Origin of the sequence: Mycolicibacterium boenickei, from assembly GCF_010731295.1 — a bacterium.
Lineage (GTDB): Bacteria > Actinomycetota > Actinomycetes > Mycobacteriales > Mycobacteriaceae > Mycobacterium > Mycobacterium boenickei.
The window spans coordinates 3346292-3807664 of record NZ_AP022579.1 but is presented as its reverse complement, the minus strand read 5'-3'; the positions used below and the strand labels follow the sequence as shown (position 1 = coordinate 3807664).

At 67.3% G+C, this 461373-nt stretch carries 402 protein-coding genes, 9 tRNA genes, 1 other RNA gene, 1 pseudogene and 1 riboswitch (2 of these 414 only partly in view); of the genes and pseudogenes, 180 read left to right on the top strand and 233 right to left on the bottom strand.

The genetic code is table 11. The annotated features are described in order from the left end of the window. The 3 genes from G6N57_RS18030 to G6N57_RS18020 form a co-directional block, all read right to left on the bottom strand. A protein-coding gene (locus G6N57_RS18030; RefSeq protein WP_077742013.1) for an alpha/beta hydrolase crosses the window boundary here: on the bottom strand, positions 1 to 495 show its 5' end (the start). Its footprint begins 1017 nt before the window's first position; the window shows 495 of its 1512 coding nt (coding positions 1-495); the start codon lies at positions 493 to 495; the stop codon falls past the left edge of the window. An 88-nt stretch (positions 496 to 583) separates the two neighbouring features. Continuing rightward, entirely contained in the window at positions 584 to 2098 is a 1515-nt protein-coding gene (locus G6N57_RS18025) for an alpha/beta hydrolase (protein WP_234815807.1), read from the bottom strand. Positions 2099 to 2162: 64 nt separating this feature from the next. Beyond that, positions 2163 to 3554: a WS/DGAT/MGAT family O-acyltransferase gene (locus G6N57_RS18020; protein ID WP_077742014.1), complete on the bottom strand. Its 1392-nt coding sequence runs from the start codon at positions 3552 to 3554 to the stop codon at positions 2163 to 2165. A gap of 157 nt (positions 3555 to 3711) precedes the next feature. Between G6N57_RS18020 and panB the strand changes: the two genes are divergently transcribed. Continuing rightward, the gene (panB, locus tag G6N57_RS18015; protein ID WP_077741185.1) at positions 3712 to 4569 is read left to right on the top strand and encodes a 3-methyl-2-oxobutanoate hydroxymethyltransferase; all 858 of its coding nucleotides are present in this window, start codon (positions 3712 to 3714) and stop codon (positions 4567 to 4569) included. A 68-nt stretch (positions 4570 to 4637) separates the two neighbouring features. Here panB and G6N57_RS18010 read toward each other — a convergent pair whose 3' ends face one another. Together G6N57_RS18010 and G6N57_RS18005 are read right to left on the bottom strand one after the other, a co-directional pair. Next, positions 4638 to 5423, bottom strand: a complete 786-nt coding sequence (locus G6N57_RS18010) for an enoyl-CoA hydratase/isomerase family protein (protein WP_036449408.1) — start codon at positions 5421 to 5423, stop codon at positions 4638 to 4640. A 10-nt stretch (positions 5424 to 5433) separates the two neighbouring features. Continuing rightward, positions 5434 to 6132 carry a TetR/AcrR family transcriptional regulator gene (locus G6N57_RS18005; protein WP_077741186.1) on the bottom strand — a complete coding sequence of 233 codons (699 nt, stop codon included), beginning with the start codon at positions 6130 to 6132 and terminating at the stop codon, positions 5434 to 5436. A gap of 162 nt (positions 6133 to 6294) precedes the next feature. Here G6N57_RS18005 and G6N57_RS18000 point away from each other — a divergent pair, with 162 nt between their 5' ends. Further along, positions 6295 to 7788: a CYTH and CHAD domain-containing protein gene (locus G6N57_RS18000; protein ID WP_077741187.1), complete on the top strand. Its 1494-nt coding sequence runs from the start codon at positions 6295 to 6297 to the stop codon at positions 7786 to 7788. 10 nt (positions 7789 to 7798) lie between these two features. On the opposite strand, the gene rnpB is transcribed toward G6N57_RS18000, so the two are convergent. Beyond that, positions 7799 to 8184: RNase P RNA component class A (gene rnpB, locus G6N57_RS17995), an RNA gene on the bottom strand. Positions 8185 to 8213: 29 nt separating this feature from the next. Between rnpB and G6N57_RS17990 the strand changes: the two genes are divergently transcribed. Together G6N57_RS17990 and G6N57_RS17985 are read left to right on the top strand one after the other, a co-directional pair. Continuing rightward, positions 8214 to 8666, top strand: a complete 453-nt coding sequence (locus G6N57_RS17990) for a helix-turn-helix transcriptional regulator (RefSeq protein ID WP_019346860.1) — start codon at positions 8214 to 8216, stop codon at positions 8664 to 8666. A 9-nt stretch (positions 8667 to 8675) separates the two neighbouring features. Further along, positions 8676 to 9095, top strand: a complete 420-nt coding sequence (locus G6N57_RS17985) for a VOC family protein (RefSeq protein WP_036449402.1) — start codon at positions 8676 to 8678, stop codon at positions 9093 to 9095. Here the strand turns inward: G6N57_RS17985 and G6N57_RS17980 are convergent. Together G6N57_RS17980 and G6N57_RS32250 are read right to left on the bottom strand one after the other, a co-directional pair. After that, positions 9092 to 10381, bottom strand: coding sequence for a DUF222 domain-containing protein (locus tag G6N57_RS17980; RefSeq protein ID WP_077741188.1), 1290 nt, complete (start codon positions 10379 to 10381; stop codon positions 9092 to 9094). The two genes, G6N57_RS17985 and G6N57_RS17980, sit on opposite strands and share 4 nt — an antisense overlap. 37 nt (positions 10382 to 10418) lie before the next feature. Then, a complete protein-coding gene (locus G6N57_RS32250) occupies positions 10419 to 11972 on the bottom strand; it encodes an SAM-dependent methyltransferase (protein WP_097926342.1) in 1554 nt (517 codons plus the stop codon). A 47-nt stretch (positions 11973 to 12019) separates the two neighbouring features. On the opposite strand from G6N57_RS32250, the gene G6N57_RS17970 reads away from it, so the two are divergent. After that, positions 12020 to 12601 carry a type II toxin-antitoxin system RelB family anti-toxin gene (locus G6N57_RS17970; protein ID WP_077741189.1) on the top strand — a complete coding sequence of 194 codons (582 nt, stop codon included), beginning with the start codon at positions 12020 to 12022 and terminating at the stop codon, positions 12599 to 12601. Here the strand turns inward: G6N57_RS17970 and G6N57_RS17965 are convergent, their stop codons facing one another. From G6N57_RS17965 to cobC, 4 genes are read right to left on the bottom strand one after another with little or no spacing between them, the layout of a single operon-like run. Then, positions 12602 to 13699 (bottom strand): bifunctional RNase H/acid phosphatase, encoded by a 1098-nt coding sequence (locus G6N57_RS17965; protein ID WP_077741190.1) that lies wholly within the window; start codon positions 13697 to 13699, stop codon positions 12602 to 12604. Then, positions 13696 to 14424, bottom strand: coding sequence for a zinc ribbon domain-containing protein (locus G6N57_RS17960; RefSeq protein ID WP_077741191.1), 729 nt, complete (start codon positions 14422 to 14424; stop codon positions 13696 to 13698). Before G6N57_RS17960 ends, G6N57_RS17965 begins: the two co-directional genes overlap by 4 nt. 28 nt (positions 14425 to 14452) lie before the next feature. Next, complete coding sequence (locus G6N57_RS17955) at positions 14453 to 15586, bottom strand: Nif3-like dinuclear metal center hexameric protein (RefSeq protein WP_077741192.1); 1134 nt, start codon at positions 15584 to 15586, stop codon at positions 14453 to 14455. Continuing rightward, positions 15583 to 16545, bottom strand: coding sequence for an Rv2231c family histidinol phosphate aminotransferase CobC (gene cobC, locus G6N57_RS17950; RefSeq protein ID WP_234815814.1), 963 nt, complete (start codon positions 16543 to 16545; stop codon positions 15583 to 15585). Before cobC ends, G6N57_RS17955 begins: the two co-directional genes overlap by 4 nt. A 113-nt stretch (positions 16546 to 16658) precedes the next feature. On the opposite strand from cobC, the gene G6N57_RS17945 reads away from it, so the two are divergent. Genes G6N57_RS17945 through G6N57_RS17935 form a run of 3 tightly spaced genes read left to right on the top strand, consistent with a single transcriptional unit; the run spans position 16659 to position 18664 of the window. Continuing rightward, the gene (locus G6N57_RS17945) at positions 16659 to 17336 is read left to right on the top strand and encodes an HAD-IA family hydrolase (RefSeq protein ID WP_077741194.1); all 678 of its coding nucleotides are present in this window, start codon (positions 16659 to 16661) and stop codon (positions 17334 to 17336) included. Then, a complete protein-coding gene (locus tag G6N57_RS17940) occupies positions 17329 to 17829 on the top strand; it encodes a low molecular weight protein-tyrosine-phosphatase (protein ID WP_077741195.1) in 501 nt (166 codons plus the stop codon). The genes G6N57_RS17945 and G6N57_RS17940 overlap by 8 nt, the downstream gene beginning before the upstream one ends. A gap of 4 nt (positions 17830 to 17833) precedes the next feature. After that, a complete protein-coding gene (locus G6N57_RS17935; RefSeq protein WP_077741196.1) occupies positions 17834 to 18664 on the top strand; it encodes an SURF1 family cytochrome oxidase biogenesis protein in 831 nt (276 codons plus the stop codon). Here G6N57_RS17935 and G6N57_RS17930 read toward each other — a convergent pair. Continuing rightward, positions 18618 to 19535, bottom strand: coding sequence for a cobalamin biosynthesis protein (locus G6N57_RS17930; RefSeq protein WP_234815815.1), 918 nt, complete (start codon positions 19533 to 19535; stop codon positions 18618 to 18620). The two genes, G6N57_RS17935 and G6N57_RS17930, sit on opposite strands and share 47 nt — an antisense overlap. 66 nt (positions 19536 to 19601) lie before the next feature. Between G6N57_RS17930 and G6N57_RS17925 the strand changes: the two genes are divergently transcribed. From G6N57_RS17925 to G6N57_RS17915, 3 genes are all read left to right on the top strand, one after another. Then, complete coding sequence (locus tag G6N57_RS17925) at positions 19602 to 20429, top strand: oxygenase MpaB family protein (RefSeq protein ID WP_077741197.1); 828 nt, start codon at positions 19602 to 19604, stop codon at positions 20427 to 20429. Positions 20430 to 20443: 14 nt separating this feature from the next. Then, a complete protein-coding gene (locus G6N57_RS17920; RefSeq protein WP_077741198.1) occupies positions 20444 to 20836 on the top strand; it encodes a VOC family protein in 393 nt (130 codons plus the stop codon). A gap of 63 nt (positions 20837 to 20899) precedes the next feature. Then, on the top strand, positions 20900 to 21403 hold the full coding sequence (locus G6N57_RS17915; protein WP_077742016.1) for a hypothetical protein: 504 nt from the start codon (positions 20900 to 20902) through the stop codon (positions 21401 to 21403). A gap of 15 nt (positions 21404 to 21418) precedes the next feature. Here the strand turns inward: G6N57_RS17915 and G6N57_RS17910 are convergent. From G6N57_RS17910 to G6N57_RS17895, 4 genes are all read right to left on the bottom strand, one after another. Next, a tRNA-Val gene (locus G6N57_RS17910) sits at positions 21419 to 21493 on the bottom strand. 42 nt (positions 21494 to 21535) lie between these two features. Beyond that, a complete protein-coding gene (locus G6N57_RS17905; protein ID WP_077741199.1) occupies positions 21536 to 22006 on the bottom strand; it encodes a peroxiredoxin in 471 nt (156 codons plus the stop codon). Further along, positions 22006 to 22443, bottom strand: coding sequence for a DUF3052 domain-containing protein (locus G6N57_RS17900; protein ID WP_077741200.1), 438 nt, complete (start codon positions 22441 to 22443; stop codon positions 22006 to 22008). The genes G6N57_RS17905 and G6N57_RS17900 overlap by 1 nt, the downstream gene beginning before the upstream one ends. Positions 22444 to 22587: 144 nt before the next feature. Then, entirely contained in the window at positions 22588 to 23160 is a 573-nt protein-coding gene (locus G6N57_RS17895; protein WP_174814491.1) for an Rv2240c family protein, read from the bottom strand. Positions 23161 to 23305: 145 nt separating this feature from the next. Here G6N57_RS17895 and aceE point away from each other — a divergent pair, with 145 nt between their 5' ends. The 7 genes from aceE to G6N57_RS17860 all read left to right on the top strand — a co-directional run bounded on the left by aceE (position 23306) and on the right by G6N57_RS17860 (position 33000). Further along, positions 23306 to 26095: a pyruvate dehydrogenase (acetyl-transferring), homodimeric type gene (aceE, locus tag G6N57_RS17890; protein WP_077741201.1), complete on the top strand. Its 2790-nt coding sequence runs from the start codon at positions 23306 to 23308 to the stop codon at positions 26093 to 26095. Positions 26096 to 26196: 101 nt separating this feature from the next. Next, a complete protein-coding gene (locus G6N57_RS17885; RefSeq protein ID WP_077741202.1) occupies positions 26197 to 27480 on the top strand; it encodes a PucR family transcriptional regulator in 1284 nt (427 codons plus the stop codon). A gap of 172 nt (positions 27481 to 27652) precedes the next feature. Continuing rightward, entirely contained in the window at positions 27653 to 28573 is a 921-nt protein-coding gene (locus G6N57_RS17880) for an ACP S-malonyltransferase (protein ID WP_097926334.1), read from the top strand. A gap of 91 nt (positions 28574 to 28664) precedes the next feature. Beyond that, positions 28665 to 28961, top strand: coding sequence for a meromycolate extension acyl carrier protein AcpM (gene acpM, locus G6N57_RS17875; protein ID WP_003884427.1), 297 nt, complete (start codon positions 28665 to 28667; stop codon positions 28959 to 28961). Continuing rightward, on the top strand, positions 28958 to 30208 hold the full coding sequence (kasA, locus tag G6N57_RS17870; RefSeq protein ID WP_077741204.1) for a 3-oxoacyl-ACP synthase KasA: 1251 nt from the start codon (positions 28958 to 28960) through the stop codon (positions 30206 to 30208). The genes acpM and kasA overlap by 4 nt, the downstream gene beginning before the upstream one ends. Positions 30209 to 30292: 84 nt before the next feature. After that, complete coding sequence (kasB, locus tag G6N57_RS17865) at positions 30293 to 31546, top strand: 3-oxoacyl-ACP synthase KasB (protein WP_077741205.1); 1254 nt, start codon at positions 30293 to 30295, stop codon at positions 31544 to 31546. A gap of 32 nt (positions 31547 to 31578) precedes the next feature. After that, positions 31579 to 33000 carry an acyl-CoA carboxylase subunit beta gene (locus G6N57_RS17860; RefSeq protein ID WP_036449381.1) on the top strand — a complete coding sequence of 474 codons (1422 nt, stop codon included), beginning with the start codon at positions 31579 to 31581 and terminating at the stop codon, positions 32998 to 33000. A gap of 73 nt (positions 33001 to 33073) precedes the next feature. Here the strand turns inward: G6N57_RS17860 and G6N57_RS17855 are convergent, their stop codons facing one another. Continuing rightward, positions 33074 to 33823, bottom strand: a complete 750-nt coding sequence (locus tag G6N57_RS17855; RefSeq protein ID WP_077741206.1) for an SDR family oxidoreductase — start codon at positions 33821 to 33823, stop codon at positions 33074 to 33076. Between the two features lie 87 nt (positions 33824 to 33910). Between G6N57_RS17855 and G6N57_RS17850 the strand changes: the two genes are divergently transcribed. Next, entirely contained in the window at positions 33911 to 34789 is an 879-nt protein-coding gene (locus G6N57_RS17850; RefSeq protein WP_234815808.1) for a LysR family transcriptional regulator, read from the top strand. Here G6N57_RS17850 and G6N57_RS17845 read toward each other — a convergent pair. From G6N57_RS17845 to G6N57_RS17835, 3 genes are all read right to left on the bottom strand, one after another. Continuing rightward, complete coding sequence (locus tag G6N57_RS17845; RefSeq protein WP_077741207.1) at positions 34786 to 35910, bottom strand: T6SS phospholipase effector Tle1-like catalytic domain-containing protein; 1125 nt, start codon at positions 35908 to 35910, stop codon at positions 34786 to 34788. The genes G6N57_RS17850 and G6N57_RS17845 overlap by 4 nt on opposite strands. A gap of 79 nt (positions 35911 to 35989) precedes the next feature. After that, positions 35990 to 37537, bottom strand: a complete 1548-nt coding sequence (locus G6N57_RS17840; protein WP_077741208.1) for a glycerol-3-phosphate dehydrogenase/oxidase — start codon at positions 37535 to 37537, stop codon at positions 35990 to 35992. Further along, positions 37534 to 38121, bottom strand: a complete 588-nt coding sequence (locus G6N57_RS17835; protein WP_077741209.1) for a TetR/AcrR family transcriptional regulator — start codon at positions 38119 to 38121, stop codon at positions 37534 to 37536. The genes G6N57_RS17840 and G6N57_RS17835 overlap by 4 nt, the downstream gene beginning before the upstream one ends. A 50-nt stretch (positions 38122 to 38171) precedes the next feature. On the opposite strand from G6N57_RS17835, the gene G6N57_RS17830 reads away from it, so the two are divergent. Both G6N57_RS17830 and G6N57_RS17825 read left to right on the top strand, forming a co-directional pair. After that, positions 38172 to 39752: an FAD-binding oxidoreductase gene (locus G6N57_RS17830; protein WP_077742018.1), complete on the top strand. Its 1581-nt coding sequence runs from the start codon at positions 38172 to 38174 to the stop codon at positions 39750 to 39752. 26 nt (positions 39753 to 39778) lie between these two features. After that, on the top strand, positions 39779 to 40648 hold the full coding sequence (locus G6N57_RS17825) for a diacylglycerol kinase (RefSeq protein ID WP_097926344.1): 870 nt from the start codon (positions 39779 to 39781) through the stop codon (positions 40646 to 40648). On the opposite strand, the gene G6N57_RS17820 is transcribed toward G6N57_RS17825, so the two are convergent. Together G6N57_RS17820 and G6N57_RS17815 are read right to left on the bottom strand one after the other, a co-directional pair. Further along, a complete protein-coding gene (locus G6N57_RS17820) occupies positions 40558 to 41514 on the bottom strand; it encodes an alpha/beta hydrolase (protein WP_163646644.1) in 957 nt (318 codons plus the stop codon). The genes G6N57_RS17825 and G6N57_RS17820 overlap by 91 nt on opposite strands. A gap of 107 nt (positions 41515 to 41621) precedes the next feature. Further along, complete coding sequence (locus G6N57_RS17815) at positions 41622 to 42257, bottom strand: TetR/AcrR family transcriptional regulator (RefSeq protein WP_077741212.1); 636 nt, start codon at positions 42255 to 42257, stop codon at positions 41622 to 41624. Between the two features lie 106 nt (positions 42258 to 42363). Here G6N57_RS17815 and G6N57_RS17810 point away from each other — a divergent pair, with 106 nt between their 5' ends. The 5 genes from G6N57_RS17810 (at position 42364) to G6N57_RS17790 (ending at position 48503) form a co-directional block, all read left to right on the top strand. Next, positions 42364 to 43248 (top strand): SDR family oxidoreductase, encoded by an 885-nt coding sequence (locus G6N57_RS17810; RefSeq protein WP_407665939.1) that lies wholly within the window; start codon positions 42364 to 42366, stop codon positions 43246 to 43248. Next, positions 43245 to 44174, top strand: coding sequence for a patatin-like phospholipase family protein (locus tag G6N57_RS17805; RefSeq protein WP_077741214.1), 930 nt, complete (start codon positions 43245 to 43247; stop codon positions 44172 to 44174). The genes G6N57_RS17810 and G6N57_RS17805 overlap by 4 nt, the downstream gene beginning before the upstream one ends. Beyond that, on the top strand, positions 44171 to 45625 hold the full coding sequence (locus G6N57_RS17800) for a flavin-containing monooxygenase (protein ID WP_077741215.1): 1455 nt from the start codon (positions 44171 to 44173) through the stop codon (positions 45623 to 45625). The genes G6N57_RS17805 and G6N57_RS17800 overlap by 4 nt, the downstream gene beginning before the upstream one ends. 124 nt (positions 45626 to 45749) lie before the next feature. Then, complete coding sequence (locus tag G6N57_RS17795; protein WP_077741216.1) at positions 45750 to 47975, top strand: glycoside hydrolase family 183 protein; 2226 nt, start codon at positions 45750 to 45752, stop codon at positions 47973 to 47975. A gap of 3 nt (positions 47976 to 47978) precedes the next feature. After that, entirely contained in the window at positions 47979 to 48503 is a 525-nt protein-coding gene (locus G6N57_RS17790; RefSeq protein ID WP_077741217.1) for a hypothetical protein, read from the top strand. A gap of 4 nt (positions 48504 to 48507) precedes the next feature. Here the strand turns inward: G6N57_RS17790 and G6N57_RS17785 are convergent, their stop codons facing one another. From G6N57_RS17785 to G6N57_RS17775, 3 genes are all read right to left on the bottom strand, one after another. Next, entirely contained in the window at positions 48508 to 49020 is a 513-nt protein-coding gene (locus G6N57_RS17785) for a DUF3145 domain-containing protein (RefSeq protein WP_077741218.1), read from the bottom strand. Between the two features lie 115 nt (positions 49021 to 49135). Continuing rightward, positions 49136 to 49966 carry a serine hydrolase domain-containing protein gene (locus G6N57_RS17780; RefSeq protein ID WP_077741219.1) on the bottom strand — a complete coding sequence of 277 codons (831 nt, stop codon included), beginning with the start codon at positions 49964 to 49966 and terminating at the stop codon, positions 49136 to 49138. Between the two features lie 11 nt (positions 49967 to 49977). Beyond that, positions 49978 to 50862 (bottom strand): chemotaxis protein CheY, encoded by an 885-nt coding sequence (locus tag G6N57_RS17775; RefSeq protein ID WP_174814490.1) that lies wholly within the window; start codon positions 50860 to 50862, stop codon positions 49978 to 49980. A 102-nt stretch (positions 50863 to 50964) separates the two neighbouring features. Between G6N57_RS17775 and G6N57_RS17770 the strand changes: the two genes are divergently transcribed. The 4 genes from G6N57_RS17770 (at position 50965) to G6N57_RS17755 (ending at position 55375) form a co-directional block, all read left to right on the top strand. Continuing rightward, positions 50965 to 52053 carry an S-(hydroxymethyl)mycothiol dehydrogenase gene (locus tag G6N57_RS17770; protein WP_065462203.1) on the top strand — a complete coding sequence of 363 codons (1089 nt, stop codon included), beginning with the start codon at positions 50965 to 50967 and terminating at the stop codon, positions 52051 to 52053. Continuing rightward, positions 52050 to 52676, top strand: a complete 627-nt coding sequence (locus G6N57_RS17765) for an MBL fold metallo-hydrolase (protein WP_077741220.1) — start codon at positions 52050 to 52052, stop codon at positions 52674 to 52676. Before G6N57_RS17770 ends, G6N57_RS17765 begins: the two co-directional genes overlap by 4 nt. 116 nt (positions 52677 to 52792) lie before the next feature. After that, positions 52793 to 53935: a cellulase family glycosylhydrolase gene (locus G6N57_RS17760; RefSeq protein ID WP_077741221.1), complete on the top strand. Its 1143-nt coding sequence runs from the start codon at positions 52793 to 52795 to the stop codon at positions 53933 to 53935. Between the two features lie 66 nt (positions 53936 to 54001). Further along, the gene (locus tag G6N57_RS17755) at positions 54002 to 55375 is read left to right on the top strand and encodes a styrene monooxygenase/indole monooxygenase family protein (protein WP_077741222.1); all 1374 of its coding nucleotides are present in this window, start codon (positions 54002 to 54004) and stop codon (positions 55373 to 55375) included. A 5-nt stretch (positions 55376 to 55380) separates the two neighbouring features. Here the strand turns inward: G6N57_RS17755 and G6N57_RS17750 are convergent, their stop codons facing one another. Further along, on the bottom strand, positions 55381 to 56121 hold the full coding sequence (locus tag G6N57_RS17750) for an SHOCT domain-containing protein (RefSeq protein ID WP_077741223.1): 741 nt from the start codon (positions 56119 to 56121) through the stop codon (positions 55381 to 55383). A gap of 46 nt (positions 56122 to 56167) precedes the next feature. Between G6N57_RS17750 and G6N57_RS17745 the strand changes: the two genes are divergently transcribed. After that, complete coding sequence (locus G6N57_RS17745; RefSeq protein WP_077741224.1) at positions 56168 to 56410, top strand: LPXTG cell wall anchor domain-containing protein; 243 nt, start codon at positions 56168 to 56170, stop codon at positions 56408 to 56410. 47 nt (positions 56411 to 56457) lie between these two features. Next, positions 56458 to 57456, top strand: a complete 999-nt coding sequence (locus G6N57_RS17740) for a class I SAM-dependent methyltransferase (RefSeq protein ID WP_097926336.1) — start codon at positions 56458 to 56460, stop codon at positions 57454 to 57456. A gap of 16 nt (positions 57457 to 57472) precedes the next feature. Here G6N57_RS17740 and G6N57_RS17735 read toward each other — a convergent pair whose 3' ends face one another. After that, positions 57473 to 59023: an acetolactate synthase large subunit gene (locus G6N57_RS17735; RefSeq protein WP_077741226.1), complete on the bottom strand. Its 1551-nt coding sequence runs from the start codon at positions 59021 to 59023 to the stop codon at positions 57473 to 57475. A 191-nt stretch (positions 59024 to 59214) separates the two neighbouring features. Between G6N57_RS17735 and G6N57_RS17730 the strand changes: the two genes are divergently transcribed. Both G6N57_RS17730 and G6N57_RS17725 read left to right on the top strand, forming a co-directional pair. Beyond that, complete coding sequence (locus G6N57_RS17730) at positions 59215 to 60042, top strand: SDR family NAD(P)-dependent oxidoreductase (protein ID WP_077742020.1); 828 nt, start codon at positions 59215 to 59217, stop codon at positions 60040 to 60042. Then, complete coding sequence (locus tag G6N57_RS17725) at positions 60039 to 60689, top strand: TetR/AcrR family transcriptional regulator (RefSeq protein WP_077741227.1); 651 nt, start codon at positions 60039 to 60041, stop codon at positions 60687 to 60689. The genes G6N57_RS17730 and G6N57_RS17725 overlap by 4 nt, the downstream gene beginning before the upstream one ends. A 57-nt stretch (positions 60690 to 60746) precedes the next feature. Here the strand turns inward: G6N57_RS17725 and G6N57_RS17720 are convergent, their stop codons facing one another. Continuing rightward, the gene (locus G6N57_RS17720; protein ID WP_234815809.1) at positions 60747 to 62543 is read right to left on the bottom strand and encodes a helix-turn-helix domain-containing protein; all 1797 of its coding nucleotides are present in this window, start codon (positions 62541 to 62543) and stop codon (positions 60747 to 60749) included. Between the two features lie 107 nt (positions 62544 to 62650). Between G6N57_RS17720 and G6N57_RS17715 the strand changes: the two genes are divergently transcribed. From G6N57_RS17715 to G6N57_RS17675, 9 genes are read left to right on the top strand one after another with little or no spacing between them, the layout of a single operon-like run. Then, positions 62651 to 64150 (top strand): aldehyde dehydrogenase, encoded by a 1500-nt coding sequence (locus G6N57_RS17715; RefSeq protein WP_077741228.1) that lies wholly within the window; start codon positions 62651 to 62653, stop codon positions 64148 to 64150. Positions 64151 to 64180: 30 nt separating this feature from the next. Beyond that, positions 64181 to 65536 (top strand): MFS transporter, encoded by a 1356-nt coding sequence (locus G6N57_RS17710; RefSeq protein ID WP_077741229.1) that lies wholly within the window; start codon positions 64181 to 64183, stop codon positions 65534 to 65536. After that, the gene (locus G6N57_RS17705) at positions 65533 to 66723 is read left to right on the top strand and encodes an FAD binding domain-containing protein (protein WP_077741230.1); all 1191 of its coding nucleotides are present in this window, start codon (positions 65533 to 65535) and stop codon (positions 66721 to 66723) included. Before G6N57_RS17710 ends, G6N57_RS17705 begins: the two co-directional genes overlap by 4 nt. Before the next feature lie 28 nt (positions 66724 to 66751). Then, entirely contained in the window at positions 66752 to 67189 is a 438-nt protein-coding gene (locus G6N57_RS17700) for a cupin domain-containing protein (protein ID WP_077741231.1), read from the top strand. Continuing rightward, positions 67186 to 68163: an amidohydrolase family protein gene (locus G6N57_RS17695; protein ID WP_077741232.1), complete on the top strand. Its 978-nt coding sequence runs from the start codon at positions 67186 to 67188 to the stop codon at positions 68161 to 68163. Before G6N57_RS17700 ends, G6N57_RS17695 begins: the two co-directional genes overlap by 4 nt. After that, positions 68163 to 69251, top strand: coding sequence for an NADH:flavin oxidoreductase/NADH oxidase (locus tag G6N57_RS17690; RefSeq protein ID WP_077741233.1), 1089 nt, complete (start codon positions 68163 to 68165; stop codon positions 69249 to 69251). The genes G6N57_RS17695 and G6N57_RS17690 overlap by 1 nt, the downstream gene beginning before the upstream one ends. A gap of 50 nt (positions 69252 to 69301) precedes the next feature. After that, complete coding sequence (locus G6N57_RS17685; protein WP_234815811.1) at positions 69302 to 71533, top strand: xanthine dehydrogenase family protein molybdopterin-binding subunit; 2232 nt, start codon at positions 69302 to 69304, stop codon at positions 71531 to 71533. A gap of 38 nt (positions 71534 to 71571) precedes the next feature. Continuing rightward, on the top strand, positions 71572 to 72111 hold the full coding sequence (locus G6N57_RS17680) for a (2Fe-2S)-binding protein (protein ID WP_234815812.1): 540 nt from the start codon (positions 71572 to 71574) through the stop codon (positions 72109 to 72111). Continuing rightward, a complete protein-coding gene (locus tag G6N57_RS17675) occupies positions 72108 to 73130 on the top strand; it encodes an FAD binding domain-containing protein (protein WP_077741236.1) in 1023 nt (340 codons plus the stop codon). Before G6N57_RS17680 ends, G6N57_RS17675 begins: the two co-directional genes overlap by 4 nt. A gap of 11 nt (positions 73131 to 73141) precedes the next feature. Here the strand turns inward: G6N57_RS17675 and G6N57_RS17670 are convergent, their stop codons facing one another. Together G6N57_RS17670 and G6N57_RS17665 are read right to left on the bottom strand one after the other, a co-directional pair. Continuing rightward, entirely contained in the window at positions 73142 to 74956 is a 1815-nt protein-coding gene (locus G6N57_RS17670) for an Hsp70 family protein (protein WP_097926337.1), read from the bottom strand. A 64-nt stretch (positions 74957 to 75020) separates the two neighbouring features. Further along, a complete protein-coding gene (locus G6N57_RS17665) occupies positions 75021 to 76136 on the bottom strand; it encodes an NAD(P)H-dependent amine dehydrogenase family protein (protein ID WP_097926338.1) in 1116 nt (371 codons plus the stop codon). A gap of 66 nt (positions 76137 to 76202) precedes the next feature. Here G6N57_RS17665 and G6N57_RS17660 point away from each other — a divergent pair, with 66 nt between their 5' ends. Next, the gene (locus G6N57_RS17660) at positions 76203 to 76949 is read left to right on the top strand and encodes a 3-oxoacyl-ACP reductase family protein (RefSeq protein WP_077741238.1); all 747 of its coding nucleotides are present in this window, start codon (positions 76203 to 76205) and stop codon (positions 76947 to 76949) included. 3 nt (positions 76950 to 76952) lie between these two features. Here G6N57_RS17660 and G6N57_RS17655 read toward each other — a convergent pair whose 3' ends face one another. Beyond that, complete coding sequence (locus G6N57_RS17655; RefSeq protein WP_077741239.1) at positions 76953 to 78023, bottom strand: glycoside hydrolase family 183 protein; 1071 nt, start codon at positions 78021 to 78023, stop codon at positions 76953 to 76955. 19 nt (positions 78024 to 78042) lie between these two features. Further along, positions 78043 to 78567, bottom strand: a complete 525-nt coding sequence (locus G6N57_RS17650; RefSeq protein ID WP_165777796.1) for a hypothetical protein — start codon at positions 78565 to 78567, stop codon at positions 78043 to 78045. A 161-nt stretch (positions 78568 to 78728) separates the two neighbouring features. Between G6N57_RS17650 and G6N57_RS17645 the strand changes: the two genes are divergently transcribed. From G6N57_RS17645 to G6N57_RS17615, 7 genes are all read left to right on the top strand, one after another. After that, entirely contained in the window at positions 78729 to 80240 is a 1512-nt protein-coding gene (locus G6N57_RS17645) for an ABC transporter substrate-binding protein (protein ID WP_077741241.1), read from the top strand. Next, positions 80237 to 81214, top strand: a complete 978-nt coding sequence (locus G6N57_RS17640; RefSeq protein ID WP_077741242.1) for an ABC transporter permease — start codon at positions 80237 to 80239, stop codon at positions 81212 to 81214. The genes G6N57_RS17645 and G6N57_RS17640 overlap by 4 nt, the downstream gene beginning before the upstream one ends. Then, positions 81211 to 82092 (top strand): ABC transporter permease, encoded by an 882-nt coding sequence (locus G6N57_RS17635; RefSeq protein ID WP_077741243.1) that lies wholly within the window; start codon positions 81211 to 81213, stop codon positions 82090 to 82092. The genes G6N57_RS17640 and G6N57_RS17635 overlap by 4 nt, the downstream gene beginning before the upstream one ends. Beyond that, positions 82089 to 83651, top strand: a complete 1563-nt coding sequence (locus G6N57_RS17630) for a dipeptide ABC transporter ATP-binding protein (RefSeq protein WP_077741244.1) — start codon at positions 82089 to 82091, stop codon at positions 83649 to 83651. Before G6N57_RS17635 ends, G6N57_RS17630 begins: the two co-directional genes overlap by 4 nt. 3 nt (positions 83652 to 83654) lie before the next feature. Then, positions 83655 to 84395 carry an SDR family NAD(P)-dependent oxidoreductase gene (locus G6N57_RS17625; protein ID WP_077741245.1) on the top strand — a complete coding sequence of 247 codons (741 nt, stop codon included), beginning with the start codon at positions 83655 to 83657 and terminating at the stop codon, positions 84393 to 84395. A gap of 99 nt (positions 84396 to 84494) precedes the next feature. Beyond that, on the top strand, positions 84495 to 85136 hold the full coding sequence (locus tag G6N57_RS17620; RefSeq protein WP_077742023.1) for a flavodoxin family protein: 642 nt from the start codon (positions 84495 to 84497) through the stop codon (positions 85134 to 85136). 105 nt (positions 85137 to 85241) lie between these two features. Then, on the top strand, positions 85242 to 85481 hold the full coding sequence (locus G6N57_RS17615) for a DUF1918 domain-containing protein (protein WP_077741246.1): 240 nt from the start codon (positions 85242 to 85244) through the stop codon (positions 85479 to 85481). On the opposite strand, the gene G6N57_RS17610 is transcribed toward G6N57_RS17615, so the two are convergent. Together G6N57_RS17610 and G6N57_RS17605 are read right to left on the bottom strand one after the other, a co-directional pair. Next, complete coding sequence (locus G6N57_RS17610) at positions 85478 to 86785, bottom strand: glycoside hydrolase family 183 protein (RefSeq protein ID WP_077741247.1); 1308 nt, start codon at positions 86783 to 86785, stop codon at positions 85478 to 85480. The genes G6N57_RS17615 and G6N57_RS17610 overlap by 4 nt on opposite strands. 182 nt (positions 86786 to 86967) lie before the next feature. Beyond that, a complete protein-coding gene (locus G6N57_RS17605; RefSeq protein ID WP_077741248.1) occupies positions 86968 to 87795 on the bottom strand; it encodes a universal stress protein in 828 nt (275 codons plus the stop codon). Between the two features lie 142 nt (positions 87796 to 87937). Here G6N57_RS17605 and G6N57_RS17600 point away from each other — a divergent pair, with 142 nt between their 5' ends. Next, a complete protein-coding gene (locus G6N57_RS17600) occupies positions 87938 to 89542 on the top strand; it encodes an adenylate/guanylate cyclase domain-containing protein (protein WP_077741249.1) in 1605 nt (534 codons plus the stop codon). Here G6N57_RS17600 and G6N57_RS17595 read toward each other — a convergent pair. The 3 genes from G6N57_RS17595 to G6N57_RS17585 all read right to left on the bottom strand — a co-directional run bounded on the left by G6N57_RS17595 (position 89484) and on the right by G6N57_RS17585 (position 92661). Next, positions 89484 to 91055, bottom strand: coding sequence for a serine/threonine-protein kinase (locus tag G6N57_RS17595; protein ID WP_097926339.1), 1572 nt, complete (start codon positions 91053 to 91055; stop codon positions 89484 to 89486). The genes G6N57_RS17600 and G6N57_RS17595 overlap by 59 nt on opposite strands. 114 nt (positions 91056 to 91169) lie before the next feature. Beyond that, a complete protein-coding gene (gene fmdA / locus G6N57_RS17590; RefSeq protein ID WP_097926340.1) occupies positions 91170 to 92426 on the bottom strand; it encodes a formamidase in 1257 nt (418 codons plus the stop codon). Positions 92427 to 92436: 10 nt separating this feature from the next. Further along, a complete protein-coding gene (locus G6N57_RS17585; protein ID WP_163646642.1) occupies positions 92437 to 92661 on the bottom strand; it encodes an FmdB family zinc ribbon protein in 225 nt (74 codons plus the stop codon). A gap of 298 nt (positions 92662 to 92959) precedes the next feature. On the opposite strand from G6N57_RS17585, the gene G6N57_RS17580 reads away from it, so the two are divergent. The 3 genes from G6N57_RS17580 (at position 92960) to G6N57_RS17570 (ending at position 98950) form a co-directional block, all read left to right on the top strand. Further along, positions 92960 to 94894: an ABC transporter ATP-binding protein/permease gene (locus G6N57_RS17580; protein ID WP_077741253.1), complete on the top strand. Its 1935-nt coding sequence runs from the start codon at positions 92960 to 92962 to the stop codon at positions 94892 to 94894. A 144-nt stretch (positions 94895 to 95038) separates the two neighbouring features. Next, on the top strand, positions 95039 to 97891 hold the full coding sequence (locus tag G6N57_RS17575; protein ID WP_077741254.1) for an MMPL/RND family transporter: 2853 nt from the start codon (positions 95039 to 95041) through the stop codon (positions 97889 to 97891). A gap of 123 nt (positions 97892 to 98014) precedes the next feature. Next, positions 98015 to 98950, top strand: coding sequence for a type IV toxin-antitoxin system AbiEi family antitoxin domain-containing protein (locus G6N57_RS17570; RefSeq protein ID WP_077742024.1), 936 nt, complete (start codon positions 98015 to 98017; stop codon positions 98948 to 98950). 69 nt (positions 98951 to 99019) lie between these two features. On the opposite strand, the gene G6N57_RS17565 is transcribed toward G6N57_RS17570, so the two are convergent. Further along, positions 99020 to 99580, bottom strand: a complete 561-nt coding sequence (locus tag G6N57_RS17565) for a TetR/AcrR family transcriptional regulator (RefSeq protein WP_077741255.1) — start codon at positions 99578 to 99580, stop codon at positions 99020 to 99022. 79 nt (positions 99581 to 99659) lie between these two features. Here G6N57_RS17565 and G6N57_RS17560 point away from each other — a divergent pair, with 79 nt between their 5' ends. Both G6N57_RS17560 and G6N57_RS17555 read left to right on the top strand, forming a co-directional pair. Next, positions 99660 to 100835 carry an FAD-dependent monooxygenase gene (locus G6N57_RS17560; protein WP_077741256.1) on the top strand — a complete coding sequence of 392 codons (1176 nt, stop codon included), beginning with the start codon at positions 99660 to 99662 and terminating at the stop codon, positions 100833 to 100835. A 137-nt stretch (positions 100836 to 100972) separates the two neighbouring features. Further along, positions 100973 to 101656, top strand: a complete 684-nt coding sequence (locus G6N57_RS17555) for a hypothetical protein (protein ID WP_077741257.1) — start codon at positions 100973 to 100975, stop codon at positions 101654 to 101656. Between the two features lie 218 nt (positions 101657 to 101874). Here the strand turns inward: G6N57_RS17555 and G6N57_RS17550 are convergent, their stop codons facing one another. Beyond that, positions 101875 to 102219: a hypothetical protein gene (locus tag G6N57_RS17550; RefSeq protein WP_077741258.1), complete on the bottom strand. Its 345-nt coding sequence runs from the start codon at positions 102217 to 102219 to the stop codon at positions 101875 to 101877. A gap of 343 nt (positions 102220 to 102562) precedes the next feature. On the opposite strand from G6N57_RS17550, the gene G6N57_RS17545 reads away from it, so the two are divergent. The 3 genes from G6N57_RS17545 to G6N57_RS31705 all read left to right on the top strand — a co-directional run bounded on the left by G6N57_RS17545 (position 102563) and on the right by G6N57_RS31705 (position 105995). Continuing rightward, complete coding sequence (locus G6N57_RS17545) at positions 102563 to 103036, top strand: hypothetical protein (protein WP_077741259.1); 474 nt, start codon at positions 102563 to 102565, stop codon at positions 103034 to 103036. 174 nt (positions 103037 to 103210) lie between these two features. Next, entirely contained in the window at positions 103211 to 105670 is a 2460-nt protein-coding gene (ponA2, locus tag G6N57_RS17540; RefSeq protein ID WP_077741260.1) for a transglycosylase/D,D-transpeptidase PonA2, read from the top strand. A gap of 169 nt (positions 105671 to 105839) precedes the next feature. Continuing rightward, on the top strand, positions 105840 to 105995 hold the full coding sequence (locus G6N57_RS31705) for a hypothetical protein (protein ID WP_097926046.1): 156 nt from the start codon (positions 105840 to 105842) through the stop codon (positions 105993 to 105995). A 120-nt stretch (positions 105996 to 106115) separates the two neighbouring features. Here the strand turns inward: G6N57_RS31705 and G6N57_RS17535 are convergent, their stop codons facing one another. Continuing rightward, entirely contained in the window at positions 106116 to 107396 is a 1281-nt protein-coding gene (locus tag G6N57_RS17535; RefSeq protein ID WP_077741261.1) for an acyl-CoA dehydrogenase family protein, read from the bottom strand. 68 nt (positions 107397 to 107464) lie between these two features. Further along, positions 107465 to 107983 carry a sensor domain-containing protein gene (locus G6N57_RS17530; RefSeq protein ID WP_407665988.1) on the bottom strand — a complete coding sequence of 173 codons (519 nt, stop codon included), beginning with the start codon at positions 107981 to 107983 and terminating at the stop codon, positions 107465 to 107467. On the opposite strand from G6N57_RS17530, the gene G6N57_RS32070 reads away from it, so the two are divergent. Further along, positions 107958 to 108206, top strand: a complete 249-nt coding sequence (locus G6N57_RS32070; protein ID WP_163646546.1) for a hypothetical protein — start codon at positions 107958 to 107960, stop codon at positions 108204 to 108206. The genes G6N57_RS17530 and G6N57_RS32070 overlap by 26 nt on opposite strands. A 141-nt stretch (positions 108207 to 108347) precedes the next feature. Here G6N57_RS32070 and G6N57_RS17520 read toward each other — a convergent pair. Further along, a tRNA-Ile gene (locus G6N57_RS17520) sits at positions 108348 to 108421 on the bottom strand. 94 nt (positions 108422 to 108515) lie between these two features. Here G6N57_RS17520 and G6N57_RS17515 point away from each other — a divergent pair. From G6N57_RS17515 to G6N57_RS17505, 3 genes are read left to right on the top strand one after another with little or no spacing between them, the layout of a single operon-like run. Beyond that, positions 108516 to 108896 carry a phage holin family protein gene (locus tag G6N57_RS17515; RefSeq protein WP_077741263.1) on the top strand — a complete coding sequence of 127 codons (381 nt, stop codon included), beginning with the start codon at positions 108516 to 108518 and terminating at the stop codon, positions 108894 to 108896. Positions 108897 to 108913: 17 nt separating this feature from the next. Then, on the top strand, positions 108914 to 109933 hold the full coding sequence (locus G6N57_RS17510) for a threonine aldolase family protein (RefSeq protein WP_097926047.1): 1020 nt from the start codon (positions 108914 to 108916) through the stop codon (positions 109931 to 109933). A 29-nt stretch (positions 109934 to 109962) separates the two neighbouring features. After that, positions 109963 to 111162: a serine hydrolase domain-containing protein gene (locus G6N57_RS17505; RefSeq protein WP_077741264.1), complete on the top strand. Its 1200-nt coding sequence runs from the start codon at positions 109963 to 109965 to the stop codon at positions 111160 to 111162. Here G6N57_RS17505 and G6N57_RS17500 read toward each other — a convergent pair. Continuing rightward, positions 111159 to 111986, bottom strand: coding sequence for a carboxymuconolactone decarboxylase family protein (locus G6N57_RS17500; RefSeq protein ID WP_077741265.1), 828 nt, complete (start codon positions 111984 to 111986; stop codon positions 111159 to 111161). The genes G6N57_RS17505 and G6N57_RS17500 overlap by 4 nt on opposite strands. 22 nt (positions 111987 to 112008) lie before the next feature. Beyond that, on the bottom strand, positions 112009 to 112914 hold the full coding sequence (locus G6N57_RS17495; RefSeq protein WP_077741266.1) for an Lrp/AsnC family transcriptional regulator: 906 nt from the start codon (positions 112912 to 112914) through the stop codon (positions 112009 to 112011). A 217-nt stretch (positions 112915 to 113131) separates the two neighbouring features. Here G6N57_RS17495 and G6N57_RS17490 point away from each other — a divergent pair, with 217 nt between their 5' ends. From G6N57_RS17490 to G6N57_RS17475, 4 genes are read left to right on the top strand one after another with little or no spacing between them, the layout of a single operon-like run. Next, entirely contained in the window at positions 113132 to 114691 is a 1560-nt protein-coding gene (locus G6N57_RS17490) for a purine-cytosine permease family protein (protein WP_077741267.1), read from the top strand. Then, positions 114688 to 115635: an agmatinase gene (speB, locus tag G6N57_RS17485; RefSeq protein WP_075921378.1), complete on the top strand. Its 948-nt coding sequence runs from the start codon at positions 114688 to 114690 to the stop codon at positions 115633 to 115635. The genes G6N57_RS17490 and speB overlap by 4 nt, the downstream gene beginning before the upstream one ends. Next, the gene (locus G6N57_RS17480) at positions 115628 to 117232 is read left to right on the top strand and encodes a thiamine pyrophosphate-binding protein (RefSeq protein ID WP_077741268.1); all 1605 of its coding nucleotides are present in this window, start codon (positions 115628 to 115630) and stop codon (positions 117230 to 117232) included. Before speB ends, G6N57_RS17480 begins: the two co-directional genes overlap by 8 nt. 15 nt (positions 117233 to 117247) lie before the next feature. Beyond that, complete coding sequence (locus G6N57_RS17475) at positions 117248 to 118714, top strand: sodium:solute symporter family protein (protein WP_077741269.1); 1467 nt, start codon at positions 117248 to 117250, stop codon at positions 118712 to 118714. On the opposite strand, the gene G6N57_RS17470 is transcribed toward G6N57_RS17475, so the two are convergent. From G6N57_RS17470 to G6N57_RS17460, 3 genes are read right to left on the bottom strand one after another with little or no spacing between them, the layout of a single operon-like run. Then, complete coding sequence (locus G6N57_RS17470; protein ID WP_077741270.1) at positions 118711 to 119397, bottom strand: YwaF family protein; 687 nt, start codon at positions 119395 to 119397, stop codon at positions 118711 to 118713. The two genes, G6N57_RS17475 and G6N57_RS17470, sit on opposite strands and share 4 nt — an antisense overlap. 15 nt (positions 119398 to 119412) lie before the next feature. Next, positions 119413 to 120774: a metallopeptidase TldD-related protein gene (locus G6N57_RS17465; RefSeq protein WP_077741271.1), complete on the bottom strand. Its 1362-nt coding sequence runs from the start codon at positions 120772 to 120774 to the stop codon at positions 119413 to 119415. Continuing rightward, complete coding sequence (locus G6N57_RS17460) at positions 120771 to 122288, bottom strand: TldD/PmbA family protein (RefSeq protein ID WP_077741272.1); 1518 nt, start codon at positions 122286 to 122288, stop codon at positions 120771 to 120773. Before G6N57_RS17460 ends, G6N57_RS17465 begins: the two co-directional genes overlap by 4 nt. Positions 122289 to 122338: 50 nt before the next feature. Here G6N57_RS17460 and G6N57_RS17455 point away from each other — a divergent pair, with 50 nt between their 5' ends. Next, positions 122339 to 124006, top strand: a complete 1668-nt coding sequence (locus G6N57_RS17455; RefSeq protein ID WP_077741273.1) for a sulfatase-like hydrolase/transferase — start codon at positions 122339 to 122341, stop codon at positions 124004 to 124006. A gap of 150 nt (positions 124007 to 124156) precedes the next feature. After that, positions 124157 to 125143 carry an NAD-dependent epimerase/dehydratase family protein gene (locus G6N57_RS17450; protein WP_077741274.1) on the top strand — a complete coding sequence of 329 codons (987 nt, stop codon included), beginning with the start codon at positions 124157 to 124159 and terminating at the stop codon, positions 125141 to 125143. Positions 125144 to 125192: 49 nt separating this feature from the next. Here the strand turns inward: G6N57_RS17450 and G6N57_RS17445 are convergent, their stop codons facing one another. After that, a complete protein-coding gene (locus tag G6N57_RS17445; RefSeq protein ID WP_077741275.1) occupies positions 125193 to 125975 on the bottom strand; it encodes a cutinase family protein in 783 nt (260 codons plus the stop codon). A 238-nt stretch (positions 125976 to 126213) separates the two neighbouring features. Here G6N57_RS17445 and G6N57_RS17440 point away from each other — a divergent pair, with 238 nt between their 5' ends. Further along, on the top strand, positions 126214 to 128442 hold the full coding sequence (locus tag G6N57_RS17440; protein ID WP_077741276.1) for a S9 family peptidase: 2229 nt from the start codon (positions 126214 to 126216) through the stop codon (positions 128440 to 128442). Here the strand turns inward: G6N57_RS17440 and G6N57_RS17435 are convergent. Next, complete coding sequence (locus tag G6N57_RS17435) at positions 128416 to 129162, bottom strand: helix-turn-helix domain-containing protein (RefSeq protein WP_077741277.1); 747 nt, start codon at positions 129160 to 129162, stop codon at positions 128416 to 128418. The two genes, G6N57_RS17440 and G6N57_RS17435, sit on opposite strands and share 27 nt — an antisense overlap. 64 nt (positions 129163 to 129226) lie before the next feature. Between G6N57_RS17435 and G6N57_RS17430 the strand changes: the two genes are divergently transcribed. The 6 genes from G6N57_RS17430 (at position 129227) to G6N57_RS17405 (ending at position 134602) form a co-directional block, all read left to right on the top strand. After that, positions 129227 to 129931 (top strand): DUF3159 domain-containing protein, encoded by a 705-nt coding sequence (locus tag G6N57_RS17430; protein ID WP_077741278.1) that lies wholly within the window; start codon positions 129227 to 129229, stop codon positions 129929 to 129931. A gap of 87 nt (positions 129932 to 130018) precedes the next feature. Then, positions 130019 to 130429, top strand: a complete 411-nt coding sequence (locus G6N57_RS17425; protein ID WP_077741279.1) for an SDR family NAD(P)-dependent oxidoreductase — start codon at positions 130019 to 130021, stop codon at positions 130427 to 130429. Between the two features lie 48 nt (positions 130430 to 130477). Then, entirely contained in the window at positions 130478 to 131350 is an 873-nt protein-coding gene (locus G6N57_RS17420) for a carbohydrate ABC transporter permease (RefSeq protein ID WP_077741280.1), read from the top strand. Further along, the gene (locus tag G6N57_RS17415; protein WP_077741281.1) at positions 131337 to 132149 is read left to right on the top strand and encodes a carbohydrate ABC transporter permease; all 813 of its coding nucleotides are present in this window, start codon (positions 131337 to 131339) and stop codon (positions 132147 to 132149) included. Before G6N57_RS17420 ends, G6N57_RS17415 begins: the two co-directional genes overlap by 14 nt. A 73-nt stretch (positions 132150 to 132222) precedes the next feature. Then, positions 132223 to 133554 (top strand): ABC transporter substrate-binding protein, encoded by a 1332-nt coding sequence (locus G6N57_RS17410; protein ID WP_077741282.1) that lies wholly within the window; start codon positions 132223 to 132225, stop codon positions 133552 to 133554. Positions 133555 to 133606: 52 nt separating this feature from the next. After that, on the top strand, positions 133607 to 134602 hold the full coding sequence (locus tag G6N57_RS17405) for a DUF4349 domain-containing protein (protein ID WP_077741283.1): 996 nt from the start codon (positions 133607 to 133609) through the stop codon (positions 134600 to 134602). On the opposite strand, the gene G6N57_RS17400 is transcribed toward G6N57_RS17405, so the two are convergent. Then, entirely contained in the window at positions 134492 to 135334 is an 843-nt protein-coding gene (locus tag G6N57_RS17400) for a CbiQ family ECF transporter T component (protein WP_077741284.1), read from the bottom strand. The genes G6N57_RS17405 and G6N57_RS17400 overlap by 111 nt on opposite strands. Next, positions 135331 to 137376, bottom strand: coding sequence for an ABC transporter ATP-binding protein (locus tag G6N57_RS17395; protein ID WP_077741285.1), 2046 nt, complete (start codon positions 137374 to 137376; stop codon positions 135331 to 135333). The genes G6N57_RS17400 and G6N57_RS17395 overlap by 4 nt, the downstream gene beginning before the upstream one ends. A gap of 104 nt (positions 137377 to 137480) precedes the next feature. On the opposite strand from G6N57_RS17395, the gene G6N57_RS17390 reads away from it, so the two are divergent. Genes G6N57_RS17390 through G6N57_RS17380 form a run of 3 tightly spaced genes read left to right on the top strand, consistent with a single transcriptional unit; the run spans position 137481 to position 139920 of the window. Further along, positions 137481 to 137957: a MarR family winged helix-turn-helix transcriptional regulator gene (locus tag G6N57_RS17390; RefSeq protein ID WP_077742026.1), complete on the top strand. Its 477-nt coding sequence runs from the start codon at positions 137481 to 137483 to the stop codon at positions 137955 to 137957. Between the two features lie 18 nt (positions 137958 to 137975). Then, positions 137976 to 139187, top strand: coding sequence for an MFS transporter (locus G6N57_RS17385; RefSeq protein ID WP_077741286.1), 1212 nt, complete (start codon positions 137976 to 137978; stop codon positions 139185 to 139187). Between the two features lie 55 nt (positions 139188 to 139242). Then, positions 139243 to 139920 carry a YoaK family protein gene (locus G6N57_RS17380; RefSeq protein ID WP_077742027.1) on the top strand — a complete coding sequence of 226 codons (678 nt, stop codon included), beginning with the start codon at positions 139243 to 139245 and terminating at the stop codon, positions 139918 to 139920. Positions 139921 to 140060: 140 nt separating this feature from the next. Here the strand turns inward: G6N57_RS17380 and G6N57_RS17375 are convergent, their stop codons facing one another. After that, the gene (locus G6N57_RS17375; RefSeq protein WP_077741287.1) at positions 140061 to 141122 is read right to left on the bottom strand and encodes an esterase-like activity of phytase family protein; all 1062 of its coding nucleotides are present in this window, start codon (positions 141120 to 141122) and stop codon (positions 140061 to 140063) included. After that, positions 141122 to 141856: a VIT1/CCC1 transporter family protein gene (locus G6N57_RS17370; protein WP_077741288.1), complete on the bottom strand. Its 735-nt coding sequence runs from the start codon at positions 141854 to 141856 to the stop codon at positions 141122 to 141124. The genes G6N57_RS17375 and G6N57_RS17370 overlap by 1 nt, the downstream gene beginning before the upstream one ends. Before the next feature lie 97 nt (positions 141857 to 141953). Between G6N57_RS17370 and G6N57_RS17365 the strand changes: the two genes are divergently transcribed. After that, complete coding sequence (locus G6N57_RS17365; RefSeq protein ID WP_077741289.1) at positions 141954 to 143876, top strand: acyl-CoA dehydrogenase family protein; 1923 nt, start codon at positions 141954 to 141956, stop codon at positions 143874 to 143876. 6 nt (positions 143877 to 143882) lie between these two features. Here the strand turns inward: G6N57_RS17365 and G6N57_RS17360 are convergent, their stop codons facing one another. Continuing rightward, positions 143883 to 144374, bottom strand: a complete 492-nt coding sequence (locus tag G6N57_RS17360) for an LppP/LprE family lipoprotein (RefSeq protein ID WP_077741290.1) — start codon at positions 144372 to 144374, stop codon at positions 143883 to 143885. A 121-nt stretch (positions 144375 to 144495) separates the two neighbouring features. On the opposite strand from G6N57_RS17360, the gene G6N57_RS17355 reads away from it, so the two are divergent. Next, entirely contained in the window at positions 144496 to 144810 is a 315-nt protein-coding gene (locus G6N57_RS17355) for a hypothetical protein (RefSeq protein WP_036450985.1), read from the top strand. A 23-nt stretch (positions 144811 to 144833) separates the two neighbouring features. On the opposite strand, the gene G6N57_RS17350 is transcribed toward G6N57_RS17355, so the two are convergent. After that, a tRNA-Asn gene (locus G6N57_RS17350) sits at positions 144834 to 144906 on the bottom strand. Positions 144907 to 145049: 143 nt separating this feature from the next. Here G6N57_RS17350 and G6N57_RS17345 point away from each other — a divergent pair. Continuing rightward, the gene (locus G6N57_RS17345; RefSeq protein ID WP_077741291.1) at positions 145050 to 145313 is read left to right on the top strand and encodes a hypothetical protein; all 264 of its coding nucleotides are present in this window, start codon (positions 145050 to 145052) and stop codon (positions 145311 to 145313) included. Between the two features lie 4 nt (positions 145314 to 145317). On the opposite strand, the gene G6N57_RS17340 is transcribed toward G6N57_RS17345, so the two are convergent. The 3 genes from G6N57_RS17340 to G6N57_RS17330 all read right to left on the bottom strand — a co-directional run bounded on the left by G6N57_RS17340 (position 145318) and on the right by G6N57_RS17330 (position 148908). Then, positions 145318 to 145611, bottom strand: coding sequence for a DUF7155 family protein (locus G6N57_RS17340; RefSeq protein WP_097926050.1), 294 nt, complete (start codon positions 145609 to 145611; stop codon positions 145318 to 145320). Between the two features lie 62 nt (positions 145612 to 145673). Further along, a complete protein-coding gene (gene dnaG, locus G6N57_RS17335; protein ID WP_077741293.1) occupies positions 145674 to 147578 on the bottom strand; it encodes a DNA primase in 1905 nt (634 codons plus the stop codon). 52 nt (positions 147579 to 147630) lie between these two features. Beyond that, the gene (locus G6N57_RS17330) at positions 147631 to 148908 is read right to left on the bottom strand and encodes a deoxyguanosinetriphosphate triphosphohydrolase (RefSeq protein ID WP_077741294.1); all 1278 of its coding nucleotides are present in this window, start codon (positions 148906 to 148908) and stop codon (positions 147631 to 147633) included. A gap of 59 nt (positions 148909 to 148967) precedes the next feature. Between G6N57_RS17330 and G6N57_RS17325 the strand changes: the two genes are divergently transcribed. After that, positions 148968 to 150986 carry a TPM domain-containing protein gene (locus G6N57_RS17325; RefSeq protein ID WP_077741295.1) on the top strand — a complete coding sequence of 673 codons (2019 nt, stop codon included), beginning with the start codon at positions 148968 to 148970 and terminating at the stop codon, positions 150984 to 150986. On the opposite strand, the gene G6N57_RS17320 is transcribed toward G6N57_RS17325, so the two are convergent. Then, the gene (locus G6N57_RS17320) at positions 150983 to 151432 is read right to left on the bottom strand and encodes a winged helix-turn-helix transcriptional regulator (RefSeq protein ID WP_077742028.1); all 450 of its coding nucleotides are present in this window, start codon (positions 151430 to 151432) and stop codon (positions 150983 to 150985) included. The two genes, G6N57_RS17325 and G6N57_RS17320, sit on opposite strands and share 4 nt — an antisense overlap. A 115-nt stretch (positions 151433 to 151547) precedes the next feature. On the opposite strand from G6N57_RS17320, the gene G6N57_RS17315 reads away from it, so the two are divergent. Next, on the top strand, positions 151548 to 152231 hold the full coding sequence (locus G6N57_RS17315; protein ID WP_077741296.1) for an SDR family oxidoreductase: 684 nt from the start codon (positions 151548 to 151550) through the stop codon (positions 152229 to 152231). 1 nt (position 152232) lies between these two features. Next, a complete protein-coding gene (locus G6N57_RS17310; protein ID WP_234815692.1) occupies positions 152233 to 152766 on the top strand; it encodes a DUF302 domain-containing protein in 534 nt (177 codons plus the stop codon). Between the two features lie 21 nt (positions 152767 to 152787). Here the strand turns inward: G6N57_RS17310 and G6N57_RS17305 are convergent, their stop codons facing one another. Next, positions 152788 to 154173: a glycine--tRNA ligase gene (locus tag G6N57_RS17305; protein ID WP_077741297.1), complete on the bottom strand. Its 1386-nt coding sequence runs from the start codon at positions 154171 to 154173 to the stop codon at positions 152788 to 152790. Positions 154174 to 154345: 172 nt separating this feature from the next. Between G6N57_RS17305 and G6N57_RS17300 the strand changes: the two genes are divergently transcribed. Together G6N57_RS17300 and G6N57_RS17295 are read left to right on the top strand one after the other, a co-directional pair. Next, positions 154346 to 154639: an ArsR/SmtB family transcription factor gene (locus G6N57_RS17300; protein ID WP_234815698.1), complete on the top strand. Its 294-nt coding sequence runs from the start codon at positions 154346 to 154348 to the stop codon at positions 154637 to 154639. Then, a complete protein-coding gene (locus G6N57_RS17295; protein ID WP_077741299.1) occupies positions 154636 to 155034 on the top strand; it encodes a Fur family transcriptional regulator in 399 nt (132 codons plus the stop codon). Before G6N57_RS17300 ends, G6N57_RS17295 begins: the two co-directional genes overlap by 4 nt. A 4-nt stretch (positions 155035 to 155038) precedes the next feature. On the opposite strand, the gene G6N57_RS17290 is transcribed toward G6N57_RS17295, so the two are convergent. From G6N57_RS17290 to recO, 4 genes are read right to left on the bottom strand one after another with little or no spacing between them, the layout of a single operon-like run. Beyond that, positions 155039 to 155443, bottom strand: coding sequence for an NUDIX hydrolase (locus G6N57_RS17290; RefSeq protein WP_077741300.1), 405 nt, complete (start codon positions 155441 to 155443; stop codon positions 155039 to 155041). Continuing rightward, positions 155440 to 155886: a hypothetical protein gene (locus G6N57_RS17285; RefSeq protein WP_077741301.1), complete on the bottom strand. Its 447-nt coding sequence runs from the start codon at positions 155884 to 155886 to the stop codon at positions 155440 to 155442. Before G6N57_RS17285 ends, G6N57_RS17290 begins: the two co-directional genes overlap by 4 nt. Position 155887: 1 nt before the next feature. Next, positions 155888 to 156781, bottom strand: coding sequence for a decaprenyl diphosphate synthase (locus G6N57_RS17280; protein WP_036449247.1), 894 nt, complete (start codon positions 156779 to 156781; stop codon positions 155888 to 155890). Further along, positions 156717 to 157571, bottom strand: a complete 855-nt coding sequence (gene recO / locus G6N57_RS17275; RefSeq protein ID WP_036450982.1) for a DNA repair protein RecO — start codon at positions 157569 to 157571, stop codon at positions 156717 to 156719. Before recO ends, G6N57_RS17280 begins: the two co-directional genes overlap by 65 nt. A gap of 63 nt (positions 157572 to 157634) precedes the next feature. On the opposite strand from recO, the gene G6N57_RS17270 reads away from it, so the two are divergent. After that, entirely contained in the window at positions 157635 to 159131 is a 1497-nt protein-coding gene (locus G6N57_RS17270; protein ID WP_077741302.1) for an amidase, read from the top strand. A 226-nt stretch (positions 159132 to 159357) separates the two neighbouring features. On the opposite strand, the gene era is transcribed toward G6N57_RS17270, so the two are convergent. The 9 genes from era to hrcA form a co-directional block, all read right to left on the bottom strand. Continuing rightward, on the bottom strand, positions 159358 to 160257 hold the full coding sequence (gene era, locus G6N57_RS17265) for a GTPase Era (protein ID WP_065461919.1): 900 nt from the start codon (positions 160255 to 160257) through the stop codon (positions 159358 to 159360). Then, positions 160254 to 160571 carry a cytidine deaminase-like protein gene (locus G6N57_RS17260; protein ID WP_069426363.1) on the bottom strand — a complete coding sequence of 106 codons (318 nt, stop codon included), beginning with the start codon at positions 160569 to 160571 and terminating at the stop codon, positions 160254 to 160256. The genes era and G6N57_RS17260 overlap by 4 nt, the downstream gene beginning before the upstream one ends. Then, complete coding sequence (locus tag G6N57_RS17255) at positions 160564 to 161865, bottom strand: hemolysin family protein (RefSeq protein ID WP_070189103.1); 1302 nt, start codon at positions 161863 to 161865, stop codon at positions 160564 to 160566. The genes G6N57_RS17260 and G6N57_RS17255 overlap by 8 nt, the downstream gene beginning before the upstream one ends. Further along, positions 161862 to 162398: an rRNA maturation RNase YbeY gene (ybeY, locus tag G6N57_RS17250; protein WP_036449240.1), complete on the bottom strand. Its 537-nt coding sequence runs from the start codon at positions 162396 to 162398 to the stop codon at positions 161862 to 161864. The genes G6N57_RS17255 and ybeY overlap by 4 nt, the downstream gene beginning before the upstream one ends. Further along, positions 162395 to 163441 (bottom strand): PhoH family protein, encoded by a 1047-nt coding sequence (locus G6N57_RS17245; RefSeq protein WP_077741303.1) that lies wholly within the window; start codon positions 163439 to 163441, stop codon positions 162395 to 162397. Before G6N57_RS17245 ends, ybeY begins: the two co-directional genes overlap by 4 nt. Before the next feature lie 138 nt (positions 163442 to 163579). Then, on the bottom strand, positions 163580 to 164350 hold the full coding sequence (locus G6N57_RS17240; RefSeq protein ID WP_133118324.1) for a hypothetical protein: 771 nt from the start codon (positions 164348 to 164350) through the stop codon (positions 163580 to 163582). A 38-nt stretch (positions 164351 to 164388) separates the two neighbouring features. Continuing rightward, the gene (locus G6N57_RS17235) at positions 164389 to 165138 is read right to left on the bottom strand and encodes a 16S rRNA (uracil(1498)-N(3))-methyltransferase (RefSeq protein WP_077741305.1); all 750 of its coding nucleotides are present in this window, start codon (positions 165136 to 165138) and stop codon (positions 164389 to 164391) included. A 15-nt stretch (positions 165139 to 165153) separates the two neighbouring features. Next, positions 165154 to 166296, bottom strand: coding sequence for a molecular chaperone DnaJ (gene dnaJ / locus G6N57_RS17230; RefSeq protein WP_097926051.1), 1143 nt, complete (start codon positions 166294 to 166296; stop codon positions 165154 to 165156). A 43-nt stretch (positions 166297 to 166339) separates the two neighbouring features. Further along, entirely contained in the window at positions 166340 to 167371 is a 1032-nt protein-coding gene (hrcA, locus tag G6N57_RS17225; protein ID WP_036449231.1) for a heat-inducible transcriptional repressor HrcA, read from the bottom strand. Positions 167372 to 167576: 205 nt separating this feature from the next. On the opposite strand from hrcA, the gene G6N57_RS17220 reads away from it, so the two are divergent. Further along, positions 167577 to 167891 carry a type II toxin-antitoxin system VapB family antitoxin gene (locus G6N57_RS17220; RefSeq protein WP_036394222.1) on the top strand — a complete coding sequence of 105 codons (315 nt, stop codon included), beginning with the start codon at positions 167577 to 167579 and terminating at the stop codon, positions 167889 to 167891. 10 nt (positions 167892 to 167901) lie between these two features. On the opposite strand, the gene G6N57_RS17215 is transcribed toward G6N57_RS17220, so the two are convergent. From G6N57_RS17215 to G6N57_RS17175, 9 genes are all read right to left on the bottom strand, one after another. After that, complete coding sequence (locus tag G6N57_RS17215) at positions 167902 to 168123, bottom strand: MbtH family protein (RefSeq protein WP_077741306.1); 222 nt, start codon at positions 168121 to 168123, stop codon at positions 167902 to 167904. Continuing rightward, complete coding sequence (mbtG, locus tag G6N57_RS17210) at positions 168101 to 169474, bottom strand: NADPH-dependent L-lysine N(6)-monooxygenase MbtG (RefSeq protein WP_077741307.1); 1374 nt, start codon at positions 169472 to 169474, stop codon at positions 168101 to 168103. Before mbtG ends, G6N57_RS17215 begins: the two co-directional genes overlap by 23 nt. Beyond that, complete coding sequence (locus tag G6N57_RS17205; protein WP_077741308.1) at positions 169471 to 173901, bottom strand: non-ribosomal peptide synthetase; 4431 nt, start codon at positions 173899 to 173901, stop codon at positions 169471 to 169473. Before G6N57_RS17205 ends, mbtG begins: the two co-directional genes overlap by 4 nt. Next, positions 173898 to 179348 carry a non-ribosomal peptide synthetase gene (locus G6N57_RS17200; RefSeq protein ID WP_234815699.1) on the bottom strand — a complete coding sequence of 1817 codons (5451 nt, stop codon included), beginning with the start codon at positions 179346 to 179348 and terminating at the stop codon, positions 173898 to 173900. The genes G6N57_RS17205 and G6N57_RS17200 overlap by 4 nt, the downstream gene beginning before the upstream one ends. A 1-nt stretch (position 179349) precedes the next feature. After that, positions 179350 to 182358, bottom strand: a complete 3009-nt coding sequence (gene mbtD, locus G6N57_RS17195) for a mycobactin polyketide synthase MbtD (RefSeq protein ID WP_077741310.1) — start codon at positions 182356 to 182358, stop codon at positions 179350 to 179352. Continuing rightward, complete coding sequence (locus G6N57_RS17190) at positions 182355 to 183692, bottom strand: beta-ketoacyl [acyl carrier protein] synthase domain-containing protein (protein ID WP_077741311.1); 1338 nt, start codon at positions 183690 to 183692, stop codon at positions 182355 to 182357. Before G6N57_RS17190 ends, mbtD begins: the two co-directional genes overlap by 4 nt. Then, positions 183682 to 184428 (bottom strand): thioesterase II family protein, encoded by a 747-nt coding sequence (locus G6N57_RS17185; protein WP_077741312.1) that lies wholly within the window; start codon positions 184426 to 184428, stop codon positions 183682 to 183684. The genes G6N57_RS17190 and G6N57_RS17185 overlap by 11 nt, the downstream gene beginning before the upstream one ends. Continuing rightward, positions 184425 to 185183: an AMP-binding protein gene (locus G6N57_RS17180; RefSeq protein WP_162563959.1), complete on the bottom strand. Its 759-nt coding sequence runs from the start codon at positions 185181 to 185183 to the stop codon at positions 184425 to 184427. Before G6N57_RS17180 ends, G6N57_RS17185 begins: the two co-directional genes overlap by 4 nt. Positions 185184 to 185244: 61 nt before the next feature. Further along, on the bottom strand, positions 185245 to 188769 hold the full coding sequence (locus tag G6N57_RS17175) for a non-ribosomal peptide synthetase (RefSeq protein ID WP_077741314.1): 3525 nt from the start codon (positions 188767 to 188769) through the stop codon (positions 185245 to 185247). Positions 188770 to 188871: 102 nt separating this feature from the next. Between G6N57_RS17175 and G6N57_RS17170 the strand changes: the two genes are divergently transcribed. After that, on the top strand, positions 188872 to 190527 hold the full coding sequence (locus G6N57_RS17170; RefSeq protein WP_077741315.1) for a (2,3-dihydroxybenzoyl)adenylate synthase: 1656 nt from the start codon (positions 188872 to 188874) through the stop codon (positions 190525 to 190527). Here the strand turns inward: G6N57_RS17170 and G6N57_RS17165 are convergent. The 3 genes from G6N57_RS17165 to hemW form a co-directional block, all read right to left on the bottom strand. Continuing rightward, the gene (locus G6N57_RS17165) at positions 190517 to 195655 is read right to left on the bottom strand and encodes a type I polyketide synthase (RefSeq protein ID WP_077741316.1); all 5139 of its coding nucleotides are present in this window, start codon (positions 195653 to 195655) and stop codon (positions 190517 to 190519) included. The genes G6N57_RS17170 and G6N57_RS17165 overlap by 11 nt on opposite strands. A gap of 229 nt (positions 195656 to 195884) precedes the next feature. After that, entirely contained in the window at positions 195885 to 197276 is a 1392-nt protein-coding gene (locus G6N57_RS17160; RefSeq protein ID WP_077741317.1) for a salicylate synthase, read from the bottom strand. Between the two features lie 139 nt (positions 197277 to 197415). Continuing rightward, a complete protein-coding gene (gene hemW / locus G6N57_RS17155) occupies positions 197416 to 198588 on the bottom strand; it encodes a radical SAM family heme chaperone HemW (RefSeq protein WP_077741318.1) in 1173 nt (390 codons plus the stop codon). Between the two features lie 93 nt (positions 198589 to 198681). Here hemW and G6N57_RS32310 point away from each other — a divergent pair, with 93 nt between their 5' ends. From G6N57_RS32310 to G6N57_RS17115, 9 genes are all read left to right on the top strand, one after another. Next, positions 198682 to 198786: an Ms4527A family Cys-rich leader peptide gene (locus tag G6N57_RS32310; protein ID WP_350222970.1), complete on the top strand. Its 105-nt coding sequence runs from the start codon at positions 198682 to 198684 to the stop codon at positions 198784 to 198786. A 124-nt stretch (positions 198787 to 198910) separates the two neighbouring features. Next, positions 198911 to 200587: a nitrite/sulfite reductase gene (locus G6N57_RS17150; protein WP_077741319.1), complete on the top strand. Its 1677-nt coding sequence runs from the start codon at positions 198911 to 198913 to the stop codon at positions 200585 to 200587. 8 nt (positions 200588 to 200595) lie between these two features. Next, the gene (locus G6N57_RS17145; protein WP_077741320.1) at positions 200596 to 201321 is read left to right on the top strand and encodes a phosphoadenylyl-sulfate reductase; all 726 of its coding nucleotides are present in this window, start codon (positions 200596 to 200598) and stop codon (positions 201319 to 201321) included. A gap of 7 nt (positions 201322 to 201328) precedes the next feature. Then, positions 201329 to 202042, top strand: a complete 714-nt coding sequence (locus G6N57_RS17140) for a sirohydrochlorin chelatase (RefSeq protein WP_097926052.1) — start codon at positions 201329 to 201331, stop codon at positions 202040 to 202042. A gap of 145 nt (positions 202043 to 202187) precedes the next feature. Continuing rightward, entirely contained in the window at positions 202188 to 203567 is a 1380-nt protein-coding gene (locus tag G6N57_RS17135; RefSeq protein WP_077741321.1) for an MBL fold metallo-hydrolase, read from the top strand. A gap of 41 nt (positions 203568 to 203608) precedes the next feature. Next, a complete protein-coding gene (locus G6N57_RS17130; RefSeq protein ID WP_077741322.1) occupies positions 203609 to 204820 on the top strand; it encodes an NAD(P)/FAD-dependent oxidoreductase in 1212 nt (403 codons plus the stop codon). Beyond that, positions 204820 to 205416: a rhodanese-like domain-containing protein gene (locus G6N57_RS17125; protein ID WP_077741323.1), complete on the top strand. Its 597-nt coding sequence runs from the start codon at positions 204820 to 204822 to the stop codon at positions 205414 to 205416. Before G6N57_RS17130 ends, G6N57_RS17125 begins: the two co-directional genes overlap by 1 nt. Then, the gene (locus G6N57_RS17120) at positions 205413 to 206273 is read left to right on the top strand and encodes a sulfite exporter TauE/SafE family protein (RefSeq protein ID WP_077741324.1); all 861 of its coding nucleotides are present in this window, start codon (positions 205413 to 205415) and stop codon (positions 206271 to 206273) included. The genes G6N57_RS17125 and G6N57_RS17120 overlap by 4 nt, the downstream gene beginning before the upstream one ends. Before the next feature lie 64 nt (positions 206274 to 206337). Beyond that, on the top strand, positions 206338 to 206598 hold the full coding sequence (locus G6N57_RS17115; RefSeq protein WP_075921318.1) for a metal-sensitive transcriptional regulator: 261 nt from the start codon (positions 206338 to 206340) through the stop codon (positions 206596 to 206598). A 19-nt stretch (positions 206599 to 206617) separates the two neighbouring features. On the opposite strand, the gene G6N57_RS17110 is transcribed toward G6N57_RS17115, so the two are convergent. From G6N57_RS17110 to G6N57_RS17090, 6 genes are all read right to left on the bottom strand, one after another. Continuing rightward, positions 206618 to 207700, bottom strand: coding sequence for a sulfate/molybdate ABC transporter ATP-binding protein (locus G6N57_RS17110; RefSeq protein WP_077741325.1), 1083 nt, complete (start codon positions 207698 to 207700; stop codon positions 206618 to 206620). 21 nt (positions 207701 to 207721) lie between these two features. Beyond that, complete coding sequence (gene cysW, locus G6N57_RS17105) at positions 207722 to 208543, bottom strand: sulfate ABC transporter permease subunit CysW (RefSeq protein WP_077741326.1); 822 nt, start codon at positions 208541 to 208543, stop codon at positions 207722 to 207724. Beyond that, the gene (gene cysT, locus G6N57_RS17100) at positions 208540 to 209418 is read right to left on the bottom strand and encodes a sulfate ABC transporter permease subunit CysT (protein WP_077741327.1); all 879 of its coding nucleotides are present in this window, start codon (positions 209416 to 209418) and stop codon (positions 208540 to 208542) included. The genes cysW and cysT overlap by 4 nt, the downstream gene beginning before the upstream one ends. Beyond that, positions 209415 to 210458: a sulfate ABC transporter substrate-binding protein gene (locus G6N57_RS17095; protein ID WP_097926053.1), complete on the bottom strand. Its 1044-nt coding sequence runs from the start codon at positions 210456 to 210458 to the stop codon at positions 209415 to 209417. Before G6N57_RS17095 ends, cysT begins: the two co-directional genes overlap by 4 nt. A gap of 116 nt (positions 210459 to 210574) precedes the next feature. Beyond that, positions 210575 to 210667 (bottom strand): Ms4533A family Cys-rich leader peptide, encoded by a 93-nt coding sequence (locus G6N57_RS32305; protein WP_350222992.1) that lies wholly within the window; start codon positions 210665 to 210667, stop codon positions 210575 to 210577. A gap of 139 nt (positions 210668 to 210806) precedes the next feature. Then, on the bottom strand, positions 210807 to 211010 hold the full coding sequence (locus tag G6N57_RS17090; RefSeq protein ID WP_077742030.1) for a hypothetical protein: 204 nt from the start codon (positions 211008 to 211010) through the stop codon (positions 210807 to 210809). Between the two features lie 115 nt (positions 211011 to 211125). Between G6N57_RS17090 and G6N57_RS17085 the strand changes: the two genes are divergently transcribed. Continuing rightward, positions 211126 to 213156, top strand: a complete 2031-nt coding sequence (locus G6N57_RS17085) for a glycoside hydrolase family 15 protein (protein WP_077741328.1) — start codon at positions 211126 to 211128, stop codon at positions 213154 to 213156. A 17-nt stretch (positions 213157 to 213173) separates the two neighbouring features. Here the strand turns inward: G6N57_RS17085 and G6N57_RS17080 are convergent, their stop codons facing one another. Next, complete coding sequence (locus G6N57_RS17080; RefSeq protein ID WP_097926054.1) at positions 213174 to 214493, bottom strand: thioester domain-containing protein; 1320 nt, start codon at positions 214491 to 214493, stop codon at positions 213174 to 213176. A 306-nt stretch (positions 214494 to 214799) separates the two neighbouring features. Here G6N57_RS17080 and G6N57_RS17075 point away from each other — a divergent pair, with 306 nt between their 5' ends. From G6N57_RS17075 to G6N57_RS17065, 3 genes are all read left to right on the top strand, one after another. Continuing rightward, the gene (locus tag G6N57_RS17075; protein ID WP_036449184.1) at positions 214800 to 215723 is read left to right on the top strand and encodes a family 2A encapsulin nanocompartment shell protein; all 924 of its coding nucleotides are present in this window, start codon (positions 214800 to 214802) and stop codon (positions 215721 to 215723) included. Further along, on the top strand, positions 215710 to 217533 hold the full coding sequence (locus tag G6N57_RS17070; RefSeq protein ID WP_077741329.1) for a family 2A encapsulin nanocompartment cargo protein cysteine desulfurase: 1824 nt from the start codon (positions 215710 to 215712) through the stop codon (positions 217531 to 217533). The genes G6N57_RS17075 and G6N57_RS17070 overlap by 14 nt, the downstream gene beginning before the upstream one ends. An 85-nt stretch (positions 217534 to 217618) precedes the next feature. After that, positions 217619 to 217891 (top strand): ANTAR domain-containing protein, encoded by a 273-nt coding sequence (locus tag G6N57_RS17065; protein WP_077741330.1) that lies wholly within the window; start codon positions 217619 to 217621, stop codon positions 217889 to 217891. On the opposite strand, the gene G6N57_RS17060 is transcribed toward G6N57_RS17065, so the two are convergent. After that, positions 217878 to 218432, bottom strand: a complete 555-nt coding sequence (locus G6N57_RS17060; RefSeq protein ID WP_077742031.1) for a class I SAM-dependent methyltransferase — start codon at positions 218430 to 218432, stop codon at positions 217878 to 217880. The genes G6N57_RS17065 and G6N57_RS17060 overlap by 14 nt on opposite strands. Before the next feature lie 54 nt (positions 218433 to 218486). Between G6N57_RS17060 and G6N57_RS17055 the strand changes: the two genes are divergently transcribed. After that, entirely contained in the window at positions 218487 to 219401 is a 915-nt protein-coding gene (locus G6N57_RS17055) for a zinc-binding dehydrogenase (protein ID WP_077741331.1), read from the top strand. A 7-nt stretch (positions 219402 to 219408) separates the two neighbouring features. Here the strand turns inward: G6N57_RS17055 and G6N57_RS17050 are convergent, their stop codons facing one another. The 6 genes from G6N57_RS17050 to lepA all read right to left on the bottom strand — a co-directional run bounded on the left by G6N57_RS17050 (position 219409) and on the right by lepA (position 227885). Beyond that, the gene (locus tag G6N57_RS17050) at positions 219409 to 220644 is read right to left on the bottom strand and encodes an acyl-CoA dehydrogenase family protein (RefSeq protein ID WP_077741332.1); all 1236 of its coding nucleotides are present in this window, start codon (positions 220642 to 220644) and stop codon (positions 219409 to 219411) included. Next, positions 220645 to 221637 carry a GNAT family N-acetyltransferase gene (locus G6N57_RS17045; RefSeq protein WP_077741333.1) on the bottom strand — a complete coding sequence of 331 codons (993 nt, stop codon included), beginning with the start codon at positions 221635 to 221637 and terminating at the stop codon, positions 220645 to 220647. Then, positions 221634 to 223121 carry an APC family permease gene (locus tag G6N57_RS17040; RefSeq protein WP_077741334.1) on the bottom strand — a complete coding sequence of 496 codons (1488 nt, stop codon included), beginning with the start codon at positions 223119 to 223121 and terminating at the stop codon, positions 221634 to 221636. Before G6N57_RS17040 ends, G6N57_RS17045 begins: the two co-directional genes overlap by 4 nt. Before the next feature lie 126 nt (positions 223122 to 223247). Beyond that, complete coding sequence (locus G6N57_RS17035; protein WP_077741335.1) at positions 223248 to 224630, bottom strand: LLM class flavin-dependent oxidoreductase; 1383 nt, start codon at positions 224628 to 224630, stop codon at positions 223248 to 223250. Beyond that, a complete protein-coding gene (locus G6N57_RS17030; RefSeq protein WP_077741336.1) occupies positions 224627 to 225931 on the bottom strand; it encodes an NtaA/DmoA family FMN-dependent monooxygenase in 1305 nt (434 codons plus the stop codon). The genes G6N57_RS17035 and G6N57_RS17030 overlap by 4 nt, the downstream gene beginning before the upstream one ends. A gap of 79 nt (positions 225932 to 226010) precedes the next feature. Beyond that, positions 226011 to 227885, bottom strand: a complete 1875-nt coding sequence (gene lepA / locus G6N57_RS17025; protein WP_077741337.1) for a translation elongation factor 4 — start codon at positions 227883 to 227885, stop codon at positions 226011 to 226013. Positions 227886 to 227964: 79 nt separating this feature from the next. Between lepA and G6N57_RS17020 the strand changes: the two genes are divergently transcribed. Beyond that, positions 227965 to 228600 (top strand): type II toxin-antitoxin system PemK/MazF family toxin, encoded by a 636-nt coding sequence (locus G6N57_RS17020; protein ID WP_097926070.1) that lies wholly within the window; start codon positions 227965 to 227967, stop codon positions 228598 to 228600. On the opposite strand, the gene G6N57_RS17015 is transcribed toward G6N57_RS17020, so the two are convergent. From G6N57_RS17015 to G6N57_RS16990, 6 genes are all read right to left on the bottom strand, one after another. Then, positions 228582 to 229364 (bottom strand): ABC transporter ATP-binding protein, encoded by a 783-nt coding sequence (locus tag G6N57_RS17015; protein ID WP_077741339.1) that lies wholly within the window; start codon positions 229362 to 229364, stop codon positions 228582 to 228584. The two genes, G6N57_RS17020 and G6N57_RS17015, sit on opposite strands and share 19 nt — an antisense overlap. Beyond that, positions 229361 to 230383, bottom strand: a complete 1023-nt coding sequence (locus G6N57_RS17010) for a FecCD family ABC transporter permease (protein ID WP_077741340.1) — start codon at positions 230381 to 230383, stop codon at positions 229361 to 229363. The genes G6N57_RS17015 and G6N57_RS17010 overlap by 4 nt, the downstream gene beginning before the upstream one ends. Further along, positions 230380 to 231399, bottom strand: a complete 1020-nt coding sequence (locus G6N57_RS17005; RefSeq protein ID WP_077741341.1) for an ABC transporter substrate-binding protein — start codon at positions 231397 to 231399, stop codon at positions 230380 to 230382. The genes G6N57_RS17010 and G6N57_RS17005 overlap by 4 nt, the downstream gene beginning before the upstream one ends. Then, positions 231396 to 232433 (bottom strand): ABC transporter substrate-binding protein, encoded by a 1038-nt coding sequence (locus G6N57_RS17000; protein WP_077741342.1) that lies wholly within the window; start codon positions 232431 to 232433, stop codon positions 231396 to 231398. The genes G6N57_RS17005 and G6N57_RS17000 overlap by 4 nt, the downstream gene beginning before the upstream one ends. Positions 232434 to 232635: 202 nt before the next feature. Further along, a complete protein-coding gene (locus G6N57_RS16995; RefSeq protein ID WP_077742032.1) occupies positions 232636 to 233244 on the bottom strand; it encodes a GNAT family N-acetyltransferase in 609 nt (202 codons plus the stop codon). A gap of 34 nt (positions 233245 to 233278) precedes the next feature. Then, a complete protein-coding gene (locus G6N57_RS16990; RefSeq protein ID WP_234815693.1) occupies positions 233279 to 234811 on the bottom strand; it encodes a DUF1254 domain-containing protein in 1533 nt (510 codons plus the stop codon). Positions 234812 to 235080: 269 nt separating this feature from the next. Between G6N57_RS16990 and G6N57_RS16985 the strand changes: the two genes are divergently transcribed. Beyond that, on the top strand, positions 235081 to 236550 hold the full coding sequence (locus tag G6N57_RS16985; RefSeq protein ID WP_162563960.1) for a DUF1254 domain-containing protein: 1470 nt from the start codon (positions 235081 to 235083) through the stop codon (positions 236548 to 236550). A 45-nt stretch (positions 236551 to 236595) separates the two neighbouring features. Here G6N57_RS16985 and G6N57_RS16980 read toward each other — a convergent pair whose 3' ends face one another. Further along, positions 236596 to 237027, bottom strand: a complete 432-nt coding sequence (locus tag G6N57_RS16980) for a CBS domain-containing protein (protein WP_036450962.1) — start codon at positions 237025 to 237027, stop codon at positions 236596 to 236598. A gap of 133 nt (positions 237028 to 237160) precedes the next feature. Between G6N57_RS16980 and G6N57_RS16975 the strand changes: the two genes are divergently transcribed. Then, entirely contained in the window at positions 237161 to 238021 is an 861-nt protein-coding gene (locus G6N57_RS16975) for a ribonuclease Z (RefSeq protein WP_077741344.1), read from the top strand. Here G6N57_RS16975 and G6N57_RS16970 read toward each other — a convergent pair. Then, positions 237988 to 238869, bottom strand: a complete 882-nt coding sequence (locus tag G6N57_RS16970) for a TIGR03560 family F420-dependent LLM class oxidoreductase (protein WP_077741345.1) — start codon at positions 238867 to 238869, stop codon at positions 237988 to 237990. The two genes, G6N57_RS16975 and G6N57_RS16970, sit on opposite strands and share 34 nt — an antisense overlap. Then, on the bottom strand, positions 238866 to 239573 hold the full coding sequence (locus G6N57_RS16965; protein ID WP_174814489.1) for a hypothetical protein: 708 nt from the start codon (positions 239571 to 239573) through the stop codon (positions 238866 to 238868). The genes G6N57_RS16970 and G6N57_RS16965 overlap by 4 nt, the downstream gene beginning before the upstream one ends. A gap of 87 nt (positions 239574 to 239660) precedes the next feature. Here G6N57_RS16965 and G6N57_RS16960 point away from each other — a divergent pair, with 87 nt between their 5' ends. Continuing rightward, positions 239661 to 240155: a MarR family winged helix-turn-helix transcriptional regulator gene (locus G6N57_RS16960; protein WP_077742035.1), complete on the top strand. Its 495-nt coding sequence runs from the start codon at positions 239661 to 239663 to the stop codon at positions 240153 to 240155. Here G6N57_RS16960 and G6N57_RS16955 read toward each other — a convergent pair. The 3 genes from G6N57_RS16955 to G6N57_RS16945 are packed head-to-tail and all read right to left on the bottom strand — an operon-like array spanning position 240139 to position 243627. Then, entirely contained in the window at positions 240139 to 240978 is an 840-nt protein-coding gene (locus G6N57_RS16955) for a transglutaminase family protein (RefSeq protein ID WP_077741346.1), read from the bottom strand. The genes G6N57_RS16960 and G6N57_RS16955 overlap by 17 nt on opposite strands. Continuing rightward, on the bottom strand, positions 240979 to 241953 hold the full coding sequence (locus tag G6N57_RS16950; protein WP_077741347.1) for an alpha-E domain-containing protein: 975 nt from the start codon (positions 241951 to 241953) through the stop codon (positions 240979 to 240981). It lies immediately after the preceding gene. A 12-nt stretch (positions 241954 to 241965) separates the two neighbouring features. After that, the gene (locus G6N57_RS16945) at positions 241966 to 243627 is read right to left on the bottom strand and encodes a circularly permuted type 2 ATP-grasp protein (RefSeq protein ID WP_407665938.1); all 1662 of its coding nucleotides are present in this window, start codon (positions 243625 to 243627) and stop codon (positions 241966 to 241968) included. A 236-nt stretch (positions 243628 to 243863) separates the two neighbouring features. Here G6N57_RS16945 and rpsT point away from each other — a divergent pair, with 236 nt between their 5' ends. After that, positions 243864 to 244124, top strand: a complete 261-nt coding sequence (gene rpsT / locus G6N57_RS16940) for a 30S ribosomal protein S20 (RefSeq protein WP_029109700.1) — start codon at positions 243864 to 243866, stop codon at positions 244122 to 244124. Positions 244125 to 244145: 21 nt separating this feature from the next. On the opposite strand, the gene holA is transcribed toward rpsT, so the two are convergent. The 3 genes from holA to G6N57_RS16925 are packed head-to-tail and all read right to left on the bottom strand — an operon-like array spanning position 244146 to position 247540. Further along, a complete protein-coding gene (gene holA / locus G6N57_RS16935) occupies positions 244146 to 245108 on the bottom strand; it encodes a DNA polymerase III subunit delta (RefSeq protein ID WP_077741348.1) in 963 nt (320 codons plus the stop codon). Positions 245109 to 245121: 13 nt separating this feature from the next. After that, on the bottom strand, positions 245122 to 246663 hold the full coding sequence (locus tag G6N57_RS16930) for a ComEC/Rec2 family competence protein (RefSeq protein WP_234815700.1): 1542 nt from the start codon (positions 246661 to 246663) through the stop codon (positions 245122 to 245124). A 31-nt stretch (positions 246664 to 246694) separates the two neighbouring features. Next, positions 246695 to 247540 (bottom strand): ComEA family DNA-binding protein, encoded by an 846-nt coding sequence (locus G6N57_RS16925; RefSeq protein ID WP_097926059.1) that lies wholly within the window; start codon positions 247538 to 247540, stop codon positions 246695 to 246697. 364 nt (positions 247541 to 247904) lie between these two features. Between G6N57_RS16925 and G6N57_RS16920 the strand changes: the two genes are divergently transcribed. Next, positions 247905 to 248936 carry a hypothetical protein gene (locus G6N57_RS16920; RefSeq protein WP_162563961.1) on the top strand — a complete coding sequence of 344 codons (1032 nt, stop codon included), beginning with the start codon at positions 247905 to 247907 and terminating at the stop codon, positions 248934 to 248936. Between the two features lie 108 nt (positions 248937 to 249044). On the opposite strand, the gene G6N57_RS16915 is transcribed toward G6N57_RS16920, so the two are convergent. Continuing rightward, positions 249045 to 249833, bottom strand: coding sequence for an SPFH domain-containing protein (locus tag G6N57_RS16915; RefSeq protein WP_077742037.1), 789 nt, complete (start codon positions 249831 to 249833; stop codon positions 249045 to 249047). Between the two features lie 156 nt (positions 249834 to 249989). Between G6N57_RS16915 and G6N57_RS16910 the strand changes: the two genes are divergently transcribed. Then, positions 249990 to 251042, top strand: coding sequence for an NAD(P)H-dependent amine dehydrogenase family protein (locus tag G6N57_RS16910; RefSeq protein ID WP_077741350.1), 1053 nt, complete (start codon positions 249990 to 249992; stop codon positions 251040 to 251042). 98 nt (positions 251043 to 251140) lie between these two features. On the opposite strand, the gene G6N57_RS16905 is transcribed toward G6N57_RS16910, so the two are convergent. From G6N57_RS16905 to G6N57_RS16870, 8 genes are read right to left on the bottom strand one after another with little or no spacing between them, the layout of a single operon-like run. Further along, positions 251141 to 251980 (bottom strand): DegV family protein, encoded by an 840-nt coding sequence (locus tag G6N57_RS16905; protein ID WP_077741351.1) that lies wholly within the window; start codon positions 251978 to 251980, stop codon positions 251141 to 251143. A gap of 2 nt (positions 251981 to 251982) precedes the next feature. Further along, on the bottom strand, positions 251983 to 252735 hold the full coding sequence (gene octT / locus G6N57_RS16900) for a diglucosylglycerate octanoyltransferase (RefSeq protein WP_077741352.1): 753 nt from the start codon (positions 252733 to 252735) through the stop codon (positions 251983 to 251985). Beyond that, positions 252725 to 253399, bottom strand: a complete 675-nt coding sequence (gene gpgP / locus G6N57_RS16895; protein WP_077741353.1) for a glucosyl-3-phosphoglycerate phosphatase — start codon at positions 253397 to 253399, stop codon at positions 252725 to 252727. The genes octT and gpgP overlap by 11 nt, the downstream gene beginning before the upstream one ends. Before the next feature lie 7 nt (positions 253400 to 253406). Beyond that, positions 253407 to 253793, bottom strand: a complete 387-nt coding sequence (gene rsfS / locus G6N57_RS16890) for a ribosome silencing factor (protein WP_036449118.1) — start codon at positions 253791 to 253793, stop codon at positions 253407 to 253409. Beyond that, on the bottom strand, positions 253790 to 254443 hold the full coding sequence (gene nadD, locus G6N57_RS16885) for a nicotinate-nucleotide adenylyltransferase (RefSeq protein WP_077741354.1): 654 nt from the start codon (positions 254441 to 254443) through the stop codon (positions 253790 to 253792). Before nadD ends, rsfS begins: the two co-directional genes overlap by 4 nt. Positions 254444 to 254500: 57 nt before the next feature. Next, a complete protein-coding gene (locus G6N57_RS16880) occupies positions 254501 to 255955 on the bottom strand; it encodes a vWA domain-containing protein (RefSeq protein ID WP_077741355.1) in 1455 nt (484 codons plus the stop codon). Then, entirely contained in the window at positions 255955 to 256839 is an 885-nt protein-coding gene (locus G6N57_RS16875) for an AAA family ATPase (RefSeq protein WP_077741356.1), read from the bottom strand. Before G6N57_RS16875 ends, G6N57_RS16880 begins: the two co-directional genes overlap by 1 nt. Before the next feature lie 31 nt (positions 256840 to 256870). Continuing rightward, complete coding sequence (locus G6N57_RS16870; RefSeq protein ID WP_077741357.1) at positions 256871 to 258136, bottom strand: glutamate-5-semialdehyde dehydrogenase; 1266 nt, start codon at positions 258134 to 258136, stop codon at positions 256871 to 256873. A 73-nt stretch (positions 258137 to 258209) separates the two neighbouring features. Between G6N57_RS16870 and G6N57_RS16865 the strand changes: the two genes are divergently transcribed. Together G6N57_RS16865 and G6N57_RS16860 are read left to right on the top strand one after the other, a co-directional pair. Further along, complete coding sequence (locus G6N57_RS16865; protein ID WP_097926060.1) at positions 258210 to 259070, top strand: PfkB family carbohydrate kinase; 861 nt, start codon at positions 258210 to 258212, stop codon at positions 259068 to 259070. Positions 259071 to 259114: 44 nt separating this feature from the next. Continuing rightward, on the top strand, positions 259115 to 259939 hold the full coding sequence (locus G6N57_RS16860; RefSeq protein WP_077742038.1) for an enoyl-CoA hydratase/isomerase family protein: 825 nt from the start codon (positions 259115 to 259117) through the stop codon (positions 259937 to 259939). On the opposite strand, the gene G6N57_RS16855 is transcribed toward G6N57_RS16860, so the two are convergent. Beyond that, the gene (locus G6N57_RS16855; protein WP_077742039.1) at positions 259936 to 262605 is read right to left on the bottom strand and encodes a S15 peptidase family protein; all 2670 of its coding nucleotides are present in this window, start codon (positions 262603 to 262605) and stop codon (positions 259936 to 259938) included. The genes G6N57_RS16860 and G6N57_RS16855 overlap by 4 nt on opposite strands. Before the next feature lie 145 nt (positions 262606 to 262750). Further along, entirely contained in the window at positions 262751 to 264793 is a 2043-nt protein-coding gene (locus G6N57_RS16850; RefSeq protein WP_077742040.1) for an NAD(+) synthase, read from the bottom strand. Positions 264794 to 264850: 57 nt separating this feature from the next. Between G6N57_RS16850 and G6N57_RS16845 the strand changes: the two genes are divergently transcribed. After that, positions 264851 to 265390 carry a cysteine hydrolase family protein gene (locus G6N57_RS16845; protein WP_077741358.1) on the top strand — a complete coding sequence of 180 codons (540 nt, stop codon included), beginning with the start codon at positions 264851 to 264853 and terminating at the stop codon, positions 265388 to 265390. A gap of 22 nt (positions 265391 to 265412) precedes the next feature. Then, positions 265413 to 266252 (top strand): NAD-dependent protein deacetylase, encoded by an 840-nt coding sequence (locus G6N57_RS16840; RefSeq protein ID WP_077741359.1) that lies wholly within the window; start codon positions 265413 to 265415, stop codon positions 266250 to 266252. On the opposite strand, the gene G6N57_RS16835 is transcribed toward G6N57_RS16840, so the two are convergent. Further along, positions 266224 to 267507 (bottom strand): cytochrome P450, encoded by a 1284-nt coding sequence (locus tag G6N57_RS16835; protein WP_077741360.1) that lies wholly within the window; start codon positions 267505 to 267507, stop codon positions 266224 to 266226. The genes G6N57_RS16840 and G6N57_RS16835 overlap by 29 nt on opposite strands. A 66-nt stretch (positions 267508 to 267573) precedes the next feature. Between G6N57_RS16835 and G6N57_RS16830 the strand changes: the two genes are divergently transcribed. Continuing rightward, a complete protein-coding gene (locus tag G6N57_RS16830) occupies positions 267574 to 268209 on the top strand; it encodes a TetR/AcrR family transcriptional regulator (RefSeq protein WP_077741361.1) in 636 nt (211 codons plus the stop codon). A gap of 48 nt (positions 268210 to 268257) precedes the next feature. Here G6N57_RS16830 and proB read toward each other — a convergent pair whose 3' ends face one another. From proB to G6N57_RS16765, 13 genes are all read right to left on the bottom strand, one after another. Further along, positions 268258 to 269379 carry a glutamate 5-kinase gene (proB, locus tag G6N57_RS16825; RefSeq protein WP_077741362.1) on the bottom strand — a complete coding sequence of 374 codons (1122 nt, stop codon included), beginning with the start codon at positions 269377 to 269379 and terminating at the stop codon, positions 268258 to 268260. Then, on the bottom strand, positions 269376 to 270824 hold the full coding sequence (gene obgE, locus G6N57_RS16820; protein WP_077741363.1) for a GTPase ObgE: 1449 nt from the start codon (positions 270822 to 270824) through the stop codon (positions 269376 to 269378). The genes proB and obgE overlap by 4 nt, the downstream gene beginning before the upstream one ends. Positions 270825 to 270914: 90 nt before the next feature. Continuing rightward, positions 270915 to 271181, bottom strand: coding sequence for a 50S ribosomal protein L27 (rpmA, locus tag G6N57_RS16815; RefSeq protein ID WP_003879727.1), 267 nt, complete (start codon positions 271179 to 271181; stop codon positions 270915 to 270917). Between the two features lie 47 nt (positions 271182 to 271228). After that, entirely contained in the window at positions 271229 to 271540 is a 312-nt protein-coding gene (gene rplU / locus G6N57_RS16810) for a 50S ribosomal protein L21 (protein ID WP_029367319.1), read from the bottom strand. Between the two features lie 165 nt (positions 271541 to 271705). Then, positions 271706 to 274744, bottom strand: a complete 3039-nt coding sequence (locus G6N57_RS16805; protein ID WP_097926062.1) for a ribonuclease E — start codon at positions 274742 to 274744, stop codon at positions 271706 to 271708. 289 nt (positions 274745 to 275033) lie between these two features. Continuing rightward, complete coding sequence (gene ndk / locus G6N57_RS16800) at positions 275034 to 275456, bottom strand: nucleoside-diphosphate kinase (protein ID WP_036449087.1); 423 nt, start codon at positions 275454 to 275456, stop codon at positions 275034 to 275036. A gap of 84 nt (positions 275457 to 275540) precedes the next feature. Continuing rightward, on the bottom strand, positions 275541 to 275879 hold the full coding sequence (locus G6N57_RS16795) for a DUF4233 domain-containing protein (RefSeq protein ID WP_077742041.1): 339 nt from the start codon (positions 275877 to 275879) through the stop codon (positions 275541 to 275543). A 77-nt stretch (positions 275880 to 275956) separates the two neighbouring features. Beyond that, positions 275957 to 277363: a bifunctional tetrahydrofolate synthase/dihydrofolate synthase gene (folC, locus tag G6N57_RS16790; protein ID WP_077741364.1), complete on the bottom strand. Its 1407-nt coding sequence runs from the start codon at positions 277361 to 277363 to the stop codon at positions 275957 to 275959. Further along, the gene (locus tag G6N57_RS16785) at positions 277360 to 280014 is read right to left on the bottom strand and encodes a valine--tRNA ligase (protein ID WP_077741365.1); all 2655 of its coding nucleotides are present in this window, start codon (positions 280012 to 280014) and stop codon (positions 277360 to 277362) included. Before G6N57_RS16785 ends, folC begins: the two co-directional genes overlap by 4 nt. Before the next feature lie 99 nt (positions 280015 to 280113). Next, complete coding sequence (locus G6N57_RS16780; RefSeq protein WP_077741366.1) at positions 280114 to 280734, bottom strand: DUF937 domain-containing protein; 621 nt, start codon at positions 280732 to 280734, stop codon at positions 280114 to 280116. A 116-nt stretch (positions 280735 to 280850) separates the two neighbouring features. Further along, positions 280851 to 282101, bottom strand: a complete 1251-nt coding sequence (locus tag G6N57_RS16775; RefSeq protein ID WP_077741367.1) for a saccharopine dehydrogenase family protein — start codon at positions 282099 to 282101, stop codon at positions 280851 to 280853. Positions 282102 to 282111: 10 nt separating this feature from the next. Beyond that, the gene (locus tag G6N57_RS16770; protein ID WP_077741368.1) at positions 282112 to 284079 is read right to left on the bottom strand and encodes a S9 family peptidase; all 1968 of its coding nucleotides are present in this window, start codon (positions 284077 to 284079) and stop codon (positions 282112 to 282114) included. A 74-nt stretch (positions 284080 to 284153) separates the two neighbouring features. After that, positions 284154 to 284765, bottom strand: coding sequence for a hypothetical protein (locus G6N57_RS16765; RefSeq protein ID WP_077741369.1), 612 nt, complete (start codon positions 284763 to 284765; stop codon positions 284154 to 284156). Between the two features lie 133 nt (positions 284766 to 284898). Here G6N57_RS16765 and G6N57_RS16760 point away from each other — a divergent pair, with 133 nt between their 5' ends. Then, on the top strand, positions 284899 to 286047 hold the full coding sequence (locus G6N57_RS16760; protein WP_077741370.1) for an FAD-dependent oxidoreductase: 1149 nt from the start codon (positions 284899 to 284901) through the stop codon (positions 286045 to 286047). Between the two features lie 2 nt (positions 286048 to 286049). Here the strand turns inward: G6N57_RS16760 and G6N57_RS16755 are convergent, their stop codons facing one another. The 6 genes from G6N57_RS16755 to G6N57_RS16730 all read right to left on the bottom strand — a co-directional run bounded on the left by G6N57_RS16755 (position 286050) and on the right by G6N57_RS16730 (position 292938). Beyond that, complete coding sequence (locus tag G6N57_RS16755) at positions 286050 to 286526, bottom strand: transglycosylase family protein (protein WP_162563962.1); 477 nt, start codon at positions 286524 to 286526, stop codon at positions 286050 to 286052. Positions 286527 to 286761: 235 nt separating this feature from the next. Beyond that, positions 286762 to 287085, bottom strand: a complete 324-nt coding sequence (locus tag G6N57_RS16750) for a transglycosylase family protein (protein WP_077741372.1) — start codon at positions 287083 to 287085, stop codon at positions 286762 to 286764. 1047 nt (positions 287086 to 288132) lie between these two features. Then, positions 288133 to 288648: a molybdenum cofactor guanylyltransferase gene (mobA, locus tag G6N57_RS16745; protein ID WP_234815695.1), complete on the bottom strand. Its 516-nt coding sequence runs from the start codon at positions 288646 to 288648 to the stop codon at positions 288133 to 288135. A gap of 73 nt (positions 288649 to 288721) precedes the next feature. Beyond that, the gene (locus G6N57_RS16740; protein ID WP_077741374.1) at positions 288722 to 289804 is read right to left on the bottom strand and encodes a 2-oxoacid:ferredoxin oxidoreductase subunit beta; all 1083 of its coding nucleotides are present in this window, start codon (positions 289802 to 289804) and stop codon (positions 288722 to 288724) included. Then, the gene (locus tag G6N57_RS16735) at positions 289801 to 291747 is read right to left on the bottom strand and encodes a 2-oxoacid:acceptor oxidoreductase subunit alpha (protein ID WP_097926064.1); all 1947 of its coding nucleotides are present in this window, start codon (positions 291745 to 291747) and stop codon (positions 289801 to 289803) included. Before G6N57_RS16735 ends, G6N57_RS16740 begins: the two co-directional genes overlap by 4 nt. 342 nt (positions 291748 to 292089) lie before the next feature. After that, positions 292090 to 292938 (bottom strand): PfkB family carbohydrate kinase, encoded by an 849-nt coding sequence (locus G6N57_RS16730; RefSeq protein ID WP_077741376.1) that lies wholly within the window; start codon positions 292936 to 292938, stop codon positions 292090 to 292092. Between the two features lie 174 nt (positions 292939 to 293112). On the opposite strand from G6N57_RS16730, the gene G6N57_RS16725 reads away from it, so the two are divergent. Continuing rightward, positions 293113 to 293355 carry a hypothetical protein gene (locus tag G6N57_RS16725; protein WP_133118326.1) on the top strand — a complete coding sequence of 81 codons (243 nt, stop codon included), beginning with the start codon at positions 293113 to 293115 and terminating at the stop codon, positions 293353 to 293355. Between the two features lie 10 nt (positions 293356 to 293365). On the opposite strand, the gene G6N57_RS16720 is transcribed toward G6N57_RS16725, so the two are convergent. Next, positions 293366 to 294370 (bottom strand): LacI family DNA-binding transcriptional regulator, encoded by a 1005-nt coding sequence (locus G6N57_RS16720; RefSeq protein ID WP_077741378.1) that lies wholly within the window; start codon positions 294368 to 294370, stop codon positions 293366 to 293368. An 83-nt stretch (positions 294371 to 294453) separates the two neighbouring features. On the opposite strand from G6N57_RS16720, the gene G6N57_RS16715 reads away from it, so the two are divergent. The 5 genes from G6N57_RS16715 to G6N57_RS16695 are packed head-to-tail and all read left to right on the top strand — an operon-like array spanning position 294454 to position 299307. After that, positions 294454 to 295617, top strand: a complete 1164-nt coding sequence (locus G6N57_RS16715) for a phytanoyl-CoA dioxygenase family protein (protein ID WP_077741379.1) — start codon at positions 294454 to 294456, stop codon at positions 295615 to 295617. After that, positions 295614 to 296621, top strand: a complete 1008-nt coding sequence (locus G6N57_RS16710; protein WP_077741380.1) for a Gfo/Idh/MocA family protein — start codon at positions 295614 to 295616, stop codon at positions 296619 to 296621. The genes G6N57_RS16715 and G6N57_RS16710 overlap by 4 nt, the downstream gene beginning before the upstream one ends. After that, a complete protein-coding gene (locus G6N57_RS16705) occupies positions 296618 to 297520 on the top strand; it encodes a sugar phosphate isomerase/epimerase family protein (RefSeq protein ID WP_077741381.1) in 903 nt (300 codons plus the stop codon). Before G6N57_RS16710 ends, G6N57_RS16705 begins: the two co-directional genes overlap by 4 nt. Then, positions 297517 to 298509: a Gfo/Idh/MocA family protein gene (locus G6N57_RS16700; protein ID WP_077741382.1), complete on the top strand. Its 993-nt coding sequence runs from the start codon at positions 297517 to 297519 to the stop codon at positions 298507 to 298509. The genes G6N57_RS16705 and G6N57_RS16700 overlap by 4 nt, the downstream gene beginning before the upstream one ends. 21 nt (positions 298510 to 298530) lie before the next feature. Beyond that, positions 298531 to 299307, top strand: a complete 777-nt coding sequence (locus tag G6N57_RS16695; protein WP_077741383.1) for a TIM barrel protein — start codon at positions 298531 to 298533, stop codon at positions 299305 to 299307. A 76-nt stretch (positions 299308 to 299383) separates the two neighbouring features. Here the strand turns inward: G6N57_RS16695 and G6N57_RS16690 are convergent, their stop codons facing one another. Beyond that, positions 299384 to 300466, bottom strand: a complete 1083-nt coding sequence (locus G6N57_RS16690; protein WP_077741384.1) for an aldo/keto reductase — start codon at positions 300464 to 300466, stop codon at positions 299384 to 299386. A gap of 151 nt (positions 300467 to 300617) precedes the next feature. Here G6N57_RS16690 and G6N57_RS16685 point away from each other — a divergent pair, with 151 nt between their 5' ends. Together G6N57_RS16685 and G6N57_RS16680 are read left to right on the top strand one after the other, a co-directional pair. Next, positions 300618 to 301532, top strand: coding sequence for an AraC family transcriptional regulator (locus tag G6N57_RS16685; RefSeq protein ID WP_077741385.1), 915 nt, complete (start codon positions 300618 to 300620; stop codon positions 301530 to 301532). A gap of 40 nt (positions 301533 to 301572) precedes the next feature. Next, entirely contained in the window at positions 301573 to 302082 is a 510-nt protein-coding gene (locus G6N57_RS16680; protein WP_077741386.1) for a nitroreductase family deazaflavin-dependent oxidoreductase, read from the top strand. Between the two features lie 34 nt (positions 302083 to 302116). Here the strand turns inward: G6N57_RS16680 and G6N57_RS16675 are convergent, their stop codons facing one another. The 4 genes from G6N57_RS16675 to G6N57_RS16660 form a co-directional block, all read right to left on the bottom strand. Further along, on the bottom strand, positions 302117 to 302932 hold the full coding sequence (locus G6N57_RS16675) for an ATP-binding cassette domain-containing protein (protein WP_036449034.1): 816 nt from the start codon (positions 302930 to 302932) through the stop codon (positions 302117 to 302119). A 4-nt stretch (positions 302933 to 302936) separates the two neighbouring features. Next, entirely contained in the window at positions 302937 to 303995 is a 1059-nt protein-coding gene (locus G6N57_RS16670) for an ABC transporter permease (RefSeq protein ID WP_077741387.1), read from the bottom strand. 2 nt (positions 303996 to 303997) lie between these two features. Further along, positions 303998 to 304984 (bottom strand): substrate-binding domain-containing protein, encoded by a 987-nt coding sequence (locus G6N57_RS16665; RefSeq protein ID WP_077741388.1) that lies wholly within the window; start codon positions 304982 to 304984, stop codon positions 303998 to 304000. Positions 304985 to 305199: 215 nt separating this feature from the next. Beyond that, on the bottom strand, positions 305200 to 305937 hold the full coding sequence (locus G6N57_RS16660) for a GntR family transcriptional regulator (RefSeq protein WP_077741389.1): 738 nt from the start codon (positions 305935 to 305937) through the stop codon (positions 305200 to 305202). Between the two features lie 206 nt (positions 305938 to 306143). Between G6N57_RS16660 and iolC the strand changes: the two genes are divergently transcribed. The 7 genes from iolC to G6N57_RS16625 are packed head-to-tail and all read left to right on the top strand — an operon-like array spanning position 306144 to position 313694. Further along, positions 306144 to 307121 (top strand): 5-dehydro-2-deoxygluconokinase, encoded by a 978-nt coding sequence (gene iolC / locus G6N57_RS16655; RefSeq protein WP_077742042.1) that lies wholly within the window; start codon positions 306144 to 306146, stop codon positions 307119 to 307121. Next, a complete protein-coding gene (locus tag G6N57_RS16650; RefSeq protein ID WP_077741390.1) occupies positions 307114 to 307998 on the top strand; it encodes a Cgl0159 family (beta/alpha)8-fold protein in 885 nt (294 codons plus the stop codon). The genes iolC and G6N57_RS16650 overlap by 8 nt, the downstream gene beginning before the upstream one ends. Positions 307999 to 308000: 2 nt before the next feature. After that, positions 308001 to 308876: a 5-deoxy-glucuronate isomerase gene (gene iolB / locus G6N57_RS16645; protein ID WP_077741391.1), complete on the top strand. Its 876-nt coding sequence runs from the start codon at positions 308001 to 308003 to the stop codon at positions 308874 to 308876. Between the two features lie 4 nt (positions 308877 to 308880). Further along, on the top strand, positions 308881 to 310842 hold the full coding sequence (gene iolD, locus G6N57_RS16640; RefSeq protein WP_077741392.1) for a 3D-(3,5/4)-trihydroxycyclohexane-1,2-dione acylhydrolase (decyclizing): 1962 nt from the start codon (positions 308881 to 308883) through the stop codon (positions 310840 to 310842). Positions 310843 to 310853: 11 nt separating this feature from the next. Then, positions 310854 to 311759, top strand: coding sequence for a sugar phosphate isomerase/epimerase family protein (locus tag G6N57_RS16635; protein WP_077741393.1), 906 nt, complete (start codon positions 310854 to 310856; stop codon positions 311757 to 311759). A 7-nt stretch (positions 311760 to 311766) separates the two neighbouring features. After that, on the top strand, positions 311767 to 312816 hold the full coding sequence (locus tag G6N57_RS16630; RefSeq protein ID WP_077741394.1) for a Gfo/Idh/MocA family protein: 1050 nt from the start codon (positions 311767 to 311769) through the stop codon (positions 312814 to 312816). 2 nt (positions 312817 to 312818) lie between these two features. Next, on the top strand, positions 312819 to 313694 hold the full coding sequence (locus G6N57_RS16625) for a sugar phosphate isomerase/epimerase family protein (RefSeq protein WP_077741395.1): 876 nt from the start codon (positions 312819 to 312821) through the stop codon (positions 313692 to 313694). 10 nt (positions 313695 to 313704) lie between these two features. On the opposite strand, the gene G6N57_RS16620 is transcribed toward G6N57_RS16625, so the two are convergent. Continuing rightward, complete coding sequence (locus G6N57_RS16620) at positions 313705 to 314646, bottom strand: LysR family transcriptional regulator (protein WP_077741396.1); 942 nt, start codon at positions 314644 to 314646, stop codon at positions 313705 to 313707. 116 nt (positions 314647 to 314762) lie between these two features. Here G6N57_RS16620 and G6N57_RS16615 point away from each other — a divergent pair, with 116 nt between their 5' ends. After that, positions 314763 to 317054, top strand: coding sequence for an FdhF/YdeP family oxidoreductase (locus G6N57_RS16615; RefSeq protein ID WP_077741397.1), 2292 nt, complete (start codon positions 314763 to 314765; stop codon positions 317052 to 317054). Beyond that, complete coding sequence (gene fdhD, locus G6N57_RS16610) at positions 317054 to 317878, top strand: formate dehydrogenase accessory sulfurtransferase FdhD (RefSeq protein ID WP_077741398.1); 825 nt, start codon at positions 317054 to 317056, stop codon at positions 317876 to 317878. Before G6N57_RS16615 ends, fdhD begins: the two co-directional genes overlap by 1 nt. Positions 317879 to 317928: 50 nt before the next feature. On the opposite strand, the gene clpX is transcribed toward fdhD, so the two are convergent. The 5 genes from clpX to G6N57_RS16585 form a co-directional block, all read right to left on the bottom strand. Beyond that, positions 317929 to 319209, bottom strand: a complete 1281-nt coding sequence (gene clpX, locus G6N57_RS16605; RefSeq protein ID WP_077741399.1) for an ATP-dependent Clp protease ATP-binding subunit ClpX — start codon at positions 319207 to 319209, stop codon at positions 317929 to 317931. 407 nt (positions 319210 to 319616) lie between these two features. Beyond that, the gene (gene clpP2 / locus G6N57_RS16600; protein WP_036448995.1) at positions 319617 to 320276 is read right to left on the bottom strand and encodes an ATP-dependent CLP protease proteolytic subunit ClpP2; all 660 of its coding nucleotides are present in this window, start codon (positions 320274 to 320276) and stop codon (positions 319617 to 319619) included. Then, a complete protein-coding gene (locus G6N57_RS16595) occupies positions 320273 to 320875 on the bottom strand; it encodes an ATP-dependent Clp protease proteolytic subunit (protein WP_019345228.1) in 603 nt (200 codons plus the stop codon). Before G6N57_RS16595 ends, clpP2 begins: the two co-directional genes overlap by 4 nt. A gap of 106 nt (positions 320876 to 320981) precedes the next feature. After that, a complete protein-coding gene (tig, locus tag G6N57_RS16590) occupies positions 320982 to 322349 on the bottom strand; it encodes a trigger factor (protein WP_077741400.1) in 1368 nt (455 codons plus the stop codon). A 41-nt stretch (positions 322350 to 322390) separates the two neighbouring features. Next, a tRNA-Pro gene (locus G6N57_RS16585) sits at positions 322391 to 322464 on the bottom strand. 126 nt (positions 322465 to 322590) lie between these two features. Here G6N57_RS16585 and G6N57_RS16580 point away from each other — a divergent pair. Beyond that, a tRNA-Gly gene (locus tag G6N57_RS16580) sits at positions 322591 to 322664 on the top strand. A gap of 45 nt (positions 322665 to 322709) precedes the next feature. On the opposite strand, the gene G6N57_RS16575 is transcribed toward G6N57_RS16580, so the two are convergent. Together G6N57_RS16575 and G6N57_RS31700 are read right to left on the bottom strand one after the other, a co-directional pair. Then, positions 322710 to 323231, bottom strand: coding sequence for an MBOE_33420 family protein (locus G6N57_RS16575; RefSeq protein ID WP_077741401.1), 522 nt, complete (start codon positions 323229 to 323231; stop codon positions 322710 to 322712). Positions 323232 to 323235: 4 nt separating this feature from the next. Continuing rightward, a complete protein-coding gene (locus tag G6N57_RS31700) occupies positions 323236 to 323382 on the bottom strand; it encodes a hypothetical protein (protein WP_097926065.1) in 147 nt (48 codons plus the stop codon). 165 nt (positions 323383 to 323547) lie between these two features. Here G6N57_RS31700 and G6N57_RS16570 point away from each other — a divergent pair, with 165 nt between their 5' ends. The 3 genes from G6N57_RS16570 to G6N57_RS16560 all read left to right on the top strand — a co-directional run bounded on the left by G6N57_RS16570 (position 323548) and on the right by G6N57_RS16560 (position 326286). Then, on the top strand, positions 323548 to 323829 hold the full coding sequence (locus tag G6N57_RS16570) for a GlsB/YeaQ/YmgE family stress response membrane protein (RefSeq protein ID WP_077741402.1): 282 nt from the start codon (positions 323548 to 323550) through the stop codon (positions 323827 to 323829). A 393-nt stretch (positions 323830 to 324222) separates the two neighbouring features. After that, the gene (locus G6N57_RS16565) at positions 324223 to 325404 is read left to right on the top strand and encodes a serine hydrolase domain-containing protein (RefSeq protein ID WP_077741403.1); all 1182 of its coding nucleotides are present in this window, start codon (positions 324223 to 324225) and stop codon (positions 325402 to 325404) included. Between the two features lie 51 nt (positions 325405 to 325455). Further along, positions 325456 to 326286 (top strand): hypothetical protein, encoded by an 831-nt coding sequence (locus tag G6N57_RS16560; protein ID WP_065510529.1) that lies wholly within the window; start codon positions 325456 to 325458, stop codon positions 326284 to 326286. A gap of 15 nt (positions 326287 to 326301) precedes the next feature. Here the strand turns inward: G6N57_RS16560 and G6N57_RS16555 are convergent, their stop codons facing one another. The 7 genes from G6N57_RS16555 to G6N57_RS16525 all read right to left on the bottom strand — a co-directional run bounded on the left by G6N57_RS16555 (position 326302) and on the right by G6N57_RS16525 (position 332838). After that, positions 326302 to 327987, bottom strand: a complete 1686-nt coding sequence (locus G6N57_RS16555) for a cation:proton antiporter (RefSeq protein WP_077741404.1) — start codon at positions 327985 to 327987, stop codon at positions 326302 to 326304. Between the two features lie 37 nt (positions 327988 to 328024). After that, positions 328025 to 328819, bottom strand: a complete 795-nt coding sequence (locus tag G6N57_RS16550) for an Fpg/Nei family DNA glycosylase (protein WP_077741405.1) — start codon at positions 328817 to 328819, stop codon at positions 328025 to 328027. A 3-nt stretch (positions 328820 to 328822) separates the two neighbouring features. Continuing rightward, complete coding sequence (locus G6N57_RS16545; protein WP_036448970.1) at positions 328823 to 329302, bottom strand: ribose-5-phosphate isomerase; 480 nt, start codon at positions 329300 to 329302, stop codon at positions 328823 to 328825. A 63-nt stretch (positions 329303 to 329365) separates the two neighbouring features. Beyond that, positions 329366 to 330325 (bottom strand): isopenicillin N synthase family dioxygenase, encoded by a 960-nt coding sequence (locus tag G6N57_RS16540; RefSeq protein ID WP_077741406.1) that lies wholly within the window; start codon positions 330323 to 330325, stop codon positions 329366 to 329368. After that, positions 330322 to 330762 (bottom strand): nucleoside deaminase, encoded by a 441-nt coding sequence (locus tag G6N57_RS16535; protein WP_077741407.1) that lies wholly within the window; start codon positions 330760 to 330762, stop codon positions 330322 to 330324. The genes G6N57_RS16540 and G6N57_RS16535 overlap by 4 nt, the downstream gene beginning before the upstream one ends. Beyond that, positions 330759 to 332153: a purine-cytosine permease family protein gene (locus G6N57_RS16530; protein ID WP_077741408.1), complete on the bottom strand. Its 1395-nt coding sequence runs from the start codon at positions 332151 to 332153 to the stop codon at positions 330759 to 330761. The genes G6N57_RS16535 and G6N57_RS16530 overlap by 4 nt, the downstream gene beginning before the upstream one ends. A gap of 67 nt (positions 332154 to 332220) precedes the next feature. Continuing rightward, positions 332221 to 332838 carry a mycothiol-dependent nitroreductase Rv2466c family protein gene (locus G6N57_RS16525; RefSeq protein ID WP_077741409.1) on the bottom strand — a complete coding sequence of 206 codons (618 nt, stop codon included), beginning with the start codon at positions 332836 to 332838 and terminating at the stop codon, positions 332221 to 332223. A gap of 282 nt (positions 332839 to 333120) precedes the next feature. Here G6N57_RS16525 and G6N57_RS16520 point away from each other — a divergent pair, with 282 nt between their 5' ends. The 4 genes and pseudogenes from G6N57_RS16520 (at position 333121) to G6N57_RS16505 (ending at position 337951) form a co-directional block, all read left to right on the top strand. Next, positions 333121 to 333525, top strand: coding sequence for a DUF732 domain-containing protein (locus tag G6N57_RS16520; protein WP_077741410.1), 405 nt, complete (start codon positions 333121 to 333123; stop codon positions 333523 to 333525). A 38-nt stretch (positions 333526 to 333563) separates the two neighbouring features. Further along, complete coding sequence (pepN, locus tag G6N57_RS16515; RefSeq protein ID WP_077741411.1) at positions 333564 to 336155, top strand: aminopeptidase N; 2592 nt, start codon at positions 333564 to 333566, stop codon at positions 336153 to 336155. Between the two features lie 94 nt (positions 336156 to 336249). Further along, on the top strand, positions 336250 to 336588 hold the full coding sequence (locus G6N57_RS16510) for an HNH endonuclease (protein WP_077741412.1): 339 nt from the start codon (positions 336250 to 336252) through the stop codon (positions 336586 to 336588). Positions 336589 to 336894: 306 nt separating this feature from the next. Then, positions 336895 to 337951 (top strand): annotated as a pseudogene (locus G6N57_RS16505) (IS110 family RNA-guided transposase). A 39-nt stretch (positions 337952 to 337990) separates the two neighbouring features. Here the strand turns inward: G6N57_RS16505 and G6N57_RS16500 are convergent. The 3 genes from G6N57_RS16500 to G6N57_RS16490 are packed head-to-tail and all read right to left on the bottom strand — an operon-like array spanning position 337991 to position 339384. Beyond that, positions 337991 to 338461 carry a DUF5130 domain-containing protein gene (locus G6N57_RS16500; RefSeq protein WP_065463265.1) on the bottom strand — a complete coding sequence of 157 codons (471 nt, stop codon included), beginning with the start codon at positions 338459 to 338461 and terminating at the stop codon, positions 337991 to 337993. Next, positions 338448 to 338681 (bottom strand): aa3-type cytochrome oxidase subunit CtaJ, encoded by a 234-nt coding sequence (gene ctaJ / locus G6N57_RS16495; protein WP_097926431.1) that lies wholly within the window; start codon positions 338679 to 338681, stop codon positions 338448 to 338450. The genes G6N57_RS16500 and ctaJ overlap by 14 nt, the downstream gene beginning before the upstream one ends. A gap of 58 nt (positions 338682 to 338739) precedes the next feature. After that, positions 338740 to 339384, bottom strand: a complete 645-nt coding sequence (locus G6N57_RS16490) for an HNH endonuclease (protein ID WP_077741415.1) — start codon at positions 339382 to 339384, stop codon at positions 338740 to 338742. A 144-nt stretch (positions 339385 to 339528) separates the two neighbouring features. Here G6N57_RS16490 and G6N57_RS16485 point away from each other — a divergent pair, with 144 nt between their 5' ends. Both G6N57_RS16485 and G6N57_RS16480 read left to right on the top strand, forming a co-directional pair. After that, the gene (locus G6N57_RS16485; protein WP_077741416.1) at positions 339529 to 339933 is read left to right on the top strand and encodes a globin; all 405 of its coding nucleotides are present in this window, start codon (positions 339529 to 339531) and stop codon (positions 339931 to 339933) included. A gap of 1 nt (position 339934) precedes the next feature. Further along, positions 339935 to 341482, top strand: coding sequence for a glycoside hydrolase family 13 protein (locus G6N57_RS16480; RefSeq protein WP_077741417.1), 1548 nt, complete (start codon positions 339935 to 339937; stop codon positions 341480 to 341482). A 10-nt stretch (positions 341483 to 341492) separates the two neighbouring features. Here G6N57_RS16480 and G6N57_RS16475 read toward each other — a convergent pair whose 3' ends face one another. The 10 genes from G6N57_RS16475 to G6N57_RS16430 all read right to left on the bottom strand — a co-directional run bounded on the left by G6N57_RS16475 (position 341493) and on the right by G6N57_RS16430 (position 357957). Next, positions 341493 to 341996 (bottom strand): putative immunity protein, encoded by a 504-nt coding sequence (locus tag G6N57_RS16475; RefSeq protein ID WP_077742043.1) that lies wholly within the window; start codon positions 341994 to 341996, stop codon positions 341493 to 341495. A 43-nt stretch (positions 341997 to 342039) separates the two neighbouring features. Next, on the bottom strand, positions 342040 to 342693 hold the full coding sequence (locus G6N57_RS16470; protein ID WP_077741418.1) for a DUF8010 domain-containing protein: 654 nt from the start codon (positions 342691 to 342693) through the stop codon (positions 342040 to 342042). Continuing rightward, on the bottom strand, positions 342690 to 343052 hold the full coding sequence (locus G6N57_RS16465) for an acyl-CoA thioesterase (RefSeq protein ID WP_234815848.1): 363 nt from the start codon (positions 343050 to 343052) through the stop codon (positions 342690 to 342692). Before G6N57_RS16465 ends, G6N57_RS16470 begins: the two co-directional genes overlap by 4 nt. A 41-nt stretch (positions 343053 to 343093) precedes the next feature. Next, on the bottom strand, positions 343094 to 347935 hold the full coding sequence (locus G6N57_RS16460; RefSeq protein ID WP_077741420.1) for an NAD-glutamate dehydrogenase: 4842 nt from the start codon (positions 347933 to 347935) through the stop codon (positions 343094 to 343096). A 99-nt stretch (positions 347936 to 348034) separates the two neighbouring features. Next, positions 348035 to 349708, bottom strand: coding sequence for an energy-dependent translational throttle protein EttA (ettA, locus tag G6N57_RS16455; RefSeq protein WP_077741421.1), 1674 nt, complete (start codon positions 349706 to 349708; stop codon positions 348035 to 348037). Positions 349709 to 349818: 110 nt separating this feature from the next. Continuing rightward, positions 349819 to 350268 carry a single-stranded DNA-binding protein gene (locus G6N57_RS16450; protein WP_077741422.1) on the bottom strand — a complete coding sequence of 150 codons (450 nt, stop codon included), beginning with the start codon at positions 350266 to 350268 and terminating at the stop codon, positions 349819 to 349821. 156 nt (positions 350269 to 350424) lie between these two features. After that, positions 350425 to 352449, bottom strand: a complete 2025-nt coding sequence (locus tag G6N57_RS16445) for a bifunctional copper resistance protein CopD/cytochrome c oxidase assembly protein (RefSeq protein ID WP_077741423.1) — start codon at positions 352447 to 352449, stop codon at positions 350425 to 350427. A 44-nt stretch (positions 352450 to 352493) separates the two neighbouring features. Continuing rightward, the gene (locus tag G6N57_RS16440) at positions 352494 to 354863 is read right to left on the bottom strand and encodes a glycerol-3-phosphate 1-O-acyltransferase (RefSeq protein ID WP_077741424.1); all 2370 of its coding nucleotides are present in this window, start codon (positions 354861 to 354863) and stop codon (positions 352494 to 352496) included. After that, positions 354860 to 356452: an HAD-IB family hydrolase/lysophospholipid acyltransferase family protein gene (locus tag G6N57_RS16435; protein WP_077742044.1), complete on the bottom strand. Its 1593-nt coding sequence runs from the start codon at positions 356450 to 356452 to the stop codon at positions 354860 to 354862. The genes G6N57_RS16440 and G6N57_RS16435 overlap by 4 nt, the downstream gene beginning before the upstream one ends. A gap of 35 nt (positions 356453 to 356487) precedes the next feature. Continuing rightward, positions 356488 to 357957: a wax ester/triacylglycerol synthase family O-acyltransferase gene (locus tag G6N57_RS16430; protein ID WP_077741425.1), complete on the bottom strand. Its 1470-nt coding sequence runs from the start codon at positions 357955 to 357957 to the stop codon at positions 356488 to 356490. Positions 357958 to 358093: 136 nt separating this feature from the next. Here G6N57_RS16430 and G6N57_RS16425 point away from each other — a divergent pair. Continuing rightward, a tRNA-Arg gene (locus tag G6N57_RS16425) sits at positions 358094 to 358167 on the top strand. 395 nt (positions 358168 to 358562) lie between these two features. On the opposite strand, the gene G6N57_RS16420 is transcribed toward G6N57_RS16425, so the two are convergent. Further along, complete coding sequence (locus G6N57_RS16420) at positions 358563 to 359762, bottom strand: Fic family protein (RefSeq protein WP_077741426.1); 1200 nt, start codon at positions 359760 to 359762, stop codon at positions 358563 to 358565. Positions 359763 to 359923: 161 nt separating this feature from the next. Between G6N57_RS16420 and G6N57_RS16415 the strand changes: the two genes are divergently transcribed. Then, a tRNA-Lys gene (locus tag G6N57_RS16415) sits at positions 359924 to 359991 on the top strand. Between the two features lie 142 nt (positions 359992 to 360133). Further along, on the top strand, positions 360134 to 360622 hold the full coding sequence (locus G6N57_RS16410) for a universal stress protein (protein WP_077741427.1): 489 nt from the start codon (positions 360134 to 360136) through the stop codon (positions 360620 to 360622). 10 nt (positions 360623 to 360632) lie between these two features. Here the strand turns inward: G6N57_RS16410 and G6N57_RS16405 are convergent, their stop codons facing one another. Continuing rightward, complete coding sequence (locus tag G6N57_RS16405; RefSeq protein WP_077741428.1) at positions 360633 to 361466, bottom strand: MBL fold metallo-hydrolase; 834 nt, start codon at positions 361464 to 361466, stop codon at positions 360633 to 360635. 81 nt (positions 361467 to 361547) lie between these two features. Between G6N57_RS16405 and G6N57_RS16400 the strand changes: the two genes are divergently transcribed. The 8 genes from G6N57_RS16400 to G6N57_RS16365 all read left to right on the top strand — a co-directional run bounded on the left by G6N57_RS16400 (position 361548) and on the right by G6N57_RS16365 (position 371065). Next, positions 361548 to 362330 carry a FadR/GntR family transcriptional regulator gene (locus tag G6N57_RS16400; protein WP_077741429.1) on the top strand — a complete coding sequence of 261 codons (783 nt, stop codon included), beginning with the start codon at positions 361548 to 361550 and terminating at the stop codon, positions 362328 to 362330. A 57-nt stretch (positions 362331 to 362387) separates the two neighbouring features. Then, on the top strand, positions 362388 to 363977 hold the full coding sequence (locus G6N57_RS16395) for a class I adenylate-forming enzyme family protein (RefSeq protein WP_077741430.1): 1590 nt from the start codon (positions 362388 to 362390) through the stop codon (positions 363975 to 363977). Continuing rightward, a complete protein-coding gene (locus G6N57_RS16390) occupies positions 363964 to 364737 on the top strand; it encodes a class II aldolase/adducin family protein (protein WP_077741431.1) in 774 nt (257 codons plus the stop codon). The genes G6N57_RS16395 and G6N57_RS16390 overlap by 14 nt, the downstream gene beginning before the upstream one ends. A 30-nt stretch (positions 364738 to 364767) precedes the next feature. Beyond that, positions 364768 to 366036, top strand: a complete 1269-nt coding sequence (locus tag G6N57_RS16385; protein WP_077741432.1) for an amidohydrolase family protein — start codon at positions 364768 to 364770, stop codon at positions 366034 to 366036. Between the two features lie 3 nt (positions 366037 to 366039). Then, positions 366040 to 366999 (top strand): D-2-hydroxyacid dehydrogenase family protein, encoded by a 960-nt coding sequence (locus tag G6N57_RS16380; protein WP_077741433.1) that lies wholly within the window; start codon positions 366040 to 366042, stop codon positions 366997 to 366999. Positions 367000 to 367153: 154 nt separating this feature from the next. Next, positions 367154 to 367600 carry an MmpS family transport accessory protein gene (locus tag G6N57_RS16375; protein WP_077741434.1) on the top strand — a complete coding sequence of 149 codons (447 nt, stop codon included), beginning with the start codon at positions 367154 to 367156 and terminating at the stop codon, positions 367598 to 367600. After that, positions 367600 to 370476 carry an MMPL/RND family transporter gene (locus G6N57_RS16370; RefSeq protein WP_077741435.1) on the top strand — a complete coding sequence of 959 codons (2877 nt, stop codon included), beginning with the start codon at positions 367600 to 367602 and terminating at the stop codon, positions 370474 to 370476. Before G6N57_RS16375 ends, G6N57_RS16370 begins: the two co-directional genes overlap by 1 nt. 22 nt (positions 370477 to 370498) lie before the next feature. Further along, positions 370499 to 371065 carry a TetR/AcrR family transcriptional regulator gene (locus tag G6N57_RS16365; protein ID WP_077741436.1) on the top strand — a complete coding sequence of 189 codons (567 nt, stop codon included), beginning with the start codon at positions 370499 to 370501 and terminating at the stop codon, positions 371063 to 371065. A gap of 17 nt (positions 371066 to 371082) precedes the next feature. Here the strand turns inward: G6N57_RS16365 and G6N57_RS16360 are convergent, their stop codons facing one another. The 8 genes from G6N57_RS16360 to prpD all read right to left on the bottom strand — a co-directional run bounded on the left by G6N57_RS16360 (position 371083) and on the right by prpD (position 381909). Next, complete coding sequence (locus G6N57_RS16360) at positions 371083 to 371733, bottom strand: dihydrofolate reductase family protein (protein ID WP_077741437.1); 651 nt, start codon at positions 371731 to 371733, stop codon at positions 371083 to 371085. A gap of 79 nt (positions 371734 to 371812) precedes the next feature. Further along, positions 371813 to 373378 (bottom strand): long-chain-fatty acid--ACP ligase MbtM, encoded by a 1566-nt coding sequence (gene mbtM / locus G6N57_RS16355; RefSeq protein WP_077741438.1) that lies wholly within the window; start codon positions 373376 to 373378, stop codon positions 371813 to 371815. Beyond that, positions 373375 to 373638: an acyl carrier protein gene (locus G6N57_RS16350; RefSeq protein WP_077741439.1), complete on the bottom strand. Its 264-nt coding sequence runs from the start codon at positions 373636 to 373638 to the stop codon at positions 373375 to 373377. The genes mbtM and G6N57_RS16350 overlap by 4 nt, the downstream gene beginning before the upstream one ends. 112 nt (positions 373639 to 373750) lie before the next feature. Next, positions 373751 to 374347, bottom strand: coding sequence for a GNAT family N-acetyltransferase (locus G6N57_RS16345; RefSeq protein WP_077742045.1), 597 nt, complete (start codon positions 374345 to 374347; stop codon positions 373751 to 373753). A gap of 530 nt (positions 374348 to 374877) precedes the next feature. Then, positions 374878 to 378270, bottom strand: a complete 3393-nt coding sequence (locus tag G6N57_RS16340) for a pyruvate carboxylase (RefSeq protein WP_077741440.1) — start codon at positions 378268 to 378270, stop codon at positions 374878 to 374880. A gap of 25 nt (positions 378271 to 378295) precedes the next feature. Continuing rightward, positions 378296 to 379429, bottom strand: coding sequence for a bifunctional 2-methylcitrate synthase/citrate synthase (locus G6N57_RS16335; protein ID WP_077741441.1), 1134 nt, complete (start codon positions 379427 to 379429; stop codon positions 378296 to 378298). Beyond that, the gene (gene prpB / locus G6N57_RS16330; protein WP_077741442.1) at positions 379426 to 380343 is read right to left on the bottom strand and encodes a methylisocitrate lyase; all 918 of its coding nucleotides are present in this window, start codon (positions 380341 to 380343) and stop codon (positions 379426 to 379428) included. The genes G6N57_RS16335 and prpB overlap by 4 nt, the downstream gene beginning before the upstream one ends. Before the next feature lie 60 nt (positions 380344 to 380403). Further along, positions 380404 to 381909 carry a 2-methylcitrate dehydratase PrpD gene (gene prpD / locus G6N57_RS16325; RefSeq protein ID WP_077742046.1) on the bottom strand — a complete coding sequence of 502 codons (1506 nt, stop codon included), beginning with the start codon at positions 381907 to 381909 and terminating at the stop codon, positions 380404 to 380406. 120 nt (positions 381910 to 382029) lie between these two features. Here prpD and G6N57_RS16320 point away from each other — a divergent pair, with 120 nt between their 5' ends. Together G6N57_RS16320 and G6N57_RS16315 are read left to right on the top strand one after the other, a co-directional pair. Further along, positions 382030 to 383436, top strand: a complete 1407-nt coding sequence (locus G6N57_RS16320; protein ID WP_077742047.1) for a short-chain fatty acyl-CoA regulator family protein — start codon at positions 382030 to 382032, stop codon at positions 383434 to 383436. A 42-nt stretch (positions 383437 to 383478) separates the two neighbouring features. Beyond that, a complete protein-coding gene (locus tag G6N57_RS16315; protein ID WP_077742048.1) occupies positions 383479 to 384186 on the top strand; it encodes a zf-HC2 domain-containing protein in 708 nt (235 codons plus the stop codon). 4 nt (positions 384187 to 384190) lie between these two features. Here G6N57_RS16315 and G6N57_RS16310 read toward each other — a convergent pair whose 3' ends face one another. Further along, positions 384191 to 384832, bottom strand: a complete 642-nt coding sequence (locus tag G6N57_RS16310; RefSeq protein ID WP_077741443.1) for a DUF5134 domain-containing protein — start codon at positions 384830 to 384832, stop codon at positions 384191 to 384193. 151 nt (positions 384833 to 384983) lie between these two features. Here G6N57_RS16310 and G6N57_RS16305 point away from each other — a divergent pair, with 151 nt between their 5' ends. Both G6N57_RS16305 and G6N57_RS16300 read left to right on the top strand, forming a co-directional pair. Then, positions 384984 to 386939 carry a cytochrome c oxidase assembly protein gene (locus G6N57_RS16305; protein ID WP_077741444.1) on the top strand — a complete coding sequence of 652 codons (1956 nt, stop codon included), beginning with the start codon at positions 384984 to 384986 and terminating at the stop codon, positions 386937 to 386939. A gap of 267 nt (positions 386940 to 387206) precedes the next feature. Beyond that, positions 387207 to 387692, top strand: a complete 486-nt coding sequence (locus tag G6N57_RS16300; protein WP_077741446.1) for a hypothetical protein — start codon at positions 387207 to 387209, stop codon at positions 387690 to 387692. Here the strand turns inward: G6N57_RS16300 and G6N57_RS16295 are convergent. Beyond that, complete coding sequence (locus G6N57_RS16295) at positions 387656 to 389950, bottom strand: heavy metal translocating P-type ATPase (RefSeq protein WP_097926439.1); 2295 nt, start codon at positions 389948 to 389950, stop codon at positions 387656 to 387658. The two genes, G6N57_RS16300 and G6N57_RS16295, sit on opposite strands and share 37 nt — an antisense overlap. Positions 389951 to 390059: 109 nt before the next feature. On the opposite strand from G6N57_RS16295, the gene sigC reads away from it, so the two are divergent. Continuing rightward, positions 390060 to 390626 carry an RNA polymerase sigma factor SigC gene (sigC, locus tag G6N57_RS16290; protein WP_077741448.1) on the top strand — a complete coding sequence of 189 codons (567 nt, stop codon included), beginning with the start codon at positions 390060 to 390062 and terminating at the stop codon, positions 390624 to 390626. Positions 390627 to 390646: 20 nt separating this feature from the next. Here sigC and G6N57_RS16285 read toward each other — a convergent pair whose 3' ends face one another. The 7 genes from G6N57_RS16285 to G6N57_RS16255 form a co-directional block, all read right to left on the bottom strand. Next, positions 390647 to 390997 (bottom strand): cation transporter, encoded by a 351-nt coding sequence (locus G6N57_RS16285; protein WP_234815847.1) that lies wholly within the window; start codon positions 390995 to 390997, stop codon positions 390647 to 390649. A gap of 3 nt (positions 390998 to 391000) precedes the next feature. Further along, positions 391001 to 395209, bottom strand: coding sequence for an AMP-binding protein (locus G6N57_RS16280; protein WP_077741449.1), 4209 nt, complete (start codon positions 395207 to 395209; stop codon positions 391001 to 391003). Further along, complete coding sequence (locus G6N57_RS16275) at positions 395196 to 395441, bottom strand: acyl carrier protein MmaB (RefSeq protein WP_077741450.1); 246 nt, start codon at positions 395439 to 395441, stop codon at positions 395196 to 395198. The genes G6N57_RS16280 and G6N57_RS16275 overlap by 14 nt, the downstream gene beginning before the upstream one ends. Beyond that, positions 395434 to 397005, bottom strand: a complete 1572-nt coding sequence (gene fadD10 / locus G6N57_RS16270) for a fatty acid--CoA ligase FadD10 (protein ID WP_077741451.1) — start codon at positions 397003 to 397005, stop codon at positions 395434 to 395436. Before fadD10 ends, G6N57_RS16275 begins: the two co-directional genes overlap by 8 nt. Before the next feature lie 24 nt (positions 397006 to 397029). Next, on the bottom strand, positions 397030 to 397584 hold the full coding sequence (locus G6N57_RS16265; RefSeq protein ID WP_077741452.1) for an FcoT family thioesterase: 555 nt from the start codon (positions 397582 to 397584) through the stop codon (positions 397030 to 397032). 2 nt (positions 397585 to 397586) lie between these two features. After that, positions 397587 to 398456: a (3R)-3-[(carboxymethyl)amino]fatty acid oxygenase/decarboxylase gene (gene scoE / locus G6N57_RS16260; protein ID WP_077741453.1), complete on the bottom strand. Its 870-nt coding sequence runs from the start codon at positions 398454 to 398456 to the stop codon at positions 397587 to 397589. An 80-nt stretch (positions 398457 to 398536) separates the two neighbouring features. After that, complete coding sequence (locus tag G6N57_RS16255; protein ID WP_077742050.1) at positions 398537 to 399991, bottom strand: PPE family protein; 1455 nt, start codon at positions 399989 to 399991, stop codon at positions 398537 to 398539. Between the two features lie 162 nt (positions 399992 to 400153). Here G6N57_RS16255 and G6N57_RS16250 point away from each other — a divergent pair, with 162 nt between their 5' ends. Then, the gene (locus G6N57_RS16250; RefSeq protein WP_077741454.1) at positions 400154 to 400963 is read left to right on the top strand and encodes a class I SAM-dependent methyltransferase; all 810 of its coding nucleotides are present in this window, start codon (positions 400154 to 400156) and stop codon (positions 400961 to 400963) included. A 91-nt stretch (positions 400964 to 401054) separates the two neighbouring features. Here the strand turns inward: G6N57_RS16250 and metE are convergent, their stop codons facing one another. The 3 genes from metE to G6N57_RS16235 form a co-directional block, all read right to left on the bottom strand. Then, positions 401055 to 403331: a 5-methyltetrahydropteroyltriglutamate--homocysteine S-methyltransferase gene (gene metE, locus G6N57_RS16245; protein ID WP_097926441.1), complete on the bottom strand. Its 2277-nt coding sequence runs from the start codon at positions 403329 to 403331 to the stop codon at positions 401055 to 401057. Positions 403332 to 403460: 129 nt separating this feature from the next. After that, a riboswitch (cobalamin riboswitch) is annotated at positions 403461 to 403663 on the bottom strand. A gap of 77 nt (positions 403664 to 403740) precedes the next feature. Next, a complete protein-coding gene (locus G6N57_RS16240) occupies positions 403741 to 404415 on the bottom strand; it encodes a sensor domain-containing protein (RefSeq protein WP_077741455.1) in 675 nt (224 codons plus the stop codon). A 55-nt stretch (positions 404416 to 404470) separates the two neighbouring features. After that, positions 404471 to 404992, bottom strand: a complete 522-nt coding sequence (locus tag G6N57_RS16235) for an Rv2240c family protein (RefSeq protein ID WP_165777803.1) — start codon at positions 404990 to 404992, stop codon at positions 404471 to 404473. A 490-nt stretch (positions 404993 to 405482) separates the two neighbouring features. Here G6N57_RS16235 and G6N57_RS16230 point away from each other — a divergent pair, with 490 nt between their 5' ends. The 5 genes from G6N57_RS16230 to G6N57_RS16210 all read left to right on the top strand — a co-directional run bounded on the left by G6N57_RS16230 (position 405483) and on the right by G6N57_RS16210 (position 408650). Then, positions 405483 to 406184 carry an MspA family porin gene (locus G6N57_RS16230; protein WP_163646640.1) on the top strand — a complete coding sequence of 234 codons (702 nt, stop codon included), beginning with the start codon at positions 405483 to 405485 and terminating at the stop codon, positions 406182 to 406184. A gap of 73 nt (positions 406185 to 406257) precedes the next feature. Beyond that, complete coding sequence (locus G6N57_RS16225; RefSeq protein ID WP_077744005.1) at positions 406258 to 406941, top strand: MspA family porin; 684 nt, start codon at positions 406258 to 406260, stop codon at positions 406939 to 406941. A gap of 31 nt (positions 406942 to 406972) precedes the next feature. Then, on the top strand, positions 406973 to 407701 hold the full coding sequence (locus G6N57_RS16220; protein ID WP_097926199.1) for a hypothetical protein: 729 nt from the start codon (positions 406973 to 406975) through the stop codon (positions 407699 to 407701). A 217-nt stretch (positions 407702 to 407918) separates the two neighbouring features. Further along, entirely contained in the window at positions 407919 to 408236 is a 318-nt protein-coding gene (locus tag G6N57_RS16215; protein ID WP_077741456.1) for a hypothetical protein, read from the top strand. Positions 408237 to 408311: 75 nt separating this feature from the next. After that, complete coding sequence (locus G6N57_RS16210; RefSeq protein ID WP_077741457.1) at positions 408312 to 408650, top strand: hypothetical protein; 339 nt, start codon at positions 408312 to 408314, stop codon at positions 408648 to 408650. A 28-nt stretch (positions 408651 to 408678) separates the two neighbouring features. Here the strand turns inward: G6N57_RS16210 and G6N57_RS16205 are convergent, their stop codons facing one another. Both G6N57_RS16205 and G6N57_RS16200 read right to left on the bottom strand, forming a co-directional pair. Continuing rightward, the gene (locus G6N57_RS16205; protein ID WP_077741458.1) at positions 408679 to 409080 is read right to left on the bottom strand and encodes a hypothetical protein; all 402 of its coding nucleotides are present in this window, start codon (positions 409078 to 409080) and stop codon (positions 408679 to 408681) included. Next, positions 409067 to 409699 carry a signal peptidase II gene (locus G6N57_RS16200; protein ID WP_077741459.1) on the bottom strand — a complete coding sequence of 211 codons (633 nt, stop codon included), beginning with the start codon at positions 409697 to 409699 and terminating at the stop codon, positions 409067 to 409069. Before G6N57_RS16200 ends, G6N57_RS16205 begins: the two co-directional genes overlap by 14 nt. A 41-nt stretch (positions 409700 to 409740) precedes the next feature. Between G6N57_RS16200 and G6N57_RS16195 the strand changes: the two genes are divergently transcribed. After that, positions 409741 to 410493, top strand: a complete 753-nt coding sequence (locus G6N57_RS16195) for an enoyl-CoA hydratase (protein ID WP_077742054.1) — start codon at positions 409741 to 409743, stop codon at positions 410491 to 410493. Positions 410494 to 410496: 3 nt separating this feature from the next. Here the strand turns inward: G6N57_RS16195 and G6N57_RS16190 are convergent, their stop codons facing one another. From G6N57_RS16190 to G6N57_RS16150, 9 genes are all read right to left on the bottom strand, one after another. After that, positions 410497 to 411675: a dihydrolipoamide acetyltransferase family protein gene (locus G6N57_RS16190; protein ID WP_077741460.1), complete on the bottom strand. Its 1179-nt coding sequence runs from the start codon at positions 411673 to 411675 to the stop codon at positions 410497 to 410499. Beyond that, positions 411672 to 412757 carry an alpha-ketoacid dehydrogenase subunit beta gene (locus G6N57_RS16185; protein WP_077741461.1) on the bottom strand — a complete coding sequence of 362 codons (1086 nt, stop codon included), beginning with the start codon at positions 412755 to 412757 and terminating at the stop codon, positions 411672 to 411674. Before G6N57_RS16185 ends, G6N57_RS16190 begins: the two co-directional genes overlap by 4 nt. 5 nt (positions 412758 to 412762) lie before the next feature. Next, positions 412763 to 413866 (bottom strand): pyruvate dehydrogenase (acetyl-transferring) E1 component subunit alpha, encoded by a 1104-nt coding sequence (pdhA, locus tag G6N57_RS16180; RefSeq protein ID WP_077741462.1) that lies wholly within the window; start codon positions 413864 to 413866, stop codon positions 412763 to 412765. Positions 413867 to 414108: 242 nt separating this feature from the next. Beyond that, a complete protein-coding gene (locus G6N57_RS32060; protein WP_234815748.1) occupies positions 414109 to 415452 on the bottom strand; it encodes a hypothetical protein in 1344 nt (447 codons plus the stop codon). 41 nt (positions 415453 to 415493) lie between these two features. Beyond that, positions 415494 to 416306, bottom strand: a complete 813-nt coding sequence (locus tag G6N57_RS16170) for an HpcH/HpaI aldolase/citrate lyase family protein (RefSeq protein WP_077741463.1) — start codon at positions 416304 to 416306, stop codon at positions 415494 to 415496. After that, positions 416306 to 416794, bottom strand: coding sequence for a MaoC family dehydratase (locus tag G6N57_RS16165; protein WP_077741464.1), 489 nt, complete (start codon positions 416792 to 416794; stop codon positions 416306 to 416308). Before G6N57_RS16165 ends, G6N57_RS16170 begins: the two co-directional genes overlap by 1 nt. After that, positions 416791 to 417954 carry an acyl-CoA dehydrogenase family protein gene (locus tag G6N57_RS16160; protein ID WP_077741465.1) on the bottom strand — a complete coding sequence of 388 codons (1164 nt, stop codon included), beginning with the start codon at positions 417952 to 417954 and terminating at the stop codon, positions 416791 to 416793. Before G6N57_RS16160 ends, G6N57_RS16165 begins: the two co-directional genes overlap by 4 nt. Beyond that, positions 417951 to 419960, bottom strand: coding sequence for an acetyl-CoA carboxylase biotin carboxylase subunit (locus G6N57_RS16155; RefSeq protein WP_077742056.1), 2010 nt, complete (start codon positions 419958 to 419960; stop codon positions 417951 to 417953). Before G6N57_RS16155 ends, G6N57_RS16160 begins: the two co-directional genes overlap by 4 nt. Before the next feature lie 8 nt (positions 419961 to 419968). Then, complete coding sequence (locus G6N57_RS16150) at positions 419969 to 421522, bottom strand: carboxyl transferase domain-containing protein (RefSeq protein WP_077741466.1); 1554 nt, start codon at positions 421520 to 421522, stop codon at positions 419969 to 419971. Between the two features lie 71 nt (positions 421523 to 421593). On the opposite strand from G6N57_RS16150, the gene G6N57_RS16145 reads away from it, so the two are divergent. Continuing rightward, entirely contained in the window at positions 421594 to 422187 is a 594-nt protein-coding gene (locus tag G6N57_RS16145; RefSeq protein ID WP_077741467.1) for an SACE_7040 family transcriptional regulator, read from the top strand. Here G6N57_RS16145 and G6N57_RS16140 read toward each other — a convergent pair. Then, entirely contained in the window at positions 422184 to 424085 is a 1902-nt protein-coding gene (locus G6N57_RS16140) for an alpha/beta hydrolase family protein (protein ID WP_234815747.1), read from the bottom strand. The two genes, G6N57_RS16145 and G6N57_RS16140, sit on opposite strands and share 4 nt — an antisense overlap. A gap of 83 nt (positions 424086 to 424168) precedes the next feature. On the opposite strand from G6N57_RS16140, the gene G6N57_RS16135 reads away from it, so the two are divergent. Beyond that, positions 424169 to 424945 (top strand): MmpS family transport accessory protein, encoded by a 777-nt coding sequence (locus tag G6N57_RS16135; protein WP_097926205.1) that lies wholly within the window; start codon positions 424169 to 424171, stop codon positions 424943 to 424945. A 10-nt stretch (positions 424946 to 424955) separates the two neighbouring features. Here the strand turns inward: G6N57_RS16135 and G6N57_RS16130 are convergent, their stop codons facing one another. Continuing rightward, complete coding sequence (locus G6N57_RS16130) at positions 424956 to 426263, bottom strand: MFS transporter (RefSeq protein WP_077741469.1); 1308 nt, start codon at positions 426261 to 426263, stop codon at positions 424956 to 424958. A 43-nt stretch (positions 426264 to 426306) separates the two neighbouring features. On the opposite strand from G6N57_RS16130, the gene cmrA reads away from it, so the two are divergent. Then, positions 426307 to 427113: a mycolate reductase gene (gene cmrA / locus G6N57_RS16125; protein WP_077741470.1), complete on the top strand. Its 807-nt coding sequence runs from the start codon at positions 426307 to 426309 to the stop codon at positions 427111 to 427113. A 174-nt stretch (positions 427114 to 427287) separates the two neighbouring features. Here cmrA and G6N57_RS16120 read toward each other — a convergent pair whose 3' ends face one another. Next, a complete protein-coding gene (locus G6N57_RS16120) occupies positions 427288 to 428859 on the bottom strand; it encodes a helicase HerA-like domain-containing protein (RefSeq protein WP_077741471.1) in 1572 nt (523 codons plus the stop codon). 117 nt (positions 428860 to 428976) lie between these two features. Between G6N57_RS16120 and orn the strand changes: the two genes are divergently transcribed. Then, positions 428977 to 429624, top strand: a complete 648-nt coding sequence (gene orn, locus G6N57_RS16115; RefSeq protein ID WP_036450903.1) for an oligoribonuclease — start codon at positions 428977 to 428979, stop codon at positions 429622 to 429624. A gap of 42 nt (positions 429625 to 429666) precedes the next feature. Beyond that, positions 429667 to 429739: transfer RNA gene (locus tag G6N57_RS16110), tRNA-His, on the top strand. Between the two features lie 60 nt (positions 429740 to 429799). On the opposite strand, the gene G6N57_RS16105 is transcribed toward G6N57_RS16110, so the two are convergent. Next, positions 429800 to 431287: a PPE family protein gene (locus G6N57_RS16105; protein ID WP_097926198.1), complete on the bottom strand. Its 1488-nt coding sequence runs from the start codon at positions 431285 to 431287 to the stop codon at positions 429800 to 429802. Positions 431288 to 431510: 223 nt separating this feature from the next. After that, complete coding sequence (locus tag G6N57_RS16100) at positions 431511 to 432278, bottom strand: SDR family oxidoreductase (RefSeq protein ID WP_077741472.1); 768 nt, start codon at positions 432276 to 432278, stop codon at positions 431511 to 431513. A gap of 140 nt (positions 432279 to 432418) precedes the next feature. Here G6N57_RS16100 and G6N57_RS16095 point away from each other — a divergent pair, with 140 nt between their 5' ends. Together G6N57_RS16095 and G6N57_RS16090 are read left to right on the top strand one after the other, a co-directional pair. Further along, positions 432419 to 433105, top strand: coding sequence for a DUF899 family protein (locus G6N57_RS16095; RefSeq protein ID WP_077741473.1), 687 nt, complete (start codon positions 432419 to 432421; stop codon positions 433103 to 433105). Further along, on the top strand, positions 433102 to 433596 hold the full coding sequence (locus tag G6N57_RS16090) for an SRPBCC family protein (RefSeq protein ID WP_077741474.1): 495 nt from the start codon (positions 433102 to 433104) through the stop codon (positions 433594 to 433596). The genes G6N57_RS16095 and G6N57_RS16090 overlap by 4 nt, the downstream gene beginning before the upstream one ends. Here the strand turns inward: G6N57_RS16090 and G6N57_RS16085 are convergent, their stop codons facing one another. Beyond that, positions 433597 to 433959, bottom strand: coding sequence for a nuclear transport factor 2 family protein (locus tag G6N57_RS16085; protein ID WP_077741475.1), 363 nt, complete (start codon positions 433957 to 433959; stop codon positions 433597 to 433599). It abuts the gene before it with no gap. Between the two features lie 80 nt (positions 433960 to 434039). Continuing rightward, positions 434040 to 435260 carry a L,D-transpeptidase gene (locus G6N57_RS16080; RefSeq protein ID WP_162563965.1) on the bottom strand — a complete coding sequence of 407 codons (1221 nt, stop codon included), beginning with the start codon at positions 435258 to 435260 and terminating at the stop codon, positions 434040 to 434042. Positions 435261 to 435406: 146 nt separating this feature from the next. On the opposite strand from G6N57_RS16080, the gene G6N57_RS16075 reads away from it, so the two are divergent. Next, positions 435407 to 435482 (top strand) — tRNA-Lys (locus G6N57_RS16075). Positions 435483 to 435547: 65 nt separating this feature from the next. Here the strand turns inward: G6N57_RS16075 and G6N57_RS31695 are convergent. Both G6N57_RS31695 and G6N57_RS16070 read right to left on the bottom strand, forming a co-directional pair. Continuing rightward, complete coding sequence (locus G6N57_RS31695) at positions 435548 to 435730, bottom strand: hypothetical protein (protein ID WP_036448781.1); 183 nt, start codon at positions 435728 to 435730, stop codon at positions 435548 to 435550. 1063 nt (positions 435731 to 436793) lie between these two features. Next, positions 436794 to 437021: a DUF3618 domain-containing protein gene (locus G6N57_RS16070; protein ID WP_077741476.1), complete on the bottom strand. Its 228-nt coding sequence runs from the start codon at positions 437019 to 437021 to the stop codon at positions 436794 to 436796. 105 nt (positions 437022 to 437126) lie between these two features. Between G6N57_RS16070 and bcp the strand changes: the two genes are divergently transcribed. Further along, complete coding sequence (bcp, locus tag G6N57_RS16065; RefSeq protein WP_077742059.1) at positions 437127 to 437600, top strand: thioredoxin-dependent thiol peroxidase; 474 nt, start codon at positions 437127 to 437129, stop codon at positions 437598 to 437600. 9 nt (positions 437601 to 437609) lie between these two features. Here bcp and G6N57_RS16060 read toward each other — a convergent pair whose 3' ends face one another. From G6N57_RS16060 to G6N57_RS16040, 5 genes are all read right to left on the bottom strand, one after another. Continuing rightward, complete coding sequence (locus G6N57_RS16060) at positions 437610 to 438599, bottom strand: calcium/sodium antiporter (RefSeq protein ID WP_077741477.1); 990 nt, start codon at positions 438597 to 438599, stop codon at positions 437610 to 437612. A gap of 6 nt (positions 438600 to 438605) precedes the next feature. Continuing rightward, positions 438606 to 439934, bottom strand: coding sequence for a dipeptidase (locus G6N57_RS16055; RefSeq protein ID WP_077741478.1), 1329 nt, complete (start codon positions 439932 to 439934; stop codon positions 438606 to 438608). A gap of 102 nt (positions 439935 to 440036) precedes the next feature. Beyond that, the gene (gene acpS, locus G6N57_RS16050) at positions 440037 to 440429 is read right to left on the bottom strand and encodes a holo-ACP synthase AcpS (protein WP_029110067.1); all 393 of its coding nucleotides are present in this window, start codon (positions 440427 to 440429) and stop codon (positions 440037 to 440039) included. Between the two features lie 35 nt (positions 440430 to 440464). After that, a complete protein-coding gene (locus G6N57_RS16045; protein ID WP_077741479.1) occupies positions 440465 to 449707 on the bottom strand; it encodes a type I polyketide synthase in 9243 nt (3080 codons plus the stop codon). 670 nt (positions 449708 to 450377) lie between these two features. Continuing rightward, a complete protein-coding gene (locus G6N57_RS16040; protein ID WP_234815746.1) occupies positions 450378 to 450992 on the bottom strand; it encodes a MerR family transcriptional regulator in 615 nt (204 codons plus the stop codon). Positions 450993 to 451310: 318 nt separating this feature from the next. Here G6N57_RS16040 and G6N57_RS16035 point away from each other — a divergent pair, with 318 nt between their 5' ends. Next, positions 451311 to 452579, top strand: a complete 1269-nt coding sequence (locus tag G6N57_RS16035; RefSeq protein ID WP_077741481.1) for an MFS transporter — start codon at positions 451311 to 451313, stop codon at positions 452577 to 452579. On the opposite strand, the gene G6N57_RS16030 is transcribed toward G6N57_RS16035, so the two are convergent. Further along, positions 452564 to 453784, bottom strand: a complete 1221-nt coding sequence (locus G6N57_RS16030; RefSeq protein WP_077741482.1) for a low temperature requirement protein A — start codon at positions 453782 to 453784, stop codon at positions 452564 to 452566. The genes G6N57_RS16035 and G6N57_RS16030 overlap by 16 nt on opposite strands. Before the next feature lie 202 nt (positions 453785 to 453986). On the opposite strand from G6N57_RS16030, the gene G6N57_RS16025 reads away from it, so the two are divergent. Next, a complete protein-coding gene (locus G6N57_RS16025; RefSeq protein WP_077742060.1) occupies positions 453987 to 454565 on the top strand; it encodes an AfsR/SARP family transcriptional regulator in 579 nt (192 codons plus the stop codon). A 130-nt stretch (positions 454566 to 454695) separates the two neighbouring features. Here G6N57_RS16025 and G6N57_RS16020 read toward each other — a convergent pair whose 3' ends face one another. The 5 genes from G6N57_RS16020 to G6N57_RS16000 form a co-directional block, all read right to left on the bottom strand. Further along, positions 454696 to 455370, bottom strand: coding sequence for a twin-arginine translocation pathway signal (locus G6N57_RS16020; RefSeq protein WP_407665937.1), 675 nt, complete (start codon positions 455368 to 455370; stop codon positions 454696 to 454698). Then, entirely contained in the window at positions 455367 to 456224 is an 858-nt protein-coding gene (locus tag G6N57_RS16015) for an Rv1363c family protein (protein WP_097926195.1), read from the bottom strand. Before G6N57_RS16015 ends, G6N57_RS16020 begins: the two co-directional genes overlap by 4 nt. A gap of 143 nt (positions 456225 to 456367) precedes the next feature. Next, positions 456368 to 457846, bottom strand: a complete 1479-nt coding sequence (locus G6N57_RS16010) for a FadD3 family acyl-CoA ligase (protein WP_077741484.1) — start codon at positions 457844 to 457846, stop codon at positions 456368 to 456370. Positions 457847 to 457849: 3 nt separating this feature from the next. After that, positions 457850 to 459040, bottom strand: coding sequence for an amidohydrolase family protein (locus G6N57_RS16005; RefSeq protein ID WP_077741485.1), 1191 nt, complete (start codon positions 459038 to 459040; stop codon positions 457850 to 457852). A gap of 79 nt (positions 459041 to 459119) precedes the next feature. Then, positions 459120 to 460661: an AMP-binding protein gene (locus G6N57_RS16000; protein WP_077742062.1), complete on the bottom strand. Its 1542-nt coding sequence runs from the start codon at positions 460659 to 460661 to the stop codon at positions 459120 to 459122. 58 nt (positions 460662 to 460719) lie between these two features. Here G6N57_RS16000 and G6N57_RS15995 point away from each other — a divergent pair, with 58 nt between their 5' ends. Beyond that, positions 460720 to 461373, top strand: partial view of an enoyl-CoA hydratase/isomerase family protein gene (locus G6N57_RS15995; RefSeq protein WP_077741486.1) — the 5' portion only. The gene runs 63 nt beyond the window's last position; only the first 654 of its 717 coding nucleotides appear in the window; the start codon lies at positions 460720 to 460722; the stop codon falls past the right edge of the window.

The window sequence follows — 461373 nt, the reverse complement described above, 5'->3', positions numbered from 1 at the left end:
GACTCCGGCCGGGCTGTAATCGGCCATCGGTTCGCGGCGGTAGGCGTCGATCTCGGCGTCGGTGCGGCAGCGCAACTCCGGCGTGGAGTGCCCGACGCCCCGCGGGTCGAAGCCGACCAGGTCGAAATGATCGGTGAGCGGGGAGCCGGCCAGCGCGGCACCCATCCCGGCCACCGTGTTCACCGCCGATGCGCCAGGACCGCCCGGGTTGATGAACAGCGCGCCGATCCGCTGACCGCTGGCCGGTATCCGGATGACCGCCAATTGCGCTTGCGCGCCTTGAGGATCCGGCGCGTTCCAATCCAGCGGTACCGCGACGGTGCTGCACTGCGCGGTCGGGATCCTGGCCGGATCCTGCACCCAGCGGGCGCAGCTTCCCCATTCCGGCCCCGATTCCGGTGCAGCCTGCGCGACGGGACAGACCACGGCGGTAGCGCCGAGCAGCGCCACCGCCAAAACACGTCCCGCCCCGCCCGCCCACCGCACGGCAGTCATGGTCGCACGCCGACCCGCACCGGGTCTGTGCCCGAGGCCGACCAGCAATCGGCCGGAGACCATCCGGTGACCTACCCGGCCGGATCAGTCAGCAGCGGGTCCCCGGCGGCGGAACCGTCACGTCGACGAGGTAGGTGGCGGCGAGGTCGTCGATGCACTTGTTGCCCTGGAACACCACGGTGTGCTGGGTGCCCTCGAAGGTCACCAGCGTGCCGCCGAGCTGGCGGGCCAGGTCGACACCGGCCTGGTACGGCGTGGCCGGGTCGTTGGTGGTCGAGACGATCAACGTCGGGGGCAGGCCCTTCACCGAGATCTCGTGCGGCTTACTGGTCGGGGGTACCGGCCAGAACGCACAGGTGCCCAGCGGCGCGTGCCCGGTGAATTCGCCGTAGCTCATGAACGGCGCCACCTCGCGGGCCCGTCGGTCCTCCTCGACGACCGTGGCCCGGTCGGTGATGGCGGGCTTGTCCACGCAGTTGACCGCGACCCGTACGTCGGTGGAATTGTTGTAGTGGCCCTTGGCATCTCGGCCCATGTAGAGGTCGGCCAAAGCCAGCATCACATCGCCGTTGCCGTTCTTGAGCCCGGTCAGGCCGTCGGTCAGGTGCCGCCACAGGTTCGGCGAGTACAGCGGCAGGATCGTGCCCACGGTGGCGTCGCTGTAGCTCAGTCCGCGCGAATCGCGCGTCTTGGCCGGGTGCTCCACCAGCGGATCGATCAGGCTCTTGTAAACCTCGACGGCTTTGGCCGGATCCGTGCCCAGGGGGCAGTCGGGATTCTTGGTGCAGTCGGCGGCGTAGTCGTCGAAGGCCTTCTGGAACGCGGCGGCCTGGCGGATGTCTTCCTCCACCGGATCCGCGTTGGGATCGACCGCCCCGTCGAGGATCATCGCCCGGACCTTCTCCGGGAACTGCTCGGCGTAGGTCGCGCCGATGCGGGTGCCGTAGGAGTAACCCAGGTAGGTCAGCTTGTCGTCGCCGAGGGCGACCCGGATCGCGTCGAGGTCCTTGGCGACGTTCTCGGTGCCGACGTTCTCCAGGAACTCCTTGCCCATCTTTTCGACGCAGCGGTCGACGAATTTCTTGGTCTCGTTCTCCAGGTGCTCGACACCTTCGGGGGTGTACTCCACCGTCGGGTCGGCGCGCAGCCGGTCGTTGTCGTCGTCGGAGTTGCACCAGACCGCCGGTGTCGAGGATCCGACACCGCGGGGGTCGAAGCCGACGATGTCGAAGCGGTCCTTGACCACCTGCGGCAGACCGGACAGCAGCGAGACGGCTGATTCCACCCCGGATTCGCCGGGGCCGCCGGGGTTGATCACCAGCGAGCCGATCTTCTGGCCCGCGGCCGGGAAGCGGATCATCGCCAGCCGCGCGACTTCGCCTTCAGGTTTGGAGTAGTCGACCGGCACCGAGAGCATCCCGCATTCGGCGTTGTCGGGGATCTGCACGTGATCACCCGAGCCGGCATTGCACGGCAGCCATTGCACCGGCGTGCCGGGCCGCGGGACCGCGATCTTGGCTTCCCCGTCGACCACCTGGGTGCAGCCCGCCGCGGCCACCGCCGTCACCGCCAGCAGCGCGCCGAACCTCATCCTGAACTTCATGGCTGACCATGCTGCCATGACGTGACATCGCCGCAGGCCCGGCCTATCGCGACGCGCGGGGACGCTATCGGGTAGCGGCGAGCAGTTCGTCGAGCGCGACGTGGAAATCGTCGGCCATATCCCACAGGTCAGGCAGCAATTCCGGGCACGACATGATGCCGACGTCGAGCATCCCGGTCAGCGACATCACGGTGATGTTGAGACCCGATCCGTGGAAGATCGGGCCGAGCGGGTACATGGCCTTGACCTCGCAACCCAACAGGTACAGCGGGTCCTGGGGCCCGGGCACGTTGGAGATGACGAGGTTGTGGACGGGCTTGGCCCCGGACAGCCGGCTGGCCGCGTACACCCGCATCGCGGCGCCGAACACCGCCGGTGCCGCGAACTGGGTCCAGTCCTGCAGCAGCGTCGCGCCGATCGCGGAACTGTGTTGTTTGGCAACCGAATTCGAGGCGGCGATGGCCATGAGTCGCTCGGCCGGATTCTCGATGGTGGTCTCCAGCTTGGAGAACATCCCCGACACCTGATTGCGGCCGGGTCGGTTGGACCGGTCGTGCACCGACACCGGCACCATCGCGACCAGCGAGCTGTCCGGCAGTTCACCGCGGTCGTGCAGGAAGGTGCGCAGCACGCCGGACACCAGCGCCATCACCACATCGTTGACCTTGACGTTGAAGTGGTTCTTTACGGTCTTGATGTCCTCGAGGTCCAACTGGGCGAACGCGACGCTTCGATGGCCGGTGATATTGCTGTTGAACGCGGTTTTCGGGGCGTTGAACGGCGCCGCCATCGCCTGGCCGTTGAACGCCCGGCGCACGGTGTCGACGACCGTCGTCGCGGTGGTGGGCAGCACGTTGGCCAGCTTGAGCGGGCGCGCGGCGAACTTGAGCGCTCCACTGATGGCGATCTCGGCGCTGGAGGCGGTGCCGACCCCGTCCACCGGATCCGGCGGCGGCGCGTCGGCTTCGGTGGTGCACAGCTGCGACATCAGGTTGGCCCCGGTCACCCCGTCGACCCCGGCGTGGTGGATCTTCGTCATCAGCGCCAGCCTGCCGCCCTCGTGCGCGTCGGTACCTGCGACGTTCTCGATGATCCACATCTCCCACAGCGGCCGGGTCCGGTCCAGCGGCAGCGAAGCGATGTGACCGCAGATCTCGGACAGCTCGGCGCGCCCGCCGGGCGCGGGCAGTCCGATCCGGTGCAAGTGCCGGTTGACGTCAAAGTCCTTGTCTTCCACCCACACCGGGTGGTCGAGGTTGAACCGGCTGTCGGCCAGTTTCTCCCGGAAGTGCGGCATGGCCTTGATCCGCAACGAGAGTTCGTCACGCATCCGGTCGAACGTGTAGCCGCCCGGCATGGTGGAGGTGTCCAGTTCGAGCACCGAGCACACGTGCATGGGCTGCGCGGCCGTTTCGAGGTAGAGGAAGCTGGCGTCGAGTCCACTGAGCCGTTGCATGCGCTGATGGTAGGTCGCGGCGCGCAAACTGTGAGGAAATCCACTCGAACGTCGCTTTTGCCTTCATTCTCCGCGGTGGCAGACTGGCAGATGTCCGACGAACCCGGGGACCGCCAGGCGGCCTCGAGGATCGAACCGACCATCACAAGGGACGACGATGTCTGAACAGTCTGTTTATGGTGCTTCCGATTCGGCCGCAGAGGCCGTGGCCTCCAAGCCGCGCACCAAGGTCCGCACGCTGACGCTGCAGAAGTGGAAGTCCGAAGGCCACAAGTGGGCGATGCTCACCTGTTACGACTACTCCAGCGCACGGGTGTTCGACGAGGCCGACATTCCGGTGTTGCTCGTGGGCGATTCGGCGGCAAACGTCGTGTACGGCTACGACACCACCGTGCCGATCACGATCGACGAGCTGATCCCATTGGCCCGCGCGGTCGTCAAGGGCGCCCCGCACGCCCTTGTGGTCGCCGACCTGCCCTTCGGCAGCTACGAGTCCAGCCCTCAGCAGGCGCTGGCCACCGCCACCCGGTTCATGAAGGAGACGGGCGCGCAGGCGGTCAAGCTCGAGGGCGGTGAGCGGATGGCCGAGCAGATCGCGACGCTGTCGGCCGCAGGCATCCCGGTGGTGGCCCACATCGGCTTCACTCCGCAGAGCGTGAACGGGCTGGGCGGGTTCCGCGTCCAGGGCCGCGGTGACGCCGCCGAGCAGACCATCCACGACGCGATCGCCGTGCAGGAAGCCGGTGCCATCGCGGTGGTGCTGGAGATGGTGCCCGCCGAGTTGGCCACCCAGATCACCGGCAAGCTGACGATCCCCACGGTCGGCATCGGTGCCGGCCCGAATTGCGATGCCCAGGTGCTGGTCTGGCAGGACATGGCCGGACTCACCAGCGGCAAGACCGCCAAGTTCGTCAAGCGCTTTGGTGACGTGGGCGGCGAACTGAGCCGTGCGGCAACGCAATACGCCCACGATGTGGCGACCGGGGTGTTCCCGGCCGAGGAGCACAGTTACTGATCGCTCGCGAGCAGACGCAAACTGCCCCAAAACTCTGATTTTTGGGGCAGTTTTGTGTCTGTTCGGCGCTAGGCGAAGTCGGGCTTGCGCTTGGCCAGGAATGCGTCGACACCTTCGCGGCCGTCGGCGGAGTTGGCCCGCTCGGCGATGAACCGGGCTTCGGCGGCCATCTGCTCTTCGAGGCTGTTCTTGAACGAGGACACCAGCAGTGACTTGACCGCACCGTTGGATCCGCCCGATCCCGCCGCGACCTGTTCGGCCAGTTTGGTGGCCCGGGCGTCGAGTTCGTCGCCGGCGACCACCTCGGTGACCAGGCCCCAGTCCTGCGCCTCGGCGGCCGTGAGCGTGCGGTTGGTCAGGATGAGCTCCTGGGCCCGGCGCAGGCCGACCAGTCGAGGCAGGTGGTAGGAGGCGCTGCCGTCGGGGCTCAGGCCCACCTTGGTGTAGGCCATGGTGAAAGTGGCGGACTCGGCGGCCAAGACCAGGTCGCCGGTCACCGCGAGGCTGAATCCGGCGCCGGCGGCGGTGCCGTTCACCGCGGTGATCAGTACGGCGTCCATCCGGGCGAACGACGAGATGGCCTGGTGCAGGTCGTCGGCGACGCCCTTGATGAAACGGCCGCGGTCGGGCGCGGTGGCGAAAGATTTCAGGTCGCCGCCGGCGCAGAAGAACCGGCCCGCACCGGTCAGCACCACTGCCTTGGTCCCGGGTGTGTCGCAGCGCCGGGCGGCGTCGGCCAGTTCGCGAGTCATGGTGTCGTTCATGCCATTCGCCGCGTCCGGGCGGTTCAGCGTGATGCGCGCGACGGCGCCGGACTGCTCGAACGAGATGGCTTCATAGGTGGGCTCGGTCACGGCCCGAACTCTAGCGGGCCGGGGTTTGCGGCGGTCGCACGCCCAGCCGGGCTGCGGTAGCGGCCACCAGTGGGCCGAAGTCGCCGCCGAACCCGAGGATCCGCAGGGCGCCCTCCCCGATCACCCAGGGTTGCGACGGTGCGCCCTCGACATCGTCCGAGCGGCTGTTGACCACCGATTCCACCAATCGGAACGGCAGGTCAGCGGCATCGGGTGGGCCTGCGCATTCGGCGATCACCGATTCCGACAGCTTGCGGTACACCTCGCGCAGCTCGGCGCGGCGCCGGCGGAACGGTTCGAACCGGTCGGTGCGCAGCTCGGGCAGCAGATACAGGGCACCGAGGTTCCAGCGGCTCGCGCACAGTTGGTGGGCATCTGCGACGGCGAGCGTGTGCAGGCGCTGGACCGCCGGCCCCGCGCTGTCGAGCAGCTCGACGCCCAGCTGCAGGGCATTGTCGACGGTGCCGGCCAGGAGCGCGTCGAGGATGTCGTCCTTGGTGGCGAAATGGTGGTACAGCGAGGCCTGCCGGACCCCGACCTCGTCGGCGATACGCCGGGTCGAGGTGCTGGCGTAGCCGTGGGTGGTGAACAGCTCCGCGGCGGCGTCGAGAATCTGTTCGCGGGCGGTCGTGCCCGGTCGGCGTGGCCGCTCCAGCCGCGGGCGTCCGCGTCCGGTAGCGGCGTTCGCCGGTGTCGTCTCAGCCGCCATGCCAGCAACAGTAGGAGACGCAGGCGAACATGGCCGACAGCGTGGTGGACGGCGCGTCAAGTCTTGATGTTGCTGTGACCAGACACCGGTCGTGACACCCACCTGAATATGGCACGCTGGTGCCATCCGATCTCCCGCCTCCGGTGCACAGCGAAGGTGACTATGGCCCCCGGCAAATCCAAGACCGCGAGGTACACCGAAATCGAGCGGAAGTTCGCGGTCACCGAGAACACCGTCTCGCCCTCGTTCGAAGGCCTGTCGGCCATCGCCGAGGTGGCCCGCACCGGAACCCAACAGCTTGATGCGGTGTATTTCGATACCCCGGATCGCGACCTGGCCGCGCACCGCATCACGTTGCGGCGCCGCACCGGCGGTCCCGACGCGGGTTGGCACCTGAAGCTCCCGGCCGGAGTCGACACCCGCACCGAGGTGCGCGCCCCGCTGGGCACGGCGACCGACACCGTGCCCGAGGATCTGCGGGACATCGTGCTCGCCATCGTGCGGGACCGCCCGCTGTCCCCGGTCGCCAGGATCAGCACCCAGCGCAGCGTCGAGGTGTTGCACGGCGACGACGGGACCGCCCTGGCCGAATTCTGCGATGACCGGGTGACGGCTTCGGCCATCGACGGCGAAGAACAGCGCTGGCGGGAGTGGGAGCTGGAGTTGCTCGCCGCCGACATGCCCGATGACCTGATGGATCGGCTGGCCAACCGGCTGGCGGATGCCGGAGCGGAACCGGCCGCACACGGCTCGAAGCTGGCCAAGGTGCTCGGCACCGACACCGCACCCGCGCCTGCTCCCCCGGCCGATCCGGTGCACCGCGCCATCGCCGAGCAGTTCGAAGCGCTGCTGGTATGGGACCGTGCGGTGCGCGCGGACGCGTACGACTCGGTCCATCAGATGCGGGTGACCACCCGCAAGATCCGCAGCCTGCTGCAGGAGTCGAAGGACGCCTTCGGGCTCGACGACGACGGCTGGGTCCTCGACGAGCTGCGTGCACTGGCCGCCGTGCTGGGCGTGGCCCGTGATGCCGAGGTTCTGGCCGAGCGCTATCAGCATGCGCTCGACGAGATGCCCGCCGAGTTGATCCGCGGACCGGTGCGCCAGCGCCTGGTCGAGGGCGCCAACCGCCGCTATGCCGCGGGCTGGCGGCGTTCCCTGCTGGCGATGCGCTCACAGCGTTACTTCCGCCTGCTGGACGCGCTCGAGGAGTTGGTGAACGCCGAGCAGCCGGAATCCGCAGACGCCGCAAAGTCTTCGGTGAGCATCGACGCCGCGTACAAGCGGGTTCGCAAGGCGGCCAAGACAGCTGCCGCGGCCGACACCGATGCCGAGGCCAGCGCCGAGGAGAAGGACGAGGCGCTGCATCGAATCCGCAAGGGCGCCAAGCGGCTTCGCTACACCGCAGCGGCGACGGGGGCCGACAAGGTGTCCGACCGGGCCAAGACCATCCAGACCCTGCTCGGCGACCATCAGGACAGTGTGGTGAGCAAGGCTCATCTGAGCACCCAGGCCGATGCCGCACATGCCGCGGGCGAGGACACCTTCACCTACGGGCTGCTGTATCAGCAAGAGGACGACCTGGCGCAGCACAGCCGGGCCTTGCTGCAGGATGCGCTCAAGAAGCTGGACAAGGCCGTGCGCAAGGCCCACTGAGGGGCTGGGGCGAACGAGTTGGCCTGTAAGCCGGATTCTGTCTCTCACCCCGGAGGGTGAGATGGCGACCATCCATCTGGACACACCGTCGCCGGGTGCCTCAAGCGGCCTACCCGCAGGCTCGGGCGAGCAGCCCTCAGGCGCCTGCGCGACCGCAACCAGGTTGCGGCCTTCTTGGCCTTGCTTCGGGTGGGGTTTGCCTAGCCACCCCGGTCACCCGGGGTGCTGGTGCGCTCTTACCGCACCGTTTCACCCTTACCATTTCTGGCGGTCTGTTTTCTGTGGCACTTTCCCGCGAGTCACCTCGGATTGCCGTTAGCAATCACCCTGCTCTGTGAAGTCCGGACTTTCCTCGACCCCGGTTTGCACCGGTGCCGCGGCCGCCCAGCCAACTCGTTCGCGCTGATCACCGTACCCTTATTTTCATGGCACAGGTGCCACCGGCACGATATTTGCTCCGCGCGAAGGACCTCGCGGACGCCCGTTATGCGGATCCGATCACCGTCGACGATCTCGCGGCAGCCGCCGGATTGTCCCGGGCCCACTTCAGCCGGATGTTCACCCGCACCTTCGGCGAGTCGCCGCGGGCCTACCTGCAGAGCCGGCGCCTCGAGCGGGCCGCGGCGCTGCTGCGCAACACCGACCGTTCGGTCGCGGACATCTGTGTGATGGTCGGCCTGCACAGCGTCGGTTCGTTCACCACGAACTTCGCGCGGGTGTACGGCAAGCCGCCGGCCGCCTACCGGGCCAGCCTGCCGCCGGCCATGCTGCGCGCCCCGGTGCCCAGCTGCATCCTGGCGCGCGATACCCGGCGTCCGCATACCGGCCGGGCCAAGACAGCACAAACGGAGAAGACGGCCGGGCCGGAGCGGACGTAGCGTCTGCTCATGATGAAAATCGCTTACACGCATCTGTGGGTTCACGATCAGGAAGTCGCGCTGAAGTTCTGGACCGAGAAGGTGGGAATGGAAGTGCGCGAGGACGTTTCGTTTCCGGAGGAGATGGGTGACTTCCGGTGGGTGACGGTCGGTCCGCCCGGGCAGGACGATGTGGGCATCGTGTTGATGGCCGTGCCCGGTGAGCCGGTGATGGATGAACAGACCCGCAAACAGGTCCAGGACCTGACCGCAAAAGGCTTCGCCGGCACGGTGTTTCTGACCACCGACGACTGTCAGAAGAGCTACGAGGAGCTGACCGCCCGGGGCGTCGAGTTCACCGAGCCGCCGAACCAGATGCCCTACGGCATCGACTCCGGTTTCCGGGATCCGTCGGGCAACAGCGTCCGGCTGACTCAGCGCACCGACTAGGCCGCGGGCGCGCAGCGCGCGAACTCGATCGCGACCCGCAGCTCGGTCACGCTCTCGTAGTGCTCGATGGGCCCGGGTGGCGGCGGGGCGGTGGACCGGTACGCCGCCCCGGTCGGGGTGACGAATTCGGCTGTGTGCACACCGTTCTCGTCAGTTGTCGTCACCGACCACCCGGGTGATTCTTTGACGTAATTGCAGCGTTCGCACTCCCCCAGACCGTTGAGCGCACTGGTCGGACCGCCGCCGGCATGGGGTCGCGCGTGGTCGTGGTGACGGATCGGCGCATCACAGTACGGGGTTCTGCAGGTCTGGTCCCGCAACCCGATGAATTGGGCCAGCGCTTTGGGGAACAGCCGCGACCGCGACTCCATCGCCGCCAACGCGCCGGATGCCGGATGCCGGTAGAGCCGTCGCAGCGTCGCCCGGGACCGCTCGTCGGCCACCGCGTCACTCACGAGGGAGCGGGCCACCGACGCCGGAACGGGCCCGTATCCCTCGACCACGGCCGGGTTCTCGTCGTCGCCGAACAGCGTCTGGTCGGACAGCACCAGGCCGACCGCCACGGGCTCCGGCACGTCGGCGGGACGGCCCGTCACGCGCTCGTACACCGTGTCGGCCATCACCTGGCCGCGGGTCCGGCCGTCGAACGTCGTGTCCGCAGATCTCTTCAGCGCCGCGTACACACCGACGCCCTTCTGCATCGGCAACAACACCGTGACACGTGCCATACAGTCGGGCGCCGGCCGGACCCACACATTTCGATCCTCTGCGGCCTTCGCCATCCGGTCGACGAATGCCTGCGGATCCAGCCGATAGGCGATCTTCTTGGCTTCCGCCTCGATCCGCGCGTTCCCCAGACCGTCAAGCTTGGTGACATCGCCACACATCTCGGCATCCAGCGCCCGGCGATCCTCGACCGTCAGGCATGCCGACTCCCGCACGATCAAGGTCGCCCGCCATTCCGACAGCACCCCGGACTCAAGCGCGGCCAACGTGTGCGGCATCTCGTACACCAACGCCTTGGCGAAGCCGAGATGCCGACTGCCACATGTCGGCGAATCATGGCGAGCCAGCGCGATCTCCGAGGCCACCCCACGACCTCGTTTGGCCCTCGGCACCCGCGCCGCCGCCTCGTCGGCCCGGCGCTTCTCGTCCAACAAGGCCGCGCACCGGGCCTGGCCGGCAGCCGCAGCCGACTTGGCCCGTTCGAGTTCCTCGATCCGCCGGTGTAGCTCAGCCTCGTCGGCATGCGTATTGACCTGGGCCAATGCCGCGATATCGAACATGCTTTCGACTATGCCACACCGGTACGACAAGTCCGGCTCAACCCACCCGCCGCAGCACCATCACGTTGTCGATCAGGGTGCCGCGCTGCCCGTCCGGGCCGGTGGCCTCCCGCTCATCGGTTCCCACCCGGACCCGCTCCCATTGCGCCTCATCGAGGTTCAGCGAGTCGACCACCGAGTCGGCGCTGGGGAACGCGAATCTCCGGACATGCTCAGGGGCCCAGGGCGGAGCGGCACCGTGATCGACGATGACCAGCAGACCACCTTCGGCCACCGCACCGGCGGCCCGGCGCAGCACCCCGGCGCGGTCCATGGCGATCGGCGATTGCAGGAACTGGGCCGAGACCAGGTCGAAGCGTCCGTCGGGCAGGCTCTCGGACAGGTCGTGGCGTTCGAACGTGATGCGGTCGGCCACGCCCCGTTCCCGCGCTTCGGCGGCCGCGCGGGCGAGGGCGGTGTCGGAGACGTCGACTCCTGTGACCTGCCAGCCCTGTTCGGCCAGCCAGACGGAGTCGCCGCCCTCACCGCAGCCCAGATCCAGCGCCCGACCCGCGGGCAGGTCGGCGGCGATCTTGGCCAGCTGAGCGTTGACGCGTCCGCTCCAGATGCGGCCGCGCTGACCGTAGTGCCGTTCCCAGTACTGGGCGGTGACGGCCGTCTGGGCGGGCCACGGCGGCACTGGGAGCCCGACGTCTTCGCCGAGCAGGTGCTGTACGACGGCGGCGCCTGCCTGACTGCCCGAGGCCACGGCCGTGGCGACCTGTGGGAGCTGGGCACCGAGGTCACCCGCGGCGAACAATCCGGGCACCGAGGTGCGGGCGAACCCGTCGACGACGAGCGCGTCGGCGGCGATCGGCCCGGGCGCCGAAACGGCGCCGAGGTGCGCGGCCAGCGGTGAGCGCTGGTGCAGTGTGGCGGCGACGAGCGCACCGCGCCGCGCCATCGTGGTGCCGTCGGTGAAGGCGACGGCGGTCAGTTCGCCGTCGTGCGCGACGAGTCGGGCGATCGGCCGCTCGTCGACCCCGATGCCTGCCGCGTCGAGTTGCTTGACCTGTGCGTCGTCCAGCCCGCTGTCCCCGTTGGTCAGCACCACCAGATCCTCGGTCCAGCCGCGCATCATCAACGCCGAGTGCACGGCACGGTCACCCTGGGCGATCACCGCGACCGGGGCATCCCGCATTTCCCAGCCATGGCAGAACGGGCAGTGGAAAACCGAACGGCCCCATAGCTCTTCGAGTCCGTCGAGGTGCGGCCCCCGGTATTCCATGCCGGTGGCCAGCAGCACCGTCCTGGCCTGCTCACGAGTTCCGTCGGCGAGCTCAAGCATGAATCCTGGCTCTCCGCGTACGACCTCGCCGGTGCGTACCTCCACCGTGGGGTACGCGGCCAGTTCCGAGCGGCCGGCCGCATACAGATCGGCGGGCGGGCGCCCGTCGCTGCCCAGCAGGCCGCCGATGCCGTGTGCGGCCAGGTTGCTCTGATTCTCCGCGTCGACGAGCAGTACGCGCCGCCGGGCCCGGCCCAGCACGAGCGCCGCACTCAGACCGGCCGCACCGCCGCCGACGATGACGCAATCCCAGATGTTCTCCATGCCGTCGAGCTTGCCCAATACATGGCAAAGTGCCAAGCTAATTTGCCATGGAGGCAAATGCTGCCCAACCTGAAGACATCGACACCCTGGTCCGCAGCCGGCTGCGCGAGCTGCGGGCACAACGCGGGCTCACCCTGGAGGACGTCGCACGCCGCGCACAGATCGACGTCTCGACCCTGAGCCGGCTGGAATCGGGCAAGCGCCGCCTGGCTCTGGACCATCTGCCCCGGTTGGCCGCTGCACTCTCGGTGACCACCGACGAGTTGCTGCGCCCGCCGCAGGCCGAGGACCCCCGGGTCACCGGCAGCTCACACACCCATCACAACATCACCTATTGGCCCCTGACCCGGCAAGGCCCGGCGGCCGGCTTGCACGCCTACAAGATCCGGATCAGCGCCAAGCGCCGCAAGCCCCCCGCCGAATTCCCGGTGCACGAGGGGCGCGACTGGATGTACGTGCTGTCCGGGCAGCTCCGGCTGATCCTGGGTGAACAAGACTTCGTCGTCAATCCCGGTGAGGCCGTGGAGTTCTCGACGTGGACACCGCACTGGTTCGGGGTGGTCGACGGCCCGGTCGAGGCGATCACCATCTTCGGCCCGCACGGCGAGCAGTTACATCTGCACGCCTGACTACAGATAGGCGGTCTGGTTCACCAACCGCACCGACGATCCGCCGTCGTCGTAGAACTCGGCGATCGACAGCGAGGCCAGATCCAGATGCAGCCGGTACAGAATGCCCTCGCCGGCATCGAGTGCGAGCCGCAGAATCGTCTTGATCGGCGTCACGTGGGAGACCACCAGAACCGTTGCCGGACCGTAGTCGGCGATGATCCGGTTACGCGCCCGACGGACCCGGTGGGCCACCGCGTCGAAGCTCTCGCCACCGGGCGGCTCGACGCTCGTGTCCCGCAGCCAGCGCCGGTGCAGTTCCGGATCCCGTTGCGCCGCTTCGGCGAACGTCAGCCCTTCCCACTCACCGAAGTCCGTCTCGATCAGATCGTCGTCGACGCGGACATCGACGCCCAGCGCCTTGGCCGCCGCTGTCGCCGTCTCGTACGCCCGTCCCAGTGGCGAGGTGACCACCGCCGAGATCCCGCCTCGCGCTCCCAGATAGCGCGCCGCGGCGTCGGCCTGCCTGCGCCCCTCTTCGGTCAGTGCCGGGTTGCCGCGGCCCGAATAGCGCCGGCTGACGGACAATTCGGTCTGGCCGTGCCGCAACAGCAACAACCGGGTAGGTGCCCCGGTGGCACCGGTCCACCCGGGCGCCGACAGCGTCGGCTTCTCGGCGACAACAGGTTCCGGTACCGACGTCTCGCCGAGAATCCCGGCTGCGGCATCCATGGCCTCGTTGGCCAACCGGTCGGCGTGGCTGTTGCGCTCCCGCGGGATCCACGAGTAACTGACCCGCTCGAAGCCTGCGGCCAGTTCGGCGGCCTGGCGGTGCAGCGGAATCAGATCGGGATGCTTGACCTTCCAACGTCCCGACATCTGTTCCACGACGAGCTTGGAATCCATCGACACGGCCACCTCCGCCGCGCCCAGCTCGGCGGCCGCGGCCAAACCCGCTATCAGGCCGCGGTATTCGGCGACGTTGTTGGTGGCCCGGCCGATCGCCTCCCTGCGCTCGGCCAGCACCGCGTCGTGGTCGGCATCGAGCACGACGGCGCCGTAGCCGGCCGGGCCGGGATTGCCCCGGGACCCGCCGTCGGCTTCGACGAGAACCTTCACTGCTTGATCCGCAGGAGGATCGCCCCGCATTCGGGGCAGCGCAGCACGTCATCTTCTGCGGCCGCGGCGATCCGGGCGCTCTCACCGCGATCGATCTCGATCCGGCAGGCACCGCAGCGCCGGCCCTGGAGCAGCCCTGCCCCCGCGCCGCCCCGGGCGCGCAGACGCTCATAGAGCGCGACCAGTTCGGGATCGATGAGGCCGACCAGGCCTTCGCGCCGGGTCGCCGCCTGATGCTTGGCCTGGTCGATCTCCACCAGTGCGGCATCGCGAGCCTGCTGCGCCGCGGACAGGGCGGTCTGCAGATCGTCGATGCGTTGCAGGGCCTCGGCCTGCCGGCCCGACAGTTCCTCGCGCCGCTCCATGAGCTCCAGCAAGGAGTCCTCCAGGCTGGATTGTCTGCGCTGCAACGTTTCCAGTTCGTGCTGGATCTCGGCGACCTGCTTGGCGGCCACCGTGCCGCCGTCGATCAGTGCCCGGTCCCGGTCCTCACGCTGGCGTACCGAGTCGATCTCGCTCTCGAGCTTGCTCACCTGGGCTTCCAGGTCCTCCAGCGCGATACCCAGCACGCCCACCCCGTCGCTGGCCGCGGCGTGCTCGGCCTGCGCCTCGTCCACCTTCTTCTGTTCGGCCAGGTTCTTCGCGCGGTGCGCCAGCCGTCCGAGCTCGGCATCGACCTCGGTCAGCGCGAGAAGCGAACGTTGTTGTTTTACTTCGGCTTTCATGCCCTGACTTTCATGTTGTTGGTAGCGATCAGCACTCGACGTTCCACGGGTCGGTGCGCACGGATGACACCCGCACCTCTAAGGCGGCACCGAACTGCCCGCGCAGCACCCCGGCAGCCTGGGCACACCATGGGAACTCGGTGGCCCAGTGCGCCACGTCGATCAGCGCGACCGAAGAGGACCGGCGGTGCTCGTCGGCCGGGTGATGCCGCAAATCCGATGTCACATAAGCCTGTACGCCGGCCCGGGCCACCGTGCCCAGCAGCGAATCGCCGGCTCCCCCACACACCGCGACCCGCGACACCACGGCCTCGGGATCTCCCGAGGTCCGCACCCCCCACGAGGTGGCCGGCAATGCCGCTCGCACCCGGGATGCGAAGGCCGACAACGGAATCGGTTGATCCAGCTCGCCGATCCGGCCGATGCCCACGTCACCGGGGATCGGGGCCAGCGCGAAGATGTCGAAGGCGGGTTCCTCGTAGGGATGCGCGGCGCGCAGGGCCGACAGGATGGCGGCGCGCAGCCTCGCGGGAGCGATCACCTCCACGCGGTCCTCGGCCACCTGCTCGACGGTGCCCACCTCCCCGATCGCCGGGGCGGCGCCGTCGTGCGGCAGGAACTGCCCGGTCCCCGGCACACTCCAGCTGCAGTGCGAATAGTCGCCGATGCGCCCGGCACCCGCGGCGAACAATGCCTCGCGCACCGCGGCGGTGTCCCCGGCCGGCACGAACACGACCCATTTGTCGAGGTCGGGGCCGGATGCCGCCGGCGACAGCACCGCGTCGACGGTCAGGCCCAGCGCCTCGGCGAGCGCGTCGGACACGCCGGGCGAGGCTGCGTCGGCGTTGGTGTGCGCGGTGAACAGGGCTCGTCCGGTGCGGATCAGCCGGTGGATCAGGGCGCCCTTGGCGGTGTCGGCCGCGACGGTGTCCACGCCGCGCAGCAGCAGCGGGTGGTGCGCCAGCAGCAGTCCGCGCTCGGGCACCTCGTCGACCACGGCCTCGGTCGCGTCGACAGCGATCGTCACCGATTCGACCGGTTCGTCGGGATCGCCGCACACCAGGCCGACCGAATCCCAGTCGTGGGCCAGGTGCGGCGGGTATGCGGCGTCCAGCGCGGCGATCACCTCCGCCAACGGCACCCCGGCCGTTCGCCCGCTCATTGCAGCACCTCCGTCATGGCGTCGATGAGTGCGGGCCATTCCGGCCGCACCGCGGCACGCAGGTAATTCTCCGGCAGGCCCACGAACGTATCGCAACGGCGTACCGCAATGCCTTTGCTTTCCAGATGTTTTCGCATCAGCTCCGCGTCGGGCACCGTGAACAGGACAAATGGCGCGTCACCGGCCACAACGCCCAGCCCGAGCCCGGCGAGCCCGGCAACCATCGCGGCACGCAAATCGGCGAGGCGCTGCGCCGCGGCGTCGGCCGCGGCGACCGCTTCAGGACTGCTGGCCGCGGCGATGGCCTCCAGTTGCAGCGTGCCCAGCGGCCAGTGCGGACGCGGCGCGGTGAGCCGGGCCAGCACCTCGGGCGCGCCGAGAGCGTATCCGACCCGCAACCCCGCCAGCGCCCAGGTCTTCGTCAGGCTGCGCAGCACCAATACGTCGGGCAGCGGTTCACCCGCCAGGGTCTGGGCTTCACCGGGAATGCCGTCGGCGAACGCCTCGTCCACCACCAGCAGCCGGCCCGGCCGTCGCAACGCCAGGATCTCGTCGCGGCGGTGCAGCACGCCGGTCGGATTGGTCGGATTGCCGACCACCACCAGGTCCGCCTCGGCGGGCACGTCGGCCTCGGCCAAGGTAAATGGGTACGGGAGTACCACGTGCTCGATCGGCACCCCAGCCGCCGCCAGCACCGCCTCGGGTTCGGTGAACGACGGGGCCACCAGTGCGGCCAGCCGCGGGCGCAGTCCGGCCAGCAGCGCGAATCCCTCGGCCCCACCCGCCAGCAGGGCCACCTCGTCCGCCGCGCGGTCGTGGCGCGCGGCCACGGCCTCCACCGCGCGGCGCTGGTCGGCCGCACTCGGGTAGCTGCCCAGGTCCGGCAACCGGGCCGCGAGCCGGTCGGTCAGCCAGGACGGCGGACCACCGGGACGGACGTTGACCGCGAAGTCCAGCATGCCCGGCAATGCGGCCTGGTCGCCGTGGTAGCGGGCGCCTGCGCGGGGTGGGTTTGGCACAGCACGACACTAGTGGTCGGAGGACTGCCCGCGGCATACGGGAGAATGGGCACGTGACTGACACGCTGGAACTCACCCGACCGCAGCTGGTGCTGTTCGACCTCGATGGCACCCTGACCGATTCGGCGGCCGGAATCGTGTCGAGTTTCCGTCACGCGCTGGCCCACGTGGGTGCCGGTGTGCCCGACGGTGACCTGGCCGGACGCATCGTCGGCCCGCCGATGCACGAGACGCTGCAGGCCTTGAGCCTGGGCGAGACGAGCTTCGATGCCGATGCCGCGATCGCGGCCTACCGCGCCGATTACACGAGCCGCGGCTGGGCGATGAACAGCCTGTTCGACGGTGTCGAGGCATTGCTGGCCGATCTGCGGGCCGCCGGGGTGCGGCTGGCCGTGGCGACGTCGAAGGCCGAACCCACCGCGCGCCGCATCCTCGAGCATTTCGGCCTGGACGGCTACTTCGAGGTCATCGCCGGGGCCAGCCCCGACGGTGTCCGGGCAGCCAAGGCCGACGTGGTCGCCCATGCGCTGGCCCAGCTGCGGCCCCTGCCGGAGCGCGTCCTGATGGTCGGTGACCGGATGCACGACGTCGAGGGTGCGGCCCAGCACGGCATCGACACCGTCGTGGTCGGCTGGGGCTACGGCGCCTCCGATTTCACCGGTCCCACCGCGGTCGCCGCACACGCCCATGTCGACGACGTCACCGCACTTCGGGAGGTGCTCGGTGTCTGAGCTGCTGCATGTCACGTTCGTGTGCTCGGGCAACATCTGCCGGTCCCCGATGGCCGAGAAGATGTTCGCCCACCAGATCAACGAGCGCGGCTTGGCCGACGTGGTCCGGGTGACCAGCGGCGGCACCGGCGGCTGGCATGCCGGAGACGGCGCCGACGAACGTGCCTGCCTGGTGTTGCGTGAACGCGGCTATCCCAGCGATCACGTCGCCGCCCAGGTTTGCGACGACCATCTCGGCGCCGACCTGGTCGTCGCACTCGGCCGCAACCATCTGCGCATCCTCACCGACCTGGGTGTCACGGGCGATCGGCTGCGCATGCTGCGCTCGTTCGACCCACGCTCGGGCGCGCACGCCCTCGATGTCGAGGATCCGTACTACGGCGGCAAGGCCGATTTCGAAGACGTGTTCACCGTGATCGAGGCGTCCCTGCCCGGGCTGCACGCTTGGGTCGACGAGGCGCTCGCGGAGCGGAAAGTCCTCGAGGAGACCTAGCCTGATGCGGCGTTTGACTTTCCTGCTGCGGCCCCAATGGGTGGCCTTGTTCATCGTGGTCGCCGCATTCGCCTACCTGTGCTTCACCGTGCTGGCGCCGTGGCAGCTGGGCAAGAACACCAAGACCTCGCGGGAGAACAACCAGATCAGCCATTCGCTGCAGGCCGATCCGGTTCCCGTCACCACCCTTCTGCCCCAGCAGGATTCGGCCGCACCCGACTCTCAGTGGCAGCGGGTCACCGCCACCGGTCACTACCTTCCCAAGGGCGAGGTACTGGTTCGGCTGCGCGTGGTCGACGGTGAGCCCGCGTTCGAGGTGCTCACCCCGTTCGCGGTCGACGGCGGGCCCACGGTCCTGGTCAATCGCGGCTTCATCACGCCGATCGACGGGAACAAGGTGCCACAGTTCGCGGCCGCACCGACGGGCCAGGTGACGATCACCGCGCGCTTGCGTGATGCGGAAGCGCGACTGCCGGGCAAGGAGCCGTTCCGCGGCGACGACGGTGCACAGCAGGTGTATTCGATCAACCCCGAGCAGATCTCCTCGCTCACCGGTGTTCCGCTGACCGGTTCGTACCTGCAGCTGGTGGCCGGTCAACCCGGCGGGCTCGGGGAGATCTCCCTGCCGCACCTCGACGCCGGACCGTTCCTGTCCTACGGCATCCAGTGGATCGCGTTCGGGATCGTCGCCCCGCTGGGACTGGGCTACTTCGTCTACGCCGAGATCCAGCAGCGCCGGCGCGAACGCGCGGCCGCGCAGGCCGCCTCGGAAGAGCCGGCCCGGGAGCTCACGAGCGAGGAGAAGATCGCCGACCGCTACGGCAAGCGGCGCTGACCGCCAGCAGTACCGCAACCGCCGCCGACGCGGCCTGCACCGCACGCGACAACCGCACCGCCCGCGCCACATCGGCCACCTCAGGGACGCGCCCGTCGCCCAGCGTGGGCCGGATCTCGAGCTGGTGCGCGTACTGCGTCGGGCCGCCGAGACGCACCCCGAGCGCCCCGGCGAACGACGCCTCGGCCACCCCGGCATTCGGACTCGGATGCCGCGACGCATCGCGTCGCCAGGCGCGCAGCGCAGCGGCCGGCGAACCGCCCACCACCGGTGCGCACAGCACCGTCAGCACGCCCGTCAGCCGGGCCGGCACGTAATTCAGTACATCGTCGAATTTGGCTGCCGCCCAACCGAAGTGGTTGTACCGCGGCGATCGGTGCCCGATCATGGCGTCCAGCGTGTTGGCACCCCGATAGACCAGCACGCCGGGAACCCCGCCGATCGCCGCCCAGAACAGCGGCGCCACCTGGGCGTCAGAGGTGTTCTCCGCCAGCGATTCCACGGTGGCCCGGGTCAGGCCCGACGCGTCCAGCGCGGCGGGATCCCGCCCGCACAGCGAGGGCAGAAGCCGCCGGGCACCCGCCACGTCGTCGGCGGTGAGCAGCCTCGACATCTGGTGCCCGACCCGGTTGAGGGACGTACCGCCGAGCGCGAAATAGGTGGCCACCGCGGTGACCCACATTCGGTCACCGCGCCCCGCTGCCCAGCCCAGCCCGGCCAGACCGCCGAGCAGCAGCCCGGTATGCAGCACACCTGCGCCGCGACTGTCGGCGTAGGTCAGCTTCTCCAACCGGGCTGCGCCAGTGCCGAACCCGGCCACCGGATGCCCACGGCGCGGATCACCGAGCAGCAGGTCGGCCAGGAACCCCATGGCGATACCGGCACTTCTCGGCGCAAACACCCCGGCAGCGTCTCACAAGGTGATCTACTCGATTTCATGAGGCTGGGTCCGCCACGACGCCCGCGCCGGGTCACCGATCTGCTCAACCCCGCGGCGGCCCTGCTGCCCGCCGCCAACGTCATCATGCAGCTGTCCTCCCCGGGCGTCGGTTACGGCGTCCTGGAGAGCCCGGTGGACAGCGGCAACGTCTACGAGCACCCGTTCAAGCGGGCCCGCACCACCGGGACCTATCTGGCCGCGGCCACCATGGGCACCGATGCCGACCGGGCGATGCTGCGCACCCAGATCGACAGGGTGCACGCGCTGGTCCGCTCACGGGAATCAAGCCCGGTGTCCTACAACGCTTTCGACCCACGGCTGCAGCTGTGGGTGGCCGCCTGCCTGTACCGGTACTACGTCGACATGCACGAGTTCCTCTACGGACCGCTCGATGAGGAGTCCGCCGACGCGGTCTACGCCGACGCCCGCACGCTGGGCACCACCTTGCAGGTGCGCGACGAGATGTGGCCCGAGGACCGCAACGCCTTCGACGCGTACTGGAAGCAGTCGCTGCAGGACCTGCGGATCGACCCGCCGGTGCGCGAGCATTTGCACGGAGTGGCCGCGATGGAGTTTCTGCCCGCGCCGCTGCGACTGCTTGCCGGGCGGTTCAACCTGTTCGCTACCGCCGGGTTCCTGCCCGCCGAGTTCCGCACCCTCATGCGGATGAGCTGGACGGCCGATCAGCAGCGGCGTTTCGAGTGGTTGTTGACCGGCCTGCGGGCCGCAGATCGGGTGATCCCACACGAGGTGTGGTTGTTGGGTTATCAGCTCTACCTGTGGGACATGCGGATCCGTGACCGCTTGGGCAGACGAGTGGTCTGACCGAGGAGGCGAAGATGACGTTCCCAGCGCTCGCTCATGTGGCGGTCACTGTCCGCGATCTGGCGGTCAGCGGGCCGTGGTACCGCACGCTGTTCGGCGCCGATCCGGTGCTCGACGAGGACACCGACGCCGGCTTCCACCACCTGGTGTGGCTGCTGGACGGCGGCACCCTGTTCGGCATCCATCAACACCGCGATCCCGCACCCGACGAGCGTTTCAGCGAGTTCCGGGTGGGACTGGACCACGTCGGCTTCGGCTGCGCGTCGCGGGCGGACCTGGAGGCCTGGGTGGAGCGACTGGACGCCCTCGGGATAGCCCACGGCGGAATCGTCGATGCGCCGTACGGGTCGGGCCTGAGCTTCCGCGACCCCGACGGCATCGCCCTGGAATTCTTCGCCGGGGCCTGAACTCGGGTGGTACGGCAGGGTATCGCCGAGTCCGTGGATATGATCCGACTCGGAGGTCCCCTTTTGAAAGACGCCATTGTCCTGATTGCCGTTTCGCTGGCAATCGGATTCGCGCTCGGCGGCCTCACGTCATCCGGCCCGCCCGCCGCAGCCCCAGAGTTGCCGGCTCCACCGTTGCCCCGACCGGGCGTCTACACCGTCACCGGACCCTCGTCCGATACCACGCCGGAGCCCTATGACTGGACCCTGTCGGGCTGCGGACCCCGGTGCCTGCGGGTGCATTCGCCCGAACGTGAGGGCGAATGGCAGCTGGATCTGTCGTGGGATTCCGCCGCAGATCGGCACAGGGGCGCGTGGGTCGGCGAGCGCGTCAATCCCGGCATGCCATGCAAGCCCGGCGCGCTGGCGCAGAAAACCGGGCCCGTTCCGTTCAAATATGTCATCCGGCCCGATCTCACCGGGTTCGTCAACATGAAGTTCTCCGATGAGAACCCGTCGTGCTGGGGGGACACGGTCATGCGCGGCCAGGAACTCACGCTGAAACGCGCGAAGCCGGTGTGGTCGTAGGACTGGGGACTTTCTTGGTGGGCGCGGACGGTATCGAACCGCCGACCGCTGGTGTGTAAAACCAGAGCTCTACCACTGAGCTACGCGCCCCGTCGCAGGCACGGTACACGCCGAGACCGCGTGACCGGAAATTCAGGCCCGCTCGGACTGCAGCGCTGCCAGTGCCTCCCGCCAGACCGCCTGATCGCGCGGCTGGCCCGGATCCATCATCTCCGCGAAGCGGATCTTGCCGGCCCGGTCGACGACGAAGGTGCCGCGGTTCGGGTATCCGGCATCGTCGTTGAACACGCCGTAGGCCTGGCTGACTGCGCCGTGCGGCCAGAAATCGGCCAGCACCGGGAAGGTGAATCCGCTTTCGATGGACCAGATCTTGTGCGTCGGTGGTGGTCCGACGGAGATCGCCAGGGTGGCGGTGTCGTCGTTCTCGTACAGCGGCAGCTTGTCGCGGATCTCTCCGAGTTCGCCTTCACACACGCCGGTGAACGCCAACGGAAAGAACACCAGCAGCACGTCCTTGGCACCGCGGTACGCGCTGAGGGTGATCGGCCTGCCGTTCTGGTCCCGGAGCGTGAAATCGGGCGCCGGGGCTCCCACAGCCAGCATCAGGTTCGCTTGCCCGCGGCCTTCGATTTCGGCTGCACCAACCGGCTCGCCGTCCAGTCCCCCAATTTGGCCGACGAGGTCTGCATCAGACCGGCCGTCGGCGCCGATTCGGCGATCTCCGCGGGCAACACGTGCCCGGGCTTGCCGGTCTTGGGGGTCACCACCCAGATCACGCCGTCCTCGGCGAGTGGAGTGATGGCATCCATGAGCCGGTCGACCAGATCCCCGTCGTCGTCCCTCCACCAGAGCAATACGACGTCGACGACTTCGTCCGAATCCTCATCGAGCAGCTCGGAGCCGCACGCTTCCTCGATGTCGGCCCGGATGTCGTCGTCGCTATCCTCGTCCCAACCCAATTCCTGGACTATCTGATCCTTGTGGATCCCCAGGATCTGGGCGTAGTTGGGGCCTGAGTCCGTCCCCGCCGCCGCGACCACCGTCGGTCCTCCTTACCTTTCTTCGAGCCTGTCTCAAGACTTGTCCGTCGCCCGCTCATGCGCGCGCGATGCGTGTTGCGACCTATCGTCGCACGGCGACGCACTTGCGCGGGTGTCCGGCGGGCCACTTTGTCCGTCGGCCCGTCAGTAAGCCTTGTCGCATCGGTTCAGCGCATCCTCTCTGGCGGTGTTCGATCGCGTGGACGCCGCGTTGAACTGATCCGGGCCGACGTGGCCGGAAATGGCGGCGACGAGGGCCCTGGCCGAGTCGACCCACTCGGTCAGCGCGGCGCGCAGATCCGGCGACAGCGCGTCGGACAGACCCGAACTGACCAGATCGGCACTGCGGTTCAGCCCGTCGATCGCGGGCCCGGCCTTGGCCGCGGTGTCCCCGCCGTTGTTGACCGCTTCGACGTAGCCGTTGACGGCGTTGACCGCGTCCACGGCCGAGGTGCTGAGGTCCTCGCAGACGGTGTGCACGGCGCGGGTGGTCAACGAGGCCTGCCGTTCGGATTCGCGGGTCACCGAACTCGCCGAGGACTCCTCGATCGAGGCCTTCACCGACGCCCGATAGTCGGGCGCCGCCGACGAATCAACTTGTGCGGTACCGCCGGTAACAGCCGAACACCCCACCACGACCATCGCGATCACCGCGGCGCCACCCAGTGCGCACGCGGCGATCCGCGCCTTTGCCCCAAACTGCCCATCAACCGGCACGATCTGCAGACGTTACCGGTTCAGAAAGCAACTGATGGGTAACTTGCGCACCGCCACCCCCAGCGGCACGGAGGCGGCAAGATAGGTGGACGATAGAAGGTGCCACAAGCACTGTCAGTAGTAACCGCCTAACAAGGAGCGGAAGTTGACCACCGAGTTCGTGCGCCAGGATCTGGCCCAAAACTCCTCTACCGCAGCCGAACCCGACCGGGTACGGGTGATTCGCGAGGGAGTTGCCTCCTACCTTCCGGATATCGACACCGACGAGACCGCGGAGTGGCTGGAGTCGTTCGACGAGTTGCTGGAGCGATCCGGACCGGCACGGGCCCGGTATCTGATGTTGCGGCTGCTGGAGCGCTCACGCGAGAAGCGGGTCGCCATCCCGGCGCTGACGTCGACCGATTACGTCAACACCATTCCCACCGAACTGGAGCCCTGGTTCCCCGGCGACGAGGACGTCGAGCGACGCTACCGCGCCTGGATCCGGTGGAACGCAGCCATCATGGTGCACCGCGCTCAGCGCCCGGGAGTCGGTGTGGGCGGCCATATTTCGACGTATGCGTCGTCGGCTTCGCTGTATGAGGTCGGGTTCAACCACTTCTTCCGTGGCAAATCCCACCCGGGCGGTGGCGACCAGGTTTTCATCCAGGGTCACGCCTCCCCCGGCATCTACGCGCGCGCCTTCCTCGAGGGCCGGCTGACGACCGACCAACTGGATGGTTTCCGCCAGGAGCACAGCCATCCGGGCGGCGGTCTGCCGTCCTACCCGCACCCGCGCCTGATGCCGGACTTCTGGGAGTTCCCGACGGTGTCGATGGGCCTGGGCCCGATGAACGCGATCTACCAGGCGCGTTTCAACCACTACCTGCATGACCGCGGCATCAAGGACACCAGCGATCAGCACGTGTGGGCATTCCTCGGCGACGGCGAGATGGACGAGCCGGAAAGCCGCGGCCTGATCCAGGTGGCCGCCAACGAGGCGCTCGACAACCTGACCTTCGTGGTCAACTGCAACCTGCAGCGCCTGGACGGCCCCGTGCGCGGCAACGGCAAGATCATCCAGGAGCTGGAGTCGTTCTTCCGCGGCGCCGGCTGGAACGTCATCAAGGTGGTCTGGGGCCGCGAATGGGACGCGCTGCTGCACGCCGACCGCGACGGCGCGCTGGTCAACTTGATGAACACCACTCCCGACGGCGACTACCAAACGTACAAGGCCAACGACGGCGCGTACGTGCGTGATCACTTCTTCGGCCGCGACCCCCGCACCAAAGCCCTGGTCGAGCCGATGACCGACCAGGAGATCTGGAATCTCAAGCGCGGCGGCCACGATTACCGCAAGGTGTACGCCGCCTACCGCGCCGCGATGGAGCACAAGGGCCAGCCGACCATCATCCTGGCCAAGACCATCAAGGGCTACACCCTGGGCAGCCACTTCGAGGGCCGCAACGCCACGCACCAGATGAAAAAGCTTGCGCTGCAAGACCTCAAGGATTTCCGCGACGTCACCCGGGTACCGATCTCCGACGCCCAGCTCGAGGAAGATCCCTACCTGCCGCCGTACTACCACCCGGGACCGGAAACCCCTGAGATCCGCTACCTGCTGGACCGGCGCCGCGCGCTGGGCGGATTCGTCCCGGCCCGGCGCAACAAGTCCACGCCGCTGCAGTTGCCCGCTGCCGACGCCTACCAGGCGCTGAAGAAGGGCTCCGGCAACCAGGCCGTGGCCACCACCATGGCGACGGTGCGCACGTTCAAGGAACTGTTGCGGGACAAGAACATCGGCCCGCGCCTGGTGCCGATCATCCCCGACGAGGCCCGCACCTTCGGCATGGACTCGTGGTTCCCGAGCCTGAAGATCTACAACCGCAACGGGCAGCTGTACACCTCGGTGGACTCGGCACTCATGCTGGCCTACAAGGAATCCGAAGTCGGCCAGATCCTGCACGAGGGCATCAACGAGGCCGGGTCGACATCGTCGTTCACCGCGGTGGGCACGTCGTACTCCACCCACAACGAGCCGATGATCCCGATTTACATCTTCTATTCGATGTTCGGGTTCCAGCGCACGGGTGACGGCCTGTGGGCCGCGGCCGATCAGATGGCCAAGGGCTTCGTGCTCGGGGCGACCGCCGGACGCACCACGCTGACCGGCGAAGGTCTGCAACACGCCGACGGCCACTCGCTGCTGCTGGCGTCGACCAACCCGGCGGCGGTGACCTATGACCCGGCGTTCGCCTACGAGATCGCCCACATCATCGAGAGCGGCCTGCAGCGGATGTACGGCGAGCACGCCGAGAACGTGTTCTTCTACATCACCATCTACAACGAGCCTTACGTCCAGCCCGCCGAACCGGCCGGTCTGGACACCGAGGCACTGCTCCGCGGGATGTACCGGTATCGCAGCGCAGCCGAAAAACGTACGAATACCGCGCAGATCCTGGCCTCGGGCGTGAGCATGCCCGAGGCACTGCGGGCCGCGGACATGCTCGCCGAAGAGTGGGACGTGGCCGCCGACGTGTGGTCGGTGACCAGCTGGGGTGAGCTCAACCGCGAGGGCGTCGAGATCGAGCGACACCGGCTGCGCCATCCCGATCAGCCGGCCCGCACACCGCATGTCACCAGCGCACTGGCCGACGCGGCAGGCCCGGTGGTCGCGGTGTCGGACTGGATGCGAGCCGTTCCCGAGCAGATCCGGCCGTGGGTCCCTGGCACCTACATCACGCTGGGTACCGACGGCTTCGGCTTCTCCGACACCCGCCCGGCCGCGCGGCGCTACTTCAACACCGACGCCGAGTCGGTCGTGGTCGCAGCGCTGGAGGGGCTGGCCCGGGACGGCGAGATCGATCCTTCGGTGGCCATCGCGGCGGCCAAGCAGTACAAGATCGACGACGTGTTCGCCGCCGCGGTGTCCTACGTCGACACCGGCAGCGCCTAGCCGAGTTCTCCGGTCGGGCGGTCGCTCTTATGAGAAGGAGTGACCGCCCGCCGGGAGTGCGCTTGGAGGAATCCACCAGAAAAGTGGCGTAGCTTTTAGGAATGCCGGACAAGCGGTTCGTACCGCCGAAGTCGACCGTCGAGGTCCTCGAGAGCGTGCCCGACTCGACGCTGCGCCGGTTGAAACAGTATTCCGGCCGGTTGGCCACCGAGGCCGTGCACGCCATGGCCGAGCGCCTGGACTTCTTCTCCGACCTCGACGCGTCGCAGCGGGCCAGTGTGCAGCTGGTGGTGCAGACCGCCGTCGTCAACTTCGTCGAATGGATGCGGGATCCGGAAAGCGACGTCAGCTACACCGCGCAGGCCTTCGAGGTGGTGCCCCAGGACCTCCGCCGCCGCATCGCGCTGCGCCAGTCGGTCGAGATGGTGCGGACCTCGATGGAATTCTTCGAAGAAGTGGTGCCGATGCTGGCCCGGTCCGAGGAACAGCTCAACGCACTGACCGCGGGCATCCTGCGCTACAGCCGGGACCTGGCGTTCGCGGCGGCCAGCGCCTACGCCGATCAGGCCGAGGCCCGGGGTGCCTGGGATCTGCGGATGGAGGCCAATGTCGTCGACGCCGTGGTGCGCGGCGACAGCGGACCTGAGCTGCAGTCCCAGGCGGCGGCGCTGAACTGGGATGCCACTGCCCCGGCCACGGTGATCGTCGGGCTGCCGCGACAGGACCGGTTGGATCTGGCCCGCGACGACATCCACGAGGTCGTGAAGCGCAACGACCGGGCGGCCCTGTCAGATGTGCACGGCACCTGGCTCATCACGATCGTGTCGGGTCCGCTGTCAGCAACGGATCGGTTTCTCGGGGACCTGCTGTCGGTGTTCGCCGACGGCCCGGTCGTGGTCGGCCCGACCTCCCCGACGTTGACGGCCGCCCACCGCAGCGCCACCGAGGCGATCTCCGGGATGAACGCGGTGGCCGGCTGGCCCGGCGCACCTCGTCCGGTATCGGCGCGCGAGCTGTTGCCCGAACGGGCCCTACTGGGCGACGCGACCGCGATCGCGGCACTGGAAACCGAGGTCATGCGCCCGTTGGCCGATGCCGGGCCCGCACTCACCGAGACCCTCGACGCGTTCCTGGATTCCGGGGGCGCGATAGAAGCTTGTGCTCGCAAATTGTTCGTTCATCCAAACACCGTGCGCTACCGCCTGAAACGGATCGGCGACTTCACCGGCCGCGATCCGGCCGTGCCGCGGGACGCCTACGTGCTGCGCGTCGCGTCCACGGTCGGCAGATTGAGCAAACAGGCATACCAGCCGAGCACGCCCGATGCCGGAACGACGGTGATACCGGCGATTCGCCCGGCTCATGCCTCCAGACAACGAGCCTGAACCGGGCTCACCGGACATCTGAGCGGGAGTGACATATTTCGCTGCGGTGAAGGCGACGTCGCATCACATGCACTTTTGTGGGGAACCTACAAAAACATAAGACAAGGTTCATAATCTCTTACACCCCACAAAACCATCTTCACAGTGTTCTCTTAATGACGTGCCTCAACCCGTGCTCGCATTGCTTGCCCCCGGACAGGGATCGCAGACACCCGGAATGCTCTCCGCTTGGCTGGAGCTGCCCGGTGCCGCCGATCGCCTCGCCACGTGGTCGCAGATCAGCGGCCTGGATCTGGCGCGTCTGGGAACCACCGCCACCGCAGAGGAGATCACCGATACCGCGGTGACCCAGCCCCTGGTGGTGGCCGCCACGCTGCTGGCCTATGAGGAACTGACCAAGCGCGGCGTGCCCGAGACCGCTGAGACCATCGTGGCCGGCCATTCGGTCGGCGAGATCGCCGCCTACGCCATCGCGGGCGTCATCTCCGCCGACGACGCGGTCAAGCTGGCCGCCACCCGTGGCGCCGAGATGGCCAAGGCCTGCGCCGTCGAGCCGACCGGCATGTCGGCGGTGCTCGGTGGCGACGAGGCCGAGGTCCTGGCCCGGCTTGAGTCGCTTGACCTGGTGCCCGCCAACCGCAACGCGGCCGGCCAGATCGTGGCCGCCGGCGCGATCGCCGCGCTGGAGAAGCTCGCCGAGGATCCGCCGGCCAAGGCCCGCGTTCGTCAGCTGGCGACCGCAGGCGCGTTCCACACCCACTACATGGCTTCCGCGCTGGAGGGCTACGCGGCCGCCGCCGCATCTGTAACGACCTCCGAGCCGACCGCGACACTTCTGTCGAATGCGGACGGCCAGCCGGTCGCCTCGGCCGCCGATGCGATGGAGAAGCTGGTGTCTCAGCTGACCAAGCCGGTGCGCTGGGATCTGTGCACCGCCACCATGCGAGACCGTTTCTCCGGCGCCGAGCGCGCCGGGATCGTCGAGTTCCCGCCGGCGGGCACCCTGGTCGGCATCGCGAAGCGCGAACTGAAGGGCACGCCGACCCGCGCGGTCAAGGCCCCCGCCGATCTGGACGGCTTGGACGAGCTGTAAGTCCGCCGACAACCGAATAGCAGTACCTACCGAACGTCCCGAATTGTCCTCCGCACCCGGAGGGCGCTTTCAACAACAAGAAGGAGCCATTGTGGCCGCCAGTCAGGAAGAAATCATCGCCGGTCTCGCCGAGATCATCGAAGAGGTCACCGGCATCGAGCCGTCTGAGGTGACCCCGGAGAAGTCGTTCGTCGACGACCTGGACATCGACTCGCTGTCGATGGTGGAGATCGCGGTTCAGACCGAGGACAAGTACGGCGTGAAGATCCCCGATGAGGATCTGGCCGGCCTGCGCACCGTTGGTGACGTCGTCTCCTACATCCAGAAGCTCGAGGAAGAGAACCCCGAGGCTGCCGCCGCCCTGCGCGAGAAGTTTGGCTCGGAATGAGCAAACCTTCCACTGCTAACGGAGGCTTCCCGAACGTCGTGGTGACCGCCGTGGAGGCAACCACGGCGCTCGCTGCTGACATCGAGAGCACGTGGAAGGGCCTCCTGGCCGGAGACAGCGGCATCCGTGAGTTGACCGACGACTTCGTCACCAAGTGGGACCTTCCGGTGCGTATCGGTGGCCACCTGGTGGACGACATCGACGGTCACCTGACCCGCATCGAGCTGCGCCGTAACTCCTACGTGCAGCGCATGTCACTGGTGCTGGCCCGCCGGCTGTGGAAAAACGCAGGTGCGCCCGAGGTCGATCCCGATCGGTTCGCCGTCGTGATCGGCACGGGCCTCGGCGGTGGCGAGAAGATCGTCGAGACCTACGACGCGATGAACGAGGGCGGCATCCGCAAGGTCAGCCCGCTCGCCGTTCAGATGATCATGCCCAACGGTGCGGCCGCAGTCGCCGGTCTTGAGCTCGGCGCCCGCGCCGGGGTCATCACTCCGGTGTCGGCGTGTTCGTCGGGGTCTGAGGCCATCGCCCACGGCTGGCGCCAGATCGTCATGGGCGACGCGGACTTCGCCGTCGTCGGTGGCGTGGAAGGCGGCATCGAGGCGCTGCCGATCGCGGCGTTCTCGATGATGCGCGCCATGTCGACGCGCAACGACGACCCCGCGGGTGCGTCGCGGCCGTTCGACAAGGACCGCGACGGATTCGTGTTCGGCGAGGCCGGCGCGATGATGATCATCGAGACCGAGGAGCATGCCCTGGCCCGTGGCGCCAAGCCGCTGGCCCGCCTGATGGGTGCCGGCATCACCTCGGACGCGTTCCACATGGTCGCTCCGGCCGACAACGGCGTTCGCGCCGGTGCCGCTATGAAGCGCGCACTGGAGACCGCCGGGCTGGACGCCAAGGACATTGACCACGTCAATGCCCACGGCACGGCCACTCCGATCGGTGACACCGCCGAGGCCAATGCCATCCGGGTTGCCGGATGTCAGGGCGCCGCGGTCTACGCGCCAAAGTCGGCGCTGGGTCACTCGATCGGCGCAGTCGGTGCACTGGAGTCGGTGCTGACTGTGCTCGCGTTGCGCGACGGGGTCATCCCCCCGACGCTTAACTACGAGACACCTGATCCTGAGATCGATCTCGATGTGGTTGCGGGCGAGCCTCGTTATGGCGACTACAAGTACGCCATCAACAACTCGTTCGGTTTCGGCGGCCACAATGTGGCCCTGGCCTTCGGTAAGTACTGAGGTCGGGCAACCCGAGCCTGATCGGCGCCGCCTGACAGCAGGTGGCGCCGGAAGGTAAACACGGAAGGGAAGAACACAGCAAATATGGCGGGATTGTCCACTGGGAATGGTCTTCCCAATGTGGTTGTCACCGGCGTAGCCATGTCAACGGCGCTGGCAACCGATGCTGAAAGCACCTGGAAGAAGCTGCTAGACGGGCAGAGCGGCATCCGCAAGCTCACTGATTCGTTCGTCGACGAGTACGACCTGCCGGTTCGCATCGGCGGCCATCTGCTCGAGGACTTCGATCATGAGCTGACGCGGGTCGAACTGCGCCGGCTGTCATATTTGCAGAAGATGTCGACGGTCATCGGCCGTCGGGTGTGGGCCAATGCGGGCTCCCCCGACGTCGATGTCCGCCGTCTCATGGTCTCCATCGGCACCGGTCTCGGTTCCGCCGAGGAGCTTGTGTTCGCTTACGACGGCATGCGGGCCAAGGGCCTGCGCGCCGTGTCGCCGCTGGTGGTGCAGATGTACATGCCCAACGGCGCGGCGGCCGCCATCGGACTCGAGCGCAAGGCCAAGGCCGGGGTGTGTACCTCGATCTCGGCCTGCGCCTCGGGTTCGGAAGCCATCGCCAACGCCTGGCGCCAGATCGTGCTCGGTGAGGCCGACATCGCGATCTGTGGTGGCGTGGAAACCAAGATCGAAGCCGTGCCGATCGCCGGCTTCGCGCAGATGCGCATCGTGCTGTCCAACTCCAACGACGACCCCGAAGGCGCCTGCAAGCCCTTCGACAAGGATCGCAACGGATTCGTCTTCGGCGAGGGCGGCGCCCTGATGGTCATCGAGACCGAGGAGCATGCCAAGGCACGTGGCGCCAACATCCTGGGCCGCATCATGGGGGCCAGCGTCACCTCGGACGGCTATCACATCGTCGCGCCGGACCCCAACGGCGAGCAGGCCGGTCACGCCATGACCCGGGCCATTCAGCTGGCGGGTCTGCAGCCCAGCGACATCGACCACGTCAACGCGCATGCCACCGGCACCAGCGTCGGCGATGTGGCCGAGGGCAAGGCGATCAACAACGCGATGGCGGGACACAAGCCCGCGGTCTATGCGCCCAAGGCGGCGCTGGGCCACTCCGTCGGTGCGGTCGGTGCGGTGGAGTCCATCCTTACCGTGCTGGCATTGCGCGACGGCGTCATCCCTGCGACGCGCAACCTGCAGAACCTCGATCCGGAGATCGATCTGGACGTTGTCGCCGGTGAGCCGCGGCAGGGTGATTTCAAGTACGCAATCAACAATTCGTTCGGATTCGGTGGGCACAACGTCGCGCTCGCCTTCGGAAAGTACTGAGCTTCCAGAGCTTTCCCTCAAAGGAGACCTAAATGACGATCATGGCCCCCGAAACCGCTGCCGAGTCGCTCGACCCCCGCGACCCGCTGCTGCGCCTGCAGACCTTCTTCGATGACGGCAGCGTCGAGCTGCTGCACGAGCGGGACCGCTCTGGCGTGCTGGCGGCTGCCGGCACGGTCAACGGTGTTCGCACGGTTGCGTTCTGCACCGACGGCACCGTGATGGGCGGCGCCATGGGTATCGAGGGCTGTGCCCACATCGTCAACGCCTACGACACCGCCATCGAGGAGCAGAGCCCGATCGTCGGCATCTGGCACTCGGGCGGTGCGCGGCTGGCCGAGGGCGTCAAGGCGCTGCACGCGGTCGGCCTGGTCTTCGAGGCGATGATCCGGGCGTCGGGCTACATCCCGCAGATCTCGGTCGTCGTCGGATTCGCCGCCGGCGGTGCGGCTTACGGGCCCGCCCTGACCGACGTCATCATCATGGCCCCGGACAGCAAGGTGTTCGTCACCGGTCCGGACGTGGTGCGCAGCGTCACCGGTGAGGACGTCGACATGGTGTCGCTCGGCGGTCCGGACGCCCACCACAAGAAATCCGGTGTGTGCCACATCGTCGCCGACGACGAGCTCGACGCCTACGAGCGCGGCCGTCGCCTGGTCGGATTGTTCAGCCAGCAGGGCCATTTCGATCGCAGCAAGGCCGAGGCCGGCGACACCGACCTGGCCGCGCTGATGCCCGAGTCGGCCCGGCGTGCCTACGACGTGCACCCGATCATCGAGGCACTGCTCGACGAGGGTGTGCCGTTCGAGGAGTTCCAGGCCAAGTGGGCGCCGTCCATCGTGGTCGGTCTCGGTCGGCTGGCCGGCCGGTCGGTCGGTGTCATCGCCAACAACCCGCTGCGCCTCGGCGGCTGCCTGAACTCCGAAAGCGCCGAGAAGTCGGCACGTTTCGTGCGGCTGTGCGATGCGTTCGGCATCCCGCTGGTGGTCGTCGTCGACGTTCCGGGCTACCTGCCCGGTGTGGACCAGGAGTGGGGCGGCGTGGTGCGTCGCGGCGCCAAGCTGCTGCACGCCTTCGGTGAGTCCTCGGTCCCCCGCGTGACCCTGGTGACCCGCAAGATCTACGGCGGCGCCTACATCGCGATGAACTCCCGTTCGCTCAACGCCACCAAGGTGTTCGCCTGGCCGGACGCCGAGGTCGCCGTGATGGGTGCCAAGGCCGCTGTGGGCATCCTGCACAAGCGCAAGCTGGCCGCCGCCCCGGATCACGAGCGTGAGGCGCTGCACGAGGAGCTGGCCATCGAGCACGAGCGGATCGCCGGCGGTGTGGATTCCGCCATCGAGATCGGCGTGGTCGACGAGAAGATCGATCCGGCCCACACCCGCAGCAAGCTGACCCAGGCCCTGGCCGAGGCCCCGCACCGGCGCGGCCGTCACAAGAACATCCCGCTGTAACTCTTCAGCGCGACAAGACGCAAATGTCCCCGCACGCTTGGCGTGTCGGGGACATTTTCGTCTGCTCGGCGTACTAACGGGTGGTGTAACCCCCGTTGGCGAAGATGGTCTGCCCGTTGATCCAGTGCCCCTCGCCGGCGAGGAACACCACGAGCGGGGCGATGTCGGTGATCTCGGTCAGCCGGTTGCCCATGGCCTGCGACTTGTGGAACTCGACCCGCTCTGGGGTCTCCTGCGGGTAGAAGAACGGCGTGTCCATCGGGCCCGGGGCCACGTTGTTGACGTTGATGCCGCGGACCCCGAATTCCTTGGACGCGGCCCGGGTGAAGTGTTCGACGGGGCTCTTGGAGCCCGCGTACGTCGAGTACCCGTCGGTGTAGGCCGCCAGCAGCGCCGTCACGATGGTGACCACCGAACCGTTGTCGGCCAGGCGCTTGCCCGCCTGCTGCAGGAAGAAGTACGCCGCCTTGGCATTGATGTCGAACATCGAGTCGTATTCGGCCTCAGTGGTTTCCACGAACGGCTTGCGCAACACCTTTCCCACCGTGTTGATCGCGATGTCGACACTCCCGAACGCGTCGACTGCCGTGTCGAAGAGTCGCTCGACGTTGGCCGGCACCGTCAGGTCACCCTGCACCTTGACGGCCTTGACGCCCGCGTCCTGCACCGCCGCCACGGTCTTGTCGGCGTCGGCCTCGGTGGCAGCACTGTTGTAGTGAACGGCGACGTTGACACCGCTGGCAGCCAACGTCGTGCTGATCAGACCGCCCAGATTCTTGGCACCAGCAGCAACAATCGCTGATTTGCCTTCCAGTTTGCTCATAGTTCGCAGCGTAGTTTTACGATCCACATATGAACAACGCAAAATTTCGATGTTTCCACAAGCCCAAGTTGTAGATAGATTAGGCGCGTGGCCGCGAATATTCCGGATATACGACGTTTGCGTCAGTTCATCGCCATCGGCGAGGCGGGCAGCCTGACCGCCGCGGCCACCTCATTGCACGTTAGCCAGCAAGCCCTCAGCAGCTCGATGCAGCAACTGGAGAAGGAACTCAACGCCACATTGTTCCGGCGCGAGGGCCGTCGCCTGACGCTCACCCCGGCGGGCGAGCTGCTCCTCACCGAAAGCCGAACACTGCTGGCTGCGGCGCGCACAGTGGCCGAGAGGGTGGAACAGACTGCCTGCGGCGCGGCGGAGGTCTTCGTCGTGGGCCACACCCCGGCGCTCAGCGGTAGCGAAGCCTATACCCGGATCGAACCGGCCATCACCGCGTTTCCGGAGATGTCGTTCACCTTCCGTCAGCTCTACCCCGATCAGCTCATCGCTGCGGTGCTCGACGGCACGGTGCACCTGGGCCTGCGGCGCGGCGTGGTGCCCACCAACGAATTGGCCACGGCGATCGTGGGTTACGACCGCATCCGGCTGGCGGTGGCCGGCGAACACCGGCTGGCCGGCTCGCCCTCCGTCGACATTCACGAACTGGCCGGGGAACGCATCGCACTGTGGGCGCCGCCGGGCGGGTCATACTACAGCGACTTTCTGATGGCCGCGTGCCGGCGGGCCGGATTCGAACCCGATTATGTGGTGAGCCGGGTCCAGGGCGCGGCCACGGTCGCCGCGCCGCTCACGACCGGTGCCGTCACGTTCGTCACCTCTCCCCCGGGCCCGGCCATGGACGGTCGGGTGGTGGTCACCGAACTCGAACCACCCTTGTTGGTGGGCGCCCAGGCCATGTGGCAGCGCCACACCGGTTCAGCGGTGCGCGACGTGCTGTTGTCTCACGTCTAGGCCACGTGGGACAGGTCGCTGCCCACTTCGACCGGTACCACCCGGCGCTCCGGGTCGTTGTCGGGGACGGGCGCTTCCCACCAACCGCGTGAACGCTGTTGCCGGTCGACGGTCGAGGCGATGTACTCGTTACTGCCCTTCCCGCCTATCCGCGGGTACGGCCGCAGGAAGCGATAGATGCCTTTGAGTGAATTCTCGGGCTTGCCAGCCGGATTCGGGCTGATCCGGGTGTACTCCTCGACGATCTCCTCGCTCGAGACCGGCTCGACGCCGCGGGACGGCTCGCGTCCGAACGCGTTGTCGACGAATACCAGCCCGGCGGCACGGGCCTTTTCCAGCATCCAGCACAACGCGATGTCGCTGAGACCGTGATCGGGGTAGCCGCCGCCCACATCGCAGTGCACACCGGTGAACCACACCTGCTCCAGGCGCTGAGTGGACGGAGCCATGTCGGACCGGTGCCAGACCGCGGGCACGAACGGGCCGCGCCGCTCGTCGATCGCTAGCGCCTGATAGGCCTCGTCGACCCGTGAACTCAGGGCCGTGTTGTGGAATTCGTACCGACGGTTGAACCGCCGGGCCAGACGGCCGCCGATCGAAGGAATCCCCAGGGCGCCAACGGTATCCCAGACCCCGATGAACCGGATCCTGGGTTCGTGGGAGTACATCTTGCGGAACAGCGCCGCCTCGACACTGCGTGGACTTGCCGCGGGGTTCTGGTCTCGGTACAGCGCATAGGCCTGTTCGATCTGATCGACGTTGTCGCGATGCAGCACGCCCGAGTTCCGGATCAGGCCCGCCGTGCTGCGCGCGGTGAACGCCCCGCGGCTGAATCCGAAGAAGAACAGCTCGTCGCCGGGCTGATAGTTCTGGACGACGAATCGGTAGGTGTCGCACACATCGCGAAACAGACCGGCACCGAAGGCCCCGCCGAGCAGGCGTTCTGACCGGGTGGTTCCCACGCCCCGGTGATAGAACAGGCGCTGCTCACGTCCGTCGGCGTCGTGAGAAGCCAGCGCCATGGCCACTTTGGCGACGTTGGTCGGCGTGGGCTTGCCATCCGTTGTCTGATCGGGCGTGTTCCACGTGCCGTCGCAGCACACCACCAGTCGCTTCGACATGACCGAGCTCCTTGCCACACAGTTTCGCGTTGCAGGAGTCAGTCTGCGCGCGCCGCCGGGCCACGCCACGCGTAGTGGACTACTCGACTTGTCCGAATTCGGCGATCATCTCGGCGGCCGCGGCGCCGGCCCGGTCCCGGTCGTCGCTGACCAACCCGATACGGGTACGGCGATCGAGGATGTCGTCCACGGACAGAGCCCCTTCGTGGGTGACGGCGTACTCGAACTCGGCGCGGGTGACATCGATGCCCTCGGCCACCGGGTCGGTGGGGCGGGCACACCGGGCCCGGGCGATCACATTCGGCGCCTCGGCTCCGTACCGCGCCACGAGTGAGGACGGCAGCGCATGCTCGGATCGCAACGTGGACACGGGATTGGCCGGGGCACCGACGAGCGGCAGGTTGGCCGTGCGGCAACCCGCGGCGGACAGCCCGCGCAGCACCAGCGCCCGGTCCAGGACGTCCTGGGCCATGTACCGGTATTCGGTGAGCTTGCCGCCGATGATGCTGATCAACCCGCTCGCCGATTCCACGACCGCATGCTCGCGTGACACGTCGGCCGTGTTGCCTTCCCCGGTGTCGATCAGTGGCCGCAGCCCGGCATAGGCGCCGCGCACATCATCAGGGGTCAGATCGGTGGACAGCGCGGTGTTGACGGTGTCGAGCAGGAAGGCGATCTCGCCCGGAGTCGGTTGCGGCACATCGGGAATCGGTCCCGGCGCGTCCTCGTCGGTCAGCCCCAGATAGACCCGGTCCAGCTGCTCGGGCATGGCGAACACGAACCGGTTCAACTCCCCCGGTATCGGAATGGTCAGTGCCGCGGTGGGATTGCCGAATGCCGCAGCGTCGAACACCAGGTGCGTGCCGCGGCTGGGGCGCAGTTTGATCGCCGGGTCGAGATCGCCCGCCCACACCCCGGCCGCGTTGATGATCACCCGCGCCGTCGCGTCGAACGCTTCCCCGGTGAGTTCGTCGGTCAGGCGCACCGCGGAGGCCTCGGCCTTACCGGCCGAGACCTGGGTCAGGATGCGAGCTCCGTGCTGCGCGGCGGTACGGGCGACGGCGGCCACCAGTCGGGCGTCATCGATGAGCTGGCCGTCGTAGGCCAGGTAGGCCCCGTCGAGGCCGTCGGTGCGTACGGTCGGGGCCAGTTCGGCGGCCCGCCGTGCGTCCACCCGCCTCGAACGCGGCAGCGTCGAGGCACTGGTGCCCGCGAGCCTGCGCAGGCCGTCACCGGCCACGAACCCGGTGCGCACCAACGCACGCGACGCCCGCCCCATCGACGGCAGCAGCGGTACCAGCTGCGGCATGGCCTTGACGAGATGGGGTGCGTTGCGGGTCATCAGGATTCCGCGTTCGATCGCGCTGCGCCGGGCAATTCCGATGTTGCCCGTGGCCAGGTAACGCAGGCCACCGTGCACGAGTTTCGAACTCCACCGACTGGTGCCGAAGGCGAGGTCGTGTTTCTCCACCAGCGCGACCTGCAGACCCCGCGTAGCTGCATCCAAAGCGATGCCCGCACCGGTGATTCCGCCGCCGATGACGATCACATCGAGGTGTTCCCCGTCGGCCAGGGCGGCCAATTCTGTTGCGCGCCTTGCGCGATTGAGGGCTGTCGGGCCGGTCACGATGCGAGGTATCCGTTCAGTGCGTGGGCAAGCTCGTTCGCCAGGGTGTCCGAGTCGAGGATCGGTTCGACCATCTGCGCGGACTGGATCGCCGACTGCGTGATCAGCAGGCACATGGTGGCCAGCTGGCGGGGGTCTCCCGGCCGCACGCGGTCGTTCTTCTGCCGTACCTCCTGCGCGAGCTTGAGCTCGCCGGCCAGCGCGTCGATGAGGATCTGCTGGCTGGTGCCCAGCCGCTCGGCGATGTAGACCATCGCCACCTCAGGCGCGGAGTGCAGAACCGCCATGATCACCTCGTCGTGGCGCAGCCGCGCGGCCACGGTCACCATGCGCTCCACCAGCGCCGCCCGCCCTGGCCCCGGGCTACCGGTTTCGTCCAGCACACCCACGATTCGCGCGGTGAGCAGGGCGGCCAGGATCGACTGGGTGTCCGGGAACCGGCGGTACACGGTCGGGCGGCTCACCCCGGCCCGCCGGGCGATCTCGGCCAGGGTCACCCGGTCCACACCGAAGGCCAGCACACAGCTGGCGGCGGCGTCCAAGATCTGGTCGCTCAGCGATCGATCGTTACTGATTGACATCATGTGTAATACTGTAACGCATGACTCAGCCGGCTGAACAGTTTCTGCCTCCGATGAAGTGGAATGCCTGGGGCGACCCGCAGGCAGCCAAGCCACTGTCCGACGGAATCCGGTCCCTGCTCCAGGAGGCCCTGGGCGTCGAGGCCGCGTCCGCGGCGGAGCCGACGCCCGAGCAGGTGCAATTACGGCCCTCGGCGCTGTCCGACGCCGACCGGGAAGCCCTCGTCGCGATCGTCGGCGCCCAACACTGCGGCACCGACACGATGTCGCGACTGCTGCACGCCGGTGGAAAATCGACGCTGGACCTGCTGCGCCGCAACGATTCCGGTCTCCAGGACGCACCGGACGCGGTGCTGCTCCCCGGCTCGGACGACGAGGTCGCCGCGATCCTCGCCCACTGCGCCGAGCATCGCATCGCCGTAGTCCCGTTCGGCGGCGGAACCAGCGTCGTGGGCGGCCTGGATCCGCTGCGCGGCGACTTCGCCGCCGTCGTCACGCTGGATCTGCGCCGGTTCGACGCGCTGCACAGTCTCGACCCGGTGGCAGGCGAGGCCGAGCTCGGCGCGGGCGTCACCGGCCCGCAGGCCGAGGCATTGCTTGGCGCACAAGGATTCTCGCTGGGCCACTTTCCGCAGAGCTTCCAGTTCGCCACGATCGGAGGGTTCGCCGCCACGCGGTCCTCGGGTCAGGATTCGGCCGGATACGGCCGCTTCGACGACATGGTGCGCGGCCTGCGCGCTGTCACCCCGGCCGGCACGCTGGACCTCGGCCGGGCTCCGGCCTCGGCCGCCGGACCGGATCTGCGGCAGCTGCTCCTGGGCTCGGAAGGCGTGTTCGGCGTCATCACCCGGGTCCGGGTTCGCGTGCACCCCGTACCCGAGACCACGCGCTACGAGGCCTGGTCCTTCCCCGATTTCGCCACCGGCGCCGAGGCGTTACGGGCCGTGACCCAGACGGGTACCGGGCCGACGGTGATCCGGCTCTCCGACGAAGCCGAGACGGGCGTCAATCTGGCCACCACGGAAAGCATCGGCGAACAGAGCATCACCGGCGGCTGCCTGGCCATCACCTTGTTCGAGGGCACGCCCGCGCACACCGAGAGCCGTCATGACGAGACCCGCGCGGTCCTGCAGGCCCACGGCGGCACCTCGCTCGGTGACGCGCCGGCCCGAGCCTGGGAGCACGGCCGGTTCAATGCCCCGTACCTCCGCGATTCGCTGCTGGCGGCGGGTGCACTGTGCGAAACCCTCGAGACCGCCACCACGTGGTCCAACCTGTCCGCGCTGAAGGCCGCGGTCACCGAAGCACTGACCTCAGCACTCGCCGAATCCGGCACGCCGGCCCTGGTGATGTGTCACATTTCGCATGTGTACCCCACCGGCGCCTCGCTCTACTTCACGGTCGTCGCCGCCCAGCGCGGCAATCCGATCGAGCAGTGGCAGGCCGCCAAGAAGGCCGCTTCAGAAGCCATGGTCCAGAACGGCGGCACCATCACCCACCACCACGCGGTCGGTGCGGATCACCGTCCGTGGATGCGTGACGAGATCGGCGACCTCGGCGTCGCAGTACTGCGGGCCGTCAAAGCCACGCTGGATCCGGCCGGAATCCTCAACCCGGGCAAGCTGATTCCGTGAACCAGGTAACGGTCCTGACCAATCCGATGTCGGGACACGGCAACGCGCCGCACGCGGCCGAGCGGGCCGTCGCGCAGCTCCAGCGGCGCGGCATCGATGTCTGTGCGATCGTCGGGACCGACGCGGCGCACGCCCGGCGCCTTGTCGACGACGCGCTCGACCGTGGCACCGACGCCCTTGTCGTGGTCGGCGGCGACGGCGTGATCTCCCTGGCTCTGCAGGCGCTGGCCACCGGCGATGTACCGCTGGGCATCGTGCCCGCTGGGACTGGCAACGACCACGCGCGTGAATATCGTTTGCCGACAGGAGATCCCGAGGCTGCGGCCGATATCGTCGCCGACGGCCATACCGAGACGGTCGACCTCGGCCGCATCGAAGACGCCTCCGGTGCGGTGAAGTGGTTCGGCACCGTGATGGCCGCCGGGTTCGATTCGCTGGTCAGTGACCGGACCAACCGGATGCGCTGGCCCCACGGCCGAATGCGCTACAACGTCGCGATGCTCGCGGAGATCTCGAAGCTACGGCTGCTGCCGTTCCGGCTCACCTTCGACGACGAGCCGGAGTACCGCACCGAGCTCACCCTGGCGGCGTTCGGCAACACCCGCAGCTACGGCGGGGGCATGTTGATCTGCCCCGGCGCCGACCACTCGGACGGACTGCTCGACGTCACGATGATCACGTCGGCGTCTCGCACCAGGTTGATCCGCCTGTTCCCAACGGTTTTCAAGGGCACACACGTCGAACTCGACGAGGTGACCACCAAGCGCGCCCGGTCTGTCCACGTCGAATGCCCGGGCATCAACGCCTACGCAGACGGCGATTTCGCGCTCCCGTTGCCGGTCACGGTGTCCGCGGTGCCGGGTGCGCTGCGGCTGCTGGTGCCCAAACAGTCCTGAACGAACTCCACGATGCAGTCCCGGGCCTCACGGCTCTCCGGGAGAAACGGCAGGAACGCCGGGAAAGCGTGGAGCTGACCGGGCCAGACCTTGAGCGTGCACGACCGGCCGGCTTCGGTCAGCACCTCGTGCATGCGTTCGGCATCGCACCGCAGCGCCTCGGACTCCGCCGCGATGATCAGGCTCGGCGGAAAGTCGGTGAGGACTCCGTTGACCGGCGACAGCGCGTGGTGGTCCGAGTTCTTGGGGCCGACGCAGTCGACGATCATCGGCAGGGCGAGTCCGATCCCCATCCGATCTGTGTCGATGTTGGGATGGCCGGAGCGGCGTTCGCCGTCGAGTTCGAGCAGCGGGCTGACACCGACGACGCCTGCCGGTGTTTCGACCCCCTGCTCCTGGGCGGCGAGAACGGTTGCGAATGCGAGGAATCCGCCTGCCGAGTCACCTGCCACGACCGTGTTGGCCGGGTCGGCTCCCTGGTCCAGCAGCCAGCGGTAGGCGCGCAGGCAGTCCGCGACGGACGCGTCGACGGTGACCTCGGGGTGCTGCCGGTACTCGACGTGCACCACCGGAAGCTGGGTCCGGCGGGCCAGCGCGACCACGACGTGCGAGTGGGTGTCGAAGCCGCCCAGAAAGAACCCACCGCCGTGCAGGTACAGGATGGCACCGTCGGAAAGCGGGAGGTGAGCCGACTCGGCTGTCCGGATGGTCTCGATCGTGACATGGCCGAGCGTGATGCGGCTGATCCGCAGCCCGCGCCGCGGGCGAAGACGCTGGAGCCGCGCGAGCGCGTTGATGCGACGACCGATCGCGGTGAGGCGATCGTCGACAGATCGATCCCCTTGGTAGGCAACCGATCTACGCACCTGGGTGAGGAGGGTTCTGCGGGCGATGCCGTAGCACGCGCGGGATCTGCGACTCGGGCGTCGGGTCGACAGTGCGGTGGCCGGTAGTACCATCCAAACTCCTTCGGTTATTTCGGCGATCCCAGGGCGGCAAGCAGTTTCACCAGATGGCCGAACGCATCGGTGAACGGGCGGGCCGGCACCGACGGGTCGATGGCCCGCTGGATGCCGAGGCCGATCCCGGCACTGAGCAGGAGATTGCCGAGATCCTCCAGGCTTGCCGCGACGTCGTTGTTCGCCAATTGCGCTTCGGTGAGGCCGAGTTCGGCCGACATCGACTGCAGTACGTCGAGGACCATCTGTGCCGCCTCGTTGCGCAATGCGGTGATCATCTCGGCCAGCTCGGGATTGTTCCGTGACAGCACGGCGAATTCGAGTTCGAGCATGGTCCAGCCGACATCGCCCGCGGTCCGCTCCAGCCAGGCGCTCAAAGCGCTCACCCGGCTGTCGAGGTCCGCATCCGAGATCGCCAGTTCGGCCATCTCGGCGAACTTCTCACGGTGGATCAGCTCGAGGACGTCGCGGCACAGGTTGGGCTTGCTGCCGAAGTTGGAATACACGGCGCCCTTCGAGAAGCCCGCGTCGTCGGCGATGTCCTCGAGGCTCGTCGCGGCATACCCGTGGCGCAGAAAGCGCTGTTTGGCGGCCTGCAACAGCTCGGCCCGCGTCTGTTCCTGGCGTTGAGCCCTGGTCAGCCGCGGCATTCGCTGATGATAGATCGCAGTGCACTTTGGGTATTGAATTAACTCAAAGTATTCAGATACCGTCAGTATGCGAGTTTGTGCGGGACGACTTCAGGGGAGGCATGACGTGCGGTTTTCACGGCAGCAGCCGTCGGTGGACGGTGCGGTGGTCATCGTCACCGGCGGGGCACGCGGCATCGGCGCCAAGACAGCGGAGGTGTTCTCCGCCCGCGGCGCCACGGTATGGATCGGCGACGTCGATGCCGATGTCGCCGCGACGACCGCAGCGGGTATCCCCCGCTGCCGAGCCGCCTACCTCGATGTCACCCAGCGATCGTCGTGGGATCGCTTCATCGCCGACGCCATCGGAGATTCTGGCCGCATCGACATCCTGGTGAACAACGCCGGGGTCATGCCGCTCGGGGCCTTCGACACCGAACCAGAGACCACCACCGACCTGATCCTCGACGTCAACGTGCGCGGTGTGCTGAACGGCATGCGCGCGGTGATCCCGTCGATGGTGGCCCGCGGCTGCGGACACGTCGTCAATGTGGCCTCGATGGCGGGCATGATCCCGATCCCGGGCATGGTGACCTACAACGCCAGCAAGTTCGCGGCGCTCGGCGCTTCACTGGCCGCGCGACGTGAGTACTCCGGCACCGGGGTGTCGGTGTCGGCCGTGCTGCCGTCGGCGGTTCGCACCGAGCTCACCTCGGGCGTGCCGCTCGGAAACGGCCTGCCCACCGTGGATCCCGACGACGTCGCGCAGGCAATCCTCAAGACCGTACGCACCCGCGCCGCCCGTACGTCGGTCCCGGGTTGGGTTGCCCCCGGGTGGGCCCTGGTCGACGCGCTGGTCCCCGAAGCAGTCCAGCGGGCCGTGAGAACCAGGGTCGACGACCGCCGCGCCCTGACCGCCCTGGACGAGCAGGGCCGGTCCGATTACCTGCAACGCCTCGACCGGCAAGCGAAATCCCATGCCACTGAGGCCGATTCCGAGGTCAAACCATGACGACGGCATTGGTGATCGGGTGCGGCGGCACCATCGGAGGCGCCTGGGCGGTCGCGGCACTGCATGCGCTGGCCGAGCAGACGGGGTGGGATCCGCGCGACGCTGCGGTCATGCAGGGCACTTCGGCCGGAGCTGAGCTCATCACAATGCTCGGTGGCGGCGCCACAGTGAGCGATCTCGTTGCGATGCAGCGCGGCACCGCCACCGATGAGCGCCTTCGCAGGCACATCGCGGACACACCGTCGAGCCTGCCACCGCTGCCCGTGCCCCGCCTGCTCAACCCGCGGCTGCTCGGCAGCCAGAAGGGTCTCGCCGCGGCCACGGGCATCGCTCCCACCGGCCGGGGCAATGCCGGCTGGTTACAGCGGCTCGCCGACGGATTCTCCGATTCCTCAGGGTGGGTGGCACACCCCGGCGCCCGGATGGTCGCCTTCGACTACCGGCGCGGCGAGCGTGTCGCATTCGGCGCCCCCGGCGCACCGGAGGCCACCGCGGGCGAAGCCCTACGCGCATCCTGGGCGGTGCCGGGCTGGATGCCGCCGGTCACGATCAGCGACAGACACTTCGTCGACGGTGGCGCCGCATCGACCGCGTCGGTCGACCTGATCGCCCCGCACGAGGCCGAGACCATCTACGTGATCACGCCGATGGCCTCCGAACCGGGAACGCGCGCACCGGGAATCGGCGGACAGCTGGAACACCGGCTGCTGCGCCGGCCGATGTCGGCCGGGTTGGACCGCGAAGTCGCGGCGGTGCGGGCGCGGGGCACGCATGTGGTCCTCATCCGGCCGGACGCGGGCGATCTGGCCGGGCTCGGTTCACATTTCATGAGACGCGGCCGGCGCCGGTCGGCGTTCGAGGCATCGATGCGCACCGCGCCGAGCACGGTCCGACGTGCGCTTGCCGTCAGCGAGGAGGCCCGATGAGCCGCGAGGTCCGTATCGTCATCATCGGCGCGGGCATGGCCGGCATCGCCACCGCCTACACGCTCAAACAAGCCGGGTTCACGAATTTCGTGATCCTGGAAAAGGGTTCGGATGTCGGCGGGGTCTGGCACTGGAACCGCTATCCGGGGCTCACCTGCGATGTCCCGTCGCAGATCTACCAGTTCTCGTTCGCACCCAAACCGGACTGGAGCCACATCTGGGCCAGCGGCAGCGACATTCAGCGCTACCACCGCGACGTCGTCGAACGATTCGGACTCGACTCCCATCTGCGCTGCGACACCGAAGTGGTCGAGGCCCGCTACAACGCCGCCACCACGTCGTGGACGCTCACCACGGCTGTCGGAGATACCCTGACGGCCGACTTCGTCATCTGTGCCACCGGCGTGCTGCATCACCCGTCGATACCCGACATCCCAGGAATGGACACCTTCGCGGGCCCGATCGTGCACACGGCGCGGTGGGATCCGGAGCTGGTGACCGACGACAGGCGCGTCGCCGTGATCGGTACGGGATCAACTGGCGTGCAGGTGGTTTCGGCCCTACAACCGAAAGCCCACACCCTGTTGCACTTCGCACGCTCCCCACAGTGGATCCTGTGGGCGCCGATGTCGCTGCCACAGTCGTCGGTCCTCGCCAAGGTGCTGCGCCGGCGGCCGGGATGGCATGACTTCCTCTACGCACGGCTGCAGTGGGTTTCGCAGATCCTCGCCGATGTCGTGACCACACCGTCGTGGCGACGCAAGCTGGTCCAGGCCTACGCTCGGTGGAGCCTGGCCGCCCAGGTCCGTGACCGCGAACTCCGCGCGAAACTCACCCCGGACTACGAACCGCTGTGCAAGCGACAGGTGGTCTCGGGCTCGTATTACCGAGCCATCAAGCGCCCCAACGCCCGCCTGGTCGATGATCCCATCGAGGAGTTCACCGCCGACGGCATCCGCACCGCGGACGGCACGCACCACGAGGTGGATGTCGTGGTGCTGGCCACCGGATTTCAGGCGCACAACTACATGCGGCCCATGACCGTCGTGGGCCGGGACGGCATCACACTCGACGAGGCGTGGGTGAAGGGACCGCGGGCGTATCGCATGACGGCGATCCCCGGGTTTCCGAACCTGTTCACCGTGCTGGGACCGAACTCGCCGACCGGGTCGATCCCGCTGCAGTACTCCGCCGAGCTAACCGCCGGGTACATCGTGAGTTGGCTCAAGCGGTTTGCGAACGCCGAACTCTCCGAAGTCGAAGTCACCGAGGAGGCCACCGACGAATTCAACGCCGCGGTCGCCGACGGACTCGGGCCGACAGTGTGGAACACCGGGTGCAACTCGTGGTACTTCACCGACTCCGGGACCATCGACCTGTGGCCATTCGACCGGACCACCCTCACCCGGATGCTGGCCGAACCCGACCCGGCGCACTACCGGATCCGGTGACGGCGGACTTTCGCAGTTCAGGCCCGGTTTTCGGTGATTCGGCGTGTTTGCCCGACACCGTGAACGGCACACGGTACGTTGCCTCTGGGCCGGGGTTTGAGTGAGTGGACTGGTACGGAGCGTCATGGAATCGACCAAATACATCGGCCGCGTCGGCGCATTGGCCGTCGCCCTCGGCATCGGCACCGCATTGACCTCCGGGACCGGAATCGCCTGGGCCGAAGGCGGGTCCGGTGATCCGGGCAAATCCACCGTCGGAAGTTCCGACGGCTCCACCTCAAGCCCTGGACAGAAAAAGACTCCGAGCAAACCTTCTGGCGCGCTGTCGAAGATCGGCGAGCGGATCCGCAAGGATGTCGAGTCCGGCCTGAACGACGTCGGTGACGCGCTCAAGCAGACCCAGAGCCGGCTGGATTCCGCGCGCACGCCGATACGCACCCGGACGCCCAAGCCCCGGAGCAAGATTCAGGGCACACTCACCAACGCAACCGATACCGGCAACAAAGCTGACGGCGGCCAGAAGAACGAGACCGCACGGATCGTCCCGGAGGCGGTGACCACTGCGCCTGATCGGCAGCGCGCGACAAGCCCCAATACCGTGGTGGTTCGCCTGAAGGAGGCGACCGCGAACATCGATCAGCGCAGCCGCGACGCGACCGCGCCGCTGCGCTCCGGGATCACGGCGATCAACGTCCCCACAATCGCAAACGAAAGCGCGATTGTCCCGGCGCCGGTGGAGTCCACCCCCGAGCCGTCAGTGGCCAAGATCAGCGCACCACCGGTGGTCTCCGCGCTGCTGAGCGTCGCCGGTCTCTCACCGTTCGGTGCCGGTAGCAGCCCGGTGGCACCGGCCCAGTCGCCCGCGCTGTGGGCCATGATGGCTTGGACGCGTAGGGAATTCGAACGGTCGATCAACCCGTTGGGTTCCCGCGTCGTCTCGGCCAAGGATGCCGCCTCGGTGGTCGCCGAGGACGAGATCCAGCCGATGGCGGCCACACCCAACGCCGCGGTGCAGACCGATGACCTGACCCCCAAACCCCAGGTGCCGGCATCCCTGGCCGACTACACCGAAAAGCTCGGGTGGGTGACCGGGGTCGGCTACACCGACCACTGGTACGTCGCGGGCACGGATCTGGGCATCATGTGGAACAGCGGCTACACCGATCCCGTGACCGGGAAACCGATCATCTACACCCTGTTCGGCGACACCTACAGCGAGCCGGGCATGGCCGGGGACTGGCGCAACAACGTGTTGTTCCGCACCTCCGACACCGACCTGTCCAACGGACTGCAGTTCAGCGATGCGCTGATCCATGCCGGCGCGGGGCCCGGGGTGCCGGGCACACCGACGTGGTACGGCACCGGCGGCGATCGGGCCGGCGCGGCGCAGATCATCTACGACCCGGGCCAGGACGGGCTGTTCGGCCGCACCTACACGATGATCCCGACCTCGGCGATCGCGATCGAAAAAGCCGGCGCCGAGGGCGGTTACCGGCAGTACGCCACGGTGATGTCGATCCGCACCTGGGACAACCCCGGCAGCTGGACCACCAACTACTCCGGGATCGCCTACTCCGACGACGGCGGCAAGACCTGGACCGTCGACCCCGACACCATCCGTTCCTCAGGCTGGTTCCGGGCCGGCCCGGCCTACGTGCCCGGCGACGAGCACTTCCAGCAGAACGCCCTGGTGATGTCGGACGACCCGACCGACCCCTACGTCTACGTGTACGGGACACCGTCGGGCAGACAGGGTTCGGCGTACGTGGCCCGGGTCGAGAAGGATCAGATCACCAACCTGGACGCCTACGAGTACTGGGCGGGTGAGGATTCCAGCGGCGCCGGGCAATGGGTCACCGGCGATCCGTCGGCGGCGGAGCCGGTGTTCGGTTCCAGCCGAACCGATTTCCTGCCCACCGTGTACCGGGTCGCGGACTTCTTCACCTTCGGGCTGTTCACCAAGATCGCCAACGGCATCTGGGTCGGTGGCCTGCCCACCAACGGCAATGTCAGCGAGATGTCGGTGCAGTACAACGAGTACCTGGGCAAGTACGTTGTGCTCTACACCGACGGCGGCAACAATGTGGTGATGCGGGTGTCGGATTCACCGCAGGGTGAATGGTCGGATACCACCACGCTGGTCAACAACAACCTGACGAGCAACACCGGCATGTATGCGCCGATGGTCCATCCGATGTCGGGTACCGACTACTTCAACAAGGTCGACGCCAACGGCAATGTGATCGAGGACAACTCGCAGTACCTGTACTACAACCTGTCCTACTGGGGTGATTACAACGTGCGGTTGATGCAGACCGATCTGTCCACGATGAAGACGGTCTCGGTGTAGGCGATGGGTCGAGCGTTGGCGCTGGGTGTGGCGGTCCTGACCGTGGCCACCGCCCTCAGCACGAGTGCCTGCGCGCACGCCGATCCCGAGCCGCCACCCCAAGGACCGTCCGAAACCACGGCGCCGCAACCGGACTCGGCGTGTGCCGACAACCTTGCCGGCGCGTTGACTCCGGCGGATCCGGGGCAACTCGGCAACAACCGGCGCCTGCTGCAGTGCGAGGACGGCAGGTGGCAGGTGTTCGGGAGTCCCTACCCCTCGTCAGATCGCTGGCTGACCACCGGGCCCGCGCTGATCCTGCACGGGCAGGGCCGCCGGAATCCGGAGGCCGAGGGCGGTACCTGGACGGCGACGCCGCAGACCGCCGATGCGCATTGCAGTGCCGAGGTGGTCGACGTCGTCGCAGCGGGCCAGACATCGGAACCCACGACTTCGGCAGCGACCGCGGGGCAGTCGCTGACGGTTGAGATCAGCGACCATATGTTCACGACGAAGCTCAGCGGCTACTGCCTCTGGGTGCGTGACTGACGCGCTACCCCACGCCCCGGCTCAGCCAGGACACCTCGGCACCGTCACCACCGTTGCGGTAGGGCTCCAGCGATTCGTCCCACGCGGTGCCCAGCACGGTGTCGAGTTCGGCTGCCAGCATGTCGGCGCCGCCGGCCATCAGCGAACGAAGCCGCATCTCGCCGACCATCACATCACCGTTGGCGCTCATCGCGCCGCTCCACAGGCCCAGCTGGGGCGTGTGGCACCAGCGGTGCCCGTCCACGCCGGCGCTCGGATCCTCCGTCACCTCGAAGCGCAGCACTGACCAGGAGCGCAGGGCATTGGCCAGCTGCGCCCCGGTGCCGACGGGCCCGATCCAGTTGGTCACCGCACGCAACTGGCCGGGCATGGCCGGTTGCGGTGTCCACTTCAGATTCGCCCGCGCCGACAGGGTCGACGACAACGCCCACTCAACATGCGGGCATACCGCCGCGGGTGAGGCATGCACATACACCACGCCTGTCGCCGCGTCGGCGAACTGATTCGACGCACGCATTTGCTACTCCTTCGGATCACGAGGGACGTCTTCCCCAACGGCCTGGTGATTCCGATCGAGCATGCAGTTGTGTGTGCCGCGCGTGTCTATTGTGCCCTGTGAGGCCAGTGTTGCGCTAGTGTGTCCCGTTTTCTCTCAGGACTCCATCAGATATCGCGGGCCACAGCGGGTAGGTCCAGTCCCCGAAGTCACGGTCGGTCAGCACCACCAACGCCAGGTCAGCGACCGGATCGACCCACAGAAACGTCCCCGATTGACCGAAATGACCGAACGTGCGCGGCGAGTTTGCCGACCCGGTCCAGTGCGGGGATTTGCCGTCCCGGAGCTCGAAGCCCAGCCCCCAGTCATTCGGCCGCTGCACACCGAACCCTGGCAACACTCCATCGAGCCCGGGAAACTGCACGGTCACGGCCGCGTCGTGCAGTTCCTGCGACACCAGCGCAGGCCGCAACAGCTCCCCGGCGAACACGGCCAGGTCGGCGACAGTCGACACGCCGCCGAAACCGGCGGCCTCCGCGCCGCCCAAAAGTGCGGAACCCGACATCTGCAGCGGCTGGAACACCGCCTCGGTCAGATAGCTGCCGAACTCGATGTCGGCGGCCGCCTCCACCGCTCGGGCCAGGAGCTCGAACCCGTAGTTCGAGTAGATGCGACGCTGTCCGGGGCGGGCGAGCACATCGGCCGACCGCATGGACACGCCGGACGCGTGGGCCAAAAGATGGCGGATCGTCGCACCGGGCGGGCCGGCCGGAGTGTCGAGTTCGACAGCGCCCTCTTCGATCGCGATCTGCGCGGCCCGCGCGACGAGCGGTTTGGTCACCGACGCCAGCGCGAAGGGCTTGCTCGTGTCGCCGCGGCTGGCCAGTACCCCAGACGGGCCGACCACCGCCGCAGCAACCGAATCAACCGGCCAGGTGTCGATAACGTCGAGAACATCGGCATTCATTGCGCGCAAATCTATCGGGCGCGCCCCACACTCCGGGAAAGCAACTCCTCGACCATGCTCGCCGCCACCGCATCCACGTCGGCGACCAGGCGCCGCAGCCCGACCACCTGACGCACCAGATCGTGCGGATCGGCGTCGGTGACCACCGAGAGGCGGTGCACGTCGCAGACCGCGCGATACGCCGACTGGGTCGACTCCGGTTCGGTGGCATCGCACCACCGCTGCATGGACTGCGTCCAGGACGCGACCCGGTCGGCCGCGTTCCGCCGGTGCGCCAGGGTCAATGCCCGCCGGTACACATCGGCTGCCCATTCGGCCGGCAACGGTTCGTCGAGCACCGGTAGCAGCACCTGGTCGAGCGCTCGGTACCCGGCCGGGTCGCCGGCGGCGGCCACGGCCGTGCCGGACAGCGCCTGGGTCAGCGTGGCCAGGGCGGCGTCATCCAAGTTCTCCGCGATGGCTGCCAAGTGCCGTGTTGCGGTATCGAATTGCCCCTGATCGCCGGCGTCGGCCGCGGTCGCCGCGAGCAGATACGCGAGGTAGCCGTGCGCGGTGGTCTCAGGGACGCCGGTCAGCAGCACCTGAGCCCGCTGCGCCCAACTGCGGGCCAGCGCAAGGTGGCCACGTGCCAACCAGGCCAAGCCGATCTCGGCGGCCTTCATCGCCGCCTGCACCGGGTCGGTGCGCAACAGGCGGCTGTGCACCTGTTCGTTGATCCGAACGGATTCGCGGCCATGACCCTGCCGCCAGGCCGCCGCGGCGTACACGGCAAGATCGTCGGTGTCGAGGGCCTGCATCCCGTCGACGCGGCTGAAGGATTCGTAGCTGGTGCGCCAGTCATTTCGGCGATACGCCGTGCGGGCCACCACCAGCAGTTGAGTTCGATCGTCGACCACAACCCACGGTAACGCGCGGGACTGCTCCGAGGCCGAGATTCGTCGACCGGCGAGATACCGCCAGCAATTGGACACCTGTCCGGTTTGCATTAGGTTATAGACATGCCTCAGACAGTGCGCGGTGTGATCTCCCGGAGCAAGAAACAGCCCGTCGAACTCGTCGACATCGTCATTCCCGATCCGGGTCCCGGTGAGGTGGTGGTGGACATCATCGCCTGCGGCGTATGCCATACCGACCTGACCTACCGCGAGGGCGGCATCAACGACGAGTACCCGTTCCTGCTCGGCCATGAGGCCGCGGGCACGGTCGAGTCGGTCGGCGAGGGCGTCACCCACGTCGAGCCGGGCGACTTCGTGATCCTCAACTGGCGTGCGGTGTGCGGGGAATGCCGCGCCTGCAAGCGCGGTCGCCCGCACCTGTGTTTCGACACCCACAACGCGGCCCAGAAGATGACGCTGACCGACGGCACCGAGCTGACGCCGGCCCTGGGCATCGGGGCGTTCGCCGACAAGACGCTGGTTCACGAAGGGCAGTGCACCAAGGTCGATTCCGAGGCCGACCCGGCCGTGGCTGGCCTGCTGGGCTGCGGCGTGATGGCCGGCATCGGCGCGGCGATCAACACCGGCGCCGTTACCCGTGACGACACCGTCGCCGTCATCGGCTGCGGCGGCGTGGGTGACGCCGCCATCGCCGGCGCCGCCCTGGTCGGCGCCAAGAAGATCATCGCCGTCGACACCGACAACAAGAAGCTCAACTGGGCCCGCGATTTCGGTGCCACCCACACCATCAACGCCCGTGAGCTCGACGCGGTCGAGACCATCCAGGATCTGACCGACGGATTCGGTGCCGATGTGGTGATCGACGCGGTCGGACGCCCGGAAACCTGGAAGCAGGCGTTCTACGCACGGGATCTGGCCGGCACCGTGGTGCTGGTCGGCGTGCCGACCCCGGACATGACGCTGGAAATGCCGTTGGTCGACTTCTTCTCCCGCGGTGGATCATTGAAGTCCTCGTGGTACGGCGACTGCCTGCCCGAGCGCGACTTCCCCACCCTGATCTCCCTCTATCTGCAGGGCCGGCTGCCGTTGGAGAAGTTCGTCTCCGAGCGCATCGGGCTGGACGCGATCGAGGATGCGTTCCACAAGATGCACGCCGGTGAGGTGCTGCGCTCGGTGGTGGTGTTGAAGTGACTGCCAACATTCAACGAGTCGTCACCAGCGGCAAGTTCGAACTCGACGGCGGCAGCTGGGACGTCGACAACAACATCTGGCTCGTGGGCGACGACAGCGATGTCATCGTGTTCGACGCCGCCCACACCGCCGCCCCGATCATCGAAGCCGTGGACGGCCGCAACGTCGTCGCGGTGGTCTGCACGCATGGCCACAACGACCACATCACCGTCGCGCCCGAGCTCGGCAAGGAGCTGGACGCGCCGGTGCTGCTGCACCCGGCAGACGAGATGTTGTGGCGAGTCGTCCACCCGGACGCCGAGTTTCGGGCCGTCGAGGACGGCCTCGTGTTGCGCGCGGGCGGCATCGAGCTGCATGCCCTGCACACGCCGGGGCACTCCCCCGGGTCGGTCTGCTGGTCGATCCCTGAGCTGAACGCAGTGGTCTCCGGCGACACCCTGTTCCAAGGCGGCCCCGGCGCGACCGGACGGTCGTTCTCGGACTTCCCCACGATCCTGGAGTCCATCTCGAAACGGCTGGGCCTGCTGCCGGGTGAGACGGTGGTCTACACGGGGCACGGCGACACCACCACGATCGGCGACGAGATCGTGCACTACGACGAGTGGGTTGCCCGCGGGCACTGACGATGCCCCGTGAGGAACGAGCGGCGCGGAGGAAGTGGCCCAACCAGCCCGGGCACTGACGAAAACGGCACCGGCATTAGTGCTCCCGGCCGCGACCGAGTGGCTACCCTGGGTCAGTGGTCGGCAGGCCAGTTCGCACCGCGGTGTTGCTCTGCGTGACACTGCTGGTCGCGACGGCCTGTTCCCCGTCGCCCCCGCTGTCGCCACCACCGCTGACCAGCACGGCTGCCCCACCCACCGGCGGTCGGGCAGCCATCCCACCGCTGGGCGTCTCGGGGATGTCGCTCACGCTCGACGGCAAACCGCAGTGGCCGATCGGCATCAACGCGTACCAGCTGGCCACCAACTGGTCCGTCAACGCGGGGTGCGGGGCACAGGTGGATCTCGACTCGTACTTCGCCAGCCTGCCGCCGCATTCGCTCACCCGGTTCAACGCGTACTCCAGTTTCGCGGTGAACAAGTTCACCGGACAACTCGATTTCACCTCTCTCGATGCGGTGTTCCGGGCCGCCGAGCGACACGGCCAACTGCTGATCGCGGTGCTCACCAGCGACGAAGGTGGCTGCGAGAACGACTATTTCAAAAACTACGGGTGGTACGCCGACGGCTGGCGGACCGAGGTGTCGCACGGCCTGCCGATGTCGTTCGCCGCGTGGCTGGACCTCGCGGTCAAACGGTGGGCCAACTCTCCCGCACTCGCCGGCTGGACCGCCGTCGGTGAGCCCGAACCGACCGATTGCCGAGACCACCACTGTCACTGGACCACCCGCTACTGTCCGCCGAACGCTGCCGACGTGCTGCGCGCATTCTTCGACGCCACCGGAGCCCGGATCCGTCAACTGGATCCCGACGCGGTGATCTTCAGCGGCCACGCCGGCGGCGGCCAATGCGGTTCGGCAGGCGACGAATTCGCGAAGGTGAACGCCTCGCCGGGCGTGGACGTACTCGAATATCACTACTACGAGGAGACGGACTTCCTTCCTGGTGACGAGTACGATGGGGTCCGCCGCCGGCTCGAGCAGGCCCGTTCGGTCGGTAAGCCACTGCTGATCGCCGAGATCGGTATGGAGGCCGGCTCGTGTGAATCCTTGGACGAGCGCAAGCAGGTGCTGACCGATGCGCTCGACCACATGCGCACATTGGGCGCTGCCGGCGCGATGTTCTGGGCTTTCGTGCCCGATCCGCGGCCCGACGAATGCACCTTGGACATCGGCCGCACCGACCCGTTGTGGTCCCTGATCGGCGCCACGCCGGTCTGACGGCTTTTGCGATCACGCTGAGCCAGTCCCTTACCGGACCACCGCGGCACGTCCATAGTGGCAGCCATGACGACTTCGAGTGGACGCTCCGCGGCGGTGATCGGTGCCGGGCAGACCGGGGTGACAGCGGCTCTCGGGCTGTTGGACAACGGGTTTGACGTCACCCTGTACAGCGACCGGGACCAGCGCAGTTTGCGCGACGATGTCCCGGCCACCGGCACCGCGCTGATCTTCGGCGAGGCGCAGCGGGCCGAGGAGTCCCTCGGTCTCAACACCTACCTGGCCACCGCCCCGACCTCGACCGGGCAGAGCGTACGGGTGGTCGACGGCTCCGGTCCCGACCGCGCCGAGGAGATAGCGTTCGACGCCGACTTCGACGGATTCGTCGGCGTCGCCGTGGACACCCGACTCAAGGCCGACGACCGGCTCACGCTGTTCCGACAGCGCGGCGGGCGGTTCGTGGTCGAGTCCGTCGACCCGGTGCGGCTGGACGCCATCGCCGCCGGCGTCGATCTGACGTTGGTGGCAACCGGCCGCGGCGGCCTGTCCACCCTGTTCCCGGTCGACGCCCAGCGCTCCGCCTACGATCGCCCCCAGCGCAGCCTGTTGACTGTCACACTCGCCGGATTACCGTACGGTCCCGATGTTTTCGCTCATCGGGGCGGCGCCGGTGGTCGCCACAACGCATTCACCGTGGTCACCGATCAGGGTGAGTCCTGGTGGGGCGGATATCTCCACAAGGACGCCGGCCCGACGTGGACGTTCCTGGGTTGGGCTCGCCCCGGCAGCGACTGGGACCGGCGGTTCGCCGGAGCCGACAGCGCGCGGTCCGCACTCGACATCGTCACCGCACTGCACCGTGACTACATCGACTGGGACCTCCCTGAGGTGAGTGCTCTCAGGGTCCTCGAGGACGATCCGCACTCGTGGCTGAAAGGCGCTGTCACCCAGGTGGTGCGGTCCGGGGTCGGCCGCACCGCGAGCGGGCATCCGGTGGCCGCCCTGGGCGATACCGCGGTGTCGTTCGACCCGATCGCCGGCCAGGGCGCCCAGGGTGGACTGGTCCATGCCGCCACCCTGGTCCGCAAAGCCGCCGCACATGACGGCCGGTTCGACGAGGCGTGGCTGCGCAGCACATTCGAGGAGTTCTACGCGCACCGAGCGCGGGCGGCGCAGTTGGTCACCCGGTTGTTCCTGGCCGATCCAGAACTGGCCGAGTACGGCAATCTGTTCTTCGCGGCCGCGCAGGGCAGCCCGCGATTCGCCTCGAAACTGTTTGGCCTGCTGGATGATCCACGGCCGGTCGAATCGCTCACCTCAGTGGCCGCCGCCAAACAGCTGATCACCGAATTCGCCGGAGAGTCCGCCGATGCACTGCTGGAACGATTCGTCCCGGCAGGATCGTTCCGACGGTCCGACTGGGCCACCCAGGCGGCGTAGCCGCCTCAGCTCTCCAGGATCCGGCGCTTCTCCGCCTCGAACTCGGCGTCGGTCAGAGCTCCGCTATCACGCAGCGCAGCAATCGTTTTGAGCTGCTCGAGCCGGATTCCCTGGTCGGTGGGCTGGTAGCTGTTCGGCTGATGTCCGGTCGGCACCGCCGGGTGTGGTGGAATCGGCTCGAAGCCCAGATCCGAGAGGGGGCGTGCCCGCTTGTTTTCCCGCGCCGACCACATCACGCTGCAGATCAGTGCCAGCACCCCCAGTACGGTAAGTCCACCGAACAGCCAGGACAGCCAGCCGTATTGACTGCCGTGCCCGAAGGCCAGCCGCGGATTGATATAGCCCTGGACTTGACCGTCGACGCTGATCTCGTAGGCACCCGCACCGGATACCTGCATCACCCACACCCGTACCCGAGCATCGTTGTTCACCGTGGTTGTCCCGCCGATGCTTTCGGTCACCACCGGATCGGCGGTCCCCTCAGGTGCGGACACGTGCAGGCGCAGAGGCGGAACCGGCAGACCACTGCCGGATCCGGTGACCATGGTGTGAAGGCTGACCGTCACCTCACCCTGCGGCAAATCCAGGCTGGCGGTCCCCGGGATGGGCACCTCTCCGTAAGCGTCGTACTCGTCCAGGACGAACGCGTTCAGGAAGATCATCACGAACAGCCCGATTGCGCCGACGACGAGGGTGCAGATCGATGGGACGATCGCGGCGCGCGGAGCAGACCGACGGCTGTTCATGGCCGAAGTTTGTCATAGCCGCCGTTTCGAGAGCTACCGTCGGTGTATGCCTCGCGACGAGTCCGACACCCCCGCGACCACCGGCCCGGTCCGCCGGTTCGCCCTGCGCTACTGGGTGGCCCTGATCCTGGTCGCCCTCGCGGCGATCTTCGTCGCGCAGAACCGCGATCGGGTGGGAGTGCACGTGCTCTGGGTGGCCGTCGAGTCGCCGATGTGGTTCATCTTGGTCATCATTTTCGTCATGGGTTTTCTCATCGGACTGCTGTTGCGCCGGCGGCGGCGCAACTAGCCATGCCCGCGCCGCGCCGGACGACGCCCCGTCCACACACCGCCGGAATGAGTTCGGCGATCACGCTTCTCGAGCAGGCTGCGCGGACGGTGCCGATTCCGGCCCCACCGCAACCCGTCGTCATCGCCGATTACGGGGCAGGAACCGCGCACAACTCGATGCGGCCGATCAACGCCGCCATCGCTGCGGTGCGCGGCCGCACCCGCCCCGAACACTCGATTCTGGTGACGCACACCGATACCGCGGACAACGACTTCTCCACGATGTTCCGGATCCTGGAGGGGGATCCACAGTCCTATCGGCACCGCGATCCGGCCACCTTCAGTTCGGCGATCGGCCGGTCGTTCTACGGCCAGATCCTGCCGTCGAACAGCGTGCACCTCGGCTGGTCGGCCTGGGCAGTAGCGAGATTGAGCAAGGTGCCGATGCCGGTCGCCGACCACGTCGTGGCGGCCTACAGCAACGACGAGCGGGTGCGTACCGCCTATGCCAGGCAGGCCGCTCACGATTGGCACGAGTTCATCGCCTTTCGCGGCCGCGAGCTGCAGCCGGGCGGCCGCCTGGTGGTGTTGACGACCGCACTGGACGATGACGGAGACTTGGGCTATCGCCCGCTGTTCCGGTCTGTTGTCGGCACACTGACCGAGCTGATCGCCGGTGGTGTGGTGAGCGCCGAGGAGGCGACCCGAATGTCGCTGCCGATCGCCGGACGGCGCGCCGTGGATTTCACCGCACCGTTCGCCCCGTCCGGCCGCTTCGAGCGGCTCGAGATCCAGCATGTGGAGCTGTTCGACGCGGAGGACCGAATCTACAACGCCTACCGCAGTGACAAGGACGCAAGCGCTTTCGGCACCCGCTGGGCCGATTTCCTTCAGTTCACGGCATTCGCCGATCTGGGCTCGGCCCTCGCCGGCGCCCCCGACCGGCTGCCGTTGTTCTACGACCAGCTGCATGCGGGCATCGCGGCCCGGCTGGCCGCGGAGCCCGAACAGATGCGGATCCCGATCGCCGCGGTGGTGCTGGAGAAGCGCCGCTCCAGCCAGTAACCGACGCCCTCGTCCGTTATCCCGGCGACCAGGTCGGCAGCGCGGCGTCGATCAAGTGTGGGCCCGGCTCAGCCAGTGCCGCCCGGAACTGTTCGGCGAGTTCCTCAGCGGTTCCAGCCCGGGTGGCAGGAACCCCGAATCCCTGTGCGATCGAGGCGAAGTCGATGTCGGGACGGCTCAGGTCGAGCAGGGAGCGCGATCGTCCCCCGTCGGCCTGGGTACCGACTCGCAACAGCTCGAGCTGCAGGATGGCGTAGGCGTGGTTGTTGAGGATCACCACGGTGACGTCGAGTTGTTCACGGGCCATCGTCCAGAGCGCCGAAATGGTGTAGGCCGCACTGCCATCCGACTGGAGGGCGATCACCGGGCGGTCCGGCGCGGCGATCGCGGCGCCCACCGCCACCGGCAAGCCCTGACCGATCGCGCCACCGGTCAGGGTGAGAACATCGTGACGCGGGGACGACGCGGTGGCGGCGGGCAGGAACAGCCCGCTGGTGTTGGCCTCGTCGGAGATGATGGCGTTCTCGGGCAATAGCGCGGCGATCACCTGCGCCAGGTTCTGCGGGTTGAGCGGACCGGTCGGCAGGTCAGCCGGACCGGGTTGCGCCTCGTCCGGCACGGCGCCACCCAATTCGTCTGCGAGGCCGGTCAAATCGTCGACGGCCAGGGTGCGCACTTCGGCCCCGTCGGGTACCAGAACGCTCGGCTTGCCAGGGTAGGCGAAGAACGACACCGGGGCCTTCGCCCCGACCAGCACCAGATGCGTTGCCCCGGATAGTTGTTGCGTGGCCTGCTCGGCGAGATAACCGAGGCGTTCGATGGCGGGCACCCCCCGGCCGCGGGTCAACCGGGCCGGGAAGGTTTCGACCAGGACGCGAGCCCCGGTGCCCGAGCGGATGCGCTCCGCAGCCAGCAATCCGTCAGCGCCGGTGGCGGCCCCACCGAGCAGCAACACGACGCGCTCCCCCTGCGCGCGCAGCAATTCGGCGGCATCGGCGATGTCCAGGCCGGGGCCGGGGGCCGGCTGTGGCGAGGACACCTTGTCCGACAACGGATTCTGCGGTGCACTGCCCCACGAATAGTCGGCGGGCAGGATCAGGGTGGCGACCTGTCCTGGCGCGCCGGACGCGCTCTGCACGGCACTGTGAACTGCCGCGTCGAGATCGGCAGCAGATGCCGGCCGGTGCACCGAACCGTGCGCCCAGTGTCCGAGCGCGTCAATGTCGGATTCGAGCGGCGCGTCGAGGGGTTGGTGATAGGTCGCGTGATCACCGACGACGTTGACCACGGGACTGAACGCCCGCCGGGCGTTGTGCAGGTTGGCCAGCCCGTTGGCCATACCGGGCCCGAGGTGCAGCAGCGTCGCCGCCGGACTGCCGGCGATACGGGCATATCCATCGGCGGCCCCGGTGGCGACTCCTTCGAACAGACACAACACCGGGCGCATCGCCGGGGCGGCGTCCAGCGCCGCCACAAAGTGCATCTCCGAGGTTCCCGGGTTGGCGAAGCACACGTCAACCCCTTCGCCGAGCAGACGGTTCACCACCACTTCGGCGCCGGTGTTCATGAGCGCCCGTACCTCACGGGCCAGGTGTTTTCGAAGCTGCGGTCACGTTTCTGCCAGCCGGTGTGCACCCGTCCATCTTGCTGGGCTGTTGCCCGCGATGCCAGTACCGACCGTTCGGCAACAGGCCTTGACTGATTATCAGTCAGTCTGACACGGTGGGTCCTGCCAACAATGGGCTGAGCGGAGCCAGCATGCGACACCGAGACATGGACCTGTCGGGCAAGAAGGTGGTGCTCACCGGGGCATCCAGCGGAATCGGCCACGAGCTGGCCGTGGCCCTGGCCCGCCGGGGAGCAGTCCTCGCACTGGCGGCCCGCCGCGCCGAGCTGCTGGATGCCCTGGCCGACGAGATATCGGCCGACGGGTCACCACGGCCCATCGTGTTCGGAGTCGACCTGTCCGTCCCGGACGCGGCGGCCGAACTGGGCCGCAACGCCGTGGCAGCTCTTGGGGGCGTCGACATCGCGATCAACAACGCCGGCTCCAACCTGACCGGGGCGCAATCGGTCGTGGCCGACTCGGCCGCCGCCCGGCGGGTGTTCGAGGTCAATCTCTGGTCCCCGCTGGCCCTTACCGCAGCTGTGCTGCCTGCGATGCGGGCAGTGGGTTCCGGAGTCATCGTCAACGTCACCTCCACCGTGCAGGCCGTGCCGCTGCCCTTGCTCGGCTACTACGCCGCCTCCAAGTCCGCACTGGCCCAGGCGACGAGATCGCTGCGGCTGGAACTGGCCGGCACCGGCGTCCGGGTGCTGGAGGTGGTACCCGGCGCCACCGACACCGCACTACGCGATATCGATGAATTGCCGTGGAAAACCACACCCCCACCGACCTTTCCGCCCGTCGCACCCGCTTCCACGGCGGCAGCCATCGTCCGCGCACTCGAACGCGGCACGAGACGCGTTGTGCACCCGCGTTATTCGCTACTTCCGTTGGAGATCCCAGTGCTGGGAAGGCTGGTCGCCGCACTCGGCGGCCGGCGGGTCGATATGCACAGCGCGCTGGCCGGGCCGAGTCGATGACCGCGCAGGCCAAGCCGATCGACCGGCGTCAGCTCATTGTCGATACCGCCCGAAAGCTGTTCGCGACACGGCCGTACGACCAGGTCACCACCGCGCGGGTGGCCAAGGACGCCGGCGTGGCCTACGGATTGATCGCACACCACTTCGTCAACAAGCGCGGCCTGTACCTGGCGGTGATGAACGAGATCGCGGCGGAGATCGCGGCGGCGCAGACAGCGCCCGTACCTCCGGGCACGCCGCTGGCCGATCAGCTGCGCCACGCCCTGCGCAGCCACATCACCCACATCGATTCGTACTCAGACAGTTTCGTCGCGCTGCTTCGCGGCGCGCTGGGCGCCGATGCCGAACACCAGTCCGCCGTCGAGCACCTTCGCTGGCTGGGTGCCCAACGAATTCTGTCGGCACTCGAAGTCGTGGAGCCCATCGCACCCACTCTGCGCATCGCCATGCACGGCTGGATCGGATTCCTCGACGAGATGATGATCGACCGCATCACCCACCGCGACGTGGACGTCGACATCCTGGTCGAACTCGCCGCCACGGCACTGGCCACGACCTTGCGTACCGCCGCCGCTCTCGACGCTTCGGTCGCCTACTCCCCCGAGGCGGTCGAAGCGCTGGAGTCGATCGGCGCGGGCCCGAACTGACGCCAACCGCAACCAATTTCCGGCACCGAAACAACTTCAAGGGTGCGACAACTTTCGTCAGGTGCCACGGACGGCGAGGTCGTGCACCGTCAGCGCAGACGAAAACTCCACGGTGGTCGCCGGATCGGAAAGGTTCACCTCGCACAACTGCTCGATGCGTCGGAGCCGTTGCGCAACGGTGTTGGAATGGATCAACAGCGTCCGCGCAGTCACGTTGCGATCCTGCCGACTTGCGAGATAGGTCCGCAATGTCGTCATCAACTCGGTGCGATGGTCGGCGTCGTAGTCGATGACCGGCTTGAGCTTGCGAGCGGCGAATGCCGAGAGTTTGGCCGGATCGTTCAACTGGAGCAGCAGTCCGACGATACCGAGATCCTCGAGAGTGACGGTGGTGCCGGCTCGGCCGCCCTGCAGCGCAATTTCCATCGCTCCCTTGGCAGTACGGTAGGCCTCCCCAACGTCGACAGTACGGGAAGCAGAGACCGCGGCTGTGGCCGTGATCTCATGGGAGACTTGGGCTATCGCTCTCCGGACCATGACACCGGGCGGTTCGCTCGTGTCAGCCACCTCCGGCCACAGTGTGACCAGCATGCCGCCGTGCATCGCCACCAACGGCCTCGGCCGATAGGCCGAAGCCAACTCCGTCACGGCCGCCAGCGCACGCTGCCACGCCACGCGGGTGGCCGCGTCGGTCGGCGCGGCCAGCGTTGCCACGATTGCAACGTGAGGCACGCTGAGGTCATGGCCCAGCCGCCGGGCACGGGTCCGCAGTGGATCGGACAGGGACCCGCTGCTCGACAACACATCGGACAGCAACTCCCCGCGAAGTCGCCGTTCCACCTCCGCTGCCGTCTGATCCCGTAGCAGTTCGACCGACACCACGATCGACGCGTGCTCGACGGCGCGAACCTGCAGTGGGTCGAGCGTTTCGACCTCGCCGGGAAACCAGATCCGAGCGGCAACCTCACTGCCCAGCCGCACGCCGGCAACCAGCCATCCACTGGAACCACCGTCGGCATTTGCGACGGCCTCGACGGTCGCCGCAGCTTCCGTGGACATGCTTTCGGCTGCTGCCGAACGCGCTGCGGGAGTGAGAAATTCGACGTTCGCTCCAGCTCGGGCCAACTCGGTTTCGCGCCCGTCATCGATCAGAACCGGTCGGTCGATGAGATCGCTCAGCGCGGCTGCGATCCCAGCGATCCCGCCGGAACGCAGTGTGACCGTCAACAACCGCTCGTGGATCTGCTCTGATCGCGCCAACGCGTCACGTTGTTCACGCAGCGAGCTGGTGAGCGTGCGCAGCTCGTCGAGCCGGCGCGCCGAAGTGACCGCGATCGCGGCGTGGTTGGCCAGCAAGATCAGCCGCTCGATCTCGTACCGGGTGAACGTGTGCACCGAGGCGTAGTAGCCGTTGAGCGTCCCCAGTACGTCAGCGCCGGCCACCAGCGGCACAGCGACGATGGCGCGGTATCCCTGTTCTTGTGCGACGCCGGCCCAGAGCGCGAACTCTGGTTCCTCTCGCACGTCCCGTATGGACACCGGCTCGCCGCGATGGAACGCCCGGCTCGAGGGCGATCCGCTGTCGAGCCGGATCGGCGTGTCGGAGTTGACCCGCTGGACGTAACCATCCGACAGTCCGCTCCATCCCTGCACCACCAGCCGATCGCGATTCGAATCGGGAACAAGGACTCCGCAGAAGTCGAATCCCAGCAGGGTCCGCGCTGTGTCGGCGACCAGACAGAGCACCTCCCGCAGATCGGCATCGGCACAGGCTTGAGCGCTGAGGCTCCGTAGCGCTGCCAGCCACGTCACCAGTTCCGCGCCGGGCCGTTGATTGTCGGTCGAGGAAGTCACGCGGTCAGTGTGCCGCAGATCGAGGTATCAGAATAGACATAAATATAGAAGAAATATGTCTTGTCAGACATTGATGGACCGCCCGGGTGTGACGACACTCATGTCCCATGACCCATGTCTCACTGGAGAGCACATCCACCACGCCGGCTGCGCCCGTTCCGCACGGCCAGTTCCGCGACATCCTCAACCCCGCCACCGGGGAAGTGATCGCCACGCTGCCAGAACAGGGTGAGCGCGAAGTGGACGCCGCAGTTTCCACCGCCCGCAGGGCCTTCGAGGACGGGCCATGGCCGAGCATGGTCCGCAGCGACCGTGCCAAACTCCTACTGCGCATCGCCGACGCCATCGAGAACTCCAGTGAGACGCTCTACACGCTCGAAACCCGCAACAACGGCCGGCCGATCACCGAGACCCGGGCACAGCTGTCCCGGGTACCGGAATGGTTCCGCTACAACGCCGGGCTGTTGGCGGCGCAGCGCCAGGCCGTCCTTCCCGGAGATGGCCCCTACCTCTCCTACCAGCAGCGGCTTCCGCTCGGCGTGTGCGGCATCATCACCCCGTTCAACCATCCGATGCTCATCCTGGCGCGCAGCCTGTCCGCCGCGCTGGCCAACGGAAACACCGTGGTGGTCAAGCCATCTGAGCTGACCCCGCTGACTACCCTGGCCCTCGCCGACATCCTCACCGAGGCGGGATTGCCCGACGGCGTGCTGAACGTCGTCACCGGGGCCCGCGCGGCCGGCGAGCGCTTGACCCACCATCCCGATATCGCCAAGATCACCCTCACCGGTGGCACAGAGGCGGGCCGCTCGGCGGCGGTCGCGACGGCGTCGCGGTTCGCCCGCATCACGGCCGAACTCGGCGGCAAGACACCGGTGCTGCTGTTCGATGATGTCGACCCCACCGTCGCTGCGGAGGGCGCAGCATTCGCGGCGTTCGTCGCGGCCGGTCAATCGTGCGTGGCCGGTTCCCGATTCCTGGTGCAGCGCGGCATCTACCACGCATTCGTCGACGCGCTCGCGGCCCGCGCACAGGCGATTCGGCTCGGTGATCCGGCTGCGCCCGACACCCAGATGGGACCACTGATAAGCGCCCGCCAACGGGACAAGGTGGCGGCCCTCGTGCAGACGGGGCTCGATGAGGGTGCGACCCTCAAGGCCGGCGGCCGGACCCCTGCTCTGCCAAGTCCGTTGGACCACGGGTTCTTCCTGCCGCCCACCGTGCTTTCGGACGCCACGATGACCATGGCCGTCGCGCGCGAAGAGATCTTCGGCCCGGTGGCGGTGGTCATCCCGTTCGATGACGAGTGCGACGCGATACGCATGGCCAACGACAACCCGTACGGGCTCGGTGCCGGCCTGTGGACCACCGACGTCGGCCGCGCACACCGCGTGGCAGCCCAGATCAACGCGGGCATGGTGTGGGTCAACGACCACCACCGCCTCGAACCGTCGCTGCCCTGGGGCGGCATCAAGGAGTCCGGCTCCGGAAAGGACGCCGGTACAGAGTCATTCGATGATTTCTCCTGGGTCAAGACGATCGTCGTGCGCACCGCGGCCGACCACGTCGACTGGTACGGCGGCCAGCCGCAGCGCCGCCTCAACTGACCCTTCCCCGAAACCTCGAAAGGCACATACATGTCCACAGGACGTTGGCATCAGGACATCACCCGGACACAATGGCTCGTACTGGCAGGCACCACCTTGGGCTGGGGGCTCGACGGCTTCGCAGGCAGCCTCTATGTTCTCGTCCTGGGTCCGGCCATGAACGAATTGCTTCCCAACAGCGGAATCGGTACCGACGGAGCGGCAATCGGCTTCTACGGCGGGCTGACTGTCGCCCTCTTCCTCACCGGCTGGGCCACCGGAGGCATCCTGTTCGGGATGCTCGCCGACTACTTCGGCCGCACCCGAGTGTTGTCGGTCGGCATCCTTACCTACGCCGTTTTCAGCGCTCTGGCCGTGTTCGCCGAAACCTGGTGGCAACTAGGCATTCTGCGCTTCATCGCGGGCCTCGGCTCCGGCGTCGAGGCACCGGTGGGCGCGGCACTCATCGCCGAATCCTGGCGCAACCGCTTCCGCGCCCGTGCGGGTGGAGTCATGATGGCCGGATACGCGGCCGGGTTCTTCATGGCAGCCGCCGCGTACGCACTGCTCGGCGATCACGGCTGGCGCGCCATGATGCTGCTCGCAGGCATCCCGGCCCTGGTGGTCTGGTTCATCCGTCGCTACGTACCCGAGCCGCCCGAGATCGGCGCCCATCTGCAGGCGCGAAAGGAACGGAAAGCGCTCGGCCGAATCCATGATCACGATCGATTCGTGCTGCGGCGCCTCGTCACTCCCCCGCTGCTGCACCCGATGCTGGTGTGCACCGCACTGGCTACCGGAGCGCTCATCTCGTTCTGGAGCGTATCGACCTGGTACCCACAGATCATCCGGCAGATGACCACCGCCGACGGCCTTGGCCGGGCCGTAGCCGACCACCGGGTCGCCGTGGCGGCCATGCTGTTCAATGCCGGTGGCATCATCGGTTATGCCGCATGGGGTTTCGTCGCTGACGCCATCGGACGGAAGAAAGCCTTCCTGATCAGTTTCGTGGTCTCGGCCGCCACGATCGCATGGGCGTTCCCGATCGACCGCAGCTACACCGAGATGCTCGTCGCCATGCCACTTCTCGGCTTCGGCTTGTTCGGCGCGCTGTCGGGCACCTTCATCTACGGCCCAGAGCTCTTTCCGCCCAGTGTGCGCGCCACCGCATTGGCGATCTGCAACAGCGTGGGCCGCTACCTCACCGCGCTGGGCCCCTTCACCGCAGGTGTGATCGCCGCCTCGTGGTTCGGCGGGAACCTCGGCATCGCCACCGCATCAGTGTCTGCGATCGGACTGATCGCCGTCATCGGCCTCGCTTTCGCGCGCGAAACCCGCGGGGAGCCAATGCCGGTCGACCACAACGCCGTCCAAGACATTCCATTGAGCGAAAAGAGCACGTCATGACCGAATACGGCAATGCGTCGGCGATCGTCGTCGGAGGATCCATCGGAGGGCTGACGACTGCCCTGCTGTTGCGCGAACTGGGATTCCGCGTCGACGTCTACGAACGCACCCCGGTGCCCCTGGACGGCCGTGGCAGCGGCATCGTCCTGCAACCCGATACCGTGCGCTGGTTCGCCGAACGCAGCCGCCAGAAGCTGGCTGACCTGCACACCGCCACCGACTACGTGCAGTACCTCGACCCAAGCGGAGCGGTCGTCCACCGCGAACGCGCTGTGTGGACTTACACCTCTTGGGGCACGTTCTACCGGGCTCTGCTTGCCGACTTCGGCCCCGAGCACTACCACTACGGCGAATTCGCCTGCGGCTTCGACCAGGATGCCGACACGGTGACCGTGCGGTTTGTCAGCGGAAGAACAGCCCGCGCCGACCTGGTGGTGTTCGCCGACGGTATCAGTTCACCGGCACGTGAATTCTTCGACCCCGACGCCAAACTCGCCTATTCGGGGTATGTCGGCTGGCGGGGCACCGTAGCGCTGTCAGAACTCAGCGCGCAGACCCGCGAAACGCTGAGCGATGCCATCACGTACACCGTTATCCCGAACTCCCATATCACCATGTACCCGATACCCGGCGAAGACAGCCTCGACGAGGCTGACCGTCTGATGAACTACGTCTGGTACCGCAACGTTCCTGCCGGACCTCAGCTCACTGAACTGCTCACCGACAAGCGGGGATTCACCGGATCGGTGTCTGTGCACCCAGGTCAGGTACAGGACCGCTTCATCACCGAACTGCGCGCGGCGGCCGGCGAGCAGCTGGCCCCCGCGGTGGCCGAGGTGGTCGCCGCGACCGCCCAGCCCTATCTGCAGGTGTTGTCGGACGTGCGGTCCTCGCGGATGGCGCTCGGCCGGGCCGCACTGATCGGAGATGCCGCGTGCGCATCGCGGCCGCATGCGGCGGCCGGAACCGCCAAGGCCGCGGCGGATGCCTGGGCCCTGGCCGACGCCTTGTCCACCTCATCGGGCGACATCACCTCAGCTCTGTCGAAGTGGGAGCCGGCCCAGCTGCAGCTCAGCGACACGCTGCTACGCAGAGTCGTCGACATGGGCGAACGGTCCCAGTTCCGCAACACCTGGACGCCCGGCGATCCGGATCTGCGATTCGGCCTGTACGGGCCCGGGCACTAAAACCCTTCACTACGAGAGGAACTCGATGATGAACGACGACAACTACCTGACCGACCTGCCGCTGGCCGGTGAACTGGTGGCCACCGACTTCGAAAGTTGGCCCGATTGGCTCAAGGCGGAATTCGCCGACCACGCATTCGACGGACACGTCGGATCCCGTCTTCTCAGCGAAGATTCGCGCGTGCGGGTCTGGGAAATCCGGTTGGCGCCCGGCGAGCGCTGGCACGCTCACCGCCACGTCCTCGACTACTTCTGGACCGCGATCAATGCCGGCCGCAGCCGCCAGCACACCCACGACGGTTCCGTCCGTGAGGTCTCCTACCACGCCGGCGAGACCCGCCACTTCCATTTCGGGCCAGGCGAATTCCTGTTGCACGACATCGAGAACATCGGAGACACCGAGCTGGTCTTCACCACCGTCGAACACCTGGACGGCGACAACACCGCTTTGGACATCGCACGATGAGCGCAGGCACGGACCCTCAGGGCGTCATCGACGTCCACGCACACTGGCTCCCCGGCGACCTGTTCGGGTTGCCCGCCGGCGCACCCTACGGACCGATGAATGACCGGGACGGCCAGTTGTACCTCGGTGATCTACCGCTGTCGATCGCCACCGAGGCGATGAGCAACGAGTCCGCGATCATCGAGGACATGGCACGGGCCGGGGTTGCGGTGCGGGTGCTCTCGGCGCCACCGTTCGCCTTTCCGCTCACCGACGACGCGGCCGGCGCCGACTACGCCCAGGCTTTCAACACGTCACTGGCCGATGTGGTGAACCGCGCGGACGGAAGGCTACTGGGCCTGGGTATCGTCAGCCTGGGGGCACCCGAACTGGTGACCACCCAGCTCACCGCACTGCGCGACGCCGAAGGCATCGCCGGGGTCGCCATCCCCCCTGTAGTCGGCGGTGGGTCACTGCACCGCGGGCTGCTGCGGCACATCGTTTCCGAAGCCGCCCGCCTCAATCTTCCGGTGCTGGTTCACCCAATGCAGATCGGGCGACCGGAATGGTCGGACTACTACCTGGCCAACCTCATCGGGAACCCCGTCGAAACCGCCACCGCAGTCGCGAACCTGATCCTCAGCGGCCTCAAGGATGAGCTGCCGGCCCTGCGCATCTGCTTCCTGCACGGCGGTGGCTGTGCTCCGGGACTGCTCGGGCGCTGGGATCACGGCTGGCGCGCCCGCGCCGACGTGCGGGCGACATGCACCCGACTGCCCTCCGAGGTGATCCGCGATCTCTACTTCGACACGGTCACCCATGACGCACCCCAGCTCGAGCTGCTCTGCGAGATTGCCGGGGAAGACAAGGTCGTGTGCGGCAGCGACTACCCGTTCGACATGGCCGAGCCCGAACCCGTACGGTTCGCCGTCAAACATGGACCCGATGAGGACGCATTGGCGCGGGCGGCGCGAGCTTTTCTGGGGATGAACTGATGCCCGGCCTCTTCAGTCCCCTGACCCTGCGCGATGTCACGTTCGCCCACCGGGCGTGGATGTCGCCGATGATGCAGTTCTCGGCCGTCGTCGACGGACCGGAGGCCGGCACACCCACCGATTGGCACGTGCAACATTTCGGTGCACGCGCGATCGGTGGGGTCGCACTGGCGATGGTCGAGGCCACCGCCGTCGACCCCGTCGGCCGCAGCAGCATCTACGACCTCGGATTGTGGAACGACGTCCAGGTACCCGGATTTCGGCGATTGACCGGTTTCATCTCCGCGCAGGGCGCCGTCCCCGGAATCCAGATCGTGCATGCCGGCCGGAAGGGATCTACCGGCCGCCCATGGCCCGACCCGGCCCGCCAACCCGCGCCCTGGACGACGGTGGGCCCGAGCCCGATAGCCTTCGGCCGCCTCCCTGCCCCCGAGGAACTGAGCCGCGCTGAGATCGCCCGCATCGTGACGGCCTTCGCCGACGCGGCCCGCCGGGCGGCCGTCGCAGGGTTCCGGGTTCTCGAAATCCACGGAGCCCATGGCTATCTCATTCACCAGTTTCTGTCACCGCAAGCGAACGTGCGCACCGACGAGTACGGCGGAACGCTCGAGAATCGGATGCGATTCGCCCTGGAGGTGGCCACCGCGGTGCGGGGCACCTGGCCCGACCACCTGCCGCTGCTCTTCCGAGTGTCGGCAACCGACTGGCTTGCCGGTGACACCGACGACCCGCGTCCCGGATGGACTGTCGAGGACACGGTCGCGCTGGCCACCGGTTTGAAGACGGCAGGCGTCGACCTGGTCGATGTCTCCTCCGGAGGGGCCGTTCCCGACGCCAAGATCCCGGTGTTTCCGGGCTACCAGGTGCCGTTCGCCAAACGGGTGCGAGCCGAGGCGGACATCGCGACGGCATCGGTCGGGTTGATCACCGAAGCCCAACAGGCCGAAGCGATCATCTCCGGCGGCGAAGCCGATGCCGTCTTCGTGGCCCGGGCCCTGCTGCGCAACCCGAACTGGGTCCGCGATGCGGCCCGGCGCGCCGGCACGGTCCTGCCGTACCCGCCCCAATACCGCCGCGCCTTCTCATGAGCTCCGCGTGGCATGCGCGACATCGACCGATGAGACATGATGGAGGCACCATGGGAGAGCCGGTGAGCCGTGTCGAAGGAGTCGACAAGGTGACCGGGCAGGCGCGCTACACCGCCGATGTTGTCATCCCGGGCCTGGTGTATGCGGTGCTGGCGCAGACGCAGATCCCGCACGGGCATGTCATCGAGGAATCGCTGCGCCACACCGCGGACCGAGTCAGTCGCGCACCCGGGGTCCTACATGTCCTCACTCCGCTGAATTGCCCTGCGCTACAGCAGTTACCGCGCGAGCTTACCTTCGACCTACCGTTGGAGCGGCGTCCACCGCTGTCTGATCTGACTGTGCAGTACGTCGGTCAGCACCTGGCCGTGGTGGTCGCCGACTCACTGGAGAACGCCACCGAGGCGGCATCTCAGTTCGCGGTGGACTACGAGGTGTTGCCGGCGCAGATGACGGCCCGCGCGGTGCTTGAGCAGCCGGCTGTCCCCGACCAGAAGGGTGGCGAGATCCGCCACGGCAGCTATCTTCCGGACCACTTCGTGAAACTCGAAGAAGAGAAGCTGCAGGACCGTCGTGGTGAGGGACCTCCCGAGGGCGCCACCGGAAACCGTGTCGATGCTCGCTACACGACACCGATGAATGCCCATTACCCGATTGAGTTGTCGTCTACCATCGCCCAGTGGGACGGTGATCACCTGACCGTGCACGACAGCACCCGATGGATCGCGGGCGAACAGTCCACGCTGGCAGCGTATCTGGGCATGCCCGAGGACCGGATCCGCATCCTTTCGCCATTAGTGGGTGGCGCATTCGGGTCCAAGAGCTTCCTGTGGATGCACGTCGTCCTGTGCGCTGTCGCCAGCCGGGCCGTCGGCCGGCCCGTCAAGCTGGTGCTCACCCGCGACCAGATGTTCACTTCAACCGGACATCGCCCGCGCACCGAACAAGACGTGACCCTCATCGCCGATCAGGATGGCCGCATTCTCAGCACCGAACATCACACCGTGACCGAGACGTCCACGGTGGCACACTTCTGCGAGCCCGCAGGCATTTCCACCAGATTCCTCTACACCTCACCGCACCTGGCGGTGTCCCACCGCACGGCCCGGATCAATGCCCCCACTCCGTGTTTCATGCGTGGCCCCGGTGAGGCGCCGGGTTTGTTCGCCCTCGAAGTGGCCATCGACGAACTTGCCGAACGTATCGGAGTCGATCCTCTGGAACTCCGTATCCGCAATCACGCCGACATCGACCAGGCCAGCGGGAAGCCCTGGTCGGGTAAGCATCTGTTGCAGTGTTATGAGGTCGGTGCACAACGTTTCGGGTGGCACCATCGCCCTGCCGCTCCGCGAACCATGCGGCGCCGGGGAGTCCAAATCGGTTGGGGAATGGCCACAGCGACCTATCCCGGCCGCCGCATGCCGGCCGGATGTCGCGTCATCACGGACACAGGCGGATTCGTGCACTTCTCCTCGGCTACCCATGAAATCGGCACTGGGGTGCGAACCGTGATGACGCAGTTGGCCGCCGAAGCGACCAGCCTCGCCATGGACCGCGTGGGCTTCATGTCGGGCGATTCGTCGTTCCCTTCAGCGCCCTACAGCGGCGCGTCACAGACGACTGCCACGGTGGGCTCCGCCGTGTTCGCCGCCGGCGTCGAATGGAAGCGCCGGTTCATCGCCGCCCTCACCGCCGACCGTGGTTCGCCATACTTCGGCGCCGACCCAGCGACCGTGGACATCACCGCCCTGAGCCCCGCCGCCGCGGCGGCTTACCGCGACACGTTGAGCTTCTCGACCGGCAGCGACGATGGTGGGCAAGAAACACACGCGGTCCAGTCCTTCGGCGCGCATTTCTGCGAGGTCGAAGTCGACGAAGACATCGGACGGGCCAGTGTTGTCCGGTGGGTGGCCGTGATGGATTGCGGGCGGGTGCTCAATCCGAAGCTGGCTCGCAGCCAGGTGATGGGCGGCATCACTTTTGGCCTTGGAATGGCACTGATGGAACAGATCCCCTACGACGAGGCGTCCGCACTGCCAATCGGCGAGTACTACCTGCCCACGCACGCTGACCGCCCCGAATTCGACATCTCATTCGTCGAGCATCCCGACTACGCACTGGATCCGATCGGCGTGCGCGGCATCGGTGAGATCGGCACCTGCGGCGTGCCGGCCGCCATCGCCAATGCCATTCACCACGCCACAGGCAAGCGGCTGCGCGACCTGCCCATCACCCTCGAGGATCTCATGGCGCCCTATCAGACACCGAAAGCCCGATTGTGAACAACAGCGAGACAGGTTCCGCCGAAACGGAACCCAGTGTGACCAACCGATACGATCTGCGGCTGCGCATCAACGGGACAACCCACAGCACGGCGGTCGACGTGCGCTCCAGCCTCCTCGACCTGCTGCGGGAACGTCTACATCTGACCGGCACCAAAAAGGGGTGCGACCACGGCCTCTGCGGAGCCTGCACGGTCTCGGTCAACGGCGAGCGCGTGGTCAGCTGCCTGACACTGGCCGCATCGGTCGACGGGTCCGACGTCCTCACCATCGAAGGAATCGCTGACGGCGACGACCTGCACCCGCTGCAACAAGCTTTCCTCGACTGCGATGGATTCCAGTGCGGCTACTGCACTCCCGGACAGATATCGTCAGCCCACGCAATGCTGGCCGAGCATCGGCGCGGCGACCTCAGCATGGCGACCTTCGATGGCACCAGGAACGACGTTCTGACCGGCTGCTCGCGGTTGACCAATGCCGAAATTCGGGAACGCATGGCAGGAAACATCTGCCGGTGCGGGGCGTACGCCAACATCATCGAGGCCATCGAAAGCGTCACCCGGGGCGAGTCGACATGAAAACCTTCTCCTTTCGACACGCTGAATCCGTCGACGACGCCATCAGCGCGGCCACGCACGGCGCCACGTACTTCGCCGGTGGAACGAACCTCTTCGATCTGATGAAGACCGGCGTTGAGCAACCCTCAGCGTTGATCGACCTTCGCCAACTCGCGATGACGTCCATCACCACCACCGATATGGGCGGGGTGTTCATCGAAGCCGGCGTCACCAACAGCGCGCTGGCCAACCACGCTCTCATTCGTAGCCAGTACCCGGTGGTGTCGCACGCCATCCTCAGCGGAGCCACCACGCAGTTGCGAAACATGGCCACCACCGGTGGAAATCTCTTGCAGCGCACGCGATGCCCCTACTTCATGCAGCCTGCATTCTCCGAGTGCAACAAGCGCAGGCCAGGAAGCGGTTGCGCTGCAATCAGCGGATTCCACCGCGAGCACGCCATTTTCGGCGCCAGCGATCATTGCGTGGCGATCCACCCATCTGACCTGGCGGTGGCCCTGACCATGCTGGACGCGGTCGTGCACGTGCAGAACTCGACGGGACGACGGAGCATCCCGATCAGCCAGTTCTTCGCGCTTCCGGGCCAGACGCCCGAGATCGACAACACGCTGCAACCGCACGAGCTGATCCTCGGGATCGAACTACCGCCGTCTCATTTCGACGATCACTGTTGGTACCTGAAAGTGCGTGACCGGCACAGCTATGCCTTCGCGCTCGTCTCCGTCGCCGCCGGCCTGCGCATCGAGGATGGTGAAATCACCGGCGCTGCCCTCGCCTTGGGCGGCGTAGCAGCCAAACCATGGCGACTGCATGAAGCCGAGTCGAGCCTCGTGGGGCAACGGCCCGACAGACACGCGTTCCACACAGCCGCAACCATCGCGATGGCTGGTGCCCAACCACTGACTCAAAACGCCTTCAAGGTCGACCTCGGCCGCCACAGCATCGTTCGCGCCCTCACCCTGGCCTCGGTCGTTCGAGGAACCGATGGCAACGGCCACACCGAGTCGATTCCGCGCTGAGCGCTCGAGCGTCAACCCCCGGTGTGGCCACCGCCCGGCGCCGGAACCCACGGCAGGCCGGGGATCGTCGGGTACGGCGCAGTGGGGCTCCACGGCGCCTGTGTGGTGGCCGGCGCCTGAGTCGTCGCCGGCGGCTGGGTGGTTGTCGGCGGGGCTTCCGTCGTCGGGGGCGGCGCCTCGGTCGTCGGCGGCGGCGTCTCGGCGGGCGGCGGGTTCTCCGCCGGCGGAGCCTCCGGTGCGGGTTGCTCGACCGTCTGGGTCACGGTGTGGGCGGGCGCCTCTTGCGTGACGGTCGGCGGCGAGTCGGCGGGCCCCGGTTCGTCAACCGGCGCGGCGGGCGGGTTCTCGTCCGGGGCCGCAGTCGTGGACGGAACAGCCTTGGAGGTGGACGCAGGCCGGGTCGGCTCGTCGCTGCCCGTGATGGCGACCAACGCCGCCACGACGGCGACCAGCACCGCCGCGGCACCGGCACCCAGGATCACCCGCGGCCGGCGGTACCAGGGCCGCGCCGCGATCTCGTCGCGCTCGGTCAGCTCGCGTTCACCGAATTCCAGCTGGGGGCGCGCTGCGGTGCGTCCGCCAGCGGGTTCGAGCCCGGTATCGAAATCGGCCCCGTAGTCGTCGCCGTATTCCTCGGCGCGGTAGTCGTCGACCGGCGCGACGTCGGGGACGTTCTGGGCATCGGACCAGGCCAAGGCCTGGGATGCGGGCGGGGGCTCGGGCGCCACCAGGGCTGCCGCAGTGGTCGGCGGCGCGGCCGCAGACGCCGCAGCCAAAGCGGTCATGCCTTCCTCGGCGGTGCCGCGCACCGCGATCAGTCCACCGCCGATGGCCGGGGTCAGCTCCGGCTGGGCCGCGGTGATCACCGGAAGACGCAGGTGCTCGGACAGCGTCGTGGTGATCGCCGGGATCCTGGCGCCACCACCGGTCGTCGCCACCGCCACGAGCTCACCGGGACGCAGCCCGGCCCGATCGACCGCGCCGTGCAGCACGGACATGAACTCACGCAGCGGTTCGGCGATCACGTCATCGAGTTCGTTGCGGTTCAGCCGCACCTCGCTGCGGTGCCCGGGCAGCTCGGCGACCAGTGCCGTGACCGACTCGGTGGACAGCCGCTCCTTAGCGCGCCGGCACTCGGCGCGCAGACGGCCCAGCGAGCCGATGGCCGAGGTGCTGGCCAGATCGATCGTTCCGGCCGCGGACAGGTCGTTCACCACATGGGTGAGCAGTCCCTGATCGATCAGGTCGCCCGACAGGTCGGGGTGCCGAATGGTCGGTGCGATCGGCTGGTACCCGTTGTCCGCGTCGGCAAGCGTGATGCTGGCGCCGCTGCCTCCGAAGTCGCAGACGGCGATCACGCCGCGCGTCGGCACCCCGGGGTTGTCCTGCAGCGCGACCAGCGCCGCCCTGGCGTCGGGCGTCAGCACCGGATCGCCGAAGCCCCCGACGGCGGCCAGTTCGGTGCGCAGCGCCGCCACCTGATTGGGCCGCCAATGCGCGGGATAGGTGACGGCGATCGGATCGGCCGGTGGGCGTCCCCCGGTCAGCGTGCGGAGCAGCGCCGCCAGCGCGTCGGCCAGCACCGTCTCACCCCGGTGCGACGATCCGTCCGGAGCCAGCATCCCGACCGGGTCCCCCACCCGTTCGACGAAGTCGGTGAGGATAAGTCCACGTTCGTTCAGGTTGGCGTTCTCGCTGGGTACGCCCACTTCGGGGGCCCGATGCGGAAACAGCGTCAGCACCGGCGACCGCGTCACCGCGGCGCGGCCCACCACTACCGCTGTGAGGTTGGTCGATCCGATCGACAACCCGATGCCGTCTGCCATGTCACCCCCGTTTCGAGAAGGACCCTATCCGGTAGTCCATCTCTTTTGACGGGGCAGGCGTTACCTAGCGAATGGTTCCCAAACCTGGAATCAGTGGTAGGTCCAGAGGTGTCACCCATCCTGGCAAATGTTCATTCACCGCGGGTACGGCGTTGAGCGCCCGCAGTCCGGTGGCCAGACAGCCCGCGGCGGCCGCATCGCGTCCCGAACCGTCGGTGAACCGGAACGCGGTCTCCTGGGAGATGCTCGGGGTGCCCTCGATGTCGACGCGATAGACGTCGTTGTCGTTTCCGGACGGCCAGTCGGGCGCGGCGTCCAGCCCGATCCGGTTGACGTGCTCAAGCTGGATCCGGGTTTCGCCGCGGTAGACGCCGTTGATCGTGAAGCGCACGGCAGCGACGTTGCCGGCCGGGATGATGCCCTTGGCAGATTTGCGCTCATCGGGGGTGATCCACTTGTCCCAGGTGGTGGTGATTTCGTCGAGCTCGATGCCCGCCGCGTGCGCGATCATGGGAACCGTTGCGCCCCAGGCGAAGATGAGGATGTCCGGAGTTTCGAGCAGAGCGCGATGCTCGGGCGGTTTGCCGATACCCATCTCGAACTCGTAGTCGCCGGTGTAGTTGGTGTAGTCCAGCAGTTCCGAGGCCCGCACCCGGCGGATCTCTGAGCACAGACCCATCAGGGTCATCGGGAACAGGTCGTTGGCGAAGCCGGGGTCGATTCCGGTGGTGAAACACGACGATCCACCCGCCTCACAGGCCTCGGTGATCGGCTCGATCCAGTTCGGCGGGTTGAGGTGCATCTTGGGCCAGACCCACGGGGTCATCGCGGTGGAACAGACGTCGATGCCGGCCCGCAGGAACCGGGTGATGACGTCGATGTTGACGTCGGCATGGGCGGCGGTCGGCCCGTAGTGCACCAACGCGTCGGGCTTCAGCGCGATGAGCGCGTCGATGTCGTCGGTGGCCGCGATGCCGATGGGACCACCGAGGGCGCAGATCTCGCCGACGTCGCGGCCGACCTTCTCCGGATTGCTGACACCGACACCGACGAGTTCGAACAGCGGGTGTTTGACGATTTCGGCGATGACCATCTGGCCGACGAAACCGGTGCCCCAGACCACGACGCGTTTCTTCACGCCCACACCATAGGTGATACCGGTCACATCGGGAATCAACATCGCGCGATCAGCTTTGACCTCAACATCATTCGCAATCGTCGAACTACCCGCGGAGGGCCGACCATCATGACCACACCAACTTTGACCGGCCGGCGCGCACTGGTGACCGGAGGATCCCGCGGAATCGGTGCGGGCATCGTGAGGCGATTGGCTGCTGACGGCGCCGCGGTCGCGTTCACCTACGGGGCCTCTGCCGCCGAAGCCGACAGGCTGGTGGCCGAGTTGACCGCCGACGGCGCGGAGGTCGTGGCGATCCAGGCCGACAGTGCCGATCCGGCGCAGGTGGCGAATGCGGTCGAGCAGGCGGTCGCGGATCTCGGCGGTTTGGACGTGTTGGTCAACAACGCCGGAACCGCCCACATCGCGCCGATCGACGAGTTCCCTCAGGAGCAGTTCGACCGCCTGGTGGCGATCAACATCGGTGGTGTCTACTCCGCGATCCGCAGCGCGGTAGCGCATCTCGGAGAAGGATCGCGGATCATCAACATCGGCAGCATCAACGCCGACCGGGTGCCCACCGGTGGTACTGCGGTGTACGCCATGACAAAGGGGGCGGTGTCGTCATTGACGCGGGCACTGGCCCGTGAACTCGGGCCGCGCGGCATCACCGTCAACAATGTGCAACCGGGTCCGATCACCACCGACCTGAACCCCGACGAAGGTGAATTCGCCGCTGCCGTAAGGCAAACCACCGCGCTGGGCCGCTACGGCCACACGAGCGACATCGCCGCCGTGGTGAGCTTCCTGGCCGGCCCGGAGTCCGGCTACGTCACCGGCGCGAACTGGAACGTCGACGGTGGGTTCACCGCCTGACGATCACAGGTTGACGGGGTCGGGCCGACGGGGTGTCTTCGCGGTGTCCCTCAGCCCGGCCTTGAATTGCATTGCCCGGTAAGGCCACCCGGTGTCGGTACGCCACTGCGACACCACCAGCCCGACGCCTCCGGTGATGCCGAAGCGAGAGCCCGGCAGCAGGTAGCCGCCGTAGAGCTGGGCCACCTTGTTGCCTGCGTGGTCCTCTGCCTGCCACGACGACCCGACGATGGGTGTCTGGACTTCTGTGGTGTGCATGTTGGCCACCGGGGAGGACACCACCCGGTAGCCCAATGCGTATGAAGACGCCAGGAATCCGCCCAGGACCCATCTGTCGGCAGCAGTGCGCCGGAAGGTGAGCTCGCCCCAATGCTCGTCCGGCGGGGTGATCGGAGTGGCCTGCCGCCCCCACTGCCACCGTCCGTTGGTGAACCCCCAGCTGACGTACTGCGACCGTCGGCCGATCGAATCGGGCCGGACCCGCATCAGGATGATGCCCTTGTCACGCTGAAAACCCGTCGCCACCACGTACACCCAGCCATCCTCGGGATCGAAGTCCCACGACCAGCACTGTGCATGACCGTCGTGCAGATCGGCCGGGAACTTCGCCTCTTCACCCAGGTGGGTCCAGGACACGCCGCTGTCGTCGGAACGCCAGATCTCGGTCCAGATGACCGTGCCGAAGCCATGATTGACGATCGCGTGTAGGTACAGCGAGTCACCGACCCGCAGCAGGTCCGACGGGATCACAGTGCTGATGCCACCGTGCCGCCACCCGGATGCCTCGTCGTCGTGGATGTAGTGCCACAGCTGCCGCGCGTAGTCAGGGTCTGCTCCCCCGGCGGATTCGTAGATGATCTCGTGGTTGGCGTCGCCCGTGCCGATCAGCACCACCGGCGAGCGCCAGTCACCCTGCCCGACCCGGCTGCCGGAGAACGTGTCACCGAACACCGACACCAGCTTGCCGTTGGGCGCGATGACCGATGCCCCGAGATCGGTGGCGGTGACCCCGAACCGGTCGGTGCGTCCCGGACCGGTGATGTCGACGACCTTGCCGTCGATCAGCGGTAGCACTCCCCCTCGTCCCGGTGACCTACGTGCACCACCGCAAGCCGCCCGGCTCGCAGTCGAGTGGATAGACCTTGATCTGAGTCTTCAGCGGCTCCTTGTACGCCAGGGTGAAGGGGAAGGTGTGGATCGCCGGCGCCAAAGTCCCGCCGCACGCCTCGTTGTTCGCCACGCTGCGGGTACCTCTCAGCGCGATGTCATCGAACTTGTAGGTCTCGGTGATCGGTGCCCAGCTGCCGTCGGAGCACTCAATGCCTTCCATCACGGTCGTCGAGTACGTCCACTGACCACCGACCAGCCTGGCGTCGCCACCCCGGCTGACGCGTTGGGTCTCGACGTGCAACCGGCAGGCCACCGCCAGCTCAAGCGGCTCACGCAGATCCCCGACCGTCGGGACACAGGACGGCCACACACCCCAGGTGTCGGTCCGGCCATCCTCCTGGGTGTAGGTGTAGACACCCTGTATGACCGGGTCAGCCTGTGCCGGGGCGGCAATCCCCAGGTTGAGTCCGATTCCGACCGACGAGAACAGGGCGGCTGCGGAAGCCATGCGCTTGAACGTCACAATGGGTGAGTATCGCAGTCTTCATCAGCGTCGTCATCGGTATGGGTCGGTATGCCTCGGACCGGCCCCCGTGACGGCCCCAGCGGGTGAGCGTACGGCGGATCACCCGCGGTGATCCTGGAGTAATCGTGACGACACGACCAGCGATGAAAACGTTGGCGGCAGTGCTGGTATTCGTGCTGGCTGCCTGTTCCACCGGCAGCCGGGTGGACCTCGGTGACGCTTCGGCGGGCAATCTCATCGCGGCCATCGCCGGCGAACCCGATCAGCTCGACCCGCACCGGACCAGCGCCTACTTCTCGTTCGAGGTGTTGGAGAACGTGTTCGACACCTTGGTCGAGCCCGCCGAGAACCTGGAGATGCGGCCTGCGCTGGCCCGCTCCTGGGAGGTCAGCGACGACCAGCTCACCTGGACCTTCCGCTTGCGCGACGGCGTGCGCTGGCATGACGACACCCCGTTGACCGCCGACGACGTGGTCTATTCGTATCGGCGCATCATCGATGAGCAGCTGACCAACGTCGACAAGTTCAGCGCCGTCACCGGTGTCACCGCGCCGGACCCGGCGACCGTGCGGATCACGGTCCGCCAGCCCACCCCGAACCTGCTGACGAATCTCGGTGGTTTCAAGGGCATGGCGATCGTGCAACGCGCCAACGTCGAGAGCGGGCAGATCGCCACCCATCCGATCGGCACCGGCCCGTTCTCGTTTGCCGGCCGCCGCAGCGGTGACTCCATCACGCTCAAGGCCAATCCACACTATTGGGGAGGCGCTCCCCCGGTTTCCGGAGTGACGTTCCGATTCATCTCCGAGCCGACGACGGCCTTGTCGGCGCTGCAGGCCGGCGAGATCGACTGGACGGATTCGGTGCCGCCACAGCGGGTCGCCCAGTTGCGCGACGACGACTCACTGACACTGGCAGTCACACCGGGCAACGACTATTGGTATCTGGCTCTCAACGAGGCCCGGCCCCCGTGGAACGACCCACGGGTGCGCGAGGCCATCGCCTACGGCATCGACCGCGACGCGATCGCCGCGGCCACCAGCTACCGCACCGCGGAGGTGAACCAGCTGGCGATCCCGCGCGGCAGCCCGTGGTTCACCGATTATCAGCGATACCGCTTCTCCATAGATGAGGCGCGAGGCCTCCTCGAACAGGCCGGTGCCGCACCACGCGACCTCGACATGCTGGTCACCAGCGAGTACCCGGAGACCGTGACCGCGGCCCAGATCATCGCCGACAACCTTGCGCCCCTGGGTATCACGGTGAACATCCGCACCGTGGACTTCGCCACCTGGCTCGACGAACAGAACACCGGCCACTTCGACATGCTGATGATGGGCTGGCTGGGAAACATCGACCCGGACGATTTCTACTACGCCCAGCACCACACGAAGGGCACGAGCAACGCACAGAAGTTCTCCGACCCCGAGGTCGACCGACTGCTCGATGCCGGCCGGACCGAAACCGATGTCGCCAAGCGAAAAGACATCTATGCCAAGGCCGCAACGCGGATCGCTGATCAGGCCAGCTACATCTACCTGTACAACCCCTCGGTGATCCAGGCCTGGGCCAACAACCTGTCGGGGTACCAGGTGCGCCGCGACGGCGCCGTCCGGTTCCGCACCGCCGATCTCGATCGAGGTGAAACCCCATGAACTTGAGCGGGATCCGTTCGAATCATCCGATCGTGGAGTTCCTGATCCGCCGGCTGCTGTACTCGGCAGTGGTGCTGATCGGGGTCCTTATCGTGGTGTTCGCCCTGGTGCACCTGGTCCCGGGCGACCCGGTGCGCATCGCGCTCGGCACCCGGTACACACCGCAGGCTTACGACGCACTGCGCACCGCGAGCGGCATGGACCGGCCGATCGTCGAGCAGTTCTTCTCCTATCTCGGGTCGGCACTGACCGGCGATCTCGGCGTCAGTTTCCGCAACGGCGATCCGGTCACGGTCACCCTCCTCGACCGGTTGCCCGCCACGTTGTCCCTGGGGGTGGTCGGCATCCTCATCGCGCTGGCGGTCGCGCTGCCCGCCGGGATCTTCGCCGCACTGCGCGAGGGCCGGGTCAGCGATGCGATCGTGCGGGTTGCCAGTCAGTTCGGGGTATCGGTACCGGATTTCTGGTTGGGCATCCTGTTGATCGGCGTGTTCGCCTCGACGCTGGGCTGGCTACCCACCTCCGGTTACCGCCCACTGCTGGGGGATCCGGGCGGATGGCTGCGCCACATCATCCTGCCCGGGCTGACCGTCGGCCTGGTGGCCGGCGCCATCATGACCCGCTATGTGCGCTCTGCGGTGCTGGAGGTCGCCGCCATGGGCTACGTCCGCACCGCGCGGTCCAAAGGCCTGGCGCCGCCGGTGGTCACCTTCCGACACATCGTGCGCAACGCCCTGCTGCCGGTGTTGACCATCACCGGTATCCAGTTGGCCACCATTCTCGGTGGGGTCATCGTGGTAGAAGTGGTGTTCGCCTGGCCGGGCCTGGGCCGTCTGGTGTTCAATTCCGTTGCCGCACGAGACTATCCGGTGATCCAGGGTGCGGTGTTGCTGATCGCGGTGCTGTTCCTGCTGATCAACCTGCTGGTGGATGTGCTGTATGCGATCGTCGACCCGAGGATCCGGCTGTCATGACCACCACCGATAGTTCCCGCGTCGCGTCCTGGCGGCTGCTGTTGTCGAATCCGGTGACCGCCATCAGCGCCACGGTGCTGCTGGCGGTGCTGATCGTCGCGGTGTCCGCGTCCTGGATCGCCCCATACGGCATCAACGACATCGACGTGCCCAGTGCCTTGCAGGGGCCGGGCGCCTCCCACTGGTTCGGCACCGATGAGCTCGGCCGAGACGTGTTCTCACGCGTGTTGGTGGCGATCGCCGCCTCGCTTCGGGTCGCGATCGTCTCGGTCGCTCTGGCCGCGGTGGTGGGCGTGCTGGTCGGCGTGCTCGCCGGCTACCGGGGCGGCTGGATCGACACCGTGGTGATGCGCGTCGTCGACGTGATGTTCGCCTTCCCGGTATTGCTGCTCGCGCTGGCGATCGTGGCGGTGCTCGGGCCGGGTATCACCACCACGATGCTGGCCATCGGGATCGTGTACATCCCGATCTTCGCGCGCGTGGCCCGGGCCTCGGCGCTGGGCGTGCGGGTGGAACCGTTCGTCGCGGTGTCGCGGAGCATGGGAACCGGTGACGGCTACATCCTGTTCCGGCACATCCTGCCGAACATCGCCGGGCCGTTGATCGTTCAGCTGTCGCTGTCGTTGGCCTTCGCGATCCTGGCCGAGGCCGCGCTGTCGTTCCTGGGGTTGGGTATCCAGCCACCGCAGCCGTCGCTGGGCCGGATGATCTTCGACGCCCAGGGATTCGTCACCCTGGCGTGGTGGATGGCGGTGTTCCCGGGCGCGGCGATCTTCGTGATGGTGTTGGCGTTCAACCTGTTCGGGGACGGGCTGCGCGACGTGCTCGATCCGAAACAGCGCACCTCGATCGAGGCGAGAAGGGCGGGTCGCCGGTGAACCCCATACTCAGGGTCAACGACCTGCGGGTGGCGATCGGTCGCCGCGAGATCGTGCGGGGCGTGTCGTTCGACGTGCAGCGCGAGCAGACTGTCGGCATCGTCGGCGAGTCCGGATCGGGTAAATCGATGACGGTGCTGGCGGCCACCGGTCTGTTGGACGCGCCAGGGGCGGTGGTCAGCGGCACCAGCACCCTGGCCGGTGGGTCACAGTTGATCGGCGCGTCGGCGCGGGCGCTGCGCGCGGTGCACGGCAGCCGCATCGGGTTCGTCTTCCAGGACCCCGGGACGTCGCTCAATCCGCTGCTGACCCTCGAGCGCCAGATCACGGAAAGCCTTGAGACCCACCGCAATATGACCCGGCGACAGGCGCGTGACCGCGCCGGCGAGCTGCTCGACGCGGTCGGCCTGTCCCCGGATCGACTGGGCGCGTATCCGCATCAGCTGTCCGGCGGGCAGCGCCAGCGGGTGATGATCGCGATCGCCCTGGCGTGCGATCCGGAACTGCTCATCGCCGATGAGCCGACGACCGCACTCGACGTCACCACCCAGGCCCAGATCATCGAGCTGGTGGCCGATCTGCAGCGGGATTTCGGCACCGCGGTGGTGTGGATCAGTCACGATCTCGGGGTCATCGGCCAGGTGGCCGATGAGGTGACCGTACTGCGCGACGGCGAGACCGTGGAGCAGGCCCCGATCCTGCAGGTGTTTGACCATCCGCAGCACGCCTACACCCGGGAGTTGCTGGCGGCGCGCCCACTCCTCGACGGCGCCGGGCCCGATCCCGCGCCGGACGACGCACCGGTGCTGTTGCAGGCCAAGGGACTTGACGTGCGCTACGGCGCAGTGCATGCCGTCAAGGGCGTCTCGTTCGAGCTGCGGCGTGCGACGACGCTGGGGATCGTCGGCGAATCGGGCTCCGGCAAGTCGACGGTGGCCGCCGCGCTGACCGGGCTCGCGGAGCCGTCTGCGGGGACTGCGACTCTGGACGGCAAGGATGTCTTCGCCGGTGGGCGGGCCCTGCGCCGCCGGATCAGCCTGGTGTTCCAGGATCCGTTCGCCTCACTCGATCCGCGGGCCCGGGTCAGCGGCGCGATCGGCGAGCCACTGCGTGTGCATCGGCTGGCCGCCGGGCGCCGCGGCCGCGCCGCACGCGTGGCCGAACTGCTCGAACTCGTTGGACTGCCAACAGATTTCGCGTCACGCTATCCGCACGAGCTGTCCGGCGGACAGCGCCAGCGGGTCAGCATCGCCCGCGCGCTGGCCACCGAACCCGACGTGCTCATCCTCGATGAGTCGACCGCGTCCCTCGACGTCTCGGTGCAGTCACGGGTGCTCGACCTGTTGACCGAACTGCAGCGCGAGCTGGGGTTGACCTACCTGTTCATCGCGCACGATCTGGCGGTGGTGCACCGGATGTGTCACGACGTGCTGGTGATGCGGGCCGGCGAGGTGGTCGAGGACGGCCCCGCAGGCGAGTTGTTCACCCGTCCTCAGCACGAATACACCCGCACCCTGCTGGCCGCGGTTCCGCCGGCCAGGCCGCATGAGAAGGTGTGAGCCATGACTGCTCTGGATGGAAAGGTCGCGCTGGTCACCGGTGCCTCATCGGGTCTCGGCGCGGCGGTTGCCCAATTGTTCGCGGCGCGTGGCGCGAAGGTGTTCGGTGTCGCCCGCGACGCCGAGCGGATGGCGACGGTGTTCGAAGATGTGCCCGGCGGGGCCTACGCATCGGTGGACATCTCCTCCTCGGAAGCCTGCCGGGACGCCGTCTCGCAGTGCATCGAGAAGTTCGGCCGCCTCGACGCTCTGATCAACGTGGCGGGATTCCACCAGATGCGCCACACCGTGTCGGTTACCGACGAGGACTGGGACAAGGACCTCGCGGTCAACCTCAACGGCCCGTTCTTCCTGTGCCGGGCCGCGCTGCCGCATCTGCTGGAGGCCGGCGGCAACATCGTCAACGTCGCCTCCATCGCCGGGATCGAGGGCGAGGTCTACTCGGCCGGATACTGCGCGGCCAAGCACGGGCTGGTCGGCCTCACCCGCGCCCTGGCGATCGAGTTCACCTCGGAACGCCTTCGCGTCAACGCGGTGTGTCCCGGCGGCATGCTCACCCCGCAGACCACCGAGTTCGCCGCACCGGAGAACGCCGACTGGAATCTGATCATGAGGATCGCCGCACCCCGCGGGATGATGGATGTCGCCGACGTCGCCAAGACCATCGCGTTCCTGGCCAGTGACGACGCCACCGCGGTGCACGGTGCGGTCTACATCGTGGACGCGGGTAAGACAGCAGGCTGAACAAGGAATGAACTTCACCGAACTCAGTGTTGGACCGCACACCAACCCCTGATCCCGACGCGTGTGGTGGTGCGCGTCTACCGCCGCGGAAGAGAATCGATGAAAGTTCTGGTGATCAGCGCGAGCCCGCGCGAAGACGGCAATTCTCACCTGCTCGCCGAAGCCGCTTGTGCCGGTGCGGAATCCACCGGACACGACGTGGAGCACGTGTTCCTCGACGAATACGTGGACCGCATGCTGACCAACTGCCGACGCTGCCGCACGACCGACGGGCTGTGCTCCCTCGACGACCGCTACGAATCTCTGCTGCTGGAAAAGATGTTGCCCGCCGACGGCATCATCTACGCGATGCCGCTGTATTTCTACGGTATGCCGGCCCGGCTCAAGACGGTCTTCGACCGGCTGTTCTGCTACACCGCCAACAGCGCACCGCAGCAGGAGCAGGTGGTGGGCGGTATCACCGACAAGACCGTGGGTGTGCTGATCTCCTGCGAGGAAAGCTACGTCGGGGCCACGGCAGGGGTCATCGCCCAGTTCCAGGAGCTGACCAGGTATCTCGACCAGAGCCTCGCCGGGGTCGTGGTCGGCAACGCCAACAGTCGTGGCGAGATCGCCTGCGACCCGGCCGACCCGCTGTCCCGCGCGCGGGATCTGGGTGCCCGGTTGTTCGACATCAGGGTCACCGATTATCGGCTGACCACGGTGCGGTCCAACAAGGTGTGGGATCCGGTGGGGTGCTGATCCGCCGCACCGCCCGATTCTGAATCTTCGCCTTGCCCGGTTCCTTCCGCGGCCCGGCGCGCGCACGATAGAGGTGTCCGCCGGGTACGGCGAAGGGAGCGGACGATGAAGGCGCACGTCGGCGACTACCTGGTCGTCAAAGGCACCACCACCGATCAGCATGAACAGCACGCCGAGATCCTCGAAGTGCGTACCGAGGACGGGTCCCCGCCCTATGTGGTGCGGTGGCTGGTCACCGGCCACGAGGCGACGGTCTATCCCGGTCCCGACGCGGTCGTGGTCTCAGCCGCCGAGCATTCCCGGGCGGCCGAGCGCGCGGCCGAGCGTGGCGAGCGGCCCGGCTAACTACCGGTGCTGAGCGAGGTCCGCATCAGCATGACGCTGTAGTCCGACCAGCGTGACAGCGTGAAGTACAGGTCGCTGCCGGTCGACCACGGGTGAATGTAGGGCGCGTAAATGCCACCGGGTATCGCCGTCGAGCTGACGATGGTCTTGGCCTGGCTCCACGGTCCTTCCGGTTTGTCCGCGGTGCGCATCACCACCGCCGAGGTCGTGTTGGTGTAGAGCATGACGAACTTCTTCAGGTAGTCGTTCCAGGCCACCGACATCTCGCTGCCCGGCGCCCACACCACCTGTACGGCCAGGAAGGGAAAGTTCTTGAGCCAGCCGAACGGTGTGTAGTACTCGTATGCCGATTTGTCGGCCACCGCGGACTCGACCACCCGGGACAGGAACGGCATGCCGCCACGGCCGGCTCCGGTGCCGTAGGCGTACACGTAGCCGCCGGAGCGGACGTAGGCGCCCATCTGGAAGTTCTGGTCGCCCCAGGTGAATGCCACGCCGGGAACGGTGTTGAACCAACTGGGCCGGATGCTGGTGACCGGCACCGTCCAGGTTTCGCCGTTGTCGTTCGAGACGGCGACGGCCGAGAAGTTCGTCGACCACTGACCGGCCGAGCCCCACTGGCTGACCGACATGAAGTTGACGTATTGTGTTGTGCCGACTGATATTCCGGCGGTCGGGATGATCGTGACCTCGGTGGCGGCCAGGCCGAGGCTCTGGATCACCTGCCGGGAGAAATTGGGCCGGGCGGCATCCACCGGCGAGCCGGCATAGATGTTGCCGGGCACCGGGTTGGGCACCGTTATCCCGTCCGCGAGGTTGCGGTCGGAACTGCGGAACAGCGTGTTCTTGCGCCATTCCTGGTCGGGCACACTGCAATTGCCGAAGGTGTCGCCGAATGCGATGAGCACCTGGTTGTTCGCACCGGTCTGCCCGTTGTCCCAGACGATCCCGAGGTCGGCCCCGGAGATCCCGAAACGCGCGTAGCTGTCGCTGTTGGGTCCGGTGATCCAGCCGACCCGGGTGGCCGCCGATGCCGCAGGTGCGGCGGCGGCCCGAGCCGCGGTGTTGGGGGCGACGGCGGTGTCCTTGGCCGCCTCGGGGGTGCTCGCGGTGCTGACCGGCTTGCGGCCGATGGGCAGATGCAGGATCGGCAGCTGTGGCACGGACGGCGTGGCAGAACGTGCCGAGGCGCCCGTCGGGACCGAACAGGGGTCGGCGCCGGCCGTGGGCACGCCCACCGGAGAGACCAGCAGGACGAGGGAGGAGACGGACACCAAGGTCACCAGTCGACGAAGAGCCGGCATGACGCACCTTTCGGGCTGACGCGGAAAACGGATCGGCGCGCTGTCCCCGGAGCGCATTTCACTGTGACAATAGTTGCCACAGAGGCTGATGTGGTTTGCCCAGCAACGATCGCGATCGATCTGTTACCACGTCGAGATACCCGGCCGCACCGGGCGGCCGGGAACCACGGCAGCGCCTGCCGTCAGCCGCCCGGGACTACCAGGACCGGCCGGTACGTCCGCTGCAGCGTGGCGGTGGCGACGCTGCCCAGCAACACCTTCTTCAATGCCGAGCGCCCGCGGGAGCCGACCACCACCACACCGGCCCGTTGATCTTCAGCAAAAGCCACCAGGGCATCGGCGGTGGCTCCGGCACCGGACCCGCGGAACCTGGGCACGCGGTGCGCGGGCTGCTCGGCTGCGACGTCGACCGCACTGCCGTCGTCCACTCCGACCGAGACCACCTCGCGGCCCGGGAACAGCTCACCGGCCGCGGCCAGCGCCCGATCGGAACCCTTTGAACCGTCGACGCCGACCACGACCGGGCCATCGGCCACCGCGGCGTACTCGGCCGAGATCATGTTCTGGGACACCACCAGCACCGCACGGGGCGCGTGATGCACCACCAGGTCGGACACACTGCCCAGCTTCGAGTCGGTCGCCCCGATGCCGCGGGCACCGACGATCAACACGTCGGGTTCGAGTTGCTCTGCCACCTGCGCCAATCCGAGACCCTCCCCTGCCCAGGTCCGTTTGACCAGCGGTTCGGGATTCCACCCCGCGGCCCGCGCCAGGATGACGCCGGTGTCGACCAGCCGCGCGGCCTCACCCTCGCTCTCGCTGTCGACGAGGTCGATCAACTCGTCGACGTTGCGCGCCGAATGGCGCAACCGGGCCCGTAACCCCTTGCTGCCGAACGGCGGCGTGCACAGATAGACGACTACCGCGTCTGCGGCCGGGAACAGTGCGGCGCCGCTGCGGATCGCCGCATTGGCCGCCAGGGACCCGTCGTAACCGAGCACTACCAACATGTGCGTCCCTCGTTTCCGTTCGTGCGATCCGCGTCGTGCGTCCGATTCCAGACTAAAGGGCCGGTGCCGCTTGGCGTGCCGGCGGGAAACAAGTAGCCGACTACCCTATCGAGCGTCCGCGTGCTGCGCGCACGCTTTGGCCATGGACGCCACCGCCCACGGCTTGGCCCACCTCGGCGCCCCCATCGTCGTCGCCCGTGACGACGTCGGGGCAGAACTTCGCGATCAGACGTTCAAGCGGTGGGTGTGGGGCGCTGCGGTGGTCAGCGCCGGCGGTGGCGGGATCGTCGGCGCCTTCCTGGCCTTCGCCGCGCCCATCGTGTTGAGCCCAGCGGACACTCAACGCCTGCTGACGCGCGGCGGCACCGTCCTCATCGTGTTCCTGGCGGTCGCGGTGCCGGTGATGCTGCGGGTACGGCGGCGCCGGTTCGCCGCCAGCACGGCTTGGCTCAGCGCAGGCCGTCCACCCACCGCTGAGGAACAGCGGATGACGCTGGGCGCCTCGGGTGAGGCGGTGCGACTGTCGGCGGCGGTGTGGGGCGTCGGGGCGGTGACCTTCGGGTCGCTGGCGCTCACCCAGCAGGTGTCCACGGCGGTGTACATCTTCAGCGTGGTTGCACTGGGTGGCATTTCGACGAGCGCCGTGTGGTACCTGATCGTCGAACGGGTCATGCGGCCGGTGTCCGCCAGGGCCCTCGACGGTGCCACCCCGGACCGCCGCTTCGGTCCGACCATCGGTCGCAGGCTGGTGATGGCCTGGCTGCTGGCGACGGGCGTTCCGCTGTTCGGCATCGCCGTGCTCGCCGTCGGATATCTGGCCGACGTCGGCTTCCGGGACCAGCGCACTTTCGCCGCCATCCTGATCCTCGTGGCGGTGGCGCTGGTGGTCGGCCTGTTCGCGATCCTGATCGCCATCCGTTCGGTCACCGAACGGGTCACCGCGCTGCGTCGGGCCCTGGCCCAGGTGCAGTCGGGCGATTTCGGTGCTCGGGTCGAGGTGGACGACGCGAGCGAAATCGGGCGGCTACAAGCCGGATTCAACACGATGACGGCAGGCCTGGCCGAGCGGGAACGGATCCGCGACACCTTCGGCACCTACGTGGATCGCGATGTGGCCGAACACATCCTGCGGGCCGCCGGATCGCTGGAGGCCCAGGAGTTGGACGTCACCCTGATGTTCGTCGACGTCCGCGGATTCACCACGCTCGCCGAACGCCTGCAACCCACCGAGGTGGTCACCACCCTGAACCGGCTGTTCGAGCGGATTGTGCCGATCGTGCACGACCACGGCGGCCACGTCGACAAATACGCGGGCGACGGCCTGATGGCGGTGTTCGGGGCGCCCCGGCACCAGGACCGTCACGCCGACGACGCCCTGGGCGCCGCGCTGCAGATCGCCGAAGCGGTGCACGAGGAGTTCAGCGGCAGCCTGACCGTCGGCGTCGGCCTGAACTCCGGCCCGGTGATCGCCGGAAACGTGGGCGGCGCAGGACGTTTGGAATTCTCGGTGATCGGCGACGCGGTGAACGTCGCCGCCCGCGTCGAGACCGCGACCCGCCAGACCGGCGACACCGTGCTGCTCACCGGCGCCACATTGAGCCAACTCAGCAGCGACCGAGGCGATTTCGAGCCCCGGCCGGGCCTGGCGCTCAAGGGAAAGACCAATCCGGTTGCGGTGTACGCCCCGGTCAGCGCTCGCCGTACTCCAGAGGCGGTTCGGACGAATCGACCTTGCCGTAGCTGCTGATCGTGAGGCCGTCGGGCCCGACTTCATAGCGGGCGCCGTCGGCGGGGTTGACGGCCACGAAGCCGTTGCCGGACCGTTCCGCGGTCGGGATCTGGAGGTTGGCGCCATCGCTGAGCCGCTCGCCCCGGTAGGAGAAGCTGTCGGGGCCGGTCTGGCAGATCACCGCGAGCGAGGATTCGGTGCGAATCACGGCGGCCGGGGTGCTGCCCGCGGGGCAACGCGCGGTGTGGTCGACGAAGCCCTGGGCGTCGGTGCCGCTGACGTTGGCGGTCGCCGAACCGGATGTGGTCGTGGTGGTGGTCGGCGCTTCTGACGTCGCACTGGGCGCGGTCGGTGCGGTCAGCGTCTCGCGGGTGGACGCACCGTCGCCGCCGCTGGCCAGCACCGCGGCCAGCACGGCCGCGATCCCGAACAGTCCCACCGTCACCAGGATCAGGGTGAGCTGGGCGCGGCTGAGCCTGGGCTTGCGGGTCGCCGGCGGCGGAGTCTGCACCACGGGCGGTGCCGGTGGGTACGGCGTGAAGCCGGTGTGGTCCGGGTTGGGATAGATCGACGAGAACTCGCGGGTGCCCGGTGGCTGCGCCTGCGGTTGTGGCTGCGGCGGCGGGGTGAGTCGCGGCGGGGCCGGCGCGGGAGTGGGTGGCAGCAGCGGCGGGGCGGGCGTGGGAGCCGCGGCGGAACCGGCCGCGTCGCGGGCAGCCTTGGCCAGCTCCCCTGCGCTCGGATAGCGGTCGACGGCATCCTTGGCCATGCCTTTGGCCACGACCTCGTCGAACGCGCGCGGGATGCCACGACGCATGATGCTGGGCCGCGGCGCCGGGGAGAACATGTGGGCGCTCATCAGCTGGCGCAGGTCGCCCGTCTCGAACGGGGGCCGGCCGATCAGCACCTCGTAGAGCAGGCAGGTCAGGGCGTACACGTCGGCCGCGGGCCCGACCGGGCCGCCGGAGAACCGCTCCGGTGCCATGTAGGCGCTCGACCCGATCAGCACACCGGTCATCGTGACGCTGGCCTCGCCGCCCACGTGCGCGATGCCGAAGTCCACGAGGTAGGCGAAGTCGTCGGGGGTGAGCAGGACGTTCTCGGGCTTGATGTCGCGGTGCACCAGGCCGTCGGCGTGCGCGGCGTCCAGCGCCGAGGCCACCTGCGTGACGATCGCGGTGGCCCGCTCCGGGGTGAGCGGGCCGTTGGTCCGCAGCAGTTCCTTGACGCTGGCGCCCTCCACCAGGCGCATGTCGATGAACAGCACCCCGTCGATCTCGCCGAAATCGTGCACCGGGATGACGTGCGGTTCCTGCAGCCGGGCCGCCACCCGGGACTCCCGCCGGAACCGCTCCTGAAAGCTCGCGTCGGCGGCGATCTCGGTGCGCAGGAGCTTGACCGCCACCATGCGTTCCTTGACCGTGTCGTAGGCCCGGTACACCTCCCCCATGCCACCGACACCGATCAGCGATTTCAGCTCGTAGGGTCCGAACCGGGTGCCGAGGCGCGAGGCACCAGGGGGCGGGGTCATTGCGCGATCCTTTCCGGTTGCACCATGCCCCCGGACGGGGCGGGCACGCGGTCGTCTCGGTGACGAGGATAGTTCGACCGCGGCCCGGCCCGCCTCCAGCGGTGCCCGGACGCGTCAGTTGAACGACGAGTGCGGGGCCCCCATACCGGGGTCGATTTTCACCGGGCCGGTGGCCGACGGCGAGACCGGGAAATCGAAGATCGCCGTCGGAATGTACACCGTCGCACAGGCATTCGGGATGTCGACGACGCCGGACAGCCGGCCCTCGATCGGTGCGGCACCCAACAACAGGTACGCCTGTTCGGGGCTGTAGCCGAACTTGGTGAGGTAGTCGATCGCGTGCAGGCAAGCCCGCTGGTAGGACAGGTGCGAGTCCAGGTAGCGCTGCTCACCGTCGAGGGTGACCGAGGTGCCGGAGAAGGCCAGCCATTCGGAGTACTGCGGATCGGTGTTGCCGGGCATGAATATGGCGTTCTCGCTCACCCCGTAGGTCTCCATGCCGCCGGGGATGACGTCGACGCGCAGGTCGATGAATCCGCCCATCTCGATGGCACCGCAGAAGGTGATCTCGCCGTCGCCCTGTGAGAAGTGCAGGTCGCCCACCGAGAGGTTGGCACCGTCGACGTACACCGGGTAGAACACCCGGCTGCCCTTGGTGAGGTTCTTGATGTCCTGGTTGCCACCGTTCTCGCGCGGCGGCGCGGTGCGAGCGGCCTCGGCTGCGGCCTTGGTGAAAGCGTCCCCGGTCAGCCCGCCGAGGATCGCGTCGCGCGGCTCGGGCGGCAGCGCCAGCGGCGGCACCCGGTCGGGGTCGGTGGCGATCAGCGCGGCCTCGCGGGTGTTCCACTTGGCCAGCAGCCCGGTCGAGGGCGCGGTGCCCATCAACCCTGGGTGCACGATGCCGGTGAACTCCACGTGCGGCACGTGGCGCGACGTGGCCTTCTGCCCGGAGAAGTCCCAGATCGCCTTGTAGGCGTCGGGGAACTGATCGGTGAGGAAGCCACCGCCGTTGAGCTTGGGGAAAATGCCCGTGTACCCCCAGCCCTGGCCTGCCAGCGGCCCGGAGTCCTCCTGCGGGATGGGGCCGACGTCGAGGATGTCGACGATGAGCAGATCGCCCGGCTTGGCGCCCTCGACGGCGATCGGGCCCGAGAGCACGTGCACCGTCGTCAACGGCGCGTTGAGGATGTCGTCGGCGGAATCGTCGTTGACGATCGCGCCGTCGAACCACTCGCGACAGTGCACCCGGAATGAGTCACCCTGCTTGACCGTCACCGCGGCCGGGATGTCGGGGTGCCACCGGTTGTGGCCGAGCTTCTCCTGATCGGTGAACTTCTTTGTCGAGTCGAGCGGGAAGACAACCTCGGGCATTGATCCTCCTTCAGGGACGGGGCAACTTCTGGTGAAGCGGGTTGGTGGTGACTTTCTGCCGCCGGCCGCCGGATGGCGGGCCGGGGACGACTGCAGGACGGTCGGACGACGCGCGCGTCGCGTCCTGCAACGCCATGGCGGTAGAGCTGCCGCGACCCAGGTTCGGCGCCGCGATGGTCCTGCGTGCCGGTCCTTGGCAGTCCGGGCAGTCGATCACGTCGGGACGCGCGCTCATCGAGTACATCTCTTTCGTGACGCCGCAACCGGACGCACACCGAAATTCGTAGAGAACCAACAGGTTTCCTTGCCGTTCGGACGATCGTGAGGACGTGCACTGTCGACGAACGCCACCCTACCGACGAACACCGGGATTGGCGCGCCACTTCGGCAATAGAGCTCCAAAGTTTGGACCTTTTACCCAGCCCGGTGAACTTGCCGGAATCCCGGTGTTGCGGTGAGCCCCGGCGGATCGGCTGCGGTAGCTTCACGCAGACACGTCTGGCAATCCAGTCGGCAGATCCTGAGGATGACTCGTGAATGACCTCAAACCGTTCTCGCCCTCGATCGATTGGAGCTCCGAGCTACTGCACTCCCTGTGGTGGCTGGCCCAGGCCTGGACCATCACCGCGGTGTGCACCCTGGCGGTGCTGACCCTGCTCGCCCGCTTCACCACGTGGGGCCGGCAGTTCTGGACCGTCACCGGCGCCTACTTCAGCGGACGGCACAGCCTCAAGCCGTGGCTGACACTGGCCGCGATGTTGCTGTCGGTGATCATCGGCGTGCGGCTGGCGGTGTTGTTCAGCTACCAGAGCAACGACCTGTACTCCGCCGCGCAGGTGGCGGTGCAGGGCTGGGCCACCGGCAACGAAGAGGTGAGAACCTCTGGTATCAGGGGCTTCTGGATCGCACTGCTCATCTTCTCGGTGCTGGCCGCGATCCTGGTCACCCGGGTCTTGATCGACCTGTTCATGACGCAGCGGTTCATGCTGGCCTGGCGCACGTGGCTGACCGACCGGCTCACCGGCGACTGGCTGGACGGCCGTGCCTATTACCGGTCCCGGTTCATCGACCAGACCATCGACAACCCGGATCAGCGCATCCAGTCCGACATCGACGTGTTCACCGCCCTGTCCGGGCCACAGCCCAACACCCCGCACCAGACCAGCAACGGCACACTGCCGTTCGGGGCGATCTCGTCGATCGTGTCCGTCGTCTCGTTCACCTCGATCCTGTGGAACCTCTCGGGTGACCTCAGCGTCTTCGGCATCGACATACCGCGCGCGATGTTCTGGTCGGTGTTCGTCTACGTCGCCTTCGCCACCGTGATCGCGTTCGCGCTCGGCCGTCCGCTGATCCGGCTGTCGTTCAACAACGAAAAGTTCAACGCCGCATTCCGTTACGCGCTGGTGCGCCTGCGCGACGCCGCCGAGTCGGTCGCCCTGTACCGCGGAGAGAAGGTCGAGCGGTCACAGCTGCGGGAACGCTTCGGCGCCGTCGTCACCAACTACAAGCACTTCATCAACAGGACCATGGTGTTCACCGGGTGGAACCTGTCGATGAACCACATCATCATCCCGCTGCCATGGGCCCTGCAGGCGCCGCGGTTGTTCAGCGGCCAGATCCAGCTGGGGACGGTCAATCAGTCGGTGGCCGCCTTCGGCGCCATCCAGGATGCGTTGTCGTTCTTCCGCAATTCCTATGACACGTTCGCCGGCTACCGGGCCTCGATCATCCGTCTGCACGGACTGGTCACCGCCGACGAGCAGAGCCGCGCACTGCCCAAGCTGGAGGTCGCCGAACTCGCCACGGACACCGACAGCCTGGTCGAGCTCGGCGATGTCGAGGTGCGCAATCCGGCCGGCGAGCAGTTGATCGACGATCTGAGCCTGTCCCTGGCCACCGGCGAGGCGATGATCATCACCGGCAAGTCGGGCACCGGCAAGACCACGCTGTTGCGCAGCATCGCCCAGCTGTGGCCGTACGCCTCCGGCACGGTGCGGTGCCCGCAGGGCGTCAACGAGACGCTGTATCTGTCGCAGGTGCCCTACGTTCCGCTGGGCGACCTGAGGACCGTGGTGTCCTATCCGCACCAACCCGGCGACCTGCCTGACGAGGCGCTCCGGGACGCCCTGCTCACGGTCGCCCTGCCGCGCTACGTCGACCGGCTCGACGAGGAGGGCGACTGGGCCAAGGTGCTCTCCCCCGGCGAGCAGCAGCGCGTGGCTTTCGCCCGGGTGCTGTTGACCAGACCCAAGGTGGTGTTCCTCGACGAGGCGACCTCCGCACTCGACGAGCCGCTGGAATTCATGATCTACAGCCTGATCCGTCGCGAGTTGCCCGACACGGTGCTGGTCAGCGTCACCCACCGCACCACGGTGCATCGCCACCACAACACGCATCTGGAACTGCTCGGCGAAGGTCGGTGGCGGCTGGGCCGCGTCGACGATGTCGAGCCGGCCGGCGTGTAGTGCCTGCTTGAGATGGCTGGCGGCCCGTCGCGGTGCCCGGTCTGGTAAGACGGGGGGAACGACACCACGTAGTAAGGTAAGCCTTCACACAGCGCCCCTGCCGCTGCATCGTGCTCACCCCACACCGACCACCAAGGGTTCCTGATGGCCGATTCCAGAGCTCCCCACACGGGGATTGCTCGATGGATCCGTCGATTCGCCATTCCGGTGATTGTCGGCTGGATCGCTCTCCTGGCGTACCTGAGCGCCACCGTCCCACCGCTCGAGGTGGTCGGCCAGATGCGTTCGGTGTCGATGAGTCCCAGCGACGCGCCGTCGGTGATCGCGATGAAGCGCGTCGGCACGGTGTTCGACGAGTTCCACTCCGACAGCTCCGCGATGATCGTGCTGGAGGCCCAGGGGGACGGCAAGCTCGACGACGCCGCCCATCGGTTCTACAACGACATGGTCGACAAGCTGGAAGCCGACAAGAAGCATGTCGAGCACGTCCAGGACTTCTGGGGCGACCCGCTCACCGAGGCCGGTGCCCAGAGCAACGACGGTAAAGCCACCTACGTCCAGGTCTACCTGGCCGGCAACATGGGTGAAGCACTGGCCAACGAATCGGTGGAGGCTGTTCAGAAACTGATCGCGGGGCTGTCGCCACCGCCCGGACTCAAGGTGTACGTCACCGGGCCCACCGCGCTGGCCGCCGATCAGCAGATCTCCGGTGACCGCAGCGTCAAGATCATCGAAGGCGTCACCTTCGCGGTGATCATCACGATGCTGCTGCTCGTGTACCGGTCGATCATCACGGTGATCCTGGTGCTGTTGATGGTGGTGATCGAGCTCTCCGCGGCCCGCGCCGTGGTGGCTTTCCTGGGCTATCACGAACTGATCGGCCTCTCGACCTTCGCGACGCAGCTTCTGGTCACCCTCGCGATCGCGGCATCCACCGACTACGCGATCTTCCTGATCGGCCGATATCAGGAAGCGCGAAGTGTTGGTGAAGACCGAGAACAGGCCTACTACACGATGTTCCACGGCACCGCGCATGTGGTGCTGGGCTCCGGTATGACGATCGCCGGCGCGACGTTGTGTCTGCATTTCACCCGGTTGCCGTATTTCCAGACGCTCGGCATTCCGATGGCTGTCGGTATGACGGTCACAGTGCTGGCGGCGCTCACGCTGGGGCCCGCGATCATCACGGTGGCCAGCCGGTTCGGCAAGGTGCTCGAGCCCAAACGCGCCATGCGAATCCGCTTCTGGCGGCGGCTGGGAGCCTTCGTGGTCCGCTGGCCGGGGCCGGTACTTCTGGCCACCATCTTGCTGTCCTTGGTCGGCCTGCTCACCCTGCCGGGCTATCGGACCAACTACAACGACCGCAACTACCTGCCCACCGATCTGCCGGCGCAGGAGGGATTCGCCGCCGCCGACCGGCACTTCTCGGCGGCGAAGATGAACCCCGAACTGCTGCTGATCGAGACCGACCACGACGTACGCAATTCGGCGGACTTCCTGGTGATCGACCGGATCGCCAAGCGGGTCTTCGAGGTGCCCGGGGTCGGCAGCGTGCAGGCCATCACCCGCCCGCAGGGTGAACCGCTGGAGTTCAGCACGATTCCGGCCCAGATGAGTATGGGCGGGGTCAGCCAGACGATGAACCGCAAGTATCTGATGGACCGTGCCGACGACATGCTGCTGCAGGCCGACGAGATGCAGAAGACCATCAACACGATGGATCGGATGATCGAGCTCATGGTCGAGATGAGCGGCATCACCCACAACATGGTGGGCAAGATGGACACGATGGTCGTCGACGTCAAGGAACTTCGGGACCACATCGCCGATTTCGACGATTTCCTGCGCCCACTGCGGAACTACCTCTACTGGGAGCCGCACTGCTACGACATTCCGGTCTGCCAGTCGATGCGTTCGGTGTTCGATGCTCTCGACGGGGTGGACTCCCTGACAGAGAGCATCGAGGAACTGATGCCCGACATGCATCGGCTCGACGAACTGATGCCTCAGATGGCGACGATGATGCAGCCGCAGATCGACACCATGCGGAACATGAAGACCATGATGCTGACCATGTATCAGACCCAGAAGGGTCTGCAGGATCAGATGGCGGCGATGTCGGAAAACCAGACCGCCATGGGTACGGCATTCAACGACGCCAAGAACGACGACACCTTCTATCTGCCGCCGGAGACCTTCAACAACGCCGACTTCAAGCGAGGCATGAAGAGCTTCATCTCGCCGGATGGAAAAGCGGTGCGTTTCATCATCTCTCACGACGGTGATCCGCTGACGCCGGAAGGCATCAAGATCATCGACGGGATCAAATTGGCCGCAAAGGAGGCCATGAAGAACACCCCGTGGGAGGGCTCGAAGATCTACATGGGCGGCACCGCCTCGGCCTTCAAGGACATGCAGGAGGGCAACAACTACGACCTCCTGATCGCCGGGATCTCGGCGATCTGCCTGATCTTCATCATCATGTTGATCATCACGCGCAGCCTGGTGGCGGCAGCGGTGATCGTGGGCACCGTTCTGATCTCGCTCGGGACATCGTTCGGCTTGTCAGTCCTGGTGTGGCAGCACCTGTTAGGGATCGAGCTGCACTTCATGGTGATGGCGATGGCGGTGATCGTGCTGCTGGCCGTCGGGGCGGACTACAACCTGCTGTTGGTGGCGCGGCTCAAAGAGGAGCTGCCGGCAGGTATCAACACCGGCATCATCCGGGCCATGGGCGGCAGCGGTTCGGTGGTGACGGCGGCCGGGCTGGTGTTCGCGTTCACCATGATGTCGATGGTGGTGAGCGAGATGATCGTGGTGGCCCAGGTGGGTTCGACGATCGGGTTGGGTCTGCTGTTCGACACCCTGGTGATCCGGTCGTTCATGACGCCGTCGATCGCGGCGCTGATGGGCCGCTGGTTCTGGTGGCCGCAGCTGGTTCGCCAGCGCCCGGCACGCGGCGTGGTGGCGCGGGCGATGGAACGCTCGAACGCCTAGGCGACCGCCGTCAATGCGGCGGATTGCAGTCAGTATCGAGCAGTGATCCGCCACCTAGATGGTTATCCACAGGTCACCGAATGGCTCTGGTGGGGCTGGCGCCGGTCGACGAGCATCGATTCCGTGGATGTCGGTGAGGCTCTTCGGCAGCAGGATGGGGTGATCTCGCGTCGGCAGGCGTTGGATGCGGGGCTGGCTGAGCATGAAATCCGACGATTGCTCAGACGCAATGAGTGGGCGCGGGTGCACAGCGGCGTTTATGTCGAACACACCGGCCCGCTGAGCTGGATGCAGCGGGCTTGGGCTGCAGTGCTTTACGCGGCACCGGCCGCTCTGTGCTTCGAATCGGCGTTGGGTGCGCAATCGTTGCCGATCCATGTCGCCGTCGATCGGCAACGGTCGACATTGGCTGAGCCGGTCGGCGTCCGCATTCACCGGGTCGCCCACCTTGACGGTCGCGTGCTGTGGAACGCCGGGCCGCCGCAGATGCGTTACGAGGAAGCCGCTCTCGACGTCGCCGGCCGTTCTGCGCGCGAACTCGATGCCATAGCCGTCCTGGCCAATGCCTGCCAATCTCGGCGCACCACTGCGCGGCGGCTGCTGAAAGCTCTCGATTCGCGGGGTCGGCTGAGGCGCCGTCGCTGGTTGCGGGCGGTGCTGATCGACATCGCCGACGGCACCTGCTCGGTGCTTGAGCACGGCTATCTTGTCCGCGTCGAGCGTCCCCACGGTCTGCCGCGAGCAGCTCGCCAGAAGCGGTCCGCCTCATCGCTCGGCGTCTGCTATCGCGACGCGGAGTACGGTGAACGGCTCGTCGTCGAGCTCGACGGCAGGGTGTTCCACGACTCGGCGACCAGCCGAGATGCGGATTTCGAACGGGACCTGGATGCCGCGGTCGGCGGTCGTTCGACCGTCAGGCTGTCCTATGGGCAGGTCTTCGACCGGCCGTGTCAGACCGCGGGCAAGATCGCTCGAATCCTGCACCGGCACGGGATCGCGGTGGCCGGCCGCCCATGCGGGCCTGGATGTGCGTTCACTCGACTCGACCGCGCCGCGTAGCCGTCAATGCGGCGGATTGCAGTCAGTATCGAGCAGTGATCCGCCGCATTGGATGTTCGCGGCCGACGCCTAGGCGACCGCCGCTGCGATCAACAGCTCGGCGGCGGCGTCGACCCGCTTCCGGTCCGCGGTGACCAGGCCGTCCTGACACAGGCCCCGCAGCCCCGACACCACCAATGTGGCACGCGCACAAGCATTGTCGTCGGGGTACCCGATCGCTGACAAGGCTTGCGCGATCGGCGCGATCATCACCTCGACCGCGTTTCGGGCCGCCTCGCCGTACGTCTGAGCGTCGGTGACCGCCAGACTGAGGACCTGCAGCAGCAAGCGTACGTTGCGACGTTCGCCGCCCCGGGTCAGTTCGCGCCACAGGGTCCGTGCCGCGTCGACGAATTCGTCTGCGGTGGTGACACGGGCGAACATCTCCCCCAGCTGCGGACGGCTCGCGTCCAGTGCCTGGGCCAGCAGTTCGGCCCGGTCGCCGAAGTAGTACAGCAGCATGCGCTTGCTCGTACCAAGGGCCTGGGCCATCGGCGCGAGCGACATCTCACCGATGCCGTGCTGTTCGAGATACCCCACCACACCGTTCAACAGCTCTTCGCGCTTGACGGGGTCCGCTGTCCTGGCCACCCCTTGACTGTACCGATCGGTACATTTATAGTCAATGTTGTATCGATCGGTACAAATATTGCGGACTGAGGAGGAACTCATGACCGGACTTCGAGTCGCCGTCGTGGGTGCCGGCATCGGCGGTTTGACAGCCGCGATTGCCTTACGTGCCAATGGAATCGACGCGACTGTGTACGAGCAGGCGCACGCGCTCAAAGCGCTCGGCGCGGGGGTCTCCATCGCGACGAACGGATCCCGCATCCTGAACACGCTGGGAGTGGGCGACGCGGTCGCGGCGATCGCCGGTCCGGTCACGCACTATCAATTCCGCACCTGGCAGTCCGACCCGATCGCCGGAGAACCGTCGACCCTGGGCTTCGGGGACCCGGCCCGCACCTGGTGCCTGCACCGCGGCGAATTCCAGAAAATACTGGCCGACGCACTGCCCGCCGATGCGCTGCGCCTCGGCCGCTCCTGCGTCGGGGCCACCGAGCACGGCGACGGGGTCCGCGTCGAATTCGCTGACGGCACAACCGTTGACGCGGATCTCCTGGTCGGCGCCGACGGTATTCACTCCCGCCTGCAAGGCATGGTGACACGTGCGGCCGAACCTGTGAGCGAGGGAATCATGGCCTATCGCGGGCTGATTCCCGCCGACCGGCTGCGCGGCGTCGTCGACATGAATGCCAGCTCGATGTGGCTGGGGCCCCGGCAGAGCTTCCTGGCCTACCCGGTCTCGGCCGGCAATCTCCTCAATATCGTGGCGTTCGTCCCCACCAATCTCACCGTCACCGAATCCTGGACCGCCCCTGGTGATGTCGCCGAGCTCGCCGCCGCGTACCGCGGGTGGGACCCCACCGTGCTGTCGATCATCGGCGCGATGGATTCCACGTTCCGATGGGGCATCTACGACCGCGAGCCGCTGGACCGGTGGTCGACCAACCGGATCACGTTGCTGGGCGACAGCGCCCACGCGGTCACGCCGCACCTCGGGCAGGGCGCCAATCAGGCCATCGAGGATGCGATGACGCTGGCGGTCGTCCTGCGTGGCGCCCGGACCGACGAACTCGGTGCCCGCCTGCGTCGCTACGAAGACCTGCGCATGGATCGCACCCGCCACGTGCGGCGGCAGGCGCGCGCCGCCGGGAGCATCTACCGCTCGACCGAACTCGCCCCGCACGCACAGGCAGAACAACTGCACGCGATCCTCGACAGCGTCGCCATCAACACCTACGACGCCGAGCGGGTGGCCCTGGACGCACTGCCCGCCGCCTGACTACCTGCTTTTTGCGGATCCCGTCGTGAAGTGACCAGCACGTGTGGTGCAATCAGCGCGGATTCACTGCCCCGCAACCCGCGGAGGTCACCGATATGACCACGCTGCCACGCCGCCGACGGTCAAGGACGGTTACGTTGACCGCGTGGGCCTTCACCACAGTCGCCGTGGCCGCGTGTACCGCCGGCGTCACCGGGACGGGCCCCACGACACCCACTCTCGGCACCGCTGTGGTCACGGCACCGGCGACGCCCGCCCCGGCCGGCAGGTGCGAGGTCAACCCCGAATCCGCCCCGATCCCCAGCGCCGAGACCCTGGAACCGGTTCCGCCGATCGGCCGGATCACGGTGGCGCTGACGGGCTTGCCCACCGCGACGATCATTCCGGGCGCGGCACCGGCCGAGGTAGAGGTCGAGCTGTGCAACAACTCCGCCGTCGACTACCCCCGGGTGGGCGTGGTGGTGGTCCTCGCCCGGTGCAGTTGCGCCACCTCCCCCAACGGGGTACCCGCAGGAACCATCGAACGCTTCGACCCGGCCACCGACACGTGGATCGCGCTGGAGCATCCGGGAATCACCACGGGCATGGACTATCTCGCGCTGTTCACCAACGTCCAGGCACTGCCCAAGGGCGCGAACCGGAGCCTGAAATACCGGGTCGCCCTGGACAAGTCGATGACCGCGGGCAAGGGCAGCGTGCAGGCGGTAGCGGTGACCCCCGAGCCGCTCGTCCAGCTCGGCCGGACCGAGCTGCCGTTCACGGTCGTCACGGGCTCGCCTTCCGCGGCGCCCGCGCCGACGCCGCCAACAAGCGGATCGTGAACTGACTACCGTGCAAGCAGCTCGGCTTCCTGCGGCGTGACCAGCCGCTCCTGGCTGGCGGGATAACGCCGGCTCTTGATGGGGCACCGGATCAGCGAGAGGGCGATCCGCGCGGTTCGCATGTCAACTGTTCGACTGATGTACACGGCGATTCGCTCCGTTCCGCTGATCGATTGTTCTCTGCTGTGTGGGATACACGGGTTTCGGGGACATGGGGTTCACGGTTCGCCGGGGAGCATGGGCACCCCGGGGATCATCGGGTAGGCGCCGGTCGGTTGTTGAACGATGGCGGGTGGTTGTTGCACCGTGCCGACCGGCCCGCCGAGAACCGGCTGTGCGCGCTGACCTCCGGTCAGAATCGACAGCAGCGATGCGTAGTTGTCGATGGCGCTGACCAACGCGCCTGGATCGAACGGCACCGCGGGCGCCTGGTCGTCGGTGGGCAGCGGCGTCCGCGGCGCAGCTCCCGCCAACCCGTTGCTCGCGGTCAGGACCGCCAGCGCGCCGGCGGCACTCAGCGCCGCGTACCCAAGTAGCCGGCCCAGTGTGGTGGTCGCAGACATGGTGGCCTCCCCGCTCTGACGTGAGTGCATTTGTTGCACTTGAGTCACTTTGGACACACTGGTCTGCAGCGGTCACATTTGGGACACGACACAGTCACAAATCGCACGCTATGGCGTGGCTTGGTCTTTGCCAGGCGGCAGCTGTGAGAATGTGCCGCGCTCGCCTGCGGGGCACACCAATGTAACGGCAATCAAACAGATAGCCGGGCTAGCAGAGCCCGCGGTTGCGGCAAACGGCACGATGTGTGTTTGCGATAGGAACCACCTGGTATTTGTCGCGTCAATATCGTGCAACCGCATTTGCTCACATTGGTACCGTGCGGCAAGACGAACGGGGAGGCCGATGACGAAGAACACTGCAACCTGCCTTATCGGCGCTCTGGCGATCGGCCTGGCCGCCACGGCGTGCGGCCCGGTGACCGAGAAGGCCGACGCCACCACGACGACCACCACCGCCACGACCGCGGCGGGCGGCGGTGAGGCGTTGGCGTCGCTCTTGCCGACGCCGGCAGACGTGCAGCAGACCAAGGGCCCCGATGACATCGCCGACGGCGGTATCCACCTGCACTACCAGGTGAACGGGTCACCGGGTGACGTGATGACCGCGTACAAGAACGCGCTGCAGGGCAAGGGATGGGCCCTCACCACGATCATCAGCTCGAGCGGTGGCGGAGGTGGCGGAGCCACGTACACCGGAACCCACGGCGACGCGTACGGGGTGTTCGACGGTGGTGGGTACGCCGACACCACCTACATCGACGTCTGCACCTGGGCGGCCAAGCCGGCGAATCCCAATTGCAGTCGCGGGGATCGTTAGCGACGCCCTTTCGCGCAGGTTGCGCACCGGAGCGTCGCAGCGCCGGCCACGGCCGACAGCGTCCGCCAACAGCCCAACAGGACGGATGTTGAAGCGTTCTGAAATCACAACGTAGCCAACGTGTTGCGTGTGATCTACCCATGGACCACTGTTGTCCCCCTTACGCTAGAGAGCATGTCCGGCCCGCCAGAGGGTTCGCGGTCTACAGTTGCCAAGCTGGCCATGCACTGTGTGCTGGCCGGATTGCTGGCGGCAGTGTTGATGTTCCCTGTGGTCGGCGGTGTGGGAATCATGACCGCACGGCTGTCCGACACGGTGGCACAGGATTCGGCGCAAGTGCTCGAAGGCGACGCGCCGGTCGTGACCACCATGGTGGATTCCTCCGGCCAACCGATCGCGTGGCTGTACGAGCAGCGCCGGTGGGTGGTGCCCAGCGACCGGATCGCCGACACCATGAAGCTGGCGATCGTGTCGGTGGAGGACAAGCGTTTCGTCGAGCACAACGGGGTGGACGTCCAGGGAACGCTCAACGGACTGCTCGGCTACATGCGTGGCATCGAAGACGTCCGCGGCGGGTCGACCCTCGAGCAGCAGTACGTCAAGAACTACAACCTGCTGGTCAAGGCGAAGACCGACGCCGAGCGCCGGGCCGCCGTCGAGGTCAGCCCCGCCCGCAAACTGCGCGAGATCCGCATCGCGCTGGCGATGGACAAGACGCTGCCCAAAGGCGAGATCTTGGCCCGGTACCTCAATCTCGTGTCGTTCGGCAACGGCGCCTTCGGAGTTCAGGACGCGGCGCGCACCTACTTCGGCGTCGACGCCGCGGACCTCACCTGGCCGCAGGCCGCCCTGCTGGCCGGCGTGGTCCGATCCACCAGCGCGCTCGATCCCTACACAAACCCGGACGGCGCCCTGGCACGACGCAACCTGGTGCTCGACACGTTGATCGACTATCTGCCGGACCGGGCCGAGGAACTACGCGCCGCCAAAGCGGCACCGCTGGGCGTACTCCCCCACGCCGATCCGCTGCCGCAAGGCTGCATCGCCGCGGGCAACCGCGCCTTCTTCTGCGAGTACGTGCTGCAATACCTGGCGCGCGCCGGTCTGACCATGGAAGACGTCGCGCGCAACGGATACCTGATCCGCACCACACTGGACCCCAAGGTTCAGGACAGCGTTACCGCGGCACTGCAAAAGTACGCCAACCCCAACGCGGCCGGAGTCGCGAGCGTGATGAACGTGATCACCCCGGGCAAGGACAACCATCGGGTGATCGCGATGGGCGACAGCCGCACCTATGGACTCGACCTGGATGCCCGACAAACCGTGCAGCCACAGCCGTTCTCGTTGGTGGGTGACGGCGCCGGGTCGATCTTCAAGATCTTCACCACCGCCGCCGCCCTGGACATGGGGATGGGTATCAATACCCGACTCGACGTCCCCGGAACATTCATGGGCAAGGGTCTGGGCAGCAGCGACACCCCAGGGTGCCCGAGGGAAACCTGGTGTGTGCGCAACGCAAGAGCGTTCTCCGGCTCGCTGCCTGTCACCGATGCGCTGGCCCAGTCGCCCAATACCGCGTTCGCCAAACTCATCTCACAGATCGGGGTGCCACGCGCGGTGGATATGGCAGTCCGGCTGGGGCTGCGGTCCTACGCCGAACCCGGCAGTGCCCGCGACTACAACCCTGACTCCAACGAAAGCATCGCCGACTACATCAAGCGGCAGAACATCGGATCCTTCACCCTCGGGCCGTTCGAGCTCAACGCACTCGAATTGGCCAACGTGGGGGCCACTCTGGCCTCGGGCGGCACCTGGTGCCCGCCGAACCCGATCGACAAGATCTTCGACCGGCACGGCCGTGAAGTGCGTGTGCAGACGGTTCCCTGCGACCAGGCGGTGCCGGAGGGCCTTGCCAACACTCTGGCCAACGCGCTGGGCAAGGACCATTCGAGCGGAACGGCCGCCGGCGCAGCGAGTTCGGTCGGCTGGAAGCTACCGATGTCCGGTAAGACCGGCACCACCGAGGCCCACCGGTCATCGGGTTTCCTCGGCTTCACCAACCAGTACGCGGCCGCCAACTACATCTTCGACGACTCCTCGTCACCGTCGGGGCTGTGCTCGTACCCGTTGCGCAAATGTGGCGACGGCACCCTGTTCGGCGGCACCGAGCCTGCGTTGACGTGGTACGCCGCAATGAGTCCCATCGCCGACTCCTTCGGCCCGGTGGCCCTGCCGCCCACCGACCCGCGCTACGTCGACGGCGGTCCCGGCGGCGAGGTGCCGAGCGTCAGCGGGATGAAGGTCGAGGAGGCACGTAAGCGCCTGCTGGACGCCGGCTTCCGAGTCGCCGACAAGACGGCACAGGTCAACAACAACGCCACCAAGGGATCGGTGGTCGGGACGACACCGAGCGGCAGGACCATTCCCGGCTCGATCGTCACGATCAACACCAGCTCCGGGTACGTGCCGCCACCGGTCTACATTCCACCGCCCGACCTGCCACCACCGCCCCCAACGCTGAACGAGCTCGGGCCGCCCCCACCGCCCAACGTCATCGAGATCCCCGGGCTGCCGCCGATCACGCTGCCGCCGCCCGCTCCGCCGCCACCCCCTCCGCCGCCGCCGGCGTGACGTGCAGGGCGCAAGATCGCGCGCCCCGAGCAACACTGTCCGCCGGTGCGGATCTGCCATCGTCGAGGATGCCAACTGCGCGGATGCATCCGCACGTTTGAATATCGACAGATGTGGCAATTACCTACTGCGACAGACCGCGAGGTTTCCTTCGTCGAACGGATTGACCATGATCGTGCTCGGCATCATCCTCTTGTTGATCGGCTATTTCGCCGGCGTATCGATCCTGTACACCATCGGTGGGATTCTGCTGGTGATCGGGGTCATCTTGTGGATTCTCGGAGCCGTTGGCCGTCCGGTCGGCGGACGAAAAGTCTGGTATTAGACCAGCTGGAAACCACCGGCCGTGATGGGCTTGCCGCCCATCACGGCCGGTGGTTTCTGAGCGTGCGCCGGAGCCGGACCGACCGCTTCGATGCCCTTGCGGCCATTCAGGTCTGACGCTTCAGCGGTGGCGTTCGAAATACTTCTGGTAGGCCTCGGCGGAAGCGGCCAGCTCGGGTCTGGCAGCCAGCACGGGCTTCATCTTCATACGGGCTTCTTCGCGCTTGTACGGGATGAACTCGGTCGGGAAATTCCCCTCGTGCGGCTGATAGTCCCGGAGCACCCGGCGCGCCACGGTGGCCTTGTGCACCTCGTCGACGCCGTCGGCGATGCCCATGGTCGGGGCACCGGCGTACATCGCCTGAATGGGCGTGAGATCGGTGGTGCCAAGCGAACCCAGAATGTGCAGGGCGTTGAACGACACCTCACGCAGCACCTTCGCCATGGTGAACTTGACGGCGGCGATCTCGGTGCGTGCTTCCTGGGTCGAGGTTTGGTCGATCTTCCACGCTGTCTCCAGGACGAACAGTCGCAGCATCTTGATCATCGCGTAGGACTCGGCGATCTTCTCCTGCACCATCTGATGTTCGGAGATGAGCTTGCCGTGGGACTGCCGGCTGAGTGCTCGCTCGCACATCATGTCGAACGCCAGGTTGCATTGGGCGATGGTGCGCATGGCGTGGTGGATCCGTCCGCCGCCAAGGCGCCTCTGCGCCAATACCTTTGCACCGTCCTCCGGACCGAGCAGGTGGTCGAGCGGCACCCGAACATCGCGGTAGACGATGTGGTTGTGGTTTCGCGGCTCGGGCATGATCTCCACACCCGGCGTCGTGCGCGGCACCACGAACATGCCGTTGGTACACATCACGAACAGAATGTCGGCGACCCTTCCCGCCGAGGTGAACCATTTCTCGCCGTTGATCACCCACTCACCGCCGTCCCGCACGGCGTGCGTCTTGAACAGGCTGGGGTCGCTACCGCCCTGCGGTTCCGTCATCGAGTACGCCGAGAACAGGTCTTGGTTGAGCAATGGAACCAGCCAGCGTTCTTTTTGCTCGTCGGTGCCATAGGCGGCGAGCATCTCCATGTTGCCGGTGTCGGGAGCCGACGCTCCGAACATGTGCGGCGCCCCGGCATATCGCCCGATGATCTCGTTCAGCAAGCCGAGCTTGAGCTGCCCGAAGCCCGGCCCGCCGAGGTCGGAGTCCAGGAAGATGGCCCACAGACCCTGATCCTTGACCTCCTGCTGCAATTCGCGGACATAGGACTTCACCACCGGATCGGGTGAGCGCACCGCATACGGGAAGACGTGGTCGAGCGGCTCGACCTTGTCCTCACAGAACTGCTTGACCCAATCGAGCTTCTTCTGGAACTCCGGTTCAGTGCTGAAATCCCATGCCATACAGGCCTGTCTAGCACCCGCCGCGCAGTCCGCGAGGGCAAAGACTCCGACAGCCCCGTGACGAGCGCCTAGGAAACGATGGGTGGTGCGTCGATCCGCGCCGAGATCTGCTTGACGATCTTGACAGCCGAATCGGCCGGGTTGGCACTGCACGTGTTGACGTCGACCACGATGTTGTTGTTGGCGGTCAACGCCCGACCGCAGGCCCACCCGCCCGCCTGAGCGTTGGTCTGGGTTGTCACCGTGCTCAGCACGCCGCCGTCGGTGGAGATGGGGCCCATTTCCCACATCGTGCCGGTCTGCGTGTGCGTGTAGGTCTTGCACGCGGGCCACTGCTGAACCGAGGCGTTGTAGAAGGCCTTGGCCTGGTCGGCGTCGGCGAATCGAACCACAGCCTGCTTGGCGTAGTGAGCGAGGACGTCCGGCTCCCCCAGCGTGATCTCTTGCTCGTCGGTGAATCCACTGTCGGCATACACGGGCGCCTGCACGGCACCGTCGACCGCGAGGCATTCACGAGGCGCCATCGTCCCGCTGTCATCAGACATTTGAGAGTCGGTACCCGTGACCGCCATTCCCCCCGCGGCCATGGCCGCGTTGATCTGCTCGGGCGAAAGCAACAAGCGGGGCAGCAGTTTCTGCCTCAGCGGCGTCGGGGGGAACGAGGTGATCATCGGTGTGGTCGCCGTTGTCTCGGCTGCCGGTTCCGACGAATCACCACATCCCGCGACAAGGACGCACGCAGCAGCGATGGTGATCACGGTGGCGGCTAAACGCATTCTCGTTCCCCCATTTCTGCCCCGGCAAATCTGACTACAGTGACGATGCCCCGTATTGGATACAACCAGGGAAACAGTGGGTGCGTACGCGGCGCGGAACATTTCTCGTAACGTTCTAAGACTTTCTGAAACCGTTACCGAAACACCATCAACCGACGTAATAGCGCTGGTGAAGTAGGGCGGGCGGGGCTCGAACCCGCGACCAATGGATTATGAGTCCACGGCTCTAACCAACTGAGCTACCGCCCCCAGACGCGTCTGCGCGGCAATATGGTCGCATACAGCGCGGGTCGGGACGTCAATCAGGGGCCACAGCCAGGCCCGACGCGGTTACTCTCACCGCATGATCCGCTTTCTGCTGCGCATAGCGATCTTTCTCGGTTCCTCGGCGCTCGGCTTGTTGGTCGCCGCATGGCTGATCCCGGGCGTCTCGGTGTCAGCGTGGGGCTTCATCACCGCGGTGGTGATCTTCTCCGTCGCACAGGCCATTCTGTCGCCGTTCTTCCTCAAGATGGCCAGCCGTTACGCGTCGGCCTTCCTGGGCGGAATCGGGCTGATCTCCACCTTGGTCGCACTGATCCTGGCCTCGGTGCTCACCCGTGGCCTCAGCATCAGCGGCATCGGTTCCTGGATCGCGGCCACCGTGGTGGTCTGGCTGGTCACGGCTGTGGCCACGGTGGTATTGCCTGCGCTGTTCCTCAAGAAGAAGGTCGCCTCGAAGTAGCGCTCGCCGGTGGGATCATGGCGGACGTGCCTTCTCACGCGTTCGCCTCCGACAATGCCGCGCCCGCCCACCCGAAGATGATCGACGCGATCGTCAAGGCCAACGCCGGCGCTGTCGCGTCGTACGGGAACGACGACGCCACGCGACGCGCGGCCGAGGCCGTCAAGGCCGCGTTCGACTCCCCCGACGCCGAGGTGCTGTTCGCGCTCACCGGCACGGCGGCCAACATCATCGCGCTGACCGCCGCGGTGCGGCCGTGGCAGGAGATCCTGTGCAGCGATATCGCGCACTCACTGATCGATGAGGCAGGCGGGCCGGTCCGGCTCTCCGGCGCCCCGGTGACACCGCTGCCCAGCGACAACGGCCTGATCGACCCGGCGCTGCTCGACACCGCGGTGGCCCGCCGCGGGCCGGTCCATCACTCACAGCCACGCATCGTGACCATCACCCAGTCCACTGAGAACGGCCGCGTGTGGACCCCACAAGCCATCAAGGACTTCGTCGACCACGCCCACGATCTCGATCTCCTCGTCCACGTCGACGGCTCCCGTGTCGCAAATGCGATTGCCGCACTGGACATCTCTGCTCGCGACGCCATCGCTGACGCGGACATCGTCACCGTCGGCGGCACCAAGAACGGCATGCTGATGGGCGACGCGATCCTGGTGCGCCGCCCCGAGTTGTTCGACGGAATTCACTTCGTGCAGAAGCAGATCGGCCAGCTCGCCAGCAAGCAGCGGTTCGTCGCCGCCCAGTTCGAGGCGATCCTGCGTGACGGGCTGTGGCTGCAGACGGCCGCCCACGCCAACCGGATGGCCACCCGGCTCAGCGCGGGTTTGCAGGCACTCGGCCTGACACTGGCCGCGCCTACAGAGGCCAACGAGATCTTCGTCGACCTCACACCGGCTGCCTACACCGCGATCTCGACCGAATACTCCGTGCACCGCCCCGATCCGCTGCTGCCCACCGTGCGGTTCGTCTGCTCGTGGGCAACGACCGAGGCCGAAGTCGACGGTGTTCTGGAATTGCTCGCCTAAACCGGCGCGCGGCGCGGCACGATGAAGCCATGAAGGCGTCGCGCCTCGTCGTCGCATCGGCACTGGCCATCGTGGCCTGTTCGGCGCCGGCACCGCCTGCCCTCAAAACCATCGACGCCGCGCACTTTCAAACGATCGTGCAGAACGCGGCCGCCGCACTGCGGGTGCCGGGAGCGCTGGTGAAACTGCAGACCCCGCAGGGGACTTTCACTGCCGAAGTCGGGACCACCGAACTGGGGACGACGACACCTCCGCGACCCGACACCCACTTCCGGATCGCCTCCAACACCAAGACCATGACGGCCGCGCTGATCCTGCTGCTGGCCCAGGACGGCAAGCTCACGTTGGACAATCCGATTGCGGAGTACGTGCTCGACGTGCCCAACGGCAACACCATCACCCTGGCCGATCTGTTGACGATGCGCAGCGGGCTGTACTGCTACACATTCGATCCCGCACTCGCGGCCCAGCTCGACGCAGAACCGGCCAAGGCCTGGTCTCCGGCCCAGGTGCTGGCCATCGCGTTCGCCCATCCACCGAATGCGCCACCCGGCACCGCCTATGAGTACTGCAACACCAACTATGCGCTGCTGGGCCTGACCGCGGAGAAGGCCGGCGCCAGCCCGCTGGCCGAACAGTTCGACCGCCGCTTGTTCGGTCCGCTCGGCATGCATGACACCACGTTGCCCGCGGCCGGCGACACGTCGATGCCGGATCCCTACGCACACGGATACATGTACGGAAAGACGTTGTACGCGTTGGTCGATGAGCCCTACCCGGCCGATCTGGTGGCCGCGGCACAAGCCGGCACGCTGCAACCGATCGAATACACCCGGCAGAACCCGTCCTACGCCGCAGCGGCCGGTGGGGTCATTTCCACCGCTGACGACCTGGCGATCTGGATCCGGGCGCTGGTCACCGGCAGCGTGTTCGACGACCAGTTCGCCCAACGCTGGCGCGAAAGCCTGCGCCCCGAGGACCCGAACCATCCCGACGGCAAGCAGTACGGGTACGGCATCAGCTATCAGCGGTTCGGCCCACACGCGGCGATGTACTACCACGGCGGTGAGATGCCTGGGTTCAACTCGTTCATCGGGTTCGACCCGGACAACGCTGTGACGCTGGTGATCTGGACCAACCTGACCCTGTCCCCGGAAGGCAGGACCACGGCCAACGCCCTGCTGCCCACGGTGCTCGACCAGATCTACACCGGTTTGAACCTGGGCTAGCGGTAGATCGGCTGGCCGTCGGCGCCCAGCCGGTACTCCTCGGTGCCCTCGTCGACGCGCGCGGCATCGGCTCCCAGCGCGACAGCGACCTTGTTGCACGCATTGCGCATCACGTCGAGGGTCAACTCGACCGCCTCTTCCTGCGAAAAGTGTTGACGCAGTTCGTCGCCGGACACCTGAGCCGGAGTCCAGATCAGCGTGTCGACGTAGCGCAATGCGGCCTTGTGCCGGTCGGACAGGTCGGAGTTCTCGAAATCGTCGATCGCGTCGTAGTCGGACTCACGGGCACCGGCCTCCAGCGCCGCGGACTCCCGCAGCGACTTGCACAGCCGGCAATTGTGCTGGCGGGCCCCGCGCAACCGCACGACCTCGGAAGTCACCGGATCCAATGCGCGCATCCGACCGACAGCCGGCACGAAGGTGTCCAGCACGTAGTCCGCCGGGTTGGTGTCGTGGTCCCAGTCGACGGGACCCGCGGGCCATTCCACGCCAAGGGCGGCGAGCCCGGCCCTCATCCGCGGCACGAAGTCGGCGACGTAGATCATGGTCGTCACGGTGAATACGTCGGCCCCGAGCAGATCGGCGAAGGCGGCCCGCTGAGCGTTGTTGATGCCGGTGACGTCGATGCTGAACTGCTCGGCGAACTCGGTCACCATCGGGTCGACACAACCGCCACGAGTCTCCGCAGGCAGGGGCGACAACCCCAGCGTCGACGCACACACCTCACGCACGTCGGCGTTGATATCGGCCAACTTGGGTGGCGATAGCGCGACCAGATGCGTCAACTCGCTGAGCAGATCGGCAGACACACCGGCAGTATCCATCAACCCGGGCGGCCCCGGGTGATTACCCGGACCCTGATTCCAACACCTCCAGGCCGGAGGCATAACTCTCCTTGACCACGTCCAGATGTACCCAGCTTTCGACGACCCCGACCCCTGGAAGTGCCCGCACCGCGTCGAGGATCTCGACCAGCTGTGCGGCCGAGAACGCCCGCACCGTGGCCAGCAGATCGAACCGGCCCAGCGTGCGCGCCACGAAGATGACCGACCGCATTCCCACCAGGGCCGACACCACTTCGTCGCCTGCTCCGGTCAGCCGGATACCGAGGCCGAGGGCGCTCTGACGGTCCTGCCCGGAATGCCGGACCACGGCACCGATGCGCACCACCTGCGATTCGACCAAGCGCACGACCCGCCGCCGCGCTCCCGCGGGTGAAAGTCCCACCGCGTCGGCGAGATCCACGTAGGAGGCCCGTCCGTCATCTTGGAGGGCGCGCAGCAGGGCCAGATCCACATCGTCGACCTCGACGCTGACGTCACCGACCGGGCCGACGACATCGCGCAGCACCTCGACATAGGTGAGCGTGTCGACACCGACGACGCCGGTCATGGCGCGTAGTTCGGCGATCACGCCGTCGATGTCGCGGATCGAGCCGACCCGCACCTCGGCGATCAACCCGTACGCACCGCTCGTCAGCGACAGGAACGCAACGTCGACGCGTTGCGCCAGCGCTGTCGCGATCGGCGCCACCGGCCCGTCGACCATCACACTCACATGGGCCAGCGCGCCCCGACCGAGCACGGCGGGATGTACGACTCCGCGGACCACCACCTGCCCGCCGTCGAGCAGGCGCTGTGTGCGCGCTGCCGCCGCCGATCGCGACAGCCCCACGTGCTGCGCGATGTCGCGGTGCGTCAGCCGGCCGTCGCCCTCGAGAAGGCTGATGATCGCCTCATCCACCTCGTCCAACGGGCACCGCCTGAAAATTGGTCGAAAAATTTTCCACACAATCCTACCGGCAGAAAGATCGGCGTAGCCGTGATACTCCGCGCCTTCTGATCTAAATGACGCAAGCTACTGGCATATCGATACTCATGACCGCGGTGCCATGATCGAATCGATTGCATGTCCTGAACTGCGGGTTTACCGTAACGCACATCACATTCACCTTCGGGCAAGGATCGTCATGGCAACGGAATCACCCGCGATCACCGCACCGCCCAGGGCGACCGAGGTAGAGACGCACGGCGTCGAACCGATCCCTGATGCCGAGCGCACAGCCGGCCCGCTGGATCTGTTCCGGCTGATCTTCGGCGGGGCCAACACCATCGCCACCGTCGTGCTGGGCACCTTCCCGATCATCTTCGGGCTGTCATTCCGCGATGCCCTGCTTGCCACTCTGTCCGGTCTGATCCTCGGGGCGCTGATCCTGGCCCCGATGTCACTGTTCGGCCCGCGCAACGGGACAAACAACGCGGTGTCCTCGTCAGCACACCTGGGTGTCCACGGTCGTGTGGTCGGTTCGTTCCTGTCGCTGCTGACCGCCGTCGCGTTCTTCTCGATCTCGGTGTGGACCTCGGGTGACGTCCTGGTGGGCGGCGCCAACCGCGCGATCGGGCTGCCTCAGAACGACGCCATGGTCGCGGTCGCCTACGCCGTGTTCGCACTGCTGGTCCTCGTCGTGTGCATCTACGGGTTCCGATTCATGTTGTTGGTCAACAAGATCGCCGTCGTCGCCGCGACGCTGCTGTTCCTGGCGGGCATCGTCGCCTTCGGCGGCATGTTCGACGCGAGCTACGCGGGAACCCTCCCGATGGGCGATCCCATGTACTGGCCCTCGTTCGTCGGCGCCGCACTGATCGTGATGTCCAATCCGGTGTCGTTCGGCGCCTTCCTGGGCGACTGGGCGCGCTACATCCCCCGCGGCACCCCGGCCTGGAAGACCATGCTGGCCACCATCGCAGCGCAATTGTCGACGCTCGTGCCGTTCCTGTTCGGTCTCGTCACCGCCAGCGTGATCGCCGCCCATGCCCCGGACCGCTTCGCCGACGGCGACTACGTCGGCGGACTCCTGACCGTGTCGCCCGGGTGGTACTTCATCCCGGTCTGCCTCATCGCGCTGATCGGCGGCATGTCGACCGGCACCACCGCGCTGTACGGCACCGGCCTGGACTTCTCCAGCGTGTTCCCCCGCTTCAGCCGTGTGCAGGCCACCATCTTCATCGGCTCGATCGCGATCGTCTTCATCTTCATCGGCCGGTTCGCTTTCAATGTGGTGCAGAGCATCTCGACGTTCGCCGTCCTCATCGTCACCTGCACCGCGCCGTGGATGGTCGTGATGATGATCGGCTGGTTCACGCGCCGCGGCTGGTACGACTCCGACGCCCTGCAGGTGTTCAACAGGCGCCAGCGCGGCGGCCGGTACTGGTTCACCCACGGATGGAACTGGCGTGGGCTGGGTGCGTGGCTGGTCTCGGCAGCCCTGTCGATCTGCTTCGTCAACCTGCCCGATCAATTCGTCGGCCCGCTTGGCAATCTCGCGGGCGGCGTAGACCTGTCCATCCCGGTCGGTCTGGGCCTGGCCGCAGTCCTGTATCCGGCGCTGCTGTGGGCATTTCCCGAACCCCGCGACGCGTTCGGTCCCGACGGCCCCCGCGCCGTCCCCGCCGGGCCGGCCGCAAACATCCCGATCGTCAGTGACGACAGCCCCGAAATCACCCCAACCGCAGAGGAAGTGACAGCATGACCGCCCCGATCGGCCCCGTCGACGCATCGAAGATCCCGCGCTTCGCCGGCCCGGCCACCTTCGCCCGTCTGCCCCGTCTCGACCAGGTGACCAAAGCTGACGTCGTCGTGGCCGGGGTGCCCTTCGATTCCGGCGTGTCCTACCGGCCCGGCGCTCGGTTCGGCCCGACCCACGTCCGCGAGTCCTCGCGGTTGCTGCGTCCGTACAACCCCGCCATGGACGTGTCCCCCTTCGAGCTCATCCAGGTCGCCGATGCCGGTGATATCGCGGTGAACCCCTTCAACATTCACGAGGCCATCGAGACCATCGAAGGCGCCGCACGTGACCTGACCGCCGACGGCACCAAGCTGGTGACCATCGGTGGCGACCACACCATCGCGCTGCCCCTGCTGCGCGCCGCCGCCGCCAAGCACGGCCCGGTGGCGCTGGTGCACTTCGACGCCCACCTGGACACCTGGGACACCTACTTCGGTGCCGAGTACACCCACGGCACGCCGTTCCGCCGCGCGGTGGAAGAGGGCATCGTCGACACCGAAGCGCTGTCGCACGTCGGCACCCGCGGGCCGTTGTACGGCAAGAAGGACCTCGAGGACGACCGCCGGTTCGGGTTCGGCATCGTCACCTCCTCCGACGTGTACTACCAAGGTGTGCGCGAGGTTGTCGACAAGCTCCGCCAGCGCCTCGGCAACCGGCCGGTCTACGTGTCGATCGACATCGACGTGCTCGACCCGGCACATGCCCCCGGCACCGGCACGCCGGAGGCCGGCGGTATGACCAGCCGCGAACTGCTGGAGATCCTCCGCGGGTTCCGCGGGCTGAACCTGGTGGGGGCCGACGTCGTCGAGGTGGCCCCGGCCTACGACCACGCCGAGATCACCGGTGTCGCCGCATCCCACGTCGCATACGACCTGGTGTCCCTGCTGGCCTTGGGGCCTGATGCGTAACGGCGGCGACCTGGTCGTCGAAACCCTGACCGCGCTGGGTGTCTCACATGTGTTCGGCATCCCCGGCCAGAACGCGCTGGGCCTGTTCGACGCCATCCGGCGCAGCGATCTGACATTCGTCAGCTCCCGGGTGGAGAACAACTCGGCGTTCGGCGCCGACGGCTACAGCCGCGTCACCGGCGAGGTCGGCGTGCTCTTCCTGTCCACCGGTCCCGGTGCGTTGACCGCACTCGGTGCGCTACAGGAGGCCTACGCCACCGGGGTTCCGCTGCTCGTGATCGCCAGCCAGGTACCGCGAGCCGGTATGGGTCTGCGTCGCGGCATGCTGCACCAGCTCGACGATCAGAAGGCCAGTGCGGTCAACGTCACGAAAAGCGTTGCCACGGTGCGCCAGGCCGCGGAGATCCCGAGCCTGATCGCCGACGCGTACGCGCTGGCCCGCTCGGCGCCGGCCGGGCCGACCTGGGTGGAGATCCCGCAGGACGTCCTGCTGGAGCCGACGACGGTGCCGCCGGTGGCAGCGCTCGAGGTGGCGCCGACGCAGCGTGCCCCGCGGGCCGAATTGATCCAGGACGCCGCGACATTGCTGAACGGCGCGCAGCGACCGGTCATTCTGGCCGGCGGCGGTGTGCGGCGCTCTCCCGGTGGCCCGGCGGCCCTGGTCGCCCTCGCCGAGAAGCTCGGCGCCCCTGTGGTTTCCACGGTCGGCGGCAAGGGTGCCATCTCCTTCGACCATCCGCTGTCGGCCGCGTCGTGGATCGAGGACCGCTACACCACCGCAATGCTGGAGGACGCTGACGTACTCGTGGCCGTCGGCACCGCGATGGGCGAGGTCACCAGCAACTACTTCACGTTCGCCCCGCGCGGCCGGCTGATCCACATCGATGCCGAGGCGCGCGTGCTCGAGGCCAACCATCCCGCGCTCGCCATCCACGCCGATGCCGCGCGGGCCATGCGAGCGCTGACCGAGCTGGTCGACGCGCGCGACAACACCGCGGCCGCCGTCCAGGCAGCGGAGCTGCGAAAGGCTGTGCAGGACAGACTGGCCGGCCAGGAGGTGGCGACAGAACTGCGGCTGATGGCCGACCTGCGGGCCGCGGTGCCGTCGGGCACTCACACCTTCTGGGACATGACGATCGCCGGCTACTGGGCCTGGTCGGCGTGGGATCCCCAGAACGGTGCCTTCCATTCCGCCCAGGGCGCAGGCGGGTTGGGATTCGCCTTCCCCGCCGCACTGGCCGCCGCGATCGCCACCGGCGAACGCACGTTCGCGGTGTCCGGCGACGGCGGCGGCATGTACTCGATCGCCGAACTCGCCACGGCCCGGCAACACGACGCCAACATCACCTGGCTCATCGTCGACGACGGCGGCTACGGCATCCTGCGCGAATACATGACCGCCGAGTTCGGCACCGCGACGGCCACCGAACTGGCCAGGCCCGACTTCGCCCGGCTCGCGGAGAGTTTCGGAATACCCGCGCACACCGCCACACCCGACAACGTCGGAGACATCGTGGCCGCCACGTTCGACACGGACGGCCCGGCCGTGATCGTCCTGCCCGCAGTGCTCAAGATGTTCGATCCCACTCACCTCTGAACCGAAGGAATCATCGTGGGTAAACCAGTCGATATCGCGATCGTCGTCATCTATCTCGTCGCGATGCTCGCCTTCGGGTTCTGGGGTAAGACCCGGACCAAGGACTCCGCGGACTTCCTGGTCGCGGGCCGGCGCCTCGGACCGACGCTGTACACCGGCACCATGGCCGCCGTCGTGCTCGGCGGCGCCTCCACGGTGGGAGGCGTGGGACTGGGCTACAAGTGGGGCATCTCCGGGATGTGGCTGGTGGTGGCGATCGCCATCGGCCTGCTGGCCCTGAGCCTGTTCTTCGCCGGACCCATCCAGCGCCTGCGGGTCTACACCGTCGCGCAGATGCTGAGCCTGCGCTACGGGGTGGATGCGACCTCGGCCTCCGGCGTCGTCATGGCGGCCTACACGCTCATGCTGTCGGTCACCTCGACCATCGCCTACGCGACGGTGTTCAACGTGCTGTTCGGCACGGGTAGAACACTTTCGGTGGTGATCGGCGGCATGGTCGTCATGCTGTACTCGTCGATCGGCGGCATGTGGTCCATCACCCTGACCGACATGGTGCAGTTCGTCCTCAAGACCATCGGGGTGTTCTTCCTGCTGCTGCCGTTCACCTGGCACCGGGCCGGCGGCTTCGACGGCATCCGGGAGCGCGCCGGCGACGCCGTGTTCAGCCTCACCTCCATCGGTACCGACACCATCATCACGTTCTTCGTCGTCTACAGCTTCGGAATGCTGATCGGGCAGGACATCTGGCAGCGGGTGTTCACCGCGCGCTCTCCGCAGGTCGCCCGCTGGGGTGGGACGACAGCCGCGATCTACTGCGTGTTCTACGGAATCGCCGGCGCCCTGATCGGTTTGGCCGCGTCGACCTTCATGCCCGACATCAAGGCCAAGGACGACGTGTACGCCCAGATCGCGGAAGCGATTCTGCCCGTGGGCATCAGCGGCATCGTGCTCGCAGCGGCGGTCGCCGCGATGATGTCGACGGCATCGGGTGCCCTGATCGCGACCGCCACGGTCGCCCGCACCGACATCAAGCCGATGCTGCTGCGGTTGGTGGGCCGCAGGCCCGAGGAGACCGAAAACCCCGAAGTGGACGTGCATTCCGACCGCCGCTATGTCGCGGTGCTCGGCATCATCGTCATCATCATCGCCGCGTTGCTCAACGACGTCGTCGGCGCATTGACCATCGCCTACGACATCCTGGTCGGCGGCTTGCTGGTGCCGATCCTGGGCGGCTTCCTGTGGAAGCGGGCCACCGGCGCCGGCGCGCTGGCCGCGATGGCGGTCGGCACGCTCGTCACGCTGGGCACCATGGCGGTGGTCGGCGATGTGCTGGCCAACGAGCCCATCTACTTCGGCCTGGTGGCCAGCTTGATCGCCTACGTCGTGGTGAGCCTGGCGACGCCACGCACCTCCGCCGACGTGCTGCAGGTGTGGGATGACCGGTTGGCCGGCCGCGACACCAGCGAGGTCGCGCGCACCTAACCCGAGTGCCGTTCCCACGGCCAGGTCATCAGCGCCCATACGACGGCCACCAACGCACTGGCGACCAGGACGTAGACCGGCCACGGACCCATCACGTCCAGCAGCGACGCGGTGGTGGGTTTGGCGTTCAGGAAACCGTAGTTGGTTCCGGCAATACCGTTGAACGCCATGGTGACAACGGCCCACACCGCGGTCGCCACCACCACGAGCCGGTAGTCACGCCAGTGCGGGCGCATGCCGCGGCCCCACGTCAAATAGATGGCCGCCCAGACCACCAGCAGATGAATGGACCAGAACGCCAGGAACTCGTAATGCGGGAAGTCCGGGCTCTTGAGCACGGGCGAGATCAGCGCCTGGGTACTCAGCACCAGGCCCCAGTAGTACGTGAGCACGTATGCCCAATGCCGCTGCGACCACAGCGCGTAGGCGCCGACCACGGTCGCCAGGTCGGTCAGGCGCAACGGCACGGACCGCTCGATCGACGGCGGGAACAGTGTGTAGGCGAACATCGCGACGTAGATCGCGGCCGTCACCGCGCCGAGTATCCGGCCCAAGGTCCGTGACTGCTGTTCGGTCTGGCGCCGTCCGAGCCAGACCAACAGCACCGCCCCGACGGCGAACACGGCGATGGCGGCCCAGTGCGACGGGCCGTACACCGTGAATTGCCGTTGGGACAACAGCATCGGACCTTCCTCAGCTCATTGGGCCTGGCTCACCGAGGACATGTGGAAGTCCGGGATCCGCAGCGTCGGCATGGACGCCCGAGTCGCCCAGTCGCCCCACTCGCGCGGCAATGTGACCTCGCTGAGGCCGGCCTCCGTGGCGCGGCGCAACAGGTCGAGCGGGCTCTCGTTGAACCGGAAGTTGTTCACCGCGGCGGTCACCTCGCCGTCCTCGATCAGGTAGACGCCGTCACGGGTCAGCCCCGTGAGCAGCAGCACGGTCGGGTCGACCTCGCGGATGTACCACAAGGTGGTGAGCAGCAGGCCGCGTTCGGTGCCGGCGATCATATCGGCCAATTCGAGTGCGCCACCGGTCATCAGCAGATTGTCGGCAGGCACCGCGACGGGCGTACCGTATTCGGCAGCCACCGCCCGTGGATAGGCCAGCGCATTGACCACCCCGTCGCGGACCCAGTCCACCCGGCCGATGTCCATGCCGTTGTCGAAGATCGACATCCGCTCCGACGAACTCGGAACCGCGACGAACGGTTGGCAGGCCAGCTCTCCGGCGAACGGGTCCGAGTACAGCGTGAGCCCCAGATCGGTGAGCTTCTCCCCTACCCGGGTGCCGCCGGGTGCCGACAGCGCGGTGCGACCCTCCTGCGCCCCGCGACCGTCCATCGCCCAGGTGAGATAGATCATCATGTCGGCCACCGTCGAGGGCGGCATCAATGTCTCGTAGCGACCGGCAGGCAATTCGACCGTGCGCTCGGCCCACCCCAGCTTCAGCGACAGCTCGTCGAGCAGCGAATCCACCTGAACGTCAACGAAATCCGGTGTGCTCACCCCGGCCCAGACACTCGCCCCGTCCCGCTTTGCGTTGATCTCGACCGACCCGGTCGGCTGGGTGTAGCGCCGGCGCAGGCCGGTGGAGGTCGCCAGGAACGTCGTCTCCATGACATGGCGGGCATATCCGTAGAGCTGATCGGACCCGGCGAACCCCTTGGCCAGATCACCGGCGATGCCGGTGAACACCTGCGCACCGGTGCCTACCACCGGTGCGTCCCAGTCGGCCGGCAACCCCGCGCCCGGCAACGGCGGTGCGGCATCCCGGGCCTCGGGTGAGGCCACCGCGGCGCGCTCGGCGGCAGCCACCAACTCCGGGATCACCGCCGGATCAACTTCGGTCGAGCGCACCGACCCGGCGTGCGCCTTGTCCCCGCGGCGCACGATCGAGATCACCGTGATGGTGCGACCGACCGTCTCACCGTTGGTGGTCATCGAGTTACCGGCCCACCGCAGCGAGGCGTCCGACCGGTCGGTGACCAGGATCATGGTTTCAAGCCCGGGATCTGCTGCACCCAAAGCGATGTCGACGACCTGCTGTGCGCCGATCATCGGCCGCCCTCCGTCCGGGTGTTGAGTACGTTGATGCCGCGGAACAGGGCGCTCGGGCAGCCATGGCTGACCGGTGCCACCTGCCCGGGCTGGGCCTTGCCGCAGTTGAACGCCCCACCGAGGCGCCAGGTGGACGGCCCGCCGACGGCTTCCATCGCACCCCAGAAGTCGGTGGTGGTCGCTTGGTATGCCACGTCGCGCAGCTGCCCGTCGAGCCGGCCGTCGCGGATCCGGTAGAACCGCTGACCGGTGAACTGGAAGTTGTACCGCTGCATGTCGATCGACCAGGATTTGTCGCCGACGACGTAGATCCCGTCGGACACCCGCGCGATCAGGTCCTGCGTGCTGAGGTCGTCCGGGCCGGGCTGTAGTGACACGTTGGCCATCCGCTGGATCGGGACGTGATGCGGCGAGTCGGCGTACGAGCAGCCGTTGGATCGTGCCTCGCCGAGCCGGGGCGCGAACACCCGGTCCAGCTGATAGCCGACGAAGACACCGTCGCGCACCAGGTCCCAGCTCTGCGCCCGCACCCCTTCGTCGTCGAAACCGACCGTGGCCAAGCCGAATTCCACGGTGCGATCAGCCGTAACGTTCATCACGGGCGAGCCGTAGCGCATCGTGCCGAGCTTGTCGGGAGTGGCGAACGAGGTTCCGGCATAGGCCGCCTCGTAGCCGATCGCGCGGTCGTATTCGGTGGCGTGCCCGATCGATTCGTGAATCGTCAACCACAGGTTGGACGGGTCGATGACCAGGTCGGTGGGTCCGGCGACAACGGAGGGTGCCTTGGTTTTCTCGGCCAGCAAGGTCGGCAGCTCCGCCAGTTCGGAGGTCCAGTCCCACACGTCGTCCCCGGCCAGCGCTTCCCACCCCCGCGCCGTCGGCGGGGCCAGTGTGCGCATGGTCTCGAACGACCCGGCGGCCGAGTCGACGGCCACCGCCTCCATCGTCGGCATGACCCGCACCCGCTGCTGGGTGATCGAGGATCCGAACGCGTCGGCGTAGAAGGTCTGCTCCTTGACCGCATGCACGCCCGCCGACACATGGTCCACACCATCGGCCGCCAGCAACCGGCCCGAGTACTCCCCGAGCAACCCGATCTTGTCGGCGGCGGGGACGACGAATGGATCGACGCCGTAATCGGACACCCATGTCACGTCGGTGTAGACCGGTTCGCCGGCCAATTCGATGCGCTCGGCGTTCAGCGATGCCAGCGTCGTCGCCACCTGCACCGCGCGGCGCGCCGTCTCGGCGGCCACCCCCGGTGCCAACTCGGCGTGGGAGGCGAACCCCCAGGTGCCGTCCACGATCACCCGCACCGCCAGCCCGACCTCGCGGTTGACCACGGACATCTCCAACTCACCGTCGCGCAATTGGATGATCTCGGTGGTGATGCGGTGAATCCGCAGGTCGGCATAGCTGGCGCCGGCCGAGGCTGCCGCGGACAACGCCGCGTCAGCCAACTCGAACCGGGGCAGCTCCAGGAAATCAGCGTCCACGCGTCTTTGAGCTGTCACGATGTCTCACACTAAACGCTCCTCTCAGGATGACCTCCTAACCTGACTGGATGGCAGAGCTCAGCAGGCGGACAGTTCTGGGTGGTGCGGCGGTGGCCGCCGGCGCGGCCGCGGTGGGATTCGGCGGCTACGAACTACTGGGCAGACGCACGCCGGAGGCGGCCGGTCAGCCCAACATCCTCGTCGTCATCGTGGACCAGATGCGGGCGCCGCAATGGTTCCCCGATACCGAGCAACTCGGTGCCCTGCTGCCGAATCTCGACCGGCTCCGGGTGCGCAGCACGTCGTTCGGTTCGCACTACAGCGCATCGAACATGTGCACACCGTCGCGCGGGGTGCTGACCACAGGGCTGTACTCCCACCAGACCGGATGTCTGTACACCGGGGAAGGGCCCACCGAGTCGACGCTGGCGGCCCGGTTCCCCACCTGGGGGACGATGCTGCGCGACGCCGGCTACCGCACCTGGTGGTGGGGCAAATGGCACCTGGGCAGCATGGCCGACAACACGCCCGACGGCCTGGACGTGCACGGATTCTCCGGCGGCACCTACCCGTCCCCCAACGGCGCACCGAACCAAGGCCTGCAGCAGGACCCGTCGATCGTCGATCAGTTCGCCGGGTGGTTCGACGCCCACGCCAACGAGGGACCCTGGTGCACCACGGTATCGCTGGTCAATCCGCACGACATTTGCTGGTGGCCGAAAAACCCTCTGCCGGAGGATGTTCCGCGCCGGTTCAGTGCAAAGCCGGTGAACTTCGAGACCGCAGAGGATCTGCGGCGACGCGGCAAGCCTCAGTTGCAGATCGACTACATGAACTTCATGTCGCCGCTGATGACCGGCGCGATGGACTACACCGGCCCAGAGGCCGCCGCGCAGTGGGCGCGGTGCCTGGACATGTACCTGTGGCTACATCAGCAAGTGGACACCCAGATCGGCCGGGTGCTGGAGACTCTCGCGGCCCGGCCGGAGATCGACGAGAACACCGTCGTCGTGTTCACCTCCGACCACGGTGAGTACGCCGGCTCGCACGGCCTGCGCGGCAAGGGTGCCGCCGTGTACGAGGAGAGCATTCGGGTACCGCTCTATATCCGTGACCCGTCAGGTCACCTGACACCTGACGCCGGTGCCACCCGCACACAGCTCACCTCCAGCGCTGATCTGGCGCCACTGCTGCTGACCATCGCGCACGGCGGCGCGGGCTGGCGGTCTGACTCCCGCTACTCCTATCTGTCCAGCCGGGCCGACATCGCCGGAATCGCCGCCGACGCCTCGACATCGGGCCGGCCCTGGATCGCCCACGCCACCGACGACATGTCAGTGGAGGAAATGGCCGCGCTGATGAAATCCCCGCTGGCAAAGAAGTTCTTCGGCGCCGACGGCCCGCCCACCGAGATCCCGACATCGGCACCCAGTCACATCGTGGCCGTGCGTACCCCGGAGGCCAAGCTCGGCATGTACACCTACTGGAAGCCCGGCACCATGGACATCGACACCTCCCGGCCTGTCCATCACGAGATATACGACTACACAACCGATTCCGGTGTTCAGGAGCTCGACAACCTGGCCGGCCGCAGCGCCAAGCAGGCTGACTTGCAGGGGCTGCTCGATCACGAGGTGCTGCCCGAATTGCGGGCCCCGCTGCCGGAGTTCCTCAACGAGGCGCAGGAGCAGGGGTTGGCGAACATGAAGGAGCTCGCCACGCTTCGCGGAGGCTGAGCCGACAAATCTGACACATAGGCTGAGCCGACAAATCTCGCACAGAGGCTGAGCCGACCGATACAGGACAGGGCTGAAAACGCTTCCTTCCGGCTCCTGACGTACTAGCGTCCTTGCGACAGTCGTTCTGTTCGCTGGGAGGTTGGCGTCATGCGCGTGTTGGTCACCGGCGGTACCGGATTTGTGGGCGGCTGGAGCGCGAAAGCGATTGCCGATGCCGGTCATTCCGTCCGCTTTCTGGTGCGCAATCCGGACCGGCTGCACACCAGTGTCGCCAGGCTCGGGGTCGACGTCTCCGACCATGCCGTCGGTGACATCACCGACCGCGACTCGGTCATGCTCGCGCTCGACGGCTGCGACGCCGTCCTGCACAGTGCCGCACTGGTTGCCACCGATCCGAGCCAGACCGCGCAGATGATGAGCACCAACATGGACGGTGCGCGCAACGTGCTCGGCGGGGCCGCCGAACTCGGCCTCGATCCGATCATCCACGTATCGAGCATCACCGCGTTGTTCAATCCCGACGTGGAAACCCTGGAAGCCGACCTGCCGGTGTTCGGCGGGACCGACGGCTACGGGCGGTCCAAGGCCCAGGTCGAAATCTATGCCCGCGGAATGCAGGACGCCGGCGCACCGGTGAACATCACCTACCCCGGCATGGTGATGGGGCCGCCGGTGGGCAACCAGTTCGGCGAAGCGGGCGAGGGCGTGGCCGCCGCACTGCAACTCGGGGCGATCCCCGGTCGCAGCGCGGCCTGGACCATCGTCGACGGTCGAGACCTGGCCGCTCTGCATGTGGCGCTGCTCGAACCCGGGCGCGGCCCGCGCCGCTACATGGCCGGCGGACATCGCATCCCGGTGGACCAACTTGCCAAGCTGCTCACCGAGGTCGGTGACAAGACCATGTTCGCCGTTCCGGTGCCCGACACCGTGCTGCGGGTGGCCGGACAGGTGCTCGACCGGATGGGGCCGTTCCTGCCGTTCCAGACCCCGTTCACCGAGGCTGGGATGCAGTACTACACGCAGATGCCGGCGTCCGACGACTCACCGAGCGAACGCGACTTCGGTATCACCTACCGGGATCCACGAATCACGCTGGCCGACACCGTCGCCGGATTCCGGCAGCTCGAAGGCTGACGGCCGGAAGCGAATCCGCTTCCGGCCGTCAGCCTGTGTTCAATTGGTGTCAGTTGTCGCCGACTTCGGCTGCGGTCTGCACGACCGGCGCCGAGGGCGCTGCTCCACCGAGCTGTCGGGCCACGAAATCGGCTGCCTGGACTGCCATCCCGTTGTCCTTGTAGGAGCTGTGGGCGGCGCGGTTCAGGCCTCCCGGGAAGCAGATCGGGTCCCCGGGAGCGCACAGCTGGATGGTCTTGGCCACGTAGGGCTGACCGATCGCGATGGGCGGTGCGCTGCGGTCAGCCAGGCCCAGAACGAAATCGTCGGGTGTGCCGAACAGCGCCACCGCGGCGACGTGCGAGGCGACCGATGCCGGCATCGGGCCGCTGATGCCGGCGGGCAGGACGTACCCGGCCGGAACGGAGCTCGAGGTCGTGTAGCCGGCCACCGCGGCGCCTTGCGAGTACCCGCCGAGGACGATCTTGGTCGCCGGGCAGTTCGCGGCGATCGACTGGATGCGGTTGCTCGCATCGGCGATCCCGTCGGTCGCCTGCCCGAAGTTCAGCGATGCCGGGTAGTTGACCGCGTACACGTCGACGGACTTCCCGGGAAGATCGGCGGTGAGCGCATCGACGAACGCCTGCCCGGTGGCGCCCACCCCGGGCGCCTCGTTGGTGCCGCGGGCGAACACCACCTCGACGTCGGCGCACCCGTCGGCGGCGTTTGCCGAGGCGATCGGGCCCGCCAGCGAGCCGAGGACCATGGCGGCCGCAGCAAGCACGGTGAAAAGCATGGCCTGCGCCATCCTGGCGATCGAAGCCCCCGTCCGGGCTCGCTGTGATGTGCTCATGAGATTCTCCCCAGTCCCTGTTAGCGGCGATTACCTGCTACAAGTGCGGCGCAGCGAATTCGATTCCGGAGCGGTCAAGTGATGTACGTCATCTGAGCAAATGGCTCGCACCGGGATTGCCGGGACGGTTTCAGGCGTTGCTTACCCGCTCGCTTACCGGTTCGAGTTGGGTGAATGCCCCGGCAGGGTCAGATACGGCCTTGACCATGCCGTTACGTCCGGGTGTTGGCTGGAGGGCGTGACGACGATTCTCACCGACGCTGACTACGCCCGTGCCGAACAGATGCTCGCCCCGTACCGGGCACAGAAGGTGCCGGGCAGCAAGTTGACGCCGCGGTGGCTGTCCGACGGAGAGCGGTTCTGGTACCAGGTCGGAGCCCACTACGTCATGGTGAACCCCGACGACGGCAGCCGCCGCGACGCGTTCGACCACGACAGGTTGGCCGCCGCGCTGTCTGTCGAATCCGGGTACGCCGTGACCGGCGATGACCTGCCGATCACCGCGGTCGAGTTCCGCGACGGTGCCGTGCAGTTCGCCGCGTGCGACGCCAAGTGGGAGTGGTCGGACGACGCCGGCCTGCGTGAGTCCGATCATCGGACGCCCGTGCCTGGCGAGGTGCCGTCCCCGGACGAGAAGTGGGTGGCATTCCGCCGGGACGGCAACATCTGGGTCAGGAGCGTCGACGGGGAGGAGTTCGCGCTGACCGACGACGCCGAACCTCACTTCGACTACGGAGGCCTGCCCGAAACCACCGGCGCCAGGGCGCTGACGCGTGCTCTCGGGCTGCCGGCGCCCTCGATCTTTCACTGGTCACCCGACTCCGCCCGAATCCTGGTGCAGCGCATCGACCAACGTGATCTGCCCGAGTTGGTTCTCGTCGAGTCCTCGCCTGCCGACGGCGGCCGTCCCGTCGAGCACCGCACCCGCTACACCATGCCCGGCGAGGACGCGGTCGCGCACATGACGTGGAATGTCCTCGATGTCGATCAGCGCGGCATCGTCCGGCAACAGACCGAGCCCACGCCGATCATGCACAACGTCGCCCTCGTGTACGCGTGGTGGGGCCCCGGCGGCCAGGCCTTCTACCTGCACCATTCCCGGGACGCCCGCACGTTGGAGCTGCGCCGGCTCGACCCGGATACCGGTGCAGTCACCACCCTGATCAGCGAGACCGGCCAGACCCGCATCGACCCCACCGTGGAACTCGGTGAACCACAGCTGGTGCGGGTGCTGGAGTCCGGCGAGATCGTCTGGTGGTCGCAGCGTGACGGCTGGGGGCATTTGTACCTCTACTCGGCCGACGGGCAGCAGAACACGCAGATCACCCGCGGGCCGTGGCTGGTGCGCCAGCTGTTGTGGGTCGACGAGGACCGTAGGCAGGTATGGTTCGTCGCCGCCGGCCTCGTCGAGCACGATCCGTATCTGCGCCAGATCTGCCAGATCAACCTCGACGGTTCCGGGTTCCTCCGGCTCACCGACGACGAACTCGACCACGATGCCGTCAGTCCACCCGAAGGCGGCTATCTCGTCGACCGGGCATCGTCGTCGAGCCTGCCTCCGCGGTCGGCCGTGCTCGACGGTGATGGGCAGGTCCTGGTCGAGCTCGAGTCGCCGGCCACCCAGGCGCTGGAGGCGCTAGGTTGGCGCCCGCCCGAGCGTTTCCGCGCAACTGCCGCAGATGGCAAAACACCGATCTACGGCCTGCTGTGGCGCCCACACGATTTCGATCCGCTCAACCGCTACCCGATCATCGAGCACACCTATCCGGGCCCGCAGATCTACCGTGCCGGACCGTCGTTCGATCCGCCGCACCACGGCGAGCCGGAAGCCTTCGCGGCGTTGGGCTTTGCGGTGGTCGCGATCGACGGCCGCGGCACGGCCGGGCGCCACAAGGCGTTTCACGATCATTCCTACGGCGACCTCGGTAACGCCGGTGCCCTCGATGACCATGTCGCCGCGATCCGCGAACTCGGCCACCGATATCCGTGGCTTGACACCGCACGTGTCGGGATCACCGGTCAGTCCGCCGGTGCGTTCGCCGCCGCGCGTGCAGTGCTGAAGTATCCGGAGTCTTACCACGTGGCGGTTGCGACGTCAGGAAACCACGACAACAACATCAACCTGGCGATGTGGGCCGAGCATTATCACGGCGACCTCAGCAACGAGGGCAGGCAGGCGATCTCGAATGCCACGCTGGCCGCCAACCTGACGGGGAAGCTGCTGCTCATCCATGGTGAGCTCGACGACAATGCGCACCCGTACATGACGATGCGGCTCGTCGACGCACTCATCAAGGCCGACAAGGACTTCGACCTGATCGTCATTCCCGGGGCCGAACACGCGCTGATCGGCCACCAGCATTACTTCGTTCGCCGCACCTGGGATTACTTCGTCCGGCACCTGCACGGCACCGAGCCGCCGAACTACCGGCTCGCGCCGCTACCGCTCCCCCACCTTCGCGGCTGAAGCCCGCAGGATTGCTCGGGCCCGGCGCAGCACATCGAGCTGCGCCGGGTTGTACAGATCGGCCATCGCCCCTTCGATCGCCTTGTCCGCGAAGCATTTCCCCCGAGGGGCGTCCGTGCGGGCGTCGGCAAGTCCAGGATGTGCCAGGTTCACCGCCTCGATGTAGGGAACGAGGCGCTCGGCGAGGGCCGCGCACGTCTCCTCGTCGGCGTCGGCGGGCAGGTTGTCGAATTCCAACGACGCCGGATCGTCGGGCGCTTCCCTCATCATGTCGGCGTAGACCTGCAAACCCCGCGGACCCAGGACGCGGCTCAGCACGACAACAAGAGAGCGATCGGCCGCGCTCATCTTGGCTGCAGCCGCCGGAGGGACAAAGTCATGCGGCAGGTCCGTCGGCGCGGAGTGCGCCAAGAGCACGGCGAGTTCGTCGCGGGCGCGCTGCAGCCGGGCGATCGTCGCGGCGAGTTCGTCGTCGAGTTCTTGCAGTGCTTGCTCGGGGTGGTCGTCGGAATCCCCCATCGCAGCGATCTGCGGAAGCGAGAATCCCAGCTCGGTCAGCCGTTTGATGCGCACCAACTTGACCAGATGTGCAACGCCGTACTGCTTGTACCCGTTGGAGCGGCGCTCAGGCTGGGGAAGCAGACCCACGTCGTGATAGTGCCGGACCGCACGCAGGCTCGTGCCCGCGAGCTCGGCGATTTCCCGCGTACTCCAGGCCATGATCCTCTACTGTGCCACTGCGCCGGCTTGACCATGCCGTTACGTCCGGGTGTGCCATGGACGCATGCCGACACCTCACGTCTCCGCTGACGCCGTCGACCCGGCCGCAACAGAAGAACGGACGCCGACGCTGCTTGAACGCATGGGTGGGGTATCGGGGCTGGTGCACGCCAGCCTGCCCACATTCGCCTATGTCACCGTCAACGCGATCGCGGGTTTGAACGCGGCCGTCGCGGTAGCCGTCGGCACCAGCGTCGCTCTCATCGCGCTCAGGCTGCTGCGCAACGAGCCCATTCAGCCGGCCATGTCCGGATTGCTCGGGGTCGTCTTCGCCGCGCTGATCGCGTTTTACACCGGTTCCGCAGAGGGCTACTTCCTGCCGGGCATCTGGCTCAGCCTGGCCATGGCCACCGCGTTCACCGTCTCGGTGGTGGTGCGGCGCCCGTTGGTCGGGGTGGTCTGGAATCTGATGCGCAGCAGCGGACCCGATCCGTCATGGCGTACCGACAAGGTCGTGCTGCGCACGTTCGACGTCGTAACTCTGGTGTTCACCACGGTGTTCGCCACGAGATTCATTGTCCAACAGTGGCTCTATGACGGCGGCTTCACCGGCTGGCTCGCGTTCGCACGGATCGCGATGGGTTATCCGCTGCTGGGCGTGGCGCTTGTGGTTGTGTACTGGGCGGTTCGGCGGGCGAATCGGCGACTGAGCGCTGGTCACCGGCCTACTCATACCTATCACCCGCCGAACTCGGCATCCACGGTCTGACAATCCTCCTTTACCGGGTTGCCACGGTCGCCACCGCATTCGAAGCTCAATGGCACAGACACCTTCCCCACGACTGAGGAGCTCGAAATGACCGGTCTCAACGGCAAAGTCGCTCTGATCACGGGGTCGGCCCGCGGCATGGGCAAGGCCATCGCCCTGCGCTATGCCGAACTCGGAGCTAATGTCGTGTTCGCCATAAACAGCAAGGGAACTTTATTCACCCTACGGAAGGCGGCCAGGTACGTCGCCGACAACGGCCGCATCATCTACGTCAGTTCGAGCACGACCTGCAATCCCATTCCCGGCGTGGGACTTTACGGATCCAGCAAGATGGCCGCACGGTATGCCGTCGGCGTGCTCGCCCAGGAGATCGGCGGCCGCGGGGTCACCGTCAAGACCATCCTGCCGACGGTCATCGCCGACGCCGGGGTGTTCACCGACATCGCCGGCTGGGTCAGCGGACAACACCTACTCATCAGCGGCGGCGCTCAGCAGTAGCCCGCCCGCCGTGGCAATCGAACGCCACGAACCGCTTTAATAGATCAAATGGCCACCACCCGGCTCCGCACGACCGCACTGGGGTATGCGCTCGTCGCCCCCAGCCTCTTCGGCGTGGTCACCTTCCTGCTGCTGCCCATGCTGGTGGTGATCTGGCTGAGCCTGCAGCGTTGGGACCTGCTCGGTCCGATCGAGTATGTGGGACTGGACAATTGGGCGTCGGTGCTCACCGATTCGTCGTTCGGTACCTCCTTGGCGGTGACGCTGCTGTTCGTCCTGCTGGTGGTGCCGACCCAAACCGTGCTCGGGCTCATCGCGGCGTCACTGCTGGCGCGAGAGCTTCCCGGCACCGGCTTCTTCCGCACCGTGTACGTGCTGCCGTGGATCTGTGCGCCACTGGCCATCGCAGTGTTGTGGAAATGGATCCTGGCTCCCACGGACGGCGCGCTGAGCACCGTGTTGGGCCGCCAGGTGGACTGGCTCACCGATCCTGGGCTGGCGCTGCCGGTGGTGTCGGCCGTCGTGGTGTGGACCAATGTCGGCTACGTGACGCTGTTCTTCCTGGCCGGCATCCTCAACATCCCGGCCGACGTCCACAACGCCGCCCGCACCGACGGCGCCACCGACTGGCAGCGGTTCCGTCACATCACCCTGCCGATGCTGCGCCCGACGATGTTCTTCGTCCTGGTCACCGGAATCGTCAGCGCCGCGCAGGTATTCGACACCGTGTACGCCTTGACCGCGGGCGGGCCGCAGGGCCACACGGACCTGGTGGCCCACCGGATCTATGCCGAGGCGTTCGGTGCGGCCGCGGTGGGCCGGGCCTCGGTGATGGCCATCGTGCTGTTCGTCATCCTCGTCGGCATCACGCTGCTGCAGCACATCTACTTCCGCCGCAGGATCAGCTATGACCTCACGTAACGCGCTGATCTACGCGGGGCTCCTTCTCGGCGCGGTGATCACCCTGCTGCCGTTCGGGCTCGGGCTGCTCACCTCGTTCACCTCGGCCGAGCAGTTCGCCACCGATCCCCCGTTGTCGCTGCCCAAGCCGCCGACGCTGGAGAACTACATCGGTCTGTCCGACGCTGGATTCGGCCGCGCGATCGTGGTGACCGCGTTGATGACCGCAGTCATCCTGCTGGGCCAGCTGGTGTTCTCGGTGCTGGCCGCCTACGCCTTCGCCCGGCTGCAGTTTCCCGGTCGCGACGCCCTGTTCTGGGTGTACATCGCGACACTGATGGTGCCCGCGACGGTGACGGTGGTGCCGCTGTATCTGATGATGGCCGAGGCCGGACTGCGCAACACCTTCTGGGCGCTGGTGCTGCCGTTCATGTTCGGCTCGCCGTACGCGATCTTCCTGCTGCGTGAGTACTTTCGGTCCATTCCGCGGGATCTGATCAACGCGGCCCGCCTCGACGGCGCCCACACCCTGGACGTCATCACCCATGTGGTGGTGCCGGCCAGCCGGCCGGTCCTGGTGACCCTGGCCCTGATCACCGTGGTGAGCCAGTGGAACAATTTCCTGTGGCCCTTGGTGATCACGAGCGGCAGCAAATGGCAGGTGCTCACCGTCGCGACGGCCGGGCTGCAGACGCAGTACAACGCGCAGTGGACCCTGGTGATGGCGGCGACCACGGTCGCGATCGTCCCGCTGATCGTGTTGTTCATCGCGTTCTCGCGCAACATCGTCCGTTCGATCGTGGTTACGGGGATCAAATGATCGTCGAGATCTACACCAGGGCTGTGAAATCGCGGGCGCAACGACCCTCACGTCGATCTCGCGGGGCACGCGGATGAAGCCGAGACGCTCGACGCTCATCGCTGCCTGCCTCGCCCTCGTCATGGCCACACTGTTGGTGGCCGCAACGCTGCTCGGCCACACCACCGAGCCAGAAGGGCGCACCGTCGTCACCGTGCGGCTGTGGGACCCACAGGTCGCCGCGGCCTACCGGGAGTCCTTCGCAGAGTTCAGCAAGGAACATCCGGATATCGAGGTGCGGGTCAACACGGTGGCGTATTCGGCCTACTTCGACAGCCTGCGCACCGACGTGGCCGGAGGCAGTGCCGATGACATCTTCTGGCTGTCCAACGCCTACCTCGCCGGCTACGCCGACAACGGCAGGCTGCTCGACATCGGACAGACATTGGGCGCCAACGCCGCCCGCGCCTGGGAACCCTCGGTGGTCAACCAGTTCACCCGTAACGACGCCCTGTGGGCGGTTCCGCAACTGACCGACGCCGGCATCGCGGTGTACTTCAACGCCGACCTGCTCGACGCCGCCGGTGTGGACCTCGCCGAACTGACCACGCTGCGCTGGTCCGACGGACCCGACGACACACTGCGGTCGCTGGCGGCCCGGCTCACCGTGGACGAGCAGGGCCGCAGCGCAGACACCGAAGGCTTCGACGCCGGACGCATCCGGCAGTGGGGCTACAACGCCGCCAACGATCTCCAGGGCATCTACCTCAACTACATCGGCTCGGCGGGCGGCATCTTCACCATCGGTGACCGCTTCGCGTTCGACAACCCGCAGGCCGTCGAGGCCTTCAGGTATCTGGTTCGCCTGATCAACGACGATCACGTCGCCCCGCCGGCCGCGGCCACCAACAACAACGGAGACTTCTCCCGCAACACGTTCCTGCAGGGGCGCATGGCGCTGTTCCAGTCCGGCACCTACAACCTGGCTGCGATCGCCGGCCAGGCTCGGTTCCGGTGGGGGGTGGCGATGCTGCCGGCCGGCCCCAAAGGCCGGGTCAGTGTCACCAACGGCATTGCCGCAGCGGCGAACTCAGCGACCAGCCACCCGGAGGCGGTGCGCGAGGTGTTGTCGTGGATGGGCAGCAAGCACGGCAACGAATACCTCGGCGACAAGGGCGCCGCCATCCCGGCCGTGCTGGCCGCCCAGCCGGTGTACCACGACTACTGGAAAGCGCGCGGCGTCGATGTCAGCCCGTTCTTCCGGGTGCTGAACGGGCCGCGAATCCCAGCCCCGGGCGCCGCCGGCTTCCCGGCCGGATACCAGGCCCTCAAGCCGTACTTCGACGAGATGTTCCTGGGCCGCCGCGATATCGAGAAGTCACTGGCCGACGCGCAATGGGCGGCCAATTCCGCGGCTGCCCGCTGACCCGAGAGAATTCCCGGCCCCTGACCCGCGGCAGGTCGCTTACATTGGGCTGATGCCCCAGCACACCCGTGCATCCCGCCACCGCCGACTGACGGTGGCACTGTTTACCGCCGCCATGTTGGCTGCCGCACCGGCTTGCGCAGCCGGCCACTCCCCGAGTTCCTCTGGCCCGGCTGCCCCGCAGAGCGACGCCGGTTTCGCCCCGGCGGCCCCGGCGCCGGAGGCGGGTCCGGGAATGAAGGACGCGCCGATACCGACCGAGGTCAAACGCGACATCGTCAAGACCGCGTCGATGTCGATCACCACCGGCAATCCGGCGGCGGTGGCGGACAAGGCCGTATCGCTGGCCACCGATGCCGGTGGCCGGATCGACAGCCGCTCCGAGGACGCCGGCTCCAGTTCCGGTCGCGCACACATCTCCCTTGCGCTTCGGGTTCCGGCCGCCAAACTCGAAGGGACCCTCGACGAGTTCAAGACGCTCGGCACGGTCCAGACCGTCGAGGTTCGCGCCGACGACGTGACGTCACAGCGCGTCGATCTCGACGCCCGTATCAAGGCACTGCAGACCTCGGTGGACCGGCTGCTGGGGATCATGCGGGACGCCAAGGATCCCGAGGCCCTGATCCAGGCCGAGAACGCGCTGTCCCAGCGCCAGGCCGACCTGGACAGCCTGCGCGCGCAGCGCACCCAGCTCGGCGACCAGATCGACTACAGCACGGTCAATCTCGACATCACCGCCGAGCAGATCGGTGGCCCCGCCCCGCAGTATCAGGGGTTCTGGGGGCAGGTCGAGCGCGGCTGGCACGGCTTGGTTTCGGTGGCATCGGGCGCGGTGATGGTGTTCGGTCTGCTGCTGCCGTGGCTGGCGGTCGTCGTCATCGCGGCGGTGATCATCGTGGCCGTGATCCGGCTGACGAGGTCGCGTACCGGGCAGGCGTCAGCGACGGGGCAGGCTGGTGGGCAGGATCGTGAGCTCCAGAGCCAGGGCACTGCCGCAGACCACAACGAGGACGGCGAAGGCGATCCAGTCCCGCGTCCGGGGCCGTGACGGCGCCGCCGAGATCTGACCTGCGCCACCGCGCGCCGTGATGGCGTCGCCCATCTCGTCGCCCCGGCGCAACGCCACGGTGACGGCAGCGGCCAGCAGGTCGACCAGATTGCTGATCCGCTGCTTGCGCCGCGCCCGGAAGGTCTCGGCCGGTTCGACGGGCCGCAGCCGGTGCGCTGCATACAACGTACGGAACTCGTCGATCAGCATCGGGAAAGCCCGCAGCGCCAACGCAATCGTCACCGCCCAGTCATGCACGGGGATGCGCAGCACACGCAGCGGACGGCCCAGCGTGGCCACCGCAGGCGCGACGTCGGCGACGTTGGTGGTCCAGGACACCAGCGCGCCCAGACCCAGCAGCACGATCGACAACGCGGTGATCCGCAGGAAGTTGAGCAGCCCGCCAAGGCCCACCTGTATCGACCCGATGTCGACGAACGGGGACCCTCCGGCCAGTGCCGCCAGCCCCGCTCCGATCACCAGCAGGATCCACAGAAAGAACGGGATCGACGGCAGCACGCCACGCGGAATGTGCGCCAGCCGCGCGGTCACCAGCACCAGCACCGCGACGAACGCGATCGGCACCCATCCGGGATAGAACGTCAGCAGCACGCCGATGCCCGCGACGGCCAGCAATTTCGTCCCGGCCCACAACCGGTGGATGACGGTGTCGCCGGGGACCGGGCGCAACAGCACGACGGGCTTGCGCTGGCCTCGTGTCGGTGCGGTCATCGGGCCCCTCCGGCAGCCGTCGGGGCGAGGGCGAGTTCACCGTGATGCAGATGCAGCGTGCGCGGGCACAGTCCCTCCAGCCCGGTGAAGTCGTGCGAGATGACGACGACGGTCAACCCGTTGTTGTGCCGCAGATCCTCCAACAACCGCAGCAGCCCGCGCTGGCTGGCGGCGTCCAGTCCGGCCAACGGCTCGTCGAGGATCAGTGCGCGCGGTGAGCGGGCCAGCAGTCCGGCCAGTACCACGCGGCGCATCTGACCGCCCGAGAGCTGATCGATCCGACGCTGGGCCAGTGCGGCGTCCAGTCCGACCATCTCCAGGGCGCCCGCGACGCGATCGTGCTCGCGCGCCGAGAAGCCTGCGGCGGAGGCGATTTCACGTTCCACGGTGCTGCGCATCAGCTGCAGCCGGGCGGCCTGGAACGAGATCGCCACGGCACCGACCTGTTGCGCCACCGGCGCGCCGTCCAGTAGGCAGGCACCGTAGGTGGGGACCGTCAGCCCGGCCATGATCCAGGCCAGGGTCGATTTGCCGGACCCGTTCAGACCGTGCACCAGGACGCCGTCGCCCTCGTTGACGGTGAACGTGATGTCACGCAAAGCTGTTTTCGCCCAAGGGGTTCCGCTGGCGTATTCGTGGCCGACGCCGGTCAGTTCGAGTACCGGGGCACTGTTGTGCACAGCCGGAGTGGCAGCGACGGGCACCGCGGAGGTCTGCACCATGTCGGTGTTGTCGGCCGAACCGCCGTTGCCGCTGAGTGCCACCGTACGGTCGGCAGAATCGGCCTCGTCGTTGTAATGCGTGATGTGCACCAGCGACATCTGGTGGTGGTCGGTCAGTCCGGACAACACGTTCATCAAGGTGTCGCGGCCCTGTTGGTCGACCATGCTGGTGACCTCGTCGGCGATCAGCAGCGAGGGTTCGCGGGCCAGTGCCGCGGCGACGGCCAGCCGTTGCAGTTCGCCACCGGACAGTCCCCCGGTGTCACGTTCGGCCAGGCCGTCGAGCCCGACCTCGGCCAGCAGCCGCTCGACGTCGGCAGTCGTGCCGACGGGAAGACCCCACACCACGTCGTCGGCCACCCGGCTCCCGAGCACCTGACTCTCCGGATGCTGCATCACGACTGCGGTGCCGCCGACGCGGCCGAGCCCGACCGCACCGGCCCGCTCGATGCTGCCCGCGCTGGGTTGGCGCCCGGCCAGCATGAGCATGAGCGTGGTCTTGCCCGAGCCGTTCGGTCCGGTCACCGCGACATGCTCACCGGGGAGCAATTCCATCGACACCGGACCCAGCGCGTCGCGCTCGACACCTGGATAGCGGAACCGCACGTCGGTCAGCCGGGCCGGCACGGGCCCGATCGTCGCACCCTCATCTTCGTGGTCGGCGTCGAGCTTGTGCACGTCGGGGATGCCGAGCAGGCGGGCCAGAATGCGTGACAGCGCCCACCAGCCGATCATGCTGACCGAGGTGATGCTGGTGATGCCGAGAAACACCATCAGCAGCGGCCAGTAGTCCAGCATCGTGGCGAAGACGGCCCTGAGCGGATCGGCCGCCACGTCGAGCACCGGGATGCGCTCGAAGACCTTGGCCATCCCCTCGATGCCTGCGGTCAACGAGTCGAAGATCAGGCTGCGCAGCCGCGTCAGAACGGTCAGCGCGACGACGATCGCCGATCCGAACAACGCCCCGGCCACCACGGCGGCGGCGAACGCGGTGCCGGTGCCGCGGCCCCGGCGCTTGACCACGCCGGTGAGTCCACCGATGTAGGCGCAGTCGACGACGGTCATCATTCCGCCCATGCCGGCGATGAGGAACGCGATGGTGCCGGCGGCGACGGTGGCCGCGAGCAGAACCCGCAGCCGGTAACGGTAGGCCAGCAGCCCCATCGGCACGGTTCCCAGTACCGAGAGCCCCGCGGCGAAAGGCACCACCACGGCGATGATCGCGGTGGCCGCACAGAGAGCAGCCATCACCGCGGCCTGCGCAAGCTCGCCGGGAGTGAGGCCGCGCCGAGGCGTCGTCGCCGGGGGTTTCGCGGTCATCGTTCGATTCTGCCAGCCGCGATCGCGGCCGTCGGGTGCCCGTTGTGTGAGCGAGCGCACCCCGCCGACTAGACTACATAGCAAATCTATGTAATATGGTGGGCATGTCGACCCCGACCGAGGATGCCACGGTATCCGACAACACCGAACTCGGCGCTGACCTGTTGGCAGTCGTCGCCCGGTTGAATCGGCTGGCCACCCAACGCACCCGGCTACCACTGCCCTGGGCCCAGGCCCGACTGCTGTCCACCATCGAGGACCAAGGCGAAGCACGAATCTCCGATCTCGCCTACCTCGACCACTGCTCGCAGCCGACCATGACCACCCAGGTTCGCCGCCTCGAAGACGCCGGCCTGGTGTCACGCACCACCGATCCCGGCGACGCCCGCGCGGTGCTGATCCGCATCACCGAGCAGGGCCGGCAGACCCTCGAGCAAGCCAGGGCCGATCGCGCCGCCGCGATCAACCCCCGACTCGAACGCCTCAGTGCCGAAGAGCGCACGACGCTGGCAGCCTCCGTCGACATCATTCGGCGGCTGCTCACCGACGTCGACGAGCATCCGCGCTCGCACGAAAACTAGTTAGGAGTTACCGCCCCGATGTGGCGCCAACCCAAGGCCGTATGGGCCGTCGCTTTCGCCTCCGTCGTCGCCTTCATGGGCATCGGACTGGTCGATCCCATCCTCAAACCGATCGCCGACAACCTCAACGCCTCGCCGTCACAGGTGTCGTTGCTGTTCACCAGCTACATGGCGGTGATGGGCGTGGCGATGCTGATCACCGGTGTGGTGTCCAGCCGCATCGGACCCAAGCGCACGCTGCTGCTCGGCCTGGTGATCATCATCGCCGGGGCCGGCCTGGCCGGGATGAGCGACACCGTGATGCAGATCGTGGGCTGGCGCGCCCTGTGGGGCCTGGGCAACGCCCTGTTCATCGCCACGGCGCTGGCCACCATCGTCAACTCCGCGAAAGGCTCTGTGGCCCAAGCCATCATCCTGTACGAGGCAGCGCTGGGCCTGGGCATCGCGATCGGCCCACTGGTCGGCGGCGTGCTCGGCTCGATCTCCTGGCGCGGCCCGTTCTTCGGCGTCTCGGCGCTGATGGCCTTCGCCCTGGTGATCACCGCGTTCCTGCTGCCGGCCACCCCCCGCGCCGAACGCGCCACCACACTGGCCGATCCGTTCCGGGCGCTGCGCCACCGCGGCCTGCTCGGCGTCGCGATCACCGCGCTGCTCTACAACTTCGGATTCTTCACCCTGCTGGCGTTCACCCCCTTCCCGCTGAACATGACCGCCCACCAGATCGGGCTGATCTTCTTCGGCTGGGGCCTGGCGCTGGCGTTCACCTCCGTGGTCGTGGCACCGCGGCTGCAGCACCGCTTCGGCACGGTGCGGGTGCTCATCCTCAACCTGCTGGCCTTCACCGCGGTGCTGACCGTGATGGCGGTGTGGACAGACTCCAAGGCCGTTCTGGCGTCGGGTGTGGTGGTCGCCGGCCTGTTCATCGGCATCAACAACACCCTGATCACCGAAACCGTGATGAAGGCCGCCCCGGTGGAGCGCGGCGTCGCCTCGGCGGCCTACAGCTTCCTGCGCTTCGGCGGCGCCGCCGTGGCGCCGTGGCTGGCCGGGGTGCTCGGCGAGCAGGTCAACGTGCACCTGCCGTACTGGGTGGGCGCATTCGCGGTGCTGGCCGGTGCCGGTGTGCTGGCCCTGACTCGTCCGCACCTGGTCGGGATCGATGTCGAAGAAGACGAACTCGACGAGCTGACCGAAGAGGCGACCGCGGTCACCGTCGGCAGCGACAGCTGACGCCGCGGGGCGAAACCCGCCCCCAGCGCCAGCAAAGCTCTCCACAATGGGGAACATGTCGCAGCAGTTCGATGGCGAAGCCCGACTGTCGTGGGTTCTGGCCGGCCTGGCCGGAGTGCTGGGCGCCGCGGCGTTCACCCATTCGGCGGGGTACTTCGTCACCTTCATGACCGGCAACACCGAGCGGGCGTTCCTCGGACTGTTCCAGGGCGAGGAGTGGCTGGCGATCGGTGCCGCACTGCTGTTGCTCGCCTTCGTCGGCGGAGTGGTGATCGCCTCGTTGTGCCGCCGCCACCTGTGGGTCAATCATCCCCATGGCGCGACGGTGCTGACAACGCTGGCGCTGGTGGTCTCCACCGTGGTCGACCTCATCGAACGCGGCTGGACTGCCCGTGACGTCCCGTATATCCCAATCCTGTTCGTGGCCTTCGGTATCGGCGCCTTGAACACGTCGTTCGTCAAGGACGGCGAGGTGTCGATCCCGCTGAGTTACGTGACCGGGACGCTGGTGAAAATGGGCCAGGGCATCGAGCGCCACATCAGCGGCGGCCAGTTGAGCGACTGGCTGGGGTATTTCATGCTGTGGTCCGGATTCGCCGGCGGCGCCATCGTCGGTGGCTTCATCAGCTTTGTCGTCAGCGGCTCGCAGATGCTGCTGGTGGCCACCGTCGTCTGCGCGATCACCGCGGCCTACACCTACTTCTACTTCGACCGCCACGCGTTGTTGAAATAGCCGCCACGCGTTGGAGTCGGCCTGTCGCCGAGATCGACGTGAGGGTCGTGATTCGTCGAGTTTCGCGACCCTGGTGTCGATCTCGATGTGCGAAACCGCCATGGCGTTACGCACGCGAATGGTCAGCGGCGCAACCGCGACTACAGCGCGAACAGCAGGAACTGCGTCACCTGCGTGGGCGAGAAATTGTCATCGCTGACCGCGATCACGGATTGCCGGCCGTCGGGCAGCTTGGGACCCAACGTGATTCCCTCGATGTTGTCGAGCGGAGCCAGTCCCGGCGTGGCGGTCAAGTCGGCCAGCAGCGTCTTGCGCAGCTCAGTTGATCCCTCGACCACGCTCGCGCGATAGATCCGTACCGCGACGTGCGTGCCGAAACCGCGCTCGATCACCAGGAAGCTGTTGTCGTCGAGCGCCACCAGATCCGACAAGCCGTTGTCGCCGCCCGGACCGGCGCTGACCGGATCCAGCGGGTAGGTGTACCGACCATCGAGTGCTCCGGACTCCGCGTCGAAGCGGACGATGCGCGTCAGGGCGCCACGCTGCTCGTCCGGTGGCGGACCGTCGTCGTAGCCGGGCCCCTCCATGGCCGCCCACAGATACCGACCGTCAGGTGTGAGCGTGAGACCTTCCAGCGCGCTGTTGCGCCGCGGGCCGTCCTCGACCGCCGACATCCGGGATCCTTCGGGCAACGCGAACTCGCCGAGGAAGCCGCCGTCGAGGCCGGCGGCGCGCACCCACGGGTCCAGCAGGACCGGCGCGCCAGATCCCTCGACGCGCCGCTCCCCCTCGCTGGTCCAGTACAGCCGTTGGCGGCGCGCATCGAAGGCGATGCCCTCGGGATCGGGCGGCACCACCGGTGGCTGCGTGTCGATGTCCAACGGCGCGAACGGCTGCCCGTCGCGGTCCAGCCACGGATGGGTGCCGACGAACTCGACGTCACCGATACCGTTGTCCGACACCGTGATCCGCGCGGTGTAGAAGCGAGCTGGATTCTTGGCGGAGCGGTCATCGCTGATGACGTAGTACAGGTCGGCGGCCGGGTCGTAGCTGATCCCCGACAGCCCACCGATCAGCGTGCCGTCCAGGGTGGCGCCGGGCGCCACCTGGCGCTGGCCGAGGTAGTCCAGGCCGGGTTCGGCATGCGCGGGCCCACACGCCGACACCACCAGGACGCCGGCCAACAGGGTGCGGCGCAGCATCAGGTCAGCACGGCGCCGACCAAGATGCCGACGGCGTAGGTGGCCGCGATCGCGATGGCCCCGAACACCAACTGCCGCAGCCCTGCGATGGCCACCGATTTGCGGGTGAACTTGGCCGCCACGCCGCCCGCGATCAGCAGGCCCACTCCGCCGCACGCCAGCCCGAGCCACAACGATTCGAAGCCGAGCAGGTACGGAATGAGCGGGATGATCGCACCGATCGCGAACAACACGAAGGACGAGCCGCCCGCCACCCATGGCGACGGCTTCTCCGTCGGGTGCACACCCAATTCCTGCACGAGGTGAAAGTTCAGGGCCCGATTCTGGTCGCGGTGGATTTCCTCACTGGCCTTCGTCGCCGTCTCGGCGGTCATCCCCATCTCCTGGAGCATGGCCACGAGTTCGGCCTGCTCGGCCTCGGGGTTCTTGCGGAACGACCGACGCTCCACCTTGACCTCGGAGTCGACCTGCTCGTTGGCGGTGGTCACCGAGGTGTACTCACCGAGCGCCATCGAGAAGGCGCCGGCCAGCAACCCGGCCACGCCACTGAGCACCACGGTCTGAGCTGAGGCGCTGGCCCCGACACCGGCGATCAACGCGGTGTTGCTGACCAGACCGTCCATCGCCCCGAAGGTGGCGGCACGTAACCAGCCGCCCGTCACATCGGCATGCCGGTGATAGCTCACGTGCGGCAAGCCGGTGGGAGACAGCGATTCCCCGACCGAATCCGGCATGTCCGCCAGTCTTTCGCGGACAGGTGACGCTTGTCCAGGAAGGCTTACCTTGGTGACAACCGCCGCACAGCAACGGCTGCACGCGTTACCGTCGGATATGACCTCCACTGCCGAGCATCTGCGAAATGCGCTGGACGGCCGCTGGCGCGACGTCAAGAACGCCATGCGAGCCAGGTTGTCCGACGAGATCTTCCGGCCGCACTACACCCCGAACACCGTCATCGCGCGGGCCAAAGTGGCCGAGCAACTCAAGATCATGGCGGCGGCCGGGGCCGCCGAAGACGGCTTCCGTAAGGAACACGGCGGCAACGGTGACGTCGGAGCGGCCATCACCAGCATCGAGATGCTGGCCATGAGCGACCTGTCATTGATGGTCAAGGCCGGGGTGCAATGGGGCCTGTTCGGCGGGGCGATCGAGAACCTCGGCACCGAACGCCATCACAAGGCGTACGTGCGCCGCCTGATCGACCTCGACCTGCTGGGCTGCTTCGCGATGACCGAGACCGGTCACGGCAGCGACGTGCAGTCGCTGGAGACCACCGCCACCTACGATCCGGAAACTCAAGAATTCGTCATTCACTCCCCCACCCCCACCGCGCGCAAGGACTACATCGGCGGCGCAGCCGAAACCGCCCGGGTGGCAACTGTTTTCGCCCAGCTGATCACGCCGGACGGGGAAGGCCACGGCGTGCACTGTTTCGTCGTCCCGATCCGCGACGACGCCGGCAACGACCTGCCCGGCGTCACCACATCGGACTGCCACTACAAAGGTGGCCTGCCCGGGGTCGACAACGGGCGCATCGTCTTCGACCACGTGCGCGTCCCGCGGGAGAACCTGCTCAACCGCTACGCCGACGTCGCCCCCGACGGCACCTACAGTTCACCCATCGAGAACCCGGGCCGGCGGTTCTTCACCATGCTGGGCACCTTGATCCGGGGCCGGGTCACCGTCGGCGGCAGCGCCGCGGCGGCCGCGCGGGTGGCACTGGACATCGCCACCCGATATGCGTTGGAACGCAGGCAGTTCGAGGCCCCGAAGAGCGATGAGGAAGTCCTGATCATGGACTACCTCGTGCATCAGCGCCGGCTGCTGCCGCTGATCGCCAAGTCCTACGCGCTGCAGTTCGCCCAGAACGAGCTGGTGGCCAAATGCCACGAGTTGCAGACCTCCGACGATCCCGATGCCGAGGAGCAGCGCGAGTTGGAGGCCCGCGCGGCAGGCTTGAAAGCGGCCAACACCTGGCACGCCAGCCACGCCATCCAGGAGGCGCGCGAAGCCTGCGGTGGCGCAGGCTATCTGGCCGAGAACCGGCTGATCGCCCTACGCGCCGACACCGACGTGTTCACCACGTTCGAGGGTGACAACCATGTGCTCACCCAGCTGGTGGCCAAAGAACTGCTCACCGCCTACGCCGACGACATCAAGGGCATGAGCCCGGTCGAATGGGTCCGGTTCGCGGCCAACTACGCCGGCGAGCGGGTGCTGAAACGCACTGCGGCCGAGACCATCATCCAGACCGTCCTCGACACCCGCCAGGACAACGAGGAGGAAGGCAGCCTGTTCAACCGCGGCACCCAGGTCAAGATGTTCGAGGACCGCGAGGAGTACATGCTGGCCTCGGTGGCGCGCAGGCTGCAGGGCAAGGCCAAGGAGATGTCGGCGTTCGACGCCTTCAACGCCGTGCAGGATCACGTGCTGCACGCCGCGCAGGCGCACATCGACCGGGTGATCCTGGAGGCGTTCGTCGCAGGTATCGACGCCTGCGAGGACGACACCGCGCGCGAGCTTCTCCAAGATGTCTGCGACCTGTACGCGCTGTCGGTGATCGAGGGCGACAAGGCCTGGTTCATCGAGCACCGGTTCCTGTCCACCGAACGCGCCAAGGCCGTGACCCGCGGGATCAACGAACGCTGCCGGTCACTGCGTCCGCACGTCGAAACCCTCGTCGACGGGTTCGGCATCCCCGAGCAGCTGCGCTACGCGGCGATGCTCGATCCCGCCGAGCTGCTCAACGGCTGAGGCGGCTCAGGGCTTCGGAATCGGGTCGACGGCAACCAGTTTGCCGTCGTCTCCGATCCGGAACCGCACGGTGGCGATACCGGTCGGCGAGGTAGGCGAATCGTGGCCCTGCTGCCACTGGTAGTTCACCACCACGCTGTCATCGGCGTTGGTGACCACATTGATGTAGGGCCGGGGCTCCGGCGTGGCCGGGCCGATCGGGGTCTGCCGGTCGAAGAACAGCAGCTGCCCGACACTGTTGGGCTCGGGGTTGGACTGGCCCACCTGCACCCAGTACAGCCGGCAGTTGGTGGTGTGCCCGCTGCCGATCTGGGTCCATTCCTTACCCGCCGCGGGTGCGGGCAGTTTCGCGATCTGCTCCGCGATGGTGTCAGCGCTGGGCCCGTCCGACGGTGCGCAGGTATCGGGTTTCGGGGGCGGCGCGGATGACGGTTTCCAGCCGCAACCAACCGCGAGGAGACCGACGAAGGCGACGATGGCGATCAGCCGTGGGTACACACCCCGAGGGTAGCGAATCAAACCGGCTCAGCGAGTGGGCTGACGGCGGCGCGTCGATAGGTGACACTGTTTGCGATCCGACTCGCGATCGCCGGACACCACTTACCTCAAGGAGACACCGATGGCTTGGTTCCTCGCCATGGAAGGCCCCGCCAACAAGGCCGTGCTGTACCAACTGCAGGAATCAGTCAACGTCCAACAGATCGCGGAGGAGATGGCCAGCGCCGCCACCCTCGATCGCGCCGTACCCGTGCCGGCCGTGCTGCAGAACAACAGGCAACAGGTGACGGTGTACGTGCGACCGGCGGCCTGGGGCGTGTGGACGTTCTACCAATTGACCGACGAGGAGCGGAAAGCTCTCGCGTCGGCATCCAATCCACTGGTGGAGGCGCTTACCCAGGCGGCCCGTCAGGCCCAGGCCCGGCCCCAGTCATAGCACTGGGATTCTCGGAGAACTTGCTCCCCCGGATGGACTCGAACCATCAACCGCCCGATTAACAGTCGGGAGCTCTGCCAATTGAGCTACAGGGGACTACCTTCCGCGGAAGCTCCGCGGCCGAGCGTTGACTCTAGCGTACGGACCGCCGCTGCCGCCAACTCGCTCCCAGACGGGCGCGCCGGGGCGCCGGTGAGGCAGGATGGAGCACACAAACGCTGCCGTGTGGGAGGAACACTGTGATCCGCTATGCCGCCGTGATCGCCGTCGGCTACGTGCTGGGCGCCAAGGCCGGGCGACGCCGCTATGAGCAGATCGCCAGCACCTACCGCGCCGTGACCGCCAATCCGGCCACCAAGGCAGTGATGGACGCCGGACGGCGCAAGATCGCCAAGCGGGTCTCACCCGACCCGCAATTCCTCACCCTCACCCCCATAGACGCAGAAACGTCGGTGTACTCCACCAAGGAGTCCACCGACGCTTCGGGGAAACGTAGCTGGTAGGGGCCTAGCCGATCCCCTGGTTGATCGACGTGCCCGGCAGCAGCGGACCGGTGACGAACCCGCCGTTGCCGCCGGCGCCGACCCACGGCGTGCCCACATTGGCAGGCATTCCGTTCGAGTAGGACAGGCACTTGCCGTCCTCCTTGTTGCCGAACCAGGCCAGGCAGGCCGGCTGGGCCGAGACCTCGGGGCCGGAGGTGGTGGCGAGGAACGCCGGGGCAGCCGCGGCCGCCCCTGCGACCAGCGCGAATGCGCCGACTGCAACGTAACGCCGCGTCTGCGTGCTGAACAGTGTCACCGGGTTTGCCTCTTTCGCGTGTACGGGCCCGACTGCGCCTCACCCTATCGCGATGTCGGCGATCACGCAGTCAGGTCGTCGCCGCTGGCCTGTTCCAGCAGGCTGCGCCGGTAGGACTCCATCGCCACCAGGTCACCGAAGAGAGCGTGATATTCGTCTCCCTGCTCCACCGGCGACATGCGTTGCAGCTTGGACTTGACCTCGGCGATCTGGCGACCCACCCACACTTCCTGCAGGCGGGCCAGCACGCCGCTGATGTAGCGCGGCAGCTGTTCGTCATCCTCGACGTTGATGGCCTCCACGCCCAGTTCGTTGACCAGGCTGGCCGCTGCCGGCGACGTGGTCTGCTCGCGGACCGCCTCGATCCACTGGGCCCCGGATTTCCCGGCCGCCATGCCGCCCGACGCCTCGATCGCCGAACGGACCGCGGCGTATCCGGGATGGGTGAAGCTCTCGACGGTCAGCGAGTCGAACACCGGCCCGGAGATCGCCGGATACTGCAGCGCGGCCTTGAGCGCCTCCCGCTGCGGCCACAGGGTCGGATCCGCCGGATCGGGACGCGGCACGGGCGCCGCCGCGGGACGGACCTGCCGCCCGGCGGGCTGACGCCGGGAGTCCTTGCGGCCGCCGCTGGCTTCCTCCCGCACCCTGCCCAGCACCTGTGCGACGTTGTCCCAGCCGACCCAGCCGGCCAGCTGCCGGGCGTACTCATCGCGCAGCGTCTGATCTTTGATCCGCGCCGCCATCGGCACGCAGCGCCGCAGCGCGGCCACCCGGCCCTCGGCGCTGTCCAGGTCGTGTTCGGCCAGTGCACTGCGAATCACGAACTCGAACAACGGAGTTCGGCGCGCAACCAGGTCACGCACGGCACCGTCGCCGGAGCGCAGTCGCAGATCGCACGGGTCCATACCATCGGGCGCTACGGCGACGAACGACTGACCGGACAGGTTCTGCTCACCCTCGAAGGCTTTCACCGCGGCGGCCTGGCCGGCGGCGTCGCCGTCGAACACGTAGATCAGCTCGCCGCGGAAGAAGTTGTCGTCCATCATCAGTCGGCGCAGCATCGACAGGTGCTGTTCACCGAACGCGGTGCCGCACGAAGCCACCGCGGTGGTCACCCCGGCCAGGTGCATGGCCATCACGTCGGTGTACCCCTCGACGACGACGGCCTGGTGCCCCTTGGCGATGTCCCGCTTGGCGCGGTCCAGACCGAACAACACCTGCGACTTCTTGTACAGCACGGTCTCGGGGGTGTTTACGTACTTGGCCTGGTTCTGGTCGTCGTCGAACAACCGGCGTGCGCCGAAGCCGATGGTCTCGCCCGAGGACACCCGGATCGGCCACAGCAGGCGGCGATGGAATCGGTCCATCGGCCCGCGCTTGCCCTCGCGGCTCAGCCCGGCGGCTTCCAACTCTTTGAACTCAAAACCCTTGCGCAGCAGATGCTTTGTCAGCGTGTCCCATCCGGACGGCGCGAATCCGCACCCGAACTGGGCCGCGGCGGCGGCGTCGAAGTTGCGCTCGGTCAGGTATTTGCGCGCCTCCGCTGCCTCGTCGGAGGTCAGAGCCTCGGCGTAGAACTCCTGAGCGGCGGCGTTGGCGGCCAGCAACCGGCTGCGGCTGCCCCGGTCGCGCTGGACATTGGTCGTCGACGAGCCCGTGTAGGTGACGGTGTAGTTGACCCGGTCGGCCAGCAACTCGACCGCTTCGACGAAGCTGACATGTTCGATCTTCTGGATGAAGGCGTACACATCGCCACCCTCACCACAGCCGAAGCAGTGGAAGTGGCCGTGATTCGGCCGCACGTGGAACGACGGCGACTTCTCGTCGTGGAATGGGCACAGGCCCTTCATCGAGTCGGCCCCGGCCCGCCTCAGCTGGACGTAGTCGCCGACGACATCCTCGATGCGGACTTTTTCACGAATGGCCGCGATATCGCGATCTGAAATCCGGCCGGCCACCGGCATAGTCTATGCGTGCGCGGCAGCGGCTCCGAACGGGTTTGCCGACACCGAGGACCTAGTCGGCCATCGGCCGGGGCGAGCGCGCCTCGTGCACTCGTTCCAGCCGGCTCTCGGTGTATGACGCGATCTGATCGACCACCACGCGCAGCCGGGCTCCGTCGTCTGCGGCGAGGTCGAACTCGGGCGCGAATTGCGGGTCCAGGCTGCCCGGAGCCTGCGCCCATAACGCGAGAGCGACTTCGTGGATGAGCGTGCGTTGATCGGCCTGGATCTGCAGGTGCCGGTGATCGGACATGATGAACTGCAGCGCCAGCATCTTGAGCAGCACCACTTCGGCGCGCACCAGCGGCGGCACCGAGAGCTCCGCGGCGAACCGCCTCAACGGCCCGTCACCGGCGACCGCCCGGGTCTGGGTGATCGCCGCGTTGGCGAACCGCCCGACGAGTTCACTGGTCAGGGTCTTCAGCGCGACCGAGGACGCCAGCGTCCCGTCGTACTTCCCCACCGCGGCCACCACCGGCACGTGCGACAGCCGCTCGGCGGCGGCCAGCAGTTCGTCGTGGGTGACGGTCGGAAAATTCTTGGCACCCAGATCTGCCAGAGAGGAGGCGGCGTCGGGATCGCCGAGCACCCGCAGATCGATGCGCCCGGAGATCACCCCGTCCTCGACATCGTGCACGGAATAGGCGACGTCGTCGGCCCAGTCCATCACCTGGGCTTCCAGACACGGCCGTTCGGCCGGCGCCCCGGCCCGGACCCATTCGGCCGCCTCGGCGTCGTCGTCGTAGAAGCCGTACTTCCTGCGCGTGCCGAAGCTGGGCCACGGATACTTGGCCACCGCGTCCAGCGCGGCCCTGGTGAGGTTGAGCCCGGCCGAACGCCCTTCGGCGTCAAGAACTTTGGGTTCCAATCGGGTGAGGATCCGGAAGTTCTGGGCATTGCCCTCGAACCCGCCGAACGGTTTCGCGATCTCGTCGAGGGCGCGCTCGCCGTTGTGCCCGTACGGCGGATGCCCGATGTCGTGGGCCAGGCCGGCCAGATCCACCAGGTCGGGATCACAGCCGAGTCCGATCGCCATGCCGCGACCGATCTGGGCCACCTCCAGCGAATGGGTGAGCCGGGTGCGCGGGGTGTCGCCGTGCCGCGGGCCGACCACCTGGGTCTTGTCGGCGAGCCGCCGTAATGCCGCGCTGTGCAACACGCGGGCCCGGTCGCGGGCGAAATCCGTCCGGTGCTCGGTATCTGTCCCGGGCAGCGCAGCACCCTTCGCCGCTTCGACCACCAGACGTTGCCGGTCGAAGTCGTCATACCAGGACTGCGTATCCGCGTTCACCGACGCACAGTCTGCCAGGAAGCAACGCGCCGACGCGGGAGCGCATTAGATTGACGGTCATGCGTATCGCCCGTCTGCTGTCCATGCTGCTCGCGATCCTGATGACCGCACTCGTGGTCGCTCCCGGCGCCGCCGCCGAACCGCCGTTGCGGCTGGCCACCCAACTCACCGACAACGCCGGGGTGTTGTCGGCGGCCCAGCGCGGCAACGTGCAGCGCGCGATCGACCGGCTCTACGACGACCGCCACATCAAGCTATGGGTGGTCTTCACCGAGGATTTCGCCCGGCAGAACCCGGTCGGCTGGGCGCAGAACACCATGCAGCTGAGCGATTTCGGTGACGACGACGCACTTTTGGCGGTCGCCACAGTGGACCGGGCGTTCGCGTTCCAGGTGCCCGACACCGTCACCAGTTCGGCCCGCGCCGACGACATTCGGCGCAACAGCGTCACCCCGGCCCTGCGCCGGGACGACTGGACGGGCGCCGCGATCGCCGCGGCCAACGGGCTGAACTCTGAACCCGAATCTCCCGCCGCACCCGGCGTGTCGTGGCCCGGCATGCTGATCGCCCTCGGCGTGGTGGTGGTGCTTGCCGGCCTGCTGTGGTGGTGGTCGCGCCGGCGCCGGGCCAAGCGGCGCCACGCCGAGTTCGAGGCCGCCAAGCGCGTCGACCCGACCGACGCCAACGCACTGGCCTCGGTGCCCTTGGAAGCGCTCGATGAGCTGTCCCGCTCGATCGTCGTCGATGTCGACAATGCCGTGCGCACCAGTGAGGCGGAACTGGAGCTGGCCGTCGAGGAGTTCGGCGCCAAGCGCACCGAACCGTTCAGTGCGGCCCTGGCCAATGCGAAAACCGCACTGGCCCAAGCCTTCACCGTGCGACAGACCCTCGACGACGATGCGCCGGAGACACCACTGCAACAGCGCCAGCTGCTGACGCAGGTGGTGGTGTCGGCGGCCAGGGCCGACCGCGAGCTGGACGTCCAGAGCCAAGCCTTCGAGCAGCTGCGCGATCTGGTGATCAACGCCCCGAGCCGACTGGACACCATGACCCAGCAGATGGTCGACCTCACCGCCCGCGTCGACCCGTCCCGACAGACCCTGGACAACCTGCACACCCAGTTCGACGCGAGCGCCCTGGCTTCGGTGGACACCAATGTGGGCACCGCCAAGGAGCGGCTGGCCTTCGCCGACCGCAACATCACGTCGGCCCGCGGCCTGGTCTCGCGGCCGGCCACCGACCAGACCGCACTGGTGGATGCCGTGCGTTCGGCAGAGTCCGCGCTGGACCAGGCCCGCACCCTGCTCGACGCCGTCGACAGCGCGGCCTCGGACATCAACCGGGCCCTGGCCGGCCTGCCTGCAGCCATCACCGACATCCAGGCCGGTATCGACCAGGCGAATTCGCTACTGGCCCAGCCCGGTACGCCGCAGGCCGACAAACTCGGCGCCGCCCGTGACGCCGCCAAGAAAGCGGCCGACGAGGCGACGGCCAACGGCAAGGCCGACCCGCTGGGCACGTTCACCCGGCTCACCAAGGCCGACGCCGAGCTCGACCAGCTGCTCGCCGGCGTGCACGAACAACAGGAGGCCGCCGAGCGGCTGGCCCGGGCACTGGAACAGGCGCTGTTCACCGCCCAGTCACGGATCAAGGCGGTGTCGGACTTCATCGAGACCCGGCGCGGCAGCATCGGACCGGAGGCCCGCACCCGGCTGGCCGAGGCGCAGCGGCAGCTGCAGGCCGCCGAGGCCAAACGCGCCCAGAACCCGAACGAGGCGGTGGCGCACGCGAACGGGGCGTCGACGCTGGCCGCACAGGCGCAAGGCCTGGCCAACGATGACGTCCGGGCAGCCCAGCGGTCCTACACCTCGCAGTACGGCGGCGGTGGCGGATCCGACATGGGAGCGGTACTCGGCGGCATCCTCATCGGCAACATCCTGCGTGGCGGAGGTGGCGGTTTCGGCGGCGGCTTCGGTGGTGGGTACGGCGGTGGCCGCGGCATGGGTCGGCCGACGTCCTATGGCGGCTCGTCACATTCATCGGGCCGCAGCTACAGCGGCGGCGGCGGCCGCTTCTAGCCGGTTCGTTCCTCAAGGCTGACCTGCCCGCGCGGCACAGGCGTGCCGTCCTGTCGCTGGAAACCGATTCCGACGGGTTCCCCGGTATCCGTTTCGATGAACCGATACTGACTGCTGTCCGGACGGGCCCGATGCACGTGGCCCCATTGCCCGAGCGCGGCCAGCACCGAGACCAGTTCATGCCCGGCGTCGGTGAGCACGTAGCGGCTGCGCGTCCGGTCACCGGGCTCCCGGTAGTCCACGACATCGAGGATCCCGGCTTCCACCAACTCCGACAGTCGCGTGCTGAGGACGTCGGAAGCCACTCCCAGATGCTCGCGGAACTCGGAGAACCGGGATCGGCCCAGCAGCGCTTCCCGAACGATGAGGATGGCCCACCGCTGGCCCAGCACCGACATGGTGCGGGCGATCGGGCAGGCGGCGTCGGACCACGGTTCTGCGCGCATCTTCACATCATAGCTGGATTGGGAATTCCAACTCAGACTGCTACGTTGGCAGACATGACGCGCGGAAGGCCATCGGAGTCAGCCGAGGCCACCGTTCCAATCGGAGGAGGCGGACATGGCAGTAACAGGAACACCGATAGCGGGTGCAACGGTCGTCGTGACGGGCGGCCAGCAGGGGCTGGGCAAGTCGATCGTGGATGAACTCCTGGCGCGCGGCGCCGCCAAGGTGTACTCCACGAGCCGGCGTCCCGGCGTCGCAGCCGACCCTCGCGTGGTGGTCGTACAGGCCGACGTCACCAAGGGCGACGACGTCGCCCGGTTGGCCGATATCGCCTCCGACGCCACCATCGTCGTCAACAACGCAGGCGTACTCGGCGGCCAGTCATTGGCCGCGGACGACCTCGATGAGATTCGGTCCGTGCTGGAGACGAACTTCTTCGGCGCACTGCGGGTGACCAGAGCCTTCGCACCGCTGCTGGCCGGCCGCAACGGCGCGATCGTGAACATCGCATCGGTGCTGTCGTGGCTGCCCGGCTACGGCGCCTACGGCGTCTCGAAGGCGGCCCTGTGGTCGGCGAACAACTCTCTGCGACTGGAACTTCGGGAGCAGGGCACCGAGGTGATCGGCGTGTACCTCGGGTACACCGACACCTCGATGACCGCCGACCTCGACGTTCCCAAGAACGACCCGGCCGACGTCGCCCGGCAGATCGTCGACGGGATCATCTCGGGGACACCGGAAGTGCTCGCCGACGAATTGACCCGCCAGGTACACGCTCCGCTGTTCCGGGCCTCGTAGGATGAGTCCTCGACATGGCGGCACCGCGATGCCCCGGCACAGCGGCGTCGTCGACCACCCGAGCCGCCGGCTTCTGGTGGCCCTGCCCGACAGCTACGAGCGGGCCCGTGAACGGTACGAATCCCTGGTGCCCGCCTACAACAGTGCTGCATTCGCGGCCGCGTCGAATTGGGACGAGGTTCTCGCGGTAGCGAAAACCCAGGCGCCACACGGGTTCCTGCGCTATTTCAGCATCGACGTCGCCCCGAGCATGGCGGGGTCGGGATCGAACGGGCAGGCCACCGAGTACCTGATGGGCAATCACACCATCGCCGAACGCATGTACCGCCACGACCCGGCTGTCATGCTGCACGCACCGCTGCGCACGCTGCTCTACGCCGGCCCGGATGGCACTGTGCTCGCCGTCGACCAGCCGAGCCTGCTGTTCGCAAGCTACGGCCACCCGGCGATCACTGCCGTCGGGCACGAACTCGACGGGCTGTTGGCGACGCTGATCGACCTGCTCGACGGTGACGTCCCGGCCCAACTGCACTAGTCCCCCGCGCGAGCGGGAGACTTATGCGCCCTTGAGCCGCACCGCGAGGTAATCCGACACCTTGTCCAGGGCGATGCGCTCCTGGGTCATGGCGTCGCGCTCGCGGATGGTGACGGCGTTGTCCTCCAGGGTGTCGAAATCGACCGTCACGCAGTACGGCGTACCGATCTCGTCCTGGCGGCGGTAGCGGCGGCCGATGGCACCGGCGTCGTCGAACTCGACGTTCCAGTTCTTGCGCAACTCCGCGGCCAGGTCACGGGCCTTGGGCGACAGGTCGGCGTTGCGCGACAACGGCAGCACCGCGGCCTTGACCGGAGCCAGGCGCGGATCGAGCTTGAGCACGGTGCGCTTGTCCACCCCGCCCTTGGCGTTGGGAGCCTCGTCCTCGGTGTAGGAGTCGACCAGGAACGCCATCAGCGAACGGGTCAGGCCGGCTGCCGGCTCGATCACGTACGGCACGTAGCGGGTGTCGGCGCCCTGATCGTAGAACGACAGGTCGACACCGGAATGCTTTGAGTGCGTGGACAAGTCGAAGTTGGTGCGGTTGGCGATGCCCTCCAGCTCACCCCACGGGTTGCCGGCGAAACCGAACTTGTACTCGATGTCGACCGTGCCGTCGGAGTAGTGCGACAGCTTCTCCTTGGGATGGTCGTACAGCCGCAGGTTGTCCCGGTTGATGCCGAGGTCGACGTACCACTGCAGCCGGGTCTCGATCCAGTACTTGTGCCACTCGCCCGCGGTCGACGGCTCGACGAAGAACTCCATCTCCATCTGCTCGAACTCGCGGGTGCGGAAGATGAAGTTGCCCGGGGTGATCTCGTTGCGGAAGCTCTTGCCGATCTGGCCGATGCCGAACGGCGGCTTCTTGCGCGCGGTGGTGACCACGTTGGCGAAGTTGACGAAGATGCCCTGGGCGGTCTCGGGGCGGAGGTAGTGCAGACCTTCCTCCGACTCGATCGGGCCGAGGTAGGTCTTGAGCATCATGTTGAAGTCGCGCGGCTCGGTCCACTGGCCCTTGGTGCCGCAGTCGGGGCAGACGATCTCGTCCATCGGCACCGAGTCCGGGTCATCGAGGCCCTTCTTGGCCGCGTAGGCCTCCTGCATGTGGTCCTGCCGATGCCGCTTGTGGCAGTTCAGGCACTCCACCAGCGGATCGTTGAAGACGTCTACGTGACCGGAGGCCACCCACACCTGGCGCGGCAGGATGATCGCGCTGTCCAGGCCGACGACGTCGTCACGGCCGGTGACCATGGACTTCCACCACTGCCGCTTGATGTTCTCCTTGAGCTCGACACCGAGCGGCCCGTAATCCCATGCGGACTTGGTGCCGCCGTAGATCTCTCCGGACTGGTAGACCAGGCCACGGCGTTTCGCCAGGTTCGCAACGGTGTCGATGATGGATGCCACGGTGCATCAGAGTAGCGACCAGCTCCCCGGCAGCGATAATCCGCCGTGGCCGCCAGGCCGGTTGACATGCGATATTGCGCATGTATTCTGACCCGTAATGGAAACGATTTCCAATATCAGCGTAAATCAACACGACGACGCGCGCGAGGACAGCACTGCCCCGGCGTCGGAAATGCCGTCGCGCGAGGTCCTCGACAACGCGGGCGAGCTGCTGCGCGCACTGGCTGCCCCGCTGCGGATCGCCATCGTCCTACAGCTGCAGCAGTCCCAGCGCTGCGTCCATGAATTGGTCGACGCGCTGGCCGTGCCGCAGCCGCTGGTGAGCCAGCATCTGCGGATTCTCAAGCAGGCCGGGGTGGTCGCCAGCGAGCGTGCCGGACGTGAGGTGCTCTACCACCTGGTCGACCATCACCTGGCCCACATCGTCGCCGACGCCGTCGCCCACGCCAGTGAGGAACCGCGGTGACGGGCGCGGTCCGGTCCACCCGGCAGCGTGCGGCGATCGCCGACCTGCTCAACGAGACCGACGGGTTCCGCTCGGCCCAGGAGCTCCACGACGAGCTGCGTCGGCGCGGCCAGGCCATCGGCCTGACCACGGTGTACCGCACCCTGCAGACGATGGCGACCACGGGCAACGTCGACACGTTGCGCACCGACACCGGCGAATCGGTCTACCGGCGCTGTTCTGAGGACCATCACCACCACCTGGTCTGCCGGGCCTGCGGCGCGACCGTCGAGATCTCCGGCGGACAGGTCGAGGCCTGGGCCGCCGACGTGGCCCGCGAGCACGGTTTCTCCGATGTCAGCCACACCATCGAGATCTTCGGGACGTGCGGCGAGTGCGTCGGCGCGGCCGGGTAGCGCCCTAGACCCGATCGCGCGCCAGCGCCAGCACGGTGTCGCGGGTCAACGGCGCCAGCTCGATCTCACCGGGTGCATGCGGATCGATCCAGGTCAGCTCGGCGATCTCGGCCTGCGGCTGCGGTTCGCCGTCCAAGACGACCAGGTAGAGCCACGCATCGACCGAGTGACCCGGTTCGTTGGCCGCCGGCGCGGTGTGACGGCCGAGTTCTTCGGCTTCGGCCCCGGTGAATCCCACCCCGAGTTCCTCGCGGACCTCCCGCGACAACGCCTCGATCGGCTGCTCCCCCGGCTCGATCTTCCCGCCCGGCTGCATGAACGCGGTCGTGCCGCGCTTGCGGACCACCAGCAACCGGTCGTGCTCATCGAGCACGACGGCGGCGACGATGCGGATGACGGACGGGGTCACGACATCAGGTCCCGGCGCACATCGGCACCGGTGGCCAAGACCATGAGGATCAGCGTGCGCAGCGCATCGTCGGTCAGCCCGGCAGCCGGGAAGTTGTAGCGCAGCATCACGTCGGCGACTTTCTTGGCCGGCCGCTTGCGCGTAGCGCCCTTGGGGGTCGCACCGTTCGTGGGCGTCTCGACCAGTTTCTCCACCAGCACCACCGTGCCCAGCATCGTCTTGCTGGCATGCTCGGACACCCGCTCGCGAATCTTGTTGTTCAGCGGCAGATCCCACGCCAACGGCTGCGTCAGCGAGACCATCTCCAGGTCCTCGGCGATGGCCACCACCCGCACCGAGGCCACCGAACCGTCGACCGTCACGGTCAACGCCTCGTCAGGTTCCTCGACAACGGACATCACCTCGCTGAGCGCCGAGGACAACTGCTGCAGGAGGCCGGGCATGTCAGGCCCTACCGAAGCGACGGTTGCGGTTCACGTACTCCTCGCATGCCGCCCACAGGTCACGCCGGTCGTAGTCCGGCCACAGCTTGTCCTGGAACACGAACTCGGCGTAGGCCGACTGCCACAGCAGGAAGTTACTGGCCCGCTGCTCCCCCGACGTGCGGATGAACAGATCCACATCGGGAATGTCGGGACGGTGCAGATGCTTGGCGAACGCCGCCTCACTGATCCGGCCCGGGTTGATCTTGCCCTCGGCGGCTTCGGCGGCCAGAGCCTGCGCAGCCTCGACGATCTCGGTGCGGCCGCCGTAGTTCACGCAGTAGTTGACCGTGATGACGTCGTTTCCGACCGTCATCTGCTCGGCGATGTCGAACTCCTTGATGACGCTGCGCCACATCTTGGGCCGCGACCCGACCCAGCGCATGTTCACGCCCATGGCGTTGAGGTTTTCCCGGCGGCGGCGGACCACCTCGCGGTTGAACCCCATAAGGAAACGGACCTCCTCGGCACTGCGCTTCCAGTTCTCGGTGGAGAACGCGTAGACGCTCAAGTGCTTGATACCCAGTTCGATGGCACCGCAGGTGATGTCGATCAGCACCGCCTCGCCCATCTTGTGCCCCTCGGTACGGCCCAGGCCGCGCTGAGTGGCCCACCGACCGTTGCCGTCCATCACGACGGCGACGTGATTGGGGACCTGATCGGCCGGGATCCGCGGCGCGACCGCCTTGGAGGTGTGCTGGGGCGGACGGGCGAAGCGGCCGTTGGTGCCGGCCGGGATCTCCGGGAAGACGACGGGCCAGGTCGAGGTGTCCGGAAAGACCGGATAGTCCTCAGGCGCCGGGGGCAGCTGTGGGTAGGCCGACTTGCCCCGCTTCCCGTCCTTCGTCAATGCCATGGCCCATATCCTGCCTGACCAGCGTCGCGCGCTGTTCGGCGACTGTCCGATCGATCCGGTACACCCGCTCGACCAGAGGCAATGTCCGCAGCTGACGCTCCAGGTGCCATTGCAGATGCGCCGCGATCAGTCCGCTGGCCTGGCTGCGATGGCTCGACGAGGAGGCCTCGGCGTACTCCCAGTCGCCCTCGTGCAGCGCCGACATCAGTTCCAGTACCGGCTGCGGCGGGGTGCTGGATCCGCTGGGCCGACAGTGCACGCACACGCTGCCGCCCGCGGCGACGTGGAACGCGCGGTGCGGACCCGGCGTGGCGCAGCGAGCGCACTCCGTCAGCGCCGGCGCCCAGCCGGCGATCGTCATCGCCCGCAGCAGGTAGGAATCGAGCACCAGTTCGCGGGCCCGGCGGCCGTCGGCGATGGCGCGCAGCGCGGCCACGGTGAGCCGGTGCAGGTCGGGCATCGGTGCCCGTTCCTCCCCGGCCAGCCGCTCAGCGGTCTCCAACATCGCGCACGCGCTGGTGTAACGGCCGTAGTCACTGACGATGTCGGCGGCGAACGCGTCGATGGCCTGAACCTGCGTGACGATGTCGAGGTTGCGTCCCGGATGCAGCTGCACGTCGATATGAGCAAAGGGTTCCAACCGCGCGCCGAACTTGCTGCGGGTACGCCGAACCCCCTTGGCCACCGCGCGCACCAAACCATGGTCGCGGGTCAGCAGGGTGACAATCCGGTCGGCCTCGCCGAGCTTGTGCTGGCGCAGCACCACCGCCCGGTCCCGGTACAGCCGCATCGTGACAGTGTCGCACCATGGCCGGACAGGTTCCGTTATGCACCGCCGATATTCTCAAAAGTGATGGCCAAAACCGCGACTTCCGACTCGACATCGCCTCCGTTCCCCACCCTGACCAACCAGCTCTACCAACTCGCCAGCGGCGCAGTCACTTCTGATGAACTGGTGCGCCAGTCCCTGCATGCCATCACCGCGAGCCAGCCCACCCTCAACGCGTTCCGGGTCGTACTCACCGAGCAGGCACTCGCCGACGCGGCCAAGGCCGACGCCTCTCGCGCAGCCGGCAAACAACTCCCGCTACTGGGAATCCCGATCGCGGTCAAGGACGACGTGGACATCGCCGGGGTGCCCACCCGGTTCGGCACCGACGGCGACGTGCGCGCGGCCACCTCCGATGCCGAGGTGGTGCGCCGGCTTAAGGCAGCCGGTGCGGTGATCGTCGGCAAGACCAACAGCTGTGAGCTCGGGCAGTGGCCGTTCACCGGCGGTCCGGGCTTCGGGCACACCCGCAACCCGTGGTCACGCAAACACAGCCCCGGCGGATCCTCGGGCGGCAGTGCCGCGGCCGTGGCCGCGGGCCTGGTGACCGCGGCCATCGGATCCGACGGCGCGGGCAGCGTCCGCATTCCCGCCGCGTGGACGCACCTGGTCGGCATCAAGCCGCAGCGCGGACGCATCTCCACCTGGCCGCTGCCCGAGGCGTTCAACGGCATCACCGTCAACGGGGTGCTGGCCCGCACCGTCACCGACGCGGCCCTGGTGCTCGACGCGGCGTCCGGTAACGCCGAGGGCGACCTGCACAAGCCGGCACCGATCCAGGCCGCCGAGTACGTCGGCCGCGCCCCGGGTCCGCTACGGGTGGCGATGTCGACGAAGTTCCCGTTCACCGGCTTCCCCGCCAAGTTGCACCCCGAGATCCACGACGCCCTTCAGTCCGTCGCCGACCAGCTCGGCCACCTGGGCCACACCGTGGTGGCCAAGGACCCCAACTACAGCTTGCGCATGTCGTGGGACTTCCTGGCCCGCTCGACCGCGGGCCTGCTGGACTGGGCCGACCGGCTCGGTGACGTGCCCTACGACGAGCGCACCGCGGTCAACATGAGAATCGGCCGGCTGCTGTCACAGGATGTGCTGCGCAAGGCCCGTGCGCACGAGGCCGCCGCTGCGCGCCGGATCTCCTGGATTTTCAATCTCGTCGACGTCATCATCGCCCCGACGACGGCCCAACCACCGCCGCTCACACACGAATTCGACCGCCGCGGGTGGTCTGCCACCGAACGCAGCGCGATCGCCGCCTGCCCGGTGACCTGGCCGTGGAACCTGCTGGGCTGGCCGTCGATCAACGTGCCCGCCGGCTTCACGTCCGACGGATTGCCGATCGGCGTGCAACTGATGGGGCCGGCTGACAGTGAGCCGCTGCTGATTTCGCTGGCGGCCGAGTTGGAGGCGATCACCGGCTGGGCCGCCAAACAGCCCGAGGTCTGGTGGAATTCCCCGTCCCAGACCGACGCGTCACAGGCCGCCGCCGCGATCAACGCGCTCGACCGGCGGGCCGGCTAGGGTGCCGAGCCTCGCTGGCAATTAGCCGCCGAATTGCTGTGAGAATTAGCGCAATTGGCGCCACAAACCCGCTGCTACGCTCAAATTCACGGCGAGGGGCCGCGACGAATGCGTTGGATCTGCCGGTTCTGCCAGCTATCGAACAGGGCAAAGGCGTTTTTGGCGATCGCCGTCGTGATCGCGGTTGTCGTGATGACGAGCAAATAGCGACGACTCGCCCGTCCGATCAGAACCCCAGCCGCCCCAACTGCTTGGGATCGCGCTGCCAGTTCTTGGCGATCTTGACCCGCAGGTCGAGGTAAACCTTTGTGCCGAGCAGCTTTTCGATCTGGGTGCGCGCGGCAGTGCCGACCTCACGCAATCGGGCGCCGCCCTTGCCGATCACGATGCCCTTCTGGCTGTCGCGCTCGACGTACAGAATGGCGTGCACGTCGATCAGATCGTCGCGCCCTTCGCGCTCTTCGACCTCTTCGATGACCACCGCCAAAGAGTGCGGCAGCTCATCGCGCACACCTTCCAGCGCCGCCTCCCGAATGAGCTCGGCCATCAGCACTTCTTCGGGCTCGTCGGTCAGCTCACCGTCGGGGTAATAGGCGGGCCCCGGCGGCAGTTTCGACACCAGGACGTCGGTGAGGACGTCGAGTTGTTCGTTGGCGGTGGCCGAGACCGGCACGATGTCGGTGTCGGGTCCGACGAGTTCACTGACCGCCAGAAGCTGTTCGGCGACACGGTCTTTGGGCACCTTGTCGGTCTTGGTGACGACGGCGATCAGCGTGGTCTTGGGCGCCACCGCGCGGATCTGCTGATAGATCCAGCGGTCACCGGGGCCGATGCGCTCATCGGCGGGGATGCACAGACCGATCACATCGACCTCGGAGTAGGTGTCCTTGACGAGGTCGTTGAGCCGCTGCCCGAGCAGGGTGCGGGGCCGGTGCAGCCCAGGGGTGTCGACCAGGATGATCTGAAAGTCCTCACGGTGCACGATGCCGCGGATCGTGTGCCTGGTGGTCTGCGGCCGGTTCGAGGTGATCGCGACCTTCTGGCCCACCAGGGCGTTGGTCAGCGTGGACTTGCCGGTGTTGGGCCGTCCGACGAAACAGACGAAGCCGGAACGAAATTCAGTCATACCGGGTTTCCTGCCCGATCGGTGAGGATCACCGCGGCATCGGCGGACAGCTCCCGCACCGCGGCCACGCCGGCGTCGTCGGCGGCACCGCCGACCAGCACGGCGGCTTCAAGGCCGGTGGCACCGCTGGACACCGCAGCGGCGACCGCCGCTTGCAGCGCCGTCAGCTGCAGCGCCGCCAGGGCCACCGGCGCTCCGGCATAGGTGCGGCCGTCCTGATCGCGCACCGCTGCACCCGAGGACGCCTCGGCGCGGCCCATCGCGCCGCGCGCCAACACCACGAGCTTGTTGTCTTCTGCGTCGAGCTCAGTCATCGGTATCGCGAGTCTCCTGTTTCTCAGATTCGGCCGGGCTCACCAGGATCGTGCCGATCCGCACCCGGCCACGGTGGTCGGAACCACCCTCGGCGCGCAACCTCAGACCGTCCCACGTGACTTCCGCCCCGGGCAGCGGCACGCGGCCCAATTCGAAAGCCACCAGCCCGCCGACGGTGTCCACGTCCAGATCCTCGTCGGCTTCCATTTCGTAGAGTTCGCAGAGGTCTTCGATCGGCAGCCGTGCCGACACCCGGTACTGACGGTCGCCGAGGTCCTCGACCGGGGCCACCTCATCGGTGTCGTACTCGTCGGCGATCTCGCCGACGATCTCCTCCAGAACATCCTCGATCGTGACCAGCCCGGCGATGGCGCCGTATTCGTCGACGAGCAGTGCCATGTGGTTGCGGTCGCGCTGCATCTCGTTGAGCAGCTCGTCGAGCGGCTTGGAGTCCGGGACGAACACCGCCGGGCGCATCACCTGCGCGACGTTGGTGTCGCGCCCGCCGTTGGTCGAGTAATAGGTCTGCTGGACAAGATCTTTCAGGTAAACCACGCCGACGATGTCGTCGACGTTCTCGCCGATCACCGGGATGCGGGAATGCCCGCTCCGCACCGCCAGTGACGTGGCTTGGCCTGCTGATTTGTCACTCTCGATCCACACCATCTCGGTGCGCGGCACCATGACCTCACGGGCCGGGGTGTCCCCCAGCTCGAACACCGATTGGATCATCCGGCGTTCCTCGTCGGCCACCACGCCGCGCTGCTGGGCCAGGTCGACGACCTCACGCAGCTCGATCTCGGAGGCGAACGGGCCGTTGCGGAAACCACGGCCAGGGGTCAATGCGTTACCGATCAGCACCAGCAGCCGGCTGATCGGGGTGAGCAACACCGAGATGGCCTGCAGCGGCAGGGCCGAGATCAACGCGATGGAATAGGCGTTCTGCCTGCCGACGGTGCGCGGGCCGACGCCGATGGCCACGAAGCTCGTCACCACCATGATCGCGGCCGAGGCCACCAGACCCCAGCTGACGCCGAGGTGACCGTCCAGGAATGACACCAGCAGGACCGTGGCGCTGATCTCGCAGGTGATCCGCAGCAGGACAACAAGATTGATATAGCGGGGGCGTTCGGCGACGACCCGGCTGAGGCGGGCTGCGCCGGGGCGTTCGTCGCGGACCAGTTCCTCGATCCGCGCGATCGACACGGTGGACAGCGCGGCATCGATGGCCGCGAACAGGCCACCGAAGCCGACCAGCACCACGGCGCCGAGCAGCGGAAGCAAGCCGGTCACGGTTCGTCGAAATATCGGGACTTGTCCAGCAGGCGCTGGTCTTTCTGGCTCTGCCGGTCGGCGTGGTAGGCCTCGACCTGATCGGCAACCCATTCCTCGAGGAGCTGACGCTGCAGCGCGAACATCTCTTTTTCCTCGTCCGGTTCGGCATGGTCGTAGCCGAGCAGGTGCAGCACCCCGTGCACGGTCAGCAGCGCCAACTCCTGACCGAGCGAGTGCCCGGCCTTGGTGGCCTGCTGTTCGGCGAACTCCGGGCACAACACGATGTCGCCGAGCATGGACGGACCCGGTTCGGGCGAATCCGGGCGTCCCCCGGGCTCCAGCTCGTCCATCGGGAAGCTCATCACGTCGGTGGGGCCCGGCAAGTCCATCCACCGCATGTGCAGGTCGGCCATGGCAGCGCTGTCCACCAGCACCATCGACAGCTCGGCGGCCGGGTTCACGTCCATCTTCGCGATGACGAAGCGCGCGACGCTGATCAGTTCATCCTCGGAGACATCGATGCCCGACTCGTTGGATACCTCGACGCTCATCTGCGGGGCCGCCCGTTCGACGAACGGCGTTGGGCACGGTTGAGCAATGCCGGCTCCTCATGTCGGGCGTAGGCGTCGACGATCTCGGACACCAGGCGGTGCCGGACCACGTCGGCGCTGGTGAGTTCGGCGAAGTGGATGTCCTCGATGCCGTCGAGGATGTTGATCGCCGCCCGCAGGCCAGAACGAGCCCCGCCGGGCAGGTCCACCTGCGTGATGTCGCCGGTGACAACGATTTTCGAGCCGAATCCCAGGCGCGTCAGGAACATCTTCATCTGCTCGGCCGTGGTGTTCTGCGCCTCGTCGAGGATGATGAACGCATCATTGAGGCTGCGACCGCGCATGAAGGCCAGCGGTGCCACCTCAATCACGCCCGCGGCCAACAGGTTCGGAATCGCGGCCGGATCCATCATGTCGTGCAGTGCGTCGTAGAGCGGCCGCAGATACGGGTCGATCTTCTCGGTCAATGTGCCGGGCAGGAAACCGAGGCGCTCACCGGCCTCCACCGCAGGACGGGTCAGGATGATCCGGTTGACCTGCTTGGACTGCAGCGCGCTCACCGCCTTGGCCATCGCCAGGTACGTCTTACCGGTACCGGCCGGCCCGATGCCGAACACGATGGTGTGCGCATCGATGGCGTCGACGTAGCGCTTCTGGTTGAGCGTCTTGGGCCGGATGGTCTTGCCGCGGCGGCTCAGGATGTCGAGCGTGAGCACCTCGGCCGGCGACGCGTCCTCGGTTCCGGTGAGGATGGCAACGCTGTGGCGTACCGCCTCGGGTGTCACCGCCTGCCCGCTGGAGGCGACGGCGATCAGCTCGGCGACCACACGTTCGGCCAAAGCCACGTCGGCGGGCTCACCGGTGAAGGTGATCTCGTTGCCGCGGGCGTGGATGTCGGCGGTCAGAAGTCGTTCGAGTGCCCGCAGATTTTCATCAGCCGAGCCGAGCAGGCCCACGATGATGTCGGGCGGAACAGTGATGCTGCTGCGGACCGATTCCGATGGGGTGGCCGACGAGTCAGCGGTCGTGTCGCGGGGCGTCACGTGGAGTTTGTGCCTGCTTTCCGTGTTTTCCAAACGGCCGGCTGCCGTCGTACTGTTGCCAGTTTACCGCTGGTCAACGACACGCCCCAATGGTTAAGCAGGCCGGCCGAACGCACAGGTCAGCGGGATGGCATTCGGCTAGCCCGCGAACGCGTCCAGTTTGGCCTGCACCGCGTCGTCGTCAGGCCGGGCGTACATCTTGCGAGACCGCTTGTCGTAGGAGCCCAGCATGGGGCAACTCCCGGCGGTGCCGGTGACCGTTCCCCCGTCCTTGATCACCTTGCCGGTCTTGGCCTCGCGGAACGTGACCTCGTATTCGACGGACAGGTAGTCGACGGTGGTGCGGTTCCCGTCATCGTCATCGATGCACGAGGTGGCCTTCACCTCGCTGCCTGTCTTCCGGTCCAGGCAGGCGACGACGTTGATCTCGGAGTACCGGTCGGATGTGGACCATTTGTCGGAAGAGACCGGCAACCAGCTTTCGTCCATGAAAGTGAGACCCTTGAAGAACGCCGCGATGTTGTACGGCTTGCCGTATTCGGCGGCGTTGGTGATGTGGTCGTTGTCGCACACGTAAGAGAAATCAGATGCCGATTGGGCGGTCCGGTCCTGCCCTTCAGCGTCCACCTTGTAAACCATGTACCCCATGAATCCGACGAACGAGATGCCCAGCACAGCGATGACCGCGACGATGGCGATGCCGAGTCCCGATCTCTTCGGCCGGATCGGCGGCCTGGCCTGCGACCACTGCGGCTGACCGTACGGCGGTGGGCCGTACACGGGCGGGCCGTACGGCGGTGGGGCGCCGGCCTGGCCCTGCCATGGTTGACCTTGAGGCGGCGGCCAATGCGGGGGCTGCCCGTAGGGCGGCGGACCATACGGCGGCGGGCCTTGCGGCGGAAAACTCACCAATGGAGCGTAATGCCTGGCCAGGCCACCCGGCGGCGTTAAATCTCCCAGCGCGCCGTCAGCGCGCCGATCGCCCCAAGGGCCACCGCGGCCGCCGTCGACGTACGCAGGACGGTCGGGCCCAGTCGCACGGCCTTCGCCCCGGCCCCCGTGAGCGCGACGATCTCGTCGTCGGCGATGCCGCCTTCCGGCCCCACGATGAGTATCAACGAATCCGCTTGAGCCAGAGGAAGTTCGGCGAGCGGCTCGGTAGCCGACTCGTGCAGTGCCAGCACCACGGCGCCATCGGCCACGGCATCGGCGACCCGCTGGGTCAGTGACGTCGTCGACACCACGCCCTCGACCCCCGGGACGTACGCGCGCCGCGACTGCCGGGCCGCCGAGCGGGCCACCGCCTCCCAGCGCCGCAGTCCCTTGTCCACCTTCGGACCGTCCCAGCGCGCCACGCAGCGCGTGGCCTGCCAGGCGACGAACCCGTCCGCACCGGCCTCGGTCGCCAACTCGACGGCCAGCTCCGAGCGATCGGACTTGGGCAGCGCCTGCACCACGGTGACGGTCGGGCGCGGGGCCGCGATGGCGACCCGCTCGGTCACCCGCGCGGACAGCCGGCCCTTGGCGGTCTCCTCGACGACACAGTGCGCCAGCGCCCCGGCACCGTCGCTGAGATCGATCTGCTCACCGACGCGGATGCGACGCACGTTGGACGCGTGGAATCCCTCATCGCCGTCGACGACGGCCAACTCCCCCGCGCCCGGCAGCGCGTCGACGTAGAACAGCCCTGCACTCACGGCGTCAGCTCCGCGTCAGCGACCGGTGAACGTCTCACGCAGCCGGCTGAACAGACCGCCGGTGCCCGCCGAAGCCTGCGTGGAACGCACTTCCGCGGTGTCGCGGCTGCGGTTCTCCTTCAGCTTGCGCAGCAGGTCGGTGTCGGTGCTGTCGAGCCGTGACGGCACCACCACGTCGACGTGGGCGTGCAGGTCACCGCGTACCCCGGAACGCAGATGCGGCATACCGTGGCCACGCAGCGTGGTCACCGCGCCGGGCTGGGTGCCCGGGGCGATGGTCAGTTCGGTGGGTCCGTCGAGGATCGCGTCGACGGTGACGGTGGTGCCCAGCGCGGCGTCGACCATCGGCACCGAGATGGTGCAGTGCAGGTCGTCACCGTCGCGGACGAAGATCTCGTGCTGCTTCTCGTGGACTTCGACGTAGAGGTCGCCTGCGGGCCCGCCGCCCGGTCCGACCTCGCCCTGCGCGGCCAGCCGTACCCGCATGCCGTCGCCGACACCGGCCGGGATCTTGACGCTGATCTCGCGTCGGGCGCGCACCCGGCCGTCGCCGCCGCAGCGGTGGCACGGATCGGGGATGACCTCGCCGATTCCCCCACAGACCGGGCACGGACGGGTGGTCATCACCTGGCCGAGCAGCGAGCGCTGCACGGTCTGGATCTCGCCACGGCCGTCACACGTGTCGCAGGCCACCGGAGTGGACTTGCCGTTGGTGCCCTTGCCCTGGCACAGATCGCACAGCACCGCCGTGTCCACCGTGACCTGCTTGGTCACGCCCGTCGCGCATTCCGCGAGGTCCAGCCGCATCCGCAGCAGCGAATCGGCACCGGGCCGCACCCGGCCGACCGGCCCGCGGGACGCGGCGCCGCCGCCGAAGAACGCCTCGAAGACGTCGCCAAGACCGCCGAACCCGCTGAACCCGCCGGGCGCGCCGCCCACCGACTCCATCGGGTCGCCGCCCATGTCCACGATGCGTCGCTTCTCGGGATCCGAGAGGACCTCGTAAGCGACCTGGATCTCGGTGAACCGGGCCTGCGCCTCTTCGTCGGGATTGACGTCGGGGTGCAGCTCACGCGCCAGCCTTCGGTAGGCACGTTTGACCTCCGAATCGCTCGCGCCTTTGCTCACTCCGAGCAAGCCGTAATAATCGCGTGCCACGCTGACCTTGCCTGACCTTTCTATGCCGGACGAACCGGCTGCCTTACCGGGTACCTAGGACTTCGCCGATGTACAGAGCAACCGCCGCGACATTGGCGATGGTTCCCGGGTAGTCCATTCGGGTGGGACCCACCACACCCATTCCGCCGTACACCTTGCCCGAACTGCCGTACGTGGTGCTCACCACCGACGTTCCCAGCATCTGTTCGGCCTCGGTCTCATGACCGATCCGCACGGTGACCTTGCCCGCTTCCTGCTGGGCTGCCAACAACCTCAGCACCACCACCTGCTCTTCGAGAGCCTCCAGCACCGACCGCAGCGATCCGCCGAAATCAGCGGTGTTGCGGGTCAGGTTGGCGGTCCCGCCGAGGAGCAGCCGTTCCTCGGTGTGCTCGACGAGTGTCTCGACCAGGACGGTCGCCGACCGGCCGACCGCATCGGCCAGGGCGCCGTGGCCGTTGAGGTGTGTAGCCAGGTCGCTGACCGCGATCGATGCCGCGGTCAGCGGCTTGCCTTCCAGCGCTTGCCCCAGCATCTCGCGCAGTTTCGACAGCTCGTGCTCGTCGATCGCATCGCCGAGCTCCACGATGCGCTGATCGACCCGGCCCGAATCGGTGATGACCACCAGCAGCAGCCGCGCCGGGGTCAGCGCGACCACCTCTAGGTGGCGGACGGACGAGGTGGACAGCGTGGGGTACTGCACGATCGCGACCTGCCTGGTCAGCTGCGCGAGCAGGCGCACCGCACGCCGCAGCACGTCGTCCAGGTCGACGCCGGATTCCAGGAACGACAGGATCGCGCGGCGTTCCGACGAGGACAGCGGCTTGACGTTGTCGATGCGATCGACGAACTCGCGGTAGCCCTTCTCGGTGGGCACCCGGCCCGAGCTGGTGTGCGGCTGGGTGATGTAGCCCTCGGCTTCCAGCACCGCCATGTCGTTGCGGACCGTCGCGCTGGACACGCCGAGGTTGTGGCGCTCCACCAGGGTCTTGGAACCGATGGGCTCCTGGGTGGCCACGAAGTCGGCGACGATGGCGCGCAACACCTCGAAACGACGTTCGTCGGCGCTCCCCACCTGTTCACCTACCCTTCGCAGCAGCGATGACTTTATTTTGCAAGCTTCATTTTACTGATCAGCAGCGGGTTTACCGATTCGCAGCGATCGCCCGGGATTCTCGGGCCGGGCGATACCGGCGCAGGCAACGCCACATGAACGTATTAGCCTAGGCACCTATGCCGATGGCAACACCGCGCAACACTGCGACGGAGGCGGGCCGGCGATGATCTTCAAAGGCGTCCAGGAGGGCAAACCCTACCCGGAGCACGGGCTGTCCTATCGAGATTGGTCGCGCATCCCGCCGCGCCAACTGCGCCTCGACGAGCTCGTCACCACCACCACGGTGCTCGCCCTGGACCGGCTGCTGTCCGAGGACTCGACGTTCTACGGGGATCTGTTCCCGCACGCGGTGAAGTGGCGCGGCGACATCTATCTCGAAGACGGCCTGCACCGGGCCGTGCGCGCGGCGTTGCGAAATCGCACCATCCTGCATGCGCGGGTGTTCGACATGGATGCGCTCGCGCCGAACCCGGCGTGACCGCCGCCGGTCAGCCGCCCTGGTTCGCCATCGCCTCACGCAGGCTGCCCGGCCGCAGATCCGTCCAGTTCGCCTCGACGTAGTCCAGGCACTCGGCGCGGCCGGCCGCACCGAAGACCACTCGCCAGCCGGCGGGCACATCGGCGAACGCCGGCCAGAGGCTGTGCTGGTCCTCATCGTTGACCAGCACGTAGAACGTGCCGTTCTCGTCATCGAACGGATTGGTACTCATCGAGTCTCCTCATCGAGGGGTGGGCCAGGTCGGCACCCAGCACCCGGTCGGACAACAGGCCCAGACAGCTCAGATTCGGGAAGCCGGGCCCCTGGGTGAGCCCGGCCAGGCCCGGCAGGAACAACTTGGGGAAGACATCGGTCAGGGCCAGGTCGTGCCCGATGTTCTCCTGGAGCGAATCACTGGTCAGCGGACCACCGAGCCCCAGCTCCAGCAGATCCAGGGCGTCCTGACTGAACAGCGGGGCGAACCACAGCGAGTCCGCGCCGGACCCGTCGATCACCAGGTCGAACCCGTGCACGGTTTCGACCGCTTCGCCCCCGGTGTTGGTGGACAGGGTCAACCGGATCCGCTCATCGCGGGCCACCGCATGCGCGACCCGGCCCCGAAGATGACGGATGCGGTCGTCGGCCAGCAGTGCGTCCTGCACGCGGGCCGAGAACACGCCACGATCGGTGCGGGCCAGCGCATCCCGGCGCTCGGCCAGGGTGAGCCCGGTCCATCCGGTCGGATCGGAGAACAGGGTGTTCTCGAAGAACCCCTCACCGCGGGTGAACAGGGTGACCGTCGGCGAGATCACCGTGATCGTCGAAACCCGGTGGCGGAAGAGCTCGTTCAGCATCGACGCGGCGGTCTCACCGCCGCCGATCACCGCCACCCGCTCGGCTGTGATCAGTTCGTGCTTGCCTGCCTGGTGCCAGAACTGCGCGATCGACATCACCCGGGGGTTGCCCGGCAGCACGGAACGTTCGGCCTGACCCGGCCCGGTAACCATCAGGCCGTCGGCGCTGACCGTGTCCTCGGCGGTGCGCAGCACCCACCGGCGCGCGTCAGCATCGTCCGCTGAACTGCCGGCATCCGCTGAACTGCCGGCACCGCCGGCATCCGCTGAACTGCCGGCACCGCCGGCGATCGAGATCTGTTCGACCTCACCGACAACCACGTTCATCCCGATGCCCTCGGCCACCCAGCGCAGGTACTGGCTCCAGCGTTTGTGGGTCGGTGCGGGCCGGCCGCGGTCCACCCATTCGGCGAACCCGCCGGTGGCGATCAGGTAGGCCTGCCAGCTGTGCCGGGTCATGCGCTCGTCGAGCTCGGCGTTGCGCCGCGACACCAATGACGACCGGTACGGGAAGCCGACGTCCTTCTCCGGCCCGGTACCCAGGCGATGGTTGCCGTCGGTCCATCCACCGACGGCCTGCCAGTTGGCAGCCACCCCGGCACGTTCGACGACGACGACCTCGGGGGCAGGCACACCCATCGCGCGCAACTCCGCGGCCTTGGCGGCCACCGCGATGGCCTTGGGTCCCGCCCCGATGACGGCCAGGGTGGGGGTCGTTGGGGCACTCATGTGGTCACCTCTCGCAATGCGTCCAGCCACAGCGCCTGCAGGGCGGCGATGTCGGCGGCGGACAGAATGTCGGGCAGGGTCCGCCACTGGGTGCCGAGTACGGCCGACCCGTCGCGGTCGATCACCGCGGCCATGATCGTCAGTTCGTGGCGCACAGCGACGTTCGGTTCGGGTATCGGGGTCACGCCGGTCTGCAACGACCGGTCCTGCAGTAGGGCGTGATCGGACGCATCCAGCTCGATCCGGCCCAGGTAGTTGAGCAGGACCTGCGGGTCCCGATGGGCGCCGAGTCGTTCGGCGGTGTCCTCGCGCAGATACCGCAGCAGCCCGTAGTCGATGGCGTCGCCCGGGATCGCTGCCACCTGCGCGGCGACGCCCCTGGCGTCATCGGTGGTCAGCCGCAACGGGTAGATCATGCTGAGCAGTCCCGCGGTGTCGCCGGTGTCCACGTCGCCGTGGTCTGACACCACCGCGTCCGACCTGCCGTGGGTCTCCAACGCCAGCAACGGTGCCGGGGTCGGCTGGCCGCGGTGACGGCGCCATCCGGTCACGGCTCGCGCCGTCGCCGCGGCCAGCACCTCGGTCACCGGGACCGCGCCGGTCAACAACCGAGCTGTCACCTCTGGTTCGGCGAAGGACATCGTCACCGTCACATCGGCCATCCGATCGGTGGCGGGATCGATGCGGCGGGAACCGATCTCGGGGTCGCCCCCGTCGAACTGCCGGACCCAGAAATCACACGTGCCCAGCCCGGCCGCGCGTTCGGTCAGCAGGCGTGACCACTGCCGCAGCGAGGTGTGTTCCCGGACCGGCATCGGACTTCGCCCGGAAGCCAGTGCATGCCAGGCATTTTCGAGCTCACCGACCAGGATCCGCCACGATGCCGGGTCCAGCGCCAGCACGTGGGCGGTCAGGATCAGCAGGCCGCCCTCGACCTCCGGGTGGTGCAACCAGACCGCATCGAGCATCGATCCGTGCTCCGGATCCATCCGCTGCACCGAGCCCTCGGCCTGCTCGGCCACCGCGTCATTGAGGTCACCGGAAGCCGTCGCCTCCGACAACACCTCGCGCGGCGGGTGCGGAGTCAGGGCCAAGGCGTCGCGATCCAGCCGGGCACGCAGCACCTCATGCCCGTCGATCACGTTGCGCAGCAGAGCTTCCAGCTGCGCCCGGGTGATTCCGGCCGGCAACCGGAACACCTCGGTCTGCGCGAGCCGGCGAGGATCGCCGTACTGGTAGAGCCAGCGCCCGTTGGGTAGCAGCGGGATGGGCCCCGGTGTGGTGGCTGCGCCGGGTACGTCGTCGGAGCGCTCTACGGCGGCCACGTCGGAGTCGATCGCAGCAGCGAGTTCGCGAACCGTCGCGCAGTCCAGCATCAGCCGGGCCCGCAACGCGATACCTCGGCGGCGCACGGCCTGCACGACAGACAACGCCACGATGCTGTCCAGCCCGAGATCGAGGAAGTCGGCGGTGACGTCGACACCGGCGCCCTCGGCCGTCCCGAGCACCTCAGCCAGCACTTCGGCGAGCACCCGCTCGGTCTCGGTCGCCGGTTGCGCCGATCCCTCGCCAGTCCCGCCGGTGCCGAGCGCCGCCAGCGCGGCATCGTCGACCTTGCCGTTGGTGGTCAGCGGGATCTCGTCGACGACGACGATGTGGTGTGGCACCAGATGCCTTGGCAGCGTGGTGGTCAGCATCCGGCGGAGCTCTGTGGCCGAGGTGTTCGTCACCACGTATGCGACGAGTCGCGGCCCGCTGCGGTGCTGCCGTACCGCCACATGGGCGTGCCGAACGCCGGGATGGGTGTGCAGCGTCGCGGCAACCTCGCCGGGTTCCACCCGGAAGCCGCGAATCTTCACCTGGTCGTCGCTGCGTCCGAGAAACTCGATCGCCCGCGATTCCGGATTGCGGCGCACCACATCTCCGGTGCGGTACATCCGGGCGCCCGGGGTGAACGGATCGGCGATGAACCGCGCGGCCGTCTCCCCCGGCCTCCCGAGGTAACCCCGGGTCAATTGTCCACCAGCCAAATACAGTTCGCCGTAGACACCGTCGGGAACCGGACGCAGCCACCCGTCGAGCACGTACGCCGCCGTCGACTCGGTGGGATGACCGATGCACGGCTGGGGGTGTTCGGCAATCGCGGCGACGACGGCCTCCACCGTGGTCTCGGTCGGTCCGTAGCAGTTGTGTGCCGACATCCAGGTGCGCTCGCACTCGGACTGGATACCCTGCCAGGTAGCGGTGTCGATGGCTTCACCGCCGAGCGCGAGCACCGCCAACGGCACCCGGCTCAGCAGGCCCGCCGCCCGCAACGAGGCGAACATCGATGGGGTGGTGTCGATCATGTCGATCGCGAAGCGCCCGATGGTGTCCACCAGGGCCTCGGCATCGCGCTGCACGTCATCGAGCACGATGTGGACGGTGTGCCCGTCGAGCAGCGCTGCCAACGGCTGCCAGGCCGCGTCGAAGGTGAACGACCAGGCATGGGCCACCCGTAGCGGACGGCCGAGGCGCGTGGCCGCAGGCTGCAACACCTGGTGGGCGTGATCGGCGCAGTAGGCCAGCAAGGCCTGATGGGTTCCGATGACGCCCTTGGGTTTTCCGGTGGTGCCCGAGGTGAACACGATGTAGGCGCCCTGCCCGGGGTGTACCGGCGCGGGCCGGTAGTCGGCTTCCGGTTCGGAGTCGACGGATGCCAGCAGCGTTTCATCGACGACGACGGCGTGTCGGCCCGCGCCGATCTGCCGCTGGATCTCGGCCACCCGCTCGTCGGGCATGGCCGGATCGAGGGGCACGATCATCCCACCGGCCTTGAGCACTGCGAGCATCGCCACCACGTAGTCGGGCCCACGGCGCAACCGGATCGGGACAGGGGTCTCGTCGCCCACCCCGCGCCGGATCAGCTCGGCGGCCAGGCGATCGGCGGCGTCGTCGAGCTCGCGGTAACTGAGTTCTCCCCCATCCCAGCTCAGCGCCACCGAACCGAGCCGCTCCCCGGCATTCTCGGTGAAGGCGGTGTGAAAGCTAGCCGGAAAACCGTTGTGGGACCGGTCTTCACCGGTGATGACCGGTGTGCCTGCCGGCTGCGGATCGTCATCGAGCGTGACGGCGACCTCGCGCAGCGGACGTTCCCAGTGCTCCAGCAACCGCTGCACGACGGCCAGCACCCGCAGACCCAGGGCATGCGGATCGATGGGCCCCAGTGCCCCGTCGAGGGTTTCGACGAGCACCGTGAGCCGGCCGTGCGTCGGATGCGCGGCGATCGTGACCGGGAAATGCGACAGGCTCTCCAGGGCCGACGGCCGCAGTGTCGCTCCGCCGAGGTCGAACTCGTCACTGCCGACCAACCCGCCGGGTGGGAAGTTCTCGTACACCAGCAGCGTGTCGTAGAGTTCGCCGATCCCGCCGATCGAACGCAACTCGGTGTGACTGAGATAGCTGTGGTCGCGCAGTTCGGCGGCTTCGCGCTGCAGCGCCAGGCACTGGTTGCCGACGGGTAAGCCGGGGTCGACCCGGACCCGCAGCGGCACGGTGTTGATGAAAAGACCGACCATCGACTCGACGCCGGCCAGCTCGTCCGGACGCCCCGACACCGTGACGCCGTACACCACGTCGGTGCGGTCGGTGAAGACCGAAAGAATTGTCGCCCAGGCCATCTGGAACAGGGTGTTGACCGTGACACCCCGAGACCTGGCGGCCTCGAAGATCGCCTCTGACTGTTGTTCGTCGAGGTTCACCTCGGTGCGCGACGGCAGGCCCGGCTGGGTCTCCCGTCCGGCCAGCGCCGGGGACAGCAACGTGGGGGCATCCATGCCGTACAGATGCGCCTGCCATCGCGCCCGGCTGGCCTGCTGATCGCGCCCGGCCAGCCAGCCGATGTAGTCGCGGTACGGACGCACTTTCACGGGCAGTCCGGCGGCATCGCCGTTCGCTGCGTACAGCGCGAGTAGCTCCCCCACGAAGACCGGCAGAGACCAGCCGTCGATCACGATGTGGTGGGCGACGATCACCAGACGCCAACGCAGTCCCGGCTTCTCGATGAGCAGGAAACGCATCAACGGCCCGCGGCCGAGGTCGAACCGCCGGGCACGCTCCTCGGCTTCCAGCCTGACCGCATGCTCGTCGTCGGCCTGCACCTGTCGCCAGGGCAGTTCGATCGCGGACGGGACCACGGCGACCGGGCGGCTCAGGTTTCCCTGGAAGAAGCTGGCCCGCAGGTTCGGATGGCGCACCAGCATCGCCTCGGCGCAGGTCCTCAGCAGCTCGGCGTCGAGTGCCCCCTCGACGTCGGCGGCCATGGCGATCACGTACGGATCGGCTCCGTCATCGCCTTCGGTCAGGCCGGCCAGCGAGTACAGCCCTTGTTGCAGCGGGCTGAGCGCCAGCACGTCCTCGACGCCGGGCGGCGTTCCGGTGGTCGTCATGTCGAGATCCCCGGACCCTGGCCCCATCCCGCGGTCAGGGCGGCCAGTTCGTCAGGCGACAGACCCGACGCGGACATCGGCTCGTGGTGCACATCGGCCGCCGCGGCGCCGTCACCGGCCGCGTCGATCGCGGCGGCCAGGTCGGCCAGCCCGGGGTGTTCGAACACCATGCGGGCCGTCAGGGCCACGCCTGCGTCACGTGCCCGCGCCGCCAGCTGCACCGCCAGGATGCTGTCACCGCCGAGCGTGAAGAAGTCGTCGTAGCGGCCGACCTCTGCGGCGCCGAGCAGGTCGACCAGCATCGCCGCCAGCGTGTGCTCGGTCGGGGTGGCCGGCGGTTCCGACGGTGCCGCCGACGTGACCCATGGGCGGGTCAGGGTGGCGGGGGCGATGTCGTCGACCGCCGCGAGCACGGCGCCGGCGAACTCCTCGGGCAGCGCGGCCCGCGCACTGTCCAGGAGGGCTTCAGTGTCGGCCACTCCGGGCTCGGCCACCAGGTAGCCGGCCAGAGTCTTCACGCCCCGGAGGTCCCAGTGCCGCGTGGCCGCGACCGCGACCCCGTCGAGCGCTTCCAGTGCGGCCTGCAGGCGCGGCTCACCGGTGGTGATCGGCTCCAGCCGGCCGTCGGTGGTCCAGCGGCCCCGGTCCCCGGTGCGGTACAGCTGACCGTCCCCGAAAGGACTGGGCGCGAAGCGCTGTGCGGCAGGTCCCCGGGCGGCTCCGGCTGCACGGCCGACCGCACCGCCTGCGTAGTAGACGTCCCCGGTGACACCGATGGCCACCGGTTGACGCCATTCGTCGAGCACGTAGACGCGGTCTGCGCCTTCGGTCTGCGGAAGGCCGGCCGGCGGTACCGCCTTGCGGCTCCAGTCCTCGACCAGCAGGTCCCGTTCCGCGCCATCGAGGACCACGATGTCGCGCACCGTCTGATCGGCGTCGCAGGCGAATGCCTCGACGATGCGATGCAGCCAGCCCACGAGACGCTGCGCGGTGGCCGCCTCGTAGAGCTCGGTGCGGTAGATGACGGTCCCCCGATAGCCGGCGCCGGCCTCGGCGAAGAAGTTGAGCGAAAGGTCGGCGTGCGCCACGTCGAACGTGGGTTCCAGTGCGGTGAAACGGGTTTCACTGTCTGCACCGGAGTCGATGACCTGCTCGGCCGGCATATCCTCACGCACGTGCACCACTACCCCGAACAGTGGGTTGCGGGCCAGCGAACGCACCGGGCTCACCGCGTCGACAACCCGGTCGAACGGCAGGTCCTGATGCTTGTAGGCGGCCAGCGCCATGTCGCGGGAACGCCGCAGCACCTCACGCAACGTGGGGTTGCCCGACAGATCGTTGCGCAGCACCACGATGTTGATGAAGAACCCGATCAACGCATCGAGTTCGGGGGCGGTGCGCCCGGCCACCGGGGTGCCCAGTGCGATGTCGGTGCCCTGCCCGGCCTTGTGCAGCGCGATCGCGACGGCGGCCTGCAGCACCATGAACTCGGTGACCCCGAGTTCGCGGCTGAGTTCGACGAGCTTGCCCCGCAAGGCCGTATCGATGGTGAAGTCGAGCGCCTTGCCCTCGCCGGTCGGCACCGGCGGCCGCGGGAAGTCCGGCTGCAGGCCGTTCTCGACGTCCGGCTCCCCCGACAGACCCGCCAGTTGCCTTGTCCAGTAGGTACGTTGCTCCTCGACCCGCTCGTCGTCGCCCGACAGCACCTCGGCCTGCCAGGCCGCGAAGTCCGCGTACTGCACCGGCAGCGGGGCCCACTCGGGTGCCTGTCCGGCCCGGCGGGCGTGGTAGGCGGTCAGCAGATCGGTGAACAGCACCGTGCCCGACCAGTGGTCGGCGGCGATGTGGTGCACCACCAGGGAGAGCACGTGCGAATCCGGGGTGGACAGCATGGCTGCACGGACCGGCCATTCGTGCTCCAGGTCGAAGCAGTACCGCCGTTCCGCGTCGAGTTCGCCCTGCACCCACGCCTCACCGGCACCGTCGGCGCGACGCACCGCCACCGGGGCGACGGGATGGACCACCTGATAAGGCACACCGTCGATTTCGCGGTAGGTGGTGCGCAGGATCTCGTGACGGGCGACCACATCGCTGACCGCGGTGGCCAGCGCCTCGACGTCGCAGGGGCCGGTCAGCCGCGCCGCGAAGGGCACGTTGTTGACCGGGTTCGGCCCGTCGATGCGGAACTGGAACCACTGGCGGTGCTGGGCCGCCGACATCCGCGCCGGCCCGTCGTGGGCGGTGGCGACGATGGCAGGCAGACCGGCACCGAGACCCGAGGCGCGCAGCTCGTCGACCTTGGCCGCCAGGCCCGCCACCGTGGCGTTCTCGAAGACATCGGCGACGCCGAGCTCGACCCCGCAGCGGGTCCGCACCGCGGCGACCAGCTTGGTGGCCAGCAGGGAGTGACCGCCCAGATCGAAGAACGAGTCGTCGGCCCCGACGCCGTCGCGCTCGAGCAACTCGCCGAACAGTGCGACGATCTCGTGCTCGGTTTCGGTTTCGGGCGCACGGAATTCGGTGGCCGAGCGGATCTCCGGCTCGGGCAGGGCCCGGCGATCGATCTTGCCGTGCGCGGTGATCGGGATCTCGGCCAGCTCGACGAACGCCGCCGGGATCATGTACTCGGGCAGGGCCGCGGTAACTCTGGCCCGGATACGGTCGATCTCCACCCGCTCGGCACCCGCGGCGGGCGTGATGTAGGCGACCAGGCTCTTGCCCAGCGACGGCAGGTCGCTGACCACCACCACGGCCTGCCCCACGGACGGGTCGACCGAGATGGCCGAGGAGATCTCACCCAGTTCGATCCGGAAGCCGCGGATCTTGACCTGCTCGTCGGCGCGACCGACGAATTCGATGTCTCCGTCGGCATTGCGCCGGGCCAGGTCGCCCGACCGGTACATCCGTCCGCCGGGATTGAACGGATCGGCGATGAACCGTTCGGCAGTGAGGCGCGGGCGGTCGTGGTACCCGTGCGCGACATGTGTTCCGCCGATGTAGATCTCACCGATCACCCCGACCGGCACCGGTTGCAGCGCATCGTCGAGCAGGTGGATCGTGGTGTTGATCTTCGGGGTGCCGATCGGCACGATCCGGGCGCCCTGCTTGCCCTCGACCTTGTAACGCGTGCAGTTGAGCACCGTTTCGGTGGGCCCGTAGAAGTTGTGCAGCAGCGAGTCGAACGTGGCGAGAAACTTGTCGGCGATCTCGCCCGGCAGTGCCTCGCCACCGATCGGCACGCGCTGCAGCGTGCGCCACTCGTTGACCCCGGGCAGTGACAGGAACAGCCCGAGCAGTGACGGGACGAAGTGCATCGAGGTGATGCCCTCGTCGCGCAGCAGATCCGTCAGATAGCCGATGTCGCCCAGCCCGCCCGGCTTCGGGATCACCAGGCGCGCACCGGCGGCCAGCATGCCGAAGATCTCACCGATCGACACGTCGAAGCTCTGCGAGGCGACTTGCAGCAGGCGCTCGTCCTCGGTGACCTGGTAGTCGCCGCCGAACCAGACGAAGTACTCCGCGATCGGCCGGTGCGGCACGGGCACACCCTTGGGCAGGCCCGTGGATCCCGACGTGTAGATCAGATACGCGGTGTTGTCCGGGCGCAGCGGCCGGACCCGCTCGACGTCGGTGGGGTCGGTGGCCGGATAGTCCTCAAGGCCGTCGACCGGCTCGCGCAGAACGAGTTTCGGGTCGGAGTCGGAGAGGATGTAGGTGAGCCGGTCCTCCGGATAGGTCGGGTCGACCGGCAGGTACACGGCGCCGGCCTTGACAATGCCAAGGGCGGTGATGACCAGCTCGGGCGACTTCTCCAGCAGCACCGCCACCCGGTCCTCGGTCCCGATGCCCTGCTCGATCAGCCAGTGCGCCAATCGGTTCGCCGATTCGTTGAGCTCGCGGTAGGTGTAGTGACGGCCTTCGTACACCACGGCGATGGCGTCTGGAGTCCGGGCGGCCTGCTCGGTGACGAGCGCCCCCAACGTGGTCGCCGGCGTCTCGAACCGCTCACCGGTGGATACCGCGCGCAACCACTCGGCGTCCTCGGCGGTGAACAACTGCAGCCGCGACAGCGGCCGGTCGGGCTCGGCGAGTGCACTGTCCAACAGCACGGCGAAGTGCCGCAGCATCTGCGCGGCAAGCTCGGCATCCAGTACCTCGGTGAGGTGCTCGGCTTCCACCACCGCACCGTCGCCGTCGAGCTCGACCATGAAACCCAGTGGCAGCTGGGTGTGTTGGCCGCGCAGGTCGGCACGCTCGCTCGTCACGCCCTCGGGGGCGAAGCCGCCGCCGTCGGGCTCGCGGAACCCGAAGCTCACCCGGGTCATCCGCTCGGCCCCGTGGCGCCGGTCCGGGTTGAGCTCGGCCACCACCCGGTCGAGGTTGACCCGCTGGTGCGCGAAGGCACCGATGGCGGTGTCCCGGGTGGCCTCGACCAGATCCCGGAACCCGGCCGAGCCCCGCGGCCGCAGCCGCATCGCCACCGTGTTGCCGTAATAGCCGATGGTTTCGTCGGTTTCGCGGTTCAGTACCGGGGTGGCGATCAGGAAATCGTCGGTGTGGGTGTAGCGATAGATGACCGCGCCGAACGCGGCCAGCAGCACCATGTACGGCGTGGCCCCGGTGTCACGGGCCAGCGCCGACACCCGCGCGACGGTCTCGGCGGACAGCCGTACGGTGCTGCGCTGGGAGCGGAAACCGCTGGGGACCACCGATCCTGACGGACCCGGCAACTCGAGCGGTTCCGGTGGGCTCCCCAGGATCTCGCGCCAGTAGGCCAGGTCGTCGTCCCCGCTCGCGGCGCCGGACGCTGTGACTCGCGGTGTCTCGGGGAGCTGCGCGCCGGAGTAGGCCCTGGTCAGGTCGGTGAAGAACACCCGCCACGATCCGTCGTCCCAGGCGATGTGGTGGGCGACGAGCAGCATCACGTGCTCAGCGGGCCCGGTCTTGATCAGCGTGATGCGCAGCGGCGAATCGCTGCTCAGATCGAAGGCTGTGCCGAACTCGCGCTGGGCCAGCACCTCGAGACGCAGCTTGCGTGCCCGCTCCGATTTGTCGGACAGATCGTGAACCGTCCAACCCGGGGTCAGGTCGTCGTGGACCGTCGCGGTGGGCTCGCCGTTCTCATCGGCACGATAGGTGGTGCGCAGGATCGGATGCCGATGGGCCACCGCGTTCAGTGCATCGTGTAGCCGTTCGGTGTCGATCGCCCCGTTGAGCCGGTAGGACAGGCAGATGTTGAGCAGCACCCCGCTCGGGTCGAAGCTCTGCACGAACCACATCCGGCGTTGCCCGTCGGACAGCACGGTGGGATCGACCGGTGCGCCGTCGTCGCCGCCTGCCTGGTCGGAGGCCGGCCCCGAGGCCAGGCCGCGCTCGGCAAGCCTGCGCCGCATCAGCTCCAGACGCGCGTCGGAGGTGCTGGGGGCTGCCGGGTCGGCACTAACCATGTCAGTCACGCGAAATTGCTTCCTTCTCAGGTCTTTCCAAATGCTCGATCAATTCGGCGGCGGTGGCGCCACCGAGAATGGTGGCCAGCGGCACTGATCGGCCGGTGGCCTTCTTGAGCTTCTTGCGCAGGTCGATCGCCAACAACGAGTCGACGCCCAGATCCAGCAGCGAAGCGTCGAAATCCAGTGCGGTCGTGTCGGCGAGCTTCAGTACGGATCCCAGCGCGATCCGCATCGCGCCCGTGGCGTCGGTCGCCTCGCTCCCGGACGCCTCGGCGACGGCGCTGACGGCGACGGCGGCACGCTCGTGCTGGCCACCGAGGAACGTCCGCAGCCGCTCGGCGTCGGCGGTGAACACCAACGGATCGGCCGGGTAATCCCGCAACCCGGCCTCCACGGCGAGGTCAGGCGCCATGGCCCGCAGACCGGACCGCTCGACCCTGCCGATCTCAGCCGGGTCGATGATGCCGTCGCCCGGCCACAGCCCCCAGCGCACCGCGGTGCAGTGCCTGCCGTCGGCCCGCAACTGCCCGCCGAGTGCGTCCAGAAGTCGGTTGGCGGCAGAGTAGGCGGCATGCCCGTAGCCACCCCACAGGCCGGATACCGAGGAGCACAACACGATCCGGGCGTCCGGGCGTAGCGGCCACGCAGCCGTGAGGTTGGCCAACCCGGTCACCTTGGCCGCGAAAGTGTCCCGCACGGCCGCCCCGGTGAGTTCCCCGCCCGGGGCGATGGTGGCGGACGCGGCGGCGTGGATCACCAGCGATGCCGGGCCGAGCTCCAGTTCGGCGACGGTGGCAGCGATCTGTGCCGGGTCGGTGAGATCGCATCGGGGTGCCAGGATCTCGGTCCCTGCAACAGCGACGCCGGTGAGGTCCGCCAACCGTTCTTCGTCGAGTCCGCTCCGGCTGAGCAGCACGATGCGTCGAGCCCCCTGCTCGACCAGGTGGCGGGCGAAGTGCAGGCCGACCGCGCCGGCTCCACCGGTGATCACCACCTCGTCGAAGATTCCGGAATCCGCGGTCCAGGACCGGGCATCGGAGGAGTCGTCACGCATCCCCCGCTGCCAGACGGCAGGCCCGGACCCGTTGTCCCGCAAGGCGATGTCATCGGCATGGGTCAGCATTGCGGTGACGGCTGCGGCCGCGGCGGCCGGATCGAGCGGACCAGGTGGAAGGTCCAGGTGCCGGAAGTCCTGGTCCGGATGCTCATAGCCGAGGCTGCGGTGCATCGCGGCCAAGGCGGCAGGCTCGGGCAGCGCGGATTGGTCGCCGTCGACCCGCTCACCGCCCACGGTGACCAGCCACACGTCACGGGTGTCGCCCGCGATCGCGTCGACATAGCCGAGCAGGCCGTCGTCGATGCGGCGGCTCAAGGCTTCTGCCGCGGCCACGGCATCGGCCTCGCCGGATACCGGGGCCACCACGATCAACAGGTCGGCGTCGACGGGAGCGACAGCGCAGGCACCCGCCGTCTCCTCGAGGGCGCGGCTCAGTGCGGCCGCCGGTCCCTGCCCGGCCGCCAGGTCGAGCACCGCGATGCGGCGTTGCCCGGCCGCCACGTTCGGCGGGGATTGCTTCTCCCAGTGCTCCACACCCACTGTCAGACCGGCAACGGGTGGCAGTGGTTGCGGTGTCGCCCAGAAATGTTCGGCCCGCATCGGCGCGAACGGGAAGTCGCGCAACCGGACGGCCGACTGGTTCGGGAGATCGTCCCAGCGGTAGCCGGAGTCGGCCATCGCCACCGAGACGATGTTGGCGCTGAGCCGTTCGGTGATCGGTTCGTCGCGCCGGCCCGACCCGACCATCACCACGGGACCACCGGTGAGTTCGGCCGCGTCGTCGAGCAGATCGCCCATGGCGAACAACAGCGCCGGATGCGCGGACAGTTCCACGAAGATCCGGGCCCCACGCCGTGCCGCCGTCTCGACGGCCCGGTCGAAGCGCACGGTACTGCGCAGGTTCGTGTACCAGTAGTCGGCGAAACCGGTGCCCGGCTCGACCACCTCGGCGGTGGCCGATCCGATGAACTGGACCGGCGATTCACCGAACTGCGCTGCGGGCAGCATCGATTCGAGCTCGCCACGGGCCGAGTCCAGCGCGGTGGTGTGCGCCGGGAACCACATCTCGATCTCCTTGGCGAACGATCCACGGCCGGTGACGGCGGCCACCGCCGCGGACACCGCCGCGGTGTCCCCCGATACCGCGACCGATGACCGGGAGTTGACCACCGACAGCTCGAGCCAGCCCGGCGTCTCGGCAACCACTTTCGCCGCCTCGTCGGGGGTGATCCCGAGGACCGCGACCCGGTACGGCCCGGTCAGCCGGTCGAGTACGGTCGCGCGGGCGATCACCACCGCCACCGCGTCGGGCAGGGTGATGCTGCCGGCCACGTAGGCCGCGCCGATCTCACCCAGGCTGTGCCCCACGGTGAGGTCGGGAAGCACTCCGCAGGACCGCCAGACCGCGGCGAGCGCCACACCGTGGACGAACTGGGCACCCTGGATCTGCACCTGGGAGAAATCGTTGGTGACCGCACCCGAATCCGGTTCGGCCAGCAGGTAATCCAGCGGAGACGCGGCACCGGAGGCTGCGAACTGCGCCGCACACTTGTCGACCTCTACCCGGTAGACCGGAAGCCGGTCATAGGCTTCCACACCCATCGAGGGCCACTGGCTGCCCTGGCCCGGGAACACGAAGGCGATGCGTGCACTCGAACCCGCTGCCGCCGGCCCGGTCTGAGCGCGGGTGACGAGCGGATGCTCGGCGTCCTCGGCCAGCGCCCGCAAGCCCGCGGCGAGTTCGTCGCGATCGCCGGCCCGCACGACAGCGCGGTGACGGCGCAGCCGCCGGGTGGCCCGCAGGGTGGCCGCCACGTCACCGGCGCTCACCTCGGGACGCGAGTCCAGGTAGCTCAGGATGGCCGCGGCGTCGGTGCCGATCAGGTCCTCGGCGTGGGCGCTGAGCAGGACGGGGGTGCGCGCGTCCGGAAGCTCGCAGGCTTCACTCATGCCGCCACCTCGGGAGCTTCGGGCACCGAGATGATGGCGTGGGCGTTGGTGCCACTCATCCCGAAAGCAGAGACGGCGCCGACGCGCTGTCCATCGACAGCGGGCCAATGAGTCTGCTTGGTGGCCAGCCTCAAACCCTGGGCATCCCAGTCGATCTCGCGGCTGACCTCGCCGACGTGCAGCGTGGCCGGGATGGATGCGTGTTCGGCGGCCAAGATGAGCTTGGCCAGGCCCAGTCCGCCCGCGGCAGCCTGGGAATGACCCACGTTGGATTTCACCGAACCCAGCACGGCGCCGGCTCCCGGGGCGGTGGCCCCATATGTCTGTGCCAGCGACCGCAATTCGGTCCGGTCACCGAGCCGGGTGCCGGTGCCGTGCCCCTCGATCATGCCCACGCTCTCGGGCCGCACACCCGCCTGCTGAATCGCCTTGGCGAACAACCGCTGCTGAGCGCTGCCGCTGGGCGCGGTCAGCCCGGTGGTCCGGCCGTCCTGATTCACCGCCGTGGCGCGGACCTCGGCCAGAATGCGCCTGCCGTCCTGCGCAGCTGCGGATTTGCGCTGCAGCACGAACATCGCCGCACCCTCGGCCCACACCGTCCCGCTGGCATGTGCGCTGTAGGGCCTGCAGTGACCGTCGTCGGACAACGCATGCTGTTTGGAGAACTCCACGAAGTAGCCGGGCGTGCCCATGACGCAGACGCCACCGGTCAGCGCCATGTCGCAGTCCCCCGCCCGAATCGCGGCCACGGCGGTGTGGAACGCGGTCAGCGCCGACGAGCACGAGGTGTCGACGGTGAGTGCCGGGCCGCAGAGATTCAGTGTGTAGGCGATCCGGCCGGAGATGACGCCCAGCGAGGTTCCGGTGATCAGATGACCGCTGTGGTGGGAGAACTCCGAAAGGGCCGGCCCGTACTCCAGGCCCGAAGCTCCGACGTAGCAGCCCACGTCGTGCCCGGCCAGGTCGTCGGGGTTGATGCCGCTGTTCTCCAGCGCACGCCACGCGATGCGCAAGCCGATACGTTGCTGCGGATCCATCGCCGCCGCCTCACGGGGTGAGATGCCGAAGAACGCGGGGTCGAATGCTGCCGCGCTGGAAAGGAACCCACCGAGATCGTGGATACGTTTGAACCCGTCACGGCGGGATCCGTCGAGGAGTTCGCGCACCGACCAGCCGCGGTCAGCGGGAAAGCGGCCGAGTGCTTCGCGCTGCTCGGTCAGCAGTGACCAGTAGGCGTCGGCGGTCTCGATCCCGCCCGGAGCCTCCAGCGCCATCCCCACGATCACCACCGGATCGGCGGTTTCGAGCCCGGGAAGCTGCCCGCTAGAGCTCATTGACCAGCTCCGCCACATCCTCCAGCTGGGAGTTGAGATAGAAGTGCCCGCCGTCGAACATCGAGCAGGTGAAAGCGCCCGTGGTGTGAGATTCCCAGCGCCGCAACATGTCCTCGCTGATGCGATGGTCGCGGTCACCGCCGAGGGCGTAGATGTCCGCCGCGATCGTCACGTCGGCTTCGCACGCGTATCGGTTGAATGCCGCGTAATCGGCGCGCACCGCCATCAGCAGCAGTTCCACGAAATCCTCATCGGCCAGCAGCGCCTCATCGGTGCCGCCGAGATCGACCATTTCGGCGAGGATCTCGGACTCGGCCATCGGCAGTGCGGGGGCGGCCGCCACGGCGGACGGCGCCTCACTGGCCGACACCCACAGGGCATCGATCGCGACACCGTTGCGCTCGGCGATCCGCGCGAACTCGAAGGCCACCACCGCGCCCATGCAATGTCCGAACAACCGGATCGGCCCGACCCCGGCCCAATCCGCCGCGTCGAAGAGATCCTTGGCGAGTTCGGCCACCGTAGCGGCGGCCGGGTGGGACAACCGGTCACCGCGTTGCGGGTATTGCATGACGTAGGCGTCAGATCCGGCCGCTGCCATCGCCATCCCGAATCCGCGGTAGGCCACCGCCGCGCCGCCGGCATGCGGGAACACCAATGTGGCTGTTGAGCTTTCGGACCCCGGATAGCGCTTCACCCAGGGCTTGACCGTGATCTGGGTATCCGGCGGCGTCACGACGGCACAGCGGTGTCGAGAGCGGCCACCGCATCCCGATGCCGCACAGCGAGGGCGAAGCCGTTCATCCCCCGCTCGGGGTTGCGCCGCGGCGCATCGTCGGCGACGACGATGCCTGCGCCTGCGGTCAGCGCCACCATCACCATGAGGATCGGCGCCGCGGCACCGGCAGCCGAGAACGCGCCGATCCGGTCGGAGCCGCTGACGCCGAGCCGGGCGCTGAGTTCTACCACCGCATCGTGGGCGGCGGTATGAGTCACCACCGCGTATCCGCTGTCGTCCACCGATCCCAGGAAGGCGGGATCGGACGGCCCGGACTGCACCGGGGCCACGTCACCCGTGCGGGCTCCGATCCGCAGCGCCTCCGACACGGTGAGGGCGGGCAGCCAGTTGGGCGGTCCGTCACCGGTGAACAAGGCCATCCGCACACCCGTGTGCTCCAGGACGGGCTCGGCCGGTTCGGCAGTGTCGACGGGGACGCAGACGCCGCCGGCCGCCAGGATGGCCAGCGTGGCGATCACGGTGTCCAGACCGGTGGGCCCCACGACGGCGACCCGGTCGCCGACGCGTACCCCGGCCACCGTGAGCGCGCCGGACACCGCCAGTGCCTGCTCACGCAACTGGCCGTAGGTCCAGCGGGTCGTCGGTCCGAACACCGCGATGTCGTCGGGCGCCACCTGTGCGTGCGTGAAGAACCCCTGGTGCAGCGGTCCAGCCGCCACTGCCTGCGTGGTCTGCGTAGTCGTGCGACTCACCGTGTCCACAACGACCTCCTGACGATAAGCAAAGCCTGCCCTAACTGAAGTAACTCTAACCTTAGTTGCCGAACGCGGGTTCTGGGGACGTGCGTGCCAACTCAGAGGTCACATCGGCACTGTCCATGCCCGTGACCTCGAGATACAGCTCGGATACCAGCTGCAGGCGGTCAGAACCGGCCTCCCGGCCGGCCAGCAACGCGGCCATCTGCGCGACCGTTCGGGCCGCGAACACGTCGGCGACCATGACGGTCGAGGTGTCCAGCCAATCCCTGATCCGCGCCACCAGCTGCGTGCCCAGCACCGAGTCTCCGCCGAGGGCGAAGAAGTCGTCGTCGACACCGACCCCGGTCTGCCCGAGAACATCGCCGACGATCGCGCACAGAGCCGTTTCCAGCGGATCCGACGGGGCCCGGTACCCCCTCGACTCGGGGGCGCCCACGGCCGAGAGCATCCGGACCACCGCGGTGCGGTCGGTCTTGCCTCGGGAGTAAGGAATCTCGTCGGCGACGAGAAGAACCTGCGGGATCATGTGCGCCGGCACCAGTTCGGCCAGCGACTCGGCTACGGATTCCGGGTCCAGGCCCTCTTCCGCCCCGGCCTGATCCGCCCGCACCACCGCACCGAGCACATCGTGGCCGCCGTCGACCGGCACCAGCACCGCCACGGCCGCATCCACGCCGGGAACCCGGCACAGGGCGCCCTCGACCTCACCCAACTCGATCCGGAAGCCGCTCACCTTGATCCGGTGGTCGGCCCGGCCCACGAATTCCAGCGTGCCGTCGGGCCACGAACGCACCAGGTCGCCGGTGCGGTACCAGCGCCGTCCGTCGTATTCGACGAATCGTTCAGCAGTCAGGTCGGGCCGCCCGCGGTACCCGCGGGCGATACCCCGGCCGCCGACCCACAGCTCACCCGGAACCCAGTCGGGGCAGTCCTCGCCCCGAGCGTCGACCACACGGCAGCAGTTGTTGGTCAGCGGGACTCCGAACGGCACCGAGGTCCAGTGCGCCGGTAACGCGTCGTCGTCGAATCCGACCTCGAAGATGGTGTTGTGCGTCGCGGTCTCGGTGGCCCCGCCCAGCCCGGCGAAGCGCACCCGCGGCGACGCGGCGCGCAGGGCCCGCACCAGGTCCGGACGCACCCAATCGCCGCCGGTGGGAACCACCCGCAACGACGACAAGGGACCGCCCCCTGTGCCGGATGCGCCGGCTGCGCCTGCGACCAGCATCTCCAGCCAGCCGGTCAGGAAGTGCAGGACACTCACCTGGTGCTCGTCGATCAGCTTGACCCAGACGTCGGGATCGCGGCGGTGTTCCTCGTCGACGACCACCATCGACCCACCTGAGCGCAAGGTCCCGTAGACGTCGATCACCGACAGGTCGCACTCCAGGTGCGACAGCGCCAGGCAACGGTCGGCCGGACCGATCTCGAAATGGTCGTTGATGAACTCGATGGTGTTCATCGCCGCGTCGTGGGTGATCTCGACGCCCTTGGGCTCGCCGGTCGAGCCCGACGTGAACAGCACGTACGCCAGATCTTCCGGCGTGACCTCAACCGGCTCGAAATGTGCTGGATCACCGATGATCTCGGCATCGGCAACGGTCAGGTGCGGCAGAGCGGGGTGGTCCGATCCCGAACCACAGATCAGGGCGAAGTCCACCTCGCCGGTGTGCAGGATGCGCGTTGCCCGGTCAGCCGGCTGATCCACCCCCACCGGCAGATACGCGGCGCCGACCATCGAGATGGCCAGCAGCGCGATGACCTGCTCGACGCTCTTCGGTCCCAGCACCGCGACCACCTCGCCGCGGCACACCCCGCGCGACTGCAGGGCGGCCGCCACGGCCAGCACCTTGTCCTGCAGCTCGGCGTAGGTGAGGTTGCCCGCGCTGCTGAACACCGCCGGCGCGTCCGGGGTGGCTGCCGCGTTGGACAGGAAACCGGCGTGCAGCAGGTCGCCGCTGGGTGTGGAGGTCGACGAGTTCAGTTCGGCGCGCACCCGGCGCTGCTGCTCGGACGCGGCGGGCGGATCAGCTGCGTCCCAAGCCGCGTCGTCGGTGGCCAGGCGACGCAGTTCGGCCAGATGGTAGGCGAACATGGCCTCGGCCACGCCGGGCCGGAACGCCTCGACCCGGACGTCCCAGTTGATCATCAGGCCTTCGGCGATCGGGGTCGCCTGAGCGTCGATGAGCACCTGGGGTCCCTGCGAGATGGTCCACACCGGCGCGCCGAAATGTTCGGTCACGTCACCGGCGAACAGATCGCCCAGCCCGAGTGCGCTCGTGTAGACGATCGTGGCCAGGGTCTGGCTGCCGCGGTGCCGGCTCATGTCGCGCAGCACATCGAGACCCGACACCGAGGAATGAGCAGCGGTGGCGTGCAGCGTCTCCTGCACCACCCGAGCCCGGGCCATGGCCGTATCCGCCCCGGTCAGGTCGATGTCGAGCAGCAGCGAGGACGTGAAGTCACCGACCAGCTTGTCCACGTCGGGGTGATACGGCTCGCGGCCGAACATCGGCAGGTTGAGCAGGAACCGCGACTGCGTCGACCAGCGCGCCAGCGCGTTGGCGTAGGAGGCCCCGACCGCCATGGCCGGGGTGATGCCGCGCCGATGGGCCGCCGCGAACAATGCGTCGCGGGTCGGCACATCGAGGGTCTCCCACAGCCGGATGCTGCGGTGCGGGTTGCGCTGATCGGACAGCGGAACCAGCGGCAGCGCAGGCGGATCCGGCAGATCGGGCACCCGGTCGGCCCACCACCGCAGGTCCTCCTGCGACGGTGGCGGCACCGAAGCCGTCAGCTTGGCCCGGTATTCGCGGTAGGTGTAGCCGAGATCGGGCAGATCGACGCCGCGGTAGAACGCGGCCAGGTCCGCCATGAAGTTGCGGTAACTCACCGCATCCGCGCACTGCATGTCCATGTCGACATGGAGACGCGTACGTCCACCGGGCAGCAGTGACAAACTCAGCTGCAGCACCTCGTCGTGCAGCATCTGATGCGACTTGGATTCCCTGAGCAGGTCCAATTGTGCAAGGGCAGCAGCCTCATCCAGGTCGCGCAGGTCGTGGACCGTGACCGGAAGCGGCCGCTCACCGATCCGCTGCGTGCCGTCGGGCAGGATCTCGACCCGCAGCATCGGGTGGCGCGCAGCGAGTTTCGTCGCCGCGGCCTGTAGCCGCTGCGGATCGACTCCGGCGCCGTCGAATTCGACGTACAGATGGGCGCCGACGCCGCCTAGCTGCTGATCCTGGTTCCGGCCCACCCAGAAGGCGTGCTGGATGGGCGCGAGCGGGAAGGGTTCGCCGTCGTCACCCGCATCGCCGGTTTCGGCTGCGGATTCCTCGGCCGGGGCGTCCGGGGTGTGTTCGGCGACCAGCTCGATCCACGCGGCGACGGTGGGATTGGCTGCCAGGGCGGCGAATCCGACGTTGATGCCCTGCTTGCGCCAGCGACCCGACAGCGACATCATCCGGATCGAATCGAGCCCGGAGGCGATCAGGTCGGCACCGGGATCGACGTCGTCTGCGCTGACCCCCAGGAGTTCGGCGACCTCGTCGCGGACCGTCTGGGCACTCGTCGCCACCACGCTTCATCCTCCGAACAATTAGTAAAGGCTGCCCTAACTTAGTGGAGGTTACCCTATATTCGATCTGCTGACACACTCACCCGACGGGAGCCGAGAACACCGATGACCACCGGTTTTGACCGCGAACAGGACGAACTGGCAAACGGATTCACGCCATTCCCCGAGGACCGCGCCGAGGTGTACCGCCAGGCCGGGTACTGGCAGGGCAAAGCGCTGGACAGCATCCTGCGGGATGCCGCGCAGCGTTGGCCGGACAAACCGGCCGTCATCGACGCCGCGGGCGCCCACACCTTCGCCGAGCTGGACGCGCTCGCCGACCGCATCGGCGCCGCTCTGGTCGCCCGGGGCATCGTCCCCGGCGATCGCATCCTGGTGCAGCTGCCGAACACGCGCGAGTTCGCGGTCGCCACATTCGGTCTGCTTCGCGCCGGGGTGGTCCCGGTGTTGTGCCTACCCGGTCACCGGTCGGCCGAGCTGGGTCACTTCGCCCAGGTGAGCGGCGCCGTCGGCCTCGTCATCCCCGACGTCATCGCCGGATTCGACTACCGCGACCTGGCGGCTCAACTCGCCTCCGAACATCCGCAACTGCGTCACGTCCTCGTCGACGGTGACCCGGGTGCGTTCGAATCCTGGTCTACCCTCAAGGATTTCGAGGGCAGCCCGCTGGACATCACCGTCGACACCAGCGGTCCGGCCGTTCTGCTGGTGTCCGGCGGAACGACGGGGCTACCCAAACTCATCCCCCGCACCCACGACGACTACCTCTACAACGCCGCGGCCTGCGCCCAGGCCTGCGAAATGGTGCACGACGACGTGTATCTGGCGGTGCTGCCGGCCGGTCACAATTTCCCGTTCGCCTGCCCCGGCCTCCTCGGCTCGATGACGGTCGGCGCCACCACCGTCTACACCGAGGACCCCAGTCCCGAATCGGTCTTCCCACTGATCAACACCCACGGCGTCACGGTGACCGGGCTCGTCAACGCCCTGGCCAAGCTGTGGACCCAGGCCTGCGACTGGGAACCGGTCCTGCCGACCTCCCTGCGCGTGGTCCAGGTGGGCGGGTCCCGGATGTCCCCGGAGGAGGCCCGTTTCATCCGCGAGGGGCTCAGCCCGGGACTGCAGCAGATCTTCGGAATGGCCGAGGGGATGCTGAACTTCACCCGCCCCGGTGACCCGGTGGACGTGGTCGAGAACACCCAGGGCCGGCCCATGTCGCCGCACGACGAGATGCGGGTGGTCGACGAGGACGGTCATGAGGTCGCCCCTGGGCAGGAGGGCGAGCTCCTGGTGCGCGGGCCGTACACGCTCAATGGTTATTACCGCGCCGAGGAGGCCAACGCCCGGTCCTTCAGCCCCGACGGGTTCTTCCGCACCGGCGACCGGGTCCGCATCTTCACCGACGGACCCCGCGCCGGCTACGTCGAGGTGACCGGCCGGATCAAGGACGTGATCCATCGGGGCGGCGAGACGGTGTCGGCCACCGACCTCGAGGACCACCTGCTGACCCATCCCGCGGTCTACGCGGCCGCGGCGGTGGGGCTGCCCGACGACTACCTCGGCGAGAAGATCTGTGCCGCAGTGGTGTTCAAGGGAGCACCGATCACCCTGGTCCAGCTCAACGAGTTCCTCGACGAACGTGGCGCATCGGCCCACGCCCGGCCCGACGTACTGGTACCGATGTCGACCTTGCCGGCCACCGCGGTCGGCAAGATCGACAAGAAGAAGCTGGTGACGTCGCTGTCCGCGGCTACGCCTTGATCTCACACTCCACGGGAGGCGCCAGCAGCTCGATGATCCTGGCTGTCACGGCCGCGGCGGTGGGGTGCTCCCACAGCAGAGTCGGCGGCAGCGACAGCCCGGTCTGCTTCTCCAGCTGCCGGCGCAGCCGGACCGTCATGATCGAGTCGACGCCCAGTTCCACCAGCGGAAGGTCGACGTTCACATCGGACTCCGCGAGCCCCAATTGGCTTGCCACCGCAGCCAATACGTGAGCGGCGAGCTGTTCGGGATCGAACTCCCCCGCGGCCGGCTCCCCGGCGTCGTCGGGCACTTCCTCAGGCGCCACCTCCGCCAGCATCGGCACGGCCGCAGCCGCGGGCAACACCGGCAGCACCACGACGTTGGCCGCGTCCTCACGCATCGCCAGGTCCAGTGCGCGTATCGCGTCGTCCGCGCCGACCGTGCCCATGCCGAGCGCATCGAGTTGCGCGGCCACGAACTCCGACGCCGACCCCATCCCCAACCCGCGCCACGCCGTCCACGCGACAGCGGTGGTGTGGTCGCCGAGACTGCGCCGGTGCCGGGCCATCCCGTCCAGGAATGCGTTGGCGCAGCCGTAGGCGCCCTGTCCCGGGAAGCCGGCCAGGTAGCCGCACGAGGAGAACAGCACCATCCAGTCGAGTTGCTCGGGCGGAAACACCTCGTGCAGCACCAGGGTCCCCCGCACCTTCGGATGCATGGCGGCGGCGAACTCGTCGGAGGTCGTATTCATCAGCAGTGCACCGGCTTCCACGCCGGCTGCATGGATAACGCCACGCACCGGCGGCAGCGGGCGCAGCACGTCCCGCAGGGCGTCGGCCGATCCCGGTGCTCCGACGTCCACTGCGGCGACAGTGACCGACACTCCACGCTCCTCGAGCGCAGTCACCGCGCGGACCGCCGCCGACTGCTCGCCGCCCGTCCAGGCCGAACGGTCGCCCAGCCCCAAGCGGGACAGCAGCACGAGACGGCGCGCACCCAGGTCGGCCAGGTGCTGAGCCATCAGCAGACCGAGCACGCCGGTACCGCCGGTGATCAGATAGGTGCCGCCCGGCTCACACCGCATCGGGCTCGCCTCCGCCGCACCGGACGACGCCGAGAGGCGGGCGGCCAGGGCAACACCGTCGCGGACCACGAGTACACCGTGCCCGGGCAGCGACCCCACGGCGTCCAGCGGGATGCGCCCGTCGGCCACGTCCACGACGCCGCCCCACAGCTGCGGATGCTCGGCGGCCGCGACGCGGCCCAGCCCCCACAGCGGCGCGTGGGTCACGTTGGATCCCTCGTGGACGCCGACGGTGAGTGCCCACAGCCGCGCCGACAGTCCCAGGCGGTGTTGCAGGGCCAGCGTCCGCGTCACCAGGTCGACGGCCACCTCAGGTGCGTCATCGTCGCGCGGCAGCACCAGCACGACCGGATGGTCGCCGAGTTCGCTTGGCAGCGAACCGAAGTCGACGATCGATTGCAGTTCGGCCGGATCTTCCACCGCCACGTACGGCACCGCGGCCGTCGCCAGGTCGTCCACCGCGGCTTCCAGCCGATCGACGTCCCCGCCGACCAGAACCACCCCGCTGGGGGGCCGCTCGCCACGAGCCGACACCGGATGCCACGACACCTGGTGCACGATCCTGCGGACGTCGGTCGCCGATGACTCCCGCCCGGAATTCTCCAGTTCCTCGAAGGCCATGCCGCCGATCGACACCAGCACCGATCCGGACTCGTCGGTGATCGCCACATCGGTGGTGGTGGTCCCGGGCCTGCGCCGCACAGACAGCATCGCGATCGCCGGCGGCGCGCCGTGGACGTCAACCCGTTCGATCCGGGCAGGCATCCGCAGCCGCGGCGGACCGTCGAAACTGGTCGAGGCGGCCGAGGTGGCCGCGTCCACCAGCGAGGCCCAGGTGCTCGGCTGCGCGCCATCGGGTTCGGAACTCACCGTGGCCAGTAGCTCACCTTCGCCGCGGCGCAGATCCGTGATGTCCCAACCGAATCCCATGGCAGCGACCCCGAGTTCGGCCAGGGTGTCAATCACATGACGCGGCGGGAGCTGCTCGGGGCAACGCGACCGCGCGGCAGCGAGATCGACATCGGCAACCTCGGCGGGAGCCGGATCCACCACCGCACTGCTGTGCGTCAGCCATCCGCCGTCCTGGTCCTCGGCGTCGGCCAGCCGTGAGGCCAGCGTCAGTTCGCGGTCGGCCAGCACCACCTGAAGATCCCGGGCGCGCGCGGGGGCCACGGGCGTGCGCAACCTGATGTCGGTGAGCCCGGCGCCGCTTCCGGCCGCCGTCAGGAACGTGTTCAACAGCACTGCGGCGGGCACGATCTCGGTGCCCTGGACCGGATGGTCGCCGGGATACGGCCGGGTGTCGAAATCCAGTCGCGTCTGCCACATCCGGGTGGCGACGGTCCCTGCCACCTCGGTGCGTCCACCCAGCAGGGTATGGCTCCCGGTGTCGTGTACCGCGCGCCCGCCGGGCGCGGCAGCGGGCACCCGCCAGAAGTGCCGGTGCTGCCATTGGGTGACCGGGAGGTCAGCGGCCCACGGATCTGTCTCGGCGACACCGTGTTCGATGTCGGCGCCATGGCAGTACAGCGCGGCGATCGCAGTCATGACGGCCGGCGACTCAGGCGTATCGCGACGCAGCAGCGGGACGACGGCGTGGTCGTCGATACCCAGGTGCAGCAGGGTCTCGACGATCGAGTGCGACACCACCGGATGCGCGGACACCTCCAGGAACAGCCGGTGCCCGTCCTCGGCGGCGGCCGTGACGGCCTCGGCGAACCGGACCTGACCGCGCAGGTTGTGCACCCAGTAGTCGGCGTCCCGCGACGCCGTGGAGCGGGGATCGAGCAAAGCTGTGGTGTAGAGCGGGATCACCGCGTCCCCAGCCGGGTCCAGCCCGGCGACGTTCTCGGCGAGAGCACCGGTGAGGTCGTCCATCGCGGGGCTGTGGAATGCCACGTCGGTGTTGACCCGGCGCACCACGATCCCCTGCTCGCCCCAGGATCGGCAGACCTCCTCGACCGCCGCGGCGAGACCAGAGATGACACAGGATTCCGCCGACGCGCTGATCGCCGCCACCACGTCGGTGCGGCCGGCCAATCGCTGCGCGGCCTCGGCGAACGGCAGTCGCGCCAAAGCCATGGCACCGCAACCCATCACGGAGCGGAACCCACGGGCCCGGTAGCACGCCACGGCCGCGCCCTGGCGCAACTCGAACACACCGGAAACCACGCACGCCGCGACCTCACCCACCGAGTGCCCGATCACCGCGGCGGGCCGCACTCCCCGCTCGCGCAGGACTGCGGCCAGTCCGACCTGCATCGCGAAGGTCAGCGCCTGGATGCGGTCGGTGCCGCCGAGTTCGCCGGTGCTCAGCGCCTCGCGGGCGGAGAACCCGAGCTCGCGCCCGAAGACCTCGTCGACCTCGTCGATGACGCAAGCGAAAGCCGGTTCCGCCGTGAGCAGTTCGCGTCCCATACCGGCCCAGTGCGACCCGTGTCCGGAGAACACCCACACCGCGTCCCTGGCCTGGCCGCCCGGAACCTCCCCGGTGACCAGCCCGGCGCCGGATTCTCCCCGCGCGAGTGCGTCGAGGCCGGCGATCAGTTCATGTCGGTGCTCGGCGACGACCGCGGCCCGAACCGGCTCGTGGGTCCGCCGGGCCCACAGCGTGGCCGCCACCGGTGCCACGTCCCGATGGCCCGCCCGCAGGTGATCGCCGAGCGCTTCGGCCTGGCGGGCCAGACGCGGTCCCGACCGTGCGGACAGCGGAACGACCAGCGGACCAGACTGCTGAACCGTCGTATCCTGTTGTACCGGAGCCTCTTCGAGAAGGATGTGCGCGATCGTGCCGCCGTAGCCGTAGCTGCACACCGCGGCCTGACGGGGGGTATCGGCGCGGGCCCACGGTTCCACCTCGGTGGGCACCCGGAGTCCGCTGTTGGCCCAGTCCACCGCACCGGTGAGTTCCCGCAGTCCGGCGGTGGGCGGGATCGCCTCATGGTGCAGGGCCAGGACCGTCTTGATCAGGCCCATCACCCCGGCGCCACCCTCCAGGTGGCCGATGTTGGGCTTGACCGAGCCGATGCGGCAACGGTTCCCGTCGGCCCGTCCGGCGCCGTACACCTCGGCCAGCGCCCCGACCTCGGTGGGATCACCTGTGGGAGTGCCGGTTCCGTGTGCCTCGACATAGCCGACTCCGGCCGGGTCGACACCCGACATCCGGCACGCGAGCCGGAACATGTCCCCCTGGGCGGCGCCGTTCGGCGACATGATGCCGACGGTGCGCCCGTCCTGGGCGGTGGCACCACCGCGCACCACGGCCAGGATGCGGTCACCGTCCCGTTCAGCGTCCGCGAGTCGCTTGAGCACCACGACGCCGGCGCCTTCGCCGCGCCCGTAGCCGTCCGCGGCGGCGTCAAAGGTCTTGCAGCGGCCGTCGGGAGCGGTCGCCCCGGCCTCGTCGAGCACCCGGGTCAGCCCGGGGCCGATCAGCGCGCTGACGCCACCGGCCAGCGCCAGCGACGTCTCGCCGGCCCGTAGCATCTGGCACGCCTGGTGTACCGCGACGAGCGAGGCCGCACACGCGGCATCCAGCGCCACACTCGGACCCCGGAGGTCCAGCAAATGCGAGACCCGGTTGGCGATGCCACACAGCGAGGTACCGATGCCGGTCCACGCGTCGATGCCGGGCAGGTCCTCCATGATCAATTTGCCGTAATCGTCGGAGTTGACGCCCATCAGCACGGCGGTGTCGCTGCCGGCCAGCGCCTTCGGAGAGACTCCGGCGTGTTCGAGCGCCTCCCAGCTGACCTCGAGCGCCAGGCGCTGCTGGGGGTCCATCACCTCGGCCTCGCGAGGTGACACGCCGAAGAACTCGGCGTCGAAACCGGCCAGGTCATCGAGGAAGGTACCCAGTCTGGTGACCTCACGCAGCACCGCGGCATTGCGCGGATCGCGCCGCAGGTAGGGCTCCCAGCGTTCCTCGGGCACCTCGGTGACGTGGCTGCGGCCCTCCACCAGGAAATTCCAGAAGTCCGCAGGCGTGGCGACGTTGCCGGCCACCCGGCAACCCAGTCCGATGACGGCGATGGGCTCCGGGGTCGAAGTCTCGGATGCCATGTCAGCAGGACCTCGACCGAAGGAAAGTCTGGATAGGCTTGCCTAAATACGCTGCCGACATGCGGACCATAGTGGCACACGATCCGAGAGAGCAGGAGTTCTACCTCAGAACCGGCTGTGAATCCCCTGAATGGCCCCCAGGGTGGCGTTGACGTGCGGGTTTCCCCTACGACGCGGCCCTTTTGGCTACCCGTGAGCCATCGCGCGCGGCCGCAGGCGGCGTGTTAGCTCACTCACATGCCGGCTCGACCCCCTCGATGAGGTACGGCGACAACGTGCTCAGCTTCTCGCAGGTCTCCTCGAACTCCCGGTCAGGCGTGGACTCGGCGATGATCCCGGCCCCGGCCCGCAACCAGGTGTGTCCGTCGGCTTCGTAAGCAGCCCGCAACGCGAGCGCCGCGTCGAGGGACCCGTCGGCCGAGAACATCGCCACCGCGCCCGAGTACAGGCCACGGGGCAGTTCGTCGTGGCGCAGGATTGCGTCGACCCCCTCGGCCTTCGGGATCCCCGATGCGGTCACCGCCGGGAACAACGCCTCCAGCGCGTCCATCCGGTCCATCGACGGGTCGAGGCGGGCCCCCACCGTGGAACCCAGGTGCTGCACACTGCCACGTTCCCGGATGGTCATGAAGTCGGTGACAGTGGCGGTGCCGGGTTCGGCGACCTCGGCAATCTCCTTGAGCGAACTGCGCACCGAGATGGCATGTTCGACAATCTCCTTGGAATTGGACTCGAGATCGTCGCGGGCCGCCTGATCGTGGGCGGCACCGCGGCCCAGCGCCCGGGTTCCGGCCAGAGGTTCGGTGACCACGAGCCCGTCCTGGTGCACCGCTGCGACGAGTTCCGGACTGTAGCCGAGCGCACGAAGTGGGCCGAGCCGCAACAGGAATGACCGAGCGGGGTTGTTGTGCCGCCGCCCGAGCCGGTAGGTCGACGGGAAGTCGAGCCGGAACGGCACGTCGAAGCGCCGCGACAGGATGACTTTTTGGTACCGCCCGGCACCGATCTCGTCGATCGCCGACGCCACCCGGTCGCGGTAGTCGCTGCCGTCCTGCCGGATGTCGACGGCGCGCGGGGCAGCCGTCGGCGGGATGTCCCCGGCGACCAGTCGCCGCACGACATCGCGATGACTCTCGGGACCACCGAGGACGGTGACCCGTTCCGCGGTGACCTCGATCTGTGTCCACGGACTGAAGATCCGGGCCAGCGGGGTCCCGGGCGGCAACCGGTCCTCGAGACCGAACTTGTACGCACCGAATTCGAATGCCACCCAACCGAATGCGGTGTCGGCATGGGTTTCGGAGTCGGCGAGCATCAAATCCACGGCTTCGCCGAGCACGGCGCCCGGCCTACCGGTCCACGGGCGGCGAGCGGCCACGACTCCATCCCGGGTGAGGCGCAGTTCATCGCTGTCCAACTCGACGCCGCACTGCGCCCCGGAAGCCAGAATCCACCGGTTTCCCCGCTCGTACACCACGTAATCACTGCCGTCTCCGGACAGCGCACGGGCAATCTCGGCGACCAGATCGGCCGGGCCGGCCCCGTTGTCACCCGCAGGCAGCTCGAACGAGGCGAGCGCGGCCGAAGCATTGCAGTCAGCTTCGTCGTTCTTTGTGAGCATTCGGCAAAGGTTAGCCCGATGCCGTCCATTGCACAGACCTACGTATTTACTACGGATTCAACATCTTCCGCATAGGCGACACACATACCGACACAGCCGGCTCACAGACACTCCACAGAAACTCGGCGGTGTTCGCCGGCTATCCGAGTAGGTCCCTGACCACCGCGTCGGCAAGCAGACGACCCCGATCGGTCAGCACCAAGGCTTCCCGTTGCAGCAGGAGGAGCCCTTCAGCACAAAGCTTTTCAGCCCGCGCCCGTTCCTCGGCAGCGAGCAGCGCCACCGGGAGCCCGTCCCGGACCCGAACTCGCAGCATCACTTCCTCGACATGCCGGTCGCGCGCATCGAGCTCCTCGAAATCGGCGATAGGCAGCCGATTTTCGGTCAACGCCTGTGCATAGGCGTTGGGGTGCTTGACGTTCCACCATCGGGTGTCACCCAGAAAGCCGTGCGCTCCCGGGCCCGCACCCCACCACTCGCCGCCCTCCCAGTAACCGAGGTTGTGCCGGCATTCCCCGCCCGCACGGCTCCAGTTCGACACTTCGTACCAGTGCATGCCCGCGGCCGACAGCCGGCTGTCGAGCAGTTCGTAGCGCTGCGCGAGCACGTCGTCGTCGGGTCGGGCGATCTCGCCGCGCCGCACGCGGCGGGCCAGCGCGGTGCCGTCCTCGACGATCAGCGAGTACGCCGACACATGGTCGACGCCTGCCCCCACCGCAACGTCGATCGAGCGCCGCAGGTCGTCGTCGGTCTCCCCCGGCGTGCCGTAGATCAGGTCGATGTTGACGTGTTCGAACCCGGCCGCACGGGCCTCCAGGGCCGCCGCGGGCGCACGCCCCGGCGAGTGCGTGCGATCCAGCACCGCCAGCACCTGCGGAGCCGCCGACTGCATGCCCAGGGATACCCGCGTATAGCCGGCCTCGAGCAACGTCGTGAACATCGCAGGGGAGGTCGATTCCGGATTCGCCTCGGTGGTGACCTCGGCACCGACCGCGAGCTCGAAATTGTCGCGAACCGCGCCAAGCACCGCGGCCAGGCCGGCCCCTCCCAGCAACGACGGCGTCCCACCGCCCACGAACACCGTCTGCACCGGCACCGAACCGACCTTCTCGGCCGCCAGCCGCAGTTCGACGCGCAGGGCAGCCAGCCAGCCGTCGGGATTGGCACCCCCCAATTCGGCAGGCGTGTAGGTGTTGAAGTCGCAGTACCCGCACCGCGTCGCGCAGAACGGAACGTGGATGTAGATGCCGAACGCGCGACCCGGCACGGGGGCCAACTCGGGTTGGCCGGCGAGCTCGGTGCGCGTGGTCATGGTTTGATTTTCCCAGACTGTCCAGCGACGACTTTTGCTCACCGTGAGCGCAAATATGGCCCGGTTAGGGCAGGTGACGACAATCGTGGCAGAATGTCGGGCGTGACTGCCGCCCACAACAGCACCACCCGCATTGCGCTGGTGGCTCGTCGGCACGTCGATTTCAAGCGCGTATGTAGCTGTTGCTGTCTGCCTTGACCATGCGTTGATTTCGGAACCCGCCCGCCCAATACATTCAGCTGGCCGCCGGATCTGCGCCGCCGGACAGCCCCACCGGCGATAAGCGCATTCCAGCGGCCGGTTCCATATGAGGAGCCAAGCCATGACCGAGGTTCAAGCCCAGCCGCGACCCGCGAAGACTCGCGATGAGGGTCAGTGGGCGCTGGGTAGCCGCGATCCCCTGAACCCCAACGAGGTGTTCAAACAGGAGGATGACGCTCTCAACGTTCGGGCCCGCATCCTCGACGTCTACTCCAAGCAGGGCTTCGACAGCATCGACAAGACCGACCTGCGCGGCCGGATGCGCTGGATGGGCCTCTACACGCAGCGTGAGCAGGGCTATGACGGCACCTTCACCGGTGACGACAACGCCGAACTGTTGGAGGCCCCGTACTTCATGATGCGGGTGCGCTCCGACGGCGGCGCGCTGACCGCGAAGTCACTGCGCACCCTGGGCCAGATCTCGATCGAGTTCGCCCGCGACACCGCCGACATCACCGACCGGGAGAACATTCAGTACCACTGGATCCGTATCGAGGATGTCCCCGAGATCTGGCGCCGGCTCGAAGAGGTCGGGCTGCAGACCACCGAGGCCTGCGGCGACTGCCCCCGCGTCGTCCTCGGTTCGCCGCTCGCGGGTGAATCCCTCGACGAGGTGCTCGATCCGACGCCCGCGCTGGAAGAGATCGTCCGCCGCTACATCGGCAACCCGCTGCTGTCCAACCTCCCACGCAAGTTCAAGACCGCGATCTCGGGCCTGCAGGACGTCGCCCACGAGATCAACGACGTGGCCTTCATCGGGGTCAACCACCCCGAGCACGGCCCCGGTCTTGACCTGTGGGTCGGCGGTGGGCTGTCCACCAACCCGATGCTGGCCCAGCGACTCGGCGTGTGGGTGCCGCTGGACGAGGTGCCCGACGTCTGGGAAGGCGTCACCTCGATCTTCCGTGACTACGGCTACCGCAGGCTGCGCAACAAGGCCCGGCTGAAGTTCCTGGTCAAGGACTGGGGCCCGCAGAAGTTCCGCGAGGTGCTGGAGACCGAGTACCTCAAGCGCAAGCTGATCGACGGGCCTGCGCCCGAGCAGGTGCCCCACAATATCGACCATGTCGGCGTACAGAAGCTCAAGAACGGCCTCAACGCCGTCGGTGTCGCACCGATCGCCGGCCGGGTCTCCGGCACCATCCTGACCAAGGTCGCCGATCTGGCCGAGGCCGCCGGCTCCGATCGGGTCCGGTTGACGCCCTACCAGAAGCTGATCGTGCTCGACGTGCCCGACGACAAGCTGGCCGAACTGCGTGCGGGCCTTGATGCACTGGGACTGTCCTCGACCCCGTCGCGCTGGCGCCAGAACGTGATGGCCTGCACGGGTATCGAGTACTGCAAGCTGTCCTTCGCCGAGACCCGGGTCCGGGCGCAGAGCCTGGTGCCCGACCTGGAACAGCGCCTCGCCGACCTGAACGCGACGCTGGACGTGCCGGTGACCGTCAACCTCAACGGCTGCCCGAACTCCTGCGCCCGCATCCAGATCGCCGACATCGGTTTCAAGGGCCAGATGATCGACGACGGCAACGGTCCCGAGGAGGGCTTCCAGGTGCACCTGGGCGGCAGCCTCGGCCTGGACAGCGGATTCGGCCGCAAGCTGCGCCAGCACAAGGTGTTGTCCACCGAGCTCGGTGACTACGTCGAGCGGGTTGTCCGAAACTTCGTGAAACAACGCGAAGACGGCGAGCGTTTCGCTCAGTGGGCCATCCGGGCCGACGAGGCGGACTTGAGGTAGATCGCGAGATGAGCGCATTGACTGAAGCGGAACTGATCGAGCTGGCCGAGCGGGGTGCGGCCGAGCTGGCCGACGCCGGAGCCGAGGAACTCCTGCGCTGGACCGACAAGCACTTCGGCGACGCCGGCGGGCCGGCCAATAGATCCGGTTACGTCGTCGCCTCGAACATGCAGGACGCCGTGCTCGTCGAGATGGCGGCCAAGGTGCGCCCGGGTGTGGACGTGCTGTTCCTCGACACCGGCTACCACTTCGCCGAGACCATCGGCACCCGCGACGCCGTTGAGCAGGTGTACGGCGTGAACGTGGTGAACGTCCATCCCGAGAACACCGTCGCCCAGCAGGATGCGCTGCACGGCAAGGACCTGTTCGCCCGCGATGCCGCAGCCTGCTGCCGGATGCGCAAGGTCGAACCGCTGAGCAAGGCCCTGGCGGGCTACAGCGCGTGGGTCACCGGCATCCGCCGGGTGGAGGCGCCGACACGCGCCAACGCCCCGCTGATCAGCTGGGATGCCGCCTTCGGCCTGGTGAAGATCAACCCGATCGCGGCCTGGTCCGACGACGAGATGCAGGCCTACATCGAGGCCAACGACATCCTGGTCAATCCCCTGGTCTACGACGGCTATCCGTCCATCGGGTGCGCCCCGTGCACGACCAAGCCGGCCGAAGGCGCCGATCCGCGCAGCGGCCGGTGGGCCGGCCAGGCCAAGACGGAGTGCGGGCTGCACGCCTCGTGAGGTCTCTGTGACGCTCGTTCTCACGGCACACGGCAGCGCGGACCCGCGTTCGTCGGCCAATGCGCATGCCATCGGCGGGCATCTGCGCCGGCTGTTGCCCGACACCGAGGTACGGGTCGCGTTCTGCGAACAGAACGCACCCAACCTCACCGAGGTGCTGCCCGACGTGGAGCCCGGCGCAGTGGTGGTGCCGTTGCTGCTGGGCAGCGCCTATCACGCCCGGATCGACATTCCCGGGCTGATCGCCGGCTCGGGTGCCGAGGTGACCCAGGCCGACGTGCTCGGCGACGATCCGCGCCTGCTGCAGGTGGTGCGGGAGCGACTGACCGCGGTGGGAGTGTCCCGGTTCGATGCGGACCTCGGCGTGATCCTCGTCGGAGTCGGCTCGTCACATCCGGCCGCCAATGCGCGCACCGCCGCACTGACGGCAGCGTTGGCCGAGGGCACCCGCTGGGTCGGTACCCACGTGGCGTTCGCCACAGGGCAGACCCCGTCCCTGCCCGAGGCCGTCGACCGTTTGCGGCAACGCGGCGCGCGCCGCCTGGCGATCGCTCCCTGGTTCCTGGCGCACGGCCGGATCACCGACCGGGTTGCCGAATTTGCCTGCACCGCAGGCATTCCCATGGCCGAACCGCTTGGCGCGCACCGCCTGGTGGCGGCCACGGTGCTCGATCGCTACGAAGAGGCGCTCACCGCACGCAGCGCCGGCTTCGCCGCCTGACCGCAGCCACACGCCGAGCAATCACGCCCCCGGGTACTGCCCGGGGGCGTTTTCATGAGCTTGACTCCTATACCCCAAGGGGTATATTCGACGGTATTGGTATACCCCCCTAGGTATGCAGATCTACTCGTCAAGGAGTCGAACAATGAAGTTCATCCAGTACTACCTGGACTGTCTGTCGCACGCGTCGTACCTGATCGGCGATGAGTCGTCCGGACGCGCGGTTGTCGTCGACCCGCAGCGCGACGTCTCCGAGTACGTCGCCGACGCCGAGAAGCTCGGCATGCAGATCACCCACGTGATCGAAACTCACTTCCACGCAGACTTCCTGTCCGGCCACCTCGAGCTGGCCGAGGCCACCGGCGCCGCGATCGTGTACTCGTCGGTCGCCCAGCCGGAGTTTGACCACGTGGGAGTCGAAGACGGCCAACGCATTTCGTTGGGCGAGGTGGTGCTGGAATTCCGGCACACCCCGGGTCACACCCCCGAATCGATGAGCATCGTGGTCTACGAGCACGCCGACGACGACGTGCCCTACGGCGTCCTGACCGGTGACACCCTGTTCATCGGCGACGTCGGCCGGCCAGACCTGCTGGCCTCGATCGGCTTCACCCGCGACGAGCTGGCCGACAAGCTCTACCACTCGCTGCACGAGAAGCTGCTGCCGTTGCCCGATGCCACCCGGGTCTTCCCGGCCCACGGCGCAGGTTCGGCCTGTGGCAAGAACCTGTCCACCGAGCTGTCGTCGACCCTGGGCGAGCAGAAGCAGACCAACTACGCGCTGCGCGCGCCGGACAAGCAGTCCTTCATCGAGCTGGTCACCGCCGGACAACCGCCCGCCCCGGGCTACTTCGTCTACGACGCGATCCTCAACCGCAAGGACCGCGCACTGCTCGACGAGGACGCGATGCCGGACGCGCTGGACTACCGTCAGGCCACCGACGCCGTCGCTGGCGGAGCCATGTTGATCGACGGCCGCAGCCCCGAGGATTTCGCACTGGGTCACCTGCGCAACGCGATCAACATCGGGCTGGCCGGGCGCTACGCCGAATTCGCCGGATCGGTGGTCAAACCCGACGCCGACATCGTGCTGGTCACCGACCCGGGCGAGGAGCGCGAGGGCAAGAACCGCCTGGCGCGCATCGGGTTCGACCGGGTGCTGGGTTACCTCGACAATCCGGAGCGGACGATGTTCGAGAACCGCGACGATGTGACGGTCGCCTCACGGTTGACCGCCACCGCCTTCGACGAGCGGGCGGCCGCAGTCGCGGACCTGCAGATCGTCGACGTGCGCAATCCCGGCGAGACCGAGGCGGGCATGATCCCGGGCGCGGTCAACATCCCCGTGGGGCAGCTGGCGGATCGGACCGACGAATTGGATCGCACCCGCCCGACCGTGGTCTACTGCGCCGGCGGCTACCGCTCGTCTGTGGCGGCCAGCCTGCTGCGCCAGCGCGGCTTCACCGATGTCAGCGACATCCTGGGCGGCTACGGCGCCTGGGCTGACAGCACCCACGCCGCCTGAAACCGCGCACCCCCTCTGAGAGACAGGAAAACACAACAAGCATGTCGACCCCAGTCAAGCATGAGGTCCTGATCATCGGCGGCGGCACGGCCGGGATCACCGTGGCGGCCCGGTTGCTGCGCAAGCACTACCGCGACGTGGCGATCATCGAGCCGTCCGACAAGCACTACTACCAACCGTTGTGGACGCTGGTGGGCGGCGGCCAGGCCACAGCTGCGGAAGCCGAGCGCGCAGAAGGCTCGGTCATGCCACGCGGCGCCACCTGGATCAAGAGTGCGGTCACGGCCGTCGACCCGGATGCCAACACGGTCACGTGTGCCGACGGCACCGCCTACGGCTATGACGTACTGGTGGTGGCGCCGGGCATCCAGCTCGACTGGGACCGCACCGAGGGCCTGTCCGACACCCTCGGCAAGGACGGCGTCTCGTCGAACTATCTGTTCGACCTGGCGCCGCGCACCTGGGAGTTCATCCGCAACACCCGGTCCGGGACGGCCGTGTTCACCATGCCGTCGGGACCGATCAAGTGCGCGGGTGCACCGCAGAAGATCGCCTACCTGGCCTGCGACCACTGGCGGCGCCAGGGTGTGCTCGACAAGATCGACGTGCACCTGGTGGTCCCGACCCCGCGGATCTTCGGGATCCCCGCGATCGCGGACAACCTGGACAAGGTCATCGCCGACTACGGCATCACGTTGCACACCGGAAGTGAAGTGCGGTCGGTTGATTCGGCGTCCCGCAAGGTCACGATGACCAACATCGCGGAGGGAATCGAGACCACGCTCCCCTACGACGTGCTGCACGCCGTCCCGCACCAGTCGGCGCCGGACTGGATCAAGGCCAGCCCGCTGTCGACAAGCCATGTCGGCGGAGACGCCAACGGGTACGTCGACATCGACAAGCACACCATGCAGCACGTGCGCTATCCGAACGTGTTCGCCCTCGGTGATGCCGGATCGTCCCCGAACTCGAAAACCGGTGCGGCCATTCGCAAGCAGGCGCCCGCGGTCGTCGAGAACATCGGTGCGGTGCTGAACGGACGCCCGCTGACCGGATCCTACGACGGCTATGCGTCCTGCCCCATCGTGACGTCCTCACATGACATGCTGCTGGCCGAGTTCGACTACGACTTCGCCCTCAAACCCTCCTTCCCCCTGCTCGATCCGGTGAAACCACACCGGCCGTACTGGTACCTGAAGAAGTACGGACTACCCGCCATGTACTGGAACCTGATGTTGAAAGGTCTTGCCTGATGTCCACCTCGTCGATCATCGACGCCGCAGAACTGAACGAGCGCAAGCAGGCCGGGACCGGCCCGCGGGTGATCGATGTCCGCACACCGGGCGAGTTCGAAACCGCCCATATCCCTGGCGCTTACAACGTTCCGCTGGATCTGTTGCAGGAGCACCGCGACGAGATCGCCCAGCACCTCGACGAGGACATCGTGTTGGTGTGCCGGTCCGGGCAGCGGGCCACCACCGCCGGACAGACGTTGCGTGACGCGGGTCTGCCGAACGTCTCGATCCTCGACGGCGGCATGACCGCCTGGCAGGACAAGGGATTCGGGGTGCGCCGTGGCGTGCAGCGGTGGGACCTGGAGCGCCAGGTGCGCCTCGTCGCCGGGTCGATCGTGCTGAGCAGCATCCTGGGCAGCCTCGCCTCGCCCAAGCTGAAGTGGGTCGCCGCGGGGATCGGAGCCGGGTTGACGACCGCGGCGCTGACGAACACCTGCGCGATGGGCATGATGCTGGCGAAGCTGCCGTACAACCGGGGTGCGTCCTGTGACGCGCAGAGCGTCGTCGAGAAGTTGGTCGGCTCCAAGCGGGCATCTTCAGGCGCATTGGCATGATCGCCCTCGCTGTCGCGCTGGCCGTCCTGGTCGGGGTGTCCCTCGGGCTCCTCGGCGGGGGCGGGTCGATCCTGACCGTTCCGCTGCTGGCCTATGTCGCCGGCATGGAAGCCAAGCAGGCGATCGCCACGTCGCTTGTGGTCGTGGGGGTCACCAGCGCAGTCAGCACCCTGTCCCATGCCCGCGCCGGCCACGTGCAGTGGCGCAGCGGACTGCTGTTCGGAGCGGCGGGCATGGTCGGGGCGTACCTGGGCGGACTCGTCAGCTACGTCATCGCCGGATCGGTGTTGCTGATCGCCTTCACGGTGGTGATGGTGGCGACCGCCATCGCAATGATCAAGGGCCGCAACGCATGTGAACCGGCGGCGCGCACCATGCCGATCGCCAAGGTCCTGCTGATGGGGTTGGGGGTCGGACTGGTCACCGGGACCGTCGGAGCCGGTGGCGGATTCCTGGTGGTGCCCGCGCTGGCCCTGCTGGGCGGCCTGCCGATGCCCGTCGCGGTGGGAACCTCGCTACTGGTGATCACGATGAACTCGGCCGCAGGCCTGGCCGGACATCTGAGCACCGTACCGATCGACTGGACACTGGCCGGCGCCATCACCGTTGCGGCCGTACTGGGCAGCCTGCTGGGTACCCGCCTGACCGCTCACGTCGACCCCGCTGCGATGCGCCGGGCGTTCGGGTGGTTCGTGTTGCTCATGGCGTCGCTGATCCTGGGCCAGGAACTCCACCCCGCAGTGGGGCTGACCGCCGCGGGCCTGACCGCGCTGGCGGGTCTCGGCAGCCTCAGCTGCGCGCGGCTCGGATGGTGTCCATTGCGATGGCTTTTCGGCCCTCCGGCTGCGACAACATGACCACACCTACATACCCCCACGGGTATGATGGAAACCAACGAACCCAACCTTTAAGGGGGTCAGCATGATCTGCGACGAAGAGTCGATCGCCGCCATCCTCAACCGGCTGCGCCGCGCTCAGGGACAACTCTCGGGCGTCATCACCATGATCGAGCAGGGTCGCGACTGCAAGGACGTCGTCACCCAGCTCGCCGCGGTGTCGCGCGCACTGGACCGGGCCGGATTCAAGATCGTGGCAACCGGCCTGCGCGAATGCATCACCGGCGAGAGCGACGAACCGATGGATGTCGCCGAGCTGGAGAAGTTGTTCCTCACCCTGGCGTGACCGGAGGGGCCTGACCGTCTCAGCGGACGGTCAGCGCCTCGTCCTCGTCACTGCTCTTCTCGGAATCGTTCGACGATTCCGAGTCCCTCGGAATCTGCACTCCCCCGGCGATCTGCGGAACGCGCGTCGCACGCACATAGACCGTGTCGCCCTCGCGCAACCCCAGCGCCTCGGCGTCCCCTCGGGTGATCTGTGCGGTGAACGGCACATGGGTTGCGGCACTGGTCAGTTCGACCCGCACCTCGAAGCCCAGCATCACGATTCGGTCGATGGTGGCCCGCAGCACCCCGGTGGCCTCGGCGGTGCCATCGCCGGCGGCGACGGCCAGCTCCGGATTACGGCCGACCCGAATGTCATGCGGCCGCACCAGGATTCCGTTCAGCTCCGAGACCGCCCCCAGGAACGACATCACGAACGCGTTCGCAGGCTCGTCGTATACGACGGTCGGCGAGCCGACCTGTTCGATCCGGCCCTTGTTGAGCACCGCGATCCGATCGGCCACATCCAGCGCCTCGGCCTGGTCGTGCGTCACCAACACCGTGGTCACATGGACCTCGTCGTGCAAGCGGCGCAACCAGGTACGCAGGTCGTCACGCACCTTGGCGTCCAGCGCCCCGAACGGCTCGTCGAGCAGCAGCACCTGCGGGTCCACCGCCAAGGCGCGCGCCAGGGCCATCCGCTGACGCTGGCCGCCCGAGAGCTGGTTGGGATAACGGGTCTGGAAACCGGCCAACCCCACCACCTCGAGCAGGTTGTCGACCTTCTCCTTGACCTCGGCCTTGGGGCGCTTGCGGATCTTGAGGCCGAATGCCACGTTGTCGCGCACCGTCAGGTGCTTGAACGCCGCGTAGTGCTGGAACACGAACCCGATACCGCGGCGCTGCGGCGGTACCCCGGTGACATCACGCCCGTTGATGGTGATGGTCCCGGTGTCGGGCTGGTCCAGGCCCGCGATGGCGCGCAGCAGGGTGGACTTGCCCGAGCCACTAGGGCCGAGCAGCGCGGTCAGTGAACCTGACGGCACCTCGAAGTCGATGTTGTCGAGCGCTGCGAACTCGCCGTAATGCTTGTTGGCGCCCCGAACCACGATCGCGTCGGTCATAGCTCTTGTCTCCTTCTCGGCCTACTGCGCGGCCTTGGTTCGGCGTCGATCGAGGATCACCTGGACGACCAGGACGATCACGGCGACAACCATGAGCAAAGTCGAGATGGCGTACGCCCCGTACACCGATTCGGCGGTGCCGCGGTTGTAGCGGTCGGCCACCAACAGGGTCAATGTCTGGGAGGTGCCCGGCAGATTCGACGACACCATGATCACCGCACCGAACTCACCGAGCGTGCGGGCGATGGTCAGCACGATGCCGTAGGTCAGACCCCACCGGATCGACGGCAGTGTGATTCGCCAGAACGTCTGCCACCACGTCGATCCCAGGGTCGCGGCGGCTTCCTCCTGGTCGGTTCCGATCTCGTGCAACACCGGCTCGACCTCACGGATCACGAACGGCACCGTGACGAAGATGCTCGCCAGCACGATGCCGGGGAACCCGAAGATGATCTTGAACCCGAGGTTGTTCTCGACGAAGCCGAGCAACCCGGCCGAACCCCACAGCAGGATCAGCGCGACACCGACCACCACCGGCGACACCGCGAACGGCAGGTCGATGACCGCCTGCAGGGCACTCTTGCCGCGGAACCGGTTGCGCGCCAACACCAGCGCCGTGGGAACGCCGAACAACACATTCAGCGGAACGACGATCGCCACGACCAGCAACGACAACTGCAGCGCCGAGACGGCCGCCGGGGTACCCACCGATGCGAAGAACGCGCCGACCCCCGGGCTGAAGGTCCGCCACAGGATCAACCCGACCGGGACCACCACCAGCACCGCCACGTAGGCCAGTGCCAGAAAGCGCAACAGGTAACGCACCGCCGGTGAGAGCGTCATGCCGAGAGCTCCTCACGCTTGGCCGCCCGCGAACCCACCGCGCGCAGCACGAACAGCACGACGAACGAGATCACCAGCAGCACAATTGAGATCGCGGCGGCGCCGGTGCGGTCATCGTTCTCGATCAACGTCCTGATCCACTGCGATGACACCTCGGTCTCGCCAGGCACCGCACCACCGATCAGCACCACCGAGCCGAATTCTCCGATGGCACGGGAGAACGCGAGCCCCGCGCCGGACAGGAGGGACGGCAGCAACGCCGGCAGGATGATCTTGGTCAGGATGGTGAAGGTGTTGGCGCCCAGCGATGCCGCGGCCTCCTCCACATCCCGGTCCAGTTCCAACAGCACCGGCTGCACCGAGCGCACCACGAACGGCAGCGTGACGAACAGCAGCGCGACCCCGACACCCCATTTGGTGTGCTGCAGGTGCAGCCCGACCGGGCTGGCCGGGCCGTACAGCGCCAGCATGACCAGGCTCGCGACGATGGTCGGCAGGGCGAATGGCAGGTCGATCACCGAGTCGACCAGCCGCTTGCCGGGGAAGTCATCGCGAGTCAGCACCCAGGCCACGATCAGCCCGAAGACAAGGTTCACCACGGTGACGCCCGCCGAGATGGTCAGGGTGACACGGAACGATTCCACCGCCGCATTGGAGGTGACGGCCAGCCAGAACGCGTTCCATCCGCCGCCTGCCGCCTGCCACAGGATCGCGGCCAGCGGCAGCAGCACGATGACGCTCAACCAGATCGAGGCGGCACCCACGCGCAGTGAGGTACTGCCGTAGCGGCCGGGCCGCGCGCCGGGGGCGGAATCCCCCGGCGCGGGCGCAGCCGAAGCGGGCTCGGCTGCATCGGTCTGGGCTACAGATGTCATCCAGTCGCCTGCTTGTAGATCTTGGTGATCGAGCCGTTCTCCTTGTCGAACAACGCCGGGTCGACCTCTTTCCATCCGCCCAGATCAGCGATCGTCCACAGCTTCTCCGGCGTCGGGAAGTCCTTGGCGAAGTCCGCCGCCACCGCGGGATCGACCGGCCGGAATCCGGCCTCGGCCCAGATCTTCTGCCCCTCGGCGGTGAGCAGGAAGTTCACCAGGGCCTTGGCCTTGTCGGCGTGGGCGCTGGTCTTGACGACCGCCACGGGGTTCTCGATCTTGAAGGTCTGCGGCGGGTTGACGTGCTCGACGTCCTTGCCCTGCCGCTCGACGTTGATCGCCTCGTTCTCGTAGCTGATCAGCACGTCGCCGGTGCCCTGCAGGAACACGTCGGTGGCCTCCCGGCCCGAACCGGGGCGGGTCTTGACGTGCTCGGTGACCAGCTTGTTGACGAAGTCCAGACCGGCCGCGGAGTCCTTGCCGCCGTTGCTCTTTGCGGCGTACGGCGCCAGCAGGTTCCACTTGGCCGAACCCGAACTCAGCGGACTCGGGGTGACCACCTCGAGCCCGGGCTGCAGCAGGTCATCCCAGTCTTTGATGCCCTTGGGGTTACCCTTGCGCACCACTAATGACACCACAGAACCGAACGGGATGCCCTTCGTGTTGCCCGCGCTCCAGTCGTCGGCCACCTTGTCGGCCTTGACCAACCGGGTGACGTCGGGCTCGACCGAGAAGTTGACGATGTCGGCCGGCTTGCCGTCGGCCACCGCACGGGACTGGTCGCCGGAGGCACCGTACGACGTCCGCACCGCGACGCCCTTGCCCTCCTCGGTGGCGGCAAATGCCGGGATGATCTTGCTCCAGCCGGGTTCGGGCACTGCGTAGGCCACAAGCGTCAGCGTGGTGTCGGCACCCGCCGCACCCTGATCGCCTCCGGCGACGTCACTCGCGCCGCCGCCGCAGCCGACGGCGAGGACGCCGGTGGTGGCCAGGACGGTGGCGGTTCGCCAGAACCTGCTGACATGGGACTTGTAAATGGGCACTGATGACCTTTCTTGCGGACAGCGGACAATACGAGGTCCCGTCAGGCGGAAAGGCGAAGAAGAGTATCCGGGCGTACAGCTAGCGCCACCGACACCAAACCGCGGACGGGTTGGAGTCAGCGACAACAGGCGACGTCTGCAACAGCGCATGAACCCACGGCAATGAGAGCCAAGACATGGCTCTCGGTCTTGCCGGACGCTGAATGCATGGCGCGAAGAATAACAGAATTCCGGCGTCGCGCCCGCCGAGCTATGGGTGTCCCGGTTAGCGGGTCAGCAACCACATCACAATGACCAGCACAACCAGCAGAATCAAGATCAGCGTGACACGTGAGCGTGGCATCCCGTTCACTCGGATTCCACCTCGTCAGCTGGGGCGTGGCGCAACCGGTGCAATCCGGTGATTCCCCAGCCCAGCACGCCGTCGAGCACCACTGCGCTGCCATAGGCCAGTGCCAGCACCACCGGCATGACCACGGCGGTCTGCACGACGAACGGCAGCCCGGTCAGCCACAATTCGACGCCGTCCCACCAGTTGAGGATTGCCGCCATGGGGCAAGCGTAGGCGATGGCGCGGTGCATCCTTTTCCGGTCCCGTCCCGCCCGTAAGATTCGACACGCCTGTCTTGGGTAGACGCCACCTCTGTCCGCAGATGATGATGTGCGGATGGTTCTGCAACACACCGAGCCCACGGATGTCGTCGCGGCACTCGACAAGACAGCTGACACGCCCAAGGCACCCGAGGCGCCGTTGACGGTGACCGCCCCGGTGCCGTACTCGTCGGGCGGGGCGCTACGGAACCCGTTCCCGCCGATCGCCGACTACGGCTTCCTGTCCGACTGCGAGAACACCTGCCTGATCTCCTCGGCCGGTTCGGTGGAGTGGCTGTGTGTCCCCCGGCCGGACTCCCCCAGCGTTTTCGGGGCGATCCTGGACCGCAGCGCGGGCCACTTCCGGCTCGGCCCCTACGGCGTGACCGTTCCGGCGGCGCGCCGCTACCTGCCGGGCAGCCTGATCCTGGAAACGACCTGGCAGACCCACACCGGGTGGCTGATCGTGCGCGACGCGCTCGTGATGGGCCCGTGGCACGACATCGAGACCCGCTCCCGCACGCACCGGCGCACCCCCATGGACTGGGACGCCGAGCACATCCTGCTGCGCACCGTCCGCTGCGTCAGCGGCACCGTCGAACTCGTGATGAACTGCGAGCCGGCGTTCGACTACCACCGGGTCAGCGCGTCGTGGGAGTACTCCGGCCCGGCGTACGGCGAGGCCATCGCCCGCGCCAGCCGCAACCCGGATTCGCACCCCACGCTGCGGCTCACCACCAACCTGCGCATCGGCATCGAGGGCCGCGAGGCCCGCGCGCGCACCCGGCTCACCGAGGGCGACAACGTGTTCGTCGCGCTGAGCTGGTCCAAGCACCCGGCCCCGCAGACCTACGACGAGGCCGCCGAGAAGATGTGGAAGACCAGCGAGTCCTGGCGGCAGTGGATCAACATCGGCGACTTCCCCGACCACCCGTGGCGGTCGTACCTGCAGCGCAGCGCACTGACCCTGAAAGGGCTGACCTACTCGCCGACCGGCGCCCTGCTGGCCGCACCCACCACATCGCTGCCGGAAACGCCGCACGGCGAACGCAACTGGGACTACCGCTACTCGTGGATCCGCGACTCCACGTTCGCGCTGTGGGGTTTGTACACGCTCGGGCTGGACCGGGAAGCCGACGATTTCTTCTCGTTCATCGCCGATGTCTCCGGCGCGAACAACGGGGAACGGCACCCGCTGCAGGTGATGTACGGGGTCGGAGGCGAACGCAGCCTGGTCGAGGAAGAACTGCACCACCTGTCCGGTTACGACAACGCCCGGCCCGTGCGCATCGGCAACGGCGCCTACAACCAGATGCAGCACGACATCTGGGGCACGATGCTCGATTCGGTTTACCTGCACGCCAAGTCGCGCGAGCAGATTCCCGAGGCGCTGTGGCCGGTGCTGAAGAACCAGGTCGAAGAGGCGATCAAGCATTGGAAGGAGCCCGACCGCGGCATCTGGGAGGTGCGCGGCGAACCGCAGCACTTCACCTCCAGCAAGATCATGTGCTGGGTGGCGCTGGACCGCGGTTCGAAGCTGGCCGAGCTGCAGGGTGAGAAGAGCTACGCGCAGCAGTGGCGCGCCACGGCCGAGGAGATCAAGGCCGACATCCTGGCCCGTGGCGTCGATTCCCGTGGCGTGCTGACCCAGCGCTACGGCGACGACGCGCTGGACGCGTCGCTGCTGCTGGCGGTTCTGACGCGGTTCCTGCCCTCGGATGATCCGCGGGTGCGGGCCACCGTGCTGGCGATCGCCGACGAGCTCACCGAGGACGGCCTGGTGCTGCGCTATCGCGTCGAGGAGACCGACGACGGCCTGTCCGGCGAAGAGGGCACCTTCACGATCTGTTCGTTCTGGCTGGTGTCCGCCCTCGTCGAGATCGGTGAGGTGAGCCGGGCCAAGCATCTGCTGGAGCGATTGTTGTCGTTCGCCAGCCCGCTGCATCTGTACGCCGAGGAGATCGAGCCGCGGACGGGCCGGCACCTGGGCAACTTCCCGCAGGCGTTCACCCACCTGGCCCTGATCAACGCCGTGGTGCACGTGATCCGGGCCGAGGAGGAGTCCGACAGTTCCGGGGTGTTCCAGCCGGCCAACGCGCCGATGTAGGCGTTCTGCAGGTGTGGTCAGGCGCTGCGGGTCAGCTGGCCCGACCATGCGGCGTCGAACTGGACGTCGAACTCGACCTCCAGCTGAGCCGGGGTCACCAGCACCACCGGAGTGAGTCCGCTCGCGCCATCGTCGGCGATTCCGGTGATCACGCGCCCGCCGAAGCCGTCAGGGGTGGCCGGGACGCGCACGGTCAGCACGACCTGATCGACGCCCGCAGGCGCCCGCAGGAAGAACTCGTCGCCCGGTTCGACCGGGCCGCTCAGCTCCCGGCCGTGGCGATCGACGACCGCCCCGTCTGACACCGCGAGCGCCGCGGTGTCGGTGGCCCGCAACCGGAACGGCCCGATCAACCCCGCCTCGACCACGGCGTCCTCGGCGGCCAACGCGGGAGGCGTGGTGGCGCGCCGGGCCGCGCGGGCCCCGGCGGTCAGATAGTTGTACAGATGTACCACCCGGTCGGAGTTGGCGAACGTGCCGGATCCGTTGAGCCAGAACCGGATATCGGTGATCCGCACCAGTGCGTCACGGTCGGACAGGACGGCCAGCCGGTAGTACCGGTAACCCTGCGCACCGCGGCCGGGCCGGGTCGAGGACACGGTGCTGCCGACCCCGAGGGTCCGGCGATGCGTGCCCCGTCCGGCCGCGACATTGAGTCCCGAGGCCGCCACGTCCTCCCACCGCACGCCGTCGTGCGACTTCTGCAGCACCAACGACACCGCGGCGGTCGATTCCAGTTCGACCGTGTAGCCGCCCAGCTGGGGTGCCCCGTCGAACTCGAACACGATCCCGTCGGCGTCGGGGTGCGCCCTCGTCGGTTCGTTGCGCGGCCGGTTGTCCAGCGCCAGCCCGTTGGTGAACAACCAGATGGCTGCCTGAGTGGCCGCGATGGCCTCGTGTTCGGCCAGGTTGGCCGCGCCCAGCGGCACCCCGGCCGCCCGCATCCGGCGGCTCAGTTCAGCCGTGCCGAGAGTCGGAAACGAGTTGCGGACGATCCAGTCCACCTCGGCCTCATACGAGCGGGCACGCAGGTTGCGCACCGCCGACCAGGTGGCGGCCTGATACCGCGACGGCCGGGTGGGCGCGATCCCGGCGAAGTCCAGCGAGTAGGCCTCCACATTGGGATTCAGCCTGATCAGGTCGGTGCGCGCCGAGGTGCCGTCGGTGAACACCACGGTGTCCACGGTGTGCGAATAGGTGCCACCGCGGTACCGCGTCATCGGCGCCGGATCGGCCCGGCGCGGACGGATCCGGGTGCGCACGGCGACCGGACCGGACGCTCCCTGGGAATCCACCGGGAGTTCGACGCGGGAATCATCAAAAGACAGGACAGACATGGCGGGTTGACTTTCTTGAAGGCCGGATACGCGCGCATCAACGCACCGCGAGAAAGCGGGCGGACGACGCAGAAGAGGGCGTCAGAAAATCAACAACAACAACGCACGTCGAGGCAGCGCACGATGGCGACGCGCAGCGATTCGACGTGTTGCATGCGGCCCACCATACGGCAAGTCGGCAGCAATGCCCAGTTCACATCGGCGTGACAGGTTTGAATCGTCCGCGCGCTAAACACTGTCGTGGACAGGATTTGGCCGTATCGTTGCCGCCCACACCCACTTTGACCGGTTGGAGGTAGGACCCCCGTGACGTCCGCGCAGAACGAATCACAGGCACTCGGCGATCTTGCCGCCCGGCAGCTGGCGAATGCGACCAAGACCGTTCCCCAGCTGTCCACCATCACCCCTCGGTTCCTGCTGCACCTGCTGAGCTGGGTCCCGGTCGAGGCGGGCATCTACCGGGTGAACCGGGTGGTCAACCCCGATCAGGTGGCGATCCACTCGGAGGAAGGTGCAGGCACCGAAGAGCCGCTGCCCGAGACCTACGTGGACTACGAGACCAGTCCGCGCGAGTACACCCTGCGCTCGATCTCGACATTGCTCGACGTGCACACTCGGGTGTCCGACCTGTACTCCAGCCCGCACGATCAGGTGGCCCAGCAGTTGCGGCTGACCATCGAGACGATCAAGGAACGCCAGGAGTTCGAGCTGGTCAACAACCCCGAGTACGGGTTGCTGTCGCAGGTGACGCCCGAGCAGACCATCCAGACCCTGCGCGGCACCCCCACCCCCGACGACCTGGACTCGCTGATCACCAAGGTGTGGAAGACCCCGGCGTTCTTCCTGACCAATCCGCTCGGGGTGGCGGCGTTCGGCCGTGAAGCCACCCGCCGCGGCGTCCCGCCGCCAGTCGTCAGCCTGTTCGGCGCTCAGTTCATCACCTGGCGCGGCATCCCGATCGTGCCGTCGGACAAGGTCCCGGTGACCGACGGCAAGACCAAGTTCATCCTGGTGCGTACCGGTGAGGAGCGTCAGGGTGTCGTCGGTCTGTTCCAGCCGGGACTGGTCGGCGAGCAGGCCCCGGGCCTGTCGGTGCGCTTCACCGGCATCAACCGGTCGGCCATCGCGTCCTACCTGGTGACCCTGTACTCGTCGCTGGCGGTGCTCACCGACGACGCGCTGGCGGTCCTCGAGGACGTCGGAGTGGACCACTTCCATGAGTACAAGTGAGTTCCGCTCGCTAGACGCCGAAAGCGACCTTCCGATCAGCGCGGCCGAGCTGGCCGCGCTGGCAACCCAGCTGTACGCGACCAGCATCCGGCCGGGACCCGACAGCCCGCCGTCGGCCACGCAGGTCGCTCCGCGCGGGGTAGCACCGGACACCACCTCGGCGGCGTCGGCGGGCTCAGCCGCGGCCGGCCTGGCACATCCGGCGACGCCGGCCGAATTCGTGGCGGTGCCAGAGGTTTTCGTACCGGCACCGACGTCTCCTGAGCCGGAGGGCATTCCGGGCGTGGTCCCGGTAGCGCCCCGCGGTAGTGCGGCCAGTCCCATCGCGCCCATCGGTGGACTGGAGGCGTTCGCCGTCCCCACCGGCCTGGTCCCGACGGTGCCGGGCGTGCTGGCAAGCGCTCCCCCGTCGGCGCCGGTGGCACCCCGCGGATCGGCTCCAACCTGGCCGGGCGCGGTTCCGGAAGTACCGAATCTCGGGTGGTCGGATGCGCCCGCGGTATCTGAGGACGCGGGAAGCTACTACTTCCTGCGACCTCCCGCCGAACCTATTGCGGCCGAACCCGTCCCGGCAGCGCGGGATGACCACGAGATCTTCGACGTCAACGCCATCCGCGCGGACTTCCCGATCCTGCGGGAGACCGTCAACGGCAAACCGCTGATCTGGTTCGACAACGCAGCCACCACCCAGAAGCCACAGTCGGTCATCGATCGGCTGGCCTACTTCTATGCGCACGAGAACTCCAACATCCACCGGGCCGCACACGAATTGGCGGCTCGGGCTACCGATGCCTACGAGGACGCGCGCGAGGCGGTGCGCCGCTTCATCGGGGCATCGAAGGCCGAGGAGATCATCTTCGTCCGCGGTACCACCGAGGCGATCAATCTGGTGGCCTATGCGTGGGGTGGCAAGCATCTGGGCCCGGGCGACGAGATCGTCATCACCCATCTGGAACACCACGCCAACATCGTTCCGTGGCAGCTGATCTCGCAGCAGACTGGCGCGGTGCTGAAGGTGGCGCCGGTGGACGACGCTGGCAACCTGTTGCTCAGCGAGTTCGAGGACCTGCTCGGGCCGCGGACCAAACTCGTTGCCGCCACCCAGGTGTCCAATGCGCTGGGTACCGTGACCCCGGTCAAGACCATCGTCGAGCTCGGGCACCGGTACGGGGCGCGGGTGCTGATCGACGGGGCGCAGTCCATTCCACACATCCCGATCGACGTGGCCGAGCTCGGGGCCGACTTCTTCGTGTTCTCCGGGCACAAGATCTACGGCCCCACCGGAATCGGTGCCCTGTACGGCCGTGAGGACGTGCTCGCCGAGACCCCGCCGTGGCAGGGCGGCGGCAACATGATCGCCGACGTCACTCTCGACCGGTCGCTGTATCAGGGCCCGCCGAACAAGTACGAGGCCGGCACCGGCAACATCGCCGACGCCGTCGGGCTCGGTGAGGCGCTGCGCTACGTGGAGCGCGTCGGTATCGAACGCATCGCGGCGTACGAACACGCGCTGCTGGAGTACGCCACCCCACGGCTGGCGGCCATCCCGGGCGTACGACTGGTCGGCACCGCCGACGAGAAGGCCAGCGTGCTGTCCTTCGTGCTGGCCGGGCACGAGCCGCTGGAGGTGGGCAAGGCGCTCAACGCCGAGGGCATCGCGGTGCGGGCCGGGCATCACTGCGCCCAGCCGATCCTGCGCCGCCTCGGCCTGGAGGCGACCGTGCGGCCGTCCTTCGCGTTCTACAACACCTTCGAGGAGATCGACGTGTTCATCGACGCGGTCCGGCGGATCGCCGAGGGCTCACCCTAACCTCGCGAGCAGTCCCCTGCGAGCAGACGCAATCACGGTGCGCCGATCTCTGGATCCACCGTTGCGCGCACGGCACCATCGTTCCATGAGCTACAACCGTGCAGACGACACTTCACGCATCAAGATCGACGTGGCGATCGGCGTTCTGGTCGCCCTGCGCGGTTGCGCGCCCGATCAGGCGTTCGCCGAACTGGTCAGGGTGGTACAGCGCACCGGTATCGGAATCGGCAGCATCGCAAGGGCATTGGTCGACCTCGCCGGCGGCAGATCAGGCACCACGGCCGAGTACGCCGAGGCGTTCAACGCCTGGGGCGAACTGCTCGCGCAGGCGCGCCGGGTGCCGGTCAGCACCCGGTAACGGGCGCCCGCGCCAGCAGCCACGCCTGGCCGTCGCACTCCCCCGCCGCGAGCGCCTCAAGACCGGCAAATGCCGCCTCGAGTTCGCCCGCGGCGGCACGGAACCGGCCCGGCTGGGCACCCACCTCACTCAGCACACAGATGGCCAGCAGGCCGCCCGGTCGCAGCCGGGCGGCCAGCGCCGGGTAGAGCTTCGGATCCCGGAAGCGATGGCACAGCACCACGTCGACCGGAGGTCCGGCCGGGAGACCCTCGTCAAGATCAGCGACATCGAGCCGGCACCGCTCTGCCACCCCGTGGAATGCGGCCGCCTGCTTCGCCTGGGTGATCGCCACGGGGGACGCGTCGAGGCCCCACACCTGCAACCCGCGCTGTGCCAGCCACACCGCGGCCCGACCGGTGCCGCAGGCGACGTCGAGGGCCGAACCTGCCGAGGGAAACAGGCCGGCGTGGGCGCTGAACACCTGCGGCAGGGCAGGTGCCATATCCGGCTGCCGATCGGCATAGGCCGCATCCCAGCGGATGCGGTCCTTCTCGCTCACGTGCGCCACCCTATGGGAGGGAATAGCGGCACACCCTCCGGGGTTAGCCCCTTCATGCGAGCCCTCGTCTACGACCCGCACGCTCCTGCCAATCTCCGATTCGACGACGTCGCCGAACCATCCGCCGCCGAATCGCAGGCCCTGATCGAGGTGCACGCGATCGCGCTGAACTTCGGGGAGCTGCACTTCATCGACCAGATGCGCCGTCCCGGCGAAGTTCCCGGTTGGGACAGTGCGGGCATCGTCGCTCAGGCCGCGGCAGACGGTTCCGGGCCACCGGCAGGCGCCCGGGTGGTCGGCTTCAGCGGCGAGGCCGGCTGGGCTGAACGACGCGTGGTGTCGACCGACAATCTGGCCGAACTCCCCGAGTTCGTCGAGTTCGATGAAGCGGCCGCGCTCCCGGTCGCCGGGGTGACGGCACTGCAGGCACTGCGCGCCCTCGGCCCGATTGTCGGGCGCCGGGTTCTGATCACCGGTGCGTCCGGCGGCGTCGGCCGGTACGCCGTACAGCTGGCCGCCCGGGCGGGCGCTCATGTGGTGGCCGCGGTCGGCAGCGCCCCGCGCGGTGAGGGCCTGGAGGAATTGGGCGCGGCCGAGGTGGTGGTCGGCCTGGACTCGGTGACCGAGCCGGTGTTCGGTGTGCTCGACAACGTCGGAGGGAAACTTTTGGCCCAGGCGTTCAGCCTGGTGTCCGACGGCGGCTCGGTGCAGTCCATCGGGATGGCCTCGAACGAGCCCACCACCATCAACTTCGAGCAGGAACGGCGCACCGGCAACCGAAAGCGGTTGGAGCCGTTCACGGTCCGGGCACCGTTCCAGGACGATCTCGACTACCTGCTGACCCTGTTGGCCGACGGCGAACTCGATCCGCAGATCGGGCTGCGGGACTCATGGGAGAACACCGCCGCCGCCGCACAGGCGTTGTTGGGCCGCAAGGTGGCGGGCAAAGCGGTGCTGCGGGTCGTCTGATCCGGGTTCAGTTGCCCTGTCCGCCGCGTCCTCGTGACACCAGGTCGGCCACCGGGTCCTTGCCGTTGATGAACCAGTCACCGAGGATGCGCGCCTTGTAGACCACCGGGTTGTGGGAGGCCAGCGTGCGGGCGTTGCGCCAATGCCGGTCAAGGCCGAGCTCTTCGGAGACGCCCGAGGCACCCAGCGCGTCGAACACCCGCGTGGTGGCCCGCAGTGCCGCGGCCACGATCACCAGCTGGGCCTGGGTGACGGCCACCTCGGCGTCGACGAGCAACTGGCGGGCCTGGTCATCGCTGCCCGCGAGCCGGCCGGCCACGATCCGGTCCAGGCTGCGGGCGCTCTGTGCCAGCGCCGCCGTCGCACCGAACGCCTCGGCCGACACCTCGCCGATGACCTGCAGCAGCTGCGGATCGGCGGCCGGAACCTCGGCCAGCCCCTGCGGATAGTTACGCTGCCGCGCCGTCAAGGCGGCCGAACCGTCCCGTTGCGCGGCCCTGATGATTCCGGTCAGCACCGCCAGCATGGCGATCTGGTAGAAGTGCGCCTGATAGGTGAACCGCTCGCCGGCCGGGAACACGTTGCCGCGCTCGGCGCGGGCCCCGTCATAGCGGGCCGAGCCGCTGCCCGTGGTGCGCTGGCCGAACCCGCGCCAGTCGTCGACGAGGGTGACGCCGGGATCGTCGGCACGCACCAGTGCCGTCCACAGCTCACCGTCCTTACCGCGACCGAGAACATCCAGCCAGTCGGCGTAAAGGCTGCCCGTTGCATAGTATTTCGAGCCGGTCACCGACCAGTGACCGTCCTCCTCGGTGACCGTCGTGGCCAGATTGGCCAGGGTCAGATTGTTGGCCTCGGTCCAGCCGCCGCCGACGAATTCACCGGCCACAAACCGTTTGATCCACGTGGTGTTGTCCTCCGACGCCGGCGCGTTGAGCCGGTCCTCGACGAAGGCCAGATGGTTGCGCCAGATGTGGGCGACATTGGCGTCGGCCTCCCCCAGCTCGGCCAGCAGCAGGAAGGTCTGTTCCAAGGACGCGCCGAAACCGCCCTGCTCGGCCGAGATCCGCAAGGTGCCGAATCCGGCATCGTTCAACCAGCGCACCTGCTCGTGCGGGAACACCCGGTCGGCCTCACGCTGTCGATTCCCCTCGGCGATCTGCGCGAAGATCGGCCCGAACACCGAACGCAGCTCGGCGTCATAGCCGGTCGGACGCTTCAGATAGGTGTTTTCCGTTGACATTTACGACTTCTCCTCGGCGTCGATCCGGTAGGCGTACTCGTCGCCCACAGTGCGATACCCCAACCGCTGATACAGCAGGTGGGCGTTGCTGGCATTGGCGATGTCGGTACCCAACGAGGCGTGGGTGAACCCGCGCCGCAGCGCCGCCAACCAGAGCTTGCGCAGCAGCAGCTCCGCGACACCGGCCTTGCGCCGGTCCGCACGCACGCCGATGTAGTCGGTGTGCGCACTGCGGATCTCGTCCGCGCCGGCCCCTGACGTGTAGGTCGAACCGAGCACGTAACCGACCACCGCACCGTCGTCGTCGATGGCGGCCAGGCTGAAATCCCCGGTGAACGCCCGGCTGGCCAGGTGGTGTTCCCAGCGCTGCGGAGTCTTCGACATGTTCCCGAAATGCTCACGGAAGGTGTCGAATTGCACCTGCCGGACCTGCTCGGTCAAACCCGCCGCCACCACCTCGGGCCACGACAGGATCGTGATCGACTCGATCCGGGCCTCGGCCAGCGCGTCCGGATCCTCGTCGATCAATGCCTTTCGGGTGCTGGCGAACTGGCGTTCTCTCCGGGCTCCGTGGGCGGCCAGCGCATCGATCGTCACTGCCTGATCGGCGCCGATGAACACCCGCAGATAGGCGCCGGGCACGGCCACCCGGCCGAACCGCCCGACGGCGTCACCGACGATCGCGCGCACCGCCTCGGCCGGGGCATGCGAACCGAACACGAAGCTCCCCAACACCTCCGGTTCGGCGCCGTCCGGCCGGTGCAGGGCCGCGTATCCGGCAACTGTGCCCGCCGTGTCGAGCAGGACGACCGCCGAGCCGGGATACACACCGCTGAGTTGCTCGGCGACATCGCGGGAATCGGCGGCGAACTTGCGCCCACCGAGACCCGGCGTGGTGGCCAGGAAATCGGCGATCAGCGGGTGGTGCCGTGGGGTGGCCTCGGTAACGGTCCAACCGGCCGTCACCACTGCGGCGTCGTGGGTGAGCGTCACGGCGTCACTCCCGCATCGAGCAGGCGCTGCTGCTCCTCGGCCGAGATGCTCTGGATGGTGCCGATCCGATTGGCCACTTCGGGCCGGGTCCGCTTGAGGTACCAGTACCACGAGAGACCGGCGAGCAAGATGGCACCGAACACGAAAGGCAGTATGTTGAACGGGAATTCGGGCACCGGATAGAAGTTGCTCACGATCACGTATCCCAGCCCGATGGTGGCCGCGACCGCAACGGCCAGGCGCCGCGGCGTGAGGGCACCGATCTTGCGCAGCCAGATCGGCGTCGCGATGACCACCAGCAGGTAGCTGACCAGGAAGCCCCAGTTGGCCACGTAGCCGCCGTAGACGTCGAACACCAGACGGCCCGCGGAACTGAACGTGGCAGTGACCGAGAACGCCAGTGCCAGGATCCCGACGAACACCACACCGGCCCACGGCGTCTTGTAGGTGGGGTGCACCTTGGTGAACACCTGCGGCAGTGCGCCTTCGTGCGCGAAGGTGAACAGCGATCGCGCCGCTGCGGTGGTGACCGCGGTGACGAACACGATGAACGCGATCGCGACGGCACCGCTGACGATCTGGTTGACCCATTCGACCCCGACGCTGGCAGCCAGCTGCGGCAGCACCGCCTTGTCACCGTCGATCTCGCCGAAGTGCAGGATCTGCGGGTAGGTCGCGAAGATGTACAGGGCGCCGATCAGGATCACCACGCGCAGCAAAGATCTGGCGATGTTGCGATGCGCGTCCTTGGCTTCGGCCCCGAGCGAGGCCACGCTTTCGAAGCCGGCGTAGGAACCCACCGCGGTGACCGCCGCGATGAACGTCGCACTGGACCCGAGGTGCTGCGGATTCCACTGCTCCCAGTCGATGCGGAACCCGTAGCCGACGTAGGAGGCCACGATGATCACCAGGATCGACGCGATGGCCAGCAACTCGAAGGCCAGTTCGTACTTGGCGGCCAGTGAAACCCCGCGGTACGGCAGGTACACCGCGACCCCGACCACCACGATCACCAGCAGCAGGCGAAACCACACCGCTTGCGATCCGAGGCCGATCGACTCCAGGAACGCGTCGAGATACAGCACCCCACCGAGGGTGCCGGTGGTGGCGAAACCGATGTAGCCGAACAGCAGGCTGAACCCGGCGGCGAAGGCGAAGCCCGGGCCCAGACCGTGTCCGGTGTAGGTGCCCAGCGATCCGGAGGACACCGTGCGCTTGGCCTGGAAGCTGATCGTGATGGCGACCAGTACCACGATGGACAGGCCGATTACGGCCGCCCACGCCGCCCCCTTGCCCGCCGCCACGAACAACGAGAACGGCACCACGGCCAGTGCCACACTGGGTGCGGCAGCCGCCAGCCCTTGGGCGAACACGCCCCACGGGCCCAGTGCCCCGGATTCCAGCCCCGTCGATTCCGCCGAAATGAGGGTGCGGCCTCCGGCCTCCGTCGCCGGGTGCGACTTCGGATCGTCTGTAGTAGTCACGGCAATGTCCCTTTCTGACCGCGACGCCTCCCGTCCGTGATCCGGTGCGGGTGGTTGAGATGTCGGTATGTGTTGTCACACTGCCGCAATCGGATTCGCATCGTCAGCTATGGAATCGGCGGGATTCTATTGTGATTGAACGGGATTCCTTCGGAATGCGGCGCCAGGGTGCCCGTCGGCCAACAATCCGTCGTCGCCGCCGAACAGCTTCTGCCGCAAGGTGGTCGGAGCGGAGAGCTCGCGGGCGCGGCCACGCCGGCGGAGCTCGGGGATGAGGTAGGTGGCCACGTCGGCGAAGCTACCGGGCGTGACGTGATAGGCGATGTTGAAGCCGTCCACCCCGGTGCGGTCCGCATAGGCGTCCAGCGCATCGGCCACCGTGGTGGCCGATCCGACGAACAGCTCGCCGCCGAACCCGCCAAGTCCCCCGACGTAGTCCCGCAACGTCAGACGCTCTCGGACATCGGAATCAGTGACTGCGGCCAGGATGGACCGGCTGGCGTCGGTGTCGAACTGCTCGATCGGGCGATCGACTCCGTAGGTCGACCAGTCCACGCCGGACAGTGCTGACAACAGCACCAGGCCGCCCTCCAGGTCATGGAAGTCCGCGAGCTCGCGCGCCTTGGCCTGGGCTGCGGAATCGGTACTGTCCGTGACGATCTCAACCGACGTGATGAACTTCAGCGCGTGCGGGTCGCGGCCGTGTCCGGCTGCCCGGCGACGGATGTCCTCGATATGGCCGCGCAGGACCTCGGGCCGCGGATCGCTGACGAACACCAGTTCGGCGTTGCGGGAAGCGAACTCGCGGCCGGCCGATGACGTGCCGGCCTGGAACAGCACCGGCGTCCGTTGCGGCGAAGGTTCGACCAGGTGCGCACCGGGGACGGTGAAATATCTTCCGTGGTGGCCGATGTCGTGCACCTTCGCCGGGTCGGTGTACACCCCGCGCTCGGCATCGCGGAGGACAGCGCCCGGCTCCCATGAGCCTTCCCAGAGTTTGTAGGTCACTTCGACGAATTCCTGGGCCATCGCGTAGCGCTCGTCGTGCGGGATCTGCCGGTCGCGGCCGATGATGTTGCGCGCCGCGCTGTTGAGCAGCGACGTGACGATGTTCCAGCCGATCCGGCCGCCGGTGAGATGGTCCAGGGTGCTGAACTTTCGCGCCAGCAGGTACGGGCTCTCGTAGGTGGTGGATACGGTGATGCCGAAACCCAACCGCTCGGTGGCCGCGGCCATCGCCGACACCGCCAACAGCGGGTCGGTCACCGGCGTCTGCACTCCCCGTGCCAGCGCCGCACTGGCGTCACCGCCGAACACGTCGAGCTGACCGACCGCGTCGGCGATGAACAGCACGTCGAATCCGCCGGCGTCGAGTAGCTTCGCCAGCTCGACCCAGTACCGGACGTCGGTGTAGTCGGCGGTGCGGTCCCTCGGGTGGCGCCACAGCCCGAAGTTGCCGTGGGACACCGTCGACATGGTGAACGCCGACAGCACGTACGGTTCGATCATGACAGCCGCCGCCGCGGTACGTCGAGCCCGAGATGGGATCGCAGTGTGGTTCCGGCGTACTCGTGACGGAACAGCCCGCGCTTGCGCAGCACCGGCACCACCTGCTCCACGAAAAGCTCGTGTTGCCCCGGCAATCCGGAGTCTCGCAGCACGAATCCGTCGGCCGCTCCGGTGGTGAACCATTGCTCGATCTCATCGGCGATCTGCTCGGGTGTGCCCACCACGGCCGCGCCCCATCCGTTGACGGTGCGGTACAGGAACTCTCGCACCGTCGGATTTCCTTCCGTCGCGAGCAGCCGGTAGCCGGCCAGCGCGGTCTGGTGGGTCTCGGTGTGTGCCGGGAAGGCCGACTCCGGCACCGGGCCGTCGAGGTCCGCACCAGTGACGTCGACATCGACCTCGAGCAGCCACCCGGCCTGGTACTGCGGGCTGAAGTACTCGTACTCCTGCTGCTGGGCGCGCCGGGCTTCCTCCTCGGTGGAGCCGACGAGATACCGAAGCGACGGGGTGATCAGCGGCGGCCTGGCTCGGCCCAACCGGCGTGCCTCCTGCTGGATCTGGTCGTAGAACTCCTGCGCCCGCGCCCTGTTGCCGTGGCTGGTGAAGATCACCTCGGCGTGCCGGGCCGCGAAACCCCGTCCCGTTTCCGATGATCCGGCCTGGAAGAGCACCGGCTGCCCTTGAGCCGAGCGAGCCGCGCCCAGCGGCCCCGCCACGTCGAAGTAGTGCCCATGGTGGTCGGTCGGTTGAATTCTGCTGACGTCGTTGAAGATCCCCGCGGCGCGGTCTTCGACGACGGTGTCCTCGCCCCAGCCGTCCCATAGCTTGCGGACCACCTCAAGGGCTTCGTCGGCGATGCGGTAACGCTCGTCGTGGGCGACCACGCCGCGGGCGCTGAAGTTGTCCGCGGCCGCCTGGGCGAAGCTGGTGACCAGGTTCCAGCCGGCCCGGCCACCGCTGAGGTGATCGAGTGAAAGCAGCTGGCGGGCAAGGTGGTACGGATGGGCCAGGGTGGCCGATCCGGTGACCACCAGCCCGATGCGGTCGGTGACGGAGGACAGCGCCGCCGTCGCGGTGAGCGGCTCGAAGTCCTCGGTGATCTTGTACGGCCAGGTCGCCGGCGGACCGTAGTTCAGACCGTCGGCGAAGAACAGCGCGTCGAACGTACCGGCCTCGGCGGTCTGCGCGTGGCTGATCAGCCGTCGGCGCACGCCTGCGGTGCTGTTGTCGATGTCGGGATGCCGCCACGGCCCGGTAGACCGGGTATTGCCGAAGGCCAGCAGATGCAGCTCTCTGGACACTCCGGCGACACTACGACCGGCGTGGACCCGCAGACAGGGTTGCGCTCAGCGCGAAGCAATCCCCGGCGCGTACCCGGGTCTACTTCTTCGGCTTGTCCGCGGCCGCGTCGGTCGACAGCGCAGCGACGAACGCTTCCTGAGGTACATCCACGCGACCGATCGTCTTCATGCGCTTCTTGCCCTCCTTCTGCTTCTCCAGCAGCTTGCGCTTACGGGTGATGTCACCGCCGTAGCACTTGGACAGGACGTCTTTGCGGATCGCCCGGATGTTCTCGCGGGCAATGATTTTCGACCCGATCGCGGCCTGCACCGGCACCTCGAACTGCTGGCGCGGGATGAGCTCCTTGAGCTTGGTGGTCATCTTGTTGCCGTAGGCCGACGCCGAATCCTTGTGCACGATCGCGCTGAACGCGTCCACCGCCTCGCCCTGCAACAGGATGTCGACCTTGACCAGATCGGCCTGCTGCTCGCCGGCCTCCTCGTAGTCGAGGCTGGCGTAGCCGCGAGTGCGGGATTTCAGCGAGTCGAAGAAGTCGAAGATGATCTCGCCCAGCGGCATGGTGTAACGCAGCTCGACCCGCTCGGGCGACAGGTAGTCCATGCCGCCGAGCTCGCCGCGCCGCGACTGGCACAGCTCCATGATGGTGCCGATGAACTCGCTCGGCGCGATCACGGTGGTCTTGACCACCGGCTCGTAGACCTCGCGGACCTTGCCCTCGGGCCAGTCCGACGGGTTGGTCACGACGATCTCGGATCCGTCGTCCTTGATCACCCGGTACACAACGTTGGGTGAGGTGGAGATCAGGTCGAGGTTGAACTCGCGCTCCAACCGCTCCCGGGTGATCTCCATGTGCAGCAGGCCGAGGAAGCCGCAGCGGAACCCGAAGCCCAGGGCCACCGAGGTCTCCGGCTCATAGGTCAGGGCCGCATCGTTGAGCTGTAGCTTGTCGAGCGCATCGCGCAAGTCTGGGTAGTCCGAGCCATCGACCGGGTAGAGACCCGAGTAGACCATCGGCTTGGGTTCGCGGTAGCCGGTCAGCGCCTCCGTGGCGCCCTTGCGGGCTGTCGTCACGGTGTCGCCGACCTTGGACTGCCGGACATCCTTCACGCCGGTGATGAGGTAGCCCACCTCGCCGACGCCCAGGCCGTCGCTGGCCTTCGGCTCGGGCGAGACGATGCCGACCTCGAGCAGTTCGTGAGTGGCCCCGGTGGACATCATCGCGATGCGTTCGCGCGGGGTGATCTTGCCGTCGACGACGCGGACGTAGGTGACCACGCCGCGGTAGATGTCGTAGACCGAGTCGAAGATCATGGCCCGCGCGGGGGCGTCGGCGTCGCCGGTGGGTGCCGGCACCTGCCGCACCACCTCGTCGAGCAGTTCGGCCACGCCTTCACCGGTCTTGCCGGACACCCGCAACACGTCCGACGGCTCGCATCCGATGATGTGCGCCAGCTCGCCGGCGTAGCGCTCCGGGTCCGCGGCGGGCAGGTCGATCTTGTTGAGCACCGGGATGATCGTGAGGTCGCGGTCGAGCGCCAGGTACAGGTTGGCCAGCGTCTGCGCCTCGATGCCCTGGGCGGCGTCGACCAGCAGCACCGCGCCCTCACACGCCTCCAGCGCGCGAGACACCTCGTAGGTGAAGTCGACGTGGCCGGGCGTGTCGATCAGGTGCAGGACGAACTCGTCGTCACCGATCTTCCAGGGCAACCGCACGTTCTGCGCCTTGATGGTGATGCCACGCTCACGCTCGATGTCCATCCGGTCCAGGTATTGCGCGCGCATCGACCGGTCGTCGACGACGCCGGTGAGCTGCAGCATCCGGTCCGCCAGCGTCGATTTGCCGTGATCGATGTGGGCGATGATGCAGAAGTTCCTGATCTGCGCCGGCGCAGTGAACGTCTTGTCGGCGAAGCTGCTGATGGGAATCTCCTGGTGAGCGTGGGTGTCCAGCACGTGCTGTGCTCTCTAAGGGTATCGAGCAACCACCGTCGCGACACAATCGCCAGGGGTCCGCTCGCATATGCTCGACACCATGGCGTCGCAGTGGAAGGCGTTCCAACAGGTTCTCAAGGGCGTAGTGGACGGCGCCGAGCACCTGGTGTTCAACGAGGCACCGAAGTTCGTGCGCCAGTTGCAGACCACGGACAACGTGCCGCGGACCGTGCAGCAGGGCCTCCAACAGGGTCTTCAGCAGGGCCTGCGACTGGGTCTGGGCGTGCTCGCCGGTGCGGCCGCCCCGCCGCCCCAGGCGATCACCGCCGGCCGGCCGGTATCCAAGCACAGCGTGCCCACCGCACACCGGGCCCGCAAAGTCGTCTACGCACCGGACCTGGACGGGCAGGCCGATCCCGGCGAGATCGTCTGGACCTGGGTGGTCTACGAAGACGACCCGACCCAGGGCAAGGACCGCCCGGTCCTGGTGGTCGGCCGTGATCAGCGCACTCTGCTCGGGCTGATGCTGTCCAGCCAGGAATACCACAGCAGTGATCCGGACTGGATCGCGATCGGCACCGGCACCTGGGATTACGACGGCAGGCCGAGCTGGGTCCGGCTGGACCGGGTGCTCGACGTGCCAGAGGAAGGCATCCGCCGAGAGGGCGCGATCCTGGATCGCACCCGGTTCGAGGCGATCGCGGTCAGGCTGCGCGCTCAGTACTCCTGGAGCTGACTGCGCGGCGAGCCGCCATGTTCGAACCGCACGTACGGCCCGGCGTCGTCGACGGTGATCCGGCACCGCACGCCGTAGACGGCGGCCACCAGGTCTTCGGTCAGCACCTCGGCCGGGGTTCCGGTGGCCACCACGGTTCCCTCCGACAGCACCACCACGCGGTCGCAGAACATCGCCGCGAGGTTGAGATCGTGCAGCGCCACCACACTGGTCACATCGAGAGCGCGGATCATCGCCAGGATCTCCAGTTGATGTGCGATATCGAGATGGTTGGTCGGTTCGTCCAGCAGTAACTCGCTGGGTTCCTGGGCCAGGGATCTGGCGATCTGCACGCGCTGCCGCTCCCCGCCCGAGAGGGTGTGCCACAACCGGTCGGCCATCGGGAGCAGGCCGGTGGCCGCCATCGCCGCGGTCACAGCCGCGGTGTCGTCGCGGCCGCCGAAAATCGGTGTGTGCGGAATCCGCCCCAACCGGACGATGTCGCGCACCGCGATGTCCAGATCGGTGTCCGCGTGCTGGCCGACCACCGCCACCCGCCGTGCCACCGCACGGCGCGACATCGTGTGCAGCTCACGGCCGTCGAGCTGCACACTCCCGGAGTCAGCCCGGTCGATCCCGGCCAACAACCGCAGCAGCGAAGACTTGCCGGAACCATTGGGCCCCAGCAGTCCTACGGTGCTACCGGGAACCGGATCCACCGTCACACCGTCCAGCACGACCCGACCCGAGCGGGTCCAGCTCACATCGACCGCTCGCAGACTCATGGCATACCCCTGCGCCGTAACAGGATCAACGCGAAGGCTGGGACGCCGAGCAGGGCGGTGACGACTCCGGTGGGCAATTCTTGCGGAGCGAAGACCGTCCGCGCCAGGGTGTCTACCCAGACCATGAAGATCGCGCCGAGGATCACCGCCGTCGGCAACAGGCGCCGGTGGCCGGGCCCGACGACAAAGCGTGCGGCGTGCGGCAGTACCAATCCGACGAACCCGATCGCGCCGGCCGCACTGACCAGGGCCGCCGTCACCAACGCGGTCATCACCAGCAACACGACACGCGCCCGGTTCACCGAGACCCCCAGAGCGGCGGCCGCATCCTGCCCGAAGGCGAACGCGTCGAGGGTCCGCGCGTAGGCCAGGCACACCGCCAGCCCCACACCGACGGCGGCCGCGCAAGTGGAGACGTCGGTCCAGGACACCCCGGCCAGCGACCCCAACAGCCAGAACAGCACTCCCCTGGTCTGCTCCGCATCGGCGGAGGACAGCACGATGAAGGACGTCAGCGCCGAGAACAGCTGAGTGCCTGCCACACCGGCCAGAACCACCCGGTCGGTCCCGCCGCCTGCGGCGTAGGCGAGCAGCAGCACCACCACGAATGACAGCACCGCACCGGCGAAGGCGCCGCCGGACAACGTCAGCGCGCCCGCCCCGACCCCGAGCACCGCGACCAGCACGGCGCCGGTCGAGGCGCCCGAGGAGACGCCCAGCACGAACGGGTCCGCCAGCGGATTGCGCAGCAGCGACTGGAGTATCGCCCCGCACAGTGCCAGCCCGGCTCCGCAGATGGCGGCAAGGACGACCCTCGGCAGGCGCAGTTGCCACACGATGCTCTCTTGCAATCGCGTTGCCCCCGAAGGCCCGAAGCCGAGACGGTCACCGACGATGCGGTACACGTCCCCCACCGACAACGCGGCGGGGCCGATGGTGATGGCTACCGCGGCGGAAAGGACCAGAACGACGAGCCCGGCGGCCCACAATCCGCCGAGCCATTTGGTACGCACACTCACCGCGCCGCGCCGAACCCGAATTCGGTCAGGCCCTTCGCCACTTTCTCTGCGCCGTCCACGGTGCGGATCGATGGGTTCAGATCGGCGCCGTTCACCACGATGTAGCGCCGGCTTTGCACGGCGGTCAGGCCCCGGGTGAGCGGATTTGATTCCAGGAATTCGACTTTCGTCTCCAGCGCGTCTCCCTCGATCGTGCGGCGACTCAGATCGCCCAGCACCAGCACATCCGGGTCGCGGTCGGCCAGACTCTCCCAATTGATCTGGGGCCACTCATCGGTGGTGTCGGCGAACACGTTGCGCGCCCCGACCGCGCCGGCGATCATGCCAGGGGCTCCACAGCAGCCGGCGAAGTACGGCGCACGCACGTCGGAGAACCAGAACGCGACGTCGACACCGGCGGCGGCCGCGGCGGCGGACTCCATCCGTCCCCGCAGCTCGGCGACGAGGTGGTCGCCGCGTTCGGCGACACCGAATATCGTTGCCAAGTCCCGGATTTCGGTGTAGATCGCCTCCATGGTGAACGGTGCACTGCGGGCACCATCACCGTTGACCGAGGTCTTGCCCTCGCAGTCGCTGGGCGCCAGATACGTCGGCACTCCCAGCTCTGCGAACTGGTCACGGTCGGCGACCCCGCCTGGCCCCAGCGTGCCGCCGAAAGAGGCCGAGACGAAATCGGGTTCGGTGTCGAGCACGGTCTCCAGAGAAGGCTTGTTCACCGCCAGCCGAGGCACCCCGGCGTTCTCGGCTTCGAGGTTGAAGCGGACCGGGTCGGTCCAGGTCGCGGTGCCGACCATGCGGTCCGCGAGGCCCAGCGAGAGCAGAATCTCGGTGGAGCTCTGGTTCAACGAGACCGCCCGCTGCGGCGGTGCATCGATCACCACGTCCCTACCGCAATTCCGCACGGTCAGCGGGTATCCGGGCGCCGCGGGTGTCGCCATCGGCCCGACGGCCGGGGCACACCCGGCCGACAACACAGCACTCAGCGCGCAGACGAGCAACCGGACGCGGCCCTTCATCGGGCCAATCCGAACGCTCGGAATCCGGCGGCCAGCTTCTCCAGGGCATCGATCTCACGGATCCCGGGATCGAGTTCGGACCCGGACAGCACGACATAGCGCTTGTCGCGCACCGCGGACATGTTCCTGGTCACCGGATTCGATTCCAGGAACTTCACCTTCGTGTCCAGGGCGTCCCCGTCGACGCGTCTTCGATTGAGATCGGCGAGCACCAATACGTCCGGATCGCGGTCGGCCAATGCCTCCCAGCTGACCTCCGGCCAGTCTTCGCGGGTGTCGGCGAAGACATTGGTCACGCCGAGCTCGCCGGCATACAGTCCCGGTGCCGAGCAGCAGCCGGCCAGATACGGCGTCCGCAAGCCCGAGAACCAGAAGGCGACAGTGGTATTCGGTTCGGTGATCGACGGCTTGTCGTCCAGCCGCCTGGTGAGCCGGGCGATCAGATCCCGGCCACGCTGCTGCACATCGAAGATCCGGGCCAGCTCGCCGATCTCGCGGAACAGGGTTTCGAGGGCCAGCGGTTCGGTGCGGGTGACGGTCTCACCGTCGACCTTCCCCCCGGTGCACACCGAAGGCGACTGGTACGTCGGGATGCCCAGTTGGGCGAATCGGCTCCGGTCGGCGACCACCGCCGGTGTGAAGGTGTGGGCGCTGGCCGAGGTCACCAGGTCGGGCTCCGCGCCGAGCACCGTCTCCAGCCCCGGGTCGTTGTCGGCCAGCCGGGGCACGGTGGCATTGTCGGCCGCGAGTTCGGGCAACACGGGATCGAACCATGTCGAGGTACCGACCATCCGATCGGCCAGCCCCAGCGCCAGCAGGATCTCGGTCGAGGACTGATACAGCGATACGGCCCGCTGCGGCGGTCCGCCGAAAGTGACGGTGACACCACAGTTCTCGATCGTGAGCGGATAGCTGGTCGGGCCCGCGGCGGGCCCGGCGGTGGGGTTGTCGGCACCAGACTCTCGATGCCCGCAAGCCACCGTGAGCGACAACGTCACAGACACCAGGGACAACAGTGCGGTGAGTACACGCACAGCCAAGACTTCCTTTGATCCAGGGCCCAGTCGCGGAGCCGTCAACGGTCATTCCCGGCCCAGGTGGTCGGACTCGAGGCTGTGCCCCACACCGTTGCGCGTCAGTTCCGGCTTCTCACCGGATTCCCCTGTTGGTCGGCCTTCGCACTGTAACAGCCACAATGTCGCGTGGTTGCCCGCGCGCACCCGGCCGTCGGCTGGATCAGCGCGGCGCCCGCCACATCGGCGTCAAGGTGGGTCCGCCGTTGGGCAGTACGATCTCGCCGGTGACCTCGAACCCGAACCGCATGTAGTACGGAACGTTGTCGGGGTTGCTCGACTCCAGGTAGGCCGGCGCGTGTTCGGCGTCGACGCGATCCAGCCGCGATCGCATCAGGGCGTGCCCGAAGCCCCCGCCGCGGACAGTGGGGTCGCTGCCGATCACTGCCAGATACCAGTGCGGCTCCTCGGGGTGATGCTCTTTCATGAGCTCGACCACCCGCTGCCCGCGTCGCAGGTCGCGGCCGAACGCCAACACCATCGTCGGCAACATGCGCAGTTCCTCACCAGGAGTCTGCTTCCATCGACCGGGTCCGTCCCACAACGCTGCCGCACCGATCTCGCCGCCGCGGACGGCCACCTCGGCACCACCGCCGGCAAGGAAATGGTGGCGCGTGATCGCCGAGAACAAGCGAGGCAGCGCCGTGGCCCGGCGGGCGTCGTCGGACAGGATCCACGACATCACCGGGTCGTCGTGGAAGGCCCGGCCCAGGACCGCGGCAAGCCGCTTCACGTCAGACTTGTTCGGGGGACGGACATCGACGGCAGCCACCAAACCACCATCCCACACACGTACCCAGGGGCTGTCAGACAACTTCGACCGCCGGCGGCTTCCAGGTGCCCTCGGTGATGCCCGACTCACCCCAGTAGGCACGGATATAGAGGGAAAACGGTCCGGCGGGCGCGGGCAGCCAGTTCGACTCGGTGTCCGGTCCAGGTGACTTGGCACCGGCGTAGAGGGTCAGCGATCCGTCGGGATTGCGCTTGAGGTTCTTGTTCTTGGTGCCCAGGGAGTAGCGCTTGAGGTCGTTGGGATGGAACAGGTGCTTGTCGTTGTAGAGCGTCAGCGACCAGAAGCCCTTGACAGGCGGTTCCTGACCAGCCGGGAAGGTGACCCTGTACACCTTGTCACCGTGCAGCGGGGCGCCGGTGGCGTCGTTGTCGGTGTAGAAGTACTGCGTCTCGTTGGGCCGGTTGTCGAACATGTTCGATCTGGCGGTACCGGTCCGGTCGAAGTAGTCGATTCCGAATTGCGCGTTGTTGGTCGACCGGTTCCAGCCGTTGCCCGCGGGGCGTCCGTTGTGTGCCCACTGGAAGAACGGCCCGATGACTTCGCGCTCCGTGCTCACCGCACTCTCGACGAGAACCTTCTTGATGTTGGGCTTCTGGTCGGCCGAGTCCAGCAGCGCCCGGAATTGTGCGTAGAGCGCTTCCTCGCCGGGCAGCGGACTCACCTCATCGAGGATCGACCCGAATTCGTCGAAGAACTTCTCGGGCACAACCCATTTCGTCTCCCCCGCCCCGCCATCGGCGGGCGGCCCGGGGATCGCGCCAAGCTTCGCCCACTCGGTGCTCTTCATCTTGCCGTCGAAGTCACTGAGCGGATAGATGTCGATTTGGTTGATGACCGCCTGGATCGCGGTGTGATCCTCGGGGGTGTCGTCCATGAAGACCCGAGGTATCGCGTTGGCCAACGAAGTAGAGCTCCTGATCACCGCTTCGACACCGTCAGGTTTTTCGCCCTTCCAGTCCGGCCCGGCCAGGAGATAGAAACCTGGCTTGGTGCCATACGGTTTACCGAGCTCCCCGAACTGATCCGTGCGGGCGTCGTACAGCGCGTACACCCAGAACCGGTCGCCGAAATCCGGCACTTGGGCGATCACCGGCTGGTCATCGAGGGAGAAGTACGCCAGTCCGTACACCACATCCTGATTCGGGCAGGTCACGAAGGTCTCGGCCGGGTCGATGTAGTTGGACAGCATGGCGAGTCGGCCCTGCGGCGCGGCGGGCAGGACGCCGTTGAGCAGGCCGGGGTGCGGAGCCTGGGTGATCTTGGCGCGCCGGTTGAGCATGTTGACCATTGGCCAGCCCCAGACATAGGCGAACTGCGCGATCGTCTGGACATATCCCGGGAACATCCCGACGCCGGAGGCGGGCTGGGTGATGTCCGCGGCGCCGGGCGGCGAATTCGGCGCGGCCGAAGGCTTGCCGTCGGGTTCCTGCGTTTCTGAGCCGTTTGAGGCCTTCTCGGTCGAGCACGCGGCCATCGCCGTGGCGACACCGGCAGCAGCTGCCGCAAGGCCCGCCGTCCGCAGCGCGCCACGCCGAGTCAGTGGCATATCCATTTTGCTGCAATTCCTTTCCCTGTTTTGTTCAGGTCTTGCGAGCCAAGGCCACCACGACGATAGCCGCAAAGCCGCGCCTGCAACGGGACATTCGGATCAGGTGAACACGGGTGTTCTCCCACCCCTTTCGGGCGGTATGAGCGAAAGTCATTGCGCCTATCCAGAATTGTGGGATTGCATTGGAGCAGGCCCATACGATGAGGATCACGGCGCCTGAGTTGCGATCGTGGGCATGCGCACGCGAGGAAGGATCACAGACCGAGATGACAGACTCCGACCGCTTCAAGGCCATCGCCGATGTCGCTTTCGAAGGTGGCTATCCGACCACCGATGCCGCGCAATCACTGACCGAGGAGCTGTATTTCCAACGCGCGGTGCAGACGTATCTCTGGGCACTGCCGGCAGTGAACATGTACGCGATGAAGAAGGGCCTCGGCGCAGTTGCCGGGACCGGATACAACGTGATGTCCGTCTACGAGAAGCGACTCAAACCCAACACGGTCATCACCACCCCCAACTCCGACGTCATCTACTGCATTGGTTTCGCCGACCTGAGTGAGACAGGTCCCCTGGTGCTGGAGGCACCGCCCAAGATTCAAGGATTGCTCGACGATTTCTGGCACCGCCCGCTCGCCGGCCCGAGGATCGGTGACGTCCAATACCTCGGCGATATCGGTATTCCCGGCCCCGACAAGGGCCAAGGCGGCAAGTATCTCGTCGTACCGTCAGGGCAGGAGGTCGGCTTACTCGGCATCGACCCGAACGAGTACTTCATCTATGACTGCCCCACCAACAGGGTGTTCATCTTCCAGCGGGGTTTCTTCCAGTCGGTCGACGACTTGTCGCCGGGGGTGCAATCGGTCGAGGGACTCGTCGTCCGTCCCCTCAACGGGCCGGCCATCCCGATGAAGTTCCAGCACGTCTCCGACCTTCCGGCCAATGCCCTGTTCGCACATGACGCCGGCTACTTCGACATCCTGAATGAGCTGATCCAAAACGAACGCGTCGATTCGGTGGATCCCTACATGCACGGTTCACTCGCCGCGCTGGGTATCGCGAAAGGTCGCCCGTTCGCCCCGACCGACCGTCAGCGCCAGCTACTCGGTCTGGGCGCTCAGACCGCGTGGAAGATGGCAAAGAACATCGCAGCCCACTTCGACCAGGAACAGAACGCTCTGTGGTGGCAGGACCGCCGTTGGGTGGCACACGCCAAGACCGAACTCGACGACTTCTGGCACACCCTGCTCGACGAGCAGTGGCGCGACCGCACCACCGGCCACACCGACGTCAACGCCAAGGCCCACATGTTCATCAACGCCTACTCGATCAGCAGCGGCATGATGTCCTCGATCGTCGGCATGGGCGCCAAGTACGGCGCCGCCTACAAGGACAGCAACGGCGAGTACCTACGGGGCGAGAACACCTACACCATCGACCTGCCCGCCGACCCGCCGGCCAACATCCTGTGGTCTGTAACGGTCTACGACGCCGATACCGCGGCCGGTGTCGACGCCCCGGGCCAGGTGTATCCGTCTCTGAACTCGATGAATGATCTCGAGTTCAACGACGACGGGTCAGTCACCTTCTACATCGGACCCAACCCACCGGAGGGCGCCAAGAACTGGCTCAAGACCGTTCCCGGCCGCGGCTGGTTCAGCCTGATCCGGTGGTACGGCCCGAAGCAGGAATTCTTCGAGCACAAGTACAAGCCCGGTGATTTCGTCAAGGTCTAGTGCACTGGTGGAACGCCAAACCGGTTCTGCACCAGAGATTCTCGCTCAGCGGCCTTGCGTGATGTAGGCCTGCAGTTGTTCCTGCTCGGCCTCGAGTTCTTCCATCCTGGTCTTGACGATGTCGCCGATGCTGACGATGCCGGCCAGCCGTCCTTCGTCGAGCACCGGGATGTGTCGCACCCGGTTCTCGGTCATCAGCGCGCTCAGGTGATCCACGGTGTCACGCGGCGTACAGGTCGCCACCACCGTGGTCATGATCTCGGACACCGGCTGCGCCAGCAGGCTGCTGCCCCGCTCGTGCAGCTTGCGCACCACATCACGCTCCGAGACGATGCCGGCCAGGCCGTCGGGACCCATCACCACCATCGCGCCGATGTTCAGCTCGGTCAGCCCGGCCAACAGCTCCGTCACCGTGGTCTCCGGCGAAATCGTCACCACCGCCGTGCCCTTGTTTTTCAGCACGTCCGCGATTCGCATCGGCAGCCTCCGATCGTGATCCACCTCACACCAGGCTAGGTCGGCGGTCGCCGCGAGGAAAGGGGCCACGCCTAGCAGCAGCCAGGAATCCGATTCCGCGTATCCGTCGCGGGAACGGAGTAGGAATGGGGCCATGATCGAGGTCACGCTGCTCGGCACTGGTAGCCCGATCCCGGACCCGCAGCGGGCCGGACCGTCCACCCTGGTGCGCGCGAGCGATCAGATGTTTCTCATCGACTGCGGCCGCGGGGTGCTGCAGCGGCTGGCCGCGGCCGGGTCGGGCGCCAACCAACTCAGTGCACTCCTGCTGACCCACCTGCACAGCGATCACATCGCCGACCTGGGCGACGTGATCATCACCCGCTGGGTGAGCACGTTCACCCCGGATGCACCTGCCTTGCCGATCATCGGTCCGCCGGGGACCGCCGACGTGGTCGACGCGACGCTGCGCGCCTTCGGACACGACATCGGTTACCGCATCGCCCACCACGCCGATCTCACCGGTCCGCCACGGGTGGAGGTTCACGAATACACCGACGGCCCGGTATGGGACCGCGGCGGTGTGCAGATCCGGGTGGCGCCCACCGATCACCGGCCGGTGACGCCGACGATCGCGTTCCGGATCGAACACAGCGGGGCCTCGGTGGTGGCCGCCGGCGACACCGTGCCCTGCCCCAGCCTCGATGCGCTGGCCGACGGAGCGGGGGCGTTGGTACACACGGCGATTCGTAAGGATCTGATCGATCTGCTTCCGCAGCAACGGATCCGCGACATCTGCGACTACCACTCTTCGGTGCAGGAGGCGGCGGCCACGGCCACCCGCGCAGGCGTCGGAATTCTGATTCTGACCCACTACGTGCCCGGGATCGCCGCCGGTACCGAGGAGGACTGGCGCGCGTTGGCCGCCTCGGTGTTCGACCGCCAGATCGAGCTGGGTGACGACCTGCACCGGGTCGAGGTTCATCCCGGGGTGTGCACCCGATCGCGCAGCTGATCGGCCGCCGCGGCAGCGACGGCGAGATCCGCAGGGGTCCAAGGGCGGCCGCGGATGATCAGTACGACATGCTGGATCCCGATGTTGGCCAACGCGTGGCACCGCTCCACGAGCGCGTCCGGTGGCTCGCCGTCGTGAAGCGCCGCGGTCACGGTGCGCTCGATCTCTCCGGCCGACCGTCCGACATCAGCGCAGTGCCGATCCAGAACGTCGAGCTGTCTGCGGATCGCGGTGCCGCCGTCGGGGACGTCGAACAAGTTGCAGGCGTCCCCGTACTGCGCGACGAGCCGCAGCGTACGCCGCTCACCGGTGCCGCCGATCAGCACCGGAGGATGCGGCGCGGTGACCGGGCGAGGACTACCGATGGGCTGCTGCACTGTCAGATACCGCCCCAGAAACGGAGTTTCGTCACCCCGCCACATCTGGTGGGCCAGTTGCAACAGCTCGGCCATCCGCTCGAATCGTTCCGCGGTGCCGGGCAGGAACAAACCCATCGCGCTCGCTTCGGCCGCGTTGTAGCCCGCACCGAGCCCGAGCCAGGCACGGCCGTCGGTGAGGACGTCGAGCGTCGTGACAGCTTTGATCAGCAACGCGGGCGCGCGGAAGGTGGCCGCGGTCACCATGGTGCCCAACCGGATTCGGCCCGTCGCCGCGGCGAGATACCCGAGCGCGGTGTAGGCCTCCAGCATCGGTTCGTCGAGGGCACTGGCGGGATCGGCCTGAACGAGGTGATCGGGCACCCACAGGGTGTCGACGGCGGTGCCGTCGAGAAAGCGTGCCAGCGAGGCCAACCGCTGGTGAATCGGCTCGCGCCACGAATAGTTCGTGACGCTGACACTGAGCTTCATGACCGGTTCCTGGCGGCCCGGCGCGCCGGCAGGAGGGCGCCGGCGACGATGAGCCAGACGAGACCGGTGAACCGAGCGATCGGCAGGATCACCGCCGATTCCGGCCAGATCAACACGCACGTGGCCAGTTCGGCCAGTGCGGCGATCGCCAGGCCGGCCCAAGCCACCGGTCGCGACAACAGCCCGAGGATCAGGCCCGGCACCGCGATCCCGGCGAGCAGCAACCCGAGCGCGACGATGTGCCCGACACCTCCGGTGAGGAACACCAGGTAGTACAACGCCCGGATCAGACCGTCGTCGACAACCACCTCAGCCCGAGACATCGTCCAGCAGATCAACCCGGACAGCGCCAGCGATCCGGCCGCCAGAATGCCGCCGGCCAGGGCGATCGTCGCGCCGGGCGCCGTCACCCCGAGCTGGCGCAGCCGAGTACTGACGGTCGCGGCGTAGATCGCCAGCGGCACCGAGGCGGCGAACGTGCCCACGGCGGCGGCCTGTACCGCCGAGTGCTGGTCCCGGATATATGCGAGCACCGCGGCCCCCTGGCCGTACGGCAACGGCATCACTCCGCCGAGGGCAACCCCGACGGCCAGCCCGACCAGCAGCAACGTCAGGGATACCGCTGCCACCGGGGCCAGCGGTGGCCCACCCTGTCTTCCGGGCGACCGGTCGCTGCCAATTCGATCTACGATTGAATCGTTCATGGTTTGAACGATATGCCCGGTCGCCACCGAACTCAACCTCCTGAATGTTTTGGATTTTGAACGATTTCTCCGTGATACGGTTTGACCGTGGAGAACGGACGGCCCGATACCGTGGCATTTCTGCTGGCACAGCTCGGCCACCGGGCCGCGACGCAGTTCGCCGAACAGATGGCGACACTCGAGCTCACTCCGCCGCATGCCGGAATCATGCGTGCCATCGGAGCGCAACCCGGGCTCAGCCAGCAGTCCCTGAGCACTCAGCTGAGTCTGTTGCCGAGCCGCGTCGTCAGTTATGTCGACGACCTGGAGGACCGCGGCTACGTCGAGCGCCGCCGCAACCCCGACGACCGCCGCCTGCACGCGTTGTTTCTCAGCACGGCAGGCAAGAAGACGCTACGCCGCATCGGCGAGCTGGCGCGCCGGCACGATGACGGCATGACCGCCGGCCTCGACGCCAAACAGCGCGACGAGCTCCGCACCCTGCTGGAGAAGCTCGCCGACCACCAGGGGCTGACACCGCACGTGCATCCCGGCTTCCGCAACCTCGGGCGCACCGCCGGCCGCGTCAAGCCAGCCGGGTGACCTCCACGACCACGTCGAGATCGGTTGATCCCTCGCCCGAGTAGATCCCCTTGAGCGGGGCCACATCCGAGTAGTCCCGGCCCACGCCGACACTGACGTACTGCTCGGTGATCTCGCTGTCGTTGGTCGGATCGTAGTGCCACCAGCCACCGGCCCAGGCCTGAATCCAGGCGTGGCTCTGCCCGTCGATCGTGTCCCCCACCATCGCCTCGCGCGTCGGATGCAGGTAGCCCGACACGTACCGGGCCGGAATCCCCATGGACCGCAACATGATCAGCGAGAGATGGGCGAAATCCTGGCACACGCCCTTGCCCTCACGCAGGGCGTCCAGGCCGGACGAGTGGACCCCGGTGGTCCCCGGCACATAGTCGAGTTCGCTGCGCACCCACTGCGCCACGGCCATCACCGCCTCGAACGGATCGTGTTCCTTGGCGATCCGCTGCCCGACCCGTGCGATGCGCCTGCTGCGCGGGGTGTAGTGCGTCGGGCCGAGCACCTCGTCGAACCGGTCGATCACGGCCTCCGAGCGCAAATCATCCCAACTCGCCAGCTCCTCAGGCTTTTCGGCGACCTCGGTCTCAACCACCGAGGACCCCGAGACCTCCAACTCGGTGTGCGGGGCATGCAGGTCGAACGCCGTCACCGCGGTGCCCCAGTAGTCGACGTACCGATAGGACCTGGTGGCCGGGATGGTCTCGACCCGGTTCAGGATCACGTTCTGACGCGAGTCGGAACGCGGTGTCAGCCGGGCCTCGTTGAAGGACGCGGTCACCGCCGACTTGTAGGCGTAACCCGTGGAGTGCACCACCCGCAGTCGCCACATCTAGACCTCGCCCTCCTCGATCACAACCACGTCGCCGTGCCCGGCATCCGTCCAGGCCACCCACGGCGCGGAGTGGAAGTACTGCAGCGACAATGCTTCTCCCACATCACGGCAAGTTTTCTGCAGCGCGGCCAGCCGGGCATCCAGGGATTCGAGCAGCGCACCGGGCTGCAGGAACTCCAACTCGCTGCGGGCCCGGCCGAGCAACCGCTGCGCCTCGGCCGTCGCCCCCAGCCGGCTGTGCGGCCGGTTGAGCAACTCGTCGAGGCTGTGTTCGGCCAACCGCAGCGAGTAGAAGATCGACCGCGGGAAAAGCCGGTCCAGCAACATGAACTCGACCACGCGGCCGGCGTCGAGCGCACCGCGGTAAGTCCGCAGGTAGGTGTCGTGGGCACCGGCCGAGCGCAACAGCGTGACCCAGGCCGGCGACGACCCGCTGTCCCCCACCCGCGACAGCAGCAGGCGGACCGTCATGTCGACGCGCTCGATCGCGCGACCCAGCACCATGAACCGGTAACCGTCGTCGCGGCTCAACGTTGAATCGGCCAGCCCGGCGAACATCGCAGCGCGCCCCTCCACATACGACAGAAACTCGTGGGGACCAAGACGTTTGGCCGCACGCTCCCGCTCGGCCAAGGCGTTGTACGTGGTGTTGAGGCACTCCCAGATCTCCGTGGAGGTGACCTCACGGGCGCCGCGGGCGTTCTCGCGCGCCGACGAGATCGAGTCGACGATCGAATTCCCGCCGCTGTCACGGCTGAACGCCACGATGTCGGTCAGCGACCACACGTCCAGGGGCTTCGCGGGCGGCTCGATCCCGAGCACCCGCAGCAGTGTGCGGGAGGCGACGTCCGGGTCGACGCTGGAGTCCTCCAGCAACTGATGCACCGTGACATCGAGGATGCGTGCGGTGTCGTCGGCCCGTTCCACATAGCGTCCGATCCAATACAGCGACTCGGCGTTGCGCGCCAGCATCTACTCCACCCCCTATTGCTGTTGTTGGGACGACGAACCATCAGCGGCACCATTGCCTTTGGGCCCCTTGGCGGACCTGGGCAGCGACCGCACCACCTCGGCGGCGGCCAGCTCACGGTCGGCCACCGACGTCCTCGACGCCAGCACCCAGGTGTCCTTCGAACCGCCACCCTGGCTGGAGTTGACCACCAGGGACCCTTCCGGCAGTGCCACCCGGGTCAGCCCACCGGGCAACACCCAGACGTTGTTGCCGTCGTTGACCGCGAACGGACGCAGGTCCACGTGCCTCGGCGCCAGCTTGTTGCCGATCTGGGTCGGCACGGTGGACAACTGCATCACCGGCTGAGCGATCCAGCCGCGCGGGTCGGCCCGGATCTTCTTGGCGATAGCCGCCAGCTCCTTCTCCGAGGCGTCCGGGCCGAAGACGATGCCGTAACCGCCCGAGCCCTCGACCGGCTTGATGACGAGTTCGTGGATTCGGTCGAGCACCTCCTCACGTTCGGTGTCCAACCAACAGCGGTAGGTGTCGACGTTGGCCAGGATCGGCTTCTCGCCCAGGTAGTACTCGATGATGGTCGGCACATAGGTGTAGACGAGCTTGTCGTCACCGACCCCGTTGCCCACCGCGCTGGAGATCACCACGTTGCCCGCGCGCGCGGCGTTGAGCAGTCCGGCCACCCCGAGCACCGAGTCGGGGCGGAACTGCATCGGGTCCAGGAACGCGTCGTCGATGCGGCGGTAGATGACGTCCACCTGCCGCTCCCCTTCGGTGGTGCGCATGTACACGGCGTTGTCGCGGCAGAACAGGTCGCGACCCTCGACCAGCTCGACGCCCATCTGCCGGGCCAGAAGCGAGTGCTCGAAGTAGGCCGAGTTGTAGACCCCGGGCGTGAGCACCACGACGGTGGGGTCGGCGACATTCGTAGGTGCCGCGTTGCGCAGCGCGCGCAGCAGGTGCGAGGAGTAGTCGCCGACGGCACGTACCCGATGGGTGGCGAACAGGTTGGGGAAGACGCGCGCCATGGTGCGCCGGTTCTCCATCACATACGACACCCCTGACGGCGATCGCAGGTTGTCCTCGAGCACCCGGAAGTCACCCTTGTCGTCGCGGATCAGGTCGATGCCGGCGACGTGGATGCGTACCCCGTTGGGCGGGACGATGCCCGCGGCTTCGCGGTGGAAGTGCTCGCACGAGGTCACCAGCCGGCGCGGGATCACGCCGTCCCGGAGGATCTCCTGCTCGCCGTAGATGTCGTCGAGGTACATCTCCAGCGCCTTGACCCGCTGGGTGATGCCGCGCTCCAGCCGGGACCATTCGGCCGCCGAGATCACCCGAGGCACCAGATCGAGCGGGAACGGCCGCTCCTGGCCGGACAGCGAGAACGTGATGCCCTGATCGATGAACGCCCGTCCCAGCGCGTCCGAGCGCGAGCGCAGCTCGGAGGCATCCGACGGAGCAAGCTCGGCGAAGATGCCCTTGTACGGACCGCGGACGTTGCCGGCGGCGTCGAACATCTCGTCGAACGCCTCCGAGTACCGGCCCAGCCGGTTGTACCCGTCGAAGATGCCCTGATGTTTGACGCGTCGCGCCGACGCGGCACGTTGGCCGGCCGGCCTGGACCCGTTCGACTCGGCTCCTTGGGTACGGACAGTTCGCAGGCTCACCCCCCTCATGCTGCCGCACCCGGCCAGGTTTCGCCGGGTCAATGGCCAGCCCGTTTCGGCAGGCCAAAGCCCGGTTGAGGTGGTATTGGGGTCGAAAAACGGGGCACGGACGCCCGACGTTTCCGCTGCACCGCTTTGGGAGTTCAAGCGTCTCGCTGGTACCCTGAACAGTCGCTGCCCGCAGTGCGGGTGTGCGCACCCAGACTTCGGTAACCCCAGCTAGAGAATTACGAAGGAATTTTTACGTGGCCAACATCAAGTCGCAGGAAAAGCGCATCCTCACCAACGAGCGTCGTCGGCTGCGTAACCAGTCCGTGAAGTCGTCGCTGCGTACGGCTGTGCGTAGCTTCCGCGAGGCCGTCGACGCAGGCGAGAAGGACAAGGCCGCCGAGTTGCTGGTGTCGACCAGCCGCAAGCTCGACAAGGCCGCCAGCAAGGGCGTCATCCACGCCAACCAGGCCGCCAACAAGAAGTCGGCTCTGGCCCTGGCGCTGAACAAGCTCTGAGTCTTCGTTAGTTTTCCCGGTTCACCGGGTGGCGAGTTCCGCCACCCGGCGTACCGCTGTTTCAAGGGCGTAGTCGGCATCCGCCGCTGCGCCCTTTACGTCTGCGTTGAGGGCGGCGACCACCCGCATGGCCTCGGCCACCGAGTCGCGCGACCATCGGCGCGCCTGCTTCTGCGCCTTCTGCACCCGCCAGGGCGGCATCCCCAGCTCACCGGCCAACCGGTAGGGATCACCTGACAGCGGACCCACGCGGGCGATGGTGTGCACCGCCTCGGCCAGCGCATCGGCCAACACCACCTGCGGCTCACCGGCCAGCATCGCCCACCGCAACGCCTCAGCCGCACCCGCGACATCGCCGGTGACCGCCTTGTCCGCGATGTCGAAGCCCTTCACCTCGGCCTTGCCGCTGTGATAGCGGCGTACCGCGACAGCGTCGACCTGCCCGGCGGTGTCGGCCACCAGCTGTGAGCACACCGCAGCCAGCTCCCGGATGTTCGATCCGACCGCGTCGAGCACCGCGTTCACGGTGTCGTCGGACACCTTGACCCGCAGTGCGCGGAACTCGGCACGCACGAAATCCGCACGCTCGGCCGGCTTGGTGATCTTGGCACACGGATGAATTTGTGCACCAAGCTTTTTCAGCTGATCGGCCAGAGCCTTGGCCCGCCCACCGCCGGAGTGGATGACGACCAGCACAGTGCCCGGTGGCAGATCGGCCGCCGCCGAGGCGATCAAGGCCACGGCGTCCTTACCCGCCTCGGCGGCGGCCTCCAGGACCACCATGCGTTCCTCGGCGAACAGCGACGGGCTCAGCAGCTCGGCGAGCTCGCTGGTGCTGACCTCGCCGGCCCGCATCCGGTCCACCGGGACGTCATCGGAACCGGCCTGCCGGCGCAGTGCCCGCAGCACCGCCCCGACCGCTCGTTCGACCAGCAGTTCCTCATCGCCCAGAACCAGGTGCAGACCGTCGATCTGTTCACTCACACCGATGATCGTGTCACGCCGACCCGACAGCTCCGACCACGTGGCCCGCCAGCACCCAGGCCAGCAAGCCGAACACCGAGACGGCCAGTCCGCGACGCACCCAGCGCAGCCGCCACAGCACCGTCAACGCCACGCCACCCAGGGCGACCGACACCACACCGGCCAGCCCCGAGGGCGACGGCAGCGCGGCCGCGGGCAGCTCCGAGGCCCACCGTGCCACCGACAACAGCCACCACAGCTCGGGCCCGGTGAACCGGATCAGCAGCTGTGCCCCGCCCGGCGCGATCCCCGCACACACCGCGGCCGCCGTGCCGAGGATGGTGATCGGCGGAATTACCCCAGCCACTGCGAGATTGGCGGCCACCGCCACCAGGCTGACGGTGCCCGAGATCCCGGCCACCAGCGGGGCGGTGACCAGCTGAGCCACCACCGCGACGCTGACGGCGGCCGCCACCGGGCGCGGCCACCCGCGGTCCTGCAGCCGGCCCGCCCACACCGGCGCGAGGACGACGATGCCGGCGGTGGCGCACACCGACAACGCGAACCCGGCATCGACCGCGAGTTCGGGCGCGGCGATCATCAACGCGATCACGCTGGCGGCCAGTGCGGGCACCGCCTGCCGCCGCCGGTGGGTCAACACCGCCAGTAACGTCACCGCGCCCATCACCGCGGCCCGCAGCACGCTCGCCGAGGGCTGCACCACGATGACGAAGCCGACCAGTCCGGCGCCGGCCAGCAACACCGCCACCCGCGGCCCGACCAGCACGGCGCTCAGCAACAGCGCGCCACACACGATCGTCACGTTCGCACCCGACACCGCGGTCAGATGCGTCAGCCCCGCGGTGCGAAACTGCGCGGTGGTCGTGCCGGTGACCGCCGAGGTGTCACCGAGCACCAGGGCAGGCAGCATGGCCGCCTGGTCCGCGGGCAGCACCGCACGCGCCGCGTCGGCGAAGCGCGAACGGATCTGCGCCGCAACCCGTTGCACCGCCGAGGCCTCCCCCAGCGACGGCTGACCCGACGCCGCCAACACGGCCACACTCAGATCGTTGCGGTCCGGGCGGTTCACGGTGACGCGAAAGCGCACCGGCGTCCCGGGACCGGCCCGACCGAAAGCGGCCGGCGCGAACACCAGCACCCGGCCCGACATCGGGACCCGATCGACCTCACGCAACGTGGCGCGGAACATCAACCGGCCACCATTGATCGGCCGCGGGGTCTCGCCGGGCACCACCACTACCGTCGCGGCGTTGCCGTAGAACCGACCGATCGGATGATGTTCGACCTGATGCACCCGTAGTCCGACCGCCATCGCGAACCCGGCGGCCACCGCCGCGACGGCCAGCACCGCGGCCGCGACCGGACGGTGGTCCGCCACGTCAGGCACGGCACCCCATCGCGCGGCCAGCCAGGTCACCCCGACGGCGCCGAGGCCCACCATCACCGCGGCACCGGGGTGCCAAACGATCCCCGCCGCCGACACCGACCACGCAGTCAGGGCCGCGGGAACGATTCGTAGATCCAGGGACTGCCCCTCGGCCCACGCATCGCCGATCGGGCCGGCACCACCGCCCCCGCCCTGACGGTCACGCCCGGACCAGCTCACGCAGCTTCTCCAGCCGCGCCGGCCCGATCCCGTCGACGTCACCGAGCTGGTCGACACTGTCGAACCGGCCGTGCGCATCCCGCCACGCCACGATCGCCGCGGCGGTCACCGGGCCGACACCGGGCAACGTGTCGAGGTCCTCGACGGTCGCGGTGTTGAGGTCCATCGGTCCCGACGCTGCGCCGGGCTTGGCTTTCGAGGAGCCGGTCTGCGGGGCTCCACTCGACGGCGAAGCCGGCGCAGCACCGGCGACCGAACTGCCCATGGTCGCCGGTTGGCCTGGCGGCGCCTCGATGCCGACCACGATCTGCTCACCGTCACCGACCCGGCGCGCCATGTTCAACCCGATCAGGTCGGCACCGTCGAGCGGTCCGCCGGCGGCTTCCAGCGCGTCGGCGATCCGCGCCCCGGACTGCAGGGTCACCAGACCCGGTTTGTGCACCAGACCGACGACGCTGACCACCACCGGGCCGCCGGGCCCGTCAGCTGACGGAGTCGGGGTGGACGACGAAACCATCTGTACCGGAGGAAGATTCGCCGAAGTGACCGGGGGTGGTTGCTGGCGGATCAGGGCGAAGACGGTAACCAGGATCGCGAGTACGCCGACCCCGGCCAGCGCCAGCGCCCCGGCCCGGCCGGGATCGGCGCGCGCGGCGGCCAGCCATCCCCGGCCGCCTCCCGGCGCGGTTTCCGGCAACCATCGTGACAGCGCGCTCTCGGACGTCGCGTTCTGATCGGGATCGCTTTTTCCCTCGGCTTCGGGGTCGTCCCCGAGGCGGCTGCCACCCAATCGACGGAGCCGCTCCACCGACAATTCGGTACCCATGCCCGCGACGTTAGGTGCGGGACACGACGATTCCCCGCTCCAGAACCGTCGGCGCCGGCGGGCTGTGGATGAATCTCGCGCTGTGGACTACCACCCCACGATCTGGCTAGACGCACTTGAGCGCCAGCCGGGCACAGTTCACGCTTTGGATACGCCGCTTTAACGTTATCGAAGCTTGACCTCGCATACCGATCGTCATTTCCGACGGTCGCAGGTAAACCTCAGAAAGAAATTCATTTGACGTGGACAAAGATGGATCTATGGTAAGCAATATGACTGCCCGGAAGGCTGAGACCCGATGTCCCGCATAGGACGATACCGCTACTTTGGTTCAAACAACGTTCAGAGCAAGGAGCCTGACCTATTGGTCCTTGATCAGAACATCTGTCTACATATCGCGATGTTCTATTTTGGCCAGAACTGCAAGTACCGTCCAGATCTTCACGAGTTGCTGACACGGTTTCCCTATTCTAAGTACTTTTCCCGGACCCATATCAGCAGTGGATGGGGAATCGAAGAGCTCGCATGGAAGAGAACAGGCGAGTTCGATGCGAAGAATACGCGTTATGTGCGATGGGCCACGGATCGCGTCCTCAGCTGGGACCCGGATCGTGTGGCATACGAGTTCGGACATCGCCATCCCCCTGTCGAGCGCGACAAGAAGTGGAGACAAGGCGTTCCGCTACCAGAGAAAGATCGACATCCGCTTTACGCCATCCTCGCGAGCTACGCTCCGATGCTGCGACTGTGCAGTCTTTTCAAAGAAAAGAAGCGCCGCGGAAAAGATGGAGGAGAATGGGCATTCAATCAATATGTCGACTGGATGATGAACGAATTCGGGTATCAGCTCGCGTATGAGAGCGCGCTTGCTGCCTATACGTTGCTAGACAAGAAGAAACAGGCCGAGGCAAGAGGGATATTCCATATTGGCGGCAACGAGACGCCCGATGAGTTGGCCGACAAAGCGTGGGCCGCGGCCTGGGATATGCAGTATGCCCGGCTAGTAGATATGGGACCGATGGGCTTGATGGGATTCATGGATCGGAAGTTCAGGAATATTGCCGTGGCGACGGAGGATTCAGACCCTCATGATTCGAAGATGCGCGCACAACTGATAGAGACGATCCGTAATTGTGCGGTCTACCTCATGCCATCTGGGGTGAAGATCCCTGAAAGCGAGTTCGGTTCCGACCTGGGTTACGGGGTGAGCTTTCTCCGGCGCACCACACCACGCAAGGCTGGTTGCGATCCGCTCGCGGCACTAGACTCTCTGGAACGTTCGATGGGGGTTCAGCGAAGAACGTTGACGGCGTTTCGTGAGTATCCCGGGGAGGATTCTTCTCCCGCATTCCTTGCGCGGCTAGCACAGATCGATGAGCGGCCAACGACGAGTTGATGGTCTCGCGGCAGTAACAAGTCTCGCGGCAGTAACAACAGGACAGCACGGCCACGCGCACAGCCGTCTACACCGGCGGGCTGTGGATGAATCTCGCGCTGTGGACTACTACCCGACGACCTGGGTGGAGGACTGAGGCGTGGCGCGTTCCAGATAGCGCAGCAGCTCCACCGGGAACGGCAGCACCAGGGTGGAGTTTTTCTCCGCGGCCACTTCGACGACGGTCTCCAGCAGCCGCAACTGCAGGGCGGCCGGGTCGGCGGCCATCACATCGGCGGCCGCGGCGAGCTTTTCGGACGCCTGCAGTTCGCCGTCGGCGGTGATGACCCGGGCCCGCCGTTCCCGCTCTGCCTCGGCCTGACGCGCGATGGACCGCTTCATCGAATCCGGCAGCACGACGTCTTTGATCTCGACGCGGTCGATGTGGATTCCCCAGCCCACGGCCGGGTTGTCGATGAGCAGTTCGAGGCCCTGATTGAGGTGCTCCCGGTTCGACAGCAGGTCGTCGAGATTGCTCTTGCCGATGATCGACCGCAGCGAGGTCTGCGCCACCTGACCGATCGCCGACATGTAGTCCTGGACGTCGACCACGGCCCGCACCGGGTCGAGCACCCTGAAATAGATCACCGCATCGACCCGCACGGTGACGTTGTCGCGGGTGATGCCGTCCTGCGCCGGTACCGGCATCGTGATGATCTGCATGTTGACCTTCTGCAGCCGGTCCGCGACGGGGATGAGCATCGTCAGGCCGGGTTGCCTGACGTGGTCGCGGACCCGGCCGAACCGGAATACCACGCCTCGTTCGTACTGTCTGACGACGCGGATGTTGCTCATACCGAGCCAGATCAGGGCGACGCCGCCGGCACCCACCGACGCGAGCAGGTAGAGCATGTCCATGATCTGACCTCGATTCATGGCTTCGCCGGGGCGAGCGTGCCCCGTAATTCGATTGTGCGACTCCGGTGTGCCTGCCGCCACGAGGGACCGGTGCCGGTGGTGAACAACTCACCGATAGTGTCTAGAGTCCAGCGCAGGGCTCAGCGAGGAGGCGATATGACCACAGCGGACAAGCCGATCCGGGTCATCCAATGGACCACCGGAAACATCGGACGACGCTCGCTGCACGCGATCATCGCCCGTGACGACATGGAACTGGTGGGCGTGTATGCGTACGGCGCCGAGAAGGTCGGAGTGGACGCCGCCGAGCTGGCCGGCTGGCCCGAACCGACCGGTATCAAGGCCACCAACGACATCGACGAACTGATCGCGCTCAAGCCCGACGCGTGCTGCTACAACCCGATCTGGCCCAGCGTCGACGAACTGGTTCGCCTGCTGGAATCCGGTGTCAACGTGTGTTCCACCGCCGCCTGGATCACCGGCGGCAAGCAGACCCCCGAAGACCTGGCACGTATCCAGAAGGCATGCGAGGCAGGTAATTCCACGATCTTCGGCAGCGGCGCGCACCCCGGGCTGACCAACATGATGGGCATGGTGCTGTCCAGCGCGTGCGAGAGCGTCGACGAAATCCGGATCACCGAGTCGGTCGACTGCGGCGTCTACGAATCGGCGGGAACCATGGCCGCGATGGGCTTCGGCAAGGACCCGGAGACACCCGGACTGGCCGAGAGTGTCCGTCTCGAGAGCGAGGTGTTCGCCGAGTCGGCGGCGATGATGGCCGACGCCATCGGAGCCAAGCTCGACAAGATCACTTTCGACGTCACGTTCACCCCCGCCACCGATGATTCCGATCTGGGTTTCATGCAGATCCCCAAGGGCACCGTGGCCAGCGTGTACGGCTACCACCGCGGCTGGGTGGGCGACAAGAACGTGGTCAGCGTCGGATTCAACTGGATCATGGGCAACCACGTCACTCCTCCGAAGCCGGTGGCGCACGGTCACGTGATCCAGGTGTTCGGCGTGCCCAACATGCGCACCGTCGTGTACTGCCTGCCGTCGAAGGATTGGAGCGAGGTCAGCCTCAACGGGCTCGGCATGATCTACACCGCGCTGCCGGTCACCAACGCGGTGCCCGCCGTGGTGGCCGCCGCACCCGGAATTCTCACGCTCAAGGATCTGCCGCCGATCACCGGACGGTTCGCCGGCTAGTTCAGCACTACCTCTGCGTCGCTTTCTACCTGTCGGCCGCGCTCGCCGCCGAGACACAAGTCTGAGGTAGAAAGCGGCGTCGGCGAGCAGCGAACCCGCTATGCGTCTTCCACGGTGATGCACGCACCGACCGCACCGCCGCCGACGTGCACCGCGAGCACCGCACCCATGTCGGTCACCGACAGGGAACGCAGGTTCGGCAGCCGGTCGGTGAGCGCCGCGGCGATCTCGTCGGCCCCGTCCGGGTTGTCGACGTGGTGCACGACCACATGCACGGCCCGGTCCCCCGCCGCATCGGCGATCTGATCGACAAGTGCCGCATGTGCTTTCGATATCGTCCGGATGCGTTGTGAGAGCACCAGCCGGCCGTCGACGTCGAGACGCAGCAGCGGTTTGAGAGACAGGGCGGTGCCCAGCCACGACGCCGCCGCACCGATGCGGCCACTGCGCCGCAGGTTGTCGAGCCGGTGCACGACGATGAACGCCTGCCCGCGCGGTATCGCGGCCCGGGCGGCCGCCTCGACGGCGTCCAGCGAATCTCCCCGGCGGGCCGCCTCGGCGGCGGCAAGGGCCACGAAGCCCACCCCCATCGCTGCCGCACGGGAGTTCACCACCCGCACGGCCTGTCCGATCTCGCGGGCCACGGACGCAGCCGTGCTGTAGGTACTGGAGAGGGCGGCCGAGATATGCACTGCGACAACGCCGTCGCCGCCGCTGTCGGCCAGCGCCTGCCGGTAGGTCTCGGCGAGGTCGGCCGGCGACGCGCCCGAGGTGGTCACCCGGGGCCGATCGTGAATGGCCGGAGGCACCGGATCGACACCATCGCGCCAGTCATTGCCATCGTCGAGGATGTGCAACGGCACCAGCCGAATTCCCCACTGCTCGCACAACTCGGGCCCCAACCGCGCCGTCGAGTCGGTCACCACCATGACCGCCATCGTCAGTCGGTGGAATCCAGTTGTGGCACACCGGCATCGGCCAGGCCCTTGAGCATGAGCTCGGCCACCGCCCGGTGAGCGTCGAAGTTCCAGTGGATGCCGTCGGGGTTGCCCCGTCCGCTGAGCACCTCGTCGGCCACCGCGGCTTTGAGGTCCACCAGCGGCACATCATGTTCCTGGGCCCAGGCCGTGATCGCCGTGACCGTGGGCTCACGCCCGTGGTGGGCCTTGCCGTAGGTGTCGGCGATGTGCACCGACGGCAAAGAGGCCACCACCGGAATGCCCGGGCGGTTGAAATCGATGGCGTTGCGCGTCATCTCTAGGTATTCGACCGTCAGATGCGGGGGCAGTGCCGATCTGGCGATCGGCGACAACCGCGGCTGCACCCAGCCGTAGCCGTCCCGCGCCCACCGGCGCAGCCAGGCCGGACGCACATACCGGATCAACTCGCGCAGCGCCGTCGGCAGCGGCGAGGGCAGCGAATCCATGCCGCTGGTGGCGAAGATGACCGCACCGGCCCGCGGCAAGGCCGCCCAGGACCGCGGATCCTGGGTGGCGGCCCACCAGACGTCGCGGGTGGTCCAACCGATCCGGCCGATGAGCTCGACATCCCAACCCAGTTGCTGGGCCACGATATTGGGCCAGATGCGTGGATCGTCGGATGGCAGACCGCCGGTCGGGCCGAAATAGGAGAGCGAGTCGCAGAACACCAGCAGGGTGCGACGCGGTTCGGTGGGCGGGTGGTCAGAGGACATCGTTGGCCACCTGCGCCGACGCATTCCAGACATCGAGCCGCCAGCGGATGGAGTCGAAATCGTCTTCCGCGGATTCCGGCGAATGTCCGGACAGCTGAACCCAACTGGCGTTGCCCATGCCGCCGAGCACCGGCCAGTTGTCCACCGGCAGACCGAGCAGGCCGGCCGTGAGCGCCGCGATCAGCCCACCGTGGGCCACCAGCACGACAGGGCGGTCCGAGCCATCCAGGCCCCACTCCGGTTGTCCGGCAACAAGTTCGGCAACCACCGGAACGCTGCGGTCGGCCACGTCGACACGACTCTCACCGCCGTGCGGGGCCCACCGGGCGTCCTCACGCCAGGCCACCCGTGCGCCCGGTGCCATCGTGTCCACTTCCAGGTGGGTCAGCCCCTGCCAGTCCCCCAGATGCGTCTCCCGCAACCGCTTGTCCACCTGCACCGCGATCCCGGCACGGTCACCGAGCGTCACCGCGGTGTCGAGGGCACGCTTGAGGTCCGAGGACACGATCAGCAGCGGCTGACGCTTGGCCAGCACCTCGGCGGCCGCGGCGGCCTGGTCACGTCCGAGGTCGGACAGCTCGGTGTCCAGCTGCCCCTGCATCCGGCTGCCCGCGTTGTACTCGGTCTGGCCGTGCCGCAACAGCACGAGCCGACGGACCTTCATCGCGCCCTCATTCCGGCAACTCGGAGTCCGCCGGCTTGTCCAGCTCGACCGGAATCGTCGGGCAATCCCGCCACAACCGCTCCAGCGCGTAGAACTCCCGCTCGTCCTGGTGCTGGATGTGCACCACGATGTCGACGTAATCGAGCAGCGTCCAGCGTCCCTCGCGGGTCCCTTCGCGGCGCGCCGGCTTGTACCCGGCCAGCCGCATCTTCTCCTCGACCTCGTCGACGATCGCGTTGACCTGTCGCTCGTTGGAGGCTGATGCGATCACGAAGCAGTCGGTGATCACCAACTGGCCCGACACGTCGATGACCACCACATCGTCGGCCAGCTTGGCCGCGGCCGCCTGGGCGGCCACGGTCGCCATCGCGACGGCCTCGTCGGTCGCGCTCATCGAACCGGCTCCATGATGTGTTCACCCTTCCCATCTGCGGAGTACAACCCGCGTTTGGCCACGTACTGCACCACACCGTCCGGCACCAGGTACCAGATCGGCCGGCCTTCGGCGGCCCGCTTTCGGCAGTCACTGGACGAGATCGCCAGCGCGGGCACCTCGACCAACGTCAATGTGTCCGGCGGCAGCTCACGCAGCGCCGCCTCGATATGTTCACCGTCCAACTCGTAGCCCGGCCGGCTGACGCCGACAAACCTCGCCATGGAGAACAGATCCTCCCAGTTCTGCCAGGACAGGATCGAGGCCAGGGCGTCGGCGCCGGTGATGAAGTACAGGTCGGTGTCGGTGTCGGCATTGAGATCACGCAGGTCACGCAAGGTGTCCTTGGTGTAGGTCGCACCGCCTCGATCGATGTCGACGCGGCTGACCGAGAAACGCGGGTTGGACGCGGTGGCGATCACCGTCATCAGATACCGGTCCTCCGCCGCGCTGACCCGCCGATCGTGCTTCTGCCACGGCTGACCGGTCGGGACGAACACCACCTCGTCGAGCTCGAACAGGTCGGCGACCTCACTGGCGGCGACCAAGTGCCCGTTGTGGACGGGATCGAACGTCCCGCCCATCACACCCAGCCTGCGCCGTCTTGCCACAAAGAGGCAGCTTACGGGAGCGTTGACCAGGGCCCGGCACCCACGCGACGAGCGAGCTCAGACGGGCAGCAACCCGTCGATCACCGAGGCCAGCTGTTTGGCCGAGCGGCACTCGTGCATCGGGATGGTTTCGAGGTACTTCGGCGCCGCGGAATCCCCGCTGCCCCACAGGTGCTTGGGCTCCGGGTTGAGCCAGTGCGCATGCCGGCTGGCCGACACCATGTGCGCGAGCAGCGCCGTCTCGGGGTTGCGGTAGTTGTTCCGGCCGTCGCCCAGCACCAGCAGCGAGCTGCGGGGAGACAGCACGTTGGGGTACTTGTCCAGGAACGATACGAAGGCGTGCCCGTAGTCGGAATGCCCGTCGCGCGTGTAGACGCCGGCCTCGCGGGTGATGCGCTGCACCGCCACCGCCAGATCGGCCTCCGGGCCGAACATGTCGGTGACCTCGTCGGTGGTGTCGATGAAGGCGAAGACGCGCACCCTGCTGAACTGCTGGCGCAGCGCCGAGACGAGCATCAGGGTGAAGTGGCTGAACCCGGCCACCGACCCCGACACATCGCAGAGGACGACGAGCTCGGGACGGGCCGGATGCGGCTTCTTGAGCACCACGTCGATGGGCACACCACCGGTCGACATCGACTTGCGCAGCGTCTTGCGCAGATCGATCTCGCCGGAGCGGGATCGCCGGCGCCGAGCAGCCAGCCGGGTCGCCAACGTGCGGGCCAGCGGCTGCACGGTCTTGCGCATCTGACGCAGCTGCTCACCGGAGGCACGCAGGAACTCGACGTTCTCGGCCAGTTGCGGCACCCCGTACATCTGCACGTGGTCGCGGCCCAGCTGTTCGGCGGTGCGCCGCTTGGTCTCGGACTCGACCATCTTGCGCAACTGGGAGATGCGCTGGGCGGCCAGGGCCTTGGCGATCTCCTCCTGGGTCGGCGTGGGCTCCTCACCGTAGGGAGCGAGCAGTCCGGCCAGCAGCCGGCCCTCAAGATCGTCGAGGCTCATGGCCTTGAGCGCCTGATACGACGAGTACGACGGGCCACGGCTGGAGTTGTAGCGGCCGTAGGCCTCGACGATCCGCGCGATCATCGCCGCCATCCGGTCGTCGAGGTTGGCCAGGTCCTCGTTGTCGGCCAGCATCTGCACCAGCGCGTCGCGCATCGCCTCGATGTCTTCGGGCGGCAGCTGGGGCCGGTTTTCCGCGTCCTCGGCGCTGTCTTCGTCATCCGAGAGCACGGTGCGCGCACCGAGCGCCTCGGGGAAGAACAGGTCGAACATCGCGTCGTAGGTCTCGCGGTGGTCGGGACGGCGCAGCACCGCGCACGCGATGCCCTCGCGCAAGGCGTCACGATCACCCAACCCCAGCACGGTGATCACCCGGCCGGCGTCAACCGTTTCCGACGGACCGACCGAGATTCCCTGCCCGCGCAGGGCTTCGACGAACTCGACGAGGTGCCCGGGCAGGCCGTGCGGGGCCAGCGGCTGGGGCGGTCGAACCCGGCGGGGCACCATCAGTTCAGCTTCAGTTCGCCCGCAGCCCGTTGCTGGTCGGACTGATGTTTGAGCACCACACCGAGCGTGGCGGCGATCATCTCGTCGTCGATGGTGTCCAGGCCCAGGGCCAGCACCGTGCGGCCCCAGTCGATGGTCTCGGCGACCGACGGCAGCTTCTTGAGTTGCATGCCGCGGAGCACGCCGATGATGCGGACCAGCTCTCCTGCGATGTGCTCGGGCAGCTCGGGCACCCGGGACAGCAGGATGCGGCGCTCCAGATCCGGGTCCGGGAAGTCGATGTGCAGGAACAGGCAACGACGCTTGAGCGCCTCGGAGAGCTCACGGGTCGCGTTGGATGTCAGCAGCACGAACGGCGGCCGCTCGGCGGTGATGGTGCCGAGCTCCGGGACGGTGACCGCGAAGTCGGAGAGCACCTCCAGCAGCAGGCCCTCGATCTCGATGTCGGCCTTGTCGGTCTCGTCGACCAGCAGCACGGTCGGGTCCGTCCGCTTGATCGCGGTCAGCAGCGGACGGGTCAGCAGGAACTCCTCGCTGAAGACGTCCATCTTCGTCTGGTCCCAGTCCCCGCCCTGACTTTGACCGGCCTGGATCCGCAGGATCTGCTTGGCGTGATTCCACTCGTAGAGCGCACGGGCCTCGTCGACGCCCTCGTAGCACTGCAACCGCACCAGCTCCGAGCCCGTGGTCGCCGCCACCGCGCGCGCCAGCTCGGTCTTGCCGACACCCGCGGGCCCCTCCACGAGCAACGGCTTACCGAGCCGGTCGGCGAGGAAAACCGCCGTCGCGGTGGCGGTGTCGGGCAGGTATCCGGTCTCCGCGAGGCGCCGCGCGACATCGTCGATGTCGGCGAACAACGGTGCGGGGCGAGCGGGCACGCTCATGTGGTCTCCTGGTCTTCTGTCTGGTCGGCGCCTAGGCCGGGCGGGTCTGACCGTCTCCCCACACGATCCATTTGGTCGAGGTCAGTTCGGGCAGGCCCATGGGTCCGCGGGCATGCAGCTTCTGGGTGGAGATGCCGATCTCGGCGCCGAAACCGAACTGCTCTCCGTCGGTGAACGCGGTGGACGCGTTGACCATCACTGCCGCCGCGTCCACCTGTTCGGTGAAGCGCTGGGCCGCAGCAAGATTCGTTGTCACGATGGCCTCGGTGTGCCCGGTGCCGTACTCGTTGATGTGGGCGATCGCGCCGTCGACCCCGTCGACCAGAGCCACGGCGATGTCCATCGAGAGGAACTCGGTGTGCAGTTCCTCGTCGGTCGGATCGGCGTGCACCGTGACACCGGCGGCGCGCAGCGCGGCGGTCAGCCGGGGCAGCGCGGTCGCCTCGAGCGCCTTGTCCACCAGCAGTGTCTCGGCGGCATTGCAGACGCTGGGACGCCGGGTCTTGGAGTTCAGCAGGATCTTCTCGGCCAGGTCGATGTCGGCGGACTCATGAACGTAGACATGGCAATTGCCGACACCGGTCTCGATGGTGGGCACTTGCGCGTCGCGCACCACGGCCTCGATCAGGCCGGCTCCCCCGCGCGGGATCACCACGTCGACCAGACCGCGGGCCTGGATCAGGTGGGTCACGCTGGCGCGGTCGTGGCTGGGCAGAAGTTGCACGGCATCCAATGGCAGACCGACCGACGCCAGCGCCGAACGCAGCGCGGTCACCAGTGCCTCGTTGGACCGGGCCGCCGACGAACTGCCGCGCAGCAGAGCCGCATTGCCCGATTTCAGGGTGAGCCCGAAGGCGTCGACCGTGACGTTGGGCCGGCCCTCGTAGACCATGCCGACCACGCCGAGCGGTACCCGCTGCTGACGCAGCTGCAGTCCGTTGGGCAGCGTGCGGCCGCGCAACACCTCGCCGACCGGATCCGGCAGCCCGGCGACCTGGCGCAGACCGGCGGCGATGCCGTCGACCCGTTGTGGGTTGAGCGCCAGGCGGTCCAGGATCGACTCGGGCGTCCCGGCCTCACGCGCGGCCTCGACGTCGGCAGCGTTGGCGGCCAGGATCTCGTGGACGTGGGCCAGCACGCTGTCAGCGGCGGCGTGCAGTGCGCGGTTCTTGGTCTCGGCGCTCAACGTGCCCAGGGTGCGCGCCGCGACACGGGCCCGACGCGCGGCCTCGTGCACCTGCCCGCGCAGGTCGACGTCGGGCACCGCAGTCGTCGGAGACTCTGTCTGAACGCTCATCTAGCCAGCGTATCGGACCTGTTGAGGTGCTTCGACACGTGTCAGGCGCCGGTAGCAACTAGCCTTTTCAGTCATGGCCGCTGCGCGGGTTTGCGTCGTCGGGAGTATCAACGCCGATCTCACGTTCACCGTCGGTGCGCTGCCGCGCCCGGGACAGACGGTGCTCGCGTCATCGCTGGCCTCGGCGCCCGGCGGCAAGGGCGGAAACCAGGCGGTGGCGGCCGCGCGGGCCGGCGCCGAGGTGGAACTGGTGGCCGCGGTCGGTGACGACGCCGCCGCCACGATCCTGCGCCGTCATCTCCAGACCAACGGGGTCGGGGCCGACGCCGTGACGTGTGTGCCCGGCCCCAGCGGGTCGGCGGCGATCCTCGTCGACACCGTCGGCGAGAACTGCATCGTGGTGGCGCCGGGCGCCAACTCGCGACTCGAGGTCGATTCCGCGGCAGCCCGGTCGGCGATCGTCTGGAGTGAGGTCACGCTGATCCAGTTGGAGATCCCGGTGACGACGGCGATCGCCGCGGCCAAACTGGCACGGGCTGCCGGTGCGGTGGTGATGCTCAACGCGTCGCCCGGCGGCACCCCCGCCCATCATCTGCTGGCCCTTTCCGAACTGGTCGACGTCGTGGTGGTGAACGAGACCGAGGCGGCCGAGTGGCACTGGCCGGTGCGGCATCTGGTGATCACCCGGGGCGCCCGGGGCGCCAGTTACCTGGGCGCCGACGAGCGCTTCGACGTGCCGGCCCCCACGGTGCGGGCGCTGGACACCGCCGGGGCCGGTGACGTGTTCGCCGGGGTGCTGGCCGCCGGCTGGACCGCGGGCCACGAGCAGGCGCTGCGGCGCGCCTGCGCGGCCGGAGCCCTGGCCACCTTGGTGCGCGGGGCGGGCGACTGCGCGCCGTCGGCCGCAGACATCGATGCCGTCCTGACCCCCTGAGACGGCCAACTGAAGCGGATACCGTTGGCGTTATAGTCGCCACCATGACGCAGGCTCTGTCCCCACGCCCGCCCGAGGGCGACTGGCTCGGTACCCCGTACCTCAAGTTCGAGCGCCAGGGGCCGTTCGGCGTCGTCACCCTGGATCGCCCAGAGGCCCGCAACGCCATGACCCCGGCCATGTACTTCGGCATCCGGTACGCGGTCACCCACGTCGAGGCGGATCCGGATCTGGCCGGCCTGCTGATCACCGGCACCGGGGACGTGTTCGCCCCGGGCGGTGACCTCGGCGGCGGCAACGGCGTCGACGACTGGATGAGTTTCGGTGCGGCCCTGTCGATGGACGTCACCCCGTTCGAAACCCTGCGCCAATCGGTCAAGCCGGTGGTGAGCGCGGTCAACGGGCTGTGCCAGGGCGGCGGCCTGCAGATCGCGATCTGCAGCGACATGGCCGTGGTCAGCGACCGGGCCACGTTCCGGGTGCCCGAGTTGTACCGCGGCATCGCCGACACCTACTACAGCCAGATGCTGGCCCGCCTGATCGGCGTGGTCCGCACCCGCGATCTGATGTTCACCGGACGCACGCTCACGGCGCAGGAGGCGGTCGACTGGGGCATGGTGGCCAGGGTGGTTCCGCACGACGAATTACTCTCCGCCGCAAACGAAGTGCTCGCCCAGTGCTGCCGCACCGCGCCGCGCGCCCGCGGCGTGGTCAAGTCCAGCCTCGACAGCTACATGGGCCTCTACGACCGGATCGGCATGAAGGCCAGCTACAGCGGCGACGAGGCGATGGAGGGATTCCGCGCCTTCAAGGCACGCCGTTCACCGGAGTGGGTCCACCCGGACCTGCGGGGCGAGGGCCGGCTCTAGACGCTGACCACCTCCTGCGCGGCGTCCGACGCGGGCTGCACGTTGGCCCCGGGCCCCGCCGTCGGCAATGCGACCTGCACGTCGGAGATGTTGATGACGCCGAACTGGGTGAAGTTGAGGAACGGTGTCGCCGAAGTGGTGATCTGCACCGTCGCGGTGTGCCCGGGCTCCAGCGTGTACGCCACGGCCTCCATCGGGATGGTGACGGTGTGCTCCTTGCCGTCGAGGGTGACCGGAATCGGCGTGACCACGTTGCCGATCACCTGGCCGGTCTGGTCGTCGACGATCTGGGCGTAGACGTGACGGCTGGTGCCGATGCCGGAGTACGTCATCGTCAGCTCGGGTGCACCGACGATCTGCGTGGTGCCCTCCGACGGCGCGGTCACCGTGGTGTTCACGGCGTTGGTGGCCTTGGTGCCGTCACCGAGCCCGAACGGAATCCCTGCCGCTCCCGGTCCGGAACCGCCGAGGATCGGGACGATGCCCAGCAGGCCGCCGCTGCCCGACGCCGTGACGGGGGTCCCGGCGAAATCGGGGTCGGACGGCAGCAGGTCGGACGTGTAGTGCTCGCCGTTCTGGTCGATCCACTGGAACGTAGGAAGACCATCGTCGACGTCCTCACCCTTGTGCTTGACGTAGGTGTCCAGCCAGCTCAGCGTGGCGGTCTGGACCATCTCGGCGCTGTCCCCCGGCGGGGTTTCGCAGTTGCCGTGACCACCGCAGAACCAGACCATCTTCACCGGAACCCCGTTGGCGTCCAGGATCTTGGCGTTGTCGATGGCCTGCTGCAGCGGGAACAACACGTCGACGGTGCCCTGGATGATCAGCGTCGGCGCGGTGATCTTGTTCACCAGCGAGGTCGGGCCGCTACTGGCGAGGACGGCCTGCTGCTCAGGGGTCAGGATGCCGAGCAACGCACCCGTGAAGATGCCGCTGTACAGCTGGTTGTTGATGTTCGCGCCGCTCGTCACCAGGGACAGCAGCAGCAGCGCCGCGTACGACGTCTTGAACGCCTCATTGGGGTACAGCGAGCTGTTCAGCGAGTTCCACGAGATCGTCGGGACGATCGCGTCGACCCGGTTGTCGGTGCCCGCCGTCACCCACTGGATGCCGCCGCCGTACGAGCCGCCCACCATGCCCATGCGCGGGTCGTTCACGCCGTCGAGCTGTGTGTTGGGCCGCTTGGCGACGTAGTCGATCAGGGCCGACATGTCACGGCCCTCGAAGAACGGATTGTCCAGCTGCAGGATCCCGCCCGAAGCGTGCTCGCCGCGGGAATCCCAGGTGACGACGTTGTAGCCGTTGTCCCGGAAGGTGCCGACGCCGGTCGCGCCGCCGGAGTACGGGTTGGTGTCACCGGCACTCGACAGACCGGCGCCGCTGAAGATCGTCGGCGCCTCCTCCCCTGCCTGCAGGCCCGACGCCGGGAACCAGTTCATGCTGATCGGCGTGCCGTCGAAGGACGTCACCTTGACCGTGTAGGCCACCGGGGTGTCGCCGGGCGCCAGCGCCCCGACGTCGACGCTGACGTCGACCACCTCGGCGTCGCCGATGAGCGGGGCCAGCAGGTCGTTCACCACCGGCACCTGGTGCACGATCACCAGCACCTGCGGCACGAACGAGCCGACGATCGGGATCTGTTGCAGCGCAGCGTCGAACGCCGTGGTTTCCGCGACCAGCACGGTGAACTTCTCGGTGCCGTGGCTGTCGACGACGGTGGCATACGGCAGGAACGTGAAGGTGCCGTTGGCCGAGTTGAGCCGGACCTTGCCGCCCGCGCTCGGGTCGCCGATCACGGTGTAGGTGAGCGGTAGCCCGCTCGTGCTCGTCGCGCCCGTGGTGCCGTTGATGATGCCGTCGGCGATGCCGACCGACGGGGTCGCGGTGATGCCGCCCGGGCTCGCCAGTGCGGGTGAGACGGCGGCCGTGGAGAACTCCCGGCGCGCGGCGGCGAGCAGAACCCACTCGGCGGGCGAATCGGTCCGCGGCGCATTCGGCGAATTGCCGGCCAGGGTGGTGGCGATGTTGTCGACCACGGTCTCGATCAGGCTCCGCACGGGAGCCGGGGCCGTCTCGGTCTTCGTCGTCGGGGTGACCTCTGGTTTCGCTTCGGGTGCGTCGACGGCGCCGGTGTCAGCAGCCTCGATCGTGGGTACGTCGGGAGCGGCGACCTCGTCCTGGGCACGATCACGCAGGGGGCGCGGCAGTTTCGGCGTCAGCGACGACAGGACCCGCGGCGTCTCAACCTCGGTGGCCGCCGCGGGCTTGGTGGACTCAGGCGTCTTGGAGTCACCGTCACGGCGGGCCGGGCGGGCCGCAACCCTGTCCTGGGCATCCGAGAGCCGGTCGGTGATCGACTGCACGACATCGGATGTCGGCGTCGTCGAGCTGACCCGATGGCGGCCGGATTCGCCGAGCTTGGCGGCCCGGTCCTTGATCGCCGCGCGGACCGCGGCCTGCCGCAACGAGCGGGCGCTCTGCCGTTCCTTGGCCGGCCCTTTGTTCGTGGCCGGCGCGGACGCGGACTCGGACGATGAGTCACCCGGACCGGGCGACGCCGAGGCGACGGGGGTGCCCGTGGCCTGGCCACCCAGAACGACCGCCGACCCGACCCCGAGCGCGACTGCCAATCCTCCTACCCGACCGACGTACTTCGCAGCACCCAACGCAACCTCCTCGACCCGGCATCCGGCACCGCCGGACTGTGACCCGCCGCACATTAGCGCGACAACGTGAGCCAGAAGGTTAGCTTGTCAATTTTTTGCGTCGTCAATTGGGTGAACCGGCCGTTTGGCCAGGTCACGACGCGACCTAGCGCTCGGGGACGTTGCGCTCGATCTCGTCGAGCCAGATCCGTGCCGACATGTCCGAGGGTGCCCGCCAATCCCCGCGGGGCGACAGGGCGCCGCCGTGCGACACCTTGGGGCCGTTCGGCAGCGCCGACCGCTTGAACTGGGAGAACGAGTAGAACCGCTGCGCGAACACCTGCAGCCAGTGCCGGATCTCCTTGAGCGAATACGCCGGGCGCTTGTCCTCGGGGAACCCCGCGGGCCAGTCACCGAGCGCCGGGTCATGCCAGGCATGCCAGGCCAGGAAGGCCACCCTCGACGGACGGAACCCGTGACGCAGCACCTGGAACAACGAAAAGTCCTGTAACGCATACGGGCCGACCTTGGCCTCGCTGCTCTGGATCTCCTCGTCCTCGCCGGTGGGCACCAGCTCCGGGGTGATCTCGGTGTCCAGCACCGACTGCAGGACCTCGTTCACCTCAGCGCCGAACTGGTCCGATGAGATCACCCACCGGATCAGGTGCTGGATCAAGGTTTTCGGCACCCCGCCGTTGACGTTGTAATGCGACATCTGGTCGCCCACCCCGTACGTGGACCAGCCGAGCGCCAGCTCGGACAGGTCACCCGTGCCGAGCACGATGCCGCCGCGCTGGTTGGCCAGCCGGAACAGGTAGTCGGTGCGCAGGCCGGCCTGGACGTTCTCGAACGTGACGTCGTAGACCTTCTCACCACGGCCGAACGGATGATCCATCTCGGTGAGCATCAGCTCGGCCGTTTTCTTGATGTCGATCTCTTCGAACGTCACGCCCAGCGCCCGGCTCAACCGGATGGCGTTGTTCTTGGTCCGGTCGCCGGTGGCGAAGCCCGGCAGGGTGAACGCGAGAATGTCGCTGCGCGGGCGATTTTCCCGATCCATCGCCCGCGCGGCGACGATCAGGGCATGAGTGGAATCGAGACCGCCGGACACCCCGATGACCACCTTCGGATAGTTCAGCGCCCGTAACCGCTGTTCCAGTCCCGAGACCTGAATGTTGTAGGCCTCATAGCAATCCTGTTGCAGCCGTGCAGGATCCGCCGGAACGAACGGGAACCGCTCGACCTCACGAAGCAGCCCGATGTCCCCCGTCGGCGGATCGAGCTGGAACTCGATGCGACGAAACGAATCCACCTGAGCACCATGGTGTCTGGCGTTGTCGTCGAAGGTGCCCATCCGCAACCGCTCGGCCCGGAGCAACTCCAGGTCCACGTCGGCCACCGAGCGTCGTTCACCGCGCGGAAAGCGCTCACTCTCGGCGAGCAGCAGCCCGTTCTCCCAGATCATGGTCTGGCCGTCCCAGGCCAGGTCGGTGGTCGACTCCCCTTCGCCGGCAGCCGCGTACACATAGGCGGCCAGGCACCGCGACGAGGCCGAACGGGCCAGCAGCGCACGGTCTTCGGCACGGCCGACCGTGATCGGGCTACCCGAGAGGTTCGCCAGCACCGTCGCCCCGGCGAGCGCGGCCTGCGCGCTGGGCGGCACCGGCACGAACATGTCCTCGCAGATCTCGACATGCAGGACGAGCCCGGGAAGGTCGGATGCCTCGAACAGCAGGTCCGGTCCGAACGGAACCTCGGCGCCGGCCACCCGGATGGTGCCGCGGACGTCAGCACCGGTTGCCATCTGCCTGCGCTCGTAGAACTCCCGGTACGTCGGCAGGTAGGACTTGGGTGCCACGCCGAGCACCGCGCCGCGGTGGATGACGACCGCGGTGTTGTAGATCCGGTGCCGGTGCCGCAGCGGCGCGCCGACCACCAGTACCGGCGTCAACACCACCGACGCAGCGACGATTTCGATGAGGGCCTGTTCCACCGACTCGAGCAGCGCGTCCTGCATCAGGATGTCGTCGATCGAGTAGCCCGACAAGGTCAGCTCCGGGAACACGGCGACGGCCACGCCATCGTCGTGGCAGGCCTGCGCCAGGCGGAGCACCGATTCGGCGTTCGCCGGCGGGTCCGCCAGCGCCGTGTGATGAGTGCAGGCGGCGACCCGCGCGAAACCATGGTGGTAGGCGCTGTAGAAGTCCATCGGGCCCATTGTCACCCGAAAAGTGTCAAGATCGGGCCACTGGGTACCAAATGACGCATGAGCGATACCGCGCTGGTGGTTGTGGACATGCTCAACACCTACCGACATGAGGACGCCGAACTACTGGCACCCAACGTGGCACACGTCATCGATCCGCTGGTCGGACTGATCGACGGCGCGCGTCGGGACGACAGCGTCGACCTGATCTACGTCAACGACAACTACGGTGATTTCACCGCGCAGTTCAGCGACATCGTCGGCGCCGCACTGGCCGGCGCGCACCCGGAATTGGTGCGCCCGATCGTGCCCGCGGACGACTGCCTGGTGCTGACCAAGGTGCGCCACAGCGTGTTCTACGCGACCGCGCTCGATTACCTGCTGGGCCGGCTCGGCACCCGGCGGTTGATCTTGGCCGGCCAGGTCACCGAGCAGTGCATCCTCTACAGCGCATTGGATGCCTATGTGCGACATTTCGAGGTGGTGATCCCGTCCGATGCCGTGGCGCACATCGACGCCGGCCTGGGCGAGGCGGCACTGCAGATGATGCGCCGCAACATGAGCGCCGAGATCGTGCCCGCGGCGAAATGCCTGAATTGACCGGCGGCCTATCCTGGCGAGGGTGGACGCCCCTGAACTCGTCTCCCTCCTGCAGGGACGCCGCCTCGCGGTGTTGACCGGGGCAGGCATGTCGACCGATTCCGGTATCCCCGATTACCGCGGCCCCGACTCCCCGCCGAGCAACCCGATGACGATCCGGCAATTCACCTCCGATCCGGAGTTCCGGCAGCGGTACTGGGCCCGCAACCACGTCGGCTGGCGCCACATGGACGCGACCATGCCCAATGCCGGGCACCGCGCCCTTGCGACGCTGGAATCCGGCGGGGTCGTGACCGGACTGATCACCCAGAACGTGGATCTGTTGCACAGCAAGGCCGGCAGCCGGTCGGTGGTGAACCTGCACGGCACCTACGCGCAGGTGATCTGTCTGGATTGCGGCGCGACCATGGACCGTGCCGAGCTGGCCGCACTGCTGGAGGCGGCCAATCCCGGCTTCCTCGAACGCGCCGAGGCGGTCGGCGGTATCGCGGTGGCGCCCGACGCCGATGCCGTGGTCCGCGAAACCGACTCGTTCGTCATCGTGGCCTGCCCGGCCTGCGGGGGCATGCTCAAGCCCGACATCGTCTATTTCGGCGAGAGCGTCCCCAAAGACCGTGTCGAACAGGCGTATTCGATGGTGGAAGACGCCGAGGCACTGTTGGTCGCCGGGTCCTCCCTTACGGTGTATTCAGGCTATCGATTCGTCCGGCACGCGGCCGCGCACGACATCCCGGTGGGGATCATCAACCGCGGGTCCACCCGCGGCGACGACCTGGCCACGGTCAAGGTCGAAGCGGGCTGTTCAGAGATGTTGACCCTGTTGGCCGGTGAGCTCAGAACGTGCACGGCATCGACCGGATAGCGTGCACGAAGTTGCCCGCCAGGTAGGCCGGTTCGCCCGCTTCGATGCCGGGCAGCTGATGCAACAGCTCACCGAAGAGCGCCCGCAACTGCGTCCGAGCGACGTGCGCACCGAGGCAGAAGTGGCGCCCACCGCCTCCGAATCCCAGGTGTGGGTTGGGCTTTCGGCTCAGGTCGAACGCCTCGGGCCGGTCGAACACCTCGCCGTCCCGGTTGCCCGAGGAATAGAACATCACCACCTTCTCCCCCGCCGCGATCTGCTGCCCGCCGAGTTCGACGTCGACGGCCGCGGTGCGGCGGAACGTCATCACCGGAGTCGCCCACCGGACGAACTCCTCGACCGCGCCGCCGATGCGGTCGTCGAAATCGGCCATGAGCCAAGCGCGTTGGTCGGGGTGGTCGGTCAGGGCCCTGAGCGCGTGACTGGTGGTCTGGCGGGTGGTGTCGTTGCCCGCCACCGCCAGCAGGACGAAGAACGCCGCGACCTCGGCGTCGGTGAGCCGGTCGCCGTCGACCTCGGCGTGGACCAGCGCGCTGATCAGATCGTTGCCCGGGTTCTCCCGGCGTTCCGCGGCAAGCGCATTCGCGACCTGATGCAGGTACATCTGGTTCTGCATCAGCACCTCGAGCGGGTGCCGCCCGGCCAGGTAGACCGGGTCGGCCCACGACACCAGCGCGTCGGCGGCATGCGCCACCCGCTGACGCTCGGACTCGGGGATCCCGACCATGTCCGACAACGTGCGAATCGGTAGTTCCTTGGCGCACTGATCGACGAAGTCGACCCCGCTGCCGACCTCCTTGAGCTCGGCCACGATGTCGCGGGCGTTGTCCTTGATCGAGGTTTCGATGCGGGCCACCTGGCGGGGCGTGAACGCGGCGTGGACCAGCTTGCGGATCAGGGTGTGCCGGGGCGCATCCATCGCCAGGAAGGACTGCGAGGCCTCCAGCAGCTCTTCGGGAACGGACTCGAACAGGACCCCTTTGCCCGAAAGGAATGTCTCGCTGTCGCGGCTGATCGCCACGATGTCGGCGTGCCGGGTCACGGCCCAGAATCCGCGATCGTCGGGATCGGGCATGAGCGCGTCCTCGACCGGTGGATGCCAGCTGACCGGGCGGGAGGCGCGCAGCTCGGCGAAGGCGACTTCGCGATCAGCGGCCGTGGTGGCCCAAAACACCCGTGACGACAGGTCGACCGGGTCGTAGGGGCGGGCGGAAGAGGGCCAGGAAGCAGCGGATGTGATGGGCGACACACTCATGTTGGTGACGATAAGTCTAGACACTATGTCTAGTCAAGGTGTGACGAGGACCGATACGCTGGGACCATGCCATCGGTAACGCGGAAACCGCAGGCCAAACGGGAGGAACGGCGCGAGCGGATCGAACGCCAACTGCTCGACGCCACCGACCGGCTGATGGCCGACGGCACCAGCTTCACCGAGCTCAGCGTCGACAAACTGGCCACCGAGGCCGGCATCTCGCGGGCCAGCTTCTACATCTACTTCGAGGACAAGGGTCATCTGCTGCGCCGGCTGGCCAGCCAGGTGTTCGGCGACCTGACCCAGGCCGCCGAGCGGTGGTGGAGCGTCTCCGGCCGGCGTGACCCCGCCGACGTCCATGCCGCCATGTCGGGCATCATCGCCAGCTATCGCAGCCACCAACCGGTGTTGATCGCCCTCAACGAGATGTCGGGTTACGACCCACTGGTCGGGCAGACCTACCGGGAGCTGCTGGCCGGGATCGGCGATCAGCTCACCCGCGTGATCGAGGACGGTCAGGCCGACGGATCGATCCGGCCGCACCTGCCCGCCGCCACCACCGCGAGCACCCTGACCTGGATGGTGGAACGCACCTGCCACCAGAACCTGCCGTCACACCCGGCGTCCTACGACGCAGAACTGGCCGACACACTGACCCAAATCATCTGGGGTGCGCTGTATCTGGAGGCCCCACCCGAATGATTTCGGTGCATCTGGCGGCGGTGCGCGCCGGTGGATGCACCCAAATCGCTAGGTGGCGACCAGATCGTCGGCGTGCACCGCGGGCCGGCGCAGCTCGGCCGGCAGATCCGGCGTGGAGCGGCCGATGATCGCGGCCAGCTCCGAGGCCTCGTAGGCCACCACACCGCGCGCGACGGTCTGCCCGTCAAGCCCCCGCAGATCCACCACGTCACCGCCGTGGAAGTGACCGGTGACCTCGGTGATCCCGGCGGGTAGCAGCGAGCGCCGCTGTTTGACGACGGCACGCACCGCGCCGTCGTCGAGGGTCAATGCCCCGTGCGACTCCGCGGCGTGCCGAACCCAGAACCGGCGTGCCGACATGCGCTCGGGCCGCGGCGCGAACACGGTGCCGACCGAGGCATCGCTCAGCGCCGCACCCGCGTCCGCCGCGGCCGCCAGCAGCACCGGCACCCCCGCATCGGCGGCCAGCAGGGCCGAGGACAGCTTCGAGGCCATGCCGCCGGTGCCAAGGTGGCTGCCGCCACCGGCCACCACGCCGTCGAGATCACGTTGCGCGGCCACCTCGGGAATGAAGCGCGCGTTGCCTTTTCGCGGATCGGAGTCGTACAGCCCGTCGATGTCGGACAGCAGGATCAACGCGTCGGCGCCGACCAGCTGGGCCACCAGCGCCGAGAGCCGGTCGTTGTCGCCGAACCTGATCTCGTTGGTGGCCACGGTGTCGTTCTCGTTGACGATCGCCACCGCGTGCAGCGCGCGCAGCCGGTCAAGCGTGCGCTGAGCGTTGTTGTGCTGCACCCGCATCGCAATGTCATGGGCGGTCAGCAGCACCTGCCCGACCGTACGGTTGAAGACCGCGAACGCCGAACTCCAGGCATTGACCAACGCCACCTGCCCGACGCTGGCCGCCGCCTGCTTGGTCGCCAGATCCGTTGGGCGCTTGGACAGTCCGAGCGGTTCGATACCGGCAGCGATGGCACCGGAGGACACGATCACCAGATCGGAGCCGGCCTTCATCCGGCCTTCGATCGCCTCGACCAGCACCGCGAGCCGGCCCGCGTCGAAGACGCCGGACGGCGTGGTGAGCGCAGTGGTGCCAATCTTGACGACGACGCTGCGTGCGGTTCGGATCGCCTCGCGATGTACCGAGGGCGACGAGTCTGCGCTCGTCACTCGTCTTCGCTCCCCGGCTGGCGCCGCTCCTTCCGGGCAGCCTTGCGTTCGGCCGCACCGATCCGGTCGGTCTGCTCGAGCCGGATGTCGGTGCCGCGACCGGTCAGCGGCATGTCCACGCCGGCAGGGGTCTGCGGTTCCCAGTCGAAGGTCATGTCGCCGATGGTCACGGCACAACCGGGCTTGGCCCCCTTCTTCCACAACGCGTCCTCGACGCCCAACCGTGCCAGCCGATCACCGAGGTAGCCGACGGCCTCGTCGTTGTCGAAGTTGGTTTGCGCGATCCAGCGCTCGGGACGGGTGCCGCGCACGATGAACCCGCCGTATCCGTCGGTCTCGACGGTGAAGCCGCTCTCGTCCACGGCGATCGGCCGGATCACCGGGCGCCTCGGCACCACCGCGGGCTGCGCATCGCGGTAGGCCTTCACCATCTCCCACAGCGCAAAGATCAACGGGCGCAAGCCGTCACGGCTGACCGTCGAGATCTCGTACACGGGCCAGCCGAACTTGGACCGGACCTCTTCACGCACGAAGTCGGCCAACTCCCGGGCATCGGGAACGTCGATCTTGTTGAGCACCACCGCACGTGGCCGCGACGTCAGGTCGCCGAGCGTGGAATCGCCCTGCAGGGTCGGGGTGTAGGCCGCGAGTTCGGCCTCCAGCGCCTCGATGTCGGAGATCGGATCACGCCCGGGTTCCATGGTGGCGCAGTCGACGACATGCACCAGTACCGCGCAGCGCTCAAGGTGCCGAAGGAATTCCAGGCCGAGGCCGCGCCCCTCGGACGCACCGGGGATCAGGCCGGGCACGTCGGCGACGGTGAAAGTGTTGTCACCGGCCGAAACCACGCCCAGGTTTGGCACCAGCGTGGTGAACGGATAGTCGGCGATCTTCGGTTTGGCGGCCGAGATGGTGGACACCAGAGACGATTTGCCCGCCGAGGGGAAGCCGATCAGGCCGACATCGGCGACGGTCTTGAGTTCGAGGGTGAGATCGCGGGTCTGGCCCTTCTCCCCCAGCAGGGCGAACCCGGGAGCCTTGCGGGCCCGTGAGGCCAGCGCCGCGTTGCCGAGACCACCGCGTCCACCTTGCGCGGCTTCGAAGCGGGTACCGGCACCGACCATGTCGGCCAGCATCCGGCCGTCCTCGTCGAGCACCACCGTGCCGTCCGGCACGCGCACGATCAGATCTTCGCCGGCGGCGCCGTCACGGTTACTGCCCGCACCCTGCTTGCCCGAGGGTGCGACGACATGGGGATGAAAGTGGAAGTCCAACAGGGTGTGCACCTGCGGATCCACGACGAGCACGATGCTGCCGCCGCGACCACCGTTGCCGCCGTCAGGACCGCCGAGGGGCTTGAATTTCTCGCGGTGCACCGACGCGCAGCCGTGGCCGCCGTTCCCTGCACTCGCATGGATGACGACGCGGTCGACAAACCGTGGCATCGGACATCCTCTCCGTCGAATGTGAAGCTATCGCGATAGTCCTATCGAGAACTCGCAGCTGCTTCACATTCGCGGAGAATCCTCGGAGTCTCAGGCCTCCGGGCGCGGCACGGGAACGATGTTCACGTGCTTGCGGCCGCGCTTGGAACCGAACTCCACCGAGCCGGGAGCCAGCGCGAACAGGGTGTCGTCGCCGCCACGGCCGACGTTGACGCCGGGGTGGAAGTGGGTGCCGCGCTGGCGGACCAAGATCTCGCCTGCCTTGACGACCTGACCACCGAACCGCTTCACGCCGAGCCGCTGTGCTGCGGATTCGCGACCGTTACGAGAGCTGGAAGCGCCCTTCTTGTGTGCCATTTATATGTCCCTCGCGCTATCTTGTCTGTTCTTCGCCTGACGGCTCATCACTTGATGCCGGTGACCTTGAGCACGGTCAGCTGCTGACGGTGCCCCTGGCGCTTGTGGTAGCCGGTCTTGTTCTTGAACTTGTGGATACGGATCTTGGGACCCTTGGTGTGCTCCAGCACCTCGCCGGTGACGGCGACCTTGGCCAGGTCGTCAGCCTTGCTGGTGACCTTGGCGCCGTCGACCACGAGGGCCACGGGCAGTGACACCGACGCGCCGGGCTCGGCGTCGAGCTTCTCAACCTTCACCACGTCACCTGCGGCAACCTTGTACTGCTTGCCGCCGGTCTTGACGATTGCGTATGTCGCCATCGTGTCCTCTGCTCTGCTGCTCTCTGCGGGCGCGCGCTACCGGTCGGTGCGTGCGCGGGTCTTGGGTGGCGGGATGCCCCGCCGTCACCGGCCTGCGACTACCGCAGGCTCTGGAGACAACTGGTCAAGGGTACTTGACCAGCGGGTAGAGGGTCAAACCGCCCTCTACTCGTGGCTGGGCGGGCCCGCGGGCCTGGCTGCGGCACGTCGACGAGTGCGGCCGCGGCCGGCCGGCGCCTCGACGACCACGGGCTCCGGCGCCTGGTAGACGTCCTCTTCGGACTCGTCTGCGTCGTCGGAGTCTTCGGAGTCGTCGAAGTCGTCCTCATCCGAGTCATCCTCATCAGAGTCGTCGTCGATGTCGTCCAGATCATCGTCCTCGTCGTCGAGGTCCTCGTCGTCGAGGTCGATCTCGTCCTCCACCGAGTCTTCATCGGCGTCCTCATCCGTGTCCTCGTCGGAATCCTCGTCGGATTCGTCGGATTCGTCGGAATCCTGCGCGTCGAACTCACCGTCCGGGGATTCGCCGGTCAGGTCCGCCTGCTCGGCGGTGAGCTGCTCGTCGCTCTCGCCCTCGTGCGTCTCGTCGGTGGCGTCCTCGTCGAGCGTCTCGTCGTCGTGGTGACGACCGTTGGCCGCGGCCATCGCCTTGAACATCGGATGTTCACCGGCTGGATGGTCGGGCACCTTGACGACCGGCACCTCGTCGGGCTCGGGGCGGGCGGCACCCTTCTTGCCCCGCTTGCTGCGACGCCCCCCGCCGCCCCCACCACTGGGTTCGGTCTTGCGGCCGGCGTTGGACGACGCCGTGTCGACCGGGTCGCCGTGCAGCACGATGCCGCGGCCCGCACAGTGCGTGCAGGTGGTCGAGAACGCCTCGACCAGACCGGTGCCGAGCCGCTTTCGGGTCAGCTGCACCAGGCCCAGCGAGGTCACCTCGGACACCTGATGACGCGTTCGGTCACGGCCCAGCGCCTCGGTCAGCCTGCGCAGCACCAGATCCCGGTTGGATTCCAGCACCATGTCGATGAAGTCGATCACCACGATGCCGCCGATGTCGCGCAACCGCAGTTGCCGCACGATCTCCTCGGCGGCTTCGAGGTTGTTGCGGGTGACGGTCTGCTCGAGGTTGCCGCCGGCACCGGTGAACTTGCCGGTGTTGACGTCGACGACGGTCATCGCCTCGGTGCGGTCGATGACCAGGGTTCCGCCCGAGGGCAGCCACACCTTGCGGTCCATCGCCTTGGCCAGCTGCTCGTCGATGCGGTGCACGGCGAAGACGTCGGGCGCATCGGCGCCACCGGCCGGTTCGTACTTCGTCAGCCGGCCGACCAGGTCGGGGGCGACGGTGTTCACGTACTTGTTGATCGTGTCCCAGGCCTCGTCACCGGAGACGATCAGACCCGAGAAGTCCTCGTTGAACAGGTCGCGGATCACCTTGACCAGAACATCGGGCTCTTCGTAGAGGGCGACGGCGGCGCCGGCCTTCTTCGCGGTGACCTCGGCGGCCTTGGCCTCGATCTCGGTCCAGCGCTGCTGCAGCCGCTCGACGTCGGAGCGGATGTCCTCTTCCTTGACGCCTTCTGAGGCGGTACGGATGATCACGCCCGCGTCGGCGGGCACGACCTCTTTGAGGATCTCCTTGAGCCGCTGACGTTCGGTGTCGGGCAGCTTGCGGCTGATCCCGGTCGACGATGCGCCCGGGACGTAGACCAGGTAGCGGCCGGCCAGCGAAACCTGCGTGGTGAGGCGGGCACCCTTGTGTCCCACCGGGTCCTTGCTGACCTGCACCACCACGTAGTCGCCCGGCTTGAGCGCCTGCTCGATCTTGCGGTTCGAGCCGCCGAGCCCGGCGGCCTCCCAGTTCACCTCACCGGCATAGAGCACGCCGTTGCGGCCGCGGCCGATGTCGACGAAGGCGGCCTCCATCGAGGGCAGCACGTTCTGCACGATGCCGAGGTAGATGTTGCCGACCAGGGAGGCCGACGCCGCCGAAGTGACGAAGTGCTCGACGACGACGCCGTCTTCCAGCACGGCGATCTGGGTGTAGCGGGCCCCCTCGTGCGGCGGCTCGGTGCGCACCTTGTCACGCACGATCATGGTGCGCTCGACGGCCTCGCGACGGGCCAGGAACTCTGCCTCGCTCAGGATCGGCGGGCGACGACGGCCTGCGTCGCGACCGTCGCGGCGGCGCTGGCGCTTGGCCTCCAGGCGGGTCGATCCGCTGATCCCCTGGATCTCCGAATCGTCGCTGCTCTTGCCCGACCGCTCGGCGCGCGGGGCGCGCTCGTGCACGACGGTGTTGGGCGGGTCATCGGGTGAGCCCGCGTCGTCGTTGTCGCCCGAGCCGGACTTGCGCCTGCGGCGACGACGGCGACGCCGGCTGGTGCCGTCGCTGCCGGTGGTGTCCTCGTCGTTGCCCTCGTCCGAATCGTCGGAGTCGTCCTCGGAATCCTGGTCGGATTCGCTCTGGTCATCGGTGGTGTCGTTGTCGGATTCCGGGCCGTTGTCGTCGGCCTGCTCGCCGCGGCCTCGACCACGCCCGCGGCGTCCACGACGTCGCCGGCGCGCGGCGGGGCGATCCGCCTGCTCGTCGTCGCTCTCGGAGTCGGCGTCGCTGCCGGTATCGGCGTCGTCGTCTTCGTCGTCGTCATCCTCGTCGACGTGCACCTGCACGAAGCTGACGGGCTGCGGCGCCACGAACAGCGGCAGGTAGTCGGCACGCTCGGTGTGGGCCTCCCGGGCCGACGGAATGTTCGCGGTCTCCAGGATCAACCGGGATTCGGGCTCGTCACCGACCAGTGCGACGTCGGCCTGTGACCGCTCGTCGGCAGCCGGTTCGGCGTCACCCTCCGCAGCGTCCGCGGCGGCGGGTTCGGCTTGAGCCGGAGCTGCCGCGGGCTCGGTCACGGTAACCGCCACGGCCTCAACCTGGACCAGTTCCGCCTGCGCAGGTTCGGCCTGCACAACGGGCGCCTCGGCCGACTCGACCGCCAGCGCGTCACGGACGCGCTCGGCGTCGACCTTGTCGATCGTGGAATGCGCGCTGCGCTGACGACCGTCGAACTCCGCCAAGGCATCGAGCACACGCCGACTGGTGGTGCCTAGTACCCGCGCCAGCGAGTGGACTCTCAGGCGCTCGGGCAGTCCCTCCTGTTGCGGAGTCTGGGTTGATAGGTCGTCATTCTGGGCATCTTCGGCCACGAATTCTCCTCAAGCCCCCGGGCGCGTCGTATCGACGCGGCCACGCGAGGGCTTCCGCTATTGGCCCGGGACACTTTCCCCGGACTTGTTGTGGTCTCGCTCCGGGCGGCTCGCTACCGAACCCACCCGGTGCCTGGCTGAATGATGGCTGGACGGCCCGCGCCGCACCGGATTGCGGTGGTCGCGCTCGTCGAAGTCTTCATTCGGGTGTTCAGCCTCGGTTGAGGCTGGCTACCCGCAACCAGTATCCCACATCACTGACGCGGTACTGACCAGACTGCGAGAAGGTTTATCGGGCGGAGGCTTCGCCAGGGAACCACAGGGCGATCTCGCGGGCCGCCGACTCCGGAGAATCCGAGCCGTGCACGAGGTTGTCCTGGGTCACAAGCGCCAGGTCACCGCGGATGGTGCCGGGCACAGCCTTCTCCACCGGATCGGTGCCGCCGGCGATCTGACGGAACGCGGCGATGGCGCGCGGGCCCTCGACGATGGCCGCGACGACGGGTCCGGAGGTGATGAACTCCAGCAGCGAATCGAAGAACGGCTTGCCGTCGTGCTCGGCGTAGTGCTGCTTGGCCAGCTCGACGCTGACGTTCTTGAGTTCGAGCGCCGCCAGGGTCAGACCCTTGCGCTCGATCCGGCCGAGGATCTCCCCGACCAGGTGGCGCTGCACGCCGTCGGGCTTGATCAACACAAGGGTCTGCTCAGTCACGGCAGAGAGCGTACCGGTCGGTAACCGCGCCGCGCCATCTCGGGGTCCCGACCGAGACCGCACTGTGGCGCAGCTATCACCGGCCTATTCGCTGGGCGGTTGCTGCCCCGGCAGCAGGCCACGCGCCTGCCGGCGTTTGACCTCACCCCGCAGGTACACGATCAGCAGCCAGACCACTGCGAAGATCACGCCGATGAAGCCGATTGCCCCATGGACGAGCGCACCGGCGATCACCACCAGCTGGATGCCCAGGTTGGCCCAGATGGCCCAGGGCCGGCCCTGGATCCCCGACATCAGGATCAACACGATGGCCAGCCCGACCACGAAGCCGCCCGACGTCCAGGTCAGCCCGGTCCCGCTGACACCGACCACCGGCAGAGCCAGCAATACGACGATCGCCTCGAGGATCAGCGTCCCCGCCATCACCCCGCGGAAGCTCTTCCACGGATCCGGCGGTGCCGGCTTCTCGCTCGGCGTCTGATCGCCAGGGGTCTGATCGCTCACTGTGGGTCCCGTCCGAACAGGGTCCGGGCCTCACCGGCGGTCACCACCGAACCGGTGATCACCATGCCGGCCCCGGACAGGCCTTCGTCGGCCCCGGCCTCTTCGACCAGGGCGGTGGCGGTCTCGATGGCGTCCGCCAATGTCGTGGCGGTGATCACCCGGTCCTGCCCGAAACGCTCTTCGGCCAGCGACGCCAGTGCCTCGACATCCATCGCCCGCGGTGAGCCGTTGTGGGTGATCACGATCTGATCGAACACCGGCTCCAACGCGTTCAGGACGCCGCCGGCATCCTTGTCCGCCATCACCGACACCACGCCGACCAGGAAGCGGAAGTCGAACTCTTCCTGCAGCGTCTGCGCCAGCGCCGTGGCACCCGCCGGATTGTGCGCAGCATCAATGAAAACCGTTGGTGCACTTCGCATCCGCTCCAAGCGGCCCGGGCTGCGCACCGCCGCGAAACCGGCCCGGATCGCCTCGACGTCGAGCTGGCGGTCGGCGCCCGCGCCGAAGAACGCCTCGACGGCCGCCAGGGCCAGCACTGCGTTGTGGGCCTGATGCTCACCGTGCAGCGGCAGGAAGATGTCCGAATACACCCCGCTGAGGCCCTGCAGCTCCAGCAGCTGCCCGCCGATCGCGACCTGCCTGCTCAGCACCGCGAACTCGGAGTCCTCGCGGGCCACGGCGGCATCGGCGCGCACCGCTTCGGCCAGCAGCACCTCCATGGCCTCGGGAACCTGCTTGCCGATGACCGCCACGGTGTCGGTCGGCACCAGATCGTCGGGCTGGCGGGTGATGATGCCGGCCTTCTCCCCCGCGATCTCGGCGATCGTGTCGCCGAGGTAGTCGGTGTGGTCGAGGCCGATCGGGGTGATCACCGCGACCGGGGCGTTGACGACGTTGGTGGCGTCCCAGCGTCCGCCCATCCCGACCTCGATGACCGCGACGTCGATGGGCACGTCGGCGAACGCCGCGAAGGCCATCGCCGTGAGGACCTCGAACTTGCTCATCTTCGGGCCGCCGGCAGCCTCGGACTGCCGGTCCACCAGTTCGACGAACGGTTCGATCTCGCGATAGGTATCCACGTATTGCGCTGGGGTGATGGGCTTTCCATCGATCGAGATGCGCTCCACCGCAGACTGCAGATGCGGGCTGGTGGTGCGTCCCGTGCGCCGGTGCAGCGCGGTCAGCAGCGCATCGATGATGCGCGCCACCGACGTCTTCCCGTTGGTCCCCGCGACATGGATCGAGGGGTAGGCCCGCTGCGGTGAACCCAGCAACTCCAGCAGGGCCGAGATCCGTGCCGTGCTGGGATCCAGCTTGGTCTCGGGCCACCGCTGATCGAGCAGGTGCTCGACCTGCAGCAGCGCCGCGATCTCGTCCGGCGTGGGAACCGGATCAGTCACTTGGCCAACCCAGCCAGGCGGGCGTTGATGCGCTCGACCTCTTCGCCGGCCAACTGCTGACGGCCGCGGATCTTGTCGACGACGTTCTCGGGCGCCTTGGCCAGGAACGCCTCGTTACCGAGCTTCGCCGTCGTGGTGGCGAGTTCCTTCTGCGCGGCGGCCAGGTCCTTCTCCAGCCTGCGACGCTCGGCCGCGACGTCGACGGTGCCCGAGGTGTCCACCTCGACGAGCACCGTGGCCTGGGTCAGGCGCACCTCGACCGAGGCCGACGGGGTGAACCCGTCACCGGCGTCGGTCAGCCAGGCCAACGCGGTGACTGCGGGCAGTTGCTCGGTCAGGCCGGCCTCGGCGACGGCCGACAGCCGGGCCGGAACCCGCTGCCGGTCGGCCAGCCCCTGATCGCTGCGGAAGCGGCGCACCTCGGTGATCAGCTTCTGCATGTCGGCGATGTGTTGTGCCGCTTCAGGATCCAGCGCGATGCCGGACGGCTGCGGCCACTGGGCGATGACGATCGACTCGCCGTCGGTCAGCGTCTTCCACAGGGTCTCGGTGACGAACGGCATGACCGGGTGCAGCAGCTTGAGCAGAGCGTCGAGCACGGCCGCCAGCACGGCCGTGGTATGAGCCACGCCCTCTCCCAGCTGCACCTTGGCCAATTCCACGTACCAGTCGCAGAACTCGTCCCAGGCGAAGTGGTACAGCGATTCGCAGGCTCGGCTGAACTCATAGCTGTCCAGGGCCGCATCCACTTCGGCGCGAACCTCTTCGAGGCGACCGAGGATCCAGCGGTCGGCGTCGGTCAGCTCGCTCGCGGCAGGCACCGGAGCGGGCGCCGCACCATTCATCAACGCAAATCGCGTGGCATTGAACAGCTTGGTGGCGAAGTTCCGGGAGGCCCTGGCGTGATCCTCGCCGATCGACAGGTCGCCGCCGGGGCTGGCACCGCGGGCCAGGGTGAAGCGCAGGGCATCGGCGCCGAACTTCTCCACCCAGTCCAGCGGGTCGATGCCGTTGCCGCGCGACTTGCTCATCTTGCGCCCGAACTCGTCGCGGATGAGCCCGTGCAGAAAGACGTTCTCAAAGGGAACCTGCGGGCCCCGCGCCCCGTCGAACGTGATGGCCGGGTCGTCGCCGACGAAGGTGCCGAACATCATCATCCGGGCCACCCAGAAGAACAGGATGTCGTAGCCCGTGACCAGCACCGACGTCGGGTAGAACTTGGCCAGGTCCGGGGTGTGGTCGGGCCAGCCCATGGTGGAGAACGGCCACAGTGCCGAGGAGAACCAGGTGTCGAGAACGTCGGGGTCCTGTTCCCAGCCGGCCGGCGGGGTCTCGTCGGGGCCGACGCACACCGTTTCGCCGTTGGGGCCGTGCCAGATCGGGATCCGGTGTCCCCACCACAGCTGCCGGGAGATGCACCAGTCGTGCATGTTGTCCACCCAGGCGAACCAGCGCGGCTCCAGGCTCGGCGGGTGAATCACGGTGTTGCCGTTGCGCACCGCGTCGCCTGCCGCCTTGGCCAGGCCTTCCACCTTGACCCACCACTGCAGCGACAGCCGCGGCTCGATGGGCTCGCCGCTGCGCTCCGAGTGTCCGACGCTGTGCAGGTAGGGCCGCTTCTCCTCGACGATCCGGCCCTGCTCGGCCAGCGCCTCACGCACCTTGACCCGGGCCTCGAACCGGTCCATGCCGTCGAATTGGGTTCCGGTGTCGGCGATCCGGCCCTTGGCGTCCATGATGGTCGGCATCGGCAGCTGATGGCGCAGGCCGATCTCGAAGTCGTTGGGGTCGTGCGCGGGGGTGACTTTGACTGCGCCGGTTCCGAATTCGGGGTCGACGTGGGTGTCGGCCACGATCACCATCCCGTGGTCGACGAACGGGTGCGGCAGCGTCGTCCCGACCAGGTGGCGGTACCGCTCGTCGTCGGGATGCACGGCGATCGCGGTGTCACCGAGCATGGTCTCGACGCGGGTGGTGGCGACGATGATGTGGGGCTCGTCGTCGTTCATCGAGCCGTAGCGGAACGAGACCAGCTCACCCTCGACGTCCTCGTACTTGACCTCGAGGTCACTGATCGCGGTCTCCAGCACCGGCGACCAGTTCACCAACCGCTCGGCCTGGTAGATCAGCCCGGCGTCGAACAGGCGCTTGAAGATGGTGCGCACCGCCCGCGACAGGCCCTCGTCCATGGTGAAGCGGTCCCGGCTCCAGTCCACGCCGTCACCGAGACGACGCATCTGGCCGCCGATCGTGCCGCCGGATTCGCGCTTCCAGTCCCACACCTTCTCGACGAACAGCTCTCGACCGAAGTCTTCCTTCGTCTTGCCGTCAGCGGCGAGCTGCTTCTCCACCACGGTCTGGGTGGCGATGCCGGCATGGTCCATCCCGGGCAGCCACAGCACCTCATATCCCTGCATGCGCTTACGCCGGGTGAGGGCATCCATCAGGGTGTGGTCGAGCGCGTGGCCCATGTGCAGGCTGCCGGTCACGTTCGGCGGCGGCAACACGATCGAGTACGGAGGCTTTTCGCTGGCCGGATCGGCGGTGAAGTATCCGGCATCCACCCAGCCCTGGTACAGGTCGGCTTCTACCGCGGCCGGATCCCAGGATTTGGGGAGGGCATCGGCACGATTGTCAGGGGTGGGAGTCACCGAGCCATTCTAAGAAGGACGTGCACTGAAACGCGAAAGCCCCCGATGCCCGGTGCGTTCGCTGGGCGTCGGAGGCTTTCGAGCCGGTCTGTGCCGAAGTTACTTCTTGCCGCCGAGCAGGCCGCCGAGGATCTCGCCGATGGCGTTGTTCTGGCCGCCACCGCCGCCGAGCACGCTGCCGAGGATGCTGCCCAGCGGGTTGTTGTTGGCGGCGGCACCGCCACCGACCGCTCCGCCCAGGATGCTGCCGAGGATGTCCCCGAGCCCGCCCCCGCCGGACGCCTGCGGGGCCGCCTCGGCCGGAGCCGCGTTCTTCTGCGCGAACTGCTTGCCGATGTAGGCGAGCACGATGGGGGCCAGGATCGGCAGCAGCTTCTTGATCAGATCACCGCCGCCGGCGCCGGTGCCTGCCAACGCCGAGGCGACCTGGTTGCTGTCGTTGCCACCGAAGATCTTCGAGACGATCTGGTTGCCCTCGTTCGCGTCGACCTGGTCGACGCTCACCCCGCCGTCGAGCAGACCGCTCGCACCCTGGGCGGTGACCGCGGACTCGAGGTCGCTCGAATCGATGTTGTCAGCTTGTACGTTCTCTGCCACACCGCCGACCAGGGCCGGAACCAGGGTCTTGATGGCGGCGTTCACCTCGCCTTCATCCGCGCCGAGCTTGCTTGCGATATCCGCCACGGGGATCTGTGCGAACAGATCGTCGAGACCGGCCATTTTTCTATCCCACCTTCGTTGCTGGCGTACTGGAAGTCCTCGGCACCGACACTAGTCGAATCTGATCTTGTCCCACAGGTGTTCGACGCAGGCCGATCGATTCATGTCGGGGCGGCTCAGCCCAGCTTGGTGGTCTCGAGCGACACTCCGGCGGCTGGTAGCCGGGTGAGCAGGACATCGCCCATCGCGGCCACCGGCGTCAGCACGCCGCGCCGGTCCGACAGCGCCTCACGGTCGGTTGCCAGCGCCAGCCCGCACTCTCCGAGCAACACCGCGGTCGACTTGTATCCGGGATCGCCTTGCTGGGCCATGCTTGTCACGTACCGCGCACCCGAAGTCGTGGTGGTGTACGTCTCGACGCGGTAGTGGCCCCGCTCGCGGGCGCGTTCGCTGGGACCGGTTCCCGGTTTGGGCGCCACCTTCGCGACCAGGCCGCCGGGGAGCCGGTTGAAGTAGCGACCGCCGACGCCGAGCGTGAAGGCGTTGGCACCCGTCACCGCCGCCGCGGCCAGCGGCGCGGCGACCGAGCGGCCCAGGCTCATCTGCTCGGCGTACTCGAAGCGGCGTCCGTAGGCGTAGTTCAGTAATGCGTTGCTACGCCGCACGATTCGGGTGTTCGGCGCGGCCATCGCGAACGCGCCGGTCCAGTAGCCGGCAAGTTCGGGAGCGATCTCACCACCTCGCCGCCACCGCACGTCCGGCTGTGCGCCGAGTTCGGGCTCGGCCCCGCGGTCGGGGCTCAGCGTGTACGGATCGTTCATCAACGCCCGGGCCTCCGGATCCGACGACAGCGTGTCGAGCAGCTCCAGCATCGAGGCCACCGTGCCGCCTGACACACCGCCGGCGAAACTGCGGACCACCAGGTTGGTGTCGCCGAGCTCACCCGCGCCGTCGGCGAGGGCACGTTGATAGAGGGCGTACACCGTGAGATCGGATGGCACCGAATCGAATCCGCACGAATGCACGATCCGCGCACCGGTGTCGACCGCTTGCTTGTGGTGCAGGTCGATGCTGTCGCGGATGAATGTGGTCTCACCGGTGAGATCGGCGTAATCGGTCCCGGCCGCGGCGCAGGCCGCGACCAACGGCATGCCGTAGCGCGCGTAGGGACCCACGGTCGTCACCACCACCTGGGTGCGCGCGGCCATCGCGTCGAGTGAGGCCTGAGAGGTGGCGTCCGCGGTCACCAGCGGCCAGGACTGCGCGGCGGCGCCCAGACCGTCGCGGATCGCGCGCAAGCGCTCCTCCGAACGGCCGGCCAGGGCGATCCGGGCCGACCCCCCGGCCCTGGCCAGGTATTCGGCGGTCAGTTTTCCGGCGAAACCCGTGGCGCCGTACAGCACCAGATCAAACTCACGCTGCGTCACGATCTCGACGCTACCCGAGCAGTTCGGGCAGCTGCACCGGTTCGCCCCGCAGGTGATCGGCCAGGAACGCGGTCACCACCTGGTACCAGATCTTGGCGTGCTGCGGCGACAGCACCCAGTGGTTCTCGGTGGGGTAATACAGGAAGCGGTGCGGGCTCTCGCCGTTCTCGTCGGCCGGCAGCCCTGAATACGTGAGCAACTCGTACCACAGCCGCAATCCCTCGCCGATCGGCACTCGATAGTCCTTGTCGCCGTGGATGACGAGCATCGGGGTGGTGATCTCACCGACGAACCGGTGCGGCGAATTGCGCTGGGCCATCTCGGGTGTCATCTCACGAGCCCACCAGTACGCCCCGTCGGTGGTGGGGCCGAACTGGTCCAGTGCCCACAGGCTGGCATGGGTGACGATCGCCTGGAATCGATCGGTGTGCCCGGCGATCCAGTTGGCCATGTAGCCGCCGAACGAGCCGCCCATCGCGGCGGTGCGTGACGCGTCGACGCGGGGATGTGCGCACGCGGCATCCGTGGCCGCCATCAGATCGGTGTAGGGATCGCCACCCCACGAGCCCCAGCCGCGCGCGATGAAGTCCTGGCCGTAGCCGGTGGACAGCCCCGGATCCGGCATCAGCACGGCGTAGCCCTGAGCAGTGAGCAGCCACGGATTCCACCGCCAGTGCCAGGTGTTCCAACTGCCCAACGGCCCGCCGTGGATCCACAGCACCAACGGGGCCGGTTCGTCACCGTCGGGCAGCGTGAGCCAGGACCGGACCGGCGTGCCGTCGGCGGCGGTCGCGGTCACCTCGGTCACGGTGCCCGGCAGTTCGGGCGCGTCGAAGCACGGCAGCGCGGTGACGGTGCCGTCCCGATCGATGCGGACCGGGTGCGGCGGCGCGGCATACGAGCTGCGCAACGCGAAAATCACCCCTCCGGGCGCCGGCCGCACATCGGTGTAGGTGAAGTCGTCGTGGGTGAGTCGGGTGACCTCGCCGGAGACCGGATCGACGGAGAAGATGGGGCCACGGCCGCCGTCGTCGGCCGTCACGATCAGCGCCGACGAATCCACCGTCCAGGCCACCGAGGACGGCCAGCGGTCCCAGCCACCGGTCAGCTCCACCGGATCTTCACCGAACCGCATGCAGCACAACGTGATCCGCGGCGGTGCGGTGGGAGTGGAATGGGTTTCCCTGGTGAAGGCCACCGCGCTGCCGTCCGGGGCGATTGCGGGGCGTTCCAGATCGGCTCCGGGTTCCTCTGCGATGGTGGTGCGTTCGCCGGTGGCCCGGTCGATGCGCACCAGGACCACCCGCAGGGCTGTGCCGGGGCCCGGTTCCTGCCATGACGTCACCACGAATCCGCCGTCGGCGCTGAGATCGAAGCTCGTCTCCCGCAACGCCGCGCCCGGGCCGGCGGTCAGGTCCCGACGCCCGTCGGCGTCGAAGAGATGCGGTTGGTCCGGACCGAGGTCGTGATCCCAGAACCGGACCGGGTAGCCGCTGTGCAGGATCGCCGACACCTTGTTGTCCTTGCGGGCGTCCCGCCGCGCCTTGTCGTCGTCCACTCCGTCCGACGACGGCAACAGGGGCGCGGCCACCACCGTGACGTCGGCGGCCCGGGCGCTCAGCGCACCGGTGACACCGCCGGGCATGGTCAGTGTCTCGAATGCCTCTCCGCCGGACGCGGGCAGACGCCACAGGGCCGCGGGCGGTTTGTCCTCGCCGTCCCCGCCACGTACCGCGACGAACAGCAGATCGCCGTCGGCCGTGAACGCCGGTCCCGACTCCCCCTTGATCCCATGGGTCAACCGGCGCGCCGGTTCGATCCCGTCCGGGTCCAGTTCCCATATCGCACTGAGGAATTCGGTGCGCTTGTCATTGAGTGCGCTCACCGTGGTGACCAGCCGAGTGCCATCCGGCGACACCGCGAGACCTGACACCCGGGGCAACACGAGGTAGTCGTCGAGATCGTCAAACACCGTCATGGCTGTCCACCGTAACGGCGCGGCCCGCACCGGAGTCCGGTACGGGCCGCGTGGCAAAGCTCTTCCCCGGTGGGTCAGGCCACTTCGGTGATCTTGCCGGTGACGTCGGCTCGCACCTGCTTGCTGCTGCGCTCACCCTGGACGTTGATGAACATGATCACGTTCTCGTCGAACGGGATGTTGCGCTTGATGCTCACCGTCTGGACCTTGCCGTCAGGAATCTCGCTGGCCGCCACGGCGCCCTCGATCGCCGCGGCGATCGCACTGCTGGGCACGTCGGAGGTGGCGAACAGGTTCTGCTGCAAGGCCTCGGTGTCGTCGTCGTAGTCGATCGGACGCGACGGCGCGACCGCCCCGGACGTGTAGCTCCATTCGTTCAGCTCGGTCGGGGCGTTCGGGTCGACGGCCTCCACCTTGATCACACCCGGCGTGATCACGACATCGACCACCTGCATCGGGTTGGCCCCGACCTTGTCAGCGATTGCCGCATAGGCGTTGTCGATGCCCTCGGCGGTGAACAGGTTGCCCGAGACCGCTTCGGTGATCTTCTCCGTACCCGACGACACGACCTTCTCGGCCGCACCGGCTGCGGCATCCCTGAGCTCGGTCGCCTTCGAACAACCGCTCAATGCGGAGACGGCGACGGCGGCAGCGCCCAGGGCGATACCGAAGCGGGTGAGTTTCATCAGACCTCTCATTCGTGTCATCCCGGCGAGTTCGGCCGGGAAAGCTGTACAAACACTGTGCGACCGCTGGAAGGCTACCGATCCCAACTCTGCCCGTGGTGGGCCCCTGACTTGGTCGGGTTAGATTCGAGCGATGGCACAGTCCGTCCTCGTCATCGGCGCGGGTATCACCGGCCTGGCGACGGCAGTCGCATTGCAGCAGCACGGATATGAGGTCACCGTCCTCGAAACCCGTACCGACACCACCACCGGGGCCGGGATCAGCATTTGGCCCAATGCCCTGGCGGCGCTCGACGTGATCGGTCTCGGCGACGCGGTGCGCGGGTCCGGCGGCCGGGTTACCGCCGGAGCGTTGCGCTGGCACGACGGCACCTGGCTGCGCCGGCCGGCGGCCGACCGGATGACCAGAGCGCTGGGCGAACCGCTGGTGGTGATTCATCGGACATCGCTGACCGAGATCCTCACCGCGGGCCTGCGCCCGGGCACGGTCGAATACGGGGTCGGGGTGCAGACGCTCGAGGTCCGTGGCGGCGCCGTGCGGGTGGGGTTGTCCGACGGATCCGACAGAGCGGCCTCCGCGGTCATCGGCGCCGACGGAGTGGACTCGGTGGTGGCGCGTCACCTCAACGGCCCATTGGAACGCCGCTACGCCGGGTACACGGCCTGGCGCGGGGTGGCCGAATGCACCATCGACCCCGAACTCTCGGGCGAGACGATGGCCCCCGGCATGGAAGCGGGCCATGTGCCGCTCGGCACCCATCACACCTACTGGTTCGCCACTCAGCGGACGCCACAGGGACACTCCAACGATGGCGGGGAGCTGAGCTACCTACAGCGGATCTTCGACGGCTGGGCCGACCCCATCCCGGCGATGCTCGCCGCGACCGATCCCGAACAGGTATTGCGCAACGACCTGTACGACCGCACCCCTGCGCGCCACTGGGCGCGGGGGCCGGTGGTGATCGCCGGGGACGCCGCGCATCCGATGCGCCCGCATCTGGGGCAGGGCGGCTGCCAGGGGTTGGAGGACGCGGCGACCCTGGCCGGTCTTGCGGTCCAGGAGCCGGATCTGCCGACCGCCTTCGCCCGCTTCGCAGCCCTGCGCCGAAAGCGGGTCATGAGGATCGTCCGGGAGTCGCAGTTGATCGGCCGGATCGTGAACCTGCGCCCAGCGGCACTGAGCGCCGCGGCCACCCGGGCGACCGTCGTCGTGCCCGAGTTCGTGTTGACCCGGCATCTGGCCTCGATCGCCGGACGCGGGGCGTTCACCCCGGTGCGCTGAGCTCAGTGCGGCACTCCGAACGCTCCAAGAGGGTCGAGGAACGTCGAGCAGATCCGGCGTAGGTCGAAGATTCCCAGCACCGAACCGGGACGCACTGCCTGGCAGCCACTCGGTGCGCTGGGTGCCGCCGCCCAGCCCGCCGGCATTCCACCCCGGGCCCCGCACGTGGGCCAGGCTCCGATCCCCTGGGTGGCCAGGACGTTCTCGGCCACCCGTATCTGCTCCTCGCGGGACGCGGTGGCAGGCGATCCGATGCCACCGTGCGAGGCCCAGGTGGCCGGTTTGAACTGGAGACCGCCGTAGGCGCCGTTGCCGGTGTCGGTGGACCAGTTGCCGCCCGATTCGCATTCGGCGATCGCATCCCAGTTCACCGTGTCGGCGGCGGCTGTCGCCGCAGTGGCGAACGTGGGTGCGAGCATGAGGCCCGCCGACGCCGCAGCAAGCCAGAAAGCCCTGGTCAACGCCCTTCGTATGGTCATCTCACGGTCCTTCCCCGACCTTTGACACCAAGGACCACTGCAGATGCCGATCACGTTCATGCAACTGTGCGGTCACTAATGGGTTCGTGTGACCAACGTCACCCGTTACAGAGGAGGCTGAAGTTTTTCAGGAGGTTGTCGAGGCTCGAGTAACCGGAGGGCCTTCTGATGAAACAGAAGCGGCGCCGGGCAGAGGCCCGGCACCGCTTCCTATCAAGTTGTGGTTGCGCTGGTACTAGCCGCGCTTGCCGCACACCGGCCAGGCACCGATGCCCTGGGTGCGCAGCACGTTCTCAGCGACCCGGATCTGCTCGGCGCGCGAGGCCTGGTGGGGCGAACCCGAGCCGCCGTTGGCGCGCCAGGTGCCCATGTTGAACTGCAGGCCGCCGTAGTAGCCGTTACCGGTGTTGATCGCCCAGTTGCCGCCCGACTCACAGGCAGCGACGGCGTCCCAGTTGACGCTGTCCGCATTGGCGGTACCGGCACCCAGTGCCACGGGAGCCACAGCGAGCGCTCCAGCAATGATGCCCAGCCCAAACGTCTTGCGGATGTTCTTCACTTCGTTCCTCTCGCCAAGCGCGCGCCAAACAGCACCCGCCAGGCGGGTGCGGAAAGCCTGAATCCAGGCCGGAGGGGTTGGTTCGCGCCGTCTCGGTCAGGCACGAAAGGGAGGGCCACAGTGCCCGGCCCGGGATCAGACCCAGGCCCCCGCGTCGGGCGTAATCGCCACCGCGGCCCCACTCACACGCAGGTTCTTGGTGTTGAAATTATTTGCTCCCTGTGGAGACGCTTTGGACCGTACAAAGGTCTCGAAGAGAAGTCATATCGATGTAGAAGCGATCGCGGAAAGATCACGGACAGATAACGAGAGACTGAACGAATCGTTTGTGCAGGTCAGCAAGGGAAGCTGCGCCGTTACCGTTTCGTGATCGGCACAAACAAATCGTGATCGAGATCACGCGTTTTTTGTGAGCTGGCACACTTGATCGAGGTTCCCGAATGCGGGCAAACAACGGATGAGACAACAAAAGCCCAGGTAGATGCCATCGGCGAGTGTCACAGCCGGCCACACCAAGGGATTCAGTTCGCTACAGCCGGACAACTCTCGGATTCCGGGCCGACGTCGGATCATACTGGCGCACAAGAGATATCACGTTCACAGGGCACCGCAGCCGAGCGGAGCCAGAATCCCTCCGACCGTCGCAGATCCGGTAGCTGGCCCACTAAACAGGCTGAGCTGCAATAGTTTTCACTCGACCAGCTAGATTCGTCAGTCCGGCCGGCCAACTCCGCAGCCCGCCCCAGAATCGCCCAGCACGGACAAACCGAGCGGTCAGGGATGGTTCGGCACAAATTTAGACACACTGAACACCTGCCGCAGCGAATAGCAGGGCAAGTCCCCGCACTGCATGACCAGACGAACGATCTTGAACACCAGTAACTTTCGCGCGCACCCGGCGCTCACCAGCTGATGACGTTTCCCGAATTGATCCGGCTTCCCGGGACCCACATACGGTGAAATAATCGATCAACTATTTCGAAACGGTAAATGGCGCCCAATTTGAGTACAAATTCGCAATTTGCTGAGTGTTATCCGGCCGGTAGTTCACGCGCCGGGCAGATCGGCGGCTGTGTTGACATTGGTCAGGGCGCGCTGCGGGGCCATCACGATCCGTTGCGTGTCCACGGACTCGGCCAGCGCCCGCATACTGCGCCGGCCCTCACGCACCAGATCGGCGATCTGCCCGGTGAGTGCACTGCGGTAGATCCCCGCGAGGTAGTGGTCCCTGCCGTCCCAGGGCAGCACGATATCGGCAGGTAACCGCTCAGCTTGAGCCGCAAGGACGTCGATCAGGTCCACCGAAAGGTACGGCATGTCCACTGCGCAGACGAAGGCGCGGTCCACACCGGCCTCTGCCACGGCACGCAGTCCGCGGCCCGTCGCCACCAGCGGCCCGACCCCACGCACCTCGTCGCGCAGCACCTCCGCACTCAGTGCGGGCAGCGGTTGCCCAGGTGCGGCGATGACGAAAACCGGTGAGCAGCGGGCACTCACGACGGCGACCACATGCTCCACCATGGTCGAGCCGCCGAACGGCAGCGTCGCCTTGTCGCGCCCCATACGACGCGAAGCCCCGCCCGCCAGAACTACTGCGGCGAGCGGGGCTGTGCTTGATTCGTTTCGGTCGACCCGGTCAGTCGACGGTCCAGGTGTCCTTGCCACGCAGCAAGGATTGCAGAGCCGCGGTGTCGTGGGGCTTGGATTCGATCGCCGTGTTGACCTGCTGGCGTGCGGCATCGTCGTAGGTGGGTCGGCTGACCTTACGGAAGATGCCCATCACCATGTGATCGAGGTTCTGCTCGCTCAGCCGCGACAGCGCGAAAGCGTAGGCAGGATCGTCGATCTCGGCGTTGTGAACCACGATGTCAGCGGCTGCGACGTCGGCGGTCTTGGCGACCTCCAGGCCGTACCCGGACTTGACCACGCAGTACTCACCATCGGTACCGAACTTGATCGGCTCGCCGTGAGTGACGTTGATCAGCCGCTCCTCGGCGCCTTCCTTGCGGAGCGCGTCGAACGACCCGTCGTTGAAGATCGGGCAGTCCTGCATGATCTCCACCAGCGCGGCACCGCGGTGCTCGGCCGCGCCGCGCAGCACCTCGGACAGACCCTTGCGGTCGGAGTCCAGCGCGCGGCCGACGAAGGTGGCCTCGGCGCCCAGCGCCAGCGACACCGGGTTGAACGGGTAGTCCAGCGAGCCCATCGGCGTCGACTTGGTGACCTTGCCGACCTCAGAGGTCGGCGAGTACTGCCCCTTGGTCAGGCCGTAGATCCGGTTGTTGAACAGCAGGATCGTGATGTTGATGTTGCGGCGCAGCGCGTGGATCAGGTGGTTGCCACCGATCGACAGCGAGTCACCATCACCGGTGACGACCCACACCGACAGATCGGGCCGGGCCAGCGCCAGGCCGGTGGCGATGGTCGGGGCACGACCGTGGATCGAGTGGAAGCCGTAGGTCTCCAGGTAGTACGGGAACCGGCTGGAGCAGCCGATACCGCTGATGAACGCGATGTTCTCGCGCTTGAGGCCCAGCTCCGGCAGGAAGTTGCGGATGGTGTTGAGGATGACGTAGTCACCGCAACCCGGGCACCAGCGGACCTCCTGGTCACTGGTGAAGTCCTTGCCCTTCTGCGGCTGGTCGGTGGTGGGCACCAAGGCGTTCTTGGTCAGTGACCCTTCGGTCAAACCCAGATCCGTACCGATCAAGTCAGTCATGCGCTCGCTCCCACACCGCTCGCCTCAACCTCAATGGTGGCCGCCGCCAACCGGGCGAACTTGGCTTTGTCGTTTTCCTTCTCACCGAGTGTGCCGTCCAGGGCGGCATCGATGATGCTCTCGACCTCGTCGGCGAGGAAGGCCATGCCCTCCACCTTGGTCACCGACTGGACGTCGACCAGGTACTTGCCGCGCAGCAGCAGTGCGAGCTGACCCAGGTTCATCTCCGGCACCACCACCTTCGGGTAGCGGCGCAGCACCTCCCCGAGGTTGGCCGGGAAGGGGTTGAGGTGACGCAGATGGGCCTGGGCCACCTTGATGCCCTTGCGGCGGGCCCGCCGGCATGCCTCGCCGATCGGTCCGTAGCTGCTGCCCCAGCCCAGCATGAGCAGTTCGGCATCGCCGTTGGGGTCGTCGACCTCGAGATCGGGCACCGTGATACCCGCGATCTTCTCCTGGCGCAGCCGCACCATGAGGTCGTGGTTCTTGGGCTCGTAGGAGATGTTGCCCGAACCGTTGGCGGCCTCAAGACCACCGATCCGGTGCTCCAGGCCCGGGGTGCCGGGCACCGCGAACTGCCGGGCCAGGGTCTCGGGATCACGCGCGTAGGGAGCGAACGGCTCGCCGGACTTGGCGAACTTGTGCTCGATCGGCGGGTAGGTGCTGATGTCCGGGATCTGCCAGGGCTCAGAGCCGTTGGCCACCGCACCGTCGGACAGGATGATGACCGGGGTGTGGTAGTCGACCGCGATGCGCGAAGCCTCCACGGCGATGTCGAAGCAGTCCGACGGCGACTTCGGGGCCAGGATCGCGACCGGTGACTCGCCGTTGCGGCCGAACAGCGCCTGCAACAGGTCGGCCTGCTCGGTCTTGGTCGGCAGACCCGTCGACGGGCCGCCACGCTGCACGTCGATGATGATCAGCGGCAGCTCGGTCATCACGGCCAGGCCGATGGCCTCGGACTTGAGTGAGACACCGGGACCCGAGGTGCTGGTGACGCCCAGCGCACCGCCGTAGGACGCACCGATGGCCGCGCCGATGCCGGCGATCTCGTCCTCGGCCTGGAAGGTCAGGACGTTGAAGTTCTTGTGCTTGGACAGCTCGTGGAGGATGTCCGACGCCGGGGTGATCGGGTAAGTGCCCAGCACCACCTGGATCTGGGCCAGATGCCCGGCGGTCACGATGCCGTAGGCCAGCGCGGTGTTACCCGAGATCTGCCGGTATTCACCCGACTTCAGCTTGGCCGGCGACACCTCGTAGGTGGTGGCGAATGCCTCGGTGGTCTCGCCGTAGTTCCAGCCGGCCTTCAACGCGAGGACGTTGGCCTCGGCCACATCGGGCTTGCGGGAGAACTTCTCCCGGATGAAGGCCTCGCTGTGCTCGAGCTCGCGGCCGTACATCCACGACAGCAGGCCGAGGGCGAACATGTTCTTGGCGCGCTGGCCGTCCTTCTTGGTGGCGCCGATCGCCTCGACCGCGCCGAGGGTCAGCGTCGTCATCGCGACGGAGGTCACCACGTAGTCGGACAACGTGTCATCCTCTAGCGGATTGTTGTCGTATCCGACCTTGGCGAGGTTGCGCTTGGTGAACTCATCGGAGTTGGCGATGATCAGACCGCCGCGGGGCAGGTCCGAGACATTGGCCTTGAGCGCTGCCGGGTTCATCGCCACGAGCACGTCGGGACGGTCACCGGCGGTCAGGATGTCGTAGTCGGCGATCTGGATCTGGAACGACGACACACCGGGCAGGGTGCCCTGTGGCGCGCGGATCTCGGCCGGGTAATTCGGCTGGGTCGCCAGGTCGTTGCCGAACAGCGCAGCTTCAGAGGTGAAGCGGTCACCGGTCAGCTGCATACCGTCGCCCGAGTCGCCGGCGAAGCGGATGACTACCTTTTCGAGCTTCTGCCGCGGCGCGGCGCCATTGCCGTTGCCGTTCTCACCCACGGCTACCGCCTTTCACACGTTCTTTGACCACGTCTTTCCGAGCCGCTGTCACGTGACGCGCCGCCGGATCAAACGTCCACAGAATTTTGATGTCACTACCAGTACCGATTATTGCACTGCTCTTAGGCTGGGCTTCACCGCGCCGCCCCCCGACACGCGGGTGGGTTCGGAACGAAGGTGCTGATCGTGGGCGTGAAGAAGCCCGTTTTGAGACAAAACTGTGGTTTTCGTCACGTTTAGGAGAATGTCATTCTCTAAGGAAAAAGCTACCGGCCGGTAGCTGACTGCTAGCACCGGCAAGCACCTAGTTGACACCTGTCGAGTTTAGATCCCGACCTGCACCTACGCCAGATCGGGGGTTCCGGTGTGCACCCGCTTGTCCAGCTCCCTGGCCACCAGTTCGCTGGCCGATTCCGCCGCGCGATGCGGGTCATGTCCTGCCGCGCGGTGCGCGACATAACAGGCGGTGAACATGTCCCCCGCCCCGGTGGTCTGGACGTCGAGCACCCGCCACGCGGCCGGGACGCGCTCCACCGCGCCTTCGATATAGATGTCGCATCCCTCGGAGCCGTAGGTGACCAGGATCTCCGCGACCCCGAGCCGCTCCGCGGTGGACCCGTCGAACGGGCCGTCGGCGACGATCACCGCCTCGTCCTCGGCCAGCTTGAGAATGTCGACGTCGGCGAGCAGATCGGCGGGAAAGTGCCGATCCTCGACCAGCGGCCCGAGCCGGTCGGCACGCACGAGACCCTGCCCGTCGTAGGCGACCCGATGACCTCGCGCCGCCAGGGCAGCGACCGTCCCGGCCGGAAAATCGGTGCGCAGCAAGGGAGCCAGGTGTACCCATGTCGTGGCCGGATCCGCCATCTCGACGTCCGCTGCCGTCCACACCGGGCCGATCGCCTCTACCCCCATGTGCCGGTGATCGGTGTCGTCGTAGTCGAGGCTGAAGGAACTCGTCAGTTCCGAGGGCAGGATCTGCACCAGCGACCCGAACCGCGCGCGGAGCCCGTCGAACAGGGCGTGGTCGCGTTCGGCGCCCATCGCGACGATCCGGCCGGGCCCACCCGCGGCCTGCAGCGCCACCCCGGCGAACGATGCGCATCCTCCCGGGCTGGGCGGCGCCCCGTTGATGATGTCGATCGCGAGGTTGCCGAGCACGGTTACCCCGGGGACTAGCTCTCGTGGCATGGATGAAGTGTCCCGGTCAGAGCGATCGCCGCGTTCCCCGACCCCGCGCAATCCCCGAGCCGACACCGAAATGTGACTCATGTCACACCTCTCCGGACGGAATGCCACGAGGCGGATCCGCATTCAAACCACATAGATAGCCAATGTTGTGACGAAGGGTTTTGCGAGATGCGCATGGGTTCGAGAACGAGACTTCTCCTGTGTACCACCGGCGCGGCAGCCGCCGCAGTCATGGCGGTGCTGGGGATCCAGACCGCCCAGATCGACAGCACACCCGAGATGTCCGTACCCGCAGCAGAACCCACCATGCAGTTCGGCGAGACCGTGACCCAGTCCGTGCCGCCTTCGACGCCCGACATCCCCGCCGCCACACCGCCGGTCAAGGCAGAACCGGCGCCGACCGCAGAGCCCGGCTGAGCCGGAACGGTCACGCCGGCAAGTTGTACGGCGTGATCACCTGGATGGGCACGGGGCGGACCGGCTCACCCGGCAGTGCGCCGTGTTGCTGCAGGATCAACCGCATGGCCAGCCGCGCATCGGCGCGAAGGTCGTTGTGCAACACCACCGAGATCCTGCCTTCGCGCAGCAGTCTTCGGTTGTCCACATCGAGATCGTGGGCGACGAAGACCCGGCACTCCCTTCCGAGCTTCTCGAACGCCGCCACCGTGGCCGCGTTGCCGCCACCCGGCGAGTAGACCGCTTCAACCGATGGGTGACGCTCCAGCGCGTCGAGCACCAGCCGTTCGTTGGTCGCGTCGATGCCGTCGCTGTCGGTGACCTCGACGACAGTCCGGCCGGAACCGCGCAGCCCCGACCGGAATCCCACCTCACGTTCACCCTCGCCGCGAAACACGGTGCGGCTCAGGGTGATCAACACTTCCGACGAGGACGGCCCCAGCCATTGCTCGATCAGGTAGGCAGCCGTCGCGCCGGCTCCGTGGTTGTCGATGCCGACGTACGCACTGCGCGCGCTGGTGGGGATATCGGTCGTGTACGTCACCACCGGAACCCCGGCGGCGACGAGCTGGTCGACGGCCTCGGCCACCTCCGGCTCGTCGGCCGCCTTCAGCACCACCCCGTGGCTGCTCCGAATCCCTGCCAGGGTGTCGACCATCTGCGCGGTCGAGCCGGATTCCCAGAGGCGGAAGCGGGCCCGCAGCATGGCCGGGGCGAATGTGGGCAACTCGGCCTCGACCGCGGCCCGGAACGCGTCGGAGAACCGCTGCGGGGTCTGCATGACCACGTCGATCAGGTAGCGGCGCCCGTTGAGCCGCAACTGCGCCCGCTGCTTGTCCAGATCAGCGATCGCTTGGCGCACCTCGGCTCTGGTGTTCTCCCGCACTCCGGGGCGGTCATTGAGCACCCGGTCCACCGTGGCCTCGCTCAAACCACATTGCTGCGCGATCTCACGGACCTTGTATCGGTGCGCCACCCGTGGCCTCCACGTCTCGTTGATGGATTTTTGATGGCTTTTTGCCGTTGATTGTGCCACAGCGCACAGCAAGACTGGCTGCCATGACCGCCACCATGCGCACCGGGTACCGGGCCTGGATCGAGGAAGCCGACTGCTCGCTCGACGACTTCCGCGCCCAGGTGTCCCGCACCACCGACGCTGCCGAATATCCGCTGGCCGCCGATATCCGGCACAACGTCCCGGTGTATACGGCGGCGACCATTGCCGAGACCGAGCGCCGCAGGCTGCAGACCGAGCTGATCCGCGCGCTGGGCGACGGCCCCGGCGTCGTCGTGCTCGAGAGCGTCTTCGATGCGGATGTGGTCGACCGGGCCAGCGCGGCGTTCGTCGCGCTGATCGAAGCCCAGCGCGCCGAGGGCGCCGCCGCCGGTGATCATTTCGGCAAGGCCGGCGTCAACGACCGCATCTGGAACGCCGCGCAGAAGCTGGCCCTGCACTCCCCCGAGGTGTATGCCGCCTACTACGCCAACGACGCACTGGCGCTCGTCTCCCAGGCCTGGCTCGGCCCGCGCTATCAGGTCACCTCACAGGTCAACGTCGTCAATCCCGGTGGCGCCGCGCAGGTTCCGCACCGCGACTACCACTTGGGCTTCGTCACCCCGGACCAGCTGGCGGACTACCCCGCGCACCTGCACCGGCTCTCGCCGGCGATGACGCTGCAGGGCGCCGTCGCGCACTGTGACATGCCGACGGCAAGCGGTCCGACCATGCTGCTGCCGTACTCCCAGACGTTCGAGGCCGGCTACATCGCGTTCTACCGGCCGGAGTTCATCGAGTTCTTCGCGGCACACCAGGTTCAGGTGCCGCTGGGCAAGGGCGACGCGGTGTTCTTCAATCCGGCGCTCTATCACGGCGCAGGCACCAACACCTCGACCGATGTCCGGCGCATGGCCAACCTGCTGCAGATCTCCTCGCCGTTCGGGCGTGCGATGGAGGCACTCGACCGCACCGCGATGGTCCGCGCCGTCTACCCCGCACTGCTGGCGATGAAGGCCGCGGGCAGTTCCGAGCGGGAGCTGGCCAACGCCGTCAACGCCACGGCCGAGGGCTACGCCTTCCCGACGAATCTCGACAGGGACCAACCCATCGGCAGCCTGGCCCCACCCAGCCAGGTCGACACCGTGCTGGCCGCGCTGGCCGACGGCCTGACCCCCGAAGAACTCGACACCATCCTCGATCAGCAGCAAGAACGGAGAATCCCATGACCACGCTCGGCGTTATCGGACTGGGCCGCATCGGCGCCTTCCACACCGAAACCCTTTCCGCCCTAGACGGTTTGGACGGGTTGGTGATCACCGACGAGCGCGCCGACGTGGCAGCGGCGGTGGCCGCCAAGCACGGCGTGAAAGCCGTCGACACCGTCGAAGAGCTGTTGTCTTCCGGCGTGGACGGCGTGGTGGTGGCCGCCGCGACCCCGGCACACGCCGAGCTGACGTTGGCCGCCGTCGAGCGCGGCATCCCGACGTTCTGCGAGAAGCCGATCGCCTCCACCGCCGCCGAAAGCGCGCGGGTGGCCGAAACCATCGCGCGCTCCGGGGTTCCCGTACAGGTCGGGTACCAGCGCCGCTTCGACGCGGCCTTCGCCGCAGCCAAGCGTGCGGTGGACGATGGCTCGCTGGGCATCCTGCACACGGTGCGCAGCACCACCATGGATCCGGCTCCCCCGCCGCTGGACTACATCAAGGGCTCGGGCGGAATCTTCCGGGATTGCGCGGTACACGATTTCGACATCATCCGCTGGATCACCGGCCAGAACGCGGTCGAGGTGTACGCCACCGGAACGGTGCAGGGCGATCCGCTGTTCGCCGAATACGGCGACGTGGACACCGCGGCGGTGGTCGTGCGGTTCGACGGCGGCGCCCTGGGGGTCGTGTCGAATGCCCGCTACAACGCCCGCGGATACGACTGCCGCCTCGAGGTGCACGGTTTCGACGACAGCGTGGCCGCCGGCTGGGACCAGGGTGTGCCGATGCGGAATGTGGATCCGGGCAACACATTCCCGGCCGGGCCCGCACACAACTTCTTCATGGACCGCTTCACCGAGGCGTTCCGCACCGAGCTGGCCGGCTTCGTGGAGGTGGCCAAGGGCGCGCCGGTCGCCGGTGCCACGGTGGCCGACGCCGTCGAGGTGGCCTGGCTGGCCGAGGCCGCCACCGAGTCCCTGCGCCGGGGCACCCCGGTGCGCATCGAGGAGGTTCGCAACGCATGAGCAGCAAAATCGGCGGGCAGGAGCGCAGCGACCGGGGGATCAAGATCGCCGGAGCACCGATCTCGTGGGGCGTCTGCGAGGTTCCCGGCTGGGGCTACCAGCTCGACCCCGACCGCGTGTTGACCGAGATGCACGGTGCGGGGCTGTCCGCGACCGAGCTGGGTCCGGACGGCTTCCTGCCTGCGGATACCAGTGATCTCATCGATGTTCTTGCCTCACATCAACTTTCCTGCGTCGGCGGTTTCGTGCCCGTGGTGCTGCACGACACCGGCCACGACCCGGCCGAAGTTCTGGCCGGACCGCTCACCTCGCTCCGCGCAGCCGGCGCCGGCGTGGTGGTGCTGGCAGCGGCTACGGGGGCCGACGGCTACGACTCGCGGCCCGAACTCGACGACGACCAGTGGGCGACGCTGCTGGCCAACCTCGACCGACTCTCCGGAATCGCGTCCGAGGCGGGTCTGTTGGCCGTGCTTCACCCACACGTCGGCACGATGGTCGAAACTCGCGACGATGTGGACCGGGTGCTGGCCGGCTCGACGATCCCGCTCTGCCTGGACACCGGTCATCTGCTGATCGGCGGCACCGACCCCCTGGAGCTGGCCAAGGCCGTCCCGCACCGCATCAAGCACACTCATCTGAAGGACGTGGACGCTGCATTGGCTGCCAAGGTGCAATCCGGTGAGATTACCTATACCGATGCGGTGCGCGCCGGTATGTACACGCCGTTGGGCACCGGCGACATCGATATTGCGGGCATTGTCTCGGTATTGCGGGACAACGGTTTCGACGGCTGGTTCGTCATGGAGCAGGACACCATCCTCGACGACGCCCCGGCCGGTGACGGTCCGCTCGCCGATGTACGCACCAGCGTCGCGTACCTCAAGTCTGTGACCTCGTGACCGGACTTCGCATCGGCGTTCTCGGCGCGTCCCGGATCGCCGAGAAAGCGATCGTGGGGCCCGCGCAGGAACTGGGTCATCGACTGGTGGCGGTCGCCGCGCGTGATCCGCGGCGGGCGGCGGCTTTTGCCGAGAAGTTCGGCGTGGAGCGCACGGTGGGTTCGTACGCCGAGGTGATCGACGACCCAGAAGTCGACGTCGTCTACAACCCGCTGGCCAACGGACTGCATGCACCGTGGAATCTGGCTGCGGTCGCCGCAGGCAAGCCTGTGCTCAGTGAGAAGCCGTTCGCACGCAACAGGTCTGAGGCCGCCACCGTCGCCCAGGCCGCTGAGGCGGCCGGGGTCACGGTGTTGGAGGGATTCCATTACTTCTTCCACCCCGTGACCCAGCGGGCCTTCACGTTGGCAGCCGGCGGCGAGATCGGTCGGCTCACCCGGGTCGAGGTGCGGATGGCGATGCCCCGACCGGACGACGATGACCCGCGCTGGTCACTGGAGCTGGCGGGCGGTGCGCTCATGGACCTCGGCTGCTACGGCATGCACGTCCTGCGGTCGTTGGGCCGACTGGACGCCGAGGGTCTTCGCGGCGCCCCGTCCATCACGTCCGCCCAGGCCCGGGAGCACTCGCCCGGTGTGGACGCGGCATGCGACGTAGAGCTCGAATTTCCGGGCGGCGCGACTGCGCTCAGCGCCAATTCGATGGTGGCACCGGACTACTCGTTCACGGTGCGGATCATCGGTCAAGAGGGCGAGCTGCTGGTACACGACTTCATCCGCCCGAACGACGACGACCGGATCACCGTGCGGACCGCCGCCGGTGAACGCGTCGATCGGCTCGGCACCCGCGCCAGCTATACGTATCAGCTGAAGGCGTTCGCCGACCACGTCCAGAACGGTGCGCCTCTGCCGTTCGGGCTCGCGGACGCGGTGACCAACATGGCCTATGTCGACGCCGCGTACCGGGCCGCGGGATTGCCGCCCCGGTAGCCCGGCTCAAGGAAAAGGAAGATGACCCAGACATTCGAACTGGCCGTGTGTGCCGAGATGGTCTTCACCGACCTCGACATCGTCGAGCGGGCCCGGCGGATCGCCGAACTCGGCTTCTCCGTGGAGATCTGGAGCTTCACCGATAAAGATCTCGACGCGCTGGCCGCAACCGGCGCCCGGTTCTCGTCGATGACCGGATATCTGCACGGCGATCTCTACGACGCCGACGGCGCCCGCGAAGTGGTCAGGACCGCTGAGGCCGCGATCAAAGCCGCGGCGGTCCTCGGGGTTCCGCGACTCGTCGTGCATCCCGGCGAGCTGGTCGACGGGCAGGCCGCCCGGCCGCAGTACCGGGCCACCGGCGACATGTGGCTGTCCGCGCTGCGTGGACTCGAAGCCCTCGGCGAACTCGGCGCCGATGCCGGCGTGACGTTCTGCCTGGAGAACCTCAACACGATCGTCGACCACCCCGGCGTTCCGTTGGCCCGCGCCAAGGACACGCTGGCACTCGTCGAGGCCGTCGATCATCCCAACGTCAAGATGATGCTCGACCTCTATCACGCCCAGATCGGCGAGGGAAACCTCGTCGAGCTGGTGCGCCGGGCCGGGTCGGCGATCGGCGAGATCCAGGTCGCCGACGTGCCGGGTCGCTGCGAACCCGGCACCGGCGAGATCCACTATCCGGCTGTGGCAAAGGCGTTGCGGGACAGCGGCTATACCGGGCCGGTCGGCATGGAGGCCTACGCGTCCGGCGCTAGCGTCGCCGCGTTGGAGGCCTTCCGCGCCGCGTTCTCGTGACGCGTCGTCAGCACCGCGAGTGGGCGTGTCTGCTGGTAGGCGCGCCGTCAGGCAGCAGCATTTCGGGCATGCTCGGTCAGTACCGAACGTCGCTTGCCAGCAGCGGCGGATAGACGCCGGACGGCTCACCGTCGACAGTGGTGCCGGCGAACTGCAGAGTCGTTCGCATGACGCCGTTCAGGTCCGCCGGGTAGTTCAACGTGGGGGCCGACACTTTGTCGAGGCGCTTGAGCTGATCGGCCTGCAACTCGATGTCGAGTCCGGCCAGGTTGGACTCCAGGTGCGCCAATCGTCGGGCACCGATGATGGGCACCACCGTGCCGGTGCGGGCGCGCAGCCAGGCCAGTGCGACTGCTGCCGGCGATGTTTCGAGCTCGTCGGCAATGTCGGCGACCGTCTCGATGACGACGTACTCGTCCTCGCTCGGACCGCCGACGTACGCGGCGCGCGCAGAATCCACGACGTCGGCGCCGCGACGGTACTTGCCCGACAGGAAGCCGTTCTTCAACGGGCTCCACGGCACCAGCGCCATGCCCTGGTCCAGTGCCAGCGGCGCCAATTCTCCTTCGACTGTGCGGGCCAACAGCGAATACTCGACCTGCAACGCGATCAGCGGTGTCCAGCCCCGCAGCAATGCCATGGTCTGGGCCTGGGCGGTGACCCAGGCCGGCGTGTTGGAGAACCCGATGTACCGGATGGTGCCCGCGCGCACCAGATCGTCGAGCGTACGCATGGTCTCTTCGATCGGCGTGTGTCGATCCCAGTTGTGCAACCAGTACACGTCCAGATAGTCGGTCTGCATGCGACGCAAGGTTTCGTGCAGCTGCGCGATGATCGACGATCGACCGGCGCCACCACCGTTCGGATCCCCGGGGAACAGATTGCTGAAGAATTTCGACGCCAGCACGACCCGTTCACGGCGGCCCGGGCTGCGGGCGAAGAAGTCGCCGAGGATCCGTTCGGAGTGCCCGTTTGTGTAGAAGTTGGCGGTGTCGATGAAGTTCCCTCCGCGGTCCAGGTAGGCGGCGAGGATGCGCTCGGATTCCTCGACAGTGGTTCCCGCAGCGCCAGGATCCTCTCCAAATGTCATAGCCCCGAGCGCGAACGGGCTGACCCGCAGACCTGACCGACCGAGAGTGACGTAGCTGTCCAGTGACATGGAATTGCTCCTTGGGTAGAAGAATTGGATATCCCCATCGAAGCTTCACGCCCGCAGCAGCGGTAGATCGATCGTCGCCCGTTCTTGCACAATCCTGCTCAACTTGCGTCTATCTGACTATTGCTGCGACCACGGATGGTTGGGTGATGTCATGCGCACCGCATCCGATTCACTCGCCGAGATACGCCGGTTGATCGACGTGCACGCCCGCCCCGACTTGAGTACGGACATCGACGGCCTGCTGCTGTCGAAGGTCGCCGGCCCGCAGAGCCCGGACTACTCGCTGACAGAACCCCTGCTGGTCGTCATGGCCCAAGGCGGCAAACAGCTGCTGCTCGGTGACGCGGTATTCGAATACCGCGCAGGGCAGTATCTGATCGTGGCCGCGAGCCTGCCCGTCACGGGCCACTATCTGGACACCACGGCGACGCATCCGTCGCTGGCGATGGGATTGGTGTTGCACCCCGCGACCTTGGCGGCGCTGACGCTGCAGGCGCCTGCCGAATCCTGGTCGCGGGCAGCCGCCCCGGCGATCGCCACGGGTGATGCCGACGCGGACCTGCTCGACGCCGTCGCCCGGCTGCTGCGTCTGCTCGAGCGTCCCGCGGATGCCCCGGTACTCGCACCGCTGATCGAACAGGAGATCCTGTGGCGAGTGCTGACCGGCAGGCATGGTGCCACAGTGCGTCAGATCGCCCTGGCCGACAGCCATCTGTCCCACATCAACCGGGCGATCGCCTGGATGCGGGACAACTTCGCCGAGCCCGTCCGGGTAGAGGAACTCGCCAAGATGTCCGGCATGAGCGTGTCTGCTTTTCACCGGCAGTTCCGCGCAGTGACTGCCATGAGTCCGTTGCAGTTTCAGAAGCGAATCCAGTTGCAGCAAGCCCGATCCCTGCTTCTGGCCGATTTCGGCGACGTGGCCGGGATCGGCCACCGGGTGGGCTATGACAGCCCCTCTCAGTTCAACCGCGAATACCGCCGGATGTTCGGTGCACCTCCGGGCCAGGACGCAGCGCGGCTGCGCACGGCCGGGCCATCGGAAGAACCGACGCGCTTGCTGTGATTCCGTCGCGCCACCCGGCCGGCCCGCGCACAATGGCGGGATGTCCGAGGCATCCTTCCCACACGGCAAATGGGGGCGTGACGACATCTCGCCGTTGTTCAAGCCGGTGTTCGCGTTCGCCGCATCCCCGTTCGGTTCGAAGGTGATCCGCGCGATCGTCCCGTTCGACGAACGCGTGGTCAACCGCACCAAGGGCCGCTTCTCGTTGTTCGGTCCGTTGTCGATGCCCGAACTGCTCTTGACTACCACCGGTCGGAAATCCGGCCTGCCGCGCACCTCTGTGCTCAGCTACGTCCACGAAGGCGACCGCCTCCTGGTGATGGGTAGCAACTTCGGCCAGCAGCATCATCCGTCGTGGTCGACCAATCTGGTGGCCGAACCACAGGCCTCGATATCGATGGCCGGGCAAGACATCCCGGTCACAGCGACGTTGCTGGCGGACGGCGAACGGGACGCGGCTCTACAGCGGTTTCTCGCCTACCCGATGTACCGGGCCTACCAGACCCGCACCGACCGCGACCTGCGGGTGTTCGCGCTGACGCGCCGGTGAGTTTCAGCAGACACGCACGCTCGCCGAGCAGAAGCTAGCGGCGGAGTTCGTGGCTGAGCGCCTCGAGTTCGTTGCCGCCGGCCATCTCCTGGGTCAGGGTTTCCAGCGAGATCTCGTCGTAGGTGCAGTCCAGTTTCTGCCGTCCACGGTTCAGCAGCACGAAGTGGTCACCCACCATGTGCGCGTGGTGCGGGTTGTGGGTGATGAAGATGACGCCGAACCCCTGTTCCTTGGCAGCCGTGATGTAGCGCAGCACCATGCCGGACTGCTTGACGCCGAGAGCCGCCGTCGGCTCGTCGAGGATCAGCACCCGGGCCCCGAAGAAGATCGCCCGCGCGATCGCCACACACTGACGCTGGCCACCTGACAGCGAGCCGATCGGCGCGTCGACATCGGGCAGGTCGATACCCATCTTGTGCAGCTCGGAAATGGTGGTCGCGCGCATCGCGGAAATATCCAGCGACGGCAGGATGCCCTTCTTGCGCAACTCGTTTCCGAGAAAGAAGTTGCGCCACACGGGCATCAGCGAGACCACCGCCAGGTCCTGGTACACCGTCGCGATTCCGGCCTTGAGCGAGTCCTTGGGCGAGTCGAACACGGTGGGCGTGCCGTCGATCAGCAACTCCCCCTCCGTGGGTTTGTGCAGACCCGCGATGATCTTGATCAACGTGGACTTGCCCGCACCGTTGTCGCCGAGCACGCCCGTCACCTCGCCGGCACCCACTCGCAGGTTGATGTCCTTGAGCGCGATGATGTTTCCGTAGCTCTTGCCGACGTGTTTGAGTTCGACGAGCGGCACCGCGCCGCCCGACGGGGTCTCCGCGATCGGGGCTTCAGCAGTTGTGCTCATCTACTTACCTTTTCGCTGCGTAGTTACGGACGACGTTGTTGGCGATCACCGCGAACAGCAGCATCCCGCCGAGGAAGAACTTGAACCAGTCCGGGTTCCACCCGGCGTAGACGATGCCCTGGTTGGTCATGCCGAAGATGAAGGCACCGATCAGGGTTCCGATCGCGGTGCCGTAGCCACCGGTGAGCAGGCATCCGCCGACCACCGCGGCGATGATGTAGAAGAATTCGTTGCCGATTCCCTGGCCGGACTGCACGGTGTTGAACGCGAACAGCAGGTGCATGCCGACGAACCAGGCGCAGAAGCTGACCACCATGAACAGGCCGATCTTCACCTTCATCACCGGAACACCGACGGCGCGGGCGCTGTCCTGGTTACCTCCTACGGCGAAGATCCAGTTGCCGATCTTGGTCTTGAACAGCACGTAGGTGGCGATGACGACGAACAGGATCCACCACAACACGGTGACGCGCACCGACACCCCGAGGATGTTGAACGACGAGGCGAATACTGCTCGGCCGGAATCGAATCCCTCCATGTCCGACACGCTCGGGGTGGCGACCTGGCCGGACAGCAGCTTGGTGACCGCGAGGTTGATGCCCGCCAGCATGAAGAAGGTGCTCAGTGTGATGAGGAACGACGGGATCTTGGTCTTCATCACCATGTAGCCGTTGAAGAAGCCGACGGCCAGCGCCATCACCAGCGCGAGGACGGCGCCCGTCCACAGATTCAGGTGCAGGTTGTAGGACAGCATCGAGGCGGACAGCGATGCGGTGGTGACGGCGACGCCTGAGGACAGGTCGAACTCACCGCCGATCATCAGCACGCCCACCCCGACGGCCATGATGCCGATTGTCGAACTGGCGTAGAGCACCGTGGCAAGGGCTTCCGGGGTCCGGAAGGGCGGGGCGACGATCAGGAACAGTACGAAGATGCCGATCGCACCGATCGCCGCACCCATCTCGGGGCGAATCAGCAAGCGCTGCAGCTTGTTCTGTTCCTTGACCCGCTCATCGCGGATGACCTTGTGTGTTTCCAGATTGAGGTCTGCCTGGGTACTCATGTCTAGCGCGTCCCGTTCTTCGCGTACTCGGCGACCGAGTCGATGTTCGTCTTGTCGATGAACGACGGACCGGTCAGTGTCGGCTGATTGCCGCCGATGACGTTGCCGTTGTTGAGGTAGAGCCACAGTGAGTCGACGGCGAGGTAGCCCTGCAGGAACGGTTGCTGGTCGACGGCCCATTGGACGTCACCGTTCTTGATCGCGTCGACCAGTGCGGCATTGGTGTCGAACGTGCCGACCTTGGCCGAGCTGCCGGAGTTGCGGACCGACTGCACCGCGGTCGGCGCGAACGGCGCGCCGAGCGTCACGACGTAGTCGATCGACCGGTCCTGCTGCAGCTTGGCGGTGATGGTCGACTCGACCGACGGCATGTCCTTGCCGTTGACGTTGAGCGTTTCGGTCGCCGGGAAGGTGTTCTTGACGCCGGCGCAGCGGGCCTCCAGGTCGACGTGGCCTTGTTCCTGGATCACGCACAGCACCTTCTTGGCGCCTTCTTCGGTGAGCCGCCGGCCGGCTTCCTGTCCGGCGATGTAGCCGTCCTGACCGAAGTACTCCTTGACGCCGATCTTCTGCCAGGCATCGAGACCGGCGTTGAACGCGACCGTGGGAATGCCTTTGCCCGTGGCGTTTTCGATGGCCGCCTTCATGGCGTCCGGCTTGGCCAGCGTCACCGCGATGCCCTGCACGCCGCTGTCCACGGCCGTCTGGACCAGGTTGGCCTGATTGGGCGCCTCGGGGTCGGAGGAGTAGCGCAGCTCGATGTTGTCCTTCTTCGCCGCGGTCTCGGCGCCCTTCCGGACCAGGTCCCAGAAGGAGTCACCCGGCACCTCGTGGGTGATCATCGCGATGGTGGCCCGGGGGGTGTCGACGGTGCCGCCGCCCATTCCGCCACCGTTGCCGCGCGGCTTTCCACCGGTGCTGGAGCACGCCGCGGCGCCCATCACCAGCACACCCGCCGCAGCTATCACCGCGAGCCGACTGAACCTCATTGTTTCTCCTTGCCATCGACGTCGCCGCGGTGCTCATGCGTCTGACTGACAAGCGACACGGCCTCGCAGTCGATGTAATACCGCTCACATTCGAAAGTCAAGACTTTGTTCGGACATTAGGACTGCATATCAAACGCGAACGCGGCACCGGAGCACCGGTGCCGCGCGGCCAATCGATGGCGAAACATGCAGGGATAGAACGGTTTCAGTGGTATCTAGCGGTCCACGAGGGTGGTGTCGAAGTAGTAGCGCGAGGCGCGGTAGACGTGACTTCCGTACTCCACGATGCGGCCCGAATCGTCGAACGCCGTCCGCTCCATCACCAACAGCGGGGCCTTCGGCTTCTCGTCGAGCAGGCGCGCCTCGTCCCGACTGGCCGCCCTGGCCCCGATCCGCTGCCGAGCCAGCCTGATGTGGACACCCCGCGAACGAAGGGACCGGTACAGGCCCGACTGTTCCAACTGTTCCTCGTCGGGCGCCAGAGCAGCGGGCAGATAGTTAGTCATCACGGCCAACGGCTGGCCATTCGACGTGCGCAGGCGGCGCATCGTGGCAACCTCGCTGCCGGGCGGGAGATTCAACCATCCGGCGACCTCGTCGGAAGCCGGCCCGATCGAGTACTCGAGCACCTTGGTGGCCGGTTCCTGCCCCGCGCGGGCCAGATCGTCGTACAAACTGGTCAGCTCCACGGGGCGGTGCACCGGGGTCTGGACCACCTGCGTGCCGACGCCGCGCTTGCGAACCAGCAGACCCTTGTCGACGAGTTCCTGAATGGCGCGCCGAGTGGTCGGCCGAGACAGGTTGAGCCGGCTGGCCAGAGCGAGCTCGTTCTCGAACCGGTCCCCCGGCTTGAGCTGTCCGTCCAGGATCGCCTTCTCGAAGACCTGGGCTACCTGGAAGTACAACGGCACCGGGCTCGAACGGTCGAGCTCGACGGACAGCGTCGGGGTCAACTCTCGCTCCGATCCTCGTGTGGTCCACGCCGGGCTTGCGCGGTGCGGATTCTCAGCGTACCTGCCTAATGACTGAAAGTAAGAATGTCCGAACAAAGTCTTGACATGAGCGCGTGACGGAGCGCACGCTCGACAACGAGAGCGCAGCACTCGCCACCGCTCGAATTCATGCCTACTCGCATACGCACCGCATTCGGGAGTCAACCGTGACAGATACCGCCAACAAGGCATTTGATGTCCTTGCCATCGGGCGCAGCGGAGTCGACGTCTATCCCCTGCAGATCGGCGTGGGCCTCGAGGAGGTCACGTCGTTCGGCAAGTTCCTGGGCGGCAGCGCCGCGAATGTCGCGGTCGCAGGAGCGCGTCTGGGCAACCGCAGCGCACTGATCTCAGGGGTCGGGGACGATCCGTTCGGCCGGTACGTGCGCAACGAACTCGCGACTCTTGGCGTCGACAACCGCTTCGTCACCACCCACGGCGAGTTCCCCACGCCGGTAACGTTCTGCGAGATCTTCCCGCCCGACGATTTCCCGCTGTACTTCTACCGCAAACCCTCGGCCCCGGACCTGCAGATCAGCCCCGACGAGATCGACGCCGAAGCCGTGCGCAGCGCCCGGTTGTACTGGTCGACGGTCACCGGGTTGTCCGAAGAACCCAGCCGCGCAGCGCATTTTGCCGCCTGGGAGATTCGAGGGCGAGCACCGCTGACCGTCCTCGACCTCGACTACCGGCCGATGTTCTGGGATACCCCGGCCGCGGCCACCGAACAGGTTCAGCGAGCACTGCAGCATGTCACGGTGGCGGTCGGCAACCGCGAGGAATGTGAGATCGCGGTCGGCGAGGCCAACCCGCACAAGGCCGCCGACGCCCTGCTCGACCTCGGTGTGGAGCTGGCCATCGTCAAACAGGGGCCGCGCGGCGTGCTGGGCAAGACCAAGCAGAGTTCGGTCACCGTGCTACCGAACGAAGTCGACGTGGTGAACGGCCTCGGCGCCGGAGATGCCTTCGGCGGCAGCCTGATTCACGGTCTGCTGCACAACTGGCCGCTGGAGAAGACCCTGCGCTACGCCAACGCCGCCGGGGCCATCGTCGCGTCCCGGCTCGAATGCTCGACCGCGATGCCGACCGCCGTGGAGGTGGCCACCCTCGCCGAACAAACCGCCGTGGAGGCTGTCAATGTCTAAACCGACCGTGTGCACGGACTACGCCGCGATCACCGAACTGCGGGCGTCCGAGCCCGGCACGATCGCCGCGGCATGGCAGCACCGCACCACCCGTCCCACCGTGCGGGGCGACGGCAAGCTCATGATCGTCGCAGCGGACCATCCGGCCCGCGGCGCACTCGCCGTCGGATCCCGGCCCACCGCGATGAACAGCCGCACCGACCTGCTCGACCGGCTGTGCACCGCACTCGCCGACCCCGGAGTCGACGGGGTACTGGCCACCGCCGACATCCTCGACGACCTGCTGCTGCTCGGCGCGTTGGAGGACAAGGTGGTGTTCTCTTCGTTCAACCGGGGCGGGCTGGCCGGATCGGCGTTCGAGCTCGACGACCGGATGACGGGCGCCACCGCGGCATCGACGGCCGCCGCCCGCATGAACGGCGGAAAGATGTTGTGCCGCATCGACCTCGACGATCCCGGGACGGTGTCCACGCTGGCGTCATGCGCCCAGGCGGTCGACGCGCTCGCCGCACACGGCCTGATCGCCATGCTGGAGCCGTTCATGTCCAGCCGGGTCGACGGCAAGGTCCGCAACGACCTGTCTCCCGACGCGGTGATCAAGTCGGTACACATCAGCCAGGGCCTGGGCTCGACCTCGGCGTACACCTGGATGAAGCTTCCGGTCGTCGACGACATGGATCGGGTGATGGAGTCGACCACCATGCCCACCCTGCTGCTGGGCGGCGACCCGACCGATCCCGACGCGGCGTTCGCATCCTGGGAGAAAGCGCTGGCCCTGCCGTCGGTGCGGGGCCTGATCGTCGGACGCACGCTGTTGTATCCGCCCGACGACGACGTCCGCTCCGCGGTGGCGACCGCGGTGAAGTTGGTGAGGTGACGATGCATTCGAAGCTATACATCCCGGCCCGCAGCGCCGAACTGCCGTTCACCGTCGACGTCACCCCGGAATCCGCCGGGTGGGCCGAATCATCCTTGCGGGTACTGGAATTGGATGACAGCCAGTCGGCAGAACTGCACACCGGCGACACCGAGGTGATGATCCTTCCGTTAGCCGGTGGCGGCACCGTGGAGTGCGGCGGGGAAACGTTCGCACTGTCCCCGCGATCCTCGGTCTTCGACGGCCCTGCGGACATGGTCTATCTCGGCATCGGCCAGGAATACCGGCTCTCCGGTGCGGGCCGCTTTGCGATCTGCGGTGCTCGTGCGACGCGGTCGTTTCCGAACCGGCGGCGCGCCGCCGCCGATGTCCCCGTCGAGCTTCGGGGTGCGGGCAACTGCAGTCGCCAGGTGCACAACTTCGGTACCGCGACCACGTTCGAGGCCGACTCGCTGATCGCCTGTGAGGTCATCACCCCGGGCGGCAACTGGTCGAGCTACCCGGCGCACAAACACGACGAGAACACCGACATGGAGACCCAGCTGGAAGAGATCTACTACTTCGAGATCGACGACAGCCCGGCCGGTACACCAGGATTCGGCTATCACCGGGTCTATGGCACTCCGGAGCGCCCGATCGAGGTGCTGGAGGAAGTCCGCACCGGCGACGTCGTGCTGGTGCCACACGGCTATCACGGTCCGTCGATCGCGGCACCGGGCCACCACATGTACTACCTCAACGTCATGGCCGGGTCCGGCCCCGACCGGGCCTGGCTGATCTGTGACGACCCGAACCACACCTGGCTGCGGGGCAGCTGGGAACACCAGGAAATCGATCGCCGGCTGCCGTTCGGCGCCGGCCGACGCGAAGGAGCCTGATCCCGTGGTATCCACCGCACCCAAGTCGACCGGGAAACTGGTCGATGCCGAGGGCACCATACGACTCACCGTGGCCCAGGCCGCCATTCGCTTCCTGGCCAACCAATATGTGGAGCGCGACGGGGTCCGGTCCAAGTTCTTCGCCGGCTGCTTCGGCATCTTCGGCCACGGCAACGTGGCCGGGCTGGGCCAGGCGCTGCTGCAAGATGAGCTCGAAGCGGCGGAGTCCGGCCGGGAGCCAGGACTCAAGTACGTACTGGGCCGCAACGAGCAAGCCATGGTGCACAGCGCGGCCGCCTACGCCCGGCAGAAGGACCGGCTGCAAACCTGGGCGGTGACCGCCAGCGTCGGCCCCGGCTCCACCAACATGCTCACCGGGGCCGCTCTGGCCACGATCAACCGGTTGCCGGTGCTGCTGCTACCCGCCGATACCTTCGCCACTCGCGTCAGTTCGCCGGTGTTGCAGGAGCTCGAACTGCCGTCCTCGGGTGATGTGACGGTCAACGACGCGTTCAAGCCGCTGTCCCGCTACTTCGACCGGGTCTGGCGGCCCGAGCAGCTCCCGGCGGCCCTGCTGGGAGCCATGCGGGTGCTCACCGATCCCGTCGAAACCGGGGCCGCGACGGTATCGATCCCCCAGGACGTGCAGGCCGAGGCACACGACTGGCCGGAATCACTGTTTGCCGAACGCACCTGGCACGTGGCCCGCCCGTTGCCCGAGCGCTCGATGACCGCGCGCGCCGCCGAGATCATCGCCTCAGCCCGCAAGCCGCTGGTCGTTGCCGGCGGCGGGGTGCACTACTCCGGTGCCGAAGAAGCTCTGGCCGCGCTGGCGTCCGGTACCGGGATCCCGGTCGCCGAGAGCCAGGCCGGCAAGGGCTCGCTGCGCTACGACCACCCGCAGTCGGTCGGGGCGATCGGTTCCACCGGCACCACCGCGGCCAACGCGCTTGCGTCGGAAGCCGACGTCGTCATCGGAATCGGCACCCGCTACAGCGATTTCACCTCTGCGTCCCGGACCGCGTTCAACAATCCGGAGGTCCGGTTCGTCAACATCAACGTGGCTTCGCTGGACGCGGTGAAGCAGGGCGGGGTCAGCCTGATCGCCGATGCCCGTGAGGCCCTCGAGGCGCTGAGCACCGCGCTGGACGGCTACCGCGTCAGCGACGAATACCGTTCGCGGGTCACCGAACTGGCCGCAGAGTGGGAGGACACCGTCACAGAGGCTTACAAGATCTACGCCACCCGCGAGGACGGCGCGGCGTTGAACCAGAACCAGGTGATCGGCCTGGTCAACACCTTGTCGGAGCCCCGCGACGTGGTGGTGTGCGCGGCAGGCTCGATGCCCGGCGATCTGCACAAGATGTGGCGCACCCGCGACCGCAAGGGCTACCACGTCGAGTACGGCTACTCCTGCATGGGATACGAGATCGCCGGCGGGATCGGCGTGAAGATGGCCGCGCCCGATCGCGACGTGTTCGTCATGGTCGGCGACGGCTCCTACTTGATGATGGCGACCGAGCTGGTGACCGCCGTTCAGGAGGGCGTCAAGATCATCCCGGTGCTGGTGCAGAACCACGGATTCGCCTCCATCGGTGGGCTTTCCGAGTCGCTGGGCTCGCAGCGGTTCGGCACGGCCTACCGCTATCGCACCGCCGATGGGCGACTCGACGGCGACACACTGCCCGTGGACCTGGCCGCCAATGCCGCGAGCCTGGGCGCCGACGTCATCAAGGTCGCCACCGCAGCGGAGTTCACCGATGCGGTCAAGGCGGCCAAGGCCGCTGACACCGTCACCGTGATCCATGTAGAAACCGATCCGCTGATCTACGCACCCGACAGCCAGTCCTGGTGGGACGTCCCGGTGTCGGAGGTCTCCACGTTGGAGTCCACCCAGAGCGCCTACGAACGCTATGCGGACTGGAAGAAAGTTCAACGCCCCCTCGTCAACCCGTCAGATCGTTAAGGAAGCCCGTAGTGAGCAAGATTCTCGTCGGTTCGGCCCCCGACTCCTGGGGTGTGTGGTTTCCCGACGATCCGAAGCAGACGCCCTATACCCGTTTCCTCGACGAGGTGGCCGAATCCGGTTATGAATGGATCGAATTGGGTCCGTTCGGCTACCTGCCCACCGACCCGCAGCAGCTCTCCGACGAACTCGCCCAGCGCAACTTGAAGCTGTCCGCCGGAACCGTTTTCGAGCACCTGCATCAGGACGATTCGTGGGACGCGGTGTGGACGCAGATCGAGGACGTCGCAAGACTCACCGCCGCCGTCGGCGGTAAGCACGTCGTGGTGATCCCCGAGATGTGGCGTGACCCCGCCACCGGCGCGGTGCTGGAAGACCGCAACCTCACGACTGAACAGTGGCGCAAGAAGACCCAGGGCATGAACGAACTGGGCAAGGCCATGTACGAAAAGTACGGCGTGCGTGCGCAATACCACCCACATGCCGACAGCCACGTCGACACCGAGGAGAACGTGTATCGATTCCTCGACGGCACCGACGGGGAATTCGTCAACCTGTGTCTTGACACCGGACACATCAGCTACTGCGGCGGCGACAATATCGCCATCATCCGCCGGGCCCCCGAGCGCATCGGCTACCTGCACCTCAAGCAGGTCGACCCCGAGGTGCGGGCCAAGGTCGAGGCCGAGGACCTGCCGTTCGGCGAGGCCGTCAAGCTGGGCGCGATGACCGAACCGCCGCTGGGTATTCCGGAGATGCCGCCGTTGCTCGCCGAGGTCGACAAGCTCGGCATCGACGTGTTCGCGATCGTCGAACAGGACATGTACCCGTGCGAGGTCGACACTCCCCTGCCCATCGCCAAGCGCACCCGGCACTACTTGGGTTCGTGCGGCATCCCGTCCGTCCGTTTCAACTAGGAGCACGATGCCCAATTCAACAGCGACGGACGACCTTCGCATCGCCGTCCTCGGCGTCGGCATCATGGGCGCCGACCACGTCGCGCGCCTGACCAGCCGGATTTCCGGCGCGCGAGTCGTCGTGGTGAACGACTTTCTCACTGAGAAGGCCGAGACCATTGCCGCAGGCATCCCGGGCTGCCGGGCGGTCACCGATCCGCTCGACGCGATCGCCGACCCTGAGGTCGATGCCGTCGTACTCGCTACGCCAGGGCCGACGCACGACAAGCAACTGCTGGCCTGTCTGGAGCACGGCAAGCCGGTGCTCTGCGAGAAGCCGCTGACCACCGATGTCGAGTCGTCCCTCGAGGTGGTCAAGCGCGAGGCCGAGCTCGGCAAGCGGCTCATCCAGGTCGGTTTCATGCGCCGGTTCGATGAGGAGTACATGCAGCTGAAGGCCCTGCTCGACGCCGGCGAGTTCGGCCGCGCGCTGGTGCTGCACTGCGTACACCGCAACCCGGCTGTGCCGCCGAGCTTCGACAGCTCCATGATCGTCAAGGATTCCCTGGTCCACGAGGTCGACGTGACCCGGTTCCTGTTCGACGAGGAGATCGACTCCATCCAGATTCTGAAGCCGGCTGTCAATCCCGGTGCCCCCGACGGCATTCAGGACCCACAGATCGCCGTCATGCGCACCGTCTCCGGCAAGCACGTGGACGTCGAATTGTTCGTCACCACCGGAGTGGCCTATGAGGTGCGCACCGAACTGGTCGGCGAAAAGGGTTCCGCATTCATCGGACTCGATGTCGGGCTGATCCGCAAAGGCGCGTCGGGAACCTGGGGTGGCACCATCACTCCCGGGTTCCGGGAGCGGTTCGGACGGGCCTACGACATCGAGTTCCAGCGCTGGGTCGACGCTGTTCAGCACGGCAGCTCGACCGGGGACTACACAGACGGCCCCACGGCATGGGACGGCTACGCCGCGGCGGCAGTGTGCGCGGCCGGTGTCAAGGCACTGGAGACCGGCCTTCCGGTCACGGTGGACATGGTGGCGCGCGAGTCGATCCCGGGGGCGTAGCGATGAAGATCGCCCTGGATCCCACGCCGTTCCACCACGACCACGAGCTGCTCGAATTCCCCCGCCTGGTGGCCGAACTCGGCTACGAGTACCTGCAGCTCACCCCGCACCGCGACTTCATCCCGTTCTTCAATCATCCGCGTGCCGACGACGCACTGGTGGCTGCGTTTCGCAAGGCGTGTGCCGATGCCGGGGTGGGCATCGCGTCGGTGCTGCCGGTGCTGCGCTGGTCCAGCCCGGACCCCGACGCTCGGGAAGCCGCGGTGCGTAACTGGAAGCGCGTCATCCAGATCACCGTCGACCTCGGCGTCAACGTGATCAACACCGAGTTCTCCGGCCGTCCCGAGAAAGCCGAGGAGTCCGAGCGGGCGTTCTTCCGGTCGATGGAGGAACTGCTTCCGATCATCGAACGCGAAGGCATCGATGTCCGGATCGATCCGCACCCAGACGATTTCGTCGAGGACGGCCTCGAAGCGGTGCGCATCATCCGTGGGGTCAACTCCCCCAACATCGGCATGGTGTACGTGGCGTGCCACACCTACCATATGGGCGGCAACATGATTGACATCATGCGTGCCGCCGGCGACAAACTGCGCCTGGTCCACGTCGCCGACACCATGGACCACCACCGCAGCCATGGACTGCGTTACATCACCAACCCGCCGGGAAACCCGGTGCGGGTGCACCAGCACCTGAAAATCGGTGACGGCGACATCGATTGGGACGAGTTCTTCGGCGGCCTGGGCGAAATCGGCTTCTACGACCGCGAGGACACGGTCATGGTGTCCTCGGTGTTCGCCGAGGACGAGAACGCCCCTGAGGTGTCGCGGTATCAGCTGAAGACGATGACCGAGTACGTCACGAAGTTCCGCGGATGACCTCCCCCGGTTAGGTCCCTCGCCCCGCCGACGCCCACCAGCCGTCGATGCGCGTTCCGAGGTCGAGATCGGCGGCCACCTCGACGAGCGCGGCGGCCACGATCGACGCAGGCGCGCGGTCGAGCACCACCAGTCCGATCGCCGGACGTGGACCGTGCTGCACCATCGGCCGCGCGGCGAAACCCGGAGGCACTCCGAGCTGTGGCAGCCATGCGGTGGAGGCGATGGTCGCGCGCGGCGAGTTCGTCAGGTGGGCATACAGCGCGTCCACCGAGTCCGCCTCCACCACGGGGCGGTACCGCACGCCTTCGGCGGCCATGTTGGCGTCCAGGATGCGCCGGTTGCGCATTGTGGTGGTCAGCACGCAGAGCGGTAGCCCGGCCGCATCCGACCAGGCGATCTCCGGTTGATCCATCAGCGCATGATCGGCCGGCGCCACCAGGACATAACGCTCCCGGTACATCTCCACCGACCGGGTTCCGGGCGGGGTTTCATCGTCGAGATAGGTCAATCCGGCGTCGATCTCGAAATCGGCCAGCCGCCGCGCGATCTCGCGGGACGACAGCGCCTCGATGCGCACCGACGCGGCCGGGTTTCGGCGCAGGAACTCTGTGGTGATGAACGGGCCGGTGGGCACCGCCGTCGGGATCGCACCGATCCGGGCCGTGACGGTCAGCCTTCCGCGCATGCGGTCGATGTCGGCGAGCATGTCGTCGCGTTCGGCGACGATCCGCTGGGCCCACGTCACGACCCGCTGGCCCTCCTCGGTGAACCCTTCGAACCGCTTTCCCCGCTGCACGATGACGATGCCCAGTTCGCGTTCCAGCCGGCGGATCGCCACCGACAGCGTCGGTTGGCTCACGTGGCACCGCGCGGCCGCCCGGCCGAAGTGCCGTTCGGTCGCCAGCGCCAGCAGGTAGTCGAGCTGCTGTAGCAGCACGTCACTCGCCATGGCTCCCCGCATTCGTCACCGTTCGATAGAAAGCATCTATCACTGCATGTGAAATATCGAATATGCAGGCCCGCCAAGCGGCGGGTCCGGCGGTTTTCGAGGACTAGATTGGGTTCATGACCAGGGCCAGGGACATCGATGCCGATTACGACGAGCACCACGTCATCAGCACCGGCGCCAAAGACGAGGCCGCAGGCGTCAAGGCAGTCCTGGTCAGCATGCAGCGCGGATTCGAGCAGATGGGTCCGCTGCGCACCGCCGCCGCGTTGACCAAGCTCAATCAGCGGCACGGATTCGACTGCCCGGGCTGCGCCTGGCCCGAGGAGCACGGCGGCCGCAAGCTCGCCGAGTTCTGCGAGAACGGCGCGAAGGCGGTGGCCGAGGAAGCCACCAAACGTGTGGTGACGCCCGAGTTCTTCGCCCGGCACACCATCGCCGAACTCGAGACCAAGCCCGAGTACTGGCTGTCACAGCAAGGTCGGCTGGCCCAGCCGATGGTGCTCGCGCCCGGAGAGTCGCACTACCGGCCGATCGAATGGGATGACGCCTACCGGTTGATCGCTGACCACCTCAACGCGCTGGACTCCGCGGACGAGGCACTGTTCTACACCTCCGGGCGCACCAGCAATGAAGCAGCGTTCCTCTACCAGCTGATGGTCCGCAGCTTCGGCACCAACAACCTGCCGGACTGCTCGAACATGTGCCACGAATCCTCGGGCACCGCGCTGACCGAATCGATCGGTATCGGTAAGGGCTCGGTCACCGTCGAGGACGTCACCGAAGCCGACCTGATCCTGATCGCCGGACAGAATCCCGGCACCAACCACCCCCGCATGCTGTCGGTGCTGGAGAAGGCTAAGGCCAACGGCGCCAAGATCATTGCGATCAACCCGCTCCCCGAGGCCGGCCTGATCCGGTTCAAGGACCCGCAGAAGGTGCACGGCGTGGTCGGGCACGGAATCCCCATCGCCGACGAGTTCGTCCAGATCCGCCTCGGTGGCGACATGGCCCTGTTCGCCGGGCTGGGCCGGTTGCTGCTGGAAGCGGAGGACGCCGCCCCGGGCACGGTCTTGGACCGGGAGTTCATCGACGCTCATTGCGCGGGCTTCGACGATTACGCGCGTCAGACCCGCGCGGTCGACCTGGCCACGGTGACCGAGGCCAGCGGTATCGACGAAACCCAGCTGCGCCGCGTCGCCGACATGCTGATCGCCTCACAACGCACGGTCATCTGCTGGGCGATGGGCCTCACCCAACACCACCACGCGGTGGCCACCATCGGCGAGGCCACCAACCTGCTCTTCATGCGCGGCATGATCGGCAAGCCGGGTGCCGGCGTGTGCCCGGTGCGCGGACACTCCAATGTGCAGGGCGACCGGACCATGGGCATCTGGGAGAAGATGCCCGAGAAGTTTCTGGATGCCCTGGACAACAGGTTCGGCATCACCAGCCCCCGCAAGCACGGTTTCGACACCGTCGATGCCATCCGGGCGATGCGCGACGGGCACGCCAAGGTCTTCATCGGGATGGGCGGCAACTTCGTCTCGGCCACTCCCGACACCGGGGTCACCGAGGCCGGGTTGCGGAGTTGCGCTCTGACCGTTCAGATTTCGACGAAGCTGAATCGCAGTCACCTGGTCCACGGTCGCACCGCGCTCATCCTGCCGACGCTGGGCCGCACCGACAAGGATTTTCAGGCCAGCGGGAAACAGATGGTGTCCGTTGAGGATTCGATGTCGATGGTGCACCTGTCGCGCGGCAGCCTGACCCCGCCCAGCGAGCACCTGCGCAGCGAGGTCGCGATCGTCTGTCAGCTGGCTCGGACCCTACTGGGCCCGGACCATCCGGTGCCGTGGGAGCAGTTCAGCGCCGACTACGACCGCGTCCGTGACGCGATCGCCGACGTGGTGCCCGGCTGCGAGGACTACAACCGCAAGGTGCGTCAGCCCGATGGGTTCCAGCTGCCGCACCCGCCCCGCGATTCCCGCGAATTCCGTACCGCCACAGGTAAAGCCAACTTCTCGGTGCAGCCGCTGGAATGGGTGCCGGTACCGCAGGGCCGCCTGGTGCTGCAGACGCTGCGCAGCCACGACCAGTACAACACCACGATCTACGGCCTGGATGACCGTTACCGCGGGGTGAAGGGTGGCCGCCGGGTGGTGTTCGTCAATCCCGCAGACCTCGACGCCATGGGCTTGGCCGCCGGCGACCGGGTGGATCTCGTCTCGGAATTCGACGGCCAGGAGCGCCGCGCGAAGGACTTCCTGATCGTCGAGTACTCCACCCCCAGAGGCAACGCCGCGGCCTACTACCCGGAGACCAATCCGCTGGTGCCGCTCGACCATACGGCCAAGAAATCGAACACACCGGTATCGAAGGCCGTCGTCATCCGGTTGGAGCGGGCCTAGTGGGCCGGGTCACCGCGCGCCGGCGCGCCCACCACCTGTCGGGCGACACCGCCGAGGCCCGCCCGGAAACCCTGGTGGTCGAGGAACCGCTGGAGATCCGGGTGGACGGCACGCCCATCACCGTCACGATGCGCACCCCCGGCGCCGATGTCGAGTTGGCCCAAGGTTTTCTGCTGACCGAGGGTTTGATCGCGCAGCGTGAGGACCTGGTGTCGGTGCGCTACTGCCGGGGCGCCAACGAGGACGGCGTCAACACCTACAACGTTCTCGACGTGACCCTGGCGCCTGGCGTCCCCAAGCCGGACGTCGATGTCACCCGCAACTTCTACACCACCTCCTCGTGCGGGGTGTGCGGCAAGGCCTCGCTGGAAGCGGTGAGGTTGAGCAGCAAGCACTGCCCCGGCGATGACCCGTCGACGGTGGCCGCCACGGTGCTCTCGGAGATGCCCTCGCATCTGCGGGCCGCGCAGAAGGTGTTCCACAGCACCGGCGGCCTGCACGCCGCGGCCCTGTTCACCGTCGAAGGCGACATGCTCGTGGTCCGCGAGGACATCGGCAGGCACAATGCCGTGGACAAGGTGATCGGTTGGGCATTGGAGCACAACCGGATTCCGTCGGCCGGCACGGTCCTTCTGGTCAGCGGCCGAGCCTCGTTCGAGCTCACCCAGAAGGCCGTGATGGCCGGCATTCCGATCCTGGCCGCGGTGTCGGCGCCCTCGTCGCTGGCGGTCGATCTGGCCGGCCAATCCGGCCTGACCCTGGTGGCCTTCCTGCGCGGCGATTCGATGAACGTCTACACCCGCCCGGACCGCGTCACCCGCTGAGTCGCCGAATGCAAAAAGCCCCGCCGTAGCGGGGCTTTTGCTGTTGCCTGTTACGCGGTCTTGTCGCGGCGCTCGTTACGCGACGGCTTGCGCGGCACGATGGTCGGCAGCACGTTGTCCTGCACGGTCTCCTTGGTGACGACCACCTTGGCGACGTCGTCGCGGCTGGGGATGTCATACATCACCGGCAGCAGGACTTCCTCCATGATGGCGCGCAGGCCACGGGCACCGGTGCCGCGGTGGATGGCCTGATCGGCGATCGCCTCCAGCGCCTCCTCGGTGAACTCCAGCTCCACACCGTCCATCTCGAACAAGCGGACGTACTGCTTGACCAGAGCGTTCTTGGGCTCGGAGAGGATCTTGACCAGGGATTCCTTGTCCAGGTTGGTCACCGAGGCCACGACCGGCAGACGGCCGATGAACTCGGGGATCAGACCGAACTTGATCAGGTCCTCCGGCATGACCTCGGCGAAGTGGTCCTGGGTGTCGATCTCGGCCTTGGACCGCACCTCGGCGCCGAAGCCCAGACCGCGCTTGCCGACCCGGTCGGAGACGATCTTCTCCAGGCCCGCGAACGCACCCGCCACGATGAACAGCACGTTGGTGGTGTCGATCTGGATGAACTCCTGGTGCGGATGCTTACGGCCACCCTGCGGCGGAACCGAGGCCTGGGTGCCTTCCAGGATCTTCAGCAGGGCCTGCTGCACACCCTCGCCGGAGACATCGCGCGTGATCGACGGGTTCTCGCTCTTGCGGGCGATCTTGTCGACCTCGTCGATGTAGATGATGCCGGTCTCGGCGCGCTTGACGTCGTAGTCGGCCGCCTGAATCAGCTTGAGCAGAATGTTCTCGACGTCCTCGCCCACGTAGCCGGCCTCGGTCAGAGCGGTGGCATCGGCGATGGCGAAGGGCACGTTGAGCATCTTGGCCAGCGTCTGGGCCAGGTAGGTCTTACCGCAGCCGGTGGGGCCGAGCATCAGGATGTTGGACTTGGTCAGCTCGACCGGCTCGGAGCGCGAATCACGGGACTTCTCCCCCGCCTGGATCCGCTTGTAGTGGTTGTAGACCGCCACTGCCAGCGTCCTCTTCGCGGTGTCCTGACCGATGACGTAGCCCTCGAGGAAGTCCCGGATCTCCGCGGGTTTGGGCAGCTCGTCGAGCTTGACGTCGTCAGCGTCGGCGAGTTCCTCCTCGATGATCTCGTTGCACAGATCGATGCACTCGTCGCAGATGTACACGCCCGGACCGGCAATGAGCTTTTTGACCTGCTTTTGACTCTTGCCGCAGAACGAGCACTTCAGCAGGTCACCGCCGTCTCCAATGCGCGCCATGTGGGGGGGTCCTACTTCCTGTTCGCAGTCTGTCGTTACGCCAGTTGCTGGGTCACCTCGGGCGTAAACCCGACGCTACCCGTTCGTTCCGTCGCGGTGCGACCGATAAGGCCGAATCGCTCCGGTGGTATTTGTTCACGTGCAGGAGAACATATCTCTCCTGGCGGCTCGTCACCCGTTGGCACGCTGACTGTGTCCTTGGCGTGTCGTTACGGAGCGAGGGCGAATAGCCGAGCGACAAGGCCCGTACCTGGTGTTCGCCGCGGTCGACGATACCGGGACCGCTCGAACGCCGACGCAGGCGCAGGTCAGCAGGGTTTCCACCCTCCCGCCTGACGACGCACGCCCCGCACCGGAGGTGACCGGGCAGGGCGTGTGTCATCGGGCGTAGGTTGCCGCTGGTGGTGCTAGCTGCTCTGCGCGGACAGCTTGCGGTACTCCAGGACCGTGTCGATGATCCCGTAGTCCTTGGCCTCGGCAGCGGTCAGGATCTTGTCGCGGTCGGTGTCCTTGCGGATGACCTCGGGATCCTTGCCGGTGTGGCGGGCCAGCGTGGTCTCCATCAGGGTGCGCATCCGCTCGATCTCGGCGGCCTGGATCTCCAGGTCCGAGAACTGGCCCTGGATCACTCCGGACAGCGACGGCTGGTGGATCAGCACGCGGGCGTTCGGCAGGGCCAGACGCTTACCCGGGGTACCGGCGGCCAGCAGGACCGCGGCGGCCGAGGCGGCCTGACCGAGGCACACCGTCTGGATGTCGGCGCGCACGTACTGCATGGTGTCGTAGATCGCCATCAGCGAGGTGAACGAGCCACCCGGCGAGTTGATGTACATGGTGATGTCGCGGTCGGGATCCAGCGACTCCAGCACGAGCAGCTGGGCCATGATGTCGTTGGCCGACGCGTCGTCCACCTGCACGCCGAGGAAGATGATGCGTTCCTCGAACAGCTTGTTGTACGGGTTGGATTCCTTGACGCCGAAGCTGCTGTGCTCGATGAACGACGGCAGGATGTAGCGGGCCTGCGGCTGCACGCGGGCGTCCAATGACGGATGAATCTGATCGGTCATTTGTCTAGTCCTGCCGTCGGGCCCGAACCGTTGAGGTTGGCACTGGTGATGATGTGATCGACGAAGCCGTACTCCAGAGCCTCCTGCGCGGTGAACCAGCGGTCACGATCGGAGTCGGCCTCGATCTGCTCGACGGACTTGCCGGTGAACTCCGCGTTGAGCCGGAACATTTCCTTCTTGATGACGTGGAACTGCTCGGCCTGGATGGCGATGTCCGCGGCGCTGCCGGTGACGCCACCGAGCGGCTGGTGCATCAGCACCCGGGCGTGCGGCAGGGCGTGACGCTTGCCCTTGGTGCCCGCGGCGAGCAGGAATTCGCCCATCGAGGCCGCCATGCCCATCGCGTAGGTGGCGACGTCGCAGGGCGCCAGCACCATCGTGTCGTAGATGGCCATACCGGCGCTGATCGAGCCGCCCGGCGAGTTGATGTAGAGGTGGATGTCCTTGGTCGGATCCTCCGCCGACAGCAACAGGATCTGCGCGCACAGCTTGTTGGCGATGTCGTCGTCCACTTGGGAACCCAGGAAGATGATCCGCTCGGCAAGCAAGCGCTCATAGACGGAGTCGACGAGGCTGAACCCGCTCCCGTTCGAACGCATGTCAGTCACGACTGGATACCTGCTTTCTCTCACGCGTTGGTACTGACGACACTAACGAAACTGGGGCGCCACGCACTCCCGTACGGGGGCGCGTTCGCTCACAGCGTCATTCGGCGGCGTCGGCGGCTTCCTCGTCCTCGGCCTGGGCGGCCTCGGCCGGACCGAAGAACTCCGTGGTGTCGATCACGGTGCCGTCGGTGTCGGTCACGGTGGCGGCGTGCACCACAGCGGCGATCGTCAGGCCGCGACGCACATCGGCGAACATGGCCGGCAGCTGGTTGTTCTGCTGCAGGATCTGGATCAGCTGCTGGGGCTCGATGCCGTACTGACGCGACATCAGCACGAGGCGCTCGGTGAGATCGTTCTGGCCGACCTGGATGTCGAGCTTGTCGGCGACAGCGTCCATCAAAAGCTGAGTCTTGACGGCCTTTTCGGCGTTCGTCTTGTTCTCGGCGTCGAATTCTTCACGGCTGCTGCCCTGCTCGGTCAGCTGCTCGGCGAACTTGTCCTCGTCGTGGTCGAGACCGTGGATCGCGTTGTGCAGCGTGTCGTCGATCTGGGCCTGAACGATCTTCTCCGGCAACGGAACTTCGGTCTGCTCGAGCAGCGCCTCGATCGCCTTGTCGCGGATCTGCTCGGCCTGCTGCACGCTCTTCACCCGGCGCACCTGGTCGGTCAGGCTCTCCTTGAGCTCGCCGATGGTGTCGAATTCGCTTGCCAGCTGGGCGAACTCGTCGTCAGCCTCGGGCAGCTCGCGCTCCTTCACCGACTTCACGGTCACCGTCACGTCGGCATCCTTGCCTGCGAACTCGCCCGCGGCCAGCTTGGTGGTGAAGACCTTGGACTCGCCGGCCTTCAGGCCGGTGATCGCCTCGTCGAGGCCCTCGATCAGCTGACCGGAGCCGACCTCGTGCGACAGGCCCTCGGTGGCGGCCTCGGGCACCTCGGTGCCGTCGACGGTGGCCGAAAGGTCGATCGAGACGAAGTCGCCTTCCTGTGCGCCGCGGTCGACGCCGGTCAGGGTGCCGAAGCGGGCACGCAGTGACTGCAGCTCGGCATCGACGGCCTCATCGTCGACCTCGATCGGGTCGACGGTGATCTTGAGCGCGTCGAACTCGGGCAGGGTGATCTCGGGACGCACGTCGACCTCGGCGGTGAACGCCAGCTCCTGGCCGTCCTCCAGCTTGGTCACCTCGATCTCGGGCTGACCCAGCGGCTTGACGTCGGAGGCCGTGACGGCCTCGCTGTAGCGGCTCGGCAGCGCGTCGTTGACGACCTGCTCCAGCACCGCACCGCGCCCGACGCGGGCCTCCAGCAATTTGCGCGGGGCCTTGCCCGGGCGGAAGCCGGGCAGGCGGACCTGCTGGGCCAGCGCCTTGAACGCGCGATCGAAATCGGGCTCAAGCTCGGTGAAGGGCACCTCCACATTGATGCGAACCCGGGTGGGGCTCAACTGCTCGACCGTGCTCTTCACTGTTCCTGCTCCTAGATAGTTCTTTCGCACTGGCGGGTGAGTCGGGGTGACAGGATTTGAACCTGCGGCCTTCCGCTCCCAAAGCGGATGCGCTACCAAGCTGCGCTACACCCCGTGGTGGTGGTCCATCCGCCGCGGCAAAACCCACGAACGGACCACGCGAGATACTACGTGCTCACGGCACGGAGCATTCAATTGGCTTTGATCGGGGGCACACCGGTACAGTGCTCATGCTGCACATGCGGGCGTAGCTCAATGGTAGAGCCCTAGTCTTCCAAACTAGCTACGCGGGTTCGATTCCCGTCGCCCGCTCCACGAGAACCGCCCTCACGGGCGGTTTTTTCTTTTCTCGGGCCTGAATCACCGCCCTGTCGCGCCCGGTGGGTCGATCGGCGTCAGCGATATCGGCAGCCAGTGCGTACCTGGCCCCTCACCGGGGCATCCCGCTCCTCCGATGACGAGCGTGCGCTCACCGAAGAAGCTGCCGTCAGGGTTCGGGACCCAGTAGTCCGAGCGTTGCGCCTGCACGGCGCTGCCCGGATCGTTGCGGTCACAGAAGTAGGGATACTGCCCGCTCGTCTCCCAGCGGCCGTTGTTCCATCGGTACTCGTAGGAAACGGGGGCGCCCGGGTTGCGGGCGTGATCGTCCGAATTGTCCATGTGCGCAACACATCCATTGACGTCACACTGCGTGGTGAATTCGGCGGGCACTGTTATCGATTTCATCGGCGTCGGCATTCCATTGAATGTCTGTTTCGAGAAGTCGATGACCAAGTCGTAAAAACCGTACAGCGGCGGTGGTTCAATTCGCTCGGCATGAGCGACCGGCGATCCCAGCGCCAGAATGCTTACAGCGAAGGCTGTTCCGAGCGTGGTTCTCATGGCGCTAGTCGTCCTTGTCATCGTCGCGGTGCGCCGCCTCGATCACCTCGGGCGGCACCGGCTTTTGGAGCCAGGCACGAATGCGCAACAGCCCACCGGCGATAACACCGACGGCGAATATCGCGACCAGTACCCACAGCGTGGTGGTCATGGCACCGAATTATCCCGCTCCGCCGCGCACCGCGGCCGATTACCCACGAGTAGGCCAACGCCGGGTATCGCACGCATCTCGATACTGGCCGACTACCCAAAATCGGAGGAAAGTGATGTGTATCACACCGATTGCAAGAAGTCGGTTTGAACGAAAGGCAACGAGATGATCGGAGCAATTATCACCGCAGTCGTCGTCGGTGCGATTATCGGCGCACTCGCGCGACTGATCATGCCCGGTCGGCAGAATGTCAGCACACTCATGACAGTCGTGCTCGGCATTGCCGGAGCCCTTATCGGGTCCTGGCTCACCGCTGCCGTCGGATACACCAACTCGAACGGCGGATTCGCGATCGTCCCGTTCGTGGTCGGTGTCGTGGTCGCGGTTGTGCTGATCGCGATCTACACGGGCCTGACGGGACGACGCGGCACACCCGTCGGTCACTGAGTCAGAATGCGCCCCGGCTCCGCCGATCCTCCCTGCGATCGGCGGGGTCGCTCGTGTATATGCCTACAGGGCAGTGCTTTGTACCTGTCGCCTTCTCTGGCTCGCCGATTTCCACCGGAGGGTCGTGACCCGACGCGATCCACGACCCAGGTGTAGAAAGCGGCGCGAGCGGCGGCCCAGCGACCCGCTCAGAGGCCACCGACAGACACTCCCCCACCATCACGGCCCCGTCTCGAATGGCTTTCGATCTGTCCCGGAGGGGGTGCTTCACGGTTGCCATCGGCTTACCGTGAGTAACAGGTGGGGACTGTCGACCGATCTTGAAGATGGCAGCGCATTTCAACAGACACACGCACCGCTGCCGCAATACCACCGCACCTGTGCAGGAGACGAATGCCCGCAACGACCCTCATCGCAGGCACCTGTGCACCGGAATTCACCCGGGTGCGCGATGCCTTCGAGGACAACTTCGCCCACCACAAAGAGGTGGGCGCCGCTGTCGCGGTCTGGGTCGAGGGCGATCTGGTGGTCAACCTGTGGGGCGGATCGGCCGACGCGGCAGGCACCCAACCGTGGCAGCAGGACACCCTGGCCAGCGTGTATTCGGGTTCCAAGGGCCTGGCCAGCACCTGCATCCATCTCTTGGCCGACCGCGGCGAGGTCGACCTGGACGCTCCGGTCGCCCGCTACTGGCCCGAGTTCGGGCAGGCCGGCAAGCAGGACATCACCATCGCGATGGTGCTGGGTCACCGCTCCGGCGTGATCGGCCCGCGCGAACCGATGGACTGGCGGCAGGTGACCGACTGGGATGCGGTATGCGCCCGGATCGCGGCCGCGACGCCGTGGTGGCCGCCGGGCAGCGCGCAGGGCTATCAGGTGGTGACCTTCGGCTTCATCCTCGGCGAGATCGTGCGCCGGGTCACGGGCCGCACCATCGGCCACTACCTGCGCACCGAGATCGCCGAACCGCTGGGCGCCGACATCCACATCGGACTGCCCGCCTGGCAACACCACCGGTGCGCGGAGATGGTGAACAAACCGTCGGTGCGCAGCCTGCTGGCCGACAACCAGGTCAAGCGACCCCCTGCCTCCCTCGACGAGCATCCGATGGCCGGGTGGGCGGTGTCGATGGACTTCGTGCCGGACGACGAATTGGGTGTGCAAGCGCTCGACGCCTGGCGCGCAGCCGAATTCCCGAGCACCAACGCGCACGTCTCCGCACTCGGCATGGCGACGTTCTACAACGCGCTGGCCCAGGAGAAACTGCTGACCCGCGAGCACATGGAGCGCTGCCGGATCTCGCAGGGCGGGTTCGACGCCGACGTGGTGCTGGGTGCCCGCGTCGCAGACCACGGCTGGGGTCTGGGCTACATGCTCAACCAGCGCGGGGTGGCCGGGCCGAACACCGGCATCTTCGGACACGGCGGCTCGGGCGGCTCGTTCGCGTTCGTCGACCTGGAGCACCGGATCGGCTACGCCTACGTGATGAACTATTTCGACGCCACCAAGTGCAATGCCGACCCGCGCACGGTCGCGCTGTCCAACGAGGTGTACTCCGCTCTCGGCGTAATTTGAGTTCTCTACGAGGGCCCGGAATCACCGTTTTCCGTCGGTACGCTGGACGTCATGAACAGCGTTTTGCTGGTACTCATCGTCCTGGTCATCGCCGCGATCGCGTTCGCCGTCTACAGCTCGTCGCAGGCCAACGGCCGTCGCTCCGCGGAATCTCTGGCCGATGCCAAGGCTGATGCCCGCCGGCTGATCGAACGTCTCGGCGGGCAGGTACTCAACCTGACCGGCTCCGACGATGCGTCCAAGCAGGCGCTGGCCGACGCCTCCGAGCGGTACACCGCGGCGTCCTCACAGATCGATCAGGCCACCACCGCCAAGCAGGCCGCACTGGCCAAGGAGAGCGCCATCGAGGGGCTCTACTACGTGCGCGCGGCCCGCACCGCGATGGGCATGGACCCGGGTCCGGAGCTGGAGTCGCTGACCGGGCAGCGTGCGGCCGGCGCGGTCACCGAGGACCGTCGGATCAACTTCGAGGGCCGCGAGATCGAGGCCTCCCCGACTCCCTCGGCGAACACCCCTAACTACTACCCCGGCGGCCGGGTCGCCGGACGCCCGGTGCCCGCCGGCTGGTACTCCGAGCCGTGGTGGAAGCCGGCACTGGTCGCCGGCGCGTGGGGCCTGGGCTCGGTCCTGTTGTTCGACGCGATGTTCTCCGGGATGCACGGCGTCAACTACGGCGCTCAGGGCTTCGAAAACGGTTACGGTGACGGCTATTCCGACGGTTTCAACGCCGGCCAGGACGCTGGCGCAGACGGCGGCGGGTTCGATGGCGGCGACGCCGGCGGTGGTGACTGGGGCGGAACGGATGCCAGCGGCTGGGATGGCGGCGGCTTCGACGGTGGTGGCTTCGGTGACTTCGGCGGTGGTGATTTCGGGGGCTTCTGAGCCCTGCTCGCGGACCTAGAGCCGGCTCTCCAGACGCGCCGACACCCCGGCCTCCTGCAGATCGAGGCGCTCGAGCATGGCCCGCACCGCCTCGTCTTCGATCCGGCCCTCGTCACGCTCGGTGATGAGCGCCCCGCGTTGTGCCGCAAGCACATCGCGGTAGAGGCTGGAGAACACCGCGGCCCGCTTGGTGAGCGCCTCGGGATCTGGCATCTCGTCGGCGTCCTGTGAATGCCGGGCGATCACGGCACGGATCTCGGTCACCACGCGAGGGTCCAGACCTTCGGGTGGGTCTGCCTCGAACGCGTCGAGCACGTCGTCCGCCGCATCGTGCACCACGCGCTCGGCTTTGAGTTCCTCTTCCCGATCGGCAGCGTGGTCGTCACAGAACCGGGACAGGTTCAACCGGCGGATCAGCAGTGGCAGGGTCCAACCCTGGATCAGCAGGGTTCCCACGCTGACCGCGAAGGCTATCGCCTGGATCGTCGCGCGCTCCGGGAAGGGTTCGCCGGTGGCGGTGGTTGCCGGGATGGCCGCGGCGGCGGCGAGCGTCACCACCCCACGCATCCCGGTCCAGGACACGACGACGTTCTCGCGCCAACTCAGCGACCGACGGTCGATCATCCGGCGCCACCCGGCCTTGGGCTTCCGCTTTCGCCGGCCCAGGGCGCCGCGGGCACCGTCGGGTACCGGCACGCTGAACTTGCGCTCCACGTGCCGGGACAGCTTGTTCCGGCCGAACATCAGGAACACCGACAGCGGGCGGATCACCAGCACGATGAGCAACACGATCGCCGAGGCGACGGCGACGACGGCCAGCGACTCGTGGGCCTCGTTGAGGTCCTGTAGCACGAACCGCAGATGCAGACCGATGTAGGCGAATACGAACGCCTCCAGCAGCACGTCCACCGAATTCCAGACATAGCGTTCCTGCAGTCGCGTCTGGTACCCCGCACCCATCGCACCGTTGCCGACCACGAACCCGGCGACCACCACCGCCAGCACCCCGGAGGCGTGCAGTTCCTCGGCGGTGATGAACGCCGCGAACGGAACCACCAGACCCTGAACCGTTTCCAGGCCGGGGTTGTCCAGGTGCTTGCGGATCCACAGGGTCACGTAGCCCAGCAGTGCCCCGACCACCGGACCGACCGTGGCGCTGTATCCGAACAGCAGGAACGGGTTCTCGATGAACGTGTGGCTACCTGCCACCTGGGCCACCGCGATGGAGAACAGTGTCAGCGCGGCGGCGTCGTTGATCAGGCTCTCACCGGTGAGGATCGCCATCACCCGTTTGGGCAGGCCGAGCTTGCGGCCCACGGCGACGGCTGTGACGGCGTCGGGCGGCGCGACGATCGCGCCGAGCACGAGCGCCAGGCCGAAAGTCAACGGCACCAGCACCAGCCAGGAGGACACCGCGGCCACCACGAAAGCCGTCACGACGACCAGCCCGACACCGAGGCCCAGGATCGGCCGGATGTTGCGGAAGAACGTCGGGAAGGAGAAATCCAGGGCGGCTGAGTACAGCAACGGCGGCAGGACCACGGTCAGCAGAATGTGCGAATCCAGTTCGGGCGGTTCGAACCCCGGCAGGAATGACACGACGATGCCGATGACCACGATGATCAGTGCGGGTTCCTGGCCGCGTCGATGCGCGATTGCTGTGACGAGGATGGCTCCGACGACGACGAGGATCAATTCCACTCGGAGATTGTCCCGTGCCTGCGCCGGCGCCGCGCACTCACACCTGGCAGTCCGGACACCAGAACAAGTTGCGGGCCTCCAGTTCTGCGGTGCGCACCGTGGCCCCGCACACCCGGCAGGCCTCCCCCGCCCGGCGATAGACATAGGTGCGGGGCCGGCCTGGACCGTACGACGGGGCGCCGTGATCGTGCTCGGGGCGGACGACGACGATTTTGCCGCGACGCACCCCGACCTTCATCAGCTCGACGAGATCGGCCCACATGTCGCCGAATTCGGCCTGCCCCATCAGCGTGCCCGGCCGGTACGGGTCGATGTGGTGACGGAACAGCAACTCACTGCGGTACACATTGCCGACTCCGGCGATCACCGACTGGTCCATCAACAGCGCACCGATTGACCTGCGCGACTTACTGATTCGTTTCCAGGCCAGCGCGGGATCGGCGTCCTTGCGCAGCGGATCGGGCCCGAGGCGGGCCACCACGTCGGCGATCTCCGGCTCGGCGATCACCTCGCACACCGTGGGCCCGCGCAGGTCGGTGCCGTACTCGGTGCCCACCAGTCGCATCCGCACCTGCCCGACCGGCAACCCAAGCGGGACCGGCGCCTCGGTGAACGTCCCGTACAGGCCGAGGTGGATGTGCACCACCCGGCCGCCGTCATAGTGGTGGAACAGGTGCTTGCCCCAGGCGTCGGCCTGTTTGAACACCTGGCCGTTGACCGCGGCCGCACCGTCGGCGAAGCGGCCCTGCGGGCTGGACACCACCACCGGCGCCCGGCCGAACCGCTTCTGGTGCAGCCGGGCCAGCCGGTGCAGGGTGTGCCCTTCGGGCATGGGTCAGGCGGGCGCGCCGGGAACCGGCGGGGCCACGTGGTCCTTTTCGTAGGCGGCGAGGATGTCGATGCGGCGCTGGTGGCGCTCGGCCTCCGACCACGGCGTCGACAGGAACGCGTCGACGATGGCCAGCGCCTCCTCCTCGCTGTGCATGCGACCACCCAGACCCATCAGCTGCGCGTTGTTGTGCTCGCGGGCCAGCTTGGCAGTCTCGACGCTCCAGGCCAGGGCACACCGGGCGCCGGGCACCTTGTTCGCGGCGATCTGCTCACCGTTGCCCGAGCCGCCCAGCACGATGCCCAGACTGCCCGGATCGGCGACCGTCTTGACCGCCGCGTCGATACAGAACGCCGGGTAGTCGTCGTCGGCGTCGTAGGTGTAGGCACCGCAGTCGATCGGCTCGTGGCCGGTCTTCTTGAGGTGCTCGATGATGGTCTGCTTGAACTCGAATCCGGCGTGGTCGGCACCGATGTAAACGCGCATGGCGGTCATTCTCGCAGACGGCACCGGATGCCCCGAGCTAACCGCTTCAGCCCGATCGCCGCCTCAGCCGATGGTGATGGCGTCCAGCCGTTCCTTGATGAAGGACGATGACGTCACCGGATCCAGGCCACCGACCTTGCCGACGGGCGGTTCCAGCGGGGTGACGACGGCGTCGTGGTTGGCCTCGTAGAAGTAGATCAGCGATACCAGGTCTTCTTCGGGGGCGTGCGGCTGCGGCGGCAGCACCCGGTGCCGGCCCGACGGCCAGCGGCGGCCACTCCAGTACTCCAGCAGGTCACCGATGTTGACGGTGAGCGATCCGGGCTCCCACGGCGCGTCCTCCCAGCCCTCCTGCTCGGAGTAGACCTGCAGCCCACCGGCCCCCGGTTCGCGATCCAGGATCGTCACCGTGCCGAAGTCGGTGTGCGGGCCGATGCGGAACTGGCCCGGCTCCGGCTCCCCCACCACGCTGACCGGCGGGTAGTGATTGATGTTCATGGTCCACGTCGGCCGATCCGCCAGGGCGACAAAAGGATTGACGGCCAGCCCGAGGGCGTGGGCGAACAACGCCAGCAGGTCGTCGGACACCTTCCGCATCGCGGCGGTGTACTCGTCGACCAAGGCCTGCAGCGCGGGCACCTCGGCCGGCCACACGTTGGGCGCGAACCAGATCCGGTCGACCTCGGGGTCGCCGGTCGCCGTCTCGGCGCCGAGGCTGTAACTCTCCTTCAGATCGGGCGGGGTCTCGGTGCCCTCGGCGTAGCCGTTGGCCTCGGCTCCCGGCCCGATCCAGCCGTGCCCACCGACGGGTACCGAGTAGCGCTGCTTGACGTCGTCGGGCAGGGCGAAGAACTCCCGGCTGGCCGCACGCACCTTGGCCGCCAGGTCGGTGTCCACCCCGTGGCCGGTGACGACGATGAACCCGGCGCGCTGCAGCCCGGCATCGACCTCGGCGGCAACCTCGTCGGCCTCGGCCCCACCGGCGTACCACCGGGACATGTCAATCGTTGCTATCGCGCTCATTCGCCGATGTCCTCCGCCCACAGATCCGGCCGCTCGGCGACGAAGTCCTCCATCATCGCCACACAGCGTTCATCGTCGAGCAGGGTAACCGCTACCCCGTGCTCGGCCAGCCAGTCATGACCGCCGGTGAACGTCCGGCTCTCGCCGATCACCACCGCGCCGATGTTGAACTGACGGACCAGGCCGCTGCAGTACCAACACGGCGAGAGCGTCGTCACCATGATCGTCGACCGGTAGCCGCGCTGGCGTCCGGCGGCGCGGAAGGCGTCGGTCTCGGCGTGGATCGACGGGTCGTCGTTCTGCACGCGACGGTTGTGCCCGGCGCCCAGGAGCGTCCCGTCCGAGCCGAACAAGGCGGCACCGATCGGGATACCGCCCTCGGCCAATCCTTTTCGGGCTTCCTCGACGGCGACGTCGAGCATCTGTTCCGGGGTCATGCCGGCACCTTCTCCGCTGCCAACTTGGACCGGCACAGCACGAGATAGCTCAGGCCGGCGATCAGGAACCCGACGAAGAACGTGATGTCACCCAGTTGCGGCACCTCCCGGGCGATGTAGCCGACGAACTTCGCCTGGTTGCAGAACAGCGTCACCGACACCACGAGGCCGATCAGGAACGACGCCAGGCCGGGCCAGTTGGTGTAGGACCGGTCGTAGAGGAAGTGCGCGACGGGTGCGTCGCCGCGCAGATACTCGTCGGCGAACACCACGCCGAGCCACGGCCCGATCCAGTACGCGATGATCAGCAGGAACGCCTCGTAGCTCGCCGCGGCGTCGGCCAGCGCCCACCACGCGATGAGGAAGCCGACGACCCCGAAGAACCCGGTGGCCAGGGCCCGGGCGATGTGGTGCGGCAGCTTGATCCCGATAGTCACGAAAGCCATTGCGCCCGAATAGATGTTGATCGCATTCGCGGCCACCGCCCCGATCGCGATCGCGAGCAGGGTCAGGCTCGCCAACCACGGGGCCAGCTCCGAGGTGAACGCGGTGGTCGGATTGTCCGAGACCGCCGGGCCGATGGTCACCGACGCCGCACCCACCGTCTGAAGCAGCATGCATGACACGAACAGCCCTGCGGCAGCGAAGAACCCGGTGCGCGGTCCGGCCTCGGACCGCGGCAGGTACCGGGTGTAATCGGCGGCGTACGGCGCCCACCCGGCGACGTAACCGAACGCGGTGCCCACGGTCAGCAGGAACCCGCCCATTCCGCCGACGCCGCCGGTGACCGCGGGCGCACCGAAGTCCGCCTTGGTCAGGATCACCACCGAGGTGATCGCGAAGATGACCGCGAGCACCGGGAAGGCCCACCGCTCGAACGCCTGAACCAGGTTGTGGCCGAACACCGCCAGCGCGGTCTGCACCACGACCACGAGCACCAACGCCAGCACGGGCGCGATGCCGAACAGCGTGGACAGCGCGAACGCGCCGCTGACGCTGTTGGTGGCGAACCACCCGATGCCCGCAGTCACCGTCATCAGCAGTGACGGCACCGCGTTGCCCTTGAAGCCGAACGCCAAGCGGCCCAGCACCATCTGCGGGACGCCGTGCAGGGGCCCGCGCTTGGACAGGAAGTAATGCGCGAGCGCGCCGAGGCCGGTGCCGATCGCCAGACCGGCCACCGCCTGCCAGAACGTCATGCCGTAGACGGACACGGCGAGCACGCCCAGGAAGATCGTGGCGAATTCCAGGTTCGGCGAGGTCCAGGTCCAGAACAACTGGCTGGGCTTGCCGTGCCGGTCGGCGTCGGCGATGTGCTCGTTACCTCCCGGCTCGACAGCTGCGATCCTGTCGCGGTAGGAACCGTCGGTACTGGGCTCAGCCGCTGTCATGCGTACACCGTGGCGTGAGCCGCGGTGTTACGCAAGCGGAATCGCGATTTTGGGTGCGGTTCACCCCTCAGTCGAACTCCGGGGCCTCCGTGCGGGAGCGCTTGAGCTCCCAGAAATGGGGGTACGACGCGAACGTCACCGACGCGTCCCAGAGCTTGCCGGCCTCTTCGCCGCGCGGGATCTTCGAGAGCACCGGACCGAAGAACGCGACACCGTTGACGTGGATGGTCGGGGTGCCGACGTCGTCGCCGACGGCGTCCATGCCCTCGTGATGGCTCTTACGCAGTGCGTCGTCGTACTTGTCGGTGGCAGCCGCCTCGGCCAGTTCGGCGGATAGCCCGACCTCGTCGAGCGCCTGCGCGATCACCTGGTCGAGGTCCTTGTTGTCCTGGTTGTGAATCCGGAAGCCCATCGCGGTGTAGAGCGGGCCGAGGATCTCCGGGCCCTTGAGTTGCTCGGCGGCGATGGCGACCCGGACCGGGCCCCAGGCCTTCTTCATCAGTTCCTGGTAGTTCTCGGGCAGGTCGCGGCCTTCGTTGAGCACCGCCAGGCTCATGACGTGGAACTGCACGTCGATATCGCGGACCTTCTCGACTTCGAGAATCCAGCGTGAGGTGATCCAGCACCACGGGCACAGCGGGTCGAACCAGAATCCGGCCGTGTCCTTCTGATCCTTCTGAGCCATCTGTGGGTCCTCTCGATGTGGTTCAGGGCACAACTGCATTCAGCACAACTCTGCACCCACAGTGAGATGTTCCCGATTCCGAGTAACTATCCGCGGGCCGTTTACGACAAGGTTGGTGGCTGGCATGTCCGACATGCATGCTGAAGTCACGGCAGCAGCACAGGAAACGCATAGTGCGCGAACCTTTACCGGAACGTGTTGTTCCTGTGACCCTGGTGAACCACTGTTGCCCAAGTGAGCAGAGCGATCTAAGGGTTCTGCGTGATAGCTGAGGAGCTCAATATGGCCGCTCGTGCCCTCCTGACGACCGCAGGTGCCGTCGCCGCCGTCCTCGCATTGGCCGCCCCTGCGCAAGCCGATCCGGTGCCGGCCCCGAACGACCCGACCGACAGCTCGTTCCTGAACGCGCTGAACAACGCCGGGGTGGGCTATGGCGACCCCAACACCGCCGTCCGGATGGGCCAGGACGTCTGTCCGATGCTGGTCGAGCCCGGTAAGGACTTCGCGTCGGTGGCCTCCCAGATGCGCGGCGACGGCGGTATGTCCCCGCAGATGGCGTCGTTCTTCACCGGCATCGCGATCCAGATGTACTGCCCGCAGATGATGTCGTCGATCAGCGACGGGTCGATTCTGAACAACCTGGGCGCGCTGAACGGACTCGCCGGGATCGCCGGCTTCCCCCAGTAGGCCGGGTCCAGCCGACGTCCAGCCACTAGGTTGGACGGGTGGCACTTCCCAATCTCACTCGCGAACAGGCCATCGAGCGCGCCGCTCTGGTCACCGTCGACAACTACCGCGTCGTCCTCGACCTCACCGACGGCAACGGCGGGCCGGGCGAACGTACCTTCCGGTCGACCACGACCGTGACGTTCGAGGCCCTCGCCGGCGCCGACACCTTCATCGACCTGGCGGCCGACACCGTCCGCAGTGCGACGCTCAACGGCATCGCACTGGATGTGTCCGGCTACGACGAATCCACCGGCATCGCGCTGCCCGGCCTGACCGCCCACAACGTCCTGGTGGTCGACGCCGACTGCCTCTACTCCAACACCGGCGAGGGCCTGCACCGCTTCGTCGATCCCGTCGACAACGAGGTCTACCTCTACTCGCAGTTCGAAACCGCCGACGCCAAGCGGATGTTCGCCTGCTTCGACCAGCCCGACCTGAAGGCCACGTTCGACGTGCAGGTCACCGCGCCGTCGCACTGGCAGGTGATCTCGAATGGCGCCACCACCACCGCCGAGCCCAACGGCTCGGGCACCGTGCACACCTTCGCCACCACCCCGAAGATGAGCACCTATCTGGCGGCGCTGATCGCCGGGCCGTACGCGGTGTGGCGCGACTCGTATTCCGACGAGCACGGCGAGATCCCGCTGGGCATCTTCTGTCGGGCCTCGCTGGCCGAGTTCATGGACGCCGAGCGGCTGTTCACCGAGACCAAGCAGGGTTTCGGCTTCTACCACAAGAACTTCGGCACGCCGTACGCGTTCGGTAAGTACGACCAGCTGTTCGTGCCCGAGTTCAACGCGGGCGCCATGGAGAACGCGGGCGCGGTGACGTTCCTGGAGGACTACGTCTTCCGGTCCAAGGTGACCCGGGCCTCCTACGAGCGCCGCGCCGAGACCGTGCTGCACGAGATGGCGCACATGTGGTTCGGCGATCTGGTCACCATGCAGTGGTGGGATGACCTGTGGCTCAACGAGTCCTTCGCGACCTTCGCGTCGGTGCTGTGCCAGGCCGAGGCCACCGAATACGACACGGCGTGGACCACTTTCGCCAATGTCGAGAAGTCCTGGGCCTACCGGCAGGACCAGCTGCCCTCGACCCACCCGGTCGCCGCGGACATCCCGGACCTGGCCGCCGTGGAGGTGAACTTCGACGGCATCACCTACGCCAAGGGCGCCTCGGTGCTCAAGCAGCTGGTGGCCTACGTCGGGCTCGAAGAGTTCCTGTCGGGCCTGCGCGACTACTTCCGCGACCACGCCTTCGCCAACGCCACGTTCGGCGATCTGCTGGGTGCTCTGGAGAAGTCTTCCGGCCGGAACCTGTCCGGCTGGGGTCAGCAATGGCTCAAGACAACGGGTTTGAACACGCTGCGGGCGGACTTCGACGTCGACGATTCCGGTGCGTTCACCCGGTTCTCCATCGCCCAGTCGGGTGCGGCGCCGGGCGCCGGGGAAACCCGCGTGCACCGGCTGGCCGTCGGCATCTACGACGAAGACCCGGCCGGCTCCGGCAAGCTCGTGCGGGTGCACCGCGAGGAGCTCGACGTCGAAGGCCCGATCACGGAAGTGCCTGCACTGGTGGGTGTTTCGCGCGGCAAGCTGATCCTGGTCAACGACGATGACCTGACCTACTGCTCGTTGCGGCTGGACCCGGTCTCGCTGTCGACGGTGCTGTCGCGGATCGCCGACATCGCCGATCCGCTCCCCCGCACGCTGGCCTGGTCGGCGGCCTGGGAGATGACCCGCGAGGCCGAGATGAAGGCCCGCGACTTCGTCGCCCTGGTGATGAGCGGGGTGCACGCCGAGACCGAGGTCGGTGTCGCGCAGCGGCTGCTCATGCAGGCACAGACCGCGCTGAGCTCCTACGCCGATCCTGCCTGGGCCACCGAGATCGGCTGGCGGGCGTTCGGAGATGCCCTGCTCGATCTGGCCGGCAACTCCGCGCCGGGATCCGATCACCAGCTCGCGTTCGTGAACGCGCTGTGCACCTCGGTCCTGTCGCCGAACCACGTCGCCGTGCTGTCGACGCTGCTCGACAACGAGCCCGCCGCGGTGAACATGCCTGGCCTGGTGATCGACACCGATCTGCGGTGGCGGATCGTCACCGCGCTGGCCCGCAACGGCGACATCGACGCCGACGGTCCCGAGACGCCGTTCATCGACGCCGAGGCCGCGAGCGACCCGACCGCGGCCGGCAAGCGGCACGCCGCGGCGGCTTCGGCCGCCCGCCCGCAGGACGAGGTGAAGTCCGCGGCGTGGGAGCAGGTGATCGAGGACGACACGCTCGCCAACATCACCACCCGCGCGATCGTCGGCGGATTCGTCCAGCCCGGCCAGTCCGAGTTGTTGGCGCCGTTCACGACGCGCTACTTCGCGGCGATCTCCGGGGTGTGGGAGCGGCGGTCCAGCGAGGTCGCCCAGACCGTGGTGATCGGGCTGTACCCGTCATGGGACATCAGCCAGAACGGGCTCGACGCGGCGGACGCGTTCCTGTCCGATCCCGAGGTGCCGCCGGCGCTGCGCCGCCTGGTGGTCGAGGGCCGTGCCGGCGTGGAGCGCTCCCTGCGCGCCCGCGCCTTCGACGTGAGCTGATCGCCTCTGCCCCGCGAGCGTGCGTGTCTGCGCCCCGACACGCCGTGTCAGAGCAGCATTCTGCGCACGCTCGCGGGGCTCATACCCTTGGTCGGTGGCCGTCAGCAGAACCCGCGCGGCGCGGGCCGCCCGCAAGCGCAAGCGCCGGATGGACCTCGTGGTCCACGACCTCACCGACGAGCAGTGGGAAGCCATCCAAACGGCGTGGGGCGGGTGCGCCTACTGCCAGAGCGCGACGGGTCCGTTCCAGAAGGACTGCGTGATGGCGATCTCACGCGGCGGGCGCTACACCGTCGACAATGTGGTGCCGGCCTGCGGATCGTGTAATGCCAGCAAGTGCAACTTCGAGGTCAGCACCTGGATGCGGCGCAAACGGCTCGACGAGCGTGCGTTCCTGACGCGCTACGTGGAGATCCGCGCCAGCCTGGCGTAGGCATCTCGCCGGCCCGCGACCGTGCGCAAAACGCCGACCGCGAGCGGCGTGTCGGACAGCAGACACGCACTCAGTGTCAATGTGGTGATTGCCGCTGTTGCGGTGGTTGGGTTCTTTCCACCTGGTGTCTGGCTCAAACACGCACTGCCATCCGTCTGGGTTGGCATTCGAGCATTCTGCCGACATCAGGTGGGAAGGACCGACCGGCGTGACTTGATAGGAGCGTGGCACCGCCCCCACTGAGATGTGTCCGCCGGCCGGCCCAACCTTCACTCATCCACCTCTTGATGAAAGAAGGCACTGTCCATGGTGATTGTTGGCACCGACGTACACAAGCGCACCCACACCTTCGTCGCAGTCAACGAGGCCGGCGCCAAACTAGGTGAAAAAGTCGTCCCCGCGACCACCGCCGGGCACCACACGGCGTTGCAGTGGGCGCGCAGCCAGTTCGGCCAAGACCTGCTCTGGGGCGTCGAAGATTGCCGCAATCTCTCGGCCCGCCTCGAGCGCGACTTACTCTCAGCGGGCCAACGGGTGGTCCGGGTAGCGCCCAAACTGATGGCCCAGACCCGAGCCTGCGCCCGCACCCGCGGCAAGTCCGATCCGATCGACGCTCTGGCCGTCGCACACGCAGTGCTGCGGTATCCCGATCTGCCCGTCGCCGCCCACGACGAGGTGTCACGGGAGTTGAAACTACTGGTGGATCGCCGCGAAGACCTTGTGGCTCAACGGACCTCAACAATCAACCGACTGCTGGGACGAATCCATGAACTCGACCCCGCCCGCACCCCCAAACGCGGTGCCCTGGACCGGGCCAAGACCCGTGCCGAGCTGGGCAACTGGCTCGACACCCTGCACGGACTGCTCGCCGAGCTGGCCCGCGATGAACTCGACGACATCACCCGCCTGACCGACACCGTCAACGCCCTCGCCGCTCGAATCGGCCAGCACGTCCACGATGTCGCCCCCCGAACTGCTGGCCCTTCAAGGCTGCGGTGAATTGACCGCGGCCAAACTCGTCGGCGAAACCGCCGGCGTAAAGCGGTTCAAAAACGAGGCGGCTTTCGCCCGCCACAGCGGCACCGCCCCCATCCCCGTGTGGTCGGGCAACACCGCCGGACGCGTCCGCCTCACACGCTCAGGCAACCGCCAACTCAATGCCGCCCTCTACCGCATCGCCCTCACCCAGATCCGCATCGCCAACAGCCCCGGACAGCTCTACTACCGCAAACGCCTCGCCCACGGCGACTCATCAACCGAAGCCCTCCGCTGCCTCAAACGCCGCCTCGCCCGCACCGTCTACCACCGACTCCACACCGACGAACAAACCCGCCTCAACGACCCACACCCGGCCGCCGCTTGACATAGGAGCAATGCTCGCGGTGCAAAGGGCGTTGGAAAACTAGGCAGGTGAAACGCCGGCCGACAGCACGCGCACGGCGCTGATCAGACCGTCGATCAAGTTGCCTTCCTTGAAGGAGGCGGCAGCCGCCGAGACGCCCAGCGGGGCGGCCTCTTCGATGCCACGACCCTTGACGTCGGCACCGTAGACAACCTCGATGGCGTGCTGGTCGGGTGAGACCGCGAGCAGCACCGCGTTGTTGGGGGTGGGCACCTTGGCCAGGATCTCGCGTGCGGTGGCCGCCGTGTCCGTGCCGAGGCCGCCGATGTAGACGGCGAACCGGGCCTTGGCCGCCCGCGAGCCGTACTTCAGCGCGTCGTCGAGGACGACGAGGTCCATCGTCGGGAACGGGTAGTGCACCGACAGCTCACCGGGCTCGGTGACGCCGGAGATCCGGCCGCTGTAGGTCAGCGCATAGCCGTAGGGCAGGTCGACCTCTTTGGTCGCGGTCGCGATTTCACCACTTGCCACTTGCGCCGCCTCCGATCGTCACGCCGTGTGCATCATGCCCGCCGTGTCCGTGATCCTGCGGCTCCTCGGCGGCCCACAGGATGGGCTCGTGGGTCCACGGCTCGGACATCTTGTAGGTAGCCGGGTGCGGTCCCTTGCGGGTCATGTAGATCAACGCCAGAACCACGAACAACACCAGCGGAACCCCTCCGAGGAGGGAATGGGTAAGTGCTGTGCTCACGCGCAAACCGTATCAGCCGCAATGCGTCGACGCGCCGAGAGTGCCCAGCAACACGGGCTCACGCCGCTCCTTCGCCGAGATAGCGCACCCAGGCCGGGTCGAGCTCCTTGATCGTCGACAGCAGTCGCCAGTGCTGACCTTTCGGCGGCATCGGCACACAGCGCAGTGACCAGCCCAGTTCGGCGAGCAGCCGGTCCGCCTTGCGGTGGTTGCACGCCGCGCACGCCGCCACGCAGTTCTCCCAGGAATGCTCGCCGCCGCGGCTGCGCGGAATGACGTGGTCGACGGTGTCGGCCCGCCCGCCGCAGTACGCACAGCGGAAGCGGTCCCGGTGCATGAGCGCGGCACGCGTCATCGGGATGCGGGCCCGGTAGGGCACCCGGACGAAGGTGCGCAGCCGGATCACCGAGGGCACCACGATGGTGCGGGTGGCCGAGTGGATGACCGGCCCCGACGGATCGTCGTGCACGACGTCGGCCTTGCCGCACATCACCATGATCACCGCGCGCCGCAGCGGCAGCGCGGTCAGCGGTTCGTAGGTGGAGTTCAGGAGCAGGACGCGGCGGCGGCCCCACAGGGACGCGTCGGGCGCCGCGGTGGGAAGTACCTCGACGCTGTGCAGGGCGCGATTTGGCACATGGGGTCCCGATGGGCCGGGTATGTGGCCGGTCCGTCGTATATGGCCTTTTTTGCTGTGCGCCATGGAGCCTCCGAGGACACAGTCCACCACGGATCCAGGAGATACGCACGAAAATTCTTTGTGTGTTCGCAGGTCAGTCCAATGAACACCAGGTGACCACAGTGCCGTGACCGGCGCCGACGTGCCGTCAGGCCACAATGGACCACAATGAGTGACGTGACGCAGGTGCAGCGATCTTTCTACGACGAAGTCGGTGGGCACGAGACGTTCGCGGCGATCGTGTCGCGCTTCTACCAGCTGGTGCGCGAGGACGAGATTCTGCTGCCGTTGTATCCCGAGGACGACATCGACGGCGCCGAGGAGCGGCTGCGGATGTTCCTCGAGCAGTACTGGGGTGGGCCGCGGACGTACTCCGACCAGCGTGGCCATCCACGGCTGCGGATGCGGCACGCACCGTTCCGGATCGGATACCTCGAGCGCGACGCCTGGCTGCGCTGCATGCACACCGCGGTGGCCTCGATCGACTCGACCACGCTGGACGACCCGCACCGCCGCGCGTTGCTGGATTACCTGACCATGGCCGCGGACTCGATGGTGAACTCGGCGTTCTGACATGCGCCGGTGGTGGGCAGACGCGGTTTTCTACCAGGTCTATCCCCGCTCATTCGCCGACAGCAACGGCGACGGGGTCGGTGACCTCGACGGCCTGAGCGCCCGGCTGGACTATCTGGCAACGCTCGGCGTCGACGCATTGTGGCTCAACCCCGTCATGGTGTCGCCGATGGCCGACCACGGCTATGACGTCGCCGACCCGCGGGATGTCGACCCGCTGTTCGGCGGCATCGCCGCCCTGGACCGCCTGCTCGACGCCGCGCACGCCCGCGGGATCCGGGTGACCATGGACCTGGTACCCAACCACACCAGTTCGGCGCACCCGTGGTTCGTCCAGGCCCTGACCGATCCACGCCGACGCGACCGCTACATCTTCCGCGACGGCCGTGGCCCGCACGGTGAGCTGCCGCCGAACAACTGGGTGTCGGTGTTCGGGGGTCCGGCGTGGACCCGCGTCACCGAACCCGACGGCAGCCCCGGCCAGTGGTATCTGCACCTGTTCGATCCCGCCCAGCCCGACCTGAACTGGACCCACCCGGCGGTGTTCGAGGACCTGGAGAAGACGTTGCGGTTCTGGCTCGACCGCGGGGTCGACGGGTTCCGGATCGACGTGGCCCACGGTATGGCCAAGCCACCCGAGTTGCCCGACATGGCTGTCACCGACACCGCACTGCTGCGTAACAGCGAGGACGACCCCCGGTTCGACAACGACAGCGTGCACGACATCCATCGGTTCATCCGCAAGGTGTTCGACGACTACCCCGACGCGGTGGCCGTCGGTGAGGTCTGGGTGCACGGCAACGAGCGCTTCGCCAAGTATCTGCGTCCCGACGAACTGCACCTCGGCTTCAATTTCCGGCTGGTGCAAGCAGATTTCGACGCCGCCGAGGTCCACGACGCGATCGACAACGCGATCGTCGCGGCCGACCTTGCCGGGGCGACCCCCACCTGGACGCTGTCCAACCACGACGTGGAACGTGAGGTCACCCGCTACGGTGGCGGCGCCCGGGGGCTGGCGCGGGCCCGGGCGATGGCCCTGGTGATGCTGGCACTGCCGGGCGCGGTGTTCGTCTACAACGGCGAGGAACTCGGGCTGCCCAATGTGGACCTGCCCGACGCGGTGCTCCAGGATCCGGTGTGGGAGCGCTCCGGTCACACCGAACGCGGGCGTGACGGATGCCGGGTGCCGCTGCCGTGGTCGGGCGATGCTCCGCCGTTCGGATTCTCGTCGAACCCCGACACCTGGCTGCCGATACCCGCCGACTGGGTGGCGTTGACGGTGCAGCGTCAGCAGGCTGATCCGTCGTCGACGCTGGAGTTCTATCGACGGGCCATCCAATTACGCTCCAGCCGTGCGGAATTCACCGGCAGCCGGATCGAGCTGGAGCACTCGGGCGGCGTGCTGACGATGCGACGCGAAGGCGGCCTGGTGTGTGTCCTCAACACCGGCGCCGGGCCGGTTCCGTTGCCGCCCGGCGAGGTGCTGCTGGGCAGTGGCGAGCTGACGGACGCCCTACTGCCCGCCGACACCGCCGCCTGGCTGATCTGAAGGTCGGGCGTCAGCGCTGCGCCCTCAGCGCCTCGTCCAGAGTCGACATGAGCTGGGCAACCCGGCTCTTGCCGGTCGGCGCGGCCGGATATCGGCAGAGGACGTCGATCAACGCCGGCGTGGCACGGCTCTGAACTCGTTGCAGCACAATATCTCCCGCTGCAGGAGCGCCGCCGGTGATCTCGGCGATGCGGGCGGTGTTCGCCGCAGCCCGCAGGATGTGGCCCACCTGATGGGCTTTCGCGATGGGGTGCAGGTAAGCCGCCGAGGCGGCGTCACCCGCCGCCTGCGCCGCCAGGCGCGCACCCTCGGTCGAGGAAGCCGCGGCCGCGCGGTGGGCATCCAGTGATGCGACCCGCTGTGCCTGGGATCTGGGCGCGCCGTTGACGAACCGCCAGGAGGCGGTGATCGCTGCTCGCGGTCGAGGGTCATCGGGATGGACATCCTCGAAAATGCCGAGCACCTCTTCGGCGGTCTCGGTCACAAACCGTGCGACGACTCGCAGCTCGTCCATGGTCAGCTCGAAGTCCCCCGAGGTCACGCCGCGCGCCCGATGCTCAGCCCAGGATCAGCGCGGCGCTGTCGCGACGGCGGTACACCGAGCCGAACCGGGCGTCGATGCGCAGCCACGACGGGTGCGCACGCACCCGGACGATCTCCTGCTCGCTGACCTCGTTGCCGGTCTGCGGCAGAAAGCCCATGGCGGTCAACGCGAACACGCACCGCATCGGCACACCGACGCGGTATTCGCCCGCGCTCACGGCGATCACCTCCTGATCCAGCAGGGAGGCCGGCGGCCCGTACGCGCTACCGTGCTCGCGGGCCAGTGCACCGCCCTGCTGAGCCAGATCGAGCATCACCCGCGCGGGCACGTCGTCGAGGTGAACGAACCCGTCCTCGGGCGGCAGCCCACCGCGCCACGACGAGTCCATCGGAAAGCCCGGATCGATGTATCCGTCTCCGGCAGCAGACAATCCGGCCGCCAGCGCGTCGGCGCCCGCCGACAGGTCCGACGGACGCACGCGTCCGGCCACCACCCGGCTGGCCAGTACCTCCAACCCGGTCGCCACCCAGGCGACAACGCCGCCGGCGCGTACCCGCAACCGGACGACCGCGGCATCGTCGAGCCGCAGGGCACGATCGAGGAACGTCGCGAGATCCCTACGGTCGCGCGGATCCTCGATCCACAGACCGCGCTCCCGGGCGGTCATCGCAGATGGCTCTCCAGATAGCCGCGCTGCTCGGCCGTCAGGCGTTCCAGACGTTGCTCGGCGATGTGCACCGCGGCCAGTTGGGTCTCCCCGATCACCGACGGCTTGGAGTCCGGAGCGGCATTCAGCGAGCGCACCTCGTAGCCGATGGTGAAGTCGACGGCGCGCACCCGCTTGGACCACATCGTCACCTGTAGCGGCGAGTCCACCAGCCGCAACTGACCCTTGTAGCTGATGCTGACATCGGCGATCAGCAGACCGATGGTGTCGATCGTGGCGCCGAAGGGCTCACGCAGGAACGGTATCCGCGCCTCTTCGAGAAGCGTCACCATGGTGGCGTGATTGATGTGCTGGTACATGTCGATGTCCGACCAGCGCACATGCACCGGCGTTGTAAAACTCACGCAGTCGTTCCCGTTCCACTCGTTCGTGTCATGCTGCGGATCTGACGCGCCGCCACAGACAGCGTCGCCAGGTCCTGCTCACCATCTTGGTATATCTCGGTCAACGTGCGGCGGGCCCGGGTCACCCTGGAGCTGTTGGTCAGCTCCCACTCGGCGATCTTCTCCTCGCCCGTCTCGTCGGGTTCGCCGACGGCCAGCACGTCGAAGCACAGTGCGCGAAGTGAACCGTAGATGTCGTCGCGAATTGCCAGCCGCGCCAAGGAATGCCAGCGGTCGTCCCGGCCGAGTCGCGACACCGCGGTGAGCAACCCGTCGGCGCCGAGCCGATCCATCAGCGCGAAGTAGGTGTCGGCCACCTCGGCCGCGTCCCGGTCGACGATGTCGGAGATGTCGATCACGTCGAGCAGGCTGTACTGGTACAGCCCCGTCGCCACCGCGTACGCCAGTTCGTCGGGCACACCCTGGGCGGAGAACTCCCCCGCCTCCTTTTCGACGATGGCCTTGTCGTCGCCGCGCAACCATTGCGGCATCTGCGGGCGCAGGGCAGACACCTGCGCTGCGAATCGGTTGATCTCGGCGCCGACGGCCAGCGGTTGCGGACGGTAGTTGAGCAGCCAGCGCCCGGCGCGGTCGACCAGCCGGCGCAGATCCAGCGTCATCCGGTCGGTCACGAACACCGGCACCCCGTCGTCACCGGCAGCCCGAATCTCGCGCCACACCTTGCCGATCCCGAAGATGGCGTCGGTGGCGACGTAGCTGCGCACCGCGTCGACCGGGCCGACGCCGACGTCCTCGGTGATGCGGTAGGCGTAGCTGATCCCGCTGGTGTCGACGAGATCGTTGACCAGCATGGTGGTGACGATCTCCCGGCGCAGCTGGTGTGACCGGATCTCGCTGGTGAACTGCTCGCGCAGCTTCTCCGGGAAGTACAGCGGCAGCCGGGACGCGAACACCTCCTGGTCGGGCAGGTCGCTGGCCAGCACGTCGTCCTTGAGATTGAGTTTGACGTGCGCCATCAGGGTGGCCAATTCCGGTGAGGTCAAACCGATTCCGGCGTCGACGCGGCGCCTGATCTCCTTCTCCGAGGGCAACGCCTCCAGTTCGCGGTTGAGCCCACGGTTGGCCACGAACTCCTTGATCATCCGGGCGTGCACCGTGAGCATGCTCGCGGCGTTGGCCCGGCTGGTCCCCATCAGGTCGTTCTGGTCCTTGTTGTCGGTCAGCACCAGCGCACCGACCTCATCGGTCATCGACAACAGCAGCTCGGTGCGTTCGTCGGGGCTCACCTTGCCCGCGGTGACCAGCGAGTCGATCAGGATCTTGATGTTGACCTCGTGGTCCGAGCAGTCCACGCCCGCCGAGTTGTCCAGTGCGTCGGTGTTGATCCGGCCGCCGGCCAGGTCGAATTCGATGCGCCCGAGGGATGTCACGCCGAGGTTGCCGCCCTCGCCGATCACCTTGGCCCGCACCTCGTTTCCGTTCACCCGGATCTGGTCGTTGGCGCGATCACCGACATCGGCCTCGGTCTCGGCCTTGACGTAGGTGCCGATCCCGCCGTTCCACAGCAGGTCGACCGGCGCCTTCAGAATCGCCTTCATCAGGGCGGGCGGCGTGAGTTCCGCTATGTCGGAGTCGATCCCGAGTGCCGCGCGGGCCTGCGGGCTGATCGGGATGGATTTCTGCTGACGGCTGAAGACACCGCCGCCCTCGCTGATCAGCTTGGCGTCGTAGTCCTCCCAACTGGACCGCGGCAGCTCGAACAGGCGCTTGCGCTCCACCCACGACACCGCGGCGTCAGGGTTGGGATCGACGAAGATGTGCCTGTGGTCGAAGGCGGCGATCAGCCTTATGTGCTTGGACAGCAGCATGCCGTTGCCGAACACGTCGCCGCTCATATCTCCGACGCCGACGACGGTGAAGTCCTGGGTCTGGGTGTCCACCCCCATCTCCCGGAAGTGCCGCTTCACCGACTCCCACGCCCCCTTGGCGGTGATCCCCATGGCCTTGTGGTCATAGCCGATGGATCCGCCCGAGGCGAACGCGTCGCCGAGCCAGAAGCCGTAGGACTTCGCGACCTCGTTGGCGATGTCGGAGAACGTGGCCGTGCCCTTGTCGGCGGCGACCACCAGATAGGCGTCCTCCCCGTCGCGGCGCACCACGTCCGGAGGCGTGACGACGGCACCGGTCTGTTTGTCGACGTTGTCGGTCACGTCGAGCAGCCCGGAGATGAAAAGCTGGTAGCACGCAACGCCTTCGGCGCGGGTCGCCTCACGGTCGACGGCAGCGTCACCGGTCGGCTCCGGCGGTCGCTTGACCACGAACCCGCCCTTGGCGCCCACCGGCACGATGACCGCGTTCTTCACCGCCTGGGCCTTGACCAGACCCAGGATCTCGGTGCGGAAGTCCTCGCGTCGGTCCGACCAGCGCAACCCGCCGCGGGCGACGAAACCGAACCGCAGGTGCACGCCCTCCACCCGGGGCGAGTAGACGAAGATCTCGAACTTGGGCCGCGGCAACGGCAGCTCGTTGATCAGGCCGGGATTCAGCTTCATCGCCAACACACCGCGTTGCCGGGCCGAGTTGGGATGCTGCACAAAATAGTTGGTGCGCAGCGTGGCCTGGATCAGGGTCGCGAATGCCCGCAGCACCCGGTCGGTGTCCAGGCTGACCAGGGCGTCGATGTCGGCGGCCACCGCAGCGGCCGCCCCCTGGGCGTCCCGGCTGCCCGCGGTGTCCTCGGACGGGTCGAACAGCGCCTCGAACAGCTGCACCAACGACCTTGTGGTGTGCGGGTTCTCGTTGACCACCGATTCGATGTGCGACTGGCTGTACGGGAACCCCGCCTGGCGCAGGTACTTCGCGTAGGCGCGCAGGATCACCACCTGCTGCCAGGTCAGGTCGGCACGCAGCACCAGCTCGTTGAACCGGTCCACCTCGACCGACCCGTGCCAGATCGCGGTCACCGCATCGGCGAACCGCTGGGCGGTGGCCTCGCGCGAAGCGGCGTCGGGGGCCTCGGGGATGCTGCGCTGCCGGGCCACCTTGAATTGATAGATCCAGACGGGCAGGCCGTCGGCCCTGCGCACGGTGTACGGACGCTCCTCGAGCACCACCACACCCATCGACTGCAGCATCGGCAGCAGCTCGCTCAGCGAGGCCGACTGTCCGCCGAGGTACCAGGTGAGCTGAGCCAGCCCGTCGTCCCCGCCCTCGTCGAACACCAGCTTCACCGAATTGTCCTGCAACGCTTCGATGATCGCGATGTCGGCGATGGCGTCCGCCGGGGCGACGGCCTGCCTGTAGTCCTCAGGGAACGCCGTGGCGTAGTGCTCGACCGCGGCCGGGCTCAGCGCCGCGTGCGCTGCCGCACTGGTCATGCGGTCACCCCAGTTGCGGGTGGCCTCGGTCAGCAGGTTCTGGATCCGGTTCTCGTTCTCGGTGGAGGTGTCCACCGTGTGCGAGGCGGTGCCGTCGGGCAGCCGGACCGTGAAATGAACTACAGCCCAGGGTGACTCGCTGACCCGGGCCGAGTAGTCGATGCTCTCACCGCCGAGCTCGCGCACCAGGATGTCCTGCATCTCCAGCCGCACCGCGGTGGTGTAGCGGTCTCTCGGCAGGTACACCAGGCAGGACACGAAGTGCGCCAGTTGATCCGCACGCAGGAACAGCAAGGTCCGACGCCGTGAGCCCAGATCGACCACGGTCAGCGCCATATCCAGCAGCTGCTTGGAACTCAACGCGAACAGTTCGGGGCGCGGAATGGTCTGGACGATGTCGCGCAGCAGCTGACCGGGATGGCTGGGATCGCGGCGCGCCATGGCCAGCGCCTCCTCGACCCGGCGCGAGATCAACGGGATCTCCAGCACATTGGCGTTCATCGCGGCCACGGTGAACAGGCCGACAAACCGGTGCTCGATGGCCGGCTCGCCGCTCTCGCGGACGACGACGATGTAGGGGTAGGCCCCGTAGCGCAGATAGCTCGGCATCGTGGCCTGCGCCAGCACCATCAGGTCGTCGGCCGCGGTCAGCGGTGGGAGCACGTCCTCGCGCAGCTTCAGCACGCCGAGCCGGCTGGACGGATCGACCGAGGCCTGCCCGTCGCTGATCGCGCACTGCTGGTATCCGAGCAGCACGAAATGCCCGTCGGAGAGCCAGCGCAACAGCGCGGCGACATCCCGGCGTTCGGTGTTGGGAAACCGCCCCTCGACATCGGTGGCAACATCGTTGGCCAGGGCGTGCAGAGCTGCGCCCATGGCGGCGGCATCCAGCCCGATCTGCCGGGCCTCGGCCAGGACACCGGGCACCAACCCGACCACCTCGGTCAGGGCCGGGCCGTCAGCCGCCCCGTTGACCGGGACCAGGATCCAGCATTCGTCCACGCCGTCGACACCGGTGGCCTCGGCGGCGGGCTGGAAGTCCAGCAGTACCCCGTCGGCGTCGCGGTGCACCCGAAAGACCGGGTTCATGATGGCGGGGTAGGCGATGCCGTGCCGGTGCAACAACACCGTCACCGAATCCACCAGCATCGCCGCCTGCTCGGTGACGATCTGTAGCGCCGGACCGGAGTCGTTGTCTCCCGGGTAGACCATGACCTTGGTCTCCCCCGGCGCCCGCTGGCCGCCCAACGCGTAGTGGGCGGCCACCGTGGCATCGGAGACAAGGCGCTCTGCCACCCCGGCCTGAGGACCGGTGGCGGCCACTCCCGGCGCGTCGGCCTGCGGAGCCCGGTAGGTGGACAGGAACGCCACAGCGAGCCGGTGGATCACCTCAGGCGGTGCCTGTGAGCGATCCCGGTCGCTAATTCCCTGTCCCCGAAGAGCTCCCGGTTCGGCCGTCATACGGATCACTCCCTACTCACGCCCATGCACCGGCATTGGTGCATAGCTGCGACATTAGTAGCGCCACCGAGCCCGCTGCGCCGTTTATCCCGTCACGGGTCAGTCGCGGGTCAGTCTCCTGTGGGTCACCCGGTGCGGGCGTGCCGCTTCGGCACCGAGGCGTTGGATCTTGTTCTCCTCGTAGGCACCGAAGTTGCCCTCGAACCAGAACCACTTGGCCTCGTTGTCGTCGTCGCCCTCCCACGCCAGAATGTGCGTGCAGGTGCGGTCCAGGAACCACCGGTCGTGGCTGATCACCACGGCGCAGCCGGGGAACTGCTCCAGCGCGTTCTCCAGAGACGACAGCGTCTCGACGTCGAGGTCGTTGGTCGGCTCGTCGAGCAGGATCAGGTTGCCGCCCTCTTTGAGGGTCAGTGCCAGGTTCAGCCGGTTGCGCTCACCGCCGGACAGCACGCCCGCGGGCTTCTGCTGATCCGGACCCTTGAACCCGAACGCGGACACGTAGGCCCGTGACGGGATCTCGTTCTGGCCGACCTCGATGTAGTCCAGCTTGTCGGAGACGACCTCCCAGACCGTCTTCTTGGGGTCGATGCCGGCGCGGCTCTGGTCGACGTAGGACAGCTTGACCGTCTCGCCGACCTTGACCGTGCCGCTGTCGGGCTGTTCCAGCCCGACGATGGTCTTGAACAGCGTGGTCTTGCCGACGCCGTTGGGGCCGATGACGCCGACGATGCCGTTGCGCGGCAGTGTGAAGGACAGGTCCTTGATCAGCGTGCGGCCCTCGAAGCCCTTGTCCAGGTGCTCGACCTCGACCACGACGTTGCCCAGCCGCGGCGGGGTCGGGATCTGGATCTCCTCGAAGTCGAGCTTCCGGGTCTTCTCGGCTTCGGCGACCATCTCCTCGTACCGGCCGAGGCGGGCCTTGTTCTTGGCCTGACGGGCCTTGGCGCCCGAGCGGACCCAGGCCAGCTCGTCCTTGAGCCGCTTCTGCAGCTTCTGGTCCTTCTTGCCCTGGACCTCCAGCCGCTCGGCCTTCTTCTCCAGGTAGGTCGAGTAGTTGCCCTCGTAGGGGTAGGCCCGGCCGCGGTCGAGTTCGAGGATCCACTCGGCGACGTTGTCGAGGAAGTAGCGGTCGTGCGTGACCGCCAGGATGGCGCCCTTGTAGCTGGCCAGGTGCTGCTCCAGCCACAGCACGCTCTCTGCGTCGAGGTGGTTGGTGGGCTCGTCGAGCAGCAGCAGGTCCGGCTTGCTCAGCAGGAGCTTGCACAGTGCGACGCGGCGGCGCTCACCACCGGACAGGTGGGTGACCGGCTCGTCCGGCGGCGGGCAGCGCAGCGCATCCATGGCCTGCTCGAGCTGGGAGTCGATGTCCCACGCGTCGGCGGCGTCCAGCTCCTCCTGAAGGTGGCCCATCTCTTCCATGAGCTCATCGGAGTAGTCGGTGGCCATCAGCTCGGCGACCTCGTTGTACCGGTTGAGCTTGGCCTTGATCGCCACGCCGTCCTCGACGTTCTCGCGGACGGTCTTGCTCTCGTCGAGGTGCGGCTCCTGCATCAGGATGCCGACGCTGGCGCCGGGCGCCAGCAGCGCGTCGCCGTTGTTCGCCTGATCGATGCCGGCCATGATCTTCAGCACACTCGACTTACCGGCCCCGTTGGGACCGACGACGCCGATCTTCGCGCCGGGCAGGAAGTTCAGGCTTACGTCGTCAAGGATGACCTTGTCGCCGTGCGCCTTGCGAACCTTGCGCATCGTGTAGATGAATTCGGCCATGCCGTGATGTGCCTTTCTGAAACTCTTCGGGGATATCGGATGGGCGCGTGCGCGAAAGGTTGCGTCAAGCCCAACTCACTCGCGCCCATCCTATGCGCGCCCGGAAGCCGCTAAGCCGACAGTGGCAGCTCACCCTCGTCGGGCTCGGTTTCCCCGTCGTGGCCGTCGACGGGCTCGGGCTCGGCTACCGGGCCGGCCGACGGTTTGGGCAGGGGTGCGACCTTGGCAGTGCAGCGGGACAGGTCCGGCCCGACCGCGCTGGCCCGCACCTCGAGCGATGACCGGCGCACACCTTCCTTGTCCTCGTACTCATTGGTGTGGACCTGCCCGACCACGATCACGGCGTCGCCCTTCATCAGGGAGGCGCTGGTGCCGGTGGCGAGATTTCCCCAGCAGTTGACCGTGACGTAGAGCGAGTTGCCGTGTTCCCAGTTGCCGTCCGGCGTGCGGCGCCGCGAATTGCTGGCCACCCGGAACTTGTACAGGTCCTGATCGCCGAACCGCCGCCGGATGGGGTCGGTGATGATGTTGCCCACGATCGTGAACGGGGTCTCGAACATTTCTGGTTCCTTTCGCTTCATCCAGTGGCAGGCGCCGATGCGCCGTGACCGCCTTACGCAGCCATTGACCGCCGGAACCCCGACGCGCGGCCGGGCATGCGGCCCCGTGCAGTCGTCGGCTGGGGATGAAACGCAGGCTGGGGATAACTCCGGTGACTAGCCGGAAGGACGGTCGCGCCGCGCCATCTCGGCCAGCATCGCGTTGTAGGCCGCCAGGTCGGCGTCGTCGTCGCGGTCGGCGGCCCGGTCCAGGCGCTTGGCGGTGCGCTGGTCGCTGCGTCGCCACTGGATCAACAACGCCAGCATCACGATGACCAGCGGGACCTCTCCGGCCGCCCAGGCGATGGCACCGCCGAGGTGTTGATCCCCGATCAGGTCGGTGTGCCACGGCAGCTGCAATGACCGGTAGAAGCTCTCGCCGAGCACGTTCTGCATGCCCATCATCACCACACCGAAGAACGCATGCAGTGGCAACGAGGCGAACACCATCCCGATCTTGACCAGGTGCGGAACGGGCCTCGGGGTCGGGTCCACGCCGATGACCACCCAGTAGAACAGGTAGCCCGAGAGCAGGAAGTGCACGTTCATCAGGATGTGCGCGGCGTGGTTGCTGACTGCTGCATCGAAGATGCCGCCGAAGTACAGGCCATAGAACCCTGCCACGAACAGCACGGTCGCAATGATCGGATGGGTCAGGAACTGCGAGACCTTGGAGTGCAACGCCGCCAGCAGCCATTCCCTCGGGCCCGGCGGCGATCCGCGGCCCGCGGTGGGCAACGCCCGCAGGGCCAGCGTCACCGGGGCGCCCAGTACCAGGAGCACCGGCACCAGCATGGACAGCAGCATGTGGGCGATCATGTGCATGCTGAACATCGCCGGCATGTAGCGCCCGAGCCCCGACGAGGTGGTGAACAGCAAGACCGCGCAACCCAGCAGCCAGGCGACCGTGCGGCCCACGGGCCAGGCGTCGCCGCGGCGGCGCAGCCGGTACACGCCGGCCAGGTAGAGCGCCGCACCCACGATCGCCGCCGTGCCGAACAGCAGGTCGAACCGCCAGTCGAACAACACCCGGGCGACGGTCGGAGGTCCGGCGAAGTCGTAGCCGATCGCAACCTCGGTGGCGCTGGGAATCCTGGGCTCCGGGGGCGGTGGGGTGCGTCCCAACCCGACGGCGATACCGAACGTGACGCCGAACAGCGCTGCCTCGGTCAGCGCCAACCGGATCAGCGGTGTGCGCGCCCCCGGATCGGCGGCCAGCGCGGTCAGGCTGACCCGGCGCTGTCGCCAGCCCAGTACGCCGAGCAGGGTGAGGGCGACCAACTTGGCCACCAGCAACCAGCCGTAGCTGGTCCGCACCAGATCGGGCAGCTGGATCCGCACCAGCGCGTTGAGCACGCCGCTGACGGCCATCGCGACGAAGCACCACAGCGCCAGCGCCGAGAAGCGGCGTGCCGCCAATGCGGTGTTCGGGCCGTCGGCGCCGGCCCGCATCGCGTGCGCCAGTAGCGCCAGCAGGCCGCCTGCCCACAGCGCGGCGGCCACCAGATGGATGAACAGGCTGTTGGTGGCCAGATCGTGGGCGCCGCCGGACGAGGAGTGCCCGGTCAGCACCAGCGGCATCAACGTCAGCAGCGACCCGGCGAAGAGCACCGGGGTCCATCCCCACCGCAGCACCGGCAGGCTGGCAATGGTGACGGCCGCGGCCAGGATCGCCGTCCAGCGCCAGGCAGCCGACACGTCGACCAAGCTGGCCGCCGACCACACATCGACCGGCCCGAGATGGTCGAGCAACGGCTGCCCGGACACATCGGAGATCGTCAGCGGTACCAGCAGCGCCGCGCACACCGTCCACACGCCCGAAGCCGCCGAGCCGAGCCGCAGCGCCCGGTAGCCGGCGACATCGAGCACGCCATTGGTCTGCGGCGCCACCAGGAACGCCGCGAACAGGAACGACCCGACCGCGATGACGGCAGCGATCTCACCCGCGGCCCGCACGAACGGCAGACCGTAGGTGGTGATCGGGCCGGGGTCGGGCAGGCCCGTGGCGGTCAGCGCGTCGGCCAGCGACAGCGCCCCGATGCCTGCCGCCACTGCCCCGGCCAGCAGGCCCACCCCGACCAGCACGGGCCACACCGCGCTGTTGCGCACGCTGGATGCGGCCGCCTGGCCGGCAGAAGTCATGGTCCAAGGGTATGGCGTGGCCCGCGCCACGCCGGTGGCCAGTCCTAGGGAGCCTGCTCGCCGCGACGCTGCTTCTCCCGGAAGTAGAACTGCTCACGGGCGATCTCGTCGACCTTGTCCATGTCGGCGACGATCCCACGCAGTTCGTCCCGGAAGGCATTGCGGCGCGCCTGCAGATCGGGGCCGTTGACCAGCAGGTCCTGATCGGCGGCCACCTGACGCGCGGTGGCGAACAGCAGCGCCGACACCGACTCGTTGCTGCCCACCCGGCCCTGGGCGACGTATTGGCGCCCGACGCCCAGCGCCCGCCTGGTCAGGTCCCGCTCGCTGATCTCGGCCGGCGCATCGCGCAACACGTCGGCCACGATCCCGTAGGCCTCGAAGAACGGGCGCAACATGGCGCCCACCAACAGCGGTCGCTTGCTGCGCAACATCTGATAGATGTCCTCGCCGCCTGCGGAGACCTTCGCTTCCCAGCCTCCGGCCGCCTGTCCTTCCGGCGTACGGTCGTACCACGACAGCTCCTCGGCGACGTTGTCGCGGAAGGCCGCCGAATCCGCGAAGTAGAAATCGAACTTGAGCAGATCACGCAGCCGCATCACCTGATCCCAGAACGCCTGCAGCGGGTCCTCGGCGGCGCGGGCGGCATACGCCAGGGCCAGTTCGACGATCGAGGTCTCCTGGAAGGCATGGATCAGGGAGTTGCGGTAGAACGCCGCCTCCAGCTCGTCCTCGGGGGCGATCCGCCACACCGGTTCGCGCCCGCTGTCGACGAGCGTCACCGGGTGCCCACCGGACAGGGCGTCGACGGCGGAACGCACGCCCTCGGCGGTCCGCAGCCGCAGCGCACTGTTGGTCATCGGGGTGTTCTTGCGCTCCAGGTAGTCCAGCGAGTCCTGCAGCGTGTGGTGCAGCTGATCCAGCGTCAGCGCCACCCCGCGGGCACCCAGCAGCAGCGCCGAGACCAGGTTGGTCGCGGTGACCGGCGTGACGCGCAGGATGCGCCAGGCCACCTCGAAGGCCATCTTCTGCATCGCCAGGCGTTTGGCCGCCTCGTCGTGGGCCATCTCGCCGCCCGGCTCGCCCAGATGCTCGCGCATCGAAACCGCTTCGGGGAAGCGGACGTAGATCTTGCCGTAGTTGCGTTCGCCCTGCGCCTTGATGAAGTTGTACAGCCAGCTCAGGCCCTCGGGCGTCTTCTCACCGCCGCGGGCGTAGGCGGCGTACTCGGCTGTCTCGTGCAACTGGTCGAAGCTGATCGAAACCGGCTGCAGCAGGATGTCGTCGCTGCGGCCGTCGAGGTACGCGTTCGCGACATACGCGAGCAGTCCGAGCTTGGGCGGCAACATCTTTCCGGTCCGGGACCGGGTGCCCTCGATGGACCAGTTCAGATTGAACCGCTTCTCCACGATGTAGCCCACGTACTGCCGCAGCACGTACTTGTACAGCGGGTCATCGAGTTTGCGGCGCAGGAAGATGACGCCGGAATGCCGGAACAGCGGACCCATCAGACCGAACGACAGGTTGATGCCCGCGAACGTGTAGACCGGCGGAAGCCGGTTCTCCTGCATGGCCACGGGGACGATGACCCCGTCGAGATATGAGCGGTGCGAGAACAGCAGCACCGCCGGATGTTGTTCCAGGGCATGGCGCATCGACTCGATCTCGGTGCGGTCGTAGTCGATGCGCGGGTCGAATCCACGGCTGAAGATGGCCCGGCCCAGAGTCGGGATCAGGTCCACCGAGAAGCGGCTCCACCCCGTGGAGAGCTCGTCGAGCATCTCCCCGGCCTTCTCGACCGTCGCCCCCGGAATCTGCTCCAGGCCCTGCCGGAAGCGCGCCGAGTCGAGCATCTCCGGCTTGACCAGCCGCGGCGACTTGTATTCGGGGCCGAGCAGGCGCAGCTCCACCCGCTCGATCGCCAGCACCGCCCGGCGCAGGACGAATCGTGCGAATTCCCTGGGGTTTTCCGCGACCGTGGTCTCGCTCCACTGCTTGCGCAGTTCCGATACCTTGGCTGGTTCACCGGCGACGATCCGGGCGCGCGCCGGGTCCTTGCGCAGGATGCGCCGCTGCAGAATTTCCGGCGGCCGGTAGGTGTCGCGGCCGGAGATCAACCCGACCACTTTCAGCCGGGTGGGTAGCCCGCCGGGCACCCAGAACACCCGGACCGGAACCACCAGCCGGTCCTCGTCCGATTCCAGCTCCTCGACCAGGCGGGCGACCACGCCGGGGGCGGGTTCGTCGGTGGCCGGCAGCTGCAGTACCTCGACGGTCGTGTCGGGGTGTTCGCGCCGCTGCGCCTTCAGCCAGTCGTTGAGTAGTTCGAGCTCGGCCGGTGACGACACCGACGCGAGCACCAGGGCATCGTCAGTGGTGCTGAAGCTCGGGTAGTCGTCGATGGCCGCGGTCACGGTCGGCCCTTGGGAGTCGACCGCGGCGACGAGGTATCCGATTTGGGTGCAGCCTTTTTCGCGGGCGCCTTCTTCGCCGGTGCCTTCTTGGCGGCCCGGCGCGGTGCGGCTTTCTTGACCGGCGCGACGCGGGAGTAGACGTCGAATGTGGGCAGCTCGTCCTGCGGCCAGGATCTCAGCGTGTCGAGGTAGATCTGCCGCACCTCGGCGATGCGGTCGGACAGGTTGTCCACCGTCCAGTCCGCCACCGATATCGGTGGATACACCGCGACGTCGACCTTGCCGGGGTTGAAGGTGCTGGAATCGCGGTGCGCGATCACCTCGGCGTTGCGGATCACGATCGGCACGATCGGAATACCCGCGGCCATCGCGATGCGGAACGGGCCCTTCTTGAAGGGGCCGACCTCGGTGGTGTCGAGCCGGGTGCCCTCGGGAGCGATCAGGATCGACAGGCCTTTGCGGGCAAGCTCTTCCACCTTGTGCAGGCTTTCGACGGCCTTCTCGGGATCGTCGCGGTCGATGAATGCCGCATCCATGACCTTGCCCAGTGGACCCATCAAGGGATTCTTCTCGAGTTCCTTCTTCCCGACGCCGGTGAAGTCCACCCCGACCAACCGGCCCGCGATCATCGGGTCGGCCTGGTTGCGGTGATTGAAGATGAACACCGCGGGACGTTGTGCGGTCAGGTTCTCCTCGCCGAGGACGTTGAGCTCGATGCCGGTGGTGAGCATGAGCAGCTTGCTCCAGTTCGAGGTGAAGAAGTTCACCCCGGTTCGTTTGTTGCGGGTGAGCAGGCCGAGCCCGATCGCTCCGGCGGCGACCGTCGGGATGGTGGCCAGGCTGGCCAGGGTGCGCAGTTGCGCGACGGGACTGCTGCCGCTGCGGCTGCTGAATTTCAGCACCGGCCAGCCGCGTTTGGCGGCGACGGCGGCCAGCTTGCCCGCCGGATTCGTTGGCCGCGGGTTGCCCACCAGGTACATCAGGGCGACGTCCTCGTCGCCGTCGGCGTAGAAGTAGCTCTTGGTCAGGTCCACCCCGTTGGCCGCCGAGAAGTTCTGCACCGCACGGGCTTTGCCGGGACCCCAGATGACCGGCCTCATCACCTCCCCGGTGATCAGGCCGTCCTCGTCGGTCTCGAACTTGTTGCACAGCACGTTGTCGATGCCGAGAAAACGCGCGACGGGCTCGACCTGAACCGTCAGCGCCGACGAACTCAGCACCACGGTGTGCCCACGGGCCATGTGGGCACGCACCATCGCGCGCATCTCCGGGTACATGCGGCCCTGCACGTGCTGGACGAACAGCCGCTCACCCAGCTCGTCGAGATCACTGAGCGAGTTGCCGCGCAGCATCCGGGCGCCTTTGCCGATCAGGTCCTCGAACTCCGAGCGCCCCAGCTGGTGGTTCAGCCCGGCCTGCACCATCCCGATGAACTCACCGACGCCCATCTGGCCGCGGCGCAACCGGTCCCGGGTCATGATCACCCCAGTGAACCCGGCCACCAGGGTTCCGTCCAGGTCGAAGAATGCGCCGATCTCCGGGCCTTCCGGGCTCCCTTCGATCTCGGCCAGGGTGCCGGGGAGCCGCATCTGCTTGGTTGCACGGGCACCGGAATCTTTCGAACTCACTGTGCAGCACTCCCGTTCGTCGCCGACGTTTCGCTGCTGAAGGAGGCCGGCTCCGCCCGGCCGTCGCCGCCGAGCGCCAGCACCTCGTCGAAGCCCGCCAGCAGGCACTGGGCGAACAGCTTCTCGTCGGAGATGGCGGCCCGGTCGTAACGGGTGGTGACGGTGATGTATCCCGACCGCGAGATCAGGACCACCATCATCGCGACGCCGGGCAGCGGGCCTATTCCGTAGTGGCGCAAGATCTTCGCCCCGGCGATGAAGGTGTCCCCCGGATAGACCGGCACATTGCTGGCTTGCACGTCGGAGTTCACCACCGAGCCGGCCACCGTCTCGAGCACGGCGTCGGGCAGCAGGCCCAGCACAGGCGCGATCGAGCCCACGATGTCGATGGCGCGCTCCTCGCGCTTGCTCATCATCTGCGAGCGAACGGCCTTGATCCGGGTTTCCGCGTCGACGATTCCGACTGGCGCGGCAAGGTTGACCCCGGCGAAGCGGTTGCCGCCGGCCGGATCGTCCTCGGAACGCAGGTTGACCGGCACCGCCATCGGCAGCGTCTCGATCGAGATGCCTTTGGCGTCGTGGTAGAGCCGGAGCGCGCCGCACAGCCCGGCCAGGTAGGCGTCGTTGATCGAACCACCTGCGGCCTTGGCCGCCCGATGCAGATCGGAGAACGGGATGTCGATCGCTTCCGTGCGTGACGACAGGCTCCGGCGCCGAAGCAGCGGCGACGGGTGCGCGGCCGGCCCCATCACCCGGGCCCCGGACATCGCGTAGTCGACCACACCGTTGACCGCGGAGACCGGGTCGCGCACCACCTTGGTCACTGTGCGGGCCGCCTGTCCGAGGGCACCGAGCACGCCGCCGGCGATCGATCCGGGGAGGCGGCTGATTCCCTCCCGCATCAGGTCGTTGGGCGAGAGGTCCTGCGGGATGGGCAGCGGCGCCGGGCCGGTCGGTTCGGGATCGCGTTCGAGGTCGTAGATGTTGGCGAACATCTCGACGATGCCGACGCCGTCGGACACCGCGTGGCTCAGGTGCAAGATGGTCGCCGCGCGCCCACCCGCCAGCCCCTCGACCAGGGTGGCACTCCACAGCGGGCGGCTGATGTCCATCGGCGACTGCAGCGCGATCTCGGCCAGGTCGAACACGTCACGCAGCGTTCCCGGCTCCGGGACCCGCACCCGCCGGACGTGATAGTCGAGGTTGAAGTCAGGGTCGACGACCCAGCGCGGTGCAGCTGTGGGCAGGGTCGGCATGACGACCTTCTGACGCAGCCGCAGAACCTTGCGCGACGCGTAGTCCAGACGGGCCCGGAATCGTTCCCAATCCGGTGTGGTGTCGAGGATCTCGACGCCGAGGATCCCGGACCGGGTGCGGGGGTTTGCCTCACCCCGATGCAACAGCTGATCGACTGCGCTCAGTTCTTCGGGCAGTCCGGCCGCGTCCAACTCCGGCACGTCGCTCATAGCGTGGTCCCTCTCCCCTCCCCCTGGCCGCCAGTGCAGCGTCCACGCTAGTCCGCCACCGGCCCCGCGGGTCCGCTTTGCCGCTGACACGGTTTGCGTGGTGTTGGGCACAGGCAAGATAGACTGTCCGCGCGTTGCCTCCGTAGCTCAGTTGGATAGAGCAAGAGCCTTCTAATCTCTAGGTCGCAGGTTCGATTCCTGCCGGGGGCGCTTTTGTTTGTATGACGTCGGGTGATGTTTGACGTCTTGTCTCCGGGCAGAACTATCAGGTGAAATACCCCCAGGTTCTCTTCCTATGTTTCCTGCGTGGTTGCCAGGGACGGGGCGGGCTGACTCGCATCGTGTGAGGTCGCGGTCCGGGCGGGCTCGTACTCGGCTGGGGTGAGGTAGCCGAAGGCTTCGTCAGGCGTTCCTGGTTGTACCGGGCGAATACTGACGGGGCATAGCTTCGGTTAGGCCGCCCGCTGGGTCGTGGCTGGATCAACAGTCAGCCGATGTCGACAACCGCTCGTCGAGTAGATCTCAGACTTTGGCAACCGCCCCGCCCAATCTCCAGTTGCCGGGACGGCTTGTGGACTCCGCCCGACGGTGGCGGCAAGCCGAACTCAGCTTCGCCGCCCGGCGCGTTCGGCGAAAGCATCAAGCGCAGCAAGCACTTCAGGTGCGCGCCAGGCGCGATTTCGTGACTGGTCTGTGAATTCGACGATGATCCCTGCCTTGATCAATGGGTCCAGATAGCGGTAAACGTTGCTCATCGGGATGTTCAGTTCACGGGTCAATAGTTTTGCGTTGATGACAGGGCGTTTGATCAGCAGGTCGGCGATACGGTGTACAGCGGAATCCCGGCGAGCGGTGATCTTCGATGCCCAGAATTCCCTGATGGTTCGTAAGTCGCTCACGAGGTGGCGGCCGTTGTCGACTGCGAGGATCGATGCAGCAGAGAGCCTTTCGACGATCGGGATAGGGTCACCCTCGCGGTATGCGGTCAGCGCTTGGAAATAGGAATCGGTATCAGTAAGCAGGCCCGCCGAGACTGGGACCGTGACCTGACGAGTCAGCCGCTTGTTGCGCAACATCGCCTGGATGAGCGCTCTGCCGGTGCGGCCATTTCCGTCCGGAAACGGGTGAATAGTCTCGAACTGCGCGTGCGCGATAGCAATCTGGGGAAGAACGGGGATATCGTCGCGCCCGGCGAACCGGATCAAGTCGTCGATGGCGCCTGGGACCCGACTGTGCTGCGGTGCGATGAAGTCTGCGCCACGGGGACCGAAGTCGCCGCCACCAATCCATACCTGCTCGGTTCGCCACCTGCCGGCGATGTCCGGATTGCTGGCGCTCATTAGCGCAGCGTGCATCGCAAGGATGGCGGTACCGTCGATGTGGCCGGCTAGTGCGACGGCGGCCTGCATGGCCTCGGTGTTTGCGACGATCACCGAGGCATTGCGACGGCTGGAATGTCCGAGTGTCTCGGCTTCGGCGATGGCGCGCGCTGAAGCGGTCAGATTCTCGATCTTGGAGCTGGCAGCCGATTCTGACCGGAGCAGCACCGAGGCGAAGGGTGCAATCTCGTCACCGAGTTCCGCGTCGAAGCGGGCGATCTCCTGGCTGGCCTCCTCTGCATCGGCAAGGATGCGAGAGGGAAGGGAGACCTCAAGATTTTCGACCTCTGCAGGAATCGCTGCCTGGTAATCACCAGACTGCCGCAGCGCTGCCCGCACATTCTGACGCGCGTATCCAGCCTCGGTCGACGTATCCCATGTCAGGGTCTCGTACCCGACGGCGGTTGTGGCGCCATGTGATGACACCCGATCAGAGTATCATCACTTAGATACTTAACTGATAATAAGGAGATCCTTGTTATCACTTCGCGTGGCCTCATCCGTCGGCCCCAACGTATCGCTGCAGCGGCCAGCCTGAGGCTGAAACAGCCAGGAGCCAAGACAACCATCTACCAGAACAAACAAGCACCTAATCGGAACAGGCGGGTGTCCCCGATTCTTAATCCCTAGGTCGCAGGTTCGATTCCTGCCGAGGGCGCTTTTCGTGTCAGACGTCGGGCGATGCTTCACACCTGTGTCGGTTGATCCTAGACGCGGCGCGAAGCCCAATCTCCACCGGCGGAAGATTGACGTGCATTAAGGTCTGTTTGTCCTGGTAGCCGACAGTCGGAGACAACATGAGCACGTATCGGACGATCCTTGTCGGGACCGACGGCTCCGACTCGTCGCTACGCGCGGTCCACCGCGCCGGCGAGATCGCCGCGCAGGAGAACGCGAAGTTGATCGTCGCGAGCGCTCATCAACCCGTGGCCGAAAAGGGCGGCTGGTCGCGAGCGCCGTCGCCTGATCACGTGGTCGACACCCGCGCGGAGGACAGCCTCAAGCGCGAGGGCTACCGGATGCACGGCGCCGCCCCGGTCTACGAGATCCTCCAGGCGGCGCGCGACCGGGCCAAGGCCGCCGGCGCCACGGACATCGTCGAGCGGGCGGTCGAAGGCGCCCCGGTCGACGCCCTGGTGAAACTCGCCAAAGAGATCGATGCGGATCTGATCGTCGTCGGCGACATCGGGCTGGACTCGGTCGCCGGGCGCCTGTTGGGCTCGGTGCCCGCCACCATCGCCCGGCGGGTGAAGATCGACATCCTCATCGTCCACACCGCCGACTGAAACACCGCGGCTAAAGCGGCACCCACATCAGCCTGTCGTCGTCGGCGACCACGGTGCCCGCGGTCGGGGCCGCGAAATGGGTTCCGAAAAGCAGTGCCTGCTCATCGGCGACGTCCTGCAGAAGCCGGGCACGGGTCACCGCGGCCGCGGTCGGATCGTCATCCGGCAGGGCCTGCACCTCGGGGTGCGTGATCTGGACCGGATGATGGATGACATCCCCGCTGATGATCGCCACTTCCCCGCCGGATTCGAGCCGCACCGCGGCGTGTCCCGAGGTGTGGCCCGGCGTCGCGAGCAGGCGGATCTCGTCGGTGATCGCGTGGTCCATCTCCGTCAGCCGCAGAACATCGTGTGCGACAAGCGGTTCGACGGTTTCGGCGGCAGCCCGGTTCGGTGCCGAGGAGTCCCGCCACGACGTGTACTCGTCGGCGGTGACCAGGTAGGTCGCGTTGGGATAGGTGGGCACCCAGGCACCGTCCCGGCGGGAGGTATTGCGCCCGGCATGGTCGAGGTGAAGATGGGTGCACACGACGGTGGTCACGTCGGCGGGGCGGAATCCGGCCTCGGCCAAGGACTGTCGGTATTGATCGGGGTCCATGGGGATCTGATACGGCAGGTCGTGGCCTTCCCCGAAGCAGCAGTCCACCACCACGAGCTCGTCACCGGATTCGATGAGGAACGACTGGATGGCCACCAGCAGATTGCCCGCGTCGTCGACGTAGTGCGGGCGCAGCCAGCTTCCGAGCTCGGACGGAAGCCCACGAAACAGCCGGTCAGGCCGGGTCGGCACGACCGTTTCCAGGACGGAGTGAATCGTCAATGCGCCGATGGTCCACTTCTGCATGGCTCACCGTATGAGACAAATCATTTGGATACAAGGCTCCACGCGGCCCTCAAACGGCCGACCGTCTGGCACACTCGATGCGTGGCGCAGCCAAACATCCGGTTCCAGCGACTTGCCGAGCAGGTCGCCGACCAGTTGCGGCGACAGATCCTGACCGGGGAACTGCCCGACGGCACGATCCTGCCCAAGGAAGACGAGCTCCTCGTCGAATATCCGATCAGCAAACCGTCCCTGCGTGAGGCGATGCGCATCCTGGAGGCCGAGGGGCTGTTGACGGTGCGGCGCGGCAAGCTCGGCGGCGCGGTGGTCCACCGACCCGATTCGGCAAACCTGGCCTACACCATGGGGCTGGTTCTCGGCGCCGGGCAGGTCGGCCTCGCCGACGTGGGTACGGCACTGCTTCAGGTCGAGCCGGCCTGCGCCGCACTCTGCGCCCAGCGCCCGGACCGGAAGCGCACCGTGGTGCCCATTCTCCGGGAATTGCACGAAGAGTCGGTCAAGGCAGTCTCGGATCTGCAGCAGGCCACCTCGGCCAGTCGCCGGTATCACGAAGCGCTGGTGCGCCACTGCGGAAACGAGACCATGATCATCCTGGCCGGCGCGCTGGAGGCCCTGTGGTCTGCCCACGAGCAAAACTGGTCGGCTCAGGTGACGGATCATTCGACCGTGCCCGTCGAGGAGCGCCGAGCGGTACTGGAGGACCACCGGCAGGTGATCGACGCGATCGACATGGGCGACGCGCAACGGGCCCGCGATCTGGCCGCGGCACATCTGGTCAACGCCCAGCAGTACCCGGGGGTCGACGGGATCGTCGATCCGACGATGGTGCGCACCTGGGCACAGTCCGTCCCCCGGCGAAGGTGAACCCGGCGGCCACCACACGACCGTTGACACCGATCCTTATTTTCATATGATTTGGTGATGAAGGCTGGCGACGCCGCCCACGCTGCAGACGCAGCCCACTACCGCGCGGCCGGATGGTGGTCGGACCGCACCCTCTCGCAGACCGTGCGCGAACACGCCCTCACCCATCCCGACAAGCCGGCCTACGTCGACTACCCCGGACCCACACTCACCTGGCGGGAATTCGACTGTGCCGCATCACTACTCGCCGCCCAGCTGGCGGGCCTGGGCATCAGGCCCGGCGACCGCGTCGCCGTCTGGCACGGCGATACCGCCGCCATCCATGTGCTGTTCGTGGCGATCGAGCGGTGCGGCGCCGTCGTGGTCGGGATCGGTGCCCGCGCCGGAACCCGCGAGGCCACGCAGATCCTGCGGACCACCGCGCCGCGCCTGCTGATCAGTGACCCGGCGCGGCAGTCATCGGCACAGGCCACCGTGTCGGGGCTGGCGTCTGCCACCAGTGCGCTGGTGCTGGACGGCTTGTCCCTCGACACCGACACCCCGTCGCGACCACCGGCCGCCGGCGTGGGAGCCGACGACGTATTCCTGATCAACTCGACCTCCGGAACCACGGGCCTGCCCAAATGTGTTGTGCACACCCAGAACCGGTGGCACTACTTCCACCAGCAGGCGGCCGCCAACGGGGCGCTGAGTTCCGAGGACGTCTTCCTGCCCGTCATCCCGGCGCCGTTCGGGTTCGGCATCTGGACCGCCCACACCACCCCGATCTACCTCGGGGCCACCACCATCCTGCTGGAGAAGTTCGACGCGGCGGCCGCATGCAAGACGATCGCCCGCCACCGGGTCAGCGTGTTGTGCTGTGTCAGTACCCAATTGATGATGATCATGGCCGACCGGGCATCGCGCGAACACGACCTGAGTTCGCTGCGCGTGGTGTTCACCGGAGGTGAGGCGCTGCCGTATCAGCGGGCCGCCGACTTCGAAGAACTCACCGGCGCCACCATCCTGCAGTTCTACGGCTCCAACGAGACGGGCCTGTTGAGCGGGACGACGCTGCAGGACTCCCGGGAACGCAGGCTGCGTACCGCCGGGCGGCTGGTGCCGGAGATGAGGGTGCGCCTGTTCGACGGCGACGACGACGTGACCTCGACGGGCCGTGGGCAGCCGGCCTGCCGTGGACCGGCCACCAGCCTTGGTTATCTCGGCGGCGTGGACCACGACAAGCTCTACACCCCCGACGGCTGGATGCGGATGGGCGATGTCTGCGAGGTCGACACCGACGGTTACCTGTCCGTCACCGGCCGCACCTCGGACTTCATCGTCCGCGGCGGCAAGAACATCAGTGCGGGTGAGGTCGAGGACGCGGTGACGACGCATCCCGCCGTGGCCGTGGCGGCCGCGGTGGCGATGCCCGACCCGGTCTTCGGTGAGAAGGTCTGCATCTACGTAGAGCCTGCGAACGGCCAACCCATCGATCTCCCTGGGCTGGTCGAGCACCTCCTGGCCAAGGGCATGTCGAAGGAACTACTACCCGAGCGGCTCATCGTGCTCGACGAACTGCCGCGGTCCTCGGGCGGGAAGATCGCCAAAGGGCAACTCCGCGAAGATATCCGGACGCGGTTGGGAGACAGCTATGAGCGTCGGTGAGGTACGTGAGGGTGGGTTGAAGGTGTGGTCGCCATCGGTGACCCCGCCGATCGGCGTCGACCTGTCGGAAGCACAGGCACTGGCGGTGGCGTTCCGGCATCTGGCAGCCATCGGGTTCGCCGAGAACATGGCCGGCCACATCACCTGGCAGCCACAAGGCCGCACCGAGATGCTGGTCAATCCATGGGGCCTGTGGTGGCAGGAGCTCACCGCCTCCGACATCTGCGTGGTCGACGAGAACGCCACGGTCGTGCGCGGCCGCTGGGATGTCACCCCGGCCATCCACATCCACACCGAACTGCACCGTCTGCGCGACGATGCCCGCGTCGTCATCCACAACCATCCCTACTACGTGAGCCTCATCGCGGCGCTGGGAAAACTGCCGGAACTGGTGCACCAGACCGGATCGCTGTTCCTCGACGACATGTGCTTCGTCGAAACCTATGACGGCGAAGTGGATTCGGCGCCCCGGGCGCGGGAACTCGCCGAGCGGATCGGCCCGGCCAATCTCACCATCCTGGCCAATCACGGCGTCATCACCACCGGAGGCACAGTGGCCGAGGCCGTGTACCGCGCCGCGTCGATCGACCGGGTGTGCAAGCTGGCCTACCAGGTGATGTTGACCGGCCGCGAGCCGACGGCGATGAACCGCTCCGACATGTACGGCATGAAGGCCTCGCTCATCGAGCGGGCCGCCGACGTGTACTGGGCCGGTGCGGCCCGCATGACCATCAAGGCCGATCCCGGCGTGCTCACCTAATTCCCGAACCCTGGCAGGAGACCACGCCCCATGAAGTCCATCGACGAACTCGCAGGCAATCTCGATTTCACCACCGCACAGAAGGGTGCCGAACGTACAGTCACGTTTCTGCCGGAACCCGAACGGTCCGAACGGCTGTACACCGTGATCTCCGTCGACGATCACATCGTCGAACCACCGGACACCTTCACCGGCCGGGTGCCGCGCAAGTTCGCCGATCGCGCCCCGAAGGTGGTCGACACCGACAACGGCGGGCAGACCTGGATGTACGACGGGCAGTCGCTGCCCAATGTCGGCTTCAACGCAGTGGTCGGCCGGCCGGTCTCCGAATACGGTTTCGAGCCGGCGCGGTTCGACGAGATGCGCCGCGGCGCCTGGGACATTCACGAACGCGTCAAGGACATGGATCTCAACGGCGTGTACGCCTCGCTCAACTTCCCGTCGTTCCTGCCCGGCTTCGCCGGCCAGCGACTGCAACAGGTGACCAAGGACCGCGAGCTCGCGATGGCCTCGGTGCGCGCCTGGAACGACTGGCACCTCGAAGCCTGGGCCGGTGCCTACCCCGACCGGATCATCCCCTGCCAGCTGCCGTGGCTGCTCGACCCCGAGGTCGGCGCCCAGATGATCTATGAGAATGCCGAACGCGGTTTCCATGCCGTGACATTCAGCGAGAACCCGGCCATGCTCGGGCTGCCGACCATCCACTCCGGCTACTGGGAGCCGATGATGGCGGCATGCGCCGAGACGGGCACCGTGGTCAACCTGCACATCGGGTCCTCGGGTTCGGCTCCGTCCACCACCGACGACGCCCCGCCGGACGTTCAGGGTGTGCTGTTCTTCGCCTACGCCATCACCGCGGCGGTCGACTGGCTGTACTCGGGCCTGCCCAGCCGGTATCCGGATCTCAAGATCTGTCTGTCCGAAGGTGGAATCGGTTGGGTGGCAGGCCTGCTCGATCGCCTCGATCACATGCTCAGCTACCACCAGATGTACGGAACGTGGAAGGCACTGGGCGAAACCCTCTCCCCGGCCGAGGTGTTCACCCGCAACTTCTGGTTCTGCGCGGTCGAGGACCAGTCGTCGTTCGTGCAGCACGAGCGGATCGGCACCGGCAACATCCTGCTCGAAGCCGACTACCCACACTGTGATTCGACCTGGCCGCACACCCAGCGCACGATTCACGAGCAGATTCAGGGCCTGCCCCCCGAGGTGATCCGGAAGATCACCTGGGAGAACGCCTCCCGGCTCTACCAGCATCCGGTGCCCGTCGCGGTACAGAACGACCCGAACGCCTACTGAACGATGACCGAACCCCTTCGCGTCGCCGTCCTCGACGACTACCAGGGCATCTCCGAGACCGTCGACTGGTCACCGATTCCCCGGCCCGCCGACATCACGTCACTGCGTGAGCACATCGCTCCCGGCCCGGCTCTGGCCGAGAAGCTGGCCGGCCATGAGGTCGTGGTCGCGATGCGGGAACGCACCCCGATCGACGCAGCCCTGCTGGCCCAGCTGCCCGACCTGAAGCTGCTCGTCACGACCGGCCCGTTCAACGCCGCCATCGATGTCGCCGCCGCACACCGTCTCGGTATCACCGTCTCGGGCACCGGCGGCGCCGTCACCCCGACCGTGGAGCACACCTGGGCGTTGATCCTGGGACTGCAGCGGCACCTGGTCACGGAAGATCAGCGCATCCGGAATGGGCTGTGGCAGAGCACCATCGGCAGTGATCTGCACGGGGCGACGCTCGGACTGGTCGGGGTGGGCCGGATCGGTAGCCGGGTCGCCGCGATCGGCAAGGCGTTCGGCATGAACGTGATCGCGTGGAGTCCCCACCTCACCGACGAGCGCGCCGCCAAGGCCTGCGTGGTCCGCGTGGAGCGGGAGGCACTGTTCGCCGATGCCGACGTGGTGTCGCTGCACATGGTGCTCTCCGAGACCACCCGCGGTCTGATCGGTGCCGCCGAGTTGGCTGCCATGAAGCCGTCGGCGGTCGTGGTGAACACTTCCCGCGGCGGCCTCATCGACGAAGCGGCATTGGTGGAAGCTCTGCGCGGCAAACAGATTCGCGGTGCCGCCCTCGATGTCTTCCAGCAGGAGCCGCTGCCCTCGGCGCACCCGTTGACCGCCCTGCCGAACACGCTGCTGACCCCGCACCTCGGCTACGTCACCGAGGGTGTGATGACCATCTTCTACCGTGACATCGTCGAGGACATCGCGGCCTACTGCGCGGGGTCTCCGCTGCGTCTACTCAGCGCGTAGGTCACGAAAAAATTCCCTTTCGCAAACAACTGTGAGGTATCTCAACATTCCTTAATGGAACGTTGATGATCCACTAAGGGCCTGTTACGTTCAGCCGATCAAACGCAGGTCGGATGGGGTTTCCGTCGGCGTGCGCCGATCCGGAAAGGGTGGAATGACCGTGGCTGCGGTGTTTCGGCTGGCGAGTCGCTTCTGGATTCCATTGGTGCTCGTGGCCGCCCTGGCGGTCAGCGGATTCGCGATGAGCCGCATGCACGGAATCTTCGGCACCCACATCAACACCGAACCGGGACAGTCCGCAGGCGACGACATCGTCGAGTTCAACCCGAAGCGCGTCGTCTACGAGATCGAGGGCCCCAGCGGCACCAGCGGCCACGTCAGCTACCTGGATGCCGACGCCCAACCCCACACCGAGAGCTTCACCTCGCTGCCGTGGCGGCATGAGGTGGTCACCACCCTGCCGACGGTGTTCGCCAACGTGGTTGCCCAAGGAGATAGCGAAGTGATCAGCTGCCGGATCGTCGTCAACGGCGAAGTCCGCGACGAGCAGACCGTGAATCAGCACGACGCCCAGGCCTTCTGCTTGGACAAGGCCGCCTGATGGGCAACCACGAACACAGCGGCTCGGCAGTGAAGAACGCCGACCACAAGGGAATCGCCCGCGTCATCCGCGTCGCGGCGATCCCGATCATCCTGGCGTGGGTCATCCTCGTCGTCGTCCTCAACGCGCTGATCCCCCAGCTCGAGGTCGTCGGCCACGAGCACGCCGTGTCGCTGTCCCCGCAGGACGCGCCGGCACTGGTGGCGATGAAAAAGATCGGCGAGCGCTTCGATCAATTCGACTCCGACACCATCGCGATGGTGGTGCTGGAGGGCGAACAGCCGCTCGGCACCGAGGCCCATCACTATTACGACGAGCTGGTCCGCACCCTGCAGGCCGACACCGAACACGTTCAGCACGTGCAGAATTACTGGGGCGACCTGATCACCGCCGCGGGGTCCCAGAGCACCGACGGTAAGGCGGCCTACGTCCAGGTCAACCTCGCGGGCAACCAGGGCGAGACACTGGCCAACGAATCGGTCGCGGCGGTCCGCAAGATCATCGACGAATCTCACCCGCCCGCGGGGGTGAAAGCCTATGTCACCGGCCAGGGTCCGCTCACCACGGACATGAACGAAGCCGGCGACAAGAGCATGGTCAAGATCACCTTCGTCACGATCGCGGTGATCGCGGTGATGCTGATCGTCGTGTACCGATCGATCGCCACGATGCTGCTGATGCTGATCGTGGTGCTGCTGGAGATGTCGGCCGCTCGCGGTGTCGTGGCGGCCATCGGTCACGCCGGCCTGCTCGGCCTGTCGACGTTCTCGGTGAGCCTGCTGACCTCGCTGGCCATCGCCGCCGGAACCGACTACGCAATCTTCCTCGTCGGCCGATATCAGGAGGCTCGACAGAAGGGCCAGGAACGAGAAGCGGCCTACTACACCGCATTCCACGGTGTCGGGCACGTCATCCTCGGCTCGGGCCTCACCGTCGCAGGCGCCATGCTTTGCCTGCATTTCACCCGGTTGAACTACTTCAGCTCCATGGGCATCCCGAGCGCGATCGGCATGTCCGTGGTGGTGCTGGCCTCTCTCACCCTCGCGCCGGCGATGTTGGCCGTTGGCAGCCGGTTCGGCCTGCTCGACGCCAAGCGCGAGATCCGCTCACGCGGTTGGCGCCGCCTGGGCACCTCGGTGGTGCGCTGGCCGGTTCCCATCCTGGCAGCGGCCATCTCGGTGGCGCTCGTCGGCCTGCTGGCCCTGCCGGGCTACCAGACCTCCTACAACGAGCGGCTCTACATCCCCAAGGACCTGCCGTCCAACGTCGGATATGCGGCCGCCGAAAGGCATTTCACCGCCGCTCGGATGAACCCCGACCTGTTGCTGGTGGATGCGGGGCGCGACCTCCGCAACCCCGCCGACATGATCGTGCTGGACAAGATCGCCCGGGAGCTGATCCGGGTGCCCGGCGTCGCCCGCGTGCAGAGCATCACCCGCCCGTTGGGGCGTCCCATCGCGCACAGCTCCGTGCCGTTCCAGGTGAGCATGCAGTCGGTGTCGATGACCGAGAACCTGCAGTTCCTGCGGGAGCGCATGGGCGACATGAACACCCTCACCGATGATCTCGGCCGGATGATCGCGATCATGGAGAACATGCTGGGCCTGATGAGCCGGATGACCGACATCACCCACGAGCTCACCGCGAGCATGAACGAGATGCAGGCCAGCACCAACGAAATGCGGGATCACATGGCTGATTTCGATGATTTCATGCGGCCGCTGCGCAACTATCTGTACTGGGAACCACACTGCTACGACATCCCGATGTGCCATTCGATGCGCTCGATGTTCGACGGACTCGACGGCATCGACACCATGACCGAGACCCTTTCGGAATCGGTGAAGAACATGAACGACATGGACCAGCTGATGCCGCAGTTGGTGGCGCAGCTGCCTCCGATGATCGCCATCTCGAAGTCCATGCAGGGCACGATGAAGACGATGTTCAGCACGTTCAACGGGCTGGTGGACCAGATCGGCAAGATGACCGACACCGCGTCGGTGATGGGCCAGGCGTTCGACGATGCCCGGAACGACGACTCGTTCTATCTGCCGCCCGAGGCCTTCGACAACCCTGACTTCAAACGCGGGCTCGCCCTGATGGTCTCGCCGGACGGCCAGGCCGCGCAGTTCATCATCACCCACGACGTGGATCCGGCCACCTCCGAAGGTATTTCGCATGTCGACCCGATCCTCAAGACCGCCAGGGAGGCGATCAAGACGACGCCGCTTGCCGACGCCAAGATCTACCTCGGCGGCACGGCAGCGACCTACAAGGACATCCAGGTGGGCGCACAGTGGGATCTGCTGATCTCGGCCTGCGGCGCGATCACGTTGATCTTCATCGTGATGCTGTTGATCACCCGCGCGCTGATCGCGTCGTTCGTCATCGTCGGCACGGTGATCCTGTCCCTGGCCGCGTCGTTCGGCCTGTCGGTCCTGGTGTGGCAGTACCTGCTCGGCATCGATCTGCACTGGATGACGCTGGCGTTCTCGGTCATCATCCTGCTGGCGGTGGGATCGGACTACAACCTGCTGGTGGTCTCGCGAATGAAGGAGGAGATCGGCGCGGGCATCAACACCGGCATCATCCGGGCCATGGGCGCCACCGGCGGCGTGGTCACCGCGGCCGGCCTGGTGTTCGCATTCACGATGGCGTCGATGGCGACGAGCGATCTGATCGCCATCGGGCAGGGCGGCACCACCATCGGTCTGGGCCTGCTGTTCGACACTCTCGTGGTTCGCTCATTGATGACACCGACGATTGCCGCGATCCTCGGCCGCTGGTTCTGGTGGCCACTGCCGGTGCGTCAGCGTCCGGCGCGTTTCCTCTCCGATCGGACTGCACCGATACCGGTGGCGAGAATGTCGTAACCCGCGTCGATACCATCGACGGATGAGCACAGGCGAGCTCTCGGCCACCCAGGCGCGCACCCGTGGTGCGATCATCGAGGCCGCCGCCGCAGTCCTGGCTGACGACCGGACCGCCACGTTGCCTGATATCGCCAAGGCGGCCGGGGTCGGCCGCACCACGGTGCACCGCTACTTTCCCGACCGGGAAAGCCTGATCAACGCGACGATTCTCGATTCGGTGCAGGTCGTGACCAACGCCGTGGCCGCCGCCGCACCGGAGGACGGCTGCGCGATCGAGGCGATGCGACGCGTCATCAACGCGATGATCTCGGTCGGCAACCGACTGTTGTTCCTTTTCGACGACCCCAACGTCCTTCGTGGCCTGCCACCCGAGGCGGTGCCCGACAACAGCTATCTGACCGGCCTGATCGAACGCGGCCAGGCCGAAGGGGTGTTCGATCCGGAATCGAGCACACAGTGGCTCGAACACGCGCTCTACGGTTTGGTCATGTGGGCCTGCCAGGACTCCAAGGACGGCCTCATGCCGCAGCATGCGGCCGCCCCCGCCGTCATCCGTACCTTCGAGCGCGGGGTGCGCTGCCGCGATTGACTCCCCGCGTGTGGGGATCACCGTCGCCAGAACAGGTGATGGGTCACCGCGCCACCTGGACTGGGCACCACATCGTGGTGGTAGCGGTCGTTCAGCTCGTCGGGCGACTCCCAGAGCCGAGAGCCACTGCCCAACTCGGTCGGGGACACCGCCACGTGCAGGGTGTCGATCAGATCGGCATCGAGGAACTCCCGGACGGTGCTCGCTCCCCCGCCCAGGCGCACGTCCTTGCCCTGCGCAGCGGCCCGAGCCTGCTCCAGCACAATCACCGGATCGCCGTTGACGAAGTGGAACGTGGTGTCGGACAGGGTTAACGACGGGCGCGGATAGTGGGTCATCACGAACACCGGCGTATGGAACGGCGGCGTGTCACCCCACCAGCCCTGCCAGTCGGCGTGGTCCTCCCAGGCGCCGCGGTACGGGCTGAACTTGTTGCGGCCCATGATCTCGGCACCGATGTTGTGATGAAAGTCGCGCGTCAGGTAGTCGTCGAGGCCCCGACTACCGCCCGGCTCGGTACGGTTGGGCCAGCTCGCCGTGGCACCGGCCCAGGCGAACATCGTCCCCGGATCGGCGTGGCCGAACGGACGCTCAAAGCTCTGGTTCTCGCCTGCACCGAATCCGTCGCCGGACACATTGAAATTCTGGACTTTGAGCAGCTGGGCCACGTGTTCTCTCCCGTTCGGTCAGCAATGGATGCTGATTGGACTCGGAACGAGGGTAGAACTCATCGCGCGGCCCGCGCGGTCACCGCGCGGACTCCAGTTGGCGACGGACCTCCAGCCGCCGGAGTTTCCCCGACGACGTGCGCGGCAACGATCCCGGCGACATCAGCACGACGTCGGCCGGCGTCACGCCGCACACCGACACGATTCGCCGGATCACGGCGCTGCGGGTGGTGTCCTGCTCGGTGCCGACGAATTCCGCCGCCACCAGCAGTCGCGATTGCGCGGCGCCCGATTCCGTGCCGACCGCGACGACCGCTCCTTCGCGGACGCCGTCCACCTCCCCTGCGACCTGCTCGATCTCGGTAGGAAAGATGTTGCGTCCGGCGATGGTGATCATCTCCTTGGAGCGCCCACAGATCACCAGCGCTCCGTCGACGAGATAGCCGATGTCGCCGGTCGGGAACCACTGACCGTTGCTGCCCGCGTCGAGGGGTGCATCGCCCAGGTAGGACGTCATCATCGACGAGCCCCTGATCTCGACCTCGCCGGATGCACCGGTCTCGTCCTGTGCAGAGGGGACGATGCGAATCTCCATACCCGGTACCGGCCGCCCCAACAAAGCAAGGCGCCGGTCGGTGTCCGCCGCGTCCGGAACGTCAATGCGCAGACCCTCCCCGGGCGCGGGAATGGTGACCGCACAGGTCGATTCGGCCATCCCGTAGCTGGGCGCCATCGCCGCCGCGTCGAAGCCGAACCTGCTCATGCCGATCGCGAATCGATCGACGCCGGCACAGTCGACGGGCTCACCGCCGTTGATCGCGATGCGCACGGCACCGAGATCGACATCGGACACGCGGTTGGCGAAGCGGCCGAGCACCGAGTATCCGAAATTCGGTCCGGCGGTGAAGGTCGCCGACGATTCGGACAGCCATTCCGCCCACCGCAGCGGCGCCGCCGAGAACGCACCGGTCGGGGCCAGCCACAGCGGCATCCCGGACATCGTCGACGCCAGCAGCATCGCCAGGCCCATGTCGTGATAGATCGGCAACCAGGAACAGCAGACATCGTTGCGGCTCAGGGACAATCGCTGCGTGACGGCCAGCATGTTGTTGAGCACGGCCTCCGGCGCCAGCATCGCGGTGCGTGGGGAGCCGGTGGACCCGGCCGTGCCCTGCAGGATCGCGACGTCGGCATGGTCGGGGTACACCAGCTGCGCCGATGTGGGTGTGCGCGCGGCATCGGAGATGTCGCACACCGTCAGCGGCGAGTCCACGGTCCGCAACAGTTCCAACGTACTTCCGTAGCTGAACACCGTCGTCACGCCGATCCCGACGAACCGGGACAATGTGGCGTGGGCCCATTCCGAAGGTTCGGCGCGCCGCTGCGGCCGCGGAAGGATCGACACTCCCACCCCGGCGAGCCACGAACCCTGAATGGCGGCAACAATTTCCACGGTCGGCTCGCCGACCAGCCCGACCGCGCCGGCCCGGTCCCGGCCCAGCAGATATGCCGCGATGTGTTCGGCGATGCCGTGCACCTCGGGCCACGGGAAACGCTGCCACGTGTCGGTGTCGCGATCCAGGACCACCAGGTCGTGCGGTGAACCGACCATCGCCTCGCGCAGGGCGCCTGCGAGCGGGTTCACGCTGCGCTCCTGCCGTCGATCGCGGTCTGCAGATCGCCCACGGTGCGGCAGCTGATGAGGTCTTCCTCGCTGAGCTGCACACCGAACTTCTCCTCGATCGCCACCAGGCCGACCGCGAACGAGACACTGTCCATGCCGAGGTCGTCGACCAGACGTGTACTGGCGCTGAGCGATTGGCACGGAAGTTCGAGATCGTGACGAAGAATGGAGACCAGCCCGTCGGTCACGGCGGGCGATGCGGATGAATCGGTCGAGATCATATGTGAATACCCGGCCGGCCGACGAGACCGGCCTCACCTTTCGTTTGCGGTACGGCTTCAGTTGATTGCATTGGGACCGGCTGTCGGACAGCTGGTTTGGGTTGAGCAGGATTCAAGACATCCATTTGCGGGCGGTGTCCCGGTCCAGTTGGTAGAGCGCCATCCTGCGGTTGGACATCTCGTGCTCGCCGAGGAACCGGCACCCGGCGAACTCACACAGGCCACGCACGGTGGTGTTGCGGTGGTCGGGGTCGAACATGATCCGGCGACAATCCGGATCGGCAGCCAGGACGCTCGCGACGATCTTGGGGAGCAGCAGCGGACCGAGACCCCGGTTGACCAACTCTTCATCGGCGATCGCGCCGTGCAGACCAAGATCGCGCGGTTCGCCGGCGTACCGGTTCGCGATGGAATCTTTGGCTGCACGGTAGATTTCGATGTACCCGCGATCAACTCCGCCGATGCTCAGGACCAGTGGCAGCGAATAGTCACCGTCGACCTGGGCTTTCAGATGCTTGCGCCAGCGCTCGACCGGCCAGTCATACTCCCAGGCCCTGGCCAGGTGGGGCCGATTCATCCACTCGGCGATCATCGGGGCGTCGTCGTCGGAGGCCACTCGGATGTCGCTCGGCCGCAACAGTTGTGGGACCGGCGGACCCGGAGTGCGACGCACGGCCTCGGAAAGGTTCTTCAGTTCTCGTGGCAGCACCGGATAGTCCGCGGTTGACGTGTTCGTCACGTCAACCGCCGCGTTCTGTCGACCATGATGCCAGTTGCGCTGTACCGCAACACTTCATCCCACGTCAAAGCCACATCCCCCTGTCTCCGACGCAGATCGGGGGCGCCACCTACGTGTGGGCGCCGCACTCAGATCCGCAGCCTCCTTGGACCAGCGACGTGAGACTAACCAAAACTTTTCTGATGATGGGGCGTCCCTTTCGACACACAAACCGGGCTCACATGCGACCCACAACTGCCGTCAATATCTGGACAGGCTTCAAACACGCATTACAACAGCACTTTTCGTGCCACGGGGAGATGCCGAAGGCTTCGGACCAAGCCGCAGCACACCTTGACTCGCGGCGCCGGCCGGGACGCTGCGATCGCGGTATCTCCGCGAACGCCTCTGTCAACCCAGCGGGGTGATTGTGGTCGCCTTTCTCCGCCAGCGGCACGTCTCAGCCAATTCCCCACCGATGCACCCGCGTCAGACGTGGGCTATCCCACACTCGCGGCGCACTAACCCACGACGACGAGGAGGTCATTGCCCTCGACTTGAGCGGTCCGTGCGACCGCGATCCTGGTGACGGTGCCGGACGCGGGCGCGGTGATGGCCGCCTCCATCTTCATCGCCTCGATGGTGGCGATGCCTTGACCGGCTTCGATGGTGTCCCCCTCGGCAACGTTGACCGTGACGACACCGGCGAACGGAGCGCCGACGTGCGCCGGGTTCGTCCGGTCAGCCTTCTCCGCGATCGGGAGCTGGCCGGCGATGCTGCGATCGCGCACCACGATCGGCCGTAGTTGCCCGTTGAGGAGGCACATCACTGTCCGCATGCCGCGCTCGTCAGCTTCGGAGATCGCCTCGAGTCCGATCAGCAACTCGACGCCGGGCTCCAATTTGACCCGGTGTTCTTCGCCGTGCCGGAGGCCGTAGAAGAACTGATTGGCGCTCAGTCGTGAGGTGTCGCCGTACTCGTCGCGATGCGCTTCGTACTCCGCGGTGGGTCCGGGGAACAACAGCCGGTTGAGCGCCGCCTGCCGCTTGGGACCTGGTGCAGCCAAGACGGATTCGTCCTCAGCGGACAGATCCGGTACCCGTCTGGCCGGACCCCTGCCGTCGAGCGTCTTGGTGCGTAGAGGTTCCGGCCAGCCGCCCGCGGGATCCCCGAGTTCGCCGCGCAAGAAGCCGATCACACTGTCTGGGAGGTCGTAGCGGGCCGGATCCGAAGCGAACTCCTCGGCCCCGATGCCCGCCCCGACCAATGCCAATGCCAGATCCCCCACCACCTTGCTCGAGGGGGTGACCTTGACCAGTCGGCCCAACATCCGGTCAGCGGCAGCGTAATTCGCTTCGATGTCCTCGAATCGGTCGCCCAATCCCAGTGCATTGGCCTGCTGTCGCAGGTTACTCAGCTGGCCACCGGGGATCTCGTGGGTATAGACGCGTCCGGTCGGGCACGGAGGACCCGACGCCGCGACATCGAATGGCGCATAGACCTTACGGAGCGCCTCCCAGTACGGCTCGAGGTCACACACGGCGTCCAGTGACAGGCCGGTGTCGAACCGGCTGTGGGCGGCAGCTGCCACGATCGCTGACAACGCAGGCTGGCTCGTCGTGCCTGCCAACGGGGCTGCGGCGCCGTCGACAGCGTCGGCACCAGCGGTCCACGCCGCGACGTAGGTGGCCAGTTGCCCGCCCGGAGTGTCATGGGTGTGTAGATGCACCGGGAGGTCGAACCGCGATTTCAAGGCGGTCACCAGGGTGGCAGCGGCAGGTGCACGCAGCAATCCGGCCATGTCCTTGATCGCGAGTACATGCGCACCGGCGTCGACGATCTCCTCGGCAAGACGCAGGTAGTAGTCCAAGGTGTAGAGGTTTTCGCCCGGGTCGGACAGATCACCGGTGTACGACATCGCGACTTCCGCGATGGTCGTGCCGGTATCGCGGACCGCGTCGATGGCCGGTCGCATCGAATCCACGTTGTTGAGCGCATCGAAAATCCGGAAGATGTCGATCCCGGTTGCCGCTGCCTCATCGACGAACGCCCGGGTCACATTCTCCGGATATGGCGTGTAGCCGACGGTGTTCCGGCCGCGCAACAACATCTGCAGGCAGATGTTGGGTAGTGCTTCGCGCAAGGCCGCCAGCCGCTCCCAGGGATCCTGCTTGAGGAATCGCAGCGAGACGTCGTAGGTGGCACCGCCCCAGCACTCGACGGACAGGAGTTGCGGCATCGTCCGGGCGATGTAGGGCGCGACCCGCAGGAGCCCACTGGTGCGCACTCGAGTGGCCAGCAGGGACTGATGGGCATCGCGAAAGGTGGTGTCGGTGATGCCGATAGCACGACTGTCGCGCAGCCAGGCGGCGAACCCGTCCGGCCCGAGCTCGGTCAGGCGCTGCTTTGATCCCGAAGGCGGGACCACGCTCAAGTCGCACGCGGGGAGCTTGTCCCGGGGGTACACCGCCGACGGTCGTGGACCGTGGGGCTGGTTGACGGTGACATCGGCCAGATAGCTGAGGATCCTGGTGCCCCGGTCAGCGCTGCCGCGTGCGGTGAGCAGCTCGGGACGTTCTTCGATGAACGAGGTCGTCACCCGCCCCGCGACAAAGTCGGGGTCCTCCAGAACAGCGGCCAGGAACGGAATGTTGGTCGATACTCCACGAATCCGGAATTCCGCGGCCGCACGTCGTGCCCGCGCTACTGCCGTCGAGAAGTCACTACCGCGGCAGGTCAGCTTCACCAGCATCGAATCGAAATGTGCCCCTACCTCGGCGCCGAGGTGGGTTCCGCCGTCCAGTCGGACGCCGGCGCCGCCCGGTGACCGATATCCGGTGATACGTCCGGTGTCGGGACGGAAGCCGTTCGACGGGTCCTCCGTGGTGATCCGGCACTGCAACGCAGCGCCGCGAATCTTCAACGCGTCCTGCGTGAGTCCGAGATCGGACAGCGACTCCCCGTCCGCGATGCGCAGCTGACTCGACACCAGGTCGACATCGGTGACCTCCTCGGTCACTGTGTGCTCGACCTGAATCCGCGGGTTGCACTCGATGAAGACGTGCTGTCCCCGCTCATCGAGCAGGAACTCCACCGTACCGGCACACGAGTAGCCGATCTGACGAGCAAACGCCACCGCGTCGGCACAGATCCTTTCCCGCAGTCCGGGATCCAGGTTCGGGGCGGGTGCCACCTCGATGACTTTCTGGTGACGCCGTTGCACACTGCAGTCACGCTCGAAGAGGTGGATCACGTTGCCCTGTGTGTCGGCCAGGATCTGCACCTCGATGTGGCGCGGGTTGAACACCGCCTGCTCGAGGAACACCGTGGGATCTCCGAACGCCGACTGCGCTTCCCGGCTGGCGGCCTCGATCGCCTCCCGCAGTTCGACCGGCTCGCTGACCCGCCGCATCCCGCGGCCGCCGCCACCGGCGACCGCTTTGACGAACACCGGGAAACTCATCGATTCGGCGGCGGCCAGCAGTTCCTCGACCGAACTCGACGGGGCAGACGACGCAAGCACCGGAAGTCCGGCCTTGCGGGCCTCGGCGATGGCGCGGGCCTTGTTGCCGGTCAGCTCCAGCACGTCGGCCGAAGGCCCCACAAACGCGATACCGGCCCGGTCGCATGCCCGGGCCAGCTCGGGGTTCTCCGAGAGAAACCCATAGCCGGGATAGACCGCGTCGGCGCCCGCATCTAGAGCGACCCGGACGATCTCGTCGACCGAGAGATAGGCCCGGACCGGATGTCCTTCCACACCTATCTGATACGACTCATCGGCCTTCAGCCGATGCTGAGAATTGCGGTCCTCGTACGGATAGACCGCTACCGTTGCGAGACCGAGCTCATAGGCCGCGCGAAACGCGCGGATCGCGATCTCACCTCGGTTGGCGACCAGAACCTTGTCGACCACTGTTTCCTTCCAGAGCTTCTGTGTGCTACGCCAAGGCCCGCTGCGGATGACCGCTGTAATCACTGAGCGGCCGAATCAGCGCGTTGGACGCTGCCTGTTCCATGATGTGAGCGGTCCACCCGGTGATTCGGCTCATCACGAAAAGTGGTGTGAAGCTGGGGATGTCGAAGCCCATCAGGTAGTAGGCCGGCCCGGTCGGCAAGTCGAGATTCGGCTTGATCTTGGTGGCCGCGAACATCGCGCTCTCCAACACGTTGTAGATATCCAGCCACTGCTGTCCGTCGCGCACCGCAGCGACCTGTCGCAGGGCCGCCTTCATGGTGGGCACCCGGGAGTCGCCGTTCTTGTAGACCCGGTGACCGAACCCCATCACCTTGTCCTTGCGGGACAGCTTGCCGTGCAGCCATTGTGCGGCCCGGTCGGCCGAACCGATCTCGAGCATGTCGTGCATGACGGCCTCGTTTGCACCGCCGTGCAACGAGCCCTTCAACGCGCCGATGGCAGCCGTGACCGCACTGTAGATGTCGGACTGGGTGGAGGTGACGACGCGCGCCGCGAACGTCGAGGCGTTGAAGCTGTGCTCGGCGTAAAGCACCATCGACTGCTCGAAGGCGTTCACGATCACCGTATCCGGCACCTCGCCGAAGCACATGTGCAGAAAGTTCTCCGCGTAGCCCATGTGGCTGTGCGGGCCGATCGGTTCCAACCCGCGCCGCCGGCGCATATCGGCAGCGACGATGGTCGGGAGAACCGCGAACATCCGCAGCGACTTGGCAAAGTTGGCCGACGGGCTGCTGTCGTCCTCCTCCGGGTCCTCGGCACCCAGGTAGCTGATCGCCGTGCGCACCACGTCCATCGGGTGACAGTTGTCCGGCAGCTTGGCCAACAGCGACTGCATCGAACGGTCGATGCGACGCGAGGCTCGCTCCCGCTGGGTGAACAGGGCCAGTTCCTGATCGGTGGGCAACTCGCCGTACCACAGCAGGTAGGCCACCTGCTCGAAGCTGCGGTGGGCAGCGAGGTCCTGCACCGGATAGCCGCGGTAGGTCAGGGTGTTGGTCTCCGGCACGACCTTGGAGATGGCGGTGGTGTCGACCACTACGCCGGCCAGGCCTTTGTAGATTCGGGGCGCGGCCGAGTCTTTGGCGGTAACGGTCATGACGTCGCCCCCTGCAGCGAGAAGTTGTAGATATCGGAATCGAACTGGTTGTAGTCGGTGTAACGCAGCAGCTCGTAGAGCCGGCTGCGGTGCTGCATCTGATCGACGAGCCCGGATTGGGTTCCTGCCGAGGCGATTTCACGCAGTCCGAGTTCGACAGCGTGCATCGCCAGTCGCAGCGTGGTGACCGGGTAGATCACCGCGTTGTAGCCGATGTCAGACAACTGTGCAGCGGTGAGTAGTTCGGACTTGCCGAACTCAGTCATGTTGGCCAGCAGCGGAGTGTCGACGGCCTCCCGGAACTGCTCGAAGTCCGCAGGAGTGTGCAGTGCCTCGGTGAAGATCAGGTCCGCACCGGCGTCGGCATAGGCCTTCGCGCGGTCGATCGCCGCTGGGATCCCCTCGATACCAGCGGCATCGGTGCGGGCGCAGATGATGAAGTTCGGATCTCTGCGGGCCGTGACGGCCGCCCGCAGCCGCTTGATCATCTCCGAGGTCTCGACCACGGCCTTGCCGTCGAGATGCCCGCACCGCTTGGGATTGACCTGGTCTTCGAGGTGCAGTCCCGCCAAGCCCGCGTCTTCGAGCAGCGTCACGGTGCGCGCCGCGCTCATCGGCTCGCCGAACCCCGTGTCGGCATCGATGAGCGTCGGAAGGTCAGTGGCCGAGGCGATCTGGGCGCCGCGGCCCGCCACTTCGGTCAGCGTCGTCAACCCGATGTCCGGAAGGCCCAGATCTGCGGACAGGACCGCGCCGGATACATAGACGCCGTCGAAGCCGATCTCGGCCACGAGCTTGGCCACCAGCGGAGCGAACGCACCGGGCAAGCGCAGCAGCCGGCCGGATTCCAGCCCGCGGCGGAATGTTCGCCGCTTCTCGGCGGCCGGCGTGACCGCGCCGAGCAGCCCTGTCATCGCAAGCCCTCTCTCTTCGCGCAAGCGCTCATCGCAAGCCCTCTCTCTTCGCGCAAGCGCTCATCGGAAAATCCCCGAGGGGACCGTCGGTGCCTTGTCCAGCACCCTCGGATCGACCCGGACATTGAGGGCGCCGAGGCCGCCGGACTTGGTCGCCGAAACACTCTCGACAGCGTTCAGGAACCGTTGCTGCTCTTCGGCTTCGACGACACCGTCGGCCAGGTCGGCGAACTTGCCGACGTACCGGTCGCGTTCGAAGGGACGGGCGCCCAGCGGGTGGGCGTCGGCGACAGCGAGTTCGTCGACGATCGTCTCACCGCTCTTGAGGGTGACGACGGCCTTGGCTCCGAATGCCTTCTCGGCCGGGTCGTCCGAGTGGTAGCGCCGCGTCCATTCCGGATCCTCGACCGTGGAGATCTTGCGCCACAGCTCGATGGTGTCGGGTCGGTGCGCCCGCTCGGGGGCATAGGACCGCTCGTGGTGCCAGGTTCCGTCCTGCAGCGCGACGGCGAAGATGTACATCACCGAGTGGTCCAGCGTTTCGCGGGACGCGTCGGGGTCGAACTTCTGCGGATCGTTCGACCCCGTGCCGATCACCACGTGGGTGTGGTTGCTGGTGTGCAGCAGGATGGTGGCGATCTGGTCCAGATCACCGATGCGCTCGCGCATCCGCCGAGCCAGGTCGATCGGCGCCTGGCTCTGGTACTCGGCCGAATGCTCCTTGGTGTAGGTGTCCAGGATGGCGCGTTTCGGCTCGCCCGGTCCGGGCAGCGGAACCCGGTACGTGTGCTCGGGCCCGGCGAGCATCCAGGCGATCACGCCGTCCTCACCTTCCCAGATCGGGGCCGGCGAGCCCTCGCCGCGCATCGCGCGGTCCACGGCCTCGATGGCGACCTTGCCGGCCCACGCCGGCGCGTAGGCCTTCCAGCTGGAGATCAGGCCCTTGCGCGACTGTCGGGTGGCGGTGGTCAGGTGCAGGGCCTGACCGATTGCGGCGTAGATGGTTTCGGGATCGAGCCGCAGCATCGTGCCCAGACCGGCGGCGACGGAGGGTCCCAGATGGGCGACGTGGTCGATCTTGTGCCGGTGCAGGCAGATTCCCTTGACCAGGTCGACCTGTACCTCGTAGGCGGTGGCGATGCCGCGGATCAGGTCGGCGCCGCTCACGCCGAGCTGCTGGGCCACGGCGACCATGGCGGGGATGTTGTCACCCGGGTGGGAGTACTCGGCGGCCAGGAAGGTGTCGTGGAAGTCCAGTTCGCGCACGGCCACGCCGTTGGCCCAGGCCGCCCATTCGGCTGAGACCGTGCCATCGACACCGAACACTCCTGCGCCGCGGTGTGTCTTGTGCGCGAGCGCCTGGGCGCGGGCCACGGTCACCGGGCGGCGGATCACCGACGCGGCCGACACCGCGGCGTTGTCGATGATGCGGTTGATCACCATCGCCTCGGTTTCGGGCGGGACGGCTACCGGGTCGGCGGCAACCTCGGCGATCTTCCAAGCCAAGTGCTCGGTGCGCGGAAAGTCCTCGGCGCTGCGGCGTGTTCTGACGTCGTGTTCAAGCATGATCCGCACGGTACGCAGCTGCGACCATCAGGGAAACCACCTGTAAATGCGTATTTTTGTGTCCTTTGGCGGCCATATTTGCGAATCTTGTGAAAGCTGATCGGGGTAGCCTCGGCAGTGGTGAGCAAGACATTCGCGGGGGCCCGTCTCCGCCGGCTACGGGACGAGAGAGGCCTGACCCAGGTCGCGCTGGCCCGTGCGCTGGGGCTGTCGACGAGCTACGTCAACCAGCTCGAGAACGACCAGCGGCCGATCACCGTCCCGGTGTTGTTGGCCCTGTCCGACCGCTTCGATCTGCCGACCCAGTACTTCGCCCCCGATGCCGACGCCCGGCTGGTATCCGACCTGCGCGAAATCCTGGCCGACACCGCCACCACCGCCCAGATCGAAGAGCTCGTCGCGCGAATGCCCGAAGTCGGCCAAACCATGGTCAGCATGCACCGCCGCCTGCACGATGCCTCTGCGGAGCTAGAGGCCGTGCACGCGCGCGCCAACCTGGATGCGCAGGCGGATGCGCAGCAGCCCATGCCATTCGAAGAGGTGCGCGACTTCTTCTACGACCGCCGCAATTACGTCGATGCGCTCGACCGCGCCGCCGAGGACCTCTTCGCCCGTCATCGCCTGCAGATCGGCGGCCTCGACCGACAGCTCACCGAGCTACTGTCCTCGGAGTACGGCATCAGGGTGATCGTGGACGACGGAAAAGTACTGGGCCCCAGTGTGAAACGTCGGTACCTGCCCGAGGCAGGCACGCTGTACGCGGCGCGGTGGCTGCTGCCCGGCCAACGCGCATTTCAGCTCGCCACCCAGATCGCCTTGGTGACACAGTCCGACCTGATCAGCGCCGTCGTCGCCACCGATGACCAATTGAGTTCAGAGGCAAGGGAGGTGGCGCGGATCGGGCTGGCCAATTACTTCGCCGGCGCCCTGCTGCTCCCCTATCGGATGTTCCTGTCCGCCGCCGAGGAGTTGCGTTATGACATCGACCAGCTCGCCCGTCGCTTCGAGGTGGGGTTCGAGACGATCTGCCACCGCTTGTCCACGCTCCAGCGCCCGGATGCGCGCGGAATCCCGTTCATCTTCGTCCGCACCGACAGTGCGGGAAACATCTCGAAACGTCAGTCCGCCACAGCTTTTCACTTCTCCCGGGTAGGTGGAAACTGCCCACTCTGGGTGGTGCACCACGCGTTCTCCCGGCCCGGCGAATTCCTGACTCAGGTGGCGCAGATGCCTGACGGCCGCAGCTACTTCTGGATCGCGAAAACATCGGTCTCCGCCCCGAGCCGATACCTGGCAACGCCCAAGAGTTTCGCCATCGGCCTCGGTTGCGACCTGAGCCACGCCGGCAAGCTGGTGTACTCGGTGGGCATCGATCTGAGCGACCCCGAAGCCACCGTGCCCATCGGTGCGGGCTGCCGGATCTGCGACCGCCCGGCCTGCCCGCAACGGGCCTTCCCGTATGTGGGCAGGCCAGTCCACGTCGACCCACAGACCAGCAGCAATCTGCCCTACTCACCGTCAGCCTGAGCAGATGTGCGATCCGGCAGGTCAATGCGGGACAATGGCCCGGTGGACTGCGTGGTGGCACGAGAGGCGCTTTCGGCGCGCCTCGACGGGGAGCGTGAACCGGTCCCCTCTGCTCGTGTCGACGAGCATCTGCGCGATTGCCGCGACTGTGCCGCCTGGTACGACAAGGCGGGAGCGCAAGCCCTGCTGCTACGCGATCTGGCCAACACCGGATTGATCGGCACCGTGAGTGGGCGCGCCGACCGCGGCAACACCGCGCTCGGAGGGCTCGGACATTGGCTGCGCCGGCACTGGCTGACCATCGCGATCGTCATCTTCGGTGTGGCCCAGGTGGTCCTGGCGGTTGCCCAGGCCGTGGGAATGAATTTCGGCATGGTCGCCGCGCATCATGGATCGGCCAGCGGAGCCCACCTGCTCAACGAGTCCACGGCATGGTCGGCTGCACTCGGAATCGCCACCGTGGCAATGGCTTTCCGTCGGCGTATCGCCCCGGGTCTGGCCTGCGTGCTGGTGATCTACTGCGGATTCCTCGCCTATTACGTGGTGTCCGACGCGATCGCCGGTCAGGTGACACCGGTCCGCGTCCTGAGCCACCTTCCGGTGGCGGTGGCGGCGGTCCTCTCGGTCCTGGCCTCGCGTGCCACCCGTCCCGATGATCCGTCGCCCAGAGCACGTGGGGACGACGACGAAGCGGATCCGGGTGCGCCCACCCGTCGCCATCTGCGCGCGGCCGACGACCCCGCCGCCTGAACCGCTACAACATGACGCCGAACATGATCGCCATGCCGGCCGCCATCATCGCCCGGCACAACGTGCCGAACTGCGAGAACGACGACGTTCCCACGTGCTGCTGACGTGCCGCGAAGTACCGGTACAGCCAGACCAGCGCGGCCAGCACGAAACCGATCGTCAACAGCCAGTTGATCGCCGGGATCCACAGCGGCTGCACCGGCATCGGCTCCATGGCCATCGCCGTCCCGCCGCCGTGGTGGCCGGCCGAGTGCATCGCGGCCATGTCATGGCCACCCCCGGCCACGGTTTCCGTACCGCGCGGCAGAAGGTTGTCGGTCATGGCGGCATACATCCACGCCATCGCCAGCATCATCGCGGCGTGATAGCCGTCGACCAGGCGGCTTTGCGTCGCCGCAGAGCGCAGCACGCCGACCGCGAACCAGACGGCGGCGGCCAGGAAGAAGAACATCGGACCCACGGTCGGCAGCTGCGCGCCGCGGGGCCAGGCCATCACCACCATCGCGACGGCCATCGTCAGGTGAAGCACCTGACCCACCGCGACGGCCGGCCTGCCCCGGGAGTTCGCCAAGGCGTAGGCGCATTCGGCAGAGCTGAGGGCGAACAGCACCGTTACCACCCACCGGAGCGCGAGATCGGCGATCATTCCAAGTCCTGTCTGCCTGCGTCTGCCATCGTCAATTGGTCGCGGACGCCTGCGTCAAAGTTCCCGCACCCGTCAGCACTACGACACATTGTCGTAGACTCGGCTGGCCGCGACGTTTCGTTCGTTTCCGCGGCGGAAGGCCGGTTCGACTATGTCGCGTGTGCAAATACCCGGTGGGACCAGCGTGTGGCCGGGACGCTCGACGCTGTTCGGCACCGCCGCGGGATGCGCTGTGGTGCTGTTCCTGTGCGCTGTGCAGCTGGGTGAACAACGGCTGGCGGCCGCGGGGATCGCAGACCCGGGGACGGCCACCAACGCGGCCCGGCTACTCGGGCACTGGATCGCCACTCTCTCCGGTGCCGTGTGCGCCGGCGCCATCGTCTGGATCGTGACGACCGCGACACCGCGTGACGACGGGCGGATCGACGCGGAATCCTTTCCAGCGCATCTGCTCGTCGAGCGCATGGCAATCGTGTGGGCCGGATGCGCCACTGCCATGGTCGTCGTCTCCGCGTCCGCCGACGCGGGCATCCCCGTCGGCAGGCTCGTCGCCGGACCCGGCCTCGGTAGTGCCGTCGCGGCCTCAGAGGTCGCGCGCGGCTGGTGCGTAGCGGCGATCTGCGCGGTCATTCTGGCGATCGGCATGCGCTTCACGCTCCGGTGGATCGGGCACTGTGTGGCGCTGCTGCCGACCCTGATCGGAGTGATCGCGGTACCGGTCACCGGCAACGCCGGGCAGGGTCCGGACCATGACATCGCCACCAGCGCGGTGATCGTCTTCTCGGTGGCGGTCGCGGTGTGGGCCGGCACGAAGACCGCCTCGGCCGGACTGCGCGACGTCGCGGTTCGGCGACGGGTCCAGATGCTGCAAGTAGCGTGCGGAGCGGTCGCCGTCGTCTACGGCGCACTGCTGGCCACTCTGATGCTGGGCGGGTTGCCGATCCTGGGGTCGACCTACGGGCTGGCCGTCCTCGTCGCCGGCGTACTGCTGGTGCTGGTGTGGATTGGCGACGGCACGTTGCTGCTGACGCGCCGTACCCCGTCGCGACTGGCGAACACCGTGTCCGCGGCCGCGATGATCGTCGTCACCGCCGCGGTGGCCCTCGCCGCGACGAGTGTGCCGCCCCGGTTCACCGTTCACGAGTTCTCCACGTGGGACGTCTTTTTGGGCTACCAGCTCGATGCGCCTCCGAGCCCGCTGACCTTGATCACCGAGTGGCGGTTCGACCCGTTGATCGGGACCGCCGCCATCGTGCTCGCGCTGGGCTATCTCTTCGCCGCGGTGCGATTGCGACGACGGGGCGACCATTGGCCGGTGGGACGCACGATCTCCTGGTCGCTCGGTTGCGCGGCCTTGCTGATCACCACCAGTTCCGGGGTGCGTGCCTACGGATCGGCGATGTTCAGCGTGCACATGGGTGAGCACATGGCGCTGAACATGTTCGTCCCTGTGCTTCTGGTCCTCGGCGCACCGGTGACCCTCGCCCTGCGGGTGCTGCCCGCCGCGCCGAAGGGCGGAGCGCCGGGACCTCGCGAATGGTTGACGTGGTTCGTGCATGCACCGGTGACGCGATTCCTGTCGCACCCGGTGACGGCCTTCGTGTTGTTCGTCGGTTCGCTGTATCTCGTCTACTTCACGCCGCTGTTCGACACCCTGATCCGGTATCACTGGGGCCACGAGTTCATGACGGTGCACTTCCTGCTGACCGGCTACCTGTATTACTGGGGAATCATCGGCATCGACCCGGGGCCGCGCCGGCTGCCCTTCCTGGGGCGGCTCGGGCTGTTGTTCGCCGTGATGCCGTTCCACGCGTTCTTCGGCATCGCCACGATGACGATGACCTCGTCACTGGGCGACAGTTTCTACCGGTCCGTCAATCTGCCCTGGCTGCAGAGCATCTCGGATGACCAGCACCTGGGCGGGGCCATCGCGTGGGGCTCGAGCGAGGTGCCGGTGATCATCGTGGTGGTCGCCCTGGTGGCCCAGTGGGCCCGTCAGGACCGCCGGGCGGGAGCCCGGGAGGACCGCCACAGCGACCGCGGGTATGACGACGAACTGGACGCCTACAACGCGATGCTGCAGGAACTTTCCCGCACCCGACGCTGAGCTGCAGCCGAGTGGACGGGCGAGGCGTTCAGATCATTCAGCGGCGTCGGCACCGCAGGTGCAGTTGGCCCCGCAGTTGCAGTTCTCGCACGTACAGTTCGGGTTGTCGCACTTCGTCGATCCGGCTGTTTCATTGCTGGTCATGCATGTGAGGTTACGCCCGATACCTGCTGATCAGGCCACAACGGAACTAATCCCGACGTGCCGCCGACCAATCAGTGGGGCCATCGAGATCGACACCACCCGGACTATCCGAAAGGCATTTCAGTGACTTCTCAGGAGATGGCGGCGACGGTCGAGACCGAACTGCGGGCCATCGAGCGCCGGGTGTTCGAGGACGTGTGGATCAGCGCGAGGCGCGCCGGTGCGCTGGCGACACTGGCCACCGGTTTGACCGCGGCGGCCGTGGCCGTGCTCGCAACCGGCGAAGTCCCCGCCGGCGCGACTCGCAACGGGCACTGGATATCACTCGTGGCCTTCTCCCTGTTCGCCCTGGCGGCGGTGGCATCGGCTGTCGCCCTGATACGTCGCAGGTTTCGGTGGTGCTGCATGGCCACCTGTGTGTCAGCGGTCGCCACTGTGGCCGGCGCCGGGACGTTCTGGTGGCATCACACCGCACATACCGCCTCATGGGTGCCTGCAGCGCTGGGCACGCTCACCGTTGCGGCGTTGACCGCGGGGTGGCTGGGTGTGTGCCTGGCCCCGCTGGACTCGTCTCAACCGGATATGCGCGCCGCCCGCTCCTGCGATTGAGCATCGCGGAACGTATTCGGTTGGACCGTGCCGTAATTGCGCAGCCGTAGGCTGTTCGACACCACCAGGAACGACGACACGGCCATCGCCGCACCCGCGATCAACGGGTTCAGCAGGCCTGCTGCGGCGATCGGAATCGCCGCGACGTTGTAGCCGAAGGCCCAGATCATGTTGACCCGGATGGTCCGCATCGTCGCGCGGGCCAGACCCAGCGCCTGCGGGACCGAATCGAGGTTGTCGCGAACGAGGATGATGTCGGCCGCGCCAATGGCGACGTCGGTCCCCCGGCCGATGGCAAGGCCCAGGTCGGCGCAGGCCAACGCGGGGCCGTCGTTGATCCCGTCACCGACCATGGCCACCACCCGGCCTTGCTCGCGCAGTTTCTCGATCGCGCCGACCTTGTCCTCGGGCAGCACCTCGGCGACCACGTCGTCGATGCCCACGGCCGCGCCGATCGCGGCGGCCGTCGCCGCGTTGTCACCGGTCAGCAGCATGGTTTTCATGCCCTCGGCGTGCAGTTGTGCGATGGCACCCGCCGCTGACTCCTTGACAGCGTCGGCGATGCAGATGGCCCCGCAGACGGTGTCGCCGTGTGCGACGAACACGACCGTCTGGCCCTGCGACTCGCCGGCTTTGCGGGCCGCCGCGAGGTTGGCCGGCACCACGCGGTCCCGGGTCACCCAGGCGGGCCGTCCGACGACCACGGCGGCACCGTCCACCGACCCGGACACCCCGTGGCCCGCGAACGCCTGAAAGCTCTGCACCTCGGCGATGTCATGACCTGCGCGAGCGGTGACGATCGCATGCGCCACCGGGTGTTCGGATGCCAACTCGACGGCTGCCGCGAATCCGAGAACTTCGTCCTCGGCCCATCCCTCGGCCACCGCGACGGTGATGACCTGAGGCTGCCCGCTGGTCAGGGTGCCGGTCTTGTCGAACACCACGGTGTCGACCGCACGGATCGCCTCCAAGGCCCGGTGGCCCTTGAGGAAGATACCCAGCTGAGCGCCGCGTCCCGAGGCCACCATCATCGCCGTCGGGGTGGCCAGTCCCAGCGCACACGGGCAGGCGATCACCAGGACCGCCAAGGCCGCCGACACCGCCCGGTTGACATCGCCGTCGACCAACAGCCAACCGATCGCGGTGGCCGCAGCGATGACGAGTACACATGGCACGAACACCGAGGCGATACGGTCCGCGAGTCGCTGCGCGTCGGCCTTCTGCGCCTGTGCCTGCTCCACCAGGCGCACCATCCCGGCGAACCGGGTGTCGGGTCCGACCGCGGCGGCCTCGACGACCAACCGGCCGTCGAGGACGACGGTGCCACCCACGACGCTCGAACCTTCGTGTGTCTGTACCGGTTTCGACTCCCCGGTCATCGCGCTGACGTCGACCGCGGCCGCGCCCGACACCACGAGGCCGTCGGCCGCAATGGCCTCACCGGGACGGACGACGAACTTCTGGCCTTCTTTGAGCTCGTCGGCGGGCAACACGAGTTCGCCACCGTCCGACAGCAGCACCGTCACCGATTTGGCGCCGAGCGCCGCCAGCGCCCGCAGCGCTCCCCCGGCGCGCGAACGGGCCCGGGCTTCGAAGTACCGGCCGGCGAGCACGAAAACCGTTACCCCGGCGGCGACCTCGAGGTAGATGGCGTCGCTGCCGAGCAGCGCCTGCCAGACACCCGCCGCGTGGTAGGTCTGATGGTCGAAGAAGATCGTGTACATCGACCACACGGTGGCGGCCGTGACGCCGATGGAGATCAAGGTCTCCATGGTCGAGGTTCCGTGCCGGGCGTTGCGCAGCGCGGTGCGGTGGAATGGCCATGCGGCCCACGTGACGATCGGAGCCGCCAACGCGGTGAGCACCCACTGCCACCCGGTGAACCGCGTATCGGGCACCACGGCAAACATGACCGAGAGATCGGCCAGCGGGATGAACAGCACCGCGGCGATCGCGAGGCGCCGGAGCAGGCTGCGGGCATGGTCGGCATCGGGGTCGACGTCCGTCGTGGCGCGCTCGGCGCGGGGGGCCGCCTGGTAGCCGGCGCGCTCGATGACCGCACACAACTGCTCGACGCCGACGTCGGGGGTGGCCTCCACAGTGGCGACACGTGTGGCGAAGTTCACTGACGCGCGCACCCCGTCGACCTTGTTGAGTTTGTTCTCCACGCGGGCGGCGCAGGCCCCGCACGACATTCCTGTGACGTCGAGCGCAATGCGCTGGGTCACCTCATCGTCGGGGACAGTTGCTGTCGTCACCACTACTCCAATTGCTCACTCACCACGCCGGTGGCCTACGTCACCGACAATCGTCACCGAATATGTAGTCGCTCCGGCCCGATGCCGAGTTCCCGGGAGGCATCGAATAATGTCGAGGACCGTGACTACCGAACGCGGCGAGGACCACGTTACGCGGCTGGCTTTCGCCGCCGGCCGCGGTGATTCGGCAGCGCTCGAGCAATTCATCCGGGCCACCCAGACCGATGTCTGGCGAACCGTCGCCTACCTCGGTGACGCCGGGTCGGCCGACGACCTGACGCAAGAGACGTTCATGCGCGCCATCACCGCGCTGCCCCGGTTCAGCGGCCGGTCGTCTGCGCGCACCTGGCTGCTGTCGATCGCTCGGCGCGTGGTGGTCGACCAGATTCGGCACAAGCAGAGTCGGCCGCGGACCCAGCACGGAGTCGACGTCGAGCAGGTCCTGGAGAGCTACCGCCCGGTCGGTGGCTTCGAGAAGATGGTGGAGATCCGCCTCTTGCTGGACGGCCTTGACCCCGACCGGCGGCACGCGCTCTTGCTGACCCAGGTCCTCGGGTTGTCCTACGCCGAGGCGGCCGAGGTGTGCGGCTGTCCGGTCGGCACGATTCGTTCCCGGGTGGCACGCGCCCGGGAAGATCTGATCGCCGCGGTCGAGCGGGACGATCTGACCGGTTAGCGGTGCCGGCGCTCTGACACTCAGCCGCCCATGTGGCCGGCGGTCACCCAGCGGATGACCCTCGTCACCACCGAATCCTTCGGCTCCGGCCCGGGGACCTCATCCTCGTCGTTGTTGCCGGTCCGTTCCTCGGCGCGGTAACCGGCCTGTTCAACGGCCTCGCACAAGTCGGTGACGGTGATGTCGTGGCGGGCGTCGATGGTCGCGATCTTGGTGGCGATGGCGACCGAGGCGTGCACTCCGTCGATCTTGTTCAGCGTGTTCTCGACCCGGCGCGAGCACGATCCGCAGGACATTCCTGTCACGTCGAGTCGGATCCGTCGGGTTCCCGGTGTCTGGTTGCGGTGTGCGGCTACGTCGGTCACTGCCATCCCTCACTGTCTTGCGGCGTCTGGTTGATAGGTCGTTGGACGAGAGCCACTGGTTCCCGCACCGCGGGCGAGCAGTTCCCGTAGCGACGGCGGTGGCGCCAACAGTTCGCCGACGGATCGGACTCCCAGCGGGAGGGCCGGGTAGGCGGTCAGGTACTGCGCATACGAGCGGCCATCGAGTCTCAGACCCAATCCGATCCAGGCGTCGATCACCGACCAGCGCCGCGGATTGGCCTTCGCCCAATCACTTTCATCCAGCCGGCGTTTCCATTCGTGACTGTCGAGCTCTTGTGAGGCGATCCCGCCGAGCAGTTCGCGGTACGCCACGGCCTGCCCCCGCAGCACTTCGATCCCGCAGCCCAGTTCGTCGGATCCGCCGAGCTCGGGCAATCTGCGCAGAATGCTCGTCGCGGCCGCGCGCCCGATTGTCACTTCCTCGGTCAATTCCACTGCCGGATAGGCCTGTAGCGCGTGGCAGGCGTCGACGATCGAGACCAGGATGTCGGTGGATCCTCGAACCTGCCCGAGTGTGCCCAGGACCCGGGGCAGCCGCACGATCGTGAAGTCCAGCTCTCCGACCGCGCCGGCCACGGCCAGTTCCGCGAGTGCCTTGGTGGCGGCGTACGGGTAGGGCGCCTGACGCGGATCGACCACCTGTGGCGCGGCCACATCCGCATTGACGACGTACGTCGACAAGTGCACCAAACGGGTACCCGAAGCGCTGCAGGCTTGTGCCATCGCGGCCACCAATTCCACGTTGGCCGAACGTAGTTCGCAGTACGGCACCACCACGTTCGTGTTCCCGATGCAGTTGACGACGGTTCGCGCTCCGGTCCGGCGGATCAGCGTCTCCAGCTCTGCCGGACCGAACGCGGGGCTCAACTGCTCGATCCGTACCCCCGGTGTGCGACGCAGTTCCATCCAGGTCCGGTTGTCGGGTGGGACCGACCTCATGGCCAGGATCACCTCGGCGCGCTGCTCACGGCTCAGGCTCAGAATCGCCTCGGCGAATCCGGTGCCGAGAATGCCCGACGCTCCAAGAACCAGGACAGGCCCTGTGCCACGGCCCGGTGGTCGCCGCGGGTTCGACGCCGCGCGGAGGCGCGGCCCCGTGAACGCGGTGAAGTCACGTTCGATCTCGGCGACGGTACCTGCGTCCATCCAGTTGTCGCCGACCGACATGTCGTCGACCAGGTTCGCCGCCGTGTCGGCGCTGATCAGATCGAGAATCGAAACCTGCCTGCCGAGATGCCTGCGCGTATCCGGCAGGATCCGAACGAGATCCAAGGACCCGATGCCCTCCGACAACAGCGAGGTATGAGGGGTGATCAGCCGCTCCAGACGCGCACTCCACAAGCCGGCAAGTCCGGCCGCCGGTTCGTCCGATGGCTCATCGGCCGGCCGGCCCGGCCCGGCTGCCGCGACCGCGCGCAGCCTTGTCGTGTCGGTCTTCCCGTTGGGTTTGCGGGGAATACCGGCGACGCCCGAGACGAAGTATGAGGGCACCCGCGAATCCACCAGGACGCGCCTGATACGTGCTGCCGCAGCGGGGTCCTCGTCACCGCTGCGGGTCCGCTGGGTCTCGAACCACACCCCGAGACCGCCGTTGTGAAGCTCGACGGCGATGTCGAGAACGGACGGGTCCGCCATGATCGTTCTGGTGATCGCGGCCGTGTCGACCCGCTTGCCGGAGATCTTGACGAGCGCATCTCTGCGCCCCGCGAACACCGGATACCCGGCGGCGTCGACGGTCACCCGGTCCCCCGTCGCGTACGCGCGGTGCCGTCGACCGCCGGCGATGGTCACCGATCCGAAACCGGCTCCGTCCACGCCGAGATAGCCATCGGCCACCAGCTCCCCCAGCACAACGACTTCGCCGAATGCGATCACCACCGTGTGCGGAACCAGCGGTCGCCCCAGCCGAAGGCGCGCGCCCGACTCGAGAGCCCGGCCGCCGTCGGTGATCGGCAGGTGCGTCACCACCACCGTGGTCTCCGTCGGCCCGTAGCTCGACACCAGCGAGACGCCCTCGGTGCCTGCGGAGTTGACCCACTTGTCGACGGTGCTCGGTCGGATGGGCTCACCACCGATGACAACCTGGCGCAGCCGGGAGGGACCGACGGTGGCGGTCGTGTCGACGTCCTCACACCACAGGTGCCACAGCGCGGTCGGCAGGTCCACGACGGTCGCGCCGTGTGCCACCAGCTCTGCGGAGAGTGCCTGCAGATCACCCGCTTTCATCGCCGCCGAGCGGATCAGGGTCGCCCCGATCGATGCAGCGCCGAAGACTTCTTCAACGCTGATATCGGAGGTCAGCGGCGCACATTGGAGAATGGTGTCGTCCGCGCACCAACCGTAGGCACGTGTCATCCCGACGCAGAATGTCGCCAGCGAACCATGGCTGACCTGAACGAGTTTGGGCTCCCCGGTCGACCCGGACGTGGGCATGACGTAGGCGGTCCTGGTGGCCAGGCGCGGGTCGTCAACCGTCTGTTCGACGCGCGCATCGATCAGCGCACGACGTTCGGCGGCGCGGGCTCGCGAGTCCGCCGAATCGATGTCGACGATGTGCACGGCGATACCGGCGGCGTGCTCTCGGATCGCCTCGGCCCGCCGTCCCACCTGGTCGCTGCGGTCACAGACGCTGTAGCCACAGCCGGACAGGTGACAGGCGATCATGAGGTCGATCGCCTGGTCGGAGCCGTCGTCGGCGAACACCATCACATCGCCTGGGACCGCCTCGATTTCGAGCAGCCGGGCGATCCACGGGTCGACATGGTCACGCCGCCTGCGACATTCGTCGATCGACTCGCGGCGAGCGAGGAACCACGCGGGAGCACCCGGCTCCTCGGGTACCGGCCGGCGCGAATCCGAACACAACCTCCCGTCGTCGTCGATGCTGTGCCACGCATCGACCGTCGCAGCAATGGGCAGGTCCCACATCGCGGTCATCGATGTCAGTGCCGACGCGACCCGGCCGGCAACCTCGCCCGCGGTGCGCCTTGGTTGCTCGTGCCTGTCCCAGATGTTGAGGGTCAGCGTGCGCCGTTGCTCGTCGAGGACAGCTGCCACGGTCAGGCCCTCGACCGGGCCGATGTGCGTCGTCACCGGCGGACCAACCAAGAACGGCACCAGTGCGGGCGCACAGGGCTCACGCAGAAAATTGAGCGTCAGTGTCTCGACGGAGGTCGTTCGATTGATCGCCAGATAGATTCGGCGGTAATGCTCTTCGCGCAGCCAGCGGCGGCGGCCGGCCTTGACGTATCCCTGGTCCACAGCGCGCACCACCTCCGCCACCGATGCGTGCGGCGGGAATCGAACCGGCTGCGCGATCGAGTTGACCAGGCACGTGGCAACATCGAGCTCAGGGTCACCGAAGCGGTTGTCCAACGCGTGCACCAGGAGGGTCTCGGTGCTCTCGCGGAGGCCCGCGTGCACGGCCGTCGCCGCCGCCGCAACCATCACGTTGAGCGGGACGCACTCCCGGTCGGCCAAGGCGAGAACGTCGTCGTAGTCCTGCGCCCCGATCACGACGGACTCGACGAGGACTCCTCTGGCCGCGGATACGGGGCCGTCGGCGGCATGTCCATGGCCGCCCTGTTCGGCGGCCGCGGTGAGCTCACGCTGTACGACGGCGGTGAGCCGCTGCACCGCCTCGTCGATCCGGGCAGCCTCTCGGCGGTGTGCGGAGGCCACGCGGGTCAGTCCGTCACGGACACAGGCGTTGTCGGGCAGTCTCCCGCCGGCGAGAAAGCGACCCAGATGAGCTTCGACGACGCCGATCGCACCCCCGTCGAGCAGGACGTGATGGGCATGGGCGTCGAGGCCGTGCACCAGGCCGCGGCCGTCGACGCGCACGGTGTAGCGCGCCAACGGCTTCTGGAGAATTCCCGCGCGCCATTCATGTGCCAGCTCTGTGTCTTCGTCGGCGCCGCACACCCGCACGATGTCGTCGACTCCCAGCCTGGGCACGAGATCCGGATAGCCGCCGGCATCGGACGGCGCCACCAGGATGCACAACTGCACGGGGTTGGCGAGGATCGTCGCGTACAGGGCGCTCAAGAACTCCGTCTGTGGAATCGGCTGGAACCGGTATCGCCTGCCGATCAGGTACAGGCCGTGGTCATCGTCGTGGACCGCTCCGCGGTAGATGTTCTGTTGTGAGCGACTCAGCGGAACCCGGTGCGCATCAGAGTTTTCAGGCAGGCTCACCCGACTGCCCCAACTCCCGGACCCAGCCTGCGATCGACAGGTTGTCCGCCAGTCGCCGCGGCACGTCCGATTCCCGATCGATGCCCAGGTGCTTCATCAACAGCACCAACCGAACCGAGTCCAGACCGAGGTCCCTGAGGTCGGTTTCATCTCCGTCGACGAGATCCGTCTCGTCGACGTACAGCACCTCCGAGAGCGCCCTGAGGATACTGCTTCTCAGCGTCTCAGCCATCGGCCACCGCGCCCAGTGCCGCCCGCACGATCTTGCCGGACCGGGTTCGTGGAATGTCAGGCACGAACCGGATCGTCGAAGGCCTGGCCATGGGCTCCGATTCCTGCCGGAAACGCGCGGCGATGGTGTGTTTGAGCCTCCTGGCGTCTGATTCATCCAGAACAGCCGAGGTCACCACGGCGAGCCCGACCAGCGCCCCGAACTCCTCGTCGGGAATTTCGTAGCAGGCCGCCTCGCGGACGCCGGCCACTCCCTCGGCGATACGGTCCACCTCGTCCGGCGCGACGTTGACGCCGCCGGAGATGATCATCTCCGACGACCTGCCCCTGATGTAGAAGAAGCCGTCCTCGTGCCGGTCCAGCACGTCGCCGGTGTTCACCCATCCGTCGACCAGGGTTTCGGCAGTCCGCTCGGGGTTCTCCCAGTAGCCCAGCATGTTCGCCGGCGACTTGATCCACAGCGTGCCCGAGGTGGCAGAATCTGCGCCGGAACGCGTGGGCGGGCCGGCGCCGTCACCATCGAGGTGGACTTCGACGCCGGGATAGGGCCGCCCGACAGCGCCCGCTTCGATCCTGGCGATCGACCCCTCATCGGTGGGTAGACACAGTGCGGTGCAACCTGTTTCGCTGAGCCCGTAGACCTGCGCGGTCCGGACACCGGCGGCTTCCACGAAGCCGACATCAGAGGCGATGGCGCGCGATCCGCCGTATCCGACCATCCGTAGCGACGGCGGGACCGGCGCCCCGGTGGACCGCAGCTCGGCCACCAGCCGGCTCAACAGGGTGGGAACCAGGCAGGTCGTCGCGACAGCGTTCCGAGCGAGAATCTCCCCGATCGACAACCCGTTCTCGCCGCCGGTGATACACAGTCCGCCCTGCATCAGACAGTTCAGGATCCACCACAGTCCACCGATGTGGGTCGCGGGCAACGGTGAGTACGTGGTTTCGCCGACAACCCAGTCGACCCAGGTCAAGTGCTCGCGCTGCAGAATGTCCGCGACGGAGTAGAACGTCCGATTCGGCAGCAGCACTGCTTTCGGTGCACCCGTCGTTCCGCTGGTGAAGATCATCGCCAGTGGATGATCGGCTCCCCCGGCGGGGATGCCGGGCAATGTTTCCGGGACCCGATCAGCTTCACGGCCGTTCGGTCCACCGCCGACACTGACATGCAGAGCAGGGATCGACCGGAGCGAACCCGGGAGTTCGGCGGTGTGCATCCGGCAGCCGGGCGCGATCAGAATCGCGCCGGGAGTGGTGATCTCGCCGAACCGGTCCATGGTTGCCGTGGGGAGGGCGCCGTCCACCATGACTGCGATGGCACCGACTCTCGCGCAGGCCAACACCGCCAGATACGTCTCGGGACCGTTGTCCGAGAGGACGAACACCCGGTCTCCCGGCGCGACCTCCTTGGAGACCAGATCGGCTGCCAACCAGTCCACTTCGGCCATGAGGTCTCCGTAGGGGAGCACGCTGGTTCCGTCGCACCGACGAAGAGCGATCGTCTCGGGTTGCTGTCGTGCCCGCTCGCTGATGCGTGCCAGCACCGTGGCTGGTGGGTGTGTCATAGCCATGTTGCTCTCGTGCCGGTGTCAGGGGATGTTGAGGGCGGCCAGTTCGACGTCGCCGGACGCGGACCCGCCGTCCTCGTCCCAGAATTCGACGGTGCACGGAATCTTGAGGTAGCGAATCGTGCGATCCACCACTTCGAAGTCCTTGCACTGCAGCCGTGCCGAGAACTTCCGGGATTTGATCGGACGTCTGAAGCGAGATGCCGTGGTCTTGATCAACATGCTGGGCAGTTGATAGTTGAAGTAGTCTTCGATCGACCAGCCCCGGAATTCCGGGATCTGCTCGTTGAGAATTGCCGGTGCGAACGCGCTGTATGCGAGTTGGTTGAAGCACAGCACCCATTCGGCGGCGTTGAAGTGGCCGGTGTCGCGAATGTACGCGGGCTCTTTGATGCTGAAGTTCCCGACGGCGAACACGGAGGTCTCGTTGGCTTCATACTCGGCGTCGAGCAGATAGCGACACCCCTTGTAGGAGTATGGTTCCAGGACCTTGGCCAGTAGGTCTTCGGGGATCGGCGCCAGATGGGAAGTGCCATACGCGCCCGTCGTCACCGACAGTGTCTCAGCGGTGCTCATACTCATACCCCGTATCCCGGTGTCTTGAGGCCGTCCAGCATGGTCAGCCGATGAGTCGTCAAAGTTCCTGATGCGGTTCCGTGTTTCGCACGGTGCATCAGAACCCGGTTGTCCCACAACACGACATCGCCGACCTCATAGTGCTGGGTGTGGATGAACGGCGAGGTGAAGTCCTGGTCTAGTTGACCGGTGGCCGCCATGAGTTCCTGCAGCACACCAGCCGGAAGGACATTTCCGTCCCCGTCCTCGATCTTCGTGGTACCCGACGCGCAGATATAGAGGATTTCTTGCCCGGTCTTCGGATGCCTGATGACCGTCGGCCAGGTGATCGGCGGGGTGGTCGTGGAGATCTCATCCCAGACCTCGCCGATCGGCTTGTAGACATCGTGTGGGCGAATCTTGATGTGGCGCCGGGGATCATGGGTGGCGAACGTGCCCCGGACCGTGTCGCGCACCCGGTCCGGGAGGGACTCCCATACTTTGTTGAGATCGATGAAGTACGTCCCGCGGTCACTGCCCGGCACTGCCAGCGGCAGCACCATCGAGAATGCGAACGGCTCGGGCATGAACATGTAGTCGATATGCCAGAACGCACCGGTCTTCGGGACGCCCTGCCCTTCCTCAGTGGAGGAGACGAAGATCTCGGGATGATCCTTGTGGTGGTAGATCGGTTCGTAGTACGTGACGACGTCGCCGACGATGCGGCCCAACTCGAGGAACTCCTCCGGAGTCGGATGGAGATCCTTCAGGATGACCAGCTTGTGCTGGTAGACGAGCTCACGGAGCTCGTCTCGTGTGATGTCGTCGAGATTCTTTGGGTCGATGCCCGTGACTTGCGCCCCGAGCCCCTCCCCTTTCACGTTCAGCGTCAACTCAACTCCTCGTTCGGCACCGCGCAGCGCCGGTGGTGCGGCTGTCAGATTGGTCGAACCAAATCGATTGAAAGTTCCCGCTATTCGCGGATCTGGTTCGGATCACTCCGCCAGGTGGCGGGAAGCATCGGGATCGACTCCGCGGCGCCGCCGGATGACCGCTGGACCAGTCCGGCGGCGGCTGCATTGGTGGCCACGGGTGTCGCACCGGTGAAACCGAGGGCGGCCGTACCCACGTCACTGGCGGACGGCGCGTCCCGGCCGGCGGCCGGGTCGTCGATGGCGGCATCCGCGGTCTCGGACAGAAACTCGTGGCGATAGCTGCGGGCCCGATCTCGTTTCCGGCCGATCTGTTTCCGACGCGTGCCGGTGGCGGCAGCCGTTCGGGCCGCGGCGACGGTGGCGAGGATATCTGCCATTCCGTCAGGGGATTTCGCACCGGACTTCGGCCCCGATGGCACTGCGGGCGGGTCCGGGCCGGCTACGGCATAGCCGGCGAACGTCGATGCTGCCGGGCCGGTGCCGCTGGTAGTGGTGGCGGGCGCGCCGGAGCCCGAGCCGCCCGCCTGAGGAACGGCGGTGGACACTCCGGACGGGCTCAACGCCGAGCCGGCGCCGATGGTCGCCGCCGTACGATGGGCGCCGCTGCCGGCCTCAGCGGCAACCGGTGATCCACCTGGCGCCGGTAGGTCGTTCTGCAGGAGCGCGAGCGCGCCCAGGGCGCTCAGCGCGCTGAGCGCGGGGGCGAGAAATGGCAGCAGCAGAAGCGAATACGACGCGTAGTAGGGATACCAGAGCATGTCGTAGAGGACGAGAGCGATGACCGCGAGCACCGCGGCCTCCACGGGGTTGAATCCCAGTTGCCCGAAGAACTGCTGAAACGTCTCGAGGAGTTGCTGGGGATTGCCCGCACCCGAGATGAGCTCGGAGATCAGCCGCCAGATGTCACCGGGCGGCTGGGTGTCCGACGCTGAGCCCGACGTGTTCTGCTGACCGCTTCGCGCCTCACCTCCTGGCGCAAGGATCGGCGGGGCAGGCTGGGGCGACGGCACTGCTGCCGTTGCGCTCTCCGCAACCCCCTGGTACGTCGTCATCACCTCGGCTGCCTGCAGCCACATCCGCACGTAATCGGCCTCGTTGACGGCAATCGGGATGGTGTTGACGCCGAAGAAGTTGGTGGCCAGCAGCATGCCGTGAGTGACGTGGTTGGCGGCGAGCTCGGCCAGACTGGGCATGGCCGCCAGGGCGCCGGCGTAGGCGGCTGCGACCGTCTCGTGCTGCACCGCGGTGACGGCGCTGTCGGCCGAGGCCTGCTCCAGCCATGCCAGGTAGGGGCCATGAGCAGCCACATACTGTGCGGCGCTGGGGCCTTCCCAGCTGCCGGCCTGCACCTCGGCCAGCAGTTGTGTGAGTTCGACTGCTACCGCGCTGTATTGAGTGCTCAGCGCATGCCACTGCCCGGCTGCGGCCACCAGGGACCCGGGACCGGGACCCGTACTCAACGCGGCAGAATGCACCTCTGGGGGCACCGCCAGCCACATCGGGGCAGTCACGCATCACCTCCTCGCACGGACGTCGACCGGTCCTGTCTTTCAGCTAGTCGCTCACCGTCACCAGAAAGTTCCCGCAATGTGGGGATTGATGTGCCCACCGGGGCAACGACTCTCGCGAGTGACCCGCCCGGGTACGGTCGAGCCATGCCAGTGATCGACGCACGTCATCTGACCGCGGTATCGGAAACCGCGCTCCTGACTCTGCACCAGAGGGCGACCGAGGCGGCCAGGCCTGACGGCATCATCGTGGACCCGCTGGCGATCACCCTGCGCGACGGTCTGGGGTACGACTATCACCATTTCGGCCGGACCCACCAGGCGACCGCGCTTCGGGCCCTGGCGTTCGACGATGCCTCTCGCCGGTACCTCAAGACGCACCCCCGCGCCAGCGTGGTCGCCCTGGCCGAGGGGCTCCAGACCAGCTTCTGGCGCCTCGACAATGGTGGAATGAACTGGCTTTCAGTGGATCTGGAGCCCATCGTGCGGCTGCGCGAGCAGTTGCTCCCGGCTTCGGACCGGCTGCGCTACCTGGCCCAGTCGGCACTGGACCACTCGTGGATGGATCACGTCGACTCCACCAACGGTGTGCTCATCACGGCCGAGGGATTGTTCCAGTACCTGGAGCACGACGCGGTGTTCGATCTCATCGCCGCCTGCGCCGCCAGATTCCCCGGCGGGCAGCTGATCTTCGACAGCGTCCCGCGATTTCTCAGCTGGTACTCCCGGCGACGCGGCATCAAGCTCAGCAAGCAGTACACCGCACCACCGATGCCGTTCTGGTTCACCGCGGACCGGTACCACGAGTTACGTTCCATACCAGGAGTTCTCGCAGTGCGTGAGCTTGAGATGCCGGCCGGTCGCGGCAAGGTCGTGTCGCGGGCCGCGGCGCTCGTCTACCGGTCCCGGTCACTCGAGCGCTTCCGGGCACCGACGAACATCATCGAGTTCGGATGATGCTCGGGAGAGTCGAAGCCGCACGAGCGTAGGCCTTGTGCACCAGGATCGGCCCGGTCGCGTGCACAAGACCCACACTCGGCAGGCCGGGTTATCCGGCGCGAACTTCGACGGCGGCCCTGACCAGATGCTTGAGCGACTCGGTCACCTCATCCGTGGTACGAGTTTTCAGACCACAGTCTGGATTTACCCACAGTCGTTCGGCGGGGATCGCTTTGAGCGCCTCGCGCAGAGACGTGACGATCTCGTCCACCCCGGGCACCCGCGGCGAGTGGATGTCGTACACACCCGGACCGACACTGTTGGAGAAGCCGACGGCGTTGAGATCGCCGAGCACCTCCATGTGTGATCGAGCCGCCTCGATGGACGTCACGTCGGCATCCAGGTCGGCGATCGCCCCGATCACCTCACCGAACTCCGAGTAGCACAGGTGAGTGTGGATCTGCGTTTCATCGGCGACGCCGGAGGTGGACAGCCGGAACGCATCGACCGCCCACCGCAGGTAGGCCTCCTTGTCCCCGGCACGCAACGGCAGCAGCTCACGCAAGGCCGGCTCGTCGACCTGGATGATGGCGATCCCGGCCGACTGCAGGTCCACCGTCTCGTCACGGATGGCGAGGGCGACCTGAAAAGCCGTGTCCGCCAGCGGCTGATCGTCACGGACGAACGACCAGGCCAGGATCGTGACCGGACCGGTGAGCATGCCCTTGACCGGCTTGTCGGTGAGCGACTGAGCGTAGGTGATCCACTCGACGGTCATGGACTCCGGCCGGGCCACGTCCCCGTAGAGGATCGGCGGGCGCACGCACCGGCTCCCGTAGGACTGCACCCAGCCGTTCTGGGTCGCGAAGAATCCATCGAGCTGCTCGGCAAAGTACTGCACCATGTCGTTGCGCTCGGGCTCACCGTGCACCAGCACGTCGAGTCCCAGGTCCTCCTGCAGCTTGATGACATCAGCGATCTCGGACTTCATCCGACGCTGATACTCGGCGGCATCGATCTTGCCGGAGCGCAGATCTGCACGAGCAACCCGAATCGCCGAGGTCTGCGGGTAGGACCCGATCGTGGTGGTGGGCAACGCCGGAAGGTTGAGCCGGTCCTGCTGAGCGATGCGGCGCTGATCGGCCGGTCCACGCGTTGCGCCGGAGGCTACGAGCGTCGATATCCGTGCCCGGACCGCGCCGTTGTTGAGCCGCGGATCGGACCTGCGCGTTGACAGGGCGGCGTCGGATGCCGCGATCTCATCCGCGATCGCGTCCCGTCCCTGCCCGAGACCTCGCGCCAGGGCTACCACCTCGTCGACCTTCTCGGCCCCGAAGGCCAGCCAGCTACGCAGCGCCGCATCGATATTCGGTTCGGCCTCCAGTGAGTACGGCACATGCAGCGTCGAGCACGACGTAGAAACCGCGATCGCGGCCGCCGATTCCCGCAACATCGCCAACGTGCCAAGCGCCTGTTCCAGGTCGGTGCGCCAGATATTGCGGCCGTCCACCACCCCGGCCACCAGAAGCTTGTCGTTGAGCCCGGGCAGCGCCGCCAGGGCAGCGGCAGAACCGGACACCAGGTCGACACCGATCGCCTCGACCGGCGTTCGGGCCAGGGCCGGCAGCGCGTCGGTGAGTTCACCGAAGTACGTCGCCAGGAAGATCGCGGGCCGGTTGTTCACGCCACCGAGCCGGGCATAGACCCGCTCCGCGAGTTCGGCCGCATTGTCGACGATATCGGTGACCAGCACCGGTTCATCGATCTGGACCCATCCGACTCCCTGATCCGCCAGAGCCCCCAGCAGTTCGGCGTACACATCGACGAGTTCGTCCAGCCGAGAGAGCGGCTGGACCGCACCGTCTACAGCCTTTGACAGTGCCAGGAAGGTAATGGGTCCGATGATCACCGGACGCGCTGGAATTCCCTGTGCACGTGCTTCTTTCAGTTCGCGCCGCACCTTGGTGGGGTCGAGGGCAAAGGCGGTGTCCCGTCCGAGCTCCGGCACGAGGTAGTGGTAGTTGGTGTCGAACCACTTCGTCATCTCGAGCGGCGCGACTTCGTCGTTCCCGCGGGCGGCAGCGAAATACCGGTCGAGATCATCGGCGATCCCACGGACCCGGGCCGGCATGGCTCCGACCAGAACTGCGGTGTCGAGTATCTGGTCGTAGTAGGAGAACGTGTTGACCGGTACCGAGTCCACGCCGGCCGCGACGAGCGACTCCCAGGTGTCGCGGCGCAATGTCGCGGCGAGAGACTCCAGTTCGTCGCGATCGATGCGGCCGGCCCAGTACTTCTCGACGGCGCGTTTGAGTTCGCGGTTGGGTCCGATTCGGGGCAACCCGAGGACGGTGGCGGTGAATGGTGCTGCTGCGGTTGTGCTCATGACGACGTCCTTCAACGTGCGACGGGGATGGCCACCGCCAGGAGACATCGAACCGAACACAGCCACCCGCCACGAGCGAACCGTCTTCGGCCACTGCCCATTCCGCGAGGCGATGAACCACCGGGCGCGGCGCGCCCGGTACGGCTGGCAGGTCTTCGGACTCACAGGCACGCACGGAAACCGTGCTCCTACTGACCGTCGCTTCCCAGCCGCAGATCCCTGCGTGCCAGTGCTGATGACGGTGGTCGTTCCTGCATACCGCTGCGGGACAGTCCCGGATTCTCACCGGGTTCCCTCTCACGTCGCATCGAAATCAGCATGCGGCGTTCGATGTCGGCACCGCAAACACCCCGGTGCCGGCAAACCAGCTGCGTGCCCCAGACTACCCGCTGCCCGATGGCGGACACCGTCAGCGAGGCATCGCCGCCTTGATCTGGTCCACCACGTCGGCGGCCTGGGTCACCGATGAACCGGCCGGCTTACACGCCTGGATGTCCATGACGAGATTGGCGGCCACGGCCAGCGCGCGCTGACAGGCGCGGGTCTGATCCCCGTTCACACGGGTGAAGGGCAAGGTGAGCTCTGAGTCCGTCGTGGTCAGATCGCCGCTCCTCCACCTGGGCAGCGGTTCCCCGTTCAGGGTGATGTTCACGTTGTGGTTGGTGCACTTGGCCCAGCGTTCGGCCGATTGGTTCAGGAAGTCGGTGGCCTCCTGCGACGACGGGAAGATCACCACCGACTGCACCAACAGGTTGTCCCAGTTGTCGTTGTCCGGAGCGCGCAGCAGCACCTGACGCATGGCGGTCCAGCGATCCCCGTAGATCGCGGACTCGTTCACCTGCCAGGCGCCGAGGCAGTTGAGATTGGGCAACAGGTTGCGATGATCGTTCATCTCGGTGACCGGCTTGTGCGCCACCATTCCTGCGGCCCCCATCACGGTGTCGACCTGGTCGGTGGTGAGCAGCAATCCCTCGAGGGCCGACTTGGGCACCTCCTTCGGTGGGCCCTGGGCCTTGTCGCCGTTGCCGGCACAACCGGTTGCCAACAGGGCGAGCATGAGCAACGAAATCGCAAGCCGGATCACGGCATTCCTTTACAGACGGCACGGCTCACCGCGCACATGGTGGTTGAGCTCGCCGTCAGGCGTGGGTCCCCGCAGCGGCACAGGCCATCTGAGCATTGGTCGCATCGTTGTTGAGCTGGGTAGCCGTGTCGTTGAGAGACTGACCACCGGTCCGCAAGCCCATCTTCAGGAGCAGCTTGGTGGCTCCGAACGACCAAGAGCGCATCGGGTTGGCGATATCGGGCGAGAGTCCGGGGGTACCGGCCGCGCTCATCGCCGACGCGGCGGCTTCCCGCAGCGCCGTGCGGCCGCTGGTGTTCGTCGTGCTGATCGTCGGATCGCCGTAATCGGGCCGCTCCACCCCTTCGATGGAATCCGCGAAGTCGCCGTAGAACGTCGACGCAGAGTCGAGCGCGTTGGCGAACGTCGAGCAGGCCGTAACCGCAGGCACGCCAGGGTCATCCGTGCTGGCAACCGGAACCGGTGCCGGCCCCACAGCGGGGGCTCCGGCCGTCACCGGCGGCAACTCGGGCACCGCGGGCGCCACCGGACCCGGGGCACCGGCCTCATCGCCCGGTTCGGCGATGGCGGTGGGCATGGCAGCGAAACCGATGCCGAAGGCAATGAGTAGCGACACGAACCCTCGCTCGTATACCTGAGTCGACTTCAACGATTCCTCCGTCAGTCGGTAGCAGTTAGGCGCCAGGCGCCACGTTCGACGGCCGCGCCTGCTCGACGCATCCGCCTTACCCCCCGGATCACCACACGGTCGAGGGTTCACATGTCCAAAAGGTGAACAACCGACCAACCCGTTCCCTCCACGCGTCGTCCATTGCGTGCCGGGTGTCGCTCCCGATACCTCATATATGTATTGCGCTGCGGCGCATGCCGTTTCCCAGCGACCTCACAGGTTCGGGGATGCCAGCTGGACGGGAAGGTGGCGGCAACTGTTGGGTCGTTGTTCACCGAATCGAAACGCAACCGGTTAATGATTCGTCGCGACAGATTCCTTGGACCCGTTGGGTTCTGACGACCACGGCGCGTCGCGGAACGACAGGGCCCGAACCACGAGAGGCGCTAGTTCACGCATGTTGAGTCGTTTTGCCCCGCTGGCTGCAGTCTGCATGTTGGCCCCTGTAGCGATTGCGCCCCTTGCCCTCGCGGATCCCCCGCCGCCGCCGGACCCCGCCGCCCCCGCAGCGGCCGCCGCGCCGGCTCCGCCCCCACCGGACACCGGCGCGGTGCCGTCCTCACCCCCGGGAGTGCTGGACACCCCCGACGGCTGGCACGTGACGGTGGCCGGCTCCAACGAGACCCTGCTGCCGGTGGCCCCGCTGACCACCGCCATCTCGTCGCGCGAATACCTTGTCGGCGGCACGTTCACCGGAAAGGTCTCCGGCGGCGGCAAGACCAAGCTCACCGGCGGCACGCTGGAGGCCGGCGCCCAGATCGGCTGCGGCATCATCAGCGACGAGACGGAGATCAACCCGGGTGCCAGCTTCACCCCGGGTATCAAGATTCCGTTCACCGGTTCCGCGGGCGACGCCAGCCTCGGTACCGGAATCAGCTTGCAGGGCAAGGTGTACCTGAAGCCGGGCACGGTCACCATCGTCCCGATCGACAAGAAGTCGTTCAAGGGCACCGGTACCCGCGTGACCATCACGGGCGTCCGTATCAAGTTCGATCAGTGCGCCGGTCAGTCGTTCATCCGCACCTACGCGACCCTGACCAGCTCCACCGACAACACCGATGACGTCATCACCTACCTCGGCGTCACCAAGGCCGTCTGACCCGGCCCGGATACGACACATGACTCGCCCAGATCCCTCGGATTCGAACCCCACGAGAGGCACAAGTTCCCGCATGTTGAATCGATTCGCCACCCTGGCTGCCGTCTGCCTGCTGGCCCCGGTTGCGTTGGCGCCCCTCGCGTCGGCCGACCCCCCGCCGCCACCGCCCGGAGACCCGGCCGTGGATGCCGGCCCGCCCCCGGACAACGGGCTCGTCGCCTCCGCCGAGCCGGGTGTCGTCAAGACCCCGGACGGCTGGACGCTCACCGTCTCCGCGAAGGACGAGAGCCAGCTGCCCGTCGCACCACTGACCACCGCCGCGTCGTCGCGTGAGTACCTGGTGGGCGCCACCTTCACCGGCACCGTCACCGGAGGCGGGTCCACCTCGCTGACCGGCGGCACGCTGGACACCGGCTACCAGATCGGCTGCGGCATCGAACTCGGACAGGTCCGCCTCATCGGGTCGATCGGTCTGAGCACCTCGGGCTCCACCTTGGCCGGCATCATCCCCACCGGTGTCAGCATGCCGATCTCGGGCACCATCGAGATCCACGCCAAGCCCGGCACCGTCACCAACGTCTCGGTGAACAAGAAGTCGTTCAAGGCCGCGCCGGTGCGCGTCACCGTGAAGGACGTTCACATCAAGATCGACGGCTGCGTCGGCCAGTCCTTCCTGCGGTCGTACGCGACCCTGACCAGCTCCACCACCGACACCGACGATGTGGTGGCCTACTACGGCGTCACCAAGGCAGTCTGACGGTCTGGATGTGAAAGCGAAACACGAAGGCATGAGCGAGAACCCGGACGGCACATTCGCGATCAAGAACGCGATGGCCACCCTCGCCGCAGCCGGGCTGTTCGCGGTCGGCGCGGCGGTTGCCTGCTCGGCAACCGCCGCCGCCGACCCGGCACCGCCGGAGGTCCCGGGCGCGCCCGCGGTCCCCGCACCGGCTCCGGCGCCGGAACCGGCACCGCCGCCAGGACCTGAGGTGCCGCTGATGGGCGCACCTCTCGGGCCGAGCGGGTTGTCGGTGCTGGGACAGACCGGCACCGACACAGCGCCCGGCCGGCTCGGCGTGCCGAACGGGGTCGACATGAGCCCGGGCGCGCTGCTCGGCCAGTATGCGGCTCCGTCTGCACCCGGCGGACCACCACCGACCGAGGCGCCCAACCTCAGGGCATTCAACAACGGATACTTCTTCCCGCAGAACGAGAAACCGTCGGCACCCGGCCAGGGCACCGTGGTCGGAGTCGAGCCGGGCCAGGAGAACGCCGATATCTCCGGGCTCGACTGGATGCGGCAGATGCACACGCTGTACCGCAACGGCAACCTGCGCGGTTCACTGCTGGGCCAGGTTCCCAAAGAGCAACTGGGCGAACCACTTCCGGGCACGGCTCCCCCGCCCGGAGCGAACATTCCGTCCGGCCTCGGCGAGAATCTGCCGGATCCGGCGGCACCGCCACCGGCCCCCGGAGCTCCACCGGCACCTCCCGTTCCCGCACCGCCTGCTCCGTAACAAAAGCTTTCGGGCAGCGTCCGGCCAAACCCGGACGCTGCCCGATTTGCTTTGCTCAGCACGCTCACGATCCACGGGAGCCAGGTGCTTCCAAATGACGCGTGAAATATTATTTACTTTTAGTTCACTTTCCGTACATCGGGAATACACTGGCCGATAACGGCCGGGGCTGCAGGTGAGAGCGACAGCATGAGATCCGACCGCCAGGAGGGTCGGGATGCTGCTCCATGCTCACTATACGAAAATCACCGGAATTGCCGCACTCATACCTGCCATTGCCATCGGGGGCGCGCCATTTGCCACGGCAGAACCGACTGCAGGCAGCGGGCAGCGGGCCGACGAGACCATCTCAGCCCTGAGCGCCGAAGGCTACACCGTGGCGATCAACTGGATCGGCGGCACCAGCACACTGCCGCTGGACCGTTGCCGGGTCAACTCGATCCACAACCCCAACCGTGGAATTCCGGCATTGCCGAAGACTTCGGTGACGGTGTACGTGGACGTGCAGTGCCCCGACGAGTCCGAGACGTCCTGAATCCGGCGACGTCTCCCCAGGCTGATCCGAAGGAATAGACTGGCAAAGCCGGTCCGGGCCTCCGGAGGAGTCATCATGGCGCGAGCGTCGAGTTGTGCGAAGGTGTTCGCATCCTTGTGGGTGCTGGCTGCGGCAATCTTCCTGGCGCCACCGGTCGGAGCAGACCCGACCGCGGGCACCCGATCGGCAGCCGACACGATCGACGACCTCACCGCCAAGGGCTACAACGTTCAGATCAACTGGGTCAGCGGGGTCAGCAGTGAGCCGCTCACACGGTGTAAGGCAACGGCAGTCCACAACCCCGACCGGTCGCCCGGCACCGATCCGTCGAACACGACCGTCTACGTAGACGTCTCGTGCCCCAACGGGCCCGACGACGACATCTGGGGCGGCATCGGAATCGGGTTCGGTTAGGGCCTGGAACAGTTCCGGCCGGCTCGCCTCAGAACGCGGCCCCATTCGGCGCCGACGTGGTGGCGTAGGGATTCGACATCGTCGTGGTCGGCGGCGCGGTGGTCTCCACGGGGACTTCCGCCGGTGGCGGTGGCGCACTTGGTATTCCGGTGTCTTCGCTGGTGCTCACCGGCGTTCGCGGCACCGTGTTGGTGGTGGTCGTCGACGACCGCGACGACGCCGGCTTCGTCGGTGCCACCGGAGTCAGCCGATCCGGTTGCACCGGCAGCACCGAGTGGTGCGACGTCGTCAGGATCGCGAACACCAGCGCACCGATGGCGACCACTCCGCCGATGCCGGCGACCACGATCGCCGTGGTGCTCTCATACCAGGGGGTGCTCGGCGGGCCTTCTTCTGAACCGACCCAGCGCTCCTGATCAACCTCCGGCATCCGGCTCCGAGTTCCTGGCCGCGCCGTTGAACGGAAAACCCGACAGCGACAAGGCGATCAACCAGACCACGCCCGCCAATACGGCCAGATCCGCCACGTTGAACACCGGCATCGGACCGACGGCCAGAAAGTCGACCACGTGCCCGCGCAGCGGGCCGGGCGCCCGGAACAGCCGGTCGACGAGATTGCCTGCCGCGCCGCCCAGGATCGTCCCGAGGCCGACGGCCCACCATGGTGAGCGGACATGCACGCCGATCCAGGCGATGGCCGCGGCGACAGAGAAAACGACGAGGCTCAGCATCACGGTGCGGTCGGCGGCCATCGATAAGGCGGCACCGGAGTTACGGGTGAGTTCGCACACCAGCCAGTCGCCGAGCAACGGGACGGTACGGCCGGGCTGAAGCGTGCCCACGGCCAGCGCCTTGGTTCCCACGTCGATCAGCAAGACGGATCCGGCCGCCAGCAACACCAGACGACGCCGTGTCGGCTGTACCGACCCGGCGCCCGGGGCGCCAGAAATACCGGCGATGTCGGCCGTCACCGAATCATTGTCCGCTCGCCCCGGCCGGACCGCTGGGCACCGCCGCTGACGTTTCGATGAACATTTGTGGTCACCCATGCCCGCGCGGGCAGGCGGGACGGGAGGCTAGGGTGACCCTCGTGTCCGATTCCGTGCTGGTCAGCGTCGACGATCACGTCGCAGTCATCACCGTCAACGACCCCGATCGCCGCAATGCGGTGACCTTCGAGATGTCAGCCGCCCTGCGTGCCGCGGTCGAAGCCGCCGAGGCAAACCCCGACGTGCACGCGGTGATCGTCACCGGTGCAGGCAAGGCGTTCTGCGCCGGTGCCGACCTCACCGCCCTCGGCGAAGCCACCGAGGACGGGCTGCGCAAGATCTACGACGGCTTCCTCGCGGTCGCGCACTGCACGCTCCCGACGATCGCGGCGGTCAACGGCGCGGCCGTCGGCGCGGGCTTGAACCTGGCGCTGGCCGCCGATGTCCGTATCGCCGGCCCTTCCGCGTTGTTCGACCCGCGGTTTCAGAAGCTGGGTATCCACCCCGGCGGGGGTGCCACGTGGATGCTGCAGCGAGGTGTCGGCCCGCAGGTGGCCCGGGCGGCGCTGTTGTTCGGCATGCGCTTCGACGCCGAATCCGCGGTGCGCCACGGGTTGGCGCTGTCGGTCGCCGAGGATCCGGTGGACGCCGCTCGTCTGCTCGCCGCGGGCCCGGCCGGCGCGCCACGTGACGTGGTGATCGCCACCAAGGCCTCGATGCGGGCCACCGCCAACCCGGGCACGGTCGACATCGACCAGCATGGAGCCGCCGTCGACATCGAACTCGGTCCGCAGGCCCGCTCCATCGAATCCCCGGAATTCGCAGAGCGTTTGGCCGCCGCCAAGCGCAAGTAGCCGCTACAGGTCGATCACCGCGAGCTCGGGTGCCTCGATCAACGAGCGCAGGTCACCCAGGAATGCCGCGGCCTGTGCGCCGTCGACGATGCGATGGTCGAAGGCACAGGTCAATGACATGGTGGGCCGGGCCACCACCGCCCCGTCGACCACCACCGGTCGCGGTTTCATCGACCCCATGCCCAGAATGGCGGCCTCCGGATAGTTGATCACCGGCACCCCGTCGTCCAGACCGAGTGCGCCGAAGTTCGACACGGTGAACGTCGACCCGCTCAGCTCGGCCGGGCTGAGCGTTCCGGCTCGTGCCTGCTCGATCAGCCGGGCCACCTCTGCGGCCAACGCCCGGGTTGTCTTCGACTGCGCGTCGCGGATCACCGGGACCAGCAGTCCGCGCGGTGCGGCCACCCCGAAACCCAGGTGCACAGCCGGGTGCCGGTGGATCTGCGGGCCTTCCGCGGTTTCGAGCCAGGTCGAGTTCAGCATCGGATGCCGGCCGAGCGCCAGAACCAGCAGTCGCAGCGTCAGCACGAACGGCGTGGCGGGGAGTTCGGCGTCCGCGGCCCGGATGCGGTCCCGCAGCGCCAACAACGCCGAGCAGTCCACGTCCACCCGAGCATGGGCATCGGGTATCTCGCTACGCGACAACGACATCCGCCGCGCCATCGCGGCCTGCACGCCACCCACGTCGACGATGTCCGAACCGCCGGCGGCGGCCAGCACATCGTCGCGGGTGACGATACCTTGGGGTCCGGACCCCGGCGCCACCTTCTGAAGGTCGACGTGCAGGTCGGCAGCAAGTTTCCGCACCGGAGGTTTGGCCCGGACCCGCGAGCCTGCCGCCCTTCTGCTGACATCCATGGTGTCGTCCGCGCCGTATCCGACCAGTACCGATTTGCGAGGCGTCGCACCATTTTTCACCGTCGCGCTCGGCACAGCGGCCGGCTCACTGGTATCGACGCGGACCAGCAGAGACCCCACGGCCAAGGTGTCCCCCGCCTTGCCGCCGAGCTCGAGCACCTGGCCGGCGAACGGGCTGGGGATCTCCACCTCGGCCTTGTTGGTCTCGACGGTGCACAGCGTCTGATTGAGCTCGACGGTATCGCCGACCGCAACGCTCCAGCTGGTGATCGTGGCGTCCTGGAGCCCCTCGCCGAGATCGGGCACCAGGAATTCCCGGTTCACGGCTGCCCCATCGCACGCTCGACGCAGTCGAGCAGGCGATCGACGCCGGGCAGCCACACCTTCTCCAGCCGCGCCGGTGGGTACGGAGTGTCGAAACCGGTGGCGCGCAACACCGGAGCCTCAAGGTCGTAGAAGCACTCCTCGGAGATCCGGGCCGCCAGTTCAGCCCCGAACCCCAGCGTGCGGGGTCCCTCGTGCATGACAACGGCCCGGCCGGTGCGCTGCACCGACGCGGCAACGGTGTCGAAATCGAGCGGGTTGAGCGAGCGAAGATCGACGACCTCGAGGCTCCATCCCTGCTCGGCGGCGAGGTTCGCAGCAGCCAGCGCCGTCGTCACCAGCCCGCCATAGGTGATCACGGTGACATCGGTTCCGTTGCGCCGCACCATTGCCCGGCCGATCGGTGGAGCGGGTGCGCTGGTGTCGACGAGTTCGCGGGCCCAGTAACGCCGCTTCGGCTCAAGAAAGATCACCGGGTCGGGGCTGCTGATCGAATGGCGCAGCAGCCAGTACGCGTCGGACGGTGTGGAGGGTACGACCACCTTGAGGCCGGCGGTGTGCAGCCAGTACGACTCGGTGGACTCCGAATGGTGTTCCACCGCACCGATACCGCCGAATGACGGAATCCGCACCGTCACACCGAGGTTGATGTCGCCGTGGGTGCGCATCCGGTACTTGGCCAGGTGGCTGACGATCTGGTCGAAGGCCGGATAGCTGAACCCGTCGAACTGGATCTCGGGTACGGGGGTGAACCCGCGGATCGCCAGGCCGACCGCGACACCGATGATCGCGGACTCGGCCAGCGGAGTGTCGAAACACCGGTCGGGGCCGAAAGTCTCGGACAGCCCCTCGGTGACCCGGAAGACCCCACCGAGAGTGGCGACGTCCTCGCCGAACACCAATACCCGGTCGTCGCCGGCCATCGCGTCGTACAGTGCTCGGTTGATGGCCGCCACCATGGTCAGCTCGGTGGCAGGCTCCACCGACGCCGGCGGTGGAGGCAATCCCACCTGGGTAAGTATCGGTTCCCATGGCTCCGGCGAATCACCCTGGGCGGCAGGACGATCGATGATCTGGGTCATGAGTCTCACGCCTCCTTCGCCAGCTCGGCCGCCAGCGCGTCGCGTTGGCGTGCCAGATCAGGGGTGATCTCGGCATATACGGTGTCGAACAGTTCGGCCGGGTCTGGATCTGCCGCGCCGACGAGGGTGTCGCGCAATTCGGCGCACAACCGGCGTGACCGGGCGGCGACCCGTTGCTCCAATCGCTCGTCGAGCACGCCGGCGTTCTGAAGGTAGGTGCGGTACCGCGTGATCGGGTCGCGGGCCAGCCACTCGTCGACCTCGTCGGCCGACCGGTAGCGGGAGGGGTCATCGGAGGTGGTGTGCGGCCCCATCCGGTAGGTGACGGCTTCGATGAGGGTGGGGCCGGCGCCCGTGCGAGCGCGTTCGGCGGCCTCTGCCATCACCGCATAACAGGCCAGGACATCGTTGCCGTCGACGCGGATGCCCGGCATGCCGTAGCCGATGGCCCGGTGTGCGATCGAGGGTCCGGCCTGCTGTTGGCTCACCGGCACAGAGATGGCCCACTGATTGTTCTGCACGAAGAACACGCACGGCGCGCGGAACACCGATGCCAGGTTGAGCGCCTCGTGCACGTCGCCCTCGCTGGTGGCACCGTCGCCGAGGAACGCGACCGTCACCGAATCCTCGCCGAGCCGCTGCGCGGCCATCGCGGCGCCGACCGCGTGCAGTCCGTGGGTGCCGATGGGAATCGCGATCGGAGCGACGCAGCGGCTGGTGAACTCACGGCCGCCGTGCCATTGGCCGCGCCATACCGCACCCACCTGGCCTGGGCTGATCCCTCGCAGCAGGAACGCCCCGATCTCCCGATACTGGGGGAACAGCCAGTCGGTCTTACGGAGGCAGGCCGCGGCCCCGATCTGAGCGGCCTCCTGACCGCGGCACGACGCGTACAACGCCAGCTCACCCTGGCGTTGCAGGTTGACGAACTCGGCGTCTAGATCGCGGGTGACCACCATGGACTCGTAGAGCCAGCCGAGTGTTTCGGGCGGCAGATCGCCGCTGTACCGCGTCTCGTCGGTTGGTGACCCGTCGGCGTCGACCAGACGCACCGGATCCAGATCGACGCTCGAGGGCGCCGGGGCCGGCTCTGCAGCTAACCCAGCCATACCGCCTCCTTCTCGGGTGACGGCATGTCGCGCCGCCAGTCCATGAGGTGCTCAGGGCGGCGGCGGTACGCGCAAAACCCCTGGTGAGAGGCCTCCGGCTAGGTGCCTGGGTGTGGCGCTAGCTGGACGATCCGCTCGGCCCGTCGCAGCACTGGGGCATATCGCCATTATGCGCCCGAACCGAAACGACGGTGCTCACCGTGAGTAACGGATTGGAGGCGTGTCGGATACGCCGGCCGAGCTCAGGCGTCCTTGATCCGCTGGACAGTCTCAGCAAGGAGCTGGTCGAGGGTATCGGTCGGCAATGGCGGTGCGTCGCCACGGAACAGGTACCCACCTTGGCCCGCGCTGGCGAGGACCACAAGTGGTCCGATCTGGGCCGCTCGCATCGCCTCGACTCCCTCGCTGCACATGCGCCCGCCACGAACCTCGGCCTCGCCCATCCACCGACGGGTGTACCGCAGGACGTCCTGACCGTCAGCCACTGCCGAATCAGCATCGATGAACGTGCGATTCTCCCGATCCCCGCACACCGTCGGTTTCTGGTCCAGATGTGCGGTGCAGGTGGCAATCTCACGCCGCAACTCGGCCAGGTAGTCAACACCTGGCCGGGCCCGGCCGATCGTCACCATGGGCCGCAACGGCTTTCCCTCATCCCACTTCGACTGATCGAAACTGTGCCAAGTCGCCAGAGTGTCGTATCGTGCGGTCTGATCGCGATCACCATCCGAGCAGATCGAACCGAAGTAGCCCGGCTCGGTCCGTGCGGTGACGGCACTGTCGCCCGCCAAAGGCGGGAGCAGGGTCGAGATTCCGGCGGCGTTCCACTCATCGAGCTGGGCCGGCAGCGTGGCACGAGGCCGCGGTCGTCCGGCCGCGCCGAGCAGCCGCGACAGCCGTTGTGCGCGTGAGGTCTCCGACGGCTCGTTGGTCCGGTACCACGCCTGCACGATCACCCCGTTGGGAAGCTGGGTCACCGCCATGTGGGTCACGAAGGGCCACTGGTACGCGGTGTCGCCAGACCGATACCGGCTCAGCTTCTGGGCGGACTCGGCGACCATCCATCCGTGGATCGGGCCGTCCGTCATCGCGGGCGCGATTCCCCACATCGGGCACCTGCCGGCCCACGCACTCATCTCACCCGGCACATCCACGTTGTCGTCTGCTGCGGTGAACCGGACATCGACGACCGGCTCGCTGTTGGCGAAGCCGGGCGTTCCGGTGGCGGCCCGGTACGTCACATCGAGTTCGGCTCCGCCGTCGGCGCCGAACTGCGGCAATTTTCGGCAGCCCTCCGGCGCGGCATCGCGTGCCGACCCGGGTGGCATCCAACCGAAGTCCGACATCGGCGTGTACACGCTCACTTCGTCGAACGGTGCGCCGTCAATGTCGGCCAGCCCGGGCACACATCGCACCAGTCGATCCGCGGCGCATCGGCCGGTATCCGCGGGCGCTCCGGTGAGGATTGGGCGAACCGGTCCCGATTCCGGTTCGTGCGTGGTGCAGGCGCCACTGGCCAGCACCAGACTCAAGGCAGCCACCGCCCCGGCCAACGCACGGCCGAGTCCCCCGCGATCCGACGTCACGCGTCGACTGTACGACGACCGACCCGGCCGCGGTCCCGATCTCAGCCCTGCGGAGCCAGCGCGACAATCCGCTCGGCGCGCCGCAGCACCGGAGCATCGACCATCAATCCGTCATGCTGGAAGACGCCGCGTTCGGTGGCCACGCGGTCGAGCACCGCCCGCGCCCAGGCGATCTGCTCGTCGGTCGGCGCATAGGCCGACCTGATGACCGCGACCTGGGTCGGGTGGATCGCCACCTTGGCGTCGAAACCGACGGCGACCGCGTCATCGGACTCCGCCCGCAGGCCGTCGAGATCCTTGATGTCGAGGTACACCGAATCCAGCACCAACTTCCCGTAGGCCTTGGCGGCCAGCAGCGTCTGCGAACGCACGTGCTGGGCGACGTCGCGATACGTGCCGTCGGGCCGGCGGTTGGCGGTACCCCCGGTGACCGCGAACAGGTCCTCGGCTCCCCACATCACCGCGAAGGCGTTGTCGGGCTGCACCAGCTCCACCACGTTCAGTGCGGCCAGCGGCGTCTCGATCAGCACCACGACATTCAGCGGCGCCAGCGCCTTCACCTGAGCGGCGTGCTCGGACTTGGCGAGCATCACGGTGGTGTAGTCGGTCGCGGCGACCGCCTTCAGGTCCAGCTCATGATCGGCGGTGTCGGTCGGGTTTACCCGCACCACGGTGCGGGCCGGATCGAGCGGAGTGTCGATCAGGGCCTGGCGGGCGGCCGGACGGTCCTTGGCCGCGCACCCGTCCTCGAGATCGAGGATCACCACATCGGCTGCCGCCGCGGCCTTTTCGAACCGCTCCGGACGATCGGCCGGGCAGAACAGCCAGCCCGGTCCCGGTGCCTGCAGAGTCATCAGGAATCCCCCTCGGGGCGCATCCGCACCATGGTCTTGCGCGACGCCGTCGCCACGATGTCGCCGTGCTGGTTGCGGCCGGTGTGGGCGAAGGTCACGATGCCCTCCCCCGGCCGGCTCTTGGACGCCCGCTTCTCGGTGATCTCGGTTTCGGCATACAGCGTGTCACCGTGGAAAAGCGGCTTGGGAAAGGCGATCTCGGAGAATCCGAGGTTGCCGACGATGGTGCCCTGAGTCAGCTGCGCCACCGACAGACCGACCAGCGTCGACAACGTGAACATCGAGTTGACCAACCGGGCGTTGAACGGCGGCAGGGCGTCGGAGAACGCCGCATCCAGGTGCAGCGCCTGGGTGTTCATCGTGAGCGTGGTGAACAGCACGTTGTCGGCCTCGGTGATGGTGCGCCCGGGCCGGTGCAGGTAGCGCACCCCGATCTCGAACTCCTCGAACCACAACCCGCGCTGCTCGATGATTTTCTGTTCGCTCACAGGCCCGCCTCCCGCGCGATCAGCATCAGCTGCACTTCCGTTGTCCCCTCGCCGATTTCGAGTATCTTGCTGTCCCGGTAGTGGCGCGCCACCGGGTACTCGTTCATGAATCCGTAGCCGCCGAAGATCTGGGTGGCGTCGCGGGCGTTGTCCATTGCCGCCTCGCTCGACACCAGCTTGGCCACCGAGGCCGCCTTCTTGAACGGCTTGCCGGACAGCATCAGCGCGGCCGCATCGTAGTACGCGGCGCGCGCCGTGTGGGCCCGGGCCTCCATCCGGGCGATCTTGAAGGCGATCGCCTGGTACGTGCCGATCGCGGCGCCGAAGGCCTGACGTTCCTTGGCGTACTTCACACATTCGTCCACACATCCCTGCGCGACGCCGACCGACAGGGCCGCGATGGCGATGCGGCCCTCGTCGAGGATGCGGAGGAAGTTGGCGTAGCCGCGGCCACGCTCGCCGAGCAGGTTCTCGGCCGGTACGCGTACGTCGTCGAAGCTGAGCGGGTGGGTGTCCGAGGCGTTCCAGCCGACCTTGTTGTAGGCGGGTTCCGCGGTGAACCCCTCGATCGGCACGGGCACCAGGATCGAGGAGATCTCCTTCTTGCCGCCTTCACGCTCACCGGTCACCGCGGTGACCGTCACCAGCTTGGTGATGTCGGTGCCGGAGTTGGTGATGAACTGCTTGGAGCCGTTGATGATCCAGTGACCGTCGTCCATCTTCGCGGTGGTCTTGGTGGCCCCGGCGTCACTGCCGCCGCCGGCCTCGGTGAGGCCGAACGCGCCCAGCGCCTTGCCACTGGCCAGCAGCGGTAACCACTCCTGCTTCTGGGCTTCGTTGCCGAACCGGTAGACGGGCATGGCGCCCAGCGAAACTCCGGCCTCCAGGGTGATGGCCACGCTCTGGTCGACCTTGCCGAGTTCCTCCAGGGCCAGGCACAGCGCGAAGTAGTCGCCGCCCATGCCGCCGTACTCCTCGGGGAACGGCAGCCCGAACAGTCCCATGTCGGCCATGCCTGCGACGACCTCGTACGGGAACGAATGCTCCTCATCGTGTTTGGCGGCCACCGGCGCGACCACGCTCTGGGCGAAGTCGCGGACCGTCTTGGCCAGTTGTTCGTAGTGATCCGGCAGGGTGCCGGTCGACAAGAAGTCGCTCATTGTTCGTTCTCCTGTGTGTGAGCGGTGATTCGAGCCAGTGGCTGACCCACCTTGACCTGGTCGCCGACGGCGACGAGTAGTTCGGCCACACCGTCGGTCGGTGCGGTCAGGGCATGCTCCATCTTCATCGCCTCGACGGTGACCACCATGGTTCCTGTGGTGACCTCCGACCCGCTGTCGACCCCCACGGCCACAACCGATCCCGGCATGGGGCTGACGAGTTCGGCGTCGCCGCTGTGCTCGTCGTCGGGCCGCACCGGCGCCTCCCGGACCTCCTCGACGACATAACTGCGCCCGGCTCCCGCCAGCCATAGCTGACCGACGCCCCCACTCAACTGTGTGGCGACCAGGTACTCGGTACGCATGCCGTCGAGGGTGACGGTGAACTGCTCTCCATCGAAAGCAGCGCTCAGCGTGTGAGTTTCGCCGTTCTCTACGGTCGCGGTGGCACGGCTCGGGACGCCGGACAGGTACACGTGGTCGGTGCGGTCGCCGGCGCGCAGCCGGAATGCGGCCGGGGCACGCTCCCCCACCCGCCAGCCGGTGGGCCGGGCCCACAGGTCGTCGCCGGCCTGTACCCAGTCGTCGATCCACAGGTAGGCCGCCGCCGCGATCAGCTCCGCGTCGCCGAGGGGCGAAGGGGTGAAATCCGGTGCGCGACGGTCCAGCAGGCCGGTGTCCAACCGGCCCGCGGCCACGTCGGGATCGGCCAGCAGGAAACGCAGGAACTCGGCGTTGGTGGTCAGGCCCAGCACCGCGGTGTCGGCCAGCGCGCGGTCCAGCTTGTGCAAGGCCGCGGTCCGGTCGGGGCCGTGGGCGATGACCTTCGACAGCATCGGGTCGTAGTCGCTGCCGACGACCGTGCCCGCGGCCAGACCGGAATCCACGCGCACGCCCGGCCCGCCGGGCTCGCGCAGTCCGAGCACCGGACCGCCGGTGGGCAGGAAGCTGTTGGCCGGATCCTCGGCGTAGACCCGGGCCTCCACGGCGTGGCCGGTCATGACGATGTCGTCCTGGCCGAGCGCGAGCTTCTCACCTGCGGCGATCCGGACCTGCTGGTCCACCAGGTCGACTCCGGTGACCATCTCGGTGACCGGATGTTCGACCTGCAGCCGGGTGTTCATCTCCATGAAGAAGAACTCGTCGGGTGCGTCGGCGGACACGATGAATTCGACGGTGCCTGCACCCGTGTAATCGACACTACGCGCGGTATCGCACGCGGCCGCACCGATGCGGGCCCGGGTGGCCGGGTCCAGCAGCGGCGACGGCGCCTCCTCGATGACCTTCTGATGCCTGCGCTGCAGGCTGCATTCCCGCTCGCCGAGGTGAATGACGTTGCCGTGGGTGTCGGCGAGCACCTGCACCTCGATATGCCGGGGCCGCAACACAAACCGTTCCAGGAACAGGGTGTCGTCGCCGAACGCGGCGGCGGCCTCGCGGCGGGCACTGGTCAGCGCGGCCGGCAGATCGGCCGCCTGCTCGACCACCCGCATGCCCTTGCCGCCACCACCTGCCGACGGCTTGACCAGAACGGGGAAACCGACCTCCGGGGCGCCCGCGATCAACTCCTCGTCGGTCAGGCCCGGCCGCGAGATACCCGGCACGACGGGGACACCGAACGCCGACACCGCGGCCTTGGCCGCGATCTTGTCGCCCATCGTGGCGATCGCGGTCGCCGGCGGGCCGATGAACGCGATGTCTGCGGCCTGTAGCGCGGCGGCGAACTCGGCGTTCTCCGAAAGGAACCCGTAGCCGGGGTGTACCGCCTGCGCACCGGTCCGCTGCGCGGCCGACACGACGGCGTCGATGTCCAGGTAACTCTGCCGCGCCGCGGCCGGACCGATGTTGACCGCCACGTCCGCTTCCCGCACGTGACGTGCCCCGGCATCAGCGTCACTGAACACCGCGACCGACCGGATGCCCATGGCCCGCAGGGTACGGATGACCCGCACCGCGATTTCGCCGCGGTTGGCGACGAGGACGGTATCGAATCCGGGACCCATCATCATCACCCTCACATCCGGAATACGCCGTAGGAGACCGGCTCCAGCGGAGCCTGGCCGACAACCGAAAGGGCCAGTCCGAGCACGGTTCTGGTGTCGGCCGGGTCGATCACCCCGTCGTCCCAGAGCCGCGCTGTCGAGTAGTACGGGTTGCCCTGGTGCTCGTACTGGGCCCGGATCGGCGCCTTGAACTGCTCTTCTTCCTCGGCGGTCATCTCGCCGCGCACGGTGGCCAGAACAGACGCCGCCTGCTCGCCGCCCATCACCGAGATGCGCGCATTGGGCCACATCCACAGGAACCGCGGTGAATAGGCGCGCCCGCACATCGAGTAGTTGCCCGCGCCGTAGGAGCCGCCGATCACCACGGTCAGCTTCGGCACCCGGGCACACGCCACCGCGGTGACCATCTTGGCGCCGTGCTTGGCGATGCCCGAGGCCTCGTAGTCGCGGCCCACCATGAAGCCCGAGATGTTCTGCAGGAACAGCAACGGCGTCTTGCGCTTGTCACACAACTCGATGAAATGCGCTCCCTTGAGCGCGGATTCACCGAACAGCACACCGTTGTTGGCGACGATGCCGACCGGGTGGCCGTGGATGCGGGCGAACCCGGTGACCAGGGTGGTGCCGTACTCGGCCTTGAATTCGCTGAACTCGCCGCCGTCGACGATGCGGGTGATCACCTCGTGCACGTCGTACGGCACGCGGGCGTCGACCGGCACCACGTCATAGAGCTCGGTCTGGTCGGCGACGGCGTCGACGGTGGGCGTGACGGCCCACGGCGGCGCCTCGGCCGGCCCCAGGGTGGCGACGATGTTGCGCACGATCCGCAGTGCGTCACGGTCGTCGTGGGCCAGATGGTCGGTGACACCGGAGGTCTTGGAGTGCAGGTCCCCGCCGCCAAGCTCCTCCGCGGTGACGACCTCACCGGTGGCAGCCTTCACCAGCGGCGGACCCCCCAGGAAGATCGTGCCCTGGTTGCGCACGATGACCGCCTCGTCGCTCATCGCGGGTACGTACGCCCCGCCTGCGGTACAGGAGCCGAGCACCGCGGCGATCTGGGCGATGCCCTGTGCGCTCATCGTGGCCTGGTTGTAGAAGATGCGACCGAAGTGTTCGCGATCGGGGAACACCTCGTCCTGCCGCGGCAGGAACGCTCCACCCGAGTCGACCAGGTAGATGCATGGCAGGTTGTTCTGCAGCGCGATCTCCTGGGCCCGCAGGTGCTTCTTGACCGTGATCGGGTAATAGGTACCGCCTTTGACCGTCGCATCGTTGGCGACGATCAGACATTCCCGGCCAGAGACCCGGCCGATGCCGGTGATCATCCCGGCGCCGGGACATTCGTCGTCGTACATCCCGTCGGCGGCCAGTGCGGAGATCTCCAGGAACGGGCTGCCTGGGTCCAGCAGGCCGTCGACACGGTCGCGGGGCAGCAACTTGCCCCGGTCGACATGGCGTTGACGGGCCCGCTCGGGGCCGCCGAGGGCGGCGGTGGCGAGCTTGGCACGCAGCTGCTCAACCAGCGCCAGATGCTCGTCGCGGTGCGATGACAAGGCAGCTCCCATTTCGGTTAATGACAACTAACTCGTGATAGGTTAGTTTTCATTAACTGAGTTGTCTACCCTCCGGAGGCGCAATGCCCGACAGCGCCGTGACCCGTCGCAGCAAGGCCAAATCCGATCGCCGTAGCCAGCTGATCGCTGCCGCCGAACGGCTTGTGGCCGAACGCGGTTATCTCGCGGTGCGACTGGAGGACATCGGCTCGGCCGTCGGTATCAGCGGGCCGGCCATCTACCGGCACTTCCCCAACAAGGAAGCGCTGCTGGTCGAATTGCTCGTCGGAATCAGTACCCGCCTGCTGGCCGGGGCGCAGGAAGTGACCGCCACAATCGACGACCCAGCGGAGTCACTGGACAGCCTGGTCGACTTCCACCTCGACTTCGTCTTCGGCGAGTCCGATCTGATCCGCATCCAGGACCGCGACCTGGCCCACCTCCCCGACACGGCCAAACGACAGGTGCGACGCGCCCAGCGTCAGTACGTGGAGATCTGGGTGACGGTGCTGACACGGCTGGACCCGGACCTGGCCGAGGAGGATGCCCGCGTGATGGCGCACGCCGCGTTCGGCCTGCTGAACTCCACCCCGTACAGCGTGAGACCCGCTGTGTCCAAGACACATTCACGCGCGGTGTTGCGCCGGATGACGTTGGCGGCGCTCACCTCGGGCTAGATACCGAACGCCTTGGACAACCACCGGGTGGCGGCATCGACCAGTACCGCGCGGTTCTCCCGTTTGACGATCTCGTGCCCGTCATCGTCGAAGACCAGCAGTTCGACGGTGCGTCCCAGCGCAGTGAGCGCGTCGTACATCTGGCGCGACTCCTCTGGCGGCACATTGGTGTCGTTACCGCCGTGCACCAGCAGTAGTGGCGCGATCAGCTCCTGCGCCCTCGGCAGTGGCGAAAGCCGTTCCAGCAGATCACGATCCGCCACCGGATGGCCGTATTCGGGATAGGACGCCGCCGCGATCCACGGCTCGGTGGTGCGGTAGAAGGAGTTCAGGTCGCTCATCCCGCAGATGCTGATCCCGGCGACGAACAGGTCCGGATGAAAAGCCAACGCCGCCTGGGTCAGATAGCCGCCATAGGACCATCCGGTGCAGGCCAGCCGGTCAGCCGGCGCAACGCCATGGTCCACCAGATACCGAGCACAGTCGGCGACGTCGTCGATCGCGGCGAACCGCAACTCCTTGTCGTCGGCGTGCACGAACGCCCGGCCGAACCCGCCCGAGCCGCGCACATTCGGCGTCAGCACCGCGAAACCCGCATCCAGCAGCACCGGGAAGATCTCGTTGTATTCCGGCCGCGCCTGTCCCTCAGGGCCGCCGTGCAGGAACATCACCGCGCCCACCGCTTCATCCTGCGGCCGGTACAACCACGCGGTCAGTTCCAGCCCGTCGCGCGCGGTGATCCGCTCCAGCGTCGGAAACGCGGTCAGCGGCCCGCGGCTGGGTTCCCGGTCGATGCGCTCCCATTCCAGCGACCGCGGATCGACGAGCTCGACGGTGCGCGGCAACGACGGCCCTTGGACCGTCACCGCAACCATCGACCCGCCGGCGCTGATGCTGAGCTCACCGGCGACCGGACCGGGCAGCGGAATCGGCGCCGACAGCGTCTCGTCGGCATACTCCAGGACCTGCAGCTCGCTGCGACCGTCGATGTTCCACAACAACGCGACGGTCGACAGGTCGTCGCTGACCACGAACTCGTCGAGCTCGTAACCGGCCCGCTCGGCGACGACGTGGTACGTGACGCCCTCAGCCGTCACGGTGACTTCCAGCAGCCGGGCGTGCGCGGCGCCGTTGTCACTGCGGATCAGTGCCCGCACAAAGCCTTCGGTGCTGTTGGGCCCGTAGGTGCTCGCCGGGTGGTAAAGCGTGGTCTCGCCGTCGTAACCGCTGCGGAGCCGGCGCGGGGTGTGATCGTCGAGGATCACGCCAAAATCGGTGACCGAGCCGGGATCCGATGGCAGCAGCGCGATTTCGGTGAGCCCCCACAACATGATGAGCTCCTGGTAGCCACGCGGGCCGACCCGCACCAGCGAGGCCCCGCCCCATGCATCGACGAGCCGACCACCCGAACGCCGGTCGAGCACCAGGGTGTCCCCGGTGGCCGGATCGATCAGGCATGAGCTGCCGATGCCGTCCTCTCCGGTGAGGATCGCCGCGACCTGGGTGCCGTCCCAACCGATCAGCTCGGCGGTGCCCTCACCGGTGTCGGCCGGCCAGTAGTCGATCCGGCGCGCGTCACGGTCGTCAGGATCGGTCGTCACCACCCAGATCTGGCTGCGGGTCCCGCCTTCCGGCGCCACCTGGCATGCCAGCCAGTGCCCGTCGGCCGAGTGGATGACCTTCGTCACGGCACCGATCACGGGCAGTTCGACGTCGCGCGAGGAGCTGGCCCGCCACCCGCGCAGGAACCGCTGGACCGCGCGGGGATAGCCGCCGTCGTCAACCAGGTGGGCGAATGCCGTCGCGTCCGGCGACAACGACGCGCCGTAGTTCACCCGCACATGCCGGTCTACGGCCACTTCGCGTCCTCCCGTCAACTCCGCAGTTCTCTCCAGCATCTCTCATCCCCGCTCGAACGCTGGGACCTCGGCGTAAGCGGACTGAGCATCCGCACAGGTACCCTCGCAGCCATGAGGTGGGCATGACCGATTCACCACGCCGCGACGGGTCCGAGCCGACCGAATCTTTCGGTAGCGGCTACCCCGTGGACTATCCGGATCCGGCGTACTCGAACCAGCCGCCGTATCAGGGCTCGTACCCGGCCGTGCCCGGTGCGGCGCCACAGGGGACCCCGAATCCCACCCAGCAGCTGCCGCCCTACCCGCCCTACGGATACGACGCGGGCGCGACCGGGCAGTACGGTGCCGGCGGCCCGCCGCCGCCCGGTGCACCCACCCCGCCGGAGCCCGACAACCGCGAACCCCGGCTGTGGCTGTGGATCCTGGCCGCGGTCGCGATCCTGGTGGTGCTCGGCCTGGTCATCGCCCTGGTGATCGCCAACGGGTCCAGCCAGGAGACCGTGGTCGCCCCGCAACCGGTCACCCCGCAGCCCGGCTTCACCACGTCGCCGACGGCGCCGACCACGACCACGCGTGCACCCCGCCCGCTCCCGCCGCCCAGCACCGCCCCGCCGACGGAGGCCACGCCAGGGCCGACCGAGACCGTCACCTACGAGGTGACCGGTGAGGGCCGGGCCATCAACATCACCTACTTGGACACCGGCAACATGCTGCAGACCGAGTTCAACGTCCCGCTGCCGTGGAGCAAGCAGGTCGAACTCGCGGCACCCGCCACCGAAACCGCCAGTGTGAGCGTCGTGAACTTCGGGCCCGACGTGGCCTGCACGGTGAGCGTCAACGGAGTTCAGACCCAGCACCGCACCGGATCGGGCATCACGATCTGCGTCGGAACCCCCTGAGCCCGCCGGCTCAGGGCGCCGGTACCGCAGGGCCGGGGTGTCGCGCGGGCACCCGCACGGCAAGCATGCCCGCAAGGCCCACGGCCAGCACCAGGACCAGGCCGCCCATCCCGGCGCGGTCGGCACCGAAGAAGTCGATGAAGGTGAAGAACAACCACGGAGCCAGGAACGAGGCCGCGCGTCCCACGGTCGTGTAAAGCCCGAACGCCACGCCTTCCTTGCCGTCCGCGGTGATCCTCAGCATCAGATTGCGCGCCGCGGACAGCGTCGGCCCGATGAACAGGCACAGCAGCAGGCCGCACACCCAGAAGGCCACCGGCCCGGACAGCACCAGCAGGGCCAACCCCACCGCGATCAGGCAGACCAGCGATCCGACGATGACGGGCTTGGAGCCCACCCGATCGTCCAGCAGACCGCCGGTGACCGCTCCGACCGCCGCGATCACGCAGGCACTGATCCCGAACAGCAGCACGTCCGCCTGCGAGATGCCGTACACATTGACACCCAGCACCGCGCCGAACGCAAAGACCCCGGCCAGGCCGTCGCGGAAGACGGCGCTCGCCACCAGGTAGTAGACGACGTTGTGGTCGCGTTGCCACTCGCCCCTGATCTCGGTCCACAACTTGCGGTAGGCGCCGAAGAAGCCGATGCGTTCGGCCGGGGCCGCATCGGTCACCTTCGGAACCATCACGAAGATCGGCAGCGCGAACAACACGAACCAGACCGCGGTGAGCAGCATCACCGCCCGCACGTTCTGTCCGTCAGCCGCCGGAATGCCCAGCAGCCCACGGGTGTCGCCGTCACCGGCGATGAACCCCACGTAGGCCAGCAGCAACAGCACGACGCTGCCCCCGTAGCCCAACGCCAGGCCGAGCCCCGAGATCCGGCCGGACGTGTTCGGGGTGGACAGCTGTCGCAGCATGGCGTTGTACGGCACGGTGGCCAGTTCGTTGCAGGCTGCGGTGCAGGCCAGCAGCACGAGGCCGGGCATCAGGTAGCGGTGGTCGTCCCGGATCAGGCTCATCGCCGCCGTGAACATGACAGCCGCACCGGTCATCACGGCCAGCACCCGGCGGCGCCGCTGCGGGGCGTCGACCCAGATGCCGGTGACCGGGGCCAGCAGGGCCACCACGAGACCGGCGACCGTCATGGCGCGGCCCAGCCAGCTGGCCGGAGTGGTGTCCCCGGGCAGATCCGCACCGACGCTTCCGGTCAGGTACACCGAGAACACGAAGGTGACGACGATGGCGTTGAGGCCCGTCGCGCCGCAATCCCACAATGCCCACGCGAGCACCCTCGTCCGCCCAGGGTTCGTCATGCCCGCCACCCTATGGCCTCCCGCTCCTCTTAGGATTGGCCGCATGCCCGTACCCGCACCCAGTCCGGATGCCCGCGCCGTCGTCACCGGCGCCTCGCAGAACATCGGCGAAGCGTTGGCCACCGAACTCGCTGCCCGCGGCCACCACCTGATCATCACCGCGCGACGCGAGGAGGTGCTGACGTCCCTGGCGCAGCGCCTCACCGAGCGCTACGGAGTCACCGTCGAGGTGCGCGCCGTCGACCTCACCGACCCGGCGGCCCGGGACGTGCTCTGCCAGGAACTGGCCCAGCGCGAGATCTCGATCCTGTGCGCCAATGCGGGCACCGCCACCTTCGGCCCGGTCATCGATCTGGACCCGGCCGGCGAGAAGGCCCAGGTGCAGCTGAACGTCCTCGGCGTGCACGACCTGGTGCTGGCCGTGCTGCCCGGCATGGTCAAGCGCGGCTCCGGCGGCATCCTCATCTCCGGATCGGCGGCAGGCAACTCGCCCATCCCCAACAACGCCACCTACGCGGCATCCAAGGCATTCGCCAACACGTTCAGCGAGTCGCTGCGCGGCGAGCTCAAGGGCGCGGGCGTGCACGTCACGGTGCTGGCGCCGGGCCCGGTCCGGACCGACCTGCCCGACGAGGCCGAGCAGTCCCTCGTGGAGCGGCTGATCCCCGACTTCCTGTGGATCTCAACCGAATACACCGCCAAGCTGTCGCTGGACGGCCTGGAGAAGAACAAGATGCGCGTGGTCCCCGGCGTGACGTCCAAGGCCATGTCGATGGCCAGCGGCTACGCGCCGCGCGCCATCGTCACCCCGATCGTCGGCGCGGTCTACAAGAAGCTCGGCGGCGGCTAGGTTTTTGGCGCCGGCTTCGGCGCCGCTCGCGCCGTCGCTCGCGCCGCTGCTCGCGCCGATTTCGACATCAGGGCTGCTGATCTCGCGGATCACGACCCTCTTGTCGAAACCGGCGCAGCCGCTCAGCGGCTCCAGCCTGATTCGCCGCTCAGCGGCTCCAGCCTGATTCGCCGCTCAGCGGCGGCGGCCCGTGCCGAAGATGCTGCGGGTGATCTCGCGGCCGATCACGGTGCCCGCCGAGCGCATCGCGCTCTTGAACGCCGAGCTCTTGAGCACCTGCTCGAGCATCCCCGGCTCTTCGGGCTGCGCCGGCGCCGGCATCGCCTCGATTTCGCCCGAGGCCTCGACCCCGCCGAAACCGCCCGGATCCTCGGCGGTCACCGGCGGCGCCATCTTCGCCGCCAGGCGCTCGTAGGCGGAATCCCGGTCCACGGTCTGGCCGTAGGTGGCCTGCAGCGGGCTGGCCTGTGCGGCGGCCTTGATGGCGTCGTCGCCGATCGCGGCCATCAGCGACCGCGGCGCCCTCATGCGGGTCCACGCCACCGGCGTCGGAGCGCCCTGCTCGGACAGCACGGTCACGATCGCCTCACCGATACCCAGCGAGGTCAGCGCCTTCTCCAGGTCGTAGACATCGGTCTTCGGGTAGGTGCGGACGGTCTTCGACAGCGCCTTCTGGTCGTCGGGCGTGAAGGCACGCAACGCATGCTGCACCCGCGCACCCAGCTGTGACAGCACGTTGTTGGGCACATCGGTGGGCAGCTGCGTGCAGAAGAACACGCCGACGCCCTTCGACCGGATCAGCTTGACGGTCTGCTCGACCTGCTCCAGGAACGCCTTGGACGCGTCGGCGAACAGCAGGTGCGCCTCGTCGAAGAAGAACACCAGCTTCGGCTTGTCGACGTCGCCGACCTCGGGCAGCGTGGTGAACAGATCGGCCAGCACCCACATCAGGAACGTCGAGAACATCACCGGCCGGGCGGCCTGGGCCCCCAGCTCCAGCAGGCTGATGATGCCGCGGCCCTGCGCATCGGTGCGCAGCAGATCCTTGGGCTCGAGCTCGGGCTCACCGAAGAACGTGTCGGCGCCCTCGGCCTCCAGGTTCACCAGGGCACGCAGGATCACCCCCGCCGTCGTCGCCGAGACCGCGCCCAGAGCCTTGAGCTCGGGCTTGCCCTCGTCGCTGGTGAGGAACTGGATCACCGACCGGAGGTCCTTGATGTCCAGCAGCGGCAGACCCTTCTGATCGGCCCAGTGGAAGATCAGGCCGAGCGTGGACTCCTGAGTAGCGTTGAGGCCCAACACCTTCGACAGCAGAATCGGGCCGAAGCTGGTGATGGTGGCGCGCACCGGGACCCCGATGCCCTCGGTGCCCAGGGAGAGGAACTCCACCGGGAACGCGGTCGGCGTCCAGGTGTCGCCGGTGTCCTTGGCGCGCTGGTCGGTCTTCTCGTTCGCCTCACCTGGCCGCGACAGCCCCGACAGGTCACCCTTGACGTCGGCCATCACCACCGGGACGCCTGCGGCCGACAACTGCTCGGCGATCACCTGCAACGTCTTGGTCTTGCCGGTACCCGTGGCACCCGCGATCAACCCGTGCCGGTTGACCGTGGCCAACGGGATACGGACCTGTGCGGCCGGATCGACGGATCCGTCGACGACAACGGTGCCAAGCTCCAAAGCCTGGCCTTCGACTGCGTAACCGGCAGCGATCTGCTGCGCGGGGGTGGCTGTCGATTCGGTGGTCATGCCGCGGTCCTCCCAGTTGTCGCGAACGAGCCAATCGGGGTCTGACACTACTTGCCGGGCGGCACGCGCGGTGGGTGTGACGGCCCGTCGCGCGGTGTAGGAATACTGTGGATCTTCGTGCGAGACGAACTGGTATGGATCGACTGCGAGATGACCGGCCTGGACCTCAAGTCCGATCGCCTGATCGAGATTGCGGTTCTGGTCACCGACGCGGACCTGAACATCCTCGGTGACGGCCTGGACGTGGTCATTCACACCGACGACGAGGCCTTGTCGTCCATGGTCGACGTGGTCAAGACGATGCACACCCGCTCGGGACTGATCGAAGAAGTCCGAGCCTCCACCGTCGATGTGGCCACCGCGGAAGAGATGGTGCTCGATTACATCCGCGGGCACGTCAAGACGGCCAAGGCCGCTCCCCTGGCCGGCAACTCGATCGCCACCGACCGCGGCTTCATCGCCCGTGACATGCCCAAACTCGACGATTACCTGCACTACCGGATGATCGACGTCAGCTCGATCAAGGAACTGTGCCGGCGCTGGTACCCCAGGATCTACTTCGGCCAGCCCGAAAAAGGTCTCGCCCACCGCGCCCTGGCCGATATCCACGAGTCGATCCGCGAACTCAAGTACTACCGCTCGACCGCGTTCGTCGCCCAGCCCGGGCCGTCTACCAGCGACATTGCCGCGATCGCGGCCGAGCTCGGGCCACCCAAGGATGACTCGCCAGAAACCGATTCGGCTGTAGAGCACCCGAGCAGTTAGTATCTACGAGCCGCATACGCTCCAGAGGCGCGAGCGGCGATGGTGGCTGTAGTTCAGTTGGTAGAGCACCAGGTTGTGATCCTGGCTGTCGCGGGTTCGAGTCCCGTCAGCCACCCCGATAACGGGAACGCCGTCTGCGCAAGCAGACGGCGTTTCTCGTTTCTACCCAACAGGCTCACTCCTTCGAGTCCGGATCCCAGGTTGAAGGCAACAGCGGCACTGTCGGGCCCGCACCGAACTCGGCATCGTCCAACGCCGTCAGGCCCGTCGTCCTCGCATCCGGCTGGTCCCGCACACCAGAGAAGCCCAGCGGCCCCGCGCCGCGATCCGACACGGTCGGCGCCGGGCCCGGCGGTAGACCGGGCTCGATGTCCATGTATTCGTTGCCGTGGCCTCGATCCCGCATTGCGGCGCGTCGCCGGCGGCGCGCCCTCGCCTCGCGGGCCTGCTCCCCGGCCCCGGCTGCGGCCATGTCGGGCTCCGGGGCTTTCCGCTTGACGGTGGTCGCGGATTTGGCCCGGGCCGCGGCCGGGACGGCGACACCGGGCGAGCCGATCAAGTACGGCGGGAAGAACCCCGGCCCGCCCCCGGGTGCGGCCGACGGCGCCGACCCCGTCGTGACGGTCGCGGTCGCCGACACACCGGTCGACGGAGCCGCCGGGGCCGAGGACGCGGTCGGAGCCGGTGCGCCGCCGGACACCGTCGATGGGGCCGCGGCCGCAGGCCACGATTCGGGCTCGGCCCCGGACGGAATCTCCGCGACACCGGCCGGCAGCACCGGCTGGATCGCGGCCAGACCTGCGATCGCCCATCCGAGGTTGGCGGTCACGACACCCAGAGCCGGCTGAATCAGGGCCGGGGACAACTGCACGACCACCTGCAGCAGCTGCGCCGCGTGGAATGCCATGTCGGCCAACACCATCGGCAGATTGGTCAACAGGGCAGCGGGGTCGTTCAGCAGGTTGTCGATCAGCAGACCGATGTTCTCGATCTGCTCATGGCCGACTTCCAGCCACCACCGCGGGTCGAGTGGGCTCAGGTCTCCGTGGCCATGGTCGTCGTGATCGTGGTCATGATCGCCGTCGTGGTCATGGTCATGGTCGTCATCATGGTCGTGGTCGTGGTCGTCGTGAAGAATCCTCGGCGCCGCCGGTGTCGATGGGCTCGATGCCAGCGCAGCCTCCGACACCCCCTGATAGCTCTCCATCGTTACGGCGGCCAGGATCCACATCCGCACATAGTCGGCCTCGTTCACCGCGATCGGAATGGTGTTGATACCAAAGAAGTTGGTGGACACCAGGATTGCATTCCTGGCGTGGTTGGCGGCCAGCTCGGCCATGGTCGGCATCGCCGCCAGCGCACCGGCATACGCTCCGGCCGCGGTTTCATGCCGAGCCGCGATCGCCGCGCTGTCGGCGCTGGCCTGATGCAGCCACGCCAGATAGGGAAAGTGGGCGGCGACGTACCGTTCTGCGCTCGTGCCCTGCCAGGATCCGGCCTGCACTGAACCCAGCACCATCGCGAGTTCTTCTGCCACCGCGGCATATTCGACGCTCAACGACGACCACGCGCCGGCGGCAGCCAGCATCGCACCCGGACCGGGGCCGCTGCTGAGCAATGCCGAATGCGTCTCAGGCGGTGAGGCCATCCATACCCCGGACATGAGGAACCCTCCTTGTAGACCGGCTACCCGAAGCGTCCAAGTTATTGAATATGATTGTCATTATCAATGAACTCATCGACAACTCATAGAAAGCCGTGCCGGGGAAGGGCGAGAGCTACTGCGCGTAGCGACCCTCGGGCATCATGCATCGCGGGGTGTGCAATCAGCGCACCCCGGATGCGGCCAAAGGCCTTGTGCAACGGCCGGAGAACTGAATTGCGGACTATTCCGCCGCGCCGGCCCGCCGCCGAATCCGCGGAGCCAGCTGCACGATCTCGGGAACCACGGTCGGATTCTCGTACGCGGTGGCCACGAGCGACACCAGGGTGTTGGCGACGTCGCGCAGGGCCGACATCCGGGCGGGCAGGGCGCCTTGCGCCACCCACGTCTTGACCAACTGGTCCAGCAGGTCCCGGTCGGCGCCGCGCAGGATCTCGGTGTCGTCGGTGGGGCCGACGCCGACCCGGATCAGCGACAGCTCAGGGTGCTCGATGCGCCACGAGTGCAGGATCTCGTCGAGAGCGGCCTTGCTCGCGCTGTATGCCGCCACACCGGCACGCGGGCGGCCCACGTCATAGCTGGAGGCCACCAGGACCACACCGTTCTCGGCGAGTCGGGGCGCCGCAGCGCGCAGCACGTTGTTGGCACCGACGGTGTTGACGCTGAACGCGTGCAACCAGGTGGCCACATCGGTGTCCTCGATGTAGGCGAACGGGATCACCGTACTGGTGAACACCACGGCATCGAGACCGCCCAGGGCGTCGGCCGCGTCGTTGACCACGCGGTTGATCGCCGCGGGGTCCTCGACATCGAGTTCGAAGGCGTATCCGCCGATCGCGGCGGCCAGGGAATTCAGCAGGTCGATGCGCCGCGCGGCCACGGCCACCTTGGCGCCGCGTTCGGTGGCACTCATCGCGACCGCGTGGCCGATGCCCGACGAGGCACCGACGACGAGGAGACGCAGCGCTGCATCGGCTCGCTGACCGCTCATTCTGGATCGACCTCCATGGTTCATCTCGAGGTGTTAGGTCACCCTTCGCTCGTCGGACATTACCGGGTGCGATGAATTCCGGACGCTCGGCGGGTCCATTAAGAGAACGAGATTCTCCGAGCAGCAATCAGGAGCCCTTCATGCCGACAGGAAAACCCCCGATAGTCGACCAGCAGACCTGGCGCACCGCCCTCGACGACCTGCGACGTCGGGAGAAGGCCGCGACCCGGGAACTGGACGCGATCGCCGCCGCGCGCCGCCGGCTGCCGATGGTGGAGTTGCCGGAGTACACACTGAACGGCGCGGACGGCCCGGTACGGCTGGCCGACGTATTCGACGGGCGCGCCCAGTTGATCACCTACCACCACATGTGGACCGACGGCGCCGAATGGCAGTGCGGCGGCTGCACGGGGTTCACATCACAGTTCACCCGCCTCGATTTCCTGGACAACTACGACGCCCGCTTCGTCATCGTCACCAACGGGCCCATCGAGGAGGCGCTGGCCTACCGCGACAAGGTCGGCAACCGCATGGACTGGTACTCGTCGTCGGAGAGCTCCTTCGGATCCGACGTCGACGCCGCCCCCGGCGACGGCTTCGCGGTCAACGTGTTCTTCCGCGACGGGAAAACCGTCTACCGCACCTGGCACACCAATGGCCGTGGCACCGAACAACTCAGCCACTCGTTCGCGTTGATCGACCTGCTGCCGTGGGGCCGGCAGGAAGAATGGCAGGACTCGCCCGACGGGTGGCCCAAACAACCGACCTTCTCGGGCTGGCTCGACAGCCCTGACATCGCCCACCTGTACGGAAAGGACTCCCGATGACTTCATCGACCGACACGACGGCAACCGACAGCCAGCGCTACGTCGTCACCCGCACCATCTCCGCCTCCCCGGCTCAGGTGTTCGCCGTCCTGGCCGACCCGGCCCGGCATTGCGACACCGAGCCGGGCGACTGGGTGCGCGACGCCGTCGACCCCGAACCGATCACCGGGACCGGCCAGATATTCGCGGTCAACATGTTCCTTCCGGCGGCCGGTGGCCACTACGTCATGCACAACCTGGTGACCGAGTTCGATCAGAACCGGACCATCGCATGGTTACCCGGACAGCTCGACGAGCAGGGTCACCATGCGCCCGGTGGTTGGTGGTGGCGGTACGACCTGGTCCCCAACGGGGACCAGACCGACGTCACGCTCACCTACGACTGGACCGACACCCCGCAGAGCTTCCGGGACCAGATCGGCGGGATGCCGCCATTCGGTACCGACTTCATCGAAGAATCGCTTGCGGCCCTGGACCGTTCGTCGACATAGTCAGGCGGGCACCTGGTCCAGGAAGCCGAGCACGGTCTGGATCCGGCCGTCGCCGTCGGTAGCCAGCACGTCGAACCCGACCACCACCGGATCGGCATCGCGCGGGCCGAGGCCCCACTGGAAGCGCGCCTGCCGGTGGTGGGCATCGGGTCCGCTGACGAGCGTGAACACGAACCCAGGAAACTGGGTGTGCACGGCCTCGATCGCACCGGAGATGCCGTCGTGACCACTCACCTGGGCCAGCGGGTCGGTGTAGGTGACGCCCGGCGCCCAGTGCTGTTCCAGCAGCGCCTGCCGCTGGGCGGCATCGGTGGCATTCCAGGTGCTGAGGTACCCGGTGACGGTGTCGTCGAGCTCGGCCATTTCGCCTCTTTCACGGTAATCAACTGGGACTCAGCCAGATTCACCGATTCAAGAAGCGTTGTCGATTACCGCGCAGGTAATCAGGTGCTGGCGTTGCCGGTGCGCCACTGTTCCCAGGGGATGTTCCAGTCCCCCAGCCCTTCGGTGCCCGGCAACACCGAACCCACGGTGTTGGTCACCTCGACGATGTCACCGCGCTTGGTGTTCTCGTAGAACCAGCGGGCGTTGGCGGTGCTCACGTTGAGGCAGCCGTGGCTGACATTGCTGTAGCCCTGGCTGCCCACCGACCACGGGGCCCCGTGCACGTAGATACCGCTGTAGGACATCTGGGTCGCGAAGTCCACCTCGGTGCGATAACCGTTGGGCGAGTTGACCGGTACCCCGTAGGTCGACGAATCCATCACCATGTGGTCGAAGCGGTCACCGATGATGTACACGCCGTTGTTCGTCGGAGAACTGTTCTTGCCCATCGAGATCGGCATCGCCTTGACGACCTCGCCGTTGCGCCGGACGGTCAGCGTCTTGGTGTTGTCATCGGCGGACGCGATCACCTCGTCGCCGACCGTGAAGTGGGTGGTGACGTTGCCCTGGCCGAACAAGCCGTCGCCCAATGCGACGCCATAGGTGTCGACGGATACGTCCACCGTGGTGCCGGGCTTCCAGTATTTGGCTGGACGCCAACGCACTTCGCGGTTGTTGAGCCAGTAGAAGGCGCCTTCGACCGGCGGATTGGTCTTGACCGTGATGGCCCGCTGGGCAGCGACCCGGTCCGTGATGTTCTCGTCGAAGCGGACCGCAATGGGCTGCCCCACCCCGACCACTTCCCCGTCGTTGGGCAGGACATAGGGCATCGTCAGATTCGCCGGCGAGTGCGTCTCGAACCGCAGGCGCCGGTTGGCGACGCCACCGAGCCCCAGTGACTGCGCATTGAGCGTGTACTGCTCGTTGTAGTCGAGCGGGTCAGTGGTCGACCAGGTCAGCCCGTCGGCGCTGAACTTCCCTGCGACGCTGACTCCTTCTTCGTTGGTCATGGTGACCCCGCCGAGCACACCGTTCTCCGCGCTCACCGTGACCGGCGAATCGACGGTCACCCCCACCGCACCGTCGGTCACCGAAGCGTTGACCCTGGGCACCAGCAGGTCACCGTAGGGAGTCCCCTTGTCGGTGATCACCGGCGGCGGTCCCTGCGTCTCCTGTCCCCCGCACGCCGTCAGGCCCAACATCATCGCGGGCACCATGGCAACCACCGCTCGCCGGAAGACATCCCGATACGGACGGGTCAGCGTCGTGGCCTGCCCCATGTTCGTCCTACCCCTCGCACGGTCAACAGCAAATCTTGGCAATAGTCTAAGGGTTCCGCGGGAACCCGGCTCACCAGAACCTGGTTCCAGGCCCGCGACCAGCGGATTTCACTGTTGAGCGAAACTCCTGTTATTGTCTCTCACGCGCGCCGTTAGCTCAGTTGGTAGAGCAGCTGACTCTTAATCAGCGGGTCCGGGGTTCGAAACCCTGACGGCGCACCAACCAAAAACCCTGCCTCGGCAGGGTTTTTGCGTTTAAGCGTTTGAGAGTTACTGCGGCAGTACATCTATCTGGCTCGATATCGCTCGGCGAACCGGTCCCCGACGCTGGGTTCAGCTTCTTCCAACAACATCTCCACCGCACCGGCCAGATGCGCGGCCGCATAGCCGTTGTCCCGGTACTGCTCGGTTTTGAAGCGGTCGAGTTCCCGGCGTAGATCGCCGAGAGTTTCATCGCTCACATGCGCCATATGGCTACCTCCAGTCGGTGTGACCATGGCCCACATCCGTACCTAGAGGTTCGACATGAGCCATCGGGTGTCGTCAGCGAATCCCGACGATGACTCGGTCGAGTTCAGCTGCACCGGCGAAGGCACATGCAGCGATCCTGGCAAACGGAAAATAAGTTAGCTGCAACGCAATACCCCCCTTGTCACACGTTCGTCCCGTGTTGCGGCCGAGATCAAGACCCAGGTCCGACTCCCCTATCCTGACCCGAAGTCGACCTTAGCTGGACACCTATGGACTAGCAACCGGTTCGACGAGAAAGGGCCGTTCCCGCCCTGCAATGCAGTGGATTTCAGCTACCGCGGCAGATGCGCACCGAGTTGCGCGGAGTGCCTCGAGTTACCAGACCAACCCGCGTTTGCCAATCGTTTTCTCCACCAAACCGCCGCGAAGCGGCCGGCGTCGTGGCGCACGTCACTGCACTCACAGCAAACATTCAGTACGTCACACCCGCAACCTCCGGCACGACGGGGAGCGCCCCGACAGGCGCCGGGGGACCTCCGAGAAACTTTGCGGTGCGCAACCAGGGCGTCACCGAAAACAGCCCCATTGACGCGCGTCGATAATGTGCTGACGGCGGCATCAGAACCTAACCGGCCGAGTACCACGCCATATGTTGACGCCACGGTAAGTTACTGCCTACAATCTGACACCAGCACTTCCGCTGGTCAGACGCAAGAAACCGTGTTAATCTCAAGTTAGCTGATTTGTTGTGGTTCGTTTCCAGGTGGCGCTTGCGCCAAGATAAGAGGTGTTAGCTGATGGCTACCGCTGGTGGCGTCGATCCCACAGCTGCATCAACTTCAGCGTTTGTTGCTGCGAATCAGCCCGTCATGGTGTATAGCTGCAACCGGCTGGGACGCATCGCCAATCCCCCGAGTTTCTCGTTGGCGGACTGGCTCCTGTTCCGCCGCCGCTGAGCGGCGCAAAAGCCCCGCAAAAAGCCTGAGCCGTTGAGCGGCGCAAAATAACCTCGCCACTCAACGGCTCATCACGTCACGGCGCGTAACGCGCCCCGTGGTCGGCTCAGCGCCGCTTGATCCGCCGAACGACGACGAACACCACCAGCACACCTGCACCGGCCAACGACGCCGTCACGGCCGGCTTCTTGATGAAGCCGATCACCGCCGTCTTGAAATCGTCGGCCAGCCGCTGAGGGTTGGCCCGCTCGGCCAGGGAGTCGACAGTCACCGCCAGTTGATCGCGAGCCTGATCGATGTCCCGCTTGATGCTCTCCGGGTCCCGGTTCGCCACTGTTTGCTCCTCCAAGCCGCTCCATGTCGTGCTGCCCTGCCGCACTACCCTAGATCAGCCGGCTCCGTGACGACGGAACCGGTCGACAAGAAGGGATACCCGCGCATGCCGCCAACCCCGCGCCTCGAGGTGGGAGACACCGCCCCGGCTTTCAGCCTGCCCGACGCCGACGGCAACGTCGTCAAGCTCTCCGACTACAAGGGCCGCAAGGTCATCGTGTACTTCTACCCGGCCGCGTCGACGCCGGGCTGCACCAAGCAGGCGTGCGATTTCCGCGACAGCCTCACCGAACTCAACGACGCCGGTCTGGACGTCGTCGGCATCTCCCCTGACAAGCCGGAGAAACTCGCCAAGTTCCGCGACAAGGAAGGTCTGACCTTCCCGTTGCTGTCCGATCCGGACCGTGAGGTGCTGACGGCCTGGGGCGCATTCGGCGAAAAGACCATGTACGGCAAGACCGTTCAGGGCGTCATCCGCTCGACGTTCCTGGTCGACGAGAAGGGCAAGATCGCCGTCGCGCAGTACAACGTGCGCGCCACCGGCCACGTCGCCAAGTTGCGCCGCGACCTTTCGGTCTGACCGCACCGGTCAGGACTGGGTGGTCAGCAGGAACACCAGGTAGCCGAGGTAGGCCGTGATCATCGCGGCCGCTTCGGTCCGGTGCACGCGCCGGCCCGAGACGAAGATCGGCACACAGGCCAGGCTCGCTGCCACCATGATCGGGATATCGATCCACACGAGGTTGTGCGTCAGCTCCAGCCCGTTGGCGGGTACCAGGCAGGTGATGCCCAGGATCAGCAGGATGTTGTAGACGCTGCTGCCGAGCAGGTTGCCCACCGCGATGTCACGTTCGCCGCGCACCGTCGAGACGATCGTGGTGACCAGCTCGGGGGCCGAGGTTCCGATCGCCACGACGGTCAGACCGATCAGCGCGTCCGACACCCCGAATCCGCGGGCGATCCCCACCGCACCGCCCACCAGCCATTCGGCCCCGAGAATCACCACGGCGATGCCACTGACGGTCATGACCGTATCTTGAAGTGCGCCATGGCCAATCGGTTTCGTCGCGGCATCGCCGGCCTGCCCCGACGGGAAGGCTTCGCCGTACTCGGCCACGGTGGCCCGGCTCTCCCGCCGCGACATGCGGATCAGAACCGCCGTGTAGACGATGGCACCGCAGACCAGGATCACCCCGTCCACGCGCGACAACACACCGTTGACGGCCAGCACCCACAGCAGCACCGCGGAACCGGCCATCACCGGCAGATCGAAGCGCAGCGTGCGCTGTTCGATCGCCAACGGGCGGATCAACGCGCTGAGCCCGAGGATGAACAAGATGTTGACGACGTTGGTGCCGGCGATGTTGCCGACAGCCAGGTCGCCACTTCCCGTGGTGGCTGCGGTGACGCCGACAGCGAGTTCGGGAAGGCTGGTGCCGATCGACACGACGGTCAGGCCGATCAGGATCGGGCTGATTCCCAGGCGCGCAGCGAGTTTCGCACCGCCGCGGACCATCACCTCGGCTCCGACCGCCAGGGCGATCAGACCGACAACGAACCAGCCGACGCTGCCGGTCATCTCGGTCTAGCGCGCCAGCGCTTCGAGCAGCAACGCCTCGGCCGTGGCCGCCTTCTCCAGCACGCCCAGGTGCAGGCTTTCGTTGACACTGTGCGCCTGGGTGGCTGGATCCTCGACGCCGGTCACCAGAATGGTCGCGGCCGGAAACGCCTCGGCGAACTCGGCGATGAACGGGATAGAGCCGCCCATACCCATGTCCACCGGGTCGGTTCCCCAGGCGGTGCGGAACGCCGAACGGGCCGCGTCGTATACCGACCCCGAGGCGTCGATCGCGTAAGGCTGACCGACATCGCCCGGGCTGACCGTGACCTGGGCGCCCCACGGGACATGAGCCTGCAGGTGACGGGTCAGCGCCTCCAGGTGCGCGTGGGCGTCTCCGCCGGGTGCAACTCGCATGCTGATCTTGGCCCGGGCACGTGGGATCAGGGTGTTCGACGACTTGTCGATGGGTGTGGTGTCGATACCGATGACGGTGATGGCGGGCTTGGCCCACATGCGTTGCACCACTGACCCGGAACCGATCTCGGACACACCGTCGAGCAGGCCGGACTCCTGGCGGACCCAGTGCTCGCCGCGGTCCACGTCGGCCGCGGTGGCCTCGTGCAAACCGGCGACCGCGACGTTTCCGTCGTCGTCGTGCAGGCTGGCCAGGAGCCGCACCAGCACGCTCAACGCGTCGGGCACGACCCCGCCCCACAGACCCGAGTGCAATCCGTGGTCCAGAGTGGCCACCTCGACCACACAGTCGGCCAGGCCACGCAGGGTCACGGTCAACGCCGGGATCTCGGTGCTCCAGTTGTCGGAGTCGGCGATGACGATGACGTCGGCGGCCAGGGCAGCTTTGTGCGCAGCCAGCAGCGCGCCCAGTGACGGCGAACCGGATTCCTCCTCGCCTTCGACGAAGACCGTGACGCCCACCGGGGGCTTGCCGTCGAAGGCCCTTATCGCGGCCAGATGTGTTGCGATACCGGCCTTGTCGTCGGCGGTGCCGCGGCCGTAGAGCCGGCCGTCACGTTCGGTGGGTTCGAATGGTGCGGAGTCCCACTGGGCCGGATCGCCCTCGGGCTGCACGTCGTGGTGGGCGTACAGCAGCACCGTGGGCGCACCCGGCGGTGGCGGATAGTGCGCGATGACGGCAGGTGCACCGCCTTCGCTGACGATGCGGACGTCGGGAAAGCCCGCGTCCGACAACAGCTTTGCGACCGCCTCGGCGCTGCGGTGCACCTCGTCCCGTCGGGCCGGGTCGGCCCACACCGACTGGATGCGGACCAGATCCTCCAGGTCGGATCGCACCGACGGCAACACCTGCTGTACCCGCTGCACGACATCAGTCATGGTGACGACCCTAGCCGCTCTGTCGAGCCCGCCGAGAGTGCGCAAACTGTTGCCCGAACACGGCGTGTCCAGCAGCAGACGCGCACGCTCGCGGTGCAGAAGTTAGAGCTCCTCGATGATCGCCACCGCGGCGGCGGTGTCAGCCTCGTGGGTGAGCGAGACGTGAATGGTCACCGTCTCAAGATGCTTGGCGATCTCACCGGACAACCGCACCTTGGGCCGGCCCCACATGTCGGTGACCACCTCGATATCGCGGTGGATCCCCTCCGGCAGAGCCGGCCGCTTGGAGAACCGTGAGCTCGACCAGGCCTTGATCACGGCTTCCTTGGCCGCCCACCGGGCCGCCAGGTGCCGGGCCGCCGACGAACTCTTGTCCGCGGCGTCCCGGCGCTCACCTGGCGTGAACGTCTCGGCGAATACGGTTCCCGGTCGGTCTACCTGCTCGGCGAACTCAGGTATGGAAACCAGATCGATGCCTACTCCCACAATCGCCATGGAAGCGAACCTAGCTCACCGCTGCATGCACGGACTCACCGCACATAGAGATCGTCGTCTCCGAGTCGGGCGTCCGCGTTCAGCAACATCGCTGCTTCCTGACGCTTCTCCGGCACATCGTGGTCGAACCGGCGGTCGGCGGGCTTCTCGTACATCGGACGCCCACCGGCGATCGCCCCGGCCAGTCGACGCTGACCGGCCAGCGTGCGCTGCTCGGCACGCTTGCGGTAGTCGTCGCGCTCGGCCGGATCCAGCGCCGCGATGAACGCCTCCGGGTGCACCAGGGCAACCAGACCCGACACGTGACCGAAGCCGAGGCTGGTGACCAGACCGGCCTTGAGCGGGAACTTCCCACGCAGGTCGAGGGCTTCGCGCACCCAGACGAAGTGGCCGGAGGTGGCCAGCTCGTCGTCGACGCAGTCCAGGCTGCGGTTCGGCGGGATGACGCCGTCGCGCAGGATCTGGCACAGACCCATCATCTGGAACACCGCGGCGCCGCCCTTGGCGTGCCCGGTCAGCGTCTTCTGGCTGACGATGAACAGCGGGGCGCCCGCCGAGCGACCCATCGAGTCGGCCAGCCGCTCGTGCAGCTCGGTCTCGTTGGGATCGTTGGCCAGCGTCGAGGTGTCGTGCTTGGAGATCACCGCGATGTCGTCGGCGCCGACGCCCAGCTTGGCCAGCGAGCGGGCCAGCTGCGAGTCCTTGCCGCCGCGCCCGGCGCCAAGGGCACCCAGGCCCGGAGCCGGGATCGAGGTGTGCACACCGTCGGCGAAGCTCTGCGCGTAGCCGACGACCGCCAGCACCGGCAGGCCCATCTTGGCGGCGAGGTCACCGCGGGCCAGCAGGATGGTGCCACCACCCTGGGCTTCCAGGAAGCCGAGGCGACGACGGTCGTTGGCACGGGAGAACTTCGAGTCGCTGATGCCCTTGGCGCGCATCATCTCGGTGTCGGCCGTGGCAGCCATGTCACCGAAGCCGATGATCGCTTCCAGCGTCAGGTCGTCGAAGCCGCCTGCGATCACCAGGTCGGCCTTGCCGAGGCGGATCTTGTCCACACCCTCCTCGACCGACACCGCCGCGGTGGCGCAGGCGCCGACCGGGTGGACCATGGCGCCGTAGCCACCGACGTAGCTCTGCATGACGTGTGCCGCAACAACGTTCGGCAGCACCTCCTGCAGGATGTCGTTCGGCTTGGCGCGGCCCAGCAGGTTGCCGTGGTACATGGTCTGCATCGAGGTCATGCCGCCCATGCCGGTGCCCTGCGTGGACGCCACCAGGCTCGGGTGCACCCAGCGCATCAGCTCGGTCGGGGTGAAGCCCGAGGACAGGAACGCATCCACGGTCGCCACGATGTTCCACAGCGCAACCCGGTCGATCGAGTTGGCCATGTCCGGGGTGATGCCCCACACCGTCGGGTCGAACCCGGTGGGGATCTGGGCGCCGACCGTACGCGACAGCTTGGTCTTGCGCGGAACCCGAATCTCGGTGCCCGCCTTGCGGATCACCTGCCAGTCGCTGGAGTCCGGCACCGGCCGGGCCACAGTGTGCTCGGGATCGAAGGACACGAACGCCCGGGCGTCGGCCTCACTGGAGACCACGAACGAGAAGTCCTTGTCCAGGAACACGCTGACCAGCAGCGGCGAGGCGTGATCGGGATCGATCGCGCCGTCGTCGACGAACTCGCGGATACCGCAACGCTCTACGACGGCGTCGTGGTAGCGCTCCACGATCTCCGATTCGGGCACCAGCTCACCGGTCTGGGTGTCGTACCAGCCGGCCTTGGGGTCGTCTTCCCACTTGACCAGACCGGTCGTCCACGCCAGCTCCAGCACACCGGCCGCCGACAGCTCGCCGGAGACCTCCATCTCGAAGCGGGTCCGCGACGATCCGTACGGTCCGAGCTCGGCGCCACCGACGATGACCACCAGGTCGGCCGGGTCGACGTCGAGATCGGCCCACTCCGGCGCGGGCGCCGGGTTGTGTCCGCGCGGCGGGGACGGCAGGGCCGGGATCGTGCCCTCGTTCTCGTCGTCCTCGGAGGCCGAAGAAGCCTTGGCTTCCATGTCTTCCCGGGCCTTGGCGGCCAGCTCGGCCATGTCGATCTTGATGTCGCCGAGACCGCCGGTCAGGTCCGCCTTGATGGGCGCTTCAGCCGCGGCCACCTTGGCCTCCACCGTGCACAGGTTCAGCAGCATGGCTGCCATCTCCGCGGTGCTGTAGGTGGTGACACCGGCTTCCTCGACCGCGCTGACGATGGCGTCGTTGTGCCCCATCAGTCCGGTGCCCTTGGTCCAGCCGATCAGCGCGTGCGCCAGGCTGACCCGCTCGGCCCACGACGACTCGGCGCTCCACCGGTTCACCAGCGCGTCGAGCGCGGACTTGGATTCGCCGTACGCACCGTCGCCACCGAACATGCCGCGGTTCGGCGAGCCCGGGAGCACCACGTGCAGACGCGAGGCGATGTCACGCTCGGCACCGATGGTCGACAGCCCGCCGATGAGCCGCTGAACGGCCCACAGCAGCACCTTCATCTCCATCTCGGAGCGTGAACCCGCCTCCGACAGGTCCCCGGCCACGCGCGGTGCGGCGAACGGGAACAGCAGCGTCGGGGTCTGCGCATCCTTGAGGTGGATCGATTGCGGCCCAAGGCTTTCGATCTGCTCGCTACCGACCCACTCGACCAGCTTGTCGATGTCGGAGTACGACGCCATGTTGGCCGGGACCACCCACAGGGTGGCACCGAAACGGGCGTTCTCGCGGTACAGCTCCTTGTAGAACGCCAACCGATCGTCGTCCAGACGCGAGGTGGTCGCGATGACGGTGGCGCCGCCGTCGAGCAGCTGCCCGACGACCGCCGAGGCGATCGAGCCCTTCGACGCACCGGTCACCACGGCGACCTCGTTGGAATACCGACCGGTTCCGGGGTTTTCAGCGCCGGCCGCGATGCGACCGAACAGCGAGGCGTGGATGGTACGGCCGGCGGCGAGAGCCTTGCCCTGCCACCAATTCGCCTGCGTGGCAACGGCATGCCCGGCACCCTCGAACCGCTCCGACAGGCGCGGCCATTCGGTGTCGATCTCGTCCTCGCCGGCGAGCCACAGCTTGACCAGGTCCTCACGGGCGCTGGCCCAGCGGTCGTCGAACACGACGGCCTTCTTGCCGTCGAACGCCGGAGCCACCAATCGCGGCCAGTCCGAACCGAGTTCGGTGGTGACCAGGTCGATCAGTTCGGCATCGGTCGCGGAGCCATCGGACGGGGTGACTGGAACATCCAAGCCGAGCTGGCCCAGAATCGTGCGCGCGGCCGAGGCCAGCACGCCGTCGGGACCCGTGACCTTCTCGGCGAACTCGTTGAGTGCGGCCGAATCGACCACGCCGCCACCACCGGCACCGCCGGCCGAGGGCAGGCTCACGGGCACACCCTGGCGGGCACCGACCGCAGCCACCGCCGCATCGATGACCTTGTCGACGTCGGCCGCACTGGCCAGCGCGCCCGGGTGCAGACCACCCAGGTCGCCGCCGCGAACGCTGCTGCCCTCACGGGTGCCCAGCGCCACCTCGACGGTGACGTGCTTGGCCCAGCCCGGACCCAGCTCCCAGGTCTTGGTGACCCGCTCGGCGATGTAGCCCGGGCGCTTGCCCGACGGCCCGAACACCGTGCGCAACTGATCGTTGATGGCGTCAGAGAGCACCGGACCGAACGGCTTGTAGGTACGGGCCAGCTTGCTGACCTGTCCCTTGAGCGCGCCCAGATCCGCCTCGGCGGCACCGTCGATGGCGCCCAGGTTCAGCTCGGAACCCAGGTCGACCAACAGCTGGTTGCGACGCGAGGACGCACCGTCGGTGATGGACTCGATGGAGTCCAGGGCCTCGATCTGGTCGATGCGCATCTTGGCGCTCAGCGCGATGAGACCCACCGTGGCGTCGGCCGCGTCGAACGTGATGTCGTCGGGCCGCGGGCCACCGGACGGGGCGGCAGGTGCGGCCGCCGGAGCCGGTGCTGCCTCGGCGGCAGGAGCAGACTCGGATTCCGCCGCCGGGGCCGATTCTTCGACCTCGGGCTCCGGCTCCGGATCGGTGTCGCTGGCGAACAGCACCGCGGCATCGCGCTCGGCGTTGAGCACCTCGACGGTGCTGTGGGCGTATTCGGGCAGCTTGAGCGTGTTGGTGGCCAGTCCGGCGACCGTCGGCGCGTTCTTCACACCGATCTCGACGAACCGCTCCACCCCGAGTCCGCCCGCGGCCTCCTCGATGAAGAGCAGGTCCTGGGTCTCGATCCAGCGCACCGGGCTGGCGAACTGCCAAGCCAGCAGCTCGATGACGATCTTGCGGCACAACTCGATCGGCCGCTCGTTACGCCAGGTGTCGTAGTCGGCGAGGATCTCGTCGAGCGGCTCGGCCGGGACCAGGTCGCGGATCTCCTGGATGAAGTCGCGGTCCAGCGTGAACGGCCGGGGCACCAGGTTCGGGATGTAGCGGCCGACGACCAACTCCGGATCGCGGTCGCGCGGCAGGACGCGTTCCAGGCTGCGCCGGAAGTCGTCCACGCCCACCCGCAGCACGCTGGAGTGGAACGGCACGTCGATGCCGGGGACCAGGATGAACGACCGCTTGCCGCCGCTGATCTCGCGACGACGCTCGACCTCTTCCTCCAGCGCCTCCAGACCGCGCACGGTTCCGGCGATCGCGTACTGCGAACCGCGCAGGTTGAAGTTCACGATCTGCAGGAATTCACCTGTGCGCTCGGCGATCTCGGCGACGAAGCTCTCGACGTCCTCGTCGGCGAGGTCGATCTGCGACGGCCTGATGGCAGCCAGCCGGTAGTTGGACCGGCCCCGCTCGTCACGCGGCACGATGTCGTGCATCTTGGAGCCGCGGTGGAACACCGCCTCCAGCAGACCTTCGAGTTCGATGACGCCGGAAACGCAGGCCAGCGCGGTGTACTCACCGACGGAGTGACCGCAGGCGATCGCGCCTTCGACGAACGCGCCCTGCTCACGCATCTCGGCGACCTGGGCCGCGGCCGTGGTGGCCATGGCGACCTGGGTGAACTGGGTCAGGTACAGCACGCCCTCGGGGTGCTCGTAGTGCACACCGGAAGCGATCAACGACGTGGGGTTGTCGCGGACCACGTGCAGCACCGAGAAGCCCAGCGTCTCGCGGGTGAACTTGTCGGCCTTGTCCCACACCTTGCGGGCGGCCTTGGACCGGGCCCGGACCTCCATGCCCATCCCCTTGGACTGGATGCCCTGGCCGGGGAACGCGTAGACGGTCTTGGGTGCGGCCAGACGCGCGGTCGCGGCCATCACCAGCTCGGACCCGATGCGGGCCTGAACCTCGACAACCTCTGCGCCGACGTCGATTCCGACCCGGTCGACGCGGAAGTCGACCTCGTCGCCCGGCTTGACCATGCCCAGGAAGCGGGCGGTCCAGCCGACCAGCTTGGCCGGCGGAATCGGCTTGCCGTCGGTGGCGGTCAGGACGTGCTGCGCCGCGGCCGACAGCCACATGCCGTGCACGATCGGCGATTCCAGGCCGGCCAGCAGCGCCGCTGCCCGGTCGGTGTGGATCGGGTTGTGGTCACCGGACACCACGGCGAAGGGCCGCATGTCCACGGGCGCACCGACCGTGACGTCGCGACGGCGCCGGCGCGGGGTGTCGGTGGCATTGTCGGAGATCGCCCCACCGGCCCGGACCGGGTCGGTCAGCTCGGTCTCGCCGGTACGGCCGCGGATCGCGAACCGCTCCTCCAGCTTCGCCAGCTCGGTGCCATCGGCTGCCTTCACGACCACCTCAACCGGAACCACCCGGCCGACCTCGGTGTCGGTGGCGGCCGAAGCCGTTGCGGTGACGGTCAATTCGGCCGGCTCGGTCGGCAGCTCAGCCAGCAGGTGCGCGGCGTGATCCAGGTGCACCAGGCTCAGCAGGCCCTCGACGACCGGGAATCCGGAGTCGGTGACGGCCGAACCGATCGCGGCGAACACCGCGGGCCAGCAGCGTCCGACCAGCGCGTCCGGCACGACGGTGAGCGTCGGCGCCAGCGGCGCACCGAAGGTCGCGGTGACACCGGTGTGATCGGCGACCTGCTCGGGGTTCCACGCCACGGTGACCTTGGCGGTCCCGTCGACGACCTGCGGCAGGGCGTCCGGTCCGTCGACACCCGCGGCGATCGCGAGCACCGAGCGCATCGCGGTCGCGGCATCGGCGACCTCGACGACCGGTGCGCCACCGCTGCGGATGGCCTCGGTCAGGGTGAACCGGATGTTGATCCAGGTTCCCGACAACGGCACCGACAGCACCACGTGCCGATCGTCGGCGACCTCGAGCCGGGCCCCGGTGGACGGGTTTGTGGCGGAACGGTTCTCGTTCACCTGCCACTCGGCGGCCGGCGCGATCCGGTGCACCGGGTTGACCGAGGTGCGACCGGCCCACAACACGTCGGGGGCGTCGAGCAACACCGCCAGCGGGCCGGTGACGTCGTCGCGGCCCTGACGGCGCGACAGCACGGCCTGCGGCTGGGCGCCTGCGGCCAGCACCTCGTCGACGGCGGCCTGCTCGAAGCGGTCCAGCAGCTCACCGACGGGCTCGTCGACCCGGGTGATGCCGGCCACGGCGGCGGTGCCGGGGATGACGCAGACCTGGTCCGCGTCGTAGCGCGCATCGTGGGCCTGCCACAGCGAATCGCTGCGCCACCAACGGCGAACGTCCTTGTCGATGACCGGGACGAAGTTGACCGGCTTGCCCAGCGTCTTGCAGAGCTCGACGAAGAACGGCACGTCGGCCGGGTGCAGCTGCACGGAGGCGGCGTCCGGGTAGGCCGAGACCAGCGCGGCCAGTGCGCCCTTCGGGTCCTCGAGCAGCTGCTCGTCGTCGAAGAGGGTCTCGATCGGACCGAAATCCTGTGCGTGCAAACGGGCTTCGGCGCGCTTGAGCATCTGCTCGAAGCGGTCCCGCCAGGTGATGTCCAGCCACTGCGAGTCGTCGCGCTTGGTGTCGGCGGTGCTGTTGCCCTCGCCGATCGCCAGTTCGATGTAGCGGCGCAGCCACTGCAGGTAGGTCATGTCGGCGACGTCACCGAAGTACGGCTTGGCGGTGTTGGTCATCGCGGCGATGATCTCGTCGCGGCGGGCGGCCACCGCTTCGGCGTCACCGGCCACCTCGTCGAGCAGCCGGCCGCAACGCGACGCGGTGTTGTCGATCTCGTGGATGTCGGCGCCGAGCTGGCTGCGGCCGGAGGCCATGCCGCCCGAAGCCTTGCCCGCACCCACCCATGCCTCGGTGCCCTTGGTGTCCACCAGCAGCTGCTTGACCTGCGGGCTGGTGGTGGCCTCGAGGGTGGCCATGGCGGCGGTGCCGACCAGGATGCCGTCGATCGGCATCAGCGGGTAGCCGTGGGCGGCCGACCAGCGGCCGGACAGGTACTCGGCGGAGCGCTCGGGGGTGCCGATGCCGCCGCCGACGCAAATGGTGATGTTGGACCGGCTGCGCAGCTCGGAGTAGGTGGCCAGCAGCAGGTCGTCGAGGTCCTCCCACGAGTGGTGACCACCGGCACGGCCGCCCTCGATGTGCACGATCACCGGCTTGGTGGGCACCTCGGCCGCGATCCGGATGACCGAGCGGATCTGCTCGACGGTGCCCGGCTTGAACACCACATGACTGATGCCCAGATCATTCAGCTCGCCGATCAGCTCGACCGCCTCTTCCAGGTCCGGGATGCCGGCGCTGACGACGACGCCGTCGATCGGCGCGCCGGACTGACGGGCCCGCTGCACCAGGCGCTTGCCGCCGACCTGCAGCTTCCACAGGTACGGATCGAGGAACAGCGTGTTGAACTGAATGGCCCGGCCGGGCTCCAGCAGATCGCCCAACTCGGCGATGCGGTCGTTGAAGATCGGCTCGGTGACCTGCCCGCCGCCGGCGAGTTCGGCCCAGTGGCCCGCGTTTGCTGCAGCCGCGACGATCTTGGCGTCGACTGTGGTGGGGGTCATACCGGCCAGCAGAATCGGCGAGCGTCCGGTCAGTCGGGTGAACTTGGTCGAGAGCTTGACCGATCCGTCGGGCAGGCTCACCACGGTCGGGGCGTAGCTCGACCACGGCCGGGCCACCTCGGGCACGGCGCCGATGGTGAACAGATTGCGCTGGCCACCGCGGGTGGCGGCGGGCACGATCCCGATGCCGAGCCCGCGCACCACGGGGGCGGTCAGTCTGGTCAGGATGTCGCCGGGGCCGAGGTCGAGGATCCAGCGGGCACCGGCCTCGCTGATCTCGGTGATCTCGTCGACCCAGTCCACCTGGCTGACCAGGATGGCCTCGGTCATCGCGCGGGCGAGCTCGACGTCGATGCCGACGGCCTCGGCCCAACGCGCGACGATCTCGATGCCGTCGGCCAGGCGCGGGGTGTGGAAACCGACCTCGACCTGCACCGGGTCGAAGACCGGGGCGAAGACCGCGCCGCCGCGGACTTTGCTCTTGCGCTCGGCCTCTTCCTTCTCAGCGATCTGGTTGCAGTACAGCTCGAACCGCGACAGCTGCTCGGGTGTGCCGGTGATCACAACGGAGCGCCGGCCGTTGCGGATCGACAGCACCGGAGGCAGCACGGTGCGCACGTCCTGGCTGAACTCTTCGAGCAGCTCGTAGATGCGCTCGGGCTCGGCATTGGTCACCGAAACCATCGGCGGGCGGTCACCCAGCACGGTGATCCCGCGGCGACGGGCCACGAGGGTGCCCGCGGCACCGATCAGCTGCGCCAGCGCCAGCAGCTGCACGTCCTTGGCGCCCTTGGCGGCCAGAGCCTCGACGGCCAGCACGCCCTGGGAATGCCCGGCGACGGCGACCGGCGGGGTGGCCACCAGGTCCATGCCCTGTCGTGCCAGGGCACGCACCGCGGCGATCTGGGTGAGCAGCACACCAGGCACCGAGACAGCGGCCGAGGTCAGCTGCTTGTCGGACGGCACCGGCTCTTCGGCGGCCAGGGCCCGGACCCACTGCAGCGGCTCGAACCCGATGGGCCGCACCACGACGAGTTCGGCGGCAACCGGCTCGAGCAGCAATTCGGCCTCGCCGGCCAGGGTCGCCAGCTCGGCCTCGATCCCGGCCGAGGACACCAGTTCCTCAAGAGTCTCCAGCCAGGCGCTGCCCTGGCCACCAAAGGCCACGGCGTAGGGCTCTCCGGCGCTCAGCCGGTCCACGAGGGCATGGGTGGAGTCAGCCTGGCGACCAACGGATCCTTCATCGTCGTTGCGACCGGCGGACACCCGGTCGTGTTCGTAGATCGTCACTGGCGCTATCTCCTCGGTGCTGCTGTGGTTCTGCGGTGAATGGGGTCGCGTATGGCTGTCGCGTGCGGTCTTCGGTGTCTGCGTGTCTGGGGCGGTGTGGCTGCCCGGCGACAGGCCAACGGCGATTCAGCGTCGAATCAGGCTGGAACACAGGCCGCCGGAGGTCTCCGGACGGTGTCACTCGCATTCCCGCCGTACTAAGAGTGTCATAAGAAGGAGTGGGCGTTTTCCGCCCAGATTGGTTACTGGCGAGTTCTACGCATGGGTAACCGCCGGTAACGTAACGCGGCACCGACTGGCGGCCAAAGCCATTCGGGACAAACGTCCTGTTGGCAGGTGGTTACGGTCGAGTAGCCACAACTGCGCAGATCAAGGCAGTATTGTTATCGAATCGTTATCTAAATTTTCCGCCACATCGAAGGCCTCGAAGTGGCCGTGAACCAGCAGACAATCGGGCCGATTCTGTCTAGCGAATCCTGAGCGTCCGAACAAAAAGTTTGCTGGATTATCTTACTCGTCGGTAACAATTTCAGTCCCACCGGCCGAATCGCGGCTTGAGGACGTGGTTGACGTCGACCCCGATCCCGCCAACACGAATCGCTCCGATGGCGCCTGACGTGCGGATGTCGCCGGCGGGGATCACAGCTGCACCAGCCGGTTCTGGGCCGGACTAATCGGCGGTGGCCAGGCCCGTCCGCAGGGACCGTTCCAGCCCGACCGAGACGACGGCCCGGGCCAGCTCACGCAGGTCGGTATCGGACGAGCCGCCTCGGCATTCGGAGAGCGCATCGACAACCGACTCGGCGACCCGATCGATCGCCGCGTCCGTCGACCGAGCGAGGTGGGCGATGATGCGGATGCAGCGCCGCTGGTCCTCGGCGTCGGCGACCAGTGCGGCCAGCGCCGGGTCGGACATCTCCACGGCGCCGTCGACGATATGTAGCAACCCGAAGTCCACGAGGGTGCGGACATCATCGTCGGCCGGATCCACATTCAGTGCCAGTGTTTTCGGACGGCCCCAGTCCGAAGCTTCGATCCCCAGGGCGCCGGGCAGGTCCTTGCCGCTGCGCAAGCCTGCGAAGAACTCGGCGATGTGCGCCGAGTTGAAACCCTTGGCCAGTAGCTGGCTGATCGCCGTCAACTGCGCCAGGTGCCGCTCGCCGTAGTACGCCGAGCGCCCGACGCGGCGCGGCGAATCCAACAGTCCGCGCTCACGATAAGCGCGGATATTGCGAGCGCTGACGCCGGAAATGCGCGCCAGATCCTCAAGACGATACTCAACCAAGCCGACGTCCTCCGCGTCGGTTTGAACATCGATTCATGCCGACACCCTACTCCTCCGTTAATGCCCTGAGCGAATTTACACCAAGATGCATCGATCTTCCGGCGCGTTCCAAAGTAGCCCGACGATCTGCGAATATGCAGTCCCACCCGCCACAATTTCAACGCGAGCATGCATTTTCAGCCAACTTTATGAATCGCCGCAAAGCCGGTCCGGAGACCAAATTCACAGCCGCCACAAAGAAACGCGTTCGCTTCGGCGCCCGCGGTGCGAGAGCATGTACGTCTGCCCCGACAAACACATTTGACGAAAGGTGCCCGCGTGCGTCCCTGGATCGTCTGGGCCGCCGGGCTACTCGCCTACATCATCGCGGTCCTCGACCGCACCACGCTCGGCGTCTCGGGTCTGCAGGCCGCTGACAGGTTTGCCGCGAGCCCGGGTGTGCTGTCCACGTTCGTCGTGCTGCAGGTGATCGTCTACGCCGCGGCCCAGGTTCCGGCCGGATTACTGTTGGACCGGTTCGGGTCTCGTGCACTCATCGTCTGTGGGGCCGCGCTGATGACCGCGGGCCAGCTCGTCCTGGCGCTCAGCGAATCGCTTCCGGCTGCCATCGGTGCCCGGGCCATCGTCGGTCTGGGCGACGCATTGACCTTCATCTCGGTTCTCCGCCTGGTGCCGTACTGGTTCGAGCCGCAGCGCGTCCCGTTGGTCGCGCAGCTGACCGGAATCTGCGGACAGTTGGGGCAGGTCCTTTCCGCGGTCCCATTCCTCGCCATCCTCACCGGCTCCGGCTGGACGCCGGCATACCTGTCGGTCGCGGCCTTCGGCATCGTGGTGATCGTGTTGGCGCTGGCCCTGATTCGCAATACGCCGCACGGTTCCGCGCTGACATCCGAGCCGATCTCCTTGCACACCACCCTGTCCCGCATCAAGACCGTCTGGCTGCGGCCGGGAACAAGGCTCGGATTCTTCACCCATATGGGCACCCAGTTCTCGGTAACGGTGTTCGCATTGATGTGGGGAGTGCCCTACCTGACGGTGGCGCAGGGACTTTCGGAGACCGCGGCAGGCTCCCTGCTGACCGTCTCGGTGGTCGCCGCCATCTCGGCCGGAATCATGATCGGCATATTCACCGGCCGTCATCCGCACCGCAGGTCACGGTTGGTGCTGTGGATCATCGCCAGCAATGCCCTGATCTGGACCGTGGTGCTGGCCTTGCCCGGCCCGGCGCCCGTGTGGCTGTTGGTGGTGCTCATCGTCGTCATCTCGGTGGGCGGCCCGGGTTCGATGGTCGGCTTCGACTTCGCCCGGACCTTCAATCCGAGCCACACGCTGGGCACGGCCCAGGGCATGGTGAACATGGGCGGCTTCCTGGCTGCGCTCCTCGTGATGCAGGCGATGGGCCTGATCCTGTCCGGCACCGACAGCTACTCGTTCGCGTCGTTCCGGCTGGCCTGGTCGGTGCAATACGCGGTGTGGATCCTGGCCACGATCGGAATCCTGATCACCCGCACCAAGACCCGACGGCTGCTGGCCGCCGAGCAGGAACGAATGCTGTTGGAAAGCTTCGAGACTCACCCGGGCCGGTGAACATCAAGGCGCCGGCCGACGATCTCGGCGGCGTGCCGATGCCCGACCGCCTCGAACCCGATGACCACGACCACCGGTGCCGCGGTGACGACCAGCAGACAGACCGCCATCGGCGTCCCATGGGCGGCGAGCGCCACCGCAGCCACAAGGGCGGCCGCGGCCAGCACCAGCAGAAGTGCGTGCAGCAGATCGAAATCCGCCACCAAGAACGAGTAGATGACGAACATCGCCGCCAGATAGACGCCCACCGGGATCGCCACTGCCAGCACGGTGTCGACGGAATCCAGCTTCGATTCACCGTCGATGTAGTAAGCCGCCACGTGTAATCCCGCGCCGGTGGCCACAATCGCCGCGAACACCGCCAGATGCAGATACCCGTACCAGAACGACAGCGTGCGCTGGGCATGCAGCAGCGCCCCGGCCGGCACCAGGAAGTACACCCACCACATCCCGAAGGTCAGCCCGATACCGGAGGCTACGAGCAGGATCGCATCGGTGGACCAGCCGTGCTCCCCCACCGCCGCGGTCAGGGATGCCACCGTGCCGACCACTCCCTCGCCCAACGCGATGATCGCGAGCAGTCCATAGCGCTCGGCGACATGATGGGCGTGCCATGGGGTGCCGCCCATCCGGCGCTCGGCCAGGATCGGCCCGCCGATCTCCACGACCATCAGCACCAATGCGGTGACGAAGAAGACCGTCAGGGAGGTCTGGACGAAGATCTGCACCACCCACCCGATCTGGGCGATGACGACGGCGGATGCGTAGGTCAGGCAAGCGGACCGGCGGGGCGGATCCTGCACGGCGGCCCGTAACCACTGCCCCACCAAGGCAATTCGCATCACCACATAACCGGCCACCATCACCACGTTGTCGACGTGCCCGCCGTGTTCGATGGAGGCGAAGACGGGCGGGATGCCCATGGCCAGGATGATGACGCCGACCATCTGCAGCATCGTCATCACCCGGTAGATCCAGTCGTCGGTGTCATAGGCCGATGCGAACCAGGTGAAGTTCATCCACGCCCACCAGATCGCGAAGGCGGAGAACCCGAAACCCGCGAGTCCGGCCGATACGTGCCCCTCCGCCATCAGGTGCGCGAGCTGCGAGGCCGCCACGCCGAAGGCGATCACAAAGGTCAGGTCGAACAACAGCTCCAGCGGGGTCGCCACCCGGTGCTGCTCATGCGGGTCACGTCCGGTCATCCGGCTCAACCGGTGAGTTTGAACCGGACTCGGCCTCTCCTCGTTCACCTTGTATGTCCCTTTCTCGCCAGATCTCACCGCAATTCCACCGCATCAGGGCATCGGGCCACGGATTGTCTACGGCGTGGTGGCGGAATTGTGCGCCAAATACAGGTAGTGCACTACTGATGTCATGGCCGCGGCCAGGCTCGAGGATGATCGTGTGTCCAAGCAATTCACGCTGAACCTCCTCGGCGAGTTCGCCGTCTACCGAGACATGGAGCCGGTGGTGCTGCCGCCGTCATGTCGCCGGTTGGTGGCACTGACCGCTGTGAAGCGTCGCGAGCTGCACCGTAGCTGGGTGTGCGACTTGCTGTGGCCCGGCAGCCCGCCGCAGAAGGCGGTGTCCTCACTGCGCTCCGCCCTGTGGCGACTCCGACCGTTGGGCGCCGACTGCCTGCTCGTGGTGGAGCATCAATACGTCAGCCTGGCTCCCGAGGTGAAGGTCGACTGGCACGAGGCCCTCGCGCTGCACGAGGCAATGGCAGTGATCGACGGACGTCCGGCACCTGCGACCAGTCACCCTGTCCTGCGCCGGCTGGCACGAAGCGGCGACCTGCTCGAAGGCTGGCCCGACCCCTGGTGTGCCGCCGAGCGCGACCGCTATCGGGCCATCAAACGATCGGTCCTGGACGCGCCAGACAGCCCCGCAAGGCAGGTAACGCACTACGCGGTCCCTGGCTCACGTCCGGGGTCGCACGGCGGCCGCCACCACAACGACAACGCGGGGTGCCGGCCATGACTGCGCTACTGCTCGTCCTCGCCGGGGTCAGCGCGCTGATCACAGCGTTGGCCGTGCACGAACTACAGACCTGGCTGGAGCGCTGGGCGTACGAGCGTCACGCGCAGGACTGATCCCGCGGCACCGGCCGCTACACCGGGTCGAACGACGAGATCAGCCAGTTGCCGTCGATCTTGCTCATCCCGACTTTGACGGCGCTGGCCGCGAAGCTCCCGTTGGGGTTCTCGGCGCTGGTGGTGGCCTGATTGACGAACACGAGCACAGTCGCCGAATCCGGGTGGATCTCCGAGACAGCCGAGCGCACGATGGCCGCGGCGGTCTTGACCGACTTCTGCTTGGCGGCGGGAGCGACAATCTCCTGCGTGAACTGGGTGTAGTACGACAGGAAGTCCCCGGTCAGGTGGGACTTGGCGGCGGTGAAATCGCGGTCGAGGCTGTCGGGCGCGTAGCTCAACAGAGCGACTGTGCCGTCGTTCGCAGCCTTGAGCACCGTCGCCGACGCGGCCGGCCCGGTCTGCTGATCGGTGCGGAACTGACCGAAGTACAGCCATCCGGCCAGAGCGGCCGACACGATCAGCGCGACCACGAGTGCCAGCGGGAACCACTGCCTCTTGAGCTTCTGGAGCCAACCTCCCGGGGGCTCGGAAGCGGCCGCGTCGGTGTCGTCCGCCGTATCGGCTTCAGCCTGTTCCTCGGCGGCTTCGACGGTCTCTTCCGTCTCGGCGGTCACCTCGGTGTCGTCGACCTCGACGGCCGTCGAGGTGTCGTCTTTCACGGTCTCTTTGGTTTCCTGATCCAGGCTCACGGCACGAACTCGACTTTCGACAGCTTCATCTGGTCACCCTCGCGGACCATGTCCACGGCCACCCGCCACGGGCGCGGTTGCTGATTGGCCCCGGTGGTGTTGGTGACCTTGGTGTTCACCGCCACGAGGACGACGGCCTTGTCGTCGCTCATGCTGTCCACGGCGGCGCCGGTGACGTTGGCCTCGGTCACCACCTTCGCGTCCTGGGCCAGCTTGACGAAGTCTTTCGACTGAGCCTCGAAATCTTCCCGGAATTCGCCGGTGGAGTTGTCGAGGATGTTCTTGACGGCATCTTGGGCGTGGTTGAAGTCCAGCGACATCAGCGTGACGACGGTCTGGCGGGCCGCCGCGGTGTACTCGGCGGTCAACTGCTCGCGATGCTGCGCCTGGCGGTGGTGCCAGATCATCCAGCCGCTGGCGGCGAGCAGTCCGGCGATGACGATGAGCGTCAGGCAGCTCGCCAGCACCTTCCAGAACAGACGGGACACCCGCACCCGCGGCAGGCGCGACGACTTCGCCTCGACTGCTTCCGCGTCGGGCCCGGTTTCCGCTCCTTCGGCTTCCTCGACCGGTGGGGCCTCGACGGCCTCTGACTCCGCGTCTACCGCGGTCGTGTCGATGATCTCCGGGGTATCGGTGCCATCGGTCGTGCTGTCGTCGGACTCGGTGACGTCCGCGGGGTCGGCAGCGGCCTCGTTGCGCAACCGGATGGCGCGGGCCCGGGCGCGTGCGGCGGCCGCCACGGCCTCGGCCGCCTCCGCTTCGGCCTGTTCGGCCAACTTCTGTGCGTCGCTCGGTGACGCGTCATCTTCGCTAGTATCGAGTACCGGCGACGAAGGCTTGCGGGACGGCATGCCGACCTCCTGTCCGTTCAGCAGCCTGCTTAACGAGAATTACGTTATCAGTTTGCGGTAGTGACCCGAGAGTACATCATCGGCGGTAGGCACTTAAATGGCCATTTACCTGCGGAAATGATGTTTACGCGCTGTGCGTTCACTTAGCCCGAATTGGCCGCTACCTGCGCCTCAAGCTCATTCTTCATCACCTTGCCGGTGGCGTTGAGTGGTAGTTCGTCGAGGAACTCGACATACCGGGGCACTTTGTAGCCGGCCATTCGCTCGCGGCTCCAGGCGATCAATTCCTCGGCGGCGGTCCCCGAAGCACCCGGCTCGTCCCGCAGCACCACGAACGCCTTGCCGACCTGGCCCATCCGCTCGTCGGGGACGCCGATAACCGCAACCTGCGCGATCGCCGGATGCTCGAGCAGGAACCCCTCGATCTCGGCCGGATAGGCGTTGAATCCGCCGACGATGAACATGTCTTTCTTGCGTCCCACGATCCGCAGCCGACCGGACTCGGTGAACTCGCCGAGGTCGCCGGTGTGCAGCCAGCCGTCGGAGTCGATCGCCTCAGCGGTGGCCGTCGGATCATCCAAGTAGCCCTGCATCACGTTGTATCCGCGCACCAGCACCTCGGTGTCGTCGGCGATGCGGACATCGACCCCCTCACACGGCAGCCCGGCGGTGGTCGCCACGTCCTCGGCTGAGTCGCCGGGCCGGGACAGCGTGACGTTGCCCGCCTCGGTGAGGCCGTAGCCGGTCATCAACGTCTGGAACGGCAGGTCGTCTCGGATTCGACGCACCAGTTCCACCGGGATGTCGGCGGCGCCGGTCACCCCGGCCCGCAGCGTCGAGAGCCGATCGCTGTCCGCGACGGCCAGCAGCGAGTGGTACAGCGTGGGCGGGCCGGGCAGCATCGTGATGCGTTCGCGCTCAATGAGTTCCACGACGTTCTCGACGTCGAAAACGGCCACCGGCAGCATCGTCGCGCCCCGCAGGAATGACGCCACCAGACCTGCCTTCAACCCGAAAGTATGGAAGTACGGGTTGATCATCAGGTAGCGGTCGCCCTCGCGCAGATCCGCCAGGGTGGCCCACTCCTCGTAGGCCCGCAGCGTCTGGCGGTGGTTCATCATCGCGCCCTTGGGCCTGCCGGTGGTGCCCGAGGTGAAGATGACATCGGCGATGTCGGTGGGCGCCACATCCCGCGTGAAAGGGCTGCCACTGGTCAGGAAGTCCGACTTCAGGTCGATGGCCGGGACATCGACATCGGTCTCGGCGAACGTGAAATCCTGCCCGAGGAAACCCTTTTGGACCATCACCGCCTTGGCGCCGCTGCGCGCCACCACGTCGGCGGCCTCGTCGGTCTTGAACCGGGTGTTGACCGGGACCAGTACGCCGCCTGCGGCCATGATGCCGAAGGCCGCGATGATCCACTCGGCCGAGTTGGGAGCCCAGACCGCGACCCGGTCCCCCTTGGCGACGCCGAACTCGGCGAACGCACCCGAAGCCTTCCGGATGCGCTCGACGAGTTCGGTGAAGGACAGACGCAGCGGACCGTCGACGACAGCTTCGGCGTCGCCGAACCGGTCCGCCGCACTCAAGACCATCTCGGGGATGGTCTGCCAGTTCGCCACCCGTTAGGTGGTGACGAGGCGGCCCAGGTTTCCACCCATGATCTTGGCCTGATCCTCCACAGCGAGGTGCTCAAGCGCCGTCACGTAGTGGGTGGGCTCCGCCAAGCCCTCCGGGTGCGGCCAATCGGAGCCGTACAGCACCTGATCGACACCGATGAGGTTGATCAGATCGTCGATACCCTCCTCGTAGAACGGGCTGACGTAGATGCGGTTCTTGATCTCCTCGATCGGGTTACCGAGGAAAGCCTCAGGAGCCTTCTTGTACACCTCTGCCATCGAATCCAGCAGCGGGAACATCCATTTCGAGCCGGCTTCGACGATGCCGACCTTGAGCTTCGGGTGGCGGAACAGCGCACCGTGGATGACCCAGGAGGCCACGGCATCCTGGATCGGGCGCCACTCGTTGAGGATCGACATGGCGTTGGTCTGGAACGGGAGCATCTCCTGCACCGTGCCGTCCCATTCCGAGGTGTAGCGCGAGTAGCCGCTGTCCGAGGAGTGCATGCCGACGAACACGTCGTACTCGACGCAGCGCTCCCAGAAGGGGTCGAACTCGGGCAACGCGAACGAGCGCGGGCCGCGGAAGCCGGGCACCGGGGCGGGTCGAACCAGAATGGCGCGGGCACCGCGCTTGACCGCCCACTCCAGCTCCTCGATCGCCTTGTCGACGATCGGCAGGGTGATGACCGGGGTGACGAAGATGCGGTTCTGGTAGTTGAAGCCCCAGACCTCATCGAGCCACTGGTTGAGCGAGTGGATGATGACGTGGATGGCGACCGGGTTGTCGCGCAGCCGCTCCTCGATGAGGCTGGCCAGCGTCGGGAACATCAGCGAGCGATCGACGCCGAGCTCGTTCATCAGCTCCAGGCGGGGAGCCGGCTCGAAGAATGCCGGGATGGACCGCATCGGCTCACCGAACAGCTCGCGCTTGCTCTTGCCATCCGGGTTGCCGAACTTGAAGTACTCCTCCCAAGCACCCGGCTTGGCGACATGCGAGAAGGTCGGGTTCGGGATGTAGTTGCTGATGTGGCCGTCGATCGCGATCTTGGTGCGGCCGTTGACCTCCACGTACTGGACGAGGTCCTTGTACTCCTTGGGGAGGTACTTGGTCATCGCCTCCGGCGGCTCGTAGAGATGGTTGTCCGCGTCGAACAGCGGAAACGGAATGTCGACCCTATGCGACAGTTGCCCCATGGAAAACTCCTTTGCAATTCGAGAGAATCATATTCTCACTTGATACCTGCCGCAATCCCCATCTCTGCCCGAGGGCTGCTCACCGGGCGATTGCAGCAATCTCCTGACGGATGACGAACTTCTGCACCTTCCCGCTGGCCGTGCGGGGAAAGTCTTGGGCCAGATGTAGCTCTTCCGGCCACTTCTGCCGGGCTACGCCGTTGGACTCGAAATGCGACCGGACCTGATCGAGGGTGGGCATCGTGCCGCCCTCGCGCACCCGCAGCACCGCGGCCACCCGCTCCCCCAGGCGTGCGTCAGGCGCGGCCACCACGATCGCCTCGATCACGTCCGGCAGGCCGAGTAGCACCTCCTCGACCTCCAGCGCGCTGATGTTCTCGCCGCCGCGGATGATGAGATCGGTGGTGCGATCGGTGATTGTCAGGTACCCGTCCTCGTCCAGCACCCCGATGTCCCCGGTGCGGTACCAGCCGTCGGCGTCGAAATGCTTTGCGGTGAGCGCATCGTCGGTGTAGCCGAGGCACAGATCCGGTCCACGGCTGAAGATCTCGCCGTCCGGCCCGAGCCGGATCTCGACACCGGGACGCACGTTCCCGTCGGTGTACAACCGCTTGGCCTCCGGAGCCCCGGCGCCCGATCCGGTGATCGACGGATGCTCGGTGCTGCCATAGGAGCGGAAGACGAACAGGCCCAGATCGGCCAGCCGCCGCGTGACCGCCGCCGGCACCGTCGAGCCACCCAGGCCGACGGTGGTGAACCGGGCCAGATGGCGTTCGTCGAACTTCGGATGGTCCATCAGGCTGGTGACGAAATACGGTGGCCCGCCGCCGATCGACAGCTCATCCCGCTCGATCAGCTCCAGGACCTTGCCCGGGTCCCAGACGTCGCACAGATCGATCGGCGCGCCCTCGAGCACCGGGATCAGGAACGCGCCGAGCATCCCGATGAAGTGCCCGACGGGCGTGGCCGTGAGCTGACGACCGCGGTCCGGCGGGTAGTTCTCCAGGAGCTGGCGGGTTTCGAAGCCCAGTGTCTGATGACTGTGGATGACGCCCTTGGGCTCTCGGGTGGTCCCGGAGGTGAACGCGATCAGCGCAGGCGCCGCCGGGTCCGCGGTCAGCGTGCCGCTCATGGGCTCGTCGGCGAGCAGGTCGGTGAACGAAGATTGACCGACCAGACCGACGATCGGGACCTCGGCACACAGATCGGGCTCGAACTTCATCCGGCCGAACTGCTCGGTGGTGATGAATACCTTCGGATTGGCCGTGGCCATGATGTGGCCGAGTTCCTTGCGTCCGTAGAAGTGCACGATCGGAACCGTCACCGCACCCAGGAACGCCGAGGCCCAGAACGCGACCGCGGCCTCCATCCAGTTCGGCAGTTGCATGGCCACCACGTCGCCGGGTCCGACGCCGCGATCCCGCAGCCCGGCGGCCAGGCGCCGGGCTGTGCGCTCGACCTCCCCGAACGTGCCCTGATACGGACGGGTCCCGGAATGGACGTAGAACCCGGCATCGGGGCTGGCCGCCAGACCGTCGGCCAGCATCTGGCCCAGGGTTTCCGGCCGCCACCAGCCTTCTTCGACGTACCGTTTGGTCAGCTCAACGGGGATGTCGCGCACATCGGTGATGTTATTCTCATCAAACGAGAATGCCAATCCCGGAACTGGAGAACGTTTGATGGTCGACCTTGAAATCGACGGCGAACTGGCGGTCATCACGATCGACCGCCCGCAGGCACGCAACGCCATCTCGCTGGACACCATGGATGCGCTGAACAAGGCGCTGGACGGGGCTGTCGGCGCCCGCGCCCTGGTGATCACCGGTGGCGGCGACCGCGCCTTCGTGTCCGGCGGCGACCTCAAGGAATTGGCGGCACTGCGCACCGAGCTCGAGGCCTCCGAGATGGCCTGGCGGATGCGCACGATCTGCGACCGCATCGCAGGTTTCGACGGACCGGTCGTCGCGGCACTCAACGGCCACGCGCTCGGCGGTGGGGCCGAAGTGGCGGTGGCAGCAGACATCCGAATCGCCGCCGATGACATCAAGATCGGCTTCAATCAGGTGGCTTTGGCGATCATGCCGGCCTGGGGCGGGGCCGAACGGCTCGCCAAACTGGTCGGCCCAAGCCGGGCGCTACTGCTGGCCGGGACCGGCCGCATCCTGGGCGCCCGCGAAGCCGAGCAGGTCGGGCTGATCGACCAGCTGATCCCCCGAGCCGAATTCGCCGAGACGTGGCGGACGACGGCGCAACTGCTGGCCCGGCGTCAGGCCGGCGAGGTCAAGCGCGTGATCAACGGAGTGTCGACGACGGAGGCGGTCGCCGCGTTCGCC

Excerpts from the sequence above, each read along its gene's own strand:
- G6N57_RS18025 (WP_234815807.1), bottom strand. The coding sequence starts at position 2,098 with ATGAAGTTCAGGATGAGGTTCGGCGCGCTGCTGGCGGTGACGGCGGTG.
- G6N57_RS18020 (WP_077742014.1), bottom strand. The coding sequence starts at position 3,554 with ATGCAACGGCTCAGTGGACTCGACGCCAGCTTCCTCTACCTCGAAACG.
- panB (WP_077741185.1), top strand. The coding sequence starts at position 3,712 with ATGTCTGAACAGTCTGTTTATGGTGCTTCCGATTCGGCCGCAGAGGCC.
- G6N57_RS18005 (WP_077741186.1), bottom strand. The coding sequence starts at position 6,132 with ATGGCGGCTGAGACGACACCGGCGAACGCCGCTACCGGACGCGGACGC.
- G6N57_RS18000 (WP_077741187.1), top strand. The coding sequence starts at position 6,295 with ATGGCCCCCGGCAAATCCAAGACCGCGAGGTACACCGAAATCGAGCGG.
- G6N57_RS17990 (WP_019346860.1), top strand. The coding sequence starts at position 8,214 with ATGGCACAGGTGCCACCGGCACGATATTTGCTCCGCGCGAAGGACCTC.
- G6N57_RS17985 (WP_036449402.1), top strand. The coding sequence starts at position 8,676 with ATGATGAAAATCGCTTACACGCATCTGTGGGTTCACGATCAGGAAGTC.
- G6N57_RS17980 (WP_077741188.1), bottom strand. The coding sequence starts at position 10,381 with ATGTTCGATATCGCGGCATTGGCCCAGGTCAATACGCATGCCGACGAG.
- G6N57_RS32250 (WP_097926342.1), bottom strand. The coding sequence starts at position 11,972 with ATGGAGAACATCTGGGATTGCGTCATCGTCGGCGGCGGTGCGGCCGGT.
- G6N57_RS17970 (WP_077741189.1), top strand. The coding sequence starts at position 12,020 with ATGGAGGCAAATGCTGCCCAACCTGAAGACATCGACACCCTGGTCCGC.
- G6N57_RS17960 (WP_077741191.1), bottom strand. The coding sequence starts at position 14,424 with ATGAAAGCCGAAGTAAAACAACAACGTTCGCTTCTCGCGCTGACCGAG.
- G6N57_RS17955 (WP_077741192.1), bottom strand. The coding sequence starts at position 15,586 with ATGAGCGGGCGAACGGCCGGGGTGCCGTTGGCGGAGGTGATCGCCGCG.
- cobC (WP_234815814.1), bottom strand. The coding sequence starts at position 16,545 with ATGCTGGACTTCGCGGTCAACGTCCGTCCCGGTGGTCCGCCGTCCTGG.
- G6N57_RS17935 (WP_077741196.1), top strand. The coding sequence starts at position 17,834 with ATGCGGCGTTTGACTTTCCTGCTGCGGCCCCAATGGGTGGCCTTGTTC.
- G6N57_RS17930 (WP_234815815.1), bottom strand. The coding sequence starts at position 19,535 with ATGGGGTTCCTGGCCGACCTGCTGCTCGGTGATCCGCGCCGTGGGCAT.
- G6N57_RS17925 (WP_077741197.1), top strand. The coding sequence starts at position 19,602 with ATGAGGCTGGGTCCGCCACGACGCCCGCGCCGGGTCACCGATCTGCTC.
- G6N57_RS17920 (WP_077741198.1), top strand. The coding sequence starts at position 20,444 with ATGACGTTCCCAGCGCTCGCTCATGTGGCGGTCACTGTCCGCGATCTG.
- G6N57_RS17905 (WP_077741199.1), bottom strand. The coding sequence starts at position 22,006 with ATGCTGGCTGTGGGAGCCCCGGCGCCCGATTTCACGCTCCGGGACCAG.
- G6N57_RS17885 (WP_077741202.1), top strand. The coding sequence starts at position 26,197 with ATGCCGGACAAGCGGTTCGTACCGCCGAAGTCGACCGTCGAGGTCCTC.
- kasA (WP_077741204.1), top strand. The coding sequence starts at position 28,958 with ATGAGCAAACCTTCCACTGCTAACGGAGGCTTCCCGAACGTCGTGGTG.
- kasB (WP_077741205.1), top strand. The coding sequence starts at position 30,293 with ATGGCGGGATTGTCCACTGGGAATGGTCTTCCCAATGTGGTTGTCACC.
- G6N57_RS17860 (WP_036449381.1), top strand. The coding sequence starts at position 31,579 with ATGACGATCATGGCCCCCGAAACCGCTGCCGAGTCGCTCGACCCCCGC.
- G6N57_RS17855 (WP_077741206.1), bottom strand. The coding sequence starts at position 33,823 with ATGAGCAAACTGGAAGGCAAATCAGCGATTGTTGCTGCTGGTGCCAAG.
- G6N57_RS17845 (WP_077741207.1), bottom strand. The coding sequence starts at position 35,910 with ATGTCGAAGCGACTGGTGGTGTGCTGCGACGGCACGTGGAACACGCCC.
- G6N57_RS17835 (WP_077741209.1), bottom strand. The coding sequence starts at position 38,121 with ATGATGTCAATCAGTAACGATCGATCGCTGAGCGACCAGATCTTGGAC.
- G6N57_RS17830 (WP_077742018.1), top strand. The coding sequence starts at position 38,172 with ATGAAGTGGAATGCCTGGGGCGACCCGCAGGCAGCCAAGCCACTGTCC.
- G6N57_RS17825 (WP_097926344.1), top strand. The coding sequence starts at position 39,779 with ATGTCGGGACACGGCAACGCGCCGCACGCGGCCGAGCGGGCCGTCGCG.
- G6N57_RS17815 (WP_077741212.1), bottom strand. The coding sequence starts at position 42,257 with ATGCCGCGGCTGACCAGGGCTCAACGCCAGGAACAGACGCGGGCCGAG.
- G6N57_RS17805 (WP_077741214.1), top strand. The coding sequence starts at position 43,245 with ATGACGACGGCATTGGTGATCGGGTGCGGCGGCACCATCGGAGGCGCC.
- G6N57_RS17800 (WP_077741215.1), top strand. The coding sequence starts at position 44,171 with ATGAGCCGCGAGGTCCGTATCGTCATCATCGGCGCGGGCATGGCCGGC.
- G6N57_RS17795 (WP_077741216.1), top strand. The coding sequence starts at position 45,750 with ATGGAATCGACCAAATACATCGGCCGCGTCGGCGCATTGGCCGTCGCC.
- G6N57_RS17790 (WP_077741217.1), top strand. The coding sequence starts at position 47,979 with ATGGGTCGAGCGTTGGCGCTGGGTGTGGCGGTCCTGACCGTGGCCACC.
- G6N57_RS17785 (WP_077741218.1), bottom strand. The coding sequence starts at position 49,020 with ATGCGTGCGTCGAATCAGTTCGCCGACGCGGCGACAGGCGTGGTGTAT.
- G6N57_RS17780 (WP_077741219.1), bottom strand. The coding sequence starts at position 49,966 with ATGAATGCCGATGTTCTCGACGTTATCGACACCTGGCCGGTTGATTCG.
- G6N57_RS17770 (WP_065462203.1), top strand. The coding sequence starts at position 50,965 with ATGCCTCAGACAGTGCGCGGTGTGATCTCCCGGAGCAAGAAACAGCCC.
- G6N57_RS17755 (WP_077741222.1), top strand. The coding sequence starts at position 54,002 with ATGACGACTTCGAGTGGACGCTCCGCGGCGGTGATCGGTGCCGGGCAG.
- G6N57_RS17750 (WP_077741223.1), bottom strand. The coding sequence starts at position 56,121 with ATGAACAGCCGTCGGTCTGCTCCGCGCGCCGCGATCGTCCCATCGATC.
- G6N57_RS17745 (WP_077741224.1), top strand. The coding sequence starts at position 56,168 with ATGCCTCGCGACGAGTCCGACACCCCCGCGACCACCGGCCCGGTCCGC.
- G6N57_RS17740 (WP_097926336.1), top strand. The coding sequence starts at position 56,458 with ATGAGTTCGGCGATCACGCTTCTCGAGCAGGCTGCGCGGACGGTGCCG.
- G6N57_RS17735 (WP_077741226.1), bottom strand. The coding sequence starts at position 59,023 with ATGAACACCGGCGCCGAAGTGGTGGTGAACCGTCTGCTCGGCGAAGGG.
- G6N57_RS17730 (WP_077742020.1), top strand. The coding sequence starts at position 59,215 with ATGCGACACCGAGACATGGACCTGTCGGGCAAGAAGGTGGTGCTCACC.
- G6N57_RS17725 (WP_077741227.1), top strand. The coding sequence starts at position 60,039 with ATGACCGCGCAGGCCAAGCCGATCGACCGGCGTCAGCTCATTGTCGAT.
- G6N57_RS17715 (WP_077741228.1), top strand. The coding sequence starts at position 62,651 with ATGACCCATGTCTCACTGGAGAGCACATCCACCACGCCGGCTGCGCCC.
- G6N57_RS17710 (WP_077741229.1), top strand. The coding sequence starts at position 64,181 with ATGTCCACAGGACGTTGGCATCAGGACATCACCCGGACACAATGGCTC.
- G6N57_RS17705 (WP_077741230.1), top strand. The coding sequence starts at position 65,533 with ATGACCGAATACGGCAATGCGTCGGCGATCGTCGTCGGAGGATCCATC.
- G6N57_RS17700 (WP_077741231.1), top strand. The coding sequence starts at position 66,752 with ATGAACGACGACAACTACCTGACCGACCTGCCGCTGGCCGGTGAACTG.
- G6N57_RS17695 (WP_077741232.1), top strand. The coding sequence starts at position 67,186 with ATGAGCGCAGGCACGGACCCTCAGGGCGTCATCGACGTCCACGCACAC.
- G6N57_RS17690 (WP_077741233.1), top strand. The coding sequence starts at position 68,163 with ATGCCCGGCCTCTTCAGTCCCCTGACCCTGCGCGATGTCACGTTCGCC.
- G6N57_RS17685 (WP_234815811.1), top strand. The coding sequence starts at position 69,302 with ATGGGAGAGCCGGTGAGCCGTGTCGAAGGAGTCGACAAGGTGACCGGG.
- G6N57_RS17675 (WP_077741236.1), top strand. The coding sequence starts at position 72,108 with ATGAAAACCTTCTCCTTTCGACACGCTGAATCCGTCGACGACGCCATC.
- G6N57_RS17670 (WP_097926337.1), bottom strand. The coding sequence starts at position 74,956 with ATGGCAGACGGCATCGGGTTGTCGATCGGATCGACCAACCTCACAGCG.
- G6N57_RS17665 (WP_097926338.1), bottom strand. The coding sequence starts at position 76,136 with ATGTTGATTCCCGATGTGACCGGTATCACCTATGGTGTGGGCGTGAAG.
- G6N57_RS17660 (WP_077741238.1), top strand. The coding sequence starts at position 76,203 with ATGACCACACCAACTTTGACCGGCCGGCGCGCACTGGTGACCGGAGGA.
- G6N57_RS17650 (WP_165777796.1), bottom strand. The coding sequence starts at position 78,567 with ATGGCTTCCGCAGCCGCCCTGTTCTCGTCGGTCGGAATCGGACTCAAC.
- G6N57_RS17645 (WP_077741241.1), top strand. The coding sequence starts at position 78,729 with ATGAAAACGTTGGCGGCAGTGCTGGTATTCGTGCTGGCTGCCTGTTCC.
- G6N57_RS17640 (WP_077741242.1), top strand. The coding sequence starts at position 80,237 with ATGAACTTGAGCGGGATCCGTTCGAATCATCCGATCGTGGAGTTCCTG.
- G6N57_RS17635 (WP_077741243.1), top strand. The coding sequence starts at position 81,211 with ATGACCACCACCGATAGTTCCCGCGTCGCGTCCTGGCGGCTGCTGTTG.
- G6N57_RS17625 (WP_077741245.1), top strand. The coding sequence starts at position 83,655 with ATGACTGCTCTGGATGGAAAGGTCGCGCTGGTCACCGGTGCCTCATCG.
- G6N57_RS17620 (WP_077742023.1), top strand. The coding sequence starts at position 84,495 with ATGAAAGTTCTGGTGATCAGCGCGAGCCCGCGCGAAGACGGCAATTCT.
- G6N57_RS17615 (WP_077741246.1), top strand. The coding sequence starts at position 85,242 with ATGAAGGCGCACGTCGGCGACTACCTGGTCGTCAAAGGCACCACCACC.
- G6N57_RS17610 (WP_077741247.1), bottom strand. The coding sequence starts at position 86,785 with ATGCCGGCTCTTCGTCGACTGGTGACCTTGGTGTCCGTCTCCTCCCTC.
- G6N57_RS17605 (WP_077741248.1), bottom strand. The coding sequence starts at position 87,795 with ATGTTGGTAGTGCTCGGTTACGACGGGTCCCTGGCGGCCAATGCGGCG.
- G6N57_RS17600 (WP_077741249.1), top strand. The coding sequence starts at position 87,938 with ATGGACGCCACCGCCCACGGCTTGGCCCACCTCGGCGCCCCCATCGTC.
- G6N57_RS17595 (WP_097926339.1), bottom strand. The coding sequence starts at position 91,055 with ATGACCCCGCCCCCTGGTGCCTCGCGCCTCGGCACCCGGTTCGGACCC.
- fmdA (WP_097926340.1), bottom strand. The coding sequence starts at position 92,426 with ATGCCCGAGGTTGTCTTCCCGCTCGACTCGACAAAGAAGTTCACCGAT.
- G6N57_RS17585 (WP_163646642.1), bottom strand. The coding sequence starts at position 92,661 with ATGAGCGCGCGTCCCGACGTGATCGACTGCCCGGACTGCCAAGGACCG.
- G6N57_RS17575 (WP_077741254.1), top strand. The coding sequence starts at position 95,039 with ATGGCCGATTCCAGAGCTCCCCACACGGGGATTGCTCGATGGATCCGT.
- G6N57_RS17560 (WP_077741256.1), top strand. The coding sequence starts at position 99,660 with ATGACCGGACTTCGAGTCGCCGTCGTGGGTGCCGGCATCGGCGGTTTG.
- G6N57_RS17550 (WP_077741258.1), bottom strand. The coding sequence starts at position 102,219 with ATGTCTGCGACCACCACACTGGGCCGGCTACTTGGGTACGCGGCGCTG.
- G6N57_RS17545 (WP_077741259.1), top strand. The coding sequence starts at position 102,563 with ATGACGAAGAACACTGCAACCTGCCTTATCGGCGCTCTGGCGATCGGC.
- ponA2 (WP_077741260.1), top strand. The coding sequence starts at position 103,211 with ATGTCCGGCCCGCCAGAGGGTTCGCGGTCTACAGTTGCCAAGCTGGCC.
- G6N57_RS31705 (WP_097926046.1), top strand. The coding sequence starts at position 105,840 with ATGATCGTGCTCGGCATCATCCTCTTGTTGATCGGCTATTTCGCCGGC.
- G6N57_RS17535 (WP_077741261.1), bottom strand. The coding sequence starts at position 107,396 with ATGGCATGGGATTTCAGCACTGAACCGGAGTTCCAGAAGAAGCTCGAT.
- G6N57_RS17530 (WP_407665988.1), bottom strand. The coding sequence starts at position 107,983 with ATGGCCGCGGGGGGAATGGCGGTCACGGGTACCGACTCTCAAATGTCT.
- G6N57_RS17515 (WP_077741263.1), top strand. The coding sequence starts at position 108,516 with ATGATCCGCTTTCTGCTGCGCATAGCGATCTTTCTCGGTTCCTCGGCG.
- G6N57_RS17510 (WP_097926047.1), top strand. The coding sequence starts at position 108,914 with ATGGCGGACGTGCCTTCTCACGCGTTCGCCTCCGACAATGCCGCGCCC.
- G6N57_RS17505 (WP_077741264.1), top strand. The coding sequence starts at position 109,963 with ATGAAGGCGTCGCGCCTCGTCGTCGCATCGGCACTGGCCATCGTGGCC.
- G6N57_RS17500 (WP_077741265.1), bottom strand. The coding sequence starts at position 111,986 with ATGGATACTGCCGGTGTGTCTGCCGATCTGCTCAGCGAGTTGACGCAT.
- G6N57_RS17490 (WP_077741267.1), top strand. The coding sequence starts at position 113,132 with ATGGCAACGGAATCACCCGCGATCACCGCACCGCCCAGGGCGACCGAG.
- speB (WP_075921378.1), top strand. The coding sequence starts at position 114,688 with ATGACCGCCCCGATCGGCCCCGTCGACGCATCGAAGATCCCGCGCTTC.
- G6N57_RS17480 (WP_077741268.1), top strand. The coding sequence starts at position 115,628 with ATGCGTAACGGCGGCGACCTGGTCGTCGAAACCCTGACCGCGCTGGGT.
- G6N57_RS17470 (WP_077741270.1), bottom strand. The coding sequence starts at position 119,397 with ATGCTGTTGTCCCAACGGCAATTCACGGTGTACGGCCCGTCGCACTGG.
- G6N57_RS17465 (WP_077741271.1), bottom strand. The coding sequence starts at position 120,774 with ATGATCGGCGCACAGCAGGTCGTCGACATCGCTTTGGGTGCAGCAGAT.
- G6N57_RS17455 (WP_077741273.1), top strand. The coding sequence starts at position 122,339 with ATGGCAGAGCTCAGCAGGCGGACAGTTCTGGGTGGTGCGGCGGTGGCC.
- G6N57_RS17450 (WP_077741274.1), top strand. The coding sequence starts at position 124,157 with ATGCGCGTGTTGGTCACCGGCGGTACCGGATTTGTGGGCGGCTGGAGC.
- G6N57_RS17445 (WP_077741275.1), bottom strand. The coding sequence starts at position 125,975 with ATGAGCACATCACAGCGAGCCCGGACGGGGGCTTCGATCGCCAGGATG.
- G6N57_RS17435 (WP_077741277.1), bottom strand. The coding sequence starts at position 129,162 with ATGGCCTGGAGTACGCGGGAAATCGCCGAGCTCGCGGGCACGAGCCTG.
- G6N57_RS17430 (WP_077741278.1), top strand. The coding sequence starts at position 129,227 with ATGCCGACACCTCACGTCTCCGCTGACGCCGTCGACCCGGCCGCAACA.
- G6N57_RS17425 (WP_077741279.1), top strand. The coding sequence starts at position 130,019 with ATGACCGGTCTCAACGGCAAAGTCGCTCTGATCACGGGGTCGGCCCGC.
- G6N57_RS17420 (WP_077741280.1), top strand. The coding sequence starts at position 130,478 with ATGGCCACCACCCGGCTCCGCACGACCGCACTGGGGTATGCGCTCGTC.
- G6N57_RS17415 (WP_077741281.1), top strand. The coding sequence starts at position 131,337 with ATGACCTCACGTAACGCGCTGATCTACGCGGGGCTCCTTCTCGGCGCG.
- G6N57_RS17410 (WP_077741282.1), top strand. The coding sequence starts at position 132,223 with ATGAAGCCGAGACGCTCGACGCTCATCGCTGCCTGCCTCGCCCTCGTC.
- G6N57_RS17405 (WP_077741283.1), top strand. The coding sequence starts at position 133,607 with ATGCCCCAGCACACCCGTGCATCCCGCCACCGCCGACTGACGGTGGCA.
- G6N57_RS17400 (WP_077741284.1), bottom strand. The coding sequence starts at position 135,334 with ATGACCGCACCGACACGAGGCCAGCGCAAGCCCGTCGTGCTGTTGCGC.
- G6N57_RS17395 (WP_077741285.1), bottom strand. The coding sequence starts at position 137,376 with ATGACCGCGAAACCCCCGGCGACGACGCCTCGGCGCGGCCTCACTCCC.
- G6N57_RS17390 (WP_077742026.1), top strand. The coding sequence starts at position 137,481 with ATGTCGACCCCGACCGAGGATGCCACGGTATCCGACAACACCGAACTC.
- G6N57_RS17385 (WP_077741286.1), top strand. The coding sequence starts at position 137,976 with ATGTGGCGCCAACCCAAGGCCGTATGGGCCGTCGCTTTCGCCTCCGTC.
- G6N57_RS17380 (WP_077742027.1), top strand. The coding sequence starts at position 139,243 with ATGTCGCAGCAGTTCGATGGCGAAGCCCGACTGTCGTGGGTTCTGGCC.
- G6N57_RS17375 (WP_077741287.1), bottom strand. The coding sequence starts at position 141,122 with ATGCTGCGCCGCACCCTGTTGGCCGGCGTCCTGGTGGTGTCGGCGTGT.
- G6N57_RS17370 (WP_077741288.1), bottom strand. The coding sequence starts at position 141,856 with ATGCCGGATTCGGTCGGGGAATCGCTGTCTCCCACCGGCTTGCCGCAC.
- G6N57_RS17365 (WP_077741289.1), top strand. The coding sequence starts at position 141,954 with ATGACCTCCACTGCCGAGCATCTGCGAAATGCGCTGGACGGCCGCTGG.
- G6N57_RS17355 (WP_036450985.1), top strand. The coding sequence starts at position 144,496 with ATGGCTTGGTTCCTCGCCATGGAAGGCCCCGCCAACAAGGCCGTGCTG.
- dnaG (WP_077741293.1), bottom strand. The coding sequence starts at position 147,578 with ATGCCGGTGGCCGGCCGGATTTCAGATCGCGATATCGCGGCCATTCGT.
- G6N57_RS17325 (WP_077741295.1), top strand. The coding sequence starts at position 148,968 with ATGCGTATCGCCCGTCTGCTGTCCATGCTGCTCGCGATCCTGATGACC.
- G6N57_RS17320 (WP_077742028.1), bottom strand. The coding sequence starts at position 151,432 with ATGCGCGCAGAACCGTGGTCCGACGCCGCCTGCCCGATCGCCCGCACC.
- G6N57_RS17315 (WP_077741296.1), top strand. The coding sequence starts at position 151,548 with ATGGCAGTAACAGGAACACCGATAGCGGGTGCAACGGTCGTCGTGACG.
- G6N57_RS17310 (WP_234815692.1), top strand. The coding sequence starts at position 152,233 with ATGAGTCCTCGACATGGCGGCACCGCGATGCCCCGGCACAGCGGCGTC.
- G6N57_RS17300 (WP_234815698.1), top strand. The coding sequence starts at position 154,346 with ATGCCGTCGCGCGAGGTCCTCGACAACGCGGGCGAGCTGCTGCGCGCA.
- G6N57_RS17285 (WP_077741301.1), bottom strand. The coding sequence starts at position 155,886 with ATGCCCGGCCTCCTGCAGCAGTTGTCCTCGGCGCTCAGCGAGGTGATG.
- G6N57_RS17280 (WP_036449247.1), bottom strand. The coding sequence starts at position 156,781 with ATGGCATTGACGAAGGACGGGAAGCGGGGCAAGTCGGCCTACCCACAG.
- recO (WP_036450982.1), bottom strand. The coding sequence starts at position 157,571 with ATGCGGCTGTACCGGGACCGGGCGGTGGTGCTGCGCCAGCACAAGCTC.
- G6N57_RS17270 (WP_077741302.1), top strand. The coding sequence starts at position 157,635 with ATGGCCAAAACCGCGACTTCCGACTCGACATCGCCTCCGTTCCCCACC.
- era (WP_065461919.1), bottom strand. The coding sequence starts at position 160,257 with ATGACTGAATTTCGTTCCGGCTTCGTCTGTTTCGTCGGACGGCCCAAC.
- G6N57_RS17260 (WP_069426363.1), bottom strand. The coding sequence starts at position 160,571 with ATGACTGAGCTCGACGCAGAAGACAACAAGCTCGTGGTGTTGGCGCGC.
- ybeY (WP_036449240.1), bottom strand. The coding sequence starts at position 162,398 with ATGAGCGTCGAGGTATCCAACGAGTCGGGCATCGATGTCTCCGAGGAT.
- G6N57_RS17220 (WP_036394222.1), top strand. The coding sequence starts at position 167,577 with ATGATCTTCAAAGGCGTCCAGGAGGGCAAACCCTACCCGGAGCACGGG.
- G6N57_RS17215 (WP_077741306.1), bottom strand. The coding sequence starts at position 168,123 with ATGAGTACCAATCCGTTCGATGACGAGAACGGCACGTTCTACGTGCTG.
- mbtG (WP_077741307.1), bottom strand. The coding sequence starts at position 169,474 with ATGAGTGCCCCAACGACCCCCACCCTGGCCGTCATCGGGGCGGGACCC.
- G6N57_RS17205 (WP_077741308.1), bottom strand. The coding sequence starts at position 173,901 with ATGACGACCACCGGAACGCCGCCCGGCGTCGAGGACGTGCTGGCGCTC.
- G6N57_RS17200 (WP_234815699.1), bottom strand. The coding sequence starts at position 179,348 with ATGGTTAGTGCCGACCCGGCAGCCCCCAGCACCTCCGACGCGCGTCTG.
- mbtD (WP_077741310.1), bottom strand. The coding sequence starts at position 182,358 with ATGAGTGAAGCCTGCGAGCTTCCGGACGCGCGCACCCCCGTCCTGCTC.
- G6N57_RS17190 (WP_077741311.1), bottom strand. The coding sequence starts at position 183,692 with ATGAGCTCTAGCGGGCAGCTTCCCGGGCTCGAAACCGCCGATCCGGTG.
- G6N57_RS17170 (WP_077741315.1), top strand. The coding sequence starts at position 188,872 with ATGACCACCGGTTTTGACCGCGAACAGGACGAACTGGCAAACGGATTC.
- G6N57_RS17165 (WP_077741316.1), bottom strand. The coding sequence starts at position 195,655 with ATGGCATCCGAGACTTCGACCCCGGAGCCCATCGCCGTCATCGGACTG.
- G6N57_RS17160 (WP_077741317.1), bottom strand. The coding sequence starts at position 197,276 with ATGCTCACAAAGAACGACGAAGCTGACTGCAATGCTTCGGCCGCGCTC.
- hemW (WP_077741318.1), bottom strand. The coding sequence starts at position 198,588 with ATGACCACGCGCACCGAGCTCGCCGGCCAACCCGAGTTGGCCCCCGTG.
- G6N57_RS32310 (WP_350222970.1), top strand. The coding sequence starts at position 198,682 with ATGTCGGGCGTGACTGCCGCCCACAACAGCACCACCCGCATTGCGCTG.
- G6N57_RS17150 (WP_077741319.1), top strand. The coding sequence starts at position 198,911 with ATGACCGAGGTTCAAGCCCAGCCGCGACCCGCGAAGACTCGCGATGAG.
- G6N57_RS17145 (WP_077741320.1), top strand. The coding sequence starts at position 200,596 with ATGAGCGCATTGACTGAAGCGGAACTGATCGAGCTGGCCGAGCGGGGT.
- G6N57_RS17135 (WP_077741321.1), top strand. The coding sequence starts at position 202,188 with ATGAAGTTCATCCAGTACTACCTGGACTGTCTGTCGCACGCGTCGTAC.
- G6N57_RS17130 (WP_077741322.1), top strand. The coding sequence starts at position 203,609 with ATGTCGACCCCAGTCAAGCATGAGGTCCTGATCATCGGCGGCGGCACG.
- G6N57_RS17125 (WP_077741323.1), top strand. The coding sequence starts at position 204,820 with ATGTCCACCTCGTCGATCATCGACGCCGCAGAACTGAACGAGCGCAAG.
- G6N57_RS17120 (WP_077741324.1), top strand. The coding sequence starts at position 205,413 with ATGATCGCCCTCGCTGTCGCGCTGGCCGTCCTGGTCGGGGTGTCCCTC.
- G6N57_RS17115 (WP_075921318.1), top strand. The coding sequence starts at position 206,338 with ATGATCTGCGACGAAGAGTCGATCGCCGCCATCCTCAACCGGCTGCGC.
- G6N57_RS17110 (WP_077741325.1), bottom strand. The coding sequence starts at position 207,700 with ATGACCGACGCGATCGTGGTTCGGGGCGCCAACAAGCATTACGGCGAG.
- cysW (WP_077741326.1), bottom strand. The coding sequence starts at position 208,543 with ATGACGCTCTCACCGGCGGTGCGTTACCTGTTGCGCTTTCTGGCACTG.
- cysT (WP_077741327.1), bottom strand. The coding sequence starts at position 209,418 with ATGACATCTGTAGCCCAGACCGATGCAGCCGAGCCCGCTTCGGCTGCG.
- G6N57_RS32305 (WP_350222992.1), bottom strand. The coding sequence starts at position 210,667 with ATGCATTCAGCGTCCGGCAAGACCGAGAGCCATGTCTTGGCTCTCATT.
- G6N57_RS17090 (WP_077742030.1), bottom strand. The coding sequence starts at position 211,010 with ATGGCGGCAATCCTCAACTGGTGGGACGGCGTCGAATTGTGGCTGACC.
- G6N57_RS17085 (WP_077741328.1), top strand. The coding sequence starts at position 211,126 with ATGGTTCTGCAACACACCGAGCCCACGGATGTCGTCGCGGCACTCGAC.
- G6N57_RS17080 (WP_097926054.1), bottom strand. The coding sequence starts at position 214,493 with ATGTCTGTCCTGTCTTTTGATGATTCCCGCGTCGAACTCCCGGTGGAT.
- G6N57_RS17070 (WP_077741329.1), top strand. The coding sequence starts at position 215,710 with ATGAGTACAAGTGAGTTCCGCTCGCTAGACGCCGAAAGCGACCTTCCG.
- G6N57_RS17065 (WP_077741330.1), top strand. The coding sequence starts at position 217,619 with ATGAGCTACAACCGTGCAGACGACACTTCACGCATCAAGATCGACGTG.
- G6N57_RS17055 (WP_077741331.1), top strand. The coding sequence starts at position 218,487 with ATGCGAGCCCTCGTCTACGACCCGCACGCTCCTGCCAATCTCCGATTC.
- G6N57_RS17050 (WP_077741332.1), bottom strand. The coding sequence starts at position 220,644 with ATGTCAACGGAAAACACCTATCTGAAGCGTCCGACCGGCTATGACGCC.
- G6N57_RS17035 (WP_077741335.1), bottom strand. The coding sequence starts at position 224,630 with ATGATCGAACCGTACGTGCTGTCGGCGTTCACCATGTCGACGGTGTCC.
- G6N57_RS17020 (WP_097926070.1), top strand. The coding sequence starts at position 227,965 with ATGGCGTCGCAGTGGAAGGCGTTCCAACAGGTTCTCAAGGGCGTAGTG.
- G6N57_RS17015 (WP_077741339.1), bottom strand. The coding sequence starts at position 229,364 with ATGAGTCTGCGAGCGGTCGATGTGAGCTGGACCCGCTCGGGTCGGGTC.
- G6N57_RS17005 (WP_077741341.1), bottom strand. The coding sequence starts at position 231,399 with ATGAAGGGCCGCGTCCGGTTGCTCGTCTGCGCGCTGAGTGCTGTGTTG.
- G6N57_RS16990 (WP_234815693.1), bottom strand. The coding sequence starts at position 234,811 with ATGCCACTGACTCGGCGTGGCGCGCTGCGGACGGCGGGCCTTGCGGCA.
- G6N57_RS16985 (WP_162563960.1), top strand. The coding sequence starts at position 235,081 with ATGACAGACTCCGACCGCTTCAAGGCCATCGCCGATGTCGCTTTCGAA.
- G6N57_RS16980 (WP_036450962.1), bottom strand. The coding sequence starts at position 237,027 with ATGCGAATCGCGGACGTGCTGAAAAACAAGGGCACGGCGGTGGTGACG.
- G6N57_RS16975 (WP_077741344.1), top strand. The coding sequence starts at position 237,161 with ATGATCGAGGTCACGCTGCTCGGCACTGGTAGCCCGATCCCGGACCCG.
- G6N57_RS16970 (WP_077741345.1), bottom strand. The coding sequence starts at position 238,869 with ATGAAGCTCAGTGTCAGCGTCACGAACTATTCGTGGCGCGAGCCGATT.
- G6N57_RS16965 (WP_174814489.1), bottom strand. The coding sequence starts at position 239,573 with ATGAACGATTCAATCGTAGATCGAATTGGCAGCGACCGGTCGCCCGGA.
- G6N57_RS16955 (WP_077741346.1), bottom strand. The coding sequence starts at position 240,978 with ATGTGGCGACTGCGGGTGGTGCACTCCACGGGTTACGCCTACAAGTCG.
- G6N57_RS16950 (WP_077741347.1), bottom strand. The coding sequence starts at position 241,953 with ATGCTGGCGCGCAACGCCGAGTCGCTGTATTGGATCGGACGCTATGTG.
- G6N57_RS16945 (WP_407665938.1), bottom strand. The coding sequence starts at position 243,627 with ATGAGGGGGGTGAGCCTGCGAACTGTCCGTACCCAAGGAGCCGAGTCG.
- G6N57_RS16925 (WP_097926059.1), bottom strand. The coding sequence starts at position 247,540 with ATGGGTACCGAATTGTCGGTGGAGCGGCTCCGTCGATTGGGTGGCAGC.
- G6N57_RS16915 (WP_077742037.1), bottom strand. The coding sequence starts at position 249,833 with ATGGACATGCTCTACCTGCTCGCGTCGGTGGGTGCCGGCGGCGTCGCC.
- G6N57_RS16910 (WP_077741350.1), top strand. The coding sequence starts at position 249,990 with ATGACCACAGCGGACAAGCCGATCCGGGTCATCCAATGGACCACCGGA.
- G6N57_RS16905 (WP_077741351.1), bottom strand. The coding sequence starts at position 251,980 with ATGGCGGTCATGGTGGTGACCGACTCGACGGCGCGGTTGGGGCCCGAG.
- octT (WP_077741352.1), bottom strand. The coding sequence starts at position 252,735 with ATGTCCTCTGACCACCCGCCCACCGAACCGCGTCGCACCCTGCTGGTG.
- gpgP (WP_077741353.1), bottom strand. The coding sequence starts at position 253,399 with ATGAAGGTCCGTCGGCTCGTGCTGTTGCGGCACGGCCAGACCGAGTAC.
- rsfS (WP_036449118.1), bottom strand. The coding sequence starts at position 253,793 with ATGAGCGCGACCGACGAGGCCGTCGCGATGGCGACCGTGGCCGCCCAG.
- G6N57_RS16880 (WP_077741355.1), bottom strand. The coding sequence starts at position 255,955 with ATGGTGCCCCGCCGGGTTCGACCGCCCCAGCCGCTGGCCCCGCACGGC.
- G6N57_RS16875 (WP_077741356.1), bottom strand. The coding sequence starts at position 256,839 with ATGAGCGTGCCCGCTCGCCCCGCACCGTTGTTCGCCGACATCGACGAT.
- G6N57_RS16870 (WP_077741357.1), bottom strand. The coding sequence starts at position 258,136 with ATGAGCGTTCAGACAGAGTCTCCGACGACTGCGGTGCCCGACGTCGAC.
- G6N57_RS16865 (WP_097926060.1), top strand. The coding sequence starts at position 258,210 with ATGGCCGCTGCGCGGGTTTGCGTCGTCGGGAGTATCAACGCCGATCTC.
- G6N57_RS16860 (WP_077742038.1), top strand. The coding sequence starts at position 259,115 with ATGACGCAGGCTCTGTCCCCACGCCCGCCCGAGGGCGACTGGCTCGGT.
- G6N57_RS16850 (WP_077742040.1), bottom strand. The coding sequence starts at position 264,793 with ATGGACTTCTACAGCGCCTACCACCATGGTTTCGCGCGGGTCGCCGCC.
- G6N57_RS16845 (WP_077741358.1), top strand. The coding sequence starts at position 264,851 with ATGAGCGATACCGCGCTGGTGGTTGTGGACATGCTCAACACCTACCGA.
- G6N57_RS16835 (WP_077741360.1), bottom strand. The coding sequence starts at position 267,507 with ATGAGTGTGTCGCCCATCACATCCGCTGCTTCCTGGCCCTCTTCCGCC.
- G6N57_RS16830 (WP_077741361.1), top strand. The coding sequence starts at position 267,574 with ATGCCATCGGTAACGCGGAAACCGCAGGCCAAACGGGAGGAACGGCGC.
- obgE (WP_077741363.1), bottom strand. The coding sequence starts at position 270,824 with ATGCCACGGTTTGTCGACCGCGTCGTCATCCATGCGAGTGCAGGGAAC.
- rpmA (WP_003879727.1), bottom strand. The coding sequence starts at position 271,181 with ATGGCACACAAGAAGGGCGCTTCCAGCTCTCGTAACGGTCGCGAATCC.
- rplU (WP_029367319.1), bottom strand. The coding sequence starts at position 271,540 with ATGGCGACATACGCAATCGTCAAGACCGGCGGCAAGCAGTACAAGGTT.
- G6N57_RS16795 (WP_077742041.1), bottom strand. The coding sequence starts at position 275,879 with ATGGCGGGGACGCTGATCCTCGAGGCGATCGTCGTATTGCTGGCTCTG.
- G6N57_RS16780 (WP_077741366.1), bottom strand. The coding sequence starts at position 280,734 with ATGGCCGGTCTCGACGATCTGTTCGCACAGATCCCCGTGGCGGATATC.
- G6N57_RS16770 (WP_077741368.1), bottom strand. The coding sequence starts at position 284,079 with ATGACGGTGTTTGACGATCTCGACGACTACCTCGTGTTGCCCCGGGTG.
- G6N57_RS16765 (WP_077741369.1), bottom strand. The coding sequence starts at position 284,765 with ATGAAACTCACCCGCTTCGGTATCGCCCTGGGCGCTGCCGCCGTCGCC.
- G6N57_RS16760 (WP_077741370.1), top strand. The coding sequence starts at position 284,899 with ATGGCACAGTCCGTCCTCGTCATCGGCGCGGGTATCACCGGCCTGGCG.
- G6N57_RS16755 (WP_162563962.1), bottom strand. The coding sequence starts at position 286,526 with ATGACCATACGAAGGGCGTTGACCAGGGCTTTCTGGCTTGCTGCGGCG.
- mobA (WP_234815695.1), bottom strand. The coding sequence starts at position 288,648 with ATGGGGCGCGACAAGGCGACGCTGCCGTTCGGCGGCTCGACCATGGTG.
- G6N57_RS16740 (WP_077741374.1), bottom strand. The coding sequence starts at position 289,804 with ATGACTGACTTGATCGGTACGGATCTGGGTTTGACCGAAGGGTCACTG.
- G6N57_RS16730 (WP_077741376.1), bottom strand. The coding sequence starts at position 292,938 with ATGCCACGAGAGCTAGTCCCCGGGGTAACCGTGCTCGGCAACCTCGCG.
- G6N57_RS16725 (WP_133118326.1), top strand. The coding sequence starts at position 293,113 with ATGGGTTCGAGAACGAGACTTCTCCTGTGTACCACCGGCGCGGCAGCC.
- G6N57_RS16715 (WP_077741379.1), top strand. The coding sequence starts at position 294,454 with ATGACCGCCACCATGCGCACCGGGTACCGGGCCTGGATCGAGGAAGCC.
- G6N57_RS16710 (WP_077741380.1), top strand. The coding sequence starts at position 295,614 with ATGACCACGCTCGGCGTTATCGGACTGGGCCGCATCGGCGCCTTCCAC.
- G6N57_RS16705 (WP_077741381.1), top strand. The coding sequence starts at position 296,618 with ATGAGCAGCAAAATCGGCGGGCAGGAGCGCAGCGACCGGGGGATCAAG.
- G6N57_RS16695 (WP_077741383.1), top strand. The coding sequence starts at position 298,531 with ATGACCCAGACATTCGAACTGGCCGTGTGTGCCGAGATGGTCTTCACC.
- G6N57_RS16690 (WP_077741384.1), bottom strand. The coding sequence starts at position 300,466 with ATGTCACTGGACAGCTACGTCACTCTCGGTCGGTCAGGTCTGCGGGTC.
- G6N57_RS16685 (WP_077741385.1), top strand. The coding sequence starts at position 300,618 with ATGCGCACCGCATCCGATTCACTCGCCGAGATACGCCGGTTGATCGAC.
- G6N57_RS16680 (WP_077741386.1), top strand. The coding sequence starts at position 301,573 with ATGTCCGAGGCATCCTTCCCACACGGCAAATGGGGGCGTGACGACATC.
- G6N57_RS16675 (WP_036449034.1), bottom strand. The coding sequence starts at position 302,932 with ATGAGCACAACTGCTGAAGCCCCGATCGCGGAGACCCCGTCGGGCGGC.
- G6N57_RS16670 (WP_077741387.1), bottom strand. The coding sequence starts at position 303,995 with ATGAGTACCCAGGCAGACCTCAATCTGGAAACACACAAGGTCATCCGC.
- G6N57_RS16665 (WP_077741388.1), bottom strand. The coding sequence starts at position 304,984 with ATGAGGTTCAGTCGGCTCGCGGTGATAGCTGCGGCGGGTGTGCTGGTG.
- G6N57_RS16650 (WP_077741390.1), top strand. The coding sequence starts at position 307,114 with ATGTCTAAACCGACCGTGTGCACGGACTACGCCGCGATCACCGAACTG.
- iolB (WP_077741391.1), top strand. The coding sequence starts at position 308,001 with ATGCATTCGAAGCTATACATCCCGGCCCGCAGCGCCGAACTGCCGTTC.
- G6N57_RS16630 (WP_077741394.1), top strand. The coding sequence starts at position 311,767 with ATGCCCAATTCAACAGCGACGGACGACCTTCGCATCGCCGTCCTCGGC.
- G6N57_RS16625 (WP_077741395.1), top strand. The coding sequence starts at position 312,819 with ATGAAGATCGCCCTGGATCCCACGCCGTTCCACCACGACCACGAGCTG.
- G6N57_RS16620 (WP_077741396.1), bottom strand. The coding sequence starts at position 314,646 with ATGGCGAGTGACGTGCTGCTACAGCAGCTCGACTACCTGCTGGCGCTG.
- G6N57_RS16615 (WP_077741397.1), top strand. The coding sequence starts at position 314,763 with ATGACCAGGGCCAGGGACATCGATGCCGATTACGACGAGCACCACGTC.
- clpX (WP_077741399.1), bottom strand. The coding sequence starts at position 319,209 with ATGGCGCGCATTGGAGACGGCGGTGACCTGCTGAAGTGCTCGTTCTGC.
- clpP2 (WP_036448995.1), bottom strand. The coding sequence starts at position 320,276 with ATGACCGATCAGATTCATCCGTCATTGGACGCCCGCGTGCAGCCGCAG.
- G6N57_RS16595 (WP_019345228.1), bottom strand. The coding sequence starts at position 320,875 with ATGCGTTCGAACGGGAGCGGGTTCAGCCTCGTCGACTCCGTCTATGAG.
- G6N57_RS16575 (WP_077741401.1), bottom strand. The coding sequence starts at position 323,231 with ATGAGAACCACGCTCGGAACAGCCTTCGCTGTAAGCATTCTGGCGCTG.
- G6N57_RS31700 (WP_097926065.1), bottom strand. The coding sequence starts at position 323,382 with ATGACCACCACGCTGTGGGTACTGGTCGCGATATTCGCCGTCGGTGTT.
- G6N57_RS16570 (WP_077741402.1), top strand. The coding sequence starts at position 323,548 with ATGATCGGAGCAATTATCACCGCAGTCGTCGTCGGTGCGATTATCGGC.
- G6N57_RS16565 (WP_077741403.1), top strand. The coding sequence starts at position 324,223 with ATGCCCGCAACGACCCTCATCGCAGGCACCTGTGCACCGGAATTCACC.
- G6N57_RS16560 (WP_065510529.1), top strand. The coding sequence starts at position 325,456 with ATGAACAGCGTTTTGCTGGTACTCATCGTCCTGGTCATCGCCGCGATC.
- G6N57_RS16550 (WP_077741405.1), bottom strand. The coding sequence starts at position 328,819 with ATGCCCGAAGGGCACACCCTGCACCGGCTGGCCCGGCTGCACCAGAAG.
- G6N57_RS16545 (WP_036448970.1), bottom strand. The coding sequence starts at position 329,302 with ATGCGCGTTTACATCGGTGCCGACCACGCCGGATTCGAGTTCAAGCAG.
- G6N57_RS16540 (WP_077741406.1), bottom strand. The coding sequence starts at position 330,325 with ATGAGCGCGATAGCAACGATTGACATGTCCCGGTGGTACGCCGGTGGG.
- G6N57_RS16535 (WP_077741407.1), bottom strand. The coding sequence starts at position 330,762 with ATGACCCCGGAACAGATGCTCGACGTCGCCGTCGAGGAAGCCCGAAAA.
- G6N57_RS16530 (WP_077741408.1), bottom strand. The coding sequence starts at position 332,153 with ATGACAGCGGCTGAGCCCAGTACCGACGGTTCCTACCGCGACAGGATC.
- G6N57_RS16525 (WP_077741409.1), bottom strand. The coding sequence starts at position 332,838 with ATGGCTCAGAAGGATCAGAAGGACACGGCCGGATTCTGGTTCGACCCG.
- G6N57_RS16520 (WP_077741410.1), top strand. The coding sequence starts at position 333,121 with ATGGCCGCTCGTGCCCTCCTGACGACCGCAGGTGCCGTCGCCGCCGTC.
- G6N57_RS16490 (WP_077741415.1), bottom strand. The coding sequence starts at position 339,384 with ATGGCGCACAGCAAAAAAGGCCATATACGACGGACCGGCCACATACCC.
- G6N57_RS16485 (WP_077741416.1), top strand. The coding sequence starts at position 339,529 with ATGAGTGACGTGACGCAGGTGCAGCGATCTTTCTACGACGAAGTCGGT.
- G6N57_RS16480 (WP_077741417.1), top strand. The coding sequence starts at position 339,935 with ATGCGCCGGTGGTGGGCAGACGCGGTTTTCTACCAGGTCTATCCCCGC.
- G6N57_RS16475 (WP_077742043.1), bottom strand. The coding sequence starts at position 341,996 with ATGGACGAGCTGCGAGTCGTCGCACGGTTTGTGACCGAGACCGCCGAA.
- G6N57_RS16470 (WP_077741418.1), bottom strand. The coding sequence starts at position 342,693 with ATGACCGCCCGGGAGCGCGGTCTGTGGATCGAGGATCCGCGCGACCGT.
- G6N57_RS16465 (WP_234815848.1), bottom strand. The coding sequence starts at position 343,052 with ATGTACCAGCACATCAATCACGCCACCATGGTGACGCTTCTCGAAGAG.
- G6N57_RS16460 (WP_077741420.1), bottom strand. The coding sequence starts at position 347,935 with ATGACGGCCGAACCGGGAGCTCTTCGGGGACAGGGAATTAGCGACCGG.
- ettA (WP_077741421.1), bottom strand. The coding sequence starts at position 349,708 with ATGGCCGAATTCATCTACACGATGCGCAAGGTTCGCAAGGCGCACGGC.
- G6N57_RS16450 (WP_077741422.1), bottom strand. The coding sequence starts at position 350,268 with ATGTTCGAGACCCCGTTCACGATCGTGGGCAACATCATCACCGACCCC.
- G6N57_RS16445 (WP_077741423.1), bottom strand. The coding sequence starts at position 352,449 with ATGACTTCTGCCGGCCAGGCGGCCGCATCCAGCGTGCGCAACAGCGCG.
- G6N57_RS16435 (WP_077742044.1), bottom strand. The coding sequence starts at position 356,452 with ATGCGGCTCCCCGGCACCCTGGCCGAGATCGAAGGGAGCCCGGAAGGC.
- G6N57_RS16430 (WP_077741425.1), bottom strand. The coding sequence starts at position 357,957 with ATGAGCGACGTGCCGGAGTTGGACGCGGCCGGACTGCCCGAAGAACTG.
- G6N57_RS16410 (WP_077741427.1), top strand. The coding sequence starts at position 360,134 with ATGAGCACGTATCGGACGATCCTTGTCGGGACCGACGGCTCCGACTCG.
- G6N57_RS16405 (WP_077741428.1), bottom strand. The coding sequence starts at position 361,466 with ATGCAGAAGTGGACCATCGGCGCATTGACGATTCACTCCGTCCTGGAA.
- G6N57_RS16395 (WP_077741430.1), top strand. The coding sequence starts at position 362,388 with ATGAAGGCTGGCGACGCCGCCCACGCTGCAGACGCAGCCCACTACCGC.
- G6N57_RS16390 (WP_077741431.1), top strand. The coding sequence starts at position 363,964 with ATGAGCGTCGGTGAGGTACGTGAGGGTGGGTTGAAGGTGTGGTCGCCA.
- G6N57_RS16385 (WP_077741432.1), top strand. The coding sequence starts at position 364,768 with ATGAAGTCCATCGACGAACTCGCAGGCAATCTCGATTTCACCACCGCA.
- G6N57_RS16380 (WP_077741433.1), top strand. The coding sequence starts at position 366,040 with ATGACCGAACCCCTTCGCGTCGCCGTCCTCGACGACTACCAGGGCATC.
- G6N57_RS16375 (WP_077741434.1), top strand. The coding sequence starts at position 367,154 with ATGACCGTGGCTGCGGTGTTTCGGCTGGCGAGTCGCTTCTGGATTCCA.
- G6N57_RS16370 (WP_077741435.1), top strand. The coding sequence starts at position 367,600 with ATGGGCAACCACGAACACAGCGGCTCGGCAGTGAAGAACGCCGACCAC.
- G6N57_RS16365 (WP_077741436.1), top strand. The coding sequence starts at position 370,499 with ATGAGCACAGGCGAGCTCTCGGCCACCCAGGCGCGCACCCGTGGTGCG.
- G6N57_RS16350 (WP_077741439.1), bottom strand. The coding sequence starts at position 373,638 with ATGATCTCGACCGATTCATCCGCATCGCCCGCCGTGACCGACGGGCTG.
- G6N57_RS16335 (WP_077741441.1), bottom strand. The coding sequence starts at position 379,429 with ATGACCGTTACCGCCAAAGACTCGGCCGCGCCCCGAATCTACAAAGGC.
- prpB (WP_077741442.1), bottom strand. The coding sequence starts at position 380,343 with ATGACAGGGCTGCTCGGCGCGGTCACGCCGGCCGCCGAGAAGCGGCGA.
- prpD (WP_077742046.1), bottom strand. The coding sequence starts at position 381,909 with ATGCTTGAACACGACGTCAGAACACGCCGCAGCGCCGAGGACTTTCCG.
- G6N57_RS16310 (WP_077741443.1), bottom strand. The coding sequence starts at position 384,832 with ATGATCGCCGATCTCGCGCTCCGGTGGGTGGTAACGGTGCTGTTCGCC.
- G6N57_RS16305 (WP_077741444.1), top strand. The coding sequence starts at position 384,984 with ATGTCGCGTGTGCAAATACCCGGTGGGACCAGCGTGTGGCCGGGACGC.
- sigC (WP_077741448.1), top strand. The coding sequence starts at position 390,060 with ATGTCGAGGACCGTGACTACCGAACGCGGCGAGGACCACGTTACGCGG.
- G6N57_RS16285 (WP_234815847.1), bottom strand. The coding sequence starts at position 390,997 with ATGGCAGTGACCGACGTAGCCGCACACCGCAACCAGACACCGGGAACC.
- G6N57_RS16275 (WP_077741450.1), bottom strand. The coding sequence starts at position 395,441 with ATGGCTGAGACGCTGAGAAGCAGTATCCTCAGGGCGCTCTCGGAGGTG.
- fadD10 (WP_077741451.1), bottom strand. The coding sequence starts at position 397,005 with ATGACACACCCACCAGCCACGGTGCTGGCACGCATCAGCGAGCGGGCA.
- G6N57_RS16265 (WP_077741452.1), bottom strand. The coding sequence starts at position 397,584 with ATGAGCACCGCTGAGACACTGTCGGTGACGACGGGCGCGTATGGCACT.
- G6N57_RS16250 (WP_077741454.1), top strand. The coding sequence starts at position 400,154 with ATGCCAGTGATCGACGCACGTCATCTGACCGCGGTATCGGAAACCGCG.
- metE (WP_097926441.1), bottom strand. The coding sequence starts at position 403,331 with ATGAGCACAACCGCAGCAGCACCATTCACCGCCACCGTCCTCGGGTTG.
- G6N57_RS16235 (WP_165777803.1), bottom strand. The coding sequence starts at position 404,992 with ATGCCCACCGCCATCGCCGAACCGGGCGATGAGGCCGGTGCCCCGGGT.
- G6N57_RS16230 (WP_163646640.1), top strand. The coding sequence starts at position 405,483 with ATGTTGAGTCGTTTTGCCCCGCTGGCTGCAGTCTGCATGTTGGCCCCT.
- G6N57_RS16225 (WP_077744005.1), top strand. The coding sequence starts at position 406,258 with ATGTTGAATCGATTCGCCACCCTGGCTGCCGTCTGCCTGCTGGCCCCG.
- G6N57_RS16220 (WP_097926199.1), top strand. The coding sequence starts at position 406,973 with ATGAGCGAGAACCCGGACGGCACATTCGCGATCAAGAACGCGATGGCC.
- G6N57_RS16215 (WP_077741456.1), top strand. The coding sequence starts at position 407,919 with ATGCTGCTCCATGCTCACTATACGAAAATCACCGGAATTGCCGCACTC.
- G6N57_RS16210 (WP_077741457.1), top strand. The coding sequence starts at position 408,312 with ATGGCGCGAGCGTCGAGTTGTGCGAAGGTGTTCGCATCCTTGTGGGTG.
- G6N57_RS16205 (WP_077741458.1), bottom strand. The coding sequence starts at position 409,080 with ATGCCGGAGGTTGATCAGGAGCGCTGGGTCGGTTCAGAAGAAGGCCCG.
- G6N57_RS16200 (WP_077741459.1), bottom strand. The coding sequence starts at position 409,699 with ATGGGTGACCACAAATGTTCATCGAAACGTCAGCGGCGGTGCCCAGCG.
- G6N57_RS16185 (WP_077741461.1), bottom strand. The coding sequence starts at position 412,757 with ATGACCCAGATCATCGATCGTCCTGCCGCCCAGGGTGATTCGCCGGAG.
- pdhA (WP_077741462.1), bottom strand. The coding sequence starts at position 413,866 with ATGGCTGGGTTAGCTGCAGAGCCGGCCCCGGCGCCCTCGAGCGTCGAT.
- G6N57_RS16170 (WP_077741463.1), bottom strand. The coding sequence starts at position 416,306 with ATGACTCTGCAGGCACCGGGACCGGGCTGGCTGTTCTGCCCGGCCGAT.
- G6N57_RS16160 (WP_077741465.1), bottom strand. The coding sequence starts at position 417,954 with ATGAGCGACTTCTTGTCGACCGGCACCCTGCCGGATCACTACGAACAA.
- G6N57_RS16155 (WP_077742056.1), bottom strand. The coding sequence starts at position 419,960 with ATGATGGGTCCCGGATTCGATACCGTCCTCGTCGCCAACCGCGGCGAA.
- G6N57_RS16150 (WP_077741466.1), bottom strand. The coding sequence starts at position 421,522 with ATGGGAGCTGCCTTGTCATCGCACCGCGACGAGCATCTGGCGCTGGTT.
- G6N57_RS16145 (WP_077741467.1), top strand. The coding sequence starts at position 421,594 with ATGCCCGACAGCGCCGTGACCCGTCGCAGCAAGGCCAAATCCGATCGC.
- G6N57_RS16140 (WP_234815747.1), bottom strand. The coding sequence starts at position 424,085 with ATGCTGGAGAGAACTGCGGAGTTGACGGGAGGACGCGAAGTGGCCGTA.
- G6N57_RS16135 (WP_097926205.1), top strand. The coding sequence starts at position 424,169 with ATGACCGATTCACCACGCCGCGACGGGTCCGAGCCGACCGAATCTTTC.
- G6N57_RS16130 (WP_077741469.1), bottom strand. The coding sequence starts at position 426,263 with ATGACGAACCCTGGGCGGACGAGGGTGCTCGCGTGGGCATTGTGGGAT.
- cmrA (WP_077741470.1), top strand. The coding sequence starts at position 426,307 with ATGCCCGTACCCGCACCCAGTCCGGATGCCCGCGCCGTCGTCACCGGC.
- G6N57_RS16120 (WP_077741471.1), bottom strand. The coding sequence starts at position 428,859 with ATGACCACCGAATCGACAGCCACCCCCGCGCAGCAGATCGCTGCCGGT.
- G6N57_RS16105 (WP_097926198.1), bottom strand. The coding sequence starts at position 431,287 with ATGTCCGGGGTATGGATGGCCTCACCGCCTGAGACGCATTCGGCATTG.
- G6N57_RS16100 (WP_077741472.1), bottom strand. The coding sequence starts at position 432,278 with ATGAGCGGTCAGCGAGCCGATGCAGCGCTGCGTCTCCTCGTCGTCGGT.
- G6N57_RS16095 (WP_077741473.1), top strand. The coding sequence starts at position 432,419 with ATGCCGACAGGAAAACCCCCGATAGTCGACCAGCAGACCTGGCGCACC.
- G6N57_RS16090 (WP_077741474.1), top strand. The coding sequence starts at position 433,102 with ATGACTTCATCGACCGACACGACGGCAACCGACAGCCAGCGCTACGTC.
- G6N57_RS16085 (WP_077741475.1), bottom strand. The coding sequence starts at position 433,959 with ATGGCCGAGCTCGACGACACCGTCACCGGGTACCTCAGCACCTGGAAT.
- G6N57_RS16080 (WP_162563965.1), bottom strand. The coding sequence starts at position 435,260 with ATGGGGCAGGCCACGACGCTGACCCGTCCGTATCGGGATGTCTTCCGG.
- G6N57_RS31695 (WP_036448781.1), bottom strand. The coding sequence starts at position 435,730 with ATGGCGCATGTGAGCGATGAAACTCTCGGCGATCTACGCCGGGAACTC.
- bcp (WP_077742059.1), top strand. The coding sequence starts at position 437,127 with ATGCCGCCAACCCCGCGCCTCGAGGTGGGAGACACCGCCCCGGCTTTC.
- G6N57_RS16060 (WP_077741477.1), bottom strand. The coding sequence starts at position 438,599 with ATGACCGGCAGCGTCGGCTGGTTCGTTGTCGGTCTGATCGCCCTGGCG.
- G6N57_RS16055 (WP_077741478.1), bottom strand. The coding sequence starts at position 439,934 with ATGACTGATGTCGTGCAGCGGGTACAGCAGGTGTTGCCGTCGGTGCGA.
- acpS (WP_029110067.1), bottom strand. The coding sequence starts at position 440,429 with ATGGCGATTGTGGGAGTAGGCATCGATCTGGTTTCCATACCTGAGTTC.
- G6N57_RS16030 (WP_077741482.1), bottom strand. The coding sequence starts at position 453,784 with ATGACCGGACGTGACCCGCATGAGCAGCACCGGGTGGCGACCCCGCTG.
- G6N57_RS16015 (WP_097926195.1), bottom strand. The coding sequence starts at position 456,224 with ATGCCGTCCCGCAAGCCTTCGTCGCCGGTACTCGATACTAGCGAAGAT.
- G6N57_RS16005 (WP_077741485.1), bottom strand. The coding sequence starts at position 459,040 with ATGGGGCAACTGTCGCATAGGGTCGACATTCCGTTTCCGCTGTTCGAC.